Source organism: Pseudomonas sp. X4, assembly GCF_040784925.1.
In the GTDB taxonomy this organism is placed as follows: domain Bacteria; phylum Pseudomonadota; class Gammaproteobacteria; order Pseudomonadales; family Pseudomonadaceae; genus Aquipseudomonas; species Aquipseudomonas putida_Z.
The window spans coordinates 2,188,185-2,542,500 of the sequence record NZ_CP160798.1; the positions used below are offsets into that span (position 1 = coordinate 2,188,185).

The window sequence follows — 354,316 nt, forward strand, 5'->3', positions numbered from 1 at the left end:
TGCAGGTGCTGGGTGGCTCGATCCGCCAGCGGCGCCATCGCGCGGCGCTGTACCCGAAAGTGGCGTTCATGCCGCAGGGGCTGGGCAACAACCTGTATCCGGAGCTATCGATCAGCGAGAACATCCGCTTTTTCGCCACCCTGTTCGGCCTTGGCCGCCGCGAATGCGAACAGCGCATGGCCAACCTGCTGCAGGCCACCGACCTGCTGCGCTTCGCCGAGCGCCCGGCGGGCAAGCTGTCGGGCGGCATGAAACAGAAGCTGGGCCTGTGCTGCGCGCTGATCCACGAGCCGGACCTGCTGATCCTCGACGAACCGACCACCGGCGTCGACCCACTGTCACGGCGGCGTTTCTGGGAGCTGGTCGAACAGGTGCGCGCGCAACGCCCGCAACTGACCCTGCTGGTGGCCACCGCCTACATGGAGGAGGCCGAACAGTTCGAGCATTGCCTGATGCTCGATGGCGGCCGCCTGCTGGCCGCCGGCCCCAGCCATGAGCTGGCCGCAGTCACCCCCAGCGGCAAGCTGGACGACGCCTTCACCCATTACCAAGGCGCGGGCAAGGCACAACACCCTCCGCTCATCATTCCACCGCGCCCGGCCACTGACACCTCGGTCGCCATCGAGGCCCACGACCTGACCCTGCGCTTTGGCGATTTCACGGCAGTGAACAAGGTCAGCTTCGCCATTGGCCGCGGGGAGATCTTCGGCTTTCTGGGCTCCAACGGCTGCGGCAAGACCACCACCATGAAAGTGCTCACCGGCCTGATGCCGGCCAGCGAAGGCAGCGCCAGCCTGCTCGGCCGCCCGGTGGATGCCAGCGACCTGGCCACGCGCAAGCGGGTCGGTTTCATGTCGCAGAGTTTTTCGCTGTATGGCGAGCTCAGCACCCGGCAGAACCTGACCCTGCATGCCCGCCTGTTCGACCTGCCCAAGGCCGAGAGCGCCCAGCGTATCGACCAACTGATCGAGCGCTTCGACCTGGGTGCCATCGCCGACCAGCCATCCGGCGCCCTGCCCCTCGGCCTGCGCCAGCGCCTGTCACTGGCGGTGGCGGTGCTGCACCGCCCGGAAGTGCTGATCCTCGACGAACCCACCTCCGGCGTCGACCCGGCTGCCCGTGACGACTTCTGGCGCCTGCTGGTGGAGCTGTCACGCGAGCAGGGCGTGACCATTTTCCTTTCTACCCACTTCATGAACGAAGCTCAACGCTGCGACCGCATCTCGCTGATGCATGCAGGCCGGGTGCTGGCCTGCGACACGCCGGGAGCCCTGCAACGCCAGTACCAGGGCAACACCCTGGAAGATGCGTTCGTACGCTGCCTGGAACAGGCCCAGGAACTGGCGCCGCAAGCCACCGACAACGCCGTGCTGGAACAGGCCGCCACGCCTGCGCCGGCGCTGCGCCAGGGTTTCAGCCTGCGTCGCCTGCTGGCGGTGGCCAGCCGTGAGGGCAAGGAGCTGCTGCGCGACAAGGTACGCCTGGCCTTCGCCCTGCTGGGGGCGGTGTTCATGATGGTGATCTTCGGCTATGGCATTTCGCTGGATGTGGAAAACCTCGCCTTCGCCGTACACGACCAGGACCAGAGCCCGCAAAGCCGGGCCTATCTGGAAGCCTTCCGTGGTTCACGCTATTTCGCCGAACAGGCGCCCATCCGCGATACCCGCGAAATGCACCAGCGCCTGCAGCGCTCGGAAATCAAACTGGCGCTGGAAATCCCACCCGGCTTTGGCCGCGACCTGTACGCCGGGCGTCAACCGGTGGTGGCTGCCTGGCTCGATGGCGGCATGCCGTTCCGCGCGGAAACCAGCCGCAACTACGTGGAAACCGTGCATCAGGCCAACCTCGAGCAACTGGCCAAGGCCAGCCCACAGCCGCAGCCGCGCCAGGACCTGGTGCGCCTGGAAACCCGTTTTCGCTACAACCAGGATGTGGTCAGCGTGAACGCCATCGGCCCGGGGGTAATGGCGCTGATCCTGGCCTTCATTCCGGCCATGCTCACCGCGCTGGGTATCGTCCGCGAGAAAGAGCTCGGCTCCATCACCAACTTCTACGCCACACCCCTCACCCGCCTGGAGTTTCTGCTCGGCAAGCAGATGCCCTATCTGGCCGTGAGCCTGGTCAACCTGGCGCTGCTGGTGGCGATGAACCGCTGGCTGTTCGGCGTGCCGCTCAAGGGCAGCGTGCTGGCCCTGGCCTGTGGTGGCGTCGCTTACCTGCTGGCGACCACCAGCCTGGGCCTGCTGATCTCGGCCTTCACCCGCACACAGATCGCCGCCATCCTGGGCACCATGATCATCACCAGCCTGCCGACCATCCAGTTCTCCGGGCTGATCGTGCCACGCTCGTCGCTGGACGGCGCGGCGGCGGTGATGGGCCAGCTGTTCCCGGCGGGCTACTTCCTCGACATCGCGGTCGGCACCTTCACCAAGGCGCTGGGCCTGCGCGAACTGTGGCCGCAGTGCCTGATCCTGCTCAGCTTCTTTGTCGTGTTCACCGGCCTGAGCCTGGCCATGCTGAAGAAGCAGGAGGCCTGAGATGTCGCGCCTGAACCACACCCTGCGCCTGGGCCTGAAAGAGCTGACCAGCCTGCGCCATGACAGCGTGCTGCTGTTGTTCCTGCTGTATGCCTTCAGCGTGGCCATCTACATGCCCGCAGCCGGCTCGGTGATCGGCGTGCACAACGCCAGCGTCGCGGTGGTGGACGAAGACCACAGCCTGCTGTCACGCAAGCTCGGCGAAGCCCTGCAACCACCCGAATTCCAGCCCGCCGTGCCGCTAGCCCCGGGGCGCCTGGACCAGGCCATGGACAGTGGCCAGTACACCTTCGTGATCAACGTGCCGGTGAATTTCCAGAGCGACCTGCTGGCCGGACGATCGCCGGAACTACAGATCAATGTCGACGCCACGGCCATGAGTCAGGCGTTCATGGGGGCCGGCTATATCGGCCGTATCTTCGAACGCGAGTTGCTCGACTACAGCCAGCGCAACAACACGCAGAGCCCGGTGGCAATCAACGCCAAGGCCCTGTTCAACCCCAACCTGGAGGGTGGCTGGTTCCTGGCGGTGATCCAGATCGTCAACAACATCACCATCCTGGCGATCATCCTCACCGGCACCGCGTTGCTGCGCGAGCGCGAGCACGGCACCCTCGACCACCTGCTGGTGCTGCCGCTGACCGCGCTGGAAATCATGCTGGCAAAAATCGCCAGCAACGCGCTGGTGGTGGTGATCTGCACCTGGATTTCGCTGGTGGTGGTGGTCAAGGGCGCGCTTGGCGTGCCGCTCTCCGGTTCGATGGGCCTGTTCCTGGCCGTGACCGCGCTGTACCTGTTCGCCAGTACCGCACTGGGCATCTTCCTCGCCACCCTGGCGCGCTCGACGCCACAATTCGGCCTGCTGGCAATCCCGGTGATCATCCCGATGCTGTTGCTGTCCGGCGGCAGCACACCGCTGGACAGCATGCCGCAGTGGCTGCAGTGGGTGATGCAGGGGTCGCCGTCGACGCACTTTGTCAGCCTTGGCGCCGCAATCCTGTTCCGTGATGCCGGCTGGACGGTGGTGTGGCCGGACATCCTGGCGCTGGCCGTGATCGGGCTGGTGTTCTTCGGCGTGGCGCTGGCGCGGTTTCGCCGAAGCCTGGCGTCTTGATCCGCGCATACCCGGCTCAAAATCTGAAAGATTGCGCGATTCCTGTGGGAGCGGCTTTACCCGCGAACACCGGCGCAGCCGGTGCCATGCACCGCGTTGGATTCTTCGCGGCTAAAGCCGCTCCCACAGGGATCGCGCCACAGTGCGGATTGCGCTGTTCCTGAGAGAGCCGGCTTGCCGGTCACTGCACGATCAGGTTGTTGAACAGCAGGTCTTCGACGATCGGTTTGCCCTCTTCGGCTTCCATCACCTGCTGCACCTGTTTCAGCGCTTCCTGGCGAAGGTGCTCCTTGGCTTCGACGTTGCTCATGCTGTCCACCGACTGTTGGGTGAACAGCGCCACCAGCTGGTTGCGGATCAGCGGCTCGTGGTGCTTCACCGCCTTGGCAGCTTCGTCGCCGGTCACGCGCAGGGCCACGTCGGCTTTGTACACGCGCAGCCGCGGGCTGCCGTCGAGGGCGTAGTTGCCGACAAAGGGCGGGCTCAGGCTGATGTAGGCGACTTTCGGCGCCCCTTCCTTGGCTTCCTCGGCCATGGCCGCAGCCGGCAGCAGCAGCGCCAGCACCATCAAGATCCACGCTTTCACGAATTTGCTCCTCAATACAGTTGGCGCCAGCTTACCCAGCATGCCGCTCAAACCCAAGCCTGGGCTTGTGCCGCCACTTATGCCTGCACATCAGGGCGCCCCATGCTCGTTGACCGGGCAGGCGGCCCTCCTACACTTATCGGCCACGACCCGCAAAGGAATAGCCCCGATGAAAGCTGTGTTGTGCAAAACCCTGGGCCCGGCGCGCGACCTGGTGCTGGAAGAGGTGGCCAGCCCGGTGCCGAAGAAAAACGAGATCCTGCTGGATGTGCAGGCCGCCGGGGTCAACTTCCCCGACACCCTGATCATCGAAGGCAAGTACCAGTTCCAGCCACCGTTGCCGTTCTCCCCCGGCGGCGAGGCAGCGGGCGTGGTGGCCGCCGTCGGGGAAAAGGCCGGCGCATTCAAGGCCGGCGACCGGGTCATGGCGCTGACCGGCTGGGGTGCATTCGCCGAGCAGGTGGCGGTGCCGTTCTACAATGTGCTGCCGATCCCGCCGAGCATGGACTTCACCACCGCAGCGGCATTCGGCATGACCTACGGCACCTCCATGCACGCCCTGCGCCAGCGCGGCCAGTTGCAGGCGGGCGAGACCCTGCTGGTGCTGGGCGCGTCCGGCGGGGTCGGCCTGGCGGCGGTGGAGATCGGCAAGGCCATGGGTGCGCGGGTGATCGCGGCCGCCAGCAGTGCGGAAAAACTGGCCGTGGCCAAGGCAGCCGGCGCGGATGAACTGATCGACTACAGCCAGGCCAGCCTGCGTGATGAGATCAAGCGCCTGACCGGCGGCCAGGGCGTGGACGTGATCTACGACCCGGTGGGTGGCGAGTTGTTCGAGCAGGCAGTGCGCGGGCTGGCCTGGAATGGCCGGTTGCTGGTGGTGGGTTTTGCCAGCGGGACCATCCCGCAGCTGGCGGGCAACCTGGTGCTCCTCAAGGGCGCGGCGGTGCTCGGGGTATTCTGGGGGGCGTTTGCCCAGCGTCAGCCGGAGGACAATGCGGCCAACTTCCGGCAGCTGTTTGCATGGCATGCCGAAGGCAAGTTGAAGCCGCTGGTGTCGCAGACTTATCCACTGGCAGAGGCAGGGGCTGCCATTGAAAAGTTGGGGCAGCGTCAGGCTGTGGGTAAGTTGGTGGTGCTGGCCAGGTAAGGATTGAGAAATCTGTTGCCTGTCAGGGCCCTATCGCCGGCAAGCCAGCTCCCACAGGATCTCCACAGTTTCCAAGGCCAGTGGAGTACCTGTGGGAGCCGGCTTGCCGGCGATAGGGCCCTGACAGACTGATCAAACTTCGCGCAGGTTATGGCAGCGCCTGAACCGCGCCTCCAGGTTGCGATCGGGCATCTGGTGGCTGCGCAGGGCATTCAAGGTCTGTTCGACATAATCACGCGTGGTGCCATAGCGCCCCTTGGCACTGGCCAGGATCTGGCTGAGCAGGGTGTCCGGCAGGTTCCCGGCATAGCACGGCAAATGCCGCTCCAGCACGAAGCCCAAGGCCTGCACCTTGCTGCCATCACCCAACCGGCAACTGAGCCAGTGCGGCCGGTACGCCGGGTACGGCATCTCGCGCTGCCACAAGGCCATCAGCGACTCGTCCAGGCTGCTTTCATCCAGCCGGTAGGCAAAACCACTGCAGGAGCCACCACGGTCCAGGCCGAACACCAGCCCGGGGGTTTCCGGGGTGCCGCGGTGTTCGTGCGACCACAGGTACAAGCCACGGTGGTAACCATGTACCCGCGCGCGTTGGCGTTCCACCGAGTTGCACTCCGGCCGCCAGATCAACGAACCATAGGCGAACAGCCACACCGGCCCACCCTGATGGCGAGACATGGTTGTCTTCATGGAATTGAACAACTGTTCGCGAGTATGTTGCTGACCGAAGTCGAGTGTCGGTGGATATGAAACTTCCCAGGACATACTTTCAAGTGCCGACATAAGCTGCCGCCATTATCCCTGTGAACTACGGATGTAGCGAGATTCGATTACGATGCGCCCCCAGCCTCTGTACCAAGGGCGCTTGCAGTAACCATAGGACAGAAGTGCAGGAATACTCAAGCCCTCGCGCCAGAGTTTCATCCGCGCTCCCGACGACTGGAAAGTACTGTTTCGGCAACTGTGAAAGTTATTAGCCAAGGCGGTAACAATTACCGCCTTATACCCATACTTTCAAACTTCGGTTATTAGCCGCGTGGTGCGTAGGCAAACACATCGGCGCGCATGCGGTGCGCATCCATGCCGGCTTCGACCAGGGCGTCGAGCGTGGCATAGATCATGTTCGGCGAGCCGCTGGCATATACATGCACGCTGTTGAGGTCGGTGATGTCCTCGCAGACCGCCTCATGCAGCATGCCGCAACGGCCTTCCCAACCGCACAGGTCGCTGACCACCTGATGCAGGAACAGGTTGGGCAGGCGCTGCCATTCGTCCCAGTGCTCGATCTGGTAGAAGTCCTCGGGCCGGCGCACGCCCCAGTACAGGTGCACCGGGTGCTTGAAACCCTGAGCCCGGCAATGCTCGACCAGGCTGTGCATCTGGCCCATGCCGGTACCAGCAGCGATCAGCACCAGCGGCCCGTCGGGCAACTCGGCCAGGTGGGTGTCACCGAACGGCATTTCGATGCGCGCCAGGCCGTCGCGCTTGAGCTGCTCGATAAGTTGCACCGCACTGGGCTCGCGCGCCAGCACATGCAGCTCCAGCTCGCGCCCGGCATGGGGTGCGGAAGCCAGCGAAAACGCCGCCTGCTTGCCGCCTTCGCGCTCGATCATCAGGTACTGCCCCGCGTGGTAGCGCGGCGGCCTGCCAGCCGGCGCGCGCAACCGCACGCGCCAGACGTCGCCACCGACCTCGACGCACTCACTGACACTGCACGCCAGTTTGCGCACCGGCAACTCGCCCAGGGCGAGCACACCATCCCAGAGCAACACGCAGTCCTCCAGCGGTTCGGCAATGCAGGTGAACAGCTCGCCATGGTCGCGGACTTCACCGTCCTGGCGTACCCGGCCTTCGACCAACAACGCGGCGCAGACATGGCAATTGCCATTGCGGCAGCTATTCGGGCAGTCATAGCCCAGCCGCCGCGCTCCATCCAGGATCCGTTCCCCGGGTTCGAGCGCCAGCACCGCCCCGGACGGCTGCAACGTTACCTGCATCAATCTATTCCCAACTGATCCCACAGCTCATCGATACGGCGGGTGACGGCTTCGTCCTTGACGATGACCCGTCCCCATTCGCGTGTAGTCTCGCCCGGCCACTTGTGCGTGGCGTCCAGGCCCATCTTCGACCCCAACCCGGATACCGGCGACGCGAAGTCCAGGTAGTCGATCGGGGTGTTGTCGATCATCACCGTATCACGCTTGGGGTCCATGCGTGTGGTGATGGCCCAGATCACATCGTTCCAGTCACGGGCATTGATATCGTCATCGGTGACAATAACGAACTTGGTGTACATGAACTGTCGCAGGAACGACCACACACCCAGCATCACGCGCTTGGCGTGGCCCGGGTACTGCTTCTTCATGGTCACCACCGCCATGCGGTACGAGCAGCCTTCCGGCGGCAGGTAGAAATCGACGATTTCCGGGAACTGCTTCTGCAGGATCGGCACGAACACTTCGTTCAGCGCCACGCCGAGGATCGCCGGCTCATCTGGCGGGCGGCCGGTGTAGGTGCTGTGGTAGATCGGTTTCTGCCGGTGGGTGATGCGCTCGACGGTGAACACCGGGAAGCTGTCCACTTCGTTGTAGTAGCCGGTGTGGTCGCCGTACGGGCCTTCCGGGGCCATTTCGCCCGGGTGGATCACGCCCTCCAGGATGATTTCGGCGGTGGCCGGTACCTGCAGGTTGCTGCCCCGGCACTTGACCAGTTCGGTGCGGTTGCCGCGCAGCAGGCCGGCGAAGGCGTACTCGGAGAGGGTGTCCGGCACCGGGGTCACGGCGCCGAGGATGGTGGCCGGGTCAGCGCCCAGGGCCACGGCGACCGGGAACGGCTGGCCAGGGTTCTTCTCGCACCATTCGCGGTAGTCCAGGGCCCCGCCACGGTGGCTGAGCCAGCGCATGATGACCTTGTTGCGGCCGATCACCTGCTGGCGGTAGATGCCCAGGTTCTGGCGGTCCTTGTTCGGGCCGCGGGTGACGGTGAGGCCCCAGGTGATCAGCGGCGCCACGTCGCCCGGCCAGCAGTGCTGGATCGGCAGAGCGCCGAGGTCGACATCGTCCCCCTCGACCACCACTTCCTGACACACCGCGTCCTTGACCACTTTCGGCGCCATCGACACGACTTTCTTGAAGATCGGCAGCTTGGACCAGGCATCCTTCAGGCCCTTCGGCGGCTCAGGCTCCTTGAGGAAGGCCAGCAGCTTGCCGATTTCCCGCAGTTCATCGACCGACTCGGCGCCCATGCCCATGGCCACGCGCTCCGGGGTGCCGAACAGGTTGCCCAGCACCGGGATGTCGAAGCCGGTGGGCTTTTCGAACAGCAATGCAGGGCCCTTGGCACGCAGGGTGCGGTCGCAGACCTCGGTCATTTCCAGGACGGGGGAGATCGGAACCTGGATGCGCTTGAGCTCGCCGCGCTGTTCCAGGCCACGGATGAAGTCGCGCAAGTCGCGATACTGCATGCAGGAGCCTCGTGTTGGCCGTATCGGTCGGGGTGCAGAGTGTAGCGCCGTTCGGGCTTTGTTTGGGGGCAAAAATGCATTGGGGCCGCTTCGCGCCCCTTCGCGGGCACGCCCGCTCCCACAAGGATCACACTGAACCTGTGGGAGCGGGCGTGCCCGCGAAGGGCCGCAAAGCGGCCCCAATTACTGCCTGGCCTGAAACGCTTACTTGCGCTTCATCGACAGGAAGAACTCGTCGTTGGTCTTGGTCTGCTTGAGCTTGTCGACCAAAAACTCGATGGCGGCGATTTCGTCCATCGGGTGCAGCAGCTTGCGCAGGATCCACATGCGCTGCAGTTCGTCGTCGGCGGTCAGCAGCTCTTCGCGACGGGTACCGGAACGGTTGATGTTGATGGCCGGGAACACGCGCTTCTCGGCGATGCGGCGGTCCAGCGGCAGCTCCATGTTGCCGGTGCCCTTGAACTCTTCGTAGATCACTTCGTCCATCTTCGAGCCGGTTTCGACCAGCGCGGTGGCGATGATGGTCAGCGAACCGCCTTCCTCGATGTTACGCGCGGCACCGAAGAAGCGCTTCGGCTTCTCCAGGGCGTGGGCGTCGACACCACCGGTCAGTACCTTGCCGGAGCTCGGGATCACGGTGTTGTAGGCACGCGCCAGACGGGTGATGGAGTCCAGCAGGATGACCACATCCTTCTTGTGCTCGACCAGGCGTTTGGCCTTCTCGATCACCATTTCGGCAACCTGCACGTGGCGGGTTGGCGGCTCGTCGAAGGTGGAAGCAACCACTTCGCCGCGCACGGTGCGCTGCATTTCGGTCACTTCTTCCGGGCGCTCGTCGATCAGCAGGACGATCAGGTGGCACTCGGGGTTGTTGCGGGTGATGTTGGCCGCGATGTTCTGCAACATGATCGTCTTGCCCGCTTTCGGCGGAGCAACGATCAGGCCACGCTGGCCTTTGCCGATCGGGGCGCACAGGTCGATGACGCGGCCGGTCAGGTCTTCGGTGGAGCCGTTACCGGCTTCCATCTTCAGGCGCTTGTTCGGGAACAGCGGCGTCAGGTTTTCGAACAGGATCTTGTTCTTCGCGTTTTCCGGGCGGTCGAAGTTGATGGTGTCGACCTTCAGCAGGGCGAAGTAACGCTCCCCTTCCTTCGGCGGGCGGATCTTGCCGACGATGGTGTCACCGGTACGCAGGTTGAAGCGGCGGATCTGGCTGGGCGAGACGTAGATATCGTCAGGGCCGGCCAGGTAGGACGCATCAGCCGAACGCAGGAAACCGAAACCATCCTGGAGAATCTCCAGCACGCCGTCACCCGAGATCTCTTCGCCGCTTTTCGCGTGCTTCTTCAGCAGGGCGAAAATCACGTCCTGTTTGCGCGAACGGGCCATGTTTTCGATGCCCATCTGTTCGGCCATTTCCAAAAGATCGGTAATCGGCTTTTGCTTGAGTTCAGTCAGGTTCATAAGGGGAGTGACGTAATCATGTAAGAAGGGAGAATTAAGCTTCTGGCTTAATGAGGCCGCGCCGCTAGATGGCGACAGGATCGCGTACTGATTCGAATTAGGGATGCTTCGGCGACGGCGTGTAGAGGGCACTGGAGAAGCAGTGCGAGGCCGAATGTAACACTTGCTTTTTTCGACGTCTAGTGGTTTTGACCGGGTAAATCGTGCCATGTGGGAGCGGGTTTACCCGCGAAGGCGGCAGCGGGTTCGGCATCGAATTCGCGGGTAAACCCGCTCCCACAGGCCCTTCGGGCAAAGAAAAGCCCCGCATCTGCGGGGCTTTTTCACATCACAGGTGGGCGTCGAGGAACGCGGCCAGCTGCGATTTGGACAGGGCGCCGACCTTGGTGGCTTCGACGTTGCCGTTCTTGAACAGCATCAGCGTCGGGATACCACGCACGCCGTGCTTGGCCGGGGTTTCCTGGTTCTCGTCGATGTTCAGCTTGGCGACGGTCAGTTTGCCCTCGTAGGTAGCAGCGATGTCGTCCAGAACCGGAGCGATCATCTTGCATGGGCCGCACCATTCAGCCCAGTAGTCGACCAGCACCGGGCCTTGAGCCTGCAGTACGTCGGCTTCGAAGCTGGCGTCGGTGACGTGTTTGATTTTGTCGCTCATGGAAATCTCCAAGGTCGTAAGCAATAAAAAACGTTGCCCATCATAGCCGCACCCGTCTCCTACAGGAAGCCGCGGACGATTGAGTGTAACTATAGTTGTGCAAGACGCCACGAATCGAAACTGTCATACAAACGTCATAGCATCGAATGGCACATTGCCTTGCATCAAGGCCAGCTCAACGGCTATGTACCACGCGTTGGCGACAGCCTGCTATCGTGGCACGATTGCCGGGTTAACGACCGAGAACAACCAGATCATGCCGCAAACCATCGCGAAGAACCTGTCCCTGATCGCCGCCATCGACCTTGGCTCCAACAGCTTTCACATGGTCGTGGCCAAGGCCCACCATACCGAAATCCGCATTCTCGAGCGGCTCGGCGAGAAGGTTCAGCTGGCCGCTGGCATCGACGAAGAACGCAAGCTCAGTGAAGAGGCAATGGAACGAGGCCTGGATTGCCTCAAGCGCTTTTCCCAACTGATCAACGGCATGCCGGCAGGCTCGGTGCGCATCGTCGGTACCAACGCCTTGCGCGAAGCGCGCAACCGCAACGAATTCATCCAGCGCGCCGAAGCCATCCTTGGCCACCCGGTCGAAGTGATCTCCGGCCGTGAAGAAGCGCGCCTGATCTACCTGGGCGTGTCGCACACCCTGGCCGATACACCCGGCAAGCGCCTGGTGGCGGATATCGGCGGCGGCAGTACCGAGTTCATCATCGGCCAGCGCTTCGAGCCGCTGCTGCGCGAAAGCCTGCAGATGGGCTGCGTCAGTTTCACCCAGCGCTACTTCCGCGACGGCAAGATCACCCCGGCCCGCTACGCCCAGGCCTACACCGCCGCGCGCCTCGAGCTGATGAGCATCGAGAATGCCCTGCACCGCCTGACCTGGGACGAGGCCATCGGCTCGTCCGGTACCATTCGTGCCATCGGCGCCGCCATCAAGGCAGGCGGCCTGGGCAATGGCGAGGTCAACGCCGAGGGGCTGGCCTGGGTCAAGCGCAAGCTGTTCAAGCTTGGCGAGGTCGACAAGATCGACTTCGAAGGCGTCAAGCCGGACCGCCGCACCATCTTCCCGGCGGGCCTGGCGATTCTCGAAGCGATCTTCGATGCCCTGGAACTGCAGCGCATGGACCACTGCGACGGCGCCCTGCGCGAAGGCGTGCTGTTCGACCTGCTGGGCCGCCACCACCACGAAGACGTGCGCGAACGCACCCTGAACTCGCTGATGGAGCGCTACCACGTGGACCAGGGCCAGGCTGCGCGCGTCGAGCGCAAGGCATTGCACGCCTTCGACCAAGTGGCCGAAGCGTGGGACCTCAAAGACGGGAATTGGCGCGATCTGCTGGGCTGGGCGGCGAAAGTGCACGAAGTCGGCCTGGATATCGCCCACTATCACTACCACAAGCACGGTGCCTACCTGATCGAACACTCCGACCTGTCGGGCTTCTCCCGCGAGGACCAGCAGATGATGGCCTTGCTGGTGCGCGGCCACCGCCGCAACATCCCCAAGGACAAGATCGCCGAGCTGGGTGAGGAAGGGGTCAAGCTGCTGCGCCTGTGCGTGCTGCTGCGCTTCGCCATCCTGTTCCACCACATCCGTGGCAACCAGCAGATGCCGAAGGTCGAGCTCAAGGCTGCCGACAGCAGCCTCGATGTGGCCTTCCCTGAGGGCTGGCTGGAACAGAACCAGCTGACCCAGGCCGACTTCGCCAACGAGGCGGAGTGGCTGGCCCGGGTCGGCTTCGTCCTCAGCGTACGTTGAGGACCGGGTTGCTCAGGCGCTCCAGCAGGGTCGCCTGGGCACTGCGCGGGTTCTGGTTGCCGGTTGGCGTGCTGCGCACGTAGCGCCCGTCCGGCTGCAGGGTCCAGGCGTGGGTGTTGTCGGTCAGGTAGCCTTCCAGCTCCTTCTTCACCCGCAGCAACAGCTTCTTGCCTTCCACCGGGAAGCAGGTCTCGACACGCTTGTCGAGGTTGCGCTCCATCCAGTCGGCACTGGACAGGTAGATCTGCTCTTCGCCGCCATTGAGGAAGTAGAACACCCGCGTGTGCTCGAGGAAGCGGCCGATGATCGAGCGCACCTGGATGTTGTGCGAAACCCCCGGAATGCCTGGGCGCAGGCAGCACATGCCACGCACCACCAGGTCGATCTTCACGCCCGACTGGCTGGCCTTGTACAGCGCCTTGATGACCTTGGCGTCGGTCAGCGAGTTGAACTTGGCGATGATATGCGCCGGCTTGCCTTCGAGGGCGAACTGGGTTTCCCGCGCGATCATGTCGAGCATGCCCTTCTTCAGGGTGAACGGCGCGTGCAGCAGTTTCTTCATGCGCAGGGTCTTGCCCATGCCGATCAGCTGGCTGAACAGCTTGCCGACGTCCTCGGTGAGGGCGTCGTCGGAGGTCAGCAGGCTGTAGTCGGTGTACAGGCGGGCGTTGCCGGCGTGGTAGTTACCAGTGCCCAGGTGCGCATAACGCACGATCTCGCCCTGCTCGCGGCGCAGGATCAGCATCATCTTGGCGTGGGTCTTGAAGCCGACCACGCCGTAGATCACCACCGCACCGGCCGCTTGCAGGCGGCTGGCCATCTGCAGGTTGGACTCTTCGTCGAAGCGCGCCCGCAACTCGATCACCGCAGTGACCTCCTTGCCGTTACGCGCCGCGTCCACCAGCGCGTCGACGATTTCCGAGTTGGCCCCGGAACGGTACAGGGTCTGGCGCACGACAAGTACGTGCGGGTCCTTGGCGGCCTGCCGCAGCAAGTCGATCACCGGGGTGAAGGACTCGAACGGGTGCATCAGCAGGATGTCCTGCTTGCCGATCACGCTGAAGATGTTGTCGGCGTTCTGCAGCAGCTTGGGGATCGCCGGGGTGAACGGCGTGTACTGCAACTCTGGGTGGCTGTCCAGGCCGGTGATGCTGAACAGGCGGGTAAGGTTGACCGGGCCGTTGACCTGGTACAGCTCGCTTTCGCTGAGGCTGAACTGCTTGAGCAGGTAGTCCGACAGGTGTTTCGGGCAGGTGTCGGCCACCTCCAGGCGCACCGCGTCACCGTAGCGGCGCGAGAACAGCTCGCCGCGCAGGGCGCGGGCCAGGTCGTCGACCTCTTCGGAGTCCAGCGCCAGGTCGGCGTTACGGGTCAGGCGGAACTGATAGCAGCCCTTCACCTTCATGCCCTGGAACAGGTCGTCGGCGTGCGCATGGATCATCGACGACAGGAACACATAGTTGGCGCCCGGGCCACCCACCTCTTCCGGCACCCGGATGACCCGCGGCAGCAGGCGCGGGGCCGGGATGATCGCCAGGCCCGAATCGCGGCCGAAGGCGTCGACACCCTCGAGCTCGACGATGAAGTTGAGGCTCTTGTTCACCAGCAGCGGGAACGGGTGGGTCGGGTCGAGGCCGATCGGGGTGATGATCGGGGCGATTTCGTCGCGGAAGTAGCGGCGCACCCAGGTCTTGAGCTTGGGTGTCCAGTAACGCCGGCGGATGAAGCGGATATGGTGCTTTTCCAGCTCTGGCAGCAGCACGTCGTTGAGGATCGCGTACTGGCGCTCCACTTCGCTGTGCACCAGGTCGCTGATGCGTGCCAGCGCCTGGTGCGGCTGCAGGCCGTCGGCACCGGCCTGCTCACGGGCGAAGTTGATCTGCTTCTTCAGGCCGGCGACGCGGATCTCGAAGAACTCGTCGAGGTTGCTGGAGAAGATCAACAGGAACTTGAGGCGTTCGAGCAGCGGGTAGCTCTCGTCCAGCGCCTGTTCCAGCACACGGATATTGAACTGCAGCTGCGAGAGTTCGCGATGAATGTACAGGCTGCTGTCGTCCAGGCCTGGGATGATGATTGCAGGGGCCGGCGCGGGGGCCGGAGCCGCAGTTTCTGCCACCGGTTCCGCGGCAGGCAGGGGCGCCGGCGGCAGGTCTGGCGGGGTCTGCACCATCTCTTCGGGGAGCTCCTGAGCATCCTTGATCGCGACAGGGGTTAGCACTTCATTATTCATCTGGCGTTCCTGAGGACGTTAACGCCCTATCATCTATTGAGCGGCAAGATAAGCGCCCATTATGACGCCTGTGTTACATGCCAGGGCAAGCCATGGCGCGTGGCTTCTGGCATTCTCCGAGCAGGAATTGTTCATGTCGAGACACATTTGGACACTTTCACGAACGCGCGCGAAGGGGTAGGCTTCGCGTTCATTTCGCCAGCACCTCAGAAAATGCTTCAACAATTCCTGCAGGATTTCGGCTACTTCGCCCTTTTTCTAGGCACCTTCTTCGAAGGCGAGACCATTCTGGTGCTTGCGGGATTCCTTGCGTTCCGCGGTTACATGGACATCAACCTGGTGTGCCTGGTGGCGTTTTTCGGCAGCTATGCCGGCGACCAGCTGTGGTACTTCATGGGCCGTCGCCACGGGCGCAGGATCCTGGCACGCAAACCGCGCTGGCAGGCGATGGGTGACCGGGCGCTGGACCACATCCGTCGCCATCCCGACATCTGGGTACTGAGTTTCCGCTTCGTCTATGGCCTGCGCACGGTCATGCCGGTGGCCATTGGCCTGTCCGGCTACCCGCCACGCCGCTATCTGTTGCTGAATGGTCTTGGCGCTGCCATCTGGGCAGTGGCCCTGGGCGCGGCCGCATATCACTTCGGCGCCATCCTCGAAGGCCTGCTGGGCAACGTGAAGCGCTACGAGCTATGGGTGCTCGGTGGCCTGTTGGCGCTGGGCGGCCTGCTGTGGCTGCGCCGGCGCTTCCGCACTTTGCGCGCGGAGCGCAAGGCGGCGGGCAAGGCCCAGGCCCCAGAGGCTGAGCAGGCTGTAAGCCACGAGCAGCAACCAGGCCAGCGGCACGACCACCGCTAGGCCCAGTGCGCCGGCCAGGTACAGCGCCGGCGCATTCGCCAGCAACCGTACCAGCTCCAGGCGCACGGCCCATGGCCGGTTCTCCAGCAACGCGCCCAGCACGAACAAGCCAAACGCCATCAGCGCCCAGCCGAGTACCAGGGCGGCGGTTGGCACGCGTTCGGCCACCTCCATCAGATAGCTGCCCAGCGCCACGTAACCCACGAATTGCGCCGCCACATAGGCCTGCTGCGCACGGCCCAGGGCAACCTCGAACTTGCGAAACAACGCCAGGTCCTGCTTGGCCTGCGGGTAGCGTGCAGCCACATCGGCCGGGCGCCAGCCGGTGGGCATGAACCAGATGCGCAGTTTGTCCCACAGGCTACCGGCGCGACGGGCGTCGTGCCAGAGCTGGGCATAGAACTGCAGGTTGGCCCACAGCGGGTTCCAGCTGGCCAGCGGCGTGGTCACCCCGAACACCACCGGCTCGGCCGGGTCTTCCTCTTTGAAGGTGCCGAACAGACGATCCCAGAGAATGAACACGCCGCCGTAATTGCGATCCAAGTAAGCAGGATTTTGCGCATGGTGGACGCGATGGTTGGATGGCGTGATCAACACCCACTCAAGCCAGCCCAGCTTGGGAATGTGCCGGGTATGCACCCAGAACTGGTACAGCAGGTTGAGCGACGCCACCGTGATGAACACCAGCGGCGGCACACCGAGCAACGCCAGCGGCAGGTAGAACAGCCACGAGAAGATGAACCCGCTGCTGGTCTGGCGCAGCGCCGTGGTGAGGTTGTATTCCTCGCTCTGGTGATGCACCGAGTGCGCAGCCCACAGCACGTTGCGCTCATGGCCAAGACGATGCAGCCAGTAGTAGCAGAAGTCGTACAGGACAACGGCCAACAGCCACACCCACCAGGCCTGCGGCGGCAGGCGCAGCAACGCCATGTGCTCGAACGCCAGGGCATAGGTCACCAGCCCCACCCCTTTGGTCAGCAACCCGGTACTGGTCGACAGCGCACCGGTGCTGAGGCTGTTGATCGAGTCAGCCAGGGTGAAGTTGCGCTGGCCGCGCACACGGTCGGCCAGCAGTTCGACGGCGATCAGCACGAAGAAGAACGGCACGGCCAGCAGGATCAGGTCCATGGGTACGACCTCAGGTGTTATCCGCCAAGATTAGGCCGCGCTTGCAGGAATCCCTATGGCTACATCTGCCAAACTAGAGGACATTTAGCGCCTCGACACTGGAGTAAAAAGCATGACAAAAAAAGTAGCGGTGATTCTTTCCGGCTGTGGCGTTTATGACGGCGCCGAAATCCACGAAAGCGTGATCACCCTGCTGCGCCTCGACCAGCGTGGTGCGCAGGTGCAGTGCTTCGCGCCGAACATTGCGCAGATGCATGTGATCAACCACCTGACCGGCGAGGAAATGCCCGAATCGCGCAATGTGCTGGTGGAGTCGGCGCGCATTGCCCGCGGCGAGGTCAAGGACATCCGCGAGGCCAAGGCCGAGGACTTCGATGCGCTGATCGTGCCGGGCGGTTTCGGGGCGGCGAAGAACCTGTCCAACTTTGCCGTGGAAGGCGCCAACTGCAGCGTCCACCCGGATGTGCTGGCCTTGGCCGAAGCCTTTGCCGATGCCTGCAAGCCGGTTGGCCTGATCTGCATCTCGCCGGCGCTGGCGGCGAAGATCTACGGGCCAGGCGTGGTCTGCACCATCGGTACCGACGCCGGCACTGCGGCGGCCGTGACGAAGATGGGTGGCACCCATGAAGAGTGCGATGTACACGATATTGTCGAGGACACCCAGCGCAAGCTGGTGACCACCCCGGCGTACATGGAGGCCAAGTCGATCAGTGAAGCGGCTGGCGGGATCTACAAGCTGGTGGACCGGGTGCTGGAGCTGACGCACGAGTAACGGGTGCAAGATTCAGAATCTGACGCGGTCCCCGTGGGAGCGGCCTTGTGTCGCGAAAGGGCCGCAGCGCGGCCCCGGCAATTTATGCGGCGAAGCTGAAATCCTGGGGCCGCTTCGCGGCCCTTTCGCGACACAAGGCCGCTCCCACACGTCGTGTCCATCCCGCCAGCCGGGTCGCTTCAGGGTTTGGACAACCGGGCAATGATCCGGTCCAGCGCATTGGCAAACGCCTGCTTCTCGCGCTCGCCATAAGGCGCCTGCCCTCCCCCCACCTGGCCCTGCTCGCGCAGCTCGGTGAACAGGTTGCGCGCCGCCAGCCGATCACCCATGTTGCGCTCGTCGAACTCGCGCCCGCGCGGGTCCAGTGCCGCCACGCCCTTTTTCACCAGGCGGTCGGCCAACGGCACGTCACTGCAGATCACCAGCTCGCCAGGCACGGCGTGCTCCACCAGGTAATCATCGGCCGCGTCCATGCCACTGGGTACCACGATCAGGCGCACGATCGCGAACGCCGGCTTGGCCACAGCCTGGCCCGCCACCATCACTACCTCGAACTTGCGCTTGAGGGCGAACTTGACGATCAGATCCTTGGCCGCCTTGGGGCAGGCGTCGGCATCGATCCACACACGCATCGGAAAACCTCGCAATCAGCTTGAGGCCCCCATCATGCCTCAAGCGCAACGAAAGCTGCAGCCGCCGCCCACGTGCGCTGGGAAAATGGCGCCAATATTTCAATTGCCGCTTATCCGACCCCGCCACTCAGGCTACACTCGCCACAGCTCCGCTGGCCTGCCCGAGTGCGCAATGAACCACCCCCACGAAATCCGCCCCGACCTGGACGAAGGCATCGACCGCAAGGTCCTGGCGACATTGCGTGCGCGCTTCCTGCGGCTCAACCAGGGCCGGCTGCAGCGGGCCCTGGAGGGCCTGTCGACGCGCCAGCAACAGGTGCTGACGCTGCTGCCGCTGCTGTTTCATGTGAACCACCCGTTGCTGCCGGGCTATGTCTCCGGCAGCACCCCCGCCGGCGTATCGGGCTACGAGCCAAGCGCCGACCTGGTAGTCGAGGCCCAGCGCCTGGCCCGCTCGTTCACCTACAAGGCCCGCCATGGCAACCCGCCGCGGCCGATCCACGGCCTGTTCCTGATGGGCAGCCTGGGCTCGCTGGCCCAGGCCGAGCACAGCGACATGGACCTGTGGGTGTGCCATGCACCCGGTCTGGCCGACGAGCTGCTGGGCGAGTTGCGCCGCAAATGCCAACTGCTGGAGGCATGGGCGGAAAGCCTGGGTGCCGAGGCACACTTCTTTCTGATCGACACGCAAGGTTTCGCCCAGGGCCAACGCGAGGGCCAGCTCGGTTCCGACGATTGCGGCACCACCCAGCACTACCTGCTGCTGGACGAGTTCTACCGCACTACTATCTGGCTGGCCGGGCGCACGCCACTGTGGTGGCTGGTGCCGGTCTACCAGGAAGACGATTACCACACCTATACCCAGACCCTGCTGTCCAAGCGTTTCATCCGCAGCCAGGACGCCCTCGACCTCGGCAACCTGGCGCACATTCCGCCCGGCGAGTTCGTCGGCGCCGGCTTGTGGCAACTGTTCAAAGGCATCGACTCGCCCTACAAGTCGCTGCTCAAGCTGCTGCTGACCGAGGCCTATGCCAGCGAACACCCCGCCGTACGCTGCCTGAGCCTGGACTACAAGCAGGCAGTGTTCGCCAACCAGCTCGACCTCGACGAGCTGGACCCGTACGTGATGGTGTACCGGCGCATCGAGCGCTACCTGCTGCAGCGTGGCGAACATGCGCGCCTGGAGTTGGTGCGGCGCAGCCTGTACCTGAAGGTGAACAAGAAGCTCAGTGACCCGGCCCGGGCCAATGGCTGGCAACGTCGGCTGTTGCAGCGCCTGGCCGACGAGTGGGGCTGGGACGAGCGCCAGTTGGCCCTGCTGGACAGTCGCAACCAATGGAAAGTGCAGCAGGTTGCCGTCGAGCGCCGCGAGCTGGTGGCCGAACTGAACCACAGCTACCGCTTTCTCAGCCAGTTCGCCCGCACTCAGAACGCCAGCAGCCGCGCCGACCAGCGCGATCTCAATGTGCTGGGCCGGCGCCTTTACGCGGCCTTCGAGCGCCGCGCCGGCAAGGTCGAAGTGATCAACCCCGGTATCGCCCCGGACCTGGCCGAAGGCACCCTGACCCTGGTCCAGGCGCCTAACCGCAAAGAGCCCGGCAGCCACCACTGGGAGCTCTATACCGGCAACCTGAGCCCCCATGAGGTGGACCACTTCAGCCCGCTCAAGCGTTGCCGCGAACTGCTCGAGCTTCTGACCTGGGCCCATCGCAACGGGGTGATCGACAGCAGCACGCGCCTGGCGCTGCACCCGGGTGTCAGCGACCTCAGCGAATTCGAGCTGTTCAACCTGGTCGGCTGCCTGCAACAGAGCATCCCCCTGCCCTTGCCGACCGTCAGCGAAGTGCGCCTGCTGCAACCCAGCGTTGCCGACGAGGTGCTGCTGCTGGTCAACGTCGCCATCGACCCACTGCGCCACCACCGCGACCTGAACATCCTGATGACCACCGAGCGTACCGACTCGTTGAGCTATGCAGGCGTGCGCGAAAACCTGGTCCTGACCCTGGACCAGGTCACCCTCAACAGCTGGAACGAGGTATTGGTCCAGCGCTATGACGGCGAGCACGCGCTGGTGCGCTGCCTGCGCGACTTCCTCAACAGCCCCGTGCTGCGCGGCCACCGGCCGAGGGTGCGGGTGCGCTGCTTCTGTCACAGCCGCGCGCAGGCCATCGGCCAACGCGTGGAGGAAATCTTCGACACCGTGCAGCTGCTGCTGGACCAGGGCCTGAACCACCGCTACCTGCTGCAGGTGGCCCAGCACACCCATGTGCTGGAGCTGCTGGCCGGGCATGTCGGCCTCACCACCCTGGCCGAGCACGAGGCGCTGCTGGACCACCTGGGCGAAGAGCGTAGCGCCTACAGCCCGCTGTACCTGGACGCCAACGCCCTGCAGGACCACGACCTGCACCTGGTGCTGGAGCAGGGCCGGCCGGCCTGCATCCAGGTGTTCTACCGCCTGCAGGGTGGCTGGGCCGAGCTGTACGTGCTGGATGAATACAATGCCCTGTGGCAGCAACGCCTGCCTCTGCACGACGAAGCCCACTTGCTGTTGCCGCTGCAGCGCTTTCTGCGTTCGGTGGTGATGCGCCGTGATGCCCGGCTGCCGCTGGACACCCAGCGCGCGGCCTCACTGGACATCCACTACGCGCAACTGTTGCCTTCCGGGCCAGGCAAGGCGCGCAGCGTCGAGCCGCGCCAGGCCCCGCTCGAGGGTAGCGACCAGCCTTACTATGAGGTGCAGGCGATCATCCAGGCCGGGGTGGCGGGTGCGGCGCACGTGACGCTGTATTGCGACCAGCAGGAGTTTTCCGAACTGGAGCATGGTGAACAGCTGTATGCGGTAGCGGCCCGGCAAATCCTCGGGCAGCGACATGGTGCAGGACAGTACCGCTGCTACATCACTGACCTGGATTTGTCCGAGTTGCTGGATGACCAGCTGGGGTCGACGCAGCTGTACCTGCGCTACAAGCGGGAGCTGGAGCAGGCTTTGAACGAGGGGTTGGAGCAGGTTTTGGCAGAAGGATCCTGAGTTGCCGGGGGACACATGTGGGAGCGGGTTCACCCGCGAACACCGGCGAAGCCGGTGCCATACACCGCGTCGCCTTCTTCGCGGGTAAACCCGCTCCCACAGCGGCCCCCTGGCCCTTACAGGTCGAAATCGCCCGCCGCTTCCGGCTGGTATTCCACTTCCAGCAGCTTCAGCTTGAGGGTCTTGCCCCCCGGGGCCGGCCAGTCGATCTGCGCGCCCACCGACAACCCCAGCAAGGCGCAACCGATCGGCGCCAGGATCGAGACCTTGCCTTCCGGCCCGGCATCCTTCGGGTACACCAGGGTCAGGTGGTAGTCCTTGCCGCTGGCTTCCTCACGGCAGTGCACGCGCGAGTTCATGGTCACCACTCCAGCCGGGACTTCCTCGTGACCGACCACCTGCTCGGCGCGGTCCAGCTCGTCCTGCAGGGCGAGCACACCCGGCGTACTCTCGTCGAGGCTGTCGATCAGACGCTCCAGACGTTGTACGTCCAATCGGGTGAGGATGAGGGAAGGCTTGGTGCTCATGATCCAGTCAGACTCCTTTGAACAGGCGGTTTTCATCGTGCAGATAAAGCAAAACCCCGCCCAAGGGCGGGGTTTGTGAAGGCTTTGGCGTCACCGACGCAGAACCCGACGTTACCACAGCCGGGTAAATACTCAAGCCCCTGCGATCAGTGTGCCTTAGCCTGGTCGCGCAGGGCCTGGGCCTCGCGGCAGATCTGCCGGCGCCGTTCGTCATCGGCCGAACGCCATTCGCGGATGTGCTCGACATGCCGGTGGCAACCCGTGCAGACCCGCTGTTCGTCCAGCCGGCAAACGCTGATGCAGGGCGACGGTACTGCGGGGCTGACGTTGCTGTAGAGCGGCTTGGGCGGCCGGGCCTGGGTGCTGCTCATGTCAGATCTCGTCGAAGTCCAGCTTCTCGCCGGCCCGCTCCCAGACGATGCGCTCGAGCATTTCGCCCAGCAGCTCCTCGCTCTTCTCGCACACCCACTTGCCGCTGTCTTCGTCGTAGTCGAAGTGGAAACCGCCGGAACGGTCGGCCAGCCACAGCTGGCGCAGCGGCTCCTGGCGGCTGAAGATCAGCTGGGCGCCGCCTTCGAACTTGACGGTGAGGACGCCAGCGGAGTTCTCCATGTCCAGGTCCAGGCCGCTCTCGTCGAACAGGTCTTCCAGGGCCTGTTGGGTCGCGTCGACCAGATCATGGAAACGCGCTTCACTCAAACTCATTGCAGGAACCTCGAAATTGGCTGCGTTACAGGCAAGCCCGGCAAGATACGGGCGCTTGCCGCCGAATGCAAAGGTTTAGCCGCTACCTTCACTTGCCCCTTCGCGGCTAAAGCCGCTCCTACAGGTACTGCACATGGCGTGAGGCCGATGCGGTCGAGGTGGGAGCGGCTTCAGCCGCGAAAGGGCCCTTGCAGGCGGTAAGAATAGCCCGCCCGGCGGGCCGGCCCTCGCATAGGCAAGCCGTCGGTCGCTCGGTATACTCGGGCGCAATACTGCATATTTCTAAGGATTTCACCCATGAAGCGCCTGATTTCCTCCCTCGCGGCGCTGGTCGCTGTTGCCTGCCTCGTTTCGGCCTGCGGCCAGAAAGGCCCGCTGTATCTGCCAGAAGACGGCGATAACGGCAAAGCGCACAAGTCGCACCAGCACCAGCCAAAAGCCAAGCCGGCCCCGGTACAAGAGCAGCAGCCGGAGCTCGAGCCCGAGCAGTCGCCAACGCAGTAAGGAAACCAGATGAACGCTTTCAACTACCGCGACGGCGAGCTGTTCGCGGAAGGCGTGGGCCTGTCGGCCATCGCCGAACGCTACGGCACCCCGACCTACGTGTACTCGCGCGCCCACATCGAGGCCCAGTACCGTAGCTACACCGACGCCCTGCAAGGCACCGAGCACCTGGTGTGTTTCGCGGTCAAGGCCAACTCCAACCTCGGCGTACTGAACGTGCTGGCGCGCCTGGGCGCAGGCTTCGACATCGTCTCCGGCGGTGAGCTGGAGCGCGTGCTGGCCGCTGGCGGCCGTGCCGACCGCGTGGTGTTCTCCGGCGTCGGCAAGACCCGCGACGACATGCGCCGTGCCCTGGAAGTCGGCGTGCACTGCTTCAACGTCGAATCCACCGACGAACTGGAGCGCCTGCAAGTGGTGGCCGCCGAGATGGGCAAGGTTGCCCCGGTCTCACTGCGGGTCAACCCGGACGTCGACGCCGGCACCCACCCGTACATCTCCACCGGCCTGAAAGAGAACAAGTTCGGCATCGCCATCGCCGACGCCGAGGCCATCTACGTGCGCGCCGCGCAGCTGCCGAACCTGGAAGTGGTCGGTGTCGACTGCCACATCGGTTCGCAACTGACCACCGTCGAGCCTTTCCTCGATGCTCTCGACCGCCTGCTGGTGCTGGTCGACCGCCTGGCCGAGTGCGGCATCCACCTGCGCCACCTGGACCTGGGTGGCGGTGTCGGCGTGCGTTACCGCGATGAGGAGCCGCCGCTGGTGGCCGACTACATCAAGGCGATCCGCGAGCGCGTCGGCGACCGCGACCTGGCCCTGGTGTTCGAGCCGGGCCGCTACATCGTGGCCAACGCCGGCGTCCTGCTGACCCGCGTGGAATACCTCAAGCACACCGAGCACAAGGACTTCGCCATCATCGATGCGGCGATGAACGACCTGATCCGCCCGGCCCTGTACCAGGCCTGGATGGGTGTCAGCGCGGTCAAGCCACGCGCAGGCGAAGGCCGTGCCTACGACCTGGTCGGCCCGATCTGCGAGACTGGCGACTTCCTCGGCAAGGACCGCGTGCTGAACCTGGCCGAAGGTGACCTGCTGGCCGTACAGTCCGCGGGCGCCTATGGTTTTGTCATGAGCTCCAACTACAACACCCGTGGCCGTTGCGCTGAAATCCTGGTCGACGGCGACCAGGCCTTCGAAGTACGCCGCCGCGAGACCATCGCCGAATTGTACGCTGGCGAAAGCCTGCTGCCGGAGTAAGCCCATGCTGCTGCGTTTTACCAAGATGCATGGGCTGGGCAACGACTTCATGGTCCTCGACCTGGTCAGCCAGCACGCGCACATCCAGCCCAAGCACGCCAAGCAATGGGGTGACCGCCACACCGGCATCGGCTTCGACCAGTTGCTGATCGTCGAGGCGCCGAACAACCCGGAAGTGGACTTCCGCTACCGCATCTTCAATGCCGACGGCTCCGAGGTCGAGCAGTGCGGCAACGGTGCGCGCTGCTTCGCCCGCTTCGTGCTGGACAAGCGCCTGACCGCGAAAAAGCGTATCCGCGTGGAAACCAAGAGCGGCATCATCGAGCTGGACGTGCAGAACGACGGCCAGATCAGTGTCGACATGGGCCCACCGCGTTTCATCCCTGCCGAAATCCCCTTCGTCGCCGACGAGCAGGCGCTGAACTACCCACTGGAAGTCGACGGCCAAGTGCATTCGATTGCCGCCCTGTCCATGGGTAACCCGCATGCCGTGTTGCGTGTCGACGACGTGCGTACCGCCCCTGTGCACCAGCTGGGCCCGAAGATCGAAAACCACCCACGCTTCCCGCAGCGGGTAAATGCCGGCTTCCTCCAGGTCATCGACCGCCACCGCGCCAACCTGCGTGTGTGGGAACGTGGTGCGGGCGAAACCCAGGCCTGCGGCACCGGCGCCTGCGCCGCCGCCGTGGCGGCGATCAGCCAGGGCTGGATGGACTCCCCAGTGTCCCTCGACCTGCCCGGTGGCCGCCTGCACATCGAATGGGCCGGCCCCGGCAAGCCCGTGCTGATGACCGGCCCGGCCGTACGCGTCTACGAAGGACAGGTTCGTCTCTAAGCGAGTAACCGCCATGACCGATCAGCCCCAGGTTGTACCCCAGCAGTCCGCCGAGCTCGATGCTGAAGCGGTGGTCGCCTACCTGCGCGCCCACCCCACCTTCTTCGCCGAGCACGACGAGCTGCTGATCGAACAGCGCATCCCGCACCAGCGTGGCGACAGCGTGTCGCTGGTGGAGCGCCAGCTCAAGCTGCTGCGCGACCGCAACATCGAGATGCGCCACCGCCTGTCGCAACTGATGGACGTGGCCCGCGACAACGACCGGCTGTTCGACAAGACCCGCCGGCTGATCCTCGACCTGCTCGACGCCGGCAGCCTGGAAGAAGTGGTGATGGCGGTCGAAGACAGCCTGCGCCAGGAATTCCAGGTGCCCTTCGTCAGCCTGATCCTGTTCGGCGAAAACGTCGCGCCGGTCGGGCGCTGGGTCAGCAACGCCGAAGCGCAGCAGGCCATCGGTGCCCTGCTGGGCGGCGGCAAGACGGTCAGCGGCAACCTGCGCGAGCACGAGCTGGCCTTCCTGTTCGGTGAAGAACAGCGCCGGGAAGTGGGCTCCAGCGCCGTGGCTGCCCTGGAATACCAGGGCCTGCACGGGGTGCTGGCGATCGGCAGCCGCGACCCGCAACACTACAAGAGCAGCGTCGGTACCTTGTTCCTTGGCTACATTGCCGAGGTACTTGGCCGCGTTGTGCCACGCGTTACCCAGACCCTGCGCCCGGTACGCTGATGGAACGCCAGCTGGAGGCTTATTGCGCACACCTGCGCAACGAGCGCCAGGTGTCCGAGCACACCCTGCTGGGCTACCGTCGCGACCTCGACAAGGTGGTCGCCTACTGCAAGGAGCACGGCATTGCCGATTGGCAGGCGCTGCAGATCCAGCAGCTGCGCCAGCTGATCGCCCGCCAGCACCACCACGGCCAGTCCTCGCGCAGCCTGGCCCGGCTACTGTCGGCGGTGCGTGGCCTGTACCGCTATCTCAACCGCGAAGGCCTGTGCCAGCACGACCCGGCCAGCGGCCTGAGCGCGCCCAAGGGCGAACGCCGGCTGCCCAAGGTGCTGGACACCGACCGCGCCCTGCAACTGCTTGATGGCGGTGTCGACGATGACTTCATCGCCCGTCGTGACCAGGCCATCCTCGAACTGTTCTATTCGTCGGGCCTGCGCCTGTCCGAGCTGACCAACCTCGACCTCGATCACCTGGACCTCGCCGCCGGCCTGGTGCAGGTGCTGGGCAAGGGCGGCAAGGCCCGCGTGCTGCCGGTCGGCCGCAAGGCCCGCGAAGCGTTGCAGGCCTGGTACCGCCTGCGCGGCATCGGCAACCCGCGCGACCGCGCGGTGTTCATCACCCGCCAGGGCAACCGCATCAGCCCACGGGCCGTTCAGCAACGGGTGAAGGCAGCCGGTGAGCGCGAGCTGGGCCAGCACCTGCACCCACACATGCTTCGCCATTCCTTCGCCAGCCACGTGCTGGAATCGTCCCAGGACCTGCGCGCAGTGCAAGAGATGCTCGGCCATGCCGACATCGGCACCACGCAGATCTATACCCACCTGGACTTCCAGCACCTGGCCGCGGTGTACGACAGCGCCCACCCTCGGGCCAAACGCAGCAAAGGCACAGACTCATGAGCATCAAGCTGATCACCTTCGACCTCGACGACACCCTGTGGGATACCGCGCCGGTGATTGCCAGCGCGGAAGTCGTGCTGCGCGACTGGCTCGAAGCCAACGCCCCAATCCTTGGCGGCGTGCCGGTGGAGCACCTGTTCGCCATTCGCGAGCGCCTGGTGCAGGCCGAACCCGGTCTGAAGCACCGCATCAGCGCCCTGCGCCGACGGGTGCTGTTCCATGCCCTGGAAGAAGTCGGCTACAGCGAAAAGCATGCGCAGGAGCTGGCCAACGAAGGTTTCGAAGTATTCCTGCATGCCCGCCACCAGGTGGAGATTTTCCCGGAGGTGCAGCCGGTGCTGGAGATCCTGCGCCATCACTACACCTTGGGCGTGGTCACCAACGGCAATGCCGACGTGAGCCGGCTGGGGCTGGCGGACTATTTCCGCTTTGCCCTGTGTGCCGAGGACCTCGGCATCGGCAAGCCGGACCCGGCGCCGTTCCTCGAAGCCCTGCGCCGCGGCGACGTGGAAGCCAGCGCGGCGGTGCACATCGGTGACCACCCGGGCGATGACATCGCCGGCGCCCAACGTGCCGGGCTGCGCGCGGTGTGGTTCAACCCGCAGGGCAAGGCGTGGGCAGGCGAACAGGCGCCTGATGCCGAGATCCAGCGCCTGTCGCAGTTACCCGACATCCTCGCGCGCTGGCGCTGACAGGTACTGCACAGCCCTCGAAGCCTGCGCGGCCCGTTGTAGGAGCGGCCTTGTGTCGCGAAAGGGCTGCGAAGCAGCCCCAGCAATTCGTGCATCTACGCGAAAACCCTGGGGCTGCTTCGCAGCCCTTTCGCGACACAAGGCCGCTCCTACAGGGACCGCGTCAACCTGGCCTGAACAGTAGGCACAAAAAAGCCCGCAGCGACGGCGGGCTTTTTTTCGATCAGCCACTCAGATAGGGCGGCTGCCGTACTTGTTGTCCGGCTTCTTGGGCGGGTCGGCGACCACGTTGGCCTCGACTTCCTGAACCTTGCCGCCACGAGCAAGGAACTCTTCCATGGCCTTGGCCAGGGCGTCACGCTCCTTCTGCTTGGCTTCCATGCTCGGCATCTCGTCTACCGAGACCGCGGCCTTGGATTTGCCCTTGGCAGCGGGTGCCGGGCTGCTGTCGTCATCGCCAGCGTCTTCGGCGCCGTCATCAGCTGCCGCTTCGAGGCCTTCATCGCCCTCGTCTTCGTCGCCTACTTCGAGGTCATCATTTTCCAGATCGTCGTCGCTCATGTTCTACCTCATGACTTGCGAAAAGCAGGTTAGTTATAGACCAGTGCAGCCGTAGACCGGCAGCCACCAGTGAAAATTCAACTGGCCGTGGGTTAGGCCACTGCCCTAGGGTCGGCGCTCCTGATGGGAGGCGGCACCCAGCAGGCCCTGCTCCTGGCAGGACCTGACAAATCCTTTAGCCCCTGCTGGCCACACGCTATTGGCAAGCCTAGCAAAGGCTGGCGAAGCGTGTGGACTACTCGTCAAACACCCTTCGGCGCGCATTCTAGCGCGCCAGCAGAAAAAGCAAAGCACCATGAATGCTCTGCGTTTTGTAAGATTTCCGCCTACGTCGCGAACGTGTCGGATAAACCGTTTGCCGTGCGGGAAATGCTAAAAATCTGGCAAAAAAATGCCCGGCAAGCCGGGCAAGTTTTTACCGCGTCGCAGTTACAGGTTGTAGCCGCGCTCGTTGTGCTGAGCCAGGTCGAGGCCGACCGACTCTTCTTCTTCGCTGACCCGCAGGCCCATCACCACATCCAGCACCTTGAGGATCACGTAGGTGACGATGGCGGTGTAGACCACGGTGAAAATCACGCCCTTGGCCTGGATCCAGACCTGCATGCCGATGTCGGTGACGGCACCGAAGCCGCCCAGCGCCGGGGCTGCGAACACGCCGGTGAGGATGGCGCCGATGATACCGCCGATGCCGTGCACGCCGAAGGCGTCCAGCGAGTCGTCATAGCCCAGCTTGCGCTTGAGGCTGGTGGCGCAGAAGTAGCAGACCACACCCGAGACCAGGCCGATCACCAGGGCACCCATCGGGCCTACGGTACCGGCAGCCGGGGTGATGGCGACCAGGCCGGCGACCACGCCCGATGCGATGCCCAGGGCGCTCGGCTTACCGTGGCCGATCCACTCGGCGAACATCCAGCCCAGGGCCGCGGCGGCGGTGGCAATCTGGGTCACCAGCATGGCCATGCCGGCGGTGCCGTTGGCGGCAGCGGCAGAGCCTGCGTTGAAGCCGAACCAGCCGATCCACAGCATGGCCGCGCCCATCAGGGTGTAGCCCAGGTTGTGCGGGGCCATCGGGGTGGTCGGGTAGCCCTTGCGCTTGCCCAGCACCAGGCAGCAGACCAGGCCCGCGATACCGGCGTTGATGTGCACCACGGTGCCGCCGGCAAAGTCCAGCACGCCCCAGTCCCACATCAGTGCACCGTCACCGCTCCAGACCATGTGCGCGATCGGCGCGTAGACCAGGGTGAACCAGATGCCCATGAACACCAGCATCGCGGAGAACTTCATGCGCTCGGCGAAGGCACCGACGATCAGCGCCGGGGTGATGATGGCGAAGGTCATCTGGAAGGTGATGAATACTGCTTCAGGGAACAGCGCGGCAGCCGAGGTCAGGTTCGAGGGCGTGACGCCGCTGAGGAACGCCTTGGAGAAGCCGCCAACGAAGGAATTGAAGTTGAGCACGCCCTTTTCCATACCAGTGGTATCGAAGGCCATGCTGTAGCCGTAGACGACCCAGAGAATGCTCATCAGGCCAGTGATTGCAAAGCACTGCATCATCACCGACAGCACGTTCTTGGAACGCACCATGCCGCCATAGAACAGGGCCAGGCCCGGAATGGTCATGAACAGCACCAGCGCCGTTGCGGTCAGCATCCAGGCGGTGTCGCCGGAGTTCAGCGCTGGGGCAGCTTCCTCGGCCAGGGCAAGCCCGGGCATTACGAGGGACAATAGGGCTCCTAGCCCTGCGATCTTACGCAGAGTCATGTTGTTTTCTCCTGGGGCGTTGGGTTTGGTGAGGCTTTGTTGCTGCTTAGATCGCGTCGGTATCGGTTTCGCCGGTACGGATACGGATCGCCTGCTCCAGATTCACCACGAAAATCTTGCCGTCACCGATCTTGCCGGTGTTGGCTGCCTTGGTGATGGCTTCGATTACCCGATCAAGGTCCTTGTCATCGATGGCGACATCGATCTTCACCTTGGGCAGGAAATCGACCACGTATTCAGCACCGCGATACAGCTCGGTATGGCCCTTCTGCCGACCGAAGCCTTTGACTTCGGTGACGGTGATGCCCTGCACGCCGATTTCCGACAGCGACTCGCGCACGTCGTCCAGCTTGAACGGCTTGATGATGGCTGTGACTAGCTTCATGAAACTCTCTCCCGATTTGGTGGACTTGCCCCAGGAAAACAAACCCGTCTCAAGTCTAAGCGCAGCGCTTGGCTTTGTAACGCGTCGTCGGCATCCGGCTCCGCGTGCGCACTGCCTGGTCACAAGGAACTGCATCAGTGCATGGCTCGCAGTGGTCTTTGCAGAAACCTTGCCAGTTCCGTCAAAGCTCGGGAAAACAGCGAGTTATGTGAATCAGTCGGGCTTGGCCAGTCGCCAGCATGCGCAACATGCACAATTTCGGTGCATCCAGACCTGGCGCATTGCTCGAAAAATGTGCAACTGCGTGGCGAGGGCGAATGATTTTTGTGGGAGCGGCCTTGTGTCGCGAAAGGGCCGCACAGCGGCCCCGGCAATGCATGCTGCGCAACCGATATCCCGGGGCTGCTGCGCAGCCCTTTCGCGACACAAGGCCGCTCCCACAAGGGACCAATGTGCAATCAAGGGCCAGGTTCGCCCGTGCTACACTGCCGGCCATTTCCCAGTATCAGTGGACAGCCCCATGCTCGCGCCCAAAGCCCTTCTCGATGCCCTGAGCGACCAGGCCTCGCGCCTGTTCAGCAGCGATACCGCCCAGCCCCGCGCCGAACTGGAAAGCCAGTTCAAAGTGCTGATGCAAGGTGCCTTCAGCAAGCTGGACCTGGTCAGCCGCGAAGAATTCGACAGCCAGATGGTCGTCCTGGCGCGCACCCGCGCACGCCTCGAAGCCCTGGAAAAACAGGTAGCCGAGCTGGAAGCACGACTGAATCCAGCCCCGCAGGATGAATGAATGCGCAAGGGCATGAAAATACAGGGTAACGCCCTAGCCTGAAAAACCACGACGCACACTTGTAGCTCCGGCCCGGGCCGCGCTGGCTATGCTTGCCAAGCCGCAGGAAGCGGCCCTTTTCAGCGACAACGGAGCGTCCATGTCCCTAGCCCTCGTCCACAGCCGCGCCCAGGTGGGCGTGCAGGCACCGGCGGTCAGCGTCGAAACCCACCTGGCCAACGGCTTGCCCCATCTCACTCTGGTCGGTCTGCCGGAAACCACGGTCAAAGAGAGCAAGGACCGGGTACGCAGCGCCATCGTCAACTCCGGGTTGAACTATCCGCAGCGGCGCATCACCCAGAACCTCGCCCCCGCCGACCTGCCCAAGGATGGCGGGCGCTATGACCTGGCCATTGCCCTGGGTATCCTCGCCGCCGATGGCCAGGTACCAACGGCCACCCTTGCCGAGGTCGAATGCCTGGGCGAACTGGCGCTATCTGGCAAGTTGCGCCCGGTGCAGGGCGTGCTGCCCGCGGCACTGGCGGCACGCGAAGCAGGCCGGGCGCTGGTGGTGCCACGGGAAAACGCCGAGGAAGCCAGCCTGGCAGGCGGGTTGGTGGTGTATGCGGTGGGGCACCTGCTGGAGCTGGTCGCCCACCTGAACGGCCAGGTGCCGTTGCCGCCGTATGCGGCCAACGGCCTGATCCTGCAGCAACGCCCGTACCCGGACCTGAGCGAGGTGCAGGGCCAACTGGCTGCCAAGCGTGCACTGCTGCTAGCGGCGGCCGGGGCGCACAACCTGTTGTTCACCGGGCCTCCCGGTACCGGCAAGACCTTGCTCGCCAGCCGCCTGCCGGGGCTGCTGCCACCGCTGGACGAGCACGAGGCACTGGAAGTGGCGGCGATCCAGTCGGTCAGCGGCCATGCGCCTCTGAGCAGCTGGCCGCAGCGGCCTTTTCGCCATCCACACCACTCCGCCTCCGGCCCGGCGCTGGTCGGCGGCAGCAGCCGGCCGCAACCGGGCGAAATCACCCTGGCCCACCATGGCGTGCTGTTTCTGGACGAACTGCCGGAATTCGAGCGGCGCGTGCTGGAGGTGTTGCGCGAGCCGCTGGAGTCGGGCGAGATCGTGATTGCCCGGGCCCGCGACAAGGTGCGCTTCCCGGCACGTTTCCAACTGGTGGCGGCAATGAACCCCTGCCCTTGCGGCTACCTGGGCGACCCCACTGGCCGCTGCCGCTGCAGTACCGAGCAGATCGCGCGGTATCGCAACAAGCTGTCCGGGCCGCTGCTGGACCGTATCGACCTGCACCTGACCGTGGCCCGGGAGAGCACCACGCTGAACAACCAGCCCTGCGGCGAGACCAGTGCCGATGTGGCGGCCAAGGTAGCCGAGGCACGTGAACTGCAACAGCGGCGGCAAGGGTGTGCGAATGCGTTTCTCGACCTTGAGGGGTTGCGCCGCCATTGTGGCTTGGCAGCGGCGGACCAGGCCTGGCTGGAGGGGGCCTGTGAACGGCTGAACCTGTCGTTGCGCGCGGCACACCGGTTGTTGAAGGTGGCGCGGACGCTGGCGGATCTGGAAGGTAGCCAGGCAATTGGCCGGGCGCATCTGGCCGAGGCCCTGCAGTACCGGCCGGGGAGCAGTTAGATTGCCGGGGCTGCCTTGCAGCCCATCGCCGGCAAGCCAGCTCCCACCCCGACCGCATCGGCCTCAAGCCATGCGCAGTCCCTGTAGGAGCCTGGCTTGCCAGCGATGAGGCCAGTACAGACAGTGCAAGACAGTTTCTCCCACACCGAATACATCGGCCCAAAGCCTAGTGCAGTCCCTGTAGGAGCGGGCGAGCCCGCGAAGGGGCCGGGACAGGAATACCTTACTGGCTGCCCAGCAAAGCATCTTCAACCACCTTCAGCAGCACCTCTTCAGAAAACGGCTTGCCCAGGCAGACCAACGCCCCAAGCGCCATCGCCGCCCGCACCGCCCCTTCATCCCAATGCGCCGACATGCAGATCACCGGCAAACGCCACTCCAGCCGGGCCAGTTCGCGCTGCACCGCCAGCCCGCTCATTCCAGGCATCCTCAGGTCGAGCAGCACACACCCCGCTTGCCGCGCCAGTGCCGAGGCCAGGAACAGGTCCCCTGCAGCAAACGACAAGGTCTCGAAACCTGCCGAACGCAGCAGGTTGGCCAGGCTTTTGCGCACCGACGCATCGTCGTCGACGATGCACACCGCTCTGCTCATGCGCCGCCCAGGCCCTCAGGCTGCGCCCCGATGACGTTGTGCATGGCCACCAGCTCCAGCAGCGAGCGGGACTGCATCTTGTTCATGATGTTCTTCTTGTGCACCTTGGTCGTCACCTCGCTGGTGCCGATCTGCTTGGCGATCTGCTTGTGCGACAGGCCGCCAACCACCAGCGAGAACACCTGGCGCTCGCGCTGGGTCAGGCGCTGGTACTTTTCCTCGACCTGCCGCGCATGGTGCCACCTGCGCCCTTCGGCCACGGCACGCGTGCGCACCGCCTGCAGCAGTGTCAGCAGCTGGTCTTCGTCGAACGGTTTGGTCAAAAACTCTACGGCCCCGGCACGCATGGCCTGGACGGTCATCGGGATGGTGCCGAAGCCGGTCATGAACACGACCGGCCAGGGCAGCGCCAGCCGGCGCAGCGCGTCTTGTACCTCCAGGCCGCTGGTATCGGGCAGGTGCATGTCCAGCAACAGGCAGGCATAGGGGGTTTCCAGGCGGGCCTCGAACAACGCCTCGGCACTGGCGAACAAATGATGCGGAATGTCCTGCGAGCGCAGCAGGCGGCCTAACGCCGTACGCACCGACGGGTCGTCATCCACCACCAGCACCGGCACGTTCAAGTGCTCATCGAACAACTCGACAGTGTCGGCCACGGCGCACAGCGGCGATTTGCCCAACGCCTCGCCAGGCACCTCGAGGCTGATCTCGGCGGCCAGGCGATAGCCCCGGCGCGGCACGGTCTGGATCAGGCCACGGTCGCCAAAGGCCTTGCGCAGCAAGGACACCTGCACCTGCAGGTTGTTGTCCTCGACCACCGTGCCGGCCCACACCTGGCTGAACAGCTCGTCCTTGCCGACCACCCGGCCCTTGGCCTTGATCAGCGTCGCCAGCACCTCGAAGGCACGCCCGCCCAACAGGATCGGCTTGCCATCAACAAAGGCTTCGCGCCGCTCCAGCGACACCTGGGCATTACCTATTCGGATCATGGCTTCCTCGCGCGGGCATGGGCGTTTCCCAGCCCCGGGCAGCCTAGGCCAGCGTACGCCTTCAGACAATTATCCCGAGGGATAGGTTGGCCCGAGGACTATACAAAAGCCCGCCAGCCCCCAGGGGACGATAACGGACAACAGCGTACCCGTTCCTGCCAAGCAGTCTGCAGCCCGCATCCGTGCTGGGTTCGCTGCGTATACTCGCGCGTCAGGATGTCGCTAGCAGGGGTGCCTTATGCTCGATGAACGCCTTGCCCACAGGCCCATCGATTACGACCAGTCCGTCGACGAGGGCTGGCTGAACCGGTGCGACATCAGCGCGCTGGGCCAGGAAGGTGAGCTCAGCTACTTCCGCCTGCGCGACCCTGCCACCCACCAGGCCTGGATCGCCGTGCGCGCCCCCCGCGAGGCCCCCGCCGCCTGCCAGCGCCTGGAACGTGACTACCGCCTGCAACTCGACCCGCAGTGGGCGGTGATCCCCTCGGCGTTCGTGCGTTCGGCCGAAGGCCCGCTACTGGTGTACCCGGCCGGCCGCTCCATCGCCGACCTTATCGCAGAAGGCCCAGCAGCCCTGACGCCGTTTCTCGATATTGCGGTAAACGCGGCCACTGCCTTGGCCCAGGCCCACGAACGCAATGTGCTGCACGGCGCGCTGCAGCCCGAACATGTGTGCCTGCACACCAACCAGCGAGTGCGGCTGGGCTGCTTTCGCGCCGACCCGGCGGAGCTGATCAGCGAACAGGGCACCGCGCTCGGCAACTGGGCGTACCTGGCGCCGGAACAGGTCTGCCCACATGGCAGCAGCAGCGACCGACGCACCGACATCTATGCCCTGGGTGCGATCCTCTACCAGCTACTGCTGGGCGAATTGCCGCTGGCCGGACGCGACACCCAGCACTGGCGCCAGCTGCATGCCGGCGTGCAGCCACGAGCGGCCTGCGAAGTGGACAGCAATGTGCCGCAACCTCTCAGCCGGATCCTGGCCAAGGCCTTGGCCAAAGAGCCGGACGCCCGCTACCAGAGTGCGCGCGCCCTGGCGGTGGACCTGGCCCATTGCCAGCGGCAGTGGGCCGCCAGCAAGTCCATGGAGGCCTTCGAACCAGGCTGTGCCGACCCGGTCACGCCCGACCGAGCACGCCTGTATGGCCGCTGCGCCGAGCAAAAGGCCATCGCCCTGCTGCTCAAGGCCCTGCGCCGTGACAGCAAGCCACAGGCCCTGTTCATCAATGGGGCTACCGGCATGGGCAAGTCGAGCCTGGTCGAGGCAGCACTCAAGGCCAACGCCCAGGGTTACTGGGCCACCGGCAAGTGCAGCGGCGTTGCCCAGGCCGTGCCCTACGCGCCCTGGGTCGAAATTCTCGGCGCGCTGACCACCCAGTTGCTGGCCAAGAACAGCCAGGACCTCGACACCCTGCGCCGCGAGATCCTGCGCCGCATCAAGGGCCACGGCCGGCTGCTCGGCAAGCTGGCGCCAGACCTGCAACTGGTCCTCGGCCCCCTGCCCGAATTGCCGGCCAAGCCCACGCGCCTGGCGCTGCAGAAGGAGCTGCGGGCGATCGTCGAATTCCTGCAGGTGTTCAGCCGCCCCGGCCAGCCGCTGGTGCTGTTCTTCGATGACCTGCAGTGGGTAGACGACGCCAGCCAGCAACTGCTGGCGCAACTGCTGGCTCACGCGCCCGGCAACCTGTTGCTGATCTTCGCCCGGCGCAATGATGCGCCAGCCAGCAGTACACCCCTTGCCCTGCCTGCAGCGGTGCGCAGCACCACGCTGAACCTGCGGCCCCTGGCGGTGGGCGCGGTGACCGAGCTGATCGGCGAGCGCTACCATGTCGGCCCCGAGGATGCATTGCAGGTGGCCGAGCTGGTGCACGACAAGACGGCGGGCAACCCGTTCTTCATCAATCAGATTCTCCGGGCCCTGGTCGAGGACCAGCTGTTCACCTTCGACACCCAGGCCATGCGCTGGTCATGGTGCCTGAAGGCCGTGGCCCGCCACCGCTATTCCGACAATGTCGCCGACCTGATGATCCACCGCCTGGCGCGCCTGCCAGAGCCGCAGCGCGACCTGCTGCGAGTGGCCAGCGCTGCGGGCAGCCGCTGCGATGAACGCCTGCTTCAGCAGGTGCTCTCTCAAGTGCCCGGCGAACCGTTGAAAGCCCTGATTGGCGCGGGTTTCCTGCAATCGGGCCAGAACGGCCTGGGCTTCGCCCATGAGCGGGTGATGGAAGCCGCGTACGCTCTCACGCCCGCGCGCGAGCGCGCCCAGCTGCATGCAAATATCGCCCTGGCCATGCGCCAGGCCTGGCCGGGGCGCCTGCACGAGGCACTGTTCGAGCTTGCCAACCAGCTGCAACGCGCCAGCCCATGCGGGTTTGCAGCGGATGACTGCGAAGCGTTCCTGCAGCTTTTACGCGAAGCCGCAGCACGAGCACGCGACGGCGGCGCTTTCGAACAGACAGCTGGCTACCTGCACACGGCCGAGCAGTTGCTGCACCACGGCGCAACGCTGGAAAGCCGCGCCACGCATGGCTTTGCCATCGCCTGCATGGCGACCGAGTGCGATATGCAACTGTCGCGAATGATCGCGGCCGAGGCCCGCATCACTGAATGCCGCCAGCGCGCTCGCTCGGCGTTGGACCAGGCGCGGGTGTGCCGCCTGCAGGCGCTGCTGTGCACCTTGCGCGGCGACTATCAGGCGGCCATCGACAGCGCCATATCCGGCCTGGACTTGCTAGGTATAAGCCCGGTGCGGGGTGTCGACTGGCAACAGGTCGAGGCCAGTCATGCCCATGTACAGGCCTTGGTCGAACAGAAAGGCCGCCACTGCCTGGAGTCGCTGCAGCGCACCGATTCGGAGGAAGTGACGGTTGCCATCAGCCTGCTGGCCACCCTGTCGTCATCGTTTTTCGTAAAGGACGACATCTGCTTCCTGCACCTGGCCAAGCTCATGGAGCTGTCGCTGCTGCACGGCGTCGCCCGGGGCAGCACCTACGGCATGGCCTGGTACGGGGTGATGATTGCCGAGCGCTTCGGCGCCTACCATGATGGCCATGCTTGCTGCCTGGCTGCGCTCAAGCTGATAGAACGACACGGTTTCGACGCTGACTTGACCAGCGCGCTGCTGGCCCTGGACCAGGTCAGCGCCTGGACCTCGCCCATGGAGTTCGCCCGCCGTACCGCGCTGGATGCGGTCGACTCAGGGCGCGTGAGCGGTGACCTGGCGATGAGCTGCTATGCCTGCAACCACCTGGTTTCCGATTCGCTGTTCATGGGCCGCTACCTGCCGGACGTGGTGGAGGAACTGGCGCAAGGCCTGGCCACCGTGCGTCGCTACGGTTACCGCGACATCGAGCAGATCCTGCAGGCCCAGCAAGCGTTCGTCGCCAAATTGAGCGGCACGCCCTGCCCGGCCTCGGCCACAGCCTCGAAATCGCCTACCACGCGGTTCTTCCAGTACCTGATGGCCGGCATGTGCGACTTCTACCTGGGCAATATTCCGCAGGCCATGCGCAACCTGGCACTGGCCGGCGACAACACCTGGGCGGTACCGGCGCACATCAACCTGGCCGACTATCACCTGTTCCGCGGCCTGGCCCTGGGCAGCCCCGAGGCCATTGGCAGCCTTGCCGACAAGCTGCGCGAGCTACACGCCCTGCGCGAGCGCTTCGGCCGCTGGGCCGGCTTCAACCCGGCCACCTTCCGCAACAAGCTGTTGCTGATCGAAGGCGTGATCGCCAAGCTCGAAGGCGACGGCCTGGCCGCCATCCGCTGCTTCGACCAGGCACAGATCGCCGCCACCGCCGCCGGTTTCATCCACGAGCAGGCGCTGGCCCACGAACAGCTGGCCGAGGTATGCATCCCCAGCGGGCTGATCTCCGGCGCCAACCTGCACCTGCGCATCGCCCGCGACTGTTTCCATATCTGGGGCGCGACCGGCAAGGTGCACCAGCTGGAGGCTTTGCACCCGTTCCTGCGCACCCAGCCGATCCAGGAAAGCCACCGCGCCACCCACCAGGCCAAGCTCGACCTGGAAGCCGGCATCGAGGCAGCACGGGCGCTGTCCGAGGAAGTGCTGCTCGAGGGCCTGATCGAAACCCTGATGGGCCAGCTGACCCAGCATTCTGGCGCCGACCACGGTGCGCTGCTGATCGTCAGCGGTGCCGAATTCCAGATGGCGGCCCTCGCCTACATCGACGACGCCGGGCTGCACGTGAGCATGGACGACTGCCAGAAGTTCATGACCCAGGCGCCGCTGTCGATCATCAACGCCACCATGCGCACCAAGAAGCCCCTGGTGCTCAACGATGCCCAGAGCGATTGCCCCGAGGCCTTCCGCCAGCAGTTGCAGGCGCGCAAGGCCCGTTCGGTGCTGTGCCTGCCGCTGGTGATCCAGGGCGTGCTTATCGGCCTGGTGTACCTGGAAAACCGCCTGGTCCCGAACCTGTTCGGCAGCCAGCGCCTGGCCATGCTGGAAATACTCGCCTCGCAGGCGGCGGTGTCGCTGCAAACCGCCAAGTTCTACACACGCCTGGCCGAAGACAACCAGACCCGCGCCCAGATGGAGGCCGAGTTGCGCCGCTCCCGCGCGGAGTTGGCGCGCACGGCGCATCTGCAGGTGATGAACGAGCTGTCCGCGTCCATCGCCCATGAGATCAGCCAGCCGCTGCTGGGCATCGCCTCCAACGCCGCTGCCAGCCTGCGCTGGCTGAAGCGCGCCAAGCCCGACCTGGACGAGGCCATTGCCGGCCTGGAAGACATCCGCAACGACAGCGAACGGGCCGCCAACATCGTGCGTGCACTGCGCTCGCTGGCCAAGCAGTCACCGATGCAGCTCAAGGTAGTGAAGCTGGACGAACTGATCCGCGAAGTGGTGCGCCTGACCTCGGCCGATGCCGCCAAGGGCACGGTGGATGTGCAGATGCGCTTGCAGGCGGGGGTGAGCGTGATGGCCGACCCGGTGCAGTTGCAGCAGTTGGTGTTCAACCTGATTACCAATGGCCTGGAGGCGCTGGCGGGGTATCGCAGCGATGGGGTGCTGCGGATTGCGTCGGCGGTGGTCGGGGATGGGGTGGAAATCTGCGTGGACGACAACGGGCCGGGGATCGCAGCGGATGAGCGCGAGCGAGTGTTCGATGCGTTTCATACCACCAAGATCGGCGGCATGGGGATGGGCTTGGCGATCTGCAACTCGGTGGTGCAGGCCCATGGTGGGCAGTTGCAGGCGCTGGGGTCAGAGCTGGGGGGGTGTCGGATTCGCTTTACGCTGCCTGTGAATCCTTCTTGAGCCTGTACCGGCCCTTTCGCGGGTGAACCCGCTCCCACAGGGATAGTGCACAGCCTGAGAACTGCACGGTTCCTGTGGGAGCGGGTTCACCCGCGAAAGGGCCGGTACAGGCTTACATCAACGGGCGCTCAGGGCCGCATAGCTGTTCATCAGGTTGCGGTAGTTGGGAATGCGCTGCGACAGCAGGTTACCCAACCCTTCGATGTCATTGCGCCAGTCGCGGTGCAGCTCACAGGCCACCGAGAACCAGTTCATCATCTGTGCACCCGCCTGGGTCATGCGCACCCAGGCCGCCTGCTGCACGGTTTCGTTGAAGGTGCCCGAAGCATCGGTCACCACGAACACTTCAAAACCTTCCGCCAGCGCCGACAAGGTCGGGAACGCCACGCACACATCGGTCACTACGCCAGCGATGATCAGCTGCTTGCGGCCAGTGGCCTTGATCGCCTTGACGAAGTCTTCGTTGTCCCAGGCGTTGATCTGGCCAGGGCGGGCAATGTACGGCGCATCCGGGAACATCTCTTTCAGCTCGGGCACCAGCGGGCCGTTCGGGCCTTGCTCGAAGCTGGTGGTGAGAATGGTCGGCAGGCCGAAGAACTTGGCCAGGTCGCCCAGGGCCAGCACGTTGTTCTTGAACTCGTTGGGCGAGAAGTCCTGCACCAGTGAAATCAGGCCGGTCTGGTGGTCGACCAGCAGCACCACGGCGTCGTCTTTGTTCAGGCGCTTGTAATCGGGTTGGCTCATCGGGGTGACTCCTTGGGTTGGGAAAACGGGCCGGCACTGTCCACAAGGGGCTATACCGGCGGATAGGTTCGGCTTAAGGATGGGCCTGCGCCTGGCGCCAGGCCTTGGGCGGCTGGCCGACCAGGCGGCTGAAGGCACGGGTGAAATGGGCCTGGTCGCAGAAGCCGCATTCCAGGCTCACGTGGGTGATCGGCGCCTCAGTGGCGAGCAGGCGCTTGGCCTTTTCCATGCGTGCCAGCAGGCGCCAGGCCTGGGGCGAGAGGCCGGTGTTGACCTTGAATGCGCGGGAGAAGTGGCTGCGGGTGAGGTTGCATACCCCGGCGATTTCGATGATCGACAACGGGCTGTGCAACATCAGTTCCTTGGCCCGGCGCAACCGTGCTGGCGTCAGTGCGCCGGGGGGTTGCAACGGTGCTTGGGGCGTCCCGGGGTGCATGGCGACTCTCCTGTTCAATGCAGAAAGTCTCGCCCCCGGCACATGACAAAGTCCTGAGCCAAACCTGAATTGTTGTTAATTGCGCGCTGCTGGCCCTGGCTGTTTTACCGATACCTTAAGATGCGTTTCGTATTCAGCTTCAGGCCGCCAGTGGCGGCCGGCATTCAAGGCAAAAGAGCCATGCAGGAAAAACCCGCCCACCGCACCGTGGCCATGGTGCTGTTCAATGATGTGCTGTTGCTGGACGTGACCGGGCCCATGGACGCGTTTGCCATTGCTAACCGCTTCCTTCCTGCCGAGCGGAAGTACCGGCTGCTGACCCTGGCCGAAGGGCAGGCAGCGGTGCGCGGCTCCTGCGGGTTGAAAGTGGTAGCCGACCTGCGTCTGGAGGACTTGCCGGAGGCGGTCGACCTGTTGCTGGTGCCAGGCGGCCCGGGGGCCTATGACATCGCCCTGCCAGGCATCGAGCGCTGGCTGCCCCAGGCCGTGCGCCAGGCCAAACGCTTTGGTGCCATCTGCACCGGGGTATTCCTGCTGGGCCGGGCCGGGCTGCTGGGCGGCTATCGCTGCACCACCCACTGGAACTACGTGGAGCGCCTGGCACAAGCGTTCCCCGAGGCGAAGGTCGAGACCGAACAGATCTACGTGATCGACCGCTGCCTGATTACCTCGGGCGGGATCACCGCTGGCATCGACCTGGCACTGGCGGTGGTGGCCGAAGACCACGGCAAGGCGCTGGCCCTGGAAGTGGCCAAGGTGCTGCTGGTCGCCCGCCATCGCCAGGGCGGGCAGACACCCTACGGGCCACTGCTGGCGGCTGTACCGCGGGATGATTCGCCGATTGCCCGGGTGCAGGCGTATATCGTCGACCATATCGAGCAAGCCTTCACTGTGCAGAAGATGGCCGACCTGGTAGCCATGAGCGGGCGCAACTTCGCCCGCACCTTTCAACGCGAGGTGGGCATCACGCCGCTGCAATACCTGCAGAACGCACGCATCGACCGCGCGCGCAAACTGCTGGAAGGTACCGACCTGCCGTTGAAGGTAGTGGCTGCGCAGTGCGGGTTTGGCAGTGACCGGCATTTGCGCAAGGTGTTCTGCGAGCGGATTGGCATGACACCGGCGCAGTATCGGGCGCAGTTTGGTGGCAGTTGAGTATGCAGATTTCCTGTGCCGGCCTCTTCGCGGGTGAACCCGCTCCCACAGGTGTTGCGCAGGCTTGAAGACACCGCTGTACCTGTGGGAGCGGGTTCACCCGCGAAGAGGCCAGCACGACTGTCACCTGATTCAGGACAATGTGTCTTCCTCACAGCAGATTGTCTGGCACTCCCACATTCCCCAGAATTGTCCGCCAAACTGATCTAACGCTGCCCCGGCAGCTCATGGAGTACGAGCCAATGCCACACGAAGGCAGCCTTCTGCAAACCGCGGTGATCTTCCTGCTCGCCGCGGTCCTCGCCGTCCCCCTGGCCAAGCGCCTGCACCTAGGGGCCGTGCTCGGTTACCTGCTCGCCGGCGTGATCATCGGCCCGCAGGCGCTGGGCCTGATCCGCGACACCGAAAGCGTGGCGCACATTTCCGAGCTGGGCGTGGTCCTGCTGCTGTTCATCATCGGCCTCGAGCTGTCGCCCAAGCGCCTGTGGCTGATGCGCAAGTCCGTATTCGGCGTCGGTACCGCCCAGGTGCTGCTGACCGGTGCGCTGATCGGCACCATCGCCCTGTTCGGCTTCAGCCAGACGCTACCGGCGGCCATCGTGCTCGGTCTGGGCCTGGCGCTGTCGTCCACCGCCCTTGGCCTGCAGAGCCTGGCCGAAAGCAAGCAGCTCAACGCCCCGCACGGCCGCCTGGCGTTCGCCATCCTGCTGTTCCAGGACATCGCCGCCATCCCACTGATCGCATTGGTTCCGCTGCTGGCCGCCAGTGGCCCGGACACCAGTCACGGCGACAGCCTGGAGCATGGCCTGAAGGTGTTCGCCAGCATCGCCGTGGTCATCGTCGGTGGCCGCTACCTGCTGCGCCCGGTGTTCCGCACCGTGGCCCGCACCGGCCTGCCGGAAGTGTCCACCGCCACCGCGCTGCTGGTTGTGATCGGCACTGCCTGGCTGATGGAAGAAGCCGGCATTTCCATGGCCCTGGGTGCCTTCCTCGCCGGCCTGCTGCTGGCCGACTCGGAATACCGCCACGAGCTGGAATCGCAGATCGAACCGTTCAAGGGCCTGCTGCTGGGGCTGTTCTTCATCAGCGTCGGCATGGGCGCCAACCTGCGCCTGCTGCTGGAAATGCCTTTGGTGGTGCTGGGCCTGACCCTGCTGCTGGTGGCCGTGAAGCTGGTACTGCTGATCGGCGTCGGGCGCCTGGCCGGTGGCCTGAACAGCGCCAGTGCCCTGCGCCTGGGCATGGTGCTGGCTGCCGGTGGCGAATTTGCCTTCGTGGTGTTCAAGCTGGGCAAGGACCAAGGCTTGTTCGACACCCAGACCTACGACCTGCTGCTGATGACCATCACCCTGTCGATGGCCATTACCCCGCTGCTGATGATTGGCTGCGCCCACGCCCTCAAGCGCCCGCAACCGGCGCGTGAGGTGCCGGAGCATTACAAGCAGATCCAGGCTGACACGCCACGGGTGGTGATCGTCGGCATGGGCCGCATGGGCCAGATCGTCGCGCGCATCCTGCGGGCACAGAAGATTCCGTTCATTGCCCTGGAAACCTCGGTGGACACCATCGAGATGACTCGTATGTTCGAACAGGTACCCGTGTTCTACGGCGACCCACTGCGCCCCGAGGTGCTGCATGCCGCCAAGGTGGGCGAGGCGGAATACTTCATCATCACCATCGATGACCCGGAAGCCGCCATTCACACGGCGGAACGGGTGAAACGCCTGTACCCGCACCTGAAAGTGCTGGCCCGCGCGCGTAACCGCCAGCATGTGCACAAGTTGGCGGATGTCGGCGCCGAGCCGATTCGCGAGACGTTCTACTCCAGCCTGGAGATGACCCGCCGGGCATTGGTGGGGTTGGGGTTGAGCGAGGCGCAGGCGGCGGACCGGATTGCGCGGTTTACCCAGCATGACGAAGAAGTGCTGGTGGCCCAGGGGCAGGTGCGTGATGACCGGGCCAAGGTGATGCAGACGGCCAAGGAGGCCCGGGCGGAGTTGGAGCGGTTGTTTGATTCGGATGCGGATTGAGCTATCAGGCAAACACTAGCCGTACTATTTGCGGATGCTCACGGTGCGCGGCCTGCCAGAGATCATAAGCAGCCTGCTCCGCAAGATACTGGCGGGCATCACCGAGGCCCGCCAACTCAAGGCGATAAGCAAGGTCGGCTGATATGGCGGCGCGCCCGTTAAGAACGGTGGACAACTGCCCTCGCGAGTAGCCGAGGTGTCGAGCCAGCCCCGATACGCTCATGCCAATCGCAGGTAACACGTCTTCACGGAGGGACTCGCCAGGGTGGGGCGGATCGAACATAGCCATGATTTCAGCTTCCTAGTGGTAATCCAGATAATCGACAAGCTCCACGTCTGTACCAACGAAGCGGAACACCAGACGCCAATTGCCCGAGACATTCACTGCCCAAAAGCCGTCCAGCTTTCCATGCAGGGGATGAAGCCGGTTACCAGGGCGATTCATATTTGAAGGCGTCTGCGCTACTTCAAGTGAAGCGAGTAAGCGCCGCAAACGGGCAACATGATCTGCCCGCACTCCTGATGAGTCGCCTTGCTGATGAAGTAGCCTCAGGCCTTTGTGCCTGAAGCTCCGTATCATTGGAGATCAAGTGTAAGGTCACACCTTACACTTTTCAAGTTAGTATTGGGAACGTACATAGACATACTCCTGAATGATTTCCGGGTTGCCCAGTTTGTTCCTGACCACTCGCTTTGGCGCCGTCTGACGCTCCGATCTGCGCGTAAGAAATTTCCCAAAAAAGATGCCCGTCAGAGGCAAGTCGCCCACATGGCCCCTCGCGTGCCATCTCTACAAGTCGGTCTGGTGCAATCTTGGGAGAGAAGGCTTGCCCACGATTGCCAGCGCGCGGAACTAAAATGCAGACGTCTCAGCAGCCTCCTACTTACCTGCGAGTCATTTCCTACTCAGGCACACCGCCTGAAGATTTATCCTACGCACCGTGTCGAAGCCCGTCTGATTGTCCGGGGAAAGCCTGCTCTCTAGGCTTGCCGGGTCGCTGTCGGTTCAGCGATCGGGTGTGGAAACCCGGCAGGTAAATCGGAATAGCTGTTGTCATGGCAGCTGCGCGCGGGAGGCCGAATGGCCTGCCGGGGTTCCGATAGCCTGGCTTTCCACCCCGCGTGCAGCCGCCACCCTTCGCGTGGAAACGGATGGTGCCGGCCAACCTCTATCGGAGTTTGGCTATGAAAAAAATTGTCCCCAATCCACCTCTTCCCGACACCAAAGAGCGCGCTTTCAGCCGCTGCGATGCCGGCCATCCACCTTTGTTCACAGTAAACCCGGGCGTCTCTGCCCACGACGCCCTGGTGCATGTCGCCCAGTACCTGCGCGGCGCCTACGACTGTGGCTACAAAGCCCTGGAACACCTGGATGAAACCGGCAAGAGCCTGTTCTGGAGCAACCTGAATGCGCTCGAAATGGCAGAAGGATTGGTTGAGGCATTGCTGGATGGGATTGAGTCGCAGCCCATGAATTGATGTTGTCCTTGCTGGCCTCTTCGCGGGTAAACCCGCTCCCACAAGGATCACCACAGGCGCTGAAACTGTGCAGTACCTGTGGGAGCGGGTTTACCCGCGAAAGGGCCAGCGCAGCAAACAAAAAAGGCCAGCTCCCTACAGAGGAAGCCGGCCTTTTTGCATTCAACTAACGGGCTGTTACTTACCCGCAGTCAGCGCGTTGTAGCTGGTAATCAGGTTGCGATAATCCGGAATGTGGTTGGAGCACAGCGCCGCCAGCCCTTCGATGTCGTTGCGCCAGTCGCGGTGCAGCTCACAGGCCACGCCGAACCAGGTCATCATTTGCGCGCCGGCGCGGCTCATGCGGTCATGGGCAGCATCGCGGGTCATTTCGTTGAAGGTGCCGGAAGCATCGGTCACCACGAACACTTCGAACTCCTCTTCCAGGGCCGACAGCGCCGGGAACGCTACACAGACCTCAGTCACCACGCCGGCAATGATCAGCTGTTTCTTGCCAGTGGCCTTCACCGCCTTGACGAAGTCTTCATTGTCCCAGGCGTTGATCTGGCCTGGGCGGGCGATGTACGGGGCGTCCGGGAACAGGGCTTTCAGCTCTGGTACCAGCGGGCCGTTGGGGCCTTGCTCGAAGCTGGTGGTGAGGATGGTCGGCAGGTTGAAGAACTTGGCCAGGTCGGCCAGGGCCAGCACGTTGTTCTTGAACTTGTCCGGCTCGATGTCACGGACCAGGGACAGCAGGCCAGCCTGGTGGTCGACCAGCAGGACAGCGGCGTCGTCTTTGTTCAGGCGGTTGTAGGTGAATTTGCTCATGGTCTGTGCTCCTAAGGGTTATGAATTTTTCAGCATTCGGGGGTGTTTCGCGTTGATGGGCACAGATTAAAATCATCACCTTTGTGGCGGTAGATAGCAGAATTTGGCTTTAGCGTTCCGTTTTATGAACGATAGATTTGTAGGGGCTGTGCCGGCCTCTTCGCGGGTAAACCCGCTCCCACAGGGATGGCGCCGGGCTTGAGCTCTGTGCAGTACCTGTGGGAGCGGGTTTACCCGCGAAAGGGCCGGCACAGGCAACCAAGTACCTGGAGACCGATCATTGGAAGACCTCAACTCCCTCTACTACTTCACCCAGGTAGTCGAACACGGCGGCTTCGCCCCGGCTGGCCGGGCGCTGGACATGCCCAAGTCGAAGCTCAGCCGGCGCATCGCCGATCTCGAAGACCGCCTGGGCGTGCGCCTGCTGCACCGCACCAGCCGCCATTGTTCGCTCACCGAGATCGGCCAGGCCTACTACAACCGCTGCCTGGCCATGCGCGTGGAGGCCGAGGGCGCGGCGGAGATCATCGAGCGCAACCGCAGCGAACCGCGTGGCCTGGTGCGTATCAGTTGCCCGACCACCCTGCTCAATTCCTGGGTCGGGCCGATGCTGACCCGCTACATGCTCAAGTACCCGCAGGTGGAGCTGTTCATCGAGAGCACCAACCGCCGCGTCGACCTGCTGCACGAGGGCTTCGATATTGCCCTGCGGGTGCGCTTTCCGCCGCTGGAGAACACCGACATGGTGATGAAGGTACTGAGCAACAGTACCCAGTGCCTGGTCGGCCAGCCGCAGTACCTGGAGCAGTTGCCCAAGGGCTTCGACCCGCAGCTGCTCGGCACGCTGCCGAGCCTGCATTGGGGCAGTGCTCAGCGTGAGTACCAATGGGAGCTGTTCCAGGGTGAGGACAGCAGCCGCAGCATCGTCATCCCGCACACACCGCGCATGGTGACGGACGACCTGTTCGCCCTGCGCCATTTCGTGGTGGCCGGGGTGGGTATTGCGCACCTGCCGCGGGTGGCGGTGCGTGAAGACCTGGCGGCGGGGCGGCTGGTGGAGTTGTTGCCGGAATGGCACCCGCGTTGCGGCATCGTGCATGCGATCTTCCCGTCGCGGCGGGGGTTGCTGCCGTCGGTGCGGGCGCTGATCGATCATCTGGCCGAGGAGTTCGCCATCAGCGACATGGCTTGAGCCGGTTGCCGCCTGTGCCGGCCTCTTCGCGGGTAAACCCGCTCCCACAGGGTCACCACTAGCTCCAAGGCCTGTGCAGTACCTGTGAGAGCAGGTCACCACTAGCCCCAGGGCTTGTGCAGTATCTGTGAGAGCAGGTCACTACTAGCCCCAGGGCTTGTGCAGTACCTGTGAGAGCAGGTCACTACTAGCCCCAGGGCTTGTGCAGTACCTGTGAGAGCAGGTCACCACTAACCCCAGGGCTTGTGCAGTACCTGTGAGAGCAGGTCACCACTAACCCCAGGGCTTGTGCAGTACCTGTGAGAGCAGGTCACCACTAGCTCCAAGGCCTGTGCAGTACCTGTGGGAGCGGGTTTACCCGCGAAGAGGCCGGCACAGGCAAAACCAGCCAGAGCACACACATACAAGACCCCTGGCCCATCCTTCATCCACATTCCCGGATCATCCCTCCCGGAGCCCTCATGATCCGCGCCACTCACGGACCAGGCCGCGCCCTGCTCGCCACCCTCGCCCTGTGCCCGGCGCTCAGCCAGGCCGAAGAGCCCGGCTGGTCGCTGCTCAGCCGCAACTACTTCCTGCACAGCGACTTCCGCTCGCCCTCCGGCAGTGGCCAGAACTACCGCCAGGAATGGGCCCAGGGCTTCATTGGCGAAATCCGCTCCAGCTTCACCGAGGGCGCACTCGGCGTCGGCATCGATGCCCATGGTTTTCTCGGCCTCAAGCTGGACGGCGGCCGCGGCCATGCCGGCACCGGCCTGCTGCCACGCGACAGCGATGGCCGCGCCGAGTCCGACTACTCCAGCGCCGGCGCCGCACTCAAGCTGCGCCTGGGCAACACCCAACTGCGCTACGGCGAAATGACCGTGGAAACCCCGGTGTTCGACACCAGCGACAAACGCCTGCACCCGGAGTACGCCACCGGCTGGTTCCTGGACAACACCGACCTGCCCGACTGGCGCCTGCAGGCCGGGCACTTCACCGCCTTCAACAACCAGGACAACAGCTCCAGCCATGATGACTTCAGCGGCTACGGCGCTACCACCGACAACCGTGCCATCAGCCTGGCCGGCGCCGCGTTCGCACCCGACGGGCCATTTGGTGGCGCACTGTACGCAGGCCAGCTGGAGGACACCTGGCGCCAGGCCTACCTCAACCTGAACCTGGCCGAGGGCAACTGGCGCCTGGACGGCAACCTGTACAAGACCCGCGACACCGGAAATGCCAGTGCCGGGGCAATCGACACCCTCGCCTACAGCCTGCTGGCCAGGTACAGCTTCGGCGCCCAGGCGCTGAGCCTGGCCTACCAGAAGGTCGAGGGCGATACCCCGTTCGACTTCGTCGGCGGCGACTCCATCTACCTGGCCAACTCGATCAAGTACGCCGACTTCAACGGCCCCGGCGAGCGCTCGTGGCAACTGCGCTACGACCTCGACTTCGCCACCCTCGGCGCCCCCGGCCTGAGCCTGATGGGCCGCTACGTCAGCGGCCGTGGCATCGACGGCAGCCATGCCCCGGCAGGCGGCGCCTATGTGGGCCAGTACGGCGACGGCGGCAAGCACTGGGAGCGCGACATCGACCTGAAATACGTGGTGCAGTCGGGCGCCGCCAAGGACCTGAGCCTGTCGTTTTCCCACGTCAGCCACCGCGCTAACCAGGCCCAGGCCGGCGATGACATCGACCGGATCTACCTGATCATCGAATACCCACTCAAAGGCAGCTTCTGACATGAGCACGACCCCTTCAGGCGCCTGGAGCCCATTGCGCAACGCCACCTTCCGCATGCTGTGGATCGCCACCATCGCGTCCAACATCGGCACCTGGATGCATGAGGTGGGCGCCGGCTGGCTGATGACCACGCTGTCGGCCAGCCCGTTGCATGTGGCCCTGATCCAGGTAGCCGGCTCGCTACCGATGTTCTTCCTCGCCCTGCCGGCCGGCGCGGCGGCGGATATCGTCGACAAGCGCCGCTACCTGTTGCTGGTGCAACTGTGGATGTCTTCGGTGGCCGTGGTGCTGGCGGCCCTGACCCTGCTCGGGCTGATGAACGTCACCCTGCTGCTGGTGCTTACCCTGGCGCTGGGCATCGGCACGGCACTGATGATGCCGGCCTGGAGCGCGCTGACACCGGAGCTGGTGGGCAAGGACGACCTGGCCAACGCGGTGGCGCTTTCCAGTGTCGGTATCAATGTGTCGCGCGCCATCGGCCCGGCTTTGGCGGGCGTGGTGGTGAGCATGGTCGGCCCGTGGCTGACCTTCGCCCTGAATGCCATCTCGTTCGCCGGGGTGATTTTGGTGCTGTTCCTGTGGAAGCGCGAGGTGAAGGAGCCGCTGCTGCCGGCCGAGCGCTTCGTCGGCGCCATGCGCACCGGGCTGCGTTTCGCGCGCAGTGCCAAGCCCTTGCAGGCGGTGATATTGCGCGCCTTGGCATTCTTTTTCTGCGCCAGCGCCGGCACCTCGCTGCTGCCGTTGATCGTGCGTGGCGAGATGCAGGGTACCGCCGCCGATTTCGGCCTGCTGCTGGCGGCCATCGGCATCGGCGCGGTGGCCGGCGCCACCTTGCTGCCACGCCTGCGCGAACGCATCAGCCGCGACCGCCTGGTGCTGCTGGCCAGCCTGCTGTATGCCCTGTTCCTGCTAGCCCTGGCGCTGGTGCGCAACTTCTATGTGCTGCTGCCGGCAATGCTGCTCAGCGGCGCGGCGTGGATTGCCGTGCTGTCCAACCTGCAGGTGGCGGCGCAGACCTCGGTACCGGCCTGGGTACGGGCGCGGGCGCTGTCGGTGTACATCCTGATCTTCTTTGGTGCCATGGCCGGTGGCGGGTTGCTGTGGGGCACGCTGGCCAGCCATGCAACCATCACCTTGAGCCTGCTGCTGGCCGCAGGAGGCCTGGCACTGGGCACGCTGCTGACCTGCAAGGTGACGCTGCCGGAAACCGCAGCCGAGGAGCTGACGCCGTCACTGCATTGGCCGGTGCCGCTGCTGAGCGACGACATGGACAAGGAAAGCGGGCCGGTGATGGTCACCGTGGAATACCACATCGACCCGGCCAAGGCCGAGGCGTTCCAGCAGGCAGCGCGTGAGCTGGAGGCGATGCGCAAGCGCAATGGCGCGTTGTCGTGGGGGTTGATGCGCGACAGCGCGGACCCGGCGTTGTGGCTGGAGTTCTTCTTCGAGGAATCGTGGCTGGAGCATTTGAGGCATCACCACCGGGTAACCCGGGGTGAGCTGAAGATCGAGGCCAGGGTGCGGATGCTGCAGACCGATGGGGTGGAAGTGAAGATTCGGCATCTGTTGGCTGGAGCTGAGCACAAGGCTCACCATTGATGTTGGCCTCTCCGGCCCTATCGCCGGCAAGCCAGCTCCCACAAGGTCTCCACAGGTCCTGAGGGCTGTGCAGTACCTGTGGGAGCTGGCTTGCCGGCGATAGGGCCAGCACAGAAGGAACAAAAAAGGGGGCCAATAACTGGCCCCCTTTTTCACATCAGCTCAGCTTAGAAAGCAAAGCACGAACAACCCAACGCCCCCCAGAAGCCCTGGAAGTCATTCACCGGCACATTCGAATGCCGTGCCTTCTCATGGCTGTGTGCATGCACCCCGCAAGGCCCGACACACTGGTGCGCCACCGCTGCCAGCGATGGCGTGCCCACGCGCCAGTGGCCCGGCACCTTGGTCACCGGCGACCACTCCGGCAGCACCGGCACCAGGGGCGGGCCGAGCTTGTCGAATTCCGCCGCGCCATACACCACCTTGCCGTCGACCACCGTCAGCACCGACTCGATGCCCTTGATCGCCTCTTCATCGACACTGAAGAAGTCCAGCGACAGCGCCGCCAGGTCGGCCAGCTGGCCCACCTTGATCTGGCCTTTCTTGCCCTGCTCGCTGGAGAACCAGGCGCTGCCCTGGGTGAACAGCTGCAGCGCGGTGTCACGGCTGAGGCCTTCCGGGTACAGTTCCATGCCACCGACGGTCTTGCCGCTGACCAGCCAGTACAGCGAAGTCCACGGGTTGTAGCTGGACACGCGAGTGGCGTCGGTACCGGCGCCCACCGGCACGCCCATGTCGAGCATGCGCTTGATTGGCGGGGTCTGCTCGGCAGCCTTGGCACCGTAGCGGTCGACAAAATACTCACCCTGGAAGGCCATGCGGTCCTGGATGGCGATACCGCCGCCCAGCGCACGCACTCGCTCGATGTTCTGCGGGGTGATGGTTTCGGCGTGGTCGAAGAACCACGGCAGGCCATTGAACGGGATATCGCGGTTGACCTTCTCGAACACGTCGAGCATGCGCGTGATCGATTCGTTGTAGGTGGCATGCAGGCGGAACGGCCAGCGCTGTTCGACCAGGTGGCGTACCACCGGCTCCAGTTCTTGTTCCATGGTTTGCGGCAGGTCCGGGCGCGGTTCGAGGAAGTCCTCGAAGTCGGCGGCGGAGAACACCAGCATCTCGCCGGCGCCATTGTGGCGCAGGAAGTCGGTACCGCTGTGCAGCTTCACGCTGGAGGTCCACTTGCGGAAGTCGTCCAGCTCTTCCTTGGGCTTCTGGGTGAACAGGTTGTAGGCAATGCGCACGGTCAGCTGGTTGTTGTCGGCCAGCTCCTGGATCACCTGATAGTCGTCCGGGTAGTTCTGGTAGCCACCACCGGCATCGATGGCGCTGGTCAGGCCCAGGCGGTTGAGCTCGCGCATGAACTGGCGGGTGGAGTTGACCTGGTATTCCAGCGGCAGCTTCGGCCCCTTGGCCAGGGTGGCGTAGAGGATCATCGCGTTGGGGCGGGCGATGAGCATGCCGGTCGGGTTGCCGAACTTGTCACGCTGGATCTCGCCGCCCGGCGGGTTGGGCGTGTCCTTGGTGTAGCCGACGGCCTTGAGCGCGGCGCGGTTGAGCAGTGCGCGGTCATACAGGTGCAGCAGGAATACCGGGGTGTCAGGTGCGGCCTGGTTGATTTCTTCCAGGGTGGGCATGCGTTTTTCGGCGAACTGGAACTCGTTCCAGCCACCGACCACGCGCACCCACTGCGGGGTCGGCGTACGCGCAGCCTGGTCCTTGAGCATGCGCAGGGCATCGGCCACCGAAGGCACGCCTTCCCAGCGCAGCTCCAGGTTGTAGTTCAGGCCACCACGGATCAGGTGCAGGTGCGAGTCGTTCAGGCCAGGGATGACCGTACGCTGCTTGAGGTCGATGATCTGCGTGGTGGCGCCCTTGTGGGCCATGGCTTCGGCGTCGTTGCCCACGGCGATGAAACGGCCATCCTTGATGGCGACAGCGGTCGCGGTGGGCTTTTCACGATCAACGGTGTGCAGTTTGCCGTTGAACAGAATCAGGTCGGCGGTCATGGAACCTCCTTGGGTGGATGCGTGAGCGGAACCGGCGGAACCGGTAAAAGGCAATGCGGACCAGAGCGCGCCGGCGGCACCGAGCACGGTACTGGTGGCGAGGAACTGGCGACGGGTCTTGTCGTTGCGGTCCTGGGACATGGGGTTCTCCGTCTGGTGCGGCAGCGGGCAGGCGCAACTGCGGAGCATGCCGGTTGGTGTAGGGGCAAGGCTTGGATGGATGTGCGGTGGGTTGTTGAAGGTTAGCCCTGTTCAGCATTTGTGCTGCCTGGGCTGGCCTCTTCGCGGGTGAACCCGCTCCCACAGGGACACCACCGGCCTTGAAGACTGTGGTATCCCCTGTGGGAGCGGGCGCGCCCGCGAATGCCCCAGCACAGTTACTTCTGAAGGAACGCCAGCAAGTCTTGGTTGAGTTGCTGTGCATGGGTCACCGCAAACCCGTGCGGCGCCCCCGCGTACACCTTCAGCTCAGCCCCGCGAATCAGCTCCGCCGCCCGCTTGCCGGTGCTCTCGAACGGCACGATCTGGTCGTCGTCACCGTGGATCACCAGGGTTGGCACATCGATCTTGGCCATATCCGGGCGGAAGTCGGTTTCGGAGAACGCGGTCACGCAATCCAGGGTGCCCTTGATCGATGCCATCAGCGCAATGTTCAGGGTCTGGGTCTGCACACCCTGGGACACCTGCTGCCCATGGTTGATGCCATAGAATGGCGCGGCGAAATCGGCGATGAACTGCGCCCGGTCGGCACGCAGGCCGGCGCGGATACCCTCGAACACCGACAGGTCGACACCTTCAGGGTTGTCGTCACGCTTGCCGAACACCGGCGTCACCGCGCCCAGCAGCACCAGCCCGGCCACCCGCTCGCTGCCGTGGCGGGCGATGTAGCGGCTGACGTCGCCGCCACCCATCGAGAAGCCCACCAAGGTCACGTCGCGCAGGTCGAGGTGTTCGATCAGCTGGGCGATGTCATCGGCGAAGGTGTCGTAGTCGTAGCCATTCCATGGCTGGCTCGAACGGCCGAAACCACGGCGGTCGAAGGCGATGGCGCGGTAGCCGCGGCTGGCCAGGAATTCCATCTGCGAATCCCACATGTCGGCATCCAGTGGCCAGCCGTGGCTGAACAGCACAGGTTTGCCGCTGCCCCAGTCCTTGAAGTAGATCGAAGTGCCATCGCGGGTAACGAACGTGCTCATGTCGGTATCTCCTTGAAAATGTCGAGGTAAAGGCCTGGCTCAGCCACGCAGCCAGTTGGCGCAGCGGCGGGTTACCCAAGGCATGATGTAGAACACCACGGGCAGGATGACGAACAGGTTGACGATCAGGTTGCTGGTGATCGCGCCACCCAGCTGCGGGAAGCGTGCGAACAGCGGCGCCAGCAGTTGTGGAATGATCATGGTCATCGGGCAGATCACCAGGTAGGTCAGCAGCGCCTGCTTCCAGCGCGGCGGTTGCGCTGCGGTGGTGCTCGGCGGGGTGAACCAGAATTCCGGGTCGTCGTGCACCTGGGTATGGTCACCGCCCTCGAGCAGCGGCAGTACTTCGCTGACCAGTGTCTGGCGCTCGGCCGAGTTGACCCAGGCTTGCAGCAGGCTGGCATCGGCGAAGCGCACCACGGTGGTGAAATGCAGCCCGCCGTCGTCAGGGCGGATGACGTTGACGTCCAGGTGCCCCGGCTGGCGGCGCGCGGTGCTGACCGTGCGCTTGAGCCATGCTTCGTAGGCCGCCAGCGAAGTGGCGCGAACCTTGTGCTGGATGACCAGGGTCACAACGTTGCGGTTGTCTTGGGGTGTGGTGTTCATCGGCGTTCCTTGGGATGAGCTTGCCCGCATCCACTGTGCAACGGCGGACGGGCGCTGGATTGGACAGGTGTGCTGCCTTGGCGGGCACCGGCTGGCGGTGCCCGTGCATGTGGAGAAGATTAAAACCATGACCTTTCTGGCGGTAGATAGCGGTTTTTGGCTCTAGCGTTCTGTTTTATGAACGATGGTTTTGCATGGGCTCGACCGGCCCTTTCGCGGCTAAAGCCGCTCCCACAGGGATTGCGCTGGATTTGAATCGTGCGCAGTACCTGTGGGAGCGGCTTTAGCCGCGAATAAGCCGGCACAGGCCCCATTGCCTGCCCGGCCAACCTGCTCTATTACTACCCACAGCCCTCCCCTCACCCGAGACCACCATGCTGGCGTTCATCCAGTCATACCCGTTGTTGCTCGGCACCGCCCTGATCCTGCTCGACCTCGTGCTCTGGCAACTGATCCCTCTCCAGCACCGGGCCTGGCGCATCGGCGCGCGGCTGGTGCTGTTCCTGCTGTTCAGCTCGGTGCTGGTGGCTGCCGGCATGAGCCCGCTGCAACCACCACCCTGGCCCGATGATGTCTCGCGCAACCTGATCGCCACGGTACTGGCGATCGGCTGGTGGCTGTTCGGCGCACGCACGGTGACGGTGGTGTTCGGCCTGTTGCTGGTGGCCCGCGGCAGCCATGGCGGGCGTTTGCTGCAGGATGTGCTGGGGGCGCTGATCTTCCTGGCTGCCGTGGTCGCTGCCGCAGGCTATGTGTTGCAGTTGCCGGTCAAGGGCCTGCTGGCCACGTCGGGGGTAATGGCCATCGTCATCGGCCTGGCGCTGCAGAGCACACTGGCCGACGTGTTCAGTGGCATCATCCTGAACACCACGCGGCCGTATCAGATTGGCGACTCGATCTCCATCGACAGCACCGAAGGCAAGGTGCTGGAAATCGACTGGCGTGCCACCCGCCTGCTCACCAGCACCGGCAGCCTGGCGGTAATCCCCAACTCGGTGGCGGCCAAGGCCCGGCTGCTCAACCACAGCCGCCCTGCCGATGTGCACGGGGTGTCGGTCAACGTGGTGGTACCGGCCAAGGTGCGGCCCAAACGGGTGTTCGATGCTCTGGAAAAAGCCTTGCAAGGCGTCAGTGCCATCCTGGCTACACCAAGACCAAAGGTGACGGTGAAAGCCTCGACGCTGGAATCAGTGGAGTACGAAGCCAGTGGCTTCGTGGCCGACGCGGGCGCCAAGGGCGACGCGCGCAACCAGCTGTTCGACCTGGCCCACCGGCACCTGGAGGCCAGTGGGGTGATGTGGAACACCGACCTGGCCATGCCACCACGCAGCCGCCAGCGCGAGGTGCTGGACGAGGTGCGGGTGTTCCGCTCGCTGAGCGCGGAAGAGCGCGATGCGCTTAGCCAGCGCATGACGGCGGTGGAATACCTGGCCGACCAGGTAATCCTGGGCGTGGGCGAGCATTCCGATCATTTGCTGGTGATTGGCAGCGGGGTGGTTTCGGCGTCGATCCGCGATGGCGACAAGCTGGTCGAGGCCGGGCGCATGGGGCCGGGCGAGGTGCTGGGGATCGAAGGAATCATCGACGAAGAGGAATCGCTGGCCGAGTTCCGCACGCTGACCGGTTGCGTGCTGTATCGGATCGACAAGGAACAGGTGAAGAGCTGCCTGGTGCAACGCGGCGATGTGCAAACGGCCTTGAGCAAGTTGCAACGGTTTCGGCGGCAGAGCCGGGAGTCGTTGTTGCTGCAGAAGCCGGTTTCGATCAAGAAGGGCGGCTTTCTCAGCTGGTTGCACAAGTAAGCCTGTGCCGGCCTCTTCGCGGGCGCGCCCGCTCCCACATGTCCACCACAGCACTCACTGTGGGAGCGGGCATGCCCGCGAAGAGGCCTGTATTTACAACACAACTCTCAAGCATTGCCCCGCGTGGTAAAGCGAGAACCCGGACTCGTAGAACGCAGTGCGCAGCGAGGGCGCACTCACGCCCTTCATCGGCGAAAACGGAATCGGCAGACTGCCCGCCTCCCCCTTCAGCAGGAACTCGGCAAACGCCCGGCCAATCACGGTCCCGGTAGTATTGCCCCGCCCGTTGTAGCCGGTCACCGCCACCAGCCCCGGCGCCGGTTCGAACAGGCGCATCAGGTGGTCTGGGGTGAAGTCGATGCAACCGGTCCAGTGCATTTCCCAATCGACCTTGCCCAGCTCCGGGTAATAGTGGCTCTGGATGCGGTCGGCCCAGCTGCGCACGAACCAGGCCGGCTTGTTGTCGACCCGGCCCAGGCTGCCGAGCAGCAGGCGGCCCTGGTCGTCGCGACGGATGCTGCTGAGCACGGTGCGGGTGTCCCACGAGCCTTGGCCATGTGGCAGCACCTTGTCGGCTGCAGCGCCCTGCAACGGCTTGGACGCCACCTGGTAGTAGTAACCACGGAAAAACTGCTTCTGCAGGTTGCTCCAGTCGCCTTCGGTGTAGGCGCCGGTGGAAATCACCACCTTGTCGGCGCGCACCGAACCACGTGCGGTCTTCACCCGCCAGGCATCGCCGTCACGCTCCAGGCCTTCGACCGAAGACTGCTGGAACAGCTTGCCACCCAGGCGTGCCACCGCTGCGGCCAGGCCCTGGGTGTAGCCCATGGGGTTGATGGTGCCGGCGCGGCGGTCGAGCAGCGCGGCGGAAATCTTGTCGGTGCCGCAGTATTCCTGGCATTGGGCGCCGGTCAGCAGCTCCACATCGGCACCACGGCGGCGCCATTGTTCGTGGCGGGCCTCGAGGTCGGCGATACCGGTGGCGTTGTGCGCCATGTGCAGCGTGCCTTTGTGCTGGGCCTGGCAGTCGATGCCAAGGCGTTCGATCATGGCGAACACTTCGGCCGGGGCTTCGCCGAGCACCTTGTTCAGGCGGCTGCCCTGCTGCAAGCCGAGGGTGGCCTCGACATCGTCGGGGCGGATCCAGGTACCGGCGTTGACCAGGCCGACGTTGCGCCCGGAGCCACCGTGACCGATCTTCCAGGCCTCCAGCAGGATCACCGACTTGCCCTGTTCGAGCAGGTGGATGGCCGCCGACAGGCCGGTAATGCCGCCACCGATCACGCAGACATCGGCCTTGTGCTCACCGGCCAAGGCCTGGGCGGCGACGGTCGGTTTGCTGACGAATTCCCACAAGCATTCTTGACGCAGTTCGGACATGGCCCGGCTCCAGCAATTTGTTCTTGTTGGGGCTGCTTTGCAGCCCATCGCCGGCAAGCCAGCTCCCACAGATTACGATCCCTGTGGGAGCTGGCTTGCCGGCGAAACGGGGGCAAAGCCCCCGCCTGCGGACATCAGTCGAACACGATACCCTGCGCCAACGGCAGTTCGCGCGAGTAGTTCACGGTGTTGGTCTGGCGACGCATGTAGCCTTTCCAGGCATCCGAACCGGACTCACGGCCACCGCCAGTCTCCTTCTCGCCACCGAACGCACCGCCGATCTCGGCGCCGCTGGTGCCGATGTTGACGTTGGCGATGCCGCAGTCGCTGCCCGAGGCGCTCTGGAAGCGTTCGGCCTCACGGATGTCGGTGGTGAAGATGCACGACGACAGGCCTTGTGGCACTTCGTTGTTCAGGCGCAGGGCCTCTTCGAAGTCGTCGTAGGCCAGCACGTACAGGATCGGGGCGAAGGTTTCGTGGCGCACCACGTCGCTCTGCGCCGGCATTTCGGCGATGGCAGGCGATACGTAGTAGGCGTTCGGGTACTGGTCGGCCAGCTGACGCTCGCCACCAAATACCTGGCCACCTTCGTCGCGGGCCTTGGCCAGCGCGCCCTGCATGGCGTCGAACGACTGCTTGTCGATCAGCGGGCCCACCAGGTTGTCCTTGCGTGGGTCACCGATGCGCACCTTGCCGTAGGCGGCTTTGACACGGGCAACCACTTCGTCCTTGATCGAACGGTGCACGATCAGGCGGCGCAGGGTGGTGCAACGCTGGCCGGCGGTGCCGACTGCGGAGAACAGGATGCCACGCACGGCCAGGTCGAGGTCGGCGCTCGGGGCCAGGATCATGGCGTTGTTGCCGCCCAGTTCGAGGATGCTGCGGCCGAAGCGGGCAGCCACACGTGGGCCGACTTCGCGCCCCATGCGGGTGCTGCCGGTGGCGCTGACCAGCGGTACGCGCGGGTCGTCGACCATGGCTTCGCCGGCTTCACGGCCGCCGATCACCAGTTGTGCCAGGCCAGCCGGGGCATCACCGAAGGCTTTCAGTGCTTTTTCGAACAGCGCCTGGCAGGCCAGGGCGGTCAGCGGGGTCTTCTCGGACGGTTTCCATACCACCGAGTTACCGGCGACCAGGGCCAGGGCGGTGTTCCAGGCCCAGACTGCGACCGGGAAGTTGAAGGCGCTGATCACGCCGACCACGCCCAGCGGGTGCCAGGTTTCACGCATGTGGTGGCCAGGGCGCTCGGAAGCGATGGTCAGGCCGTACAGCTGGCGCGACAGGCCAACGGCGAAGTCGCAGATGTCGATCATTTCCTGCACTTCGCCCAGGCCTTCCTGGGTGATCTTGCCGGCTTCGATCGAAACCAGCTCGCCGAGGTCGGCCTTGTGCTCACGCAGCACTTCGCCGAACAGGCGCACCAGCTCGCCACGGCGCGGGGCCGGCACGCTGCGCCAGGCTTCGAAGGCGCTCTGGGCCTGATCGATGCGGGCGATGGTCTCGGCCTTGCCGAGCAGTTTCACCGAGGCGATCTGGCTGCCGTCGATCGGCGTGTGAACAGGGTAGTCGCCCTGGGTGTAAGCCTCGGCAGCAACGCCAAGGCGCTCGAGCAGTCCAGCAACCATTTGTGCATCTCCTACATCGGGTGATGGGGTGGAAAAATGATGTGGATCAGTATTAATCCGATCACACCGGTGCAACAAACGACCTTTATTCCGCATATCATTCCGTCAGGTAATGATTTGAGCCGCAGAGACCGCTATGTCCAAACGCCTGGTGCCCTCCATGACCGCCCTGCAGTGCTTCGAAGCTGCAGCCCGCCATTTGAGCTTTACCCGTGCCGCCGAAGAGCTGCACCTGACCCAGAGCGCGGTCAGCAAGCAGGTGGCGCAGCTTGAAGACATGCTGCGCCACCACCTGTTCCTGCGTATCCGTCGCCGCCTGCAGCTGACGCCGGCGGGCAGCCTGTACCTGGCCGAGGTCAACAAGATCCTCACCCAGGTGGATATGTCCAGCCGCTACGTGCTCACCTACGGCGAGCAGACCGAGATATTGAAGGTAGCCACTCAGCCGAGTTTTGGCGTGCGCTGGTTGATCCCGCACCTCAAGGGCTTTGGCAAGCGCCACAGCAACATCCACCTGGACATCCGCAACGAGATGGAACCGTTCGCCCTGCTGCAGGGCTCGGCGGACGTGGTGTTCTTCTATGGCCAGGGCACCTGGCCGGGGGCCACCTGCGTGGAGCTGTTCGGTGAGGAGGTGGTGCCAGTGTGCGCGCCGGAGTTGCTGGCCGGGCGTGAACTGAACGATGCCGGGGAGCTGGCCGAACTGGTGCTGCTGCAGAGCACCTCGCGGCCAGAAGCCTGGCACGAGTGGTTCCTGGAGCTGGGCTTGCAGAGCGTCAGCGCCTACCACGGGCCGCGCTTCGATACCTTCTACATGGCCTTGAGCGCGGCGCAGGCCGGGTGCGGGGTGGCGTTGGTGCCGCGCTACCTGGCGGCAAAGGAGCTGGCCGAGGGGAGTTTGGTGGTGCCGTGGAACCATGCGATGCGCAGTGCCGGGGCGCATTACCTGGCGTATGCCGAGCATGCGGCGGAGGTGCCCAAGGTAAGGGCGTTGGTGGAATGGATTCGTGAGCAGCTTCAGGCTTGAGAATGCCGGGGCCGCTTTGCGGCCCATCGCCGGCAAGCCAGCTCCCACAGGGAGCTCCACAATTGCTGAATCCTGTGTCCAACCTGTGGGAGCTGGCTTGCCGGCGATAGGGCCCTTGAGGTCGATCAAAAAAGGAATGACACACTCACTTTTTTTCGCTTGTGAGCAAAGTGCATTCCCAGCTTTCATGTAAGCGTCCGAACCCAACCAGGAAGCTAGCGATGCCCGCCCACGATTTCGTCAGCCCCGACAGCATCCGCGCGCAGTTCTCTGCCGCCATGTCGCTCATGTACAAACAGGAAGTGCCCCTGTACGGCACGCTGCTGGAGCTGGTGAGCGAAATCAACCAGCAGGTCATGGCCCAGCAACCCGAGGTTGCCGAGGCCCTGCGCTGGACCGGCGAAATCGAGCGCCTTGATCAGGAGCGCCACGGCGCCATCCGTGTGGGCACCGCCGCAGAGCTGGCCACCATCGCCCGGTTGTTCGCGGTCATGGGCATGCAGCCGGTCGGCTACTACGACCTCAGTTCCGCTGGCGTGCCGGTGCATTCCACCGCCTTCCGCGCGGTGCATGAGCAGTCGCTGCACGTCAGCCCGTTCCGCGTGTTCACCTCGCTGCTGCGCCTGGAGCTGATCGACAACCCGCAACTGCGCGAGCTGGCAGAGAGCATCCTGGCCAAGCGCCAGATCTTCACCGCCCGTGCCCTCGAACTGATCGCCCAATGCGAGCGCGATGGTGGCCTGAACGCCGCCGATGCCGAAGCGTTCGTGCGGGAAGCGCTGCACACCTTCCGCTGGCACCATGACGCCACTGTCACTGCCGAGCAGTACCAGCAGTTGCACGACCAGCACCGCCTGATCGCCGATGTGGTGGCCTTCAAGGGCCCACACATCAACCACCTGACCCCGCGCACCCTGGACATCGATGCAATCCAGCTTGGCATGCCGGCCAAGGGCATCCCGCCAAAGGCCGTGGTCGAAGGCCCACCCACCCGCCGCCACCCGATCCTGTTGCGCCAGACCAGCTTCAAGGCCCTGCAGGAAAAGGTCGCGTTCAGCGACCAGCAGGGCAGCGAAGGCAGCCATACCGCGCGCTTCGGCGAGATCGAGCAACGCGGTGCGGCGCTGACGCCGAAAGGTCGCCAGCTGTACGACAAGCTGCTCGACGCCACCCGCGCCGCCCTGGGTGGCGCCCCGGCCGAGGCCAATGCCGAACGCTACATGGCGTTGCTGAAGGACACCTTTGCCGAATTCCCGGATGACCTGGCACAGATGCGTGAACAAGGGCTGGCCTACTTCCGCTACTTCGCCACCGAGAAAGGCCTGGCTGCGCGCGACCAGGACGGCCGCCCGACCACACTGGAAGGGCTGATCGAGGCTGGCCATGTGCACTTCGAGGCGTTGGTGTACGAGGACTTCCTGCCGGTGAGCGCGGCGGGGATCTTCCAGTCCAACCTGGGTGACGATGCGCAGGCCGAGTACGGCAGCAACGCCAACCGCGATGCGTTCGAAGCGGCGCTGGGGCTGCAGGTGCAGGATGAGCTGGCGCTGTATGCGCAAAGCGAGCGTCGGTCGCTGCAGGCGTGTGCACAGGCTTTGAACCTGGGCTCGATGTAAGGCTGTAGATCGCAGGGGCCGCTTCGCGGCCCTATCGCCGGCAAGCCAGCTCCCACAGGATCGCATCGAGCCTGAGGCAAATGCAGTCCCTGTGGGAGCTGGCTTGCCGGCGATGAGGCCAGGGCAGGCAACACAGACAGTTGCTCCCAAACCTGTGGGAGCGGGCAAGCCCGCGAAGAGGCCGGTACAGGCGATCAAAGGGCCGGCAGGATCTGCACATCCGGCAAATCCATCGCCGCCACCTCCTCTTCCAGAAACGCGCTCAAACGCCGCAATCGCTCGCCCCCTGGCCGAGTGCGCGGCCATACCAGGTAATAATCCATCCCGCTGGGCACCGCCGTCGGCCAAGGCAGGCTCAAGCGCCCCTGCGCGACATCCTCGGCCACCATCAGCAAATCACCCATGGAAATGCCATAGCCACGCGCAGCGGCAATCATACCCAGCTCCAGGGTGTCGAACACCTGCCCGCCCTTGAGTGAAACCTTGTCACTCAGCCCCATGCGCTCCAACCACTCCCGCCAGTCGCGCTTGTCCACCGTGGGGTGCAGCAGCTCGATGCAGGCCAGCCGACGCTCGTCCCAGGGTTCCTCGTCGAGCAGGTCCGGCGCACCCACGGGGATCAGCAGCTCCGGGAACAACCTGCGCACTTCCCATTCCGGCGGGAACACCCCGTCGCTGAGCAACACCGCGCAATCGAACGGCTCCTGGTTGAAGTCCACATGGTCGACATCCATCCAGGCGCTGGTCAGCTGCACTTCGTTGCCAGGCTGCAAGTGGCGAAAGCGGCTAAGGCGCGCCAGCAACCAGCGCATGGTCAGGGTCGAGGGGGCCTTCATGCGCAGGATGTCATCCTCACCGCGCAAGGTATCGCAAGCCCGTTCCAGCGCGGCAAAGCCTTCACGCACACCGGGCAGCAACACCCGCGCCGCTTCGGTCAGTTGCAGGCTGCGGCCGCTGCGCACGAACAGGCGGCAGGCAAAATGCTCCTCCAGCGTGCGGATATGCCGGCTGACCGCGCTCTGGGTAATCGACAGCTCTTCGCCGGCACGGGTGAAGGAGCTTAGCCGCGCGGCGGCTTCGAATGCGCGCAGGGCATACAGCGGGGGGAGCTGACGGGACATGAGGCACCTGCCATACGGGGCTGTGAAATGAATCACCGGGAAGCATATATACATGAGTCAGACTCATGCCAATGATCGCTTTTATCCTTTTGTGCAAAGTTGACCACAGCCTCAGAATCGCCCTTCGTTGATCACCCCAGGAAAAGGACTGCCCCCATGCATGTCGCGCCCACCACAGAACTCAAGGCTTTGCTGCGCCTGGCCGGGCCGCTGATCGCCTCGCAGTTGGCGCACATGCTGATGGTGCTGACCGATACCCTGATGATGGCCCGCATCAGCCCGCAAGCCCTGGCTGGCGGCGGCCTGGGCGCGGCGAGCTACTCGTTCGTGTCGATCTTCTGCCTTGGCGTGATCGCTGCGGTCGGCACCCTGGTGGCCATTCGCAAGGGCGCCAACGACATCGAGGGCGCCACCCGCCTGGCGCAAGGTGGCCTTTGGCTGGCCTGGGGCCTGGCGCTGTTCGCTGCGCTGGTGCTGTGGAACCTTGAGCCGGTTCTGCTGCTGTTCGGGCAAAAGCCCGAGAACGTTGCCTCGGCCGCCGAATTCCTCACCCTGCTGCCACTGGCCCTGCCCGGCTACCTGACCTTCATGGCCTTGCGCGGCTTCACCAGCGCGCTGGGCCGATCGACCCCGGTGATGGTCATCAGCCTGGTCGGCACGGTACTCAACTACCTGTTCAACGTGGCGTTGATCGAAGGCATGTTCGGCCTGCCCAAGCTGGGCCTGATGGGCATCGGCCTGGTCACCGCGGTGGTGTCGATGGGCATGGCCATTGCCTTGGCGCTGTATATCCGCTGGCACCCGGCCTATACCGCCTACCCACTGCGCAAGGGCCTGTCGCGCCCTTCGCTGCCGGCCCTGCGCGAGCTGTGGCGGCTGGGCCTGCCGATTGGCGGCACCTACATGGTGGAAGTCGGCCTGTTCGCCTTTGCCGCGCTGTGCATGGGCGTGCTGGGCAGCACCGAGCTGGCGGCGCACCAGATCGCCCTGCAGATCGTCTCCACGGCGTTCATGGTGCCGACCGGGTTGTCGTATGCGGTGACCATGCGCGTGGGGCTGTACTACGGCGCCGGCAACCTGCTGGCGGCGCGCAGTGCCGGGCGGGTGGGCATCGGCTTCGGCGCGATGATCATGTTTGCCTTCGCCGCGTTGTTCTGGCTGCTGCCCGATGCGCTGGTGGGGCTGTTCATCGACCGTGACGACCCGGCATTTGCGGCGATCTTCCAGCTGGCGGTGCAGTTGCTGATGGTGGCTGCGTGGTTCGAGCTGTTCGATGGCATGCAGACGATCGCGATGGGCTCGATCCGTGGGCTGAAGGATGCCAAGACCACCTTCCTGATCGGCCTGGTGTGCTACTGGTTGGTGGGGGCGCCGAGCGCCTGGCTGTTCACCTTTACCCTGGGCGGTGGCGCGGTCGGGGTGTGGTGGGGGCTGGCGTTGGGGCTGGCGTGTGCGGCGGTGGCACTGACCTTTGGCTTTGAGTGGCGGATGAAGCGGCTTTTGGGCAAGGCCGGGATTGGTGGAGCGGCGACGGCTTCGGCCTGACTTGCGGGCCTCTTCGCGGGTAAACCCGCTCCCACAGGGACTGCGCAGGGTCTGAATACTGTGCAAAGCCTGTGGGAGCGGGTTCACCCGCGAAAGGGCCCTAAAGGGCTGTGCCCAACTGGCAGCCGGTCGCCTGCAGCAAGAACTCCATCAACTCCCCCACCGGCAGCGGCTTGCTGACCAGGAAGCCTTGAACCTGGTCACAGCCAAACCCGCGCAGCAACGCCATCTGCTCTTCACTCTCCACCCCTTCGGCCACCACCTCCAGGTTGAGGTTGTGCGCCAGGTTGATCATGGCGTGCACCAGCTTGCGGTTCTCCTCGCGCATTTCCATTTCCGCGACAAAGCTGCGGTCCACCTTGAGCAAGGTGATCGGCAGGCTGTTGAGGTGCACGAACGAAGAGAACCCGGTACCGAAATCATCGAGCGAAAAGCGCACGCCCAGACGCCCCAGGGCGTCCATGGTCTGGCGCACCAGTTCGTTGCGGCGCATCACCGCCGTTTCGGTCAGTTCGAACTCGAGCCAGCGGGCATCAACGCCATGTTCGAGAATCAGGCGGCTCAAGGTCGCCAGCAACTGGCTGTCCTGGAACTGGCGGAAGCTCAGGTTGACCGCCATGTGCAGCGGCTCCAGGCCGCGCTCGCACAGCGCCTGCATGTCGCGCAGGGCACGGGAAATCACCCAGTAGCCCAGCGGCACGATCAGGCCGCTCTGCTCGGCCAGCGGCACGAACTCGCTGGGCGGCAACAGGCCGCGCTCGGCATGCCGCCAGCGCACCAGCGCCTCGAGGCCGACGATGCGCCCGTCGGCCAGGTTCAACCGCGGCTGGTAATGCAGCTCCAGCTCGTCCCGGCGCAGGGCGCGGCGCAGTTCGCTTTCCAGGTCGGCAAGGCTGCGGGCGTTGCGGTTGATGCGTTCGTTGAACACATGGAAAGTGCAACCCTGGCTGCCCTTGGCCTGGCGCATGGCGATGTGCGCGTGCCACATCAGCGGGTCGGCACCACCCTGGGCGCGGGCATGGGCCAGGCCCAGGCTGCAGCCCAACAGCAGGCTTTCACCGTCGATCCAGTAGGGTTCGGCCAACGCCTCGACAATCCGCTCGGCAATCGATTCGGCACGATTGGGGTCGCGTCGGGTGTCGATCAGCAGGGCGAACTCGTCGCTGCCCAGGCGCGCCAGCTGGTCACCCGCCTCCAGTTGCTGTTTCAGGCGCGCCACCACCTGCAGGATCAGGCGGTCGCCACTCTGGTGGCCGAGGGCGTCGTTGACGTGGCGGAAGTTGTCCAGGTCCAAGTGGCCGAGGGCAAGGCCACGGCCGTCGTTCTCGGCCAGGCGCGCGGTCAGCAAGGCCTGGAAACCCTGGCGGTTGGCGATGCCGGTCAACGGGTCTTGCTCGGCCAGGCGCTGCAAGGTGGCCACCAGCACGCCGCGCTCGCGCACATGGCGCAACGAACGGCGCAATGTGTCGGCATTGAGCTGGTCACGCACCAGCCAGTCGCTGACAGCGGTGGGCGCTACCTGGGGCTCGTGGTCGAGCAGCAGGATGGTCGGCAACTCGCAGCGCCCGGGCGCGGGCTGCAGGGCCGGTGTTGCCAGCACGACAGCCTGGCGGTCCTGGTTGAACAGGCTGTCGACCGACTCCCAGTTCGGCGCCGTCAGCAGTACGGCGCTGCCACCCAGGGCAGGCGTGCACTCGCGTAGCAGCGCCCCCCATTCCGGCTCATCGGCCAACAGCAGCAAACGCAATGGTTCGACAGGCGTGGACAAGCGGGCTCCTTAGGGCTTCACGGTGCAACGGAAACTGCCAGGTATGCTACTGCATTAATGAAAATGATTTTCAATTTAATACATGTTTTTACGGGTGTAGCATCCCGACGTATTTTGTCGTGCATCCTGCGCGAAACTGCGCCAGCCGGCAAATCCCGTTTACATATTTGACTCAGACGTCAGACGGTCGCGCCACAAACGCCCCATGCCTGTTAGAATGCGCGGCTATTTTCTGGCGACCCCCGGTTTCTAGCATGTCCCGACTCAATCCCCGGCAGCAGGAAGCCCGTGACTATGTCGGCGGCCCTCTTTTGGTGCTCGCCGGTGCAGGCTCGGGCAAGACCAGCGTGATCACGCGCAAGATTGCCCACCTCATCCAGAACTGCGGCATCCGTGCCCAGTACATCGTGGCGATGACCTTCACCAACAAGGCCGCGCGCGAGATGAAGGAGCGGGTCGGCACCCTGCTGCGCCCGGGGGAAGGCCGTGGCCTGACGGTGTGCACGTTCCACAACCTGGGCTTGAACATCATCCGCAGGGAGCACGAGCGCCTGGGCTACAAGCCGGGTTTCTCGATCTTCGACGAGTCCGACATCAAGGCGTTGCTGTCGGACATCATGCAGAAGGAATACTCCGGCGACGACGGCATCGACGAGATCAAGAACATGATCGGTGCCTGGAAGAACGACCTGATCCTGCCCGCCGAAGCCCTGGAGAAGGCGCGCAACCCGCGCGAGCAGACCGCAGCAATCGTCTACACGCACTACCAGCGCACGCTCAAGGCGTTCAACGCGGTGGACTTCGACGACTTGATCCTGCTGCCGGTCAAGCTGTTCCAGGAACACCCCGATGTGCTGGAGCGCTGGCAGAACCGCGTGCGTTACCTGCTGGTGGACGAATACCAGGACACCAACGCCAGCCAGTACCTGCTGGTGAAGATGCTGATCGGCATGCGCAACCAGTTCACCGTGGTAGGCGACGACGATCAGTCGATCTACGCCTGGCGTGGCGCCCGGCCGGAAAACCTGATGCTGCTCAAGGAGGACTACCCCTCCCTGAAAGTGGTGATGCTGGAGCAGAACTACCGCTCCACCAGCCGCATCCTGCGCTGCGCCAACGTGCTGATCGCCAACAACCCGCACGCATTCGAGAAGCAGCTGTGGAGCGAGATGGGCGTGGGCGACGAGATCCGCGTCATCCGCTGCAAGAACGAGGAAGCCGAGGCCGAACGCGTGGCCATGGAAATCCTCACCCTGCACCTGCGCACCAACCGCCCGTACAGCGACTTTGCCATCCTCTACCGCGGCAACTACCAGGCCAAGCTGATCGAACTGAAGCTGCAGCACCACCAGGTGCCGTATCGCCTGTCGGGCGGCAACAGCTTCTTCGGCCGCCAGGAGGTCAAGGACCTGATGGCCTACCTGCGCCTGCTGGTGAACCCGGACGATGACAACGCCTACCTGCGGGTGATCAACGTACCGCGCCGCGAAATCGGCTCCACTACCCTGGAAAAGCTCGGCAACTACGCCACCGAGCGCGGTATTTCGATGTACGCCGCCAGCGAGGAGCTTGGCCTGGGCGAGCATCTGGACGCCCGCTATACCGAGCGCTTGCAGCGCTTCAAGCATTGGCTGGACGGGGTGCGCCACAAGGTTGCCCTCGAAGACCCGATTGCCGCGCTGCACGAGATGATCCGCGATATCGACTACGAGAACTGGATCCGCCAGCAGACCGCCAGCGACAAGGCTGCCGAGTTCCGCATCAGCAACGTCTGGTTCCTGGTCGAAGCGCTGAAGAACACCCTCGAGAAGGACGAAGAGGGTGACATGACCATCGAGGACGCCATCGGCAAGCTGGTGCTGCGCGACATGCTCGAGCGCCAGCAGGAAGAGGAAGAGAACGCCGAAGGTGTGCAGATGATGACCCTGCATGCCTCCAAGGGCCTGGAATTCCCCTACGTGTTCATCATGGGCATGGAAGAGGAAATCCTCCCGCACCGCTCCAGCATCGAGGCCGACACCATCGAAGAGGAACGCCGCCTGGCCTACGTGGGCATCACCCGCGCGCGCCAGACCCTGGCCTTCACCTTCGCCGCCAAGCGCAAGCAGTACGGTGAAATCATCGACTGCACGCCCAGCCGGTTCCTCGACGAACTGCCACCGGACGACCTGGCCTGGGAAGGCCTGGACGATGCGCCGGTCGAGGTAAAGGCTGCACGGGGCAACAACGCCTTGGCCGATATCCGGGCAATGCTCAAACGCTGATCAACCATTACTCTTTAACTTTGCCGCTATTTGCGGCCACCTTTGCTACATCGAGGAAAACAAAGTGGAAGCACTGCATCAGAAGATTCGCGAAGAAGGCATCGTGCTTTCCGATCAGGTTCTCAAAGTCGATGCGTTTCTCAACCACCAGATCGACCCTGCGCTGATGCAGCTGATCGGTGACGAGTTCGCCCGCCTGTTCGCCGACGCGGGCGTGACCAAGATCGTCACCATCGAAGCCTCGGGCATTGCCCCGGCGGTGATGACTGGCCTGAAGCTGGGTGTGCCGGTGATCTTCGCCCGCAAGCACCAGTCGCTGACCCTGACCGAGAACCTGCTGACCGCCTCGGTGTATTCCTTCACCAAGCAGACCGAGAACACCGTGGCCATCTCGCCGCGTCACCTCAACAGCAGCGACCGCGTGCTGGTGATCGACGACTTCCTGGCCAACGGCAAGGCGTCGCAGGCCCTGATCTCGATCATCAAGCAGGCCGGCGCCACCGTGGCCGGCCTGGGTATCGTGATCGAAAAGTCGTTCCAGGGCGGCCGTGCCGAGCTGGACAGCCAGGGCTATCGCGTCGAGTCGCTGGCCCGGGTGAAGTCGCTGGAAGGTGGTGTGGTCAGCTTCATCGAGTAAGCCTGTAGCGGCCCTATCGCCGGCAAGCCAGCTCCCACAGGGAGCTCACAGGACCCAAGCCTTGCGCAGTACCTGTGGGAGCTGGCTTGCCGGCGATGGGCTGCAAAGCAGCCCCGGCAATTCATCCGGTTGCCGCCAACCCCGCCAGCAGCAACCGCTGGTAAAGCTCTTCCTTCAGCCCCTGCGGCTGATCCAGTTGCATCCGCGCAAGATGCCTCGCATACCCCTCTGGCCCCGGCGCATCCAGCGCTGCCTTGCCCAGCTCCAGCACCTCGCTCAGCTTGAACTTGCTCTTCAACCAGTTCAGTGCCCGCAGCAAATCCCGCTCTTCAGCCGTAAAGTCCGTGCCCAGCGGATACTCCGGGAACAACCGCGAGTGCCGCGCCCTGATCGCCTCCAGCCGCTGCGGCGTGTTGTCGGTAAAGCACGCCTCCAGTTGAAAATCTTTGGCCAGCTTGCCGGCATCCTTTGCCTGCTCGATCAGCCCCTGCTGGAACCGTGAATCACATACCGCCAGCAACCGCGCGATCACCTCGCTGTCGGTCTGCCCACGCAGGTCGGCGATGCCGTACTCGGTCACCACGATATCGCGCAGGTGCCGGGGGATGGTGCAATGGCCATAGTTCCAGAACAGGTTCGAGGTCAGCTCCCCGCCCGCCTCACGCCAGCTGCGCAGCAGCAGGATCGAACGCCCGCCCTCCAGCGCATGGCCCTGGGCGACGAAGTTGTACTGCCCGCCCACGCCACTGAGTACCCGGCCATCCTCCAGCTGGTCGGCCACCCCGGCGCCGAGCAGGGTCATGCCGAATACGGTGTTGATGAAGCGCGCATCACGGCGTTGGCGGCGCTTGAGTTCCTCCTGCCCGTACAGCTCGTTGATGAAGCTGATACGCGTCATGGCAAACCGTGCGCGCTGTTCCAGCGGCATGTCGCGCAAGCGCTGGTAGAACGCCTGGGGGCCGAGGAAGAAACCGCCATGCAGCACTGCCGCCCCCTGCTCGTCCGCCGGGCGCCGCAACAGGCCCGCTTCGGCCAGCGCCAACAGGCCGTTGACGAACATCTCGCTGCAGCCGTACAGGCCTTGGGCGAAGGTATCCAGGCCCCCTTCCCGTTCGATCAGCGCTTGCCACGAGCCAGCACCCAGCGCGTCGAGCACGGCACGATAACCGGCGTTGTCACCCTGGCGCGCCAGCAATGCGGCAGCTACCGCATCGCCCATGGCACCAATGCCGATCTGTAGCGTGCCGCCGTCGCGAACCAGGCTGCTGGCGTGCAGGCCGATGCAGTGGTCCTGGGTGTTGACCGGCATGTTCGGCGTGGAGAACAGGCGGCGTTGCTCGGCTGTATCGATCAGCAGGTCGAACCTATCGATGGGTAGCTCGGCGTCACCCGGCATGTAAGGCAGCTCAGCATGCACCTGGCCGAGCATGAGGATGGTCTCGCCGGCGGCGCGGCGCTTGGCGATCATCGGCAGCAGGTCGAGGGTGATGTCGGGGTTGCAGGCCAGGCTCAGGTGCACCGGCCTCTCGGGCGTGGCGGCCACCAGCTGCGCGATCAGGTTCAGGCCCTTGGCGTTGATGTCGCGTGCGGCGTGGCTGTAGTTGCTGCTGATGTAGCTCTGCTGGGCCGACGCGCTGTGCAGCAGGCTGCCGGGCTGCATGAAGAACTGCTCGACGCGAATGTTGGATGGCAACGTGTCGTTGCGCAGGTCGGTGAGGTAGGCAAGTTCTTCGTAGTCGGCGAAAACGCGGTCGACAAAGGGTTCTAGAAAGCGCCGTTGCAAACCGTCACCCAGTGACGGACGGCCGAGGGACAGGGCCGTGTAGATGGTCAGCTGCCGTTCGGGCAGATCGCGGATGCGGGCGTAAAGCGCATTGACGAAGGCGTTGGGCTTGCCCAGGCCCAGCGGCAGGCCCATGTGGATGTGGGCTGGCAGGCGCGACAGGACTTGCTCGACAGCCTGGTCGATGGAGCAGAGGTGCATCGGGGCCTCCTGAGACATCCATGGGTTCAGGGGTTGGACATGGGCTTTGGTGGGTTGGTTGCCTGTGCCGGCCCTTTCGCGGCTAAAGCCGCTCCCACAGAGACCTCACCGCCCTTGAGTCCTGTGCTGTACCTGCGAGTTCCCACAGGGTCCCCACAGCCCTTGAAGCCTGCACTGTACCTGTGGGAGCGGCTTTAACCGCGAAAGGGCCGGCACAGGCACCACAAAAACAAAGCCCGCCATCAATGGCGGGCCTCATGCAATTCAGCTGTTTCTCACAACCCGGACATCTTCTTGATCGCCCCTTTCAGGTCGTCATCCGAGCAGTCCGCGCAGGTGCCTTTCGGTGGCATGGCGTTGATGCCGGTAATGGCCTTGGCCAGGATGCCGTCCAGGCCGCCCTGGTGGTCGGCGCGTTCCTTCCACGCCGCGGTATCGCCAATCTTCGGTGCGCCGAGCAGGCCGGAGCCATGGCAGGCATTGCAGTGCTTGGCGATGATCTCGTCCGGCGTCTTGGCACCACCGCCACCTGCGGCGGCGGCCACTTCCATGCCTTTGCACTCTTGGCCCTGGACGCACACCTGGCCAACCGGCTCCAGGCGCTTGGCGATGTCATCATTGGTCGCAGCGGTTGCGCTCATTGCCCAGAGGGCGAATACGGCTGCTGGTACGGCCAGCATCTTCTTGATTTGGTTCACGCGAACACCCTCATGGTGGCTAATCACGCTCGCGGCCACGGATCGGCGAGCGTTGAAAAGTATAGCGGGAACCCAGAGGCCGTGAAACGACCCCACACAGGAAAGGGGTATTGCCGAATCAATGCACTGCGCTGGATCAAAAGTTTGAAGGCGTCGCCGCACTGATCAGCCGCGCCGGGCGGTCGAACGGGTTGCGAAAGCGGTGCGGGCGGGTGCTTTCGAAGTAGTAGCTGTCGCCCTCTTCAAGGATGAAGATCTCGTTGCCGACCACCAGCTCCAGGCGGCCTTCGAGCAGGATGCCGGTTTCTTCGCCGTCATGGGTAAGCATTTCGGCCCCCGTGTCGGCACCCGGTGGATACACCTCGGTGAGAAAGGCGATGGCACGGTTGGGGTGCGACTTGCCGACCAGCTTCATGGTCACCGCACCGTCGGAGATATCGATCAGCTCATGGGCCTTGTAGACGATCTGCGTGGGGCTTTCAGGTTCCAGTTCGACCGAGAAGAACTCGACCATGGACATGGGAATGCCGCTCAGCACCTTGCGCAGCGAGCTGATCGACGGGCTCACGCTGTTCTTCTCGATCATCGAGATGGTGCTGTTGGTCACGCCGGCACGCTTGGCGAGTTCACGCTGGGACAGGCCCTTGAGCTTGCGGATGGCTTGCAGTCGTTCGCCGACGTCCAAAGCTGGAGCCTCCTGAAACGGTGGAAAGAGGGGTGGATGTGAACGATATCATGGCAATGCCGTTCAGTATTTACAACACACCGCCCCTCAACCTGTCCGCTTCAGCGTGTCATTCGCCGACGTAGTCCCGAGGTACCCGCTTCAGGTTGCAGAAAATCTGGTACGGAATGGTACCCGCGTGCGCAGCCACTTCACTGGCCAGCACATGCTTGCCCCACAGTTCGACGGGGCTGCCGACGGTGGCTTCCGGCACATCGGTCAAGTCGATGCTGAGCATGTCCATCGACACCCGGCCGATCAGTTGGGTGCGCTTGCCGGCGACCAGCACCGGGGTACCGTTGGGCGCCTGGCGCGGGTAGCCATCGGCATAGCCCATGGCAACCACACCAACGCGGGTTGGCCGTGGGCTGACGAACTTGGCGCCGTAGCCCACCGGCTCGCCGGCAGGCAGCTCGCGCACGCTGATCACCCGCGATTGCAGGGTCATCACCGGTTGCAGGCGCTCGGCCTCGGCCTGGGCCACTTCGAACGGTGTGGCACCGTACAGCATCAGGCCCGGGCGCACCCAGTCGCTGGGGGCCTGCGGCCAGCCCAGCACACCGGGGGAGTTGCGCAGGCTGCACTCGGCGGCCAGGCCCTGGCGAGCGGCCTCGAACACGGCGATCTGCTGGGCGGTAGCGTCGGCATCCAGTTCGTCGGCGCGAGCGAAGTGGCTCATCAGCACGATGCGCGCGACCTTGCCGCTGGCCAGCAGGCGCTGGTAGGCCTCGTGGTAGTCCTTGGGGTGCAGGCCGACGCGGTGCATGCCGCTGTCGAGCTTGAGCCAGACGGTGAGCGGCTTGTGCAGCTGGGTCTTTTCGATCGCTTCCAGTTGCCACAGCGAGTGCACCACGCACCACAGGTCGTGTTCGGCGATCAGGGCCAGTTCGCTGGCTTCGAAGAAGCCTTCCAGCAGCAGCACCGGGGCCTTGATACCGGCGGCGCGCAGCTCCAGCGCTTCTTCGATGCAGGCCACGGCAAAGCCGTCGGCTTCGGCCTCCAGGGCCAGGGCACAGCGCACGGCGCCGTGGCCGTAGGCGTCGGCCTTGATCACGGCGAGGGCTTTGGCACCGGTCAGTTCACGGGCCAGACGGTAGTTGTGGCGCAGGGCCTGGAGGTCGATCAGGGCGCGGGCGGGACGCATGGCGGCTGCCTTATGGTGGTTCACAGGTTGGAAACGGTGTTGGGTTCTTCGCGGCTAAAGCCGCTCCCACAGGGGACCGCACAATGCCCAAGCACATGCGATCCCTGTGGGAGCGGCTTTAGCCGCGAAGAGGCCGGTGCAGGCTATTACTGCTGGTGAGCCGGCGCAGTCTGCCCGTGCTTGGCCACTTCCGGGCTGTTGCCATAACGGGAAATGTCCAGGCCTTCGGCACTGATCTGCGGCTTCTTGCGCGCAATCAGGTCGGCCAGCAGGCGACCGGAGCCGCACGCCATGGTCCAGCCCAAGGTACCGTGACCGGTGTTCAGGAACAGGTTGCGGAACGCCGTGGCGCCGACGATCGGCGTGCCGTCCGGGGTCGCCGGGCGCAGGCCGGTCCAGAAGCTGGCCTGGCTCAGATCACCGCCGCGAGGATAAAGGTCGTTGACGATCATCTCCAGCGTTTCGCGCCGACGCGGGTTCAGCGACAGGTCAAAACCGGCAATTTCAGCCATGCCGCCGACGCGGATACGGTTATCGAAACGGGTAATGGCGACCTTGTAGGTCTCATCGAGAATGGTCGAGGTCGGGGCCATGTCGGCGTTGGTGATCGGCACGGTCAGCGAGTAGCCCTTCAGCGGGTACACCGGGGCCTTGATGCCCAGCGGCTTGAGCATCTGCGGCGAGTAGCTGCCCAGCGCCAGCACGTAACGGTCGGCGGTTTCCAGCTTGCCGTCGATCCACACGCCATTGATGCGGTCACCCGCGAAGTCCAGGCGCTGGATGTCCTGGCCGAAGCGGAACTCCACGCCCAGCTTCACGGCCATTTCGGCAAGCTTGGTGGTGAACAGCTGGCAGTCGCCAGTCTGGTCGTTTGGCAGGCGCAGGGCGCCGGCCAGGATGTCTTTGACGCCAGCCAGGGCCGGCTCGACGCGGGCAATGCCGTCGCGGTCGAGCAGCTCGTAAGGCACGCCGGACTGCTCCAGCACGGCAATGTCCTTGGCCGCGGCATCCACCTGGGCCTGGGTACGGAACAGCTGGGTGGTGCCCAGGCTGCGGTTTTCGTAGGCGATGCCGGTTTCGGCGCGCAGTTCGTCGAGGCAGTCACGGCTGTACTCGGACAGGCGCACCATGCGCTCCTTGTTCACCGCGTAACGGCTGGCGGTGCAGTTGCGCAGCATCTGTGCCATCCACAGGTACTGGTCGACGTCGCCGGTGAGCTTGATGGCCAAGGGCGCGTGGCGCTCCAGCAGCCATTTGATGGCCTTCAGCGGCACGCCTGGGGCGGCCCAGGGCGAGGCATAGCCGGGCGAGATCTGGCCTGCGTTGGCAAAGCTGGTTTCCATGGCCACCGCCGGCTGGCGATCGACCACCGTTACTTCGAAACCTTGCCGGGCCAGATAGTAGGCACTGGCGGTTCCGATCACACCGCTACCAAGTACCAGAACTCGCATCGTTTTATCCCTCGCACGCGGCGCGCCGCAGACTTTTATTGAAATGGCATGAATGCGCGCAGTATAGGAATTTGAAGGCAGTGCAATTCACTATATAAAAGCCTATTATTGGCGAGAATTCTCGGCAAAATCGCCTTTCACGGAGGGGCATCCCCTATGAGAACCCAGCACCAGAGCAAGCGTGAACTGGACAAGATCGACCGTAACATCCTGCGTATCCTGCAGAATGACGGGCGTATTTCCTTCACCGAACTGGGCGAGAAAGTTGGGCTTTCCACCACCCCTTGCACCGAGCGGGTCCGCCGCCTGGAGCGCGAGGGCATCATCATGGGCTACAACGCCCGCCTGAACCCACAGCACCTCAAGGGCAGCCTGCTGGTGTTCGTGGAAATCAGCCTCGACTACAAATCGGGCGACACCTTCGAGGAGTTCCGCCGCGCGGTGCTGAAACTGCCCCACGTACTGGAATGCCACCTGGTTTCAGGCGACTTCGACTACCTGGTGAAGGCGCGTATTTCCGAGATGGCCTCGTACCGCAAGCTGCTCGGCGACATCCTGCTGAAGCTGCCGCACGTGCGCGAATCGAAGAGCTACATCGTGATGGAAGAGGTGAAGGAGAGCCTTTGCCTGCCGATCCCGGACTGAAGTCAGACCAGCACCTGGCGGGTGGTGGCAATGAACTGGTGGACCAACTGCTCGGCAGCGGGCTCGATCATCTGTTCAGGGCCACGGCCACGCGGGCAGGCCAGGCGCGGGGTGGTGCCGAACAGGCGGCAGATCATCGGGCGCTCTTCATACACCGTGCAGCCGTTGGGGCCCAGATGCACACAGTCCAGGCGCTCCAGGGCGGCTTCCTGCTCGGCCTGGGACTTGCGCGGCAGGCGGGCCATTTCTTCCGCCGAAGTGGTGACCGGGCCGCAGCAGTCGTGGCAGCCGGGCTCGCACTTGAAGGAAGGGATGAGTTCGCGCAGGAAGTGGATCTTGTGGCGGTTGCAGGACATGGCAAGGTACAAGTTTGAGAGCTGAAGTTGGATTATAGGGCCAATCGCCGGCAAGCCGGCTCCCACAGGTACACCGCCGGTCTCATGTGCCACGCGGACCCTGTGGGAGCTGGCTTGCCGGCGATGAGGCCGGTTGCCCCTCCCCAAAGCCCCGGCTTATCCTCCTCCCCCTCAGCCCACCAGCCTCAGGACCTGCCCAATGATCCACAGCGCGCAGCACGCCGCCTCCTATTACGCCGCCAGCAGCGCGCCACACCCCGACCACTCCTTCCTGCAAGGCGAGCGCAGCGCCGACGTGTGCATCGTCGGCGGCGGCTATTCGGGCCTGAACACCGCCATCGAACTGGCCGAACGCGGCTTCTCGGTCATCCTGCTGGAAGCGCGCAAGCTCGGTTGGGGCGCCAGCGGGCGCAATGGTGGGCAACTGATTCGTGGCGTCGGCCATGGCCTGGAACAATTCCTCCCGGTCATCGGCGAGGAAGGCGTGCGCAGCCTGAAACTGATGGGCCTGGAAGCCGTGCAGATCGTCCGCGAGCGGGTCGAAAGGCATGCCATCGCTTGCGACCTGACCTGGGGTTATTGCGACCTGGCCAACAAACCCGCCGAACTGCTGGGCTTTGCGGAGGATGCTGAAGAACTGCGCAGCCTCGGCTACGTACATGAACTGCGCCTGGTCGGCAAGGACGATATCCACAGCGTCGTCGGCGCTGACTGCTATGTCGGCGGGCTGGTCGACATGGGCTCCGGGCACCTGCACCCGCTAAACCTGGCACTGGGTGAGGCTGCCGTGGCCAGCCGCCTGGGCGTGAAGCTGTTCGAGCAGTCCGAGGTCACACGCATCGACTACGGCCCGGAAGTACAGGTACACACGGCCCAGGGCCGGGTACGCGCCAAGACTCTGGTGCTGTGCTGCAACGCCTACCACAACGACCTCAACCGCGAACTGGGCGGCAAGGTGCTGCCAGCCGGCAGCTACATCATCGCCACCGAGCCGCTGGGCGAAGAACGTGCCCGTTCGCTGCTGCCGCAGAACATGGCGGTGTGTGACCAGCGGGTGGCACTGGACTATTACCGCCTGTCCACCGACCAGCGCCTGTTGTTCGGCGGTGCCTGCCACTATTCAGGCCGCGACCCGAAGGACATCGCCGCCTACATGCGGCCAAAGATGCTCAAGGTTTTCCCGCAACTGGCCGACGTGCGCATCGACTACCAGTGGGGTGGCATGATCGGCATCGGCGCCAACCGCCTGCCACAGGTTGGCCGCCTGGCCAGCCAGCCGAACGTGTATTACGCCCAGGCCTACTCCGGCCATGGGCTCAACGCCACCCACCTGGCTGCGCGCCTGCTCGGCGAAGCCATCAGCGGCCAGGAAAGCGGGCGGTTCGACCTGTTTGCCAAGGTGCCGCACATCACCTTCCCCGGCGGCCAGCACCTGCGCTCGCCGCTGCTGGCGTTGGGGATGCTGTGGCATCGTCTGAAAGAGCTGATCTGAAAGCTGCGCACTGCCCCTTGTGGGAGCGGCCTTGCGTCGCGAAAGGGCTGCGAAGCAGCCCCGGCAATTCATGCAGCGATGCAAATATCCTGGGGCCGCTGTGCGGCCCTTTCGCGACACAAGGCCGCTCCCACAACGATCGCATCAATCTTTCCAGAAGGGCTTACGCCCCTCGGTCCGGGCCTGCTCCCAGCTCAGCCCGACATCGCGCAACTCGTCATCGGTCAACTGCAGCAGCGCCCTGCGGGTGTGCCAGCGATGCAGCATCAGCCCCCAACGCCCCAACCCTTCCGGCGCGTTGAACACCTTGGCTTGCTGCCCGGCTTCCAGTTCCTTGGCCAACAGTTGCAAGCGCACATCGCTCATGCCACCCATCACCGCATCCTCTCGTTCAGTTGATACCGTGGTGAAAGCATGCGCGTCGACAGCACCGGCAATACAGATCCAATACAGCCTTATTATTCCCATACAGAATTGGCCGCAGGCCGACTGAATGCTGTATTTTCGGCGCAACTGTACCGGTCGCCACGTTATTGCAGCGAAGGAGTATGCCGTGACCCTTTACCTGAACCTCGCCGAGCTGCTCGGTGCGCGCATTGAACAGGGCCTCTACCGCCCCGGCCAGCGCCTGCCGTCAGTGCGCGCCCTGAGTGTGGAGCACGGGGTCAGCTTGAGCACCGTGCAGCAGGCCTACCGCATGCTGGAAGACAGCGGCATGGTTTCGCCCCGGCCCAAGTCCGGCTACTTCGTCAACGACCACCGCCACCTGCCAGCCCTGCCCGCCGTCAGCCGCCCGGCCCAGCGCCCGGTAGACATCTCGCAATGGGAGCAGGTGCTGGAACTGGTACGCAGCACCCCACGCCAGGGCGTAATCCAGCTCGGCCGCGGCATGCCCGACATCGACAGCCCCACCCTCAAGCCACTGCTGCGCAGCCTCGCCCAGCTGAGCCGGCGGCAGGACATGCCCGGCCTGTACTACGACAACATCCACGGCAACCTGGCCCTGCGCGAACAGGTGGCCCGGCTGACGCTCGACTCCGGCTGCCGCCTGGGCCCGGGCGACCTGGTGATAACCACCGGCTGCCATGAGGCGCTGTCATGCAGCATTCGCGCGGTGTGCGAGCCGGGCGATATCGTCGCGGTCGACTCCCCCAGCTTCCACGGCGCCATGCAGACCCTCAAGGGCCTGGGCATGAAAGCCCTGGAAATCCCCACCGACCCGGTCACCGGTATCAGTCTGGAAGCACTGGAGCTGGCCCTGGAGCAGTGGCCGATCAAGCTCATCCAGATCACCCCCAGCTGCAACAACCCGCTCGGCTACATCATGCCCGAGGCCCGCAAGAAGGCCCTGCTGAGCCTGGCCCAGCGCTACGACGTGGCGATCCTCGAAGATGATGTGTACGGCGACCTGGCCTACACCTACCCGCGCCCACGCACCCTCAAGTCGTTTGACGACGACGGCCGCGTGCTGCTTTGCAGTTCGTTCTCCAAGACCCTCGCCCCCGGCCTGCGGATAGGCTGGGTGGCGCCCGGTCGTTACCTGGAGCGGGTGCTGCACATGAAGTACATCAGCACCGGCAGCACGGCCAGCCAGCCGCAGTTGGCCATTGCCGACTTCATCGCCGGCGGGCACTACCAACCCCACGTGCGGCGCATGCGCAGCCAGTACCAGCGTGGCCGCGACCTGATGAGCGACTGGGTGACCCGCTACTTCCCGGCGGGCACCCGGGTCAGCCGGCCGCAAGGTGGCTTCATGTTGTGGGTGGAATTACCCGAACATTTCGATACGCTGCGCCTGAACCGGGCTTTACTGGAGCAGGACGTACAGGTTGCCGTGGGCAGCATCTTCTCGGCCTCGGGCAAATTCCGCCACTGCCTGCGCATGAACTTCGCCGCGCGGCCGACGCCGCAGATCGAAGCCGCCGTGCGCAAGGTTGGTGAAACCGCCCTTCGTCTACTGGATGAAGAAAGCGCCGGCGCGTAACTTTGCGCCGCCCACCACGGTCCAACCTATCAAGCCTTTGCTGCACAGGACGATCCACCCTTGAGACTCCAGCGAGCCCTGCCTCTGCTGCTGGTGCTACTGCTCGGCCTTGCCGGCTGCGCCAGCGTCGGCACGCCCCGCGAAACCAGCCAGGCGCTACCTGCCAACGACTCGGCCTTCGGCCGTTCGGTTCTGCGCCAGGCCGCTCCCTACGGCGGCCGCTCGGGCTTTCGCCTGCTGCCCAACAGCAACGAGGCGTTCCGCGCCCGCGCCGAACTGATCCGCAACGCCCAGGCGAGCATCGACTTGCAGTACTACATCGTCCACGATGGCCTCAGCACCCGCGCCCTGGTGCATGAACTGCTGCGCGCCGCCGACCGTGGCGTGCGCGTGCGCATCCTGCTCGACGACACCACCAGCGACGGCCTGGACGTCATCATGGGCACCCTCGATGCCCACCCGAACATTCAGATACGCGTTTTCAACCCGCTGCACCTGGGCCGCAGCACCGGCGTGACGCGCGCAGTGGGCCGCCTGTTCAATCTGTCGCGCCAGCACCGACGCATGCACAACAAATTGTTCCTGGTGGACAACAGCATGGCCATCGTCGGCGGGCGCAACCTGGGCGATGAGTATTTCGATGCCGAACCCAACCTCAACTTCACCGACATCGACTTGCTGGGCGTCGGCCCGGTGGCCGAACAGCTCGGCCACAGCTTCGACCAGTACTGGAACAGCGCCCTGAGCCGGCCGATTACCGACTTTCTCTGGCGCGACCCGGATGCCAGCGACCTGCGCGCCAGCCGCCACCGCCTGGAAATTTCACTCGCCGAAGCCAGGACCCAGCGCAAAGCCCTGTATGACCGCTTGATGGCCTACCAGTCGCAGCCGCGCCTGGATGTGTGGCGCAACGAGCTTATCTGGGCCCATGCCCAGGCGCTATGGGATGCGCCGAGCAAGGTGCTGGCCGATGACGAACCGGACCCGCAACTGCTGCTGACCCAGCAACTGGCCCCTGACTTGAGCAAGGTGCAACACGAGCTGATCCTGGTATCGGCGTATTTCGTACCCGGCGAGTCCGGCCTGCTGTACCTGACCCACAGCGCCGACGCGGGTATCTCGGTCAAACTGCTGACCAACTCGCTGGAAGCCACCGACGTGCCGGCGGTGCATGGCGGCTATGCGCCGTATCGGCGGGCGCTGCTGGAGCATGGCGTGCAGCTGTACGAGCTGCGCCGCCAACCCGGCGACCCCAGCGCGCAGCACCGCGTGAGCTTCCATGGCAGCTCGGACTCGAGCCTGCACAGCAAGGCGATCGTGTTCGACCGGCGCAAGACCTTCATCGGCTCGTTCAACTTCGACCCGCGTTCGGTGTTGTGGAATACCGAGGTCGGAGTGCTGGTGGACAGCCCGGAGCTGGCCGAGTACACCCGCGCACTGGCGGTACAGGGCATGGCCCCGGCCTTGAGCTATCAGCCGACGCTGGTGGGTAACCAGATGGTGTGGGTGACCGAGGAAAATGGCAGGCGGCGCATGCTCACATCCGAACCGGGCGGGATGTGGCGGCGGTTCAATGCCTGGATCAGCAAGGCGGTAGGCTTGGAGAAGATGCTGTAGCTGATGGCCTCATCGCCGGCAAGCCAGCTCCCACAGGGACTGCACAGCATTCAAGGCCTATGGAGAACCTGTGGGAGCTGGCTTGCCGGCGATGGGCCGCAAAGCGGCCCCAAAGTACCATCAGGCAGAGGCAGGCTCGAAGGCCCCGCGCCGCCGGGTCAACACCACCAACCCCGCAGCCCCCGCCGCCATCAGCAACGGCAACGCATGCCCGCTGATCCACTGGCTGCCTGCCCCGGCCAGCAGCGGCCCGAGCAGGCAGCCAATACCCCACAGCTGCGCCACATGGGCGTTGGCCCGCACCAGCGCATCATCCCGGTAGCGCTCACCAATCAGCACCAGCGACAAGGTGAACAAGCCCCCCGCACTGGCCCCGAACAGCACCCACAGCGGCCAGATCGCCGCTGTATGCAGCAGCAACGGAATCGCCAGGCTGGATACCAGCAGGGTCACCGCACAGCCGGTAAACAGAGCGCGCCGCGACATATGGTCGGCCAGCGCACCGATGGGCAGTTGCAGCACCGCATCGCCCACCACCACGGTACTGACCATGAACAGGGCGATTTCGGTGCTGAAGCCCTGTTGCAGGCAATACACCGGCAACAAGGTCAGGATCATTGCCTCGAACGAGGCAAACAGGGCAATGGCCCAGGCGATCACCGGCAAGCGTCGGCAGAAGGCGAACAGGTCGCCGAAGGTGACGCTGCAGGCCTCTGTGCTGGGTGCCCCGCCACGGCCCAGAAGAATCAGCGGCGCCACCAGCAGCAGGCCGGTGGCGGCCCAGAAGCCGAAGTCGTCATCCGAGCCGAGAAAGCCCAGCACCAGCGGCCCGGCCAGCTGGCTGAGGGCATAGCTGCTGCCATACAGCGCCACCAAGCGGCCGCGCCATTGCTCGACCACCAGCTGGTTGATCCAGCTTTCGCCGAGTATGAACACCACGGTCAGCGACATACCGATCAGCAATCGCAACAGCAGCCACAGCGGGTAGCTGGGCAGCAGTGCGACCAGGCCGATCGACAGCGCCCCGCCCCACAGGCACAGGCGCATGGCCGAGGGCACGCCGACCCAGCCGGCCAGGCGGCTGGCCAGGCTGGCACCTACCAGCACGCCCAGCGCCGGCATTGCAGCCATCACGCCGATGGCGAAGCTGCCGTAGCCCCAGGCCTCCAGGCGCAGGGATACCAGCGGCATGCTCACGCCGAGTGCCAGCCCGACGCTTAGCACCGATGCCAGTACGGCGAAGTAGGTACCCCAACGCATTGCAGCCTCCCAGGCCAAGAATTTTCCATGGCCCATTCGCGGGTAAACCCGCTCCCACAGGTACACCACCGCCCTTGAGAGCGGTGCAGTACCTGTGGGAGCGGGTTTACCCGCGAATGGGCCGCTAGGCGGCCCCGGGATTACAACTTGATCCAGGTCGCCTTCAGCTCTGTGTACTTCTCCAGCGCATGCAGCGACTTGTCACGGCCGTTGCCCGACTGCTTGAAGCCACCGAACGGCGCGGTCATGTCGCCGCCGTCGTACTGGTTGACCCAGACGCTGCCAGCGCGCACGGCACGGGCGGTCTTGTGGGCCTTGGAGATGTCCGAGGTCCAGATGCCAGCGGCCAGGCCATACGGCGTGTCGTTCGCAATGGCGACGGCTTCTTCGGCGGTATCGAAGGCGATCACCGACAACACCGGGCCGAAGATTTCTTCCTGGGCGATCTTCATGGCGTTGGTCACGCCGTCGAAGATGGTCGGCTCGACATAAGTGCCACCGGTTTCTTCCAGCGTGCGCTTGCCGCCGGCCAGCAGCTTGGCGCCGTCCTTGTGGCCAGCCTCGATGTACGACAGCACGGTGTTCATCTGCTGGGTATCGACCAGGGCACCGACAGTGGTCTGTGGGTCCAGCGGGTTGCCTGGCTTCCAGCCTTTCAGGGCCTCGACCACCATCGGCAGGAACTTGTCCTTGATCGAACGCTCGACCAGCAGGCGCGAGCCGGCGGTGCACACTTCGCCCTGGTTGAAGGCGATGGCGCTGGCGGCAGCTTCGGCGGCAGCTTGCAGGTCCGGAGCGTCAGCGAAGACAATGTTCGGGCTCTTGCCACCGGCTTCCAGCCAGATGCGCTTCATGTTCGATTCGCCCGCGTAAACCATCAGCTGCTTGGCGATCTTGGTCGAACCGGTGAATACCAGGGTGTCGACGTCCATGTGCAGGGCCAGGGCCTTGCCCACGGTGTGGCCGTAGCCTGGCAGCACGTTCAGCACGCCAGCCGGGATACCGGCTTCGATGGCCAACTGGGCAATGCGAATGGCAGTCAGCGGCGATTTTTCGGACGGCTTGAGCACTACCGAGTTACCGGTGGCCAGGGCCGGGCCGAGCTTCCAGCAGGCCATCAGCAGCGGGAAGTTCCACGGTACGATGGCACCGACCACACCCACCGCTTCGCGGGTGACCAGGCCGAGCTGGTCATGCGGGGTCGGGGCGACTTCGTCGTAGACCTTGTCGATGGCTTCGGCAGTCCAGTGAATGGCATTGGCCGCGCCAGGTACGTCGATGCTGGAGGAGTCGCCGATCGGCTTGCCCATGTCCAGGGTTTCCAGCAGCGCCAGCTCTTCGACGTTCTTGCGCAGCAGGTCGGCGAAGCGGATCAGCTTGGCCTTGCGCTTGGCCGGGGCCAGCTGCGACCACACGCCGGAGTTGAAGGTGGCACGGGCGTTTTCCACAGCGCGGTTGGCATCGGCCAGGTCGCAGCTGGCAACCTTGGCCAGGAAGCGTCCGTCGACCGGGCTCAGGCACTCGAAGGTTTCACCGGATGCGGCATCGGTGTATTCGCCGTTGATGAAGGCACGGCCTTCGATCTTCAGTTGCTGGGCACGTTGTTCCCAGTCCGCACGAGTCAGGGTGGTCATACGAAACTCCTCCTCTTGTATAGGTGCAACGCCGCACTGAGGACTCACAGGCGTTGTCAGAATTCTGCCCAAGCGTCGAGGGCATTTTAGCTACCGACACCCTAAACCAGCCCGTGTAAACTATCAATATATTTGACACGAATGGCTCAAAAGCCTACTCATGTGCATTTTATTAAACAACAACAGGAGCCGAACCATGAGCATCGACAGCATCATCGACTTCGCGCAGGTCATTACCGAGGCCGAACGCTACCGCCCGGCGGCGGAAAAAATCCTCAAGGGCGAGCCCGACCAGGCGGTCTACAACCATTATTCCAGCCCGTGCGGGCAGTTTGCCGCGGGCGTGTGGGAAGGCGAGGTGGGGCAGTGGACGGTGAACTACACCGAGCATGAGTACTGCGAGATCGTCCAGGGCGTTTCGGTGCTGCGTGACCAGGATGGCGGAGCCAAGACCCTGCGTGCCGGTGATCGGTTTGTCATCCCGGCCGGCTTCAAGGGCACCTGGGAGGTGCTGGAGCCTTGCCGCAAGATTTATGTGATGTTCGAGCAGAAGTAAGCCTCTGGGGCCGCGAAGCGGCCCCGGCATTCTTGCAGGCATAAAAAAACCCGCCTCCTTTCGGATGCGGGTTTTTTTCAGGTCGCCGATCAATTACTTGATCTTGGCTTCCTTGTACACCACGTGCTTGCGAACAACCGGATCGTATTTCTTGATCTCGATTTTGTCCGGAGTGGTGCGCTTGTTCTTGTCGGTGGTGTAGAAGTGGCCAGTGCCAGCACTCGAAACCAGACGGATCAATTCACGCATGACGTTCTCCTTAGAACTTTTCGCCGCGAGCGCGCAGCTCGGCCAGCACTACGTCGATACCACGCTTGTCAATAACGCGCATGCCTTTGGCAGATACGCGCAGACGCACGAAACGCTTCTCGGATTCAACCCAGAAACGGTGGTGCTGCAGGTTCGGCAGGAAACGACGACGGGTTTTGTTGTTTGCGTGGGAAATGTTGTTCCCGGTTACTGGACCCTTACCAGTAACTTGACAGACTCTCGACATGACTCAGCCCTCTAAAACCACATGCCCAACCCGGCATGGGTTGGCCGCTTAATCTCTCAGTCTTTGGCGCCTAGGCGCCGTGATTCTGGAGGTCTTATCGACCGGATCCGCTGATGCGACAGGCCGAGCCCCTAGAAAAGAGCGCTGCTTTATACCAGAAAGACTTGGCCGCAACAACATTAGATGCACATTGTCACGAGCCGGAACGCGCCGGGCCAGCATAGCGGCAGGCCCCGCCAGCCGTCGACCGCCCGTCGCCAATTTTGTAAAAAAGGGTGTGGTCATTTTCCGACGGGCACACTAGGGTAGGCCTTTTCCAGACTGCACTGGCAGATGGGCCACTGACAGCCAAGGAGCCACCATGCGTGCTGCCGCCCTTTCCTTATTGTTCAACTCCTTGTTCGCCGCAGGCGCCCTGTTCGCCGCCGGCGTTGCCCAGGCCGCCCCGCTGAGCGTCTGCAGCGAGGCCAGCCCCGAAGGCTTCGACGTGGTGCAGTACAACTCGCTGACCACAACCAACGCCACGGCCGATGTGCTGATGAACCGCCTGGTGGAGTTCGACGCGGCGCAAGGCAAGGTGGTGCCGAGCCTGGCGGCCAGCTGGACGGTATCGGCCGACGGCCTGATCTACGACTTCACCCTGCGCGATGACGTGAAATTCCACACCACCGCCTACTTCAAGCCAAGCCGCGCACTGAACGCCGACGATGTGCTGTTCAGCTTCCAGCGCATGCTCTACCCCGCCCATGCCTGGCACAAGACCGCGCCGGGCGGCTACCCGCATGCCCAGTCGCTGCAACTGGGCAGCCTGATCAAGGTGATCGAGGCGCCGGCACCAAACACCGTGCGCTTCACCCTCAGCCACCCGGACGCCACCTTCCTGGCCACCCTGAGCATGGGCTTCGCCTCGATCTACTCCGCCGAGTACGCCGACAAACTGCTCAAGGCCGGCACGCCGGAGAAGCTCAACAGCCAGCCGGTCGGCACCGGGCCGTTCATCTTCCAGCGCTTCCAGAAGGACGCCGTGGTGCGCTATCGCGCCAACCCCGACTACTTCGCCGGCAAGCCGGCGGTCGACCCGTTGATCTTCGCCATCACCACCGATGCCAACGTGCGCCTGCAGAAGCTCAAGCGCGGCGAGTGCCAGGTCGCGTTGTCGCCCAAGCCGCTGGACATTGCCGAAGCCGGCAAGGACGGCAACCTCCAGGTGGCCACCACCCCGGCGTTCATGACCGCCTTCGTCGCCATCAACAGCCAGCACCCACCGCTGGACAAGCCGGAAGTGCGCCAGGCCATCAACCTGGCCTTCGACAAACAGGCCTACCTCAAAGCCGTGTTCGAAGACTCCGCGGTGGCTGCCAACGGCCCCTACCCGCCCAACACCTGGAGCTACGCCAAAGACCTGCCCGGCTACCCGCTGGACCTGAAGAAAGCCAAGGCCCTGCTGACCAAGGCCGGCCTGGCCGAGGGCTTCAGCACCACGATCTGGACCCGCCCGTCGGGCAGCCTGCTCAACCCCAACCCCAGCCTCGGTGCGCAGATGCTGCAGGCCGACCTGGCCAAGATTGGCATCAAGGCCGAGATCCGCGTGATCGAGTGGGGCGAGCTGATCCGCCGCGCCAAGGCGGGCGAGCATGACCTGCTGTTCATGGGCTGGGCGGGTGACAACGGCGACCCGGACAACTTCCTCAGCCCGCAGTTTTCCTGCGCAGCGGTGCAGTCGGGGACCAACTTCGCACGCTTCTGCGACAGCCGCCTGGACCAGTTGATCAGCGCCGGGCGCACCACCAACGACCAGAGTGTGCGCAGCCGGCTTTACCAGCAGGCACAGACGCTGATCCAGCAGCAGGCGCTGTGGGTGCCGCTGGCACACCCCACGGCGGCGACCTTGCTGCGCCAAGGGGTCGAGGGGTACCAGGTGAGCCCGTTCGGGCGGTTGGATTTCAGCAAGGTGTCAGTGAGCAAGTAAGCCTGCACCGGCCTCTTCGCGGGCTTGCCCGCTCCCACAGGGACAGCACAACACTCAAGGTTGGCGCGATACCTGTGGGAGCGGGCGAGCCCGCGAAGAGGCCGGGACAGGCAGCACACGTGCCTAAGCCACAATCCACCCATGCTCGACCATCGACAGCGGCTCCCCGTCACCGATGATGATGTGATCCAGCACCCGCACATCGATCAACGCCAGCCCCCGCTTCAACGACAGGGTCAAGTGCACATCGTCCTGGCTGGGTTCACTGTTGCCCGAGGGGTGGTTGTGGCACAGGATCAAGGCCGCTGCGTTATGCAGCAATGCCCGCCGCACCACTTCCCGCGGGTAGACGCTGGCCCGATCTATCGTGCCTCGGAAGAGGATCTCAAACGCCAACGGCCTGTGCTTGGTATCGAGAAAGAGGCATCCGAACACCTCGCTGACTTCATGTCGCAGCATCGCTTTCAAATAGCGCCTCACCGTTGCCGGGCTGTCCATCGCGGATTCACGCTCAATCGAAGTCGCAAGGTGCCTGCGACCGATCTCCAGCAGCGCCTGCAGCTGGCTGTACCTCACCGGGCCCAACCCAAGCTCGCCGACGAAAGCCTCACGGTCGGCCTCCAGCAACTGGCGCAACCCCCCGAACTTCACGAGCAGACCTCGCGCCAGCTCCACGACATTGCGCCCACGCACACCTGAGCCGAGAAATACAGCCAGCAATTCCGCGTCCGTCAGGCTTCCGGCCCCACGCTGCAGCAACTTCTCCCTCGGCCGCTCTTCAGCCGGCCACTCCCTGATATTCATCCCGCCCCTCTGCCCTTGCTGCGGCCCATTTCGGCCCTGTGTTAATCTATTTCGCCTCGTACATGCGACGTTCTGCCGCAGGCATTTTCAAACGTCGCCGCCCGCTCTCACTGGAAAAAGGCAAGCCTATGCAGCGGCTGTATCGCAAGCGCATCGTTCTCGGCGTGGGTGGCGGCATTGCCGCCTACAAAAGCGCCGAACTGATTCGCCGACTCCTGGAGCACGGCGCGCAGGTGCGCGTCGTCATGACCCGTGGTGGTGCAGAGTTCATCACCCCGCTGACCCTGCAGGCGCTGTCGGGCCACCCGGTGCACATGGACCTGCTCGACCCTGCCGCCGAAGCGGCCATGGGCCACATCGAACTGGCCAAATGGGCCGACCTGGTGCTGATCGCCCCGGCCACCGCCGACCTCATGGCGCGCATGGCCCAAGGCATGGCCGACGACCTGCTGACCACCCTGGTGCTGGCTACCGATGCCACCGTTGCCGTGGCCCCGGCCATGAACCAGGCCATGTGGCGCGACCCGGCCACCCAAGCCAACCTCGAACTGCTCAAGAGCCGGGGCATCCAGGTGTTCGGCCCAGCGTCCGGCAGCCAGGCCTGTGGCGACGTTGGTCTGGGCCGCATGCTCGAAGCCACCGACCTGGCCTGGTGTGCCGCGGAAAGCTTCAAGCGCCAGGCACTGACCGGCAAGCACGTGCTGATCACCGCCGGCCCGACCCAGGAAAACATCGACCCGGTGCGCTACATCACCAATCATAGCTCCGGCAAGATGGGCTTCGCCCTGGCCGAAGCGGCCGCCGAAGCCGGGGCTCGGGTGACCCTCGTCACTGGCCCGGTGCACCTGCCAACCCCCGACCGGGTCAGCCGTATCGACGTGGTCAGCGCGCGGGACATGCTCGCGGCCTGTGAAGCGGCCATGCCGTGCGACCTGTTCATCGCCTCTGCGGCGGTTGCGGACTACCGCCCGGAAGTCGTTGCCACGCAAAAATTGAAGAAAGATCCTACGACCGGTGACGGCATGCTGCTGCAGATGGTGCGCAATCCCGATATCCTTGCCACCATCGCTGGCCGCGCCGACCGCCCGTTCAGCGTCGGTTTCGCCGCCGAGACCGAACACTTGCTCGATTACGCCACGCGCAAGCTCAAGGACAAGAACCTCGACCTGATCGTCGCCAATGATGTGGCCAACCCCAGCATCGGCTTCAACAGCGAGGAAAACGCCTTGACCGTGATCGACCGCCAGCAGCACCAGACCCTCTTCGCGCAGACCAGCAAGGGCAAGATTGCCCGGCAACTGGTCGCCTTCATCGCCGAACGGCTCAATCAGGTTCAATAAGTTACATGCACGCTCTTCAAGCCAAGATCCTCGACCCACGCCTGGGCACCGAATTCCCCCTGCCGCAGTACGCCACCCCCGGCTCCGCCGGCCTGGACCTGCGCGCCCTGCTCAAGGAAGACACCGTCCTCGAACCAGGCCAGACCCTGCTGATCCCCACCGGCCTGTCGATCTACATCGGCGACCCGGGCCTGGCGGCGGTGATCCTGCCGCGCTCGGGCCTGGGCCATAAGCACGGCATCGTGCTGGGCAACCTGGTCGGGCTGATCGACTCGGACTACCAGGGCGAGTTGATGGTGTCGTGCTGGAACCGCGGCAACACCCCGTTCACCATCGCCGTTGGCGAGCGCATTGCCCAGCTGGTGCTGGTACCGGTGGTACAGGCCCATTTCGATATCGTCGAAGCGTTCGATGAAAGCCAGCGCGGTGCTGGCGGCTTTGGTCATTCCGGCAGCCACTGAGCCGAGAAATGACCGTTCAGGCCAAGGATGGCGAACTCTCTGGCGAAACCACCGTCCAAGCGTTCAGTTTGCGCCTGCCCAGAAAGCCTTTGACTAATGGAGCTTCCAGAGATGAACGACATGGCCCACCTGGTACCCGCCGCACTGCCAGACAGCATTTTCCGCGCGTATGACATTCGCGGCGTGGTCGGCAAGACCCTTCACGCCGAAACCGCCTACTGGATCGGCCGCGCCATCGGCGCGCAGAGCCTGGCCCAGGGCGAACCGCAGGTTTCGGTCGGCCGCGATGGCCGCCTGTCCGGCCCGATGCTGGTCGAACAGCTGATCAAGGGCCTGGTCGATGCCGGCTGCCAAGTCAGCGACGTCGGCCTGGTACCCACCCCGGCGCTGTACTACGCAGCCAACGTGCTGGCCGGCAAGTCCGGTGTGATGCTGACCGGCAGCCACAACCCGTCGGACTACAACGGCTTCAAGATCGTCATCGCTGGCGATACCCTGGCCAACGAACAGATCCAGGCCCTGCTGACGCGCCTGAAAACCAACGACCTGACCCGCGCCGAAGGCCGCGTGGAAAAGGTCGAGATCCTTGACCGCTACTTCCAGCAGATCGTTGAAGACGTGAAGCTGGCCAGGAAGCTCAAGGTGGTCGTGGACTGCGGCAACGGTGCCGCCGGCGTGGTCGCGCCGCAACTGATCGAAGCCCTGGGCTGCGAAGTGATCCCGCTGTTCTGCGAAGTCGACGGCAACTTCCCCAACCACCATCCGGACCCGGGCAAGCCGGAAAACCTCGAAGACCTGATCGCCAAGGTCAAGGAAACCGGCGCCGATATCGGCCTGGCCTTTGACGGTGACGGCGACCGCGTCGGCGTGGTGACCAACACCGGCAGCATCGTCTACCCAGACCGCCTGCTGATGCTGTTTGCCCAGGACGTGCTGTCGCGCAACCCGGGCGCCGAGATCATCTTCGACGTCAAATGCACCCGTCGCCTGACCCCGCTGATCGAGCAGCACGGCGGCCGCGCTCTGATGTGGAAGACCGGTCACTCGCTGATCAAGAAGAAGATGAAGCAGACCGGCTCGCTGCTGGCCGGCGAGATGAGCGGTCACATCTTCATCAAGGAACGCTGGTACGGTTTCGACGACGGCATCTATAGCGCCGTGCGCCTGCTGGAGATCCTCAGCAAGGCCGGGCAGAGCGCCGAAAACCTGTTCGCCGCGTTCCCGAACGATATTTCCACGCCGGAAATCAATATTGATGTGACCGACGAGGGTAAATTCAGCATCATTGATGCACTGCAACGCGACGCCGACTGGGGCGAAGCCAACCTGACCACCATCGACGGTGTGCGGGTGGACTACCCCCACGGCTGGGGCCTGGTTCGCGCCTCCAACACCACCCCGGTGCTGGTGCTGCGCTTCGAGGCCGACAGCGACGCCGAATTGCAACGTATCAAGGATGTTTTCCGTACCCAGTTGCTGCGGGTTGAGCCTGAGCTGCAACTGCCGTTCTGACCGACTATCTGTTCCTTACAGGAGCCCTGCATGACCCTCGATCGCGATGCCGCTTCCCATGTAGCCGAGGTTTTGTCCGAAGCACTGCCTTACATCCGCCGCTTTGTCGGCAAGACCCTGGTGATCAAGTACGGCGGCAACGCGATGGAGAGCGAGGAGCTCAAGACCGGCTTCGCCCGTGACATCGTGCTGATGAAGGCTGTGGGCATCAACCCGGTGGTGGTCCACGGTGGTGGCCCGCAGATCGGCGACCTGCTCAAGCGCCTGTCGATCGAAAGCCACTTCATCGACGGCATGCGCGTCACCGACTCGGCGACCATGGACGTGGTGGAGATGGTGCTGGGTGGCCAGGTCAACAAGGACATCGTCAACCTGATCAACCGCCACGGCGGCAGCGCAATCGGCCTGACCGGCAAGGACGCGGAGCTGATCCGCGCCCGCAAGCTGACCGTCAGCCGCCAGACGCCCGAGATGACCACCCCGGAAATCATCGACATCGGCCACGTTGGCGAAGTGGTAAGCGTGAACACCGACCTGCTGAACATGCTGGTGAAGGGCGACTTCATCCCGGTGATCGCGCCGATCGGCGTGGGTGCCAACGGTGAGTCGTACAACATCAACGCCGACCTGGTGGCTGGCAAGGTAGCCGAAGCGCTGAAGGCCGAGAAGCTGATGCTGCTGACCAACATCGCCGGCCTGATGGACAAGCAGGGTGAAGTACTGACCGGCCTGACCACCGAGCAGGTCAACGAACTGATCGCCGACGGCACCATCTACGGCGGCATGCTGCCTAAGATCAAGTGCGCGCTGGATGCGGTGCAGGGCGGTGTCAACAGCTCGCACATCATCGATGGCCGCGTGCCGAATGCGGTGCTGCTGGAGATCTTCACCGACAGCGGCGTGGGTACCCTGATTACCAACCGCAAGCAGCGCTGATCGTTAACCTGTCCCGGCCTCTTCGCGGGTAAACCCGCTCCCACAGGTACAGCACCGCCTTTGAGGGCTGTGGAGATCCTGTGGGAGCGGGTTTACCCGCGAAGAGGCCGGAACAGGCGACACAAAAAAAGGCGACCTTCACAAGAAGGTCGCCTTTTTCATTTCCGGGCCCCGGATCAGATACCGTACTGCGCCCGGTAAGCCTCGACAGCCGGCAGATGCTGCTTCAGCTGTGGATCATCGGCCAGGAACTCCAGCACCTGGGTCAGCGAAACGATACTGACCACAGGGATACCGAAGTCACGCTCCACTTCCTGGATCGCCGACAGCTCGCCATTGCCGCGCTCTTCGCGGTTCAGCGCGATCAGCACGCCAGCGGCCTTGGCCTGCTGGGCATTGATGATCTGCATGACCTCACGAATGGCGGTACCGGCGGTGATCACGTCGTCGATGATCAGCACGTCACCGGCCAGCGGTGCACCGACCAGGCTGCCACCTTCACCGTGGTCCTTGGCTTCCTTGCGGTTGAAGCACCATGGCACGTCGAGCTGATGCTGATCGGCAAGGGCCACGGCGGTAGTCGCTGCCAGCGGGATACCTTTGTAGGCCGGGCCGAACAGCACATCGAACGGGATCTTGCTGTCGACGATGGCTGCGGCATAGCAACGGCCCAGTTCGGCCAGGGCGGAACCGGTGTTGAACAGGCCGGCATTGAAGAAATACGGGCTGGTACGCCCCGATTTCAGGGTGAATTCACCGAAACGCAGTACCCCGCGATCGATGGCAAAACGGATGAAGTCGCGCTGATACGGCTGCATGGATAGTCCCGGACACCACGGATTTAGCTAAATGGGTTGAGCTCGGGTATCATACACGCACGAGATTTTTGGGGCCATTTATGCGGATCATCAGTGTGAACGTAAATGGCATTCAGGCTGCGGCCGAGCGTGGTTTGCTCAGCTGGCTGCAAGCCCAGAATGCCGACGTCATCTGCCTTCAGGATACCCGCGCCTCGGCCTTTGAACTCGATGACCCAGCTTTCCAGCTCGATGGCTATTTCCTTTATGCCTGCGACGCGGAGGTGCCTGCCCAAGGTGGTGTGGCCCTGTATTCGCGCATGCAGCCCAAGGCAGTCATCACCGGCCTGGGCTTCGAGACAGCCGACCGCTACGGGCGTTACCTGCAAGCAGATTTCGACAAAGTCAGTATTGCCAGCCTGCTGCTGCCTTCGGGTATGAACGGCGACGAAGACTTGAACCAGAAGTTCAAGTTGATGGACGACTTCGCCAAGTACCTGGACAAACAGCGTCGCAAGCGTCGCGAATACATCTACTGCGGCTCGTTCTACGTGGCGCAGCAGAAGCTCGACATCAAGAACTGGCGTGACAGCCAGCAGTCGCCGGGCTTCCTGGCGCCGGAGCGTGCCTGGATGGACGCGATCACTGGCGAGATGGGTTACGTCGATGCCCTGCGCGAAGTCAGCCGTGAGGGCGACCAGTACAGCTGGTGGCCGGACAACGAGCAGGCCGAGATGCTCAACCTGGGCTACCGGTTCGACTACCAGATCCTCACCCCGGGCCTGCGCCGCTTCGTGCGCAATGCCCGCCTGCCGCGTCAGCCGCGCTTCTCCCAGCATGCGCCGCTGATCGTCGACTATGACTGGACGTTGACCATCTGAAGGCATGGGGCCGCTTTGCGGCCCTATCGCGACACAAGGCCGCTCCTACAGGGGAATGCATATCCCTTGTAGGAGCGGCCTTGTGTCGCGATAGGGCTGCAAAGCAGCCCCAGCATTATTTGATCGGCCGCCAGATCATCGGGTAGCGATACGGCTTGCCCTCATTCGCCCGCACAGCCGCAATGATGATCAGGATCATCACCGCGACCATCAGCATGGCGAACAGCACCAGCCCGATGAACACGAACATCAGCAGGAAGCAGATGAACCCGGCAATGGTCACGCTGATCTGAAAATTCAGCGCCTCTTTGCCCTGGGCGTCGATGAAAGGGTCTTGCTCGCGCTTGAGGTGCCACAGCACCAGCGGGCCCAGCAAGTGCCCGAGCGGCACCACCAGGCCCAGCAGCGCGGAGAGGTGGCAGAACATCGCCCACTGCCGGATTTCGGCATTGGGCGGGGTGATCGACAGGTTCGATTCGCTCATGCCCCGCACCTCCCTGGCTGGGTTCAGTCGGCCAGTGCCGCCTGCTGCAGTTCGAAGATCTCGCTCATGCCCTTCTGTGCCAGGGCGAGCATGGCGTTGAAGTCTTCAGGCTGGAACGGCGCACCTTCGGCAGTACCCTGCACTTCGATGAAACCACCGGCGCTGGTCATGACCACGTTCAGGTCGGTTTCGGCGGCGGAGTCTTCCAGGTAGTCCAGGTCGAGCACCGCTTCGCCCTGGTACATGCCCACCGACACTGCGGCGATCATGTGCTTGAGCGGGTTGCCGGCCTTCAGGCCACCGCGCTTCTTGATCACCGCCAGGGCGTCGCACAGGGCGACCATGGCACCGGTGATGGACGCGGTACGGGTGCCACCATCGGCCTGGATCACGTCGCAGTCGACGTACAGGGTGATGTCACCGAGCTTGCTCATGTCCAGCGCGGCGCGCAGCGAACGGCCGATCAGGCGCTGGATTTCCAGGGTGCGGCCACCCTGCTTGCCACGGCTGGCTTCGCGCTGGTTACGCTCGCCGGTGGAACGCGGCAGCATGCCGTATTCGGCGGTCAGCCAGCCTTGGCCCTGGCCTTTGAGGAAGCGCGGCACACCGTTTTCCACGCTGACCGTGCAGATGACCTTGGTGTCACCGAACTCGACCAGTACCGACCCTTCGGCGTGCTTGGTGTAGTTGCGGGTGATGCGGATCGAGCGGAGCTGATCGGCGGCGCGACCACTTGGACGTTTCATCTGGGATACCTGTACTGGGACTTTGAATCTGCCGAGCATTATAGAGCCCACGGCCCGGGGAAGACATGCCTATTGTCGCGCCCGACACAGCCCGTCGCCTTTTCCTGCCGGCCAGGCCACCCGTCGGTAACATGGGTGGATTGGGCGCCAAGGCCCCACTGCGCTACAATCCTGCGCCTTGCAGCCGAGAGGCTCCCACCGTTCATTCATATACGCGAGGTACTCCCCATGGTGCACAGCATGACCGCTTTTGCTCGTGTCGAGCGCGCCGGCAGCCAAGGCACCCTGGTCTGGGAGCTGCGTTCGGTCAACCACCGTTACCTGGAGCCGCACCTGCGCCTGCCCGAGGCCCTGCGCGACCTCGAAGGCGCCGTGCGTGAAGGCCTGCGCCAGGGCCTGTCGCGGGGCAAGGTGGAATGCACCTTGCGCCTCAACGAAGACAGCAACGGCAAACCGCTGAAGGTGGACCGCGAGCGCGCCGCGCAGCTGGTTGCCGCCGCCGAGGAAGTGGCCGGCCTGATCAAGCAGCCGGCACCACTGAACCCGCTGGAGGTGCTGTCGTGGCCAGGCGTGCTGGTGGCCGACGCCAGCGACCCGCAGGCACTGAATACCGAAGCCATGGCGCTGTTCGATGAAGCGCTGGCCGAGCTCAAGGCCGGGCGCCAGCGTGAAGGCCAGGAACTGGCCCGGCTGATCAACGAACGCCTGGACAACATGGCCAGCGAAGTCACCACCCTGCGCGCCCTGGTGCCGCAGATGCTGGCAGCTCAGCGGCAGAAGATCCTCGACCGCTTCGGCGACATGCAGGCCGAACTCGACCCGCAGCGCCTGGAGCAGGAGATGGTGCTGCTGGCCCAGAAGAGCGACGTGGCCGAGGAACTCGACCGCCTCAGCACCCACGTCACCGAAGTACGCCGGGTGCTCAAGGGTGGCGGTGCCGCCGGCCGGCGCCTGGACTTCCTGATGCAGGAACTCAACCGCGAGGCCAACACCCTCGGCTCCAAGGCCTTCGACCCACGCAGCACGCAAGCGGCGGTCAACCTGAAGGTATTGATCGAACAGATGCGTGAACAAGTACAGAACATCGAGTAAGGCCACCCCGACCATGAACCACAGCAGCGGCACCCTCTACATCGTTTCGGCCCCTTCGGGCGCCGGCAAGACCAGCCTGGTCACCGCCCTGATCAAGGCCGACAAGCGCGTAAGCGTCTCGGTCTCGCACACCACCCGCGCCATGCGCCCGGGCGAGCAGCACGGCGTGAACTACCACTTCGTCAGCCATGACGACTTCAAGGGGCTGATCGCCAAGGGTGACTTCCTCGAGCACGCCGAAGTGTTCGGCAATTTCTACGGGACTTCGCGCAGCGCGCTGCAAGAGGTACTCGACCAGGGCAATGACCTGATCCTGGAAATCGACTGGCAAGGCGCCCAGCAGGTACGCAAGCTGATGCCCGAGGCTTTGTCGGTGTTCATCCTGCCGCCAAGCCAGCAGGCCCTGCGCGAGCGCCTGGATGGCCGCGGGCAGGACAGCGAAGAGATCATCGCCGGGCGCATGAAGGAAGCGGTCAGCGAGATGGTGCATTACGACGAGTATGACTACGTGATCATCAACGATGACTTCGACGTGGCGCTGGAAGACTTGAAGGCAGTGTTCCGCTCGAACCGTCTGGTGCTGAAGAAGCAGCAACAGCGCAACAGCGGGCTGCTGAAAGAACTGCTCTCCTGATAGACCCCATGGGGCTGCTTTGCAGCCCTTCGCGGCGGTTCGGCGCCCCGACACGCCCGCTCCCACAGATACAACACAAGCCTGAAGGCAGTGAGTAACGTGTGGGAGCGGGCGTGTCGGGGCGCCGAACCGCCGCGAAGGGCCGCAAAGCGGCCCCAATCATTTATTCCTGCAGTGGCAAGGTAGCCTGCTGACGCAGGGTAGCCCCCAGGAAGTACGCCGGCGCGCGCAGGCGCGACAGCATCATCAGCACGATCCCCAGCACCGAGATGATCGCGGCGATCACGAACACCAGCCCCAGCCCGCCCACATGCGAGCCGCTGCCGAAGTCCGGCGAGGCGCTGTCGATGGCGGTACGCACGAAGATCACCGACAAGATCACCCCACCCACCAGCGGGCACAAGCCGCGCATCAGGAAGTGGCGCAGGCTGTCGAACAGGCTGTGGCGGAAGTACCAGACACAGGCGAAGGCCGTCAGCGAATAGTAGAAGCAGATCATCATGCCCAGTGCAGTGATGGTATCTGCCAACACGTTCTCGCTCAGGGTGCGCATGGTCACGTAGAACAGGCCCGCAGCCACACCAGCGCAGATGGTGGCGTAACGCGGGGTCTGCGAACGAGGGCAGACGCTGGCGAACTTCTGCGGCACCGCACCGTAGTAACCCATGGCCAACAGGGTGCGCGCCGGTGACACGAAGGTCGACTGCAGCGACGCCGCGGTGCTGGCCAGCACGGCGATGGACATCAGGATCGCCAGCGGCCCCATGACCGGACCGGCCAGGTGGGCGAAGACGTTTTCCTGGATGCGCGGGTTGTTGAGGCCCAGGCCTTGTTCGCTGATACCGGCAAACTGCAGGGTGGCAATCGCGGTGAACAGGTACAGGCCGAGGATCAGCAGCACGGTCCAGGTGGCCGCCTTGCCCGGCACCTCGTCACTGCCGACCGATTCCTCGCTGACAGTCAGGCACACGTCCCAGCCCCAGAAGATGAAGATCGACAGCGACAGCCCGGCGGCAAAGGCCGAGAACGATTCGACGCCGAACGGGTTGAACCAGGCGAAATCGAATTCCAGCGGTGGCGGCGCGGTGGTTTCGCCGAAAGCGGCAAAGGCAAAGCCGATCAGCACCAGCAACTGCAGGGCCACCAGGCCGTATTGCACGGTCATGGTGGTGGTCATGCCGCGGCAGCAGATCCACACCGCCAGGGCGATGAACACGCAACAGGTGGTTATGTTGATGAGCAGGTTGTCGGCCAAGGCCGCCAGTTCATGCTTGCCGGTGATCTGGCCAAGGAACAGGTAGAAGAAGTCGACCGCCACCCCTGCCAGGTTCGACAACACGATGGTGGTGGCGACCACCAGGCCCCAGCCGCCGATCCAGCCGATCATCGGGCCGAAGGCACGCGCCGACCAGGTAAACGAAGTACCGCTGTCCGGCTCCGCCGAGTTCAGTTCGCGGTAGCCCAAGGCCACCAGCAGCATCGGCAGGAAGCCGACGATGAACACCGCCGGCAGGTGCGCGCCCACTTCACGCACGGTCGGGCCAAGGGCGCCGGTAAGGGTGTAGACCGGGGCGATGGTGGAAATGCCCAGCACCACGCTGGCCAGCAAGCCCAGCCGGCCGGTGGCCAGGCCCTTGCTGCGCTGGGTGTTGCCCGCGTCGGCCGCCACGTCGGGTGGGCGGCCGGCTTCTGTGTAATTGCTCATGAGTATTTGCCGTAAATTTTGGAATTGTTTTCACAGGCCTTGCGTACAAGGCCCGCTTTCACTCATTGAAAGCTTGCTGCCGGGAACAAGTCATCCGAGACCTTCGGGTGACGTCAGAATGCCTCCTGCCGTGCGCCCTCCCGTGTAGCGTAAGCAATGCAGGCCTCACGAAACGCCTGGAACAGGCGCCGCGAGACCGGGTTTTCGGTAAATCGCCACTCCGGATGCCACTGCACGCCGAGCACAAAACCCGGCGCCGCAGGCATGGACACTGCTTCGATCAGGCCATCCGGGGCCCGTGCCTCGACGCGCAGGCCCGGGGCCAGGCGGTCGATGCCCTGGCTGTGCAGCGAGTTGACCTCGAACTGCGCCGCCAGGCCCAGGCGCTCGAACAACCCGCCAGGCTCGATGCCGACAAGGTGACGAGGGCCGTATTGCACCTCCAGGGGTGCGTCCTCAGGTTCACGGTGGTCAAGGTAGCCGGGCAGTTCCTGCACGCGCTGGTGCAGGCTGCCGCCCAGGGCCACGTTCAATTCCTGGTAGCCACGGCAGATACAGAACACCGGCACACCGGCGGCAATGGCCGCCTGCAACAACGGCAGGGTCAGGCGATCGCGTGCCAGATCGTGTCGGGTACCCGTCGCGCTGGGGGCGCCATTGTAATGATGCGGTTCGATATTTGAAGGTGAGCCGGTAAAAACAATGCCGTGCAGACGGGCCAGCAGCGCCTGCGTGTCGCTGCCCCCGTCACGGGCCGGCAAGATCAATGGCAAGCCGGCAAAGCCGGCCGCCTCGACATACTTGTCGCCTACCGTATGCGACGAGTTCTTCCCCACCTGCTGGCGGCAGGCGCTGACACCGATCAAGGGGACCGCATTTGCGCTCATGGGCTTACACCGTGTGCAGGTACCAGTTGTACTCGAGGTCGGAAATCGACACTTCGAACTCGGCCAGTTCGCTTTCCTTGCAGGCCACGAAGATATCGATGTAGTCCGGGCTGATGTATTGGTTGAGGACTTCGCTGTCGTCCAGCGCGCGCAGGGCATCGCGCAGGTTGTTCGGCAGGCTCTGCTCCAGCTGTTCGTAGGAGTTGCCTTCGATCGGTGCCTGCGGCTCGACCTGGTTGGTCAGGCCGTGGTGAACACCGGCGAGGATCGCCGCGAGCATCAGGTAGGGGTTGGCGTCGGCACCGGCCACGCGGTGCTCGAGGCGCACGTTGTCGCTGCTGTCGGTGGGCACGCGCACCGCCACGGTACGGTTGTCCAGGCCCCAGCTTGGCGCATTGGGCACGTAGAACTGCGCGCCGAAGCGGCGGTAGGAGTTGATGTTCGGGCAGAGGAAGGCCATCGACGCCGGCATGGTCTCCAGCACACCACCGATGGCATGGCGCAGCGCGTCGCTTTGCAGCGGGTCGTCGCTGGCGAAGATGTTCTTGCCGGTTTTCTTGTCCAACAACGAAATGTGCACGTGCAGGCCATTGCCTGCCTGGCCCGGGTAGGGCTTGGCCATGAAGGTGGTGTCCATTTCATGGTCGTAGGCAACGTTCTTGATCAGGCGCTTGAGCAAGATCGCGTAGTCGCAGGCCTTCAGCGGGTCGGCAACATGATGCAGGTTGACCTCGAACTGTGCCGGGGCGCTTTCCTTGACGATGGCGTCGGCGGGCAGGCCCTGCTCCTTGGCCGCTTCGAGCATGTCCTGCAGGCAGTCGGCATATTCATCGAGGTCGTCGATCAGGTACACCTGGGTCGACTGCGGGCGCTTGCCGGAAATCGGCGAGCGCGGCGGCTGCGGGCGACCGTTGAGGTTGTCCTGGTCGATCAGGTAGAACTCCAGCTCGAACGCGGCGCAGATATCCAGGCCCAGGTCATCGAACTTGCTCACCACTTGGCGCAGTACTTCGCGCGGGTCGGCGAAGAACGGCTGGCCATCCAGTTCGTGCATGGTCATCAGCAGCTGGGCGGTGGGGCGCTTCTGCCACGGCTCGTCCGACAGTGTGCCGGGGATCGGGAAGCAGATGCGGTCGGCATCGCCGATGTCCAGGCCAAGGCCGGTGCTCTCGACGGTGGACCCGTTGATGTCCAGGGCGAACAGCGATGCCGGCAGGTTGATGCCCTTCTCGTAGACCTTGTGCAGGCTGGCCCGCTCGATGCGCTTGCCACGTACCACGCCGTTCATGTCGGAGATCAGCAGGTCGACGTACTGCGTGTCCGGATGGGCCTGGAGGAAGTCATTCATCTCGCTGGAAGAACTGGCGCACGGGGTTACCGACGTCATGGCTGTACATCCTTTGATTTGCTGCGGCGATGTGGGGGATACGGCTGGCGCCTCACGGGCGACGATGGTTGCAGCTGTTGTTCTTTTCACTTTCCCATCGTGGGGATTGGTTACCCGACCGGGCGCATTGATTCCCGGGGGCCGTTTCACTATAAAATGGCCAAAACGCAACAGACATTGGCAATTCGGCAAGCAGAGCGTGCACCAATGCAATATCAGATTACCCATGCCGACCTCTCCCTGGTCCTGGCCCTGGAACGTGGCCGCTCGCTGGCCAAGGCTGCCGAGTTGCTCAAGGTCGATGTTTCGACGGTGTTCCGCTCGATCCGCCGGCTGGAGTCGGCGCTGGGCACAGCCTTGTTCGTCAAGAGCCGCAAAGGCTACCTGCCGACCGACACCGCCCAGGCCCTGGCCGAGCAGGCCGAACGCGCCGAGCAGGCGCTGGAGGCGGCGCGCATCGCCATGACCAGTGGCGAGCAGGTGGTCAGCGGCACCGTGCGCCTGACCTGTACCGAGGCGGTGATGCACAGCCTGCTGCTGCCGGCGCTGGCCGAGTTCATGCCCAACTACCCGGCCTTGTCGCTGGAGATGGGTACCTCCAACACCTTCGCCAACCTCAGCCGGCGCGATGCCGACATTGCCCTGCGCCTGACCAACACGCCGCCGGAGCACCTGGTGGGCCGCAACCTGGGATCCACCTCCTACGTGGTCTGCGGCCAGCCGCAGTGGCGCGAGCGCCTGGCCGAGTCACCTGCCAGCGTGCCGTGGATCGCCCCCGACGACTCGATGCAGGACCACCCCACGGTGGTCTGGCGCAACCAGCAGCACCCGGGCTTGAGCCCGCGCTACCAGTGCAGCGGCATGTCGACCATCGCCCAGCTGGTCACGGCCGGGCTCGGCGTGGCAGCGCTGCCGGACTACATGGTGCACGCGCTGCCCGGGGTGGATGCGCTGAGCGGGCCGCTGCCGGGTTGCGACACCCAGCTGTGGCTGCTGACCCGGCCGGACTGCCGGGCGTTGCGCTCGGTGCAGACCCTGTTCGAGGAGCTGACCCCGCGGTTGCGTGACGCGATGCTCTGAGGTTATCGTCAGGCTCATGTATCAAGGGTGTCTGTTCCGGCCCTTTCGCGGCTGAAGCCGCTCCCACAGGGTGCGGTGATGAACCTGAGGACAATGCGGTCCCTGTGGGAGCGGCTTCAGCCGCGAAGAAGGCAACACCGGGCTTGAAGGTAACCACCCGACAAAACAGCGCTTCCCTATTGGCTGGTGATTTTTTAAACTATCGAGTCCGCCTGCCCATTATTGGGCTGCACGCCCACCGCAATTGCTACTGAGGAAGACCATGGCCCGCGTAACTGTTGAAGACTGCCTGGAACACGTGGATAACCGCTTTGAGCTGGTCATGCTCTCGACCAAGCGCGCTCGCCAGCTGGCGACCGGCGGCAAAGAGCCACGCGTTGCGTGGGAAAACGACAAGCCGACCGTTGTTGCCCTGCGTGAAATCGCCGAAGGCATCGTCACCAACGAGTTCATCGCCGCTGAAGAGATCGTCACCGAGGATCCGGTGTTCGCCGCGTTCGAGGACGAGAACAACGAGGCTGTCTAATTGATGCCAGGTCGACGTCGCACGGCGCAAGGCCCCCTTCCTCGGCAGGAGGTGAACCCATGCCGGGTATAGAAGCCTTGGCCGAACGGCTGTCGACCTATCTTGGCCCCGAACAGGTCAACCTGGTCCGGCGCGCCTATTTCTACGCCGAACAGGCCCACGATGGGCAGCGCCGCCGCAGCGGCGAGCCCTACGTGACCCACCCGCTGGCCGTGGCCAGCATCCTCGCCGACATGCACATGGACCATCAGAGCCTGATGGCGGCCATGCTGCACGACGTGATCGAAGATACCGGCATCGCCAAGGAAGCCCTCAGCCAGCAGTTTGGCGAGACCGTGGCCGAACTGGTCGATGGGGTCAGCAAGCTGACCCAGATGAACTTCGAGACCAAGGCCGAGGCGCAGGCCGAAAACTTCCAGAAGATGGCCATGGCCATGGCCCGCGACATCCGCGTGATCCTGGTCAAGCTGGCCGACCGCCTGCACAACATGCGCACCCTGGAAGTGCTGTCCGGCGAAAAACGCCGGCGCATCGCCAAGGAAACCCTCGAGATCTACGCTCCCATCGCCAACCGCCTGGGCATGCACACCGTGCGCGTGGAGTTCGAGGACCTCGGCTTCAAGGCCATGCACCCGATGCGTTCGTCGCTGATCCACCGTGCGGTGAAAAGCGCTCGCGGCAACCGCAAGGAGATCGTCGCCAAGATCGAGCATTCGCTGGCCAACTGCCTGGCCGCCGACGGCATCGAGGGCGAGGTCAGCGGCCGGCAGAAACACCTCTATGGCATCTACAAGAAGATGCGCGGCAAGCGCCGCGCCTTCAACGAGATCATGGACGTGTACGCCTTCCGCATCGTCGTCGACAAGGTCGACACCTGCTACCGCGTACTCGGTGCGGTGCACAACCTGTACAAGCCGCTGCCCGGTCGCTTCAAGGATTACATCGCGATCCCCAAGGCCAACGGCTACCAGTCGTTGCACACCACGCTGTTCGGCATGCACGGCGTGCCCATCGAAATCCAGATCCGCACCCGCGAGATGGAAGAGATGGCCAACAACGGCATCGCCGCGCACTGGCTGTACAAATCCAACGACGACGAGCAGCCCAAGGGCAGCCACGCCCGCGCCCGCCAGTGGGTCAAGGGCATCCTCGAACTGCAGCAACGTGCCGGCAACTCGCTGGAATTCATCGAAAGCGTGAAGATCGACCTGTTCCCGGACGAGGTCTACGTGTTCACGCCCAAAGGCCGCATCATGGAGCTGCCCAAAGGCTCCACGGCGGTCGACTTCGCCTACGCGGTGCACACCGACGTCGGCAACAGCTGCATCGCCTGCCGCATCAACCGCCGCCTGGCACCGCTGTCCGAACCGCTGCAAAGCGGCTCGACGGTGGAAATCGTCAGCGCCCCGGGCGCACGGCCGAACCCGGCCTGGCTCAACTTCGTGGTTACCGGCAAGGCGCGCACGCACATCCGCCACGCGCTCAAGCAACAGCGCCGCTCCGAGTCCATCAGCCTGGGCGAACGCCTGCTGAACAAGGTGCTCACCGGCTTCGACAGCAGCCTTGAGATGATCCCCCAGGAGCGTATCCAGGCGATTCTCGCCGAGTACCGCCTGGAGCTGATCGAAGACCTGCTCGAAGACATCGGCCTGGGCAACCGCATGGCCTACGTGGTCGCGCGCCGCCTGCTGTCGGCCGAAGGCGAGCAGTTGCCGGCACCGGAAGGCCCGCTGGCGATCCGCGGTACCGAAGGCCTGGTGCTGAGCTACGCCAAGTGCTGCACGCCGATCCCGGGCGACCCGATCGTCGGCCACCTGTCAGCCGGCAAGGGCATGGTCGTGCACCTGGAAAACTGCCGCAACATCAGTGAAATCCGCCACAACCCGGAGAAGTGCGTACAGCTCTCCTGGGCCAAGGACATCACCGGTGAATTCAATGTCGAGTTGCGTGTCGAACTGGAGCACCAGCGCGGCCTGATTGCCCTGCTGGCCAGCAGTGTCAACGCCGCCGACGGTAACATCGAGAAGATCAGCATGGACGAACGCGACGGCCGTATCAGCGTGGTCCAACTGGTGGTCAGCGTGCACGACCGCGTGCACCTGGCGCGTGTGATCAAGAAGCTGCGTACCCTGACCGGAGTGGTCCGCATCACCCGCATGCGTACGTAGTCCGCCAACCGCAAGGAGTCATCATGAGCAAGACCGTCATCAACAGCGACAAGGCCCCTGCCGCCATCGGCACCTACTCGCAGGCGATCAAGGCCGGCAACACCGTGTACATGTCGGGCCAGATCCCGCTGGACCCGAAGACCATGGAACTGGTCGAAGGCTTCGAAGCCCAGACCGTACAGGTGTTCGAGAACCTCAAGGCCGTGGCTGAAGCCGCTGGCGGTTCGTTCAAGGACATCGTCAAGCTGAACATCTTCCTCACCGACCTGAGCCACTTCGCCAAGGTCAACGAGGTGATGGGCCGCTACTTCGAGCAGCCTTACCCGGCCCGCGCCGCCATCGGCGTTGCCGCACTGCCGAAAGGCTCCCAGGTCGAAATGGACGCCATCCTGGTCATCGAATGATGCCCCCGGTGACGGGCGCCCTGCCCGTCACCTTCCCTTCTCTGCAAGGTTACCCCGTCATGCGTCAAGCACTGCCCCTCGCGCTGGCAGCCCTGCTTCTGGGCGGCTGCGCCAGCCACAAACCCGAAGATTTCAACGGCACCTGGATCAACCAGGACGCCATCAATGCGGCCGTCAAGGGCGGCAGCCTGCGTCAGGCGCTCAATGAGCACGGGCCGGTGTTCGAGTGGAAGCTCGACGTCGCCAGCCAACAGGCCAGCTACAGCAATGGTTTCGAAGCGGCCGACGGCCAGCTGAGCGCCACCGACAAGCAATGGCAGGCCAGCTTCCAGGGTGGCCAGACCGAACAGCTGTCGCTCGATGGCGACGAACTGCAGGCGGTCGATCAAAGCGGCGGCAAGCAGACCTTCGTGCGCGCCAAAGCGCCGGCGACGGCCAATGCGCCACTGGGCAGCAGCTTCGAGAAAGCCCTGTACCAGGCTTATCTGGGCGGCAACTGGAAGATCATCGAAGGCCAGGGCAAAGGTGCCAGCGTGCGCTTCGGCGACACCGGCAACGTCACCGGCCTGCCGGGGCCAGACCGTTTCGCCCTGTGCCTGGCGGGTGACTGCGCGACCATGGGTGGCAGCAATGACAGCCTGTGGCTGGAGCGCAACCAGCGTGGCGCGCCGTTCATCCTCAAGCGCGATGGCGACAAGCTGGAGATCTTCCAGGCGGTGAACCGCGCACAGCCGGATGAAATGCCAGTGTTGGCGGCCGGCAAGCGCCAGTGGGTGCTGGAACTGGACTGAAACCTGCTGAAATCGTGTTCGACCTCATCGGTCTCTTCGCGGGTAAACCCGCTCCCACAGGCACACCGCCAGGCTTGAAACCAGCGGTGCACCTGTGGGAGCGGGTTTACCCGCGAAGAGGCCGGTAGACTCAGCGCAAGCCTTTCAGGATTGCGGCATAGCCTTCCCTGTAGCTCGGATACACCGGCGCCCAGCCCAACGCCCGCGCCCGGGCATTGCTACAGCGCTTGCTGCCGGTACGCCGCACTCGCTGCTCATCCGACCACTCGGTTACCCCCATGTACGCCCGCAGCCAGGCCACCACATCGGCCAGCGGCGCCGGGTCGTCGTCGACGCCGATGTAGCAATCGTCGAGCACCTTGCCGTCGGCATCGGCCTGCAACAGGAACGCCAACAGGCTGGCGGCATCCTCGGCATGGATGCGGTTGCCATACAGCGGTGGCTCCTCGGCCACGCGGTAGCCCTGGCGCACCTGACTGAGCAGCCACTCGCGGCCGGGGCCATAGATGCCGGTCAGGCGCACCACGCTGGCCGGGATGCCGCTGGCCAGCGCCAGCCGCTCAGCCTCCAGCATCAACCGCCCGGAATAACCTTCAGGCTTGGTGGCCGCGCCTTCTTCGATCCACTCGCCGTCCTTCTGTGCATACACGCTGCTGCTGGACACGAACAGCAGGCGCCGTGGGCGTTGGCCGCGCTCGGCCAGCCAACCTAGCACATGGCGCAAACCGTCGACATAGGCTGCCTGGTAACCCGCCTCGTCGTGCTGGCTGGCCGCCACGCAATACACCAGGTAGTCCGGCGCGCGCTGCGGCCAGGCGTCGGGGATCGATGGCTCGGACAAGTCCGCCGCCACCGGCACGACCCCCGCAGGCAACTGCCCGACCGAGCGACGCAGGCCGCTCACCTGCCAGCCGCGCGCAAGCATCTGCCGGGCAAGACGCCCGCCTACATCACCACATCCCACCACCATCACGGAAAGGTCTGACATCTCTAAACTCCCTAGACCAATTGATCAGCCTGACCACGCTACACGATGGATGGCTAGACCATAGGCGAAAAAAGCAACAAGATTACTTTTGTTAACAAGAATTACTTGCAATAATGGCCGCCAAATTGTTCTCGGCCTACCTCGAGGCCTTGGAGAACGTTCACTTTATTCTTCATCAGGTCCGGCCAGCATGACACGTACTCAACCTTCCGCTTCGCCAACCCCGTCGCGCGCCTGGCGCGCCATCGCCGCGCTGACGCTCAGCCTGGTGCTGGCCCCGGTGGCCATGGCCGATGAGCCAACCGCCAATGCTGCCGCGCCTGCTGCCGCTACCGCACCAGCTGCGCCGGCCGCTGCCCCAGCCGCAGCACCGGCTGCCGACGCAGTTGCCGCCACCCCGGTTGATGCCCCGGTCGCTGCAGACCCGAGCGTCGAAGCCCTGGTTGAAGACACCTCGCTGGGCATGGCCCACGACCTGTCCCCATGGGGCATGTACAAGAACGCCGACGTGGTGGTCAAGGCGGTGATGATCGGCCTGGCCATCGCCTCCATCATCACCTGGACCATCTGGATCGCCAAAGGCTTCGAGCTGATGGGCGCCAAGCGTCGCCTGCGTGGTGAAATCGCCCTGCTGAAGAAATCCGCCAGCCTCAAGGAAGCCAGCGACGTTTCCAACAAGGAAGGCACCCTGGCCCACACCTTGGTCCACGACGCCCTCGAAGAGATGCGCCTGTCGGCCAATGCCCGCGAAAAAGAAGGCATCAAGGAGCGCGTCAGCTTCCGCCTGGAGCGCCTGGTACACGCCAGCGGCCGCACCATGAGCAGCGGCACCGGCGTACTCGCCACCATCGGCTCCACTGCGCCATTCGTCGGCCTGTTCGGTACCGTATGGGGCATCATGAACAGCTTCATTGGCATCGCCAAGACCCAGACCACCAACCTGGCCGTGGTTGCCCCGGGTATCGCCGAGGCCCTGCTGGCCACCGCCCTGGGCCTGGTCGCCGCAATCCCGGCCGTGGTGATCTACAACGTCTTCGCCCGCTCCATCGCCGGCTACAAGGCTCAGGTGTCCGACGCCTCCGCCCAGGTACTGCTGCTGGTCAGCCGTGACCTGGACCACCAGGGCAGCGAGCGTGTTGCCCCGCACATGGTGAAAGTGGGGTAAGCCATGGGCCTGCATCTCAACGAAGGTGGCGACGACCTCGCCGAAAACCACGAAATCAACGTTACGCCGTTCATCGACGTGATGCTGGTGCTGCTGATCATCTTCATGGTCGCAGCCCCCTTGGCCACGGTCGACATCAAGGTCGACCTGCCGGCCTCGACCGCCAAGCCGGCGCCGAGGCCCGAGAAACCGGTGTTCGTCAGCGTCAAGGCCGACCAGAAGCTGTACGTCGGCGACGATCAGGTCCCTGCTCCCGACCAGCTTGGCCCGATGCTCGATGCCAAAACCAAGGGCGACAAGGAAACCACCATCTTCTTCCAGGCTGACAAAGGCGTGGATTACGGTGACCTGATGGAAGTGATGAACAACATGCGCGCGGCCGGCTACCTGAAAGTCGGTCTGGTAGGTCTCGAGACGGCAGCCAAGAAATGACAAAAACGCGCTCTAACATGGCGCGCTACGGTGGCAGCCTGGCGATCGTGCTGGGCGTGCACGTGGTCGCCGTGCTGCTGACGCTCAACTGGTCGGTGCCCCAGGCCATCGAACTGCCACCGGCAGCCATGATGGTCGAGCTGGCGCCATTGCCGGAGCCTGCGCCACCACCGCCCCCGAAAGCGGCGCCGCAGCCACCGGCGCCGGTAGAGGAACCGCCGCTGCCGAAGCTGGCCGAGGCACCCAAGCCCAAGATCGCCATTCCCAAGCCGCCCAAGCCGAAGGCCAAGCCACAGCCGCCCAAGCCCGAGAAAAAGCCTGAGCCGCCGAAGGAAGCACCGCCGACCGAACAAACGGTAGACGCACCGCCCAGCAACACGCCGCCGCAGAAGTCAGCGGCACCGGCGCCGAGCATTGCGTCCAACAGCAACGCCCTGCCGACCTGGCAGAGCGACCTGCTGCGTCACCTGGCCAAGTACAAGCGTTACCCGGAAGACGCGCGCCGTCGCGGCCTGCAGGGCATCAACCGCCTGCGCTTCGTGGTCGACGCCGAAGGCAAGGTGGTGTCGTACTCCATGGCCGGTGGCTCGGGTAGTGCCGCCCTGGACCGGGCGACGCTGGAAATGATCCGTCGGGCCGGCACGGTACCCAAGCCGCCACCCGAGTTGCTGAACAATGGCACGATCGAAGTCGTGGCACCGTTCGTCTACTCGCTGGACCGCCGCTGAGACTTTTGTTTCTGTCACAAATCGGCAAGTCTGATAACGTGCGTCTATCGATTGCAGCCGCTATGCTGGGCTCGCAACTTCATGGACGCACGTTATGACCCTCACAGAATTACGCTACATCGTCACACTCGCCCAGGAACAGCACTTCGGCCATGCCGCCGAACGCTGTCACGTGAGCCAGCCGACCCTGTCGGTCGGTGTGAAGAAGCTCGAGGATGAGCTTGGCGTGCTGATCTTCGAGCGCAGCAAGAGCGCGGTCCGCCTTACCCCGGTCGGCGAAAGCATCGTCGCCCAGGCGCAAAAGGTACTGGAGCAGGCCCAGGGCATTCGCGAGCTGGCCCAGGCCGGCAAGAACCAGCTGACCGCCCCGCTCAAGGTCGGTGCCATCTACACCGTCGGCCCATACCTGTTCCCGCACCTGATCCCTCAGCTGCACCGGGTGGCGCCGCAGATGCCGCTGTACATCGAAGAAAACTTCACCCATGTACTGCGCGAAAAGCTGCGCAATGGCGAACTGGATGCGGTGATCATCGCCCTGCCGTTCAACGAAGCCGACGTGCTGACCCTGCCGCTGTACGATGAACCGTTCTGCGCCCTGATGCCGGCCGACCACCCATGGACGGCGAAAAAGACCATCGACACCGCCATGCTCAACGACAAGAGCCTGTTGCTGCTCGGTGAAGGCCACTGTTTCCGCGACCAGGTACTGGAAGCCTGCCCAACGCTGAACAAGGGCGGTGAAGGCTCCAAGCACACCACGGTCGAGTCCAGCTCGCTGGAAACCATCCGCCACATGGTGGCCTCGGGCCTTGGCGTGTCGATCCTGCCGCTGTCGGCGGTGCACAGCCACCACTACGCCCCCGGCGTCATCGAGGTTCGCCCACTGACCGCACCGGCACCATTCCGCACCGTGGCCATCGCCTGGCGCGCCAGCTTCCCACGGCCGAAGGCCATCGAGATCCTCGCCGACTCGATCCGCCTGTGCTCGGTCGCCAAAGCCCCTGCGGAACAACCGGCCTGAGTCATGAGTGAGCTGTCGAAGGTCCCGGTCACGGTACTCAAGGGGGTTGGCGAGGCCATGGCGGAGAAACTCGCCAAGGTCGGCCTGGAGAACCTGCAGGATGTGCTGTTCCACCTGCCCCTGCGCTACCAGGACCGCACCCGCGTGGTGCCGATCGGCCAGCTGCGCCCTGGCCAGGACGCGGTGATCGAGGGCGTGGTCAGCGGCGCCGACGTGACCATGGGCAAGCGCCGCAGCCTGGTGGTGCGCCTGGGTGACGGCAGCGGCGTGCTGAGCCTGCGCTTCTACCACTTCAGCAACGCGCAGAAGGAAGGCCTCAAGCGTGGTACTCACCTGCGCTGCTACGGCGAAGCCCGCCCCGGCGCCTCGGGCCTGGAAATCTACCACCCGGAGTACCGCGCACTGAACGGCGACGAGCCGCCGCCACCGGTCGAGCAGACCCTGACGCCGATCTACCCGTCCACCGAAGGCCTCACCCAGCAACGCCTGCGCCTGCTGTGCCAGCAGAGCCTGGGCCTGCTCGGCCCGCGCAGCCTGCCGGACTGGCTGCCCGACGAACTGGCCCGGGACTACCAGCTGGCGCCGCTGGACGATGCCATCCGCTACCTGCACAACCCGCCGGCCGACGCCGACCTCGACGAGCTTGCCGAAGGCCAGCACTGGGCCCAGCACCGCCTGGCCTTCGAAGAACTGCTGACCCACCAGCTGTCGCAGCAACGCCTGCGCGAAAGCCTGCGCAGCCTGCGCGCGCCAGTGCTGCCCAAGGCCCAGCGCCTGCAGGCGCAGTACCTGGCCAACCTGGGCTTCCAGCCGACCGGCGCGCAGCAGCGGGTAGCCAACGAAATTGCCTACGACCTCAGCCAGCACGAGCCGATGATGCGCCTGGTGCAAGGCGATGTGGGTGCCGGCAAGACCGTGGTCGCCGCCCTGGCCGCGCTGCAGGCCCTGGAGGCCGGCTACCAGGTGGCCTTGATGGCGCCCACCGAGATCCTCGCCGAACAGCACTACATCACCTTCAAGCGCTGGCTCGAACCGCTGGGCATCGAAGTGGCCTGGCTGGCCGGCAAGCTCAAGGGCAAGGCTCGGGCAGGCGCCCTGGAACAGATCGCCAACGGTGCGCCAATGGTGGTCGGCACCCACGCGCTGTTCCAGGAAGAGGTGAAGTTCAAGCACCTGGCCCTGGCGATCATCGATGAACAACACCGTTTTGGCGTGCAGCAACGCCTGGCCCTGCGCAAGAAGGGCGTGGCCGGGGAATTGTGCCCGCACCAACTGATCATGACCGCCACGCCCATTCCGCGCACCCTGGCCATGAGCGCCTACGCCGACCTGGACACCTCGGTGCTCGACGAGCTGCCGCCCGGGCGCACCCCGGTGAACACCGTGCTGGTGGCCGACAGCCGCCGCTTCGAAGTGGTCGAGCGGGTGCGCGCCGCCTGCGCCGAAGGGCGCCAGGCCTATTGGGTGTGCACCCTGATCGAAGAATCCGAAGAGCTGACCTGCCAAGCCGCCGAAAGCACCTACGAGGAGCTGGGCAGCGCCCTGGGCGAGCTGCGGGTGGGGCTGATCCACGGGCGCATGAAGCCGGCGGAAAAGGCTGAGATCATGGCCGAGTTCAAGGCCGGCAACCTGCAGCTGCTGGTCGCCACCACGGTCATCGAGGTGGGCGTGGACGTGCCCAACGCCAGCCTGATGATCATCGAGAACCCCGAGCGCCTGGGCCTGGCCCAGTTGCACCAGCTGCGCGGCCGGGTTGGCCGGGGCAGCGCCGTCAGCCATTGCGTGCTGCTGTACCACCCGCCACTGTCGCAGATCGGCCGCGAGCGCCTAGGGATCATGCGGGAAACCAACGACGGCTTCATCATCGCCGAGAAAGACCTGGAACTGCGTGGCCCAGGCGAGATGCTCGGCACCCGCCAAACCGGCCTGTTGCAGTTCAAGGTCGCCGACCTGATGCGCGACGCCGACCTGCTGCCGGCCGTGCGCGACGCCGCCCAGGCCCTGATCGCACGCTGGCCGGAGCACGTCAGCCCCCTGCTCGATCGCTGGCTGCGTCATGGCCAGCAATATGGCCAAGTGTGACGCTGGTCCCATAATGGATCCAGTTTTGCCCCCAGGCTGGTTATACTTCGCGTTTAAAAGAATCAGTGGATACGGACCATGACTGAAGTTGCCCTGGACACCGCAACCCCACACGCTCCCTCGGTCATCCGGCTGCTGCTCGACAAACTCGGCGTGGCCTACCGCGAGGTGGTCGAACATCCGCACCTGCCGGCAGCGTCGCGGGTACAGGCCGTGCTGCTCGACGACGAGGTCGGCGCCCTGATGGTGCTGTTCCCGCAGAGCCAACTGCTGGACCTCAACCGCCTGGCCGAACTGACCGGGCGCAAGCTCACCGCAGTGTCGGTGCCGCGCCTGAAGCAGATGCTGGACAAGCACCAGCTCAAGGCCCTGCCGGGCATCCCGGCGCTGACCAGCTCGCCGTGCCAGTACGAAAAGAGCCTGCTCGACGCCGATAAAGTGTTTATCCAGTCTGGCGAAGCCGGCCTGCTGCTGGAAATCGAACGCGCGCACTTCAAGCGCATGCTGGTCAAGGCCAGCGCCAGCAGCTTCGGCCAGGAAGTCGAGGCCATCAGCCCCAACCTCGACCGCCCCGATGATGACACCCGGGAAATCACCAACGCCGTCCAGGCCTTCACTGCCCGGCGCATCCAGAAGCGCCTGGAAGAAACCATCGAAATCCCGCCGCTGGCCGACACCGCGCAAAAGATCATCAAGCTGCGGGTAGACCCCAACGCCAGCATCGACGATATCACCGGCGTGGTCGAAACCGACCCGGCGCTGGCAGCACAGGTGGTGAGCTGGGCGGCATCGCCCTACTACGCCTCACCTGGCAAGATCCGCTCGGTGGAAGATGCCATCGTGCGTGTGCTGGGCTTCGACCTGGTGATCAACCTGGCCCTGGGCCTGGCGCTGGGCAAGACCCTGAGCCTGCCGAAAGACCACCCGCAGCAAGCCACGCCGTACTGGCAGCAGTCGATCTACACCGCCGCGATCATCGAAGGCCTGACCCGCGCCATGCCCCGGGCCGAGCGCCCCGAGGCCGGCCTGACCTACCTGGCCGGGCTGCTGCACAACTTTGGTTACCTGCTGTTGGCGCACGTTTTCCCGCCGCACTTCTCGCTGATCTGCCGCCACCTGGAGGTCAACCCGCATCTGTGCCACACCTACGTGGAACAACACCTGCTGGGCATCAGCCGCGAGCAGATCGGTGCCTGGTTGATGAAGCTGTGGGACATGCCGGAAGAGCTGTCCACCGCGCTGCGCTTCCAGCACGACCCGGCCTATGAAGGCGAGTTTTCGGCGTTCCCCAACCTGGTGTGCCTGGCCACCCGCCTGCTGCGCTCGCGGGGGATTGGCTCGGGGCCGCAGCAGGAGATTCCAGACGAGTTGCTGGAGCGGCTGGGGATTACCCGGGACAAGGCCGAGGATGTGGTGAACAAGGTGCTCGAGGCAGAGAGCCTGCTGCGTGAGCTGGCTTCGCAGTTCCACACACCTCACTGATATCAAATGGGGCCGCTTTGCGGCCCAATCGCCGGCAAGCCAGCTCCCACAGGGATAGCACTGCCCTCAGGCCTGTGTCGAACCTGTGGGAGCTGGCTTGCCGGCGATTGGGCTGCAAAGCAGCCCCTACAATTTCAGCCCTTCTTCTTCGGCTTCAGGTACTTCATCAACCCCTGGAACCACATCACCAGCGCCGGGTTGCCCTTGATCTGGATGTGCTTGTCCTGAATCCCCTGCATGAACGCCAACTGCTTGTTACCTGCCTGCATGGTAGCGAAGCCATAGGCGGCGTCCTTGAAGGCAATGGCGAACGCCGGCTGCGGGTGCGCGCCGCCCTTGCTGCTGACGCGTTCGTTGTTGACGATGAAGTGCCGGGCGACCTTGCCGTCCAGGGTCTGCATCTGGAACACCAGGTCCTTGCCCTTGAGCTGCTGCTGGAATGCCGGGTTGTTGCGGCTGGCCCTGGCCATCAACAGCCCCATGGCCCAGAGAAGAAAGCGGAACTTCATCAACGCGCCTCGAATTAAAAGTGACTAAGGCGCGCAGTCTATCCTTTTCCGGAACTATTTATGCAAGTTCGAAACATTTTGCCTGCAGAAAGCACAACGGGCGCCCTGGGGCGCCCGCTTGGCTGACACTGGGGTTGTCAGGGAGCGATCACTTGCCTTTCTTGGCCGGCTTGACGGGGGCGTTGACGCTGTCGCGCAGGTTCTTGCCTGGCTTGAAAGCCACTGTATTGCTGGCCTTGATCTTGACCGGCTCACCGGTTTGCGGGTTCTTGCCGGTACGCGCACCGCGATGACGTTTTTCGAAGGTGCCGAAACCGACCAGGGTCACGGTGTCCTTGTCCAGGGCACCCGTGATGCTGTCGAGAATCGCGTTCAAAACCTGATTGGCCTTTTCCTTGGTCAGATCGGCCTTTTCGGCGATGACGGCGGCGAGTTCTGGTTTGCGCATAGTGAAGCCTCTTTGACGGAATTCTTGTTGTTATGCCGTGCTGCCCTGGGAGCAGCGCTCAAGGCACCGCAGGCTCTAATCTGCGGCAGACGGAAGTGAGGATGGCACGTGCACAGGGGCCGCGCCAGTATCTGGGCGGCCATTGTGCAAGCAACAACAGGATAAATCCGACAGAACGCCAGCTATTTACGCCATCACGGCCGGCAGCTGGCGATTCAGGGCCAGCTTTTCCATCACGGCCGCCCCGGTGAGGGCGTAGCCCAGCAGCTTGCCCTCTGCATCAAGGCAGAGCACCTTGAGGTCACTGCCCTGCCCCTCTACCTGCCAGGTGCCTTCGTGGCCTTGGGGCGGCGGCGAGACCACCAGCGGGCAGGCCGGGGTTTTCACGGTGATCGGCATCGGCCCGTAGGCGACCGTTGTCGGCTTGCCGGCCAGGGTTTGCGCCAGGGCCCGGGCACAGCTCATCAGCGGCATCACATAGAGCAGGTTGATGCCATCGACTTCGGCACAGTCGCCAAGGGCAAAGATGTTGGCGTGGGACGTGCGCAACTGTCGGTCCACGCAAACGCCTCGGTTGGTCTGCAGGCCAGCGGCGGCGGCCAGGTCGGTGCGCGGGCGCAGGCCGATGGCCGAAACCACCAGGTCGCAGGCGATCACGCTGCCGTCGGACAGGTGCGCCTCCAGCCCCTGGGCCACCTGCTGCAGGCGGGTCAGTACCGGGCCGAGGTGAAAACGCACGCCCAGGCCTTCCAGCCCGGCCTGCACGGCAGTGGCAGCGGCCGGGTGCAGCAGGGTCGGCATGACTTGCTCGCACGGCGCCACCACATCGACCTGGAAGCCGCCCAGGCTCATGTCGTTGGCGAATTCGCAGCCGATCAGGCCGGCACCGAGGATCAGCACGCGCTGTTTGCCGACGGCGGCGGCACGGAAGCGCGCGTAGTCTTCCAGGTCGTTGATCGGGAACACTCGATCGCCGCCATCACCTTCGATCGGCACCTGCACCGTCTGCGCGCCCCAGGCCAGCACCAGGTCGCGGTATTCCACCGCCTCTTCACCTATCCACAAACGCTTGTGGCCCGGGTCGATGCCGCTGATGCGGGTATGGGTGCGAATCTCGGCATTCAGTTGCTCGGCCATGGCGCCCGGCTCGGCCATGCACAGGCCGTCGGCGTCCTTCTGCTTGGCAAAGCCGGTGGACAGCATGGGCTTGGAGTAGGAACGACCGTCATCGGCGGTGATCAGCAGCAGCGGCGTCTGCGCATCGAGCTTGCGAAATTCACGGGCCAGGTTGTAGCCCGCAAGGCCGGTACCGATGATTACCACAGGGGACGTCATGTCGTGCTTTCCTCGATTAGCCGATGGAGATCATTTCAAAGTCGCTCTTGCCCACGCCGCAGTCGGGGCACAGCCAGTCTTCAGGCACGTCTTCCCAGCGGGTGCCGGGGGCGATGCCGTCGTCTGGCCAGCCTTCGGCTTCGTCGTAGATCAGGCCACAGACAATACATTGCCACTTTTTCATGGGGGTGGGTTTCCTCGGTTCAGGCTGGAGCGTTGTGTTGCTGCTGATGGCCTCTTCGCGGGCATGCCCGCTCCCACAGGAGTTGTGCATAACCTGTAGGAGCGGGCGCGCCCGCGAAGAGGCCAGCGCGCAATTCGTGGGGCTTTGTAGCGGCCCTGTCGGCAGTATGCAAGCAGTCGGGGCAATCATGCTAAGCTCGCCGCCTCTCTGGTTGTAACAAGCAGACCGACGTGTCGTACGAATCCCCGCAAGCAGCCGCTGTCGCGTGGCTGCCGTATTCACGGCTGGCGACCGACATCGACCAGCCCACCCTTGACTGGCTGTTCGACGAGGGCTCGCTGACCCGCCGCCTGACCCGCCTGTCCAACGATCACTTCTCCGTCACCCCGCTGTTCGAGGGCTGGCAGCCGCTGCGCGATGACGAATGCCAGGCACTGGGCATCGCCGCTAGCGCCGAAGGCTGGGTGCGTGAGGTGTACCTGCGCGGCCATGGCCAACCCTGGGTGTTCGCCCGCAGCGTCGCCAGCCGCAGCGCCCTGGAGCGCGGCGGGCTGGACCTGGAAACCCTGGGCAGCCGTTCGCTGGGCGAGTTGCTGTTCTGTGACCAGGCATTCATCCGCCACCCCATCGAGGTGTGCAGTTATCCACAGGCCTGGCTGCCGGGCGAAGCCGCCCACGCGGCGTTGTGGGGCCGCCGTTCGCGCTTCGAACGTGGCGGCCTGGACCTGCTGGTGGCAGAGGTGTTTCTGCCAGCATTGTGGCAAGCGGCCAAGGAGGAAAACCGCTGATGTACCTGCAACTGCTCAAGTCGCTCAACCGCCTGCACCCGCGGGCCTGGGACTTCGTCCAGCTCAGCCGCATGGACCGGCCGATTGGTATCTATCTGCTGCTGTGGCCGACCTTGTCGGCGGTGTGGATTGCCGGCAACGGTTCACCAAGCCTGGCCAACGTGCTGATCTTCGGCCTCGGTGTGGTGCTGATGCGCGCCGCAGGCTGCTGCATCAACGACTTTGCCGACCGCAAGGTGGACGGCCACGTCAAACGTACCGCCGACCGCCCCCTGGCCAGCGGCCGGGTCCGCCCGCGCGAAGCACTGGCGCTGTTCGCCATCCTGGTCGGAGTGAGCTTCCTGCTGGTGCTGTGTACCAACAGCCGCACGGTTTGGCTGTCGTTCGGTGCGGTGGCACTGGCGTTCTGCTACCCGTTCATGAAGCGCTACACCTATTACCCGCAGGTGGTGCTGGGGGCGGCGTATTCCTGGGGCATTCCCATGGCCTTCACCGCAGCGGGTGGCGAGCTGCCGGCCAGCGCCTGGCTGCTGTATATCGCCAACCTGCTGTGGACGGTGGGTTACGACACCTACTACGCCATGGTCGACCGTGATGACGACCTGAAGATAGGCGTGAAGTCGACCGCTATCCTGTTCGGCGACGCAGACCGCACCATCATCCTGACCTTGCAGCTGCTGTCGCTGGGCTGCCTGTTGCTGGCCGGCAGCCGCTTCGAGCTGGGTGGCTGGTTCCACCTGGGGCTGCTGGGCGCGGCGGCGTGCTTTGCCTGGGAGTACTGGTCGACGCGCAAGCTGGACCGGGAGTCGTGCTTCAAGGCGTTTCTGCACAATCACTGGGCGGGGTTGCTGGTGTTTATCGGGGTAGTGTTGGATTACGCACTGCGTTGAAGCTGAGGCCCCTATCGCCGGCAAGCCAGCTCCCACAGGTGCAGCGCTGCCCTTGAAGCTTGCACATGACCTGTGGGAGCTGGCTTGCCTGCGATGGGCCGCGAAGCGGCCCCGGCAATCTCAAGGCTTGGCGATATGCCAGACGTCCTTCACGCCATCACCGGTCTTGTCCCCGGCCTTCTTGTCCTTGACGAAGGTATACAGCGGTTTGCCGTCGTAGGCCCACTGTTTAGTGCCGTCATCGCGCATCACCACCGTCCACTTGTCCTTGGCAGGCTCGTCATCGGCCTTCACCATCAGCGGCGGCCAGTTGGTGGCGCATTCGCCATTGCACATCGACTTGCCGCCCGCATCCTTGTCGAAGGTGTACAGGGTCATGCCGGCATGATCGACCAACATCCCGCCCTTCTCCATCGCATGGTCGGCCAAGGCCACCCCCGGGAGCGCCAGCGCAGTGAAAAGGGCCATCCAGCTCAGCGTTTGTCGTGTCATTGGATTCACCATTGTTTCGGGGGGATTGAGTTCTGGTTGCCACAACTACGGCCCTTTCAAGCCTAGTTCAGTCATGGAATGTCGCCAGAACGGCCAACACCCTGTCACACAGCTGCAATAATTCCGTTATCTAATGCGGGCCAAGACACCGTATCCAGGAGAGGTTTTGAGCATGGTTGGCAGGAACATTCTGATCGTCGACGACGAAGCACCAATTCGCGAGATGATCGCCGTTGCCCTGGAAATGGCCGGCTATGACTGCCTGGAAGCGGAAAACTCACAACAGGCCCACGCGATCATCGTCGACCGCAAACCGGACCTGATCCTGCTCGACTGGATGCTGCCGGGCACCTCCGGCATCGAACTGGCCCGCCGCCTCAAGCGCGACGAGCTGACCGGCGACATCCCGATCATCATGCTCACCGCCAAGGGTGAAGAGGACAACAAGATCCAGGGCCTGGAAGTGGGCGCCGACGACTACATCACCAAGCCGTTCTCGCCGCGTGAACTGGTCGCCCGCCTGAAAGCCGTGCTGCGCCGCACCGGCCCGAGCGATAGCGAGGCACCAATCGAAGTCGGCGGCCTGCTGCTCGACCCGATCAGCCACCGCGTGACCATCGACGGCAAGCCGGCCGAGATGGGCCCTACCGAATACCGCCTGCTGCAGTTCTTCATGACCCACCAGGAGCGCGCCTACACCCGTGGCCAGCTGCTGGACCAGGTGTGGGGCGGTAACGTCTATGTCGAAGAGCGCACCGTCGACGTACACATCCGCCGCCTGCGCAAGGCACTGGGTGAAGCCTACGAAAATCTGGTACAAACCGTCCGGGGCACCGGCTACCGCTTCTCGACCAAGAGCTGATCGAGCTGAAAAGCGCCAAGCTGCACGTCGTTGTACAAGGACCGTCAATTGAACCAGAACTGGCACGCGACCCTGATTCGCCACCTGCTGCTGCTGATCACCGTCTGCCTGATCGGCGGGCTGGTCAGCGGCTACTATGGCTGGAGCCTGGCCATCGGCCTGGCGCTCTACCTGGGCTGGACCCTCAAGCAACTGCTGCGCCTGCATGACTGGCTGCGCAACCACCAACCCGACGAAGCACCGCCCGATGGCTACGGCCTCTGGGGCGAAGTGTTCGACAGCATCTATCACCTGCAACGCCGCGACCAGCGCGTGCGCGGCCGCCTGCAGGCGGTGATCGACCGGGTGCAGGAGTCTACCGCCGCGCTGCGTGACGCGGTGATCATGCTGGACAGCGACGGCAACCTGGAATGGTGGAACCGCGCCGCCGAGACTCTGCTGGGCTTCAAGACCCCACAGGACGGCGGCCAGCAGGTGACCAACCTGGTGCGCCACCCGCGCTTCAAGGAATACTTCGAGGCGGAGAACTACCTCGAGCCGCTGGAAATCCCCTCGCCGATCAACGACCGCATGCGCGTGCAGCTGCACATCACCCGCTACGGCAACAACGAGCACCTGATGCTGGTGCGCGATGTTACCCGCATCCATCAGCTGGAGCAGATGCGCAAGGACTTCGTCGCCAACGTGTCCCACGAGCTGCGCACGCCGCTGACGGTGATCACCGGCTACCTGGAAACCCTGCTGGACAACGTCGAAGACGTGAACCCGCGCTGGGGCCGAGCCCTGCAGCAGATGAGCCAGCAAGGCTCGCGCATGCAGACACTGCTCAACGACCTGCTGCTGTTGGCCAAGCTGGAGGCCACCGACTACCCGTCGGACAACCAGCCAGTGGCGGTCGATGCCTTGCTTGCCGCGATCAAGAACGACGCCCAGGCCCTGTCCGGGCCCCGCAACCAGCGCATCACCCTGGAAGCCGCGCCTGGCGTGCAGCTGAAGGGCAGCGAGTCGGAGCTGCGCAGTGCCTTTTCCAACCTGGTGTTCAATGCGGTCAAGTACACCCAGGACGAAGGCAGCATCCGTATTCGCTGGTGGGCCGATGCCCAGGGCGCGCACCTGTCGGTGCAGGACTCGGGGGTGGGCATCGATGCCAAGCACCTGCCACGCCTGACCGAGCGCTTCTACCGGGTCGATTCCAGCCGTGCGTCGAATACCGGCGGCACCGGGCTGGGGCTGGCGATCGTCAAGCATGTGCTGATGCGCCACCGCGGCAAGCTGGAGATCAGCAGCGTGCCGGGGCATGGCAGTACCTTTACCTGTCATTTCGCGCCGGCACAATTGGCCAACGGCAAGGCTTGAGATCGGGGCTGCTGCGCAGCCCTTCGCGGGCACGCCCGCTCCCACAGGGACCGCAATAAGTCCACCGCCCTTTGCTTTTGCCGCACCAGCCGCTACATTGGACCCCCTGTGCCAGCAAGAGCTGGCACTTTTTTTCTCTCTATCTCGAAGACGGACCCCGTAAAAACTCCATCATGGACCCTTCCCCTGGTATCAGCCTCACCTCGTTATTCGCCGATTTCGGCATGATCATCTTTGCATTGCTCCTGGTGCTGCTCAACGGCTTCTTCGTTGCCGCCGAGTTCGCCATGGTCAAGCTGCGCGCCACCCGCGTCGAGTCCATCGCTGAGCTGCATGGCTGGCGTGGCAGCATCCTGCGCAAGGTACACAACCAGCTCGACGCCTACCTGTCAGCCTGCCAACTGGGCATCACCCTCGCCTCGCTGGGCCTGGGCTGGGTCGGTGAACCGGCGTTCGCCCACCTGCTCGAGCCGCTGCTGGCCTACCTGGGCGTGGACACGCCCGAGCTGATCAAGGCCATCTCGTTCTTCGTCGCCTTCTTCGTCATCTCGTACCTGCACATCGTGGTCGGCGAGCTGGCGCCCAAGTCCTGGGCCATCCGCAAGCCCGAGCTGCTGTCGCTGTGGACCGCCGTGCCGCTGTACCTGTTCTACTGGGTGATGTACCCGGCCATCTACCTGCTCAATGCCAGCGCCAACACCATCCTGCGCATTGCCGGCCAGGGCGAGCCCGGCCCACACCACGAGCACCACTACAGCCGTGAAGAGCTCAAGCTGATCCTGCACTCCAGCCGTGGCCAGGACCCGAGCGACCAAGGCATGCGCGTGCTGGCCTCGGCCGTAGAAATGGGCGAGCTGGAGGTGGTCGACTGGGCCAACTCGCGCGAGGACATGGTCAGCATCGACGCCCATGCGCCGTTGAAGCAGATACTGGCCCTGGTGCGCCGCCACAAGTTCAGCCGCTACCCGGTGTACGACGCCGAGCGTGAAGAATTCACCGGCCTGCTGCACATCAAGGACCTGCTGCTGGAGCTGGCCGAACTCGAGCACCTGCCCGAAACCATCGACCTCGACGACCTGGCACGGCCACTGGAGCGCGTGTCGCGGCACATGCCGCTGGCGCAGTTGCTGGAGCAGTTCCGCAAGGGCGGCGCGCACTTCGTGCTGGTGGAGGAAGCCGATGGCAAGGTGATTGGCTACCTGACCATGGAAGACGTGCTGGAAGTGCTGGTGGGCGACATCCAGGACGAGCACCGCAAGACCGAGCGCGGCATCCTCGCCTACCAGCCGGGCAAGCTGCTGGTGCGTGGCGACACGCCGCTGTTCAAGGTCGAGCGCCTGCTGGGCGTCGACCTTGACCATATCGAGGCAGAAACCCTCGCCGGTCTGGTCTACGAGACGCTCAAGCGCGTGCCTGAAGAAGAGGAAGTGCTGGAGGTCGAAGGGCTGCGCATCATCATCAAGAAGATGAAAGGGCCGAAGATCGTGCTGGCCAAGGTGCTCAAGCTGGATTGAGGGCCATTCGCGGGCTCGCCCGCTCCCACAGGATCACCAAAGGCCAGGCCTTTCAGATTACCTGTGGGAGCGGGCGAGCCCGCGAAGAAGCCGACACGGATCATGGATTACCCGCAGTGAAGTCAGGCAACCCTCCGATCGGCCTGTCGAACCGATAAGGTATCGACTCCAGCGCCAACCCCACATTGCGCTGCACCACGAAATGCAGGTGCGGCCCGGTGCTGTTGCCAGTATTGCCCGACTTGGCCAGCATCTGCCCCTGCCGCACTCGTTGCCCCTCCGCCACTACCACCGACCCGCGCATCAGGTGCAGGTACACGCCCATGGTACCGTCCGGGTGCAGGATCCTGACGAAATTGCCCGACGGGTTGGGGCCGCGCCCGCTCTGGCTGTTCTCCGTCTTCACCACCACCCCTTCCCGCGCCGCGATGATGGTGGTGCCTTCGGGCATGGCGATATCCATGGCATAACGCCCCTTGGGCCCAAAATGACTGACCCGTCCATTGGGGCCCTGGGTCACGCGGAACGGCCCGCCAATCCAGGGGAATGCATAGCGGAAGCCCTGGGGCCGCTTGCCCGGGTCGCCCATGGCCTGCAGCAGGGTCGAGCGGTAGTTCAGCAACATCCCGGGGCGCCCCCTGAGCACGCTGAGCATTTGCGTGGTGCGCGGCGGCAGTACCCGGCGCACGGTACGCGGGGCATTGCCACCTTGTGCGTTCACCAGGTTGTCCAGGCGCAGCTCTACCTCCACCGGCACATGCAGCTGGTTGCGGGCCGAAAAGCTCACGCCACCGTTGAAGGTTATCGCGTTCAGCAGCACCTGGCCTTCGGGCACTTCGACCATGGGTACGCGCCGCACATAGGTTTTGGCACCGGGGCCGGGCCGGTCGGAATAGGAGGTCACACGGCCATCATCGGTGATCTCGTAGATAGTCATGCCCAGGCTCGACGCCGAGGCCATGAGCAATGCACAGAACAGCAGCAGGCGGGCGGGCATGATAGTGGCTTTTTGACAGTTATGATTTGTCGAAGCCTAGCAGGGGGTTTTGCGGCGGGTATGACAGTTGGTCGGATGGCGTCAACAGGACTGGCCCCATCGCCGGCAAGCCAGCTCCCACAGGAAATGCACAAGGCCAGAGGTTGACGCTGTACCTGTGGGAGCTGGCTTGCCGGCAATGGGCCAGTAGTCATTACTCAGGCGCCCGGGGTGAAATGCTTCTGCGCCGTCCCGCGGGCAATCAGCCGCGACAGGTAGTCGAGCTTCTGGGCATCCTGGTCGACGAACTTGAAGGTCAGTTGCAACCAGTCACTGTCGGGCTTGGGTTCCAGTGCCGCGACGGCATGCAGGTAGCCGTTCAAGCGCGCGACTTCGGCGTTCTCGCCCTGCTCCAGGTCCAGCACTGCGCCTTCCAGCACTTGGGGCAGCGCTTCGCCACGGCGCACCACCAGCAAGGCCTCTTTCAAGCTCAGCGCCTTGATCACGCACGGCTGCATGCCGCCGGCCAGGCGCAACTGGCCCTGGCCACGGCCGGTGGGCGCTGGAGCGGCGGGCCGGGGGGCACTGGCAACAGGCCTGGCGGGTGCAGGCGCCGGCGCTGGAGCCGTGACCTTCACCGCTTCAGGCTTGCCGGCTGTCAGCGCATTCAGCGAGTCATTGGCGAACGCCGAGTTGACCCGTGCCGGGCCGCTGGCCATCAGGCTGTCGAGCTTGCCGATCTTGGTCAGGGCCTTTTTCACCTTGGTCAGCAATTGCTCGTTGGTGAACGGCTTGCCGACAAAATCGGAAACGCCCGCCTGAATCGCCTGGATGACGTTTTCCTTGTCGCCACGGCTGGTCACCATGATGAACTGCAGGTTCTTCAACTCAGGCTGCTGGCGGCACCAGGTGAGCAGTTCCAGACCGGACATTTCCGGCATCTCCCAGTCGCACAGAACCAGGTCGAACGCTTCCTTGCCCAGCATGGCCATGGCCTTGCGACCGTTGACGGCGTCGTCGATGGTCATGCCCGGGAAGGCATTACGCAGGCATTTGCGGACCAGGTCACGGATAAACGGGGCGTCATCCACGACCAGCACATTCACTTTACTCATCGATACTCCTTCTGAATCCCGACTAGCCTACCGCCGAATAATGGCCACTTGCTACAACCTGGTCACGCCGGGACTTCTTCACATCGTTCGCGGGTGCCTGCCGGCTCCTCGACCGCAAACGAAAACGCCCGGCCAAGGCCGGGCGTCGATGCTCGGGAGCAACCTTACTTATCGTCAGGTTCGGCCGGAACATTAGCGTTTTCGCCGTCGGAAACAGCAGTGCCCTGCACTTCTGCCGTCATGCGCTTGAGGCCCATGTGACGCACGTCGGTGCCGCGCACCAGGTAGATCACCAGCTCGGAGATGTTGCGCGCATGGTCGCCGATACGCTCCAGCGAACGCAGGACCCAGATCACGCTCAGTACCCGCGAGATCGAGCGCGGGTCTTCCATCATGTAGGTCACCAGCTCACGCAGGGCGGTCTTGTATTCACGGTCGATGGTCTTGTCGTACTGGGCCACCGACAGCGCCAGGTCGGCGTCGAAGCGGGCAAAGGCGTCCAGCGCGTCGCGGACCATGTTGCGTACCTGATCGCCGATGTGACGCACCTCGACATAGCCGCGCGGCGACTCGCCTTCCTCGCACAGCTGGATGGCGCGGCGGGCGATCTTGGTCGACTCGTCACCAATGCGCTCCAGGTCGATCACCGACTTGGAGATGCTGATGATCAGGCGCAGGTCGGAGGCCGCCGGCTGGCGACGGGCGAGGATGCGCAGGCACTCCTCGTCGATGTTGCGCTCCATCTGGTTGATCTGCTCGTCGACTTCGCGCACTTGCTGGGCCAGGCCCGAGTCGGCTTCGATCAGCGCAGTGACTGCGTCGTTGACCTGCTTTTCGACCAGCCCGCCCATGGCCAGCAGGTGGCTACGCACCTCTTCGAGCTCGGCGTTGAACTGCTGGGAAATGTGATGCGTAAGGCTTTCTTTGTTGATCATCGTTCGCTCCGCGAAGAAGCTGCAAGCTTCAATTTGTTCGTCTCGTTCCCTGGCCTGCGGGAGCGGGTTTACCCGCGAACACCGGCGAAGCCGGTGCCAGACACCGCGGCGCCTGCTTCGCGGGTAAACCCGCTCCCACAGGGGCCAGGTACCTATCCGGAGCGGCGATCAGCCGTAGCGACCGGTGATGTAGTCTTCGGTCTGCTTCTTCGCCGGGTTGGTGAACAGGGTGTCGGTATCCCCGAATTCGACCAGTTTGCCCATGTACATGAACGCGGTGTAGTCCGAAACACGGGCCGCCTGCTGCATGTTGTGGGTCACGATGACGATGGTGTACTTGGATTTCAATTCGTAGATCAGTTCCTCGACTTTCAGCGTCGAGATCGGGTCCAGTGCCGAGCACGGTTCGTCGAGCAGCAGCACTTCCGGCTCCACGGCGATGGTACGGGCGATGACCAGACGCTGCTGCTGGCCACCGGACAGGCCCAGTGCCGAATCGTGCAGGCGGTCCTTGACCTCGTCCCACAGGGCCGCGCCCTTCAGCGCCCACTCGACCGCTTCGTCGAGCACGCGCTTTTTGTTGATGCCCTGGATGCGCAGGCCGTAGACCACGTTTTCGTAGATGGTCTTGGGGAACGGGTTGGGCTTCTGGAACACCATGCCCACACGGCGGCGCAGCTCGGCCACGTCTTCGCCCTTGCGGTAGATGTTGTTGCCGTACAGGTTGATGGCGCCTTCCACGCGGCAGCCGTCAACCAGGTCGTTCATGCGGTTGAAGGTGCGCAACAGGGTCGACTTGCCGCAGCCGGACGGGCCGATGAAGGCGGTCACGCGCTGCTTGGGGATGTTCATCTGCACGTCGAACAGCGCTTGTTTGTCGCCGTAGAACAGGCTCAGGCCCGGCACTTCGATGGCTACGGTTTCTTCGGCCAGGCGCAGGCTCTGCTTGTCGCGGCCCAGGGCAGACATGTCGATGCCGTGGGTATGGGATTCTTGCTGCATGGTCAACTCCATACGCTAACAATTCGTTTCAAAGGGCCGCCCGGCTCACGGGCGGCACGCTTGCAATCAGGATCAGCTGTCGAGGGCCTTGTACTTCTCGCGCAGGTGGTTACGGATCCACACGGCCGAGAGGTTGAGGGCCGCAATCACCAGCACCAGCAGCAACGCCGTGGCATATACCAGCGGCCGCGCGGCCTCGACGTTGGGGCTCTGGAAGCCGACGTCATAGATGTGGAAGCCCAGGTGCATGATCTTCTGGTCCAGGTGCAGGTACGGGTAGTTCCCGTCCACCGGCAGCGACGGGGCCAACTTCACCACACCGACCAGCATCAGCGGTGCCACTTCACCGGCGGCGCGGGCCACGGCGAGGATCATGCCGGTCATCATCGCCGGGCTGGCCATCGGCAGGACGATCTTCCACAGGGTCTCGGCCTTGGTCGCGCCCAGGGCCAGCGAGCCTTCGCGCACGGTACGCGGGATACGCGCCAGGCCTTCCTCGGTGGCCACGATCACCACCGGCACGGCCAGCAGCGCCAGGGTCAAAGATGCCCACAGCAGGCCCGGGGTACCCAGGGTTGGCGCCGGCAGTGCTTCGGGGAAGAACAGGCGGTCGATCGAGCCACCCAGCACATAGACGAAGAAGCCCAGGCCGAACACGCCGTAGACGATCGCCGGTACACCGGCCAGGTTGTTCACCGCGATGCGGATCAGGCGGGTCACTGGGCCCTGTCTGGCGTATTCGCGCAGGTACACGGCAGCCAGAACACCGAACGGGGTGACGATCACGGCCATGATCAGGGTCATCATCACGGTACCGAAGATGGCCGGGAAGATACCGCCCTCGGTGTTGGCTTCACGCGGGTCGTCGCTGAGGAACTCCCAGACCTTGGTGAAGTAGGTGCCCAGCTTGGTGAACCCCGACATGGCGTTCGGCTGGATGGCGTGCACCACCTTGCTGAGGTTGATTTCCACTTCACGGCCGTTGCCATCACGGGCCACCAGGCTGTCGCGAGCGAAGGCCTGGTGCAGGCCGGTCAGGCGATCTTCGATGGCCTTGTAGCGGCTGTTCAGCTCGGCGCGCTCGGCGTCCATGTCGGCCTGGGCGGCGGCGTCCAGCTTGCCGTCCAGCTCCAGCTTGCGCGCCTGCAGACGCAGGCGCTCAAGGCCATGGTTGATGGCGCCGATGTCTTTCTTCTCTAGGCTTTGCAGTTCGCTGTTGAGCTGGTTGGCGCGCTTGAGGCGGGCCTGCAGCTCGGCCCAGGCGGCAGCACCTTCGGCGACCACGCGGCCTTCTTCCTTGACGCTGACCAGGTAGCCGTAGAAGTTGCCCCACTCGCGACGCTCCAGGGCGATCAGGTCGGTCGGGCGCTTTTCGTCGACCAGCCAGTCGCCGACCACCCAGGTGAAGTCGCTGCCGTTGAGATCGCGGTTGCCCACCTTGATCAGCTCACGGGTCATGAACTCCGGGCCTTGGTCAGGCACTGGCAGGCCGGCGCCCTTCAGGCGGGCACGGGGTACTTCTTCCTTTTGCACCACTTCGCCAATGACGACGTGGTCGGCCTGGCCCGGCACCTTGTAGGTGGCCTGGACAAGATCGGCCGGCCAGAAGTGGCCCAGGCCGCGCACGGCAATCACCGCCAGCAGGCCAACGGTCATGATCACTGCCATGGCCACCGCGCCGCCGCTCATCCAGACGCCTGGGGCGCCGCTCTTGAACCAGCCTTTGAGGGAATCCTTTTTCACGGATCGCTACCTTTCTATCAAAGCGACGAGTATTTCTTGCGCAGACGCTGGCGAATCAGCTCGGCCAAGGTGTTCATGATGAAGGTGAACATCAGCAGCACCAGCGCGGCCAGGAACAGCACGCGATAGTGACTGCCGCCGACTTCCGACTCCGGCATTTCCACGGCCACGTTGGCGGCCAGGGTGCGCATGCCCTCGAACAGGTTCAGCTCCATCACCGGGGTGTTGCCGGTGGCCATCAGCACGATCATGGTCTCGCCCACCGCACGGCCCATGCCGATCATCAGCGCCGAGAAGATACCCGGGCTGGCGGTGAGGATGACCACGCGAGTCAGGGTCTGCCATGGTGTCGCTCCGAGGGCCAGGGAGCCCAGGGTCAGGCTGCGCGGCACGCTGAACACGGCGTCTTCGGCGATGGAGTAGATGTTCGGGATGACCGCGAAGCCCATGGCGATACCCACGACCAGGGCGTTGCGCTGGTCGTAGGTTATCCCCAGGTCGTTGGTGATCCACAGGCGCATGTCGCCGCCGAAGAACCAGTTCTCGAGGTGCGGGCTCATGGTCAGGGCGAACCAGCCGGTGAACAGGATGACCGGGATCAGGATCGCCGCTTCCCAGCCATCCGGGATACGCAGGCGGATCGACTCGGGCAGGCGGGTCCAGGCGAAGCCGGCCAGCAGGATACCGAGCGGCATCAGCAGGAACAGGCTGAACACGCCCGGCAGGTGGCCTTCCAGGTACGGGGCGAGGAACAGGCCGGCGAAGAAGCCGAGGATCACGGTCGGCATCGCTTCCATCAGTTCGATCACCGGCTTGACCTTGCGGCGCATGCCCGGGGCCATGAAGTAGGCGGTGTAGATGGCCGCGGCAATCGCCAGCGGGGCCGCCAGGATCATGGCGTAGAACGCGGCCTTCAGGGTACCGAAGGTCAGCGGCGACAGGCTCAGCTTGGGCTCGAAGTCGGTGTTCGAGGCGGTCGATTGCCAGACGTATTTCGGCTCGTCGTAGTTCTCGTACCACACCTTGCCCCACAGCGCGCTGAAGGAAATTTCCGGGTGCGGGTTGCGCAGGCTCAGTGGCAGCAGCTTGCCGCCTTCTTCGATGATGATGCGGTTGGCACGTGGCGAAAGGGCCAGGATGCCAGGGCCTTCGGCGGCCGGCTCGACCAGCAGGGTACGGTGCGCGGTGCTGTGGAACACGCCCAGCTCGCCTGCGGCGTCGAGGGCGACGAAGCCCTTGCGGCGCTCTTCGGCGTCGATCTGCACGACCGCGGCCTTGCCCATCTGGAAGGTGCGGATCAGCTTGAAGCGGGATTCGCCATCCGGGTCACGGGCCATGAACCACTGAGCCAGGCCACCCTTGGAGTCGCCGATGATCAGCGAGATGCCGCCGACCAGCTGGGCGGTGGCGGTAATTTCGGTGTCGGCGCTTTCAGACAATTTGTAGCGGCCGTTGAGGCTCTTGTCGCGCAGGTTGAACACGTCTGCGGTGGCGCGGCCGTTGATCACGTACAGCCACTGCTGACGCGGGTCGATGAAGATGTTCTTCACCGTTTCGGTCATCTGCGGCAATTCGATGCGGTTCTGCTCGGTGGTGACCTCTTCGGTCATCATGTTTTCGGTGCGGGTCAGCTCGACCACCTGCAGGTGCGCGCCGGTGGAACCGGCCATCAGCAGGGTGTCGCCATTGACGTTGACGCTGACATGCTCCAGCGCACGGCCCTGCTCGTCGAGCACGAACGGTTGCTCGCCGTACGGGTAGTCGATTCCGGGGGCGATGGTTTTCTTGTTGTCCGGGTAGGTGATCTTGTAGGTGTGGTGGAACACCAGCGCCTGGCCATTGGACAAGCCCAGCACCACCAGCGGACTGCCCGGCTGGTCGGCACTGATCGAAGTGACCTGGGTGCCTGCCGGTACCGGCAGGTCGAAACGCTTGAGCTCGTTACCGGTCTTGGTATCGAAGAACAGTGCCTGGCCCTTGTCCGAAACGCGCATGCCCACCAGGTTCTGCTCTTCAAGCGCGATCATCAGCGGCTTGCCGGCATCCTGTTGCAGCCAGGTCGGCTCCAGGGCTTTCTTGCTGGTCAGCTCGGCGCCCTGGAACAGCGGCAGCACCACATAGGCCAGATAGAAGAAGATCAGGGTGATCGCCGCCAATACGGCAAGCCCGCCCACCAGTACATACCAGCGGGTCAGGCGGTCCTTTAGCGCGCGCATGCGGCGCTTGCGTTGCAACTCCGGCGTATTGAAATCAATCCGCACGGGCTGGGAGTTTTGGGTCATGTTGGAGTTGGCCAGATCATTCATGCGCACACCCTAGCGGTCCCGTGTGACAAAAACATTACAAAGTGGTGACGCACGAAAGCCCGCCGCACAGGAAACCTGGCTTCGGACTGGAATTTCGTGGAAGAGGCCGGGCATCAGCGCCGGCCTCCCCTTCAATTACTTACTTTTTTGCGACGTTACCTGCGTGGGACAGGCCCAGGTCAGCCAAGGTCTTGTCGACTACTTTGGCCGGCAGCGGGATGTAGCCATCCTTCACCACGACCTGCTGGCCAGCTTGCGACAGCACCAGCTTGACGAACTCGGCTTCCAGCGGGGCCAGAGGCTTGTTCGGGGCCTTGTTGACGTAGACGTACAGGAAGCGCGACAGCGGGTAGGTGCCGTTCAGGGCGTTGGCTTCGTTGTCTTCAACGAACTCGCCGCCTTCCTTCTTGGCCAGGGCCACGGTCTTGACGCTGGCAGTCTTGTAGCCGATGCCCGAGTAGCCGATACCGTTCAGCGAGGAGCTGATCGACTGCACGACCGAGGCCGAGCCAGGCTGTTCGTTGACGTTAGGCTTGAAGTCGCCTTTGCACAGGGCTTCTTCCTTGAAGTAGCCGTAGGTGCCCGATACCGAGTTACGGCCGAACAGCTGTACTGGCTTGTTGGCCAGGTCGCCGGTCACGCCCAGGTCACCCCAAGTCTTGACGTCGGCTTTGCCACCGCACAGGCGGGTGGAAGAGAAGATGGCGTCGACCTGGGCCATGGTCAGGCCTTTGATCGGGTTGTCCTTGTGCACGAACACGGCCAGGGCGTCTACGGCGACCGGGATGGCGGTCGGTTTGTAGCCGTACTTCTGCTCGAAGGCCTGCAGCTCGACGTCCTTCATCTTGCGGCTCATCGGGCCGAGGTTGGCGGTACCTTCGGTCAGCGCGGGTGGCGCGGTGGAGGAGCCGGCAGCCTGGATCTGGATGTTTACGTTCGGATATTCCTTCTTGTAGGCCTCGGCCCACAGAGTCATCAGGTTGGCGAGGGTGTCCGAACCGACGCTGGAGAGGTTGCCCGAAACACCGGTGGTCTTGGTGTAGGTCGGGATCGCAGGATCGACAGCGGCTACCGCGTTGGCGGTTGCAACGCCAGCGGCGGCAAAGGTGAGGGCCGCCATCAAACGCTTCAGTTTCATGCCTTGCTCCTAGCAGGAATATTGGGGTGTTGGATGGAACGGGCCCAAGTATCTGCAGGCCGCATGAATACGATATGACTTGAATATGACAATTGGATGAAAGGCCATCACTGAAGAGCGCACGCTTTCTCGCCACAGACGCCGATCTTTGTGGGAGCGGCCTTGTGTCGCGAAAGGGCTGCAAGGCAGCCCCGGCAATTCATGCTTCTGCGCTGAGCCCTTGGGGCCGCGCTGCGGCCCTTTCGCGACACAAGGCCGCTCCCACAATGACTGTGCCAGCCATGCCGATCAGCGCTTGTTGGCGAGCAGGTACACGCCCACAACCAGACCAACGGCACACAGCCCCGCCACATAGTAGGCCGGCGCCATCGGGCTGACTTTGAGCAGCGCAGTCACCACCATCGGCGTCAGCCCGCCAAAGATTGCGTAGGCCACGTTGTACGAGAACGACAGCCCGCTGAAGCGCACCACCGCCGGGAACGCCTTGACCATCACATAAGGCACCGCGCCAATCACGCCCACGCACAGGCCGGTCACTGCATACAGCGGGAACAGCAGCTCGGGGCGCGTAGGCAGGCTGTGGTAGAAGGTCCAGGAGGTCGCCAGCAGCAACAGGCTGCCGATCACGAACACCCGGCCCGCGCCAAAGCGATCGGCCAGGCTGCCAGCGCCGATGCAGCCGAAGCTGAGCAGCACGATGGCCAGGCTGTTGGCCTTGAGGGAGTCGGTGGGGCTGATGTGGTAGATGCTCTGCAGCAGCGCCGGAGTCATCAGGATGAGTACCACGATGGCGGCCGACAGCATCCAGGTCAGCAGCATCGACAGGATGATCGCACCGCGATGGTCACGCAGCACCGCGCGCAACGGCAGCTCCTCGGCCAGCGCCTTGCGCTGCTGCATCTCGGCGAACACCGGGGTTTCGTGCAGCCAACGGCGCAGGTACACCGAGAACAGGCCGAATACACCGCCGAGCAGGAACGGGATACGCCAGGCGTAATCGGCCACTTCCTGCGCGCTGTAGACGCTGTTGATCAGGGTCGCCACCAGCGAGCCAAGCAGGATACCCGCAGTCAGGCCTGCGGTGAGGGTGCCGCAGGCGTAGCCGGTGTTGCGCTCTGGCACGTGCTCGGACACGAATACCCAGGCGCCGGGTACCTCGCCGCCGATGGCCGCGCCCTGGATCACGCGCATCAGCAGCAACAGGATCGGCGCCCACATGCCGATCTGTGCATAGGTGGGCAGCAGGCCCATGATCAGCGTTGGCAGGGCCATCATGAAGATGCTCAGGGTGAACATCTTCTTGCGCCCGAGCAGGTCGCCGAAGTGGGCCATGATGATGCCGCCCAGCGGCCGCGCCAGATAGCCGGCGGCAAAAATGCCGAAGGTTTGCATCAGGCGCAGCCATTCGGGCATGTCGGCGGGGAAGAACAGCTTGCCGACCACCGTGGCGAAGAACACGAAGATGATGAAGTCGTAGAACTCCAGCGCGCCGCCCAGGGCGGACAGTGAGAGAGTCTTGTAGTCACTGCGGGTCAGCGGCCGCGAGGGCTGCTCGATACTGCTCGGCACGGAAGTCATCGCTGATTGTTCTCTTTGTAGGCATGCAGGCCGCTTGGCACGCGGCTTCTGGAGTGGGAGACAGGCGAAGATAGCAAATTGCTGAGCTGCGCCGGAAGCGATACAAAATCCCTACACATATTCATGAATGCACGGTCGTCGCTGGCCGTTATGCTCTATATACTGGCAGTTCGTAGGAAAAGGTTGCTGCTAGCGTGGGATGTTGTGCGAAAACGCCGGTCTTTATGTCAGGCGGTTTCGCAGAGTTTCCCTACGGCCGCTCAGTGAAACGAAATCGGCGTAGTATGTTTCAAGCTGAATCGTTTACCCGGCCTTTGCGCCACACCAACGAAAAGCGTCACGGGTCAGAGGCCCCATCGCATGATTGAGCTCGAACAAGAAGATCCTATCCCGCAAGGTGACCTGGCCTTGCAGATCACCGCACTGCCGCGCGAAACCAACGGGTTTGGCGACATCTTCGGCGGCTGGCTGGTCGCCCAGATGGACCTGGCCGGCACCGCCATGGCCAGCCGTGTCGCCGGCGGCCGCGTGGCCACCGTAGCCATCGACCGCATGGCCTTTCTGGTCCCGGTCGCCGTCGGCGCGCAGTTGTCGTTCTATACCCAGACCCTGGAAATCGGCCGCAGCTCGATCCAGATGATGGTCGAAGTGTGGAGCGACGACCCGCTGTCCAGCGAATGGCGCAAGGTCACCGAAGCAGTCTTCGTCTTCGTCGCCATCGACGGCAGTGGCCGCACCCGCTCCGTACCTCGTCGCTGAGCCACGCCGGCGGTAAACTCATTGCATGTGCCCGGGTCCAAGGCCCACTGGCAATCAATGAGATGAATGCAATGGCTACCTTCCAGGTCGTAACCGAGCAACATGGCGAACTCAACTGCTGGCGTATCAGCAGCGACCACGTCGAACTACTGATCGCCCAGCAGGGCGCGCAGATCCTCAGCTACCAGCGCGTTGGCCAGCCACCGCTGCTGTGGCTGAGCGACCAGGCCATCTTCCGTCAGGACAAGTCGGTACGCGCCGGTGTGCCGGTGTGCTGGCCGTGGTTCGGCAACCTGCAGCGCAACCCCCAGGCCGTGCAGGCCATGTACCACGGCAAACAGGCTCCCGCCCACGGCCTGGCGCGCGCGCGCGACTGGCAATTGCTGGCTATCGAGGAAGCGGGCGAAGGCCTGCGCATCGAATTCGAACTGCCGGAAGCGCAGGGTGACCTGCCTGGCTGGCCTCATGACGTCGAGCTGAAGCTGGTAGTGGAGTTGGGCGAGGACCTGCAGCTGAACCTGACCAGCCGCAACATGGGCAATACCCCCGTCACCATCAGCCAGGCCCTGCACAGCTACTTCGCGGTCAGTGACGTGCGCCAAGCGCGGGTCGAAGGGGTGGAGGGGCTGAGCTATATCGAGACCCTGGCTGACTGGGAGCAGCGCCAGCAGCAGGGGCCACTGGCGTTTGCCGGGGAGACTGACCGGATCTACCTGGCGACCCCGCAAACCCTGAGCATCGTCGACCCGCACTGGGAGCGGCGCATTACCTTGACCAGCAGCGGGTCGCGCTCGGCGGTGATCTGGAACCCTTGGACTGAACGGGCCAGGGATCTGCCGGACATGGCTGATGATGGGTGGCAGCGGATGCTGTGCATCGAGACGGCGAATGTGTGGGATGACCTGGTGGAATTGAAGCCTGGGGGCAGCAGCTCGCTGGGGGTCAGGATTGGCTGTGAAATGATCTGAGTCTTGCAGTGCCTGTTCGGGCCCCTTCGCGGGTAAACCCGCTCCCACAAGGTCTCCACAATATTCAAGGTTTGTGGAGACCCTGTGGGAGCGGGTTTACCCGCGAAAGGGCCAGTGCAGGCAATCAGAGGTCTGCGTCCTCCACCACCCTCACCTTCCCGGCATCCAGCGCATAGGCCGCATCGGCCAGGTCATTGCTGACCTTCTCCACCTTCAGCTTGCCGCTGACCCACAGCGGTGTGTAGATATCATCGATCTTCAGGCCTTTCGGGTAGCGCACCAGCACCAGCTGGTTCGGTGGTGGTGGCGGCACATGAATGCACGCGCCCGGGTACGGTACCAGGAAGAACAACGTGCTGTTGCCCTTGGCGTCGCTCTCCAGCGGCACCGGGTAGCCGCCCAGGCGAATATCCTTGCCGTTCATGGCCGCCACGGTCTTGGTCGAGTACATCACCGCCGGCAGGCCCTTGCTCTGCTTCAGGCCGCCCTTGTCGGTAAAGGTGCCCATGGCTTCCGGCGAGTTGTGGTCGATATCGGGCATTTGCTCGAGTGCCTGCTGGTCCGACTTGGGCATCAGCTCCAGCCAGTCGGTTTCAGGCAGTTCGGCATGGGCCAGGGCGCTGGCCAACAGCAGTGGGGCGAGGAAAAAGGCACGCATGAAAATGCTCGGCAACTCGAATGAATTGCCGGGCATTCTAACCAGTATTCAGCGTTTCTTGATGAATCCGTAGATCACCAGAAGGATCACAGCACCGATCAGCGCGCCAAGGAAACCGGCAGCCTGCCCGGCCTGGTAGATACCCAGCGCCTGACCGCCGTAGGTGGCCAGCAGCGAGCCGGCAATCCCCAGCAGGATGGTCATGATCCAGCCCATACTGTCGTCGCCCGGCTTGATGAAGCGGGCCAGCAGGCCGACGATAAGGCCGATGAAGATGGTTCCAATGATACCCATGGCAATCCCTCTGCAGTGAAGATGAAACAAGCCAAAGCCTAGACAGCGCTTTGGCTTGTTGCCATTTCAGAGGGCAAGCCGCTGGTAGAAGTTCGATCAGTTGCCGATCAGGGCTTCTACTTCGGCAATCTTGCGCTCGAGGGTGGCCATGTCGTGGCAGCGCAGGGTGGCGTGGCCAACCTTGCGACCAACCTTGAAGGCCTTGCCGTAGTGGTGCAGGTGGCAGTCACCGATGGCAACCACCTTGTCCACCGCCGGCACTTCACCGATGAAGTTGAGCATCGCGCTCTCGCCGACCTTGGCAGTCGAGCCCAGCGGCAAGCCGGCGACGGCGCGCAGGTGGTTCTCGAACTGGCTGCACTCGGCGCCTTCGATGGTCCAGTGCCCGGAGTTGTGCACGCGCGGGGCGATTTCGTTGGCCTTCAGGCCGCCGTCGACTTCGAAGAACTCGAAGGCCATCACGCCCACATAGTCCAGTTGCTTGAGCACGCGGCCCACGTAGTCTTCGGCCAGGGCCTGCAGCGGGTGCGCCTGGCTGGCGACCGACAGGCGCAGGATGCCGCTTTCGTGGGTGTTGTGCACCAGCGGGTAGAAGCGGGTTTCGCCATCACGGGCACGCACGGCCACCAGCGACACTTCGCCGGTGAACGGCACGAAGCCTTCCAGCAGGCAAGGTACGCTGCCCAGCTCGGCAAAGGTACCGACCACGTCCTCAGGCGTGCGCAGCACCTTCTGGCCCTTGCCGTCGTAACCCAGGGTGCGGGTTTTCAGCACGGCCGGCAGGCCGATGTTGGCCACCGCGGCGTCCAGGTCGGCCTGCGAGAGGATGTCGGCGAAGGCCGGGGTAGGGATACCCAGGTCGCGGAACATGCTCTTCTCGAACAGGCGGTCACGGGCGATGCGCAGCGCTTCGGCGCTGGGGTACACCGGCACGAACTGCGAGAGGAAGGCCACGGTCTCGGCCGGGACGCTTTCGAACTCGAAGGTGACCAGGTCGACTTCGTCGGCCAGCTGGCGCAGGTGGTCCTGGTCGCCGTAGTCGGCACGCAGGTGCTCGCCCAGCGGCGCAGCGCAGGCGTCCGGCGCCGGGTCGAGGAAGGCGAAGTTCATGCCCAGCGGGGTACCCGCCAGGGCCAGCATGCGGCCCAGCTGGCCGCCACCGATTACACCGATCTTCATGGGTTGAGCCTCAAGCCTGGCGCGGGTCTGGGTTGTCCAGCACGGTGTCGGTCTGTTCCGTGCGGAACTGCTTGAGCGCCGCGTGGTACTGCGGATACTTGGCGCCGAGGATGCTGGCAGACAGCAGCGCGGCGTTGACTGCACCAGCACGACCGATGGCCAAGGTGGCAACCGGCACGCCGGCTGGCATCTGCACGATCGACAGCAGCGAATCGACACCCGACAGCATCGACGATTGCACGGGCACGCCCAGCACCGGCAGGTGGGTCTTGGCGGCACACATGCCTGGCAGGTGGGCTGCGCCACCGGCACCGGCGATGATCACCTCGATGCCACGGCCCTCAGCCTCCTCGGCATACTGGAACAGCAGATCCGGGGTACGGTGGGCGGAAACCACCTTCACCTCGTAGGGAATGCCGAGTTTTTCCAGCATATCGGCGGTGTGGCTAAGGGTGGACCAATCGGACTTGGAGCCCATGATCACGCCAACCAGTGCACTCATCGTCGAGCCTCTTCGCTTGTGCGCCCTTGGGCGCGTCAAAAAACAACAAGCCACGCGGGACGACCGGCGTGGCTTGTTTGCTGATCAGGACCGGACGCATCCGGTCGAAAGGCCGCGCAGTATACCGTAAGGTGGTGCGTTTAAGGCACCCCGGCGACCAACTGTCGCCCCTTATTTTTCGGGGCTTTGACTGACTTTTGGGTCAACCATCGCCGCCCCCTCGAGCTTGCGCCACAACAGCCTCACATTGGCCTTGCGCACCAGGGCGCAGCGGTACAGGCGGATTTCCAGCGGCACGTGCCACTGGCTGCCGCCGCAGATCGCCAGTTCGCCCCGTTCCAGTTCGCCACGCATCGACAGGCGCGGCACCCAGGCGATGCCCATGCCTTCCAGCGCCATGCTCTTCAGACTGTCGGCCATGGCAGTTTCATAGACGGTGGTATAGCGCAGGTTGCGCTGACGCAGCAGCAAATTGACCGAGCGACCGAGGAAGGCGCCGGCGGTATACGCCAGTAGCGGCACGCTGCCCTCGCCTTCCAGGTCGAACAACGGCTTGCCCTCGGCATCCACGGCGCATACCGGCAACATTTCAGTGGTGCCCATGTGCAGCGACGGGAAGATCTCGGCATCCATCTGCAGGGCGGCATCCGGGTCATAGAAGGCCAGCATCAGGTCGCAGCCACCTTCGCGTAATGCATGCACGGCATCTCCGACGTTGGTCGCAACCAGGCGGGTGGCGATGTTCAACCCGTCGTTGCGCAACTGGGCCACCCAACGCGGGAAAAAGCCCGATGCCAGGGAGTGTGCCGCGGCCACCTGCACCACCTCACCCTGCCCGCCTTCCAGATGATGCAAGTGGCGGAGAATTTCGCTCAACTGGTCGACAACAGTACGCGCAGTGACGAGAAACAGCTGGCCGGCCTCTGTCAGCTCGATCGGCGTGCGGGAACGATTCACCAATTGCAGGCCCAAGGCTGCTTCCAGGCTGCGAATGCGCCGGCTGAAGGCCGGTTGGGTGACGAAACGCCGCTCTGCCGCCTGGGAAAAACTGCGGGTGGCGGCCAGCGCACTGAAGTCTTCCAGCCATTTGCTTTCAAGGTTCATGAAGCACATCTCCTGGCGTGCACCAAAATGGAACACGCTCGAATGTCAATTGGCGTCACATGAAACACTATGCCGTTTGTGCATAGGTTAGCGTGCAACAGCATTGGCCGCAAAATCACCTTCAGGCCTAGGATTGGCGCCATTCCGGCATGTGCCGGGTCAAAATCGAGATGATATACATCATGTCCTCCGCTGCATCGTTCCGCGTCGAAAAAGATTTGTTGGGTACCCTTGAAGTTCCTGCAGATGCCTACTACGGCATCCAGACCCTGCGCGCTGCCAACAACTTCCACCTCTCCGGTGTTCCGCTGTCGCACTACCCGAAGCTGGTCGTGGCCCTAGCCATGGTCAAGCAGGCTGCTGCCGACGCCAACCGTGAGCTAGGTCACCTGAGCGATGCCAAGCACGCTGCCATCACCGCAGCCTGCGCCCGCCTGATCAAAGGCGATTACCACGACCAGTTCGTGGTGGACATGATCCAGGGCGGTGCTGGTACTTCTACCAACATGAACGCCAACGAAGTCATCGCCAACGTCGCGCTGGAGGCCATGGGCCACCAGAAGGGTGAGTACCAGTACCTGCACCCGAACAACGACGTGAACATGGCGCAGTCGACCAACGACGCCTACCCGACCGCCATCCGTCTGGGCCTGCTGCTGGGCCACGACGCCCTGCTGGCCAGCCTCGACAGCCTGATCCAGGCCTTCGCTGCCAAGGGTAAAGAGTTCGACCACGTACTGAAGATGGGCCGTACCCAGCTGCAGGACGCCGTACCGATGACCCTGGGCCAGGAATTCCGCGCCTTCGCCACTACCATGACCGAAGACCTGCAGCGCCTGCGCTCGCTGGCCCCGGAACTGCTGACCGAAATCAACCTGGGCGGTACCGCCATCGGCACCGGCATCAACGCCGACCCTGGCTACCAGGCCCTGGCCGTACAGCGCCTGGCTGCCATTAGCGGCCAGCCGCTGGTACCGGCTGCCGACCTGATCGAAGCCACCTCCGACATGGGCGCCTTCGTGCTGTTCTCCGGCATGCTCAAGCGTACCGCCGTCAAGCTGTCGAAGATCTGCAACGACCTGCGCCTGCTGTCCAGCGGCCCGCGCACCGGCATCAACGAGATCAACCTGCCAGCGCGTCAGCCAGGCAGCTCGATCATGCCAGGCAAGGTCAACCCGGTTATCCCGGAAGCCGTCAACCAGGTGGCCTTCGCCATCATGGGCAACGACCTGGCCCTGACCGTCGCCGCCGAAGGTGGTCAGCTGCAGCTGAACGTTATGGAGCCGCTGATCGCCTACAAGATCTTCGACTCGATCCGCCTGCTGCAACGCGCCATGGACATGCTGCGCGAGCACTGCATCGTCGGCATCACCGCCAACGAACAGCGCTGCCGTGAACTGGTCGAGCACTCGATCGGCCTGGTCACCGCCCTGAACCCGTACATCGGCTACGAAAACGCCACCCGTATCGCCCGCGTTGCCCTGGAAACCGGCCGCGGCGTACTGGAACTGGTGCGCGAAGAGAAGCTGCTGGACGACGCGATGCTCGACGACATCCTGCGTCCGGAAAACATGATCGCTCCCCGTCTGGTTCCGCTGAAGGCGTAACCAGGCCGCTGTAAACAGTCTCACCAGGTCGAGGGACTAGACACCTCTCAACCTTTCCAAGGCCCGAGCCTATGCTTCGGGCCTTTTTTTTGCCTGAAGGATTTGGGGCTGCTTTGCAGCCCATCGCGACGCAAGGCCGCTCCTACAAGAGCCCTGCGAACACCGCCAATGTGGGAGCGGCCTTGTGTCGCGATAGGTCCGCAGAGCGGCCCCCGAACATCGGCACACAACTTGCTCCATAATGCGTCCCAGCCCAACGGGATTACCCAGCATGCTGCACAGCCACCTGACCACCCTCAACGCGGTTTCGCTGATCCTCAACGTATTCCAGGCAGACGGTTGCGAGGCGTCGGCGCTGCTGGCCGGCAGCGGCATCGGCCCGGCAGACCTGGGCCATGCCGATGCGCGCATCACTACCCAGCAGGAACTGCAGGTGTGCGCCAACGCCGTTGCCCGGCGCGAGGATATCGGCCTGGAACTGGGCCGGCGCATGCATGTGTCGTGCTACGGCATGCTCGGTTACGCCCTGCTCTCCAGTGCCACTTTGGGTGACGCCTTGCGCCTGGCGCTGCAGTATCCGGCACTGCTGGGAACAGTCTTCAAGCTGCGTTTGCTCGACGACGGCCAGCGCGTCTGGTTCAGCGCCAGCGACTACCACGATAGCCCGACGCTGACCGCCTTCAACGCCGAGTTCTGCCTGGTGTCGCTTAAGGTCATCTGCGACGACCTGCTCGGCCGCCCGCTGCCCCTGCTGGCAGCCCGTTTCGAACACCCACGGCCCGGTTACCACGCACTCTATGCCGGGGCATTCCAGTGCCCGGTCGGTTTCGAGGCCGAGGACAATGCCTTTGCCTTCGAACGGCGCTGGCTGGACACGCCACTGCCGCTGGCCGACCCGATTACCCACAAGGCCATGAGCGAACGCTGCCGGCGCCTGAACCTGGAATTCACCGGCCGCCAGGCCTGGCTGGGGCGGATTCGCCAACTGCTGGCGCAGCAACTGGATGCAGCGCCCGGGCTGGAAGGGCTGGCGCGGCAGATGAACTGCTCATCGCGCACCCTGCGCCGGCATTTGCAGGCGTTGGGCAGCAGTTATCAACAGCTGCTGGATGAACTGAGGTTCGAGCGGGCCAAACAGATGCTGGCTGATGAGCAGATGCCAATCTATCGGATTGCCGAGTGCCTGGGGTTCAGCGAGACCGCCAGTTTTCGGCATGCGTTCCAGCGTTGGAGTGGCGTCGCGCCCAGTCATTTTCGCGGTTGACCTGTACCGGCCCTTTCGCGGGTTCACCCGCGAAAGGGCCAGTACAGGCCACCAACAAATCCAGCCAAAGAGCTTGGCCATATCGATCCCCTTTTGGCCACTTGCGTCGTTCTCCCCCACTGGCCCGCCCATGAGAATGGGCCCACGCCAGTACCCACCGGAGAACAACAATGCTGACGATCTATTCCGATGACCACCGCCTGCACCACGGCCGCTGCGAGCTGATCGACGGCAAGCTGATGCCCTGTTTCGAAATGCCGTCACGCGCCGACCATGTGCTCGACCAGGTAAAAAAGCGCAACCTCGGCGACATCCAGGGCCCCACCGACTTCGGGCGCGCACCGTTGCTGCGCATCCACAGCGCCGGCTACCTGGACTTCTTCGAAGGCGCCTGGGCGCGCTGGGCCGCACTGGGGCAGGAAGGCGACCTGCTGCCGTTCACCTGGCCCGCACGCACCCTGCGCCAGGTAAAACCCACCGGCCTGCACGGTGAGCTGGGCTACTACAGCTTCGATGCCGGCGCACCGATCACCGCCGGTACCTGGCAGGCCGCCTACAGCGCCGCCCAGGTCGCCCTCACCGCGCAGGCGGCTATCCAGCAAGGCGCCCATTCCGCCTTCGCCCTGTGCCGCCCGCCAGGGCACCATGCCGCCGGCGAAGTCATGGGTGGCTATTGCTACCTGAACAACGCCGCGATCGCCGCCCAGGCCTTCCTCGACCAGGGCCGGCGCAAGGTCGCCATCCTCGACGTCGACTACCACCACGGCAACGGCACCCAGGACATCTTCTACAACCGCAACGATGTGTTCTTCGCCTCGATCCATGGCGACCCGCGCGACGAGTTCCCGTTCTTCCTCGGCTATGCCGATGAAACCGGCGAGGGTGCCGGTGAAGGCTGCAACATCAACTACCCTCTGCCGGCCGGCAGCGACTGGGCCGCCTGGAGCGCTGCGCTGGAGGACGCCTGCCAGCGCATCGCCGCCTATGACGCCGATGTGCTGGTGATCTCGCTGGGCGTGGATACCTTCAAGGACGACCCGATCTCGCAGTTCAAGCTGGACAGCCCGGACTACCTGGAAATGGGCAAGCGCATTGCCCAGCTCGGCAAGCCGACCCTGTTCGTGATGGAAGGCGGCTACGCTGTGGAAGAAATCGGTATCAACGCGGTCAATGTGCTGGAAGGCTTCCAGCGCGCCCAGCCAGGAGCCCGGTAATGGTCCGACTCAAGCGTCTGCTCGCCCCGTTCATCGCCGCTACCCTGATCACCGGTGCCCTGCAAGCCCAGGCCGAACAGCGCACCCTGCGGGTGTACAACTGGTTCGACTACATCACCCCGCAAACCCTCACCGAATTTCAGAAAGACAGCGGGGTGAAGCTGGTCTACGACATCTTCGACACCAACGAGGCGCTGGAAGCCAAGCTGCTGACCGGCAACTCCGGGTATGACGTGGTAGTGCCGTCCAACGTATTCCTCGCCAAGCAGATCGAAGCGGGGGTGTTCCAGCCGCTGGACCGCAGCAAGCTGCCGAACTGGCAGCACCTGGACCCGGCGCTGATGAAGCTGATCGAGGCTAACGACCCCGGCAACAAATTTGCCGTGCCTTACATGTACGGCACCGTGCTGATCGGCTTCAACCCGGCCAAGGTCAAGGCTGCGCTCGGCGACAACGCCCCGGTGGACAGCTGGGACCTGATCTTCAAGGAAGAGAACATCGCCAAGCTCAAGCAATGCGGCGTGGCCCTGCTCGACTCGCCGTCTGAGATCATGCCGCTGGCGTTGCAGTACCTGGGCTTGCCACCGAACAGCGACAAACCGGCTGATTACAAGAAAGCCGAAGCGCTGATGCTGAAGATTCGCCCGCACATCACCTACTTCCATTCCTCGAAATACATGGCCGACATCGCCAACGGCGATATCTGCGTGGCAGTGGGCTACAGCGGCAGCTTTTCGCAGGCCGCCAACCGCGCCGTCGAGGCGAAGAATGGCGTAGTGGTGGACATGCGCCTGCCCAAGGAAGGTGCACCGATCTGGTTCGACATGCTGGCGATTCCGAAGAACGCGGCCAACCCGGAAGATGCCCACGCGTTCATCAACTACCTGCTGCGGCCCGAGGTGATTGCGCCGATCAGTGACTTTGTCGGGTACCCGAACCCGAACAAGGACGCGACCGACAAGGTGAGCCCGGCGATTCGCAACAACCCCAACCTGTATCCGACGGCGGAGGCGATGGCCAAGCTGTATACCCTCAAGCCCCTGGCGCGGGATGCCGAGCGGGCTCGGACCAGGGCCTGGACGCGAATCAAGTCCGGCACCTGATTTAGAGCCGGGGGCTGCTTTGCAGCCCAATCGCCGGCAAGCCAGCGCCCACAGGGATCGCGCAAGCTTGAGGATTTAGAGCAAGGCAGTTGCTCCCCAGGGCTGCACAGCTCTCAAGACCAGTGCAGTCCCTGTGGGAGCGGGCGTGCCCGCGAAGGGCCGCACAGCGGCCCCATTCACTTTCTCCAGGCCTTGCGCAAGCGCATCAACGCCTCGGCAATCTCCCCCTCCGGCACCGCTGCAAACCCCAGCACCAGCCCTGCCCTTTTATCCACAGGTACCTCGCTGTCCGCCAGCCAGAAATTGCTCAGCGGCGTCACCTCCACCCCCACCGCTTCAGCCTTGGCCACCAGCTCCTGCTCTCGCGCAAAGTTATCCACATCGACCTTTACATGCAGCCCGGCCGCCACCTCCGGCATGCCGCCCAAACCCGGAATATCCACAGGCCAGCCAGCCTTCAGCACATTGCGCCGACTCAACGCCGCCTTGCGCATGCGCCGAATATGCCGCTGGAAGTGCCCCCGGGCCATGAACTCGGCCATCACGCACTGGCTACTGACCTCCGAATGCCGCACCGCCAGCGCCCTGCCCTGGCTGAACGCCTGCGCCAGTTGCGGCGGCAGTACCAGGTAGCCCAGGCGCAACGCCGGAAAGGCGATCTTGCCGAAGGTACCGACGTACAGTACCCGCCCGTGCCGGTCGAGCGCCGCTAGCGGGGCCAAGGGCGCACCGCTGTAGCGATACTCGCCGTCGTAGTCGTCTTCGATGATCCAGCCTTCGCTGCGCTCGGCCCAGGCCAGCAGTTCCAGGCGTCGCGCCAGGCTCATGGTCACCCCGGTCGGGTACTGGTGGGCTGGCGTGACATAAGCCAGCCGGCAATCCGTCAGCTGCCCGAGCCGGCGACAGTCCATGCCGTCCTCGTCCACCGGCACACCACACAACCTGCCACCGGCCAGCGCAAAGGCATGCCCGGCTGCGCGGTAACCCGGGTTTTCCACAGCCACACCGTCGCCCGGCTGCAACAGCAACTGTGCACAAAGGCTGATGGCCTGCTGCGCACCACTGGTGATCACAATTTGTTCAGCAGTACAACCCAGCCCACGCGAGCGACGCAGGTAGGCCGCGATCAGTTCGCGCAGCAGCGGCTCACCTGCCGGGTCACCATAACCCAACTGCGCCGGAGCCGGGTTGCGCCAGAAACCCGCCTGCAGCTTGGCCCAGACGTCGAACGGGAACAGGTCGAACGCCGGAATACCGACGCGAAAAGCACGCGGTGCACCGCTTCTTGGGGGCGGCAGATGGTTACTTTTCAGGCGCTGCAAAGGCTCGCTGGAACAGCGCTTGCTGGATAAATCCTCAGTATTTTTTGAGGAAAATGTGGATAAGTCTGTTGATAACCCCCTGGATAACCCTGTGGATACTTGTGTGGATAGTTTTGCAGCGGAGAGTTTCGGTAACTGACTGACATAGGTGCCGTCGCCTACCCGGCTTTCGATGTAGCCCTCGGCATATAGCTGGTCATAGGCCCGCACCACGCTGTTGCGTGACAGCGCCAGCATGGCGGCCAGATCACGAGTGGCCGGTAGCCGCGTGCCACTGCTCAGGCGCCCGTCCAGCACCCGCGCACGTAGCGCCTGGTACAGCTGTTGGCTGAGCCCGCGGCGGCGATCGAGGGCGATCCCGGCAGGGTCGAAAGGCAACACTAGGGGGCGCTCGCTCACGGTATTGGACCTATAAAAACAGCTGTTAATGGCTCTTACTATGAACCAATAGCCTGCCTAGGATGGAGCCATCGCACAAGGAAACCGAGCATGTACAACAGCAAACCCCATCAGGAACACGACCTCGGGCGCCTGCACCAGCACATGCTCGACACCCGCCTGGCCATCCTGGTCAGCAAGGGCGAACAAGGCCTGCTGGCCACGCATCTGCCAGTGCTGGTCGATATCGCCGAAGGCGAATTCGGCACCGTCTATGCCCACCTGGCGCGGGGCAACCCCCAGTGGCACGACCTGAAGCAAGGCGGCGAAGCCCTGCTGGTGTTCCCCGGCGCCGATGCCTATGTCAGCCCCGGTTACTACCCGAGCAAGGCCGACAACCCCAAGGTGGTGCCAACCTGGAACTACCTGGCCGTGCACGCCTATGGCCCGGCCGAAGTGATCCACGACGCCGAACCACTGCTGGCCATTGTCAGCCGCCTGACCGAGCACCACGAACAAGGCCGCAGCGAACCGTGGAACGTCACCGATGCCCCGCGTGACTACCTCGATGGCATGCTCCGCGCCATCGTCGGCATCCGCCTGCCCATCGCCCGCCTGCAGGGCGCGCGCAAGCTCAGCCAGAACCGCTCTGAGCAAGACATTGCCGGCGTGCGTGAAGGCCTGAGCGCCAGCCCCGATTACCTGGATAACCAACTCGCGGCGCACATGCGCCAACTCTGAAGGAATAGCCGATGTCCAGCGTTACCCTGCGTCCTGTTACCACCCAAGACCATGCTGCCTGGCTCGGCCTGTGGCAGGCCTACTTGCACTTCTATGAGTCCGAATTGACCGAAGAGGTCAACCTCAGCACCTGGCAACGCCTGCTCGACCCGAACGAACCGACCCATTCGGCCCTGGCCTGGGTCGATGGCAAGGCAGTGGGCATGGTCAACTTCATCTACCATCGTTCCAACTGGAGCATCGGAAACGCCTGCTACCTGCAGGACCTGTACGTGGACAGCACACAGCGCGGCCTGGGCATCGGCCGCCAGCTGATCGAGCATGTCTACGCCAAAGCCAAGGCCGACAACTGCGCCAAGGTGCACTGGCTGACCCACGAAACCAACGCCACCGCCATCAGCCTGTACCAACAGGTTGCCGAGCGCTCGGGCTTCATCCAATTCCGCAAAGAGTTCTAAGCCGAACATGACCGACGCATTGAACTGGAAACCCGCCGCAGCTCCCCAGGCCGAGCCCATCGACGGCCGCTTCATCCGCCTGGAAAAGCTCGACCCGGCGCGCCATGGCGACCACCTTTGGGAGGTGCTGCAAGGCCCGGCGGCCGACCCGGCGCTGTGGGACTACCTGCCCTATGGCCCGTTCACCGAACGTGCCGCCTTCGACCGTTGGCTGGAAGGCAACGCCGCTGGCCGCGACCCGCTGTTCTATACCGTCATCGACCGCGCCAGCGGCCAGGCCCAGGGCATCCTGAGCCTGATGTCGATCGTGCCCGACCACGGCCGCATCGAAATCGGCCACATCGCCTTCGGCGCTGCCATGCAGCGTACGCCCAAGGGCACCGAAGCGGTGTACCTGCTGGGTAAGCTGGGCTTCGAGCTGGGCAACCGCCGGCTGGAGTGGAAGTGCAATAACGCCAACGCACGCTCCAAGCGTGCGGCGGAGCGGTTTGGCTTTGTCTATGAAGGAGTGTTCCGCAAGCACCTGGTGGTGAAGGACCACAATCGGGATACGGCGTGGTATTCGATTACCGATGATGAGTGGCCGGCGGTGGCTGCCGGGTTCGAGCGTTGGTTGAGCGAGGAAAACCAGAAGCCCGAGGGGCAGGTGCAGACCTTGGAGGCGTGCCGCAAGGGTTGAGAATTGCACTGGACCAACCGGCCTCTTCGCGGGCTTGCCCGCTCCTACAGGTTTTCCACAGGTCTCGAGACTGGTGGTGTACCTGTGGGAGCGGGCAAGCCCGCGAAGAGGCCGGCAGATTCAACGCAAAAAAAAGGGGAGCATCCGCTCCCCAGAGGTAAACCGCTTGTAGATGAGGGCTTATCTCAGCCTTCGATCTCGATCAGGATCTCGCCCGGTGTCACGCGGTCGCCCTTGGCCACGTGGATGGCCACGACCTTGCCAGCGATACCCGCCTGCACTTCGGTCTCCATCTTCATGGCTTCGGTGATCAGCACGGCCTGGCCGGTCTTGACCATGTCGCCTTCCTTGACCAGCACATCGACGATGTTGCCTGGCATGGTGGTGCTGACATGGCCCGGGGCACTGGCCTGCTTGCGCTTGCTGCTGCCGCCGCCGACGAATTCGTTGAGCGGCTCGAACACCACTTCTTCCGGCATGCCGTCGATCGACAGGTAGAAGTGGCGCTTGCCTTCGGCCTTCACGCCCACACCGGTGATGTCGACGCGGTAGGTTTCGCCGTGCACGTCGATGACGAACTCGGTCGGTACGCCTTCACCGCTATGAGACGCCACTGCGCCCGCTTCAGGAATTGGCAGCAGGACTTCAGGGGTCAGGGTGCCGGCTTCGCGTTCTTCGAGGAACTTGCGGCCAATGTCCGGGAACATGGCGAAAGTCAGCACGTCTTCTTCGCAACGGGCCAGGGCGCCGATATCGGCACGCAGCTTGGCCATTTCCGGTTTCAGCAGGTCGGCCGGGCGCACATCGATCACTTCTTCACTGCCGATCGCCTGACGGCGCAGCTGCTCGTTGACCACGCCCGGAGCCTTGCCGTAACCGCCTTGCAGGTACAGCTTCACCTCGTTGGTGATGGTCTTGTAGCGCTCGCCGGCCAGCACGTTGAAGAACGCCTGGGTACCGACGATCTGCGAGGTCGGGGTTACCAGCGGTGGGAAGCCGAGGTCTTCACGCACGCGCGGGATCTCAGCCAGCACTTCGTTCATGCGGTTGAGGGCGCCCTGCTCCTTGAGCTGGTTGGCCAGATTGGAAATCATGCCGCCCGGTACCTGGTTGACCTGCACGCGAGTGTCCACGGCGGTGAACTCGCTTTCGAACTGGTGGTACTTCTTGCGCACGGCATAGAAGTACAGGCCGATTTCCTGCAGCAGCTCCAGGTCCAGGCCGGTATCGAATTCGCTGCCCTTGAGCGCGGCAACCATCGACTCGGTACCCGGGTGGCTGGTGCCCCAGGCGAAGCTGGAGATGGCGGTGTCGATGTGATCGGCGCCGTTTTCCACAGCCTTCAGCTGGCACATTGCGGCCAGGCCGGCAGTGTCGTGGGAGTGGATGAACACCGGCAGCGACTGCTCGGCCTTCAACGCCTTGACCAGTTCGCCGGTGGCGAACGGGGTCAGCAGGCCGGCCATGTCCTTGATCGCCACCGAGTCGCAACCCATGGCTTCCATCTGCTTGGCCTGCTTCACGAAGGCTTCGATGGTGTGTACCGGGCTGGTGGTGTAGGCGATGGTGCCCTGGGCGTGCTTGCCGGCAGCCTTGACCGCTTCAATGGCCACGCGCAGGTTACGCACGTCGTTCATCGCATCGAAGATGCGGAACACGTCGATACCGTTGACCGCTGCCTTGGCGACGAACGCCTTGACCACATCGTCGCTGTAGTGGCGGTAGCCCAGCAGGTTCTGGCCGCGCAGCAGCATTTGCAGGCGGGTGTTGGGCAGTGCCGCGCGTAGCTTGCGCAGGCGCTCCCACGGGTCTTCCTTGAGGAAGCGCACGCAGGCGTCGAAGGTGGCGCCACCCCAGACTTCCAGCGACCAGTAGCCGACCTTGTCGAGCTTGTCGCAGATCGGCAGCATGTCTTCGGTACGCATGCGGGTGGCCAGCAGGGACTGGTGGGCGTCGCGCAGGATCGTGTCGGTTACGTGAATTTTCTTGGACATTATGGGGTTCCTCACAGGCCTGCGTGGGCGGCGATGGCAGCGGCGATGGCCAGGGCCAGCTCTTCGGGTTTGCGCTTGATCGAGTAGTTGGTCAGTTCCGGGTGGCTTTCGACGAAGCTGGTGTTGAACTGGCCGCTACGGAATTCGGGATTGCGCAGGATTTCCTGGTAGTACGCGGCGGTGGTCTTCACCCCTTGCACGCGCATGTCGTCCAGGGCCCGCAGGCCGCGGTCCATGGCTTCTTCCCAGGTCAACGCCCACACCACCAGTTTCAGGCACATGGAGTCGTAGAACGGCGGAATGGTGTAGCCGGTGTAGATCGCCGTGTCGGTACGCACGCCCGGGCCGCCGGGGGCGTAGTAACGGGTGATCTTGCCGAAGCTGGGCAGGAAGTTGTTCTTCGGGTCTTCGGCGTTGATGCGGAACTGCAGCGCGTAACCGCGGTGCTGGATGTCTTCCTGCTTGACCGACAGCGGCAGGCCCGAGGCAATGCGGATCTGCTCACGGACGATGTCGATACCGGTGATTTCCTCGGTGATGGTGTGTTCCACCTGCACCCGGGTATTCATTTCCATGAAGTACACCTCGCCATCGGCGAGCAGGAACTCCACGGTACCGGCGTTCTCGTAGTTCACTGCCTTGGCCGCACGCACCGCCAGGTCGCCGATGTAGGCGCGCTGTTCGGGGGTGAGCTGTGGGCTCGGGGCGATTTCGATGAGCTTCTGGTTGCGGCGCTGGATCGAGCAGTCGCGCTCGAACAGGTGCACGACGTTGCCAAAGCTGTCACCGAGGATCTGCGCCTCGATGTGCTTGGGGTTGACGATGCACTTTTCCAGGAACACTTCCGCAGAACCAAAGGCCTTGGTAGCCTCGGAGATGACGCGGGGGAAGTTCTGTTCCAGTTCTTCACGGCTGTTGCAACGGCGAATACCACGGCCACCACCACCAGAGGTGGCCTTGAGCATGACCGGGTAACCGATGCGGTCACCTTCACTCAGGGCTTCGTGAATATCGGCAACGTTGCCTTCGGTACCCGGGGTTACCGGTACACCGGCGGCAATCATGGTGCGGCGTGCTTCGGTCTTGTCGCCCATGCGGCGAATGACCTCGGCGGCCGGGCCGATGAACTTGATCCCGCGTTCGGCGCAGATCTCTGCCAGTTCAGCGTTTTCCGACAGGAAACCATAGCCCGGGTGCAGGGCATCACAGCCGGTTTCCACAGCCAGGTTCACCAGCTTGCGCGGGTTCAGGTAACCGGCCAGCGGCTCGGCACCAATGCTGTGGGCTTCGTCGGCGCGCTTGACGTGCAACGCGTGGCGGTCGGCGTCGGAATAGATCGCCACCGAGCGAATGCCCATCTCGGCGCAGGCACGCACGATCCGAACTGCAATTTCACCTCGGTTGGCGATCAGGATTTTTTTTATCACTGGAGTCTTCCCAAAGCCGTAGGAACAGTCGAGCCGGTTCTCCCGGTCGGCGCGTGACCAGACGTTGCTGGCCAGTCGCACATTCACCCTAGCGCTGTAGGTTGATAAACAAAAATCAATATTTGTTAGGGGCTGTATTAGCAAAAGCTTATAGTGCGGTAACAAGGTGTTGCCGAAGGGCGGATAAAAATGCGTAAGTCCTTGATGCGTATGACTTTGCGTCAACTGCAGATCTTCAACGAGGTATGCGATTTGCGTTCGTACAGCCGTGCGGCGGAAGAGATGGCGCTGACGCAACCCGCCGTTAGTCTACAGATCCGCCAGCTCGAAGAGCTGATCGGCCAGCCGCTGTTCGAGTACGTGGGCAAGAAGCTCTACCTGACCGAAGCTGCCGAGGCCCTGCAACGCGCCAGCCGCGACATCTTCGGGCGCCTGGAAAGCCTGGACATGCAGCTTTCGGACATGCAGGGCTCATTGCAGGGGCAGTTGAAACTGGCGATCGAGTCCAGTGCCAAGTACTTCGTGCCACACCTGTTCGCGGCCTTCAAGCAGCGTCACCCGGAGGTCAACCTGACCCTGACGGTGGTCAATCGCGCCCAGGCCATCCGCCGCCTGTCGGACAACCGCGACGACCTGATCATCATGTCCATGGTGCCGCAGGACATGGGCCTGGAGTTTCTGCCGTTCCTCAACAACCCGATCATCGCGGTGGCGCCGCCCGAGCACCCGCTGTGCAAGCTGGAGCAACTGCGCCTGCAGGACCTGGAGCCTCATACCCTGCTGGTCCGCGAACAGGGTTCGGGCACGCGCAAGGCTTGCGAGGAATACTTCAAGGACAAGCGCGTGCATTTCACCCAGACCCTGGAGGTGGCCTCGGCCGACGCCCAGCGCGAGTGCGTGATTGCCGGCCTGGGCATTGCCATGCTTACCCGCCATGCGGTCAACCTGGAGCTGGCCACCGGTGTGCTGAGGGAGCTGCCCGTGGAGGAACTGCCGCTGTACCGCAGCTGGTGCGTGGTGCAGTCCAAGGCCAAACGGCAGTCGCCGGTGGCCTTGGCTTTCCTGGCGTTCATCCGCAGCGAACGTGCGCTGATCAGCGCACTGGTTGAGCGTTTTTCGGGGAAGCTGCTGCCGACGCCTGCCAGACCGTGAGCTCTTGCAGCTCGGGGTAGTCCACTAGTTCGCGGAGCAGTTGACGTTGGTCGCAATAGCTCTCGATCGCGCGGCGGTATTCCATGCGGCGCTGATCCTTTTCCTGCTGCTTGCGAGCCTTGGCGCTGGGTTGGTACGTACCGTCGAAGTCACGAGCCATTGCCTGTCTCCCAGATAGGATGCGGGAGTTTCAGACTGGCTTGAGTGGTTTACGGTTTGGCTGTGGAATGGTGACAAAACAGTGAATTTTTGCTGCCTGTGCTGGCCCTATCGCCGGCAAGCCAGCTCCCACAGGTACTCCACAGGACTCGAGGCCTGTGGTGACTGTGTGGGAGCCCGGCTTGCCGGCGATAGGGCCAGCACAGGCAATGCAGATCAGTCGTCGGTAGCCTTGATCGACTTGGGCGACAAGCGCAGGCTGCGCAAGCTGCGCTTCACGCTCTTCAGGTGGTTGACCAGGCTCGGCCCTCGCGCCATGGCCACGCCCATGGCCAGCACGTCGATCACCACCAGGTGAGCGATACGCGAAGTCAGCGGGGTGTAGATTTCAGTGTCTTCATGCACGTCGATCGCCAGGTTTACCGTCGACAGCTCCGCCAGTGGTGTCTGGCTGGGGCACAGGGTAATCAGGTTGGCGCCGCTCTCACGGACCAGGTTGGCGGTGATCAGCAGGTCCTTGGAACGGCCCGACTGGGAAATGCATACCGCCACATCACCCGGCTTCAGGGTCACCGCCGACATCGCCTGCATGTGCGGGTCGGAATAGGCTGCCGCGCTGAGCAGCAGGCGGAAGAACTTGTGCTGGGCATCGGCCGCTACCGCACCGGAGGCGCCAAAGCCATAGAACTCCACACGCTGCGCCTGGGCCATGGCGGTCACCGCCTGCTGCAGCGCCTGCGGGTCGAGGTGCTCGCGCACTTCCATCAGGGTGTGCAGCGTGGTGTCGAAGATCTTCAGGCTGTAGTCGGCGACCGAGTCGTCTTCATGGATGGCGAACTGGCCGAAACTGGCCCCCGCAGCCAGGCTCTGCGCCAGCTTCAGCTTCAGGTCCTGGAAGCCCGAGCAACCGATCGCGCGGCAGAAACGCACGATGGTCGGTTCGCTGATACCCACGCTGTGCGCCAGGTCGGCCATGGAGCTGTGCATGACGGCAGCCGGGTCGAGTAGCACGTGGTCGGCTACTTTGAGTTCCGATTTGCGCAGCAGGTGGCGCGATTGGGCGATATGTTGCAACAGATTCACAGGCTGGACTCGGTTATGATCGGCTGGCCGGGTTGTAGCTATCTTGTAGTTATACTACATGGACGCCAACCCGCCCAGTTAAACGAACGTGGAGAGTGGTGGTTTGACTATTCCTTGCGACATTCTGGTCTTCGGCGGCACCGGCGATCTGGCCCTGCACAAACTGCTTCCGGCGCTCTACCACCTGTTTCGCGAGGCCCGTCTTAACAACGCCGTGCGCATCATCGCGCTGGCACGACGCAACTTGCCACGTAACGATTATCTCAAGCTCGCCGAGCGCCATTGCCGGGCACAAATTGCCCGCAACGACTTCGACGAAGAGGTCTGGCAGCGGTTTTCCGCGCGGGTCGACTATTTCGCCATGGATGCTTCGCAAAGCGCCGACTTCGGCCGACTGGCGCGCTACCTGGGCGAACCCGGCGGCTTGACGCGCATCTTCTATCTGGCCACCGCCCCCAACCTGTTCGTGCCGATTGCCAAGCACCTGCGTAACGCCGGCCTGGCCGACGCCGAAGCGCGCATAGTGCTGGAAAAGCCGATCGGCCACTCGCTGGAATCGGCTACCGCCATCAACGAAGCGATTGGCGCAGTGCTGGAGGAGAACCAGGTATTTCGCATCGACCACTACTTGGGCAAGGAAACCGTGCAGAACCTGATGGCCCTGCGTTTTGCCAACGCCCTGCTGGAGCCGGTGTGGCGCAACAATCAGGTCGACCACGTGCAGATCAGCGTTTGCGAGACCCTGGGTGTAGAGAACCGCGGCGCCTACTACGACCGCGCCGGGGCGACCCGCGACATGTTGCAGAACCACCTGCTACAGCTGCTATGCCTGGTGGCCATGGAGCCCCCCGCGCAGTTCGAGGCCGAAGCGGTGCGTGACGAGAAGGTGAAGATCTTGCGGGCCCTCAAGCCCATCACTGGCCAGGACGTGCAGGACAAGACCGTACGCGGCCAGTATGGCGCCGGGCGCATCGGCGGCCAGGAAGTGCCGGCCTATTACTTCGAAAAGGACGTCGACAACGACAGCGACACCGAAACCTTCATCGCCATCGAAGCGCACATCGACAATTGGCGCTGGGCGGGCGTGCCCTTCTACCTGCGTACCGGCAAGCGCATGGCACGGCGCTCATCGCAGATCGTCATCCAGTTCAAGCCGGTGCCCCACGAGCTTTTCAATGGCGGCCAGGTCAACCAGCTGCTGATCCAGCTGCAACCGGACGAACGCATCAGCCTGCGCATGATGACCAAGAGCCCGGGCAAGGGCATGCGCCTGGAACCTGTGGACCTGGACCTGAACCTGGCCCAGGTGTTCAGCCAGACCCGCCGCTGGGACGCCTACGAGCGCCTGCTGCTGGATGTGCTGGAGGGCGACTCGACGCTGTTCATGCGCCGCGATGAAGTGGAAGCGGCCTGGGCCTGGATCGACCCGATCATCAAGGGCTGTGAAGAGCACTTCCAGGCACCGCGACCGTACCCGGCAGGCAGTAACGGGCCGGAGCAAGCCAACAGCCTGCTGGCCAGGCACGGCAGGCACTGGCATAGCTGAAGCACTGCCCTGCTCCCGTCGCAGGCGAAAGGGCAGAAAGTAGCCCCAGCGCGCTGGCGCTACTTTCAACCCGAGACAGGAGCAGACAATGGCTACTATCACCAACCTCGTTGCAATCAACGACATCGCCCACGGCAAGCAGGCTTTCAGGGTTCATGGCACCGTTACGGTCGCCTCTCCGGCCATCGAACCGGTGCTGGTCGAACCCAAGCTGCGCCACCGGGGTGGCTGGGAAGTGCTGGAGCTTCAGCTGCTGGATAGCGGCGCAATCACCCCGCAGGTGCTGACCGAAAAAACCGTGGCTTTCGAACGTGCAGGCGGCACTGGCTGGAAAATCGTGGAGATCATCCATGCCGACGGTTCGCAGCGCTGCGAAATTCGCACCATCGAGGCGATTGACTGAACAGCTACCTGCCAGGCCGCCCGAGCGGTGGCCTGGCACCTGCCATCGGCTCGATGAACGGGCGTGCGGCAGGTGAATATTTATACAGTAGAGGTTTGCCCCATTTCCTGCCGCGCCCTAGAATGGCCCGATGCGCACAGACGACCTCTCCCTCCTGCTGAATTCCCTCAACGATGCCCAACGCCAGGCCGTAGCGGCCACGCTCGGGCGTCAACTGGTGCTTGCTGGCGCCGGTTCCGGTAAAACCCGCGTGCTGGTGCACCGCATTGCCTGGCTGATTCAGGTGGAGCAGGCATCGCCGCACTCGATCCTGTCGGTGACCTTCACCAACAAGGCCGCGGCAGAAATGCGCCAGCGGATCGAGCAACTGCTGGGCATCAACCCGGCGGGCATGTGGGTCGGCACCTTCCACGGCCTGGCCCATCGCCTGCTGCGGGCCCACTGGCAGGAAGCACGGCTGGTGCAGAACTTCCAGATCCTCGACAGCGACGACCAGCAGCGCCTGATCAAGCGGGTGATGCGCGAGCTGGGCCTGGACGAGCAGAAATGGCCGGCACGCCAGGCCCAGTGGTTCATCAACGGGCAGAAGGACGAAGGCCTGCGCCCACAGCATATCCAGGCCGGGGGCGACCTGTTCCTGTCGACCATGCGCGACGTCTATACCGCCTATGAGCAGGCCTGCGAGCGCGCCGGGGTCATCGACTTCTCCGAGCTGCTGCTGCGCGCCCTGGACCTGTGGCGCGACCACCCGGGCCTGCTGGAGCACTACCAGCGGCGCTTCCGCCACGTGCTGGTGGACGAGTTCCAGGATACCAACGCCGTGCAGTACGCCTGGCTGCGCCTGCTGGCGCGCGGCGGTGACAGCCTGATGGCGGTGGGCGATGACGACCAGTCGATCTACGGTTGGCGCGGTGCCAAGATCGAGAACATTCACCAGTACACTGCCGACTTCCCCGACGCCGAGATGATCCGCCTGGAGCAGAACTACCGCTCCACTGGCGGCATCCTCAAGGCAGCGAACGCACTGATCGCCAACAACAGCGGGCGCCTGGGCAAGGAGCTGTGGACCGACATGGGCGAAGGCGAACCGCTGACCCTGTATGCGGCCTACAACGAGCACGACGAAGCCCGCTACGTGGTGGAAACCATCGAGAGCCTGGTCAAGCAGGGCAATGCGCGCAACGAGATCGCCATTCTGTACCGTTCCAACGCCCAGTCGCGGGTTCTGGAAGAAGCCCTGCTGCGCGAACGCATCCCCTACCGCATCTACGGTGGCCAGCGCTTCTTCGAGCGCGCCGAAATCAAGAACGCCATGGCTTACCTGCGGCTGATCGAAGGCCGTGGCAACGATGCAGCCCTGGAGCGGGTGATCAACGTGCCGCCACGTGGCATTGGCGAAAAAACCGTCGAAGCCATCCGCGAGCACGCCCGCCACAGCCAGCTGTCGATGTGGGAGGCCATGTGCCAGCTGCTCGCTGCCAAAGCCCTGAAAGGCCGCGCGGCCAGTGCCCTGGGTGCGTTCATCGAGCTGATCGAGGGGTTGGCGACAAAGGTCTTGGACATGCCACTGCATACCATGACCCAGACCACCATTGAGCAGTCCGGGCTGATCATCTATCACCAGGAAGAAAAGGGTGAGAAGGGCCAGGCACGGGTAGAAAACCTTGAGGAACTGGTCAGCGCAGCGCGCAACTTCGAGTCCACCGAAGAAGACGCCGACCTCTCGCCACTCTCGGCGTTCCTCGGCCACGCCTCGCTCGAGGCAGGCGATGCCCAGGCCGACGAGCATGAAGACAGCGTCCAGCTGATGACCTTGCACAGCGCCAAGGGCCTGGAGTTCCCGTATGTGTTCCTGGTGGGCATGGAAGAAGGCCTGTTCCCGCACAAGATGAGCCTGGAAGAGCCTGGCCGCCTGGAAGAGGAACGCCGCCTGGCTTATGTGGGCATCACCCGCGCCATGCGCCAGCTGGTCATGACCTACGCCGAAACGCGTCGCCTGTATGGCAGCGAGACCTACAACAAGGTGTCACGTTTCGTACGCGAAATTCCGGCAGGCCTGGTTCAGGAAGTGCGCCTGTCCAACAGCGTCAGCCGCCCGTTCGGCGGGGCCAAGACGGCCACGAACAGCAACCTGTTCGCCAATGCCAGCATTCCGCAGACCGCGTTCAATCTGGGCCAGCGTGTGCAGCATGCGGTGTTTGGCGAGGGTGTGATCCTCAACTTCGAAGGCTCCGGCGCCCAGGCGCGGGTGCAGGTGAATTTTGCCGAAGGCAGCAAGTGGCTGATGCTGGGGTATGCCAAGCTCGAGGCCATCTAAAAGCCTGCGAGGTCCCTTGTGGATCGGCCTTTGTGGGAGCGGCCTTGTGTCGCGAAAGGGCCGCAAAGCGGCCCCACGATTGTGGCTTTGACGCTGATATCTTGGGGCTGCTTCGCAGCCCTATCGCGACACAAGGCCGCTCCCACAGGTAATGCGCCAGCATTCCGAGGGCAGGTCGTGCCGGGTTTGTAACATTCAGGCAAAAGCTCGAAACATTATGTCGCTGGTCATGTGCCCGGGAACCTGTGCACCATGACGCGCGTGCAATCCACAACAGGGGATATCCCACTTATGCAACGTTTTCTTAGCATCGCTCTGGCGCTCTGCGTCGGCCTGACGCTGAGCCTGGACGCCAACGCCAAGCGTTTTGGCGGCGGCAAGAGCTCGGGCTCCGCGCCTATTCACCAGACCCGCCAGGCCACGCCAACCACGCCTGCCGCCGCGCCGACCGCACCTGGCCGTGCCGCTCCGGCCGCCAGCGGTGCTTCGCGCTGGTTGGGCCCTCTGGCCGGCCTCGCCGCCGGTGGCCTGCTGGCTTCCATGTTCATGGGCGACGGTTTCGAAGGCTTCCAGATCATGGACTTCCTGATCGTGGCGCTCATCGCCTTCCTGGTGTTCCGCTTCATCGCCGCTCGCCGTCGCCAGCAGCAGCCGCAAATGGCCATGCCGGGCCATGCGCCGATGCAGCGTGAAGCTCACGCGCAGCCTGCCCAGCCGTCGATCTTCGGTGGTTCGGCCACACCTGCTGCCGCAGCCGCCCCAGTGATCAACGCCCCGGCCTGGTTCAACGAGCAGAACTTCCTGGCTGCTGCCCGTAACCACTTCCAGGCGCTGCAGCAGCACTGGGACGCCAACGAGATGGACAAGATCGCCGAGTTCGTCACCCCGCAGATGCTCGAATTCCTCAAGCGCGAGCGCGCCGAACTGGGTGATGGCTTCCAGTCCACCTACATCGACAACCTCGAGGTACAGCTGGACGGTGTCGACGACCGCGCCGACCGTACCGACGCCACCCTGACCTTCCGTGGCGTGTCGAAGAACTCGCGCTTCGACCAGGGCGAAGTGTTCAGCGAAAGCTGGCACATGGTCCGCGCCCAGGGCGAAAACCAGCCTTGGCTGGTGGCCGGTATCCGTCAAAACGGCTAACCGCTGCGTGCTGCACAAAAAAACCCCGGGCCTGTCCCGGGGTTTTTGCTTTTGCCAGAGTGGCCTACTAGGGTATAACGCGCAGCGTTGTCATCTAGGTCAGAGGAAGTGAACCGTGGAAGAAGTGATCGAACAACTCCGTGAAGCCAACGAGCCAGTGCCGGTGCCCCTTGAGCTTCCCGACGAGGACCAGCTGGTCGAGATCGAAGAAGAGCTGTTCATCAACATTCCGTTCGTGTTCAAAGAGTTCCTGCTGACCGTCAGTGATGTGGTGTATGGCTCACTGGAGCCAGTGACCGTTACCGACTCACAGTCGCATACCTACCTGCCAGAAGTCGCCGCCAACGCCTGGGATGCCGGCGTGCCACGAGACCTGATTCCGCTGTGCCAGGACGGCGACAACTACTACTGCGTCGAAGAGGATGGCACCGTGGTGCTGTGGGATGCCGAAGAGGAAATCGTCGGTGAAGACAGCTGGGAATCGGTGTGGCACTGGGCGCGGGATGTCTGGCTGGAGAGCTGATTCCAACCTCTGATTTGATGCTGCCTGTGCCGGCCTCTTCGCGGGTAAACCCGCTCCCACAGGTACTGCACAGGTGTTGAGCATTGTGCAGTACCTGTGGGAGCGGGTTTACCCGCGAAGAGGCCGGCACAGGAATAGGAAAAATTATGGCCTAGTGCCATCAATGTAGTCAAAATCGCCAGGCTTTCTGCGCCCGGCGACATCGCTACCGCTCCATCCCCTCGGACGACGGTGAAATCTTGCGCAGGGAGCATTGCCCCCTTCAGTGCGTATTCTCGCGGCTGTTCTCCAGCGTCTCCAGCAAGGCAATCTGCATGCGCGTATGCACGCGGATAAACCAGCGCCACAGCAAGGCCACTACCACCGCAGCCACCACGGCAATCACCAGCAGCAGCTCGCTGGTGGGCAGAATGCTCGCTGACAGCGCCGACAGCAGCAGGAAAATCACCAGCAGCGACAACAGCGGGATCACCTCGGCAATCACACGGCGTACGCGCTGGGTATGCCGCCCGGCCATTTCCGGTTTCACCCCCATCTCCGCCAGCAGCATCGACAGTGCCTTGAGCTTGCGATAGGCAGCAATCAGGAACGGCAGAGACAGCAATAGCGCTGCCCCCCAGATCAGCGCTTTCTGTTGGCTGGCATCGCTGACCCACTCGCTGAGCCAGTTGCCGATACGCCCGGCGAAATAGCCACCACTGAAGAAGATGGCGATCACCAGCGCCAGGTTCACCCCAACCTGCAACAAGATGCGCCGGATCATCGCCGCGAGCATGGCGCCCTCGCCCTGCGGCTGGATGCTGCGCAACCATTCTCCATACAACGACAGCACCCGCGCCAGGCGGCTGGGCACCACCTTGCCCAGCTTGAGCGACAGCGGGTCGGCGGCACGGATCAGGTAGGGTGTCAGCAGCGTGGTGATTGCCGATACCGCCACAGCCACCGGGTAGAGGAAGTCGCTGGTCACCTGCAGGGTCATGCCCAGCGCGGCGATGATGAAGGAAAACTCGCCAATCTGCGAAAGCCCCATGCCCACCCGCAGCGATGTGCGCCCGTCATTTCCGGCAATGAACGCGCCCATGCCACACGACAACATCTTGCCCAACACCACCGCCAGGGTAATGACCACGATCGGCCAGGCGTAGTCGATCAGCACCTGGGGGTCGATCATCAGGCCGATGGCGACGAAGAAGATGGCGCTGAACAGGTCGCGTACCGGTTCGATCAGGCTCTCGATCTTCAGCAACTGGCGCGATTCGGCCATGATCGCGCCAATCAGGAAGGCGCCAAGCACCATGCTGTACTCGAGCTTCACCACCAGCAGGCAGAAGCCGAAGCACAGGCCCAATACGGTTATCAGCAGCATCTCGTTGCTTTCGAACTTGGCCACGTAGGCCAGCAGGCGCGGCACCAGCAGGATGCCGATGACCAGCGCAACGATCATGAACAGCGACAGCTTGCCGACAGTGGAGAACACCTCGCCCGAGCTGACCGTGCCGCTGACGGCGATGCCCGACAGCAGGGCGATGATGCCGATACCGAGGATGTCCTCGACGATCAGCACGCCGAATATCAGCTGGGCGAAACGCTCGTTCTTCATCTTCAGGTCGTTGAGCGCCTTGACGATGATGGTGGTCGAGGAAATAGCCAGGATGGCGCCGAGGAACAGCGAATCCATGGTGTTCCAGCCGAACCAGCGGCCGATCTCGAAGCCGATCCAGATCATCAGCACGATTTCCAGGAACGCCGCGATGAACGCCGTGGCGCCTACCTTGAACAGCTTGCGCAGGCTGAATTCGAGCCCCAGGCAGAACATCAGGAAGATCACCCCCAGCTCGGCGAGGGTCTTGATGGTGTCTTCGTCGTGGATCAGGCCGAACGGTGGGGTGTGCGGGCCGATGATGAAGCCGGCGACGATGTAGCCCAGCACCACAGGCTGCTTGAGGCGGTGGAAGAGAATAGTGACCACGCCAGCAACCAGCATGATGACTGCCAGGTCCTGGATGAAGCTGATGGCATGCATGGCGTGATACTCCTTTTCTCGTCCGTTGCTGGATGCCTGGGCAGACCGCTCCTCTGCCAAGGCAACCCCGAGCGAGCAGCAAGTACATACTGTTTTGAATGCAGGAAAAGCCCATGTTGCATGGGTGTAGTCAGGTTAACATCGCACCCCGCCGCAAAAAGGCGGTGCAATATGCAGAAACAGATCGGCTGGAAAAGCGCCGCTGATGGCATGATCGGCGTGACGATGGAGCGTCAGCCAACGTCCCGTACCAGGAAGGCAAATTCAAAAGAGGGGAACAGAAGTGTCTGCAGATAATGCCCCCCATTCGCCCGATTCAGCGCAACCTCACCGTGAGCACACTATGGAACCTGGAAACGCCCAGCTGAGCATGACCGTCCTGATGACCCCGGACATGGCCAACTTTTCTGGCAACGTACATGGCGGCACCCTGCTCAAGTACCTCGACGAAGTGGCCTATGCGTGCGCCAGCCGCTATGCCGGCAGCTATGTAGTCACCCTGTCGGTCGACCAGGTGATCTTCCGTGAGCCGGTGCACGTGGGTGAACTTGTGACCTTCCTGGCGTCGGTCAACTACACCGGCAACACCTCGATGGAGGTGGGCATCAAGGTGGTGACCGAGAACATCCGCGAGCGCTCGGTGCGCCATTCCAACAGCTGCTTCTTCACCATGGTCGCGGTCGACGACAACCGTCGCCCGGTGCAGGTGCCGCCGCGCCAGCCGCAAAGCGGTGAAGAAAAGCGCCGCTTCCTGCAGGGCCAGCAGCGCCGACAGATCCGTCAGGAGCTGGAAAAGCGCTACCAGGACCTGAAAACCGACGCGATTTAAAGCGCCAGCAGCTGTGCCTCGAAGCGCACCCTTGGATGCGCAATGCGGTCCTGGGCCCGCACCAGCTGCAGTTCATAGCTGGAGCAGGCCTGGGTTTCGAGCAGCACTTCGTGTACGGCCGCAGCGGTGAATTCGAACGCCTGCACCCAGGTGTCGCCGAGCAGAACGCGGGCCAGGAACAGGCCTGAAGTCAGGTCACCCACCCCTACCGGCTGCCGCGGGAACGCCAGCAGCGGGCGGCGCAGGTGCCAGCTTTGCTCGGCGGTCACCAGCAGCATCTCGAACTGGTCTTCGCCGCGCCCGGGATAGGCCAGGTGCTTGACCAGCACCACCTGCGGCCCGCGCTGCAACAGGCTGCGCGCCATGTTCACGCAGTCCTCCAGCGACTGCGCTCGGCGGCCACAGAAGCTGTCCAGCTCCAGCTGGTTGGGGCACAGAATGTCAGCCCTGGCAGCCGCCTCGTCAAGCAGGAACTCGCTGACTTCCGCTGGCACGATGCAGCCCTTCTCAGGGTGCCCCATGACCGGGTCGCAAAGGTACAAAGCCTTTGGGTTGACTGCCTTGATCCGCTCGACGCCGGCCAGAATCGCCCGACCTTGTTCGGCGCTGCCCAGGTAACCGGACAGCACCGCGTCGCAATGGCCCAGTTCGCCGATGTTGGAAATGCCTTCCACCAACGCAGGAATTTGCGCGGGGGCAAGCACTTCACCCGCCCACTGGCCATACTGTGTGTGATTGGAGAACTGCACGGTATTGAGCGGCCACACATTGACCCCGATACGCTGCATGGGAAACACCGCGGCGCTGTTGCCGGCGTGGCCGAACACCACGTGGGACTGGATGGCGAGCAGGTGCGGGGTACGTTTCATGCGGGAGGTTTCCAAAGCTGTTTCAGGGATTGTGCGCAACGCAGTATGAACTCGATTGCCACCTGTACGACAGGCCAGGGACGCAGTTAAGCTGGATCGACCTGTTTGGAGCATACGCAAATGTTGACCCTGGAAAACCTCTTCGTCCTGATGCTGGTCGCCACGGCAGGCGCCTGGTTGTGGCACAACCACGGGTTGCGTGAGAAAGCCCTGGAACGGGTCAAACAGCATTGCGCCAAGCTCGACCTCGAACTGCTCGACGACGCGGTCGCACTCAAGCGTATCGCCTTTGTCCGTGACGCCAACGGCCGCAAGCGCCTGGCGCGCGTCTACGCCTTCGAGTTCACCGTCACGGGCGAGCAGCGCCACCCCGGTACCGTGACCCAGTTCGGCGCCCACAGCGTACAGATTGAACTGGCGCCCTACCCGTTCGAGATCAAGACCCCACCGCGCACCGACAATGTCATCGAGATGCAGCAGTGGTGCCAGGAGCACAACCGCTGGCGCAACTGATCAGCTGACACGACATTCGCTCAACCCGGCCTGCAGCGCGGATTGCGATTGCGGCTGGTCGAAAATCAGCTCGATACGCGTATCCCTGCGCCAGTCGCTTGGCTGCCAGGCGGGCATGTCCCCATTCAGGCCATTGAATGATTGCCAGCCCTCCACGCTGTGGATAACCCCCTTCGCGCGCCGCCACGGCCAAGCCCGCAAGAACGCCTGCAGCCGCTGTGGATAAAACTGCTGGCCAGGGTGCCAGCGCCAGCCGATGCTCCAACCTCCCTCTCCCTGCTGGGCAAGACAGATAGGCTGGCCGGGGTCTGCCCATAGCGCTGCCGGTGGATTTACAAGATTGTCGACAATTCTGTTATCCACAAGCGAGCTGTCGACAATGCCATGGGGTACAGCCGGAAGGTCCGACAAGGGCAGCCCACCTTGGACGGTCCAGAATATTTTCTTTCTATAAAATTTATTAGTTATCAACAACTTAGAGCTTTCATTCACAGCCTCTGATTTGTTCAAGACAACGCTTTCAGCAGCATCGAACGCCTGCTGTTGAGCCTCCGGAAGCTGCTCGTTCCGGACCATCGACTGCGCGTCCACGACCATCAGCAATGGCTGTATTGTCAGCACTCCAGCCCAAGGGGCTTTTTGCAACTGAGCGAGCAACTGCAAGGGATGACCCAGCCCGGACGGCTCGATGAACAGCCGGTCAGGGCGGGATTTGCGCAGCAGTCGGCCCAGGCCCACCTGGAACGGCATGCCATTGACGCAGCACAGGCAGCCACCTGCGACCTCGCCGATGGCGATGCCGTCTTCGTCACGGCTGAGCAAGGCCGCATCCAGGCCTACCAGGCCGAATTCGTTGATCAATACTGCCCAGCGCTCATTGGCCGGGCGTTGGGCCAGCAGGTGACGGATCAGGGTGGTCTTGCCGGCCCCCAGCGGGCCGGCAATCACGTGGGTGGGAATGTTCTGCAGCATGGGGCGGCTTCGGGCGATGGTGATGCCTCACTATGCGCTGTCAGGCCAGCCAGTCAAGGCTGAGCAGCAGGCGCCCCAGCTGCCCCGACGGCGAACGATGCACCAGACCCGCACCTTCGTTGCCCTGCCACTTCTCACCTTTGAGCACAGCCACGTCGCCAGCTTGCAGGTGCTGAATGTTATCCACAGGCAGTATTGCTGTGTGTAAGTCGCCACGAGGGCTCGCGTCCTCTTTCAACCACTCGCTACCTGGGCCTGCGTAGGTAGTGAGCAGACGCAGCGGAACGTTATCCACATGGAAGCGCGGGCACATCGGGCCTGTCAGTACCCGCAGGCGCAAACCTACCCGCTGCGCACCCACCAGGCAGGTATAGGCCGCCACCAGCCAGGCCACATCCGCCACGAATGCCTCATAGCCGTGCAAGTCGGCCGCTTCGCGCAAGAGTTCGGTGAATACCGGCATGTGCTGCTCGTCCACATCGATGACGCGCTGGTCTGCCAAGGGCTGGCCAAGGCTGACCACCAGCGCGGCAAAGTCCTCCAGTTGTGGCGGCAAGCGTCGGCGCCATACCGCCAGGTTCACGCCATCCTGCAGCACATCGGTCAGCACCTGCGGTGTCTCGCCAAATACCTGAAAAATATCCACAGGCTTGCGTACAGGGTTCATGCTGCCGCCTCCTCATGCCATGGACCGAACGGATCGGGCAGGCGCAACCAGCCCATGTGCCCCAATTCCATTTCCTGATCGGTCAAAAGACATGCATCGAGTGCTGTGGATAATTTTTCGAAGTCGATATTCTGCCCGATGAACACCAGTTCCTGGCGGCAGTCACCGCTCTCGTCAACCCAGGTCTTCAAGATCGCGGTGGTGTTATCCACATCCTGTGGCCACTGCTCGCGCGGCACGAAACGCCACCAGCGGCCCGCCAGGCCATGGCGCATCATGCCGCCTGCCTGCGACCAGCTGCCGGCCTCCTGGTATTTGCTGGCCAGCCAGAAAAAGCCTTTCGAACGCAGCAGTCGGCCATTGCTCCAGGGCGTGTGGATAAAATCGAAAAAGCGCTGTGGATGGAGGGGGCGCCGGGCCTGCCAGGTAGTGGCGGCAATGCCGTACTCTTCGGTTTCCGGCACATGCTCGCCGCGCAACTCTTGCAGCCAGCCCGGTGCCTGGGCAGCCTGGTCGAAGTCGAACAGACCGGTGTCGAGGATACGTTCCAGCGGTACCTTGCCCATGACCATGGGCACGATCTGCGCCCGGGCATTGAGGCTGCGCAGCATGGCCATGAGCTCTTCGCGCTCGTGCTGGCTGATCAGGTCGATCTTGCTCAGCAACAGTACATCGGCGAACTCGACCTGCTCGATCAGCAAGTCACTGATCGAACGCTCGTCCTCCTCACCCAGGGTTTCGCCACGGCTGGCCAGGCTATCTGCTGCCTGGAAATCACGCAGGAAGTTCAGGCCATCGACCACAGTGACCATGGTGTCCAGGCGCGCCATGTCGGACAGGCTACGGCCCTGTTCGTCGCGGAAGGTGAAGGTCTCGGCCACCGGCAGTGGCTCCGAGATCCCCGTGGACTCGATCAGCAAATAATCGAAACGCCCTTCTTCGGCCAGCCGCGCCACTTCCTCGAGCAGGTCTTCACGCAACGTGCAGCAGATACAGCCATTGCTCATCTCCACCAGCTTCTCCTCGGCACGGTTGAGGCTTACATTGCGCTGCACCTCGCTGGCATCAATGTTGATTTCGCTCATGTCATTGACGATGACCGCAACCCGCAGGTTGTCGCGGTTACGCAGCACATGGTTGAGCAAGGTGCTCTTGCCGGCGCCAAGGAAGCCGGACAGCACGGTGACAGGGAGACGGTTGGACATGGCGAAACCTCTTCAGGCGAGCGCATTCGAAACGATGCATTGCACAATGTTATAAAGTAACAATACAATTTCGCCAAGCCGTTCGTGACGAACGAGTACCCCCGGGAGGATGAATGAACCCGCCAAGTGCCAGGGTGCCCCTCCCGGCATTGCAGCTTGATCGGTGGTGGCCGCTGATCTCCCTTTTGTTTGGAATACCAGATGACTCAGCTCAAGCTCCCCGACATTGCCGCACAAAACCATGAATACGCCTTGCCTTTGAACTGGGTGGGTATGTGCGGGATCGCCCAACCTGTGCAGTTCGAGGGGCGCACAGCAGCTGCCACTGTCGATGCCGGCGTTAGCCTGGTAGACGGCAGCGCACGCGGTATCCATATGTCGCGGCTTTATCTCGCCCTGGAGTCGTTGGAGCATCAGCCTCTGACGCCGCTCACCATCCGCCAACTGCTGGCTGACTTCCTCAGCAGCCACGAAGGCCTTTCTTCAGCCGCCTATCTGCGTTTGCGCTTCGAGCATCTGCTAAAAAGGCCTGCATTGATCAGCCCGCTGGAGGGTTGGAAAAGCTATGCCGTCACAGTCGATGCAAGGATCGAAAATGAAATGTTCCACGTGGAACTATCCGTTTCCATCCCTTACTCCTCGACCTGCCCATGCTCGGCTGCACTTGCACGGCAGCTGATTCAGCAGCAGTTCCAGGCGCATTTCAGCGCCGAGCAGGTCGACAAATCTGCAGTCCTACAGTGGCTTGGCAGCGCCGAAGGCATCGTAGCGACGCCCCATAGCCAACGTAGTAACGCGCAAATCCAGGTAAGGCTGCGCAGCAATCAGCAGGTTCTGCCAATCACCGAGTTGATCGACCGGATAGAAGCAAGCCTGGGGACGGCGGTGCAGACCGCAGTGAAGCGCGCAGACGAACAAGCCTTTGCCTTGGCCAACGGCCAGAACCTGATGTTCTGCGAAGACGCCGCACGACGCCTGCACAAGGCGCTACGGCAAATGGAATGGAGCACGGCCTTCAAGCTGCGCGTGGAACATGCAGAGAGCCTGCATGCCCACGATGCTGTCGCGACCAGCCAGTGGCAATGGGATGTCAGCTGCGCGGCTTGACCGAGCCGCAGTCATTGCCCAACCACACGGCACGGGTGTTCATGCTGCCTTGCTGCTGTACACCCGAGGCGTTGAAGGTTCCATTGACCTGGGTGGTGAATTCCCGGTCACTGAGGAATGTCGCCTGGCCACTGCCCTGCGCTTTGGGGCAGCTGAACTGAAATTTCCACACATTGCCGGTGCGGTCGGTGATCTTCTGGGTACACCCTGACTTCGGGTCCTGCAGTGGGATATCGTTGGTTGCCACCTGTTCTGGCGTCAGGCAAGAGCGCACCCCCTTACCCCCAACAGTCACTCCCTGCTTGGCCAGCACCCCTTCCATCATCGCGCGCTGCTCCGGCGGCAGGTTCTTCAACTGGCCGAGCATGAACTCCATGTCGGGTAACGGCTTGCCATCGACCTGCATGTTGCTGGTGGTCAGCTCCCACAAACCTGGCTGTAGCATCTGAGCATGCACCAGCGGGCTGCTCACACCTAGGGCCAACGCCAACAGTGGCAGACGAATCTTCATGGACGAACGCTCCTGGAAAAAAAGCCGGCCAAGCGGGCCGGGCTGAGCCTTAGACGCCAAATCCACCTGCAGGTTGCAAGGCGGACCGGGAACGTGTTCTGTTACTCAAGTGTACTCGGCAAGCAGGATGCATATGGACTACCACAGCCCTTACTTCTTCGGTTACCTACTCGGCCTGGTTCACCTGCTGGGTATCGTCGCCGCACTGCACGCACTGTTCACCGTGCGCACTGCTCAGGGCGCAATCGCCTGGGCCATGCCGTTGTTCTTCATCCCTTACCTCACCCTGATCCCTTACCTGATCTTCGGTGCGCGCTCGTTCTATGCCTACATCAAGGCCCGGCGCCAGGCCAACCAGGAAATGCATGTGGCCATGGCCAACCTCAATTGGCGGCCTTGGGTAGAAGAAGCCCTTACCGCCCGCGAGTCGGAAAGCTATGCGGCGTTGCGCGCCATGCCCAAGCTCGGGCGCATGCCCTGCCTTGCCAATAACGAGGTGAAGCTGCTGATCGATGGCAAGGCAACATTCGATGCAATATTCGCCGCCATCGAAAAAGCCCGCGACGTGGTGTTGGTGCAGTTCTTCATCATCCATGACGACAACCTTGGCAAAGCGTTGCAGCAACTGCTGCTGCGCAAGGCCGCCGAGGGGGTGCGGGTGTTCGTGCTGTATGACCGTGTCGGCAGCCATGCCTTGCCGGCAAGCTACAGCCAGTTGCTGCGCGACGGTGGTGTACAAATTCATGCCTTCGCAACCCGTCGTGGCTGGTTCAACCGCTTCCAGGTGAACTTCCGTAACCACCGCAAGATCGTGGTGGTGGATGGCTTGCTCGGTTTCATCGGCGGGCACAACGTGGGCGATGAGTACCTCGGTGGCCACCCGCAGCTCTCACCCTGGCGCGACACCCATGTGCAGGTCAGCGGGCCGGTGCTGGCCTGCCTGCAGGAATCGTTCGCCGAAGACTGGTACTGGGCCACGCGCCAGCTACCGCCGCTGATTCTGCCGGATGCCTACCCGGACAACGGCGTGCTGTGCCAAGCCTTGGCCAGCGGCCCGGCCGACCCACAGGAAACCTGCTCGCTGTTCTTCCTTGAGGCGATCCATTCAGCCACCCGGCGCGTGTGGATCACCAGCCCGTACTTCATCCCCGACGAGGCGGTGTTCGCGGCATTGCGTTTGGCGGTACTGCGTGGGGTCGATGTGCGAGTGCTGATTCCGTCACGCCCAGACCATCGCATCGTCTATGCAGCCTCCAGCCTTTTTGCATTCGAAGCGGTACGTGCGGGTGTGCGCATGTTCCGCTACCAACCGGGCTTCCTGCATCAGAAGGTGGTGCTGGTGGATGACGATGTCAGCGCGATTGGCAGTGCCAACCTGGACAACCGCTCGTTCCGCCTGAACTTCGAAATTACCCTGCTGACGGTCGACCGCGGCTTCGCTGACCAGGTCGAGAACATGCTGAACAATGACTTTGAACAGGCGCGGGAAATTACTGCGGAGGACAGCCGCGATACTCATCGGCTGCAGCAACTGGGGATGCGGATTGCGCGGCTGATTTCGCCGATTCTCTGATGCGCTTGCGCCCGTTGCAGGGTATCGCGGACCTTGTGGGAGCGGGTTTACCCGCGAAGACGTCAGTGGCTGTACCGACGCATTCGCGGGTAAACCCGCTCCCACAGGGTATGGTGTCGCGCTTGCGTGCTTTGTAGCAATTCAGCGATACAGGTCTTCACGCGTCCAAGGCAGGTCATGGTGCCCATCGGCGTACGGCTTCACGGCCAGAATCTGATGCAGGTTGATCCACCCCTTCTGGAAGGCATAGGCACACCCGGCCAGGTACAGGCGCCAGATGCGCAAAGTCTTCTCGGGCACCAGCGCCGCCGCCTTGTGCAGCTGGTTCTCCAGGTTCTCGCTCCAGTGGTGCAAGGTCTTGGCGTAGTGCAAACGCAGGCTTTCCACGTCTACCACCTCCAGGCCCGCTTCACAGATGCTGGCACTGATCATCGACAGGTGCGGCAGCTCGCCATGGGGGAAGACGTAGCGATCGATGAACTCGCCAGCGCCACGCCCGACCGGGCGGCCATCGACATGCTTGGCGGTGATACCGTGATTCATCACCAGCCCCCCTTCCCTCACAGCACCGAACAGCTTCTGGCTATACAGCGCCAGGTTGGCATGCCCGACATGCTCGAACATGCCAACGCTGACAACCTTGTCGAAGCGGCCATCCTGAGGCAGGTCGCGGTAGTCGAGAATCTGCAGGTCGACCTTGTCGGCCAACCCCTCTGCCTTCACCCGCTCGCGACCGAGCTTGAGTTGCTCCTTGCTCAAGGTGATACCAAACACCTTGGCGCCATATTCGCGAGCAGCGAAACGCGCCAGCCCGCCCCAGCCGCAGCCGACGTCGAGCAGGTACTCACCTGCGTCCAGACGCAGCTTGCGGCACAGATGATCGAATTTGTCCTGCTGCGCCTGATCCAGCGTGTTGTCCGGCTCGCGGAAGTAGGCGCACGAGTAGGCCATGTCCTGATCCAGCCATAGCTGGTAGAACGCGTTGGAAACATCGTAATGGTAGGAAATGGCTTCGGCGTCGGTGCTCTTGTCATGGGCCCGGCGCTGCGGTGGGGCGTCGTCCTCATCGGTCAGTAGCGCTTCGCTCAGCTCATCGCATACGCGGATGGCTTCACCAATATCGCCCTCCAGCTCCAGCTTGCCTTCGACGAATGCCGTGCCCAGCTGGTCCATGCTCGGGTGGCTCAACTGGCTGATCAGCTGTGGCTCCTTGACCAGGATAGTGACCTGCGGGCTAGGCCCCAGATCGAACTGGTTACCGTCCCACAGTTTCAGCCGCAGCGGCAGATGCAGGCTCTGCAATGCCGGTGGAAGTTGCGCAAGCATGAACGACCCTCCTGTCCGTATTTGGCCACGACGCCTGATATTTCGAACGTCGCCGGATCAGAGTAGTTCATTCGTGGGATGTTTCCTCTAAACGAGACCATGGTCTAGAACCAACTGATCTTATCCACGCAGCAGATTGTATACAATTTTTGCATCTCAGCTTAACCTTGTGCCCCTCTTGCGCTTCTTCATCCTGGAGTTGAACCCATGAAATCCTATGACGTGGTGATCATCGGCGGTGGCCCTGGCGGCTACAACGCAGCCATCCGCGCCGGCCAACTGGGCCTGAGCGTAGCCTGCGTGGAAGGCCGCCAGACCTTGGGCGGCACCTGCCTGAACGTGGGCTGCATGCCCTCCAAGGCATTGCTGCATGCTTCCGAGCTGTACGAAGCCGCCAGTGGTAACGAGTTCGCCCACCTCGGTATCGAAGTCAAACCTACCCTCAACCTCGCCCAGATGATGAAACAGAAGGACGAGAGCGTGACCGGCCTGACCAAGGGCATCGAGTACCTGTTCCGCAAGAACAAGGTCGACTGGATCAAGGGCTGGGGCCGCCTGGATGGCGTCGGCAAGGTCGTGGTCAAGGCTGAGGACGGTAGCGAAACCGCACTGCAGGCCAAGGACATTGTCATTGCCACCGGCTCCGAACCTACGCCCCTGCCGGGCGTGACCATCGACAACCAGCGCATCATCGACTCGACCGGTGCGCTGTCGCTACCACAGGTGCCCAAGCACCTGGTCGTCATCGGCGCCGGCGTGATCGGCCTTGAGCTGGGTTCGGTATGGCGCCGCCTGGGCAGCCAGGTCACGGTCATCGAATACCTCGACCGCATCTGCCCGGGCACCGACGAAGAAACCGCCAAGACCCTGCAGAAGGCCCTGGCCAAGCAAGGCATGGTGTTCAAGCTGGGCAGCAAGGTGACCCAGGCCAGCGCCAGCGCCGATGGCGTGAGCCTGACCCTGGAGCCGGCCGCCGGTGGCACCGCAGAAACGCTGCAGGCTGACTATGTACTGGTCGCCATTGGCCGCCGCCCCTATACCAAAGGGCTCAACCTGGAAAGCGTGGGCCTGGAAACCGATAAGCGCGGCATGCTCGGCAACGACCACCACCGCACTTCCGTGCCGGGTATCTGGGTGATTGGCGACGTCACCTCCGGCCCGATGCTGGCGCACAAAGCCGAAGACGAAGCGGTGGCCTGCATCGAACGCATCGCCGGCAAGCCCCACGAGGTCAACTACAACCTTATCCCTGGCGTGATCTACACCCGCCCGGAGCTGGCTACCGTGGGCAAGACCGAAGAGCAGCTCAAGGCCGAAGGGCGTGCCTATAAAGTCGGCAAGTTCCCGTTCACGGCCAACAGCCGGGCCAAGATCAACCACGAGACCGAAGGCTTCGCCAAGGTCATCGCCGATGCCGAGACCGACGAAGTGCTGGGTGTGCACCTGGTAGGCCCAAGTGTCAGCGAGATGATCGGTGAGTTCTGCGTGGCCATGGAGTTCTCGGCATCGGCGGAAGACATCGCCCTCACCTGCCACCCCCACCCGACCCGCTCCGAGGCCTTGCGCCAGGCAGCGATGAATGTGGACGGGATGGCGATGCAGATTTGATGTGAGATAGCCGGGGGCTGCTTTGCAGCCCATCGCGACAAGGCCGCTCCTACAGGAAATTGCGTTCTCCTGTAGGAGCGGCCTTGTGTCGCGATGGGGCGCAAAGTGTTGCCGATTAATAAACTTTGTCACAAAGTCTCTTGCATTTCGCGGCCTAGCGAGGAGGCTGCTTCTAGGGAAGCAAAAATAAAGGTTGTCACAAAGCATAATTTTTCAAAATTTCTCGGGCTTTTTCGTTTAATAAAGGTTGTCACAGCAAAGGTTCAGCCAGAAAAAATCACAGGAAGGACCCCGTGCTAAAACCCCAAAAAAATTATGATGGTATCTTTTTGGGGCGTGGTAACCGGTGCGAGCGCTCCTGGCTGGGAGCCCCCTACAAATCGTTGGGTTGGGCATGGATTTCTCTGAGATACATCTTGGAGGGGTTGCTGCTTTTCCGAGCGCAGACGCGCCAACCAGACTGACTGTTTTCCGCTACCAGGCAGGTTTAAAACCGTCCAAGGATACGCCTGTATCCTCACTCATGAAGTCGCTCAATCATGCCGGGCCCAGGGCTCGCCATCTTCAGGGCGCCGCAGGACTCAGTGAAATTCGTGGAGGCGAGTTCCCTGAGGTGACACCGAGTTCATGTCGCCAGATCCTTCACCATATAGACCGCAGAGGTCGGACAAAGGCTCTTGAACTCCTCCGAACTGGAAATTGCCTTTGGGGCTTGAGATCGGTCTCTGTGCTCATATCCCCGAGCCTCGAAGAAGTCGGGTGCTGTTGTGGTCAGCAGATGAAGGCTCTGGGCTCCGTCAGCTTCCGCTATTCGCTCAAGTGTAGGGGCTAGTGATTCTGACACTTTATTCCGAAGATCCTGAGCCACTCGCGCTGGTGATTCTGACCCAGCCACTCCAGTGGTTGTGACCCACTACGCTGACGATGCTGACCCTCCACCCAAGCGCTAAATCTGCTCCCCCTCACGACAGGTCACCGCAATTAAATGACGAAGGGGCCATCGCCCCTTCGTTATCGATGATTACGTCTTGGCTGCTTGTTTACGCAGTGACTCGCCCTTGAGTCCTATTCGGTGTGACCGGTGGACGATACGATCTAGGATGGCCTCGGCCAGCGTGGCGTCGTTGAACATGCTGTGCCAGTGCTCAGTAGGGAATTGGCTAGTGATGATCAGCGATCCGGCCTGCATCCGCTGATCGACAATATCCAGCAAGGTATATCCCACCGTGGGCTCCACCGGTGCCAACCCGAAGTCATCGAGGATAAGCAGGTGAGCTTTGCTCAAGGCTGCTCGGTACTTGGGTAGAGAGCCATCACCAATGGCGATTTGCAGCTCTTCATAGAGTTTCGATGCGTTTTTATAGATCACAGAATAGCCCTGTCGGCAGGCCTGGCTGCCAAATGCGCAGGCGAGCCAACTCTTACCTGTGCCGGTGGCTCCGGTCAGCAGCAGGTTCTGTTGCTGAGCGATCCAGGAGCATCCCGCCAGACCGGCGATCACTTGCTTATCCAGACCGCGACTGCTGCGGTAATCCAGATCCTCAAGGTGCGCGGCATAACGCAGTTTCGCCTGCTTCAGTAGTCGAGACAGTTTGCGGTTCTCGCGCTCGCTGAGTTCACGATCCACCATCAGGCCGAAGCGATCATCGAAGGGAAGTTCCTGCATGCGCGGCTGCTCAAGCTGATCGCGGTAGGCCTTGGCCATGCCGGACAATTGCAGTTGCTGGAGCTTGCTTTGGGTCTGCTGATTCAGCATGTCGAGCGATCCTTTTCATCAGCAAAGTAGTGGGCACCACGCAGGTTCTCGTGAGCGGGTGTTGAGCTGGGCAGAGCTTTCAGACCAGGACGCTTGTCGGGCTGCTCGCGCAAGATGGATTGCAGGCTTTTCAGGGCGAAGGTATTAATGGTCAGCGCATAGGCACAGGCCTCCTCCAGTCGGGCATCGCCATGTAAACGAGCCTCTTTACGCAAAGCGCTGGCGGCCTTGTACCCGTTGGCCACATCGGTACGTTCGGTCAGGTGATACTGCAAGTGACGTAGCAGCGCAGGCCCGACCCTTTCGCCCCAAGCGAGCAATGCGGCGGGCTCACTCTCAGCGTAATACTGGTGGTTGGGCGGCCTGTGCTCCGGCTGCATGCTGATCCCAGAGACATACTGCCGGGGATGACTACTGACACGCAGATGGTTGTGAAAGACCTCCACGACCTCGCCCGTAGCGCGCACATCCACTTGCTGCTGCACCAATCGGCTCGGTACGGAATAGTGATGGTTGTCGTACTCCACTAGGTAATCACTGCGCACCCGCACCTTGAAGCGCCAATCGGCATGCTCATAGGCGTGGATCGGCAGTGGCTGGAGAGCAGGCTGTTCCACCTCGACGAACAGGCTGTGCCGACTGCAACCAGGCTGTCGCTTGAATGGGCGCTGATTGAATGCCGGTAGCAATTCCAATATGGCCTGATTTAGTTCTGCCAAGCTGAAGAATCGACGGTGACGCAGGGCTGCCAGCAGCCAGCGCTGAATCAGTTTCACTCCGGCCTCCACCTTGCCCTTGTCTTTGGGGAGCCCGCAGAATTCGGAAAAAATCGTACGCTAACAGTTCAAGCGTCCCGGCCACGCCTGACTGTAGCTTGTTGACTGGTCAATCTGTCTCGCGGGTAAAGCGATAGAACAAGTTCGGCTCGCTGACCACGTACAAATACCCTTCATCGTCGATGGTTACGCCTTCGGCTTGGGGTATACCTTTCAGCAAACCAGCAAACCCCCTCGCCAAGGAGCGGAAACTCACCACCTTGCCCTCGTCGGTCATTTCAATCAGCAGTTTCGACTCGTCGCTGAGCAGGATCAGATGGCCGCTCTGTTGATCGAATACAACCGAAGACAAGTCAGTGGCAAACACCTTGTCTTTTACTAGGTTGGACATGTCGCGGACGTGCAGGGAAACGCCTCCTTCCAGGCTGGCACGAAGGCCGCTCACTTCCAGTAATTGCCGGGGGTCACGCTCCTTGGTCACAAACAAACGATCACCTTTTAGGTCGTAGGCGAGCCCTTCAAGGCCTTTGTTGTCCTCCTTGCCAAGCGCCAAGGTTAGCGCTGAATACTGGTCTAGGCTCAATGGTCGATCAGGAGAAAGCTTACCGTATTCGTCGATGGGGATATCCACGATAACCAGGCTCTGCCGCCGCTCTTCGGCAATGACCAGTTGACCGTTGCCGGCATAGGACACCGCTTCCACGTCGTGGAAGCCATCCAGGCTGTAACGTCGCTCCACGTCACCGTCACGACTGAGGGCCAGCAGCTCGTTCGGGCCATTGGTAACCGCCCACAGCAGATTTAGGTCAGGATCGAAGGTCAGGCCCGAAAGGTTGTTGTCCACACCGGGAACCGCCTTAGCATCCAGCTCAACCCGATAGCCAGGCAGCCACACAGAGCGCTCCTGCCAATCGTCTGTGTGCCAGTGGGTCTTGATCCAAAAGTACAGACGATCATCAAGGTGATGAGTACGTACTTGGAATACGGTGAGCAACACAAGGCATACAAGCGCCCACATCCAAACACTTACTTTCCGTGTTCGGCCCAGCCAGTTTTTAGCCATCAAATACATTAGAAGCCTCGTTAAATCAGACTGACGCCACGAGCCGTGATGGTTTCAACCCGACTCGGCGCGGCTGGCACAGGTGATACACAACGGCGTGGCCGGATCGAACTCCAGACGGCCCGAGGCGATCAACTCGCCGCATTGGTTACACCAGCCATAGTCGCCCTCGTGCCAGCGCTTGAGGGCCAGTTGGAGACGGACACGTTCATGCCGTGCACGACTGCGGATCGCATCGTTCATCGCTTGTTGCTGGAGTGCGTCCATTCTCGATAGACGCCCCACCTTGCTTTGATCCAGCTCTACCGATTGCGAGCGAGACTCAGCGTCTCCCAGCAATCGATCCAGCTCGGCAGCCCGCTGTTCCAGTAGGGTCTTGAAATGGGCAAGATCGAGGGCGTCGTCCAGGCTCATTAGCGCAGCAGTAACAGCGGACTGGTGGTGGTACGGAGCATGCTGGTAGTGGTGCTGCCGACCAGGAACTGCCGGATACGTGAGTGTCCATAAGCCCCCATCACTAGCAGATCGATGCCATGCTCTTTCTGATAGGCGTGCAGGGTACGTTCTATTTCACCGCTCCGAGTCTCAGCGCGAACGGTAAATCCGGCGTTGATCAGCACTTTCTGCGCCCAGTCCAGCTGCGCGGACGCTTCGTCGTTCACGGGCCCAACCATGACCAGATGGATCGGCAGCCCCTTCAGCAGCGGGCTGGCTGCCAGCATCTCCACACCCTTGCGGGTTGTAGCGCCGCCATCGAATGCCAGCATCGCGCTCTTGGGCTTTTGGAAGTTGGCCGGGGTGACCAGGATTGGCCGGTGCATGATACGAATAACGCTTTCCAGCTGGCTTCCGACATGCTGACTCAGACCGCCACTAGACTCGCCCTGGCGACCGATAACCAGCAAGCGCGTTTCACTTTGCAGCTCTTGCAAGCTCTCCAGTAAATCGCCATGTCGCTGCTTGGACTCCGGTGCGCGCACACCATCATTCACGGCCCGTTCTTTCGCGGCTGCAAGCATGATTCGCCCTTGTTCAAGGGCCAACTTGCCGCGCTGTTCATCCAGGGAAGCAAGCTCATCAAGCAGGTGCTCGCGGCTGCCAAGGCCAATGTTGCCACTCAAATCTGCTGCAACCGGATACTGGCGCTGATCCAGCACATGCAGGAAGGTCAGCGGCGCTTCCAGGCTCAGACTGGCCCAGGCCGCGTAGTCGCAAACAGCTGGAGCCGAGGTGGAACCGTCGATACAGGCAATTACGTGGGTCATTGTTGTTCTCCTTCTCAGTGGCCCATGAGTTGATCAATGGCGTCAGGTTTATCGTGAACACCAAAGCGATCCACGATAGTGGCGCTGGCCTCGTTTAAGCCCAGCACTTCGACTTCAGTACCTTCACGGCGGAACTTAATGACTACCTTGTCCAGGGCTGCAACAGCGGTGATATCCCAGAAGTGTGCACGATTCAGGTCGATGGTTACCTTGTTCAGGGCTTCCTTGAAGTCGAAGGCTGCGACGAACTTGTCAGCCGAGCTGAAGAACACCTGACCGGTGACGTTATAGCTACGATGCTCGCCGGCTTCGTCCAGCGAAGAACTGATCGCCATGTAATGGCCAACCTTGTTGGCGAAGAACATCGCAGCCAGTAGCACGCCGGCTAACACGCCGAAGGCCAGGTTGTGGGTGGCCACCACGACCACCACGGTGACGACCATGACAATGTTGGTCGACAACGGATGCTTCTTCAGGTTGCGCAGCGAATCCCAACTGAAGGTGCCGATGGACACCATGATCATCACTGCCACCAGCGCAGCCATTGGGATCTGCTTCAGCCAGTCGCCGAGGAAAACCACCATCAGCAGCAGAAATACGCCTGCGGCAAGAGACGACAGGCGAGAACGACCGCCGGATTTCACGTTAATGATCGACTGACCAATCATCGCGCAGCCAGCCATACCGCCGATCAGACCCGAAGCAATGTTGGCCACGCCCTGGCCCTTGCACTCGCGGTTCTTGTCACTCGGGGTGTCGGTCAGGTCGTCGACAATGGTCGCGGTCATCATCGACTCCAACAGACCGACCACAGCCAGTGCTGCCGAATAAGGAAAGATGATGGCCAGCGTCTCGAATGTCAGCGGCACATCAGGCCAGAGGAAGATCGGTAGCGTATCCGGCAGTTCACCCATATCACCGACCGTGCGGATATCCAGACCAACCGACATGGCGACGGCGGTCAGCACGATGATGCACACCAGCGGCGATGGGATGAGCTTGCCGATCTTGGGGACATAGGGGAACAGATAGATGATGCCGAGGCCTGCGGCTGTCATGGCGTAGACGTGCCAGGTGACATTAGTCAGCTCGGGCAGCTGAGCCATGAAAATCAGGATCGCCAGTGCATTGACAAAACCGGTCACCACCGAGCGCGAGACGAAGCGCATCAGCGATCCGAGCTTCAGGTAGCCAGCAGCAATTTGTAGCACGCCACATAGCAGCGTGGCGGCCAGCAGATATTCAAGACCATGGTTCTTGACCAGAGTCACCATCAGCAGTGCCATGGCACCCGTTGCGGCCGAAATCATGCCTGGGCGGCCACCGACAAAGGCGATCACCACAGCGATACAGAAAGAGGCGTAAAGGCCGACCTTAGGGTCAACGCCAGCAATGATCGAGAAGGCGATGGCTTCAGGGATTAGGGCCAGTGCGACCACAAGACCGGCGAGGATGTCGCCACGGATGTTGGATAACCAGGTTTGTTTTAACGAGTGGAGCATCAGAATTCCCAAGGCAATGGATCGCGCAGCACAGCATGGCGCAGGCCAAGTGCAGCTGGTCGATACGAGGTCAAATGTCGGATGTAGAGGAGCTGTGGCGGGTGTTAAAACCTAAAGCACAGCAGAAAGCGACCGCTGGCAGAGCAAGCAGTCACAGATGATGCGGGGGGGCGAAGCGCTATGGCGGCGTAGGCAGCCAGATCATGTTTTGCAGGGTAAGCATGAGGTCTTATCGAGTGTCTTTAGTAACTCAATGGCCGCAACAGTCTACAGGAAGAGGGCAATTTCTGCGAGTCACCCCCGGACTAGGGCGTCCTGTTTGGATGTCAGCCTGAGCTATACCCTAACTGTGTCATTTTCAGAAGACGACTGCACCAGTTGATTGGGCGTAATGGCTGTTGTGCAGCCAGCTCCTGACAGTTCAATATCAGAAGTGATCTGCACCAATCTCGACTATGCTCAATACTCGTGTGCACCAAAGCGAGGTGAGCATGGCGACGGAGGCTCTGTTGCAAAGATTGGCGGCAGTCAGAGGTAGGCTGTCGCTCTGCGCCGATCAGGCGGCTGCTGCGAAATGGTGGTTGAGCATGCCCATGGCCTCCGTCAGCGCCGAGGGCCCAATGCCAAAAGCTCTCTCCACAAGGCGCACCTCGCCCCTGATGCCGGGCTGCAGGCACCAGGGGCGAGCCTGTCCTTTGCGCAGGGCTCGCATGACTTCGAATCCCTTGATCGTGGCATAGGCCGTGGGGATCGATTTGAAACCGCGCACCGGCTTGATCAGTATCTTGAGCTTTCCGTGATCGGCCTCGATCACGTTATTGAGATACTTCACCTGCCGGTGGGCCGTCTCCCGGTCCAGCTTTCCTTCGCGCTTCAATTCGGTGATCGCTGCACCATAGCTCGGCGCTTTGTCGGTATTGAGCGTGGCAGGCTTTTCCCAGTGCTTCAGGCCTCGCAGGGCCTTGCCCAGGAACCGCTTCGCTGCCTTGGCGCTGCGGGTCGGCGACAGGTAGAAATCGATCGTGTCGCCCCGCTTGTCGACTGCCCGGTACAGGTAGGTCCACTTGCCCCGCACCTTGACGTAGGTTTCATCCAGGCGCCAGCTCGGATCAAAGCCACGCCGCCAGAACCAGCGCAGCCGCTTCTCCATCTCCGGGGCGTAGCACTGGACCCAGCGATAGATCGTCGTATGGTCGACCGAAATGCCGCGTTCCGCCAGCATTTCCTCAAGGTCGCGATAGCTGATCGGATAGCGACAATACCAGCGCACCGCCCACAGGATCACATCACCCTGGAAATGGCGCCACTTGAAATCCGTCATCGTTCCGTCCGTCCAATCTCCGCCAAGCATGCTCAAGCTTCACGATTTTTGCAACAGAGCCCACACGAGTATTGAGCATAGTCGAGATTGGTGCAGATCACTTCTGATATTGAACTGTCAGGAGCTGGCTGCACAACAGCCATTACGCCCAATCAACTGGTGCAGTCGTCTTCTGAAAATGACATTTGGTATCTCTCATAAACGGATGTTTTTGAGAGAACTATCTTCGGCCTTCACACGCACGAAAGGCGGCGAAGCTCCGCCGTTAATCCGTCCGCCGGAGATCTCGCCCAGGCAGGCTGAAGGCCGAGCAAGCCTGACAGGCCCGAAAAGCCCGGCACGGGCGTCGGCGGCGATGACGGCGGCGGCATTATCCAGGGTTGATGATGGAAGTGGAGGATATCGACAACCTCTCGCGCAACCAAGACATCGCGGTCGGACTGCAAGTGATCTTGAAGCCACGGGCCCGTCCCACCCCGACATGGACCTCGATGCCCGAACGGACGTTAGATTTCGAGTTCTAGGCGTTCTGCGATGAAGGTTGGATCCCAGCCGGGATTGAAAGTGTCGACGTGGGTGAATCCGAGCCGCTCGTATAGGCCACGCAGGTTCGGGTGGCAGTCGAGCCGCAGCTTGGCGCACCCCTGCGTTCGCGCGGCATGGCGGCAAGCCTCGATCAGCGCGGAGCTGACACCCCGGCCCGCATGTGTCCGTCGCACCGCGAGCTTGTGCAGATATGCGGCCTCCCCCTTGAGGGCGTCGGGCCAGAACTCGGGATCCTCGGCCGACAAGGTGCAACAGCCGACGATGCCGTCGCTGCAACTCGCGACTAGGAGCTCGGATCTCAGGACGAAGGTCTCCGCGAATGTCCGGTCGATCCGCGCGACGTCCCAGGCGGGCGTTCCCTTGGCGGACATCCACGCCGCAGCGTCGTGCATCAGCCGCACAACCTCGTCGATATCACCCGAGCAGGCGACCCGAACGTTCGGAGGCTCCTCGCTGTCCATTCGCTCCCCTGGCGCGGTATGAACCGCCGCCTCATAGTGCAGTTTGATCCTGACGAGCCCAGCATGTCTGCGCCCACCTTCGCGGAACCTGACCAGGGTCCGCTAGCGGGCGGCCGGAAGGTGAATGCTAGGCATGATCTAACCCTCGGTCTCTGGCGTCGCGACTGCGAAATTTCGCGAGGGTTTCCGAGAAGGTGATTGCGCTTCGCAGATCTCCAGGCGCGTGGGTGCGGACGTAGTCAGCGCCATTGCCGATCGCGTGAAGTTCCGCCGCAAGGCTCGCTGGACCCAGATCCTTTACAGGAAGGCCAACGGTGGCGCCCAAGAAGGATTTCCGCGACACCGAGACCAATAGCGGAAGCCCCAACGCCGACTTCAGCTTTTGAAGGTTCGACAGCACGTGCAGCGATGTTTCCGGTGCGGGGCTCAAGAAAAATCCCATCCCCGGATCGAGGATGAGCCGGTCGGCAGCGACCCCGCTCCGTCGCAAGGCGGAAACCCGCGCCTCGAAGAACCGCACAATCTCGTCGAGCGCGTCTTCGGGTCGAAGGTGACCGGTGCGGGTGGCGATGCCATCCCGCTGCGCTGAGTGCATAACCACCAGCCTGCAGTCCGCCTCAGCAATATCGGGATAGAGCGCAGGGTCAGGAAATCCTTGGATATCGTTCAGGTAGCCCACGCCGCGTTCGACGCGCTCCGGCGCACGATCGAGACGCAGGGCGCGCAGATCGGCGCGGAAATGACCGTGATGCGGCGCGGGCTGGAAGCGGCTTTCGACCAGCTCGAAAAGATCGAGCCGGCGCAGGACTACAAGCCCCAGCTCGCCCAGCTCGTGCAGGCGCTCGACAATGTTGCGGAGCGGCTGCACGGCGTAGAGCAATCGCCTATTCTCCGGCAGGGTGCGACACACTATGCGGCGCTCCTCGAGCGCAGCGGCGAGGCCCTGATACGCACCGCCGCGCAGCAGCTCGAGCGGCAGGCGTCCGACCTCGAGCGCGCCGGCCGGAACCTCGCCGCTCATACGAAAAGCGCCTACGACCGGAAAAGTCAGGATTTCCGCATATGGATGGCCGGCCTTGTCGGGCTGTTCGTCGGCATATTCCTGATTTTGCTGTTGCCGCGTTTCCTGCCCTTCTCGGCCGACACCCATGTTGCGGCGACCGTCATAGGTCAGGACCGATGGAACGCCGGCGTCACCATGATGCGGGTGGCCGATCCCCGAAGCTGGCGCGGCGTGGCCGATTCCTCGCAGCTCGTGCGCGACAATGCCGAGGCGATCGGGCAATGCGCCGAGGCCGCGCGCACGGCCGGTTCAGATCAGCAATGCACCATCACCGTGAAAGCGCCGGCAGCACCGGCGCAGTAGGGTTGTGGGGGGACACCAGTTATTTCGGGAGGTTTTCTTCCGCCTCAACAGGTCCGGCGGCCATCGCGACGAGGCGCGCCGCGATACGCTTGCGCAGTTGCTCGGGGAGCGGGCGCGACGACAGCGCCTCGTGAATCCACAGCCCATCGGCGGCAAGGCGCGAAATGAACCTGTCCAACTCGGCAGCGTCGTTTCCAATCGGCGCAGGAGGTGCCCAGCGGTCGATGACCTGTTGCCACAGATCGCCAAGCTGCCGATTGTCGGAGCTTTCCAGTATGAGCAGCAGTTCGACCCGCCGGGCAGCTCTTGCGCAGGTGTTGATGTAGGCGGCGTGTCGTTCGGCGTCTGTCGCCCTGTCCGAGGTGTTGCCGGCGCTCGCTTCCAGCTCCTGTTCCCATGAGCGAGTCAGATGCTCATGGGTGGCGAGGATCAGGGCTTCGCGCGACGGGAAATGATACAGAAGGCCGGCGCGTGTCATGCCGGTTTCGAGCGCTACGGCGTCGAGGGTGACGGCGGTGAGGCCGTCACGCTCGATGATGCTCACAATGGCTTCAAGCACTTCGAGGCGCTTGCTGGCTCTCGCCATGTCGGCTTCCTTAGTGTTGTGTGGGATAGGCTGACGATTGCGAGCCGGGACCGTAGCGCCGCAACAGGATGCCGGTGATCAGGGCACCCACGGCCAGAACACCCGCCGCCACGTACATGACGACCGTATAGGCGTGGTCGAATGCGATTCCTGCCGCTTGACGCACGACAACACCATCGGCCCCCGCCTCGTTGGCAAAGACCAGCGCCGACGCCATGCTGTCGCGGGCCGCTTCCGAGGTTCCGGCGGGGAACACGACGTTGACCGTATAGAGGTAGGCCAAAAGACTTCCGAGAATTGTGACAGCGAACAGACTGCCAAACTCGTAGGACACTTCCTCGACCGACGACGCCATGCCGGCGCGATGCACAGGCACATTGCCCACAATAGCCGTTGATGCCACCGACATTGTTGCACCTACGCCGGCACCGGTCAGCGCCAGACCGGCGATCAGCCAGCCAAGGCCATGAGTGATGCCCCATGTCGCAAGCAGGACCGCCAGCGATCCCGCCGCAAGCCCGCCAGCTATAAGGATACGTAGGCCAATACGATGCAGGAATGCACCACCGAGCAGCGCAGTCGGCAATGATCCGAGCGCCGCCGCCGAAACCAGCATCCCGGCTTCCAGCGGCGTGAAGCCCGCAACGAGCTGGAAGCGTTGCGTCGTAGCAAGCTCAACACCGCCGATGGCGAACAGGGAGAACGCGGCCGCTAGAACGCCCGATGTGAACGCGGCATTGCGGAAGATCGAGAAGTCGAGCAGCGGGAACGGCAGGCGCAGTTGCCGGCGGACGAACAGCGCTCCGGCGAGGATGGCAACCAGCAGCGAAATAGCGGGGACGGCCCACGACTGCCCGGCATGGGCAGATTCCTTGATCGCGATCACAAAAGCCGACAGCGCCACCAATGCCTGAAACGACGACACCACGTCCCAAGGCTTGGTCGCATCGCCGGCCACCTTCGGCGCAACGATCAGCGCCGAAATGAAGGCAGCGACCACTACCGGCACATTGATGAGGAACACCGACCCCCACCAGAAATGGCCGAGCAGAAAACCGCCGATGATCGGTCCGAGCGCAGCGCCGACGACCGACAACGACCCCCAGATCGCAATGGCGATGTTGCGTTCCCGGTCATCCTCGAAGGTGACGCGGATGAGGGCGAGTGTCGCGGGCATCATCGCCGCCGCGCCGACCGCCAGAAAGGCCCGCGCCCCGATCAGGATTTCCGCTGTAGGCGAATAGGCCGCCACAATCGACGCGACACCGAACAGCACGAGGCCGATGAGGAACATGCGCCGGTGACCGATCCTGTCACCCAGCGTCCCGGTGCCGAGCAGCAGGCCGGCCATGACGAGGGGGTATGCGTTGATGATCCACAACCCTTGCGTTGCCGTCGCGCCAAGCTCGCGCGTCAGGGTAGGCAGGGCCGTGTAGAGGACCGAATTGTCCAGAACGATAAGCAGGAGACCGGCGGCGACGGTCACCAGAAGAACCCAGCGGTTCGAGTGGGCGGCAGGCAAGATAGCACCATTCAGTGAGAGTAGCCAAACTTTACAGACAAGTTAGTAAAGTATCAAGCGCCTGCCCGTGAGGAACTTCAGACAATGGCCGACAGCGGGGCTTCGCATTCCGGGGCGCGATCAATTTGTCGCGAAATTCCTGATTTTTGCGACAAAATCGCCGGCGCTGATTTTGCAGGGAAAAATCTGTCGCAAAAATCAGGTGCGAAAGTCAAACTTGTGCGACTGACTTTCGCGACACGTCGCGGCCCGGATTCCGCGCCGCTGCGGACGTGGTGCAGGTTTCAGGATTTGCGCGACATAAGGGGCGCGAAGGAATTTAATTCTGGATCACCAGATCAAAAGACCTTGGCGGGCAGACGCGCTCGAAATAGTAGCTTTCAACATCGTCCCAAACAGCGTGCCACGCGGCTAAAAAGCCCTCCGCGCCCTGTTCGCGCGCAGCAGTCCGTTCATGCCGCACTTTGGTCGGCACATCCACGATCACGGCGAGGTCGATCAAATCCCGAAGGAACGGAGATGCGGAATAAGCTCCTTCGAGCAGAATCGTGGGCGCTGGCGCGACTTCGGTAAATTCGTTCTTGAGGCTGTAAGTGCCATCCGGGCCTAGTCCCTGCATGAAGTCGAAAGCTCGCCACTGTGCAGGTTCCCCCTTGCGTAGAGGCTCTATTGCCTCGCGAACGCGGTCCCACTCAAAAACGCGATTCAACCGCTCCGCCACGGTTTTGTGAGGCCACTCGGATTCGGGAACCTGCGTTTGATAGAAATCATCGAGCGTAACCAAGGCTATGTCGGTCAGCTTCGCCAACCTTGCCGCAATCGTTGACTTACCGGAGCCGCTTCCCCCGTCAAGCGCCACGACAACAGGACGTGCGAGTTCGGCGCGGAGGGCTTCTATTCTCTCAAGGGCTCTGTTGCAAAGATTGGCGGCAGTCAGAGGTAGGCTGTCGCTCTGCGCCGATCAGGCGGCTGCTGCGAAATGGTGGTTGAGCATGCCCATGGCCTCCGTCAGCGCCGAGGGCCCAATGCCAAAAGCTCTCTCCACAAGGCGCACCTCGCCCCTGATGCCGGGCTGCAGGCACCAGGGGCGAGCCTGTCCTTTGCGCAGGGCTCGCATGACTTCGAATCCCTTGATCGTGGCATAGGCCGTGGGGATCGATTTGAAACCGCGCACCGGCTTGATCAGTATCTTGAGCTTTCCGTGATCGGCCTCGATCACGTTATTGAGATACTTCACCTGCCGGTGGGCCGTCTCCCGGTCCAGCTTTCCTTCGCGCTTCAATTCGGTGATCGCTGCACCATAGCTCGGCGCTTTGTCGGTATTGAGCGTGGCAGGCTTTTCCCAGTGCTTCAGGCCTCGCAGGGCCTTGCCCAGGAACCGCTTCGCTGCCTTGGCGCTGCGGGTCGGCGACAGGTAGAAATCGATCGTGTCGCCCCGCTTGTCGACTGCCCGGTACAGGTAGGTCCACTTGCCCCGCACCTTGACGTAGGTTTCATCCAGGCGCCAGCTCGGATCAAAGCCACGCCGCCAGAACCAGCGCAGCCGCTTCTCCATCTCCGGGGCGTAGCACTGGACCCAGCGATAGATCGTCGTATGGTCGACCGAAATGCCGCGTTCCGCCAGCATTTCCTCAAGGTCGCGATAGCTGATCGGATAGCGACAATACCAGCGCACCGCCCACAGGATCACATCACCCTGGAAATGGCGCCACTTGAAATCCGTCATCGTTCCGTCCGTCCAATCTCCGCCAAGCATGCTCAAGCTTCACGATTTTTGCAACAGAGCCGGCTTGGTGATATCGTCATGGTGCCCTCAGTAGTCCGGGCTCGCGAGCGCGGGGCCCTTCGTGCTGTAAGGCCTTTCACCTCATTTACGTCGGATGGGGTCGTCTGGCCCAACGGTGAGAAAACCCAGGTCGATGTGGTGGTCTGGTGTACTGGATTCCGGCCGGCACTGGATCACCTTAAGGCACTGGACGTGCTGGATGACTACGGAAGGGTCGAGGTTGATGGGGGGCGTTCTATTCGCGAGCCGCGCCTCTGTCTGGTCGGATATGGCGACTGGACCGGCTTGGCCTCGGCGACGTTGATTGGCGTCACCCGTACCGCGCGCAGCACAGTTAACGAAGTAGTCGAACACCTGAACAGCTTGGAGCAGTCGGATGCATAGCGGAATCGAAATTCGTGTCGCCAGACCAGAGGATGCAGAAGAGATCCAGATCATCTACGCGCCCATCGTACTCAACACGGCCATCTCATTCGAAGAGGCAGTGCCGAGCGTGGAGCAAATGTGTGAGCGTATCTCCACGACGCTGCAAACCTATCCGTATCTGGTGGCTGTGCGAGAAGGACGGGTAGTCGGCTATGCCTACGCCAGTCAGCACCGGGCGCGTGCGGCGTACCGGTGGGCGGTGGATGTGACGGTGTATGTCGCCGAGGGGCAGCGCCGCAGCGGAATTGCTCGGCAGCTCTATGACGTGCTGCTGCCGGTTCTGAAGCGTCTGGGATATCGCTCGGCGTATGCCGGTATCGCCTTGCCGAATGAAGGCAGTGTCGGGCTGCACGAACGACTCGGTTTTCAGCACATCGGTACGTTTCCGCAGGTCGGATTCAAGCTCGATGCTTGGCATGATGTGGGGTATTGGCGGTTTGAGTTCGGTGACGACGGCCTTCGACCCGAGGCTCCAATGAGCTTCGTATCCTAAACCCGAATGCCACGCTAGAGCGTCCCAGCCCGCGCCGTTGCTGGCTGCGACAGCACTAATCCTCCAACACATGTGAGTAAACCTGAATCGTCCCAGTTTTGTAGACACCTCCAAACCTAATAATGATGCCCAAAGATTGGTGAAATGGTGCTTGCACTACAGGGGGCTAGTTGAAAAGGGCCAAGAAACGGCTGAAATTGACAGCGGCAATGGCAAGGCCGCTCAGTACGATAACTGTCGTGTAGATCGGGTGGTCTTTGACGATTTCAATTAACACAACAGGATGCACCCCGTTCCGCTCGTACCATTTGGATTTTGTCTTCAAGGACTTTTCATGTGTACGCTCGAAGAAGTTCGCAAACATATCGAGCTTCCTTAGGGTCGATTGATGCATTTTTATGTACTCAGCGTTCACAAAGGCGGCAGCCTCATCAGCGCCGGGCAGTGCGTCTTGGTCGCTGGCATTATTGAGTTCAGCCAATGCCATGATCCTGCCTTTCCTTCCCCTACTATCGGCATGCGGGGCATAGTTTCTTCCATATAACGCAACCAGCTCACGCGCAAGGTCAACCTTCTTGTCATCCGGCAGCTCTACGGGTTTGCCCCCGAGCACCCGAAAGCGATGCTCAAGCGCAAAGAACCCGAAATTTTCGTCTCGCATGTTCCAATGCAGGAACCGACAATCCTTGTGCTTATCAAGCCATTGGAAAAAACCTTTCAGCATCGACTTTTCGAATTTATTGAGCTCTGCTTGCATGCTGGAGAGCTGTTTGCTGAGCTCTGCTTCTTTATGGATGGACCACGATTTGGTTTGGCCGGTTTTTAGGTTCCGTGTGGCGATGGATGTCACACGTTTCGACTCCCCCGTATCATTTTCATAAAACGATTCGCAGGAGTAGTGAATTACGTAAACTCGGTTCGCGTCCAGGTAGAGGTCTTCGATTAACGCTCTGCTCCTTTTGCGATCCTTTACCCGATCTAGCTCTGCTCCCACACCTTTCCCCTCAACCCAATGCACTGTAGGCGAAGCTGGTGATTTTGCCCTCAAATGTGGGTACCCGCTAGATTCACCCCTAGCTTTGCCTTTGACTCTTCCTGAGGGTATACCGCTTGGGGATAATCAGCCGGCTTTGTCTTGGTGGATTGCCCTACAAATCGACGTGGCCTTCACCAAGCCGCTCCCAATGCCGGCCGTCAGAACGTAGGACCATTCGCTTCCGCCGAAGCGGGCTGGTGGGCGTGAGCCAACAGGCGTATCCTACAAGTGCTTGCTCCGAGACTTGTTGGCCTACAGCCTCCCCTTGGAGACATCTGATAGCCCGCCGCTGAGGCGGGCTTCTTTGCTATCGGGTCGCAGCGCCTTTGGTTTGCTAGCTTCCCAAGCTAGGCTCTGCCAGGGCGCATGCCCATCAGCGGTCTACCCGCCTCCCTAAGCACGACGATTATCGACGTACCCAAATCCTTAATCAGGCGCATGGAAAGCAGGCGGAGGTTTGGCGAAATTCGCTTACGCAGCCATTGCTTCGCAGGATTCTGCGCAGGTCATGCAGGCCTGGGCGCATTGCTGACAGTGGTCTGCCTTATGCTTACCGCACTCCTCCCCGCAGGCCCGGCAAATTTTGGCGCATAGGGCACAAAGCTCTTTGGCCAGCATGCTTTCTCGTGCCATCAAGGTAGCCGCAAGGTTGCACATATCTGCGCAATCTCTGTCCAGCTTGATGCAGTCAGCCATCATTTTTACATCTTGTTCTTGTAGGCAGGCTGACGCACAGCCTTCACAGGCCAGCGCACAGCGCAGGCATTCCGAGATGCATTCTTCAAAGCGACTGTTCATGGTCATATCTCCGGTATCGGGTCGATTTGATGCCAGTGCACCGTCTCATGACGGTATGTAGCGTTCGACCTGACGGGGTCCTGAAGATTGATTACATTTCTGTAAGCTTGTCCGAATCCTCTCGGTGTGAAGGCGTGCCCGATCATTTAAGGCTGGAACATCACTGCTTATGAATGCTCACGATCTTCGCGACGCTTCCTTCCATACGGAACCCAAATTTCACCTTGTCTCCTACGTTCAAGCCCTTCAGCTGTGCAGGCTCAGCATGGAAACCCATGGTCATCGCCGGCCATTTGAGCTCTGCTACCGGGCCGTGGGCCAATGTGATTTTTCCGCTTTGAGGATCCAGCGCCTTTATTGCCCCTTCAGCATGCGCGGTGGGTGCCGCCTGGGTGCCTTGGCCTCCTTCGGCGGAAGCTGGCATGTTCTTCATGTCCATACCATCCATGTCCTGGGCATGCACACTGGCGGCGAAAGCTGTGACCAGGGCTGCGATGACGATTAGCTTTTTCATTGGTTTTCTCCTGAGGGGTTGGGGGTAGTGACAGTAAGTTCGCGGCGACGGATCAGCCAGTACGCCGCAGGTATTACAAACAGGGAGAGCAACGGAGCGGTTAGCATGCCGCCGACCATGGGCACCGCGATGCGACTCATGACCTCGCTGCCGGTACCGCTGCTCCAGAGGATGGGCAGCAGGCCTGCAACGATGACCGCCACGGTCATTGCCTTGGGTCTGATGCGCTGCACCGCACCCTCACGGATTGCGCCGAGCAGCGCTGCTCGTGTGGTTTCGCCACTGGCCTGACGCTCAGCCCAAGCGTTATTCAGGTAAATGAGCATAATCACGCCAAACTCCGCCGCTACGCCGGCCAAGGCAATGAAACCAACGCCTGTGGCCACCGACAGGTTGTAGCCCAGCAAGTACAGCAGCCAAACGCCTCCGGTTAGCGCGAACGGTAGCGTGCCCATGATGAGTAGCGCCTCACCGAGGCGCCCAAAAGTCAGGTAGAGCAGCACGAAGATGATGGCCAGCGTCGCCGGCACCACCCAGGCCAGGCGTGCGTTAGCGCGCTCCAAGTATTCGAACTGCCCGGAGTAACTCAAGCTCATGCCCGGATCTAGCTTTACCTCGGTGTCGATCACCTGCCGCAGGTCTGCCACAACAGACGATAGGTCTCTGCCGCGCACATCGACGTACACCCAGCCCGAGGGGCGAGCATTTTCGCTCTTGAGCATGGGCGGGCCATCGGCAATACGTATGCGGGCCACGGTGCCAAGCGTCAGCTGGCCCCCCTGCGACGTGTAGATCGGCAGCTGACGCAACGCCTCCACGGAATCACGCCATTCACGTGGATAGCGCACGCTAATGGGAAAGCGAGCTAACCCTTCAACCGTTTCCCCAATGGTTTCGCCACCTATGGCACCGGCTACAATAGCCTGTACGTCGGTAATGTTCAGGCCATAACGCGCAGCGGCATGGCGGTCGATGTCCAAATCAATGTAGCGACCGCCAGTCAAACGCTCTGCCAGGGCCGAAGTCACTCCAGGCACCTTTATCGCTGCCCGCTCTACAGCAAGGGTAGCCCGGTCTATCTGGTTCAGATCGCTGCCGGCAACCTTGACGCCGATCGGACTCTTGATGCCGGTGGCCAGCATGTCAATCCGATTGCGGATAGGCGGAATCCAGATATTGGTGAGCCCAGGCACACGCACGATACGGTCAAGCTCTTCGATTAGCTTCTCAGTGGTCATACCTGGACGCCATTCACTCTTGGGCTTGAGCCGCACGGTGGTCTCGAACATCTCCAGCGGTGCAGGGTCAGTGGCCGATTCGGCGCGGCCGGCCTTACCAAAGACGCTGGCTACCTCGGGGACTGTACGAATCAAGCGATCCGTTCGCTGCAACAGCTCTGAAGCTTTCTGCGCGGAGAGTCCAGGCAAGGCTGAAGGCATGTAGAGCAGATCACCTTCATCAAGTGGGGGAAGAAACTCGCCACCCAGATGGTTCAAGGGCCACAGACTGCTGAGCAGGATGAGCAATGCTCCAGCGAGGGTAAGCAAGGGCCGGCGCAGGACGACCTCCAATGCCGGACGGTACAGCCGGATGAGGCCCCGGTTGAGCGGGTTGCGCTGTTCCGCAGGCAGTGGCCCTCTGATCCAGTACCCCATCAGCACCGGTATCAGGGTCACCGATAGCGCAGCCGCCGCTGCCATCGCGTAGGTCTTGGTAAAGGCCAGGGGGGCAAAGAGGCGGCCCTCCTGGGCTTGCAGCGTGAACACCGGGATGAACGAGAGCGTGATGATCATGAGGCTGAAGAACAGCGCTGGTCCAACCTCGACGGCCGCCTCCGTCATTACGTTCCAATGCGCTTCGCCCCGCAAAGGTTGACCAGGATGCTGGGCATGCCAGGCCTCTACACGTTTGTGGGCGTTCTCGATCATGACCACGGCAGCGTCCACCATTGCACCGATGGCAATAGCGATTCCGCCAAGGGACATGATGTTGGCGTTGATGCCCTGATGACGCATGACGATCAGCGCAATCAGGATTCCCACGGGCAGCGACACGATGGCCACCAGCGACGAGCGCAGGTGCCAGAGAAACGCTGCGCATACCAACGCCACTACCACAAACTCCTCGACCAGTTTGTGACTGAGGTTCTCCACAGCACGGTCGATCAGCTGGCTGCGGTCGTAGACGGTGACAAGCTCCACCCCGGCAGGCAGGCCTTTCTTCAGGGTTTCGAGCTTGGCCTTGACGTGCGCGATGGCCTCACGAGCATTCTTGCCGCTGCGCAGGATAACCACTCCACCTACGGCTTCACCGAGGCCGTCCAGTTCACCTATGCCTCTGCGGGCTTCCGGACCTATCTGCACCGTAGCGACATCGCCTAAGTTCACCGGCACGCCCTTGGTAGCCAGTCGCAGAGGGATCGCTCTGAAATCGTCCAGCGATCCTAGGTAGCCGGCCGCACGAACCATGAATTCTGCTTCGCCTTGCTCCAGCACACCACCGCCGGTCTCCTGGTTGGCCTTACCTATAGCCTCTATCACCTCAGCTTGGGTGATACCGAGGCTGGCCATGCGAAGCGGATCGAGGAGGACTTGGTATTGCTTGACCATACCGCCGATGGTGGCCACCTCAGCGACATCCGGCAGGGTCTTGAGCTCATAGCGCAGGAACCAGTCCTGCAGGCTGCGCAGTTGCGACAGGTCATGGCCACCGTTGCGATCGACCAGCGCATACTGAAAAATCCACCCGACTCCGGTGGCGTCCGGTCCGAGTACCGGCTTGGCTGCCGCAGGTAATCGCGATTGTGCCTGGCTCAGGTACTCAAGAACCCGAGAGCGCGCCCAATACAGATCGGTGCCGTCCTCGAACAGCACGTAGACGAAGCTGTCACCGAAGGCGGAGAAGCCGCGTACCGTTTTGGCCTCCGGAACCGAGAGCATTGTCGTGGTCAGCGGATAGGTCACCTGATTCTCAACGATCTGAGGAGCCTGACCTGGGTAGGACGTGCGGATGATCACCTGTACATCCGACAGGTCGGGCAAGGCGTCGATTGGCAGACTGCGCACCGAGACGAAGCCCCATGCCACCAGAAACAGCGTAGCGAGCAGCACCAGTACCCGGTTGCCTACCGACCAGCGGATCAGTTTGGCAATCATGGTTGGCCCTCCAACACTTTGATCTGCTCAACCACCATGCCCTCGTCGCGTTCGCGTATCCCAAAGCGAATCTGTGCACCGACCTTGAGGCCATCAAGGAGCGACTGATCAGCCACCGGGAAGGTCATGGTCATCCCAGGCATACCCAGGGTGAGGAAGGGACCATGGTCAACGGTGAGCTGGGCTCCGTCTATCTGCACGATACGGCCGTTCGCTTCATGTAAGGCGGGCCCCGCTTTTGGCTGAGCGTCTTGCGCCGTCGCCGCTTCGATGCCTTTCAAATTAGCTTCGGAGTCCAGTAGGAATTGCCCCGACGCTACGATGCGCTGACCTGCCTGAAGGCCCTGCAACACCGCAACTTGCCCCTTGCTCTCCTGACCCAACACGACTTCCACCGGTCGGAAGCGACCACCTTCTTCAGCCAGCATCACCAGATCCCGCTTGCCGGTACGTATGACCGCCTCGGCAGGCACCAAGAGGCTCTGCTCGGCAGACACGCCGGGATTGAGAGCCACTTGAGCGGTCATCCCAGGACGAAGCCGTCCATCCGGGTTGGGCAACTCGATACGCAGGCGCAACGTGCGGCTTTGCAAATCGGCATCAGCCAACAGCGCGGTCAACTTGCCCGGTACCGGATCGCCTGGGAAAGCTGGCAATTGCGCTTGCACAGGCTGGCCTTCGCGCAGGCCTTGAGCCTGGGCTTCTGGCACAGCGGCTTCCAGCCAGACGTTGGCCACTCCGTTGATCCTTGCCAAGGTAGTCCCCGGCGTCAGCGTCATGCCGGGTCGCAGATCGAGAACCTGGATGACACCGGCAGTGGGCGCGGAAAGTGTGACCGAGAGCTGTACCTTTCCAGTGCTCGCGACCCGGTTGATCAGGTAGACCGGCATGCCGGAGAGCAGGAGCCGCTGTCGTGCCGCCGCTGTCAGTTGAGCGTCGCCGGAATGCCGCAACGCCAGATATTCCTCCTGCAAACCAGCCCACTCCGGGGTCAGCACATCGGCTAGGGGAGCCCCTTTAGCAACTATATCCCCCGCCGCCCGGCCATATACGCGTTCGACGTAACCGCCAGTACGGGCCTGCAACACGCTGAAGTCGCGTTCGTCGAACGCCAGAACGCCGCTCACGCTCAGGGATCGTTCAAGCCTGCCAGCCATCACCGTTGCCAATCGCATCCCGAGATTTTGCTGGAGCCCAGCCGAGACCTGAACCGCAGGCTGCCCCTTGTCATCCGTCTCGCCTGAATACTTGGGCACGAGCGGCATGTCCATGAACGGCGACTTTCCGGGTGCCGGGAAATGCTGCTGGGGATACATCGGGTCGTACCAATACAGCGCTTTTTGCTCACCTACTGGCTGCGATGGGGTAACCGTGCCCCGTCCACCTAGCCAGAAGCCCGCGCCTGCTCCAATAGCAAGGGCAGCAGCCACAACCAACCCAATCGACCTATTCCTCATGCCCGCACCTCTCCATATACGAAATGCAGACGCGCTGCTGTTGCAGCCAACTGTCCTTGCAGATCCACATCCTGTAACAGCGCTTCCACGCGTTGCCGACGTGCCGACAGCACTTCACTCAACGGCGACTTACCGGCGCGGTAGTCCGCCAGAGCGAGGCGTACCCGGTCCTCGGCCAGAGGTAGAAGCGTCTCGCGACTGCGCCGCACCGCCCGCTGCAAACGTTGGTACTCGGCAAGGTCTGTTTCAAGCTGGGCTTGATGCTCGCGCAGGGCTGCATCCTGCTCATCCTCCAACTGACGAACTTGCGCGCGTCGTGCCGCAATCATCGGGTCTTGCCGGGAGCCGGTGAACAACGGCAGCTGGAAGCTGACTTGCAAGCTGACCATGTTGCTGAAGTCCGGGCCACGACGCTGATAATCCACCCCCCAAGACCAATCCGACTTCTTTTCTGCCTGGGCCTGGTGTACCTGGGCTTGCGCCTCGCGTGTCATGGCGTTGTAGGTATTGAGCTCCGGGTGGGCATGTACGGAGTGCAGGTATTCAGCTGCGTCTACAGGCCAGAGTGGGAACGTCGGCGCCCCTACTTCGGCGTCCTGCCCAATCCAGCGCTTCAGCGCGGATCGCGCTTGAGCTGCCTGACTCAATAAAACATCCTTCTGCTCGTCCAGCTGCGCCAATTCCTGTTTCGGAGCCAGCGTATCGGTCGTCGAGCCTGCGCCACCGGCCAGGCGCGCCCGCACCGTAGAAGCCAGCAGCTGGTTTTCTTTGTAGAAAGCGTCGAACTGTTCAAGTTTTCGCTGCACGGTGTACGCATTAACCCAAGCCTGCGCGGTTGCCGCTCGAATCTTCAGGCGCTCGAAGACCGCCTCAGCATCGGCTCGCTCGACCGTGGCCTGAGCTGTCTCTACGCGAGCTTTACGTTTGTCCCGGTTCGGTACGTCCTGGGACAGGCCAACCACCTGCATGGTCATGAAGTCTCTGTTCAAGCTCCAGCGATCAGCGCCTTCAATCGGCAGGTTTTGTACTCCAAGATTCAGGCGCGGATCGGGTAGTTCGCCCGCTGGAATGACCAAGTTGCGCGCAGCTGATGCCTGCTCTTGGCGGGCTTGTAGAGAGGGAGCGTTGCGTTCAGCCAGTTGCAGCGCTTCATCCAGCGGCAGCGTTGTCGCCTGTGCTGAGACAGCCGGCAGCAGTATGAAAAGGACGGCAGTGGGAGTTCGTCCCTGAAAACGTTGGGGAGTCATGAGAATGATTCCTCGAAAGATCAGCGCCCAGGCGCGTGCCATCGGCCCGCTGCTAGGCAGAACGATGGTGTGAAATTAAGAGGGAGTCAGACGCGGGGAGGACGCCATGGATCGGGGGGAGAACCTGTTGCTATGCCTACAGCGTAGGTATCGGCAGGTCGTGGCTTGGCATAGGTCAGTCCAGGCGTCAGGAAGCTGAGCTGCACTGTGCTGGCAGTTCTGCACTCCTGGCCTACCTTGCAGGATTTGGCATGGTCACCAGTCTTGCCCGGCTCTTGGTCCTGGCAGCAGTCATGGTCCATGCCCGCCATCATTTCCATGCCCATGGTCTGCATTGGGCAAGGTTCAGTCGCCGAATCGATGCCCGCCATCCCGTTAAGCGGAAGCGCCACGATAAGCATCAGGATGGTGAGCAGTCGAATGAAGCGTTTCATGATGGGCGAATATAGGTTACCGGGATGAATTCAGCATTAAGAGGCTTCACCAAACAACCGCTTGGAGGCTGGAAGGCTGATGTAAAAAGTTGTGAATCCCTCCGCTGAAGTACACCAAATTCGTCCGCTGTGAGCCTCGATGATGGAGCGTGTTATCGACAGGCCCAGGCCTGCATTGCTTGGTCCGCCTTCGCGTCTGGCTGGATCAGCCCGATAGAACCGGTCGAAGATCTTGCCAATGTGCTGAGGATCGATGGTTACTCCGCTGTTACGTATGGACAACGTCACGTTTTCACGTGTTTGCTCGATCTGCACTGATATCTCGTTGCCTTCCGGGGTGTAGCGCAACGCGTTCGATAAAAGGTTGGAAAGCGCTCGGTCAATCATCAAGAGATCGCCACGAACCTTGCCACGACCTTGGAGGGTCAGCTGGATGCCTTGATCCTCAGCCAGAAACTGGTAGTACTCGAACAGCTTGGATACGAGTTCGGAGAGCTCCACATCAATCTGCTCAGGCACGATCAGACCGTTATCCGCCTTCGCGAGGAAAAGCATGTCGTCGATCATGCGCGACATGCGCTTGAGGTCTTCAAGGTTCGAATAGAGGTTTTCCTCATAGGCATCCAGGTCACGCTTCTTGGTGAGCACCACTTCGGTATGGGTAAGTAGGTTGCTGACCGGCGTTCTCAACTCATGAGCGATATCGGCAGAGAAGTTGGACAACCGAACGAATGCATCCTCCAACCGTCCCAGCATCCCGTTGAAAGACAGGATGAGCTCCTGAAGCTCTAGCGGTACGGGCTCCAGCGGAATGCGCTCGCGGAGCGATCTTGCCGACATCCCGGTGGCCACTTTGGTGATTTGCCCGACAGGCCGAAGCCCACTCTTGGCAACGACCCAGCCCAAGCCTGCGCTCACAATCGCGCTGATCACCAAGCCGATGCCGAACCACCATTGCAGGGTGACAAAGAAATGCGCGTGAGTGGTGACATCGAGCATCAGCACGGCCGTCACCGGTTCCGTTTCGCCCGCGATGGTCATCTGGGCGGTGATACCGCGGAAGTTCTGCGATTCATCCTGCCACTCCCAGACCGCACCCTGGCGCGCCTGCTCGAACCGCTGAGGAATTTGGGAGGCTTTGGAGTCTGAAAAAAGGGTCGTTCCGTCAGCCTTGGTGATTTTCGCCGAAAGATCCTGATGTGCGCCGAGCAATGCCCGCAGCTGCTGCTCCTGATCGCCGAGCTCGCCTCGCGCTGCTGAAATGGACAGAATATGACGCGTTGACTCCAGCTTTTCGGAGAGCGCCTGCTCATCCAGCATCCGGAAATGGTGCTGGCTGAGCCCGTAGAAAGCCACGCCGGCAACGACCAAGACAGCAGTCACCGCGAACATGAACATCAGGGTCAGTCGCTTGACGAGCGATGATTGCGGGCGCATCACTCTGCCACATCCATCATGTAGCCCATGCCTCGGGCGGTATGGATGAGCTTTGGCGCGAAGTCGTCATCAATCTTGGCCCGCAGTCGGCGAATCGCGACCTCGATCACGTTGGTGTCACTGTCGAAGTTCATGTCCCAGACCTGAGAAGCGATCAGCGACTTGGGGAGCACCTCCCCGCGTCGGCGCATGAGCAGCTCCAAAAGGGCAAACTCCTTGGCAGTAAGGTCGATCCGCTTGCCGTTTCGCGTAGCCCGGCGCTTGAGCAGGTCAACCTCAAGGTCCGCCATCTTCATGGTGGTTTGAGCAGAACCACCGTTGCCTCTGCGCAGCAGTGTGCGGACCCGAGCCAACAGCTCAGAGAACGCAAAGGGCTTCACAAGGTAGTCATCAGCACCCAGCTCCAAGCCTTTAACGCGATCATCTACGCCATCACGGGCCGTGAGAAAGAGGACCGGCACGTCTTTCCCCGCTGCCCGGATCTTGCGCAGGACCTCCCAGCCATCGAGCCCCGGCATCATTACGTCCAAGATCAGCAAGTCATACGCTTCGCTCTGCGCCTGTTGCAGGGCGTCAGTGCCTGTCATCACCCGGTCTACAGTGAAGCCAGCCTCTGTTAGGCCTTGCTGGAGGTAGACACCGGTTTTCGGCTCATCTTCGGCTACGAGTAATTTCATCTGCTCTCATCCACGCGGAGTGCATCTCCAGTTTGCAGGAAAAAAGACGCCCAACCAGAAGCTGACGGAAAAGTAATGTCGCGATCAGTTTTCTGACAGCACCGCGAGGCTAATTTGACCCTGTACCTGACGCCATGAGGCGCAGAACCCACTGAGGATCTCCAGATGAACATGGTCAAAGCAATTGTGGTGGTCGTTACCTTCGGCATGGCAGGCATCGCCCTGGCAGAGGGCGGCGCGGACCGGACCTTTGCGCGGATGGAAGCGGCTCGCCAAAACTCCATGCAGGCCTATCAGGTTGCGCAGCAGGAGAAAGAGCAGCCGCCGGTCGCCGCACAGTCCAGCAAGCATGTCGGCCACGAGAGCTGCTGATCCGAGCTTACAGAAATGTAATCACTCCGGAATCTGAACTATGGCAGTTTCAGACTACGGCCTCTCATCAGCCTCGCGCAGTAGCGAAAGTCTACGAGACTGGTGAGAGCTCCAACGAACCCAAGGGCTGCGCCATCGAGCAGCCTGGATATCAGCGATCTACCTGACTGGACGCAACGGCATGCAAAGCAAAACCACGAGACGATCATTCGTCAAAGGCCTGGCCGCTACCGGACTTCTGGGTGGGCTCGGCATGTGGCGCGCGCCGGTCTGGGCTGTGACCAGCCCTGGCCAACCGAACGTGCTCAGCGGCAATGAATTCGACCTGTATATCGGTGAACTGCCCGTCAACATTACGGGGGCAGCTCGTACGGCCATGGCCATCAACGGCTCCGTGCCAGGGCCGATCCTGCGATGGCGCGAAGGCGACACCGTGACGCTGCGCGTACGCAACCAGTTGAAACAGGACACCTCCATTCACTGGCACGGCATAATCCTGCCCGCCAATATGGACGGTGTGCCGGGCTTGAGCTTTCACGGCATCGCTCCCGATGGCATGTACGAATACAAGTTCAAGGTCCATCAGAACGGCACTTACTGGTATCACAGCCACTCAGGCCTCCAAGAGCAGTCTGGGGTCTATGGCGCACTGGTGATCGATGCTAAGGATCCCGAGCCGTTTGTATATGACCGCGATTACGTCGTCATGCTCAGCGATTGGACGGATGAGGACCCGGCGCGGGTGCTCTCCAAACTCAAGAAGCAGTCCGACTATTACAACTTCCACAAGCGCACGGTCAGCGACTTCGTTGACGACGTGAGCGAGAAAGGCTGGTCGGCCGCTGTAGCGGATCGGAAGATGTGGGCTGAAATGAAGATGAGCCCCACCGACCTCGCAGATGTGAGCGGGTATACCTACACCTACCTCATGAACGGCCAAGCTCCGAACGGCAACTGGACGGGTATCTTCAAGCCCGGCGAGAAGATCCGCCTGCGATTCATCAACGGCTCGGCCATGACCTATTTCGATGTCCGGATTCCTGGGCTCAAGATGACGGTTGTGGCTGCCGACGGCCAGTACGTCAAACCCGTATCGGTCGATGAGTTCCGGATCGCCGTTGCTGAAACCTACGATGTCATCGTCGAGCCTGAAAACGAACAGGCCTATACGATTTTCGCGCAATCCATGGACCGTACCGGGTATTCCCGAGGCACCCTGGCAGTTCGCGAAGGCTTGCAAGCGCCCGTACCGGCGGTAGATCCACGCCCGATCATCGCCATGAGCGATATGGGCATGGACCACGGCAGCATGGGCGGAATGGATCATGGCAGCATGGCTGGCATGGACCAGGGCAGCATGGCCGGCATGGATCACAGCAAGATGGCTGGAATGGACCACGGCAGCATGGCCGGTATGGACCACAGCAAGATGACTGGGATGGGCAATGAAGGCATGGCCGGCATGAGCGGCGCAATGCAAAGCCATCCGGCTTCCGAGACCAACAACCCACTGGTCGATATGCAGACTATGTCGCCAACGCCAAAGCTGAACGATCCGGGAATTGGCCTACGCAACAACGGGCGTCGAGTGCTGACGTACGCCGATCTGCGGAGCACCTTCATCGATCCCGATGGTCGAGAGCCTGGACGGACAATCGAACTGCACCTTACCGGCCACATGGAGAAGTTCGCGTGGTCGTTCGACGGTATCAAATTCTCCGACGCTGAACCGCTGCGGTTGAAATATGGCGAGCGTCTTCGCATCACCTTGGTCAACGACACCATGATGACTCACCCCATCCACCTCCACGGTATGTGGAGTGATCTGGAGGACGAGAACGGCAACTTCATGGTTCGCAAGCACACCATCGACATGCCACCTGGCTCAAAACGAAGCTATCGCGTCACCGCAGATGCCTTGGGACGTTGGGCCTATCACTGTCACCTACTGTTCCACATGGAAATGGGCATGTTCCGAGAAGTACGTGTGGACGAATGAACTGGAGATTTGAGATGAGCAAACCAATGAAACGAAGCGCCTTTTTCCTTTCTGCTGCGATGGTAGGCATTCTGGCTGTTTATGCCCCGTCGTCGTGGTCCAGCGACAATCATGATCAGCATTCCCAGAAAACCACAGAGGCCGGCAAAGCCAAAGGCTCGCAGGACAAGCAGGGCCGGGGGATGAACCATGAAGGCATGGACCATGGTTCCATGGAAGGTATGGACCACGGCTCGATGAAGGGAATGGACCATGGCTCGATGGAAGGCATGGACCACGACAAAATGATGAAATCGCATGGCAGCGACAAAGCTAAGGCAGGGAAAGATGGCCAATAGCCTCGGGCGGCCTTCGCTGCTGGCTCTGACCGTTTCGATCAGCATGCTGGGCGTAACGCCCAGCTTCGCTGCTGAAGAAATGGATCACTCGGGCATGGATCATTCGAAAATGGGGCACGGCTCCATGCAAATGGATGCTGCTCCATCCGAATCGATGCCGGCGATGGATCACAGCAAGATGGGGATGGGCAAACAGCAGAAAAAGCCTGCCCCTGTTGATCACAGCCAGATGGGGCATGCTCAAAGCAAGAGTAAATCCAGCCCGGTGGACCACAACAAGATGGACCACAGCAAAATGAACCATGGAAACATGCAGGGCATGGATCACGGCTCTATGAAGGGCATGGACCATTCCCAGATGAACCATAGCTCAGCGACTTCTCCGACCACGACGAGCCGCACGCCGATTCCAGTGCTCACTGATGCGGATCGCGAGTCGGCCTTTCCGCCCCTGGGTGGCCACCAAGTGCACGACAGCGGAATCAACAGCTTCTTCCTGTTGGACCAGCTCGAATACCAGGACGCCGATGAGGGCAGCACCCTGGCCTGGGACGCATCAGGCTGGATAGGCGGCGACATTAATCGCCTCTGGGTTCGTTCGGAAGGCGAGCGCACCAATGGGGTAACCGAAGATGCTGAGCTGCAACTCCTGTACGGGCGCTCGGTCAGCCCTTGGTGGGATGTGGTCGCCGGGGTCCGCCAGGATTTCAAACCGGAATCCCCACAGACCTGGGCAGCCTTTGGTATTCAGGGCATGGCTCTGTATGACTTCGAGGCCGAAGCCACGGCGTTTATAGGCGAGAACGGTCAGACTGCTGCGCGTCTTGAGGGCGAATACGACATCCTGCTGACCAATCGCTTGATTTTGCAGCCCACGGCCGAGGTCAATTTCTATGGCAAGAACGATCCTGAGCGCGGCGTTGGCTCGGGCCTTGCCAATACCGAAGTCGGGCTGCGCCTACGGTATGAAATTGTCCGCCAGTTTGCTCCATACATAGGCGTTACCTGGAGCCGCTCCTACGGCAACACCGCTGACTTCATCCGAGACGAGGGTGGAGATGTTGATGAGGCACGCTTCGTTGCCGGTATCCGGATGTGGTTCTGAGAATTCCAACATGAAAAAAACAATTACAACGCTGCTTGGGGCCGGTGCTGTCGGAAGTGCTGCGGTATTGGGCACAGCCTATTTCGGTCTGGTGAATGTCGGCGCTGATGATCCTCACTTCCCGGCAGTCCATTCCTTTCTCGCCATGGCTCGTGATCGGTCTATTGAGGTTCGAGCGCGAGACATCGAAGTCCCTGATCTGAAGGAAGCCGCGTTGATCAAAGCGGGGGCGGGCAACTACAACGCCATGTGTATAGGCTGTCACCTTGCCCCTGGCGTTGGGAAGACTGAGCTAAGCCAAGCGCTATACCCGTCGCCACCCGACCTCACCAAGGTGGGTGTCGGAGGCGATCCAGCCGCCGCATTCTGGACAATCAAGCACGGTATCAAAGCCACGGGCATGCCCGCCTGGGGCAAGAGCATGGGCGATGAGTACATCTGGGGAATCGTCGCGTTCCTGGATCAACTGCCCCAGATGAATGCCGAGCAGTACAAGGCCTTGGTGGCCACGAGCGGCGGCCACCAGCACGGCGGCGGTGAAAGCGATATGCACAACCATGAGGGCCAGCACGGCGGGAGCGGTCGTGCCGAGCATGGTGATCACGATGAAGCGGCAGACGACGATCATGCCCAGGCAGCTCACGACCATGGAGCTGCACCCGCAGGCTCCGCTCAAGCGGCAGATCATCACGGTGACCACAATGCGGCCGAGGCCCATTCGGATGCCCACCCGACATCGTCGCCAAAGACGCATGTTCACAAAGACGGTAAGGAGCACACTCATGCCAACTAACCGGATATTCGTTCGGCTAGCCGCTATCGCTGGGCTTCTGGTGACCTCGGCGGCCTATGCTGCCGAGCCATTGTCCATCGACGTTCACCGAGACGCGAACTGCGGTTGCTGCAAGAAGTGGATCGCGCACCTGGAAGCCAATGGTTTCAAAGTGACCGACCATGTTGAGACGGACATGAGCGCAGTGAAACAGAAGCTGGGCGTAGCGCCACGGTTAGCGTCCTGCCACACAGCTGTGATCGACGGAAAGTTTGTTGAAGGTCACGTGCCAGCTGAGCAGATTCGAGAACTCAGGGGGCGGAACGATCTAGTCGGGATCGCCGTACCAGGAATGCCAGCTGGGTCCCCAGGCATGGAGGTTGATGGCGTAAGCCATGCCTACCAAGTCATTGGTTTAATCAAAAGCGGCGAGGACCAAGTAGTCGCCAACTATCCAGCCAAATAACGCACCTACCAGGAGGACGGCGGTAGGCTGACTGCCGTCCCTTATTCCCCCGCTAGAAAGCTTCATCAGCTCAACAGGACGACAGAGAGGGGCTACAAAGGGTAGCTAGTCAGATTCACGGCGCTCGCGGACTGGCTTGAGTACGATATCGCCGTTGATGAGCTCGATGGAGAGTCTGTCGCCCGTCGTGACCCCGAGCTCGCGCAAAATGTCATCGGGTAATTCCACAATCACATCGCCGGAGCCGTCGCCGGGATCTAGGCACTTTACCGTGGTGCGCGCTGATTGAGTCATTGGACTCTCCTGCCTGAGCTACCAGTCCTCATCGTACTCCACCAGTCATGAAAGCCGGTAACCAGGCGATCTATTGCCGGAATTGACGCTTCAACCCGGCGTTTTATCAGAGTAAGTCCTGTCCACTCGCTCAGTGCTCAGTTCTGGCCCCGGCAACCGACTCCAGCGGTCCGGTATTCAAGGATTTTCACGTCTCCGTTGGAATCCTCGTAATTCATCTGTGCCGGCATCACGTCACAGCTCGCCTTGGTCGACGTCATGCTGATCACCTTCGCCACGTCGAGCCGCATCCCGTAGCGATAGTGGATCACCTCCGGTGGGTTCTTTCCCTTGGCAGCGGCATAAGCTCGCATAGCTTGCTCATTGGCCTGAATCATCTTTCCATGCAGACGGTCGGATCCTCCTTCGGCGAGTACGGCTGACGAAGCCACTAGGGCCAGGATAGCGGTGATACTTTTGATGACTTTCATTTCAATCACTCCAATAAACGTGACTGAAGATTAGGGGTTGATCGCTGTCAATTGAGTGATACGGGAATTACAAGGTTGTAAGTCCCGCATGTAAAAAGAGGTAGCGTTGCCTCCTCGCCGCATACCAACCTCGCCCTCAGGCAAGCTACTGGTAGACACCCAAGCGTATACGCTCAAGATAGTCCGCTACGACGCTGAACCCGAGCGACGTGTCGAGCATCTCGAAGGGTACAAACCCCAACAAACGGCCGCACGGCCGACAAAGCCACTGCTCCGCGAGCATCTGAGAGCCAAATACCTTCGATGCAAGCTCCAGTCCTTTCGCATACTGGAACGCCACCGCGCTCTGCTGGGCATCCAGACGATGGGCCTGAGCGGGATGGCTCAGACGGTGAATGCTTCTGGTCGATCTTCCTGTGATTCGCCCGACGAGGTTACGAGCCTTGAACAGGCTCGATGACTCGACCATGCACTTCACGTCGCTGAAAAAGAATCCTGTTTGGACTAGACTCAGGAGCTCCAGCTGGCTCAACCCGTCGGGGTGGGTATGAACCAGGTGGAACGTTGGTGGAAAGGCCTGCGATTCAACAGGTGGGCGAGTGCTTGTAGGATTCACTGCATCGACCTCCTCTTGTGCGTTGGCTGCCAGACTAGCCATTTTGATTCCCAAGCACGTCCGGCGCCCTTCCACCTTCACAATAGCCCAATACGGTCACCAATGTGGATGCGATACCGGTGACTTCTAACTAAAATGGCATACCGCCCGTCTAGCAACGTGTACAAGCACTTCAATTAATGAGAATTTTCGCACCATTACCTGGAGAATATGTCGCATCAGCGCTTAAGCGAGGCAATGAGCTTCTAGGTATTAAATCTCTAAAAACTGAAGATTTCTATATAAAACCGATACCTCGTGTTGGCTTCGGGATTAGTAAAACCTTAAGCACCGTGCAAGCAGAGTGGCGGCCGCATCAAGAATTTTATTACCCAAAACTGCTAGACGACCACAAAATTTCCGAACTAGTCCTAAACGACCACACTTTGTATCCTATGATAGCTGCGCTTGGTCGTCATCGAGCGACCGCAATCGTCACACCAAAGACTTGGCAGAAAGTTTGTCCAGATTGCGTTCTCGAAGACTTGAATAACTGCGGAAGCCCCTATATTCATTGCAGGCACGTGTTGGGTTCCGTACAGGTTTGCAGTACTCATGCTTGCACTCTAATCGAAACATGTCCGGCCTGCTCAATACCACTGAAAAAGCACGAGATTGGTCACCTAGCCAAGTGCAGCAAGCAGGGCAAATGGTCAAGACGTCAAAAGCGAGAATTCGGATCAACCCGTCATATGTACGCCAAATTTGTCGCAGATCTTCTGGGCTACCGCGGCCCGATGATACATGATGGAACGGCAGACTTTATCGCATATGCAAGCCTCATGATTAATCGCACTAGAGAATTCGAACGCACCGAGCTGGATATTTCCAAACTGATTTACAAAGAAATGGGGATTACGTCGAGACTTACCACGAGCAGTATCTCCACCAGTGACAAATTTCCTATGTATGTATTTTTAGGATGTCACACCGCTGAGAATTATTTAAATTTGCTAGCGAACCAAGATGAGCAAGACCTCCTGCGAGAGAAGAAAAAATCCAGATTCAATAAACTCTTGCACGAAGCCAATAGAACTAGTCCATATCGTCACGTATCTGCATGAGGATTTCATCTTCGGATACGCGAGATATCCGTATTCCGGCATAACGGTAGAGAACACTCATGGCACAGTGTTCAGTCAGAGAGTATTCTCGGATTGCCCACCGGATTTTACGCAGCTGGTGGTCATGAGTAGACTCAAGCAAATCCGCCATCAACCTTATGCTCCTCGGAAAATGTTCCGGCATTTTAAGGAAAGCGTGGGCGTTTACCACAAGCCTGCATAGAGCAGCGCGGGTGACCTGCTGAGGCTTTCCGTGTACAGAAAGTAAGATCGCCCTAGCTTTAGCGAGCTCTGACGCAAGGGTGAAGTCCCTGGATTGCCAGTCGATTCGAATCTTTCGATCTCTGAGGTAGGGGTTTGCAGCAACATAGTTGACCAACCATTCCCTGTCGTGGCGGTACAACCACTGATAGCCCGGCTTGTCATGACATTTGGGGTTAGCACTGTTTGCAAAGGCTAACCGGCGGGCTTGGAGGTCATTGTCATCAGTAAGGTTATTCGGCCTATCACGACAGACCATAACACCAGCGGATATATCGGCCTCTGGACAGTAGGTCTTGAGGTGTTCCAGCTCCAGATCGAGGAGCCAGCAGAGGAAATAGAACTTGAAGGGCTGCACGATTCGCTCTCGTCGCCGTATGATCTGCAAAACCCAGTCACAGGACCGAACCATTTCTTCAAACTCGGCAGCGCTAGGACTGCACCGAAGTCGCCTGGTTAAGAACTCTCTCAGCATTCCCTCTCTAATTCGACCAGACCTAATAAAACTCATCTCGTCCAAACGGGTCCTGAAAAAATTTCCAGCCTGGATCGCTTTGATCTCATCGGGGTGGTCGAGCCCCCATAGCTGCATACGGGCAATCGCAATGGCCGCGCTGTGTTCTCCACAGTCCATAACCGGCGTTCCACCTGATTCGCCCGGTAGCAACATGCAACGCCAATCTGCCCCTTTGGGAAATCTCATCGCCTGTAGCACTTCGCTGTGGCGCGGACAGACGCAAATGCCCGAAGCTTGATGAATACGATGCCAGTAGGCTAAGCCGCACTCCAGCATGTCCTGTCCGACGCAGCTCTCGCAATATCTAAACGAGGCGTGTTGGAGGAAACGCGACGCTGTTATGCCCAAGGCCATCTTGAGTCCTGTACCCCGATTACCTCCCATTAGAACAACGGCATCGCGGCCCTTCTGTTCATTCAAAAACGGCAAATAAAGCGGTAAAAGTGTGAAGCGATTGATCAACTCTCCTACGGGAATGGCGCCTCCCAGACGCTCAGACAGAGCCCCTAAGCAGCATGGCAAAATGGAACCACAGGTACGCGAGTAGCTACCGAAGAGCTCGTGGCTTGACACGCGGTATCCTGGATTGGCCGCTAGCTTGTGATAGCGCACGGCCAGGCTGTAGAGCGACTCATCCGGGAACGGCTGGGGGAAGAACAGAAGGTTAGCCACTGCCTTGAGCTCCCGATCCTCATGTCACCAGGAGGAATCCCTATCCACCCAGCCGCGCTGTTCGAGCTGAGCCTGAAGGTCTTCGTCCTTCGAAAAATGCACGTTAGCTAATGCTCCGTCAGCAACCGGGACCACGGTACGACCCGTAGCCTTCGATGCCGATTTATCCTTGGCTTGAGGTGGAGGAGTGATCGCGGCCTGGGTAAGTAGCGAAAGATGAGCTCTGTCGGCCCGGCGAGCCAAGTCGTAGTTCATCATCTGGGCGATCTGGTCTTTTGTAGGCATCATGTCCTCGAAGTCAGCAATCTGAAGAGGATCACCGCTTCGTAGAGCCTCGATGGGCTTGTGTAGAAGCCTCATTTGATTGTCATACACCTGCTGAAGCACCGCTGGCGTAATAGCGTCGAGGCCCTCCCAAATTACATGACGCTGCGCAAGCATAAGCAGTTTCGCTAGGAAATCAGTATTGCCTTGGGCGAGATCATAGATCTTGGACAAGAGCTCCTTCGTCAGGGGGGCGCATGATGCCGTCCAGTCATAGGCCCAGAGTTGGGACACCAAGTGCTCCCAAAACGGATCGTCTTCGCTGAATCGGTCAAAAGCGATGGGTCCCATCCCCGCCGCTCTTCGGGCGTTGCGCAGCACACCAGAAAACAGCGGGAGCATTGCGTTGGTCCCTACATACACCAGCGGAACGCCTGCATCGTTGGATAAAGTTACGAAGAAATTCAGCAACTTTTCCCGATCCTGTCCCCCCCGCGAGGAGCAAAGATGCTGCATTTCATCAATGATCAAAGCACCAATGAAAAAGGTTTTGCACAGCTGACTGATGTGCTGGAGCATTACGCTGATGCTGTTGCCAGAACCGCCCCTGCGCGAGTATTTGTCGACTCCTAACGCAGCATCCAACGCTGAGAAGAATGCTGCACAGAAACCGCGCAACGAGCCGTCATGAGGGCACTCAATCTTTAGCCACACGACCTGGGTTTCGATGAGAATGGCGTCTTTATATCTGCTGTGGCTGATCACCTGCGGATAAAGCCTTGCGATGGAATTGAGCGCTGTGGTCTTACCCATACCACTCAAGCCGATGAGCGTCATCGTCTCAGCGGTGGACATGAATCCGTGGCCCTTGGCCTCCGCTGAGGAAGGCAGCCGATGCCTAACAGATGAGGCCAACAGCGGATTGCGTCCCATATATCCGTAGCGAATCAGCTGGCTGAAAAGGTCTTCAAGGCGCAGGTGAATTTCGAATGGAACAACAACATCTTTCAGCCGGTTGATCCCATGACCGCGAAGCTTCGGTGGCAACGCTCGTTCGGCCTCGTCGGGCTTCGGCGGAAGGTTCCCAACGCGCCTGACCACATCTACATCCGACAGAATTCTAGGCAAGCATTCGATCAGCGGGTTGCCATCGTACTGAGGCATGCCTGTAGGAATGTATTCTGCGGGGGAGAACGTCAAATCGTTCATGTCTCAGCCTCGCTTCCCTCGCTGACGACTAGTTTCAGAAACGCCGCGCTTCTCGCGGAACTGGGCCTGCCGGTGACTAGCTTAGAATTTTCTGCCACAGGAGGTATGTTATCCACAACGCGTAGCTGATTCAGATCAGCGGTATGGGAATCGCGCTCGGTCTGAGCTTCGGTAGCACGCTTGGCACGTTTGTCCCGCTTGAAATCTGCATTCGATTTCGGGTCACCCTGAGCGACACGTTTGGATTTGGCCCGGTCAAAGATTTCCTCTTGCCGCCCCCTTACCAGCGCCGCAGTATTATCACTGTCATAACGGGCATCCGGCGAAACTTGGTTCAGGACATGGATCATATCAAGAACCTCCTCCATACGGAGTCCACCATATTTCTGCCGTTGCTGCGGTACAATAGTTAAAGCCTCAAAACCTGCTTCTGACTTGATCCAACAATTTTCAATAGAGTTAGGATCATAGAATACTCGAACATATTTCGTCCGCAGGTTGTGCGAGCGCTCCAACCACTCCTCGCGTAACGCTGTTTGACATGTATACTGTACGCCTTGGAAAACAATACCGCCTCGACTTATACGACACTGCTGAGAGGGCAATAGAGCGATTTTCAACTCAGCCGGCGATACTACTTTTGAATTTATAGGGCTATTATCCTTCGACCAATTCCAAATCGCTATAGGCGTTGCTTCCACTCCGCCGGCAATCATCTCGCGATTTAAAAGGTGTGATATCCGCAGGCTCTTATTGTGAGCCAAGACTCCTACAATAACCATTTCGGTGAACTCGTCGATATCCAAAATGGCATCGAGTTGGTAGTCCCTATCGCCGCGCTCCATTTTACGAGCATCCACTCCGCCTGGAACGAACTTCAAGTCGAGGTGTTCATTGATCAGACGGAAACGGCTTTCGATGATCCCTTTCCAATCAGGCCTGAAAGGAGGCAAAATTTGCACCCCAAGCCCCAAGCTTTGGGAGAGCGTTGCCCCCGCCTCGCTTAGAAGTTCAGCCCGGTCAGCCACAATTTCGACTGGCAAATGCGAGCATGGCCAGTCAGCTTCCTCAATGTCTACGTTGTATCGTTTGCAAAACTCAACCTTTGAGGTGCAAGCGTTGTATATCGCGTGTCTAGCCCCATTCCAGCTGGGCCCCTCAAGGCCCACGTGAATTCCTACAATCATTCTGGTGTAGGTATCGACGACTACATAAAGTATCGGACGCCCAATGAGCCACAGCCTATTAACGCGATGCACTAAATAGACATCAGCGATGGTGGAATCTATCTCATATCGCTGCGTCGCGCCTATCAGGCCTTGGGATGCTGAGCCAACGATAGCCCGATGGTCTTTGTTGTACCTGATAGAACCGCCACGCACCTTGAGCTTATACAGGTCATCGAAAAATAATTTACCGTGATATCTAAGCTGTGCAGTAGTCGGGTAACTGCCGCGTACAATATTTCCTTTCGATCCGTCAGGGAGAGTCGCTCTATAAAATTTGTTTAACATCCACTTATGTGCATCTTTCAGGGTGCCACACTTGCCGCTAGCGACTCGCCCGTAAGCCAAACGGATATGAGAGAGATGGCGCTGTTCGAGCGGGATGGCACCACCATCATTGACAACGACACCAAGATACTTACGCGGCCGACCGGGGATAATACCTGAGGACCGATCCTTTTTCTTCCCACGTCCGCCGCAAGCGCTTGTGTTCCAAAGAAACGCGTTAGGTGTCTGACCCATACTCCAATAGCGGTATAGAAGCCGGTATATCTGCTTACGCTCTACCCCTGTCTCTATGGCATGCGTCGCAACAAGCTTCCCAAAACCAGGACCAAGAATATCCAAGGCAGAGCGATCTTCTACTAAACTTCTTATAAGACTCCAATTTCGATTTCGGCTCGCCTTTTCATTTTCACTAATTTCATCGTCGCTTCTGAGCAGATGTAAAGGAACCATTTCTGGACTTAAGACCGCGCGCCCTGAATCAATTTCGTCAATTAAAACTGACTTATCAATCTGCCACGGCTTGCCTGGATTCATATTCAGCTCAATCACGATAACAGTATCATTATTTATGCCTAAGACCCTAACTGCCTTTTTTAGTAAGCTCGGTTCTTCGCCGGGAGAAACAATGCTGTTAATTTGAAAATCAAGCATGATGAGAAACCTCGGTTGGCGGAGACAAAGCCGCTGACCGATGGCTCGGCCATACGTGCAACGGCTGCGACAAGCTTATTATTTTCGAGGTAATATCAGACTCTAAACGGCCGATCCATAGCAGGTGATGGAAGAGCCGCTTCACGCTCATATAGTCAATATAGATATCACGTGACGCCTTTTCCAAAAGAGCTTTTAAGGGTATTTGATCCGTCTTTGACCCCGCGATGTATTCAAGTAAGTTCCCTATATTTTTCTCAGTCGGCAACGAGGGATGGATATTGGCATAAGTCCTGAGAACTCTGAGGTTCGCTAATCTAATCTTCGAGAGGTTTTCGTGCAGGACCAGCTTCCAGTCCACGCCCCTCATTGACCAGTATTTTTCCTCAATAGCGAGCTTTTCAGCTATTCGATTCCGCACATGAAGATCAGCCTGCTCAAATTCCTTTCTATATTTTACTGAGCGAGCAGCTAACCTCGTTTCACCAGAGGGATCCAAGAAGGTGATGAGAAAGTCCGTCGTCATAACGACAGGTATCTGCGTCCCAGGATATACAGGGTGACGACAATTTATGCTTGAGGCAATTGCTTGAGTCTCAGCCTGTGTAAGCAGGGGGTACTGCTCTCGGATATCAATGATCGAGGCGTCGTGCTCAAGTACAGTGAGGTAATCTCGCTCCGCATTGGACAGCAGGTGATGAGTGCGGAAAATCTTAACTCCCGCAATCATATGGGAGACACCCTTTGATTTGATTTCCCACACCTTGATCCATGGTTTATAGGAATCTCTCACTCCACTTCCACGGCCTGATTTAATTTTTTTATCTATTTTTGATTGGGTCATCAGCTGGCGGTGGGCAGCCTTGACCGGAGCTACGGGCGCAGATGCCATGTTCAAGTCGCTCATGATTGGGCGACCCACTCGAACGGAACGAGGCTGGTGTGTCGTGTAAAGAGGACATGCCAGCGAGCGGGCTCAGCCAGGACAACAGTCACAGCGGTGCGTAGAGGATTGTCACCCAAATCTCCAAGGCCTGGCTCCGGCCTGATGTGCGGTCGGGGCCAGCCTTGTGACAACCTTTATTACGTTGTGACAACCTTTATTGTTTTGTGACAACCTTTATTAATCAAAAACACAAAGCGTCCCTGGCTTCTGGCTTACTCGACCGTAACCGACTTGGCCAGGTTACGCGGCTGGTCCACGTCGGTGCCCTTGAGCACGGCCACGTAGTAAGACAGCAGCTGCAGCGGGATGGTGTACAGGATCGGCGCCAGGGCGTCGGCGATGTGCGGCACCTTGATCACGTGGGTACCTTCGCCATTGGTCATGCCGGCCTGCTCATCGGCAAACACTACCAGCTCGCCACCACGGGCGCGTACTTCCTGCAGGTTGGACTTCAGCTTCTCCAGCAGTTCGTTGTTCGGCGCAACGGTAACCACCGGCATGTCGCTATCCACCAGCGCCAGCGGGCCGTGCTTCAACTCGCCTGCCGGGTAGGCTTCGGCGTGGATGTAGGAGATTTCCTTGAGCTTGAGCGCACCTTCCATCGCCACCGGGTACTGCGCACCACGGCCGAGGAATAGGGTGTGGTGCTTGTCGGCGAACAGTTCGGCGATCTTCTCGACGGTGGCGTCCATGGCCAGGGCTTCGCCCAGGCGGGCCGGCAGGCGGCGCAGTTCTTCAACCAGCTCGGCTTCGACGCCGGCTTCCAGGGTACCGCGCACCTGGCCCAGAGCCAGGGTCAGCAGCATCAGCGAAACCAGCTGGGTGGTGAAAGCCTTGGTCGACGCCACGCCGATTTCCGGGCCAGCCAGAGTCAGCAGGGTCAGGTCCGACTCACGCACCAGCGAGCTGATACCGACGTTGCAGATCGCCAGGCTACCGAGGAAGCCCAGCTCCTTGGCGTTGCGCAGTGCGGCCAGGGTGTCGGCGGTTTCGCCAGACTGCGAGATGGAGACGAACAGGGTGTCCGGCTGAACTACCACCTTGCGGTAACGGAACTCGCTGGCCACTTCGACCTGGCACGGGATCCCGGCCAGGCTTTCCAGCCAGTAACGGGCGACCATGCCGGCGTGGTAGCTGGTACCGCAGGCAACGATCTGCACGTTACGCACCTTGGCGAACAGTTCGGCAGCCTGCGGGCCGAAGGCCTGGACCATCACGTTGTCCTTGCCCAGGCGACCTTCCAGGGTGCGCTGCACCACGCTTGGCTGCTCGTGGATTTCCTTGAGCATGAAGTGGCGGTACGTGCCTTTGTCGGCAGCTTCGGCACCTTCGTGGTACTGCACGGTTTCGCGCTGGACCTTGTGGCCATCCTGGTCCCAGATGGAGACCTGGTCACGGCGAATTTCGGCGATGTCGCCTTCTTCCAGGTACATGAAGCGGTCGGTGACCTGGCGCAGGGCCAGCTGGTCGGACGCCAGGAAGTTCTCGCCCAGGCCCAGGCCGATGACCAGCGGGCTGCCACTGCGTGCGGCTACCAGGCGGTCAGGCTGCTTGGCACTGATCAGCGCCAGGCCGTAAGCACCATGCAGGCGCTTCACCGCAGCCTTCAGGGCATCGGTCAAGTCCGGAACGCTCTTCAGGGTGTGGTGGATCAGGTGGACGATGACTTCGGTATCGGTCTGCGAAGTGAAGACATAGCCAAGGCCCTTCAGCTCTTCGCGCAGTTCTTCGTGGTTCTCGATGATGCCGTTGTGCACCACGGCCACTTCATTGCCCGAGAAGTGCGGGTGGGCGTTGCCCTCGGTCGGCGCACCGTGGGTGGCCCAGCGAGTGTGGGCGATGCCCAGCTGGCCGGCCAGTGGCTCGGCGGCAACAGCGGCTTCCAGTTCACTGACCTTGCCGATACGGCGACGGCGCTGCAGTTCACCGTTCTGGGTGAGGACGGCCAGGCCGGCGCTGTCGTACCCGCGGTACTCAAGACGCTTGAGGCCTTCGATCAGGATGGCTGTGATGTTGCGTTCGGCGACGGCACCAACGATTCCACACATGGTTTATTGCTCCTGGCTGATCGCGGCGCAGATCAGGTTGATGCCGCGGGCTTGAATTTGTTCGCGTGCCGCTGCGGGCAGGCGTTCGTCAGTAATAAGGGTGTGCACGCTGCCCCAGGGCAGCTCGAGATTGGGGATCTTGCGCCCTACCTTGTCCGATTCGACCATCACGATCACTTCACGGGCGACTTCGGCCATGACCCGGCTCAGCCCGAGAAGTTCGTTGAAGGTGGTGGTACCGCGGCCGAGGTCGATGCCGTCGGCGCCGATGAACAGCTGGTCGAAATCGTAGGAGCGCAGCACCTGCTCGGCCACCTGGCCCTGGAACGACTCGGAATGCGGGTCCCAGGTGCCACCGGTCATCAGCAGCACCGGCTCGTGTTCGAGGTCGCAGATGGCGCGGGCCACGTTCATCGAATTGGTCATCACCACCAGGCCAGGATGGCGCCCCAGTTCGGGGATCATGGCTGCCGTGGTGCTACCGCTGTCGATGATGATGCGCGCATGTTCGCGGATACGTGCCACGGCGGCGCGGGCGATGGCCTTTTTATAGGAAGACACCGGCTGGGCAGGTTCGCCGAGTAACTCTTGTGGCACCGGGACCGCGCCACCGTAGCGCCGCAGCAACAGGCCGTTGGTTTCGAGGGCAGCGAGGTCCTTGCGGATGGTGACTTCCGAGGTAGCGAAACGCTTGGCCAACGCATCCACACTCACCTCGCCCTGCTCGCTGAGCAAAGCCAGGATGTTGTGCCGCCGCTGCGGGGTATTTCGTTTCGACATGAGCGCTTAAGTTTCGATTCGAAAGATAATGGCGGCAATCAAAACCTAAGATGAGCGATTCGTCAAGGTGTCACTGCCTGTGGATAGTTTCTTCCGGCAATCGCCATGCCCTTGTGGGAGCGGCCTTGTGTCGCGAAAGGGCCGCAAAGCGGCCCCAATGATTTCACAGGCAACGCGAATATTGCCGGGGCTGCTTCGCAGCCCTTTCGCGACACAAGGCCGCTCCCACAAGTAACACCAAACGACCAAGAAAAAAGCCGACTTATTCACATAAGTCGGCTTTCGATCGAAACAGCTGTGTATAACTCAGCTCTTCTTGATCTTCTCCGGCCGCTTCCAACCCGAGATGTTGCGCTGCCGTGCACGAGCCACCGCCAGGTCGCCTGCCTCCACGGTCTGGGTGATGGTCGAACCAGCAGCAGTGGTCGCACCAGCCTTGATTTCCACAGGCGCTACCAACGAGTTGTTCGAGCCGATGAACACGTCCTCGCCCATCACGGTCTTGAACTTGTTGGCGCCATCGTAGTTGCAGGTAATGGTGCCGGCGCCGATGTTGGTGCGCGCACCGATTTCGGCATCGCCCAAGTAGGTCAGGTGACCGGCCTTGGCGCCTTCCCCGAGGTGGGCGTTTTTCAGTTCGACGAAGTTACCCACATGGGCCTTGGCATCCAGCACACTGCCGGGGCGCAGGCGGGCGAACGGGCCGGCATCGCTGCCCTCGCCCATCACGGCGCCTTCGAGGTGGCTGTTGGCCTTGACCACTGCGCCTTTGCGCAGGGTGGTGTTCTTGATCACGCAGTTAGGGCCGATCTGCACATCGTCCTCGATGACCACCTTGCCTTCGAGAATCACGTTGATGTCGATCAGCACGTCACGGCCAACGGTCACTTCACCGCGGACATCGAAGCGCGCCGGGTCGCGCAGGGTCACACCCTGAGCCATCAGGCGACGGCCTTCGCGCAACTGGTAGTGGCGCTCCAGCTCGGACAACTGGCGGCGGTCGTTGGCACCTTGCACTTCCATCGGGTCGTGCGGCTGTTCGGTAGCCACCACCAGGCCATCGGCCACAGCCATGGCGATGACGTCGGTCAGGTAATACTCGCCCTGAGCGTTGTTGTTCGACAGGCGGCCCATCCAGTCGGCCAGGCGCGCGGCTGGCAGGGCCAGAATACCGGTGTTGCCTTCCTTGATCGCTTTCTGCGCTTCGTTGGCGTCCTTGTGCTCAACGATGGCGGTCACCTTGCCCTGCTCGTCACGCACAATGCGGCCATAGCCGGTCGGGTCGTCGAGGGTCACCGTGAGCAGGCCCAGTTGCTGCTCGTTGGCCTTGGCCAGCAGACGCTGCAGGGTTTCCACTTCGATCAACGGCACATCACCGTACAGCACCAGCACGGTTTCGGCGGTCAAGGCCGGTAGTGCCTGGGCAACCGCATGGCCGGTACCCAGCTGCTTGTCCTGCATGACGAAGTTCAGGTCGTCGGCGGCCAGGCGCTCTCGAACCAACTCGGCACCATGGCCAATGACCACATGAATACCTTGCGGCTGCAACTGGCGCGCGCTGTGGATAACATGGCCGAGCATGGAGTTGCCGGCTACCGGGTGCAGCACCTTGGGCAGCGCCGAGCGCATGCGGGTGCCTTGGCCGGCGGCGAGAATAACGATATCGAGTGACATTACTGGCTACCAATCCTGGGTGGTCAGTGAAATGACCGGGGGGAGAAATCAGAAAAAGAAAAAGGGTAGCCGAGGCTACCCTTTTACTCAATCGCTACAGAAGTTATCAGCCGAGGGCCGATTACTTGCCTCTGCGCATTTGCTGGACGGTACGCAGCTGAGCTGCGGCCTCGGCCAGACGTGCGGCGGCGGCGCCGTAGTCGAAGTCCGCGCCTTTCAGATTCAGGGCGTTCTCGGCAGCCTTGAGGGCTTCCTGAGCCTGAGCTTCATCCAGGTCTGCAGCACGTTGCACGGTATCGGCAAGCACCTTGACCATGTTCGGCTGAACCTCGAGGAAACCACCAGAGATGTAGAACACCTCTTGGGCGCCACCCTGCTTGGTCAGCGTGATCGGACCAGGCTTGAGATTGGTGATCAGCGGCGCGTGACCCGGAGCGATACCAAGATCACCCAGGTTACCGTGCGCAACTACCATCTCGACCAGGCCGGAGAAGATCTCTCCTTCCGCGCTGACGATATCGCAATGGACTGTCATAGCCATCTGCTTGCCTCAACCTGATAGCGCCCCTTGCGGGGCGCAGGAATTACAGTTTCTTGGCTTTCTCGATCGCTTCGTCGATGCTGCCGACCATGTAGAACGCTTGTTCTGGCAGGTGGTCGTAGTCACCTTTGAGGATGCCGCTGAAGCCAGCGATGGTGTCTTTCAGGGAAACGTACTTGCCTGGCGAACCGGTGAAGACTTCGGCCACGAAGAACGGCTGCGACAGGAAGCGCTGGATCTTACGAGCGCGGGCTACCAGTTGCTTGTCGGCTTCGGACAGTTCGTCCATACCCAGGATCGCGATGATGTCCTTCAGCTCTTTGTAGCGCTGCAGAACATACTGAACGCCACGAGCGGTCTCGTAGTGCTCGTTGCCGATCACGTTCGGGTCCAGCTGGCGCGAAGTCGAGTCCAGTGGGTCGACCGCTGGGTAGATACCCAGGGAGGCGATGTCACGGGACAGAACGACGGTGGCGTCCAAGTGGGCGAAGGTGGTCGCTGGCGACGGGTCGGTCAAGTCGTCCGCAGGTACGTATACGGCCTGAACGGAGGTGATCGAACCTTCCTTGGTGGAGGTGATACGCTCTTGCAGAACGCCCATCTCTTCAGCCAGGGTCGGCTGGTAACCTACTGCCGAAGGCATACGGCCCAGCAGTGCGGATACTTCGGTACCGGCCAGGGTGTAACGATAGATGTTGTCGACGAACAGCAGAACGTCGTTACCTTCGTCACGGAACTTCTCGGCCATGGTCAGGCCGGTCAGCGCTACGCGCAGACGGTTTCCTGGTGGCTCGTTCATCTGACCGTAGACCAGCGCTACCTTGTCGAGAACGTTGGAGTCCTTCATCTCGTGGTAGAAGTCGTTACCCTCACGAGTACGCTCACCCACACCAGCGAACACGGAGTAACCGCTGTGTTCCATGGCGATGTTACGGATCAGTTCCATCATGTTTACGGTCTTGCCGACACCGGCACCACCGAACAGACCAACCTTACCACCCTTGGCGAACGGGCAAACCAGGTCGATAACCTTGATGCCGGTTTCCAGCAGGTCGTTGCCGCCTGCCTGGTCAGCGAACGAAGGCGCTGGCTGGTGGATACCGCGACGCTCTTCTTCGCCGATCGGGCCGGCCTCGTCGATCGGGTTGCCCAGTACGTCCATGATACGGCCCAGGGTGGCCTTACCAACAGGAACGGAAATGGCAGCGCCGGAGTCAACGACTTCCAGACCGCGCTTCAGGCCTTCGGTCGAGCCCATCGCAATGGTACGAACCACGCCGTCGCCCAGCTGCTGCTGAACTTCCAGGGTGGTTTCCGCGCCTTGTACTTTCAGCGCGTTGTAAACACTCGGCACGACGTCACGTGGGAATTCCACGTCGATGACGGCGCCGATGATTTGAACGATACGTCCGCTACTCATAGCTGGATCCTCTGAATATTTGAACCGTTAAACCGCGGCAGCGCCGCCGACGATTTCCGAGATCTCCTGGGTGATCGCAGCCTGACGCGCCTTGTTGTAGATCAACTGAAGCTCTTTGATCAAATCACCGGCGTTGTCTGTGGCGTTCTTCATGGCGATCATCCGGGCCGCTTGTTCAGCAGCGTTGTTCTCGACCACCGCCTGGTACACCTGCGACTCCACGTAACGCACCATCAAGCCGTCCAGCAGCTCTTTTGCGTCGGGTTCGTACAGGTAGTCCCAGTGATGCTTGAGATCCTGATCCGGGGTTGCCACCAACGGTACCAATTGCTCGACCGTTGGCTTCTGGGTCATGGTGTTGATGAACTTGTTCGAAACCACCGAGAGGCGATCGATACGGCCGTCCAGGTAGGCGTCCAGCATTACTTTGACGGAGCCGATCAGATCGTTGATCGATGGCTCTTCGCCCAAGTGGCTGATCGCGGCTACGACGTTGCCGCCAAAGATGCGGAAGAAAGTCGCACCCTTGCTGCCGATCACGCACAGGTCGATTTCCACGCCCTGTTCGCGGTTTTCGTTCATGTCCTTGACCAGGGCCTTGAACAGGTTGGTGTTCAAGCCACCGCACAGACCACGGTCACTGCTCACCACGATATAACCGGCGCGCTTTACAGGGCGCTCGATCATGAACGGGTGGCGGTATTCCGGGTTGGCGTTGGCCAGATGACCGATCACCTGGCGGATACGCTCCGCGTAAGGACGGCTAGCAGCCATGCGCATTTGTGCCTTGCGCATCTTGCTGACCGCCACTTTCTCCATGGCGCTGGTAATTTTTTGCGTGCTTTTGATGCTCGCAATCTTACTGCGAATCTCTTTTGCGCCTGCCATGTATCACCTATCAGGTTAGCAAGCGGGGGCCTGAGCCCCCGCTGCGGCTTACCAGGTCTGGGTGGCCTTGAACTTCTCGATACCGGCTTTCAGGCCTGCGTCGATTTCGTCGTTGAAGTCACCCTTCACGTTGATCTTCGCCATCAGTTCAGCGTGATCACGGTTGAAGAAGGCGATCAGTGCTTGCTCGAAGCTACCGATCTTGGAGACTTCTACGTCAGTCAGGAAGCCACGCTCAGCGGCGTACAGCGACAGGGCCATGTCCGCGATGGACATCGGCGCGTACTGCTTCTGCTTCATCAGCTCGGTAACGCGCTGACCATGCTCAAGCTGCTTGCGGGTCGCTTCGTCCAGATCGGAAGCGAACTGGGCGAATGCAGCCAGTTCACGGTACTGAGCCAGAGCGGTACGGATACCACCGGACAGCTTCTTGATGATCTTGGTCTGAGCGGCACCACCTACGCGGGATACCGAAACACCGGCGTTCACTGCAGGGCGGATGCCCGAGTTGAACATGGCCGATTCGAGGAAGATCTGACCGTCGGTGATGGAAATCACGTTGGTCGGAACGAACGCGGAAACGTCGCCAGCCTGGGTTTCGATGATCGGCAGGGCGGTCAGGGAACCGGTTTTGCCAGTCACAGCACCGTTGGTGAACTTCTCGACGTACTCTTCCGAAACGCGCGATGCACGCTCCAGCAGACGGGAGTGGAGATAGAACACGTCACCTGGGTACGCTTCACGTCCTGGTGGACGGCGCAGCAGCAGGGAGATCTGACGGTAGGCAACGGCCTGCTTGGACAGGTCATCGTAAACGATCAGGGCGTCTTCACCGCGGTCACGGAAGAACTCGCCCATGGTGCAGCCGGCGTATGGCGCCAGGAACTGCAGTGCGGCGGATTCCGAAGCACTGGCAACGACCACGATGGTGTTGGCCAGGGCGCCGGCTTCTTCCAGCTTGCGAACGATGTTGGCAACGGTGGAACGCTTCTGGCCGACAGCAACATAAACACAGAAAATACCGGAGTCTTTCTGGTTGATGATGGCGTCGATGGCCATGGCGGTCTTGCCGATCTGACGGTCACCGATGATCAGCTCGCGCTGGCCACGGCCGACAGGGATCATGGCGTCGACGGACTTGTAGCCAGTCTGTACAGGCTGGTCTACCGACTTACGCCAGATCACGCCTGGAGCGACCTTTTCGACCGCGTCGGTTTCGGTGGTGGTCAGAGGACCTTTGCCATCGATCGGGTTACCCAGAGCGTCGACGACGCGGCCCAGCAGGCCTTTGCCGACCGGAACTTCCAGGATGCGACCGGTGCACTTGGCGCTCATGCCTTCGGCGAGGGTGTCATAGGCACCCAGGATCACTGCACCAACGGAGTCTTGCTCCAGGTTCAGGGCCATGCCGAATACGCTGCCAGGGAACTCGATCATTTCGCCGTACATGACGTCGGCCAGACCGTGGATCCGCACGATACCGTCGGATACCGAAACAACGGTACCTTCGTTACGGGCTTGGGAGCTCACATCGAGGTTGTCGATGCGGCCCTTGATGATTTCACTAATTTCGGAAGGATTGAGTTGCTGCATTGCTCTGCTGCCCCTTCAAACTCAAGATTTCAATGCTTCGGCCAGTTTCGCGATTTTGCCGCGAACAGAGCCATCGATTACCAGGTCACCAGCGCGGATGACGACGCCGCCAATCAGGCTGGCATCCTCCGACGCGTGCAGGCGCACTTCCTGGCCTAACCGTGCACTGAGAACCTTGGCGAGTTTGTCTTGCTGTTCTTGGTTCAACGCGAAGGCACTGGTGACTTCCACGTCCACGGATTTCTCTTGCTCGGCCTTGTACAGGTCGAACAGGGCGGCAATCTCCGGCAGAAGCAGGAGACGGTCGTTTTCCGCGGCAACATGAATGAAATTCCGTGCCTGTGCATTGAACTTGTCACCGCACACGTCAATGAACGTGGCGGCCTTTTCTGCGCTCGTCAGTCGCGGGGCCTTGAGCAGGCGCTGCATGGTGTCGTCTTGCGACACCGCAGCAGCCAGGCCGAGCATGGCTGACCAATTGGCCAGTTGCTGATGGGCCTGGGCATGCTCAAAGGCAGCCTTAGCGTAAGGTCGGGCCAACGTGGTCAGTTCTGCCATGATCGCCCTCGCTTAAATTTCAGCGGCCAGTTTGTTAACCAGCTCCGCATGCGCGTTTTGATCGATTGTGGCGCCAAGGATCTTTTCAGCACCACCAACGGCCAGGGCACCCACTTGGGCACGCAGGGCGTCTTTAGCGCTGTTCAGTTCCTGTTCGATCTCGGCCAGAGCCTGAGCTTTCACACGGTCAGCTTCGACGCGGGCCTGATCACGGGCTTCCTCGACAAGCTGAGCAGCGCGTTTCTTGCTTTGCTCGATGATTTCGGCTGCCTGTGCTTTAGCTTCACGCAGTTGCTGACCCGCTTTCTCTTGGGCCAGCTCCAGGTCGCGAGCTGCGCGGTTGGCAGCGTCCAAGCCGTCGGCAATCTTCTTTTGGCGCTCTTGCAGGGCAGTGATGACCGGAGGCCATACATACTTCATGCAGAAGAGTACAAAAATCAGAAAAGCAACGGATTGGCCAATCAGGGTTGCATTAATGTTCACGCCAACACCTCGCTCGGTCTTAATTCATACAGCCATCAACTCGTGGTGACGAGTGATTAGCCGGCGATCTGACCAACGAACGGATTCGCGAAGGTGAAGAACAGAGCGATACCAACACCGATCATGGTTACGGCGTCGAGCAGACCGGCAACGATGAACATTTTAACCTGCAGCATCGGAACCATTTCTGGTTGACGAGCAGCGCCTTCCAGGAACTTGCCGCCCAGCAGGCCGAAACCAATGGCGGTACCCAGAGCACCCAGGCCGATCAGCAGAGCAACAGCGATAGCGGTCAGACCAACTACAGTTTCCATCTTTCCTCCCGACTTTTACGTCGTATTGGTTAGGTTTTTAGTTTGAAGCGGTAAAACAAATCGTTTGGTACAGCATGCCCTTGCGGACTTTTTAAGCCCTCCCCCCGAGCAGGCGGGGAAGGCTATCAGACACGCCAGGCGGTCTTAATGGTTATCTTCGTGAGCCATCGACAGGTAGACGATGGTCAGCATCATGAAGATGAAAGCTTGCAGGGTGATGATCAGGATGTGGAACACAGCCCACGCCCATTGCAGCACCACACCCAGGCCGCTGAGCCACAGCAGGCCGGAGCCGAACATTACAGCGATCAGGATGAACACCAGTTCGCCGGCGTACATGTTGCCGAACAGACGCAGTGCCAGCGAGATCGGCTTGGCGATCAGGGTGACGAATTCCAGCAGGAAGTTGACCGGAATCAGCAGGATCTGAACGAAGATGTTCTTGCTGCCGAACGGGTGCAGGGTCAGCTCACCGATGAAGCCGCCCAGGCCCTTGACCTTGATGCTGTAGAAGATGATCAGGGCGAACACGCAGAAGGCCATGGCCAGGGTCGCGTTCGGGTCGGTGGTCGACACGGCGCGGAACGGAATGTGCGGGTCACCGGAGATCAGGATGGCCAGCTGAGGAATCCAGTCGACCGGTACCAGGTCGACGGCGTTCATCAGGAATACCCAGACGAAAATGGTCAGCGCCAGCGGAGCGATTACCGGGCTACGGCCGTGGAAGGAGTCCTTCACGCTGCCGTTGACGAAGTCCACCATCACTTCTACGAAGTTCTGCAGGCCGCCAGGTTGGCCGGAAGTCGCCTTCTTGGCCGCCATGCGGAAGATGAACAGGAAGATCAGACCCAGCGCGACGGACCAACCCAGGGTGTCCAGGTGGAACGCCCAGAAGCCCATTGCCTTGGCTTCTGCAGCCGAATGGGCGAAGCCCCAGCTGCCGTCTGGTAGTTGACCGTAGGTCAGGTTCTGCAAGTGGTGCTGGATATAGCCCGAAGCGGTTTCTGCTGCCATGGTTGCCTCAAACGCCCTAAGGTCTCGAAAGTCTTTTATTCATCAGCAGGGGCGCGAACCAGCTGACCAAAAGGGTCAACACGAAGACGCCGAATACTGCTAACGGCGCCAGTGGCTTCACTCCTGCGAAGGTCAGTGCAAAAAGCACTGCCGTCAAAATCATCTTGCCTGCCTCGCCAGCGTAGAACGACTTGACGATGGCTTGTGCCGCCCGGGCCCCGCTGAAGCGAAAAGCCTTCCAGGCGAAATACACATTGGGTAGCCAGGCAATCAAACCTCCGCAAAGGCCTGAATATCCACTGACCGCCCCTTTCCACTGCCACAACACCAACGTTGCCAGCAGCAGTACGACGAATTGAGCCAGCAGTACCGGGAAAACCGCCCAGCGATGGAAAGGCAGGCGGTTTGGCGTGCGGATTTCCATCACAACTGCTCCTCGGAAGTCGACCAGCAAGTCAGTTATGACTTGGCATAATTTGTGCCGACAAAATGCGCGCAGAGTATAGGGGTGGATTAACCCCTATTCAACTATTCGGTAGTGATTTCCGACTGCGCGCTACAACGGGAATTGTTTCAGCGGATGTGAGCAAGCACGCCTTGCAACTCGTCAAGCGAGTTGTAGCGAATAACCAATTGGCCTTTGCCCTTGTTGCCATGGCGGATCTGCACGGCCGAGCCCAGGCGCTCTGCGAGCCGCTGTTCAAGGCGTGCGATATCCGGATCAGGTTTGCTCGGTTCGACCGGATCAGGTTTGTCGCTGAGCCACTGACGAACCAGTGCCTCGGTTTGGCGCACGGTGAGGCCACGTGCGACAACATGACGCGCCCCCTCTTCCTGGCGGTGTTCTTCCAGGCCGAGCAATGCACGGGCGTGGCCCATCTCCAGGTCGCCATGGGCGAGCATGGTCTTGATCGCGTCAGGCAGGGTGATCAGGCGCAGCAGGTTGGCCACGGTCACCCGCGACTTGCCCACGGCATCGGCCACCTGTTGCTGGGTGAGCTCGAACTCCTGCTGCAGCCGCTGCAGGGCCAGGGCCTCTTCCAGCGGGTTGAGGTCTTCGCGCTGGATGTTCTCGATCAGCGCCATGGCGATGGCGGCTTCGTCGGGCACTTCGCGGACCATCGCCGGGATCTTGTCCAGGCCAGCCTGCTGGGTGGCGCGCCAGCGGCGCTCACCGGCGATGATCTCGTAGCGGTTGCCATCGATCGGGCGCACCACGATCGGTTGCATCACGCCATGGTTGCGAATCGAGTGCGCGAGCTCTTCCAGCGCCTCCGGGTCCATGTCCCGGCGCGGCTGGTACTTGCCACGCTGGATCAGCTCGACCGGCAGGTGTTGCAGTTCTTTCTGGTCGATCTTCACAGCCTGCTCTTCGAGCGCGCTGACGGAAGGACCACTGAGCAGTGCATCCAACCCACGTCCGAGACCCCGTTTCTTGACGGCCATACGGATTCCTTAAGTTGTTTGTGCAGTGCGTGATTGACGGCGTTGACGGCGTACCAGTTCCCCGGCCAGCGCCAGATAAGCCAGCGCGCCTCGCGATTGCTTGTCGTAGGCCAGGGCCGGCATGCCGAAGCTCGGGGCCTCGGCCAGGCGAATGTTGCGCGGAATGACCGTGTCGTACAGCTGCGGGCCAAAGTGCTCCTTCAGCTGCGCCGAGACATCGTTGTTCAGGCTCAGGCGCGGATCGTACATGGTCCGCAGCAGGCCCTCGATCTTCAGCTCCGGGTTCAGCCGGGCGGCGATGCGCTTGATGTTATCCACAAGGTCGCTGAGACCTTCCAGTGCGTAGTACTCGCACTGCATCGGGATGATCACGCCATCGGAGGCGACCAGGGCGTTGAGCGTGAGCATCGACAGCGACGGAGGGCAGTCGATGAGGATGTAGTCGTAGTTCTCGCGGATCGGCGCCAGGGCGTTGCGCAGGCGGCTCTCCTTGACCTGCATTTCCAGCAGCACCACTTCGGCGGCGGTCAGGTCACGGTTGGCCGGCAGCAACTGGAAACCACCGTGCTCGGAGTAATGCATGGCCTGGGCCAGGTCGCATTCCCCGATCAACAGGTCGTAGACCGAGTGCTCGAGCTCGTGCTTGTCCACACCGCTGCCCATGGTGGCGTTGCCCTGCGGATCGAGGTCGATCAGCAGCACACGACGCTTGGTCGCGGCCAGCGAGGCGGCGAGATTGATACAGGTGGTTGTCTTGCCCACACCACCTTTCTGGTTCGCGATTGCGAATACCTTAGCCATTGTTGCGTGTGTTCCCAGTCATGCCTTGCGGCGCAGTATCAGCAGATGGCGCTGGCCCTGGCAACCTGGAACGGTCAGGGCCTGCTCGCTTTCCACTGTGAAGTCTGCGGGCAATGCTACCAGTTCATCGGCAGGATGCAGCCCCTTCATTGCAAGCCATTGCGTCCCGGTGTCGCCCAGGTGGCGGGTCCAGTTGGTGAAGTTCTCCATGCTGCTGAAGGCGCGGGAGATAATTCCGCTGAACGGTTGTGTCGGCTGGAAGGCTTCGACCCGACTGTGGATAACCGTGAGGTTGTCCAGCTTGAGCTCCATTTTCACCTGGGTCAGGAAGCGGGTCTTCTTGCCATTGGCGTCCAGCACCGTCACGCGCTTGTGCGGATGCAGGATAGCCAATGGGATACCGGGCATGCCACCGCCACTGCCGACATCCAGCCAGTTGTCACGCTCGCTGTGGATAAACGGCATGACACTGAGGCTGTCGAGCAGGTGACGCGACACCATCTCGTCGGGGTCGCGCACGGCGGTGAGGTTGTAGGCTTTGTTCCATTTGATCAACAGGGCCAGGTAGCCGAGCAGCTTTTCGTGATGCTCGGCGCTCAGCTCGACACCGAGCTGGCGCGCACCTGTGGACAACTCTTCAGCGTGTTGCGGGGTGACCAGGGAACTCAAGCGCTTTGCTCCAATTCGCGGCCAGCGCCGCGTTTTTTCAAGTGAATCAGCAACAGGGAAATCGCCGCCGGGGTCACGCCCGGGATACGCGAAGCCTGACCCAGGGTTTCCGGACGGGTCTGGCCCAGCTTGCCCTGGATTTCCTTGGACAGGCCGGAAATCGTCGAGTAATCGATATCCACAGGCAGGCGGGTGTCTTCGCTGGCGCGCAGACGTGCGATTTCATCCTGCTGGCGGTCGATGTAGCCGGCGTACTTGGTGCGGATTTCGACCTGCTCGGCGACCTGTGGATCGATCGTTTCGCCGCCGGTTGCCTCGATCAGCCCGGCGTAGTCGATTTCCGGGCGCGCCAGCAGGTTGAGCAGGCTGTACTCGTGGCTGAGCGGGGTACCGAACTTATCCACAATGGCCTGGCCTTGCTCGGTGTTCGGGCGTACCCAGGTCGACTTCAGGCGCTGCTCCTCGCGTTCGATGCCGTCGCGCTTGGCGCAGAAGGCGGCCCAGCGCTGGTCGTCGATCAGGCCGAGTTCGCGGCCCTTTTCGGTCAGGCGCAGGTCGGCGTTGTCTTCGCGCAGGATCAGGCGGTACTCGGCACGCGAAGTGAACATGCGGTACGGCTCCTGGGTACCCAGGGTAATCAGGTCGTCGACCAGTACACCGATGTACGCCTCGTCGCGGCGCGGGCACCAGCTGTCTCGGCCCTGCGCCCGCAGGGCGGCGTTGGTCCCGGCCAGCAACCCCTGGGCGCCGGCTTCTTCGTAACCGGTGGTGCCGTTGATCTGGCCGGCGAAGAACAGGCCGCCGATGACCTTGGTCTCGAGGCTGTACTTGAGGTCGCGCGGGTCGAAGTAGTCGTATTCGATGGCATAGCCCGGGCGAACGATGTGGGCGTTCTCCATGCCGCGGATCGACCGCACCAGCTCCAGCTGCACGTCGAACGGCAGCGAAGTGGAAATACCGTTGGGGTACAGCTCATGGGTGGTCAGGCCTTCCGGCTCGATGAACACCTGGTGGCTTTCCTTGTCGGCGAAGCGGTGGATCTTGTCTTCGATCGACGGGCAGTAGCGCGGGCCGACACCTTCGATGACACCCGAGTACATCGGCGAACGGTCGAGGTTCGAGGCGATGATCTCGTGGGTGCGCGCATTGGTGTGGGTAATCCAGCAGCTCACCTGGCGCGGGTGCATCTGGGCATTGCCCATGAACGACATCACCGGGATCGGTGTATCGCCTGGCTGCTCGGTCATCACCGAGAAGTCCACCGAGCGGCCGTCGATACGCGGCGGGGTACCGGTTTTCAGGCGGCCGACGCGCAGCGGCAGTTCACGCATGCGGTGGGCCAGGGCGATCGAAGGCGGATCGCCGGCGCGTCCACCGGAATGGTTTTGCAAACCAATGTGGATAAGCCCGCCGAGGAAGGTACCGGTGGTCAGTACCACCGATTCGGCGAAGAAACGCAGGCCCATCTGGGTCACCACACCTTTGACCTGGTCCTGCTCGACGATCAGGTCGTCGCAGGACTGCTGGAATATCCACAGGTTCGGCTGGTTTTCCAGGATTTCACGCACCACTGCCTTGTAGATGGCGCGGTCGGCCTGTGCACGGGTGGCGCGTACGGCCGGGCCCTTGCGGTTGTTCAGAACGCGGAACTGGATGCCGCTCTTGTCGGTGGCCAGCGCCATGGCGCCGCCGAGGGCATCGATCTCTTTGACCAGATGGCTTTTGCCAATACCGCCAATGGCGGGGTTGCAGCTCATGTGACCGAGGGTTTCCACGTTATGGGTCAGCAGCAGGGTTTTCACACCCATGCGTGCAGACGCAAGCGCAGCCTCGGTACCGGCATGGCCGCCGCCGATGACGATCACTTCAAAACGGGAAGGGAAATCCACCACGCACCTCGTGCCTGTTTTTGCGAATAGAGAAGGTAAGCGGACAAGTATAGGGACTTCACCCCCTTTAAAGAAACCGTCTGAGCAAATTTTGACCAGTCTGTGGATGAGTGGCAGCCAACAGAAATCAAAGAGGAAGAATTTAAAAAAGCTTTGTTTTTATGTTTATTCTTATGCACAAGCTTTGCTGTGGATAAGGTTATGCAGGCCTTTATTCATGCCGTGTAGAGAAAAATTAAACCCTGTGGCTGGAGTACCATGAGGGCTATGGATAACACGATTTAGCCTGTGGATTAAATGGCTGTTTACCCACAAGCGGGTTTGTCCTCAGAAAAAAAGCCTGCTTATCAACGGAGCTGAAGGCGAGTTTTCCACAGGGCTCCTGAGAGCAGATTGGGGTAGGTGAATGAAAAAAATGTGAACCTGCACCGGCCTCTTCGCGGGTGAACCCGCTCCCACAGGGTTCTGCACAGCCTTCAGGTGCGGCGCGATTTCCGTAGAAGCTGCGAAATTTGAGGCAAAAAAAAGCCGCTCCCGAAGGAGCGGCTCTTGGTTTTGCCTGGCTGTGAATTACTTGCCGATGCAGAAGCTGGAGAAAATCCGCCCCAGCAGGTCATCAGAGCTGAATGCCCCGGTAATCTCCCCCAGGGCCTGCTGCGCCTGCCGCAGGTCTTCCGCCAACAGCTCACCCGCGCCAGCCAGGGTCAGTTGTGCACGGCCATGTTCCAGGTGCTCACTGGCCTGGCGCAGGGCATCCAGATGGCGCCGGCGAGCGCTGAAACCACTCTCGGCCGTCTGTTCATAACCCATGCAGGCCTTCAGGTGGTCACGCAGCAACTGCAGCCCTGCATCGTCCCCTTTGGCACTGAGGGTGATCGTTACATGGCCGTCATCGCACTGTTCCAGCGCTACCCGCTCACCACTAAGATCGGCCTTGTTCCGAATCAGCGTCACCTTGGCTGGGTCTGGCCGTTGGTCGAGAAATTCTGGCCACAGGGCAAACGGGTCGCTGGCCTCGGGCGCGGTGGAGTCCACCACCAACAACACCCGGTCTGCCTCGCCAATGGCCTTCAGCGCACGTTCCACGCCAATCTTTTCCACATGGTCATCGGTGTCGCGCAAACCGGCAGTATCGACCACGTGCAGCGGCATGCCATCGATGTGGATATGTTCGCGCAGGATGTCCCGCGTGGTGCCGGCAATGTCGGTGACGATGGCCGCTTCCCGTCCGGCCAGCTGGTTCAGCAGGCTCGACTTGCCCGCATTCGGCCGACCGGCGATAACCACGGTCATGCCATCACGCAGCAAGGCCCCCTGCCCGGCTTCCCGCTGCACTGTGGACAACTCGGCGCGAACAGTATCGAGCATCGAAAGCACATGGCCATCGGCGAGGAAATCGATTTCTTCCTCGGGGAAGTCGATCGCCGCCTCGACGTAGATGCGCAGGGCTATCAATGCTTCGGTCAGGCTGTGCACACGCTTGGAGAACTCCCCCTGCAGCGAACGCAGTGCGTTGCGCGCAGCCTGGCTGGAACTGGCTTCGATCAGGTCGGCAATGGCTTCGGCCTGGGCCAGGTCGAGCTTGTCATTGAGGAATGCACGTTCGCTGAACTCACCTGGGCGAGCCAGCCGGCAACCAACCTGTACACAGCGCTGCAGCAGCATATCCAGCACCACCGGGCCACCATGGCCCTGCAGTTCCAGCACGTCCTCGCCGGTGAACGAATTCGGCCCAGGGAAGAACAGCGCGATCCCTTCGTCCAGCACCAGGCCTTCCTCGTCGCGGAACGGGCCGTAATGGGCGTGGCGCGGGGTAAGCGTACGGCCGGTGATCAACTGGCCGGCCTTGGCAGCCAGAGGGCCGGACAACCTGACAATACCCACACCGCCGCGGCCTTGGGCGGTGGCGATGGCGGCGATGGTTTCACGCACAGTGTTCATGCTCGAAAGCCTCTACGACAAAAACGACAGATAGCAAAAACGCCCCACTAGGGGGCGTTTTTTATTCACAGGCTAGCGCAGTAGCCTGTCAAGCAGCAGCTTTTTTGCTGGCTGCTTCGATGCTGCGGGTGATGTACCACTGCTGTGCGATCGACAGGCAGTTGTTCACAACCCAGTACAGCACCAGACCAGCCGGGAACCACAGGAAGAAGAAGGTGAAGATGATCGGCATCATTTTCATCACCTTGGCCTGCATCGGATCCGGCGGCGTCGGGTTCAGGCGCTGCTGGATGAACATGGTGGCGCCCATGATGATCGGCAGGATGAAGAACGGATCCTTGATCGACAGGTCGGTAATCCACAGCATCCATGGAGCCTGGCGCATTTCCACGCTTTCCAGCAGTACCCAGTACAGGGCCAGGAACACTGGCATCTGCACCAGGATCGGCAGGCAGCCGCCCAGCGGGTTGATCTTCTCTTTCTTGTACAGCTCCATCATCGCCTGGGACATCTTCTGGCGATCGTCACCGAAGCGTTCCTTCAGTGCAGCGAGCTTCGGCGCAACGGCACGCATGCGCGCCATCGAACGGTAGCTGGCAGCCGACAGCGGGAAGAACAGGCCTTTGATCAGCATGGTCAGCACGATGATCGACCAGCCCCAGTTACCCAGCAGGCTGTGGATATGTTGCAGCAGCCAGAAGATCGGCTGGGCGATGAACCACAGGAAGCCGTAGTCGACAGTCAGTTCCAGGCCTGGGGACAACTCTTTCAGCTTGGACTGGATTTTCGGGCCGGCGTACAGCATGGCGCTGGTTTCGACCTTGCCGCCAGCAGGCACGCTGATGGCCGGGCCGGTATAGCCGATGATGTAGTTGCCCTGGCTGTCCTTGCGGGTCTGAACAACGTTGTTGTCCGACTTGGCCGGAATCCAGGCGGTCACGAAGTAGTGCTGCAGCCAGGCAACCCAGCCGCCGGACACATTTTCTTTCAAACTACCTTTGTCGATGTCCTTCATCGAGACCTTTTTGTAAGGCTCGGAAGCTGTCCACAGGGCTGCGCCCAGGTAGGTGGCGGTGCCGGTGGCAGTGCTCGACGACGGATCGGAGCTGGCGTCACGCTTGAGCTGGGCAAACATGTTGCCGCTCCAGGCCTGACCGCTCTGGTTGTCGATCAGGTAGCTGACGGTCAGGTCGTACTCGCCGCGCTTGAAGCTGAAGCGCTTGATGTAGTTGACGCCGTTGTCGCTGAACTTCAGGTCGACCACCAGTTGTTCCTGGCCATCGGCCAGCTGGTAACCCTTCTTGTCGGTAGCGTACAGAGGGCGACCGGCAGGACGGGCATCCGGACCGTTGACGCCGGTCAGGCCGCTTTGTGCCAGGTAGACACGCTCGCCACCGTTGTCGAACAGCTGGAACGGAATGTCCGGGTGGTCCTGGCGACGTGGGTACTGCGGCAGGTTCAGCTGGACGATGTCACCACCGACCGGATCGATAGCCAGCTCCAGGACATCGGTCTTGACCCGGATCAGGTCCTTGCTGACCGCAACCGGTGCCAGTTCGGCTGCGCTGGTTTCGGCGTTGGCGCTTGGCACATCGGCGCTGGCGCCGGCGTTACCGGCCGGTACGCCATCCGGCAAACCCGGGGCAACGGTGCTGGCAGCAGTATTCTGAGTCGGCAGGGCAGCCTGGCCGTAGTCCTGGTTCCACTTGAGGACCATGACGTAGGACACGATTGCCAGGGCGACGATCAGGATCGTGCGTTTAATATCCATGATTACTCGGCTATCGAAGAAGTTCGGGAGGAAGGAGCGGGAGGAACGGGATCGAAACCGCCGTCGTTCCACGGATGACAACGCCCCAGGCGACGAACGGCTAGCCACCCACCACGCCAGAGGCCGTGGTTTTCGATGGCTTCATAAGCGTAACAGGAGCAACTGGGGAAGAAACGACAGTGGTTGGCCATCAGAGGACTAATGGCGTAACGGTAAAACTGGATCGGAACGAGCGCCAGTTTACGCATCTTGGCTGTCTACCCCTGCGGAATTGGCGGTCACTGCTGGAGTGGGCCGGCTGCGCGCCAGGCGTTTCCAGAGTTTGCCAAAGTGTTGGTGCAATTCCGGGTTTTCTATCTCACCCAATCCCTTGCGCGCGACGATCACAATGTCCAACCCGGCAAGCAATTGCTGGTTCAGGCGAAAGGAATCGCGCATCAAGCGCTTGAGGCGGTTGCGTTGAACGGCGAGCTTGACGCTCTTCTTGCCGATCACCAGGCCAAGGCGTGGGTGATCGAGGCCGTTCTCGCGAGCAAGGATCAGCAGGTTTTTCCCTGGAACCTTGCCGGTTGGGGAGTCGAAGACCGCTTTGAAATGTCGGGGTGTAAGCAGTCGCTTTTCCCGACTGAAGTCCTGACTCACCACCTGTGCCGAAAAATCAAATGGCCAGACGCTTACGGCCTTTGGCACGACGACGCGACAGAACAGCGCGGCCGTTCTTGGTAGCCATACGGGCACGGAAGCCGTGGGTGCGCGCGCGCTTGATGGTGCTTGGTTGGAAAGTACGTTTCATGGCGTGTTACCTGGTTTGTCGACGACGGGCCGGGATGGCCCCCTTTTTAAGAGACCGGCGATTCTAGAGAAAGCAAGCCCGTAGGTCAATTTCCAACCAGTCTTTCCATATAGAGCACGTGATGGACGGTGCGTGCTTGTCCATTCCCCAAGGGTGCTTGATCGGACACACGAATTGGGGACAACATGAAAAAAAAGAAGAGACATATAAAAAGCTTTTCTGAAGAATCTATAAATCTTAAGTGGATAACCTTCTGTGGATAACCTCCTTGAGGCCAGAAAATCCGGGCTGTACAGAGTTTTACAACTGTGTTCTCAACCGGTGCTGCGCTTGTTTTCTTCGTGGTCAAAAGCTGTGGATTAAATAGCCGTTTATCCACAGCAGAGTTATCAACAGGCTTGACCTCAGGGTTGTGCATAGCGCTCATGGCTGCTTATCCACAGGGCTTATTCACAGTGCGAAGAAGCCGTTTTGGTCGATAAATGGCTGTTTTGTCATGGTTCCTAACGTGTCCACATGTGGATAACTGAACGCTCGACCGGTACAATGGCGGTTTGTTTTTGCCTCATCCGGCTTTCAAACTCAGGGGATATCCGTGTCAGTGGAACTTTGGCAGCAGTGCGTGGAGCTTCTGCGCGATGAACTGCCTGCCCAGCAATTCAACACCTGGATCCGTCCGCTACAGGTCGAAGCCGAAGGCGACGAGTTGCGCGTCTATGCGCCTAACCGTTTCGTTCTCGATTGGGTCAATGAAAAGTACCTGGGTCGTTTGCTCGAGCTGTTGGGCGAAAACGGCAGCGGCATTGCGCCTGCCCTTTCCTTGTTGATCGGCAGCCGTCGCAGCTCCGCGCCACGTGCCGCACCCAACGCGCCAGTGAGTGCTGCGGTGGCCGCCTCGCTGGCCCAGACCCAGGCCCAGAGCCAGACACAGAAGGCAGTGCCGGCAGCGGTCGAACCCGTCGCCGTGGCGGCTGCCGAGCCTGTGCTGGTCGATGAACTGGCCGAGCCATCCTCGCGTGACAGCTTCGATGCCATGGCCGAGCCGGCTTCTGCGTCGGTCGGCAGTGCCCGGACTGAACAGCGCACCGTGCAGGTTGAAGGTGCGCTCAAACACACCAGTTACTTGAACCGCACCTTCACGTTCGACACCTTCGTCGAAGGTAAGTCGAACCAGCTGGCGCGCGCGGCTGCCTGGCAGGTGGCAGACAACCCCAAGCATGGTTACAACCCGCTCTTCCTTTATGGTGGTGTGGGCCTGGGTAAAACCCACCTCATGCATGCTGTGGGTAACCACCTGCTGAAGAAAAACCCGAACGCCAAGGTCGTGTACCTGCATTCGGAGCGCTTCGTCGCGGACATGGTCAAGGCACTGCAGCTCAACGCCATCAACGAATTCAAGCGTTTCTACCGCTCGGTGGATGCGTTGCTGATCGACGATATCCAGTTCTTTGCCCGTAAAGAGCGCTCGCAGGAAGAGTTTTTCCACACCTTCAACGCCCTGCTCGAGGGTGGTCAGCAAGTAATCCTTACCTCTGACCGCTACCCCAAGGAGATCGAAGGCCTGGAAGAGCGCCTGAAGTCGCGCTTTGGTTGGGGCCTGACGGTTGCCGTCGAGCCACCAGAGCTGGAAACCCGCGTGGCGATCCTGATGAAGAAGGCCGACCAGGCCAAGGTCGAACTACCGCATGACGCGGCCTTCTTCATTGCCCAGCGCATCCGTTCCAACGTCCGCGAACTGGAAGGCGCATTGAAGCGGGTTATCGCTCACTCGCACTTCATGGGCCGCGACATCACCATCGAATTGATTCGTGAGTCGCTCAAGGACCTGCTGGCGCTCCAGGACAAACTGGTCAGTGTGGATAACATTCAGCGCACCGTCGCCGAGTACTACAAGATCAAGATCTCCGATCTGTTGTCCAAGCGTCGTTCGCGTTCCGTGGCGCGTCCACGCCAGGTGGCCATGGCCCTGTCCAAGGAACTGACCAACCACAGTCTGCCGGAAATCGGCGACATGTTCGGTGGTCGCGACCATACGACCGTGCTGCACGCCTGCCGCAAGATCAACGAACTGAAGGAATCCGACGCGGACATCCGCGAGGACTACAAGAACCTGCTGCGGACGCTGACGACCTGATGGCCGTCTGCGCAGCTAATTGAAGGCAAGGGACTAGACCATGCATTTCACCATTCAACGCGAAGCCCTGTTGAAACCCCTGCAACTGGTCGCCGGTGTCGTCGAGCGCCGCCAGACCTTGCCGGTCCTGTCCAACGTATTGCTGGTCGTGCAAGGCCAGCAACTGTCGTTGACTGGTACCGACCTGGAAGTCGAACTGGTAGGCCGCGTGCAACTGGAAGAGCCGGCCGAGCCTGGCGAAATCACTGTCCCGGCACGCAAGCTGATGGACATTTGCAAAAGCCTGCCGAACGACGCCCTGATCGATATCAAGGTCGACGAGCAGAAACTGTTGGTCAAGGCCGGCCGCAGCCGCTTTACCCTGTCGACCCTGCCAGCCAATGACTTCCCGACCGTGGAAGAAGGCCCGGGCTCGCTGACCTGCAACCTGGAACAGAGCAAGCTGCGCCGCCTTATCGAGCGCACCAGTTTCGCCATGGCCCAGCAGGATGTGCGCTACTACCTCAACGGTATGCTGCTGGAGGTTTCCCGCAACACCCTGCGAGCTGTGTCCACAGACGGTCACCGCCTGGCGCTGTGCTCCATGAGCGCACCGATCGAGCAGGATGATCGCCACCAAGTCATCGTGCCACGCAAAGGTATCCTCGAACTGGCACGCCTGCTGACCGACCCGGAAGGCATGGTCAGCATCGTCCTGGGCCAGCACCACATTCGCGCCACCACCGGTGAATTCACCTTCACTTCCAAGCTGGTGGACGGCAAGTTCCCGGACTACGAGCGCGTACTGCCCAAGGGCGGTGACAAGCTGGTGGTCGGCGACCGCCAGGCGCTGCGTGAAGCCTTCAGCCGTACTGCGATTCTTTCCAACGAAAAGTACCGCGGTATCCGCCTGCAACTGGCTGCTGGCCAACTGAAGATCCAGGCCAACAACCCCGAGCAGGAAGAAGCTGAAGAAGAAATCAGCGTGGACTACGAAGGTAGCTCGCTGGAAATCGGCTTCAACGTCAGCTACCTGCTGGACGTGCTGGGCGTAATGACTACCGAGCAAGTTCGTCTGATCCTGTCCGATTCCAACAGCAGTGCCCTGCTGCAGGAAGCTGGCAATGACGATTCTTCCTACGTTGTCATGCCGATGCGTCTGTAACGTAGCAGGCGAAATGTCTCTTCGACGTATCATGGTCACCGCGGTGCGCAACTTGCACCCGGTGACACTCTCACCGTCCCCCCGCATCAACATCCTTTACGGCGCCAACGGCAGCGGCAAAACGAGCGTGCTTGAGGCCGTGCATCTGCTCGGGCTGGCGCGCTCGTTCCGCAGCACCCGCCTGAACCCGGTTATCCAGTACGAACAACCGGCCTGTACCGTGTTCGGCGAAGTGCAATTGGCCGAGGGTGGCAGCAGTAACCTGGGTGTATCCCGGGAGCGGCAGGGGGAGTTCACTATTCGCATTGATGGGCAGAATGCGCGTAGTGCAGCGCAACTGGCTGAATTGCTACCGCTTCAGCTCATCAATCCGGACAGTTTCCGCTTGTTGGAAGGCGCTCCGAAAATACGCCGCCAGTTCCTGGATTGGGGGGTGTTCCACGTGGAACCTCGTTTTCTGCCAGCCTGGCAACGGCTGCAGAAGGCACTGCGGCAGCGGAACTCATGGTTGCGGCATGGTACACTTGACCCAGCTTCGCAAGCCGCCTGGGACCGGGAATTGTGCCTGGCCAGTGCGGAAATAGATGAATACCGTCGCAACTACATCAAGGCCTTGAAGCCCGTCTTCGAGCGAACCCTGAGCGAACTGGTCGAGCTGGACGGGTTGACCCTTAGCTACTACCGAGGCTGGGACAAGGACCGGGAACTGCAAGAAGTACTCGCTTCCTCTCTCCTTCGCGATCAGCAGATGGGCCACACCCAGGCCGGTCCGCAGCGTGCTGATCTGCGTCTTCGTCTGGCTGCCAACAATGCAGCCGACATCCTGTCGCGTGGTCAGCAAAAGCTGGTGGTGTGCGCATTGCGCATTGCCCAAGGCCACCTCGTTAGTCAGGCTCGCCGCGGTCACTGTATTTATCTCGTGGATGACTTGCCGTCCGAACTGGACGACCAGCATCGCCGCGCGCTGTGTCGCTTGCTTGAAGAATTACGCTGCCAGGTGTTCATCACCTGTGTAGATCACGAATTACTGAGGGAAGGCTGGCAGACGGAAACGCCAGTTGCTTTGTTCCACGTGGAACAAGGCCGTATCACCCAGACCCACGACCATCGGGAGTGAATGCATGAGCGAAAATCAAACGTACGACTCCTCCAGCATCAAAGTGCTGAAAGGTTTGGATGCCGTGCGCAAGCGCCCCGGCATGTACATTGGCGACACCGATGATGGTAGCGGCCTGCACCACATGGTCTTCGAGGTGGTCGACAACTCGATCGACGAAGCCCTCGCCGGTCACTGCGATGACATCACCGTCATCATCCACCCGGACGAATCCATCAGTGTGCGCGACAACGGTCGCGGCATTCCGGTCGACGTGCATAAAGAAGAAGGCGTTTCCGCAGCCGAGGTCATCATGACCGTGCTGCACGCTGGCGGTAAGTTCGACGACAACTCCTACAAGGTATCCGGCGGTCTGCACGGCGTAGGTGTTTCTGTAGTGAACGCCCTGTCCGAGAAACTGGTACTGACCGTTCGCCGTAGCGGCAAAATCTGGGAACAGACTTACGTTCACGGTGTGCCACAGGCGCCGATGGCGGTTGTCGGTGACAGCGAAACCACCGGTACCCACATCCACTTCAAGCCTTCGGCTGAAACCTTCAAGAACATTCACTTCAGCTGGGACATCCTGGCCAAGCGTATCCGCGAACTTTCCTTCCTCAACTCGGGCGTTGGCATCCTGCTGAAGGATGAACGTAGCGGGAAGGAAGAGTTCTTCAAGTACGAAGGCGGCCTGCGTGCGTTCGTCGAATACCTGAACACCAACAAGACCCCGGTCAACTCCCAGGTATTCCACTTCAACGTCCAGCGTGACGATGGCGTGGGTGTTGAAGTCGCCCTGCAGTGGAACGACAGCTTCAACGAAAACCTGTTGTGCTTCACCAACAACATTCCGCAGCGTGATGGCGGTACTCACCTGGTGGGCTTCCGTTCCTCGCTGACCCGTAGCCTGAACAGCTATATCGAACAGGAAGGCCTGGCCAAGAAGAACAAGGTGGCGACCACTGGCGACGACGCCCGTGAAGGCCTGACCGCGATCATCTCGGTGAAGGTGCCGGACCCTAAGTTCAGCTCGCAGACCAAGGACAAGCTGGTCTCCTCGGAGGTGAAAACCGCCGTGGAACAGGAGATGAACAAGTACTTCGCCGACTTCCTGCTGGAAAACCCGAACGAGGCCAAGGCCGTCGTTGGCAAGATGATCGATGCTGCCCGTGCCCGTGAAGCGGCACGTAAAGCCCGTGAAATGACTCGCCGTAAAGGCGCGCTGGATATTGCCGGCCTGCCAGGCAAACTGGCGGACTGCCAGGAAAAGGACCCTGCTCTTTCCGAACTGTACCTGGTGGAGGGTGACTCCGCGGGTGGCTCGGCGAAGCAAGGCCGCAACCGTCGTACCCAGGCAATCCTGCCGTTGAAGGGTAAAATCCTCAACGTCGAGAAAGCGCGCTTCGACAAGATGATCTCGTCCCAGGAAGTGGGCACGCTGATCACTGCACTGGGCTGCGGTATCGGCCGCGAAGAGTACAACATCGACAAGCTGCGTTATCACAACATCATCATCATGACCGATGCTGACGTTGACGGTTCGCACATCCGTACCCTGCTGCTGACCTTCTTCTTCCGTCAGCTGCCGGAGCTGGTCGAGCGCGGCTACATCTACATTGCCCAGCCACCGCTGTACAAGGTGAAGAAAGGCAAGCAGGAGCAGTACATCAAGGACGACGAGGCCATGGAAGAGTACATGACCCAGTCGGCCCTGGAAGATGCCAGCCTGCACTTGGACGAGTCGGCACCAGCGGTTTCCGGTGTACAGCTGGAAGCATTGGTGAATGAATTCCGTAGTGTCATGAAGACACTCAAGCGTCTGTCGCGCTTGTACCCGGAAGAGCTGACCGAGCACTTCATCTACCTGCCGGAGGTGAGCCTGGAACAGCTGGGTGACCACGCTGTGATGCAAGCCTGGCTGGCCCAGTTCCAGGAACGTCTGAACAACAGCCAGAAGTCCGGCCTGGTTTACAAAGCCAGCCTGCGCGAAGACAAAGAGCGCAACGTATGGTTGCCAGAAGTGGAAGTTACCTCCCACGGCCTGGCCAGCTACGTCACCTTCAACCGGGACTTCTTCGGCAGCAATGACTACCGTACCGTAGTCAACATTGGTGCCAAGCTGTCCAGCTTGTTGGGCGAAGGTGCTTACGTACAGCGCGGTGAGCGCCGCAAGGCAATTGTCGAGTTCAAGGAAGGCCTGGATTGGCTGATGAACGAAACCACCAAGCGCCACACCATCCAGCGATACAAAGGGCTGGGCGAGATGAACCCTGAGCAGCTGTGGGAAACCACCATGGACCCAACCGTCCGCCGTATGCTCAAGGTCACCATCGAGGATGCGATCGCAGCCGACCAGATCTTCAACACCCTGATGGGTGATGCGGTCGAGCCACGTCGTGACTTCATCGAAAGCAACGCGCTGTCGGTATCGAACCTGGACTTCTGATCCGGTGTAGATCGTCAGGCACTAAAAAGCCCGCGGAAGCGGGCTTTTTAGTGCCTGCAGAAATCAGTAACCGCTGAGGACGTTGACGATCACACCGCTGGCAATAGCCACCAGCACATAGTCCCCGTTCACATACAACCAACGGTGATCACGCGGTGGCGCATACAGGTGGCGTGCTTTCCAGTCGGTCACCCAGTACCGGTCGCCACGGTAGTGCGGGTCAACCACATGGCCACGTTGCCACTGTTGATGCGGAACCGGCATGCCCTGTTGTGGGCGGAAGTTCGGGTCGCGGTAGGCAGGACCGCGACCATTATCATGTCGGCCTTGGTACTGTGGCTGCCCATGCGGTGGGTTGCCCTGGTGCGATGGGCCGCCATCATGCCGGTCAGGTGGGCCTGGCTGCGCGAAACTGGCCAAGGGGGCGCTTAGCATGAGCGCGGCGCAGATCACGGTCAGGGTTTTCTTCATTTTGCGGTCCTCTGCATGTTGACGCCTGGCGGGGGCTGACTGGCTGCCAGGTTCGGTTAACTGATCAGACCACAATCATTCCCGCTTAATGTCAGGACAGAGGTAAAGGTCCGGTAAAGGTCTGAGGAGGCGCGGTGGATGGCCACCGGCTTCGCCGGTGTTCGCGGGTGAACCCGCTCCCACAGGATATGTGTTGCCCTCGGGGATACGCGGGCCCTTGCAGACCGCGTTAACCGAACGCGTCAATTCAGGCCAAGCTCCTTCAACCGGCGATATAGGGTGCGCTCGCTCAGGCCAAGGTGACGGGCCAGTTCACTGCGAGAGCCCTTGAACTGTTCCAGTGCCTGCGCCAGCTCACCCAGGTGATTGCGCCGGCCACCTGTCTTGATCGCCCCCGTCGGGCCGATATCCTCCGGCAAATGCTCGGGCCGGATCAGCCCGTCATCGGCAAACAAGCGCGCCCTTTCCAGAATGTTGCGCAGCTCGCGAATGTTGCCCGGGAATGGATGCAGCCCAAGCTGCTGCAAGGCATCGTCGCTCAGCCTGGGCGTCGGCTTGCCTGCCATGCGTTGCAGCAGGCTCTGGGCGAGCAAGGGCAGGTCTTCTACCCGTTCGCGCAACGCCGGCAGACGGATCGGGAAGCCGCTGATGCGGTAGTACAGGTCTTCGCGGAAGGTGCCGTCCGCGACCATTTGCCTGAGCGGTTTATGGGTTGCCGACACCAGGCGGAAATCCGAATGCACCGTGCGCAGGCTACCCACCGGGCGGAAGCTGCCGGACTCGATCAGGCGCAGCAGCTTCACCTGCATCGCCAGCGGTACCTCGCCAATTTCATCGAGGAACAGGGTGCCGCCATGCGCCGCTTCAGCCAGGCCGATCTTGCGCTGGTTGGCGCCGGTGAACGCGCCCTTCTCGTAGCCGAACAATTCGCTCTCGAACAACGACTCGGTCAGGCCGGTACAGTCGACCACCACCAATGGGCCGTTGGCCCTGGGGCTGCCCATGTGCACCGCACGGGCGAACAGTTCCTTGCCGGTACCCGACTCACCCTGCAGCAATACCGGGATCTGCGCCGGCGCCGCACGTTGCAGGCTGGCCAGGGCCGCCTTGAACGCTGGCGCCCGGCCGACCAGGCCTTGTTCCTGAGGCTGCGCCGACGCGAGGGTGATGCTGGTCAGGCGTTCGACAAAGGCCACCACCCTGCCCTGTTCATCCAGGATCGGCCGCAGCTCGACATCCACATGCTCGGGGCCGCGTGGCGTGTGATGAATGTGCAACACCCGCTCTGGAACCTTGCTTTGCCACGCCTTGCGCATCGGGCAATGCTCGCCGGCCTGGTCGCAAGGCACGGCGTATTGGTGCGAGACCTTGTGGCATTTCTCGCCCAGTGGCGCCTGCTCATGGCGACCGAACTGGCGGCGATAGGCAGCGTTGGCCGCCAGGATGTTGTAGTCGGTATCCAGCACGATGGTTGGCAGGGCATCGTGCTCAAGATAGGAAACCAAAGCTAGGATGAGGGGATGGGCTTCAGGCATGACGGCACCGATTGGATGACCGGCGCAGGGTAACAAGGACTGCCAAACACTGCCATTGGCTGACAGTCGACTGCCACCTGCGCTGCCACTGTCGTCGGCAATTGTCAGCAAGGGGCCGGTTTCATTGGCCCAAGCGCAGGAAAATGCCTGGCATGCATCTTGATAAACCTCCTGGCACTGCCTACGCCTGTACAAGGCTGGGCGGATAAATTGGAGAACGCGATGATCATCGGCAACAACCTGCACGTGGACGCCTTTTACGACAAGGCGACCTCGACCATCAGCTACCTGGTCATGGACCGTGAAACCCGCCAATGCGCATTGATCGACAGTGTGCTGGATTACGACCCAAAGTCCGGGTGCACCTGCACTGCGTCGGCGGACCGCCTGATCCAGCGCGTGACCGAGCTTGAAGCCAGCGTGCAGTGGGTGCTGGAAACCCATGTGCATGCCGACCACCTTTCGGCAGCGGCCTATTTGAAGGAAAAGCTCGGCGGCCATACCGCCATCGGCGCACACATCACCCAGGTACAGAAAGTGTTCGGTGCTCTGTTCAACGCCGAGCCTGGCTTCGCCCGCGATGGCAGCCAGTTCGATGTGTTGTTCGAGGACGAGGAAGGTTTCCGCATTGGCAACCTGCATGCCCGCGCGTTGCACACCCCGGGGCACACACCTGCGTGCATGAGCTTCATGATCGAGGACGCCGGCGAGACTGCGGTGTTCGTCGGCGACACCCTGTTCATGCCCGACTACGGTACCGCCCGTTGCGACTTCCCTGGGGCCGATGCCCGTACCCTGTACCGCTCGATCCGTCGCCTGCTGGCCTTCCCCGACCAGACCCGGCTGTTCATGTGCCACGACTACCTGCCAGGTGGCCGTGACATGCAGTACGTCACCACCGTGGCCGAGCAGCGCGCCAACAATATTCATATCCACCAGGGCATCGATGAGGACAGCTTCGTCGCCATGCGTGAAGCCCGCGACAAGACCCTCGACATGCCCGTGCTGATCCTGCCTTCGGTGCAGGTGAACATGCGCAGCGGCCAGTTCCCCGCGCCGGAAGATAACGGTGTGAGCTACCTGAAGATTCCGCTGAACAAGCTGTGACCGCCCTGCCCCATAACCAGATTTACAGGATTTACCGCCATGCCTGCCTTGTTGTCCCCTGCCAGTACCGACCACCACAAAGTGGTCATCGTCGGTGCCGGCGCCGCCGGAATCGCCACCGCTTCCAGCCTGATCAGCCGTGACCCGTCGCTGGATGTGACCTTGATCGACCCCGCCGAAGTGCATTACTACCAGCCCGGCTGGACCATGGTCGGCGCCGGTGTCTTCAAGGCGCCAAGCACTGCCCGCACCATGGCCTCGACCATTCCGCGTGGTGTGCGCTGGATAAAGGCACGTGTGCAGGGGTTCGACCCGCTGGGCCAACTGGTTCTCCTCGAAGGCGGCCGCGCCATCAGTTATGAACAGTTGGTGGTCTGCCCCGGCCTCAAGCTGGATTGGGCGGCCATTGATGGCCTCAGCGAGACCTTGGGCCGCAACGGCGTCACCTCCAACTACCGCTACGACCTGGCGCCCTACACCTGGGAACTGGTGCAGAAGCTCAAGCAAGGCCGAGCCCTGTTTTGCCAGCCGCCCATGCCGATCAAATGCGCAGGCGCGCCGCAGAAGGCGCTGTACCTGTCTTGCGACCACTGGCTGCGGCATGGTCACCTGGGGGCTGTGAAAGCCAGCTTCTTCAATGCCGGCGCAGTGTTGTTCGGAGTGGCGGACTATGTGCCTGCACTTATGAAGTACATCGACAAGTACGCCGTGGACCTCAATTTTTCCCACCGCCTGGTCGCCGTGGACGGCCCGAACAAGCGCGCCACCTTCGTGCGCACCTTGGCCGATGGCAGCAGCGAAACCCGTATCGAGGCCTTCGACATGCTGCACGTGGTACCGCCGCAGGTGGCACCGGACTTCATTCGTAAAAGCCCGTTGGCCGACAGCGCCGGCTGGGTCGATGTCGACCCGCACACCCTGCGCCATCGCCACTTCACCAATGTCCATGCCCTTGGGGATGTGACCAACACCAGCAATGCCAAGACCGCCGCCGCTGCACGCAAGCAGGCTCCGGTCGTGGCCAACAATGTGCTGGTGGCCCTGGGCAGATTGCCTACCCTGGCCCAGTACGATGGTTATGGTTCGTGCCCGCTCACCGTCGAGCGCGGCAAGATCGTCCTGGCCGAGTTCACCTATGGCGGCAAGCTGGCTCCAAGCTTCCCCAACTGGTTGCTGGATGGCCGCAAGCCGACCCGTCTGGCCTGGTTGCTTAAGGCGCAGGTGCTGCCACCCTTGTACTGGAAAGGCATGCTCAAGGGCCGCGAGTGGCTGGCACGGCCACAGCCGTTGGTAGCCGAGGGCCGGCGGTGATCGAACATCAAATACTGGGAGCGGGCCTGGGCGCGATCATCGGTGCCGTGCTGGCGTTGACCGGTGCCGGCGGTGGCATTCTCGCAGTGCCTTTGCTGGTGTTCGGCCTGGGGCTGTCGATGGTCGAGGCGGCACCGGTCGGCCTGCTGGCCGTAGGCATGGCGGCAGCGGTGGGTGCTGTGCTGGGCTTGCGGCAGGGCCTGGTGCGCTACCGCGCGGCGCTGTTCATCGCATTGATCGGTGTGGCAGCGGCGCCGTTCGGGCTGATGCTGGCGCACCGCCTGCCGAACACGCCACTGCAGTTGGTGTTCGCCGGGGTGTTGGTGTATGCCTGCCTGCGCATCTGGCGCAAGGCGGCCAAGGAGCTGCGCGGCGAAGCCAATGATGCCCATCGCTACATCGAACCCTGCGTGCTGAACCCGCTGCAGGGCCGTTTGCGCTGGACCCTGCCCTGCGCGCGCGCCTTGGCCTTCACCGGCGCATTGTCCGGGCTGCTGTCCGGCCTGCTGGGCGTGGGCGGTGGCTTTGTCATCATCCCGGCCCTTAACCGCTACACCAACCTGCGCATGGCCAGCATCGTCTCCACTTCGCTGGCGGTGATCGCGCTGGTGTCCACCGGAAGTGTGGTCAGCGCCAGCCTCGCAGGGGTCATGCACTGGCAGGTTGGCGCCCCGTTCGCCGTTGGCGCGGTGCTCGGCCTGCTGCTGGCGCGGCCATTGGCGGCCAGGCTGGCCGGGCCGCGCTTGCAGCAGATGTTTGCCGTGGCCGGTTGGGCTGCGGCCCTGCTGCTGGCCGGCAAGGCGCTACTGGGCTAGCAGCTCGCTCTGTTCTGCCGCGCACAGCGCCAGCAGGTAGTCCCACACTACCCGCAGGCGCACCGACTTGTGCAGTTCGCGGCGGGTGCAGATCCAGTAGCTGCGCTGGATGGTTTCGCCAGGCAGCACGCGCACCAGCGTCGGGTCGTGGCGGGCCATGTAGTTGGGCAGTACGGCGATGCCCAGCCCGGCGCGGGCGGCGGTTTGCTGGGCGATCACGCTGGTGCTGCGAAACACCACGTTGGGGGCTCGGCAGAAGCTGTTGAGAAACAGCAGTTCCTGGCTGAACAGCAAGTCGTCGACGTAGCCGATCCAGCTATGCCGGGCCAGGTCCTCGCGGTTGCGCAGCGGGGGCGCGCGATCCAGGTAGTCCTGGCTGGCGTACAGGGCCAGGCGATAGTCGGTGAGCTTGCGGGTGATCAGCAGGTCGGCGTTGGGCCGTTCCAGGTGGATGCTGATCTCCGCCTCGCGGTTGAGGATGCTGACGAAGCGCGGTACCGCCACCAACTCCACTTCCAGGCCGGGGTAGCGGTCGAACAGCGCATTCATGCGCGGGGTGAAGAACATGATGCCGATGCCTTCGGTCACCCCCAGGCGAATCTTGCCCAGCGGCGTGATGGCCTGGGTGATTTCTTCCTGCGCCAGCAGGGCGACGTTTTCCATGGCTTCGGCGTGCTTGAGCAGGGCCTGGCCCGAGGGGGTCAGTTCATAGCCCTGGGCATGCTGAACGAACAGCGCAGTACCCAGGCTTTGCTCGATGCTCTCGATGTGCCGGGCCACGGTGCTGTGGGTGGTGTTGAGGCGCTTGGCGGCGGTAAGCAGGCGGCCGCTGCGCTGCAACTCGAGGAAAAACCGCAGATCGTTCCAGTCGAACATGCTGATCCTTTTTGGCAGTTCGTTCCGGTCTCTTCGCGGGCACGCCCGCTCCCACAGGGATCGCGTTACCTTGAGGGAGCGGGCGTGCCCGCGAAGAGGCCAGTACAGACTTACCACTGTGCTAAAACGCACAGCGGCTGCGCGAAATCTCGTGTTTCCTCCACGAAATTACTCACTAAGATGGATCGGGACAAGAATAATAATCAGGCCCGAGGTTGCACATGCCATCAGCCGATTCTGTCTTCGACTACGTGGTCGTAGGGGCCGGTCCCGCCGGTTGCCTGTTGGCCAATCGTTTGTCCGCCGACCCTTCCTGCCGAGTGCTGCTGCTGGAAGCGGGTGGGCGCGACAACTATCCCTGGATCCATATCCCCGTCGGTTATCTCTATTGCATCGGCAACCCGCGCACCGATTGGTGCTTCAAGACCGAGGCGCAGCCCGGCCTGGGCGGTCGTGCGCTGGGTTATCCACGCGGCAAGGTGCTGGGTGGCTGCTCCTCGATCAATGGCATGATCTACATGCGCGGCCAGGCCGCCGACTACGACCGTTGGGCCGAGCAAGGCAACGACGGCTGGGCCTGGAAGGACGTACTGCCGCTGTTCAAGGCCAGCGAAAGCCATTTTGCCGGCGCCAACGAGCACCACGGTGGTGATGGCGAATGGCGGGTCGAGCGCCAGCGCTATAGCTGGCCGATCCTCGATGCCTTCCGTGATGCCGCCGAGCAAAGCGGCATCGGCAAGGTCGATGACTTCAATACCGGCGACAACCAGGGCTGTGGATATTTCCAGGTCAACCAGCGCAGCGGTGTGCGCTGGAACGCTTCCAAGGCTTTCCTGCGACCGATCAAGGACCGCCCCAACCTCACCGTGCTGACCGGCGTTCAGGTTGACCAGGTGCTGCTCAACAACACCCGTGCACGGGCGGTGAAGGCGTTCTGGCAGGATGCCTGGCACGAGTTTGCGGCACGTCGCGAGATCATCCTCTGTGCGGGCGCTGTAGGCTCTCCCGGTATCCTGCAGCGCTCCGGCATCGGCCCGCGGCAGTTACTGGAAAGCCTGGGCATTGGCGTGCGTCACGACATGCCCGGTGTTGGCGGCAACCTGCAGGATCACCTGCAACTGCGCCTGATCTACCAGATCCGCAATACCCGTACATTGAACCAGATGGCCAACAGCCTGTGGGGCAAGATGGGCATGGGCCTGCGCTACCTCTATGACCGCAGTGGCCCGCTGGCCATGGCGCCGAGCCAACTGGGCGCGTTCGTGCGTTCGAGCCCGGAGCAGGCCACCGCCAACCTGCAGTACCACGTGCAGCCGTTGTCACTTGAGCGCTTCGGCGAGCCACTGCACAGGTTCCCGGCCTTTACCGCCTCGGTGTGCAACCTGCGCCCGGCCAGCCGCGGGCGTATCGATATCCGCAGCAGCGACATGAACAGCACACCGCTGATCGACCCCAACTACCTCAGCGACCCCCAGGACCTGCGCGTCGCCGCCGACTCCATTCGCCTTACCCGGCGGATCGTCCAGGCCCCAGCCCTTGCTGCGTTCGACCCAAAGGAATACCTGCCGGGCTTAGCCCTGCAAACCGAAGAAGAGCTGTTCGAAGCCGCCGGCAAGATCGGCACCACCATCTTCCACCCGGTAGGCACCTGCCGCATGGGCAATGGCGAACTGGACGTTGTGGATAACCAGTTGCGCGTACACGGCATCCCTGGCCTGCGCGTGGCGGACGCCTCGATCATGCCGCAGATCACCTCCGGCAATACTTGTTCACCCACCCTGATGATCGCCGAGAAGGCGGCGCAACTGATCCTCAAAGGAGCTGCCACCCAGACCTATCTGAACGAAGACGCGATACCGACGCCCTGACCCCGGGTGCGTGCAGTACCGGCAGCTGGCGGTCAGAAGCTGCCGACAGTGGAACAACAAGAATAATCACTGTGGCCTGCGGGCCGAGGACAGCAACGATGTCGGATTACATCCAAGAGCAGGGTGCGGCGGCCAGCAGCTCCAGCCGTCGTGAAGAACGCAAGATCATTTTCGCGTCATCCCTCGGGACAGTTTTCGAGTGGTATGACTTTTTTCTCTATGGTGCGCTGGCAGCGGTCATCAGCAAGCAGTTCTTCGCTGGCGTGAACGACACCACCGCCTTCATCTTCGCCCTCATGGCCTTTGCCGCCGGCTTCCTGGTGCGGCCATTCGGCGCGCTTGTGTTCGGCCGGCTGGGCGACATGATCGGGCGCAAGTACACCTTCCTGGTCACCATCGTGCTGATGGGCCTGTCCACCTTCGCGGTGGGGTTGTTGCCCACCTACGCCAGCATCGGCATCGCGGCACCGATCATCCTGGTGGTCCTGCGCATGCTGCAGGGGCTGGCGCTGGGTGGTGAATACGGCGGCGCGGCCACCTATGTGGCCGAGCATGCACCGCCCGGCAAGCGCGGTTTCCACACGGGTTTCATCCAGTCCACCGCCACCCTTGGCCTGTTGTTGTCGCTGGTGGTGGTGCTGGGCAGCCGCTATATCAGTGGCGACCAGTTCGAAACCTGGGGTTGGCGCCTGCCGTTCCTGCTGTCGATCGTGCTGCTGGCGATTTCCACCTGGATCCGCATGAGCATGCACGAGTCGCCGGCCTTCGTGAAAATGAAGGCCCAGGGCAAGGTCAGCAAGTCGCCGATCCGTGAGTCGTTCACCTCCTGGCCGAACCTTAAAGTGGTGCTCACCGCCCTGTTCAGCATCAACGCCGGGCAGGCCGTGACCTTCTACACGGCGCAGTTCTACGTGCTGTTCTTCATGACCCAGATGCTGAAGATGGACCCGGCCCAGGCCAACACCCTGCTGATCATCAGCGTGGTCATTGGTGCGCCGTTCTTCGTGTTGTTCGGCTGGTTGTCCGACCGTATTGGCCGCAAACCGATCCTGATGCTCGGCCTGCTCCTGGCCACGGTGCTGTACTTCCCGCTGTTCAAGGCGCTGAGCCACTACGCCAACCCACAGATCGACGCAGCCAGTCGCCAGGCGCCGATCGTTGTCACTGCCGACCCGCAAGGCTGCACCTTCCAGTTCGACCCGGTGGGCAAGGCGCGTTTCGACAGCCCGTGCGACAAGGTCAAGACCTTCCTGGTCAAGCAAGGCCTACCGTACAGCTCTGTGGATGTGGCCGGCAGCGATGTGGTGGTCAACATCGGTGACAAGACCATCAACGGCTTCGACGAAGCAGCCATGCGTGCGGCGGTGGAACAGGCCGGCTACCCGGCCAAGGCCGACCCTGGGCAGGTCAACCAGGTGATGGTGGTGGTGCTGATCGTGGCGATGATCCTGATCGCGACCATGACCTATGGCCCGCTGGCGGCGGTGATGGTCGAGCTGTTCCCGACCCGCATCCGCTACACCTCCATGTCGCTGCCCTACCACATTGGCAACGGCTGGTTCGGTGGCTTCCTGCCAACGGTGTCGTTCGCGCTGGTGGTGTATACCGGGGATATCTTCTACGGGCTGTGGTACCCGGTGCTGGTGACCGGGGTCAGCCTGGTGGTGGGGATCTTCTGCCTGAAAGAAACCAAGGATGTGGATATCGACAAGATCTGACAGCTCAAGGCCTGCACCAAATGCTCAGGCGCTGAAGCGCTTTTTGTGGGAGCGGCCTTGTGTCGCGATTGGGCTGCGCAGCGGCCCCAGGATTTCAGCTGTGATGCATGAATTGCTGGGGCCGCCTTGCGGCCCTTTCGCGACGCAAGGCCGCTCCCACAGTCTTCTCCCACCGATGGTGCAATCCTGCTTCTGAGCCCATAAAAAAACCGGCTGTAAAAGCCGGTTTTCTTATGCCCCGAAAAAACTTATGCACGATTTTCAGAAAAATGTAATACACAGAAATAAACAGCTAATTCAAACACTTAGCGATCACTTCAGGCTTTTAATCCAAAAACAGTTCACAAGTTATCCACAGATGGTCAGGCCATCTGTTCCTGGGGTTTTTCCTCTGCTGGCGGCAGCGAACCCATGGCCCGCTGGGTCGCTTCGTTCCACGCCGCGGCGCGGTCGTTGAGCTCGGCGATGGCCCGTGGCCCGGTGCCGTTGGCGTACATCGGTTCGCCAATCACCACCTCGATGGTGCCAGCGCGCTTGCCCCAACCGGTCTTCGGCCAGAACTTGCCGGCGTTATGGGCAATCGGCAGCACCGGCAGCCCGGCATTCACTGCCAGCGCGGTACCGCCACGGGAGAACTTGCCCATGGTGCCGAATGGCACGCGGGTGCCTTCCGGGAAGATCAGCACCCAGGTCTTCTGCTTGAGCAACTCGTCACCCTTGCTGGCTACCTGGCGCAGGGCTTCCTTGGGATTATCGCGGTTGATCGCGATCGGCCGCAGCATGGCCATGGCCCAACCGAAGAACGGCACGTACAGCAACTCGCGCTTGAGCACCTGGCTCAGCGGCGAGAAATACTGGGAAAGGAAGAAGGTTTCCCAGGTGCTCTGGTGGTTGGACAGGATCACGCAAGGCTCATCAGGCACGTTCTCGGCGCCAGTGATCTTGTAGTCGATACCCAGGATGGTGCGCACCAGGAACAACGCGCAACGGCACCAGTACACGTTGATGAACTTGTAGCGCTTGGGGAACGACAGGAACGGCGCGACGAAGAAGCTCAGCGAGCACCACAGCAGCGAACTGGTGCCCAGCAGCAGGTAAAAAAGAAAGATTCTGATCGCCTGCAGGATCGACATAGTGACTTGTACCATTGCGGGGCATGCCCGCCTGAGAAAAATGCGCCCGAAGGCGCACTGTTTAAATTAGTTCTCTGGCGATAGCTGCCAGATCGTCGAAAATCAGTGTAGTTTCCGGGACGCCTTTTTCCAGGGTCCGCTCGCCCTTGCCGGTTTTCACCAGCACGGGTTGTGCACCGACGGCCAGGGCGGCCTCCAGGTCACCTTTGCTGTCGCCAACGAACCAGACGCCTTCCAGGCCGACCTGGTAATGCTCGGCGATCGCCCGCAGCATGCCAGGCTTGGGCTTGCGGCAATCGCAGCCTTCGTCCGGCCCGTGCGGGCAATACACGATGTGACCCACCTCGCCACCCTGCTCGGCCACCAGCGCGCGCAGGCGCGCGTGCATGGCCTCGAGGGTTGCCAGCGCATAGTAGCCACGGGCAATGCCGGACTGGTTGGTGGCCACGGCCACCGTCCAGCCCGCCTTGCTCAACTGCGCGATCGCTTCGACCGAGCCAGGGATCGGCACCCACTCTTCCAGCGTCTTGATGTAGGCGTCGGAGTCGTAGTTGATTACTCCGTCACGGTCGAGAATCAGCAGTTTCAAGGCTTACCCCAGCAGCGAAATGTCGGCCACGCCCAGGAACAGGCCGCGCAGGCGGCTGAGCAGGGCATAACGGTTGGCGCGTACCTTGGCATCCTCGGCGTTGACCATCACCGCCTCGAAGAAGGCGTCGACCGGGTCACGCAGGGCCGCCAGGCGGGCCAGCGATTCGCTGTACTGGCGTGCAGCAGCCATCGGTTGCACGGCCTGGTCGGCCTGCTGGATTGCCGAGTACAGGGAGAACTCGTTGGCGTTGTCGAAGTACTTCGGCTCGACATGATCGGCGATGGCGCCTTCGGCCTTGCTCAGCAGGTTCGACACGCGCTTGTTCACCGCGGCCAGGGCCTCGGCTTCCGGCAGCTTGCGGAATGCTTGTACAGCCTGCACGCGCTGGTCGAAGTCCAGGGCAGAACCTGGCTGCAGGGCACGTACCGACAGGTAGGTGGCCACGTCGATGCCTTCGTCTTCGTAACGCGCACGCAGGCGGTCGAAGATGAACTCCAGCACCTGTTCGGCCAGGCCGGCGGCCTTGACCTTGGTGCCGAACTGCTTGACCGCGAACTCGACCGCACCGGTCAGGTCCAGGTCCAGCTGCTTCTCGATCAGGATACGCAGCACGCCCAGGGCGGCACGGCGCAGGGCGTACGGGTCCTTGCTGCCGGTAGGCAGCATGCCGATGCCGAAGATGCCGACCAGGGTATCGAGCTTGTCGGCGATGGCCACGGCAGCACCGGTGAGGGTCTGCGGCAGCTCGGCGCCAGCACCGCGCGGCATGTACTGCTCGTTCAGGGCCAGGGCCACATCTTCCGGCTCACCGTCGTTGAGCGCGTAGTAGTAACCGGCAACACCCTGCATCTCAGGGAATTCGCCGACCATCTCAGTGGCCAGGTCGCACTTCGACAGCAGGCCGGCACGGCCGGCGCGCTGGGCGTCGCCGCCGATCAGCGGGGCGATGAAGGCGGCCAGCCTGGAAACGCGCTCGGCCTTGTCGTACACGGTACCCAGCTGAGCCTGGAACACCACGTTCTTCAGGCGCTCGTTGAAGGTTTCCAGCGGCTGCTTCTTGTCCTGCTTGAAGAAGAACTCGGCGTCGGTCAGGCGTGGGCGCACGACCTTCTCGTTGCCTTGCACGATCTGCTTCGGGTCGCGGCTTTCGACGTTGGCCACGGTGATGAAGCGCGGCAGCAGCTTGCCTTCGCTGTCCAGCAGGCAGAAGTACTTCTGGTTGTCCTGCATGGTGGTGATCAGGGCTTCCTGTGGCACTTCGAGGAAACGCTCCTCGAACGAGCACACCAGCGGCACTGGCCACTCGACCAGGGCGGTCACTTCGTCCAGCAGTGCCGGCGGCACGATGGCGCTGCCTTCCTGCTGCATGGCCAGTTCGGCGGTACGCTTGCTGATCAGCTCGCGGCGCTCGGCGAAGTCGGCCAGCACGTAGGCTTTGCGCAGGTCTTCGACGTAGTTGGCCGGGGTGGTGATGACCACGTTTTCCGGGTGGTGGAAGCGATGGCCACGGGATTCACGGCCGGCCTTCTGCGATAGGATGGTGCAGTCGACCACCTGGTCGCCCAGCAGCATCACCAGCCATTGGGTCGGGCGCACGAACTCTTCACGGCTGGCCGCCCAGCGCATGCGCTTGGGGATCGGCAGGTCGTTGAGCGAATCTTCGACGATGGTCGGCAGCAGGCCAGCGGTGGCCTTGCCCGGGATGTGCTGGGAGAAACGCAGCTTGGCGCCGGTCTGGTCGATTTCCGACAGATCCACACCGCATTTCTTGGCAAAGCCCAAGGCAGCCTGGGTCGGCTCGCCGTCTTTGAAAGCAGCCTGCAGGGGCGGGCCGTCGATATTGATGCTGCGGTCAGGCTGCTGCACGTCCAGCTGGCGGATCAGCACGGCCAGGCGACGCGGCGCGGCGTAAACCTGCTTGCCGGTGTAGTTCAGGCCAGCGGCCTGCAGGCCTTTCTCGATACCAGCCAGGAAGGCTTCGCCGAGGCTGGCGAGGGCCTTCGGTGGCAGCTCTTCGGTGCCCAGTTCTACCAGGAAATCTTGAGCACTCATTGTGCAGCCTCCAGCTTAGCCAACACTTCGTCACGCAGTTCAGGGGTGGCCATCGGGAAGCCCAGGCGTGCGCGGGCTTGCAGATAGCTTTGCGCCACGTCCCGGGCCAGGGTACGTACACGCAGGATGTAGCGCTGGCGCTCGGTTACCGAGATGGCACGGCGGGCGTCCAGCAGGTTGAAGGTGTGCGAGGCCTTCAGCACCATTTCATAGGTCGGCAGCGGCAGGTCCAGCTTGATCAGGCGGTTGGCTTCGCTTTCGTAGAAGTCGAACAGCTCGAACAGCTTCTCGACGTTGGCGTGCTCGAAGTTGTAGGTCGACTGCTCCACCTCGTTCTGGTGGAACACGTCGCCGTAGGTGACCTTGCCGAACGGGCCGTCGGCCCACACCAGGTCGTACACCGAGTCGACGCCCTGGATGTACATGGCCAGGCGCTCCAGGCCGTAGGTGATTTCACCGGTGACCGGGTAGCACTCGATACCGCCTACCTGCTGGAAGTAGGTGAACTGGGTGACTTCCATGCCGTTGAGCCAGATTTCCCAGCCCAGGCCCCAGGCGCCGAGGGTCGGCGATTCCCAGTTGTCTTCGACGAAGCGAATGTCGTGGACCAGCGGGTCCAGGCCGATGGCTTTCAGCGAGCCGAGGTACAGCTCCTGGAAGTTGGCCGGGTTGGGCTTCAGTACCACCTGGAACTGGTAGTAGTGCTGCAGGCGGTTGGGGTTTTCGCCATACCGCCCGTCGGCAGGGCGACGGCTAGGCTGCACATAGGCGGCGTTCCAGGTTTCTGGACCCACGGCGCGCAGGAATGTAGCGGTGTGGAAAGTGCCGGCGCCTACTTCCATATCGTAGGGCTGAAGCACCACACAACCTTGCTCGGCCCAGTAGTTCTGCAGGGCGAGGATCAGGTCTTGGAAGGTACGCACGGCTGGCGTAGGCTGGCTCACGAAATTCACCTGTATCTGGGGATGCGGATGTAAAGAGCGGGAGTATAACCTGATTCGCCTCGCCCTCTACTCATTGGAGCCTTATGCCACGCTGCTTTTGGTGTACCGACGATCCGTTGTACCAGGCCTACCATGACCAGGAATGGGGAACGCCCCAGCGTGACCCGGCGTTGCTGTTCGAGATGCTTTTGCTCGAAGGGTTCCAGGCAGGGCTTTCGTGGATCACCGTTTTGCGCAAACGCGAGCGTTATCGCGAGGTGATGCACGGCTTCGATCCGGTGAAACTCGCCGTCATGAGCGACGAACGCATCGAGGAGCTGATGCAGGATGCCGGCATCATCCGCAACCGCCTCAAGCTCAAGGCTGCCAGGCGCAATGCCCAGGCCTGGCTGGCTGTGGACAACCCTGCCGACTGGCTCTGGTCATTCGTTGGTGGTGCGCCGAAGATCAACCACTTCACGGGCCGCAGCGAGGTGCCAGCGGTTACCGATGAAGCCAAGGCGATGAGCAAAGCCCTGCAGAAAGCCGGCTTCACGTTCGTTGGCCCGACCATCTGCTATGCCTTCATGCAGGCCACCGGCATGGTCATGGACCACACCACCGATTGCGATCGCTACGCCGCCTTGTTGCGCTGAGGGGTTACAATGCGCGCCTTGCTGAAATAAGGAATTCGCCTGTGGAAAAGTTCAAGGGCGCCCTGATGGTCGGGGTGCTGCGTCTGTTTGCCAAGCTGCCCTGGGGCGCTGTGCAGCGCGTCGGCGCCGGTATCGGCTGGCTGATGTGGAAGATCCCCAACGGCTCGCGCAATGTCGTGCGCATCAACCTGGCCAAGTGCTTCCCGGAGATGGACCCGGCCGAGCGCGAGCAGCTTGTTGGCCGCGCGTTGAAGGATATCGGTAAATCCTTCGTCGAAAGTGCCTGTGCCTGGATCTGGCCGCCGCAGCGCTCGCTGGAGCTGGTCAAGGAAGTGCACGGCCTGGAAGTGCTGGAGCAGGCCCTGGCCTCGGGCAAGGGCGTGGTCGGCATCACCAGCCATCTGGGCAACTGGGAAGTGCTGAACCACTTCTACTGCAACCAGTGCAAACCGATCATCTTCTACCGCCCGCCAAAGCTGAAGGCGGTGGATGACCTGCTGCGCGAGCAGCGGGTGCAGATGGGCAACCGCGTGGCGCCTTCGACCAAGGAAGGCATCCTCAGCGTGATCAAGGAAGTGCGCCGTGGTGGCCAGGTAGGTATTCCTGCCGACCCGGAGCCGGCAGAGTCGGCGGGGGTGTTCGTGCCGTTCCTGGGTACCCAGGCGCTGACCAGCAAGTTCGTGCCGAACATGCTGGCCGGGGGCAAGGCGGTGGGGGTCTTCCTGCATGCCCTGCGGCTGCCGGATGGCTCGGGCTTCAAGGTGTTCCTGGAGGCGGCGCCAGAAGAGATGTACAGCACCGATGTGACCGTGTCGGCAGCGGCGATGAGCAAGGTGGTCGAGCGCTATGTGCGCGAGTACCCGAGCCAGTACATGTGGAGCATGAAGCGCTTCAAGAAGCGCCCGGCTGGCGAGCCGCGCTGGTACTGAGATTTTGGGGGCGCTTCGCGCCCCTTTCGCCGGCAAGCCAGCTCCCACATTGACCGCGCCGGCCTGAGGTTATGCTTTAACCTGAGAAAGCCAGGGGCACAGAGTCCAAGAGCCTGCCCAGTTCCTGTGGGAGCTGGCTTGCCGGCGATGGGCTGCGAAGCAGCCCCGGCGATTTCAGACCTTGTTCAGTTTCTTCAGAAACACGGTCATCTCTTTCTCGGCCTGCTTGTCCCCGTGGGCCTGCGCCGCCACGATCCCCTCCTCCCAGGCCTTGCGCGCCGCCGCCAGGTCGCCCTGCAACTGATGCGCCTTGCCCAACAGCTTCCAGGCCGCCGAATACTTCGGATCCTGCTCCACGCACCGAGCCAAGTGCACCGCCGCTTCAGCACCATTGCCTTCATCCAGCCAGGCCTTGCCCAGGCCGAACCTCAACAACGGGTTATCCACACCCTTGGCCAGCATCTTCTCCAGCGATTCACGCATGCCCTGTGCTCCTAGAAGAAACTCAAGCCGACGTGGAACAGCTTCTCCACATCCCGAATATGCTTTTTATCCACAACGAACAGGATCACATGGTCGCCCGATTCGATCATGGTGTCGTCGTGGGCAATCATCACCTCTTCATCACGAATGATCGCGCCGATGGTAGTGCCCGGTGGCAGGGCGATGTCTTCGATCGCCTTGCCGACCACCTTGCTCGACTTCGAATCCCCGTGCGCCACCGCTTCGATAGCCTCTGCCGCGCCACGGCGCAGCGAGTGCACGCTGACGATGTCGCCCCGGCGCACATGCGCCAGCAAGGTGCCGATGGTGGCCAGCTGCGGGCTGATGGCGATGTCGATGTCGCCGCCCTGCACCAGGTCGACATAGGCCGGGTTGTTGATGATGGTCATCACCTTGCGCGCACCCAGGCGCTTGGCCAGCAGCGACGACATGATGTTGGCCTCGTCGTCGTTGGTCAGGGCCAGGAAGATGTCGGCGTCGGCGATGTTCTCCTCCAGCATCAGGTCCTTGTCCGAGGCGCTGCCCTGCAGCACCACGGTGCTTTCCAGGGTGTCGGAGAGGTGTCGGCAACGGGCCGGGCTCATCTCGATGATCTTCACCTGGTAGCGGCTTTCGATGGCCTCGGCCAGGCGTTCGCCGATCTGCCCGCCACCCGCGATAACCACACGCTTGTTGGTTTCGTCGATACGGCGCAGCTCACCCATCACCGCGCGGATGTCCTTCTTCGCGGCGATGAAGAACACTTCGTCGTCTGCTTCGATCACCGTGTCGCCCCGCGGGGTGATCGGGCGGTCGCGGCGGAAGATGGCCGCCACGCGGGTGTCGACGTTGGGCATGTGCGCGCGGATCTGGCGCAGTTGCTGGCCTACCAGCGGGCCACCGTAGTACGCCTTCACTGCCACCAGCTGGGCCTTGCCTTCGGCGAAGTCGATTACCTGCAGCGAGCCCGGGTGCTCGATCAGGCGCTTGATGTAGTTGGTCACTACCTGCTCGGGGCTGATCAGCACGTCGACCGGGATATGGTCGTTGTCGAACAGCTCTTCGCGGGTCAGGTAGGCCGACTCGCGCACCCGGGCGATCTTGGTCGGGGTGTGGAACAGCGAATAGGCCACCTGGCAGGCGACCATGTTGGTCTCGTCACTGTTGGTTACCGCCACCAGCATGTCGGCGTCGTCGGCACCGGCCTGGCGCAGCACCGTAGGCAGCGAGCCGCGGCCTTGCACGGTGCGGATGTCCAGGCGGTCGCCCAGGTCGCGCAGGCGGTCGCCGTCAGTGTCGACCACGGTGATGTCGTTGGCTTCGCTGGCCAGGTGCTCCGCCAGCGTACCGCCTACCTGCCCTGCGCCGAGGATGATGATCTTCATCCGCTACTCCCTACCTTTTGTTCTTATCCGCGCGAGGCGGCGATCTTGATCAGCTTGGCATAGTAGAAACCGTCGTGGCCGCCTTCCTGGGCCAGCAACTGGCGGCCGTGGGGCTGGCGCAGGCCGGCTTCGGTGGCCAGGTCCAGCTCACGGGCGCCCGGGGTGCGGGCGAGGAAGGCATCGATCACTTCGGTGTTCTCGGTCGGCAGGCTGGAGCAGGTGGCGTACAGCAGCATGCCGCCCACTTCCAGGGTCGGCCACAGGGCATCGAGCAGCTCGCCTTGCAGCGTGGCCAGGGCCGGGATGTCGTCGGCCTGACGGGTCAGTTTGATGTCCGGGTGGCGGCGGATCACGCCGGTGGCCGAGCATGGTGCGTCGAGGAGGATGCGCTGGAACGGCTTGCCGTCCCACCAGCTGGCGGTGTCGCGGGCATCGCAGGCGATCAGCTCGGCGTCCAGTTGCAGGCGGTCGAGGTTCTCGCGCACGCGGGTCAGGCGCTTGGCTTCGAGGTCGATGGCCACAACGTGGGCCAGACCGGCTTCGGCTTCCAGCAGGTGGCAGGTCTTGCCGCCCGGTGCACAGCAGGCGTCGAGCACGCGCTGGCCGGGGGCCAGTTCCAGCAGGTCGGCGGACAGCTGCGCGGCTTCGTCCTGCACGCTCACCCAGCCTTCGGCAAAGCCTGGCAGGCCGCGCACATCGCAGGCTTCGGCCAGCACGATACCGTCACGGCTGTACTGGCAGGCGCTGGCGCCAACACCTGCCTCGGCCAGCAGTGCCAGGTAGGCATCGCGGCTGTGGTGGCGGCGGTTGACCCGCAGGATCATCGGCGGGTGGGCGTTGTTGGCGGCGCAAATGGCCTCCCACTGCTCCGGCCAGAAGGCCTTGAGCGACTTCTGCAGCCAGCGCGGGTGGGCAGTGCGTACCACCGGGTCGCGCTCCATGCCGGCCAGCAATTCTTCGCCTTCGCGTTGCGCGCGGCGCAGCACGGCATTGAGCAGGCCCTTGGCCCACGGCTTCTTCAGCTTGTCGGCACAGCCGACGGTCTCGCCAATGGCCGCGTGGGCCGGGATACGGCTATAGAACAGCTGATACAGGCCGACCAGCAGCAGCGCCTGCACATCGGCATCGGCGGCCTTGAACGGCTTCTGCAGCAGCTGCGCGGCCAGCAGGTCGAGGCGTGGCTGCCAGCGCGCGGTGCCGAACGCCAGGTCCTGGGTCAGGCCGCGGTCGCGTTCATCGACCTTGTCCAGTTGCGCCGGCAGCGAGCTGTTCAGCGAGGCCTTGCCACTGAGCACAGCGGCAAGGGCACGGGCGGCGGCGAGGCGTGGGTTCATTGGCCCAGCACCTTGCCGCTGGCGAATTTCTCGCGACGGCTGTTGAACAGGTCGCTGAAGTTCAGCGGCTTGCCGCCGGGCAGTTGCAGGCGGGTCAGGCTCAGCGCCTGATCACCGCAGGCGACCACCAGGCCGTCCTTGCTGGCGGAGAGGATCTCGCCGGGGGTGCCTGTCGCTGTGGACAAGTTGGCGGCCAGCACTTTCACGCTTTCGCCATCGAGGGTGCTGTGGCAAACCGGCCACGGGTTGAAGGCACGGATCAGGCGTTCCAGCTCGACGGCCGGGCGGCTCCAGTCGATGCGTGCTTCGTCCTTGTTCAGCTTGTGCGCGTAGGTGGCCAGCGCATCGTCCTGCACTTCGCCTTGCAGCGAACCGTCGGCCAGGCCGGCAATGGCCTGGACGACTGCGGGCGGGCCCATCTCGGCCAACCGGTCGTGCAGGCTGCCACCGGTGTCTTCGGTGCTGATCGGGGTGACCACCTTGAGCAGCATGGGGCCGGTGTCCAGGCCCGCTTCCATACGCATCACGGTCACACCGCTCTCGGCGTCGCCGGCTTCCACGGCGCGCTGGATCGGTGCGGCACCGCGCCAGCGTGGCAGCAGGGAGGCATGGCTGTTGATGCAGCCCAGGCGCGGGATATCCAGCACCACCTGCGGCAGGATCAGGCCATAGGCGACCACCACCATCAGGTCCGGCTTCAGCGCGGCCAGTTCGGCCTGGGCTTCGGCGTTGCGCAGGGTCGGCGGCTGGAACACCGGGATGTCATGGGCCACAGCCAGTTGCTTGACCGCGCTCGGCATCAGCTTCTGGCCGCGGCCGGCCGGGCGGTCGGGCTGGGTGTAGACGGCCACGATCTCGTAGGGGCTGTCGAGCAAGGCCTTGAGGTGTTCGGCGGCAAACTCTGGAGTGCCTGCAAAGACGATGCGCATGGAGTTCTCGCTTCAAAAAAGAAAAAGGCTTGCCGGAGCAAGCCTTCTGGAAGGTGGGGATCAGGCTTGCTGGCGGTGCTGCTTTTCCAGCTTTTTCTTGATCCGGTCGCGCTTGAGCTGCGACAGGTAGTCGACGAACAGCTTGCCGTTGAGGTGATCGAATTCGTGCTGCACGCACACCGCCAGCAGGCCTTCGCACTCCAGTTCGTACGGCTTGCCGTCGCGGTCCTGGGCCTTGACCCGCACACGCAGCGGGCGGTCGACGTTCTCGTAGAAACCAGGTACCGACAGGCAGCCTTCCTGGTACTGGCCCATGTCATGGGTCAGCTCTTCGACCGTGGGGTTGATAAAGACGCGCGGCTCGCTGCGGTCTTCACTGAGGTCCATGACCACGACCTGCTGGTGCACGTTGACCTGGGTGGCGGCCAGGCCGATGCCAGGGGCTTCGTACATGGTTTCAAACATGTCGTCGATCAGCTGACGCAGGGCGTCGTCGAACACCGTCACCGGCTTGGCGATGGTGCGCAGGCGCGGGTCCGGGAATTCGAGAATGTTCAAGATGGCCATAAGGTCAGGCAGTCACTGTGCGTTCGGTTGAAAACTGAGCACACATAATAAAGGGAAACGGGGATTTCAGCACCTGGCAAAGCTCGGCTAGGGTTTTCAAGGGCCGCTTATAGCCCATTCGATGGACAGGTTGTCAAAGCGTTATCAACAAAGTTATCCACAGTTTGTGCCACGTCGATGGCCCCAATTCGATCAAGGATGATCCCCATGCAGACCTACCATTCGTCGCCTCTTCCGCCTGCCGAACTGGAGGCGCGATTACGCCTGCACCGGCTGCCGGAAACGGGATTGCGTCGTTTTAACACCTTGCTGGAGGCGTTTGGCAGTGCCTCTTCGGCACTGTGCGCACCGGCCGGCGCGTGGCGCGCATTGGGCATACCACAGGCCACCATCGATGCCCGGCGCAGTGCCGAAGTACGTGAGGGCGCACTGGCCGCAATGGCCTGGTTAGAGCGCCCGGGCCAGCATTTACTGATGTGGGACGGCCCTGGCTACCCGCCACTATTGGCGGAAATCGACGATGCCCCTCCGCTGCTTTTCGTCGCTGGCAACCCGGCCTTGCTCGAGCGCCCACAGCTGGCCATTGTGGGCAGCAGGCGTGCTTCACCCCCGGCGCTCGATACTGCTGCGGCATTTTCCCGCTACCTGGCGCAGGCCGGTTTCACCATTACCAGCGGCTTGGCCGTGGGCATCGATGGTGCCGCTCATCGGGCCGCATTGCAGGCTGGTGGGGGCACGGTTGGCGTGCTCGGTACGGGGTTGCAAAAACTTTATCCACAGCGCCACAAGTCGCTCGCGCAAGCGATGATCGACAACGGTAGCGCGCTGGTTTCCGAGTACCCGTTGGATGCCGGGCCGCTACCTGGCAACTTCCCGCGGCGCAATCGCATCATCAGTGGCCTGTCGCTGGGCGTGCTGGTGGTCGAGGCAAGCCTGGCCAGTGGTTCGCTGATCACCGCACGCCTGGCTGCCGAGCAAGGCCGCGAGGTGTATGCCATACCGGGCTCCATTCACCACCCCGGTGCCAAGGGCTGCCACCAGTTGATCCGTGACGGCGCGCTGCTGGTGGAGAGCGTGGAGCAGATATTGGAAAGCCTGCAGGGCTGGCAGAACCTGCCGCCTGCGGTTGTGGATAAATTCGACCATCCCCTGCTCGCCCTGCTGCATGCTGCGCCACAAACCAGCGAAAGCCTGGCCCACTGCAGCGAGCTGCCGCTGGCCGACGTGCTGGCGCAGCTGACCGAACTGGAGCTGGAAGGCCGGGTCAGCAATGAAGCCGGGCGTTGGTTTGCCCGCGCGGGCTAAGTACACTGCTCACAAGCAAGGTATATAGGCGGAGTAACAGAAATGGTGAGCAGTTTTCGTGTGCAACAAGCCGCACGTGAGATCCGGGCGGGCGCAGTGATCGCCTATCCGACGGAAGCGGTCTGGGGCCTGGGCTGCGACCCGTGGAACGAGGACGCGGTGTATCGCCTGCTGGCGCTGAAGTCGCGGCCTGTGGATAAAGGCCTGATCCTGGTTGCCGACAACATCCGCCAGTTCGACTTCTTGTTCGAGGATTTCCCCGAAGACTGGATCGACCGCATGGGCAGCACCTGGCCGGGGCCGAACACCTGGCTGGTGCCGCACCAGAACCTGTTGCCCGAGTGGGTGACCGGTGAGCATGACACCGTGGCGCTGCGGGTCAGCGACCACCCGTTGGTGCGCGAGCTGTGTGCGTTGGTGGGGCCGTTGATTTCCACTTCGTGCAACCCGGGCGGGCGCCCGGCGGCGAAGACCCGGTTGCGGGTGGAGCAGTACTTCCATGGCCAGCTGGATCTGGTGCTGGGTGGGGCCTTGGGTGGAAGGAAGAACCCGAGTGTGATTCGTGACCTGGTGACTGGCGAAGTCGTTCGTCCAGGCTGATATCGCTGGAGAGGGCTTTGCCCTCGATCGCCGGCAAGCCAGCTCCCACAGGTACTGCACATGACTTGAAATCGGCGCGGTCGGTGCGGGAGCTGGCTTGCCGGCGATTGGGCTGCAAAGCGGCCCCAGAACCCCGCAGATTTTTCTGATTTTGTCTCGAATGGCTGTCCAGCTTGCGGCTTGGGAAATATCCTACGAGCCGCGTCCTCTGCCATCACCTTCTCAGTGGGAACCAGTGTCTCTAGGCTTCATCCGTCGCTGAATACCTTGGCGATCGGGTGTGGTAGCCCGGATGCATTTTTTCCATGGCAGTCTATGGTGACTGTGCGTGGGAGGCTTTCGAGCCTGCCTGGATTGGAAAATGCCCGGGTCTACCACCTCGCGTACAGTCGCCACCCATACACGTGGTAGTGATTGGTGGCGGCAATGAGGAGCATTTTCCAATGATGAAGAAAATAGTCCCCGATCCACCGCTTCCCTGCACCTCTACTCGCCCCTTCGGCCGCTGCGATGCCGGCCACGAACCGCTGTTCACCGTAAACCCGAACATTTCCGCCGAGGACGCTCTGGTCCATGTCGCTCTCTACCTGCGAGGCGCCTACGAGACCGGCTCGAAAGCCCTCGAGTACCTGCGCGAAGAAGGCCGTGGCATGTATTGGTCGAGCCTGCATTCCATTGAATTGGCGGAGGGATTGGTGGAGGCGATTCTCGATGGTATCGAGTCGATACCAACCACCCGTCCTCCACAGGCATAGCCCCATATTCAAGGCCGACGCAGTACCTGTGGGAGCGGGCGCGCCCGCGAACACCGGCGGAGCCGGTGCCATGGACCGCGGTGCCTTCTTCGCGGGTAAACCCGCTCCCACAGGTATAACGCTGTATTCAAGGCTGGTGCAGTACTTGTGGGAGCGGGCGCGCCCGCGAACACCGGCGCAGCCGGTGCCATGCACCGCGGTGCCTGCTTCGCGGGCATGCCCGCTCCCACAGGGATGGCGCCGTATTCAAGGCCGACGCAGTACCTGTGGGAGCGGGTTCACCCGCGAACACCGGCGCAGCCGGTGCCATGGACCGCAGTGCTTGCTTCGCGGGCATGCCCGCTCCCACAGGGATGGCACTGCACTTAAGATCGGTGCAGTACCTGTGGGAGTGAACTCAAGGAAGCAGAATTGTGGAGCCTACAGTCCGCCGAGCCGACAGCTCCGCCTGTGCCTTGGCCGCCTCACTCAGCGGATACCGCTGCTGGATATCCACAACCAGCTTGCCGCTGCCAATCATGGCAAACAGGTCATCGGCCATGGCCTGGGTATTCTCGGCATTGTTGGCATAGGTCGCCAACGTGGGCCGGGTCACATACAGCGAGCCCTTCTGCGCCAGGATACCCAGGTTCACCCCGCTCACTGCCCCCGAGGCATTGCCAAAGCTCACCATCAATCCGCGCGGCTGCAGGCAGTCCAGCGAGGTCAGCCAGGTGTCGGCACCCACACCGTCATACACCACCGGGCATTTCTTGCCGTCGGTCAGCTCCAGCACCCGCTGGGCCACGTCTTCACGGCTGTAATCGATGGTCGCCCACGCCCCCAGCGCCTTGGCCCGCTCGGCCTTTTCGGCAGAACTCACTGTCCCGATCAGCTTGGCGCCCAAGGCCTTGGCCCACTGGCACGCCAACGAACCCACGCCGCCAGCTGCTGCGTGGAACAGAATCACGTCACCCGCCTTCACCTCATAGGTCTGCTTCAGCAGGTACTGCACGGTCAAACCCTTGAGCATCACCGCCGCCGCCTGTTCGAAGCTGATGGTGTCGGGCAGCTTCACCAGATTTGCTTCCGGCAACGTATGCACCTCGCTGTACGCGCCCAACGGGCCGCCAGCATGGGCCACGCGGTCACCCACTTTCAGCCGGGTCACGCCCTCGCCCACGGCCTCGACCACGCCAGCCGCTTCAGTGCCCAGCCCCGAAGGCAGGGATGGCGGTGCATACAGCCCGCTGCGGAAGTAGGTATCGATGAAGTTCAGGCCGATCGCATGGTTACGCACACGCACCTGCTGTGGCCCTGGCGGGGCAGGTTCGAATTCCACAAACTGCAGCACTTCCGGGCCGCCATGCTGGCTGAACTGGATACGCTTGGCCATCTCGCACTCCTGTCGTATGGGTCGGGAAAGGCCTTCTATCGGACGCCTTTGCTTGATCGCCGTCAACTGCGGCGCGCGGGCTGGGGGTGGTATGCTACGCGGCGAATTCTTCCCTGCCCGTTCCTGGTGACCCGATGACTAGCCGCACCGAGGCCGTGAAAGCCTACCTGCTCGACCTGCAAGACCGCATCTGCTCTGCCCTCGAAGCTGAAGACGGCGGCGCCCGCTTCGTCGAGGACGCCTGGGTGCGCGAAGCCGGTGGCGGGGGCCGCACGCGGGTGATCGGCGATGGCAAGGTGATCGAGAAAGGCGGGGTCAACTTTTCCCACGTGTTTGGCGCCGGTCTGCCGCCGTCGGCCAGTGCCCATCGCCCCGAGCTGGCGGGCCGTGGCTTCGAGGCCCTGGGGGTGTCGCTGGTGATCCACCCGCACAACCCGCATGTGCCCACTTCCCACGCCAACGTGCGCTTCTTCATCGCCGAAAAGGAAGGTGAAGAGGCTGTCTGGTGGTTCGGCGGCGGCTTCGACCTGACCCCGTACTACGGCAATGAAGAAGACTGCATTCACTGGCACCGTGTGGCCGAGCAGGCCTGCGCGCCGTTCGGCGCCGACGTGTACCCGCGCTACAAGGCCTGGTGCGACCGCTACTTCCACCTCAAGCACCGTGGCGAGCCACGCGGCATCGGTGGCCTGTTCTTCGATGACCTGAACGAGTGGGACTTCGACACCTGCTTCGCCTTCATCCGCGCCATCGGCGACGCCTACGTCAACGCCTACCTGCCGATCATCCAGCGCCGCAAGGACACCCCCTACACCCCGCAGCAGCGCGAGTTCCAGGAATACCGCCGTGGCCGCTACGTGGAGTTCAACCTGGTCTACGACCGTGGCACCCTGTTCGGCCTGCAGTCCGGTGGCCGCACCGAGTCCATCCTTATGTCGTTGCCGCCGCAGGTGCGCTGGGGCTACGACTGGAAGGCCGCGCCCGGCAGTGAAGAAGCGCGCCTGACCGAGTACTTCCTGCAGGACCGCGACTGGCTCGGCCAGTAAGCCTGTGGATCATCAAGGAGCCGTCATGGACCAGTACGTCGTTTTTGGTAACCCCATCGGCCACAGCAAGTCGCCGCTGATCCATCGCCTGTTCGCCGAACAGACCGGCCAGGACCTGGAATACGCCACCCTGCTGGCGCCGCTGGATGAGTTCAGCGACTGCGCACGCGGCTTCTTCAAGCAAGGCTGCGGTGGCAACGTCACCGTGCCGTTCAAGGAAGAGGCCTTCCGCCTGTGTGACAGCCTGACCCCGCGTGCCCAGCGCGCTGGCGCGGTGAACACGCTGAGCAAGCTGGCCGATGGCAGCCTGCAGGGCGACAACACCGATGGCGCTGGCCTGGTGCGCGACCTGACGGTGAATGCCGGGGTCGAGCTGGCGGGCAAACGCATTCTGATCCTGGGTGCTGGTGGTGCGGTGCGTGGGGTGCTGGAGCCGATCCTGGCGCACAAGCCGCAGTCGCTGGTGATTGCCAACCGTACCGTGGAAAAGGCCGAGCAGCTGGCGCGTGAGTTCGATGAGCTGGGGCCGGTGGTAGCAAGCGGGTTTGCCTGGTTGCAGGAGCCGGTGGATGTGATCATCAATGCCACCTCGGCGAGCCTGGCCGGTGAGTTGCCGCCGATTGCCGACAGCCTGGTCGAGGCGGGGCGCACGGTTTGCTACGACATGATGTATGGCAAGGAGCCTACGCCGTTTTGCCAGTGGGCAGAGAAGCTGGGGGCGGCCAAGGTGCTGGATGGGCTGGGGATGCTGGCTGAGCAGGCGGCTGAGGCTTTCTTTATCTGGCGTGGGGTGCGGCCGGATACGGCGCCAGTGTTGGCTGAGTTGCGCCGGCAGCTGGCTCGGGGCTGAGATTGTTGGGGGCCGCTTTGCGGCCCATCGCAGGCAAGCCAGCTCCCACAGGGATATCACAAGGCCTGAGGCCGGCGCTGTCCCTGTAGGAGCTGGCTTGCCTGCGATGGGCTGCAAAGCAGCCCCAATATCTCAGCCTCACTCCTCAAACCGGATCGGGCACAACTCCACCCCTTCCAGCTTCTGCAATTCCTCGATCACCTGCGGCCTGGCCCGGTGCAGGGTCAGACTCCCCCCCGCCCGCCGCAACCGCCGCGCCTCGCGGTGCAACATATCCACACCCGAGTAATCGATGAAGTTCACCTGCCGCGCATCGATCACCACATGCGGCCCCTGGCAGCGCTGCAAGCGCACCTGCAGGTAATGCGCCGCACCAAAGAAGATCGACCCGCCCACCCGCAGCACGTCCGCCTCCCCTTCACGGCTTTGTTGCACCCGTGGCCGCGAGGTGCGCTTCAGATAGAAGAACAGCGACGCCAGCACTCCGGCATAGATCGCCGTCTGCAGCTCCAGCAACAAGGTCGCTGCCGCCGTCAGCGCCATTACCAGAAACTCCGAGCGGCTGACCCGGAACAGCGCACGAATCCCCCGGTGGTCCACCAACCCCCAGCAGATCAGCAGGATGCTGCCGGCCATGGCCGGAATCGGCAGGTGCGCAATCAGCCCGGCCCCGGCAACGGCGAACACCGCCACCCACAGCGCCGAGAATACCCCGGCCATGGGCGAGCGGGCGCCGGCGTCGTAGCTCAGCCCGGAGCGGGTGAAGGAGCCGGAAGACAGGTAACCGGAGAAAAACGCACCGACGATGTTCGACAGGCCCTGTGCGCGTATTTCCTGGTCTGCGTCGATCAACTGCTCCGAACGTGCCGACAACGAGCGGGCGATCGACAGGCTGGTGACCAGCCCGAGCATGCCCACTGCCACGGCGCTGGGCAGCAGGCGCAGGATCAGTTCCACATCCAGCAAGGGCAGCGGGCTGAAGGGTGGCAGCTGCCCGGTGAATGCCGGCACGCGCGGCACATGGCCAAAGAACCCAGGCAGCAGCCAGGCCAGCAGGCTTACCAAAATCAGGCTTATCAACAGGCTGGGCCAGCGTGGGCGCCAGAGCTTGAAGGCCACGCCGATCACCACTGTGGTCAGGCCCAGAATCAAGGAAGGCAGGTCGACCTCGCCGGCATGGCTGGCCAGGTCCTGCACGGTCTTCAACGCCGTGGCCTGGCTTGGCAGGTCCATGCCCAGCAGGTTGGGCAGCTGGCCCAGGGCAATGACGACAGCGGCGCCCAGGGTGAAGCCGAGCACCACGGAATGGGAGACGAAATTGACCAGTGCGCCGAAGCGCAAAAGCCCCAGCAGCAACTGGAAGATGCCGCCGAGGAAGGTCAGCAGCAGCACCAAGGTGACATAGTCGGCGCTGCCGGCCACGGCCAGCGGGCTGATGCTGGCGTAGAGGACGATGGAGATGGCAGCGGTCGGGCCGCAGATCAGGTGCCAGGACGAGCCCCACAGGCAGGCGATCAGCACTGGCACGATGGCGGCGTACAGCCCGTACTCGGCCGGCAGGCCGGCGATCAGGGCATAGGCGATGGATTGCGGCAGGGCGAGGATTGCACCGCTCAGGCCCACCAGCAGGTCCTGGCGCAGGCTGCGGCCCGATTGGCGGGGGAGCCAGGAGAGGAAGGGCAGCAGGTGAGTGAGGCGATGCATGGGTTATCCACAATCCTGAAATTGCACTGTCCCCTGTGGGAGCGGGTTTACCCGCGAATGCTGCAGTGAATCTACCGTCGCATTCGCGGGTGAACCCGCTCCCACAGGGATAGAGGTTTGCTTGTGAGGTTACAGTTTGGCTTTGACGGCCTCCAGCGCATTGCCATCGGCCTTGGTCGTCACCCCGGCCAACCACCCTTCCAGCAACTCGGGGTGCGCCTTCAGCCAAGCCTTGGCCGCATCATCGAAGCTCATCTTCTTGTCCACAACTTCGGCCATGATGGTGTTTTCCATGTCCAGCGTGAACTTCAGGTTACCCAGCAGCTTGGCCGCATTCGGGCAGGCTTGTGGATAACCCTTGCGGGTCAGGGTATACACCTCGCCCTTGCTGCCAAACCATTTTTCCCCGCCGCTCAGGTAATGCATCTTCAGCTTCACGTTCATCGGGTGCGGGGTCCAGCCGAGGAAGGTGATGAACTGCTGTTTCTTCACCGCCCGGTCGACCTGCGCCAGCATCGCCTGCTCGCTGGACTCCACCAGCTTCCACTGGCCGAGGTTGAATTCATTCTTGTCGATGATTTCCTTCAACGACAGGTTGGCCGGTGCCCCGGAACCGATCCCGTACAGCTTCTTGTCGAACTGGTCGGCGTGTTTCTGCAAGTCGGCAAAATCCTTCACCCCGGCGTTCCACACATAGTCGGGCACTGCCAGGGTGAACTCGGGTCCTTCCAGGTTGCGTGAAAGCTGCTGCACATCGCCATTTGCGATGAACTTCTCATGAAAGCCCTGCTGCGCCGGCATCCAGTTGCCGAGGAAGGCGTCGACGCGGCCATCCTTGAGGCCGCCGTAGATGATCGGCACGGCCAGGCTGTCGATTTTCACCTGGTAACCCAGGCTTTCCAGAAGCAGGCGGGCCAAGGCGTTGGTCGTGGCGATGTCGCTCCAGCCGGGGTCGGCCATCTTCACGGTGGTGCATTGCGCGTCGCTGTCGGCGGCGTGGGCCGTGGCGGTACCCAGGCTCAGGGCCAGGGCGAACACGGCGGCGGAGAACTTGTGCATGGCGGCCTCTCTTCTCAATCCAGGGGGGCGGGCTGTGGATAACGTGCCTTGCGCTCGAGGTCGTCGAGATCGATGTGGTTGCGCATGTACTGTTGGCTGGCGTCCACCAGCGGTTGGTGGTCCCAGCTTTTCAGCTTGCCGATGGCCAGCGCCTCGGCCACCAGGCGGCGGCGCCGCTGGCTGGCAAGAACCTGCTGGCGCAGGCTGGGGATATCCCAACGTTGCTGTGCTTCATCGACAAATGCCTGCAGCAGCGCCTGGTGTTCCGGGCTGCCGGTGAGGTTCTCCCGCTCGTGCGGGTCGCGGCTCAGGTCATAGAGTAGGCATGGGTCGTCTTCGCTGTACACGAACTTGTACGGCCCCCGGCGGATCATCATCAGCGGGCCGACGGTGCCTTCGGCCATGTATTCGCCGATCACTTCGTCATGGCCGCCCTGCCCTTGCAGGTGGCCGACCAGCGAGCGGCCATCCAGGTGCAGGTGGTTATCCACAGCACCTCCGGCCAGCTCGACCAAGGTCGGCAGCAGGTCGCAGGTAGACACCGAGGCGCCGACCCGGGCTGGCGCGAAGCGCTTCGGCGCGTGCACCAGCAGCGGCACCCGCGCCGACATCTCGAACCAGTGCATCTTGTACCAGAGGCCACGCTCGCCAAGCATGTCGCCGTGGTCGCCGGAGAACACGATCAGGGTGTCGTCGGCCAGGTTGCATTCCTCCAGGGTCTGCAGCAGCAGGCCGATGTTGTCATCGATGTAGCTGCAGGCGCCGAAGTAGGCACGGCGGGCGTCACGGATCTTGTCCACAGGCAGCGGCTTGTTCCACAGGTCGTAGACCTTCAGCAGGCGCTGCGAGTGCGGGTCGAGTTCTGCCTGGTCGAATTCGGCGCGGGGCATGGGGATATCCACACCTTCGTAGCGATCCCAATAGCGCCGGGGGATGGTGTAGGGGTCGTGCGGGTGGGTCATCGACACGGTCAGGCAGAACGGTCGGCCATCGTTTTCGCGCACATGGTCGTACAGGTACTGGCGCGCCTTGAACACCACCTCCTCGTCGAAATCCAGCTGGTTGGTGCGCACGCACGGGCCGGCCTGCAGTACCGAGGACATGTTGTGATACCAGCTCGGGCGCACGTCCGGCTCATCCCAGTTCACCGCCCAGCCGTAGTCGGCCGGGTAGATGTCGCTGGTCAGGCGTTCTTCGTAGCCATGCAGTTGGTCCGGGCCGCAGAAGTGCATCTTGCCCGACAGCGCGGTGCGGTAGCCAAGGCGGCGCAGATAGTGGGCGTAGGTCGGCACATCGGCGGGGAAGTCGGCGGCGTTGTCGTAGGCGCCGATGCGACTGGGCAACTGGCCGCTGACCAGGGTGAAGCGCGACGGCGCGCACAACGGGCTGTTGCAGTAGGCCGAGTCGAACACCACCGCCTGTTCGGCAAGGCGGCTCAGGTGCGGCATCTGGATCGGCGAAGAGGCGTAGATCGGCAGCAAGGGCGCGGCCATCTGGTCGGCCATGATGAACAGGATATTCGGGCGCGTCATGGTGGCTTCCATCGTTGAGGGTTATGCGAACCGCTTGCCTATCAAGATGCTACTGTGGATAACATGGGTAAAGCCCATGGCGGGCAATGACTGGGATTAGCCACGCTTATGTTTGACCACCTTGCCGAGCTGTCGCTGGATACCTTGCGCGTGTTCGAGGCCGCCGCACGGTTGCGCGGCTTTACCGCCGCGGCGCTGGAGCTGGGTACCACGCAGCCAGCGGTGAGCCAGCAAGTCAAACGGCTGGAGGCACAGTTGGGCACGCGCCTGTTCGACCGCATTTACCGGGGTATCGAGCTGACCGAGGCTGGCCAGGTGCTGTTCGAACAGGTGCATCAGGGCCTGCAGGCCATGGAGGACGGCATCGCCCAGGCCAGTGGGCGCGGCCAGCGCGAAGTGCTGCAGGTGGCTACCGACTTCGCCTTTGCGGCGTTCTGGCTGATGCCACGGCTGCAGCGTTTTCACGAGGCTTATCCACAGGTGGACGTGAGCCTGGTGACCGGTGAGCGCAGCCAGGGCATGTTGCGATCGGACATCGATGTGGCGGTGCTGTTTGGCGACGGGCGTTTTCACCAGGGCGAGAGCCGCTGGCTGTTCGATGAGGAGGTTTTCCCTGTGTGCAGCCCCCGGCTGATTCATGGCAAACCCTTGTCAGCCGTGGCTTTGCAACGATTGCCCTTGCTGCACTTGAAGGGCGAGCAGGCTAGCCGTTGGTTTGACTGGGCGGGGGTGTTTCGCGGGTTTGGTGTGGCCAGCCCGCCGCCGGCCGGGCAGTTGCGGTTTGATAACTATACGTTGCTGATCCAGGCGGCGATTGCCGGGCAAGGGGTGGCGATTGGCTGGGGGCACCTGGTGGATGGGCTGGTGGAGCAAGGGTTGTTATGCCGGCCGTTGGAGGGGAGTTTGCGCTCGGCGCGCGGGTATTACGCGGTGCTGCCACCACGCAAGCGGCGTGGGGCGTTGATCGAGCGGTTTGTGGATTGGCTGGAGCGCGAGCGCAGCCTGTGACATCCCCGGGGCCGCTTTGCGGCCCATCGCCGGCAAGCCAGCTCCCACAGGTGCTGTACAAGCCTGGAGCATGGCGCCGTCCCTGTGGGAGCTGGCTTGCCGGCGATGGGCTGCACAGCAGCCCCGGCAAATCTAGACCACGAAGTTCAGATGCTCGCCCCGGTGCAAATCCAGCTCCAGCATATCCACCATCCCTGCCGCGACCCTGGCCAGGTGCCGCAACGGCTCGGCCAACCCCGGCTCCAGCGTACCTTCGGTGCTGCGAAAATGCTCCATCCCCAACCCGGCCAGTTCCTGCGGGGCATTGATCAGCGTCCAGTGCAACGCACTGCGCTGTAACCCGTCCACCACCTGGTCCACACAGTCCCGCTCCGCCTCGCTGTACTTGCCCGGCTCATCCAGCACATCGAAATCGCCCACCAGCAGCAGCCGGCGTATAGTCGTACGCTTCAGCCCCGCCACCAGCGCCTCGCTCATGCGGGCTTGCCCGGGCAGATCGCCCGGCGCCAGCGTCGACAACAGGGCAATTACTGCCGACCCGCCTGCCGCGCCCTGCTCCGCCTGGTCGGCATCGCCCAGCCCGCCTATCTTGAAATGCAGGCCGGGGCGCGGCGCGTGGCGGTTGAGGTCGTCGACCACGGCGGTGACTTCGTGCTGGCGCGACAGCAGCTCTACCATCAGGGCGTTGCCCAGGCTGCTTTCAGGTCCGAACAGGACCAGTTTGTACACTGGGGTTTCGGCGTTTTTCACTGCATCACTCCCTTTGCAGGTGGTGATGGTTGGACCGCAATCAGGAGTTATCGTGCAGAGGATCAAGGGTTACCACGCCCACGTTTACTACGACGCAGCGACCATGGAACAGGCCCGTGAACTGTGCGAGGAGGCGGCGCGGCTGTTTCCCGTGACCATGGGGCGCATGCACCAGAAACCGGTGGGGCCGCATCCGGACTGGAGCTGCCAGCTGGCCTTCGAGCCGGAGTTTGTGGGGGTGGTGCTGCCGTGGTTGGCGCTGTATCGGAAGGGGTTGGTGGTGTTCATGCACCCGCTGACCGGTGATGAACTGGCGGACCACCGTGACCATGCGATCTGGATGGGGGCGGTGCGGCCGCTGGATCTGTCGATTTTCGGGGGTTAGATCTTCATGGTCTGTACCGGCCTCATCGCCGGCAAGCCAGCTCCCACAGGGATATCACAGGGCCTGAGGGCGGCGCTGTACCTGTGGGAGCTGGCTTGCCGGCGATGAAGGCGACGCGGTTCAGCGTCGAGCGCCGCGCACCCCTTCAGCCAGTGCCGAGCACAGGCTCAATACATCGTTGACTGCCTGCTCGGCACTCTTGGCCTGGGCAATCTTGTCGACCAGTGCCGAGCCCACCACCACGCCGTCCGACAGGCGGGCAATGGCCGCAGCCTGCTCCGGCGTACGAATGCCGAAACCAACGCTGATCGGCAGATCGGTATGCCGACGCAGGCGGGCAATGGCTTCGGTCACGTGCTCGGTGGTCGCCGAGCCGGCGCCGGTCACACCGGCCACCGACACGTAGTAGACGAACCCGGAGCTGCGCTCCAGCACGCGCGGCAGGCGCGCGTCGTCTGTGGTCGGGGTGGTCAGGCGGATGAAGTCGATACCCGCAGCCTGGGCCGGGGTCGCCAGTTCGGCGTCGTGCTCTGGCGGCAGGTCGACGATGATCAGGCCATCGACACCCGCTTGCTTGGCTTCGGCCACGAACTTTTCCACGCCAAAGCGGTGGATCGGGTTGTAGTAACCCATCAGTACGATCGGTGTGGCCTGGTTATCCACACGGAATTCGCGAACCATCTGCAGGGTCTTGGCCAGGGTCTGGCCGGCTTCCAGGGCACGCAGGGTGGCCAGCTGGATGGCCACGCCGTCGGCCATCGGGTCGGTGAACGGCATGCCCAGCTCGATCACGTCGGCACCGGCTGCCGGCAGGCCCTTGAGGATCTGCAGCGAGGCGTCATAGCCCGGGTCGCCCGCGGTGACGAAGGTGACCAGTGCCGAGCGGCCTTCGGCCTTCAGCTCGGCGAAGCGTTGTTCAAGACGGCTCATGCCTGTTTCTCCTGGGCGGCCATGTGGTTCATGACGGTTTGCATGTCTTTGTCGCCGCGGCCCGACAGGCACACGACCATCAGGTGGTCCTTGGGCAGCTTCGGTGCGCGCTTGATCGCCTCGGCCAAGGCGTGGGAGCTTTCCAGGGCCGGGATGATGCCTTCCAGGCGGCAGGTGGCGTGGAACGCATCCAGCGCTTCGTCGTCGGTGATGCTGACGTACTCGACACGCTTCACTTCGTGCAGGTAGGCGTGCTCCGGGCCGATGCCTGGGTAGTCCAGGCCGGCGGAAATCGAGTGGGCGTCGGTGATCTGGCCGTCTTCGTCCTGCAGCAGGTAGGTGCGGTTGCCGTGCAGCACGCCCGGTACCCCGCCGTTCAGGCTGGCGGCATGCTTGTCGGTGTGCACGCCATGGCCACCGGCTTCGACGCCGATGATCTGCACGCTTGGCTCTTCGAGGAACTCATGGAACAGGCCCATGGCGTTGGAGCCGCCACCGACGCAGGCAACCAGGCTGTCTGGCAGGCGGCCTTCCTTCTCTTGCAGCTGGGCGCGGGTTTCCTTGCCGATGATCGACTGGAAGTCGCGGACCATGGCCGGGTACGGGTGCGGGCCGGCCACGGTGCCGATCAGGTAGAAGGTGTCTTCGACGTTGGTGACCCAGTCGCGCAGGGCCTCGTTCATGGCGTCCTTCAGGGTGCCGGTGCCGGCGGTGACCGGGACGATCTCGGCGCCCAGCAGTTTCATGCGGAACACGTTGGCCTGCTGGCGCTCGATGTCGGTGGCGCCCATGTAGATCACGCAAGGCAGGCCGAAGCGGGCAGCGACGGTGGCGGTGGCCACGCCGTGCATGCCGGCGCCGGTTTCGGCGATCAGGCGCTTCTTGCCCATGCGCTTGGCCAGCAGCACCTGGCCGATGCAGTTGTTCACCTTGTGCGCACCGGTGTGGTTGAGTTCTTCACGCTTGAAGAAGATCTTCGCGCCGCCGCAGTGCTCGGTCAGGCGCTCGGCGAAGTACAGCGGGTTGGGGCGGCCGATGTAGTCGCGCTGGAAGTAGGCCAGCTCTTCGAGGAACTTGGGGTCTGCCTTGGCCGCTTCGTATTCGCGGGCCAGGTCCAGCACCAGTGGCATCAGGGTTTCGGCCACGTAGCGGCCGCCGAACGAGCCGAACAGGCCGTTGGCGTCGGGGCCGGGGCGGTATTGGGACTGGGTCATGGGGCGCTCCAGGGCGTAATGAATGAGTGATGGGCTTTACTCTAACCACGGCAAGCCCGGCTGAAAACCGATAAGATTGCGCAAACTTGTCAGAAAAACTCACAGGTAAAATGGCCCACGACCTCCCCCCCCTCAATGCCCTGCGGGCCTTCGAGGCTACCGCACGGCTCAACAGCGTCAGCCAGGCGGCCGAAGCGCTGCACGTCACCCATGGCGCCGTCAGCCGGCAGATCAAGGTGCTTGAAGAGCACCTGGGCGTCGCGCTGTTCGTGAAGGACGGGCGTGGCATCAAACTCACAGATGCCGGCGTACGCCTGCGCGATGCCAGTAGCGAAGCCTTCGACCGCCTGCGCAGCGTATGCGCCGAGCTCAGCCACGATGTCAGCGAGGCGCCGTTCGTGCTGGGCTGCTCGGGCAGCCTGCTGGCGCGCTGGTTCATCCCGCGGTTGGGGCGGTTGCAGGCGGATTTGCCTGAGCTGCGCTTGCACCTGTCGGCCGGTGAAGGCGATCTGGACCCGCGGCGGCCAGGGCTGGATGCGCTGCTGGTGTATGCCGAGCCGCCATGGCCGGCGGACATGCAGGTGCATGTGCTGGCCGAGGAGCGCATCGGGCCGGTGCTCAGCCCGCATTTCGCCGGTTTCGAGCGCTTGCAGGGCGCGCCGGCCAAGGCTTTGCTGGGCGAAGCGTTGCTGCACACCACCTCGCGCCCGCAGGCTTGGCCGACCTGGGCGCTGGAACAGGGGTTGGAGCCGGCGACCCTGCACTATGGCCAGGCTTTCGAGCACCTGTATTACCTGCTGGAAGCTGCGGTGGCCGGGTTGGGTGTGGCGATTGCGCCGCAGCCGCTGGTCGCTGATGACCTGCGGGCGGGCCGTTTGAGTGCGCCGTGGGGCTTTTCACCTACCCCTGCGGCATTGGCGCTGTGGGTGCCCAGGCGCGCCGCGGACGGGCGCGCCGAGCAGTTGGCGCAGTGGCTAAGGGCAGAACTGTCGCGACAGGGCGCTTAGTTGCGTTTGCACATCAGGTACGCCGCCAGCAGGCCTAGCGCGCCAATGGCGACGCCGGCGGTGGTGTATGGGTGTTCCTGGGCATAGTCGCGGGTGGCGATGCCGGTCTGGCGGGTGCGGTGCTTCACTTCCTCGTAGGCATCGCTCAACAGGTGGCGCGAATGACGCAGGGCACTCTCGGCGTTGCTGCGGATTGCCTTCACCGATTTCTGGGACTCCTCCGACGCATCATGCTTGAGGTTTTCCAGGCTTTTCAGAAGGCTCTCGATCTCCGCTTCCATGCTTTCCAGGGACGTTCTACGCAGCGAATTGCGGTGCATGTTGACTCTCCTTTGCAGTATGGACTGTAAGGATTGCGACCTTGGGCCCGCGGGAAAGTGCGATCGAACTTTCGCCAATGGTGACCGCTCGCAGGTAAACCAGGCCTGCGCTGCTAGGCTCAATCTCACCATCATCCGAGGAGAGCGCTCATGACCGATCATCACACCTACAAGAAGATCGAACTGGTGGGGTCTTCGACCACCAGCATCGAAGAGGCGATCAACAATGCCCTGGCCGAAGCCGGCAAGAGCATCAAGCACCTGGAGTGGTTCGAAGTGATAGATACCCGTGGCCATATCCGTGACAACAAGGCGGCGCACTTCCAGGTCACGCTGAAGGTCGGCTTCCGTATCGCCAATAGCTGAAACACTGCCGGGCTGGATGAGCCCGGCATGATGGGGTATTTAGGGAGGGGGCGCCTTGGCGGGCGCCCTTTCTGATTTCATCTGCACAAGGAAAGCGAGTGATGAACAAACTGATTCTGGCGCTGGGCCTGATGACCCTGGCCGGTGGTGCGCTGGCGGCGGGCAAGCCGTGCGAGGAACTCAAGGCAGAGATTGCGGCCAAGCTAGATGCCAAGGGTGTTACCGGCTACAAGCTGGAGATCGTCGACAAGGGCGACCCGGCCGGCAAGGTGATTGGCAGCTGCGAGGCTGGTACCAAGGAGATTGTGTACCGGCGCCGCTAATGTGCTGGCTTCTTCGCGGGCTCGCCCGCTCCCACAGGGATATCACAGGCCTGAGAGCGACGCTGTACCTGTGGGAGCGGGTTTACCCGCGAAGAAGATCACGCGGTCTTGAGAGCCTGCGCCAACAGTTCATAGGACCGAATCCGGTCCGCATGCTCATACAAATCACAGGTGAAGATCAGCTCATCCGCCCCGGTCTGCTCCAGCAGCACCTCCACCTTGGCACGCACCTTCTGCGGGCTGCCGATCATCGCCAGGCCGAGGAAGCTGCCCACCGCATCCCGCTCATGGGGTAGCCACAGCCCGTCCATGCTTTCCACCGGCGGCTTCTGCATCAGGCTCTGCCCGCGAATCAGCGCGAGGATGCGCTGGTACACCGACGTGGCCAGGTACTCGGCCTTTTCGTCGGTTTCCGCCACCACCATGGGGATGCCCAGCATCACATACGGCTTGTCCAATGTAGTTGAGGGCTTGAAGTGGTTGCGGTACACGCGGATCGCCTCGTGCATGTAGCGCGGCGCAAAGTGCGAGGCGAAGGCGTAGGGCATGCCGCGCATGCCGGCCAATTGAGCGCTGAACAGGCTGGAGCCGAGCAGCCACATTGGTACCTCGGTGTCGTGCCCTGGCACGGCGATCACTTTTTGATCATCGGTACGAGGGCCAAGGTAGCGTGACAGTTCCTCGACATCGTCCGGGAAGTCATCCGGGCCGCCGGCGCGGTCGCGGCGCAGGGCGTAGGCGGTCATCTGGTCGGAACCCGGCGCGCGGCCCAACCCCAGGTCGATGCGCCCCGGGTACAGGCTGGCCAAGGTGCCGAACTGCTCGGCGATCACCAGCGGCGCATGGTTGGGCAGCATGACCCCGCCAGAGCCCACGCGAATGCTCGAGGTACCCCCCGCCAGGTAGCCGATCAGCACCGAAGTCGCCGAACTGGCGATGCCGTCCATGTTGTGGTGCTCGGCTACCCAGAAGCGGTTGTAGCCAAAGCGCTCGACGTGCTGCGCCAGGTCCAGCGAGTTGCGCAGCGACTGCGCCGGGCCGGCGTCGGCGCGTACCGGCACCAGGTCGAGGGTGGAAATCTTCAGGTCACGCAGCTGCGTCATGGAGCCTCCGCAAAGGTATTTGGCCAAAGGCCTTTTCAACTCTGTATGGGCACATTCGACGGATTCAATGCTTGCCGTGCGATTGCTCTGAACTTGCCGTAGGCGGCTGACCTCTGAAGCCATAAGCATGTAACCCGAGACCAGGAGGCATCATGAAAAAGACAGCATCGGCGATCTGGCAAGGTGGCCTGAAGGAGGGCAAAGGCCTGCTTTCTACCGAAAGCGGCGCGCTAAAGCAGAACCCCTACGGCTTCAATACCCGTTTCGAGGGCTCGCCCGGGACCAACCCGGAGGAGCTGATCGGCGCGGCGCACGCCGGCTGCTTCTCGATGGCACTGTCGATGATGCTGGGCGAAGCGGGGTTCACCCCGGACAGGATCGACACCGCTGCCGAAGTGACACTCGACAAGCAAGCTGATGGCTTTGCCATTACGGCGGTGCATCTGGTGCTCAGGGCCAAGGTACCTGGGGCAAGTGAAGCGCAGTTCTTGCAGATCGCCGACAAGGCCAAGGCCGGGTGCCCGGTATCCAAGGTGCTGAACGCGAAGATCAGCCTGGATGCGGCACTGGTGGGTTGAAGCAGTGCAATGAGGGCGGTTTGCTGTAGTCTAAACAGCGTCGGCAGCACGCTGCCCTTTCAGGAGCCGTTTCATGATTCGCGTAGCAATCACCGTGTTGGCTTCCCTGGTCGCCACATCTGCGTTGGCGGCGGTCAAGCCGTGCGAGGAGCTCAAAGCCGAGATCGAGGCCAAGATCCAGGCCCAGGGTGTTTCGTCCTATACCCTGGAGATCGTGCCCAACAGCGAGGTCAAGGACCAGAACATGGTCGTCGGGACCTGCGATGGTGGGACCAAGAAGATCATTTATCAGAAGAATGATCGGTAGGTTCAGGATTTTGGGGGCCGCTTTGCGGCCCTATCGCGACACAAGGCCGCTCCTACAGGGATCGCGTATTTCCTGTAGGAGCACTGCAGCCCCAGGTCAAGGAATGCAGAACACCTCGCTAGGCTCGTTCACCACCACCTTGCGGCTGCCGTCATACAGCAGCACCTGCGGTTCCATCACCGGCGCCCGTGCCTCCAGGCGATAGCGTTCACCGGCCTTGAAGTTGTCAAAGCGCACGGTCAGGTAGCAGGTACGGTCCCTGGGCTGGGTCATGAGGCCGCCCCCATATATCTCGTAATCGAAGCGCACTACCAGTTCGTGCTTGCCTGGCGTCACCTGGAAGTAGCGGCCATCCTCCAGGCGCTTGCCGTCGAGGCGGTCGGCCATGATCACCCTGCCGGGAGTCATGGTGTACAGGTCGACCCAGGCCTGCTTGGGGTCGACGGGCGGCAAGGGGCTGGCGCACGCCCCCAGTGCACTGAGGGCGATCAGCATCATGGGCTGGCGCATGGCAAGACTCCCACTTGCGATTCATAGGCTACAAGCATAGCGCCGTTTGTGCGTTTCAGGTGCGCTGGCAGCCTGCAGGCAAGCCCTGGCCAACCAGTTTTTGCTGATGGTCGTAGAGTTTGATCCAGGGGCGGAAACCGATGCTGCCAGCCTGCAGCTGGTAGCGCTGGCCGGCACTGAAATCCTTGAAGGTCAGCTTGACCTGGCAATCCCGCCACAAAGGCTCCTCGACCGGGCCAATATTGCTGGGGGTAACCGGAAACTGGTAGCGCACGGTCAGCTCGTGGCTGCCGGGCTGTACTTCGAAGTAACGGCTGTCGGCCCAGTCGCGTTCATCTACCTGCACGGCGTGCAGCGAGGTGTTGTCGTAGGGCGTGAGGTCGATCCAGGCCTGGTTCGGGTCCGGGTCTGGCAGGGTCGAACAGGCGGATATCAGCAACAGTGAGCCGGTGACCAACAGTGCACGCATGGCGAAACTCCCCCTTGGCGAGATAGTCTTGGAGTGAATCGGCCTTGAGCGAGTCAGACAGTCCCGGATGCTTCGACTTATTCTTATGCAGCGCTCAGGCCCTGGGCCACTCGACCTTGTTTTCACCCGTTTGGTTCCCCTGTTGGCGGTGCTCCTGCTGAACGGTTGCAGCAGCGCCGCCTACTATGGGCAGTTGGCCGAGGGCCAGTGGCAGCTGCTACGCGCACGGCAGCCGGTGGATCAGGTAGTGGCCAACCCGGCCACTTCAGCGAAATTGCGCGCGCGCCTGGAACACGCCAAGCAGGCACGGGCATTTGCCAGCCAGCAGCTGAAGCTGCCGGACAACCGCAGCTACCGGGTGTATGCCGACCTTGGCAGACCCTACGTGGTATGGAATGTGTTCGCCACCCCCGAGCTGTCGTTGCAGCCAGTGACGCACTGCTTCCCGATCGCAGGGTGTGTGGCCTATCGCGGCTACTACCAGCAAGGCGCGGCGCGTGGGGCGGCGGCGTTGATGCGCCAGGACGGCATGGATGTATACGTGGGCGGCGTGGAGGCCTATTCGACCCTGGGCTGGTTCGACGACCCGATCCTGTCGTCGATGGTGGGCTGGAGCGACGAGCGCCTGGCCACGCTGATCTTCCATGAGTTGGCCCACCAGCGCTTCTATGTGCAGGACGACACCGAGTTCAACGAGTCGTTTGCCTCATTCGTCGAGCAGGAAGGCACGCGGCAATGGCGCGTGGCGCGGGGCCTTGCCGCCTCTGGCGGGGAGCAGGGGCAGGAGCGTGAGCAATTCATCCGGTTGGTGCTGGCCAGCCGCGAGCGGTTGCAGGCGATTTATGCCGGGCCTCTGGATGATGCGCAGAAGCGGACGGCCAAGCAGGCGGAGTTCGAGCGGCTTAGGCGGGAATACCGGCAGGTGCGTGATGCCCAGTGGGGTGGTGACAAGCGCTATGACGCCTGGATGTATGGGCCGATGAGCAATGCCAAGTTGCTGCCGTTCGGGTTGTATGACCAGTGGGTACCGGCGTTTGCGGCGATGTTCCGTGAGGTTGACGGGGATTGGCAGCGTTTTTATCACCGGGTCGAGCAATTGGGGCGGTTGCCGATCGATGAGAGGAAGGCGGCCTTACGGCGGTTGATGGTTAGCCGGTGAGATTTTGGGGCCGCCTTGCGGCCCATCGCCGGCAAGCCAGCTCCCACCTCCACCGCATTGACCTCAAGTCATGTGCTACCCCTGTGGGAGCTGGCTTGCCGGCGATGGGCTGCAAAGCAGCCCCAATGGCCATCAAGCCTTAAGAAATGCCTGATGCATCTCGGCCAAGGTAGCAAAGTGGTAGGCCGGCTCTTCCGCCATCAGTTCTTCCTGGCTACCAAACCCGTACCCCACCGCCACCGCCTGCAAGCCATTGCTGCGCGCACCGATCAGGTCATGCTTGCGGTCGCCGATCATCAGCGTCTGCGCCGGGTCCAGCCCTTCTTCCTCAAGCAGGTGGCGAATCAGCTCGACCTTGTTGGTGCGCGTGCCATCCAGTTCACTGCCGTAGATCACCTTGAAGTGGTGGTCGAAGGCGAAGTGCCGGGCGATTTCACGGGCGAACTTCCACGGCTTGGAGGTGGCGATGTACAGCGTGCGACCCTGGCCGTTCAGGGCCTCGAGCAGCTCCGGCACACCTTCGAACACCAGGTTTTCGTACAGGCCGGTGACGCTGAAGCGTTCCCGATAGAAGTTCACCGCATCCCAGGCCTTGGCTTCGTCGAAGCTGTAGAACTGCATGAAGGCCTGCAGCAGGGGTGGGCCGATGAAGTGCTCGAGGCGGGTCAGGTCCGGCTCGTCGATGCCCAGTTTGGCCAGGGCATACTGGATCGAGCGGGTGATGCCCTGGCGCGGGTCGGTCAGGGTGCCGTCGAGGTCGAAGAGGATGTTTTGCTGGTGCATTTGCGGGTTCCACTTGAGTGCTGCGTGGCCTTCTTCGCGGGCTTGCCCGCTCCCACAGGTACGGCACTGGCCTTGAAGGCTTCGCCAGACCTGTGGGAGCGGGCGCGCCCGCGAAGGGGTTATTCCGGTTGGTCGTAGCCTTCGGCCAGGTGCTGGTCCTTGAGCTTCACGTAGTTACTGGCGCTGTAGGCGAAAAATGCGTGTTCCTGGTCGTTCAGCAACCGGGCCTGTTTCACCGGGCTGCCCATGTACAGGTAGCCACTGACCAGGCGCTTGCCCGGCGGTACCAGGCTGCCGGCGCCGATGATCACTTCGTCTTCGACGATGGCACCGTCCATGATGGTGCTGCCCATGCCGACCAGGATGCGGTTGCCCAGGGTGCAGCCATGCAGCATGACCTTGTGGCCGATGGTCACTTCGTCACCGATGATCAGCGGGAAGCCGTCCGGGTTGAACGGGCCGGCATGGGTGATATGCAGCACGCTGCCGTCCTGCACGCTGGTACGCGCGCCAATGCGGATGCGGTGCATGTCGCCGCGTATCACGGTCAACGGCCAGACGGAGCTGTCTTCACCGATTTCCACGTCGCCCAGCACTACCGCCGATCGGTCGACGAAGGCCCTGGGCCCAACTTTCGGAGTGTGTTGCTGGAAGCTTCGGATAGCCATGATAGCGTCTCTCATCTGTGCCGATAGGCAGGCTGCCTGCTGCGGTCGGCGTCGATTGTAATTAAGATGGGGCAGTGTTTCTTCTGCCAAGGTATCCAAACCGTGAGTGCGAACAACCCGCTTCTGCAGTCCTACGATCTGCCGCCCTTCTCGCAAATCCGTGCCGAACACGTATTGCCGGCGATCGAAGCGATCCTGGCCGACAACCGTAAAGCCATTGCCGAGATCCTCGAAAAGCAGGGCAAGAACCCTACCTGGGCTGGCCTGGTGCTGGCCATGGACGAACTGAACGACCGCCTGGGCGCCGCCTGGAGCCCGGTCAGTCACCTCAATGCGGTGTGCAACAGCGCGCAGCTGCGCGAAGCCTACGAGTCGTGCCTGCCAGCGCTGAGCGCCTACTCTACCGAACTGGGCCAGAACCGTGCGCTGTTCGAAGCCTACCAGGCGCTGATCAACAGCCCCGAGGCCGCCGGTTTCGACGTGGCGCAAAAGACTATCCTCGAGCACGCCCTGCGTGACTTCCGCCTGTCGGGTATCGACCTGCCGGCGGATAAACAGCAACGCTACGCCGAAGTGCAGAGCAAGCTCAGCGAGCTGGGCAGCCGTTTCTCCAACCAGCTGCTCGACGCTACCCAGGCCTGGACCAAGCACGTTACCGACGAAGCCGCGCTGGCCGGCCTGACCGACTCGGCCAAGGCGCAGATGGCTGCCGCCGCCCAGGCCAAGGGCCTCGACGGCTGGCTGATCACCCTGGAATTCCCCAGCTACTACGCGGTGATGACCTACGCCAGCTATCGCGCCCTGCGCGAAGAGCTGTACGCCGCCTACTGCACCCGCGCCTCGGACCAGGGCCCGAATGCCGGCCAGTTCGACAACGGCCCGGTGATGCAGGAAATCCTCGGCCTGCGCCAGGAGCTGGCCGAACTGCTGGGCTACAAGAACTACGCCGAGCTGAGCCTGGCCACCAAGATGGCCGAGTCCAGCGACCAGGTGCTGAGCTTCCTGCGTGACCTGGCCAAGCGTTCCAAGCCGTTCGCCGCCCAGGACCTGGAGCAGCTCAAGGCCTACGCCGCCGAGCAGGGCTGCCCTGAGCTGGCCAGCTGGGACGCCGGCTACTTCGGCGAGAAGCTGCGCGAACAACGTTACAGCGTGTCGCAGGAGGCCCTGCGCGCCTACTTCCCGATCGACAAGGTGCTGGGTGGCCTGTTCAGCATCGTGCAGCGCCTGTACGGCATCGAGATCGCCGAACTCAAGGGCTTCGACAGCTGGCACCCGGATGTGCGCCTGTTCGAGATCAAGGAAAACGGCCAGCATGTCGGCCGCTTCTTCTTCGACCTCTACGCCCGCGCCAACAAGCGTGGCGGCGCCTGGATGGATGGCGCGCGTGACCGTCGCCGCACAGCCGCTGGCCAGTTGCAGAGCCCGGTGGCCAACCTGGTGTGCAACTTCACCCCGGCCGCGCCCGGCAAGCCGGCGCTGTTGACCCACGATGAAGTCACCACCTTGTTCCACGAGTTCGGCCACGGCCTGCACCACATGCTGACCCGCATCGAGCATGCCGGTGTATCCGGCATCAACGGCGTGGCCTGGGACGCGGTCGAACTGCCGAGCCAGTTCATGGAAAACTGGTGCTGGGAGCCGGAAGGCCTGGCACTGATCTCCGCCCACTACGAAACCGGTGCCCCACTGCCCCAGGACCTGCTGGACAAGATGCTGGCGGCGAAAAACTTCCAGTCGGGCATGATGATGGTGCGCCAGCTGGAGTTCTCGCTGTTCGACTTTGAACTGCATGCCACCCATGGCGACGGCCGCAGCGTGCTGCAGGTGCTCGAAGGCGTACGCGACGAGGTGTCGGTCATGCGCCCACCGGCGTACAACCGCTTCCCCAACAGCTTTGCGCACATCTTCGCTGGTGGTTATGCCGCGGGCTACTACAGCTACAAGTGGGCCGAAGTGCTGTCGGCCGACGCCTTCTCGCGCTTCGAGGAAGAAGGCGTGCTGAATGCCGAAACCGGCCGTGCCTTCCGCGAGGCTATCCTGGCACGCGGTGGTTCGCGCGAGCCGATGGAGCTGTTCGTCGACTTCCGTGGCCGTGAGCCTTCCATCGATGCCTTGCTGCGCCATAGTGGCCTGAGCGAGGACGCTGCAGCATGAGCGAGGTAGCCGTGAACAAGACCAAAAAACGCTTCATTGCCGGGGCGGTATGCCCGGCGTGCAGCGAGACCGACAAGCTGATGATGTGGAACGAAGACGGCGTACCGCACCGCGAGTGCGTGGCCTGCGGCTTTACCGACACCCTCAACGAGCAGGGCTTGTCGGTGCCGAAGGAGCTCGGCACCCGGGTCAACCATCTGGAGCCGAAAGCCGCGCCTGCCAAGGTACAGACGGTGCAGTTCTTCCCCAACCCGAAGCTGAAGAAACCGGCTGAATAAGGCCGTCGTGCCGCCCGGGCTTGTGCCCGGGCCGGCATGCCCCGGGTGGTAGATAGTCAGGCCACCTGCCGCACGCCGGCCATGCAAGCTCGCCTGCTCTTCTCTACGAGCAAGGTGTTGCACCATGGACAACCCCCTTCTGCAAAATAGCCATATTCCCGTCGATTATCCGTCAATCACGCTTCAAAACATGCAAGTTGCCTTCGACCACGTGCTGTTGGCGCACGAGCAAGGCATCGAACGCATCATCCGCGACCAGCAGGCACTGCCCACCTGGGATGACATGGTGCTGGCGGTGGACGGGCTGGATAGTCAGCTTCTGACGGTGTTGTATGCAGCCTCGCCATTGGTTGGTCGGGACGAAGCCTGGGCCGGTGCCATTTTCGACTTCTTCGCCAAGGCCACGGAGCGGTTCGAACAGAAGTTCACCGATTCCGCACTGCAGGCCCTGTATGAGCGCTTGGCCAACAGCGACATCGGCAAGCAGCTGGATGCCCAGAAACGCGCCACGTTGCGCTGGCATCTGCACAAGTTCGCCTCCAGTGGCGCATCGCTCGACCCCGCAGGCAAGGTTCGCCTGGCCGAACTGCTGAAACAGATCGGCACTGCGCGGGAGGCGTTTCGCAGCAACACCAACCGGCCAGGGCTGAGCATCACGGATGAATCTGAACTGAGCGGTGTACCTCAACGCATCCGTGACGAGCTGGCTACAAGGGCACAGGAGGCGGGTGAGCCGGGGTGGTTGATTGCGTGTGAAAGCGTGACCACCGACGCCGTGCTCAAACATGCTGACAACAGGCAGCTGCGCGAGCGCGTGTACCGGGCTTATAACACCCGAGGCGTCGGCCTTGACCAACAGCAGGATAATCGCTCGCACCTGGAGCAACTGGCGAGGCTGCTGGAAGAAAAGGCCCACCTGCTCGGCTTTGCCAGCCATCTGGAGCAGAGCCTGCAGATGAAGAGCGCAGGTTCGGTTGCCCAGGTGCGCGGCTTTCTTCATGACCTGGCCGACCATGTGCGGCCGGCCGTGCTGCAGTGGCGTGCAGATATGCAGCGCCAGGCGGCAGCCAAAGGGCTGGGGAATGTCCAACCCTGGGACATTGCCTACCTGCAAGCCTCGTCGCGCGAAGTGCTTTCCACCGAAGCCTTGCGCGAACACTTCCCGCTGAATGCCGTGGTCAGCGCATTGCAGCAGTTGGCGGAAGAACTGTTTGGTGTAACGCTGCTGGCCAAGCCGCTGGCAACCTGGGATGACAGCGTGCAACCGTTCGAGGTGTGGCAGGACAACGCTTTGATCGGTTTCCTGTACCTGGACGCCGTACAGCATGCCGGCAAGCAACCTGACTCGGTGTTCACCACCTACATTCGCAATCGTCGGGTCGATGCCGAGGGCATCTTCCAGGCGGCCTCGGTGGTGGTCTACAGCGACGTGCCTGCAGCGCTGCCGGGTAGCCAGCCGTTGCTGGACCATCTGTCACTGCGCAAGCTGTTCCATGAGTTTGGCCATGCCTTGCACCATTTGCTGGTGCGCACGACCAACCACGTGATGTCCAACGTCACCGAACTCGGTACCGATGGCGTGGAACTGTTCGGCAAGCTGTTTGAGCGCTGGGTCTGGGACGCGGATTACCTGGTGGCGATCTCTTCGCCACTTCAGGATGGCAGCAAGCTTTCCCGGGCCCGGGTCGATGAATGCCTGCGCCGCTTGCGGCAGCAAGGTGTGGAAGAAACCGCGCGCGACCTGAGCATGGCGCTGTTCGACCTGGACCTGCATGGCATGCCGAACGATGGCCGGTCCCTCGAGCAGCGCCTGGGCGATGCCCGTGAGCATTGTGGCTACTGGCCCCTGGCCGATTTCGAGCACCCGGCGCATGCCTTCGACCATCTGGTAAACGGCTACGATGCCGGTTACTACGCTTACCTGTGGTCGGACGTGCACGCCTTCGACCTGTTCACTCGCTTCGAGGCCCAAGGCCTGCTGGACCGGGCCACAGGCCAGGCGCTGCAGGAGGCATTGCTTGCCCCTGGGGCATCGCGACCGTTGCGTGAAGGTATCGAGGTGTTCCTCGGCCGGCAGTCGAGCCAGCTGCCCTTTCTACGTTGGCATGGCCTGAAGTGAACGTGCGCTGACCGGAGGTGCTGGAAAGAATCAGGCAGGCAGTATACTGTATAAGAATACAGTATCCGGGGTAGGCCATGATTCCTCCAGCACCGCAAAAGGGCCGTGGCACGGCGCACAATCCGCACAACCGCTTTGCCCCCAGCCATTCGGTGGCGGAGGATGATGGCTGGTACCAGGAGGTGCCGCAAACCCAGGGCACCGAGGTGCGGGTAGAGACGGCCAAGTCGGTGATCAGCCGCAACACCTCGCCCGACCTGCCCTTCGACCGCTCCATCAACCCTTACCGTGGCTGCGAGCACGGTTGCATCTACTGCTATGCCCGCCCTTCCCACGCCTACTGGGACCTTTCCCCCGGCCTGGATTTCGAGACCAAGCTGATTGCCAAGACCAACGCCGCCGAGGTGCTCGCGCAACAACTGAGCAAACCGGGTTACGTGTGCGCGCCGATCAACCTGGGTTCCAATACCGACCCGTACCAGCCGATCGAACGTGAACAACTGCTGACCCGGCGCCTGCTCGAAGTGCTGCTGCGTTTTCGCCACCCGGTGACCATCGTCACCAAGGGGTCGCTGGTTCTGCGTGACCTCGACCTGCTGGCCGAGATGGCTCGCCAGCGCCTGGTGCGGGTGATGATCAGCCTGACCACGCTGGACGATGACTTGAAACGGGTGCTGGAACCGCGTGCGGCGTCACCCAAGGCGCGCTTGCGGGCGATCCGCGTGTTGCGCGAGGCGGGAGTGCCGGTGGGCGTGTTGTGTTCGCCGATGATTCCGATGATCAACGACAGCGAACTGGAGCGGCTGCTGGAGGCGGCGAGGGAGGCAGGTGCACAGAGCGCAGCCTACATGATGTTGCGCCTGCCGCTGGAAGTGGCACCGTTGTTCGAACAATGGCTGCAGGACCATTACCCGCAGCGGGCGGCGCATGTATTGAGCCTGATCCGCCAGAGCCGCGGCGGCGAACTGTATGACAGCCGGTTTGGTGCACGCATGCGCGGTGAAGGCGTGTTTGCCGAGTTGCTGGCGCAGCGCTTTGCCAAGGCCATGAAGCGGCTGGAGTTCGAAGGGCGAGAAGCGCAGGCGCTGGATTGTTCGGCGTTTTGCCCGCCGGGTGGGCAGATGGCGCTGTTCTGATGTTGGACCCATTGCACGGCCCTTGTGGGAGCGGGCGCGCCCGCGAACACCGGCGCAGCCGGTGCCATGTACCGAGTTGCCTCCTTCGCGGGCACGCCCGCTCCCACAGGTTCTGCGCAGGTTCCGGGTTCCCGCATGGGGCGCATTGCCAGCCCTCAATGCAACTAATCCAAGTTGATAATTGCAGTAATGGCTCTTGGCAGTTGATGTTTTTTTGCTATTATCCAATACCAGCCTTTCCTATCTGGAACACCCGTTCTAGAGCCTTCGAATTAAGTTTCAGTTAAGTTTTCCCCGCTAGCGTAGGAAATCAGTCTTCACCGACTGTGATCTATGGCCCGTGCGTGTCATCTAAATCCCTGCATAGCCAGAATCTTTCACCGGTAAAATGGATTTACCTACACACCGTCAAGAGGATGAATCATGCCCGTCAAGGACCCATCCAAGGTCGTACCGCAGGTCCCCGCGGAGAGCGCCGATGCCGCCCTGAAGCACATCGTCGACGGCTTCCTGCGTTTTCACCATGACGTTTTCCCCGAGCAGCAAGAGCTGTTCAAGAAGCTCGCCACCGCGCAAACCCCGCGTGCCATGTTCATCACCTGCGCCGACTCGCGCATCGTTCCCGAGCTGATCACCCAGAGTTCGCCTGGCGACCTGTTCGTGACCCGTAACGTCGGTAACGTGGTACCGCCTTATGGCCAGATGAACGGCGGCGTTTCCAGCGCCATCGAGTACGCCGTGCTGGCGTTGAAAGTGCATCACATCATCGTCTGCGGCCACTCCGACTGCGGCGCCATGCGTGCCGTGCTCAACCCGCAATCGCTGACCAAGATGCCGACCGTGTCCGCCTGGTTGCGCCACGCCGAAGTGGCCCGCACCGTGGTCGAGAACAACTGCTCGTGCGGCAGCGAACACGAAACCATGCAAGTGCTGACCAAGGAAAACGTCATCGCCCAGCTGCATCACCTGCGCACCCACCCTTCGGTGGCTTCGCGCCTGGCAGCCGGTGAGCTGTACATCCATGGCTGGGTCTACGACATCGAGACCAGCAAGATCGAAGCCTACGACGCCGCCAGCGATACCTTCCTGCCCCTGGCTGCTGGCGAGCCGGTCCCCTGCGCTACTCCGAGAGGCCGCTACTAAGCGACCCATCCACCCGCTTGAACCTTGATAGCCGGCTGCACCCTGCAGGGGTGTGGCGCGGCCTTCGGCTGCCTTGAATTCCCTGACTGCCTGCCGGCACGCCCGCTGGCGGCCCGCGCCTGCGCGCTCGTCAGGGGCAAACGTGCCCACGGCCAGCGGAATGGCTGTGTGACAGAGAAAGGAGAAACACGGTGAACATTACACAGTTGAAAGCGGCCCTGCCGCGTGAGTTGCTGGCGTCGGTGGTGGTCTTCCTGGTGGCCTTGCCGTTGTGCATGGGCATTGCGATCGCCTCGGGCATGCCGCCGGCCAAAGGCCTGATTACCGGCATTATCGGCGGCATTGTCGTAGGTTTCCTCGCAGGTTCGCCGCTGCAGGTCAGCGGCCCGGCCGCCGGCCTGGCGGTATTGGTGTTCGAGCTGGTACGCCAGCATGGCATGGCCATGCTCGGGCCGATCCTGCTACTGGCCGGCTTGCTGCAGTTGCTGGCCGGGCGCCTGCGCCTGGGCTGTTGGTTCCGGGTTACCGCGCCGGCGGTGGTGTACGGCATGCTGGCGGGGATTGGTGTGCTGATCGTGCTGTCGCAGGTGCATGTGATGTTCGACACCGCGCCGCAACCATCCGGAATGCAGAACCTGCTGGAGTTCCCGGCGACCGTGGCCGCGGCCCTGCCACAGGAAAGCGCCGGCTCCGGTTGGATGGCCGGTGCGCTGGGCCTGGGCACCATCGCCATCATGTGGGGCTGGGAGCGCCTGCGGCCGCAGCGGCTGCGCTTCGTCCCGGGTGCCCTGCTGGGCGTGTCGGCCATGACGGCCATCAGCATGTGGTTGGCCTTGCCGGTGAACCGCGTACAGGTGCCGGCCGACCTGTCCGAGGCCATCGACTGGATCCGCCCTGGTGACTTGATGCAACTGGCCGACCCTACCCTGTTGGTCGCCGCTTTTGCCCTGGCCTTCATCGCCAGCGCCGAAACCTTGTTGTCGGCTGCTGCGGTCGACCGCATGCACAGCGGCCAGCGTTCGGACTTCGACCGTGAGCTGTCGGCCCAGGGCATCGGCAACATGCTGTGCGGGGTGCTCGGCGCGTTGCCGATGACCGGGGTGATCGTGCGTAGCTCCGCCAATGTGCAGGCGGGTGCGCAGACCCGGGCTTCGGCGATCTTCCATGGCCTGTGGCTGCTGGCGTTCGTGGTGGCGCTGAGCAGTGTGCTGCAGCAGATCCCGGTGGCGAGCCTGGCGGGTGTGCTGGTGTTTACCGGGGTCAAGCTGGTGGATTTCAAGGCGTTTCGTGGGTTGGGCCGCTATGGCCGCATGCCGATGTTCACCTACGCGGCGACGGCGCTGGCGATCATCTTTACCGACCTGCTGACTGGCGTATTGCTGGGCTTTGCCCTGACCTTGCTGAAGCTGGCACTGAAGGCGGCGCGGTTGAAGATCAATCTGGTCAGCCTGGAGAAGGCTGGGCACATGGAATTGCGGCTTAGTGGCGCGGCCACCTTCCTCAAGGTGCCGGCGCTGACCCAGGTGCTGGATAGCGTGCCGGCGGGGACCACGCTGCATGTGCCGTTGGGTAACCTGAGCTATATCGACCACTCGTGCCTTGAGCTGCTTGAAGATTGGGGCCGCAGTAATTCGGCCAATGGGTCGCGGTTGCTGATAGAGCAGCGGCGCTTGAAGCGGCGGATCGAGGGGCGGATGCGGACTACGGCGGGGGTTGGGGCCTGAAGCTGAAAGTCTGTATCGCCTGAACTGGCCTCTTCGCGGGTTTACCCGCGAAGAGGCCGGAACAGTTTTTACCAATCGATCAGGCCGGCTGGCCCAGCTCCACCCCCAGCTGCCGTGACAGGCACGGCCAGCGCTTCCACGCCGCGCCTGTTTCCGGGCTGCTCAATTTCTCGCGGTAGGCCTCCACCGATTCCACCGCGAAGCTTTCATCATTCAACATTTCATCCACCGAGTGGTGCACCACTTCATCCAGCTGGTTGGCAAACGTCTCGCCAATCAACTGGTGGGCAATCAGGTTGGCGACGGTGGTGTCGACCGGGATCAACGGTTGCTGGAAGTGACGGATGTACAGGTCGTTCACCTCTTCCACCAGGCGGTGCGCCAGGTAGGCCTCATCCAGCAGGCAGTCCAGGCCCACATGCCCTTGCATCACGCTGGGCGGCTGCAGGAAGTAGGCTTCGGCGATTTTCAGTACAGGTTTGATCTGCGATTCGATCCCGGCCTCGCGGGCGACCTCATGGGCGGCCTCCAGCAGTTCCGGAACCTGTTCGATGTAGGCGCTGACGAAGCGCGCCAAAGTACCCTGGGCGTCCTGCTCAGGCAGTTGGATCGAGGGGTGCAGGTGGGGCAGTTGCAGCTCGAGACGCTTTTTCAGTTGGCCGGTCTGGCCTTCGTGTTGATGGGCTTGGCTTACCTGCTCGCGTACAGCAGCGATGTTCATGACAACTCCAGGGACATTACGTTTCAAACGGAAGACACTAAATTAGCTCGGTATACAGAATACCTAAGACGTATTTGTTATAAGTCGCACAAACCTGTGCATGCTCAGGCATATCGAAATGCCATTATTGCGCCATACCCTATCAAGCGCGCGGTTTTCGGGGCGTTCGGCCCTTTCATGAAGTTCATTTCACGGCCTTCGTTGCGTGCCGTTGGTCGCTGTCTATACTCCCGGTGAACGTGATTCGTTGATGAGGCCCAACTGCTTTTAGCAGGGGCTCGGTCGTCGAAGCCAGGCAGTCTTGACCACCGTTCCCTCTTGCCGCAGGCCACGCCTCCGGGACTACAAGAACGAGAAGGGGAACCCGCAATGATGCGACATCCACATGTCTGGATGGGCCTCCTGTTGTGGTCGGTTTTTGGTCAGGCGAACGCCGCCTGGACCGTGAACATGCACCCAGGGGCGACGGAAGTCTCCAACGCCGTCTTCGACCTGCACATGACCATCTTCTGGATCTGCGTGATCATCGGCATCGTTGTCTTTGGCGCGATGTTCTGGTCCATGGTCATCCACCGCCGTTCCACCGGTCAGCAGGCTGCGCATTTCCACGAGCACACCTGGGTGGAAATCCTCTGGACCGTGGTCCCCTTCCTGATCCTGGTGGCCATGGCCATCCCGGCCACCAAGACCCTGATCGACATCTACGATGCCAGCGAGTCGGACATCGATATCCAGGTTACCGGCTACCAGTGGAAGTGGCACTACAAGTACCTGGGCCAGGACGTGGAGTTCTTCAGCAACCTGGCCACCCCCACCGAGCAGATCCACAACAAGGCCCCCAAGGACGAGCACTACCTGCTCGAAGTCGACCAGCCGCTGGTGCTGCCGGTGGGCGCCAAGGTGCGCTTCCTGGTGACTGCTGCCGACGTCATCCACTCCTGGTGGGTGCCGGCTTTCGCGGTCAAGCGTGATGCCATCCCCGGCTTCGTCAACGAAGCCTGGACCCGTATCGAGAAGCCGGGCATCTACCGCGGCCAGTGCACCGAGCTGTGCGGCAAGGACCACGGCTTCATGCCGGTGGTGGTCGAGGTCAAGTCCAAGGCCGACTACGACACCTGGCTGGGCGAGCGCAAGGCCGAAGCTGCCAAGCTCAAGGAGCTGACCAGCAAGGAATGGACCCTTGAGGAGCTGGTGGAACGTGGTGACAAGGTCTACCACACCACCTGCGTGGCCTGTCACCAGGCCGAAGGCCAGGGCCTGCCGCCGATGTTCCCGGCGCTCAAGGGCTCGAAGATCGCCACCGGGCCGAAAGAAGCCCACCTGGGCATCGTCTTCCACGGCAAGCCTGGTACTGCCATGGCCGCGTTCGGCAAGCAGCTCTCGGAAGTCGACATCGCCGCCGTGGTCACCTACGAGCGCAACGCCTGGGGCAACAACAAGGGTGACATGGTCACGCCGAAGGACGTGCTGGCGCTGAAGCAGGCAGAAGCGCAATGAACCGGGTTACTCGCGGCAATCAATGGATTGCAGGAGACAGGACATGAGTGCAGTGATCGACGACCACGCCCACGGCCATGACCATGCGCACGGCCCGGCCAAGGGCCTGATGCGCTGGGTGCTGACCACCAACCACAAGGACATCGGCACGATGTACCTGTGGTTCAGCTTCATCATGTTCCTGCTCGGCGGCTCGTTCGCCATGGTGATCCGCGCCGAGCTGTTCCAGCCCGGCCTGCAGATCGTCCAGCCGGAGTTCTTCAACCAGATGACCACCATGCACGGCCTGATCATGGTGTTCGGTGCGGTGATGCCGGCCTTCGTCGGCCTGGCAAACTGGATGATCCCGCTGATGATCGGCGCGCCCGACATGGCCCTGCCGCGGATGAACAACTTCAGCTTCTGGCTGCTGCCGGCGGCTTTCTTGCTACTGGTCTCGACCCTGTTCAGCCCGGGCGGCGGGCCCAACTTCGGCTGGACCTTCTACGCCCCGCTGTCCACCACCTACGCGCCGGCCAGCGTCACCTTCTTCATCTTTGCCATCCACCTGATGGGCATCAGCTCGATCATGGGCGCGATCAACGTGATCGCCACCATCCTCAACCTGCGCGCCCCGGGCATGACCCTGATGAAGATGCCACTGTTCGTCTGGACCTGGCTGATTACCGCATTCCTGCTGATTGCGGTGATGCCGGTGCTGGCCGGCGTCGTGACCATGATGCTGATGGACATCCACTTCGGTACCAGCTTCTTCAGCGCCGCCGGCGGTGGTGACCCGGTGCTGTTCCAGCACGTGTTCTGGTTCTTCGGCCACCCCGAGGTGTACATCATGATCCTGCCGGCCTTCGGCGCGGTCAGCTCGATCATCCCGGCGTTCTCGCGCAAGCCGCTGTTCGGCTACACCTCGATGGTGTACGCCACCGGCGCCATCGCCTTCCTGTCGTTCATCGTCTGGGCCCACCACATGTTCGTGGTCGGTATTCCCGTGGTCGGCGAGCTGTTCTTCATGTACGCCACCATGCTGATCGCCGTGCCTACCGGGGTGAAGGTGTTCAACTGGGTCAGCACCATGTGGGAAGGCTCGCTGACCTTCGAAACGCCGATGCTGTTCGCCATCGCCTTTGTCATCCTGTTCACCATCGGCGGTTTCAGCGGGCTGATGCTAGCCATCGCCCCGGCGGACTTCCAGTACCACGACACCTACTTCGTGGTGGCGCACTTCCACTATGTGCTGGTGCCTGGGGCGATCTTCGGCATCTTCGCCTCGGCCTATTACTGGCTGCCGAAATGGACCGGCCACATGTACGACGAAACCCTCGGCAAGCTGCACTTCTGGCTATCGTTCGTCGGCATGAACATGGCCTTCTTCCCCATGCACTTCGTGGGGCTGGCCGGCATGCCACGGCGAATCCCCGACTACAACCTGCAGTTCGCCGACTTCAACATGGTGTCGTCGATCGGCGCGTTCATGTTCGGCGCCACGCAGATCTTCTTCCTGTTCATCGTCATCAAGTGCATCCGCGGCGGCGCGCCGGCACCGGCCAAGCCATGGGATGGCGCCGAGGGCCTGGAGTGGTCGATCCCTTCGCCTGCGCCCTACCACACCTTCCAGACGCCACCGGAAGTGAAATAGGAACCGTGCCATGAACGGCCTTTCGCTGAAACGCCTGGTGTTGCGCCTGTTGATGCTGACGGTGGTGATGTTCGCCTTCGGCTTCGCCCTGGTGCCTATCTATGACGTGATGTGCAAGGCCTTCGGCATCAACGGCAAGACGGGAGGGCAGTACGAAGGCAGCCAGGTCAGCGACCCGACGCGTTCGGTGCGGGTGCAGTTCATGTCGACCAATGCCAGCGACATGGTCTGGGACTTCTACTCCACTGCCGACCAGTTGGAGGTCAACCCGGGTGCGGTGAACCAGATGATCTTCATCGCCCATAACCCGACCGACCGGCCGATGAGTGCGCAAGCCATCCCCAGCATCACCCCGGCCGAGGCCGCGGCGTACTTCCACAAGACCGAGTGCTTCTGCTTCACCCAGCAGGTGCTGCAGCCCGGCGAACGCATCGAGATGCCGGTGCGCTTCATCGTCGACCGCGACCTGCCGGCCAGCGTGAAGCACCTGACACTGGCCTACACCTTGTTCGACATCACCGCTCGTCACCCGCCGGTCGCGCATGTCGCGGCCCAGGACGTCCAGGGCGCCCGTTAAGGGAAGGAGAACAGCAATGGCAAGTCATGAGCACTACTACGTTCCGGCGCAGAGCAAGTGGCCGATCATCGCCACCATCGGCATGTTTATCACGGTGTTCGGCCTGGGTACCTGGTTCAACGACATGAAGGCCGGCCACCCCGAGTCGCACGGGCCGCTGATCTTCTTCATCGGCGCGTTGTTCCTGGCCTACATGCTGTTCGGCTGGTTCGGTTCGGTGGTGCGGGAGAGCCGCGCGGGGCTGTACAGCCCGCAACTGGACCGCTCGTTCCGCTGGGGCATGAGCTGGTTCATTTTCTCCGAGGTGATGTTCTTCCTGGCCTTCTTCGGTGCGCTGTTCTACGTGCGCGTGCTGGCCGGGCCGTGGCTGGGCGGTGAAGGGGCCAAGGGTGTTGCGCACATGTTGTGGCCGACCTTCGAATTCACCTGGCCGCTGCTGCACACGCCCGACCCGAAACTGTTCCCGCCGCCCAAGGAAGTGATCGACCCGTGGCACCTGCCGCTGATCAACACCATCTTGCTGGTCAGCTCCAGCGTGACCATCACCATCGCCCATCATGCCCTGCGTCGCGGCCACCGTGGCCCGCTGAAATTCTGGATGGCGCTGACCATCGTCCTGGGCGCCAGCTTCATCGCGTTGCAGGCCTACGAGTACCACGAGGCCTATACCAAGCTGGGGCTGACGCTGGGGTCGGGTATCTATGGCGCGACGTTCTTCATGCTCACCGGCTTCCACGGCGCCCACGTGACCTTGGGCACGATCATCCTGATCGTGATGTTCGTGCGCATCCTGCGCGGGCATTTCAACCCGGAGAAACACTTTGGTTTCGAGGCGGCCAGTTGGTACTGGCACTTCGTCGATGTGGTGTGGGTGGGGTTGTTCATCTTTGTCTATGTGCTGTGAATAGAGAACGCTGTGGGAGCGGGCGCGCCCGCGAATGCGTCGGTACATTCAACATCGCATTCGCGGGCATGCCCGCTCCCACAGGGTCAGGTGAAAACTTCAGAAAGGGGCATGAGATACGAGCTGACCGCTGATGAAGCCCCAGGCGACAAGGCCGATGGTCAGCGCCGCCAGGGTCACTCGCACGGTCAGCGCTTTCAATAAACGGGTCGAGTTTTCATCGTCCTTGACCAGAAACACCAGGCCGCTGAACAGGCTTGCAATCGTGGCCAACAGCATCAGGACAATCGCGGCCTTGAGCATGGCGATACTCCGGGGGGATGCGGTGATGTGGATAAGTATAGCGATCGGCCCGACGAGGCTCCGATGAGGCCGTTTCGTCCGGGCTGGGTACCAACCCTGGTGGTGCTTGCGCTGCTGCCGGGGCTGATCGCGCTTGGCTGCTGGCAACTCGGTCGTGCCGAGGAAAAGCGCGTGCTGCTGGCGGCCTATGCCGAGCGGCGGGTCGAAGCGCCAGTGGCCACGGCCCAGCTGACAGCGAACCAGGACAATGCCTTCCGCCGCGTGCATCTCTATGGCCGCTTCGACGCCGAGCACAGCCTGCTGCTGGACAACCGCATGCGTGATGGCCAGGCCGGTGTCGAGCTGCTGCAACCCTTCCATGATCAGGCCAGCGGCGTGTGGCTGTTGGTCAACCGCGGCTGGCTGCCCTGGCCGGACCGCCGCGTGCCGGTGCATTTCGATACCCCTGCCCAGGCGTTGGCGCTGGACGCTTCGGTGTATGTCGCGCCTGGCAGCACGTTCCAGCTGCATCCCGACCCTGCAGGCGGCCAGTGGCCGCACCTGCTGACTGCCGTGGATGCCGCGCAGCTATGGCAACAGCTCGATCGCGAAGGCTTCGCCCATGAGCTGCGCCTGGAACCCGGCCCGGCGACCTATCGCCTGGACTGGCCGGTCGTTGCCATGGGCCCGGAAAAACACCTGGGTTACGCCGTGCAGTGGTTTGCCCTGGCAACCACTTTGGTACTGCTCTACCTCTACTTCGGCTGGCACCACAACAAGGAGAAACGCCATGGCCACCGCCACTCCACTGGAAGTGCCTGAACGTAGCAAACCCAGAGCCCGCGGGCGTTTGCAGCTGCTGCTGATTCTGCTGGTGGTGCTCGGGCCGATGGTTCTGGCCACCAGCATGTACAAGCTCAAGTTCTGGGTGCCGGACGGCCGCAGCTACCACGGCGTGATGATCGGCAACGGTGAGAGCCTTTCCGATCTCGGCGTGGCGGGCCAGGACGAGCGCTGGCAGCTGCTGGTGAGCACACCCACAGCCTGTGCCGAGGATTGCCAGCGGCTGGTGTACCTGGCCCGGCAGATCCAGGTCGGCCTGGGCCGTGATGCCAGCCGTGCCAGCCATGCCCTGGCGGCCGCCCAGCCGGCAAGTGCCGATTACCAGGCGTTGCTCGGCCGCGAATACCCACAGTTGCAGCGTTACCCGCTGGATGCGCAACGCTACCTGCAAAAGGTCGGCGAGGCCGGCCCGCAGCTGTGGATCGTCGACCCACACGGCAACCTGGTGCTGCGCTACGACGCCAAGGTCAACGGCAAGCATGTGCTGGACGACCTGCGCCACCTGCTCAAGCTGTCCAACATTGGCTAGGAGCCTGCCATGGCCAGACCCGGATTCCGCCTTGCTGTGTTCGCCACCTTGCTGGCACTGCTGGTCGTCCTGCTCGGTGCCTATACCCGCCTGACCCACGCCGGCCTCGGCTGCCCGGACTGGCCGGGTTGCTACGGCTTCATCAGCGTGCCCAAGAGCGAAGCGCAGCTGGCTCATGCCGAGCTGCATTTCCCCGAACACCCGGTGGAAGCCGCCAAGGGCTGGGCCGAGATGGTCCACCGCTATTTCGCCGGCACCCTGGCGATGGTGATCGCCCTGCTCGCCTTGCAGGCGCTGCGCCGGCATACCCGCGATGGCCAGCCTTACCGCCTGCCCTTGCTGCTGCTGGGCGTGGTGCTGGCCCAGGCAGCCTTCGGCATGTGGACGGTTACCCTCAAGTTGTGGCCGCAGGTGGTCACCGCGCATCTACTCGGCGGCTTCACTACCCTGAGTTTGTTGTTCCTGTTGTCCCTGCGTCTGTCCCGGGCCTTTGCGCCCTTGCCAAAGCTGCCATTGAGCCTGCGCCGGATCGCTGCGCTGGCCTTGCTGGTGGTGATCGGCCAGATCGCCCTGGGCGGCTGGGTCAGTGCCAACTACGCGGCCGTCGCCTGCATCGACCTGCCCACCTGCCACGGCCAGTGGTGGCCGGCCGCGGACTTCAGCAACGGGTTCCACCTGACCCAGCACGTCGGGCCCAATTACCTGGGCGGGCAACTGGACAGTGATGCGCGCACGGCCATCCACATCAGCCACCGCCTGGGCGCATTGCTGGTGACCTGCGTGCTGCTGATGCTCAGCTGGAAGCTGCACCGCTGCGGCCTCCCCGGCCTGGCGCGGCTGGTGCTGCTGGCGCTGGTGGTGCAAGTCGGCCTGGGCATCAGCAATGTGCTGCTGCACCTGCCGCTGGCCGTGGCCGTGGCGCACAACGCTGGTGGGGCGCTGTTGCTGCTGAGCATGGTGCTGGTGAACTACCGCATCCGCGTGGTCGACAAGGTTCGCGTGGGTGTCGGCCATGGCTGGCGCCTGCGGCCCGTGGCTGGCGTGGGCATCTCACACCACATGAGGAATGATTCGTGGCGACGCTTCTGAGCACACAGAGGGCCAGTTGGCGTGATTACCTGGAGCTGACCAAGCCCAAGGTGGTGGTGCTGATGCTGATCACCTCGCTGGCGGGCATGTTCCTTGCCACCCGTGCGGGTGTCAGCTGGAGCGTGCTGCTGTTCGGCAACCTGGGCATCGGTTTGTGTGCAGGCGGCGCGGCGGTGGTCAACCATGTGGTGGACCGACGCATCGACGCGCTGATGGCGCGTACCCACAAGCGGCCGCTGGCCCAAGGCCGGGTCGAGCCGCTGCCGGCGCTGCTGTTCGCCCTGGCGCTGGCGCTACTTGGCATGGCCCTGCTGCTGGTGTTCACCAACGCCCTCACAGCCTGGCTGACACTGGCTTCCCTGCTCGGCTATGCGGTGCTCTACACCGGCTTTCTCAAGCGCGCCACGCCGCAGAACATCGTCATCGGTGGCTTGGCTGGCGCCGCCCCGCCGTTGCTGGGCTGGGTGGCGGTCAGCGGCCATGTCAGCGCCGAGCCCCTGTTGCTGGTGCTGATCATCTTCGCCTGGACCCCACCACACTTCTGGGCATTGGCCATCCACCGCAAGGAGGAATACGCCAAGGCCGATATCCCGATGCTGCCGGTGACCCACGGCGAGCGCTACACCAAGCTGCATATCCTGCTGTACACCCTGGTATTGCTGGCGGTAAGCCTGCTGCCGTACGCCATCCACATGAGCGGCCCGCTGTACCTGGCCTGCGCCCTGGTGCTGGGCCTGCGCTTCCTGCAATGGGCCTGGGTGTTGTACCGTGGCAGCCGGCCGCACGCAGCGATCGGCACCTTCAAGTACTCTATCGGCTACCTGTTCGCGCTGTTCATCGCGTTGCTCCTCGACCACTACCTGTTGCTGAACCTATGACCCGAACCCAGAAAACCGTCTTCATCCTCGTTGCCCTGGTCGCGTTGATCCTGGGCCTGACCGTCAACAAGGTGCTCAATGGCCGCGACCAGCCCAACCCCACCGAGCTGATCGATGCCGGCATCATCCTGCTGCCGCAGAGCCGTACCGTGGCCGATGTGACCATGACCAACCAGGACGGCCAGCCGGTGCAACTGGATGACCTGAAGGGCAAATGGTCGCTGCTGTTCTTCGGCTACACCTACTGCCCGGACATCTGTCCGACCACCCTGGCCCAGCTGCGCCAGGTGAAGAGCGAGCTGCCCAAGGAGGCCGTCGACCGGCTGCAGGTGGTGCTGGTGAGCGTTGACCCGAACCGCGACACGCCGAACCAGCTGAAGCAGTACCTGGGTTATTTCGACAAGGATTTCGTCGGGGTGGCGGGGTCGATCGAGGATACCCAGAAGCTGGCCAATGCCTTGAGCATTCCGTTCATTCCGGCCGATACCAGCAAGCCGGGGTATACCGTGGATCACAGCGGCAACCTGGCGGTTGTGGGGCCGGATGGGCGTCAGCGCGGGTTCATTCGGGCGCCGTTCAACAACCAGAAGCTGGTGGCGCAGTTGCCCGGGCTTGTGAAGCGGGATTGAGTTAGCCCCAAAAGCTTCGCGGGTAAACCCGCTCCCACAGGTACAGCGTAGGCCGTGAGCCTTGCGCTATCCCTGTGGGAGCGGGTTTACCCGCGAAGAGTCCAGCGCGATGTGACGGCTTAGAACGCCGGAACCACAGCGCCTTTGTACTTCTCGTTGATGAACTGCTTCACTTCAGGCGAGTGCAGCGCAGCAGCCAGCTTTTTCATGGCGTCCGAGTCCTTGTTGTCCGGGCGGGCAACCAGGATGTTCACGTAAGGCGAGTCGCTGCCTTCGATGACCAGAGCGTCTTTCTCCGGGTTCAGCTTGGCTTCCAGCGCGTAGTTGGTGTTGATCAGGGCAGCATCGACCTGGGTCAGCACGCGCGGGATGGTGGCTGCTTCCAGCTCACGGAACTTCAGGCTTTTCGGGTTCTCGGCAACATCCTTCACGGTGGACAGGATGTTCTTGTTGTCCTTCAGCTTGATCACGCCGGCCTTGTCCAGCAGCAGCAGCGCGCGGCCGCCGTTGGTGGCGTCGTTGGGGATGACCACGGTGGCGCCGGAGGACAGCTCGTCCAGCTTCTTGATCTTGGTCGAGTACACGCCCAGCGGCTCGATGTGCACGCCGGCAACGCTCACCAGGTTGGTGCCCTTGGCCTTGTTGAACTCATCCAGGTACGGCTGGTGCTGGAAGAAGTTGGCGTCCAGGCGCTTTTCGGCCACCTGCACGTTCGGCTGGATGTAGTCGGTGAATTCCTTGACCTTCAGCTCCACGCCCTCTTTCGCCAGTGCAGGTTTGACGAAGTTGAGGATCTCGGCGTGCGGTACCGGGGTAGCAGCAACGGTCAGGGACTCGGCGTGGGCCGAGAAGGCCGCGACAGCGGCGACAACAGCAAGCAGCTTCTTCATTGATCACTCCTTGTGAGGGCCGCGACGGCCCCCGAACGGGTCGGCCGGGCCGACCCCATTGGGGTTACTTACGGGAAAAATGCACGACCAGTTTGTCGCCCACGCTCTGCAGGACTTGAACCAGTACCAGCAACAGCACCACGGTGACGACCATCACGTCGGTCTGGAAACGCTGGTAGCCGAAGCGGATGGCCAGGTCGCCCAGGCCGCCGGCACCGACCACACCGGCCATGGCGGTGTACGACACCAGGGTGATGGCGGTGACGGTAATGGCCGCGAAGATGCCCGGGCGGGCCTCCGGCAGCAGTGCGCTGGTGATGATCTGGCGGGTGGTGGCGCCCATCGACTGGGTGGCTTCGATGATGCCGCGGTCCACTTCACGCAGGGCGGTTTCCACCAGGCGCGCGAAGAACGGCGTGGCACCTACCACCAGCGGCGGAATGGCGCCGGCGACGCCCAGCGAAGTGCCGGTGATCAGCACGGTGATCGGGATCATCACGATCAGCAGGATGATGAACGGCAGCGAGCGCAGGATGTTGACGATCAGCGACAGCAGCGCATACACACCCTTCTGCTCGAACATCTGTTTCGGCCCGCACAGGAACAGCAGCACGCCCAGCGGCAGGCCGAGCAGCACGGTGAAGAACAGCGAGCCGAACAGCATGATCATGGTGTCGACGCTGGCCAGCCAGATTTCGGCCCAGTCGACGTTGGCAAAGAAATTCAGGGCGTCCATCAACGCAGTACCTCCATATGTACGTCAGCTGCCTTGAAGCGGGCGAACGCCGCTTCCATGTCACCGCCGATCAGGGCGAGGGTGAGCTGGCCATAGGGGACATCCTTGATGCGGTCGATACGCCCGGCGAGGATGCTGTAGTCCACGCCGGTTTCGCGCGCCACGGTGCCCAGCAGCGGCGCGTAGGTGGCATCGCCCTGGAAGGTCAGGCGCACGATACGGCCCGGCACATGGGCGAAGTCGTCCCGCTGCTCGCCTTCGTCGACCTGCTCGTCTTCCTGGACGAAGCGCTTGGTGGTGGGGTGCTGCGGGTGCAGGAACACCTCGGCCACCGAGCCCTGCTCGACGATCTGGCCGGCGTCCATCACTGCCACGCGGTCGCAGACCCGGCGGATCACGTCCATTTCGTGAGTGATCAGCACGATGGTCAGCTTCAGCTCACGGTTGATTTCGGCCAGCAATTGCAGGACCGAGGCGGTGGTTTGCGGGTCGAGGGCGCTGGTGGCCTCGTCGCACAGCAGGATCTTCGGGTTGGTGGACAGGGCGCGGGCGATGCCGACGCGCTGCTTCTGGCCACCGGACAGCTGCGCCGGGTACTTTCTGGCGTGGTCGGAAAGGCCGACGCGGGCCAGCAGCTCGGTCACGCGCTTGTCGATTTCGCTGCGCGACAGCTCGCCGGCCAGGGTCAGTGGCAGGGCGACGTTGTCGGCGACGGTCTTGGAGGCCAGCAGGTTGAAGTGCTGGAAAATCATCCCGACCTGCTGGCGGAAACCGCGCAGCTGGCTGGCGTTGAACGCGGTAACGTCTTCGCCGTCGACGATGATCTTGCCGCCGGAAGGCTCTTCCAGGCGGTTGATCAGGCGCAGCATGGTGCTCTTGCCGGCGCCGGAATGGCCGATCAGGCCGAACACCTGGCCATCTTCGATGGTCAGGCTGGTCGGATTCAGTGCGGGGATTTCCCTACCGGCGACGCGGTAGGTCTTGTGTACCTGTTGGAACTCGATCACGTAGCGAACCTTGTGGGGCGCATGGAATTTGGGTCAGCGGTTGGCTGGGGTCGCGCATTTTAGCCTTTTCCCATAGCTGTTCTTAGCATTTATTTCGTAATGCACCAATCCTTCGGGCATATCGCGACAACCGGTAATCCTGATTGAACGCTCGGCAAAGCCTCCCGGTCACTACTTGCACAAGCCCGAAACGGGTACGCCTGAAGACTGACGAGGAGAGCCGACCATGCCCAGCAAGAACACGGACGCGCCGAAGCACAGCGAAGCCGCTGGCACCCAGACCCCGGACCGGGCCAACACCAACGCCAAGTTACAGAGCCTGGAGGCTGACCGTAGCGATGCGACGGGTCATGCGCTGCGCACCAACCAGGGGGTGCGCATCGCTGACAACCAGAACACGCTGAAGGCCGGAGATCGAGGCCCCTCGCTTCTCGAAGATTTCATCATGCGCGAGAAGATCACGCACTTTGACCACGAACGCATCCCTGAGCGCATCGTGCATGCGCGAGGGACGGGGGCGCATGGCTATTTCCAGAGCTATGGCAACCACGCCGAACTGACCAAGGCGGGCTTCCTGCAGGACCCGGAGAAAATCACGCCCGTGTTCGTGCGATTTTCCACGGTACAGGGCCCGCGTGGCTCAGCCGACACCGTGCGTGACGTGAGGGGCTTTGCGGTCAAGTTCTACACCGATGAAGGCAACTTCGACCTGGTGGGCAACAACATGCCGGTGTTTTTCATCCAGGATGCGATCAAATTCCCGGATTTCGTCCACGCCGTAAAGCCAGAGCCGCACAACGAGATCCCGACCGGCGCTTCGGCCCATGACACCTTTTGGGATTTCGTCTCGCTGGTACCGGAGTCGGCCCATATGGTCATGTGGGCGATGTCGGACCGTGCTATCCCGCGCAGCTTGCGGATGATGGAAGGTTTCGGGGTGCATACCTTCCGCCTGATCAACGCCCAGGGCGTAGCCAGTTTCGTCAAATTCCACTGGAAGCCGCGCCAGGGTGTGCACTCCTTGCTATGGGACGAAGCGCAGAAGCTGGCAGGCAAGGACGCTGATTTCCAGCGTCGCGACTTGTGGGAGGCTATCGAGACGGGCGATTACCCTGAATGGGAATTGGGTGTGCAGATTGTGCCGGAGGCCGACGAGCACAAATTTGATTTCGACCTGCTGGACCCGACCAAGATAATCCCGGAAGAACTGGTGCCGGTCACACCTTTGGGCAAGATGATCCTGAATCGCAACCCGGACAACTTCTTTGCTGAAGTGGAACAGGTGGCGTTCTGCCCGGGTCATATCGTGCCTGGTATCGACTTTACCAACGACCCCTTGCTGCAGGGGCGGCTGTTCTCCTACACCGACACGCAGCTTAGCCGCCTGGGCGGGCCCAACTTCCACCAGATCCCCGTCAACCGCCCCGTCGCTCCTAACCACAACAACCAGCGTGACGCCTTGCATCAGCATGTGGTTCACAAAGGCCGCGCATCCTACGAGCCCAATTCCATCGACGGTGGCTGGCCGAAGGAAACGCCACCAGCCGCGCAGGATGGCGGCTTCGAGAGCTACCAGGAGCGTATCGATGCACACAAAATCCGCCAACGCAGCGATTCGTTCGGCGACCATTTTTCGCAGGCGCGGTTGTTCTTCCAGAGCATGAGCCCGACCGAGCAGCAGCACATCATCAAGGCTTACAGCTTTGAACTGGGCAAGGTGGAGCGGGAGACGATCCGTGCTCGGGAAGTGAATGAGATTCTCGCCAACATCGACCTGAAGCTGGCGGCTGCGGTTGCTGCCAACCTCGGTTTGCCTGCTCCGAGCGCGGGCACTGTTCAAGTGAAGGGAAGCCAGCTTGCGCAGTCGCCTGCCCTGAGCCAAATGAACCACCCGGGTTCGGTTGGCATCAAGGGGCGCAAGATTGCCGTGCTGGTAGCAGATGGCGTAGACGCTGCCAGCGTGGACAAGTTGGTCAAGGCCCTGGAAGCACACAGTGCCCGGCCATTGCTCCTGGGGCCGACCTCAGCACCGGTGAAGGCTGCGGACGGCAAGCAACTGCCGGTGGATGCTTCCATGGAGGGGATGCCATCGATCATGTTCGACGGAATTGTCGTGCCGGGTGGCAAGGCTTCGACCGATGCGCTGGCGGCCAGCGGGTTGGCGAAGCATTTCCTGCTGGAGGGCTACAAGCACCTGAAGGCGATGGTGTTGACCAAAGAGCTTTTGGGCAGCTTGGGGCTGAAAGAAGACAAGGGGTTGCTGCTGGGAGATGAGCAGAAGACCGTGGATGCCTTCGTCAAAGCGGTAGAAGGGCATCGGGTGTGGGAGCGGGAGGCGGCTGCGGAGGCTGTGCCTGCCTAAGGGGCTGCTTTGCAGCCCATCGCCGGCAAGCCAGCTCCCACAGGTACTGCACCAGGCTTGAAATTGGTGCGGTCGAGGTGGGAGCTGGCTTGCCGGCGATAGGGCCCGGAAGGCTTATTGCTGATGCGGAACCAGAACTACCTGCGCCGGCAGCGACCGCTGAATCTCGTGCTTCTGCTTCAGCACGAACCCGCTGTCGATCTTGCGCACGCGCTTCTCCAGCAAGGTCTTCAGCCAAGGCGCATCCTCGGTGCGCGGCACCTGGAACACCACGTCGCACTGGTAACTCACCACATCGGCGGCAATGTCATCCAGCTGGCGACGCATGGCGCGGCTGTCGGTGGTCTTCAGGGCCACGACGGTGCTCGGTGCAGCCGGGTCGATGATGCGCGCCTTGGGCTTGGCCTCGGCCGCTTTCAACGCTGCTTCAGCCTTCTCCAGCTCGGCTTTGCGCGCCTGGGTCACGGTATCGCCACCAGTCACTGCCGGGGCCTGCGGCATCAGCGCGCGGGCACGGGCCAGGGCGGTGGCGGCAGCGTTCACATCACCCTTCTGCAGGAAGATCTGGCTGCGTTGCAGGTAGGCTTCGGCAAGCTGGCGCTGGTATTGCTCCAGGCGCGCGTCATCCGGCGCCTGTGCCTGCAGGGCTGCCAGCTGGTCTTCGGCGGTGGCCAGCTCGTTGCTGGCGATGTTCTGTTGCAACTGCTGCCAGGCATCGGCTTGGGCAGGTGCGGTGGCCTGTTCGACCGGCGCGCTGGAACACGCAGCCAGGAACAGGGAAAACGCGGCAACAAGCAGATAACGGGAGGCGAACGGCTTCATTCCTGCGACTCTCTATTTGCGCAAAAAGCGAGCAAGTCTACACCCAGGTGCGCACGCTCGAAAACAAGTCTTACAGACCCTTTACGTGCGAAAAGGTTGCAGGGCGCGCCTTCACGCGCCCTGTTTTTCAGCGTTTTGGCAGGGCCAGGCTCAGCAAGAATAGCACCGCCGCGCAGACCACGATCGACGGGCCGGCGGGGGTGTCCTTGAACCAGGACATGGCCAGGCCGCCGCATACCGCGGTCACGCCGAGCAGGCTGGCGCCCAGGGCCATCTGCTCGGGAGAGCGGGCGTGACGTTGCGCCGCAGCGGCAGGAATGATCAGCAGCGAGGTGATCAGCAGCACGCCGACGATCTTCATGGCCACGGCAATCACCACCGCAATCAGCAGCATCAGCGCCATGCGCAGCCCGGCCACCGGCAGGCCTTCGACCATGGCCAGCTCTTCGTGCACGGTGACTGCCAGCAACGGCCGCCACAGCGCAGCGAGCAGCAGCAACACCAGCGCGCTGCCGCCGAGGATCCAGGCCAGGTCGGTGGTGCTGATGGCCAGCAGGTCGCCGAACAGGTAGGCCATCAGGTCGATGCGTACATCATGCATGAAGCTCAGCACCACCAGGCCCAGCGACAAGGTGCTGGGGGCGAGGATGCCTAGCAGGGTATCGGAGGCCAGCGGCTGGCGTTGCTGCAAGGTCACCAGCAAGATCGCCAGCAACAGGCAGCCCACGGTTACCGCCAGCGCCGGGCTGACGTCCAGGGCAAAGCCCAGGGCCACGCCGAGCAGGGCGGCGTGGGACAGGGTGTCGCCAAAATAGGCCATGCGCCGCCACACCACGAAGGATCCCAGTGGGCCGGCCACCAGCGCCAGGGACAAACCGGCAAGCAGGGCGTAGAGAAGAAAATCAGCCATGCTTGCAGTGCGCTCCGTGAACATGGGTGCCAGGGGCGACCACCGAGCCGTGCAGGTCGTGGCTGTGGTCGTGATGGTGGTGGTAGATGGCCAGGCTGGGTGCGGCGGTCTGGCCGAACAGCTCGACGAATGCCGGGTCGCCGCTGACTTGCTCGGGGTGGCCCGAGCAGCACACGTGGCGGTTCAGGCACACCACCTGGTCGGTGGCGCTCATCACCAGGTGCAAGTCGTGGGAAACCATCAGCACGCCGCAGCCGTGGCGGTCGCGCAGGCGGGTAATGAGGTTGTACAGCTCGGTCTGGCCGACCACGTCTACGCCCTGCACCGGCTCGTCGAGCACCAGTAGCTGGGGTTCGCGCAGCAGGGCGCGGGCCAGCAGCACGCGCTGCATCTCGCCGCCGGAAATGGTCTGTATCGGGCTGTCGATGACCTGCTCGGCACCCACTTCCTGCAACGCCGACAAGGCTGCCGCGCGGTCTACACCGGGCACCAGGCGCAGGAAGCGCAACACCGACAGCGGCAGCGTGGCATCGACCTGGATCTTTTGCGGCATGTAGCCAATGCGCAGTTTCGGCTTGCGCCATACCTTGCCGCGGTGCGGCTTGAGCAGGCCGAGCACGGCGCGCACCAGGGTGGTCTTGCCCGCGCCGTTCGGGCCGATCAGGGTGACGATCTGGCCAGGTGCGACCGACAGGTCGATGCTGTCGAGCACCGCCTCGCCACCGAAGGTGACGCCGACCTGCTCCAGGCGGATCAGTGCATCGCTCATGCCGCGCTCCGGCAATTGCTGCACAGGCCGACCACTTCCACCGTCTGGGTCTCGACCGTGAAGCCCACGCCCTTGGCGCTGCTGATGATGGCGTCGCTGATACTGTCCTGTTCCAGTTCGATGGCCACATGGCAGGCCCGGCAGATCAGGAACTGACCCTGGTGCAGGTGTTCCGGGTGGCTGCAGCCTATGAAGGCGTTGAGCGAGGCGATGCGGTGCACCAGGCCGTTTTCCAGCAGGAAGTCCAGCGCACGGTACACCGTGGGGGGCGCGGCGCGACGGCCGTCCTGTTCACTGAGCACGGCGAGGATATCGTAGGCGCCCAGCGGCTTGTGGCTTTGCCACACCAGTTCCAGCACTCGACGGCGCAGCGCGGTCAGGCGCAGGCCCTGGCGGGTGCACAAGGCGTCGGCTTCAGCCAGTGCGCTGTGTACGCAATGGGAATGATCGTGAGGACGGTTGGCCAGCGGCGTGATGGACATGGGCAGCGACGGTTCTGGATGGAGACGTTATTATGTTACCTGTTTCTGACGACTCGAGTATTCACCGTGTCCCGATTCCTAGTCCTTTTTGTCGCTTTCATCGCATTTTCCGCCCAGGCCGACGTGCGCGTGCTGACCAGTATCAAACCGCTGCAGCAGATTGCCGCCGCCGTGCAGGATGGTGTTGGCAACCCCGAGGTACTGCTGCCGCCGGGTGCGTCGCCGCACCACTACGCGTTGCGCCCGTCCGACGTACGGCGGGTGGGCGATGCCGACCTGCTTTACTGGATCGGTCCGGACATGGAGGGCTTCCTGCCGCGGGTACTGGGCAATCGCAGCAAGGCCACGGTGGCCGTGCAGGCGCTACCGGGCATGAAGCTGCGGCATTTTGGCGAGGACAGCCATTCCCACGAGGAAGAAGACCACGACGACCATGATCATGACCACCGCCCGGGCAGCCTGGACGCGCACTTGTGGCTATCGTCGGTCAACGCGCGGATTATTGCAGCGAAAATTGCGGCTGACCTGGCGCAGATCGATCCGGCCAATGCGGCGCGCTACCAGAGCAACCTCAAGGCCTTCGACGAACGCCTGGACGCACTGGATGGGCGGATCAAGGCGCGGGTGGCCGGGATTGCCGGCAAGCCTTACTTCGTGTTCCACGAAGCATTCGACTATTTCGAGGCCGAGTATGGCCTGAAGCACACCGGGGTGTTCAGCGTGGCGTCCGAGGTGCAGCCGGGTGCGCAGCACGTGGCAGCCATGCGCAAGCGCCTGCAGGAAGTGGGCAAGACCTGTGTGTTCAGCGAACCGCCGCTGCGGCCGCGGCTGGCCGAGACCTTGACCGCCGGGCTGCCGGTGCGCCTGGCCGAGCTGGATGCCCTGGGCGGTACCGACCCGGTGGATGGCAAGGGCTATGAGCGCTTGCTGGAGAAGCTGGGTGGCGACCTGGTTGGATGCCTGGAGCAGTTGTAAGCCTGGACCGGCCTCTTCGCGGGTAAACCCGCTCCCACAGGGATAGCGCCAGCCTCACGCCTGTGTGGGAGCGGGTTTACCCGCGAAGAAGCAGACACGCTCTAGAGGGCGAACGGCAGGTGCAAAGCCACCTGCTGGCGCTGCGCCAGGCGCACTTCAAACTCGCTCGGGTCGTGGATCATCACATCCATCCCGGCAAACGATTCCGCTGCAATCAGGCGCGACAGCCAGAAGCGTACGCAGCCTACCCGCAACATCTCCGGCCACAGCTCGGCTTCGGCGGCGGTGAACGGCCGCAGCGCCGCATAGGCCGCCAGCAATGCCTGGGCGCGTGGCACATCGATCGCGCCGTGTTCATCCAGGCACCAGTCGTTCACGGTGATGGCGATGTCATACAGCATCGGCCCGGAACAGGCGTTGTAGAAGTCGATCACACCGGTCAGGTGGGTGCCTTCGAACATCACGTTGTCGCGGAACAGGTCGGCGTGCAGGTTGGCCCGTGGCAGGGCCAGGATCTGTGCCTTGTGCGCGCTGATTTCATCCAGCGCCGGCTGCAGCAGCGCGGCTTGCTCGGCGGTAAGGCGCGGCAGCAGCTCGGCACCCGAGGCCAGCATCCAGTCCAGGCCGCGGTCGGTGCGGCGCTCGATGATGTGCTCGCGGGTAGCCAGGTGAATGTGCGCCAGCAGCTCGCCGACCTGGGCGCAGTGCTGGGCGTTCGGTGCCTTGATGTGCTTGCCCGACAGCCGTGGCTGCAGCAGCGCCGGCTTGCCGCACAGCTCGCGCAGGCCATTGCCGTCGCGGTCGCGTATCGCATAGGGCACCGGCATGTCGGCTGCGTGCAAAGTGTCCAGCAGCTCGATGAAGAACGGCATGTCCTCGCTGGGCCCGCGCTCGATCAGCGTCAGGACGAACTCCCCCTGTTCGAGGCTGACGAAGAAATTGCTGTTCTCTGTGCCGGCGGCGATGCCCTGGAAATCGAGCAGACGACCCAGCGCGTACGGCGCCAGAAAGGTTTCCAGCTCAGGCCGGGTCACGGGGGTGAAGACTGACATGATGAAAATTTGCCCATACGGGCACTTCCGCCGGGAAGTGCCGGGTTGATGTGAACGGTGCGCGTCAGATTACCACTCGAAGATCTTCCAGGAGGGAATCAGCATGTCCGGCTGGTCGGATCGAATGAAATTGCCATCAGAGCCATCGGCGCGTACCAGGAAATAAGGCTTGCCGTTTTTCGGCGTGATCTTGATCGCATACAGGAACCCGTTCTGCCGGTACTCCTGGATGGTTTTGTCGCCTTCCGTGCGAATGGTCACCTCGGGATCGGCCGAGGGGGCGTCGTCCGCCGCCAGGGTGACGACAGGCATGGTGGCCAACAGACCGAGCAGTAACAGGCGATTGAGTGTACGCATGATAACCTTGTCCCTTTGTCGTCAATGATTCTGGCTATTCTAGCGCCGGACCCGTCGAAAAGGTTGATTCTGCTCATGAGCCAAGCGCCCCTCGTCCTGGTGGACGGTTCCTCCTACCTGTACCGCGCCTTCCACGCGCTGCCGCCGTTGACTACCTCCAAAGGCATGCCGACCGGCGCGGTGAAGGGGGTGCTGAACATGCTCAAGAGCCTGCGCAAGCAATACCCCGACAGCCTGTTCGCGGTAGTGTTCGACGCCAAGGGTGGCACCTTCCGCGATGCCATGTTCGCCGAATACAAGGCCAACCGCCCGAGCATGCCGGACGACCTGCGGGTGCAGATCGAGCCGCTGCACGCCAGCGTCAAGGCGCTGGGCTACCCACTGCTGTGTGTCGAGGGGGTCGAGGCCGACGACGTGATCGGCACCCTGGCGCGCAGCAGCGCCGCGCTGGGCCGCCCGGTGATCATCTCGACCGGTGACAAGGACATGGCGCAGCTGGTGGACGGGCACATTACCTTGGTCAACACCATGACCGGAAGCGTGCTGGACGTGGCTGGCGTGCACGAGAAATTTGGCGTCGGCCCGGAACATATCATCGACTTCCTGGCGCTGATGGGCGACAAGGTCGACAACATTCCCGGTGTGCCGGGCGTGGGCGAAAAAACTGCGGTGGGCCTGCTGACCGGTATCGGCGGCGGCCTCAGCGACCTGTACGCCAACCTGGACAAGGTCCCGACGCTGGCCATTCGCGGCGCCAAGACCCTGCCGGCCAAGCTGGAAGAGCACCGCGACGCGGCGTTCCTGTCTTATGAGCTGGCCACCATCAAGGTCGACGTGCCCCTGGATATCGAAGTAGATGCCCTGGTGTGCGGCGAGCCTGATCGCGACGCGTTGCTGGCGCTGTACACCGAGATGGAATTCAAGAGCTGGGTCGCCGAGGTGCAGCGTGACGCTGCCAAGGCCGGTGACGACATTGCGCCGATCGCGGAGCCGGTGGCCAAGACCGAGCCCAGGTACGAAACCATTCTCGACCAGGAACGTTTCGACTTCTGGCTGGAGAAGCTGCGTCAGGCGCCACTGTTCGCCTTCGACACCGAGACCACTGGCCTGGACGCACAGCAGGCGCAGCTTGTCGGCCTGTCGTTCGCCGTCGAGCCGCATGAAGCGGCCTATGTGCCGCTGGCCCACGACTATGAAGGCGCGCCGGCCCAGCTGGACCGCGCCGCCGTGCTGCTGGCGCTGAAGCCGCTGCTGGAAGACCCGGCCAAGGCCAAGGTCGGGCAGAACGCCAAGTACGACATCAACATCCTCGCCAATGGCTCGCCCGCCATCGAAATGCGCGGCGTTGCCTACGACACCATGCTCGAGTCGTACGTGCTGAACTCCACCGCCACCCGTCACGACATGGACAGCCTGGCGCTGAAGTACCTCGACCACACCACCATCGCCTTCGAGGACATCGCCGGCAAGGGCGCCAAGCAGCTGACCTTCAACCAGATCCACCTGGACAAGGCCGGCCCCTACGCTGCCGAAGACGCCGACATCACCCTGCGCCTGCACCAGGCGCTGCAGGCGCGCCTGGCGCAGACGCCGAGCGTGCAGCCGGTGCTGATGGACATCGAGATGCCGCTGGTGCCGGTGCTGGCCAAGATCGAGCGCCAGGGGGCGCTGGTCGATGCCGCGCTGCTGCAGGTGCAGAGCGGTGAACTGGGGGTGAAGATGGCCGAGCTGGAGCAGCGCGCCTATGAGCTGGCCGGTGAGGAGTTCAACCTCGGCTCGCCCAAGCAGCTGGGCGCGATCCTTTACGACAAGCTGGGCATGCCGGTGCTGAGCAAGACCACCAAGGGCCAGCCATCCACGGCAGAGGCGGTGCTCGACGAACTGGCCGAGCAAGGCTACCCGCTGCCGGAGGTACTGATGCAGTACCGCAGCCTGAGCAAGCTCAAGAGCACCTACACCGACAAGCTGCCGGGGCAGATCAACCCGCGCACCGGGCGTATCCACACCTCCTACCAGCAGGCGGTAGCGGCCACCGGCCGGCTGTCGTCCAGCGACCCGAACCTGCAGAACATCCCGATCCGTACTGCCGAAGGCCGGCGCATCCGTCAGGCCTTCGTCGCCAGCCCGGGCTACAAGCTGCTGGCGGCGGACTACTCGCAGATCGAGTTGCGCATCATGGCCCACCTAGCCAAGGACGAAGGCTTGCTGCATGCCTTCCGCAACGACCTGGACGTGCACCGCGCCACGGCGGCGGAAGTATTCGGCGTAGCCCTGGAAGACGTCACCACCGACCAGCGCCGCAGTGCCAAGGCTATCAACTTCGGCCTGATCTACGGCATGAGCGCCTTTGGCCTGGCCAAGCAGATCGGCGTCGACCGCAAGCAGTCGCAGGATTACATCGACCGCTACTTCGCCCGCTACCCGGGCGTGCTGGCCTACATGGAGCGCACCCGCGCCCAGGCGGCGGAGCAAGGCTTTGTCGAAACCCTGTTCGGCCGCCGCCTGTACCTGCCGGATATCAATGCCAAGAACCCGGCCCTGCGCAAAGGCGCCGAGCGCACGGCGATCAACGCCCCGATGCAGGGCACTGCGGCCGATATCATCAAGCGGGCCATGGTCAATGTGGATAACTGGCTGAGCGAGAGCGGGCTGGACGCCCGGGTGATCCTGCAGGTACACGACGAACTGGTGCTGGAAGTGCGCGAGGACCTGGTGGAGCAGGTGAAAGATGAAATTCGCCAGCACATGAGCAAGGCCGCGCAGCTGGATGTACCGCTGCTGGTCGAGGCAGGAATTGGTGCGAATTGGGACGAAGCTCACTGATCGGGCGGGGAAAGCTGTGTAGGATCCGTGATGTAGGGATGCGGATCCTGGCACCGCTCAGTGCCAGTGGTGCTGAGGCTTCATGAAACTATCGCAAATAGTTTTCAGGGCTTTGGAACTAAACCGGTGAAGCGGAACTCAGAGTAACTGAATGGCTGGTGAAGCCTTTCGATGCTCCTATGTTGTGTTAAGTGTTGGCAGATATCTGGACCCCGCCCTAGCGGTCCGGACTTGGACCCCGAACTTCCCCCTCCCCATACGAAGTCCGGGGTTTTTTTTGCCCGGAATTTGACTCGGCCGTGCTGGCCTCATCGCCGGCAAGCCAGCTCCCACAGGGGTATCACTGCCCTCAAGGCCTGTGCTGTACCTGTGGGAGCTGGCTTGCCGGCGATAGGGCCCTCAAGCAGCTGGCTTGTCTTCCAGCTCCATCCAGTCCGCCAGCACCCGGTACGCCTCTTCCACGCCCAGGCGCTTGGGCGCCGAGAACAGCTGGATGGTCACGCCGTCGCCCCAACCCTTGCGGATTTCCGACTGCACCTTGAGCAGAGTGTTCTTGCCCGCGCCGTGGGTCAGCTTGTCGGCCTTGGTCAGCAGGATGTGCATCGGCATGCTGCTGGCCTTGGCCCAGTCGAGCATCATCTTGTCGAAGTCGGTCATCGGGTGGCGCACGTCCATCATCAGGATCACGCCACGCAGGCACTCGCGGCTGCCCAGGTAGGCTTCCAGGTGTTTCTGCCAGTGCTGCTTGAGCGGAATCGGGACTTTTGCATAACCGTAGCCTGGCAGGTCGACCAAACGCCGTTCATCGTCCAGACTGAAGAAATTCAACAGCTGTGTGCGCCCGGGGGTTTTCGAGGTGCGCGCCAGGCTGGCATGAGTCAGGGTGTTGAGGGCGCTGGATTTGCCGGCGTTGGAGCGGCCGGCGAAAGCCACCTCGTAACCCTGGTCGTCCGGGCATTGTTCGACCTTGGCAGCGCTGAGGGCGAATTTGGCTTTCTGGCAGAGGCCGAGGATGGGGTTCTTGACTTGCATGGGATATCCGATGTGGGTGTTGCCTGACTCTATAGGCCCGAGCCTGGCAAGCGGTGTCGTTTCCGTTTGGATGGCGGAAGTATATAATGCCCCAGTTTTTGTGTGCTCATTCTCCCGGCGAAGGAGAACGGGCATGGGGTGTCGAACAATAGCTCGCGCAACAGAACGCAGCGCGGCCCCCAACCCTGAAGGTCGTTCCGCATGGCGAAATGGCTGCTTGCTGTCGGTATGTTCCTGCCGTTTTTCAGCGCACAGGCTACACAGGATCCCGAGGTGTTGTACAACCGCACGTGTGCGGCCTGTCACACCGGGCAGTTGCCACAGGCACCCAGGCAGGGTGACCGGGCAGCATGGGAGCCAAGGCTGGCGCAAGGCATGGATGTACTGGTGAAGCACGTGACCCAGGGTTTCAAGGCTATGCCGCCGCGTGGATTGTGCATGGACTGCAGTGCCGAGGACTACCGTTTGGTCATCCTTTGGATGAGTGGCAGTCCCGATACATAACATTTCACCCTTAGCCGTGTTGGATTAGCTGATGAACAAACTAGTCGTGAGTCTGCTGTTGACCCTGGGTGTCGCAGGTGCGGCCACTGCTGCGCAACCCGTCAAAGGCGATGCCGCCGCCGGCCAGGCCAAGACGGCCGTCTGTGGCGCCTGCCACAACCCCGACGGCAACAGCCTGGCACCGAACTTCCCGAAACTGGCCGGCCAAGGCCAGCGCTATCTCGAAAAACAATTGCACGATATCAAGTCGGGCAAGCGTACCGTGCTGGAGATGACCGGCATGCTGGCCGCATTCAGCGACCAGGACCTGGCCGATATCGCCGCCTACTTCTCCAGCCAGAAAGGCAGCGTGGGCGCGGCCGATCCCAAGCTGGTCGAACGTGGCCGGGCGCTGTTCAACGGCGGCGACCTGGAAAAAGGCATGCCTGCCTGCACCGGCTGCCACTCGCCGAACGGTGCGGGTATCGCCCTGGCCGGCTTCCCGCACCTGGGCGGGCAGCATGCACAGTACGTGACCAAGCAGCTCACCGACTTCCGCGAAGGCAACCGCACCAACGATGGCGATGCCATGACCATGCGCACCATCGCCGGCAAGCTGAGCAACCACGACATCGAGGCGCTGGCCAGTTACATCCAGGGCCTGCACTGAGGCCCTTCGGCCGCTTGTGATGGCCCTATCGCCGGCAAGCCAGCTCCCACAGATGCTGCATATGGCTTGAGGTCGATGCGCTCGAGGTGGGAGCCGGCTTGCCGGCGATAGGGCCATTACAGGCGGCGCATTAACCTTCAGTTAATGTTGTAGGCCAATGATGAAAGGGCGGCCGGACCGCCCTTTTTTCCGTCCGCAGCCGTTACACTACAGAACTCGGCCCCTTCCCGGCCTGTCTCAGTGCAGGTCGCGTCGTGGCGACCAATGACTGCCCAGGAGTAAAGCATGCGTAAACTGATTCTCAGCGCCGCGCTGGTCGCTGCCAGCGTATTCGGTATGACTGCCGTCCAGGCCGCCGAGCCTGTCGCCGGCAAGGAATACCTCGAGCTGAGCAACCCTGTTCCGGTTTCCGTGCCTGGCAAGATCGAAGTGGTCGAGCTGTTCTGGTACGGCTGCCCACACTGCTACCACTTCGAGCCGACCATCAACCCGTGGGTTGAAAAACTGCCCAAGGACGTCAACTTCAAGCGCGTACCAGCCATGTTCGGTGGCCCATGGGACGCCCACGGCCAGATGTTCCTGACCCTCGAAGCCATGGGCGTCGAGCAGAAGGTACACGCCGCGGTGTTCGATGCCATCCAGAACCAGAAAAAGCGCCTGACCGACCCGCAGGACATGGCCGACTTCCTCGCCACCCAGGGCGTGGACAAGGACAAGTTCCTCGCCACCTTCAATTCGTTCGCCATCAAGGGCCAGGTCAACCAGGCCAAGGAACTGGCGAAGAAATACGAGATCACCGGCGTACCGAGCATGGTGGTCAACGGCAAGTACCGCTTCGACCTGGGTACTGCCGGCGGGCCGGAAGGCGTACTGAACGTTGCCGACCAGCTGATCGCCAAGGAGCGCGCCGCTAAGTAAGCGGCGTAACCCATGCGCCGCTTCAGAACCGCGCGTGGCATTGGCCTGCACCAGCCGCAGGTCAACGAGCATCACCTGCAGGCCCCTGGCCTGCCCGAGGATGGTCGTCTGCGGCTGCTCAGTTTCAACATCCAGGTGGGTATCAGCACCGAGCGCTACCGGCATTACGTGACCCGCAGCTGGCAGCACCTGCTGCCGCACAACGGGCGTGCGGGCAACCTGCAGAAGATTGGCCAACTGCTGGGCGACTTCGACCTGGTGGCCTTGCAGGAGGCCGATGGCGGCAGCCTGCGCTCGGGCTATGTCAACCAGGTCGAGCACCTTGCCCACCTGGGTGCCTTCCCCTACTGGTACCAGCAACTCAACCGCAACCTTGGGCGTTTTGCCCAGCACAGCAATGGCGTGCTCAGCCGCCTGAAGCCACAACTGCTCGAGGATCACCCATTGCCCGGCCCGGCTGGGCGAGGTGCGATTCTGGTGCGCTTTGGCGAGGGCGAAGATGCGCTGATCGTGGTGATGATGCACCTGGCCCTCGGCGCCAAGACCCGCGCCTTGCAACTGGGTTACATCCGCGAGCTGATTGGCGGTTACCGCCACCAGGTGCTGATGGGCGACATGAATACCCATGCCACCGACCTGCTGGAGCACTCGCCGTTGCGCGACTTGGGCCTGATTGCCCCCCAAGTCGAGGCCACCTTCCCCAGCTGGCGTCCACAGCGTTGCCTGGACCACATTCTGCTCAGCCCAAGCCTCACGCTGGAGCGTGTCGAGGTGCTGGCGCAGCCAATTTCCGACCACCTTCCCGTTGCTGTCGAGATTCGATTGCCTGATGCATTGACTGTGGATACGCTGCCGGTCCTGAGCTAATTGCCATCACCGTTTGCGGACCTGGGCATGACTGAAGACGCTGAGCGCTGGAAAGAAAAATACCTGAAAAGCATCGAGCAGCAGGAAAAGCTCGAGCGCCGTTGGGACGCCCGTCTCGACCTGCTGCGTCGCGGCCTGGTACGCAGCACCCTGGCTGCCGAAGGCAGTGACAAGGTGGTGGACCAGTGCATGAAGGAAATGCGCGAGGTTATCCGCAGCGACAACATGGACGCTGGCCTTGCCGGGCTGATTCCGCGTCTTGAGAAGGCGGTGCTGGACTCCGAACAGCGCCGGGAAGCTCGCATGAATCAGGTCAGCGATGCGCTGACCGCGCTGGTCGACCAACTGCAAGGCCTGCCATTGCCGAACGATGTGTCGCGGCCGTTGAAAAAGCTGGCGAAGAAGCTCGACGGTGGCGTGGCCCAGTCACGCGACCTGCCACCGTTGCTGGGCGAGTTGAGCGGCTTGCAGGGCCGCGCGCTGTCAGCCCTGGGCAAGTCGGGGGAGGAGGCCCGACCCGGCTTCTTGCAGCGCTTGTTCGGCAGCCGCGAGGATCACGCGCAAGGCGAGCCAGCGCTTGTGCCGCTGACGCTGCCGGTTGCCGACGCGCAGCCCTTGGCAGCACCGGCCAACGTCGGTGCTCCGCAGCCCGACGACGTGGACGCGCTGCAGCCGCTGCCAGCCTCATCAGCATCTGTTGTCGAGGCGCCCGTAGTGCCAGAGCCCGCGCTGGAGACACCTGGCCCGGCGCTGATCGAAACGGCCGAACTGTCACCAGCCCCGCTGCCGCAGCCGCTACCGGACGAAGTGCCGGCACCGGAAACTGTCGCCAGCGAGCCTCCGGCTGAAGCAGGACCGGCGCAAACACTCGAAGAAACCTTCGGCGAAGACGGCCCCTATGCCCTGCCCTACGCGGTGGAGCCGCCCTACAGCCAGGTTGCCGAGCACATCGAGCACACCCTGATCGGCCTGCTCGATGACCTCAGCCTGCCGGAGCGACACAAGGCCCAGGCGCTCGAGATGCGTGAACGGGTCGCCCGCGGCTTGAATTGGTATGAGCTGATCCCAGTGCTGGATGACCTGGCTGTGCTCATGCTGGCGATCACCGACAGCGGTCAGCACGAGTTCGAAACCTACCTGCAGCAGCTCAACGAACGCCTGGAAGGTTTCCAGAGCCACCTGCACGAGGCCAGCGCCGGTCACGCCGACAACAGCTCGGCTGCCCGCGAGCTGGATACCCAGCTGCGTGAGCACGTCGACGGGCTGCAGAGCAGTGTGCAAGGTGCCGCCGACGTCGACAGCCTCAAGCACATCCTGGAAAACCGCCTGGAAGGCCTGTTGGTGACCATGGACGAGCACAAGCATGAGCGTGATCGCCGCGAGCAGGAGCTGGCTGGGCGCCTGCAAGGGCTGTCGGAGCGGGTGGCGAACATGGAGCAGGAGGCGCTCGGCTACCGCGAGCACTTGGAAGAGCAGCGCCAGAAGGCCTTGCTCGACCCCCTCACCGGTTTGCCCAACCGTGCGGCCTGGAGCGAGCGGGTCGAGCGCGAAATGCTCGAATGGCAGGCACACGGCGGCCATCTGGCGATGGCGATCCTCGACCTGGACCATTTCAAGCGTATCAACGACAGCTATGGGCACCTGGCCGGGGACAAGGTACTGAAGATTGTCGCCGACCAGTTGCGCAAGCGCCTGCGCAGCGGTGACTTCATCGCCCGCTTCGGCGGCGAGGAGTTTGTCCTGTTGCTGCCGCAGACCTCGCCGGCCGCCGCTGCCCAGATAGCCGAGGTGCTACGGGCCACGGTCGAGGCGTGCCCGTTCCACTTCAAGGGCGAACGGGTGGTGATCACCACTTCCATCGGCCTGGGTGCATTCCGTTCCGGCGAGCGCGGCGACCAGGTGCTCAAGCGCGCCGATGCGGCGCTGTACCGGGCCAAGGAGTCGGGGCGCAACCGCGTCGAGCAGGCATAGCCGGCAGCCGCTGACTCGCGGCAAGCACGGCCCTTGGGGAGCACGTTATACTGTAGCGCTCATACGCTGAGGCTACTGACGTGCTTTCCACGCTTAAAAAAACCCTGATTTCCTTCCTGCTGTTGTCTGTCGCCGGTTGCTCGACAGGCCTGCGCATCGACCGTAGCCACCCTTCGGTCAACCAGGACAACCGCATCCAGTTCGTAGTCTTGCATTACACCAATGCTTCGCTGGAGCGTTCCCTGGCGTTGCTGACCCATGGCGAAGTCAGCAGCCACTACCTGATTGGCGACGGCCCGGCGACGGTGTATCAGCTAGTGGATGAGAACCGCCGCGCCTGGCATGCCGGTGATAGCCAGTGGCAGGGGCGGACCTGGCTGAACTCCTCGTCCATCGGTATCGAAATCGTCAACCCGGGCTTCACCGACACGCCGAATGGCCGGGTCTGGCACCCTTACAGCGAAGCGCAGGTCCAGTCGCTGATCGCGCTGCTCAAGGACATCGTCAAACGCAACAACATCGAGCCACGACACATCATTGGCCACAGCGATATCGCGCCGCTGCGCAAGCTTGACCCGGGGCCGCTGTTCCCGTGGAAGCGCCTGGCCGACGCCGGATTGGGTGTCTGGCCGGATGCAAATGCCGTGGCACGGCAGCAAGCCTATTTCAGCGTCAACCCGCCGAGCGTTGGCTGGTATCAGCAGGAGCTGGCGCGGTTTGGCTATGCGATCGAGCAGACCGGGGTACTGGATGTTGCCACCCGCCATGTGATCGCCGCGTTCCAGATGCGTTTCCGCCCGCAGCGCTTCGATGGCATGCCGGATGCGCAGACGGCGGCGATGCTGCAGGTGCTCAACCGGATGCGTTGAGCCGCCAGCGAGGCTCTGTGGGAGATTGCCCAGCCCTTTGGGCTGCGCTGTCGCACAGATAACTGAATTCGCAAGCGATCCTCGTACCCTGTGGGAGCGGCTTTAGCCGCGAAGAATCCAACGCGGTGCCAGCCACCGCGTTTGCTTCTTCGCGGGCACGCCCGCTCCCACAGAGTCCGTGTAGCGCCTGCAAATCGAGTTCTCTGCGCGACAGCGCAGCCTTGGGAGATGGCCATCTCTCAACAAGCAAACGAAGCGCCAAACGGCGAGGTGATTCCTGATTCAGTTGCTATACCTTAGTTATCAACTGGATGCCCTCGATGTCAGCCTTCATCGCCTTGATGCGCCAAATTTTTTACCGTCCCTGGATGCTGGCCACATTGGCAGCACTGGCCAGCGCGGCACTGTTGCTCTCTGCCAGCATCGGCATTGCCCTGCAACAGATGAAGCAAAGCGAGAGCGCACAGATGAATGCCCAGGGCGAGCGCTTTCTCGAGCGCCTCGAGCAGGTGTTCGGCCAGTTGCGCGAAGGGGTCGACCTGCTGCAGGCGCAGCCCTTGCGCGGCTGCAGCCCGGCGATGCTGACGGCATTGCAGCAGGTAGGCCTGAGTTCACGCTTCATTTATGAAGCGGCATACGTGGATGGGGATATCGCCTGTTCGAACCGCGGTGATGAGCGGGCGTTCGAACCCTTGCGGGTCCCCGACATCCAGGGGCCGACCTACAGCTACTGGCTGAACACAACGACCGAGCCGAACGAAAACCTGGCCGCGTTGATGCTGGGGAGGGGCAAGTTCGTGGTATCCACCTCTCGTGGACACCTGACCGATGTGGTTGACCTGCCCCCCGGGGGCAGCCTTGTGGTGGTGCTGGACAACGGTACCCGGGCCATCCCCGTACTGGGCCCACCGCAGGTATGGCCGCCGCCCTCGGCCTGGTCGACCAGCCACAAGTCGCTGCTCGAGCTCAGCGACCGCCTGATCTACCGCATGCCGACCAAGTCACCGGACTACCAGCTGGTGCTGATTGCCCCGCGGGCGAGCCTGCCGTTGAGGATGAACGGCATGCTCTGGCTCTTGTTCCCCGGCAGTGTGCTGGCAGCCTGCTGCATCGGCTGGCTGGTGCTGCAACTCATCCTGCAGCGGCGGTCGATGAGCTCGGAGTTGCAGAATGCCTTGCGCCGCGGCGAACTGCAGGTGCTCTACCAGCCGATCTTCGAGCTCGACAGCCGGCGCTGTGTCGGGGCCGAGGCCCTGGTGCGCTGGCGTCGCCCGGACGGCACTCTGACCAGCCCGGACCTGTTCATCCCGTTGGCGGAAAACACCGGGCAGATTCGCCAGATCACCGACTTTGTCCTGCAGCGTGTGCTGGAACAGTTAGGGCAACTGCTGCGCTCGCACCCCAACTTGTACATTTCGGTGAACCTGGCAGCTTGCGATGTGATGGTGCCGCGAATTGGCCGGGTGGCGGCGCGTTTGCTCGCCTTGCACCGGGTGGCGGCCAGCCAGATTGCCTTCGAAGTGACCGAGCGCGGCCTGATCGACGTGGTGGTGGCGCGCGACAATCTGCAGGCGTTGCGTGCAGTAGGGCATCAGGTGCTGATCGACGACTTTGGTACGGGTTATTGCAGCCTGGCCTACCTGCAGACCCTGCCGGTGGACTGCCTGAAGATCGACAAGGCCTTTATCGATGCCCTTGGGCATGACGCCGCCAGCAGCGGTGTTGCCCCGCATATCATCCGCATGGCCCACGACCTGCACCTGCGGGTGATTGCCGAAGGCATCGAGTGTGAAGACCAGGCTGTGCTGCTGAACAGCGAAGGGGTCAATTATGGCCAGGGCTGGCTGTTTGCCCGGCCACTGAATGCCCGGCAGTTTGCCGAGCTGGTGACCCGCGGACGGCTGCCGCGGCGGGTTGAGCACTGAGTGATCCTGCACCGGCCTCATCGCCGGCAAGCCAGCTCCCACAGGTATTGCAATGGCCTCAGGTGCGGTGCGATCCCTGTGGGAGCTGGCTTGCCGGCGATGGGGCCAGGACAGGCAACATTCAGACCGGCAGTGCCATGTAGAACTGGGTCCCCTGCCCCGGTCGGGAAAACACGCCCATGCGCCCGCCATGCAGTTGCACGATCTCTTTGCACAACGCCAGCCCCAGCCCCGCGCCGCCTTTCTTGCGCCCTACCTGCACGAAGGGCTCGAAGATGCGCCCCTGTTGCCCATACGCAATGCCCTCTCCGTTGTCCTCGACACTGATGATCACCCGCTCCGCATGCCGTCGTGCATGCAAGCGGATACGCCCGCCGCTGGCGGTATGGCGGATGGCGTTGTGCAACAGGTTGTCCAGCACCCGGTCGAGTTGGGAGACGTCGGCCTGGATACGCGGTAGCGGCGGCTCCAGCTCCGTGATCAGCTCGATCTGCTTGTTCACCGCCGGCTCGGCAAAGCGCTGTTGTGCACGCTCCAGCAATTCGTCGATGGCGCAGGGAGCCAGCTCGAGCTTCTGCATCCCGCTCTGGTAGCGGCTGAAGTTGAGCAGATCGTTGATCAACTGGGTCAGGCGCTGCATTTCCTCGCCGATGGTTTCCAGCAGGTCATGTTCGCGCGCCTCGGGCGGAAACTTGAGCCGCTCGCGCAACAGGCCGAAGGCCATGTGCATGCCGGTCACCGGGGTGCGCAGCTCGTGGGAAGCACGCAGCACGAATTCGCTGCGCACGCGTTCGAAGGCTCGCTGCTCGGTTACATCGTGCAGCACCATCACCGCGCCCAGGATCGGCCCTTGCGGGTGGCTGACCGGAGTCAGGCTGTAGGCGAGCAGGCGCGTTTCGTCATCGACCTCCATGTTCAGGTCGTCCGGCTGGCGGTCGAGGTTGCCGCCGCGCAGTACCTGGCGTAGCTGCTGCTCCAGCTCCGGGCGCTGCAGGGCTTCGGCCAGGCTGCTGCCCACGCGGCTATCGGTCCAGCCCAGCTGGCGTTGCGCCACCGGGTTGAGGTGCTCCAGCCGGCCTTGCCGGTCGATGATCAGCAGGCCATCGTCAATGCTGTCCAGTACCGCCTGCAAGCGTTGCTGGCCGGCCAGCAGTTCATCGACGTTGGTGGCCTGGTGCTTGCGCAAGGCATCGGCCATCAGGCCGAAGCGGCGGGTCAGCTGGTTAAGTTCGGTGGCCTGGGTGACCGGCAGGGTTACGTCGAAATTACCCTTGCCGAGTTGGTCGGCCGCTATGGCCAAGGCTTCGATCGGCTGGCCGAAGCGCCGGGCAATGTTGTGCGCGGTGATGAAGCCCAGCACCAGCACCACCAAGCCCATCAGGCCAAGTACGCCGCTGACCAGCAAGGCGTGGTCGCGGGTGTGCTCCTCGCTGCGGGTGATGTGCTCCAAGGCCTGCTTGTGGGAATCGATCAGGTCGGTGCGGACCTGGTTGAACGCGGCCCCCAGTGGTTGTTCAACCCCCATGCTGCGCGAAGGCGCCGGGCTGTCGCGGTAGGCCTGGAGAAAAGCCTGGTAATTGCTGCTGGCCTTGCTGAAGCCGGTGCGCTCGCCACCTTGGTCCAGCCCTTGGTTGAGCAGGGCCTGGAAGTTGTCCTGCAGTAGCCGCAGGTTTTCCGGGGCGGTCTGGTCATCGAGGATCAGGGTCAACTGTTCGCCAAGGTTCTGGCGCAACTTCAGCCCAATTTCCAGGGCGTGGGTGGTATCGCGCACCAGTCGCTGTTGCACCGTGGCCATCTGCAGCACGCTGACCAGGCCCAGCAGCAGCCCGAGCAGGGCCACGGTGACAAGCGCCGAAATGCTGAGGAAAAGCCGCGTGCGCAGCTTCATGGGCGGCCACCTCATAGGTTGTACTGCTTGCGCTTGCGGTACAGGGTGGAGGCATCGATCCCCAGGGTCTTGGCGGCTTGGTCCAGGGTGTCGCTTGCGGCCAGCACCGCACCGATGTGGGCGCGTTCCAGCTCATCCAGGCTCAGCGCGGCGCCAACCCGCGGGGCATTGCCTGCGGGCTGCTCGCCCATGCCCAGGTGGCTGATTTCCACGCGTTCCTGCGGGCAGATGATGCTGGCCCGCTCCACCACGTTGCGCAATTCGCGAATGTTGCCGGGCCAGCGGTAGTTGAGCAGGGCCGTACGGGCTTCGTCACTGAAGCCGCGGGCAGGCCGGGAGTATTCCTTGACGAAGCGGGCGAGAAAGCGGTCGGCCAGGGTCAGGATGTCTTCACTGCGCTCGCGCAGGGGCGGCAGGTGCAGGGTGATGACGTTCAGGCGATACAGCAGGTCTTCGCGGAAGCGGCTTTCACGCACCATCTCTTCGAGGTTGAGGTTGGTGGCGGCGAGAATCCGCACATCGGCGCGACGGGTGACCGGGTCGCCGACGCGCTCGTATTCCTTGTCCTGGATGAAGCGCAGCAGTTTGGGCTGCAAGGTCAGTGGGAAATCGCCGATCTCGTCGAGGAACAGCGTGCCCCCATCAGCCTGGTTGACTCGCCCCAGGGTGCTTTCGCTGGCGCCGGTGAAGGCGCCGCGGGTGTGACCGAACAACTCGCTTTCCATCAGCTCGGCGTTCAGTGACGGGCAGTTGATGGTCACGCAGGATTTGCGCGCGCGCTTGCTCCAGCCGTGGATGGCCCGGGCCAGCTCACCTTTACCTGTGCCCGACTCGCCAAGGATGAGGATGTTGGCGTCGGTGGTAGCGACCTGGCGGGCGGTTTCCAGTACCGCCATCATGGCCGGGCTGTGCGAGTCGAGGCCGTCCTTGGGTTTGCGCACTTCACCTTCCAGGGCCTCCAGGCGCGCGGAAAGCTGGCGCACTTCCAACTGCTTGGAGGTAGCCAGGCGCAGCTGGTCGGGGCTGCACGGTTTGACCAGGTAATCGGCGGCGCCTGCCTGGATCGCGTCTACCGCCGTATCGATCGCCGAGTGTGCGGTGACGATCACCACCCGCATCCAGGGGGCCTGGATACGCATCTGCGCCAGCACATCGAGGCCGTTGTCCTCGCCCAGGCGCAAATCGAGGAAGCACAGGTCGAATACCTGGCGCTGCAGCAGGGCTTCGGCCTGAGCAGCGCTGTTGGCCGTCGCCACGCTATAGCCCTCGTCCTCCAGGCAGTAGCGGAAGGTGCGCAGGATCGCGGACTCGTCATCCACCAGCAGAATGCGGCCTTGGTTGTCCTGGGCTGACTCCATGTGCTGCGCTCCTTTAGGAAAGATCTTCATTTAGTGTGGGAAAAATCGGGCAAGTTGCATGGTCCATTGTGAAGGAACCTGTCCTTTGCATGCTAGCCAATGGCCAATCAACGCCTGGAAGGCCGCGATATCCCGATGATTTCCTTAGAGGTCCGCGGTGGCACATTGGTTGCGAGGATTTTTAGCTTTTGCTCTACAAAAGGAGGCACCGCCATGTCCTTTTCCATTCGCACCGCCGTGTTGGCAACCACCCTGCTGCCGATGTTCACCCCGGCATTCGCCGGCCCGGTGCAGGACGCCCGCCTGGAGGGGGCCCTGCAAACTGCCCTGTCGCTGAACCGCATGCTCGACCCGTTCCGTATCCAGGTCGAGGTGGACGGCAAGCAGGCGCGGCTTTCCGGTGAGGTGGAGAACGACGTCGAGCGCCAGCTGGCCGAGCATGTGGCGCTGGCTACCCGTGGCATCGAGCAAGTCGACAACCAGCTGCGGGTCAATGCCCAGCTGGTGGAGCGCCCGCTGGCGCTGCGTGCCTATGCCCAGCGCCTGGAGGATGCCACCCTGGCCGCGGTGATCCGTGCGCGGCTGTTATGGAGCCGCACCACCGAGAAGGCGCCTATAGATGTACAGAGCAGCGAAGGTGTGGTGACCCTGCGTGGCAAGGTCGACAGTGCCGAGGCCAAGGAGCTGGCCGGCGTGGTGGCGCGTACCACCGAGGGTGTGCACCTGGTCAACAACCTGGTCAGCCTCGATAGCGCCGCCATGGCCAAGGCCCGGGAAACCCCGGTGGGGACGCCGACTGGGCCGCAACCGAGCGACAGCTGGATCATCGACAAGATCCAGAACAGCTACCGCTTCAGCCGTAACCTCGATGGCCTGAACCTGAAAGTGGCCAGCGAGGAGGGTTTGGTGCGGCTTTCGGGCGAGGTGGTCAGCAGCGAGCAGAAAACCATTGCCGTGGAAATCGCCCGGCAGATCATCGGCGTGCGCGGGGTGGATGCCGACCTGCTCAAGGTGGCGACCAAGGTCGAGGGCTGATCGTGCAATTCGCACGACGGCCCGGGCGGCATCGTGCAGGATACGTCCTTGCCGGTTTTGCAGGATTCACATAACTATATGATTTAAATGAAGTTTATTTGATTCGTAAGGCTGGCATGCAGGCTGCAATTACCTGTTCAGGTTTGAACAAGAATTACAGCAGGAGGAGCCGGCATGACCCGCCAATCCGTCAACCGCTTGCAGAGCGCTGCACTGCCCCTGAGCCAGGTGCTTTCACTCGGCCTGGCGCTGTTGCTGACCTTGGCCGCTGGCCTCTTCTATTACAGCTGGCAGACCGCGCGCCTGACCGAGCAAGTGGCGGCGCAGACCGCCCTGTTGACGCAGATTCAGGCAACCCGTGCCAATACCTTGGTCAAGGCCGCCGACCCGCTTCCAACTGGCCAGGCCACCGCGTCACCGGCCACCCTGGAAAGGGTCGTACCCCAGGACCGTTGGGTGTTCTGACCGCTGGCCGTAACGATTTCAAAAAAGAAAGGAGAACCACCATGCTGAGTTGGGCTATCACTTTCCTCATCATCGCCATTGTCGCCGCCGTACTGGGCTTCGGTGGTATCGCGGGCGCTGCCACCGGTATCGCGAAGATTCTGTTCATTGTCTTCCTGGTGCTGTTCGTAGCCTCCTTCTTCTTTGGACGTGGACGAGGTTGAAGATGGGCAGGAAGCGTTGGACATCCCTGGCTGCCGCCCTGTTACTGGGCGGCAGTGCGGCGGCGATGGCGGCCAATGACGGCCAGGTCCGGGTCGACCAGCTGCTCGGCTCGGACCCGGAGTACCGGGAAACCTGGCAGGACACGATTGAAGGCGAGGAACGTCTGCCTGATTGGGTGGTCAATCTGACCGGCAGTGCCCAGCAGCAGATGTCTGCCGTTACCGAAGACGGCGACAAGTACTTGGTCGGCCCATTGTGCGAACGCCAGGACAACTGCACCTACAAGCGCCTGATCGTGGCGTTCAGCTGGGACAAGGACGATGCCTACGGGATGCTCGTGGAGGTACCCGAAGGTTTGCCGAGCGACAAGTCGCCCACCCGTCACGCGCAGTACCGCTGGCTGGGTAAGCCGGACGAAGGCATGAAGGCGATGCTGCAGGAGCAGCTCAAGCGTGACCCGAACTGGTACTGAGCATTTGCACCCGGTACGGAGGAAAGGTCATGCACTGTCACGAAATAGAAGCTGAACCTTTCTATATTTTCAGCCTTCTATGATGCGCCGCCCCGAGGAGGGGCTGCACATGACCAAGGGGCCGGGCTGTTCTGATTGTTGCAGGATCGGAGTGGCCTAGGGGTACAGGGAGTGCCTCCAGCAATGGGCCGGGTCAGGAAAGGCGGAATCGGAAGTTTCAGGTCGGCGATGCCATAGGGGCATCTGACCAGACCTGACTTCCGAGGAGCCATGTAGGAAACGTCTCTTCCCTGCGCGATTTTCTCTTCGAGACACATTTTGTCTCGACCGTACATCAATTTTTTTTCGATCAACCTGGCGCTTGTTCAAGTGGCATTTCGGCCATTCGGATTGTCGAACAGGCCATCGCCCCTATCCTTTTTACCCTGCCAAATCTGCCTAAATATGGCGGTTTGGTCTTGTTCGGGATTCCGAACGTTGTAAATCAAGCACTTGCGAACCTCCCGTTTTGGTCAAAAATGTTATGCATAAACGGCATGGGGTATGCGCTTCCGGCATTAGATTTCCCCCTTTGCCATCGCAATAGTTGCCGCCTTTTTCGCCGGCCCGAGCGCCCTGTCGCTCGCCTGCGGTGTCCTTACATGAAGTCGCCGGACGGAAGCATCTGCTGCTCGTGACCTAGCCAACGGCTCTGTTACGCGCGTTTCCGTTGGGTGCCCATGACCACTAGAACAAAGGGTAAAGACATGAAGAAGGCAAAACTGAGCCTCGCCTGGCAGATCGTCATCGGTCTGGTCCTGGGTGTTGCAATCGGCGCGCTACTGAATCATTTCAGTGCAGAAAAGGCATGGTGGATCAGCAACGTCCTCCAGCCCGCTGGTGACATCTTCATTCGCCTGATCAAGATGATCGTCGTCCCGATCGTGATTTCGTCGCTGATCGTGGGTATCGCCGGGGTTGGCGACGCGAAGAAACTGGGCAGCATCGGCCTGAAGACCATCATCTACTTCGAAGTGGTGACCACCATCGCCATCGTCGTGGGCCTGGTGTTGGCCAACCTGTTCCACCCGGGCGCCGGCATCGACATGAGCACCCTGGGTACCGTGGACATCTCCAAGTACCAGGCTACCGCGGCCGAAGTGCAGCATGAGCACGCGTTCATCGAAACCCTGCTGAACCTGATCCCGTCGAACATCTTCGCAGCGCTGATGCGTGGCGAAATGCTGCCGATCATCTTCTTCTCGGTAATGTTCGGCCTGGGCCTGTCGAGCCTGCAGGCAGAGCTGCGCGACCCGCTGGTGCGTACCTTCCAGGCGGTTTCCGAGACCATGTTCAAGGTCACCCACATGATCATGAACTACGCCCCTATCGGCGTGTTCGCCCTGATCGCCGTGACCGTCGCCAACTTCGGTTTCAGCTCGCTGCTGCCGCTGGCCAAGCTGGTGCTGCTGGTGTACTTCGCCATCGCCTTCTTCGCCTTCATGGTGCTGGGCCTGGTTGCCCGCCTGTTCGGTTTCTCGGTAATCAAGATCATGCGCATCATGAAAGATGAGCTGATCCTCGCCTACTCCACCTCCAGCTCGGAGACCGTGCTGCCGCGCGTGATCGAGAAGATGGAGAAGTACGGTGCACCGAAGTCGATTTGCTCGTTCGTGGTACCGACCGGCTACTCGTTCAACCTCGACGGCTCGACCCTGTACCAGAGCATCGCGGCCATCTTCATTGCCCAGCTGTACGGTATCGACCTGTCCTGGAGCCAGCAGCTGCTGCTGGTGCTGACCCTGATGGTCACTTCCAAGGGTATCGCTGGCGTACCGGGTGTTTCCTTCGTGGTGCTGCTGGCCACCCTGGGCAGCGTGGGCATCCCGCTGGAAGGCCTGGCCTTCATCGCCGGTGTCGACCGCATCATGGACATGGCCCGTACCGCCTTGAACGTTGTGGGTAACGCCCTGGCAGCCCTGGTCATCGCTCGCTGGGAGGGTATGTACGACGCCGCCAAGGGCGAGAAGTACTACGCCTCGCTGATGGCCGGCAAGCAGGAAGCGGCCATGGTTGGCGAAGCTGCCAAGCGCTGAGCCTGATGAGCTGAACAAGAAGCCCCGACCTGTCGGGGCTTTTTGTTGCCTGTGAGATCTTGGGGCCGCTTTGCGGCCCTATCGCGACGCAAGGCCGCTCCCACAATGGCCGGCGTACACCGACCTCTGTGGGAGCGGCCTTGTGTCGCGATACGAGGGCGCAGCCCTCGCCTGCGGTCTCCAGCCTTACGCCCCGATACGCTATCATTCGGGCATTTTTCAGGGGGAACACACGGATGCTCAACGGCCTTTGGCTTGGCTTTTTCCTGGTGGCGGCAGTGTCCGCCCTGGCCCAATGGCTGGTAGGCGGCAACGCCGGCATCTTCGCGGCGATGGTCGAGAGCATCTTTGCCATGGCCAAGCTGTCGGTCGAGGTGATGGTGCTGCTGTTCGGCACGCTGACCCTGTGGCTGGGCTTTCTCAAGATCGCCGAGAAGGCTGGCATCGTCGAGTGGCTGGCCAAGGTGCTCGGCCCGCTGTTTGCCCGGCTGATGCCGGAAGTTCCGCCCGGCCACCCGGCCCTGGGCCTGATCACCATGAACTTCGCCGCCAACGGCCTGGGCCTGGACAACGCCGCCACGCCGATCGGCCTGAAGGCCATGCGCGCACTGCAGGAGCTGAACCCCAGCAGCACCACGGCGAGCAACGCGCAGATCCTGTTCCTGGTGCTCAACGCCTCGTCGCTGACGCTGCTGCCGGTGACCATCTTCATGTACCGGGCCCAGCAAGGCGCGGCGGACCCGACCATGGTGTTCCTGCCCATCCTGCTGGCCACCAGCGTCTCGACCCTGGTCGGCCTGCTGTCGGTGGCGGTGATGCAGCGCCTGCGCCTGTGGGACCCGGTAGTGCTCGCCTACCTGATCCCCGGTGCATTGCTGCTGGGCGGCTTCATGGCCTTTCTCGGCACCCTCTCGGCGGCCGCGCTGGCGAGCCTGTCGTCGATCCTGGGCAACCTCACGTTGTTTGGCGTGATCATCCTGTTCCTGGTGATCGGCGCCTTGAAGCGGGTGAAGGTGTATGAAGCCTTTGTCGAAGGCGCCAAGGAAGGCTTCGATGTGGCCAAGGGCCTGTTGCCTTACCTGGTGGCGATGCTGGTGGCGGTGGGTGTATTGCGGGCCTCAGGCGCCCTGGAGCTGGCTTTGGACGGTATTCGCCATGCGGTGACCTGGCTGGGCCTGGACACCCGCTTCGTCGAAGGCCTGCCCACGGCACTGGTCAAGCCGTTCTCCGGCAGTGCGGCGCGGGCGATGCTGATCGAGACCATGCAGACCCACGGTGTGGACAGCTTCCCGGCGCTGGTGGCGGCGACGATTCAGGGGAGTACCGAAACCACCTTCTACGTGCTGGCGGTGTACTTTGGTGCGGTGGGTATCCAGCGCGTGCGCCATGCCGTCGGTTGCGCATTGCTGGCGGAGTTGTCCGGTGTGATCGCGGCGATCTTCGTCTGCTACTGGTTCTTCGCCTGACGCAGACCGTTGTGGGAGCGGCCTTGCGTCGCGAAAGGGCCGCACAGCGGCCCCAGGATTTCGGCGCTCATGCAAGAATGCCCGGGGCCGCTTCGCGGCCCTTTCGCGACACAAGGCCGCTCCCACAAAAAGCAGGCAGGGTTCAGTGAGCAGGAACGCTGGCTGCTTGCGCAATGGTCCAACTCACCACCTGCCCGGTCAGCTGGTCGCAGGCCTTCCCGAAGCCGGCAACCACCGCTGACACCTGCTTGTCGGCCAGCGGCTGGCGGATTTCGAAGCGTTTGCTGGCCAGAATGCGCTGGCTGCGGCCCTGAACCAGACGTGCGTCATAGCGGATCACTACCTCCACCGCCCCGCCCTCGCGGTATTCGGCCTGGAACGCCTGCAGCTCGCCAGCCAGCTCGTAGTCGGCCTGCAGGTTGCTGTCGTCGGCGCTAAGGCGCTGTACCTGGCCGTCACGCTGGAAACCGTCGAGCAGGCGGTTGCGCAGCAGCACCGGTACTGCGTCGCTCCAGCGCGCGCCTTTGTAGCTGCTGACCACATCGCCCTGGGGAATCACGGCAATCCGTGGCCCGGCCAGCACTTCGCTGGCCAGCGGCTTGTTCAGGCGCAATGACCAGTCCAGCGCCGTCGCCGTCCGGCCGGGCTGGTTCACCGGCAGACGGTACAGGTCGACGGGCTCGCTCTGCGGCAGGATCGAGCAGGCACTGGCCAGGCTCAGTGCGGCCGCCAGGGCCAGCAGGCGCAGCGACGGTTTCATGGTTGGAACTCCTTGTTGTTGTCGCGGCCGAGCAGGTAGCCGCTAGGGTCGGCCTCCAGTTGCCGGGAAATGCCTTTGAGTGCGTTGAGGGTTTCGCGCAGCTCGCGAATCGCCGGGGTCAGCTGGTTCAGGCCCTGGGCACCGTCGCCGATGGCTTCGCGGTTGTCCTCGAGCAGGCGGTTGATGGTGGCGGTGCTCTCGGCCAGTGACTGCATGGCCTGCTCGGCGCTGCCGATTGCCTGCTTGCCTTCGCTGCCCAGCAGGCCGTTGGCATTGCGCATCAGTGCCTGGGTTTCGGCCAGGGTGGCGCTGGCCTGCTTGCCCACCTGCACCAGTTGTTCGATGGCCTGGGTGATGCTGCCGTGCTGGCCAGCGAAGGCGCCGGTGGTCTTGTCGAGGTTGGACAGGGTGTTGCTGAGGTGGCCGATGTTGTCCTCGGAAAACATCTGGTTGGCGTTGTGCAGCAGCAGGTTGATGTTGGTCACCAGGTCGCTGCTGTCATTGAGCAGGCGCGAGATTGGCGAGGGCGATGCGATGATCACCGGCAGCTTGCCGTCCTTGCCTTTCAGCTCGGGGCTTTGCGGGGTGCCCCCGCTGAGCTGGATGAACGAGTTGCCGGTCACGCCGGCCAGGGTCAGCTTGGCCTGGGTGTCTTCCTTAACCGGGGTGTCAGCGCTCAGGCGCACCCGTGCCAGTACCCGGCGCGGGTCTTTCGGGTCCAGGCGCAGGGTGGACACGTCGCCTACCTTGATGCCGTTGTACTGCACCGGGCTGCCGCGGGACAGGCCGGAGACGGCTTCGTTGAACACCACTTCGTAGTCCTTGAAGGCGTCGTCGACACTGGACTTGGCCAGCCACAGGCCGAACAGCATGGCACCGGCCACCACCAGGACGGTGACCAGGCCGATAAGAACGTGATGGGCTCGGGTTTCCATTGCTCAGCGCTCCTGCCCGGCACGGGTGGCGGCCTGCTCGGCTGCGCGCCCGCGTGGGCCATGAAAGTATTCTTGAATCCAGGCGTCGTTGGTCTGCTCGACCTCGGCCAGTGGGCCGGCCACCAGGACCTTCTTCTGCGACAGCACGGCGATGCGGTCGGTAATGGTGTATAGGGTGTCGAGGTCGTGGGTGATGAGGAACACCGACAGGCCCAGGGCATCGCGCAGGGTCAGGATCAACTGGTCGAAGGCGGCGGCGCCGATCGGGTCCAGGCCGGCGGTGGGTTCGTCGAGGAACAGAATGTCCGGGTCCAGTGCCAGGGCCCGGGCCAGCGCGGCGCGCTTGATCATGCCCCCCGACAGCGAGGCCGGGTACTTGTCAGCGGCCGAGATCGGCAGCCCGGCCAGGGCCAGCTTCACTCCGGCCAGGTGCTCGGCATCGGCGCGGGACAGCCCGGCGTGCTCGATCAGCGGCAACGCCACGTTTTCGGTGACGGTCAGCGAAGAGAACAGCGCGCCCTTCTGGAACAGCACGCCGAAGCGCCGCTCGACCAGTGAACGCTGCTCTTCGCGCAGGCCGGCCAGGTCCTGGCCGAACACCTTGATCTGCCCTTCGTCGGGCCGCCGCAGGCCGACGATGCTGCGCAGCAGCACCGACTTGCCGCTGCCCGACCCGCCGACCACGGCGAGGATCTCGCCGCGATACAGGTCGAGGTCGAGGTTTTCGTGCACGCTCTGGCGGCCAAAGCGGTTGCAGATGCCGCGGGCCTCGATCACGCGTTCCTGGCCACTCACCAGCCCATCTCCATGAAGAACAGTGCGGCCACCGCATCCAGCACGATGACCACGAATATCGACTGCACCACCGCTGAGGTGGTGTGTGCGCCCACCGATTCGGCGCTACCGCTGACCTTGAAGCCTTCCAGGCAGCCGATGGCTGCGATCAGGAAGGCGAAGAACGGTGCCTTGGCCAGGCCGACCAGGAAGTGCTGCACGCCGATGTCGCTTTGCAGCAGCGACAGGAACATGGCTGGCGAGATGTCCAGTGACAGCGCGCACACCACCGCACCGCCGACGATGCCGCAGATCATCGCGATGAAGGTCAGCAAGGGCAGCGAAATCAACAGCGCCAGTACGCGCGGCACCACCAGCATCTCCATGGGGTTCAGGCCAAGGGTGCGGATGGCATCGATTTCCTCGTTGGCCTTCATCGAGCCGATCTGCGCGGTGAACGCGCTGGCGGTGCGGCCGGCCATGAGGATAGCGGTGAGCAGCACGGCGAACTCGCGCAGGAACGAGAATGCCACCAGGTCGACGGTGAAGATGGTCGCGCCGAAATCGGCCAGCACCGTGGCGCCGAGGAAGGCCACTACCGCGCCCACCAGGAAGGTCAGCAGGGCGACGATGGGCGCGGCGTCCAGGCCGGTCTGTTCGATGTGCGCCACGACCGGGGTGAAGCGCCAACGATGAGGTTGCAGGGCGCGGCGCAGCAGGGTTTCGAGGATCAGGCCAACGAAGCCGAGCACCTGCATGGTGTCTTGCCACAAGGTACCGACGGCGCAGCCGATGCGTTCCAGCAGCAACAGCAGCACGTTACGCTCGGGCTCCTTGACCGGGATGCAGTAGTCCTGCACCGAGCAGTAGACGTTCTTGAGCAGGGCGCGGCTGGCTTCGGGCAGGCCGTGGGTGCAGCGCGACAGGCGCTCGGAGCCGAGCAGTTCGGCCAGCAGCGAGGCACCGGCGGTATCCAGGCGGCCCAGTTGGCTGAGGTCGGCGACGGTATCGGCAGCGTATTGCGCGCGCAGGCGCTCGCTCTCACGCTTGAGGCTGGCGTAGTGCGCCAGAGTCCAGTCACCGGTAATGCGCAGGCAGGCTGGTTGGCTACTGGTGTCCAGGGTGGCGCTGGGGGTGGTCATCGGCTCCATGCTACTGACTCGGCGCTAAGGCTTAGGGCCTGATCATAGCGCAGCGGGCATGGGCTGTTTGGTGATTATGTGCTGTCTTCACGGACCTTGGGGGCTGCTTTGCAGCCCATCGCCGGCAAGCCAGCTCCCACATGGAGCGGGTTGTCGCTGGCCCTGTGGGAGCTGGCTGGCCGGCGATGGGCCTCAAAGCGGCCCCTTTCACTCACCCCGCGGGCGCTTCGTCGACCACCTTGAAGCGCAGCACGCCGATGACCTGCCCATCTTCGGTCAGTACCCTCACCTGCCACTTGCCCACCGGGTTCGGCGGGAAGTTCTGCTTGTGGGTCCAGGCCCGGTAGCCTTCCTTGCGCCCGCCGTGGATGTCCAAGGCAATGCGGTCGACTTCCTGGCCGTCCTTTTGCCACACATGGTAGATCCGCTCGTTCAGGCCGCGTGGCGCGTTGATCGCGGTATAGGCGTACAGGCCGCTGCTACGGATGCGGCTGGCAGCAATTTCGTCCAGCGAATCGCCCGGCTGGCGGTTCAGCACTTCGGTGCTTACTGCCACTTCGGTCATCCACAGGGTCGCTGGCGGCACCCAGGAACGCAGCAGCCAGCCCCCGCCGCCGACCGACAGGGTGACCAGCACCAGGGCCACGGCGCGGCGCCAGTTGTTGATCGGGAAGCTGCTGGCCAGGCTGGGGAACGACAGGGCCATGGCTGCAATCAGGGCCAGCTTGAAGCTTTGCGCTGTGGTCAGGTGGAGGATGATCGGCAGCGCGGTCAGCAGGGCGGCGAACAGGGTCAGGGTATGCAGCGCCAGGAACAGCCAGCGCCGCGGTGCCAGCCACTTGTAGTACAGCGGGTCGATGATCGAAATCAGCCCGGCGGCACCGAGCAGGCCGGTGAACACCAGTTGGCCGCTGTTCCAGGTGGTGGTAATGAAGAAGAACGGCAGTACGAAGAACAGTGATTCCTGGTGGATCATCTGCGTCGCGTAGCGCAGCAATGGCTGCGGTATTTCGCGGTTGAAGGTGCGCGCGAACAGGCCGGTGAGGGTGTTTTCCAGCATCAGCCAGAGCCAGCTGACCAGCATGAGCACAGCTACCCAGCTGGCCAGGCCAGCCTGGCGGTCGACCAGGATGAAACTGCCGATGCCGGAGAGGAAACCACCGAGCGCGATGATGCCGGGGTAGCGTTTGAGCAGTTCGATGATGCGCTGGACGATGTGGGGGATTTGGGGCATTGGGGGCTACAACAGAATGGGTGAGGTGACTGTGCTGGCCTCTTCGCGGGCGCGCCCGCTCCCCACAGGGTCCGGGTTGTCACTGACCCTTGTGGGAGCGGGCGTGCCCGCGAAGAGGCCGGTACTGGCAAAAGGATACCGTCGTTTCACTGCTCGCGTGTAGCACCGCTCGGTTTTTCCGGACCATGCCGACGCCAGCGCAACAGCCCCGCTGCCAGGATCAGCCCCAACAGCAAGGCAACCAGCCCGTAGAGCTCATCATAGCCAAGTAATGGTTTCTCGATACGCACATAGCCATCTTCCTTGAGCAGTTCCTTCAGCGCCTCGTTGGCCTGCGCCAGGCTGACCTGGCGCAGCTTGCGCACCGGGTTGACGAAGCGCCCGTCGCTATAGTCGTTCAGCGCGCCCCAGTAGTAGTCGGCCAAGGCACTGTTGCCCTGGGTGCTCCAGCTTTCCTTGGCGACGCTGGCGTACTTGATGCGCTCGAAGGTATCCGGGTCGAGGCCTTCCTTGCGCAGGTGGTTGAACAATTTCTGCATCACCTCGACCGCCTGGTCGATATCCTCGCGCTCCAGGTCGGCATTGAGGCTTAGCAGGCCGGTGTCGCCAAAGCTTTCGCGTTTTGCCGAAGGGCCGTAGGACAACCCGTTGCGCAGGCGCAGCTGGTCGTACAGCGCCCAGTCCAGGTAGTGCGACAGCAGGTCGAGGGTGGCCTGGTGGTCGTTGTCCAGCACCGGCTCGACGAACAGCCAGTGCAGCTTGACGCTGTCGCCCAGCCAGCCGCGGGTCAGGTCGCGGCGCTGTGCAGCTTGCTGGCCGATGCTTTCCAGGGTGCGGCGTTCCTCCGGCTCGGTGGCGGGCAGTTCGCCAAAGGTGCGCTCCAGGTAGGCCGGCAGCAGGCGGTCGAGGCCGCCGACCACGATCAGGGTCATGTTGTTGGCCGCGTACCAGCGGTCACGCAAGGTGTTCACCTGCTCCAGGGTCATGTCGTCGAGGTTGGAGCGCTCCGGGCATTTCAGGCCCAGCTCGGTGGCCAGCTGGTCACTGGCGGGGTGGCCGATGTCCTGGCGGTCGAGCCAGCGCTGCAGGTGGCCATAGTGGCCGCCATCCTCGCGCTCGATGATGCGCTTGGCGGTGGCCAGGGCCTTGGCATCGATGCGGGTGTCGTGGATCACCGCCAGCAGCAGGTCGAGGATTTTGCGCTGGTTGCGCGCCGGGGCTTCGATGACGAAGGTGGTGTCGGCGCTGCTGGTGTAGGCGTTCCACTCGCCTCCCAGCGATTGCAGGCGCTCTTCCAGGCCGCCCTCGCCAGTTTCGTCGATGCCGCTGAACAGCAGGTGTTCGAGCAGGTGCGGCAGCTCTTTCTGCTCACAACTGAAGTCATCCAGGCCGACGCCGACCACCAGGCGAATCGCCACATGGTCACGTTCATAACCGTTTTTCAGGATGACCTGCAGGCCGTTGGGCAACAGGTAACCTTCAACCCGCGAGCGGTCGAGGGCGAATGAGGGCAGGCTGCAGATCAGCAGGCAAACGAACATCAGGCAACGCATGGGCGAGCTTGGGTCCTCAGGTAGGCGAAATCACGGCAGACGGGCTTCGTCCGGCACGCTGTCGAGCATCAGCCCGCCCGTGTCCGAGCCGCCCAGTACCACATAGGCACTGCTACAGAACAAAGAGTTCAACCGTTTCATGTCGGCGATCAGCTCCAAGTGTAGCGAACTGGTCTCGATACTTTGCACTACCTTGCGCTGCAAGCGGCTGACATGGGCGTGGGCAAGGCGCCGTTCCTGGGCGCGAAAACGGCGTTTTTCCCGCAGCAGCAAGCGGGCGCTTTCCGGGTCGGCGCTGAGAAACACCGACAAGCCCAGGCGCAGGTTGGCCAGCAGCTGTTCCTGCAAGCCGGTCAGCTCTTCCAGGCCCACCTGGGAAAACTCCCGGCGTTGGCTGGTTTTCTGCTGTTGGACCTTGCGCAGCATGCGCTCGATCAGGTCGCAGGCCAGCTTGAGGTTGATCGCCAGTTCAATGATTTCTGCCCAGCGGCGGTTGTCCTGTTCGCTGAGGTCTTCACGCGACATCTGCGCCAGGTACAGCTTGATCGCGCTGTACAAGGCTTCGGCGTCCTCGCCGAGGGCGCGGACCTGCTGCGGCAAGGCGGCCTGGGTACCGCGCAGGGCACCGAGCATGGCTTCGAGCAGGCTGTCGACGATATCGCCCAGGCGCAGGGTTTCGCGGGAGGCGTTGGCCAGGGCCAGGCTGGGTGTTTCCAGCGCCGAGGTGTCGAGATGGCGCGGGCGAATCTGGCCGTTGCCGTTTTCCCGTTCGGGCAGCAGGGTGTTGCACAGCCGGCCCATGGGTTTGACCGTGGGCAGCATGATCAGGCAACGCAGCGTGTTGTAGAGCAGGTGGAAGCCGATGACCAGCTCCTGTGGGCTGAAGCTCAGTGAGTCCATCCAGCTCACCAGCGGGTGCAGCACGGGAATAATCAGCAGCAGGCCGATCAGCTTGTACAGCAGGCTGCCCAGAGCCACTCGGCGCCCGGCGGCGTTTTGCATGCTGGTGCTGATGAAGGCCAGCAGCCCGCTACCGATGTTGGCGCCCACCACCAGGCCGATGGCCACCGGCAGGCTGATCACTTCGGCACCGGCCAGTGTTGCGGTGAGCAGCACGGCCGCCAGGCTGGAATAGGAAATCATGGCGAACAGAGCGCCGACCAAGGCGTCGAGCATGATGTCACCGGTCAGCGAGGCGAACAGCACCTTCACACCTTGGGCGTGGGTAATCGGCGTAGCTGCCTGCACGATCAGCTCCAATGCCAGGATGATCAGGCCAAGCCCGATGCCTACCCTGCCCAGCTGGCCGGCCCTCGTCTGTTTGCGTGAGAGGAAGAAGATAACACCCAGGAAGATCAGCAGCGGCGACAGCCAAGACAGGTCCAGGGTCAGCACCCGGGCCATCAGCGCGGTACCCACGTCGGCGCCGAGCATGATTGCCAAGGCCGGGGTCATGGCCATCAGGCCCTGGCCGACGAACGAGGTGACGAGCATGGCGGTGGCGTTGCTGCTTTGCACCATGGCCGTGACCAGAATGCCTGCGACGAACGCCAGCGGGCGTTTGCTCATGTTCTGGCTGATGATGCGCCGCAGGCTCGAGCCGAATACCCGAAGGATGCCGGTACGCACGATGTGGGTGCCCCAGACCAGAAGCGTAACGGCCGAGAGCAGGTTGAGCAGGGTCAGCATGGCGACGGCCCCCTGTTGCATTGGCCCAGAGGGCCAAGAGACGAAGCGTGAGCGTTTGAAGAATTTTCAGTGCTCACTCAAAGCTTTAGTTGTTTTGCGGAGCTGTCGCCAGCTTCGCATGGCTGCCATTTATTTGAAACACACTGGAAATGAATGATTGCCTGTGCCGGCCTCTTCGCGGGCACGCCCGCTCCCACAGATACCACACCACCCTCAGGGCCTGTGATATCCCTGTGGGAGCGGGCGTGCCCGCGAAGAGGCCAGTACAGCAAATGGCAGAATTCAGTAATCCGGGCATGAAAAAGGGCCCAGCGAAGGGCCCTTTGTGTCCTGCACTTCCTGATCTTATTGACCCGGAATGTCCTTGCGCAGTTTCACCGGTTCATGCTCTTTGCCGTTCTTGCGGGCCAAGGCAGTGCGCATGCGGATGTTGATGGCTTCCACCGCCAGCGAGAACGCCATGGCGAAGTAGACGTAGCCCTTTGGTACATGCACGTCGAAAGCTTCGGCGATCAGCACGGTACCGACCACGATCAGGAACGATAGTGCGAGCATCTTCAGCGACGGGTGCTTGTCGATGAAGTCGCTGATGGTGCCGGCGCACAGCATCATCACCAGCACGGCGACGATGATCGCGGCGATCATTACCGGTACGTGGGACACCATGCCCACCGCAGTGATCACCGAGTCCAGCGAGAACACGATGTCGATGATGGCGATCTGGATGATGGTATAGAAGAACTTGCCACCCGCGCCTTTCGGCTCTTCCGGGTTCTCGTCCTCGCCTTCCAGGCCGTGATAGATCTCTTGCGAGCTTTTCCACAGCAGGAACAGGCCACCAAAGAACAGGATCAGGTCTCGGCCGGAGATGCCCTGGCCCAGGACCACGAACAGGTCGGCGGTAAGGCGCATGACCCAGGTGATCGACAGCAGCAGCATGATACGGGTGACCATGGCCAGGGCCAGACCGAAGATCCGGGTGCGCGGCTGCATGTGCTTGGGCATGCGGCTGACCAGAATCGAGATCATGATGATGTTGTCGATACCGAGGACGATCTCAAGCGCGGTAAGGGTGAAAAAGGCAACCCAGATTTCCGGGCTGGTCAGCCATTCCATGTGTTTTCCTTCGAACGGTAAAGGCGACGCGCCCGGATCAGGGCGCGTCGCGTTAGGGAAATACGCGTTTATTAAAGACTACTGAACAGCGGGAAAATGCCCATCAGCAGCGCGGCGAGCATTATGCACAGGCACACCAGCACTGCCCACTTCAAGGTGAAGCGCTGATGATCGCCGAACTCGATGCCTGCCAGGGCCACCAGCAGGTAGGTGGAGGGTACCAAGGGGCTGAGCAGGTGTACCGGTTGCCCGACGATCGACGCACGGGCCATTTCCACCGGGCTGATGCCGTAGTGGCTGGCAGCTTCGGCCAGCACCGGCAGCACGCCATAGTAGAACGCGTCGTTGGACATGAAGAAGGTGAACGGCATGCTCACGATCGCGGTGATCACCGCCAGGTATGGGCCCAGCGCCTCGGGGATGACCGACAGCAGGCTCTTGGACATGGCGTCGACCATGCCGGTGCCCGACAGGATGCCGGTGAAGATGCCGGCGGCAAAGATCAGCCCGGTGACCGCCAACACGCTGCCGGCGTGGGCGGCGATGCGGTCTTTCTGCTGCTGCAGGCACGGGTAGTTGACGATCATGGCGATGCTGAAGGCGATCATGAACAGCACTGGCAGCGGCAGCACGCCGGCAATCAGCGCGACCATCAGGGCAGCGGTCAGGGCGCCGTTGAAGTACAGCAGTTTTGGCCGGCGCGCGTCCGGGTACTGCGAAACAGTGATTTCGCTGTGGTCGATGTCGTCGGTGGGCAGGTGCAACTCGCCCAGGCGGGCACGTTCGCGCTTGCCGTACATGTAGGCGATGGCCAGGATCGCCAGCACGCCGAACAGCATGGCCGGGATCATCGGCACGAAGATGTCCGACGGGTCCACGTGCAGGGCGCTGGCGGCGCGGGCGGTCGGGCCACCCCAGGGGGTCATGTTCATCACCCCGCCGGCGAGAATGATCAGGCCGGCCATGATCCGCGGGCTCATGCCCAGGCGGCTGTACATCGGCAGCATGGCGGCGCAGCAGATCATGTAGGTGGTGGCGCCGTCACCGTCGAGCGAGACCACCAGGGCCAGTACTGCGGTGCCGACGGAGACTTTCAGCGGGTCACCCTTGACCAGCTTGAGGATCTTGCGCACGGCCGGGTCGAACAGGCCGGAGTCGATCATCAGGGCGAAATAGAGGATGGCGAACATCAGCATCACGCCGGTAGGTGCGAGCTTGCTGATGCCCTCGAGCATCATCGGGCCAATCTTGGCGGAAAAACCGCCGAACAGGGCGAACAGGATCGGTACCAGGATCAGCGCGATCAAGGCCGACAGGCGCTTGGTCATGATCAGGTACATGAAGGTGATGACCATGGCAAAGCCGAGGAAGGTCAGCATGGCAATACTCCAGGCGTGGCGCGGCGAAAGGAACGTCGATTCGGGCGGATCAGCGCGTTTGGCGCTGTGCGGGGAGCATGCGGAGGGGGGCTACGGAAAGTCGGGCACAGGAATACATCAGAATCACCATTGTTGTTGTTGATTGGGCCGGGCGCGGTGGTTACCGGGTGCCCTGGCTGACCGGTCTTGTGCCGGTAGTGGGGGCTATCCTATGAGGGCAAGCTTTCAGCCAGCTTTCGCCGAAGCAAAGGCGACGAGAGGTAGGTGATGCAGGATGTGACCGAGGGTGGCTGCCATTGTGGCGCCTTGCGTTATCGGTTGGAGGGCGACCTGACAGACATTGCCCATTGCCATTGTTCGATCTGCCGGCGGGTCAGTGGCGGGCTGGTGGTGACCTGGCTCACCGTGCCCCGCTCGGGGTTCCGGTGGCTTGCGGGCGAGCCGAACTGCTATGTGGCGCCGGCCAGTTGCAGCCGGTACTTCTGCGGGCATTGTGGGGCGCACGTGGCGTTGGTGACTACACATAGCCCGGAGACGGTGGATGTGACGGTGGCGACTCTGGACCACCCGGAACGGGTCAGGGCCAACCGGCATATCTGGGTGGGTAGCCGGTTGCCTTGGTTGCATCTGGACGAGGATTTGCCTTCGGAGGCGGAGGAGAACCTGTAAGAGATTGTGTTGGTGCTGCTGGCCCTATCGCCGGCAAGCCAGCTCCCACAGGTACCCCACCACCTTCAGACCTGTGGGGATCTTGTGGGAGCTGGCTTGCCGGCGATAGGGCCGGTACAGCCGTACTTACAACTGCAGGCCACCTGCAGCCTTGTGCAATGCCCGCAGATGCTCGCCCACCTGCTTCACGTTGGCTTCCACCGCCGCAATCTCCCTGGCCCGCGACGGCTCCAGCAGCGCCCTCACCTCTTTGTCCAGGCTTGTGCTCAAGCGCAGCAATTGCGCTTGCCGCTCGCTGCTGACTTGCTCCAGGTGCTTGCGCTCCTGCGGCTGCGGCAGCCCGTAGCCCTTGCTATCGAGCAACTCTGCCGGGCGGCTGAGGAAGCCACTGTTGGCAAGCATCTGCCTGAGGGTCGCATCGGCCTTGCTGACGCTACCATCGTTCAGCGCGGCGGCGTTCAGGTAGCGCTGCTTGACTTCGTCCTGGGCCAGCAGCAGTTGCCGGCGCAAGCTGGCCTGTTCAAGCAGCAGCAAGGCGGCGCTGGTGCGCAGGTCGGCCTGGGCGAACCAGCCCCGCCGTTGCTCGGCGTCAAGGGCCAGCCAGTCCTCGACCTTGTCCTGCTTGATTGGCAACTGTTTCTTCAACACCTCGAACATGGCCTGGTAACGGTCGCGGTAGGAGTCGAAGCGATAACCCAGGCGCAGCGCCTCGCGGGGGTCGTCGAGCACGCTGGTGTCGGCGAGCCCCCTGCCCTTGAGCACAGCCAGCAAGCCGTTGGGCATGATGCTGTCGAGGTCGTTCAGGCGTGGGTTGGCGGTGCCGCTGCGCAGCAGCTTCAACGACTCTACTGCGCAGTTGTTGGACAGGAACCAGTAGTTGCCATCGTAGCTCCAGTGCATTTCGGCGGCCTGACGCACCAGGTTCTCGATCTCGTCGCGGTCGAGCCGCAAGGGCACCGACGCCAAACTGCGCAGTTCGGTCTTGGTGTACTCGTCGATCACCTGGCCCAGCGGCAGCACGAACAGGCGCGAGGGGTAGGCACCGACCAGGCCGTCCCAGCTGGAAAGCTGCACATCGTTGACGAAGGCGCGGTACGACAGCACCAGGCTCTGGTCGAGGTCCAGGCGGCAGTCCGGCCCGCGCGGGCGGCCCGGCTTGCAGATCACCAGGCGCAGCATGCTGTGGCCCCAGCGGCTGACCAGGTTCTGGTTGGCTTCGGCCAGCAGGTAGTCCACCTCATAGACCCGCTCGGGGTCGATTTCGCCCAGCGGTTGGCGGGCGAAGTCGCTGCCGGCATTGATGAACGGCAGGCCCTTGGCGCAGCTGTCCTGCTGCGGTGCCCAGCCGAAGTGTTCGCGCAGGTACTGGTTCAGCGCCGGACGGCGGCAGCCGTAGCTCGGGTCGAGGAGGAAGTACTCCATGTTGACCGCGATGTACTCCTTGGGGCTGCTCAGTTCATAGCTGTCGGGGCTGCGCACGAACTGGCCGTTGTGCTGCTCGCGCTCGCCGCGTCGGCCCACGTACTGCTGCCAGCCGGCCAGGTCGAGCAGGCGCGGGTCGTCGCTGAGGGTGAAGCGGCGCTCGGCCTGGCCACGGCATGCTTCGGGCAGGCCGACCTTGCCCAACGTACCTTGCTGGCGCTTGCAACGGGCGATCAGCGCGTTCTCGGCGCTGGGCCACAGCCGGGCACGGTCGTAGATATGGGTGAGTTCGTGCAGCACGGTGGCCAGCAGTTCTTCCCGCACCGTGCCATGCGGGCGGTTGGTGCGCTCGGTGGCAGCACTGCCATCGGTGAGGCTGGGCAGCAGGCGGCGATTGAGTTCGAGGGTAGATACCAGCGATGCCTGGCCATAGGCGTCGGCCTGCATGTTGTCGCTCCAGCTGACCCGCACCCGGCGATTCAGCTGTTGCTTGAAGCGAGGGGGCAGCTTGCCCATGGCTTCGTCGAGCAGAGCCTGAGTGGCTTGGGCCTGCTGCGAGTCAAGGCCGGACGCCTGCAGCTCGAGCTGCAGGTCGGCCAGGGCGGGCGTGCCGAGCAGCGTCAGGGCGCAGCCGAGCAGCCAGGCGCGCACGCGGTTCACAGCGCGAGGATGGCTTCAGCCAGTACCTGGTCGCTGGCGTCGCGCGCTTGCGGCACGCGCTCGCGCAGGGTGTTGAAGGCGGCCTCGAGCTGGGCGCCGCGGATGTCACCGTTGCTGGCGACAAAGCTGGCGGCGTCGTCATGGGCTTCGCGCACCACTTTGGAATCGCGGATCGAGGTGGTGGTGTCAGAGGTGAAATCGATTGAACGGCCAAAGGCTCGCACGATGATATTGCTGGTGGCCACCAGGGTCTGTGCCTGGGCCAGGTCGGCCAGCAGCAGCATGCCGAGGGTAGCGGCAATCAGCGGTTTACGCATGGAGCATCTCCGAAAAATACAGGGAGTCAGATGTAATCATTGGACGAGAATTGCCTGCGCCAGTTCCAGATCGCCGACGGTATGCCGTGCGCAATTGTGGCGTAGTGATTCCAGTGCTGCCTCCAGCCGCGCACCGCGGATCTGGCCGTCGCTGGCGACGAAGGCAGCGGCATCATCCTGGGCCTGGCGGACCAGCTTGCGGTCGAACGGTGCGGTGGTGACCTGGCTGGTGACATAGCCGGTGATGACCAGGCTTTGCGTAGTGGTATCCATGGCATGGGCACTGGCCATGCCAACAACGGAGAACAGCAACGGCAACAGATAACGCATGGGCTCTACAACAGCTGGAAACGTGGGCGGCAATGGTGAGTACGGCTGTGCTGGTGGTGACCAGCACAGCTGAACGGCTCAGCCGGGGTCAGAGCGCCAGGATGGCCTGGGCCAGTTGCGCGTCGCTGGCCTGCAGGGCTGGCATCTGCGAGCGGATGTGCAGGAAAGCGCTTTCCAGCTTGGCGCCGCGGATGTCGCCCTGGCTGCCAACGAAGCTGGCGGCGTCGTCTCGGGCGGCCTGGACGATCTTGTCGTCACGGAACGAGGAGGAAATATCGGAAGTGGCATCGGTGGACGCGGCCACTGCGCCAACGACGGCATCGGTGGTGACAACGAAGCTGGTGGCGTTTGCGGTGCCGGCCAGGCTCAGCATCAGGGCGGCGCCAATCAGGTATTTACGGGACATGATCGTGGACTCCTGGACTAGGGTCGGGTGGTTCTGCTTTATCGGACGCTCGCACAGCTCGTCGCGGTACTTTTTCAACAGTGCGTTCTACCAGACTGTCACGCCAAGCGTATCACGCGCCGGTGTTTCTGGATGTTAATGAACAGCGCACCAATAAACTGTTCTGGTTTGTTTTATGATTTTACAAACTGTACAGGTCCGCCTGCAAAAGGCTCTGGCATGCCGCCTGCAAACAAAAAACCCGTCGCAGTCACCTGCAACGGGTTTCGGGAATTCGCGGTGCCGGCCGAAGCCGGCAAGCCGGAGCTTAGCGCCAGAAAGGCTTGCTCAGCTCTTCGTAACGCTGCGACTCGCTGATACCGGCGTCGGCCAGCAGGCGGGCGTCCAGGCGAGCCAGTTGACGGCGGCTGGCCATGCGGCGCTGCCACAGCAGCAAGGTGGACAGAGCGCGCAGCGGCAGCGAAGCGTTGGATTGTTGGGCGTTGCTTTCAAAAACCAGACCGGAACTGAGGGTACGTTCCATGATGTTTCATCCTTCCGCTTATGGCGGGATTAGGTAGTGATTTAACTGATGCCAATGATCCTCCTCTGTCGTCCATAACAGTAGATACAGTTCGGTTGAAAGACGATGGTCCAGTTAACTGTGTAACCCTACTGTTGCACTCGAAACTGGCGTAACTGTACTGGTGTGCACTTATTTGGTGCACTTTGATTTGATGAAGAGGATTTCTCATCCGGGAAGGCGCAAAAACACCAGTACAGTAGTACAGATTCTGTTGCAGATTGCGGCGGGAGTGTATCGATGAAAGGGTTTGACTGTTATGACCCCTTCGCGGGCTTGCCCGCTCCTACAAGGTAAAGTGCTGCCCTTGAGGGTTGCACATGACCTGTGGGAGCGGGCAAGCCCGCGAATAGGCCGGAACAGCGGAAGCAGGGCCGCCGTTCCGTACCACATCTGTATCAGCTAGCCAGCATGCGCCCGGTTTCTTCCAGGTTCTCGTGCCAGCTCAGGGCTTCGCGCAGGATGTGCGGGGTGTGGCCGCCACGCTGGCAGGCGCGATCGAAGTAGTCGTTCAGCGCTGCGCGGTAGTCCGGGTGCACACAGTTGTCGATGATCGCCCGGGCGCGCTCACGTGGCGCCAGGCCACGCAGGTCGGCCAGGCCTTGCTCGGTGACCAGGATGTCAACGTCGTGCTCGGTATGGTCGACATGGCTGACCATCGGCACCACGCTGGAAATCGCGCCACCCTTGGCAATCGACTTGGTGACGAACACGGCCAGGTGGGCGTTACGGGCGAAGTCACCCGAGCCGCCGATGCCGTTCATCATCTTGGTGCCGCAGACATGGGTGGAGTTGACGTTGCCGTAGATGTCGAACTCCAGCGCGGTATTGATACCGATGATGCCCAGGCGACGGACCACTTCCGGGTGGTTGGAAATTTCTTGCGGGCGCAGAACCAGCTTGTCCTTGTAACGCTCCAGGTTGCCGAACACATCGGCGTTGCGGCGGGTCGACAAGGTGATCGAGCTGCCCGAGGCGAAGCTCAGCTTGCCGGCGTCGATCAGGTCGAAGGTGGAATCCTGCAGTACTTCGGAGTACATGGTCAGGTCTTCGAACGGCGACTCGATCAGGCCGCACATCACTGCGTTGGCGATGCTGCCGATACCGGCCTGCAGCGGGCCAAGCTTGTTGGTCATGCGGCCAGCTTCGACTTCTTTCTTGAGGAATTTGATCAGGTGGTCGGCGATGCCCTGGGTTTCGTCATCCGGCGGCAATACGGTGGACGGCGAGTCCGGCTGGTCGCTGATGACGATGCCGACGATCTTGGCCGGGTCGATCGGGATGGCGGTGCTGCCGATACGGTCGTCGACCTTGACCAGCGGGATTGGCGTGCGGGTCGGGCGGTAGGTCGGGATATAGATGTCGTGCAGGCCTTCGAGGTTGGTGTTGTGCGAGAGGTTGATCTCGACAATTACCTGCTTGGCGAAGATCGCGAAGCTGGCCGAGTTGCCCACCGAGGTGGTTGGCACGATGTGGCCCTGCTCGGTGATGGCCACGGCTTCGATGACCGCGATGTCCGGCAGCTTCAGCTGTTGGTTGCGCAGCTGCTCGACGGTTTCCGACAGGTGCTGGTCGATGAACATCACCTGGCCGTCGTTGATGGCCTTGCGCAGGGTGCTGTCGACCTGGAACGGCATGCGGCGAGCCAGCACGCCGGCCTCGGTCAGTTGCTTGTCCAGGTCGTTGCCCAGGCTGGCGCCGGTCATCAGGCTGATTTTCAGTGGCGACTGCTTGGCACGTTCGGCCAGTGCATGTGGTACGGCCTTGGCTTCGCCGGCGCGGGTGAAACCGCTCATGCCGACGGTCATGCCGTCCTCGATCAGACCAGCGGCATCAGCCGCACTCATTACCTTGCTGTGCAGGGAGGACAAGCGGATACGATCACGGTACATGGATTGTTATCTCGGGCTACTGAAACTACTGCAGCGCAGTCTAGAGACTTCGCCCCTTGCCGTCCCACGACCATGGTCGTATGAGAAGCCTTGGAATAGAGCCGTTGATCCGGATCAATAAAAGAAAAGCCCCGGCAGATTCTGACCGGGGCTTCCTTTATATCAGCTGGTTTGCAGCGGCCGTTGTCACTCCACCGCCTTGACCATGTCTTCGATGACCTTCTTGGCGTCGCCGAACACCATCATGGTCTTGTCGAGGTAGAACAGTTCGTTGTCCAGGCCGGCATAGCCGCTGGCCATGGAGCGCTTGTTGACGATGATGGTCTTGGCCTTGAACGCTTCGAGGATTGGCATGCCGGCGATCGGCGACTTGGGATCGTTCTTCGCCGCTGGGTTGACCACATCGTTGGCGCCCAGCACCAGCACCACATCGGCCTGGCCGAACTCGGCGTTGATGTCTTCCATCTCGAATACCTGGTCGTATGGCACTTCGGCCTCGGCCAACAGCACGTTCATGTGCCCGGGCATACGGCCCGCCACCGGGTGGATCGCGTACTTCACGGTCACGCCGTTGTGGCTCAGCTTCTCGGTCAGCTCCTTCAGCGCGTGCTGGGCGCGAGCCACCGCCAGGCCGTAACCCGGGACGATGATCACGCTGTCGGCGTTGCTGAGCAGGAAGGTGGCATCGTCGGCAGAGCCGGACTTCACCGGGCGCTGCTCTTTGGAGCCTTGCGCCGCGCCGGCATCGGCATCACCACCGAAGCCACCGAGGATGACGTTGAAGAACGAACGGTTCATTGCCTTGCACATGATGTACGAGAGGATGGCACCGGACGAGCCGACCAGGGACCCTGCAATGATCAGCATCGAGTTGTTCAGCGAGAAGCCGATACCGGCCGCTGCCCAGCCCGAATAGCTGTTGAGCATCGACACCACCACCGGCATGTCGGCGCCCCCGATCGGAATAATGATCAGCACGCCCATGATGAAAGCCAAGACCAGCATCAGGGTGAAGGCACTGTAGTGGCCAGTGAAGGTGAACAGCAGGCCCAGGGCAATGGTGGTCAGGCCGAGGATCAGGTTCAGCTTGTGCTGGCCGGCGAACTGTACCGGTGCGCCCTGGAACAGGCGGAACTTGTACTTGCCCGACAGCTTGCCGAAGGCGATCACCGAGCCGGAGAAGGTAATGGCACCGATGGCTGCGCCGAGGAACAGTTCCAGGCGGTTGCCGGTGGGGATCGGGTCGCTCATGGCGGCAACGATGCCCATCGATTGCGGTTCCAGCACCGCGGCGATAGCGATGAACACCGCTGCCAGGCCGATCATGCTGTGCATGAAGGCGACCAGTTCCGGCATCTTGGTCATCTCGACGCGCTTGGCCATGATCGAGCCGGCGGTGCCGCCGACCAGCAGGCCAACGAGGACGTAGCCGATGCCGGCGGTGGCAAGCTCGGCCCCGAGCTTATAAATGAGACCGACCGTAGTGACGATGGCGATACCCATGCCGATCATGCCGAACAGGTTGCCGCGCCGCGAGGTAGTCGGGTGCGACAGGCCCTTGAGCGCCTGGATGAAGCACACCGAGGCGACGAGGTAGAGGAGCGTTACCAGATTCATGCTCATGCTTACTTCTGCGCCTCGTTCTTGGTTTTCTTCTTGAACATCTCAAGCATGCGACGGGTGACCAGGAAGCCACCGAACACGTTGACCGCGGCCAGGGCCACCGCCAGGGTGCCCATCAGCTTGCCGGCCGGGGTCACCGTCAGGGCGGCGGCCAGCATGGCGCCGACGATGACGATCGCGGAGATGGCGTTGGTCACGGCCATCAGCGGCGTGTGCAGTGCCGGGGTGACGTTCCACACCACGTGGTAGCCCACATAGATGGCCAGCACGAAGATGATCAGGTTGTAGATGCCATGGGAAATCAGCATGTCTTCCATTGTCGTGCTCCTTAGCCGTTCTTGCGGACGACCTGACCATCACGGCACATCAGGCAGGCCGCGACGATGTCGTCTTCGAGGTTGATGACCAGCGCGCCGTCCTTGTCGAACAGCAGCTTCATGAAGTCCAGCAGGTTGCGTGCATACAGTGCCGAGGCATCGGCGCCCACCTGGGCCGGCAGGTTGGTCGGGCCGACGATGATCACGCCGTTCTCCTTTACCACCTGGTCGGCGACGGTCAGTGGGCAGTTGCCGCCTTGGGCTGCTGCGAGGTCGATGACCACCGAGCCGGGCTTCATCTGCGCGACGGTTTCGGCGCTGAGCAGGGTCGGCGCCTTGCGCCCCGGGATAAGCGCAGTGGTAATGACGATATCCGCCTGCTTGGCGCGCTCGTGCACGGCCTGGGCCTGGCGTTGCATCCAGCTGGCCGGCATCGGCCGGGCATAACCGCCGACACCTTCGGCGCACTCGCGCTCTTCATCGGTTTCGTAGGGTACGTCGATGAACTTGGCGCCCAGCGACTCGATCTGCTCCTTCACGGCCGGGCGTACGTCGGACGCCTCGATCACTGCGCCCAGGCGCTTGGCCGTGGCAATGGCCTGCAGGCCGGCAACGCCCGCGCCCAGGATCAGCACGCGCGCGGCCTTGACGGTACCGGCGGCGGTCATGAGCATGGGCATGAAGCGTGGGTAGTGATGGGCAGCCAGCAACACCGCCTTGTAACCGGCGATGTTGGCCTGCGACGACAGCACGTCCAGGCTCTGCGCCCGCGAGGTGCGCGGCGCGGCTTCCAGGGCGAACGCGGTAATGCCGCGCTCGGCCATCTTGCCGATCAGCTCGCTGTTGAAGGGGTTGAGCATGCCCACCAGGAGGCTGCCACTGTTGATCAGGGCCAGTTCCTGGTCGTTGGGGGCGACCACTTTGAGCACCAATTGGGCGCCGTAGGCATCGGCTGCACTCCCCAGGGAAGCACCCACGGCCTCATAGGCACTGTCCGGAATGCTGGCATTGAGCCCTGCCCCCCGTTGGACGGTGACCTGATGGCCCTGGCCAATCAGTTTCTTGATGGTTTCCGGGGTCGCAGCGACCCTTGTCTCACCGGTCTGCGTCTCGAGAGGAACACCAATGTGCACGACTATTTCTCCTGCGGTGACCTTTTGTCTTTTTAAAAGCCAGCGCACTTCGGATGGTGCGCTGGGGCGGCTGTGGAGCGCCGACCCGCCGAATCCCGGGCGGGCGAAGCATTTTGCAGACGAAGCCAGAGGCCTTCAACCGGTTCTGGAGCGAAACGAAGTCAAAACTACAAGTCACCCTGTGACCGTATGTCGCAACGGTCAGGCTGCAGCCCGTCAAACATAGGCTATTGGCAGATTAGGAGAAAAAAACAAAAATTTTGCGATCAATTCGCTTACGGCTTGGTGAATGTCGCAAAATAACCCGCTAAGCCGCGCCGTAAGCAGGGTTAAAGCGGATTTTTGCACCCTGCATAACAGTTTATGTAGATGCGACAAATACATATATCTGTAGGTGTTCAAAATAATTGACTACGGAGTCAATTTATCGCGCTTGCTCACGTCTTGGCCGTGTACGCTTGGGCCTGGCTTACCAGCCAGTCACGGAAGGCGCGCAGCGAAGCCGACTCCACCTTGCGCTCCGGAATCATCAGATAGTAGGCCTTGTCACTACTCAGGGCATGCCTGTTAGCGACCACCAACCTACCCTCCTCCAACTCCCGCTGGATCAGGAACGGCGGAATCAGCGCGATGCCCATCTCATGCATGGCCGCCTGGGCGAGCATCGAGAATAGTTCATAGCGCGGGCCTGTCATGTCGCGTTCCACATTCATGCCGACACTGCCGAACCATTGCCGCCAGGCATAGGGGCGCGTGCTCTGCTGCAGCAGTGGCAGTTGGGCAATACGCTGAGCGTCGAGTGTGCCCTGCCCACCCAGCAGCGCCGGGCTGCACACCGGTACCGGGTTTTCCCCCATCAGCCGGTGCGATTGGGTGCCGGACCAGTCGGCATCGCCGAAGTAGATAGCGGCATCGAAGGTGGTGTCGGCAAACAGGAAGGGCCGGGTGCGGTTGGTGAGGTTGACCGTGACCTCCGGGTGGCGCTGCTGGAAGTCCTTGAGCCGCGGTAGCAGCCATTGGGTGCCGAAGGTGGGCACCACGGCCAGCTCGATCACGTTGGCGCCCTGCTGGCGCATTACCGACAAGGTGTCGCGCTCTACCGCGTCCAGTTGGGCGGCCACCTGACGGCTGTAGGAAAGGCCGGCTTCGGTCAGTTTCACGCCGCGGCGCGAGCGGCGGAACAGTTCCACATTGAGGAAGGCTTCCAGGCCGCCTATCTGCCGACAGACGGCACCCTGGGTCAGGGCGAGTTCCTGGGCGGCCTTGGTAAAGCTCTCGTTGCGCGCCGCCGCCTCGAAGCAAACCAGGGCGGCGGTACTGGGGATCTTGCGGCGCATGTACGTCAACCTCACTCGTAAGGCTGTCAATATGGCGTTTTGCCGATTTACGAAGTGACAAATTATCACTAATTGGTGCGCAATCCTCGTTTGTCCCGGCGGCCGATCAGGCCTAGGCTCAAAGGCACAAGAAACTGCCCCCTATTTCGAGGATTTCGCTCATGGCCGGTAAAGCAAGCTTCAACTGGATCGACCCGCTGCTGCTCGATCAGCAGCTCACTGAAGAAGAGCGCATGGTGCGTGACAGCGCTTATCAGTTCGCCCAGGACAAGCTGGCCCCGCGTGTGCTCGAGGCCTTCCGTCATGAACAGACCGACCCGGCAATCTTCCGTGAAATGGGTGAGGTCGGGTTGCTGGGCGCCACCATTCCCGAGCAATACGGTGGCAGTGGCCTGAACTACGTGTGCTATGGCCTGATTGCTCGCGAGGTAGAGCGCATCGACTCGGGTTACCGCTCGATGATGAGCGTGCAGTCGTCGCTGGTGATGGTGCCAATCAACGAGTTCGGTACCGAGGCACAAAAGCAGAAGTACCTGCCCAAGCTGGCCAGCGGCGAGTGGATCGGTTGCTTCGGCCTGACCGAGCCCAACCATGGTTCCGACCCGGGTTCGATGATCACCCGTGCCCGGAAGGTCGACGGCGGCTACCGCCTGACCGGCAGCAAGATGTGGATCACCAACAGCCCTATCGCCGATGTATTCGTGGTCTGGGCCAAGGACGATGCGGGTGATATCCGCGGCTTTGTTCTGGAAAAGGGTTGGCAAGGTCTCAGTGCGCCGGCGATTCACGGCAAGGTTGGCCTGCGCGCCTCGATCACTGGCGAAATCGTCATGGACAACGTGTTCGTGCCGGAGGAGAACATCTTCCCGGATGTACGCGGCCTCAAAGGCCCGTTCACCTGCCTGAACTCCGCCCGCTATGGCATCTCGTGGGGTGCGCTGGGCGCTGCGGAAGCCTGCTGGCACACCGCGCGTCAGTACACCCTGGACCGTCAGCAATTCGGTCGCCCGTTGGCTGCCAACCAGCTGATCCAGAAGAAGCTGGCCGACATGCAGACCGAAATCACCCTGGCGCTACAGGGCTGCCTGCGCCTGGGGCGGATGAAGGACGAAGGCACGGCTGCAGTGGAGATCACGTCGATCATGAAGCGCAACTCCTGTGGCAAGGCGCTGGATATTGCCCGCATGGCGCGTGACATGCTGGGTGGCAATGGCATTTCCGATGAGTTCGGCGTGGCTCGTCACCTGGTCAACCTGGAGGTGGTCAACACCTATGAAGGTACTCACGATGTGCATGCACTGATCCTGGGGCGTGCGCAGACCGGCATCCAGGCCTTCTATTGATAAGGAGCCAGCCCATGGGCGCGCTATCACATCTGCGGGTGCTGGACCTTTCTCGCGTGTTGGCCGGCCCATGGTCTGGCCAGATTCTCGCTGACCTTGGTGCCGATGTGATCAAGGTCGAGCGCCCTGGCAGTGGTGACGATACCCGCTCGTGGGGGCCGCCCTTCCTCAAGGATCCCGAGGGTGAGAACACCAGTGAGGCGGCCTATTACCTGTCGGCCAACCGCAACAAGCGCTCGGTTACCATCGACTTCACACAGGCCGAGGGGCAGCGCCTGGTGCGTGAGTTGGCGGCGAAGTCCGATATCGTCATCGAAAACTTCAAGGTTGGTGGGTTGGCTGCCTATGGCCTGGACTACCAGAGCCTGAAGGCGATCAACCCGCGGCTTATCTATTGCTCCATCACCGGGTTCGGCCAGACCGGGCCTTATGCCAGGCGCGCGGGTTATGACTTCATGATCCAGGGGTTGGGCGGGCTGATGAGCCTGACCGGCCGCCCGGAAGGTGAAGAAGGTGCGGGGCCGGTCAAGGTAGGGGTGGCGCTGACCGACATCCTTACCGGGTTGTATTCCACGGTGGCGATCCTCGCTGCCCTCGCCCATCGCGAGCAGACCGGGGTGGGCCAGCATATCGACATGGCGTTGCTCGATGTGCAGGTGGCCTGCCTGGCGAACCAGGCGATGAACTACCTGACCACGGGCAACCCGCCTCGTCGCCTGGGTAATGCGCACCCCAATATCGTGCCTTATCAGGATTTTCCGACGGCGGATGGCGACTTCATCCTTACCGTGGGCAACGATAGCCAGTTCCGCAAGTTCGCCGAGGTGGCCGGGCAGCCGCAGTGGGCGGACGACCCGCGTTTCGTTACCAACAAGCTGCGGGTTGCCAACCGGGCCGAGCTGATTCCTCTGATTCGCCAGGCCACGGTGTTCAAGACCACAGCGGAGTGGGTGAGCCAACTGGAGGCTGCAGGGGTGCCGTGCGGGCCTATCAATGACCTGGCGCAGATGTTCCGGGACCCGCAGGTGCTGGCGCGCGGATTGGCGGTGAGCATTCCGCATCCGTTGGCGGGGAGTGTGCCGCAGGTGGCGAGCCCGATACGGTTGTCGG

The 354,316-nt window shown here is 62.5% G+C and carries 329 protein-coding genes and 3 pseudogenes (2 of these 332 only partly in view); 145 read left to right on the plus strand and 187 right to left on the minus strand.

All coding sequences use genetic code 11. The annotated features are described in order from the left end of the window. Both rbbA and ABX298_RS09620 read left to right on the plus strand, forming a co-directional pair. A protein-coding gene (rbbA, locus tag ABX298_RS09615) for a ribosome-associated ATPase/putative transporter RbbA (RefSeq protein WP_367394346.1) crosses the window boundary here: on the plus strand, positions 1–2,537 show its 3' portion. Its footprint begins 184 nt before the window's first position; only the last 2,537 of its 2,721 coding nucleotides appear in the window; the start codon falls outside the window, past its left edge; it ends in the stop codon at positions 2,535–2,537. Position 2,538: 1 nt separating this feature from the next. Continuing rightward, positions 2,539–3,651, plus strand: coding sequence for an ABC transporter permease (locus ABX298_RS09620; protein ID WP_085691481.1), 1,113 nt, complete (start codon positions 2,539–2,541; stop codon positions 3,649–3,651). A 181-nt stretch (positions 3,652–3,832) separates the two neighbouring features. Here ABX298_RS09620 and ABX298_RS09625 read toward each other — a convergent pair whose 3' ends face one another. Next, complete coding sequence (locus ABX298_RS09625) at positions 3,833–4,237, minus strand: flagellar basal body-associated protein FliL (protein WP_025341058.1); 405 nt, start codon at positions 4,235–4,237, stop codon at positions 3,833–3,835. Positions 4,238–4,406: 169 nt separating this feature from the next. Here ABX298_RS09625 and ABX298_RS09630 point away from each other — a divergent pair, with 169 nt between their 5' ends. Further along, on the plus strand, positions 4,407–5,384 hold the full coding sequence (locus tag ABX298_RS09630) for an NADPH:quinone oxidoreductase family protein (RefSeq protein WP_367394347.1): 978 nt from the start codon (positions 4,407–4,409) through the stop codon (positions 5,382–5,384). A 132-nt stretch (positions 5,385–5,516) separates the two neighbouring features. Here the strand turns inward: ABX298_RS09630 and ABX298_RS09635 are convergent, their stop codons facing one another. The 5 genes from ABX298_RS09635 to trxA all read right to left on the minus strand — a co-directional run bounded on the left by ABX298_RS09635 (position 5,517) and on the right by trxA (position 10,966). After that, positions 5,517–6,167, minus strand: a complete 651-nt coding sequence (locus tag ABX298_RS09635; protein WP_025341060.1) for a gamma-glutamylcyclotransferase — start codon at positions 6,165–6,167, stop codon at positions 5,517–5,519. A 245-nt stretch (positions 6,168–6,412) separates the two neighbouring features. Further along, positions 6,413–7,381, minus strand: a complete 969-nt coding sequence (locus ABX298_RS09640; RefSeq protein ID WP_317408872.1) for a CDP-6-deoxy-delta-3,4-glucoseen reductase — start codon at positions 7,379–7,381, stop codon at positions 6,413–6,415. Then, complete coding sequence (gene ubiD / locus ABX298_RS09645; protein WP_025341062.1) at positions 7,381–8,847, minus strand: 4-hydroxy-3-polyprenylbenzoate decarboxylase; 1,467 nt, start codon at positions 8,845–8,847, stop codon at positions 7,381–7,383. Before ubiD ends, ABX298_RS09640 begins: the two co-directional genes overlap by 1 nt. 204 nt (positions 8,848–9,051) lie before the next feature. Continuing rightward, complete coding sequence (gene rho / locus ABX298_RS09650; RefSeq protein ID WP_003253661.1) at positions 9,052–10,311, minus strand: transcription termination factor Rho; 1,260 nt, start codon at positions 10,309–10,311, stop codon at positions 9,052–9,054. A 328-nt stretch (positions 10,312–10,639) separates the two neighbouring features. Continuing rightward, positions 10,640–10,966 carry a thioredoxin TrxA gene (trxA, locus tag ABX298_RS09655; RefSeq protein WP_012274768.1) on the minus strand — a complete coding sequence of 109 codons (327 nt, stop codon included), beginning with the start codon at positions 10,964–10,966 and terminating at the stop codon, positions 10,640–10,642. Between the two features lie 256 nt (positions 10,967–11,222). Here trxA and ppx point away from each other — a divergent pair, with 256 nt between their 5' ends. Then, on the plus strand, positions 11,223–12,725 hold the full coding sequence (ppx, locus tag ABX298_RS09660; RefSeq protein WP_367394348.1) for an exopolyphosphatase: 1,503 nt from the start codon (positions 11,223–11,225) through the stop codon (positions 12,723–12,725). On the opposite strand, the gene ppk1 is transcribed toward ppx, so the two are convergent. Then, positions 12,712–14,955, minus strand: coding sequence for a polyphosphate kinase 1 (ppk1, locus tag ABX298_RS09665; protein WP_367394349.1), 2,244 nt, complete (start codon positions 14,953–14,955; stop codon positions 12,712–12,714). The genes ppx and ppk1 overlap by 14 nt on opposite strands. Positions 14,956–15,168: 213 nt before the next feature. Between ppk1 and ABX298_RS09670 the strand changes: the two genes are divergently transcribed. Further along, positions 15,169–15,813: a DedA family protein gene (locus tag ABX298_RS09670; protein ID WP_085704029.1), complete on the plus strand. Its 645-nt coding sequence runs from the start codon at positions 15,169–15,171 to the stop codon at positions 15,811–15,813. 549 nt (positions 15,814–16,362) lie between these two features. On the opposite strand, the pseudogene ABX298_RS09675 reads toward ABX298_RS09670, so the two are convergent. Beyond that, positions 16,363–16,941 (minus strand): annotated as a pseudogene (locus ABX298_RS09675) (sterol desaturase family protein); the annotation flags it as partial. A gap of 112 nt (positions 16,942–17,053) precedes the next feature. On the opposite strand from ABX298_RS09675, the gene elbB reads away from it, so the two are divergent. Then, positions 17,054–17,713 (plus strand): isoprenoid biosynthesis glyoxalase ElbB, encoded by a 660-nt coding sequence (gene elbB / locus ABX298_RS09680; RefSeq protein ID WP_025341066.1) that lies wholly within the window; start codon positions 17,054–17,056, stop codon positions 17,711–17,713. Positions 17,714–17,892: 179 nt separating this feature from the next. Here the strand turns inward: elbB and ABX298_RS09685 are convergent, their stop codons facing one another. Further along, a complete protein-coding gene (locus ABX298_RS09685; RefSeq protein WP_013974739.1) occupies positions 17,893–18,345 on the minus strand; it encodes a YaiI/YqxD family protein in 453 nt (150 codons plus the stop codon). 172 nt (positions 18,346–18,517) lie between these two features. On the opposite strand from ABX298_RS09685, the gene ABX298_RS09690 reads away from it, so the two are divergent. After that, entirely contained in the window at positions 18,518–21,373 is a 2,856-nt protein-coding gene (locus ABX298_RS09690; RefSeq protein WP_367394350.1) for a class I adenylate cyclase, read from the plus strand. A 116-nt stretch (positions 21,374–21,489) separates the two neighbouring features. Here the strand turns inward: ABX298_RS09690 and rnk are convergent, their stop codons facing one another. From rnk to cyaY, 3 genes are all read right to left on the minus strand, one after another. Beyond that, entirely contained in the window at positions 21,490–21,900 is a 411-nt protein-coding gene (gene rnk, locus ABX298_RS09695; protein WP_025341069.1) for a nucleoside diphosphate kinase regulator, read from the minus strand. A gap of 146 nt (positions 21,901–22,046) precedes the next feature. After that, entirely contained in the window at positions 22,047–22,271 is a 225-nt protein-coding gene (locus ABX298_RS09700) for a DUF1289 domain-containing protein (RefSeq protein WP_013974742.1), read from the minus strand. A 1-nt stretch (position 22,272) separates the two neighbouring features. After that, entirely contained in the window at positions 22,273–22,605 is a 333-nt protein-coding gene (cyaY, locus tag ABX298_RS09705) for an iron donor protein CyaY (RefSeq protein ID WP_004575827.1), read from the minus strand. 297 nt (positions 22,606–22,902) lie between these two features. Here cyaY and ABX298_RS09710 point away from each other — a divergent pair, with 297 nt between their 5' ends. Genes ABX298_RS09710 through ABX298_RS09735 form a run of 6 tightly spaced genes read left to right on the plus strand, consistent with a single transcriptional unit; the run spans position 22,903 to position 27,516 of the window. Then, positions 22,903–23,109: a lipoprotein gene (locus ABX298_RS09710; protein WP_367394351.1), complete on the plus strand. Its 207-nt coding sequence runs from the start codon at positions 22,903–22,905 to the stop codon at positions 23,107–23,109. Positions 23,110–23,118: 9 nt separating this feature from the next. Beyond that, positions 23,119–24,366, plus strand: coding sequence for a diaminopimelate decarboxylase (gene lysA / locus ABX298_RS09715; protein WP_075046726.1), 1,248 nt, complete (start codon positions 23,119–23,121; stop codon positions 24,364–24,366). Between the two features lie 4 nt (positions 24,367–24,370). Continuing rightward, positions 24,371–25,201, plus strand: coding sequence for a diaminopimelate epimerase (gene dapF, locus ABX298_RS09720; protein ID WP_286100750.1), 831 nt, complete (start codon positions 24,371–24,373; stop codon positions 25,199–25,201). Positions 25,202–25,214: 13 nt separating this feature from the next. Continuing rightward, positions 25,215–25,925 (plus strand): DUF484 family protein, encoded by a 711-nt coding sequence (locus ABX298_RS09725; protein WP_015272252.1) that lies wholly within the window; start codon positions 25,215–25,217, stop codon positions 25,923–25,925. Then, positions 25,925–26,824 (plus strand): tyrosine recombinase XerC, encoded by a 900-nt coding sequence (gene xerC, locus ABX298_RS09730; RefSeq protein ID WP_013974746.1) that lies wholly within the window; start codon positions 25,925–25,927, stop codon positions 26,822–26,824. The genes ABX298_RS09725 and xerC overlap by 1 nt, the downstream gene beginning before the upstream one ends. Then, on the plus strand, positions 26,821–27,516 hold the full coding sequence (locus ABX298_RS09735; RefSeq protein ID WP_038410237.1) for an HAD family hydrolase: 696 nt from the start codon (positions 26,821–26,823) through the stop codon (positions 27,514–27,516). The genes xerC and ABX298_RS09735 overlap by 4 nt, the downstream gene beginning before the upstream one ends. Positions 27,517–27,747: 231 nt before the next feature. On the opposite strand, the gene sutA is transcribed toward ABX298_RS09735, so the two are convergent. The 3 genes from sutA to glnK form a co-directional block, all read right to left on the minus strand. Continuing rightward, entirely contained in the window at positions 27,748–28,077 is a 330-nt protein-coding gene (gene sutA / locus ABX298_RS09740; RefSeq protein ID WP_013974748.1) for a transcriptional regulator SutA, read from the minus strand. A gap of 429 nt (positions 28,078–28,506) precedes the next feature. Further along, positions 28,507–29,838, minus strand: coding sequence for an ammonium transporter (locus ABX298_RS09745; protein WP_025341075.1), 1,332 nt, complete (start codon positions 29,836–29,838; stop codon positions 28,507–28,509). A gap of 46 nt (positions 29,839–29,884) precedes the next feature. After that, complete coding sequence (gene glnK, locus ABX298_RS09750) at positions 29,885–30,223, minus strand: P-II family nitrogen regulator (protein ID WP_002555808.1); 339 nt, start codon at positions 30,221–30,223, stop codon at positions 29,885–29,887. 520 nt (positions 30,224–30,743) lie between these two features. Here glnK and ABX298_RS09755 point away from each other — a divergent pair. Together ABX298_RS09755 and ABX298_RS09760 are read left to right on the plus strand one after the other, a co-directional pair. Beyond that, entirely contained in the window at positions 30,744–31,010 is a 267-nt protein-coding gene (locus ABX298_RS09755) for an accessory factor UbiK family protein (protein WP_025341076.1), read from the plus strand. Between the two features lie 139 nt (positions 31,011–31,149). Continuing rightward, the gene (locus tag ABX298_RS09760; protein ID WP_286100753.1) at positions 31,150–32,640 is read left to right on the plus strand and encodes a YifB family Mg chelatase-like AAA ATPase; all 1,491 of its coding nucleotides are present in this window, start codon (positions 31,150–31,152) and stop codon (positions 32,638–32,640) included. 223 nt (positions 32,641–32,863) lie between these two features. Here ABX298_RS09760 and ABX298_RS09765 read toward each other — a convergent pair whose 3' ends face one another. Both ABX298_RS09765 and ABX298_RS09770 read right to left on the minus strand, forming a co-directional pair. After that, entirely contained in the window at positions 32,864–33,232 is a 369-nt protein-coding gene (locus ABX298_RS09765; protein ID WP_075046733.1) for a response regulator transcription factor, read from the minus strand. After that, positions 33,229–34,221: a response regulator gene (locus ABX298_RS09770; protein WP_075046734.1), complete on the minus strand. Its 993-nt coding sequence runs from the start codon at positions 34,219–34,221 to the stop codon at positions 33,229–33,231. Before ABX298_RS09770 ends, ABX298_RS09765 begins: the two co-directional genes overlap by 4 nt. Before the next feature lie 238 nt (positions 34,222–34,459). Between ABX298_RS09770 and ABX298_RS09775 the strand changes: the two genes are divergently transcribed. Further along, positions 34,460–39,508: an AAA family ATPase gene (locus tag ABX298_RS09775; RefSeq protein ID WP_367394352.1), complete on the plus strand. Its 5,049-nt coding sequence runs from the start codon at positions 34,460–34,462 to the stop codon at positions 39,506–39,508. A 117-nt stretch (positions 39,509–39,625) separates the two neighbouring features. Here the strand turns inward: ABX298_RS09775 and ycaC (ABX298_RS09780) are convergent, their stop codons facing one another. Then, positions 39,626–40,252 (minus strand): isochorismate family cysteine hydrolase YcaC, encoded by a 627-nt coding sequence (gene ycaC / locus ABX298_RS09780; RefSeq protein WP_004375560.1) that lies wholly within the window; start codon positions 40,250–40,252, stop codon positions 39,626–39,628. A gap of 73 nt (positions 40,253–40,325) precedes the next feature. Next, a complete protein-coding gene (locus ABX298_RS09785; protein WP_084785302.1) occupies positions 40,326–40,688 on the minus strand; it encodes a helix-turn-helix domain-containing protein in 363 nt (120 codons plus the stop codon). Between the two features lie 180 nt (positions 40,689–40,868). Here ABX298_RS09785 and ABX298_RS09790 point away from each other — a divergent pair, with 180 nt between their 5' ends. Both ABX298_RS09790 and ABX298_RS09795 read left to right on the plus strand, forming a co-directional pair. Beyond that, complete coding sequence (locus tag ABX298_RS09790) at positions 40,869–41,843, plus strand: GlxA family transcriptional regulator (RefSeq protein ID WP_085588763.1); 975 nt, start codon at positions 40,869–40,871, stop codon at positions 41,841–41,843. A 242-nt stretch (positions 41,844–42,085) separates the two neighbouring features. Further along, positions 42,086–43,873 carry a monovalent cation:proton antiporter-2 (CPA2) family protein gene (locus ABX298_RS09795; RefSeq protein WP_367394353.1) on the plus strand — a complete coding sequence of 596 codons (1,788 nt, stop codon included), beginning with the start codon at positions 42,086–42,088 and terminating at the stop codon, positions 43,871–43,873. Between the two features lie 4 nt (positions 43,874–43,877). Here ABX298_RS09795 and ABX298_RS09800 read toward each other — a convergent pair whose 3' ends face one another. Both ABX298_RS09800 and ABX298_RS09805 read right to left on the minus strand, forming a co-directional pair. Beyond that, positions 43,878–44,162, minus strand: a complete 285-nt coding sequence (locus ABX298_RS09800; RefSeq protein WP_081742330.1) for a HigA family addiction module antitoxin — start codon at positions 44,160–44,162, stop codon at positions 43,878–43,880. A gap of 12 nt (positions 44,163–44,174) precedes the next feature. Then, entirely contained in the window at positions 44,175–44,453 is a 279-nt protein-coding gene (locus ABX298_RS09805) for a type II toxin-antitoxin system RelE/ParE family toxin (RefSeq protein WP_081742331.1), read from the minus strand. A 605-nt stretch (positions 44,454–45,058) separates the two neighbouring features. On the opposite strand from ABX298_RS09805, the gene ABX298_RS09810 reads away from it, so the two are divergent. Beyond that, a complete protein-coding gene (locus tag ABX298_RS09810; RefSeq protein ID WP_015272306.1) occupies positions 45,059–45,352 on the plus strand; it encodes a hypothetical protein in 294 nt (97 codons plus the stop codon). Positions 45,353–45,529: 177 nt separating this feature from the next. Here ABX298_RS09810 and ycaC (ABX298_RS09815) read toward each other — a convergent pair whose 3' ends face one another. After that, the gene (ycaC, locus tag ABX298_RS09815; RefSeq protein ID WP_013974760.1) at positions 45,530–46,159 is read right to left on the minus strand and encodes an isochorismate family cysteine hydrolase YcaC; all 630 of its coding nucleotides are present in this window, start codon (positions 46,157–46,159) and stop codon (positions 45,530–45,532) included. A gap of 280 nt (positions 46,160–46,439) precedes the next feature. Here ycaC (ABX298_RS09815) and ABX298_RS09820 point away from each other — a divergent pair, with 280 nt between their 5' ends. The 3 genes from ABX298_RS09820 (at position 46,440) to ABX298_RS09830 (ending at position 50,675) form a co-directional block, all read left to right on the plus strand. After that, positions 46,440–47,351, plus strand: coding sequence for a LysR substrate-binding domain-containing protein (locus tag ABX298_RS09820; RefSeq protein ID WP_075046740.1), 912 nt, complete (start codon positions 46,440–46,442; stop codon positions 47,349–47,351). 461 nt (positions 47,352–47,812) lie between these two features. Beyond that, complete coding sequence (locus ABX298_RS09825; protein WP_367394354.1) at positions 47,813–49,075, plus strand: OprD family porin; 1,263 nt, start codon at positions 47,813–47,815, stop codon at positions 49,073–49,075. Between the two features lies 1 nt (position 49,076). Next, on the plus strand, positions 49,077–50,675 hold the full coding sequence (locus ABX298_RS09830; protein WP_085691495.1) for an MFS transporter: 1,599 nt from the start codon (positions 49,077–49,079) through the stop codon (positions 50,673–50,675). Positions 50,676–50,842: 167 nt separating this feature from the next. On the opposite strand, the gene ABX298_RS09835 is transcribed toward ABX298_RS09830, so the two are convergent. The 3 genes from ABX298_RS09835 to ABX298_RS09845 form a co-directional block, all read right to left on the minus strand. Continuing rightward, positions 50,843–52,684, minus strand: a complete 1,842-nt coding sequence (locus ABX298_RS09835; protein ID WP_367394477.1) for an amidohydrolase — start codon at positions 52,682–52,684, stop codon at positions 50,843–50,845. 377 nt (positions 52,685–53,061) lie between these two features. After that, positions 53,062–53,880, minus strand: a complete 819-nt coding sequence (locus ABX298_RS09840; RefSeq protein WP_317408880.1) for an alpha/beta hydrolase — start codon at positions 53,878–53,880, stop codon at positions 53,062–53,064. A 39-nt stretch (positions 53,881–53,919) separates the two neighbouring features. Next, positions 53,920–54,486, minus strand: a complete 567-nt coding sequence (locus ABX298_RS09845; protein WP_286100760.1) for an antibiotic biosynthesis monooxygenase — start codon at positions 54,484–54,486, stop codon at positions 53,920–53,922. Positions 54,487–54,860: 374 nt separating this feature from the next. Here ABX298_RS09845 and ABX298_RS09850 point away from each other — a divergent pair, with 374 nt between their 5' ends. After that, positions 54,861–56,288, plus strand: a complete 1,428-nt coding sequence (locus ABX298_RS09850; RefSeq protein ID WP_286100761.1) for a mechanosensitive ion channel family protein — start codon at positions 54,861–54,863, stop codon at positions 56,286–56,288. A gap of 93 nt (positions 56,289–56,381) precedes the next feature. Here ABX298_RS09850 and ABX298_RS09855 read toward each other — a convergent pair whose 3' ends face one another. Together ABX298_RS09855 and ABX298_RS09860 are read right to left on the minus strand one after the other, a co-directional pair. Next, positions 56,382–57,668: an FAD-binding oxidoreductase gene (locus ABX298_RS09855; protein ID WP_286100762.1), complete on the minus strand. Its 1,287-nt coding sequence runs from the start codon at positions 57,666–57,668 to the stop codon at positions 56,382–56,384. 134 nt (positions 57,669–57,802) lie between these two features. Continuing rightward, complete coding sequence (locus ABX298_RS09860; RefSeq protein ID WP_003253547.1) at positions 57,803–59,293, minus strand: aldehyde dehydrogenase family protein; 1,491 nt, start codon at positions 59,291–59,293, stop codon at positions 57,803–57,805. Positions 59,294–59,429: 136 nt separating this feature from the next. Here ABX298_RS09860 and ABX298_RS09865 point away from each other — a divergent pair, with 136 nt between their 5' ends. Together ABX298_RS09865 and ABX298_RS09870 are read left to right on the plus strand one after the other, a co-directional pair. Next, complete coding sequence (locus ABX298_RS09865; RefSeq protein ID WP_075046749.1) at positions 59,430–60,320, plus strand: LysR family transcriptional regulator; 891 nt, start codon at positions 59,430–59,432, stop codon at positions 60,318–60,320. Positions 60,321–60,541: 221 nt separating this feature from the next. Beyond that, the gene (locus tag ABX298_RS09870; RefSeq protein ID WP_286100763.1) at positions 60,542–61,936 is read left to right on the plus strand and encodes a VOC family protein; all 1,395 of its coding nucleotides are present in this window, start codon (positions 60,542–60,544) and stop codon (positions 61,934–61,936) included. A gap of 194 nt (positions 61,937–62,130) precedes the next feature. Here the strand turns inward: ABX298_RS09870 and ABX298_RS09875 are convergent, their stop codons facing one another. After that, positions 62,131–63,057 carry a LysR substrate-binding domain-containing protein gene (locus ABX298_RS09875; RefSeq protein ID WP_013974772.1) on the minus strand — a complete coding sequence of 309 codons (927 nt, stop codon included), beginning with the start codon at positions 63,055–63,057 and terminating at the stop codon, positions 62,131–62,133. Between the two features lie 156 nt (positions 63,058–63,213). On the opposite strand from ABX298_RS09875, the gene ABX298_RS09880 reads away from it, so the two are divergent. Next, positions 63,214–64,602 carry a NorM family multidrug efflux MATE transporter gene (locus ABX298_RS09880; RefSeq protein ID WP_085615941.1) on the plus strand — a complete coding sequence of 463 codons (1,389 nt, stop codon included), beginning with the start codon at positions 63,214–63,216 and terminating at the stop codon, positions 64,600–64,602. Positions 64,603–64,702: 100 nt separating this feature from the next. Here ABX298_RS09880 and ABX298_RS09885 read toward each other — a convergent pair whose 3' ends face one another. Continuing rightward, positions 64,703–66,370 (minus strand): bifunctional diguanylate cyclase/phosphodiesterase, encoded by a 1,668-nt coding sequence (locus ABX298_RS09885; protein WP_085664277.1) that lies wholly within the window; start codon positions 66,368–66,370, stop codon positions 64,703–64,705. Positions 66,371–66,624: 254 nt separating this feature from the next. On the opposite strand from ABX298_RS09885, the gene rep reads away from it, so the two are divergent. Beyond that, a complete protein-coding gene (gene rep / locus ABX298_RS09890; protein WP_025341098.1) occupies positions 66,625–68,634 on the plus strand; it encodes a DNA helicase Rep in 2,010 nt (669 codons plus the stop codon). 64 nt (positions 68,635–68,698) lie between these two features. Next, positions 68,699–69,271 carry a xanthine phosphoribosyltransferase gene (locus ABX298_RS09895; RefSeq protein ID WP_003253535.1) on the plus strand — a complete coding sequence of 191 codons (573 nt, stop codon included), beginning with the start codon at positions 68,699–68,701 and terminating at the stop codon, positions 69,269–69,271. 121 nt (positions 69,272–69,392) lie between these two features. On the opposite strand, the gene ABX298_RS09900 is transcribed toward ABX298_RS09895, so the two are convergent. The 5 genes from ABX298_RS09900 to dadA form a co-directional block, all read right to left on the minus strand. Beyond that, a complete protein-coding gene (locus ABX298_RS09900) occupies positions 69,393–71,255 on the minus strand; it encodes an acetyl-CoA hydrolase/transferase C-terminal domain-containing protein (protein WP_367394355.1) in 1,863 nt (620 codons plus the stop codon). 275 nt (positions 71,256–71,530) lie between these two features. After that, entirely contained in the window at positions 71,531–71,935 is a 405-nt protein-coding gene (locus ABX298_RS09905) for a cytochrome c5 family protein (RefSeq protein WP_038408395.1), read from the minus strand. 154 nt (positions 71,936–72,089) lie between these two features. Then, entirely contained in the window at positions 72,090–72,638 is a 549-nt protein-coding gene (locus tag ABX298_RS09910) for a cupin domain-containing protein (RefSeq protein WP_013974777.1), read from the minus strand. Positions 72,639–72,747: 109 nt separating this feature from the next. Further along, the gene (gene alr / locus ABX298_RS09915; protein ID WP_025341100.1) at positions 72,748–73,821 is read right to left on the minus strand and encodes an alanine racemase; all 1,074 of its coding nucleotides are present in this window, start codon (positions 73,819–73,821) and stop codon (positions 72,748–72,750) included. A 146-nt stretch (positions 73,822–73,967) separates the two neighbouring features. Next, positions 73,968–75,272 carry a D-amino acid dehydrogenase gene (gene dadA / locus ABX298_RS09920; protein ID WP_013974779.1) on the minus strand — a complete coding sequence of 435 codons (1,305 nt, stop codon included), beginning with the start codon at positions 75,270–75,272 and terminating at the stop codon, positions 73,968–73,970. 156 nt (positions 75,273–75,428) lie between these two features. Between dadA and dadR the strand changes: the two genes are divergently transcribed. Continuing rightward, on the plus strand, positions 75,429–75,917 hold the full coding sequence (dadR, locus tag ABX298_RS09925; protein ID WP_003258963.1) for a transcriptional regulator DadR: 489 nt from the start codon (positions 75,429–75,431) through the stop codon (positions 75,915–75,917). 2 nt (positions 75,918–75,919) lie between these two features. Here the strand turns inward: dadR and ABX298_RS09930 are convergent, their stop codons facing one another. After that, positions 75,920–76,273 (minus strand): YkgJ family cysteine cluster protein, encoded by a 354-nt coding sequence (locus tag ABX298_RS09930; RefSeq protein ID WP_367394356.1) that lies wholly within the window; start codon positions 76,271–76,273, stop codon positions 75,920–75,922. Between the two features lie 199 nt (positions 76,274–76,472). On the opposite strand from ABX298_RS09930, the gene ABX298_RS09935 reads away from it, so the two are divergent. Further along, the gene (locus ABX298_RS09935; protein ID WP_367394357.1) at positions 76,473–77,765 is read left to right on the plus strand and encodes an NAD(P)/FAD-dependent oxidoreductase; all 1,293 of its coding nucleotides are present in this window, start codon (positions 76,473–76,475) and stop codon (positions 77,763–77,765) included. 144 nt (positions 77,766–77,909) lie between these two features. Here the strand turns inward: ABX298_RS09935 and ABX298_RS09940 are convergent, their stop codons facing one another. Continuing rightward, positions 77,910–78,140, minus strand: coding sequence for a DUF1127 domain-containing protein (locus ABX298_RS09940; protein ID WP_085615949.1), 231 nt, complete (start codon positions 78,138–78,140; stop codon positions 77,910–77,912). A 178-nt stretch (positions 78,141–78,318) separates the two neighbouring features. Here ABX298_RS09940 and ABX298_RS09945 point away from each other — a divergent pair, with 178 nt between their 5' ends. Both ABX298_RS09945 and ABX298_RS09950 read left to right on the plus strand, forming a co-directional pair. Continuing rightward, positions 78,319–79,749: a PLP-dependent aminotransferase family protein gene (locus tag ABX298_RS09945; RefSeq protein WP_170929250.1), complete on the plus strand. Its 1,431-nt coding sequence runs from the start codon at positions 78,319–78,321 to the stop codon at positions 79,747–79,749. 60 nt (positions 79,750–79,809) lie between these two features. Continuing rightward, positions 79,810–81,366, plus strand: a complete 1,557-nt coding sequence (locus ABX298_RS09950; RefSeq protein ID WP_317408887.1) for a phospholipase D family protein — start codon at positions 79,810–79,812, stop codon at positions 81,364–81,366. A 120-nt stretch (positions 81,367–81,486) separates the two neighbouring features. On the opposite strand, the gene ABX298_RS09955 is transcribed toward ABX298_RS09950, so the two are convergent. Together ABX298_RS09955 and ABX298_RS09960 are read right to left on the minus strand one after the other, a co-directional pair. Continuing rightward, positions 81,487–82,626: an MFS transporter gene (locus ABX298_RS09955; RefSeq protein WP_367394358.1), complete on the minus strand. Its 1,140-nt coding sequence runs from the start codon at positions 82,624–82,626 to the stop codon at positions 81,487–81,489. Between the two features lie 140 nt (positions 82,627–82,766). Then, positions 82,767–84,260, minus strand: coding sequence for an aldehyde dehydrogenase (locus ABX298_RS09960; protein ID WP_013974786.1), 1,494 nt, complete (start codon positions 84,258–84,260; stop codon positions 82,767–82,769). A gap of 196 nt (positions 84,261–84,456) precedes the next feature. Between ABX298_RS09960 and ABX298_RS09965 the strand changes: the two genes are divergently transcribed. Then, positions 84,457–84,816, plus strand: coding sequence for a cupin domain-containing protein (locus ABX298_RS09965; RefSeq protein ID WP_003258971.1), 360 nt, complete (start codon positions 84,457–84,459; stop codon positions 84,814–84,816). 93 nt (positions 84,817–84,909) lie between these two features. On the opposite strand, the gene rpmG is transcribed toward ABX298_RS09965, so the two are convergent. Beyond that, positions 84,910–85,065, minus strand: a complete 156-nt coding sequence (gene rpmG, locus ABX298_RS09970) for a 50S ribosomal protein L33 (RefSeq protein ID WP_003253507.1) — start codon at positions 85,063–85,065, stop codon at positions 84,910–84,912. A gap of 10 nt (positions 85,066–85,075) precedes the next feature. Further along, positions 85,076–85,312, minus strand: a complete 237-nt coding sequence (rpmB, locus tag ABX298_RS09975) for a 50S ribosomal protein L28 (protein ID WP_003258972.1) — start codon at positions 85,310–85,312, stop codon at positions 85,076–85,078. Positions 85,313–85,673: 361 nt separating this feature from the next. Here rpmB and ABX298_RS09980 point away from each other — a divergent pair, with 361 nt between their 5' ends. After that, positions 85,674–87,281 (plus strand): ABC transporter substrate-binding protein, encoded by a 1,608-nt coding sequence (locus tag ABX298_RS09980; RefSeq protein WP_286100768.1) that lies wholly within the window; start codon positions 85,674–85,676, stop codon positions 87,279–87,281. Between the two features lie 123 nt (positions 87,282–87,404). On the opposite strand, the gene radC is transcribed toward ABX298_RS09980, so the two are convergent. Beyond that, a complete protein-coding gene (radC, locus tag ABX298_RS09985; protein ID WP_039612333.1) occupies positions 87,405–88,085 on the minus strand; it encodes a DNA repair protein RadC in 681 nt (226 codons plus the stop codon). Between the two features lie 128 nt (positions 88,086–88,213). Here radC and coaBC point away from each other — a divergent pair, with 128 nt between their 5' ends. The 4 genes from coaBC (at position 88,214) to argB (ending at position 92,334) form a co-directional block, all read left to right on the plus strand. Then, positions 88,214–89,425 carry a bifunctional phosphopantothenoylcysteine decarboxylase/phosphopantothenate--cysteine ligase CoaBC gene (gene coaBC / locus ABX298_RS09990; protein WP_003253409.1) on the plus strand — a complete coding sequence of 404 codons (1,212 nt, stop codon included), beginning with the start codon at positions 88,214–88,216 and terminating at the stop codon, positions 89,423–89,425. Between the two features lie 5 nt (positions 89,426–89,430). Then, positions 89,431–89,886, plus strand: a complete 456-nt coding sequence (gene dut, locus ABX298_RS09995; protein WP_015272329.1) for a dUTP diphosphatase — start codon at positions 89,431–89,433, stop codon at positions 89,884–89,886. Between the two features lie 111 nt (positions 89,887–89,997). Then, entirely contained in the window at positions 89,998–91,398 is a 1,401-nt protein-coding gene (locus tag ABX298_RS10000; RefSeq protein ID WP_084785306.1) for a phosphomannomutase/phosphoglucomutase, read from the plus strand. A 30-nt stretch (positions 91,399–91,428) separates the two neighbouring features. Beyond that, complete coding sequence (gene argB, locus ABX298_RS10005) at positions 91,429–92,334, plus strand: acetylglutamate kinase (RefSeq protein ID WP_003258198.1); 906 nt, start codon at positions 91,429–91,431, stop codon at positions 92,332–92,334. Positions 92,335–92,510: 176 nt separating this feature from the next. On the opposite strand, the gene pyrE is transcribed toward argB, so the two are convergent. Beyond that, positions 92,511–93,152 carry an orotate phosphoribosyltransferase gene (pyrE, locus tag ABX298_RS10010; RefSeq protein WP_003253405.1) on the minus strand — a complete coding sequence of 214 codons (642 nt, stop codon included), beginning with the start codon at positions 93,150–93,152 and terminating at the stop codon, positions 92,511–92,513. Positions 93,153–93,232: 80 nt separating this feature from the next. Between pyrE and ABX298_RS10015 the strand changes: the two genes are divergently transcribed. Continuing rightward, positions 93,233–94,012: an exodeoxyribonuclease III gene (locus tag ABX298_RS10015; protein WP_003253401.1), complete on the plus strand. Its 780-nt coding sequence runs from the start codon at positions 93,233–93,235 to the stop codon at positions 94,010–94,012. A 115-nt stretch (positions 94,013–94,127) separates the two neighbouring features. Here ABX298_RS10015 and ABX298_RS10020 read toward each other — a convergent pair whose 3' ends face one another. Both ABX298_RS10020 and rph read right to left on the minus strand, forming a co-directional pair. Further along, entirely contained in the window at positions 94,128–94,496 is a 369-nt protein-coding gene (locus ABX298_RS10020; protein ID WP_003258195.1) for a DUF4870 domain-containing protein, read from the minus strand. Positions 94,497–94,519: 23 nt separating this feature from the next. Continuing rightward, positions 94,520–95,242, minus strand: coding sequence for a ribonuclease PH (gene rph / locus ABX298_RS10025; protein WP_013974792.1), 723 nt, complete (start codon positions 95,240–95,242; stop codon positions 94,520–94,522). 228 nt (positions 95,243–95,470) lie between these two features. On the opposite strand from rph, the gene ABX298_RS10030 reads away from it, so the two are divergent. Further along, the gene (locus tag ABX298_RS10030) at positions 95,471–96,334 is read left to right on the plus strand and encodes a YicC/YloC family endoribonuclease (RefSeq protein ID WP_025341114.1); all 864 of its coding nucleotides are present in this window, start codon (positions 95,471–95,473) and stop codon (positions 96,332–96,334) included. Between the two features lie 13 nt (positions 96,335–96,347). Continuing rightward, positions 96,348–96,968 carry a guanylate kinase gene (gene gmk, locus ABX298_RS10035; protein ID WP_085588808.1) on the plus strand — a complete coding sequence of 207 codons (621 nt, stop codon included), beginning with the start codon at positions 96,348–96,350 and terminating at the stop codon, positions 96,966–96,968. Positions 96,969–97,131: 163 nt separating this feature from the next. On the opposite strand, the gene ABX298_RS10040 is transcribed toward gmk, so the two are convergent. The 3 genes from ABX298_RS10040 to ABX298_RS10050 all read right to left on the minus strand — a co-directional run bounded on the left by ABX298_RS10040 (position 97,132) and on the right by ABX298_RS10050 (position 100,947). Next, the gene (locus tag ABX298_RS10040) at positions 97,132–98,673 is read right to left on the minus strand and encodes an APC family permease (RefSeq protein ID WP_013974795.1); all 1,542 of its coding nucleotides are present in this window, start codon (positions 98,671–98,673) and stop codon (positions 97,132–97,134) included. A gap of 113 nt (positions 98,674–98,786) precedes the next feature. Beyond that, complete coding sequence (locus tag ABX298_RS10045) at positions 98,787–99,560, minus strand: gamma-glutamyl-gamma-aminobutyrate hydrolase family protein (RefSeq protein ID WP_085615963.1); 774 nt, start codon at positions 99,558–99,560, stop codon at positions 98,787–98,789. Between the two features lie 4 nt (positions 99,561–99,564). After that, positions 99,565–100,947 carry a glutamine synthetase family protein gene (locus tag ABX298_RS10050; protein ID WP_015272334.1) on the minus strand — a complete coding sequence of 461 codons (1,383 nt, stop codon included), beginning with the start codon at positions 100,945–100,947 and terminating at the stop codon, positions 99,565–99,567. A 207-nt stretch (positions 100,948–101,154) separates the two neighbouring features. On the opposite strand from ABX298_RS10050, the gene ABX298_RS10055 reads away from it, so the two are divergent. The 5 genes from ABX298_RS10055 (at position 101,155) to ABX298_RS10075 (ending at position 105,916) form a co-directional block, all read left to right on the plus strand. Then, a complete protein-coding gene (locus tag ABX298_RS10055; protein WP_013974798.1) occupies positions 101,155–102,027 on the plus strand; it encodes a LysR family transcriptional regulator in 873 nt (290 codons plus the stop codon). Positions 102,028–102,289: 262 nt separating this feature from the next. Continuing rightward, a complete protein-coding gene (rpoZ, locus tag ABX298_RS10060; RefSeq protein ID WP_003253383.1) occupies positions 102,290–102,553 on the plus strand; it encodes a DNA-directed RNA polymerase subunit omega in 264 nt (87 codons plus the stop codon). Between the two features lie 59 nt (positions 102,554–102,612). Further along, positions 102,613–104,721: a bifunctional GTP diphosphokinase/guanosine-3',5'-bis pyrophosphate 3'-pyrophosphohydrolase gene (gene spoT / locus ABX298_RS10065; protein ID WP_013974799.1), complete on the plus strand. Its 2,109-nt coding sequence runs from the start codon at positions 102,613–102,615 to the stop codon at positions 104,719–104,721. 23 nt (positions 104,722–104,744) lie between these two features. Then, the gene (locus tag ABX298_RS10070; protein WP_003253379.1) at positions 104,745–105,125 is read left to right on the plus strand and encodes a RidA family protein; all 381 of its coding nucleotides are present in this window, start codon (positions 104,745–104,747) and stop codon (positions 105,123–105,125) included. A gap of 59 nt (positions 105,126–105,184) precedes the next feature. Next, a complete protein-coding gene (locus ABX298_RS10075) occupies positions 105,185–105,916 on the plus strand; it encodes a hypothetical protein (protein WP_061550239.1) in 732 nt (243 codons plus the stop codon). A gap of 130 nt (positions 105,917–106,046) precedes the next feature. Here ABX298_RS10075 and ABX298_RS10080 read toward each other — a convergent pair whose 3' ends face one another. Beyond that, a complete protein-coding gene (locus ABX298_RS10080) occupies positions 106,047–106,904 on the minus strand; it encodes an SDR family oxidoreductase (RefSeq protein WP_075046763.1) in 858 nt (285 codons plus the stop codon). 190 nt (positions 106,905–107,094) lie between these two features. On the opposite strand from ABX298_RS10080, the gene exbB reads away from it, so the two are divergent. The 6 genes from exbB (at position 107,095) to ABX298_RS10110 (ending at position 113,814) form a co-directional block, all read left to right on the plus strand. Continuing rightward, on the plus strand, positions 107,095–108,069 hold the full coding sequence (gene exbB / locus ABX298_RS10085) for a tonB-system energizer ExbB (protein ID WP_075046764.1): 975 nt from the start codon (positions 107,095–107,097) through the stop codon (positions 108,067–108,069). Positions 108,070–108,072: 3 nt separating this feature from the next. Continuing rightward, positions 108,073–108,501, plus strand: a complete 429-nt coding sequence (gene exbD / locus ABX298_RS10090) for a TonB system transport protein ExbD (protein WP_013974803.1) — start codon at positions 108,073–108,075, stop codon at positions 108,499–108,501. Then, positions 108,498–109,229 carry an energy transducer TonB gene (locus tag ABX298_RS10095; RefSeq protein WP_016489831.1) on the plus strand — a complete coding sequence of 244 codons (732 nt, stop codon included), beginning with the start codon at positions 108,498–108,500 and terminating at the stop codon, positions 109,227–109,229. The genes exbD and ABX298_RS10095 overlap by 4 nt, the downstream gene beginning before the upstream one ends. Before the next feature lie 94 nt (positions 109,230–109,323). After that, positions 109,324–110,250, plus strand: a complete 927-nt coding sequence (locus tag ABX298_RS10100) for a hydrogen peroxide-inducible genes activator (RefSeq protein ID WP_013974805.1) — start codon at positions 109,324–109,326, stop codon at positions 110,248–110,250. A gap of 3 nt (positions 110,251–110,253) precedes the next feature. After that, positions 110,254–112,332, plus strand: coding sequence for an ATP-dependent DNA helicase RecG (gene recG, locus ABX298_RS10105; protein ID WP_025341120.1), 2,079 nt, complete (start codon positions 110,254–110,256; stop codon positions 112,330–112,332). A gap of 78 nt (positions 112,333–112,410) precedes the next feature. Next, entirely contained in the window at positions 112,411–113,814 is a 1,404-nt protein-coding gene (locus ABX298_RS10110; RefSeq protein ID WP_075046765.1) for an aminoacyl-tRNA deacylase and HDOD domain-containing protein, read from the plus strand. A 134-nt stretch (positions 113,815–113,948) separates the two neighbouring features. On the opposite strand, the gene ABX298_RS10115 is transcribed toward ABX298_RS10110, so the two are convergent. From ABX298_RS10115 to ABX298_RS10130, 4 genes are all read right to left on the minus strand, one after another. Further along, complete coding sequence (locus ABX298_RS10115) at positions 113,949–114,323, minus strand: helicase (protein WP_025341122.1); 375 nt, start codon at positions 114,321–114,323, stop codon at positions 113,949–113,951. 148 nt (positions 114,324–114,471) lie between these two features. Then, the gene (locus ABX298_RS10120) at positions 114,472–114,771 is read right to left on the minus strand and encodes an HU family DNA-binding protein (RefSeq protein ID WP_013974808.1); all 300 of its coding nucleotides are present in this window, start codon (positions 114,769–114,771) and stop codon (positions 114,472–114,474) included. A gap of 186 nt (positions 114,772–114,957) precedes the next feature. Next, positions 114,958–116,106, minus strand: a complete 1,149-nt coding sequence (locus ABX298_RS10125) for an NAD(P)/FAD-dependent oxidoreductase (RefSeq protein WP_085588827.1) — start codon at positions 116,104–116,106, stop codon at positions 114,958–114,960. Positions 116,107–116,122: 16 nt separating this feature from the next. Then, positions 116,123–116,290 (minus strand): rubredoxin, encoded by a 168-nt coding sequence (locus ABX298_RS10130; protein WP_003253349.1) that lies wholly within the window; start codon positions 116,288–116,290, stop codon positions 116,123–116,125. 230 nt (positions 116,291–116,520) lie between these two features. Between ABX298_RS10130 and ABX298_RS10135 the strand changes: the two genes are divergently transcribed. Further along, positions 116,521–117,078 (plus strand): chorismate lyase, encoded by a 558-nt coding sequence (locus tag ABX298_RS10135; protein WP_367394359.1) that lies wholly within the window; start codon positions 116,521–116,523, stop codon positions 117,076–117,078. Next, complete coding sequence (gene ubiA, locus ABX298_RS10140) at positions 117,078–117,968, plus strand: 4-hydroxybenzoate octaprenyltransferase (RefSeq protein WP_367394360.1); 891 nt, start codon at positions 117,078–117,080, stop codon at positions 117,966–117,968. The genes ABX298_RS10135 and ubiA overlap by 1 nt, the downstream gene beginning before the upstream one ends. Before the next feature lie 120 nt (positions 117,969–118,088). On the opposite strand, the gene ABX298_RS10145 is transcribed toward ubiA, so the two are convergent. Continuing rightward, positions 118,089–118,460, minus strand: a complete 372-nt coding sequence (locus tag ABX298_RS10145; RefSeq protein ID WP_286100775.1) for a hypothetical protein — start codon at positions 118,458–118,460, stop codon at positions 118,089–118,091. A gap of 172 nt (positions 118,461–118,632) precedes the next feature. Here ABX298_RS10145 and phoB point away from each other — a divergent pair, with 172 nt between their 5' ends. The 3 genes from phoB to ABX298_RS10160 all read left to right on the plus strand — a co-directional run bounded on the left by phoB (position 118,633) and on the right by ABX298_RS10160 (position 122,192). Then, positions 118,633–119,322 carry a phosphate regulon transcriptional regulator PhoB gene (gene phoB, locus ABX298_RS10150; protein ID WP_003253341.1) on the plus strand — a complete coding sequence of 230 codons (690 nt, stop codon included), beginning with the start codon at positions 118,633–118,635 and terminating at the stop codon, positions 119,320–119,322. A gap of 48 nt (positions 119,323–119,370) precedes the next feature. Continuing rightward, a complete protein-coding gene (gene phoR / locus ABX298_RS10155) occupies positions 119,371–120,678 on the plus strand; it encodes a phosphate regulon sensor histidine kinase PhoR (RefSeq protein ID WP_025341127.1) in 1,308 nt (435 codons plus the stop codon). A 173-nt stretch (positions 120,679–120,851) separates the two neighbouring features. Next, positions 120,852–122,192 (plus strand): hemolysin family protein, encoded by a 1,341-nt coding sequence (locus tag ABX298_RS10160; RefSeq protein ID WP_013974815.1) that lies wholly within the window; start codon positions 120,852–120,854, stop codon positions 122,190–122,192. A 100-nt stretch (positions 122,193–122,292) separates the two neighbouring features. On the opposite strand, the gene ABX298_RS10165 is transcribed toward ABX298_RS10160, so the two are convergent. The 8 genes from ABX298_RS10165 to ABX298_RS10200 all read right to left on the minus strand — a co-directional run bounded on the left by ABX298_RS10165 (position 122,293) and on the right by ABX298_RS10200 (position 132,985). After that, positions 122,293–123,189 carry a M23 family metallopeptidase gene (locus ABX298_RS10165; protein WP_238067080.1) on the minus strand — a complete coding sequence of 299 codons (897 nt, stop codon included), beginning with the start codon at positions 123,187–123,189 and terminating at the stop codon, positions 122,293–122,295. A 197-nt stretch (positions 123,190–123,386) separates the two neighbouring features. After that, the gene (locus ABX298_RS10170) at positions 123,387–124,283 is read right to left on the minus strand and encodes a response regulator (RefSeq protein ID WP_367394361.1); all 897 of its coding nucleotides are present in this window, start codon (positions 124,281–124,283) and stop codon (positions 123,387–123,389) included. 164 nt (positions 124,284–124,447) lie between these two features. Continuing rightward, a complete protein-coding gene (phoU, locus tag ABX298_RS10175) occupies positions 124,448–125,218 on the minus strand; it encodes a phosphate signaling complex protein PhoU (RefSeq protein WP_013974818.1) in 771 nt (256 codons plus the stop codon). A 168-nt stretch (positions 125,219–125,386) separates the two neighbouring features. Next, positions 125,387–126,220 carry a phosphate ABC transporter ATP-binding protein PstB gene (gene pstB, locus ABX298_RS10180; protein WP_003258171.1) on the minus strand — a complete coding sequence of 278 codons (834 nt, stop codon included), beginning with the start codon at positions 126,218–126,220 and terminating at the stop codon, positions 125,387–125,389. 72 nt (positions 126,221–126,292) lie between these two features. Next, on the minus strand, positions 126,293–127,909 hold the full coding sequence (pstA, locus tag ABX298_RS10185; RefSeq protein WP_170978884.1) for a phosphate ABC transporter permease PstA: 1,617 nt from the start codon (positions 127,907–127,909) through the stop codon (positions 126,293–126,295). Between the two features lie 71 nt (positions 127,910–127,980). Then, positions 127,981–130,269, minus strand: a complete 2,289-nt coding sequence (locus ABX298_RS10190) for an ABC transporter permease subunit (protein ID WP_085588835.1) — start codon at positions 130,267–130,269, stop codon at positions 127,981–127,983. 139 nt (positions 130,270–130,408) lie between these two features. Beyond that, entirely contained in the window at positions 130,409–131,407 is a 999-nt protein-coding gene (locus tag ABX298_RS10195; protein WP_013974822.1) for a phosphate ABC transporter substrate-binding protein PstS, read from the minus strand. A gap of 288 nt (positions 131,408–131,695) precedes the next feature. Further along, the gene (locus ABX298_RS10200; RefSeq protein WP_085615976.1) at positions 131,696–132,985 is read right to left on the minus strand and encodes an MFS transporter; all 1,290 of its coding nucleotides are present in this window, start codon (positions 132,983–132,985) and stop codon (positions 131,696–131,698) included. 360 nt (positions 132,986–133,345) lie between these two features. Between ABX298_RS10200 and ABX298_RS10205 the strand changes: the two genes are divergently transcribed. Together ABX298_RS10205 and ABX298_RS10210 are read left to right on the plus strand one after the other, a co-directional pair. Further along, positions 133,346–133,744: an acyl-CoA thioesterase gene (locus ABX298_RS10205; protein WP_003253317.1), complete on the plus strand. Its 399-nt coding sequence runs from the start codon at positions 133,346–133,348 to the stop codon at positions 133,742–133,744. Between the two features lie 71 nt (positions 133,745–133,815). Beyond that, positions 133,816–134,712 carry a D-hexose-6-phosphate mutarotase gene (locus ABX298_RS10210; protein WP_367394362.1) on the plus strand — a complete coding sequence of 299 codons (897 nt, stop codon included), beginning with the start codon at positions 133,816–133,818 and terminating at the stop codon, positions 134,710–134,712. 124 nt (positions 134,713–134,836) lie between these two features. Here ABX298_RS10210 and ABX298_RS10215 read toward each other — a convergent pair whose 3' ends face one another. The 5 genes from ABX298_RS10215 to ABX298_RS10235 form a co-directional block, all read right to left on the minus strand. Beyond that, a complete protein-coding gene (locus tag ABX298_RS10215; protein WP_161797630.1) occupies positions 134,837–135,370 on the minus strand; it encodes a DUF3299 domain-containing protein in 534 nt (177 codons plus the stop codon). Positions 135,371–135,418: 48 nt separating this feature from the next. Further along, positions 135,419–135,664 (minus strand): GlsB/YeaQ/YmgE family stress response membrane protein, encoded by a 246-nt coding sequence (locus ABX298_RS10220; protein WP_012274863.1) that lies wholly within the window; start codon positions 135,662–135,664, stop codon positions 135,419–135,421. A 96-nt stretch (positions 135,665–135,760) separates the two neighbouring features. Further along, on the minus strand, positions 135,761–136,843 hold the full coding sequence (locus tag ABX298_RS10225) for a 5-(carboxyamino)imidazole ribonucleotide synthase (protein WP_075046776.1): 1,083 nt from the start codon (positions 136,841–136,843) through the stop codon (positions 135,761–135,763). A 10-nt stretch (positions 136,844–136,853) separates the two neighbouring features. Beyond that, positions 136,854–137,345, minus strand: coding sequence for a 5-(carboxyamino)imidazole ribonucleotide mutase (purE, locus tag ABX298_RS10230; protein WP_003253304.1), 492 nt, complete (start codon positions 137,343–137,345; stop codon positions 136,854–136,856). Positions 137,346–137,516: 171 nt separating this feature from the next. Further along, positions 137,517–138,449, minus strand: a complete 933-nt coding sequence (locus tag ABX298_RS10235) for a LysR substrate-binding domain-containing protein (RefSeq protein ID WP_075046777.1) — start codon at positions 138,447–138,449, stop codon at positions 137,517–137,519. A gap of 182 nt (positions 138,450–138,631) precedes the next feature. Between ABX298_RS10235 and aspA the strand changes: the two genes are divergently transcribed. From aspA to ABX298_RS10255, 4 genes are all read left to right on the plus strand, one after another. Next, positions 138,632–140,056, plus strand: coding sequence for an aspartate ammonia-lyase (aspA, locus tag ABX298_RS10240; RefSeq protein WP_003260072.1), 1,425 nt, complete (start codon positions 138,632–138,634; stop codon positions 140,054–140,056). A gap of 271 nt (positions 140,057–140,327) precedes the next feature. Next, positions 140,328–141,320: an AraC family transcriptional regulator gene (locus tag ABX298_RS10245; RefSeq protein ID WP_085691518.1), complete on the plus strand. Its 993-nt coding sequence runs from the start codon at positions 140,328–140,330 to the stop codon at positions 141,318–141,320. Positions 141,321–141,490: 170 nt separating this feature from the next. Further along, complete coding sequence (locus ABX298_RS10250; protein WP_075046779.1) at positions 141,491–142,534, plus strand: histone deacetylase family protein; 1,044 nt, start codon at positions 141,491–141,493, stop codon at positions 142,532–142,534. Continuing rightward, complete coding sequence (locus tag ABX298_RS10255; RefSeq protein WP_075046780.1) at positions 142,534–143,637, plus strand: polyamine ABC transporter substrate-binding protein; 1,104 nt, start codon at positions 142,534–142,536, stop codon at positions 143,635–143,637. Before ABX298_RS10250 ends, ABX298_RS10255 begins: the two co-directional genes overlap by 1 nt. Positions 143,638–143,813: 176 nt before the next feature. Here ABX298_RS10255 and ABX298_RS10260 read toward each other — a convergent pair whose 3' ends face one another. Further along, a complete protein-coding gene (locus ABX298_RS10260; protein ID WP_367394363.1) occupies positions 143,814–145,358 on the minus strand; it encodes a PLP-dependent aminotransferase family protein in 1,545 nt (514 codons plus the stop codon). 90 nt (positions 145,359–145,448) lie between these two features. On the opposite strand from ABX298_RS10260, the gene ABX298_RS10265 reads away from it, so the two are divergent. From ABX298_RS10265 to ABX298_RS10275, 3 genes are read left to right on the plus strand one after another with little or no spacing between them, the layout of a single operon-like run. Beyond that, a complete protein-coding gene (locus tag ABX298_RS10265; RefSeq protein ID WP_367394364.1) occupies positions 145,449–146,078 on the plus strand; it encodes an FMN-binding negative transcriptional regulator in 630 nt (209 codons plus the stop codon). A gap of 11 nt (positions 146,079–146,089) precedes the next feature. Then, a complete protein-coding gene (locus ABX298_RS10270) occupies positions 146,090–146,536 on the plus strand; it encodes an N-acetyltransferase family protein (protein WP_367394365.1) in 447 nt (148 codons plus the stop codon). 7 nt (positions 146,537–146,543) lie between these two features. After that, positions 146,544–147,215: a GNAT family N-acetyltransferase gene (locus ABX298_RS10275; protein ID WP_367394366.1), complete on the plus strand. Its 672-nt coding sequence runs from the start codon at positions 146,544–146,546 to the stop codon at positions 147,213–147,215. 185 nt (positions 147,216–147,400) lie between these two features. On the opposite strand, the gene oadA is transcribed toward ABX298_RS10275, so the two are convergent. Next, complete coding sequence (gene oadA / locus ABX298_RS10280; RefSeq protein ID WP_025341144.1) at positions 147,401–149,209, minus strand: sodium-extruding oxaloacetate decarboxylase subunit alpha; 1,809 nt, start codon at positions 149,207–149,209, stop codon at positions 147,401–147,403. Between the two features lie 11 nt (positions 149,210–149,220). Further along, complete coding sequence (locus ABX298_RS10285) at positions 149,221–150,636, minus strand: acetyl-CoA carboxylase biotin carboxylase subunit (protein WP_013974837.1); 1,416 nt, start codon at positions 150,634–150,636, stop codon at positions 149,221–149,223. 189 nt (positions 150,637–150,825) lie between these two features. On the opposite strand from ABX298_RS10285, the gene ABX298_RS10290 reads away from it, so the two are divergent. After that, complete coding sequence (locus ABX298_RS10290) at positions 150,826–151,788, plus strand: LysR family transcriptional regulator (protein WP_015272364.1); 963 nt, start codon at positions 150,826–150,828, stop codon at positions 151,786–151,788. Here the strand turns inward: ABX298_RS10290 and ABX298_RS10295 are convergent. Both ABX298_RS10295 and hexR read right to left on the minus strand, forming a co-directional pair. Then, entirely contained in the window at positions 151,730–151,948 is a 219-nt protein-coding gene (locus ABX298_RS10295) for a PA3496 family putative envelope integrity protein (protein ID WP_075046785.1), read from the minus strand. The two genes, ABX298_RS10290 and ABX298_RS10295, sit on opposite strands and share 59 nt — an antisense overlap. 215 nt (positions 151,949–152,163) lie before the next feature. Next, positions 152,164–153,030, minus strand: coding sequence for a transcriptional regulator HexR (hexR, locus tag ABX298_RS10300; protein ID WP_011536461.1), 867 nt, complete (start codon positions 153,028–153,030; stop codon positions 152,164–152,166). A gap of 103 nt (positions 153,031–153,133) precedes the next feature. Here hexR and zwf point away from each other — a divergent pair, with 103 nt between their 5' ends. From zwf to ABX298_RS10325, 5 genes are all read left to right on the plus strand, one after another. Then, positions 153,134–154,576, plus strand: coding sequence for a glucose-6-phosphate dehydrogenase (gene zwf / locus ABX298_RS10305; protein WP_025341145.1), 1,443 nt, complete (start codon positions 153,134–153,136; stop codon positions 154,574–154,576). An 88-nt stretch (positions 154,577–154,664) separates the two neighbouring features. Beyond that, complete coding sequence (locus ABX298_RS10310) at positions 154,665–154,979, plus strand: hypothetical protein (protein WP_367394367.1); 315 nt, start codon at positions 154,665–154,667, stop codon at positions 154,977–154,979. Positions 154,980–155,109: 130 nt separating this feature from the next. Next, positions 155,110–157,296 carry a DNA helicase II gene (uvrD, locus tag ABX298_RS10315; RefSeq protein WP_075046788.1) on the plus strand — a complete coding sequence of 729 codons (2,187 nt, stop codon included), beginning with the start codon at positions 155,110–155,112 and terminating at the stop codon, positions 157,294–157,296. 291 nt (positions 157,297–157,587) lie between these two features. Beyond that, on the plus strand, positions 157,588–158,442 hold the full coding sequence (locus tag ABX298_RS10320) for a Tim44 domain-containing protein (RefSeq protein WP_075046789.1): 855 nt from the start codon (positions 157,588–157,590) through the stop codon (positions 158,440–158,442). A 115-nt stretch (positions 158,443–158,557) separates the two neighbouring features. Then, positions 158,558–158,965, plus strand: a complete 408-nt coding sequence (locus ABX298_RS10325) for an SMI1/KNR4 family protein (protein WP_075046790.1) — start codon at positions 158,558–158,560, stop codon at positions 158,963–158,965. A 262-nt stretch (positions 158,966–159,227) separates the two neighbouring features. On the opposite strand, the gene ABX298_RS10330 is transcribed toward ABX298_RS10325, so the two are convergent. After that, a complete protein-coding gene (locus ABX298_RS10330; protein WP_075046791.1) occupies positions 159,228–160,988 on the minus strand; it encodes a cation:proton antiporter in 1,761 nt (586 codons plus the stop codon). Between the two features lie 343 nt (positions 160,989–161,331). Between ABX298_RS10330 and ABX298_RS10335 the strand changes: the two genes are divergently transcribed. Then, the gene (locus ABX298_RS10335; RefSeq protein WP_075046792.1) at positions 161,332–161,817 is read left to right on the plus strand and encodes an acyl-CoA thioesterase; all 486 of its coding nucleotides are present in this window, start codon (positions 161,332–161,334) and stop codon (positions 161,815–161,817) included. On the opposite strand, the gene pdxY is transcribed toward ABX298_RS10335, so the two are convergent. Beyond that, entirely contained in the window at positions 161,814–162,686 is an 873-nt protein-coding gene (gene pdxY, locus ABX298_RS10340) for a pyridoxal kinase PdxY (RefSeq protein WP_367394368.1), read from the minus strand. The genes ABX298_RS10335 and pdxY overlap by 4 nt on opposite strands. A gap of 120 nt (positions 162,687–162,806) precedes the next feature. Here pdxY and ABX298_RS10345 point away from each other — a divergent pair, with 120 nt between their 5' ends. After that, positions 162,807–163,199, plus strand: coding sequence for a DUF3301 domain-containing protein (locus tag ABX298_RS10345; RefSeq protein WP_367394369.1), 393 nt, complete (start codon positions 162,807–162,809; stop codon positions 163,197–163,199). Here the strand turns inward: ABX298_RS10345 and ABX298_RS10350 are convergent, their stop codons facing one another. The 3 genes from ABX298_RS10350 to zigA are packed head-to-tail and all read right to left on the minus strand — an operon-like array spanning position 163,200 to position 166,043. After that, complete coding sequence (locus tag ABX298_RS10350; RefSeq protein ID WP_367394370.1) at positions 163,200–164,171, minus strand: GTP-binding protein; 972 nt, start codon at positions 164,169–164,171, stop codon at positions 163,200–163,202. A 40-nt stretch (positions 164,172–164,211) separates the two neighbouring features. Beyond that, positions 164,212–164,838: a DUF1826 domain-containing protein gene (locus tag ABX298_RS10355; protein ID WP_367394371.1), complete on the minus strand. Its 627-nt coding sequence runs from the start codon at positions 164,836–164,838 to the stop codon at positions 164,212–164,214. Next, on the minus strand, positions 164,835–166,043 hold the full coding sequence (gene zigA, locus ABX298_RS10360; protein ID WP_367394372.1) for a zinc metallochaperone GTPase ZigA: 1,209 nt from the start codon (positions 166,041–166,043) through the stop codon (positions 164,835–164,837). The genes ABX298_RS10355 and zigA overlap by 4 nt, the downstream gene beginning before the upstream one ends. A gap of 201 nt (positions 166,044–166,244) precedes the next feature. Between zigA and folE2 the strand changes: the two genes are divergently transcribed. Then, a complete protein-coding gene (gene folE2, locus ABX298_RS10365) occupies positions 166,245–167,150 on the plus strand; it encodes a GTP cyclohydrolase FolE2 (RefSeq protein ID WP_075046797.1) in 906 nt (301 codons plus the stop codon). On the opposite strand, the gene ABX298_RS10370 is transcribed toward folE2, so the two are convergent. Beyond that, positions 167,134–167,661, minus strand: coding sequence for a DUF3617 domain-containing protein (locus tag ABX298_RS10370; protein ID WP_015272374.1), 528 nt, complete (start codon positions 167,659–167,661; stop codon positions 167,134–167,136). The genes folE2 and ABX298_RS10370 overlap by 17 nt on opposite strands. Positions 167,662–167,794: 133 nt before the next feature. On the opposite strand from ABX298_RS10370, the gene cls reads away from it, so the two are divergent. Beyond that, positions 167,795–169,234 (plus strand): cardiolipin synthase, encoded by a 1,440-nt coding sequence (gene cls / locus ABX298_RS10375; RefSeq protein WP_367394373.1) that lies wholly within the window; start codon positions 167,795–167,797, stop codon positions 169,232–169,234. A 141-nt stretch (positions 169,235–169,375) separates the two neighbouring features. On the opposite strand, the gene cfaB is transcribed toward cls, so the two are convergent. Next, complete coding sequence (cfaB, locus tag ABX298_RS10380; protein ID WP_317408906.1) at positions 169,376–170,560, minus strand: C17 cyclopropane fatty acid synthase CfaB; 1,185 nt, start codon at positions 170,558–170,560, stop codon at positions 169,376–169,378. 207 nt (positions 170,561–170,767) lie between these two features. Here cfaB and lpdA point away from each other — a divergent pair, with 207 nt between their 5' ends. Next, complete coding sequence (gene lpdA / locus ABX298_RS10385; protein ID WP_317408907.1) at positions 170,768–172,168, plus strand: dihydrolipoyl dehydrogenase; 1,401 nt, start codon at positions 170,768–170,770, stop codon at positions 172,166–172,168. Positions 172,169–173,189: 1,021 nt separating this feature from the next. Here the strand turns inward: lpdA and istB are convergent. From istB to ABX298_RS10430, 9 genes and pseudogenes are all read right to left on the minus strand, one after another. Then, positions 173,190–173,924, minus strand: coding sequence for an IS21-like element helper ATPase IstB (istB, locus tag ABX298_RS10390; protein ID WP_042920210.1), 735 nt, complete (start codon positions 173,922–173,924; stop codon positions 173,190–173,192). Further along, positions 173,918–174,700: a hypothetical protein gene (locus ABX298_RS10395; RefSeq protein WP_367394374.1), complete on the minus strand. Its 783-nt coding sequence runs from the start codon at positions 174,698–174,700 to the stop codon at positions 173,918–173,920. Before ABX298_RS10395 ends, istB begins: the two co-directional genes overlap by 7 nt. A gap of 109 nt (positions 174,701–174,809) precedes the next feature. Next, positions 174,810–175,772, minus strand: coding sequence for an SdiA-regulated domain-containing protein (locus ABX298_RS10400; protein WP_010794530.1), 963 nt, complete (start codon positions 175,770–175,772; stop codon positions 174,810–174,812). 45 nt (positions 175,773–175,817) lie between these two features. Further along, entirely contained in the window at positions 175,818–176,177 is a 360-nt protein-coding gene (locus ABX298_RS10405) for a TraR/DksA family transcriptional regulator (protein WP_003090764.1), read from the minus strand. Further along, the gene (locus ABX298_RS10410; RefSeq protein ID WP_003090760.1) at positions 176,177–177,028 is read right to left on the minus strand and encodes a universal stress protein; all 852 of its coding nucleotides are present in this window, start codon (positions 177,026–177,028) and stop codon (positions 176,177–176,179) included. Before ABX298_RS10410 ends, ABX298_RS10405 begins: the two co-directional genes overlap by 1 nt. A 14-nt stretch (positions 177,029–177,042) precedes the next feature. Next, a complete protein-coding gene (locus ABX298_RS10415) occupies positions 177,043–178,530 on the minus strand; it encodes a SulP family inorganic anion transporter (protein WP_003090759.1) in 1,488 nt (495 codons plus the stop codon). Between the two features lie 556 nt (positions 178,531–179,086). Next, positions 179,087–179,851 carry an IS6-like element IS6100 family transposase gene (locus ABX298_RS10420; RefSeq protein WP_001389365.1) on the minus strand — a complete coding sequence of 255 codons (765 nt, stop codon included), beginning with the start codon at positions 179,849–179,851 and terminating at the stop codon, positions 179,087–179,089. A 506-nt stretch (positions 179,852–180,357) separates the two neighbouring features. Continuing rightward, positions 180,358–180,858, minus strand: coding sequence for a GNAT family N-acetyltransferase (locus tag ABX298_RS10425; protein WP_000376623.1), 501 nt, complete (start codon positions 180,856–180,858; stop codon positions 180,358–180,360). Positions 180,859–180,985: 127 nt separating this feature from the next. After that, positions 180,986–181,549 (minus strand): annotated as a pseudogene (locus ABX298_RS10430) (dihydropteroate synthase); the annotation flags it as partial. Here ABX298_RS10430 and ABX298_RS10435 point away from each other — a divergent pair. Next, positions 181,514–182,224 (plus strand): DUF6118 family protein, encoded by a 711-nt coding sequence (locus tag ABX298_RS10435; protein ID WP_023082842.1) that lies wholly within the window; start codon positions 181,514–181,516, stop codon positions 182,222–182,224. The pseudogene ABX298_RS10430 and the gene ABX298_RS10435 sit on opposite strands and share 36 nt — an antisense overlap. Positions 182,225–182,243: 19 nt before the next feature. Here ABX298_RS10435 and ABX298_RS10440 read toward each other — a convergent pair whose 3' ends face one another. The 4 genes from ABX298_RS10440 to ABX298_RS10455 all read right to left on the minus strand — a co-directional run bounded on the left by ABX298_RS10440 (position 182,244) and on the right by ABX298_RS10455 (position 186,058). Further along, the gene (locus ABX298_RS10440; protein WP_003830785.1) at positions 182,244–182,810 is read right to left on the minus strand and encodes a TetR/AcrR family transcriptional regulator; all 567 of its coding nucleotides are present in this window, start codon (positions 182,808–182,810) and stop codon (positions 182,244–182,246) included. Positions 182,811–182,820: 10 nt separating this feature from the next. Next, positions 182,821–184,332 (minus strand): MFS transporter, encoded by a 1,512-nt coding sequence (locus ABX298_RS10445; protein ID WP_003830786.1) that lies wholly within the window; start codon positions 184,330–184,332, stop codon positions 182,821–182,823. Between the two features lie 319 nt (positions 184,333–184,651). Continuing rightward, on the minus strand, positions 184,652–185,140 hold the full coding sequence (locus ABX298_RS10450) for a uridine kinase (protein ID WP_031668850.1): 489 nt from the start codon (positions 185,138–185,140) through the stop codon (positions 184,652–184,654). 153 nt (positions 185,141–185,293) lie between these two features. Then, complete coding sequence (locus ABX298_RS10455) at positions 185,294–186,058, minus strand: IS6-like element IS6100 family transposase (RefSeq protein ID WP_001389365.1); 765 nt, start codon at positions 186,056–186,058, stop codon at positions 185,294–185,296. Between the two features lie 63 nt (positions 186,059–186,121). On the opposite strand from ABX298_RS10455, the pseudogene ABX298_RS10460 reads away from it, so the two are divergent. Together ABX298_RS10460 and ABX298_RS10465 are read left to right on the plus strand one after the other, a co-directional pair. After that, positions 186,122–186,502 (plus strand): annotated as a pseudogene (locus tag ABX298_RS10460) (pyridine nucleotide-disulfide oxidoreductase); the annotation flags it as partial. Beyond that, entirely contained in the window at positions 186,495–187,037 is a 543-nt protein-coding gene (locus ABX298_RS10465; protein WP_023048562.1) for an arsinothricin resistance N-acetyltransferase ArsN1 family B, read from the plus strand. The pseudogene ABX298_RS10460 and the gene ABX298_RS10465, both read left to right, overlap by 8 nt. Positions 187,038–187,203: 166 nt before the next feature. On the opposite strand, the gene ABX298_RS10470 is transcribed toward ABX298_RS10465, so the two are convergent. The 9 genes from ABX298_RS10470 to ABX298_RS10510 all read right to left on the minus strand — a co-directional run bounded on the left by ABX298_RS10470 (position 187,204) and on the right by ABX298_RS10510 (position 197,792). Beyond that, entirely contained in the window at positions 187,204–187,887 is a 684-nt protein-coding gene (locus tag ABX298_RS10470; RefSeq protein ID WP_172439589.1) for a hypothetical protein, read from the minus strand. A gap of 657 nt (positions 187,888–188,544) precedes the next feature. Then, a complete protein-coding gene (locus ABX298_RS10475) occupies positions 188,545–188,877 on the minus strand; it encodes a four-helix bundle copper-binding protein (RefSeq protein WP_031312161.1) in 333 nt (110 codons plus the stop codon). A 154-nt stretch (positions 188,878–189,031) separates the two neighbouring features. Continuing rightward, complete coding sequence (locus ABX298_RS10480; protein ID WP_023048565.1) at positions 189,032–189,385, minus strand: copper-binding protein; 354 nt, start codon at positions 189,383–189,385, stop codon at positions 189,032–189,034. Continuing rightward, entirely contained in the window at positions 189,382–192,540 is a 3,159-nt protein-coding gene (locus ABX298_RS10485) for an efflux RND transporter permease subunit (protein WP_023048566.1), read from the minus strand. Before ABX298_RS10485 ends, ABX298_RS10480 begins: the two co-directional genes overlap by 4 nt. Then, the gene (locus tag ABX298_RS10490; RefSeq protein WP_023048567.1) at positions 192,537–193,997 is read right to left on the minus strand and encodes an efflux RND transporter periplasmic adaptor subunit; all 1,461 of its coding nucleotides are present in this window, start codon (positions 193,995–193,997) and stop codon (positions 192,537–192,539) included. Before ABX298_RS10490 ends, ABX298_RS10485 begins: the two co-directional genes overlap by 4 nt. Then, positions 193,994–195,244, minus strand: a complete 1,251-nt coding sequence (locus tag ABX298_RS10495; protein WP_023048568.1) for a TolC family protein — start codon at positions 195,242–195,244, stop codon at positions 193,994–193,996. The genes ABX298_RS10490 and ABX298_RS10495 overlap by 4 nt, the downstream gene beginning before the upstream one ends. An 86-nt stretch (positions 195,245–195,330) precedes the next feature. Continuing rightward, complete coding sequence (locus tag ABX298_RS10500; RefSeq protein ID WP_023048569.1) at positions 195,331–195,678, minus strand: hypothetical protein; 348 nt, start codon at positions 195,676–195,678, stop codon at positions 195,331–195,333. Positions 195,679–195,714: 36 nt separating this feature from the next. After that, positions 195,715–197,115, minus strand: a complete 1,401-nt coding sequence (locus tag ABX298_RS10505) for a heavy metal sensor histidine kinase (protein ID WP_023048570.1) — start codon at positions 197,113–197,115, stop codon at positions 195,715–195,717. Next, positions 197,115–197,792: a heavy metal response regulator transcription factor gene (locus ABX298_RS10510; protein ID WP_012316925.1), complete on the minus strand. Its 678-nt coding sequence runs from the start codon at positions 197,790–197,792 to the stop codon at positions 197,115–197,117. The genes ABX298_RS10505 and ABX298_RS10510 overlap by 1 nt, the downstream gene beginning before the upstream one ends. A gap of 165 nt (positions 197,793–197,957) precedes the next feature. On the opposite strand from ABX298_RS10510, the gene ABX298_RS10515 reads away from it, so the two are divergent. The 6 genes from ABX298_RS10515 to ABX298_RS10540 all read left to right on the plus strand — a co-directional run bounded on the left by ABX298_RS10515 (position 197,958) and on the right by ABX298_RS10540 (position 202,844). Beyond that, positions 197,958–198,164 carry a co-regulatory protein PtrA N-terminal domain-containing protein gene (locus tag ABX298_RS10515; RefSeq protein WP_012316926.1) on the plus strand — a complete coding sequence of 69 codons (207 nt, stop codon included), beginning with the start codon at positions 197,958–197,960 and terminating at the stop codon, positions 198,162–198,164. Between the two features lie 181 nt (positions 198,165–198,345). Continuing rightward, complete coding sequence (locus ABX298_RS10520) at positions 198,346–200,163, plus strand: copper resistance system multicopper oxidase (RefSeq protein ID WP_125924298.1); 1,818 nt, start codon at positions 198,346–198,348, stop codon at positions 200,161–200,163. A gap of 14 nt (positions 200,164–200,177) precedes the next feature. Then, positions 200,178–200,501 carry a hypothetical protein gene (locus tag ABX298_RS10525; RefSeq protein ID WP_125924299.1) on the plus strand — a complete coding sequence of 108 codons (324 nt, stop codon included), beginning with the start codon at positions 200,178–200,180 and terminating at the stop codon, positions 200,499–200,501. After that, positions 200,491–201,606 carry a copper resistance protein B gene (locus tag ABX298_RS10530; RefSeq protein WP_012316929.1) on the plus strand — a complete coding sequence of 372 codons (1,116 nt, stop codon included), beginning with the start codon at positions 200,491–200,493 and terminating at the stop codon, positions 201,604–201,606. The genes ABX298_RS10525 and ABX298_RS10530 overlap by 11 nt, the downstream gene beginning before the upstream one ends. Positions 201,607–201,616: 10 nt before the next feature. Beyond that, positions 201,617–202,399 (plus strand): cytochrome c, encoded by a 783-nt coding sequence (locus ABX298_RS10535; protein ID WP_012316930.1) that lies wholly within the window; start codon positions 201,617–201,619, stop codon positions 202,397–202,399. Continuing rightward, complete coding sequence (locus ABX298_RS10540) at positions 202,389–202,844, plus strand: DUF411 domain-containing protein (RefSeq protein WP_023048571.1); 456 nt, start codon at positions 202,389–202,391, stop codon at positions 202,842–202,844. Before ABX298_RS10535 ends, ABX298_RS10540 begins: the two co-directional genes overlap by 11 nt. A gap of 105 nt (positions 202,845–202,949) precedes the next feature. Here the strand turns inward: ABX298_RS10540 and ABX298_RS10545 are convergent, their stop codons facing one another. The 3 genes from ABX298_RS10545 to ABX298_RS10555 form a co-directional block, all read right to left on the minus strand. Then, positions 202,950–203,138, minus strand: a complete 189-nt coding sequence (locus ABX298_RS10545; protein ID WP_016489899.1) for an AbrB/MazE/SpoVT family DNA-binding domain-containing protein — start codon at positions 203,136–203,138, stop codon at positions 202,950–202,952. A 137-nt stretch (positions 203,139–203,275) separates the two neighbouring features. Further along, positions 203,276–203,608 carry a DUF2790 domain-containing protein gene (locus tag ABX298_RS10550; protein WP_012316932.1) on the minus strand — a complete coding sequence of 111 codons (333 nt, stop codon included), beginning with the start codon at positions 203,606–203,608 and terminating at the stop codon, positions 203,276–203,278. Between the two features lie 145 nt (positions 203,609–203,753). After that, the gene (locus tag ABX298_RS10555) at positions 203,754–204,266 is read right to left on the minus strand and encodes an antitoxin Xre/MbcA/ParS toxin-binding domain-containing protein (protein WP_023048572.1); all 513 of its coding nucleotides are present in this window, start codon (positions 204,264–204,266) and stop codon (positions 203,754–203,756) included. A 137-nt stretch (positions 204,267–204,403) separates the two neighbouring features. Here ABX298_RS10555 and ABX298_RS10560 point away from each other — a divergent pair, with 137 nt between their 5' ends. Beyond that, on the plus strand, positions 204,404–205,327 hold the full coding sequence (locus ABX298_RS10560; RefSeq protein WP_367394375.1) for a TniQ family protein: 924 nt from the start codon (positions 204,404–204,406) through the stop codon (positions 205,325–205,327). Here ABX298_RS10560 and ABX298_RS10565 read toward each other — a convergent pair. The 26 genes from ABX298_RS10565 to ABX298_RS10690 all read right to left on the minus strand — a co-directional run bounded on the left by ABX298_RS10565 (position 205,299) and on the right by ABX298_RS10690 (position 232,411). Continuing rightward, a complete protein-coding gene (locus tag ABX298_RS10565; protein ID WP_031312166.1) occupies positions 205,299–206,777 on the minus strand; it encodes a TniQ family protein in 1,479 nt (492 codons plus the stop codon). The genes ABX298_RS10560 and ABX298_RS10565 overlap by 29 nt on opposite strands. Before the next feature lie 24 nt (positions 206,778–206,801). Beyond that, complete coding sequence (locus ABX298_RS10570) at positions 206,802–208,250, minus strand: ATP-binding protein (protein ID WP_023048574.1); 1,449 nt, start codon at positions 208,248–208,250, stop codon at positions 206,802–206,804. Then, positions 208,247–210,415, minus strand: coding sequence for a Mu transposase C-terminal domain-containing protein (locus ABX298_RS10575; protein ID WP_367394376.1), 2,169 nt, complete (start codon positions 210,413–210,415; stop codon positions 208,247–208,249). The genes ABX298_RS10570 and ABX298_RS10575 overlap by 4 nt, the downstream gene beginning before the upstream one ends. Then, positions 210,408–211,259 carry a TnsA endonuclease N-terminal domain-containing protein gene (locus tag ABX298_RS10580; protein ID WP_031312168.1) on the minus strand — a complete coding sequence of 284 codons (852 nt, stop codon included), beginning with the start codon at positions 211,257–211,259 and terminating at the stop codon, positions 210,408–210,410. Before ABX298_RS10580 ends, ABX298_RS10575 begins: the two co-directional genes overlap by 8 nt. Positions 211,260–211,573: 314 nt before the next feature. After that, a complete protein-coding gene (glmS, locus tag ABX298_RS10585) occupies positions 211,574–213,409 on the minus strand; it encodes a glutamine--fructose-6-phosphate transaminase (isomerizing) (protein ID WP_075046819.1) in 1,836 nt (611 codons plus the stop codon). A 3-nt stretch (positions 213,410–213,412) separates the two neighbouring features. After that, on the minus strand, positions 213,413–214,189 hold the full coding sequence (locus ABX298_RS10590) for a DeoR/GlpR family DNA-binding transcription regulator (protein WP_015268400.1): 777 nt from the start codon (positions 214,187–214,189) through the stop codon (positions 213,413–213,415). A gap of 306 nt (positions 214,190–214,495) precedes the next feature. Beyond that, positions 214,496–215,863, minus strand: a complete 1,368-nt coding sequence (gene glmU, locus ABX298_RS10595; RefSeq protein ID WP_075046820.1) for a bifunctional UDP-N-acetylglucosamine diphosphorylase/glucosamine-1-phosphate N-acetyltransferase GlmU — start codon at positions 215,861–215,863, stop codon at positions 214,496–214,498. Positions 215,864–215,984: 121 nt separating this feature from the next. After that, the gene (locus ABX298_RS10600) at positions 215,985–216,404 is read right to left on the minus strand and encodes a F0F1 ATP synthase subunit epsilon (protein WP_003260039.1); all 420 of its coding nucleotides are present in this window, start codon (positions 216,402–216,404) and stop codon (positions 215,985–215,987) included. 43 nt (positions 216,405–216,447) lie between these two features. Continuing rightward, positions 216,448–217,824 (minus strand): F0F1 ATP synthase subunit beta, encoded by a 1,377-nt coding sequence (gene atpD, locus ABX298_RS10605; RefSeq protein ID WP_013974904.1) that lies wholly within the window; start codon positions 217,822–217,824, stop codon positions 216,448–216,450. A gap of 27 nt (positions 217,825–217,851) precedes the next feature. After that, the gene (gene atpG / locus ABX298_RS10610) at positions 217,852–218,712 is read right to left on the minus strand and encodes a F0F1 ATP synthase subunit gamma (RefSeq protein ID WP_013974905.1); all 861 of its coding nucleotides are present in this window, start codon (positions 218,710–218,712) and stop codon (positions 217,852–217,854) included. A 48-nt stretch (positions 218,713–218,760) separates the two neighbouring features. Continuing rightward, positions 218,761–220,305: a F0F1 ATP synthase subunit alpha gene (gene atpA, locus ABX298_RS10615; RefSeq protein WP_013974906.1), complete on the minus strand. Its 1,545-nt coding sequence runs from the start codon at positions 220,303–220,305 to the stop codon at positions 218,761–218,763. Between the two features lie 21 nt (positions 220,306–220,326). Continuing rightward, positions 220,327–220,863: a F0F1 ATP synthase subunit delta gene (locus ABX298_RS10620; protein WP_003260034.1), complete on the minus strand. Its 537-nt coding sequence runs from the start codon at positions 220,861–220,863 to the stop codon at positions 220,327–220,329. A 12-nt stretch (positions 220,864–220,875) separates the two neighbouring features. Next, on the minus strand, positions 220,876–221,346 hold the full coding sequence (locus ABX298_RS10625; protein WP_003260032.1) for a F0F1 ATP synthase subunit B: 471 nt from the start codon (positions 221,344–221,346) through the stop codon (positions 220,876–220,878). Between the two features lie 56 nt (positions 221,347–221,402). Next, positions 221,403–221,660: a F0F1 ATP synthase subunit C gene (gene atpE, locus ABX298_RS10630; RefSeq protein WP_003097235.1), complete on the minus strand. Its 258-nt coding sequence runs from the start codon at positions 221,658–221,660 to the stop codon at positions 221,403–221,405. 144 nt (positions 221,661–221,804) lie between these two features. Beyond that, positions 221,805–222,674 carry a F0F1 ATP synthase subunit A gene (atpB, locus tag ABX298_RS10635; protein ID WP_003260030.1) on the minus strand — a complete coding sequence of 290 codons (870 nt, stop codon included), beginning with the start codon at positions 222,672–222,674 and terminating at the stop codon, positions 221,805–221,807. A 16-nt stretch (positions 222,675–222,690) separates the two neighbouring features. Continuing rightward, entirely contained in the window at positions 222,691–223,098 is a 408-nt protein-coding gene (locus ABX298_RS10640; protein ID WP_008092225.1) for a F0F1 ATP synthase subunit I, read from the minus strand. Positions 223,099–223,247: 149 nt separating this feature from the next. After that, the gene (locus ABX298_RS10645; protein ID WP_003260029.1) at positions 223,248–224,120 is read right to left on the minus strand and encodes a ParB/RepB/Spo0J family partition protein; all 873 of its coding nucleotides are present in this window, start codon (positions 224,118–224,120) and stop codon (positions 223,248–223,250) included. Between the two features lie 9 nt (positions 224,121–224,129). Further along, a complete protein-coding gene (locus tag ABX298_RS10650; RefSeq protein ID WP_012274913.1) occupies positions 224,130–224,921 on the minus strand; it encodes a ParA family protein in 792 nt (263 codons plus the stop codon). Positions 224,922–224,939: 18 nt separating this feature from the next. Continuing rightward, positions 224,940–225,590 carry a 16S rRNA (guanine(527)-N(7))-methyltransferase RsmG gene (gene rsmG / locus ABX298_RS10655; RefSeq protein WP_013970242.1) on the minus strand — a complete coding sequence of 217 codons (651 nt, stop codon included), beginning with the start codon at positions 225,588–225,590 and terminating at the stop codon, positions 224,940–224,942. Beyond that, entirely contained in the window at positions 225,587–227,479 is a 1,893-nt protein-coding gene (gene mnmG, locus ABX298_RS10660; RefSeq protein WP_286100791.1) for a tRNA uridine-5-carboxymethylaminomethyl(34) synthesis enzyme MnmG, read from the minus strand. Before mnmG ends, rsmG begins: the two co-directional genes overlap by 4 nt. Positions 227,480–228,049: 570 nt before the next feature. Then, complete coding sequence (mnmE, locus tag ABX298_RS10665) at positions 228,050–229,420, minus strand: tRNA uridine-5-carboxymethylaminomethyl(34) synthesis GTPase MnmE (protein ID WP_286100792.1); 1,371 nt, start codon at positions 229,418–229,420, stop codon at positions 228,050–228,052. 88 nt (positions 229,421–229,508) lie between these two features. Continuing rightward, a complete protein-coding gene (yidC, locus tag ABX298_RS10670) occupies positions 229,509–231,191 on the minus strand; it encodes a membrane protein insertase YidC (RefSeq protein ID WP_025341164.1) in 1,683 nt (560 codons plus the stop codon). 2 nt (positions 231,192–231,193) lie between these two features. After that, on the minus strand, positions 231,194–231,439 hold the full coding sequence (gene yidD, locus ABX298_RS10675; protein WP_015268406.1) for a membrane protein insertion efficiency factor YidD: 246 nt from the start codon (positions 231,437–231,439) through the stop codon (positions 231,194–231,196). Next, positions 231,432–231,836: a ribonuclease P protein component gene (gene rnpA, locus ABX298_RS10680; protein WP_003253166.1), complete on the minus strand. Its 405-nt coding sequence runs from the start codon at positions 231,834–231,836 to the stop codon at positions 231,432–231,434. Before rnpA ends, yidD begins: the two co-directional genes overlap by 8 nt. A 13-nt stretch (positions 231,837–231,849) precedes the next feature. Further along, on the minus strand, positions 231,850–231,984 hold the full coding sequence (rpmH, locus tag ABX298_RS10685) for a 50S ribosomal protein L34 (RefSeq protein ID WP_003253163.1): 135 nt from the start codon (positions 231,982–231,984) through the stop codon (positions 231,850–231,852). 85 nt (positions 231,985–232,069) lie between these two features. Next, the gene (locus tag ABX298_RS10690; protein WP_157896982.1) at positions 232,070–232,411 is read right to left on the minus strand and encodes a hypothetical protein; all 342 of its coding nucleotides are present in this window, start codon (positions 232,409–232,411) and stop codon (positions 232,070–232,072) included. A gap of 168 nt (positions 232,412–232,579) precedes the next feature. Here ABX298_RS10690 and dnaA point away from each other — a divergent pair, with 168 nt between their 5' ends. From dnaA to gyrB, 4 genes are read left to right on the plus strand one after another with little or no spacing between them, the layout of a single operon-like run. Then, a complete protein-coding gene (gene dnaA / locus ABX298_RS10695; protein ID WP_075046825.1) occupies positions 232,580–234,118 on the plus strand; it encodes a chromosomal replication initiator protein DnaA in 1,539 nt (512 codons plus the stop codon). Positions 234,119–234,158: 40 nt separating this feature from the next. Continuing rightward, entirely contained in the window at positions 234,159–235,262 is a 1,104-nt protein-coding gene (gene dnaN / locus ABX298_RS10700; protein WP_003260019.1) for a DNA polymerase III subunit beta, read from the plus strand. 13 nt (positions 235,263–235,275) lie between these two features. Next, a complete protein-coding gene (gene recF, locus ABX298_RS10705; RefSeq protein ID WP_003260018.1) occupies positions 235,276–236,379 on the plus strand; it encodes a DNA replication/repair protein RecF in 1,104 nt (367 codons plus the stop codon). A 4-nt stretch (positions 236,380–236,383) separates the two neighbouring features. Next, complete coding sequence (gene gyrB, locus ABX298_RS10710; protein WP_013970249.1) at positions 236,384–238,804, plus strand: DNA topoisomerase (ATP-hydrolyzing) subunit B; 2,421 nt, start codon at positions 236,384–236,386, stop codon at positions 238,802–238,804. Positions 238,805–238,867: 63 nt separating this feature from the next. On the opposite strand, the gene ABX298_RS10715 is transcribed toward gyrB, so the two are convergent. After that, a complete protein-coding gene (locus ABX298_RS10715) occupies positions 238,868–239,275 on the minus strand; it encodes an RcnB family protein (RefSeq protein ID WP_015268427.1) in 408 nt (135 codons plus the stop codon). Positions 239,276–239,517: 242 nt separating this feature from the next. Next, entirely contained in the window at positions 239,518–240,810 is a 1,293-nt protein-coding gene (locus ABX298_RS10720) for a sigma-54-dependent Fis family transcriptional regulator (RefSeq protein WP_075046827.1), read from the minus strand. 222 nt (positions 240,811–241,032) lie between these two features. Between ABX298_RS10720 and ABX298_RS10725 the strand changes: the two genes are divergently transcribed. Genes ABX298_RS10725 through ABX298_RS10735 form a run of 3 tightly spaced genes read left to right on the plus strand, consistent with a single transcriptional unit; the run spans position 241,033 to position 244,043 of the window. Next, positions 241,033–241,917, plus strand: a complete 885-nt coding sequence (locus ABX298_RS10725) for an MBL fold metallo-hydrolase (protein WP_075046828.1) — start codon at positions 241,033–241,035, stop codon at positions 241,915–241,917. Positions 241,918–241,956: 39 nt separating this feature from the next. Next, a complete protein-coding gene (locus ABX298_RS10730; protein WP_367394377.1) occupies positions 241,957–243,228 on the plus strand; it encodes an FAD/NAD(P)-binding oxidoreductase in 1,272 nt (423 codons plus the stop codon). Continuing rightward, positions 243,225–244,043 carry a sulfite exporter TauE/SafE family protein gene (locus ABX298_RS10735; protein ID WP_013970254.1) on the plus strand — a complete coding sequence of 273 codons (819 nt, stop codon included), beginning with the start codon at positions 243,225–243,227 and terminating at the stop codon, positions 244,041–244,043. Before ABX298_RS10730 ends, ABX298_RS10735 begins: the two co-directional genes overlap by 4 nt. On the opposite strand, the gene ABX298_RS10740 is transcribed toward ABX298_RS10735, so the two are convergent. Further along, positions 244,032–244,919 (minus strand): LysR family transcriptional regulator, encoded by an 888-nt coding sequence (locus ABX298_RS10740; RefSeq protein ID WP_013970255.1) that lies wholly within the window; start codon positions 244,917–244,919, stop codon positions 244,032–244,034. The genes ABX298_RS10735 and ABX298_RS10740 overlap by 12 nt on opposite strands. A 221-nt stretch (positions 244,920–245,140) precedes the next feature. Between ABX298_RS10740 and ABX298_RS10745 the strand changes: the two genes are divergently transcribed. Beyond that, entirely contained in the window at positions 245,141–246,787 is a 1,647-nt protein-coding gene (locus ABX298_RS10745) for a GMC family oxidoreductase (RefSeq protein ID WP_367394378.1), read from the plus strand. 98 nt (positions 246,788–246,885) lie between these two features. Then, positions 246,886–248,505, plus strand: a complete 1,620-nt coding sequence (locus tag ABX298_RS10750; RefSeq protein WP_075046831.1) for an MFS transporter — start codon at positions 246,886–246,888, stop codon at positions 248,503–248,505. A gap of 362 nt (positions 248,506–248,867) precedes the next feature. Here the strand turns inward: ABX298_RS10750 and ABX298_RS10755 are convergent, their stop codons facing one another. From ABX298_RS10755 to glyQ, 4 genes are read right to left on the minus strand one after another with little or no spacing between them, the layout of a single operon-like run. After that, positions 248,868–249,653 carry a 1-acyl-sn-glycerol-3-phosphate acyltransferase gene (locus ABX298_RS10755; RefSeq protein WP_075046832.1) on the minus strand — a complete coding sequence of 262 codons (786 nt, stop codon included), beginning with the start codon at positions 249,651–249,653 and terminating at the stop codon, positions 248,868–248,870. A gap of 46 nt (positions 249,654–249,699) precedes the next feature. After that, complete coding sequence (gmhB, locus tag ABX298_RS10760; protein WP_075046833.1) at positions 249,700–250,227, minus strand: D-glycero-beta-D-manno-heptose 1,7-bisphosphate 7-phosphatase; 528 nt, start codon at positions 250,225–250,227, stop codon at positions 249,700–249,702. 3 nt (positions 250,228–250,230) lie between these two features. Further along, positions 250,231–252,282 carry a glycine--tRNA ligase subunit beta gene (glyS, locus tag ABX298_RS10765; RefSeq protein ID WP_085588885.1) on the minus strand — a complete coding sequence of 684 codons (2,052 nt, stop codon included), beginning with the start codon at positions 252,280–252,282 and terminating at the stop codon, positions 250,231–250,233. Further along, a complete protein-coding gene (glyQ, locus tag ABX298_RS10770; RefSeq protein WP_025337182.1) occupies positions 252,279–253,226 on the minus strand; it encodes a glycine--tRNA ligase subunit alpha in 948 nt (315 codons plus the stop codon). The genes glyS and glyQ overlap by 4 nt, the downstream gene beginning before the upstream one ends. 83 nt (positions 253,227–253,309) lie before the next feature. Here glyQ and ABX298_RS10775 point away from each other — a divergent pair, with 83 nt between their 5' ends. Together ABX298_RS10775 and ABX298_RS10780 are read left to right on the plus strand one after the other, a co-directional pair. Then, a complete protein-coding gene (locus tag ABX298_RS10775; RefSeq protein ID WP_003260004.1) occupies positions 253,310–253,861 on the plus strand; it encodes a DNA-3-methyladenine glycosylase I in 552 nt (183 codons plus the stop codon). Between the two features lie 41 nt (positions 253,862–253,902). Further along, on the plus strand, positions 253,903–254,790 hold the full coding sequence (locus tag ABX298_RS10780; RefSeq protein WP_003260003.1) for a lysophospholipid acyltransferase: 888 nt from the start codon (positions 253,903–253,905) through the stop codon (positions 254,788–254,790). Between the two features lie 174 nt (positions 254,791–254,964). Here ABX298_RS10780 and ABX298_RS10785 read toward each other — a convergent pair whose 3' ends face one another. The 5 genes from ABX298_RS10785 to def are packed head-to-tail and all read right to left on the minus strand — an operon-like array spanning position 254,965 to position 259,488. Continuing rightward, positions 254,965–255,273: a tetratricopeptide repeat protein gene (locus ABX298_RS10785; RefSeq protein WP_075046834.1), complete on the minus strand. Its 309-nt coding sequence runs from the start codon at positions 255,271–255,273 to the stop codon at positions 254,965–254,967. Between the two features lie 11 nt (positions 255,274–255,284). Further along, complete coding sequence (trkA, locus tag ABX298_RS10790; RefSeq protein ID WP_013970264.1) at positions 255,285–256,658, minus strand: Trk system potassium transporter TrkA; 1,374 nt, start codon at positions 256,656–256,658, stop codon at positions 255,285–255,287. A gap of 23 nt (positions 256,659–256,681) precedes the next feature. Further along, the gene (gene rsmB, locus ABX298_RS10795; RefSeq protein WP_013970265.1) at positions 256,682–257,992 is read right to left on the minus strand and encodes a 16S rRNA (cytosine(967)-C(5))-methyltransferase RsmB; all 1,311 of its coding nucleotides are present in this window, start codon (positions 257,990–257,992) and stop codon (positions 256,682–256,684) included. Then, positions 257,989–258,921: a methionyl-tRNA formyltransferase gene (gene fmt / locus ABX298_RS10800; RefSeq protein WP_075046835.1), complete on the minus strand. Its 933-nt coding sequence runs from the start codon at positions 258,919–258,921 to the stop codon at positions 257,989–257,991. Before fmt ends, rsmB begins: the two co-directional genes overlap by 4 nt. 60 nt (positions 258,922–258,981) lie before the next feature. Further along, positions 258,982–259,488, minus strand: coding sequence for a peptide deformylase (gene def / locus ABX298_RS10805; protein WP_003260000.1), 507 nt, complete (start codon positions 259,486–259,488; stop codon positions 258,982–258,984). Between the two features lie 207 nt (positions 259,489–259,695). On the opposite strand from def, the gene dprA reads away from it, so the two are divergent. The 3 genes from dprA (at position 259,696) to ABX298_RS10820 (ending at position 262,148) form a co-directional block, all read left to right on the plus strand. Continuing rightward, positions 259,696–260,793 (plus strand): DNA-processing protein DprA, encoded by a 1,098-nt coding sequence (dprA, locus tag ABX298_RS10810; RefSeq protein ID WP_075046836.1) that lies wholly within the window; start codon positions 259,696–259,698, stop codon positions 260,791–260,793. Between the two features lie 42 nt (positions 260,794–260,835). Further along, a complete protein-coding gene (locus ABX298_RS10815) occupies positions 260,836–261,393 on the plus strand; it encodes an L-threonylcarbamoyladenylate synthase (RefSeq protein ID WP_025337188.1) in 558 nt (185 codons plus the stop codon). A 443-nt stretch (positions 261,394–261,836) separates the two neighbouring features. Continuing rightward, the gene (locus ABX298_RS10820; protein ID WP_013970269.1) at positions 261,837–262,148 is read left to right on the plus strand and encodes a hypothetical protein; all 312 of its coding nucleotides are present in this window, start codon (positions 261,837–261,839) and stop codon (positions 262,146–262,148) included. 397 nt (positions 262,149–262,545) lie between these two features. On the opposite strand, the gene ABX298_RS10825 is transcribed toward ABX298_RS10820, so the two are convergent. After that, positions 262,546–263,523, minus strand: a complete 978-nt coding sequence (locus tag ABX298_RS10825) for an NADPH:quinone reductase (protein WP_075046837.1) — start codon at positions 263,521–263,523, stop codon at positions 262,546–262,548. 134 nt (positions 263,524–263,657) lie between these two features. On the opposite strand from ABX298_RS10825, the gene hemF reads away from it, so the two are divergent. Both hemF and aroE read left to right on the plus strand, forming a co-directional pair. After that, on the plus strand, positions 263,658–264,569 hold the full coding sequence (gene hemF / locus ABX298_RS10830; protein ID WP_019098072.1) for an oxygen-dependent coproporphyrinogen oxidase: 912 nt from the start codon (positions 263,658–263,660) through the stop codon (positions 264,567–264,569). 25 nt (positions 264,570–264,594) lie between these two features. After that, positions 264,595–265,419 carry a shikimate dehydrogenase gene (gene aroE, locus ABX298_RS10835; protein ID WP_085616047.1) on the plus strand — a complete coding sequence of 275 codons (825 nt, stop codon included), beginning with the start codon at positions 264,595–264,597 and terminating at the stop codon, positions 265,417–265,419. Positions 265,420–265,557: 138 nt separating this feature from the next. Here aroE and ABX298_RS10840 read toward each other — a convergent pair whose 3' ends face one another. The 3 genes from ABX298_RS10840 to betC form a co-directional block, all read right to left on the minus strand. Further along, positions 265,558–267,123, minus strand: coding sequence for a SulP family inorganic anion transporter (locus tag ABX298_RS10840; RefSeq protein ID WP_286100799.1), 1,566 nt, complete (start codon positions 267,121–267,123; stop codon positions 265,558–265,560). 129 nt (positions 267,124–267,252) lie between these two features. Then, positions 267,253–268,182, minus strand: a complete 930-nt coding sequence (choX, locus tag ABX298_RS10845; RefSeq protein WP_367394379.1) for a choline ABC transporter substrate-binding protein — start codon at positions 268,180–268,182, stop codon at positions 267,253–267,255. Positions 268,183–268,196: 14 nt separating this feature from the next. Next, positions 268,197–269,714, minus strand: a complete 1,518-nt coding sequence (gene betC, locus ABX298_RS10850; RefSeq protein WP_075046841.1) for a choline-sulfatase — start codon at positions 269,712–269,714, stop codon at positions 268,197–268,199. 108 nt (positions 269,715–269,822) lie between these two features. Here betC and ABX298_RS10855 point away from each other — a divergent pair, with 108 nt between their 5' ends. Beyond that, positions 269,823–270,722, plus strand: a complete 900-nt coding sequence (locus ABX298_RS10855; RefSeq protein WP_075046842.1) for a LysR family transcriptional regulator — start codon at positions 269,823–269,825, stop codon at positions 270,720–270,722. A 132-nt stretch (positions 270,723–270,854) separates the two neighbouring features. Here ABX298_RS10855 and ABX298_RS10860 read toward each other — a convergent pair whose 3' ends face one another. Further along, positions 270,855–271,472 (minus strand): NAD(P)-dependent oxidoreductase, encoded by a 618-nt coding sequence (locus ABX298_RS10860; protein ID WP_286100800.1) that lies wholly within the window; start codon positions 271,470–271,472, stop codon positions 270,855–270,857. Between the two features lie 52 nt (positions 271,473–271,524). Here ABX298_RS10860 and ABX298_RS10865 point away from each other — a divergent pair, with 52 nt between their 5' ends. Then, positions 271,525–271,857 (plus strand): DOPA 4,5-dioxygenase family protein, encoded by a 333-nt coding sequence (locus ABX298_RS10865; protein ID WP_019098078.1) that lies wholly within the window; start codon positions 271,525–271,527, stop codon positions 271,855–271,857. A gap of 120 nt (positions 271,858–271,977) precedes the next feature. Here the strand turns inward: ABX298_RS10865 and trpA are convergent, their stop codons facing one another. Both trpA and trpB read right to left on the minus strand, forming a co-directional pair. Continuing rightward, a complete protein-coding gene (trpA, locus tag ABX298_RS10870) occupies positions 271,978–272,787 on the minus strand; it encodes a tryptophan synthase subunit alpha (RefSeq protein WP_015268450.1) in 810 nt (269 codons plus the stop codon). Beyond that, complete coding sequence (trpB, locus tag ABX298_RS10875) at positions 272,784–274,001, minus strand: tryptophan synthase subunit beta (protein ID WP_015268451.1); 1,218 nt, start codon at positions 273,999–274,001, stop codon at positions 272,784–272,786. The genes trpA and trpB overlap by 4 nt, the downstream gene beginning before the upstream one ends. A 110-nt stretch (positions 274,002–274,111) precedes the next feature. On the opposite strand from trpB, the gene ABX298_RS10880 reads away from it, so the two are divergent. Further along, positions 274,112–275,008, plus strand: coding sequence for a LysR family transcriptional regulator (locus ABX298_RS10880; protein ID WP_274078983.1), 897 nt, complete (start codon positions 274,112–274,114; stop codon positions 275,006–275,008). On the opposite strand, the gene ABX298_RS10885 is transcribed toward ABX298_RS10880, so the two are convergent. After that, the gene (locus tag ABX298_RS10885) at positions 275,005–275,328 is read right to left on the minus strand and encodes a YqjD family protein (RefSeq protein WP_003261039.1); all 324 of its coding nucleotides are present in this window, start codon (positions 275,326–275,328) and stop codon (positions 275,005–275,007) included. The two genes, ABX298_RS10880 and ABX298_RS10885, sit on opposite strands and share 4 nt — an antisense overlap. 150 nt (positions 275,329–275,478) lie before the next feature. Between ABX298_RS10885 and ABX298_RS10890 the strand changes: the two genes are divergently transcribed. Both ABX298_RS10890 and ABX298_RS10895 read left to right on the plus strand, forming a co-directional pair. After that, on the plus strand, positions 275,479–275,694 hold the full coding sequence (locus tag ABX298_RS10890; protein ID WP_013970282.1) for a dodecin: 216 nt from the start codon (positions 275,479–275,481) through the stop codon (positions 275,692–275,694). A 101-nt stretch (positions 275,695–275,795) separates the two neighbouring features. Continuing rightward, positions 275,796–276,017 (plus strand): DUF1161 domain-containing protein, encoded by a 222-nt coding sequence (locus tag ABX298_RS10895; protein ID WP_274078984.1) that lies wholly within the window; start codon positions 275,796–275,798, stop codon positions 276,015–276,017. Between the two features lie 98 nt (positions 276,018–276,115). Here the strand turns inward: ABX298_RS10895 and ABX298_RS10900 are convergent, their stop codons facing one another. Next, complete coding sequence (locus ABX298_RS10900) at positions 276,116–277,120, minus strand: LLM class flavin-dependent oxidoreductase (protein ID WP_274078985.1); 1,005 nt, start codon at positions 277,118–277,120, stop codon at positions 276,116–276,118. A gap of 152 nt (positions 277,121–277,272) precedes the next feature. Between ABX298_RS10900 and ABX298_RS10905 the strand changes: the two genes are divergently transcribed. Then, positions 277,273–277,698 carry an OsmC family protein gene (locus ABX298_RS10905; protein WP_367394380.1) on the plus strand — a complete coding sequence of 142 codons (426 nt, stop codon included), beginning with the start codon at positions 277,273–277,275 and terminating at the stop codon, positions 277,696–277,698. A 73-nt stretch (positions 277,699–277,771) separates the two neighbouring features. Further along, positions 277,772–278,005, plus strand: coding sequence for a DUF1161 domain-containing protein (locus ABX298_RS10910; RefSeq protein ID WP_003261043.1), 234 nt, complete (start codon positions 277,772–277,774; stop codon positions 278,003–278,005). 96 nt (positions 278,006–278,101) lie between these two features. Here ABX298_RS10910 and ABX298_RS10915 read toward each other — a convergent pair whose 3' ends face one another. Together ABX298_RS10915 and ABX298_RS10920 are read right to left on the minus strand one after the other, a co-directional pair. Next, positions 278,102–278,515, minus strand: coding sequence for a hypothetical protein (locus ABX298_RS10915; protein ID WP_013970286.1), 414 nt, complete (start codon positions 278,513–278,515; stop codon positions 278,102–278,104). A gap of 55 nt (positions 278,516–278,570) precedes the next feature. Next, a complete protein-coding gene (locus tag ABX298_RS10920; RefSeq protein WP_015268455.1) occupies positions 278,571–278,984 on the minus strand; it encodes a hypothetical protein in 414 nt (137 codons plus the stop codon). Between the two features lie 85 nt (positions 278,985–279,069). Between ABX298_RS10920 and ABX298_RS10925 the strand changes: the two genes are divergently transcribed. Further along, positions 279,070–280,143 carry an aminopeptidase gene (locus ABX298_RS10925; protein WP_367394381.1) on the plus strand — a complete coding sequence of 358 codons (1,074 nt, stop codon included), beginning with the start codon at positions 279,070–279,072 and terminating at the stop codon, positions 280,141–280,143. 132 nt (positions 280,144–280,275) lie between these two features. On the opposite strand, the gene ABX298_RS10930 is transcribed toward ABX298_RS10925, so the two are convergent. Together ABX298_RS10930 and ABX298_RS10935 are read right to left on the minus strand one after the other, a co-directional pair. After that, entirely contained in the window at positions 280,276–280,926 is a 651-nt protein-coding gene (locus ABX298_RS10930; protein ID WP_367394382.1) for an HAD family hydrolase, read from the minus strand. Positions 280,927–281,045: 119 nt separating this feature from the next. Then, on the minus strand, positions 281,046–281,594 hold the full coding sequence (locus ABX298_RS10935; protein ID WP_003261048.1) for a gamma carbonic anhydrase family protein: 549 nt from the start codon (positions 281,592–281,594) through the stop codon (positions 281,046–281,048). 66 nt (positions 281,595–281,660) lie between these two features. Here ABX298_RS10935 and prlC point away from each other — a divergent pair, with 66 nt between their 5' ends. The 6 genes from prlC (at position 281,661) to ABX298_RS10965 (ending at position 290,148) form a co-directional block, all read left to right on the plus strand. Next, complete coding sequence (gene prlC, locus ABX298_RS10940) at positions 281,661–283,748, plus strand: oligopeptidase A (RefSeq protein ID WP_367394383.1); 2,088 nt, start codon at positions 281,661–281,663, stop codon at positions 283,746–283,748. Continuing rightward, a complete protein-coding gene (locus ABX298_RS10945; RefSeq protein WP_013970292.1) occupies positions 283,745–284,026 on the plus strand; it encodes a YheV family putative zinc ribbon protein in 282 nt (93 codons plus the stop codon). Before prlC ends, ABX298_RS10945 begins: the two co-directional genes overlap by 4 nt. 124 nt (positions 284,027–284,150) lie before the next feature. Continuing rightward, positions 284,151–286,145 carry a M3 family metallopeptidase gene (locus tag ABX298_RS10950; protein WP_367394384.1) on the plus strand — a complete coding sequence of 665 codons (1,995 nt, stop codon included), beginning with the start codon at positions 284,151–284,153 and terminating at the stop codon, positions 286,143–286,145. 77 nt (positions 286,146–286,222) lie between these two features. Further along, positions 286,223–287,281, plus strand: a complete 1,059-nt coding sequence (locus ABX298_RS10955; protein WP_085588911.1) for a PA0069 family radical SAM protein — start codon at positions 286,223–286,225, stop codon at positions 287,279–287,281. Positions 287,282–287,704: 423 nt separating this feature from the next. Further along, entirely contained in the window at positions 287,705–288,424 is a 720-nt protein-coding gene (locus tag ABX298_RS10960) for a carbonic anhydrase (protein ID WP_013970295.1), read from the plus strand. A 191-nt stretch (positions 288,425–288,615) separates the two neighbouring features. Beyond that, positions 288,616–290,148 carry a SulP family inorganic anion transporter gene (locus ABX298_RS10965; RefSeq protein ID WP_085588915.1) on the plus strand — a complete coding sequence of 511 codons (1,533 nt, stop codon included), beginning with the start codon at positions 288,616–288,618 and terminating at the stop codon, positions 290,146–290,148. A gap of 79 nt (positions 290,149–290,227) precedes the next feature. Here the strand turns inward: ABX298_RS10965 and ABX298_RS10970 are convergent, their stop codons facing one another. After that, positions 290,228–290,869 carry a hypothetical protein gene (locus tag ABX298_RS10970; protein WP_039612407.1) on the minus strand — a complete coding sequence of 214 codons (642 nt, stop codon included), beginning with the start codon at positions 290,867–290,869 and terminating at the stop codon, positions 290,228–290,230. 369 nt (positions 290,870–291,238) lie between these two features. Between ABX298_RS10970 and coxB the strand changes: the two genes are divergently transcribed. From coxB to ABX298_RS10990, 4 genes are read left to right on the plus strand one after another with little or no spacing between them, the layout of a single operon-like run. Continuing rightward, entirely contained in the window at positions 291,239–292,366 is a 1,128-nt protein-coding gene (gene coxB / locus ABX298_RS10975; RefSeq protein ID WP_015268462.1) for a cytochrome c oxidase subunit II, read from the plus strand. Positions 292,367–292,409: 43 nt separating this feature from the next. Next, on the plus strand, positions 292,410–293,999 hold the full coding sequence (gene ctaD / locus ABX298_RS10980) for a cytochrome c oxidase subunit I (RefSeq protein WP_015268463.1): 1,590 nt from the start codon (positions 292,410–292,412) through the stop codon (positions 293,997–293,999). Positions 294,000–294,009: 10 nt separating this feature from the next. After that, on the plus strand, positions 294,010–294,576 hold the full coding sequence (locus tag ABX298_RS10985) for a cytochrome c oxidase assembly protein (protein ID WP_015268464.1): 567 nt from the start codon (positions 294,010–294,012) through the stop codon (positions 294,574–294,576). Positions 294,577–294,592: 16 nt separating this feature from the next. Beyond that, positions 294,593–295,480 (plus strand): cytochrome c oxidase subunit 3, encoded by an 888-nt coding sequence (locus tag ABX298_RS10990; RefSeq protein WP_003258926.1) that lies wholly within the window; start codon positions 294,593–294,595, stop codon positions 295,478–295,480. A gap of 99 nt (positions 295,481–295,579) precedes the next feature. Here ABX298_RS10990 and ABX298_RS10995 read toward each other — a convergent pair whose 3' ends face one another. Beyond that, positions 295,580–295,783, minus strand: a complete 204-nt coding sequence (locus ABX298_RS10995; protein WP_003258925.1) for a twin transmembrane helix small protein — start codon at positions 295,781–295,783, stop codon at positions 295,580–295,582. 63 nt (positions 295,784–295,846) lie between these two features. Here ABX298_RS10995 and ABX298_RS11000 point away from each other — a divergent pair, with 63 nt between their 5' ends. From ABX298_RS11000 to ABX298_RS11020, 5 genes are read left to right on the plus strand one after another with little or no spacing between them, the layout of a single operon-like run. Continuing rightward, a complete protein-coding gene (locus ABX298_RS11000) occupies positions 295,847–296,584 on the plus strand; it encodes an SURF1 family protein (protein WP_075046854.1) in 738 nt (245 codons plus the stop codon). Beyond that, the gene (locus ABX298_RS11005) at positions 296,553–297,134 is read left to right on the plus strand and encodes a hypothetical protein (RefSeq protein ID WP_075046855.1); all 582 of its coding nucleotides are present in this window, start codon (positions 296,553–296,555) and stop codon (positions 297,132–297,134) included. Before ABX298_RS11000 ends, ABX298_RS11005 begins: the two co-directional genes overlap by 32 nt. A gap of 9 nt (positions 297,135–297,143) precedes the next feature. Continuing rightward, on the plus strand, positions 297,144–298,223 hold the full coding sequence (locus tag ABX298_RS11010) for a heme A synthase (RefSeq protein WP_367394385.1): 1,080 nt from the start codon (positions 297,144–297,146) through the stop codon (positions 298,221–298,223). Further along, on the plus strand, positions 298,208–299,101 hold the full coding sequence (cyoE, locus tag ABX298_RS11015; protein ID WP_367394386.1) for a heme o synthase: 894 nt from the start codon (positions 298,208–298,210) through the stop codon (positions 299,099–299,101). The genes ABX298_RS11010 and cyoE overlap by 16 nt, the downstream gene beginning before the upstream one ends. After that, a complete protein-coding gene (locus tag ABX298_RS11020) occupies positions 299,098–299,730 on the plus strand; it encodes an SCO family protein (RefSeq protein ID WP_013970305.1) in 633 nt (210 codons plus the stop codon). Before cyoE ends, ABX298_RS11020 begins: the two co-directional genes overlap by 4 nt. Positions 299,731–299,849: 119 nt before the next feature. Here ABX298_RS11020 and ABX298_RS11025 read toward each other — a convergent pair whose 3' ends face one another. From ABX298_RS11025 to ABX298_RS11035, 3 genes are all read right to left on the minus strand, one after another. After that, entirely contained in the window at positions 299,850–300,620 is a 771-nt protein-coding gene (locus ABX298_RS11025) for a MetQ/NlpA family ABC transporter substrate-binding protein (protein ID WP_025337216.1), read from the minus strand. Positions 300,621–300,684: 64 nt separating this feature from the next. Next, positions 300,685–301,356: a methionine ABC transporter permease gene (locus tag ABX298_RS11030; protein ID WP_013970307.1), complete on the minus strand. Its 672-nt coding sequence runs from the start codon at positions 301,354–301,356 to the stop codon at positions 300,685–300,687. Continuing rightward, entirely contained in the window at positions 301,356–302,363 is a 1,008-nt protein-coding gene (locus ABX298_RS11035) for a methionine ABC transporter ATP-binding protein (RefSeq protein WP_003256960.1), read from the minus strand. The genes ABX298_RS11030 and ABX298_RS11035 overlap by 1 nt, the downstream gene beginning before the upstream one ends. A 226-nt stretch (positions 302,364–302,589) precedes the next feature. Between ABX298_RS11035 and katE the strand changes: the two genes are divergently transcribed. Continuing rightward, positions 302,590–304,725, plus strand: coding sequence for a catalase HPII (gene katE / locus ABX298_RS11040; protein WP_286100807.1), 2,136 nt, complete (start codon positions 302,590–302,592; stop codon positions 304,723–304,725). Positions 304,726–304,839: 114 nt separating this feature from the next. On the opposite strand, the gene ABX298_RS11045 is transcribed toward katE, so the two are convergent. The 4 genes from ABX298_RS11045 to zur form a co-directional block, all read right to left on the minus strand. Next, on the minus strand, positions 304,840–305,547 hold the full coding sequence (locus ABX298_RS11045; protein WP_317408933.1) for a PA5502 family lipoprotein: 708 nt from the start codon (positions 305,545–305,547) through the stop codon (positions 304,840–304,842). 127 nt (positions 305,548–305,674) lie between these two features. Continuing rightward, the gene (znuB, locus tag ABX298_RS11050) at positions 305,675–306,457 is read right to left on the minus strand and encodes a zinc ABC transporter permease subunit ZnuB (RefSeq protein WP_003253007.1); all 783 of its coding nucleotides are present in this window, start codon (positions 306,455–306,457) and stop codon (positions 305,675–305,677) included. After that, positions 306,450–307,226 (minus strand): zinc ABC transporter ATP-binding protein ZnuC, encoded by a 777-nt coding sequence (znuC, locus tag ABX298_RS11055; RefSeq protein ID WP_025337219.1) that lies wholly within the window; start codon positions 307,224–307,226, stop codon positions 306,450–306,452. Before znuC ends, znuB begins: the two co-directional genes overlap by 8 nt. Further along, positions 307,223–307,708 carry a zinc uptake transcriptional repressor Zur gene (gene zur, locus ABX298_RS11060; RefSeq protein WP_025337220.1) on the minus strand — a complete coding sequence of 162 codons (486 nt, stop codon included), beginning with the start codon at positions 307,706–307,708 and terminating at the stop codon, positions 307,223–307,225. The genes znuC and zur overlap by 4 nt, the downstream gene beginning before the upstream one ends. Before the next feature lie 18 nt (positions 307,709–307,726). Between zur and ABX298_RS11065 the strand changes: the two genes are divergently transcribed. After that, complete coding sequence (locus ABX298_RS11065; protein WP_084785316.1) at positions 307,727–308,683, plus strand: zinc ABC transporter substrate-binding protein ZnuA; 957 nt, start codon at positions 307,727–307,729, stop codon at positions 308,681–308,683. Positions 308,684–308,784: 101 nt separating this feature from the next. Here ABX298_RS11065 and ABX298_RS11070 read toward each other — a convergent pair whose 3' ends face one another. Continuing rightward, complete coding sequence (locus ABX298_RS11070; RefSeq protein WP_024087954.1) at positions 308,785–309,735, minus strand: homoserine kinase; 951 nt, start codon at positions 309,733–309,735, stop codon at positions 308,785–308,787. Positions 309,736–309,804: 69 nt separating this feature from the next. Further along, positions 309,805–310,092, minus strand: a complete 288-nt coding sequence (locus ABX298_RS11075; protein WP_013970316.1) for a DUF2782 domain-containing protein — start codon at positions 310,090–310,092, stop codon at positions 309,805–309,807. Positions 310,093–310,167: 75 nt separating this feature from the next. Between ABX298_RS11075 and polA the strand changes: the two genes are divergently transcribed. Next, positions 310,168–312,915: a DNA polymerase I gene (gene polA / locus ABX298_RS11080; protein WP_075046860.1), complete on the plus strand. Its 2,748-nt coding sequence runs from the start codon at positions 310,168–310,170 to the stop codon at positions 312,913–312,915. Between the two features lie 399 nt (positions 312,916–313,314). Here polA and yihA read toward each other — a convergent pair whose 3' ends face one another. After that, complete coding sequence (gene yihA, locus ABX298_RS11085) at positions 313,315–313,947, minus strand: ribosome biogenesis GTP-binding protein YihA/YsxC (RefSeq protein WP_085588940.1); 633 nt, start codon at positions 313,945–313,947, stop codon at positions 313,315–313,317. A gap of 201 nt (positions 313,948–314,148) precedes the next feature. On the opposite strand from yihA, the gene ABX298_RS11090 reads away from it, so the two are divergent. The 7 genes from ABX298_RS11090 to ABX298_RS11120 all read left to right on the plus strand — a co-directional run bounded on the left by ABX298_RS11090 (position 314,149) and on the right by ABX298_RS11120 (position 321,650). Beyond that, positions 314,149–314,451, plus strand: a complete 303-nt coding sequence (locus ABX298_RS11090) for a cytochrome c5 family protein (RefSeq protein WP_015268479.1) — start codon at positions 314,149–314,151, stop codon at positions 314,449–314,451. Between the two features lie 31 nt (positions 314,452–314,482). Then, on the plus strand, positions 314,483–315,100 hold the full coding sequence (locus ABX298_RS11095) for a cytochrome c (protein ID WP_003256951.1): 618 nt from the start codon (positions 314,483–314,485) through the stop codon (positions 315,098–315,100). A 285-nt stretch (positions 315,101–315,385) separates the two neighbouring features. After that, positions 315,386–316,018, plus strand: a complete 633-nt coding sequence (gene dsbA, locus ABX298_RS11100; RefSeq protein WP_025337225.1) for a thiol:disulfide interchange protein DsbA — start codon at positions 315,386–315,388, stop codon at positions 316,016–316,018. A gap of 12 nt (positions 316,019–316,030) precedes the next feature. Next, the gene (locus ABX298_RS11105) at positions 316,031–316,885 is read left to right on the plus strand and encodes an endonuclease/exonuclease/phosphatase family protein (RefSeq protein WP_025337226.1); all 855 of its coding nucleotides are present in this window, start codon (positions 316,031–316,033) and stop codon (positions 316,883–316,885) included. Between the two features lie 27 nt (positions 316,886–316,912). After that, positions 316,913–318,856: a diguanylate cyclase gene (locus ABX298_RS11110; protein ID WP_367394387.1), complete on the plus strand. Its 1,944-nt coding sequence runs from the start codon at positions 316,913–316,915 to the stop codon at positions 318,854–318,856. Positions 318,857–318,936: 80 nt separating this feature from the next. Further along, positions 318,937–319,725, plus strand: coding sequence for an N-acetylmuramoyl-L-alanine amidase (locus tag ABX298_RS11115; RefSeq protein WP_025337228.1), 789 nt, complete (start codon positions 318,937–318,939; stop codon positions 319,723–319,725). 320 nt (positions 319,726–320,045) lie between these two features. Then, on the plus strand, positions 320,046–321,650 hold the full coding sequence (locus ABX298_RS11120; protein ID WP_084785317.1) for an EAL domain-containing protein: 1,605 nt from the start codon (positions 320,046–320,048) through the stop codon (positions 321,648–321,650). A 121-nt stretch (positions 321,651–321,771) separates the two neighbouring features. Here ABX298_RS11120 and ABX298_RS11125 read toward each other — a convergent pair whose 3' ends face one another. Continuing rightward, on the minus strand, positions 321,772–323,553 hold the full coding sequence (locus ABX298_RS11125; RefSeq protein WP_367394388.1) for a KinB sensor domain-containing domain: 1,782 nt from the start codon (positions 323,551–323,553) through the stop codon (positions 321,772–321,774). Further along, on the minus strand, positions 323,550–324,896 hold the full coding sequence (gene algB / locus ABX298_RS11130; protein WP_025337231.1) for a sigma-54-dependent response regulator transcription factor AlgB: 1,347 nt from the start codon (positions 324,894–324,896) through the stop codon (positions 323,550–323,552). Before algB ends, ABX298_RS11125 begins: the two co-directional genes overlap by 4 nt. Before the next feature lie 213 nt (positions 324,897–325,109). Here algB and ABX298_RS11135 point away from each other — a divergent pair, with 213 nt between their 5' ends. From ABX298_RS11135 to ABX298_RS11160, 6 genes are all read left to right on the plus strand, one after another. Beyond that, positions 325,110–325,931: a BON domain-containing protein gene (locus tag ABX298_RS11135; RefSeq protein ID WP_025337232.1), complete on the plus strand. Its 822-nt coding sequence runs from the start codon at positions 325,110–325,112 to the stop codon at positions 325,929–325,931. A gap of 174 nt (positions 325,932–326,105) precedes the next feature. Next, positions 326,106–326,396, plus strand: a complete 291-nt coding sequence (locus tag ABX298_RS11140; RefSeq protein WP_025337233.1) for a hypothetical protein — start codon at positions 326,106–326,108, stop codon at positions 326,394–326,396. 41 nt (positions 326,397–326,437) lie between these two features. Beyond that, entirely contained in the window at positions 326,438–326,599 is a 162-nt protein-coding gene (locus tag ABX298_RS11145) for a DUF1328 domain-containing protein (RefSeq protein WP_003252966.1), read from the plus strand. A 2-nt stretch (positions 326,600–326,601) separates the two neighbouring features. Further along, positions 326,602–327,072: an inhibitor of vertebrate lysozyme family protein gene (locus ABX298_RS11150; protein ID WP_075046865.1), complete on the plus strand. Its 471-nt coding sequence runs from the start codon at positions 326,602–326,604 to the stop codon at positions 327,070–327,072. A gap of 746 nt (positions 327,073–327,818) precedes the next feature. Beyond that, on the plus strand, positions 327,819–329,147 hold the full coding sequence (gene gltP, locus ABX298_RS11155) for a glutamate/aspartate:proton symporter GltP (RefSeq protein ID WP_025337235.1): 1,329 nt from the start codon (positions 327,819–327,821) through the stop codon (positions 329,145–329,147). A gap of 236 nt (positions 329,148–329,383) precedes the next feature. Further along, positions 329,384–330,613 carry a nucleoside recognition domain-containing protein gene (locus ABX298_RS11160; RefSeq protein ID WP_085619011.1) on the plus strand — a complete coding sequence of 410 codons (1,230 nt, stop codon included), beginning with the start codon at positions 329,384–329,386 and terminating at the stop codon, positions 330,611–330,613. A gap of 142 nt (positions 330,614–330,755) precedes the next feature. On the opposite strand, the gene ABX298_RS11165 is transcribed toward ABX298_RS11160, so the two are convergent. The 9 genes from ABX298_RS11165 to ABX298_RS11205 all read right to left on the minus strand — a co-directional run bounded on the left by ABX298_RS11165 (position 330,756) and on the right by ABX298_RS11205 (position 341,195). After that, positions 330,756–331,373, minus strand: coding sequence for an ABC-type transport auxiliary lipoprotein family protein (locus ABX298_RS11165; RefSeq protein ID WP_317408941.1), 618 nt, complete (start codon positions 331,371–331,373; stop codon positions 330,756–330,758). Continuing rightward, positions 331,370–332,308, minus strand: a complete 939-nt coding sequence (locus ABX298_RS11170) for an MlaD family protein (protein WP_046616914.1) — start codon at positions 332,306–332,308, stop codon at positions 331,370–331,372. Before ABX298_RS11170 ends, ABX298_RS11165 begins: the two co-directional genes overlap by 4 nt. 3 nt (positions 332,309–332,311) lie before the next feature. Beyond that, entirely contained in the window at positions 332,312–333,103 is a 792-nt protein-coding gene (locus ABX298_RS11175; protein WP_015268492.1) for an ABC transporter ATP-binding protein, read from the minus strand. After that, positions 333,100–334,233, minus strand: coding sequence for an ABC transporter permease (locus ABX298_RS11180; protein ID WP_025337239.1), 1,134 nt, complete (start codon positions 334,231–334,233; stop codon positions 333,100–333,102). Before ABX298_RS11180 ends, ABX298_RS11175 begins: the two co-directional genes overlap by 4 nt. Positions 334,234–334,435: 202 nt before the next feature. Continuing rightward, positions 334,436–335,458, minus strand: a complete 1,023-nt coding sequence (locus tag ABX298_RS11185; RefSeq protein WP_025337240.1) for a DUF5924 family protein — start codon at positions 335,456–335,458, stop codon at positions 334,436–334,438. 146 nt (positions 335,459–335,604) lie between these two features. Continuing rightward, positions 335,605–337,011 carry a pitrilysin family protein gene (locus tag ABX298_RS11190; RefSeq protein ID WP_075046868.1) on the minus strand — a complete coding sequence of 469 codons (1,407 nt, stop codon included), beginning with the start codon at positions 337,009–337,011 and terminating at the stop codon, positions 335,605–335,607. Positions 337,012–337,041: 30 nt separating this feature from the next. After that, positions 337,042–338,700, minus strand: coding sequence for a Na/Pi cotransporter family protein (locus ABX298_RS11195; protein ID WP_286100816.1), 1,659 nt, complete (start codon positions 338,698–338,700; stop codon positions 337,042–337,044). Between the two features lie 345 nt (positions 338,701–339,045). After that, positions 339,046–339,816: a TerC family protein gene (locus ABX298_RS11200; protein WP_025337243.1), complete on the minus strand. Its 771-nt coding sequence runs from the start codon at positions 339,814–339,816 to the stop codon at positions 339,046–339,048. A gap of 71 nt (positions 339,817–339,887) precedes the next feature. After that, positions 339,888–341,195: a CitMHS family transporter gene (locus tag ABX298_RS11205; RefSeq protein ID WP_015268498.1), complete on the minus strand. Its 1,308-nt coding sequence runs from the start codon at positions 341,193–341,195 to the stop codon at positions 339,888–339,890. A 267-nt stretch (positions 341,196–341,462) separates the two neighbouring features. Here ABX298_RS11205 and ABX298_RS11210 point away from each other — a divergent pair, with 267 nt between their 5' ends. Continuing rightward, on the plus strand, positions 341,463–341,864 hold the full coding sequence (locus ABX298_RS11210; RefSeq protein ID WP_085619023.1) for a GFA family protein: 402 nt from the start codon (positions 341,463–341,465) through the stop codon (positions 341,862–341,864). A 126-nt stretch (positions 341,865–341,990) separates the two neighbouring features. Here the strand turns inward: ABX298_RS11210 and ABX298_RS11215 are convergent, their stop codons facing one another. The 10 genes from ABX298_RS11215 to ABX298_RS11260 form a co-directional block, all read right to left on the minus strand. Beyond that, on the minus strand, positions 341,991–343,946 hold the full coding sequence (locus ABX298_RS11215; protein WP_025337245.1) for a DUF4105 domain-containing protein: 1,956 nt from the start codon (positions 343,944–343,946) through the stop codon (positions 341,991–341,993). Further along, the gene (locus ABX298_RS11220) at positions 343,943–344,263 is read right to left on the minus strand and encodes a DUF2388 domain-containing protein (RefSeq protein WP_003256970.1); all 321 of its coding nucleotides are present in this window, start codon (positions 344,261–344,263) and stop codon (positions 343,943–343,945) included. The genes ABX298_RS11215 and ABX298_RS11220 overlap by 4 nt, the downstream gene beginning before the upstream one ends. Positions 344,264–344,299: 36 nt before the next feature. Next, a complete protein-coding gene (locus ABX298_RS11225; RefSeq protein WP_025337246.1) occupies positions 344,300–344,593 on the minus strand; it encodes a DUF2388 domain-containing protein in 294 nt (97 codons plus the stop codon). A gap of 88 nt (positions 344,594–344,681) precedes the next feature. Next, the gene (locus ABX298_RS11230; protein ID WP_025337247.1) at positions 344,682–344,999 is read right to left on the minus strand and encodes a DUF2388 domain-containing protein; all 318 of its coding nucleotides are present in this window, start codon (positions 344,997–344,999) and stop codon (positions 344,682–344,684) included. 307 nt (positions 345,000–345,306) lie between these two features. After that, the gene (locus ABX298_RS11235) at positions 345,307–345,522 is read right to left on the minus strand and encodes a DUF1127 domain-containing protein (protein WP_003256968.1); all 216 of its coding nucleotides are present in this window, start codon (positions 345,520–345,522) and stop codon (positions 345,307–345,309) included. A 437-nt stretch (positions 345,523–345,959) separates the two neighbouring features. After that, positions 345,960–347,453, minus strand: a complete 1,494-nt coding sequence (locus ABX298_RS11240) for an acetyl-CoA hydrolase/transferase family protein (protein ID WP_367394389.1) — start codon at positions 347,451–347,453, stop codon at positions 345,960–345,962. Positions 347,454–347,639: 186 nt separating this feature from the next. Then, positions 347,640–349,076, minus strand: coding sequence for an NAD(P)(+) transhydrogenase (Re/Si-specific) subunit beta (locus ABX298_RS11245; protein WP_367394390.1), 1,437 nt, complete (start codon positions 349,074–349,076; stop codon positions 347,640–347,642). A 2-nt stretch (positions 349,077–349,078) separates the two neighbouring features. Then, positions 349,079–349,393 (minus strand): NAD(P) transhydrogenase subunit alpha, encoded by a 315-nt coding sequence (locus tag ABX298_RS11250; RefSeq protein ID WP_003256966.1) that lies wholly within the window; start codon positions 349,391–349,393, stop codon positions 349,079–349,081. An 11-nt stretch (positions 349,394–349,404) separates the two neighbouring features. Next, positions 349,405–350,526, minus strand: a complete 1,122-nt coding sequence (locus ABX298_RS11255) for a Re/Si-specific NAD(P)(+) transhydrogenase subunit alpha (protein WP_286100818.1) — start codon at positions 350,524–350,526, stop codon at positions 349,405–349,407. 437 nt (positions 350,527–350,963) lie between these two features. After that, entirely contained in the window at positions 350,964–351,863 is a 900-nt protein-coding gene (locus tag ABX298_RS11260; protein WP_054572517.1) for a LysR family transcriptional regulator, read from the minus strand. Positions 351,864–352,024: 161 nt separating this feature from the next. Here ABX298_RS11260 and ABX298_RS11265 point away from each other — a divergent pair, with 161 nt between their 5' ends. Then, on the plus strand, positions 352,025–353,206 hold the full coding sequence (locus ABX298_RS11265; RefSeq protein WP_003252907.1) for an acyl-CoA dehydrogenase: 1,182 nt from the start codon (positions 352,025–352,027) through the stop codon (positions 353,204–353,206). A 14-nt stretch (positions 353,207–353,220) separates the two neighbouring features. Continuing rightward, positions 353,221–354,316 carry the 5' portion of a CaiB/BaiF CoA transferase family protein gene (locus ABX298_RS11270; protein ID WP_367394391.1) on the plus strand. 125 nt of this gene lie beyond the right edge of the window, so only the first 1,096 of its 1,221 coding nucleotides appear in the window; its start codon is at positions 353,221–353,223; the stop codon falls past the right edge of the window.

Excerpts from the sequence above, each read along its gene's own strand:
- ABX298_RS09630 (WP_367394347.1), top strand. The coding sequence starts at position 4,407 with ATGAAAGCTGTGTTGTGCAAAACCCTGGGCCCGGCGCGCGACCTGGTG.
- ABX298_RS09690 (WP_367394350.1), top strand. The coding sequence starts at position 18,518 with ATGAACCACCCCCACGAAATCCGCCCCGACCTGGACGAAGGCATCGAC.
- radC (WP_039612333.1), bottom strand. The coding sequence starts at position 88,085 with ATGAATATCAGGGAGTGGCCGGCTGAAGAGCGGCCGAGGGAGAAGTTG.
- ppx (WP_367394348.1), top strand. The coding sequence starts at position 11,223 with ATGCCGCAAACCATCGCGAAGAACCTGTCCCTGATCGCCGCCATCGAC.
- ABX298_RS10220 (WP_012274863.1), bottom strand. The coding sequence starts at position 135,664 with ATGGGTATCATTGGAACCATCTTCATCGGCCTTATCGTCGGCCTGCTG.
- ABX298_RS11210 (WP_085619023.1), top strand. The coding sequence starts at position 341,463 with ATGCAGGATGTGACCGAGGGTGGCTGCCATTGTGGCGCCTTGCGTTAT.
- ABX298_RS09960 (WP_013974786.1), bottom strand. The coding sequence starts at position 84,260 with ATGACCACCCTGACTCGTGCGGACTGGGAACAACGTGCCCAGCAACTG.
- fmt (WP_075046835.1), bottom strand. The coding sequence starts at position 258,921 with ATGCGCATCGTCTTTGCAGGCACTCCAGAGTTTGCCGCCGAACACCTC.
- ABX298_RS10990 (WP_003258926.1), top strand. The coding sequence starts at position 294,593 with ATGGCAAGTCATGAGCACTACTACGTTCCGGCGCAGAGCAAGTGGCCG.
- rpmB (WP_003258972.1), bottom strand. The coding sequence starts at position 85,312 with ATGTCGAGAGTCTGTCAAGTTACTGGTAAGGGTCCAGTAACCGGGAAC.
- ABX298_RS10840 (WP_286100799.1), bottom strand. The coding sequence starts at position 267,123 with ATGCATCGCCTCACTCACCTGCTGCCCTTCCTCTCCTGGCTCCCCCGC.
- ABX298_RS10095 (WP_016489831.1), top strand. The coding sequence starts at position 108,498 with ATGACAAAAACGCGCTCTAACATGGCGCGCTACGGTGGCAGCCTGGCG.
- ABX298_RS10070 (WP_003253379.1), top strand. The coding sequence starts at position 104,745 with ATGAGCAAGACCGTCATCAACAGCGACAAGGCCCCTGCCGCCATCGGC.
- ABX298_RS10405 (WP_003090764.1), bottom strand. The coding sequence starts at position 176,177 with ATGAGCCTGGACGACGCCCTCGATCTTGCCCATTTCAAGACCCTACTG.
- yidC (WP_025341164.1), bottom strand. The coding sequence starts at position 231,191 with ATGGATATTAAACGCACGATCCTGATCGTCGCCCTGGCAATCGTGTCC.
- ABX298_RS10170 (WP_367394361.1), bottom strand. The coding sequence starts at position 124,283 with ATGAGTAAAGTGAATGTGCTGGTCGTGGATGACGCCCCGTTTATCCGT.
- ABX298_RS10400 (WP_010794530.1), bottom strand. The coding sequence starts at position 175,772 with ATGTATTTGATGGCTAAAAACTGGCTGGGCCGAACACGGAAAGTAAGT.
- ABX298_RS10295 (WP_075046785.1), bottom strand. The coding sequence starts at position 151,948 with ATGGCTCGTGACTTCGACGGTACGTACCAACCCAGCGCCAAGGCTCGC.
- ABX298_RS09955 (WP_367394358.1), bottom strand. The coding sequence starts at position 82,626 with ATGCGTTGGGGTACCTACTTCGCCGTACTGGCATCGGTGCTAAGCGTC.
- yidD (WP_015268406.1), bottom strand. The coding sequence starts at position 231,439 with ATGCGTAAACTGGCGCTCGTTCCGATCCAGTTTTACCGTTACGCCATT.
- ABX298_RS10995 (WP_003258925.1), bottom strand. The coding sequence starts at position 295,783 with ATGCTCAAGGCCGCGATTGTCCTGATGCTGTTGGCCACGATTGCAAGC.
- ABX298_RS10525 (WP_125924299.1), top strand. The coding sequence starts at position 200,178 with ATGAGCAAACCAATGAAACGAAGCGCCTTTTTCCTTTCTGCTGCGATG.
- ABX298_RS10620 (WP_003260034.1), bottom strand. The coding sequence starts at position 220,863 with ATGGCAGAACTGACCACGTTGGCCCGACCTTACGCTAAGGCTGCCTTT.
- ABX298_RS09880 (WP_085615941.1), top strand. The coding sequence starts at position 63,214 with ATGCATGTCGCGCCCACCACAGAACTCAAGGCTTTGCTGCGCCTGGCC.
- argB (WP_003258198.1), top strand. The coding sequence starts at position 91,429 with ATGACCCTCGATCGCGATGCCGCTTCCCATGTAGCCGAGGTTTTGTCC.
- ABX298_RS10895 (WP_274078984.1), top strand. The coding sequence starts at position 275,796 with ATGAACAAACTGATTCTGGCGCTGGGCCTGATGACCCTGGCCGGTGGT.
- glmS (WP_075046819.1), bottom strand. The coding sequence starts at position 213,409 with ATGTGTGGAATCGTTGGTGCCGTCGCCGAACGCAACATCACAGCCATC.
- ABX298_RS09875 (WP_013974772.1), bottom strand. The coding sequence starts at position 63,057 with ATGTCCCGTCAGCTCCCCCCGCTGTATGCCCTGCGCGCATTCGAAGCC.
- ABX298_RS09755 (WP_025341076.1), top strand. The coding sequence starts at position 30,744 with ATGCTCGCGCCCAAAGCCCTTCTCGATGCCCTGAGCGACCAGGCCTCG.
- trpB (WP_015268451.1), bottom strand. The coding sequence starts at position 274,001 with ATGACCCAGTCCCAATACCGCCCCGGCCCCGACGCCAACGGCCTGTTC.
- oadA (WP_025341144.1), bottom strand. The coding sequence starts at position 149,209 with ATGTCCAAGAAAATTCACGTAACCGACACGATCCTGCGCGACGCCCAC.
- ABX298_RS10985 (WP_015268464.1), top strand. The coding sequence starts at position 294,010 with ATGAACGGCCTTTCGCTGAAACGCCTGGTGTTGCGCCTGTTGATGCTG.
- ABX298_RS10130 (WP_003253349.1), bottom strand. The coding sequence starts at position 116,290 with ATGAAAAAGTGGCAATGTATTGTCTGTGGCCTGATCTACGACGAAGCC.
- ABX298_RS09840 (WP_317408880.1), bottom strand. The coding sequence starts at position 53,880 with ATGAGCACGTTCGTTACCCGCGATGGCACTTCGATCTACTTCAAGGAC.
- ABX298_RS11030 (WP_013970307.1), bottom strand. The coding sequence starts at position 301,356 with ATGGACGCCCTGAATTTCTTTGCCAACGTCGACTGGGCCGAAATCTGG.
- purE (WP_003253304.1), bottom strand. The coding sequence starts at position 137,345 with ATGAGTGCACTGGTTGGCGTGATCATGGGCTCCAAGTCCGATTGGTCC.
- ABX298_RS11005 (WP_075046855.1), top strand. The coding sequence starts at position 296,553 with ATGGCCACCGCCACTCCACTGGAAGTGCCTGAACGTAGCAAACCCAGA.
- rsmB (WP_013970265.1), bottom strand. The coding sequence starts at position 257,992 with ATGAACCCACGCCTCGCCGCCGCCCGTGCCCTTGCCGCTGTGCTCAGT.
- gltP (WP_025337235.1), top strand. The coding sequence starts at position 327,819 with ATGAAGAAGGCAAAACTGAGCCTCGCCTGGCAGATCGTCATCGGTCTG.
- ABX298_RS09845 (WP_286100760.1), bottom strand. The coding sequence starts at position 54,486 with ATGAACACCACACCCCAAGACAACCGCAACGTTGTGACCCTGGTCATC.
- ABX298_RS10535 (WP_012316930.1), top strand. The coding sequence starts at position 201,617 with ATGAAAAAAACAATTACAACGCTGCTTGGGGCCGGTGCTGTCGGAAGT.
- ABX298_RS11070 (WP_024087954.1), bottom strand. The coding sequence starts at position 309,735 with ATGTCAGTCTTCACCCCCGTGACCCGGCCTGAGCTGGAAACCTTTCTG.
- dsbA (WP_025337225.1), top strand. The coding sequence starts at position 315,386 with ATGCGTAAACTGATTCTCAGCGCCGCGCTGGTCGCTGCCAGCGTATTC.
- lpdA (WP_317408907.1), top strand. The coding sequence starts at position 170,768 with ATGAAATCCTATGACGTGGTGATCATCGGCGGTGGCCCTGGCGGCTAC.
- ABX298_RS09785 (WP_084785302.1), bottom strand. The coding sequence starts at position 40,688 with ATGCACCCCGGGACGCCCCAAGCACCGTTGCAACCCCCCGGCGCACTG.
- ABX298_RS11240 (WP_367394389.1), bottom strand. The coding sequence starts at position 347,453 with ATGTACCGTGATCGTATCCGCTTGTCCTCCCTGCACAGCAAGGTAATG.
- ABX298_RS09760 (WP_286100753.1), top strand. The coding sequence starts at position 31,150 with ATGTCCCTAGCCCTCGTCCACAGCCGCGCCCAGGTGGGCGTGCAGGCA.
- ABX298_RS10210 (WP_367394362.1), top strand. The coding sequence starts at position 133,816 with ATGGCTACCTTCCAGGTCGTAACCGAGCAACATGGCGAACTCAACTGC.
- ABX298_RS11045 (WP_317408933.1), bottom strand. The coding sequence starts at position 305,547 with ATGAAGCCGTTCGCCTCCCGTTATCTGCTTGTTGCCGCGTTTTCCCTG.
- atpD (WP_013974904.1), bottom strand. The coding sequence starts at position 217,824 with ATGAGTAGCGGACGTATCGTTCAAATCATCGGCGCCGTCATCGACGTG.
- ABX298_RS10335 (WP_075046792.1), top strand. The coding sequence starts at position 161,332 with ATGGAACCTGGAAACGCCCAGCTGAGCATGACCGTCCTGATGACCCCG.
- ABX298_RS10330 (WP_075046791.1), bottom strand. The coding sequence starts at position 160,988 with ATGCATGCCATCAGCTTCATCCAGGACCTGGCAGTCATCATGCTGGTT.
- yihA (WP_085588940.1), bottom strand. The coding sequence starts at position 313,947 with ATGCAAGTCAAGAACCCCATCCTCGGCCTCTGCCAGAAAGCCAAATTC.
- znuC (WP_025337219.1), bottom strand. The coding sequence starts at position 307,226 with ATGAGCGATGCACTGATCCGCCTGGAGCAGGTCGGCGTCACCTTCGGT.
- ABX298_RS09635 (WP_025341060.1), bottom strand. The coding sequence starts at position 6,167 with ATGTCGGCACTTGAAAGTATGTCCTGGGAAGTTTCATATCCACCGACA.
- prlC (WP_367394383.1), top strand. The coding sequence starts at position 281,661 with ATGGGGCAGTGTTTCTTCTGCCAAGGTATCCAAACCGTGAGTGCGAAC.
- ABX298_RS10505 (WP_023048570.1), bottom strand. The coding sequence starts at position 197,115 with ATGCGCCCGCAATCATCGCTCGTCAAGCGACTGACCCTGATGTTCATG.
- pdxY (WP_367394368.1), bottom strand. The coding sequence starts at position 162,686 with ATGAAACGTACCCCGCACCTGCTCGCCATCCAGTCCCACGTGGTGTTC.
- ycaC (WP_004375560.1), bottom strand. The coding sequence starts at position 40,252 with ATGAGCCAACCCGATTACAAGCGCCTGAACAAAGACGACGCCGTGGTG.
- ABX298_RS10970 (WP_039612407.1), bottom strand. The coding sequence starts at position 290,869 with ATGAACATCGCTGCTGTACGCGAGCAGGTAAGCCAAGCCCATCAACAC.
- zigA (WP_367394372.1), bottom strand. The coding sequence starts at position 166,043 with ATGTCCAACCGTCTCCCTGTCACCGTGCTGTCCGGCTTCCTTGGCGCC.
- ABX298_RS11145 (WP_003252966.1), top strand. The coding sequence starts at position 326,438 with ATGCTGAGTTGGGCTATCACTTTCCTCATCATCGCCATTGTCGCCGCC.
- ABX298_RS10040 (WP_013974795.1), bottom strand. The coding sequence starts at position 98,673 with ATGAGCAATTACACAGAAGCCGGCCGCCCACCCGACGTGGCGGCCGAC.
- ABX298_RS09900 (WP_367394355.1), bottom strand. The coding sequence starts at position 71,255 with ATGCACCTCTGCTCCATCGACCAGGCTGTCGAGCAAGTCCTGTCGCGC.
- ABX298_RS11220 (WP_003256970.1), bottom strand. The coding sequence starts at position 344,263 with ATGCGTAAACCGCTGATTGCCGCTACCCTCGGCATGCTGCTGCTGGCC.
- ABX298_RS09770 (WP_075046734.1), bottom strand. The coding sequence starts at position 34,221 with ATGATCCGAATAGGTAATGCCCAGGTGTCGCTGGAGCGGCGCGAAGCC.
- ABX298_RS10890 (WP_013970282.1), top strand. The coding sequence starts at position 275,479 with ATGACCGATCATCACACCTACAAGAAGATCGAACTGGTGGGGTCTTCG.
- ABX298_RS09735 (WP_038410237.1), top strand. The coding sequence starts at position 26,821 with ATGAGCATCAAGCTGATCACCTTCGACCTCGACGACACCCTGTGGGAT.
- xerC (WP_013974746.1), top strand. The coding sequence starts at position 25,925 with ATGGAACGCCAGCTGGAGGCTTATTGCGCACACCTGCGCAACGAGCGC.
- ABX298_RS10815 (WP_025337188.1), top strand. The coding sequence starts at position 260,836 with ATGGTGAGCAGTTTTCGTGTGCAACAAGCCGCACGTGAGATCCGGGCG.
- elbB (WP_025341066.1), top strand. The coding sequence starts at position 17,054 with ATGACAAAAAAAGTAGCGGTGATTCTTTCCGGCTGTGGCGTTTATGAC.
- ABX298_RS09940 (WP_085615949.1), bottom strand. The coding sequence starts at position 78,140 with ATGGGTGGCATGAGCGATGTGCGCTTGCAACTGTTGGCCAAGGAACTG.
- ABX298_RS11190 (WP_075046868.1), bottom strand. The coding sequence starts at position 337,011 with ATGCGTTGCCTGATGTTCGTTTGCCTGCTGATCTGCAGCCTGCCCTCA.
- ABX298_RS10475 (WP_031312161.1), bottom strand. The coding sequence starts at position 188,877 with ATGACCATGAACAGTCGCTTTGAAGAATGCATCTCGGAATGCCTGCGC.
- ABX298_RS11180 (WP_025337239.1), bottom strand. The coding sequence starts at position 334,233 with ATGGAGCCGATGACCACCCCCAGCGCCACCCTGGACACCAGTAGCCAA.
- ABX298_RS11250 (WP_003256966.1), bottom strand. The coding sequence starts at position 349,393 with ATGGAAGACATGCTGATTTCCCATGGCATCTACAACCTGATCATCTTC.
- uvrD (WP_075046788.1), top strand. The coding sequence starts at position 155,110 with ATGCGCACAGACGACCTCTCCCTCCTGCTGAATTCCCTCAACGATGCC.
- glnK (WP_002555808.1), bottom strand. The coding sequence starts at position 30,223 with ATGAAGCTAGTCACAGCCATCATCAAGCCGTTCAAGCTGGACGACGTG.
- ABX298_RS09810 (WP_015272306.1), top strand. The coding sequence starts at position 45,059 with ATGAAAAAAATTGTCCCCAATCCACCTCTTCCCGACACCAAAGAGCGC.
- ABX298_RS10495 (WP_023048568.1), bottom strand. The coding sequence starts at position 195,244 with ATGACTCCCCAACGTTTTCAGGGACGAACTCCCACTGCCGTCCTTTTC.
- ABX298_RS09710 (WP_367394351.1), top strand. The coding sequence starts at position 22,903 with ATGAAGCGCCTGATTTCCTCCCTCGCGGCGCTGGTCGCTGTTGCCTGC.
- ABX298_RS09800 (WP_081742330.1), bottom strand. The coding sequence starts at position 44,162 with ATGGCTATGTTCGATCCGCCCCACCCTGGCGAGTCCCTCCGTGAAGAC.
- ABX298_RS10465 (WP_023048562.1), top strand. The coding sequence starts at position 186,495 with ATGCATAGCGGAATCGAAATTCGTGTCGCCAGACCAGAGGATGCAGAA.
- pstB (WP_003258171.1), bottom strand. The coding sequence starts at position 126,220 with ATGCAGCAAGAATCCCATACCCACGGCATCGACATGTCTGCCCTGGGC.
- ABX298_RS10440 (WP_003830785.1), bottom strand. The coding sequence starts at position 182,810 with ATGGCGAGAGCCAGCAAGCGCCTCGAAGTGCTTGAAGCCATTGTGAGC.
- glmU (WP_075046820.1), bottom strand. The coding sequence starts at position 215,863 with ATGTCACTCGATATCGTTATTCTCGCCGCCGGCCAAGGCACCCGCATG.
- atpA (WP_013974906.1), bottom strand. The coding sequence starts at position 220,305 with ATGCAGCAACTCAATCCTTCCGAAATTAGTGAAATCATCAAGGGCCGC.
- ABX298_RS10415 (WP_003090759.1), bottom strand. The coding sequence starts at position 178,530 with ATGCTCCACTCGTTAAAACAAACCTGGTTATCCAACATCCGTGGCGAC.
- ABX298_RS10650 (WP_012274913.1), bottom strand. The coding sequence starts at position 224,921 with ATGGCTAAGGTATTCGCAATCGCGAACCAGAAAGGTGGTGTGGGCAAG.
- ubiD (WP_025341062.1), bottom strand. The coding sequence starts at position 8,847 with ATGCAGTATCGCGACTTGCGCGACTTCATCCGTGGCCTGGAACAGCGC.
- recF (WP_003260018.1), top strand. The coding sequence starts at position 235,276 with ATGTCTCTTCGACGTATCATGGTCACCGCGGTGCGCAACTTGCACCCG.
- ABX298_RS10290 (WP_015272364.1), top strand. The coding sequence starts at position 150,826 with ATGCGTAAGTCCTTGATGCGTATGACTTTGCGTCAACTGCAGATCTTC.
- phoB (WP_003253341.1), top strand. The coding sequence starts at position 118,633 with ATGGTTGGCAGGAACATTCTGATCGTCGACGACGAAGCACCAATTCGC.
- ABX298_RS09685 (WP_013974739.1), bottom strand. The coding sequence starts at position 18,345 with ATGCGTGTGTGGATCGATGCCGACGCCTGCCCCAAGGCGGCCAAGGAT.
- dadA (WP_013974779.1), bottom strand. The coding sequence starts at position 75,272 with ATGCGAGTTCTGGTACTTGGTAGCGGTGTGATCGGAACCGCCAGTGCC.
- ABX298_RS10775 (WP_003260004.1), top strand. The coding sequence starts at position 253,310 with ATGCCACGCTGCTTTTGGTGTACCGACGATCCGTTGTACCAGGCCTAC.
- ABX298_RS11265 (WP_003252907.1), top strand. The coding sequence starts at position 352,025 with ATGGCCGGTAAAGCAAGCTTCAACTGGATCGACCCGCTGCTGCTCGAT.
- ABX298_RS09830 (WP_085691495.1), top strand. The coding sequence starts at position 49,077 with ATGAGCACGACCCCTTCAGGCGCCTGGAGCCCATTGCGCAACGCCACC.
- ABX298_RS11230 (WP_025337247.1), bottom strand. The coding sequence starts at position 344,999 with ATGTCCCGTAAATACCTGATTGGCGCCGCCCTGATGCTGAGCCTGGCC.
- gyrB (WP_013970249.1), top strand. The coding sequence starts at position 236,384 with ATGAGCGAAAATCAAACGTACGACTCCTCCAGCATCAAAGTGCTGAAA.
- ABX298_RS10225 (WP_075046776.1), bottom strand. The coding sequence starts at position 136,843 with ATGAAGATCGGTGTAATCGGTGGCGGCCAGCTGGGCCGCATGCTGGCC.
- ABX298_RS09965 (WP_003258971.1), top strand. The coding sequence starts at position 84,457 with ATGAGCATCGACAGCATCATCGACTTCGCGCAGGTCATTACCGAGGCC.
- ABX298_RS10730 (WP_367394377.1), top strand. The coding sequence starts at position 241,957 with ATGCCTGCCTTGTTGTCCCCTGCCAGTACCGACCACCACAAAGTGGTC.
- ABX298_RS10590 (WP_015268400.1), bottom strand. The coding sequence starts at position 214,189 with ATGTCGAAACGAAATACCCCGCAGCGGCGGCACAACATCCTGGCTTTG.
- ABX298_RS10490 (WP_023048567.1), bottom strand. The coding sequence starts at position 193,997 with ATGAGGAATAGGTCGATTGGGTTGGTTGTGGCTGCTGCCCTTGCTATT.
- rpoZ (WP_003253383.1), top strand. The coding sequence starts at position 102,290 with ATGGCCCGCGTAACTGTTGAAGACTGCCTGGAACACGTGGATAACCGC.
- ABX298_RS10950 (WP_367394384.1), top strand. The coding sequence starts at position 284,151 with ATGGACAACCCCCTTCTGCAAAATAGCCATATTCCCGTCGATTATCCG.
- ABX298_RS10690 (WP_157896982.1), bottom strand. The coding sequence starts at position 232,411 with ATGAGCGCTATGCACAACCCTGAGGTCAAGCCTGTTGATAACTCTGCT.
- ABX298_RS11235 (WP_003256968.1), bottom strand. The coding sequence starts at position 345,522 with ATGGAACGTACCCTCAGTTCCGGTCTGGTTTTTGAAAGCAACGCCCAA.
- ABX298_RS11140 (WP_025337233.1), top strand. The coding sequence starts at position 326,106 with ATGACCCGCCAATCCGTCAACCGCTTGCAGAGCGCTGCACTGCCCCTG.
- ABX298_RS11165 (WP_317408941.1), bottom strand. The coding sequence starts at position 331,373 with ATGAAACCGTCGCTGCGCCTGCTGGCCCTGGCGGCCGCACTGAGCCTG.
- ABX298_RS11135 (WP_025337232.1), top strand. The coding sequence starts at position 325,110 with ATGTCCTTTTCCATTCGCACCGCCGTGTTGGCAACCACCCTGCTGCCG.
- ABX298_RS09640 (WP_317408872.1), bottom strand. The coding sequence starts at position 7,381 with ATGCAGGTAACGTTGCAGCCGTCCGGGGCGGTGCTGGCGCTCGAACCC.
- ycaC (WP_013974760.1), bottom strand. The coding sequence starts at position 46,159 with ATGAGCAAATTCACCTACAACCGCCTGAACAAAGACGACGCCGCTGTC.
- ABX298_RS11185 (WP_025337240.1), bottom strand. The coding sequence starts at position 335,458 with ATGCCCCAAATCCCCCACATCGTCCAGCGCATCATCGAACTGCTCAAA.
- ABX298_RS09835 (WP_367394477.1), bottom strand. The coding sequence starts at position 52,684 with ATGACCGCCGACCTGATTCTGTTCAACGGCAAACTGCACACCGTTGAT.
- rep (WP_025341098.1), top strand. The coding sequence starts at position 66,625 with ATGTCCCGACTCAATCCCCGGCAGCAGGAAGCCCGTGACTATGTCGGC.
- ABX298_RS11010 (WP_367394385.1), top strand. The coding sequence starts at position 297,144 with ATGGCCAGACCCGGATTCCGCCTTGCTGTGTTCGCCACCTTGCTGGCA.
- ABX298_RS09930 (WP_367394356.1), bottom strand. The coding sequence starts at position 76,273 with ATGTCCTGCAACCGCCACAAGATCCACTTCCTGCGCGAACTCATCCCT.
- ABX298_RS11105 (WP_025337226.1), top strand. The coding sequence starts at position 316,031 with ATGCGCCGCTTCAGAACCGCGCGTGGCATTGGCCTGCACCAGCCGCAG.
- istB (WP_042920210.1), bottom strand. The coding sequence starts at position 173,924 with ATGCTGAATCAGCAGACCCAAAGCAAGCTCCAGCAACTGCAATTGTCC.
- ABX298_RS11125 (WP_367394388.1), bottom strand. The coding sequence starts at position 323,553 with ATGAGGTGGCCGCCCATGAAGCTGCGCACGCGGCTTTTCCTCAGCATT.
- ABX298_RS10160 (WP_013974815.1), top strand. The coding sequence starts at position 120,852 with ATGGACCCTTCCCCTGGTATCAGCCTCACCTCGTTATTCGCCGATTTC.
- folE2 (WP_075046797.1), top strand. The coding sequence starts at position 166,245 with ATGACTCAGCTCAAGCTCCCCGACATTGCCGCACAAAACCATGAATAC.
- ABX298_RS11150 (WP_075046865.1), top strand. The coding sequence starts at position 326,602 with ATGGGCAGGAAGCGTTGGACATCCCTGGCTGCCGCCCTGTTACTGGGC.
- ABX298_RS09700 (WP_013974742.1), bottom strand. The coding sequence starts at position 22,271 with ATGAGCAGCACCCAGGCCCGGCCGCCCAAGCCGCTCTACAGCAACGTC.
- ABX298_RS10020 (WP_003258195.1), bottom strand. The coding sequence starts at position 94,496 with ATGAGCGAATCGAACCTGTCGATCACCCCGCCCAATGCCGAAATCCGG.
- ABX298_RS10910 (WP_003261043.1), top strand. The coding sequence starts at position 277,772 with ATGATTCGCGTAGCAATCACCGTGTTGGCTTCCCTGGTCGCCACATCT.
- ABX298_RS10570 (WP_023048574.1), bottom strand. The coding sequence starts at position 208,250 with ATGAACGATTTGACGTTCTCCCCCGCAGAATACATTCCTACAGGCATG.
- ABX298_RS10030 (WP_025341114.1), top strand. The coding sequence starts at position 95,471 with ATGGTGCACAGCATGACCGCTTTTGCTCGTGTCGAGCGCGCCGGCAGC.
- ABX298_RS10455 (WP_001389365.1), bottom strand. The coding sequence starts at position 186,058 with ATGACGGATTTCAAGTGGCGCCATTTCCAGGGTGATGTGATCCTGTGG.
- ABX298_RS10310 (WP_367394367.1), top strand. The coding sequence starts at position 154,665 with ATGGCTACTATCACCAACCTCGTTGCAATCAACGACATCGCCCACGGC.
- ABX298_RS10205 (WP_003253317.1), top strand. The coding sequence starts at position 133,346 with ATGATTGAGCTCGAACAAGAAGATCCTATCCCGCAAGGTGACCTGGCC.
- rpmH (WP_003253163.1), bottom strand. The coding sequence starts at position 231,984 with ATGAAACGTACTTTCCAACCAAGCACCATCAAGCGCGCGCGCACCCAC.
- ABX298_RS10945 (WP_013970292.1), top strand. The coding sequence starts at position 283,745 with ATGAGCGAGGTAGCCGTGAACAAGACCAAAAAACGCTTCATTGCCGGG.
- ABX298_RS10410 (WP_003090760.1), bottom strand. The coding sequence starts at position 177,028 with ATGACCCACGTAATTGCCTGTATCGACGGTTCCACCTCGGCTCCAGCT.
- ABX298_RS10745 (WP_367394378.1), top strand. The coding sequence starts at position 245,141 with ATGCCATCAGCCGATTCTGTCTTCGACTACGTGGTCGTAGGGGCCGGT.
- ABX298_RS10080 (WP_075046763.1), bottom strand. The coding sequence starts at position 106,904 with ATGTCAGACCTTTCCGTGATGGTGGTGGGATGTGGTGATGTAGGCGGG.
- ABX298_RS11090 (WP_015268479.1), top strand. The coding sequence starts at position 314,149 with ATGGCGAAATGGCTGCTTGCTGTCGGTATGTTCCTGCCGTTTTTCAGC.
- rpmG (WP_003253507.1), bottom strand. The coding sequence starts at position 85,065 with ATGCGTGAATTGATCCGTCTGGTTTCGAGTGCTGGCACTGGCCACTTC.
- ABX298_RS10055 (WP_013974798.1), top strand. The coding sequence starts at position 101,155 with ATGCAATATCAGATTACCCATGCCGACCTCTCCCTGGTCCTGGCCCTG.
- gmk (WP_085588808.1), top strand. The coding sequence starts at position 96,348 with ATGAACCACAGCAGCGGCACCCTCTACATCGTTTCGGCCCCTTCGGGC.
- znuB (WP_003253007.1), bottom strand. The coding sequence starts at position 306,457 with ATGGCTGATTTTCTTCTCTACGCCCTGCTTGCCGGTTTGTCCCTGGCG.
- ABX298_RS09765 (WP_075046733.1), bottom strand. The coding sequence starts at position 33,232 with ATGAGCAGAGCGGTGTGCATCGTCGACGACGATGCGTCGGTGCGCAAA.
- trpA (WP_015268450.1), bottom strand. The coding sequence starts at position 272,787 with ATGAGCCGTCTTGAACAACGCTTCGCCGAGCTGAAGGCCGAAGGCCGC.
- trxA (WP_012274768.1), bottom strand. The coding sequence starts at position 10,966 with ATGAGCGACAAAATCAAACACGTCACCGACGCCAGCTTCGAAGCCGAC.
- ABX298_RS10935 (WP_003261048.1), bottom strand. The coding sequence starts at position 281,594 with ATGGCTATCCGAAGCTTCCAGCAACACACTCCGAAAGTTGGGCCCAGG.
- ABX298_RS10540 (WP_023048571.1), top strand. The coding sequence starts at position 202,389 with ATGCCAACTAACCGGATATTCGTTCGGCTAGCCGCTATCGCTGGGCTT.
- ABX298_RS10725 (WP_075046828.1), top strand. The coding sequence starts at position 241,033 with ATGATCATCGGCAACAACCTGCACGTGGACGCCTTTTACGACAAGGCG.
- atpG (WP_013974905.1), bottom strand. The coding sequence starts at position 218,712 with ATGGCAGGCGCAAAAGAGATTCGCAGTAAGATTGCGAGCATCAAAAGC.
- ABX298_RS10355 (WP_367394371.1), bottom strand. The coding sequence starts at position 164,838 with ATGAACCCTGTACGCAAGCCTGTGGATATTTTTCAGGTATTTGGCGAG.
- ABX298_RS10820 (WP_013970269.1), top strand. The coding sequence starts at position 261,837 with ATGATGAAGAAAATAGTCCCCGATCCACCGCTTCCCTGCACCTCTACT.
- ABX298_RS10560 (WP_367394375.1), top strand. The coding sequence starts at position 204,404 with ATGAGAATTTTCGCACCATTACCTGGAGAATATGTCGCATCAGCGCTT.
- ABX298_RS10245 (WP_085691518.1), top strand. The coding sequence starts at position 140,328 with ATGCTGCACAGCCACCTGACCACCCTCAACGCGGTTTCGCTGATCCTC.
- betC (WP_075046841.1), bottom strand. The coding sequence starts at position 269,714 with ATGACGCGCCCGAATATCCTGTTCATCATGGCCGACCAGATGGCCGCG.
- ABX298_RS11170 (WP_046616914.1), bottom strand. The coding sequence starts at position 332,308 with ATGGAAACCCGAGCCCATCACGTTCTTATCGGCCTGGTCACCGTCCTG.
- ABX298_RS10420 (WP_001389365.1), bottom strand. The coding sequence starts at position 179,851 with ATGACGGATTTCAAGTGGCGCCATTTCCAGGGTGATGTGATCCTGTGG.
- ABX298_RS10100 (WP_013974805.1), top strand. The coding sequence starts at position 109,324 with ATGACCCTCACAGAATTACGCTACATCGTCACACTCGCCCAGGAACAG.
- ABX298_RS10960 (WP_013970295.1), top strand. The coding sequence starts at position 287,705 with ATGCCCGTCAAGGACCCATCCAAGGTCGTACCGCAGGTCCCCGCGGAG.
- ABX298_RS09905 (WP_038408395.1), bottom strand. The coding sequence starts at position 71,935 with ATGCTGGCCGTACCAGCAGCCGTATTCGCCCTCTGGGCAATGAGCGCA.
- ABX298_RS09935 (WP_367394357.1), top strand. The coding sequence starts at position 76,473 with ATGATCCACAGCGCGCAGCACGCCGCCTCCTATTACGCCGCCAGCAGC.
- ABX298_RS10510 (WP_012316925.1), bottom strand. The coding sequence starts at position 197,792 with ATGAAATTACTCGTAGCCGAAGATGAGCCGAAAACCGGTGTCTACCTC.
- zur (WP_025337220.1), bottom strand. The coding sequence starts at position 307,708 with ATGTCCATCACGCCGCTGGCCAACCGTCCTCACGATCATTCCCATTGC.
- ABX298_RS10115 (WP_025341122.1), bottom strand. The coding sequence starts at position 114,323 with ATGAAGTTCCGCTTTCTTCTCTGGGCCATGGGGCTGTTGATGGCCAGG.
- ABX298_RS10575 (WP_367394376.1), bottom strand. The coding sequence starts at position 210,415 with ATGCTTGATTTTCAAATTAACAGCATTGTTTCTCCCGGCGAAGAACCG.
- ABX298_RS10715 (WP_015268427.1), bottom strand. The coding sequence starts at position 239,275 with ATGAAGAAAACCCTGACCGTGATCTGCGCCGCGCTCATGCTAAGCGCC.
- ABX298_RS10925 (WP_367394381.1), top strand. The coding sequence starts at position 279,070 with ATGCAGCGCTCAGGCCCTGGGCCACTCGACCTTGTTTTCACCCGTTTG.
- ABX298_RS10145 (WP_286100775.1), bottom strand. The coding sequence starts at position 118,460 with ATGACACGACAAACGCTGAGCTGGATGGCCCTTTTCACTGCGCTGGCG.
- ABX298_RS09980 (WP_286100768.1), top strand. The coding sequence starts at position 85,674 with ATGCGTGCTGCCGCCCTTTCCTTATTGTTCAACTCCTTGTTCGCCGCA.
- def (WP_003260000.1), bottom strand. The coding sequence starts at position 259,488 with ATGGCCATCTTGAACATTCTCGAATTCCCGGACCCGCGCCTGCGCACC.
- ABX298_RS10275 (WP_367394366.1), top strand. The coding sequence starts at position 146,544 with ATGACCGACGCATTGAACTGGAAACCCGCCGCAGCTCCCCAGGCCGAG.
- ABX298_RS11160 (WP_085619011.1), top strand. The coding sequence starts at position 329,384 with ATGCTCAACGGCCTTTGGCTTGGCTTTTTCCTGGTGGCGGCAGTGTCC.
- alr (WP_025341100.1), bottom strand. The coding sequence starts at position 73,821 with ATGCGTCCCGCCCGCGCCCTGATCGACCTCCAGGCCCTGCGCCACAAC.
- dprA (WP_075046836.1), top strand. The coding sequence starts at position 259,696 with ATGCAGACCTACCATTCGTCGCCTCTTCCGCCTGCCGAACTGGAGGCG.
- ABX298_RS11000 (WP_075046854.1), top strand. The coding sequence starts at position 295,847 with ATGAGGCCGTTTCGTCCGGGCTGGGTACCAACCCTGGTGGTGCTTGCG.
- hemF (WP_019098072.1), top strand. The coding sequence starts at position 263,658 with ATGACTAGCCGCACCGAGGCCGTGAAAGCCTACCTGCTCGACCTGCAA.
- ABX298_RS09795 (WP_367394353.1), top strand. The coding sequence starts at position 42,086 with ATGCCACACGAAGGCAGCCTTCTGCAAACCGCGGTGATCTTCCTGCTC.
- ABX298_RS10555 (WP_023048572.1), bottom strand. The coding sequence starts at position 204,266 with ATGGCTAGTCTGGCAGCCAACGCACAAGAGGAGGTCGATGCAGTGAAT.
- rnk (WP_025341069.1), bottom strand. The coding sequence starts at position 21,900 with ATGAGCACCAAGCCTTCCCTCATCCTCACCCGATTGGACGTACAACGT.
- ABX298_RS09775 (WP_367394352.1), top strand. The coding sequence starts at position 34,460 with ATGCTCGATGAACGCCTTGCCCACAGGCCCATCGATTACGACCAGTCC.
- katE (WP_286100807.1), top strand. The coding sequence starts at position 302,590 with ATGCCCAGCAAGAACACGGACGCGCCGAAGCACAGCGAAGCCGCTGGC.
- dapF (WP_286100750.1), top strand. The coding sequence starts at position 24,371 with ATGCTGCTGCGTTTTACCAAGATGCATGGGCTGGGCAACGACTTCATG.
- ABX298_RS10600 (WP_003260039.1), bottom strand. The coding sequence starts at position 216,404 with ATGGCTATGACAGTCCATTGCGATATCGTCAGCGCGGAAGGAGAGATC.
- ABX298_RS10320 (WP_075046789.1), top strand. The coding sequence starts at position 157,588 with ATGCAACGTTTTCTTAGCATCGCTCTGGCGCTCTGCGTCGGCCTGACG.
- ABX298_RS10905 (WP_367394380.1), top strand. The coding sequence starts at position 277,273 with ATGAAAAAGACAGCATCGGCGATCTGGCAAGGTGGCCTGAAGGAGGGC.
- ABX298_RS10075 (WP_061550239.1), top strand. The coding sequence starts at position 105,185 with ATGCGTCAAGCACTGCCCCTCGCGCTGGCAGCCCTGCTTCTGGGCGGC.
- coaBC (WP_003253409.1), top strand. The coding sequence starts at position 88,214 with ATGCAGCGGCTGTATCGCAAGCGCATCGTTCTCGGCGTGGGTGGCGGC.
- ABX298_RS10195 (WP_013974822.1), bottom strand. The coding sequence starts at position 131,407 with ATGAAACTGAAGCGTTTGATGGCGGCCCTCACCTTTGCCGCCGCTGGC.
- ABX298_RS10190 (WP_085588835.1), bottom strand. The coding sequence starts at position 130,269 with ATGAATGATCTGGCCAACTCCAACATGACCCAAAACTCCCAGCCCGTG.
- ABX298_RS10125 (WP_085588827.1), bottom strand. The coding sequence starts at position 116,106 with ATGACGTCCCCTGTGGTAATCATCGGTACCGGCCTTGCGGGCTACAAC.
- pstA (WP_170978884.1), bottom strand. The coding sequence starts at position 127,909 with ATGAGCGGCGGCGCGGTGGCCATGGCAGTGATCATGACCGTTGGCCTG.
- coxB (WP_015268462.1), top strand. The coding sequence starts at position 291,239 with ATGATGCGACATCCACATGTCTGGATGGGCCTCCTGTTGTGGTCGGTT.
- ABX298_RS10165 (WP_238067080.1), bottom strand. The coding sequence starts at position 123,189 with ATGCCCGCCCGCCTGCTGCTGTTCTGTGCATTGCTCATGGCCTCGGCG.
- dadR (WP_003258963.1), top strand. The coding sequence starts at position 75,429 with ATGAGAACCCAGCACCAGAGCAAGCGTGAACTGGACAAGATCGACCGT.
- ABX298_RS10515 (WP_012316926.1), top strand. The coding sequence starts at position 197,958 with ATGAACATGGTCAAAGCAATTGTGGTGGTCGTTACCTTCGGCATGGCA.
- ABX298_RS10000 (WP_084785306.1), top strand. The coding sequence starts at position 89,998 with ATGAACGACATGGCCCACCTGGTACCCGCCGCACTGCCAGACAGCATT.
- ABX298_RS10880 (WP_274078983.1), top strand. The coding sequence starts at position 274,112 with ATGGCCCACGACCTCCCCCCCCTCAATGCCCTGCGGGCCTTCGAGGCT.
- ABX298_RS11205 (WP_015268498.1), bottom strand. The coding sequence starts at position 341,195 with ATGCTGACCTTCCTCGGCTTTGCCATGGTCATCACCTTCATGTACCTG.
- ABX298_RS10350 (WP_367394370.1), bottom strand. The coding sequence starts at position 164,171 with ATGCTGCAGAACATTCCCACCCACGTGATTGCCGGCCCGCTGGGGGCC.
- ABX298_RS09725 (WP_015272252.1), top strand. The coding sequence starts at position 25,215 with ATGACCGATCAGCCCCAGGTTGTACCCCAGCAGTCCGCCGAGCTCGAT.
- ABX298_RS10200 (WP_085615976.1), bottom strand. The coding sequence starts at position 132,985 with ATGACTTCCGTGCCGAGCAGTATCGAGCAGCCCTCGCGGCCGCTGACC.
- ABX298_RS10785 (WP_075046834.1), bottom strand. The coding sequence starts at position 255,273 with ATGCGTGAATCGCTGGAGAAGATGCTGGCCAAGGGTGTGGATAACCCG.
- algB (WP_025337231.1), bottom strand. The coding sequence starts at position 324,896 with ATGGAGTCAGCCCAGGACAACCAAGGCCGCATTCTGCTGGTGGATGAC.
- ABX298_RS10485 (WP_023048566.1), bottom strand. The coding sequence starts at position 192,540 with ATGATTGCCAAACTGATCCGCTGGTCGGTAGGCAACCGGGTACTGGTG.
- phoU (WP_013974818.1), bottom strand. The coding sequence starts at position 125,218 with ATGATCAACAAAGAAAGCCTTACGCATCACATTTCCCAGCAGTTCAAC.
- ABX298_RS11120 (WP_084785317.1), top strand. The coding sequence starts at position 320,046 with ATGTCAGCCTTCATCGCCTTGATGCGCCAAATTTTTTACCGTCCCTGG.
- ABX298_RS11095 (WP_003256951.1), top strand. The coding sequence starts at position 314,483 with ATGAACAAACTAGTCGTGAGTCTGCTGTTGACCCTGGGTGTCGCAGGT.
- ABX298_RS11245 (WP_367394390.1), bottom strand. The coding sequence starts at position 349,076 with ATGAGCATGAATCTGGTAACGCTCCTCTACCTCGTCGCCTCGGTGTGC.
- ABX298_RS10955 (WP_085588911.1), top strand. The coding sequence starts at position 286,223 with ATGATTCCTCCAGCACCGCAAAAGGGCCGTGGCACGGCGCACAATCCG.
- ABX298_RS10345 (WP_367394369.1), top strand. The coding sequence starts at position 162,807 with ATGTTGACCCTGGAAAACCTCTTCGTCCTGATGCTGGTCGCCACGGCA.
- sutA (WP_013974748.1), bottom strand. The coding sequence starts at position 28,077 with ATGAGCGACGACGATCTGGAAAATGATGACCTCGAAGTAGGCGACGAA.
- ctaD (WP_015268463.1), top strand. The coding sequence starts at position 292,410 with ATGAGTGCAGTGATCGACGACCACGCCCACGGCCATGACCATGCGCAC.
- ABX298_RS10640 (WP_008092225.1), bottom strand. The coding sequence starts at position 223,098 with ATGGAAATCCGCACGCCAAACCGCCTGCCTTTCCATCGCTGGGCGGTT.
- ABX298_RS09805 (WP_081742331.1), bottom strand. The coding sequence starts at position 44,453 with ATGATACGGAGCTTCAGGCACAAAGGCCTGAGGCTACTTCATCAGCAA.
- ABX298_RS10920 (WP_015268455.1), bottom strand. The coding sequence starts at position 278,984 with ATGCGTGCACTGTTGGTCACCGGCTCACTGTTGCTGATATCCGCCTGT.
- rph (WP_013974792.1), bottom strand. The coding sequence starts at position 95,242 with ATGAAACGTCCAAGTGGTCGCGCCGCCGATCAGCTCCGCTCGATCCGC.
- ABX298_RS09865 (WP_075046749.1), top strand. The coding sequence starts at position 59,430 with ATGTCCAAACGCCTGGTGCCCTCCATGACCGCCCTGCAGTGCTTCGAA.
- ABX298_RS10520 (WP_125924298.1), top strand. The coding sequence starts at position 198,346 with ATGCAAAGCAAAACCACGAGACGATCATTCGTCAAAGGCCTGGCCGCT.
- ABX298_RS10755 (WP_075046832.1), bottom strand. The coding sequence starts at position 249,653 with ATGGTACAAGTCACTATGTCGATCCTGCAGGCGATCAGAATCTTTCTT.
- ABX298_RS10480 (WP_023048565.1), bottom strand. The coding sequence starts at position 189,385 with ATGAAAAAGCTAATCGTCATCGCAGCCCTGGTCACAGCTTTCGCCGCC.
- ABX298_RS10550 (WP_012316932.1), bottom strand. The coding sequence starts at position 203,608 with ATGAAAGTCATCAAAAGTATCACCGCTATCCTGGCCCTAGTGGCTTCG.
- ABX298_RS11260 (WP_054572517.1), bottom strand. The coding sequence starts at position 351,863 with ATGCGCCGCAAGATCCCCAGTACCGCCGCCCTGGTTTGCTTCGAGGCG.
- ABX298_RS11195 (WP_286100816.1), bottom strand. The coding sequence starts at position 338,700 with ATGCTGACCCTGCTCAACCTGCTCTCGGCCGTTACGCTTCTGGTCTGG.
- ABX298_RS10270 (WP_367394365.1), top strand. The coding sequence starts at position 146,090 with ATGTCCAGCGTTACCCTGCGTCCTGTTACCACCCAAGACCATGCTGCC.
- ABX298_RS10900 (WP_274078985.1), bottom strand. The coding sequence starts at position 277,120 with ATGACGCAGCTGCGTGACCTGAAGATTTCCACCCTCGACCTGGTGCCG.
- ABX298_RS10235 (WP_075046777.1), bottom strand. The coding sequence starts at position 138,449 with ATGAACCTTGAAAGCAAATGGCTGGAAGACTTCAGTGCGCTGGCCGCC.
- ABX298_RS09825 (WP_367394354.1), top strand. The coding sequence starts at position 47,813 with ATGATCCGCGCCACTCACGGACCAGGCCGCGCCCTGCTCGCCACCCTC.
- ABX298_RS11025 (WP_025337216.1), bottom strand. The coding sequence starts at position 300,620 with ATGAAGAAGCTGCTTGCTGTTGTCGCCGCTGTCGCGGCCTTCTCGGCC.
- cls (WP_367394373.1), top strand. The coding sequence starts at position 167,795 with ATGGACTACCACAGCCCTTACTTCTTCGGTTACCTACTCGGCCTGGTT.
- ABX298_RS10720 (WP_075046827.1), bottom strand. The coding sequence starts at position 240,810 with ATGCCTGAAGCCCATCCCCTCATCCTAGCTTTGGTTTCCTATCTTGAG.
- ubiA (WP_367394360.1), top strand. The coding sequence starts at position 117,078 with ATGTACCTGCAACTGCTCAAGTCGCTCAACCGCCTGCACCCGCGGGCC.
- ABX298_RS10750 (WP_075046831.1), top strand. The coding sequence starts at position 246,886 with ATGTCGGATTACATCCAAGAGCAGGGTGCGGCGGCCAGCAGCTCCAGC.
- ABX298_RS09860 (WP_003253547.1), bottom strand. The coding sequence starts at position 59,293 with ATGGTTGCTGGACTGCTCGAGCGCCTTGGCGTTGCTGCCGAGGCTTAC.
- atpE (WP_003097235.1), bottom strand. The coding sequence starts at position 221,660 with ATGGAAACTGTAGTTGGTCTGACCGCTATCGCTGTTGCTCTGCTGATC.
- aspA (WP_003260072.1), top strand. The coding sequence starts at position 138,632 with ATGTCCTCCGCTGCATCGTTCCGCGTCGAAAAAGATTTGTTGGGTACC.
- ABX298_RS10425 (WP_000376623.1), bottom strand. The coding sequence starts at position 180,858 with ATGGACAGCGAGGAGCCTCCGAACGTTCGGGTCGCCTGCTCGGGTGAT.
- ABX298_RS10265 (WP_367394364.1), top strand. The coding sequence starts at position 145,449 with ATGTACAACAGCAAACCCCATCAGGAACACGACCTCGGGCGCCTGCAC.
- ABX298_RS10215 (WP_161797630.1), bottom strand. The coding sequence starts at position 135,370 with ATGCGTGCCTTTTTCCTCGCCCCACTGCTGTTGGCCAGCGCCCTGGCC.
- ABX298_RS10915 (WP_013970286.1), bottom strand. The coding sequence starts at position 278,515 with ATGCGCCAGCCCATGATGCTGATCGCCCTCAGTGCACTGGGGGCGTGC.
- cyaY (WP_004575827.1), bottom strand. The coding sequence starts at position 22,605 with ATGAGTTTGAGTGAAGCGCGTTTCCATGATCTGGTCGACGCGACCCAA.
- pyrE (WP_003253405.1), bottom strand. The coding sequence starts at position 93,152 with ATGCAGCCGTATCAGCGCGACTTCATCCGTTTTGCCATCGATCGCGGG.
- ABX298_RS10930 (WP_367394382.1), bottom strand. The coding sequence starts at position 280,926 with ATGCACCAGCAAAACATCCTCTTCGACCTCGACGGCACCCTGACCGAC.
- ABX298_RS10855 (WP_075046842.1), top strand. The coding sequence starts at position 269,823 with ATGTTTGACCACCTTGCCGAGCTGTCGCTGGATACCTTGCGCGTGTTC.
- ABX298_RS11110 (WP_367394387.1), top strand. The coding sequence starts at position 316,913 with ATGACTGAAGACGCTGAGCGCTGGAAAGAAAAATACCTGAAAAGCATC.
- ABX298_RS10045 (WP_085615963.1), bottom strand. The coding sequence starts at position 99,560 with ATGAGCGCAAATGCGGTCCCCTTGATCGGTGTCAGCGCCTGCCGCCAG.
- ABX298_RS10255 (WP_075046780.1), top strand. The coding sequence starts at position 142,534 with ATGGTCCGACTCAAGCGTCTGCTCGCCCCGTTCATCGCCGCTACCCTG.
- ABX298_RS10645 (WP_003260029.1), bottom strand. The coding sequence starts at position 224,120 with ATGGCCGTCAAGAAACGGGGTCTCGGACGTGGGTTGGATGCACTGCTC.
- rho (WP_003253661.1), bottom strand. The coding sequence starts at position 10,311 with ATGAACCTGACTGAACTCAAGCAAAAGCCGATTACCGATCTTTTGGAA.
- ABX298_RS11020 (WP_013970305.1), top strand. The coding sequence starts at position 299,098 with ATGACCCGAACCCAGAAAACCGTCTTCATCCTCGTTGCCCTGGTCGCG.
- glyS (WP_085588885.1), bottom strand. The coding sequence starts at position 252,282 with ATGAGTGCTCAAGATTTCCTGGTAGAACTGGGCACCGAAGAGCTGCCA.
- ABX298_RS10015 (WP_003253401.1), top strand. The coding sequence starts at position 93,233 with ATGCGGATCATCAGTGTGAACGTAAATGGCATTCAGGCTGCGGCCGAG.
- aroE (WP_085616047.1), top strand. The coding sequence starts at position 264,595 with ATGGACCAGTACGTCGTTTTTGGTAACCCCATCGGCCACAGCAAGTCG.
- ABX298_RS09670 (WP_085704029.1), top strand. The coding sequence starts at position 15,169 with ATGCTTCAACAATTCCTGCAGGATTTCGGCTACTTCGCCCTTTTTCTA.
- ABX298_RS10580 (WP_031312168.1), bottom strand. The coding sequence starts at position 211,259 with ATGACCCAATCAAAAATAGATAAAAAAATTAAATCAGGCCGTGGAAGT.
- spoT (WP_013974799.1), top strand. The coding sequence starts at position 102,613 with ATGCCGGGTATAGAAGCCTTGGCCGAACGGCTGTCGACCTATCTTGGC.
- ABX298_RS09870 (WP_286100763.1), top strand. The coding sequence starts at position 60,542 with ATGCCCGCCCACGATTTCGTCAGCCCCGACAGCATCCGCGCGCAGTTC.
- ABX298_RS10050 (WP_015272334.1), bottom strand. The coding sequence starts at position 100,947 with ATGACGTCGGTAACCCCGTGCGCCAGTTCTTCCAGCGAGATGAATGAC.
- ABX298_RS09790 (WP_085588763.1), top strand. The coding sequence starts at position 40,869 with ATGCAGGAAAAACCCGCCCACCGCACCGTGGCCATGGTGCTGTTCAAT.
- mnmE (WP_286100792.1), bottom strand. The coding sequence starts at position 229,420 with ATGAACACTGTGCGTGAAACCATCGCCGCCATCGCCACCGCCCAAGGC.
- dut (WP_015272329.1), top strand. The coding sequence starts at position 89,431 with ATGCACGCTCTTCAAGCCAAGATCCTCGACCCACGCCTGGGCACCGAA.
- ABX298_RS10370 (WP_015272374.1), bottom strand. The coding sequence starts at position 167,661 with ATGAAGATTCGTCTGCCACTGTTGGCGTTGGCCCTAGGTGTGAGCAGC.
- cfaB (WP_317408906.1), bottom strand. The coding sequence starts at position 170,560 with ATGCTTGCGCAACTTCCACCGGCATTGCAGAGCCTGCATCTGCCGCTG.
- ppk1 (WP_367394349.1), bottom strand. The coding sequence starts at position 14,955 with ATGAATAATGAAGTGCTAACCCCTGTCGCGATCAAGGATGCTCAGGAG.
- recG (WP_025341120.1), top strand. The coding sequence starts at position 110,254 with ATGAGTGAGCTGTCGAAGGTCCCGGTCACGGTACTCAAGGGGGTTGGC.
- ABX298_RS11225 (WP_025337246.1), bottom strand. The coding sequence starts at position 344,593 with ATGCGTTATCTGTTGCCGTTGCTGTTCTCCGTTGTTGGCATGGCCAGT.
- dnaN (WP_003260019.1), top strand. The coding sequence starts at position 234,159 with ATGCATTTCACCATTCAACGCGAAGCCCTGTTGAAACCCCTGCAACTG.
- ABX298_RS11075 (WP_013970316.1), bottom strand. The coding sequence starts at position 310,092 with ATGCGTACACTCAATCGCCTGTTACTGCTCGGTCTGTTGGCCACCATG.
- lysA (WP_075046726.1), top strand. The coding sequence starts at position 23,119 with ATGAACGCTTTCAACTACCGCGACGGCGAGCTGTTCGCGGAAGGCGTG.
- choX (WP_367394379.1), bottom strand. The coding sequence starts at position 268,182 with ATGCACAAGTTCTCCGCCGCCGTGTTCGCCCTGGCCCTGAGCCTGGGT.
- ABX298_RS09855 (WP_286100762.1), bottom strand. The coding sequence starts at position 57,668 with ATGTCCGAACTGCGTCAAGAATGCTTGTGGGAATTCGTCAGCAAACCG.
- exbB (WP_075046764.1), top strand. The coding sequence starts at position 107,095 with ATGACACGTACTCAACCTTCCGCTTCGCCAACCCCGTCGCGCGCCTGG.
- ABX298_RS10545 (WP_016489899.1), bottom strand. The coding sequence starts at position 203,138 with ATGACTCAATCAGCGCGCACCACGGTAAAGTGCCTAGATCCCGGCGAC.
- atpB (WP_003260030.1), bottom strand. The coding sequence starts at position 222,674 with ATGGCAGCAGAAACCGCTTCGGGCTATATCCAGCACCACTTGCAGAAC.
- ABX298_RS09620 (WP_085691481.1), top strand. The coding sequence starts at position 2,539 with ATGTCGCGCCTGAACCACACCCTGCGCCTGGGCCTGAAAGAGCTGACC.
- ABX298_RS10500 (WP_023048569.1), bottom strand. The coding sequence starts at position 195,678 with ATGAAACGCTTCATTCGACTGCTCACCATCCTGATGCTTATCGTGGCG.
- ABX298_RS10120 (WP_013974808.1), bottom strand. The coding sequence starts at position 114,771 with ATGCGCAAACCAGAACTCGCCGCCGTCATCGCCGAAAAGGCCGATCTG.
- ABX298_RS11065 (WP_084785316.1), top strand. The coding sequence starts at position 307,727 with ATGGAGACGTTATTATGTTACCTGTTTCTGACGACTCGAGTATTCACC.
- ABX298_RS10110 (WP_075046765.1), top strand. The coding sequence starts at position 112,411 with ATGACTGAAGTTGCCCTGGACACCGCAACCCCACACGCTCCCTCGGTC.
- trkA (WP_013970264.1), bottom strand. The coding sequence starts at position 256,658 with ATGAAGATCATCATCCTCGGCGCAGGGCAGGTAGGCGGTACGCTGGCG.
- ABX298_RS11200 (WP_025337243.1), bottom strand. The coding sequence starts at position 339,816 with ATGGAATGGCTGACCAGCCCGGAAATCTGGGTTGCCTTTTTCACCCTT.
- ABX298_RS09745 (WP_025341075.1), bottom strand. The coding sequence starts at position 29,838 with ATGACTCTGCGTAAGATCGCAGGGCTAGGAGCCCTATTGTCCCTCGTA.
- ABX298_RS10530 (WP_012316929.1), top strand. The coding sequence starts at position 200,491 with ATGGCCAATAGCCTCGGGCGGCCTTCGCTGCTGGCTCTGACCGTTTCG.
- polA (WP_075046860.1), top strand. The coding sequence starts at position 310,168 with ATGAGCCAAGCGCCCCTCGTCCTGGTGGACGGTTCCTCCTACCTGTAC.
- exbD (WP_013974803.1), top strand. The coding sequence starts at position 108,073 with ATGGGCCTGCATCTCAACGAAGGTGGCGACGACCTCGCCGAAAACCAC.
- ABX298_RS10250 (WP_075046779.1), top strand. The coding sequence starts at position 141,491 with ATGCTGACGATCTATTCCGATGACCACCGCCTGCACCACGGCCGCTGC.
- ABX298_RS10885 (WP_003261039.1), bottom strand. The coding sequence starts at position 275,328 with ATGCACCGCAATTCGCTGCGTAGAACGTCCCTGGAAAGCATGGAAGCG.
- ABX298_RS10825 (WP_075046837.1), bottom strand. The coding sequence starts at position 263,523 with ATGGCCAAGCGTATCCAGTTCAGCCAGCATGGCGGCCCGGAAGTGCTG.
- ABX298_RS09850 (WP_286100761.1), top strand. The coding sequence starts at position 54,861 with ATGCTGGCGTTCATCCAGTCATACCCGTTGTTGCTCGGCACCGCCCTG.
- ABX298_RS10740 (WP_013970255.1), bottom strand. The coding sequence starts at position 244,919 with ATGTTCGACTGGAACGATCTGCGGTTTTTCCTCGAGTTGCAGCGCAGC.